The following is a 335371-nucleotide window of genomic DNA, read 5'->3' on the forward strand; positions in this document are numbered from 1 at the left end:
AAAACGCTCGACTGGAGAACCCCAGCCGAGCGCCTGCGTGATCTACTGACAGCCGCGTAAGCCATCAGGTGTTGCGAGGACCCCAAGAATCCGCCGGGTGAGAGCGGGGCCGTGTCGAGCGGGTCAGGCTACGCGTCGGGTTCGTCGGCGGTGTGGTTCCAGTCCACGGACATGTAGTCGTCCACGGTCATCTTCGCCGCCTTCTTGAAGCCGTTGGGGTGCATCGTGATCGTGGTGACGAACTTGACCCACGCGCGACGGACGGGGAGCGAAGTGTTCGGCCAGTCCTGAATCAGGCCAGCGATGCCAGACACGGGATCGATCGGGGGCAGGCCGGTGACACCCGACAGCTTCTCGTCGATCTCGTCCAGCCTGGCTCGGATCGCCTCGGTACCGGCCGTCATCTGCGACAGGGTGATGGAACCCGAGGCGTAGGCCACAGCCAACCCGTCCAGGCGTTCCCGCAGGGTCTGCGCTTCCTGGTGAAGGTGGGCCGAGTCGTCTCCCTGCTCCTGTCGAGCGGCGAGGACCCAGGGCAGGAAGTCGGGGAAGACGATCCGCGCCAGGACGGCGCTACCGGCGCGCTTGTCGGCCAGCTCTCGGGGCACGCGTACGTGCTTCTGTCCGCAGCGGTAGACCGGGGTCCCTCGGTACATGCCGCCTCGCACGGTCTCCCCGCAACGCCCACATGTAGCCAGTCCGGCGAGCAGGGTCTGAGGGGCTGAGCCGGTACGCGCACCACCCGTGAACCGCTTGGGGTTCGTCAGTGCCGACACGAGGGCGTAGTGCGTCGCTTCGTCCAGGATCGCGGGCCACTGACCCTCGCCCATCACTTCGCCCAGGTAGGTGGCCTGAGCGATGTACCGAGGGGAGATGAGCACCTTCTTCACTCCACCGACTCCCCACCCCTTCGTCTCGCCCTTCGCCTTGCCGGACGACGAGCGGGGAGCGAGCAGACCGAGGCCGGTCCAGAAGCGAGCGACAGATGCCAGGGTCTCGCCCTGAAGAACCATCTCGGCACCCTTGCGGATCGCCTCCGCCTCGTCTTCGACCACGGTCACGTAGTCGTCGGCGTAGCCGAAGGGACGAATACCCGCCTTGTGCGGGGTGCCGTTCTTCGCCGCCTGGAGGTTCGAAGCCTTCTGCCGGAGTGCCTTCTGCTCCCCCTCGTACTCCGCCCAAGCCGTAACCGTCTTGGCTGTGGCCCGACCAGCGGGAGTCGACAGGTCAAGGTGTCCAGCGTGGATGGCGTGGACGTTGACCCCGAGTGCGATCACTCGCAGCAGGTCTTCCGTCTTCCGTACAAGCCGGTCAGTGTGCCAGCAAAGGACGGCGGCCGGCTTGGACGCCAGCAGGCGCTCGAACCCCGGGCGTACCTTGCCCGAGGTGGCGCTGATGTCGTTGTCCGTGATCGCCTCGCGTACGGTCCAGCCACGGGCTGCGGCGTATGCCCGGCACTCTTCCTCCTGGCGCTGAACGCCCAACTGGTCGCCATGCTGATCCAGGCTGAGTCGAACGTAGATGGTGACGTCCACCTGTCTTGCCCCCCTTTTCCTGTCCCTGCACTACGTGCCCCAAAGTTTTACCACGAGTTCGACTGGTCCCGGGGCACCATCGGCTTCGCCGTCTCGGTGAACCTCGCGCTGTACGGGCTCACCGCCCCCTTCGCCGCCGCGCTGATGGACCGCTTCGGCATCCGCAAGGTGGTGGCCCTGGCCCTGCTGGTCATATCCGGCGGCACCGTGGCCACCGTGTGGATGACGGCGTCCTGGCAGCTGGTGCTGTTCTGGGGCGTGCTGGTGGGCCTGGGCAGCGGCTCCATGGCGCTGGCCTTCGCGGCGACCGTGACCAACCGCTGGTTCACCGCCCGGCGCGGGCTCGTCACCGGCATCCTGACCGCGGCCGGGGCCTCCGGTCAGCTGATCTTCCTGCCGCTGCTGTCCTGGCTGGTGGCACACCACGGCTGGCGTCCGGCGGCGGTGACGGTGTCGCTCGCGGCCCTGCTGGTCGTCCCGTTCGTCTGGCTGCTGCTGCGCGACCACCCGGCGGACGTGGGGCTCGCCCCGTACGGGGGCAGCTACGCCGAAAAGCCCGCACCGGCCCCGGGCGCGGCGCGCAGGGCGGTGAAGGTGCTGTTCGAGGCGGCCCGGACCGGCCCCTTCTGGCTGCTGGCGGGCACCTTCGCGATCTGCGGGGCCTCGACCAACGGCCTGGTCAAGACGCACTTCGTACCGGCGGCGCACGACCACGGCATGCCGGTGACGGCGGCCGCGGGACTGCTGGCGGTGGTCGGCGCTTTCGACGTGGTCGGCACCATCGCCTCCGGCTGGTTCACGGACCGCTTCGAGGCGCGCCGCCTGCTGGCGGTGTACTACGCCCTGCGCGGGATCTCGCTGCTGTTCCTGCCCATGCTGCTGGCGCCGTCCGTGCACCCGCCGATGGTCTTCTTCATCATCTTCTACGGGCTGGACTGGGTCGCGACCGTCCCGCCGACCATCGCGCTCTGCCGCGAGCACTACGGCGAGGACAGTGCGATCGTCTTCGGCTGGGTCCTGGCCTCGCACCAGGTGGGCGCGGCGGTGGTGGCCTTCCTGGGCGGCCTGGCCCGGGACGCCTTCGGCTCGTACGACCTCGTCTGGTACGCATCGGGCGCGCTGTGCGCGATGGCCGCGCTGATGGCGATGGTGATCCGCCGCCGCGGAGATGATCAACTGCCGGAGTGACCACACGGACCCAGCGCGCCTTCGAGGCGATCGGCCGGTTCAACGCCGTCCACCCCTGGGACCACAACGCCCACTACCACCGCTGGATCCTGCGCCGGCTGCCGGCACGGTTCGGCCGGGCGCTGGAGGTCGGCTCGGGCAGCGGTGACCTGGCCCGGCTCCTGGCCGGCCGGGCCGGGCCGGGGCGGTGCACGGCGTCGACGCCGATGCGGCGATCGTCGCCCGGGCGCGGGAGCTGACCCCTTCGGGCGTCCCCGTGACGTTCACCGTGGGGGACGCGCTGACGGGGCTGCCGCCGGGTCCGTACGAGGTCATCACCTGAGTCGCCACGCTGCACCACCTGCCGTTCGCCGATGCCCTGCGCCACTTCCGCCGGCACTTGGCGCCGGGCGAACCCCTGGTCGTCGTCGGTCCCGCGCAGGCGCAGACCCCGGGCGACCGCCTGCTCGGCGCCGCCGCGATTTCGCCGAACGCCGCCCTGGGCCGGGTCAAGAACCAGGACCGCACGGCTCCCCGGCCGCCCTCGATCACCGCCCCGACCCGCCCGGCGGCCATGGGCTTCCGGGCCGTCGTCCGCGAGGCCGAGGCCGTACTGCCGGGCGCGCGGCTGCGCCGGAGGCCGTTCTGGCGGCACACCCTGGTCTGGCGCGAGGCCTGATCCGAGGACCGGTACGAGGCCGGCAGGGCCTCCGCCGGGTCAGGCGCCTGCCGGGGTGGCGGACTTGAGGGTGCCGTCCGGGGCCGCCAGGAGCACCGGGGTGGCCGGGCCGCCGAGGTCGCGGACCGCCGCGCGGTCGGCGTCGGCCACCGCCTCCGCCGAGCTGACCACGGCCGCGGCCTCCAGGGACTCGGCCCCGCTCGCCACCGCCATCGCGACCGCCGTCTGCAGGGCACTCAGCTTCAGGGACTCGAGCTCCACCGTCCCGGCGACGTACGTGCGGCCCGTCTCGTCCCGCACCGCAGCACCCTCGGGCACCCCGTTGCGGGCCCGGGCGCTGCGCGCCAGCGTGATGATCTTGCTGTCCTCGGGGTTGATCCCGGTGCTGTCGGTCATGGTCGAAAGCATAGGGAGCGCCTCGGCGGGACCGCACGACGGCCCCGCCGAGGCGCTCTCCCGAGCTGCCCTCACGGCCGGTCGAGCCGGAGCCGCTCCGCCCTCGGCAGGCCCGCGACCACGAGGTCGTACGAGTCCTCGATCAGCTCCCGCACCAGCGCGTCCGGCAGCCCGCCGACCGTCACCGTGTTCCAGTGCCGCTTGTTCATGTGCCAGCCCGGCGCGATCGCCTCGTGCTCCTCCCGCAGCCGCACCGCCAGCTCCGGTTCGCACTTGAGGTTCACGGTCAGCGGGTCCCCGTCCAGCGCGCAGAGCGCGAACATCTTGCCGAGCACCTTGAACACCGAGGTCTCGGCATTGAAGGGGAACTCCTCCACCGCCGCGTTGAAACCCAGGCAGAAAGCGCGCAGCTCCGCCGGCGTCATTCGCCCTCCCCGCCCTCGCCCGCCGCTGCGGCCATCGGCTCCACCAGCACCGTCACGATCTTGTTCCGCCGGCCCGCCGGGGACTCGGCCGTCAGCCGCAGCGGCCGCCCGTCCGGCAGCTCCACGACCGCCGAGGCGCCCGCGATCGGCACCCGGCCCAGCGCCTTCGCCAGCAGCCCGCCGACCGTCTCCACGTCCTCGTCGTCGTAGTCCTCGACCTTGAACAGCTCGCCGAGGTCGGTGATGTCGAGGCGCGCCGTCACCCGGTAGCGGTCCTCGCCCAGGTCCTCGACGGGTGCGAGCTCTCGGTCGTACTCGTCGGTGATCTCGCCGACGATCTCCTCGAGGATGTCCTCGATGGTGACGATGCCCGCCGTGCCGCCGTACTCGTCGACGACCACGGCCACGTGGTTGCGCACCTGCTGCATCTCCCGCAGCAGATCGCCCGCGTTCTTGGTGTCCGGGACGAACACGGCCGACCGCATCGCCGTCGTGACCAGGTCGGCCTCCGCCTCCCGGCTGATGTGCGTCTTGCGGACCAGGTCCTTCAGGTACACGATGCCGACGATGTCGTCCTCGTTCTCCCCGGTCACCGGGATGCGCGAGAAGCCCGACCGCAGCGCCAGCGTCGTCGCCTGACGGACCGTCTTGTACCGCTCGATGCAGACCAGGTCGGTGCGCGGCACCATCACCTCGCGCACGAGGGTGTCGCCGAGCTCGAAGACCTGGTGCACCATCCGGCGCTCCTCGTCCTCGATCAGCGACTCCTTCTCCGCCAGGTCGACCATCGCGCGCAGCTCGGCCTCGGAGGCGAACGGCCCCTTGCGGAAGCCCTTTCCGGGCGTGAGCGCGTTGCCGATGAGGATCAGCAGCTGCGGGATGGGCCCCATGACGCGGGCGAGCGGGACCAGGACGTACGAGGCCGCCGTCGCCGTGTTGAGGGGGTGCTGGCGGCCGATGGTGCGGGGGGAGACCCCGACGGCCACGAAGGACACGAGCACCATCACGGCGATCGCGATGAGCAGTGCCTTCCAGCTGTCGCCGAACTCGTCGAGGCAGACGTACGTGACGAGCACGCCCGCCGCCATCTCGCAGGTGACCCGCACGAGCAGCGCCACGTTGAGGTAGCGGGTGGGGTCGGCGGCGACCTGCGCGAGCTTCTCGCTGCCGCGCCGGCCCTCCCGTACGGCCTGCTCGGCACGGAAGCTCGAGATCCGGGCGATCCCGGACTCGGCGCACGCCGCGAACCAGGCCACCACCACCAGCAGCACCGCGCCGGTGATCAGCTGCGGGGCGGTCACGAGACGGTCGGGGCCGGGGACGGACCGGTCATGCCGCGCTCACCGCGCCAGCCGTCGACGATGGCCGCCTGGAGGCCGAACATCTCGGCCTTCTCGTCCGGCTCCTCGTGGTCGTACCCGAGCAGGTGCAGCACCCCGTGGACGGTCAGGAGCTGGAGCTCCTCGTCCATGGAGTGCTGCGTCGGGGCGTCCTCGCCCTGCTTCTTCGCCACCTCGGGGCAGAGCACGATGTCGCCGAGGAGCCCCTGCGGGGGCTCCTCGTCGTCCTTCGCCGGCGGACGGAGCTCGTCCATCGGGAAGGACATGACGTCGGTGGGTCCGGGCAGGTCCATCCACTGCATGTGGAGCTGCTCCATGGCGTCCTCGTCGACGACGATGACGGAGAGCTCGGACAGCGGGTGGATCCGCATCCGGGTGAGTGCGTAGCGGGCGATGTCGAGGATCGCCCGCTCGTCGACCTCGGTTCCGGACTCGTTGTTGACGTCGATCGACATGGTGCGCTGGGTTCTACTTCCGCTGGTAGCCGTTCCGGGACTGCTGGGCGTCCTGGCTGTCGTCGTACTTCTCGTACGCGTCGACGATACGGCCGACCAGCTTGTGCCGGACGACATCCTCGGACGTGAGCCGCGAGAAGTGGATGTCGGGAAGCCCTTCGAGGATCGCCTGGACCTGGCGCAGACCCGACTTCGTACCGCCGGGAAGGTCGACCTGGGTGACGTCACCCGTGATGACGATCTTCGAATCGAAGCCGAGCCGGGTCAGGAACATCTTCATCTGTTCCGGGCTCGTGTTCTGCGCCTCGTCGAGGACCACGAAGGCATCATTGAGGGTGCGGCCGCGCATGTACGCCAGAGGGGCCACCTCGATGGTCCCGGCGGCCATGAGCCGCGGGATCGAATCCGGGTCGATCATGTCGTGCAGCGCGTCGTACAGCGGGCGCAGGTACGGGTCGATCTTGTCGAAGAGCGTGCCGGGCAGGAAGCCGAGCCGCTCTCCGGCCTCGACGGCGGGGCGGGTCAGGATGATCCGGCTGACCTGCTTGGACTGCAGGGCCTGGACCGCCTTGGCCATGGCGAGGTAGGTCTTGCCGGTGCCGGCGGGGCCGATGCCGAACACGATCGTGTTCTTGTCGATCGCGTCGACGTACCGCTTCTGGTTGAGGGTCTTGGGGCGGATGGTGCGGCCGCGGCTGGAGAGGATGTTCTGGGTGAGCACCTCTGCGGGCGTCTCGTCCGGACCGTCGCCATTGCCGCTCGCCTTGAGCATGGCGATCGAGCGTTCCACTGCGTCCTCCGTCATCGGCTGCCCGGTGCGGAGCACCAGCATCATCTCGTCGAACAGGCGCTGGATCATGGCGACTTCCGCTGCATCGCCGACCGCGCTGACCTGATTGCCCCGAACATGGATGTCGGCCTTCGGGAAGGCCTTCTCGATCACGCGCAACAGGGCGTCACCCGAGCCGAGCACCGAGACCATCGGATGCCTGGCCGGAACGGTGAAGTGGGCTCGCGCCTGCCCCGGCGCCGGTGTCTGGGCTGTGGGTGTCTGAGTCATGGGCCGGCACTGTGGCCTGCACATACCTCCCGCTGAGGGGCCTCGCCGATCGACGACCTCCGGAGTACCAAGCGTACGTCTCCGCCGCGCCATCCCCGAGGGGTTTTCCGGCGCCCTTCACGCCCTCCCGAGGCCGGCCCGCCTACACCGAGTGGCGGAAGCCGATGGTCGGGACCGCCCTGCGGCGGGAGGCCGGCTCCGTGCCCGGCGGGACCAGCTCGTCCAGGAAGCCGTAGCGCGGCCGCAGGGCCTCGGGGGCCGTGCGCCACCAGTGGGCCACCTCCGGCCAGCCCGGGGCCGACAGCGAGCCGCCGAACTCCTGGACCGACAGGGCCGCCGTCAGGCCCGCGAAGGCCAGCCGGTCCGCCAGCGGCCACCCCGCCAGGGTGCCGGTGACGAAGCCCGCCACGAAGACGTCCCCCGCCCCCGTCGGGTCCAGCTCGTCCACGGTGATCCCGGGAACCTCCGCCGTCTCGCCGGTCCGCCCGTCCACCGCGTACGAGCCCTCCCCGCCCATCGTCACCACCGCGACGGGCACCTTGTGCGCCAGCGCCCGCGCCGCCGCCCGCGGACAGTCGGTCCGCGTGTACCGCATCGCCTCCCCCGCGTTCGGCAGGAAGGCCTCGCAGTGCTCCAGGTCCGCCAGGGCCCCCAGGTCCCAGCGCCCGCTCTCGTCCCACCCCACGTCCGCGAAGATCCGCGATCCGCGCCGCGCCGCCTCCGCGATCCACGGGTCCGTCCGCCCCGGGCCCAGCGAGGCCACGGCCGCCCGGGTGCGCGGCGGGCACTGCGGGAACGGTGCGGGGCCCGCCGGGGGCGGGGCCTCGTGGCCGTGCGAGACCATCGTGCGCTCGCCCTCGTACGCCATCGAGACCGTGACCGGGCTGTGCCAGCCGGCGATGGTCCGCGACATGGACAGGTCGATGCCCTCGCCCTGCTCGAGCGCGTCCCAGCAGTACTCGCCGTAGTGGTCGTCGCCGAACGCCGCGGCCAGCGAGGTGCGCAGGCCGAGCCGGGCCAGCGCGGTGGCCATGTTGGCCACTCCCCCGGGGCTGGAGCCCATGCCGCGCGCCCAGGACTCCGTACCGCGGACCGGGGCCGAGTCGAGGCCGGTGAAGATGATGTCGAGGAAGACCGTGCCGGTCAGGAAGACGTCGCACCCCGGTTCCTGGGGGTCCCGCAGCGGACCGAGCGGGTCCACGGCTGCGTTGCGGCTGGTGCGGCTGTCCCGACTGGTCACGGTGTACTCCCCGTTTGATAGGAAGGGTCGTTTCTGCAAGCGGGCATGCGGCGGAAAGCTGCCAGGTTTGCCCGCCCCCGGCAGGCCCAAACCAAGTGTGTCGCAGATCACTCTCGCGCTGCTCTTCTCGGCCTCATGAACCAATTGATAGACAAAGGCACCGCGGCTCCGCGGAATCTCTCGCCCCACCTGCGCACCACCTGGGAACAGCCCTGTCCGACAACTCCTCCGCGCCGCCCGCCACCTGGCCCCTGGTGGCCCTCTTCACGGCCGGTTACGTCGCCCCGTACCTGCTCCCCACCGTCGTCGGACGGCTCGACGCCCATCTCCCGCTGAGCCCCGCGCAGGCCGGGCTGGTCGGCACGGCCCTGCTGCTCGGCTCTGCCACGGCCGGATTGACCCTGGCCTCCCGCATCCCCCGCCACGGACAGCGCCCGCTGGCCCGGCTCGGACTGCTGCTCGCCGTCCTGGGCTACGGCACGGCGGCCTCGACCACGCTGCTCCCGCTGGTGGTTGCGGGCGTGGTGGTCGGCGGCTTCGGCTCCGGTACCGCCACCGCCGTGGCCGCCTCCGGGATCGCCGGGCAGCGCGATCCGCACCGCACCTCCGCCCTCGGGCTGCTGTCGGTCTCGGCGACCGCGGGGGCCCTGTACCTGACCCTGCCGCGCCTCGGCGGCGGACACGGGCTGCCGTTCGCGGCCATCGCCCTGGTCGCGGTGCTGGCCTGGCCCGCGACCGGCCGGCTGGGCGGGCCCACCCGTCGAGGTCCCGCCGTACGGGGCTCCGGGCGGCTGCCGCACCCGCGCGCCGGGGCGGTGCTGGCGGGCTGCCTGCTGCTCTGGTCGCTGACCCAGGAGGCCCTGTGGGGCGTCAGCGGCCGGATCGGCGCCGAGCAGGCGGGCCTGCCCGAGGCCACGCTGGGCGTCGTCTTCGCGGTGGCGCTGGGCGCGGGCCTGCTCGGGGTCACGGCCGCCTCCGCGTTCGGGGCCCGGCTGGGGCGGGCGCTCCCGATCGGCGCGGGCACGGCGGCCATCGCCGGCTGCGTGGTGCTGACCTCCTCCGCGGACGGGCTCGCCGGGTTCGCCGCCGGGGAGATCCTGTGGAACGCCGTCTACCCGGTCGTCCTCTCGTACGTGATCGGCCTCGCGGCGGCCCTGGACCCGCGCGGCCGCTGGGCGGTGCTCGCCGGCTCCGCCTCCTCGCTGGGCACGGCCTGCGGGCCCGTGGCCGGCAGCCTGCTCGCCGAGGGGTTCGGCTTCCCGGGCATGGGGCTGGCGCTCGGCGTGCTGCTGCTGGCGGTGGCCGGGCCGCTGACCGCGGTCGCGCTGCGATCCGGCGGCCGCACGCCGGTTCCGGCCGAGGGGCCGGTCCGCCGCGGCGGGGCCCCGGCCACGGCGGTGCGGACCGGTCCCGGGGCCGGGCCGGAGCCGGCGGGCGCGCCCGTGCGCGTACGCCGCACCCCGCGCCGGGTGCTGCTGCTCTCCCCGGCGGCCCGCCGGTCCCGGAGCCAGGAGCAGGAGCAGAACCAGGACCACGACCAGGACCGGAAGCGGACCGGGGTCTAGGGGGTGTCCGGCGGATCAGGGCCGGGCCCGGGCCGCCTGGCACCCCCTAGCCGCGCTTCGGCAGGGGCACCCGTACGAGGTCCGCGGCGATCGTCAGTTCGCCCTCGAAGCCGGCCGCGCGGGCCTGGCGTTCGAACTCCTGCGGGTCCGCGTAGCGCTGCGAGAAGTGCGTCAGCACCAGGTGCCGTACGCCCGCGTCGCGCGCGACCCGGGCCGCCTGACCGGCGGTGAGGTGCCCGTGGTCGGTGGCCAGCGCCTCGTCCTCGTCGAGGAACGTGGACTCGATCACCAGCATGTCGCAGCCCTCGGCGAGCGCGTCCACGCCCGGGCACAGCCGGGTGTCCATGACGAAGGCGAAGCTCTGCCCGGGCCTCGGCTCGCTGACCTCGTCCAGGGTGACGCCGTAGAGCGTCCCCTCACGCTGGATCCGGCCCACGTCGGGCCCCTTGATCCCGTGGTGTGCGAGCCACTCCGGCACCATGCGGCGCCCGTCGGGCTCGGTGAGCCGGTAGCCGAAGGATTCGACCGGGTGCGAGAGCCGGCGGGCCTCCAGGGTGTACGAGGGCCCCTGGGCCAGCGTCCCGTCCGCGGCCACGGGTTCCTCGCGGAGCGGGACGGTCTCCCGGTAGGCGGTGGCGTACCGGAGCCGCTCGAAGAACTTCTGCCCGGAGGCCGGGTAGTGCGCGGTGACGGGGTGCGGGACCTGGTCCAGGTTGATGCGCTGGATCACCCCGGCGAGGCCGAGGCTGTGGTCACCGTGGAAGTGGGTGACGCAGATCCGGTTGATGTCGTGCGCGGCCACCCCGGCGCGGAGCATTTGGCGCTGGGTGCCCTCGCCCGGGTCGAAGAGGATGCCCTCGCCGTCCCAGCGCAGCAGGTAGCCGTTGTGGTTGCGATGCCGGGTGGGCACCTGGCTGGCGGTGCCCAGCACGACGAACTCTCGTACGGACACGGTCTATCCGGGGGGCCACTGGAGGCCGCGCCCGCCGAGGACGTGCGCGTGCGCGTGGAAGACGGTCTGGCCGGCGCCCGCGCCCGTGTTGAACACGATCCGGTAGCCGTGGTCGTCGATCTTCTCCTCGGCGGCGATCTCGCCGGCCACGCGCAGCAGGTCGGCGGTGATGGCCGGCTCGGCGGCGGCGAGCGAGGCGGCGTCCGGGTAGTGCACCCGCGGGATCACGAGGACGTGGGTGGGCGCCTGCGGGTTGATGTCCCGGAAGGCGAACGTCGTCTCGGTCTCCCTGACCACGGTCGCCGGGATGTTCCCCGCGACGATCTTGCAGAACAGGCAGTCCGCCTGCGGTTCCCCGGCCATTGCTGCGCCTTCCGTGACAGTGGCGTCGACGGACCGTCGACGCCGGTGTTGATCAGCTCCGGCATCGTAACCGGCGCCGTCGGCGCCCTCGAGTGGGTATCAGGACCAGCGGCCGGTGCGCGCCAGGAGGACCGCCGTCGCCGCGGTGCCGGCGGTGGAGGTGCGCAGGACCGAGGAGCCCAGGCGGTAGGGGTGGGCACCGGCCTGCGCGAAGACGGCCAGCTCCTCCGGGGAGACCCCGCCCTCCGGGCCCACCACCAGGACGATGGAGCCCTTGGCCGGGAGCTCGGCCGTGGCCAGGGCCCCCGAGGGGGCGTCCCGGTCCTCGTGGAGGACCATCGCCAGGTCGGCCCCGGCCAGCAGCGCCGCGACCTGCTTCGTGGACATGGCCTCCGCCACCTCCGGGAAGCGGACCCGGCGGGACTGCTTGCCCGCCTCCCGGGCCGTGGCACGCCACTTGGCCAGGGACTTGGCGCCGCGGTCGCCGCGCCACTGGGTGATGCAGCGCGAGGCCTGCCAGGGGACGATCGCGTCCACACCGGTCTCGGTCATGGTCTCGACGGCGAGCTCGCCTCGGTCCCCCTTGGGCAGGGCCTGGACGACGGTGATCCGCACGCCCGGTTCGGGCTCCCGGCCGGTGGCGGACACCGAGACGACCAGCCGGTCCTTGCCGTCGGCCGCCTTGACCAGCGCCTGCGCCCAGCCGCCGCGGCCGTCCGTGAGGACCACCGCCTCGCCCTGGTTCAGCCGCTTCACGGAGACCGCGTGCCGGCCTTCCGGGCCGTCGAGCACGAACTCCGGCCCCGCGGGGACCTCTTCGACCACGAACACGGGGGCGGTCATGACGTACTCCTCTTCTGCATTGCGTTCAACGCACTCTGGGCCTCGGCCAGTTCGGCCGCCAGCACCTCCACCAGCTCCCCCGCGGGCAGCGCCCGCGCCAGCCGGTGCCCCTGGCCGGCCCACAGGGCCATGCCCTGCGGGTCCCCGGCCGCGGCGGCCGCCTTGCGCAGCCCGGCGGTCATGTGGTGGATCTGCGGGTACGCGGCCGGGGCGTACGGCCCGTGCTCCCGCATGAACCGGTTCACCAGGCCCCGGGCCGGCCGCCCCGAGAACGCCCTGGTGAGCTCCGTGTGGGCGAAGAGGGGATCCGTCAGCGCCTTCTTGTGCAGCGGGTGCGCGCCCGACTCGGGGCAGGCCAGGAACGCGGTGCCGAGCTGCGCCGCCTCCGCTCCCGCCGCCAGCAGCGCGGCGATCTGCGAGCCCCGCATCAGACCGCCCGCCGCGATGATCGGGAGGGCCACGGCCTCGCGTACCTGCGCCACCAGCGCGAGCAGGCCCACGCCCGCCGTGCCGTCTGCCTGCGGGTCGTCGCGGTGGGTGCCCTGATGGCCGCCGGCCTCCACGCCCTGGACGCAGACGGCGTCGGCGCCCGCGGCCTGCGCGGAGCGGGCCTCGTCGACCGAGGTGACGGTGACGACCGAGTACGTGCCCGCCTTGCGCAGCGAGGCGAGGACCACGGGCGTGGGACAGCCGAAGGTGAACGAGACCACGGGAACGGGGTCTTCGAGGAGGATCGCGAGCTTGGCGTCGTAGCCGTCGTCGCTGGTGCCGATGATGTCCTCGTCGGCCAGGGAGAGCTCGTACCAGCTGGCCTCACCGGCCAGCTGCCCGCGGTACGCCTCCACGGCGGCCGGGTCCACGTACCCGGTCTGCGGCATGAAGAGGTTCACGCCGAACGGGCGCCGGGTGAGCGCGCGGAGCCTCTTGATCTCCTGGTACATGCCGTCGGCGGTCTTGTAGCCGCCGGCCAGGAAGCCCAGCCCGCCCGCCTCGCACACGGCGGCGGCGAGCGGCGGACAGGAGGCGCCGCCCGCCATGGGAGCCTGCACGATCGGGTACGGGGAGAGACCGTTCGGTGCGGTGGACATGGACTGCATCGTGCCATGTCCCGCTCACCGGGCCGAATCACGGCATTCGCCTGGCATAGTCCGCTTCACCGGGCGCGTCCGGAACAATGCGACGAGCCCGGCCCGGGGCATCCCCGGACCGGGCTTCGTCACGTGCTCCTGCAAGGGGAAAGGCCGGTCAGCGGCCGTTGAAGGCGTCCTTCAGGCGGCTGAACAGCCCCTGCTGACCCGGCGCGAACTGGCCCATGGGCCGCTCCTCACCGCGCAGCTTGGCGAGCTGGCGCAGCAGTTCCTCCTGCTGGGCGTCCAGCTTGCCCGGGGTGGTGACCTCGACGTGGACGATCAGATCGCCCCGGCCGCCGCCGCGCAGGTGCGTGACGCCGCGCCCGTGCAGCGGGATCGACTGGCCCGACCCGGTACCGGGCCGGATGTCGATCTCCTCCATGCCGTCCAGCGTCTCCAGCGGGCACTTGGTGCCCAGGGCCGCGGCCGTCATGGGGAGGGTCACCGTGCAGTGCAGGTCGTCCCCGCGCCGCTGGAAGGTCGGGTGCGACAGCTCGTGGATCTCCACGTACAGGTCGCCGGCGGGGCCGCCGCCGGGGCCGACCTCGCCCTCGCCCGCGAGCTGGATCCGGGTGCCGTTCTCGACACCGGCCGGGATCTTGACCGTGAGGCTGCGGCGGGACCGGACCCGGCCGTCGCCCGCGCACTCGGGGCACGGGGTCGGGACCACGGTGCCGAAGCCCTGGCACTGGGGGCAGGGGCGCGAGGTCATGACCTGGCCCAGGAAGGACCGGGTGACCTGCGACACCTCACCGCGGCCACGGCACATGTCACACGTCTGCGCCGAGGTGCCGGGGGCGGCACCCTCGCCGGAGCAGGTGGTGCAGACGACGGCCGTGTCGACCTGGATGTCCTTGGTCGTGCCGAAGGCGGCCTCGTCCAGCTCCAGGTCGAGGCGGATCATGGCGTCCTGGCCGCGGCGGGTCCGCGAGCGCGGTCCGCGCTGCGAGGCCTGGCCGAAGAAGGCGTCCATGATGTCGGAGAAGTTGCCGAAGCCACCTGCTCCGAAGCCGCCGGCGCCACCGCCGCCCGAGGAGGACAGCGGGTCGCCACCGAGGTCGTAGACCTGCTTCTTCTGCGGGTCCGAGAGCACCTCGTAGGCCGCGTTGATCTCCTTGAAGCGCTCCTGCGTCTTCGGGTCCGGATTCACGTCCGGGTGGAGTTCACGCGCGAGGCGGCGGAAAGCCTTCTTGATCTCGTCCTGCGATGCATCGCGGCGTACGCCGAGAACGGCGTAGTAGTCCGTGGCCACTTACGACTCCGCCAGGATCTGTCCGACGTAACGTGCCACTGCGCGTACCGCTCCCATCGTTCCGGGGTAGTCCATGCGGGTCGGTCCGACCACGCCGAGTTTGGCGACAGTTTCGCCGCCCGAACCGTAGCCGACCGAGACGACGGACGTGGAGTTCAGTCCCTCGTAGGCATTCTCATGCCCGATCCGTACGGCCATTCCCGACTCATTGGCCTCGCCGAGCAGCTTGAGGAGCACGACCTGCTCCTCCAGCGCCTCGAGCACCGGCCTGATCGTCAGGGGAAAATCATGTCCGAAGCGCGTGAGATTGGCGGTTCCGCCGATCATCAGCCGCTCCTCGGCCTCCTCGACCAGCGTCTCCAGCAGGGTCGCGAGCACGGTCGACACCGTGCTGCGGTCCTCCGACTCGAACGACTCCGGCAGGTCCTGCACGAGCTGCGGCACGTCGGTGAACCGGCGACCGACGACCCGGCTGTTGAGCCGCGCCCGCAGATCGGCGAGCGAGGTCTCGCCGAACGGTGTCTGGCAGTCGACGAGCCGCTGCTCGACCCGTCCTGTATCGGTGATCAGCACGAGCATGAGCCGGGCTGGAGCCAGCGACAGCAACTCGACGTGCCGGACCGTGGACCGGGTCAGGCTCGGGTACTGGACGACGGCGACCTGCCGGGTGAGCTGCGCGAGCAGCCGCACGGTCCGGCCGACGACGTCGTCGAGGTCGACGGCCCCGTCGAGGAAGTTCTGGATGGCCCGGCGCTCGGGCGTCGAGAGGGGTTTGACCCCCGCCAGCCTGTCGACGAAGAGCCGGTAGCCCCTGTCCGTGGGGATCCGGCCGGCGCTGGTGTGGGGCTGGGCGATGTAGCCCTCCTCCTCCAGCACGGCCATGTCGTTGCGCACGGTGGCGGGCGAGACGCCGAGCCGGTGCCGCTCGGTGAGCGCCTTGGAGCCGACCGGCTCCTCCGTCCCGACGTAGTCCTGGACGATGGCGCGCAGCACCTCGAGTCTGCGTTCGCTGAGCATCGCGCACACCTCCAGCTGGTCGTCGGCGCTCGTCGTGGTCGGTTTCATCTGCTTCGTTGGCACTCCGGGCGTTCGAGTGCCAGAGATCCCCCGGCCAGTGTACGGCCGGGTAGTCAGCCCCTGGCAAGGGAGGCCCGCCAGGGTAGCGTCGCGCCATGGACGTACGTTGGGAAGAGGCGGGCTGGGAGCGGCTGACCGGGCGGACCGGCCGGAGGCGGCTTCCGGTGTGGGACTGCACCGTGGGACTGGTGGTGGGGGACGAATCGGTCCTCCTGATCGATCCGGGCTCGTGCGTTCGGGAGGGTGCGCAGCTGCGGGCCGAGGCGGAGCGGCTGACGGGCCGGCGCGTGACGCATATCGCATTCACCCACGGACATTTCGATCACGTGCTGGGCGTGGCCGCGTTCGCCGGCGCCGAGGTGTACGGGGCGGTCGGACTGGACGCGGAGCTGTCGACCGGCCGCGACGGGCTGCGCGAAAGCGCGGTACGGCACGGACTGGACGCGGCGGAGGCGGCCGAGGCCGCGGACCTGCTGGTACTGCCGCGGCATCCGGTGTCCGGCGAGTGGACGCTGGAGCTGGGCGGGGTACAGGTGCTGCTGGCGAACGTCGGGCCCGGGCACACCCGGTACGACCTGGCGGTGTGCGTGCCGGGCGAGCGCGAGGTGGTGTTCTGCGGGGACCTGGTGGAGGAGTCGGGCGAACCGCAGGCGGGCCGCGACGCGGTGCCGGCGCAGTGGCCGGCGGCCATCGACCGCCTGCTGTCGCTGGGCGGGGAGGACGCCCTGTACGTGCCGGGTCACGGAGCGGTGGTCTCCGCGGCTTTTGTCCGTGCGCAACGGGACACACTGCGGGCGCAGTTCGGCGTGTCGGGCGCCTGAGACCGCCCCGTCTCCTAGTGTCGGCCGGATGCGTGAGTACTCCCCCGACCTGACCCCCCAGTGGAAGCGCGCCAAGGCCGTGCCGGAGGTGCCGGCCGAGCCCGACCTGGTGGTCGAGGTGGCGGGTACGGACTTCTGCGGCGCGGTGGTGGCCTGCGAGGCGGGCACGGTGACCCTGGAGGACCGCTTCGGCAAGCGCCGGGTGTTCCCGCTGGAGCCGCGGGGGTTCCTGCTCGAGGGGGCCGTGGTGACACTGACCCGCCCGTCGCGGGCCCCGCAGGCGCCGCTGCGCACCGCGTCGGGCTCCGTGGCGGTCCCCGGGGCGCGCGCCCGCGTGGCCCGCGCCGGGCGGATCTACGTGGAGGGCCGGCACGACGCCGAGCTGGTGGAGCGGGTCTGGGGCGACGACCTGCGGATCGAGGGCGTGGTGGTGGAGTACCTGGAGGGCATCGACGACCTCCCCGCCATCGTCGCGGACTTCGCCCCGGCCCCGGACGCCCGCCTGGGCATCCTGGTGGACCACCTGGTCCCGGGCTCGAAGGAGTCCCGTATCGCGGCGTCGGTGACCTCCCCGCACGTCCTGATCGTCGGCCACCCGTACGTGGACGTCTGGCAGGCGGTGAAGCCGTCCGCGCTGGGCATCGGGGCGTGGCCGGTGATCCCGCGGGGCCAGGACTGGAAGACGGGCGTCTGCCGGGCGCTGGGCTGGCCGGAGAACACCGGAGCCGCCTGGCGGCACATCCTGTCCCGCGTGACGTCGTACAAGGACCTGGAGCCCACCCTGCTGGGCTCGGTGGAACACCTGATCGACCACGTCACGGCCTGACCGCCGCATCGGGCCCCTCCGGCGTTTTGAGGTGCGGGGCTCAGGCAGGTGGCGCAGGCGCCGCCGCGCGGGGCTGCCTCCCCGCCCCGCCCTTCCACCGTTCCCCGGGCTCTGCCCGGCCCCGCCGGCGATCGAGGCGCCGGGTCAGTCGACCAGGTCGCGGACCACCGCGTCGGCCAGGAGCCGCCCCCGCAGGGTCAGAACGGCGCGCCCGGCCTCGTACGGGCCGGCCTCCAGGAGCCCGTCCGCCAGCGCCCGGCGGGACGCCGCAAGCCCGGCCGGGGCCAGCAGGGACAGCGGCACGCCGTCCACCAGCCGCAGTTCCAGCAGGATCCGCTCCACCCGCCGGTCCTCCGGGGACAAGAGCTCGCGCCCCGCGCCCGGCGAGCGCCCTTCGGCCAGGGCGGCGGCGTAGGCCCCGGGGTGCTTCACGTTCCACCACCGCACGCCGCCCACGTGCGAGTGCGCGCCGGGCCCGGCGCCCCACCAGTCGGCTCCGCGCCAGTACAGCTCGTTGTGCAGGCAGCGGCCGGCCTCCGAGGTGGCCCAGTTCGAGACCTCGTACCAGGAGTACCCGGCCTCGGCCATCACGGAGTCCGCGATCAGGTACCGGTCCGCGTGCACGTCGTCGTCCGTCATCGGGACCTCGCCCCGCCGGATCCGGCGCGCCAGCTGGGTGCCCTCCTCCACGATCAGCGCGTACGCGCTGATGTGATCGGGCCCGGCCCCCAGCGCGGCCGAGAGCGACGCCCGCCAGTCCTCGTCCGACTCCCCCGGGGTGCCGTAGATCAGGTCCAGGTTGACGTGCTCGAAGCCCGCCCCGCGCGCTTCCGCGACGCACGCCTCGGGCCGGCCCGGCGTGTGCGTGCGGTCCAGCACCTTCAGGACGTGCTGCTTCGCGCTCTGCATGCCGAAGGAGATCCGGTTGAAGCCGCCGGCCCGCAGTTCGGCGAGGTACGCCGGGTTCACGGACTCCGGATTGGCCTCGGTGGTGATCTCGGCGTCCTCGGCCAGGCCGAATTCGTCGCGGATCGCCGCGAGCATCCGCACGAGGTCCGCGGCCGGCAGCAGCGTCGGCGTACCGCCGCCCACGAACACCGTCCGGACGGCCCGCGGATCGTCCCCGAGCACCTTGCGGGCGAGGCGGACCTCGTCGATCAGGGTGTCGGCGTAGTTCTCCCGGGAGGCGAGCACGCCGCCGGTGCCGCGCAGCTCGGTCGCGGTGTACGTGTTGAAGTCGCAGTACCCGCAGCGCGTGGCGCAGTACGGGACGTGCAGGTAGAACCCGAGCGGCCGGTCCCCGGCACCCGCCAGGGCATGCGACGGCAGCGAGCCGTCTTCGGGCATGGGTTCACCGTCGGGCAGTGCGGAAGGCATGCACCCATTGTCCCGCACCCCGGCCGGCGGCCGGGCCGCTCGTCGGCTCCGGCCGGGCGTCCGGCGGCCGCCCGGCGGGCCGGCCGCCCCCGGGCCGCCGGCCCCGTACCGCCCGCCGCAGGCGCTACGCCTCCCGCGCGCCCTCGTACATCGCGTCGATCAGGTGCTTGAACTCACGCTCGACGGCCGGCCGCTTGAGCTTGAGGCTGGGCGTGAGGTCGCCGTGCTCCACGTCTAGGTCGCGGGGCAGGATCCGGAACTTCTTGACCGTCTGCCAGCGCTGGAGGCCCTCGTTCAAGGTCTGGACGTACGTCTCGATCAGCCGGTTCGTCTCCGCCGCGGCCAGGACCTCGGCGTACGTCTTGCCCTCGAGCCCGTTCTCCGCGGCCCAGCCCAGGATCGACGGCTCGTCGAGCGCGATCAGGGCGGCGCAGAAGTTCCGGTCGGCGCCGTGCACCACGATGCTCGACACGTACGGGCAGATCGCCTTGAACTGTCCCTCGATCTCGGCCGGGGCGACGTACTTGCCGTTCGAGGTCTTGATCAGGTCCTTCTTGCGGTCGGTGATGCGCAGGTAGCCGTCGGGCGAGAGCTCGCCGATGTCGCCCGTGTGCAGCCAGCCGTCCTCCTCCAGCACCTCGGCGGTCTTCTCGGGCTGCAGGTGGTAGCCCTGCATGACGCCGGGGCCGCGCAGCAGGATCTCGCCGTCGTCGGCGATGCGGACCTCGGTGCCGGGGAGCGGCTTGCCGACCGTGCCGGTGCGGTAGGCCTCGCCGGGGTTGACGAAGGAGGCGGCGCTGGACTCGGTGAGGCCGTAGCCCTCGAGGATGTTGATGCCGGCGCCGGCGAAGAAGTAGCCGATCTCGGGGGCCAGGGCGGAGGCGCCGGAGACGGCGGCGCGCAGCCGGCCGCCGAAGGCGTCGCGGAGCTTGGCGTAGACGAGCGCGTCGGCGATCTTGTGCTTGGTGGCGAGGCCGAAGGGAGCCGTGGCGCTGCCGGTGCGCCGGTAGTTGTCCTGGGTGACCTTGGCGTACTCGCGGGCCACGCCGACCGACCACTGGAAGATCTTGTACTTGGCGCCGCCGCCGGCCCGGGCCTTGGCCGCGACCCCGTTGTAGACCTTCTCGAAGATGCGCGGGACGGCCGCCATGTAGGTGGGCTGGACGACCGGCAGATTCTCGATGATCTTGTCGATCCGGCCGTCGACGGCGGTGACGTGCCCGACCTCGATCTGGCCGGAGGTCAGGACCTTGCCGAAGACGTGCGCGAGCGGCAGCCACAGGTACTGGACGTCGTCGCTGGAGATCATGCCGGTGGCGACGGTGGCCTTGGCCATGTACGACCAGTTGTCGTGCGGGAGCCGTACGCCCTTGGGGCGACCGGTGGTGCCCGAGGTGTAGATCAGCGTGGCGAGCTGGTCGGCGGTGATGGCCGCGATCCGCTCCTTGACCGCCTCGGGGTGCTTGGCGAGGTACTCCTTGCCGCGCGCCTCCAGGTCGGCGAGGGAGAGCACCCAGCCCTCCGGATCGCCGTCGGCCGGCACCGCGTCGGCGGACTCCAGGACCACCACGTGGGCGAGCTCGGGCAGGTCGGCGCGGCGCTCGCGGGCCTTGGCCAGCTGGGCCGCGTCCTCGGCGATCAGCACGCGGCTGGCCGAGTCGGAGAGGATGAACGCCGACTCCTCGGCGTTGGTGCTCGGGTAGATCGTGGTCACGGCGCCGCCGGCGCACATGACGCCCAGGTCGGACAGGATCCATTCGACGCGGGTGTTGGAGGCGAGTGCGACCCGCTCCTCGGGCTGCAGGCCGAGGTCCAGCAGGCCCGCGGCGATGCCGAAGACCCGCTCGGACGCCTGGCCCCAGCTCAGCGACTTCCAGTCGTCCGGGCCGCTGCCGCCGGCCGCGGGCACCGGGAACCGGTAGGCCTCGGCGTTCGGCGTGGCGGCGACACGCTCAAGGAAGAGGGCCGCCACGGTGGGCGGGCGGTTCTCGATCAAGGTCTGTGTGTCGCTCACGGACGTCCTCCGGACCACGCGGCAGGGCCTGTCATCCAAGGCGGTGGATGACGGCTTCCAACAGGGCTTGCAACCAGGGCATGTAACTGGCGAGTAACCAACGGCAGTGATCAGACTAGGGGGCCTCCGCCTGGCGCGTAAGGGCCCTTGAGACGCCGATTCATAACGAAACAGGCCCCCGTGCGGCTGCGCGGGGGCCTGTTCCGTATGCGGTTCAAAACCTTTCATGGCCGTTCGGGGCCGGGGGCTACTTCTTCTTGCCGCCGGACTCGTCGCTGGAGAGGACGGCGATGAAGGCCTCCTGGGGCACCTCCACCGAGCCGACCATCTTCATGCGCTTCTTGCCTTCCTTCTGCTTCTCCAGCAGCTTCCGCTTACGGGAGATGTCACCGCCGTAGCACTTGGCGAGGACGTCCTTGCGGATGGCGCGGATGGTCTCGCGGGCGATGACGCGCGAGCCGACGGCCGCCTGGATCGGCACCTCGAAGGCCTGCCGCGGGATGAGCTCGCGCAGCTTGGCGACGAGCCGCACACCGTAGGCGTACGCGGCGTCCTTGTGGGTGACGGCGGAGAAGGCGTCGACCTTGTCGCCGTGCAGCAGGATGTCGACCTTGACCAGGCTGCCGGACTGCTCGCCGGTGGGCTCGTAGTCGAGGGACGCATAGCCGCGCGTCTTGGACTTCAGCTGGTCGAAGAAGTCGAAGACGATCTCCGCGAGGGGGAGGGTGTAGCGGATCTCGACCCGGTCCTCGGAGAGGTAGTCCATGCCGAGCAGCGTGCCGCGGCGGGTCTGGCAGAGCTCCATGATCGCGCCGATGAACTCGGTGGGCGCGAGCACGGTGGCCCGGACGACCGGCTCGAACACGTCCGAGATCTTGCCCTCGGGGAACTCGCTCGGGTTGGTGACGGTGACTTCCTTGCCGTCCTCCAGGACGACGCGGTAGACCACGTTCGGCGCGGTGGCGATCAGGTCGAGGCCGAACTCGCGCTCGAGGCGCTCGCGGACCACGTCCAGGTGCAGCAGGCCGAGGAAGCCGACGCGGAAGCCGAAGCCCAGCGCCGCCGAGGTCTCCGGCTCGTAGACGAGCGCGGCGTCGTTGAGCTGGAGCTTGTCCAGGGCCTCGCGCAGGTCCGGGTACTCGGAGCCGTCGAGCGGGTAGAGGCCCGAGAAGACCATCGGCTTCGGGTCCTTGTAGCCGCCGAGGGCCTCGGTCGCGCCGTTGTGCAGGCTGGTGATCGTGTCACCGACCTTGGACTGGCGGACGTCCTTCACGCCGGTGATGATGTAGCCCACCTCGCCGACGCCGATGCCGTCGGCCGGGGTCATCTCCGGGGAGGAGACACCGATCTCCAGCAGCTCGTGGGTGGCGCCGGTGGACATCATCCGGATGCGCTCGCGCTTGTTGAGCTGGCCGTCGACCACACGGACGTACGTCACGACGCCGCGGTACGAGTCGTAGACCGAGTCGAAGATCATCGCGCGGGCGGGGGCGTCCTTGACGCCGACGGGGGCCGGGACGGTGGCGACGACCTTGTCGAGCAGGGCGTCGACGCCGAGGCCGGTCTTCGCGGAGACCCGCAGGACGTCCTCGGGCTGGCAGCCGACCAGGTTCGCGAGCTCCTCGGCGAACTTCTCCGGCTGGGCGGCCGGCAGGTCGATCTTGTTCAGGACCGGGACGATCGCGAGGTCGTTCTCCATCGCCAGGTACAGGTTGGCGAGGGTCTGGGCCTCGATGCCCTGGGCGGCGTCCACCAGGAGGACCGTGCCCTCGCAGGCGGCGAGGGAGCGCGAGACCTCGTACGTGAAGTCGACGTGCCCGGGGGTGTCGATCATGTTGAGGATGTGCGTCTTGCCCTCACCCTCGCCCGTGGTGGGCGCCCAGGGCAGTCGGACCGCCTGGGACTTGATCGTGATGCCGCGCTCACGCTCGATGTCCATGCGGTCGAGGTACTGGGCACGCATCTGCCGCTGGTCGACGACACCGGTGAGCTGGAGCATCCGGTCGGCGAGCGTCGACTTGCCGTGGTCGATGTGCGCGATGATGCAGAAATTGCGGATCAGCGCCGGGTCGGTACGGCTCGGCTCGGGCACGTGGCTGGGGATCGCGGGCACGCAGTGTCCTGATTCTCGGGTCGCAGTCGGAAGCGTTTCCGGCTCTCGTCGGATCTGTACGCAGGCTCCCATGGTCCCATGGACTGCGGGATGCGCTCGGTTTGGGCCGGTCGGAGCGTGCCTGGTAGCCTGGGCAGCTGTGTCTCGTATGCCCTCTCAGTTGGGGGTCCCTCCGGACGGAGTCTGGGGGAGGGACACAATCCGAAGATCAAACTCTGAACCTGAAAAGGCTCTTTCGTGGCGAACATCAAGTCCCAGATCAAGCGGAACAAGACGAACGAGAAGGCGCGCCTGCGCAACAAGGCCGTCAAGTCTTCGCTCAAGACCGCGATCCGCAAGGCCCGCGAGGCCGTGGCCGCCGGTGACGTCGAGAAGGCCACCGTGGCTTCTCGCGCTGCCGCGCGTGCGCTCGACAAGGCTGTCTCGAAGGGTGTCATCCACAAGAACGCCGCCGCCAACAAGAAGTCGGCGCTGGCCACCAAGGTTGCCACCCTTCAGGGCTGAGCTCCCTGATGTGATCGCCGGAACGGATCCAGCGGGCCCTCTCTCCCGCTCCTGACCGGCACCCCGCGCCGCACACGAAGCGTTCGCCACGCGGGTGCGGTGCAACCGAGAAGTAACCGAAGGCCCCGGTACCACCCTTCCCCAGGGCGGCACCGGGGCCTTCGCCTTCCCGGGCCCCCGCCGCGTGCGGCGAAGCCCCGTCCCAGCCCCGCCGGCGTTTGAGGCGCGGGGGGCCAGAAGCTCCGCTCGGCCGGCACGGCCGGGGGCTTCCGGCCGCCGGACACCCCCTAGCGGCGGGTCGGGCGCGCCGCGCGGGCCACGGCCACTACCGCCTTTTCCAGCGCGTACTCCGGGTCGTCGCCCCCGCCCTTGACCCCCGCATCGGCCGCGGCCACGGCGCGCAGGGCCTCCGAGACCCCGTCCGCCGACCAGCCCCGCATCTGCTGACGCACCCGGTCGATCTTCCACGGCGGCATGCCCAGATCCCGGGCCAGGTCTCCCGGCCGGGCCCCCCGCGGCGCGGAGGCGAGCTTGCCGATCGCCCTGACCGCCTGCGCCAGCGCGCTGGTGATCAGGACGGGCGCCACCCCGGTGGACAGCGACCACCGCAGGGCTTCGAGGGCCTCCGCCGCCCGCCCCTCGACCGCCCGGTCGGCGACCGTGAAGCTGGAGGCCTCGGCCCGCCCGGTGTAGTAGCGGCCGACCACGGCCTCGTCGATCGTGCCCTCGACGTCCGCGCACAGCTGCGCGACCGCACTGGCCAGCTCCCGCAGATCGCTCCCGATCGCGTCGACCAGCGTCTGGCACGCCTCTGGGGTCGCCGACCGGCCCAGCGTGCGGAACTCGCCCCGGACGAACGCCAGCCGGTCCGCCGCCTTCGTCATCTTCGGGCAGGCGATCTCCCGGGCCCCGGCCTTGCGGGCCGCGTCCAGCAGCCCCTTGCCCTTGGCCCCGCCCGCATGGAGGAGCACGAGGACGATCTCCTCGAACGGCGCCGCGAGGTAGGCCTTGACCTCCTTGACCGTGTCCGCGGACAGGTCCTGCGCATTGCGTACGACCAGCACCTTGCGCTCGGAGAAGAGCGAGGGGCTGGTCAGCTCGGCGAGCGTGCCGGGCTGGAGCTGCTCGGGGGCGAGGTCGCGCACGTCCGTGTCGGCGTCGGCAGCTCGCGCGGCCGCCACCACCTCCCGTACGGCGCGGTCGAGCAGCAGGTCCTCCTGCCCCACCGCGAGGGTGAGCGGGGCGAGCGGATCGTCGGTGGGGTTCTTCCTGGTGGCCATCGCGTCCAGCATCCCACGCCGCACTGACAGCCCCCCGCACCCCGGCCTCCCTCACCCGGTAGCCGAGAATGGCCGAGTGAACGTGCGACATGTACTGGTGCTGCCCGACCGCGACGCCGCCGAGGAGGCGGCCCAGGAGGCGGTCGACCGCTTCGGCCTTCCCGAGGAGCCGCAGCTGGTCCGCGACGCCCTGGCCGGTGAGGACGACGCCGAGGACGCCCAGTGGCTGGTGGTCGTCGAGGACCCGCAGGAACGGCTCGACGCCACGGTGCTGGACGGCCTCGCCGCCGAGTACGAGGGCTGGTTGGAGACCCCGTAACGCCCCGTGGGCCCGCTCTAGGGGGTGTCCGGCGGATCATGGCCGGGCCCGGGCTATCCGGCCCTGATCCGCCGGACACCCCCTAGGCCTTGTGCACGATCTGGATGTCCAGCGCCACTTCCACGCTCGAGCCGATCGCCGCGATCCCCTGCGCCAGCACGGACTGCCAGTTCAGGGAGAAATCCTCGCGGTGCAGCTCGGTGGTGGCCCGGCAGGCCGCGCGCGGTTCGCTCTCCAGCCCGGTGCCGAGGCCCAGGTACTCGGTGTCCAGGGTGACCGAGCGGCTGACCCCGTGCAGGGTCAGGGCGCCCGCCACGGCCCAGCGGCTGCCGCTGCGGTGGATGAACCGCTCGCTGTAGAACTCGACCGTCGGATGCCGTGCCGCGTCCAGGAAGTCGCCGGACCTCAGGTGGTCGTCCCGCATCCGCACACCGGTGTCGATGCTCGCCGCGTCGATGATCACGTGCATGGAGGAGTCCTCCATGCGCTCGGCTATCCGTACCGCGCCGGCGAACGTGTTGAACCGGCCGCGGATCCGGGCGAAGCCGATGTGCTGGGCCGTGAAGCCGATGGACGAATGCGTGGGGTCGAGTTCCCAGTGGCCGGGCGCCGGCAGCAGCGGCGGCTCGACGGCGTCGAGGATAATCTCCCCGGTGCCGGGCTGCGCCGGGTCCCCGACCAGCGTCGCCCCGTGGAACGGCGCGTAGCCCTCGGCGGTGACGGAGAGCCGGTACTCCCCCTCCGGCACGGCCGCGGTGAACCCTCCGTACGGGTCGGTCTCGCCGCTGACGATGCGCCGGCCGATCGGGTCGGTCACTTCGAACTTGGCCTGCCGGACCGGCTGGTGGACCGTGTCGAGGACACGGCAGCTGAGCAGCCGCGCCGTATGCGGCAGCGTCAGTGTCGCGGATGTGTGCGGACCGGCACTTCCGGCCGTCTCCATCCCCCTTCGGCGACCGAACATGGTTGATGCACCCCCGTGCTGTGTGGACTTGTACCGCTCTGGCGAAGACGCATTCGATCATGCTGTCGGGTTGTGGGCAAACAGAAAGACCGTGTCCGGTATGCCCGTGTCGGCGCCGCCGCCGGCGCGAGGGGAACGCCCGCATCTGCGGGCCGCTCCCGGCGACGGCGATCGAGCCGTCGGTGTCGGTGCGCAGTACGGTCGCGCCCAGGCTCCGCAGTTGCGCGAGCGTACCCGGTGAAGGGTGCCCGTAGCGGTTGCCCTCGCCGACCGGGACGATCGCGAGCCGGGGCCGGATCTTCGACTGCAGACCGGGGTCCTGGTGTGCGGAGCCGTGGTGGGCGACCTTGAGGACGTCGACCGGCCCCAGTTCCGGATGGGCCGTCAGGAGGGCTTGCTGTGAAGGGGGTTCGAGATCCCCGAGCAGGAGGAGGGTCAGGCCCGCGCCGCGCACCAGCAGGGCGACGCTGGCGTCGTTGGGCCCCTCCGGACGCGGGCCGTCGGGCGAGGGCCACAGCACCTGCCACTCCAGCGGTCCGGCCCGGCGCCGCTCCCCCGCCGAGGCCGGCACGACGGGCACGTGGGCGGCCGCCGCGGTCCGCCGGACGAACTCGGCCTGCCCGGCGGGCTCTTCCAGGGTGGTGGTCTGAATCACACCCACGGCCCGCCCCCGCAGCACCCCCGGCAGGCCGCCGACGTGGTCGGCGTGAAAGTGCGTCAGCAGGAGCAGCGGCACCCGGCGCACCCCCAGGGCGCGCAGGCATTCGTCCACCGGGCCCGGTTCCGGACCGGCGTCCACCACCACGGCCGTGCCCGGGCCGGCGGCGAGCACGGCGGCGTCGCCCTGGCCCACCGCGCACTGGACGTAGCTCCAGTCGGGCGGCGGCCAGCGGGTGAGCGTACGGGTGAGCTGCGGGGGCCGCAGGACGGCCAGGAGCAGCAGCACGGCCAGTGCGGAGCACACCCACGGCCGGTACCGGATCCGTGCGCCGATCACCACGACGGCCATGGTGGCGGCGGCCAGCAGCAGTCCTCCGGTGAGCCCGCCCGGCCAGGCCAGCTCCGCGCCCGGCAGCCGCGCCCCGGCCCGGGCGACGGCGGCGATCCACCCGGCCGGCACCCCCGCGCACCGCGCGAGCAGCTCCGCGACGGGCAGGGACAGCGGCGCCACCGCGAGCGCCGCGAAGCCGAGGACGGTCGCAGGACCCGCCGCGAGCTCGGCGAGCAGATTGCAGGGCACCGCGACCAGGCTCACCCGGGCCGAGAGCACGGCGACCACCGGCGCACAGACCGCCTGGGCGGCCGCGGCGGCACCCAGCGCCTCGGCGAGCCGGGGCCGCATCCCGCGGCGCCGCAGGGCTTCGCTCCAGCGCGGGCCGAGCGTGAGCAGGGACCCGGTGGCCAGGACCGAGAGCAGGAAGCCGGGGCTGCGGGCCAGCCACGGGTCGTGGAGCACCAGCAGCAGGGCGGCGGCCGCCAGGGCGGGGATCAGGGATCTGCGCCGCCCGGTGGCGATGGCCAGCAGGGTGATCGCGCCACAGGCCGCGGCCCTCAGCACGCTCGGCTCCGGCCGGCACACCACCACGAACGCCAGGGTCAGCGCCGTCCCGCACAGGGCCGTCGCCCGCAGGGACAGCCCGAGGCGGGGTGCGATCCCGCCCCGCTCGGCGCGCTGCGCGGCGGCGGGCGGGCCGATGAGCAGGAACAGCACCACGGTCAGGTTGGACCCGGACACGGCCAGCAGGTGCAGCAGGTCGGTGGCCCGGAAGGCCGCGTCCAGGTCGGGCGGCACCCGGGAGGTGTCCCCGACCACCAGCCCCGGCAGCAGGGCCCGGGCGTCCGGTGCGAGCCCCTCGGTGGCCTTGCGCAGCCCGGCCCGCAGTCTCCCGGCGAGCCGCTGGACGGTGCCGGGGCCGGCGGTCACCCGGGGAGGGGTGTCCCCGGCCGGGCGCAGCAGCGCCACGGCCCGCTCCCCGGCCCGGCCCGGGGCCAGCCGGGCGACGACCGCGACCCGGGTGGACGGCTGCAGCCGGGCCCACTGCGGATGCCCGGCCAGCACCCGTACGGGGGTCTCGATGCGGGTCTGCCTCCCGTCGGGCCCGGTCACCCGGGTCGCCACCGCATCCAGGACCACCACGGGCGGGCCGCTCCCGCTGCGCGCGGGCCGCGGGTCGGAGTCGACGGTGAGCTCGGCGAGGACCCGGGCGTGCTCCGCGGCCAGCCCCACGACCGGCCCGGCGCGCGCCTCGGCCCGCTGGAGGCCTGCCACACCGGCACCGGCGGCCGCGCAGAGCAGGGCGGCGGCCGCAGCCGTGCCGATCCGCCACAGCGACTCCGGACGCCGGCACGCGGCCAGGAGCAGCAGCCCTGCGCCGAGGACGCCGAGCACGGCCCCGGCGGCGGTCCAGCCGGCCGGTGCGTCGAGGGCGAGGGCGGCCGCCGCCCAAGCGGCCGGCGCCGGTACCGCGAGGCGCAGATCCAGCGGGCCCGTCCCCTCGGGGCGGTTCACGGCCGGACCAGCTTGCGCAGGTCGGCGAACCGCCGCTCGCCGATGCCGTTGACCTGCCGGAGCTCGTCCACCGAACGGAAGCCGCCGCGGGCGGTGCGGAACTCCACGATGTGCTGCGCCAGCACCGGGCCGACCCCGGGCAGGCCGTCCAGCTGCTCCACCGTGGCCGTGCCGAGGCTCAGCGGACCGGCGGCGGAACCGGCGGCGGCACCCGGGCCCGGCCCGCCCGGGGCGGGCTGCGCCGGGGCGCCCACCACCACCTGTTCGCCGTCGACCAGCACCCGGGCCCGGTTGAGCCCGGTGGTGTCCGTACCGGGCCGCACTCCCCCGGCGGCGGCCAGCGCGTCCTCGACCCGCGAGCCGGCGGGCAGCCGCCGCACGCCCGGGTCGCGGACCTTGCCGCTGACGTCCACCACGATCCGCGTGCCGGCGCCTCCGGCGGCGACCGGGGGTCCGGGGCTCGGCGCGGGTGCCGGTGCCGGTGCTGGTGCCGGTGCCGTCGCCGGGGTGACCACCGAGGGCGCGGTCACCGGCTCCGGCCGGGCCGCCCAGTACTGCCGGGCGCCGAAGGCGACCGCGGCGACCAGCACCACCGCCACGGCGGCCACCGTACGCTGCTCCACCCCGCACCGGGCCTGCAGCCACACGGGCAGCCGCTCCCGTACGGCGAGCCGGATCGCGGCTCCGCCGGACAGCCGGATCTCCTCCGGCGGCCGGCTCCCCTCCGGCGGCCGGCTCCCCTCAGGCGGCCGGATCTCCTCCGGCGGCCGGATCTCCTCCGGCGGCGGATCGGCCACGGACCGGATCCCGGGCTCCGGGCCCGACACCGTCTCCGGTGGCGGGGCCTGCGGCGGGCCGCTGCCGCCGAGCAGGGCTTCGGCCCGGCGGCGCACCACCGCGGGCTCGGGGTGGTGCGGGCGGGCGCGGCCCCGGCGGTGGCGCAGCCGGCCGTCGGAGAGACGGGGACGGCCGGGTCCGCTGGTGGCTCCGGAGGGGTGCGGGGTACGTGTGCGAAGAGTCATGGCACGACGGTAGGGACGAATCCCGACCCCGGTCCGGATTTATCAATTCCGGTGGATATCCCGGCCGTTGTGGATAACCCGGCCACTCGTTCCGGTGACCAGCGGAGCGGGATCCGGTGACCAGCGGGGCGAGATCGGTGATCAGCGGGGTGAGACGACCGCCGCCAGCAGCCCCGGCCCCGTGTGCGCGCCGATCACCGCGCCGACCTCGCTGACGTGCAGTTCGACCAGGCCGGGGATGCGCTCACGGAGCCGGTGCGCGAGCTTCTCGGCCCGCTCGGGCGCCGCGAGGTGGTGCACGGCCACGTCGACGCTGCCCGCCCCGGCCCGCTCGACGGCCAGCTCCTCCAGGCGGGCGATGGCCTTGGAGGCCGTACGCACCTTCTCCAGCATCTCGATCCGCCCGCCCTCCAGCGTGAGCAGCGGCTTGACGGCGAGGGCCGAGCCCAGGAGGGCCTGGGCGGCCCCGATCCGGCCGCCGCGGCGCAGGTAGTCGAGGGTATCGACGTAGAAGTACGCCGACATGTCCGCGGCGCGCTTCTCGGCGGCGGCCACGGCCTCGTCGACGGAGCCGCCCGCTTCGGCCGCCTCGGCGGCGGCGAGGGCGCAGAACCCGAGGGCCATCGCGACCATGCCGGTGTCGACGACGCGGACGGGGACCGGGGCGGTCTGGGCGGCGAGCACGGCGGCGTCGTAGGTGCCGGAGAACTCGGCGGACAGGTGCAGGCTGACGATGCCGGTCGCGCCGGCCTCCGCGGCCGCCTGGTAGGCCCGTACGAACTCCTCCGGGCTGGGGCGGGAGGTGGTGACCGGCCGGCGCTTCTGCAGGGCCAGGGCGAGGCTGCGGGCCGAGATCTCGGTGCCCTCTTCGAGAGCCTCGTCGCCGAGGACCACGGTCAGCGGTACGGAGGTGATTCCGTGCCGCGTCATGGCCGGTTGGGGCAGGTAGGCCGTGGAATCGGTGACGATCGCGACATGGCGGGACATGAGCCGGAGGTTACCGCCAGTGGAGGTGGGACGGCAGCCCGACCCGTGGCCGGGGGCGGACCCGCTCGTGGCTCAGGTCGTCGTCTCCGGGCGCGGGGCCTTCTGCCACGGGTGGCGGGTCGCCGGGGCCGACGGGTTCAGGGCCGCCGGCTGCGGGTCCGGGGTGCGCCCGCCGCGGCCCGCCGCGGGCGCCGGGGCGCGGCCGGCGGACCCGGCGGGCCCGGCCGGGGGCGGCTGCTGGGCGTCCCACGCCGCTGCCGCTGCCGCGAGGTCGTCCACCGAATCGCGGGACCAGTCCCGCAGCGCATCCGATTCGACCTCGATCTGCGCCGACAGCGCCGAGAGGTCGTCCTCCGCGAAGCGCCGGGCGCGGTCGCGGGCGGCCCACCGCAGCGAGTCCGCGGCCTGCGTGATCTTGGCCGTCCGCTCCTTCAGATCCGGCAGCAGCGCGGCGATCCGCCCCCGGTCGGGCTCCTGCTCCAGCCGCTTCAGCTCGTCGTCCAGCTCGTGCCCGTGCGCGTTCAGCCGCTCGAACAGCCCGATCGACTCCTTCAGCGAGGCATCCGTCTGAACCCCCTGGTACAGCGCCTGCTGCGTGGCCCGCATCGACGTCCGCAGGTCCAGCCGCAGCTGTGCCAGCGCCCCCGCCACGCCCACCTGCCCGAAGCTCTTCGCCTTCAGCGCGGTGTCCTCCACGGTCCGGCGGGCCTGCGTGAGGGTGCGGTCCACGCCGCGCTGCGCCGCGCCGACCACCTTCACGGTGGCCCAGGCCCCCAGCCCCAGGAAGGCGAACAGCACCAACAGGGCAAAGATGATGATCAACGCGCCCGCCTCCATGAGAGGCTCCCTTCCCCTGCCGTTTCCGTCCCCTCCACCGTAAACGCCACGGGCAGGTCAGGGGTTCCAAACGAACCCCCAACCTGCCCGTACGGGAACACCCCTAGATCAGGGGCAAGGCGCCTCAGACGACGATGTTCACCAGCTTCGGCGCGCGCACGATCACCTTGCGGATCTCGGCCCCGCCCAGCGCCGCCACGACCGCCTCGTCGGCCAGCGCCAGCTGCTCCAGGTCACCCTCGGAGATCGTCGGCGGCACCTCCAGACGGGCCTTGACCTTGCCCTTGATCTGGACGACACAGGTCACGCTCTCGTCCACGACGTACGCCGGGTCCGCGACCGGGAAGTCCTGGTGGACCACCGACTCGCCGTGGCCCAGGCGCTGCCACAGCTCCTCCGCGATGTGCGGGGCCAGCGGGGCGATCAGCAGGACCAGCCGCTCCGCGACCGAGCGCTCCAGCGGGCGGCCCGCCTTGGTCAGCGCGTTGTTCAGCTCGGTGATCTTGGCGATGGCGGTGTTGAAGCGCAGCGCCGCCATGTCCGCGCCGGCCCCGTCGATCGCCTTGTGCAGCGCGCGCAGGGTGTCCTCGGCCGGCTCGCCGTCCACGACGGTGACCGCGCCGGACTCCTCGTCCACGATGTTGCGCCACAGGCGCTGCAGCAGCCGGTACTGGCCCACCACGGCCCGGGTGTCCCACGGACGCGAGACGTCCAGCGGGCCCATCGCCATCTCGTACAGCCGCAGGGTGTCCGCGCCGTACTCCTCGCAGATCTCGTCGGGCGTGACGGCGTTCTTCAGGGACTTGCCCATCTTGCCGTGCTCGCGCTTGACCGGCTCACCCTGGTGGAAGTAGCCGCCGCCCTGCTCCTCGACCTCGGCCGCCGGCACGTACACACCGCGCGAGTCGGTGTACGCGTACGCCTGGATCATGCCCTGGTTGAACAGCTTGTGGAACGGCTCGGCCGAGGAGACGTGGCCCAGGTCGAACAGCACCTTCGACCAGAAGCGCGCGTACAGCAGGTGCAGCACGGCGTGCTCGGCGCCGCCGACGTACAGGTCGACACCGCCGTGCGGCGCGCCCTCGCGCGGCCCCATCCAGTACTGCTCGATCTCCGGGTCGACCAGCGCGGACGCGTTGTTCGGGTCCAGGTAGCGCAGCTCGTACCAGCAGGAACCGGCCCAGTTGGGCATGGTGTTGGTCTCGCGGCGGTACGAGCGCACCCCGCGGCCGTCACCCAGGTCCAGCTCCACGTTGACCCAGTCCGCCTTGCGCGACAGCGGGGTCTCCGGCTTCGAGGTGGCGTCGTCCGGCTCGAACGTGCGCGGCGAGTAGTCCTCGACCTCGGGCAGTTCCAGCGGCAGCATCGACTCGGGCAGCGGGTGCGCGACGCCGTCCTCGTCGTAGACGATCGGGAAGGGCTCGCCCCAGTAGCGCTGGCGGCTGAACAGCCAGTCGCGCAGCCGGAAGTTGACCGTCCCCTCGCCGATGCCCTGCTCGGCCAGCCACGCCGTGATGGCGGCCTTGGCCTCGACGACGCCCAGGCCGTCCAGCGAGACGCCCTCGCCCGTCGAGTTCACGATGGTGCCGTCGTACGAGGAGAACGCGTCGTCCCACTCGGCCGGGTCGGCGTCGCGGTCGTCCGAGGGCTCGACGACGCAGCGCATCGGCAGCTCGAAGGCGCGCGCGAACGCGAAGTCGCGGCTGTCGTGCGCCGGGACGGCCATGATCGCGCCGGTGCCGTAGCCCATCAGCACGTAGTCCGCGATGAAGACGGGGACCTGGTCGCCGCTGACCGGGTTGGTCGCGTACGCGCCGGTGAAGACACCGGTCTTGTCCTTGGCCTCGGCCTGGCGCTCGACGTCCGACTTCCCGGCGGCCTGCTTGCGGTACGCGTCCACGGCCTCGCCGGGGCTCGCCGCGCCGCCGGTCCACACCTGGTGCGTGCCCTCGGGCCACTCGGCCGGGACGATCTTCTCGACCAGCTCGTGCTCGGGCGCCAGCACCATGTAGGTGGCGCCGAACAGGGTGTCGGGACGCGTGGTGAACACCGTGACGGCGTCGTCGCCGACCGCGAAGTCGACGCGCGCGCCCTCGCTGCGGCCGATCCAGTTCCGCTGCTGCAGCTTGATGGCCTCGGGCCAGTCCAGCGCGTCCAGGTCGTCCAGCAGCCGGTCGGCGTACGCGGTGATCCGCATGTTCCACTGGCTCAGCTTGGCCTTGAAGACCGGGAAGTTGCCGCGCTCGGAGCGGCCGTCCGCGGTGACCTCCTCGTTGGCCAGTACGGTGCCCAGCCCGGGGCACCAGTTCACGGGCGCGTCCGAGGCGTACGCCAGCCGGTGCTCGTTCAGTACGTCGGCGCGCTCGCCCGCGGTCAGGCCGGCCCAGGAGCGGCCCCCGGGGACCTCACGGGAGCCGTCCTCGAAGGCGGCGACCAGCTCGGCGATCGGGCGGGCCTTGGCCGCGTCCGCGTCGTACCAGGAGTTGTAGATCTGCAGGAAGATCCACTGGGTCCACTTGTAGTAGTCCGGGGCGATCGTCGCGAACGAGCGGCGCTTGTCGTGGCCCAGGCCCAGCCGGCGCAGCTGGACCTTCATGTTCTCGATGTTCGCCTCGGTGGACACCCGCGGGTGCGTGCCGGTCTGCACGGCGTACTGCTCGGCCGGCAGGCCGAAGGCGTCGAAGCCCAGGGTGTGCAGGACGTTGTGGCCGGTCATCCGCTGGTGCCGGGCGAAGACGTCGGTGGCGATGTACCCCAGCGGGTGACCCACGTGCAGGCCCGCACCGGACGGGTACGGGAACATGTCCATGATGAACTTCTTGGGCCGTGCGACGACCGCGGGGTCCCCGGCCAGGTCACCGGTCGGGTTCGGAGCCTCGTAGGTGCCCTGCGCGTCCCAGACGTCCTGCCAGCGTGCCTCGATGTCGGCGGCCATGGAAGCCGTGTAACGGTGCCCCTCGGCCGCCTCGGGGGCCGGGGTGTTCGTCTCGCTCATGATTTCTGAAGCTCCATCGATCGTCTCTGCCGTCTCTGCCTGCCCAAACGAAAAAACCCCTCGCACAGGAGGGGGCGCCGCGCCGATGCCGACCGTCTCGAAGGGTCGGCACTGATCAGCGCGGCTCGGTAAGCAGAAGGCGTACGGCACGCATGGCGCCAGGGTACCGCAGCGGTCCCGGCAGCCGCTCGACCGTTCCGCACAACGAGAAGCGGGCCACCCGATCCGGGTGGCCCGCTTCTCTTCTGTGGAGCTAAGGAGAATTGAACTCCTGACCTCCTGCATGCCATGCAGGCGCTCTACCAACTGAGCTATAGCCCCTTGCTTCTCTGCCGCCGGGCCCCTGCTCGGTTTCCCTTGCCGGTTCCCCCTGGCGACATCGAGAACATTACACGGTCATGGCCCAGGTCCAAAAATCGGTTTCCGGGCGCTCAGGCTCGCCCGGTTCGCCCCTGTTCCGCTCTGCGGCTCTACGCTCTGGCGAACTGGTAGAACCGCTTGAGCGTGCAGTGCTCGTCGAGCAGCCGGCCGTAGATCGGCTCCCCTTCCAGCTCGCGGTACGTCTCGATCGGGTCGCCTTTTATGATCAGCGCCCGCGCGCATTCCTCGCACCAGTACTGGTAGTCGGGGTTGACCGGGTCCATGTCCCGCACGATCGGCGTGCCGTTGTTGCACCAGTCGCACCGCCGCCGGTGTGCACCCATCCGTCAGCGACTCCCTCCCGCATCGGGCCGTCGACTCCCCCTCCGGCGGTCCGATTCTGCCACGCGGGTACGGGGCAGGTCAGCAGGCACCGAAGGAACAAACGGAAGGATCCCGCCCCCTGTTGGGGACGGGATCCTGATTGTGGAGCTAAGGAGAATTGAACTCCTGACCTCCTGCATGCCATGCAGGCGCTCTACCAACTGAGCTATAGCCCCGCTCTCCGCTGCGCTCCCCCCGTTTCCGGTGTTCTGCGCTGCGAACAAGAAGAACTCTAGCCTGTGACCAGCCGGAAAGTGAAATCCGGGTGGGAGCCGCCCTGAGGCGGACTCAGTCGTCGTCGCCGAGCACCGGTTCCGGCAGCGTGCCGGCGTTGTGCTCCAGCAGACGCCAGCCGCGCGCGCCCTCGCCGAGGACGGACCAGCAGCAGTTGGAGAGCCCGCCCAGGCCCTCCCAGTCGTACGCCGCCAGGCCCAGCAGCCGGCCGATGGTCGTACGGATGGTCCCGCCGTGGCTGACCACGACGAGCGTGCCGCCCTCCGGCAGCCGGCCGGCGTGCTCCAGCACCACCGGCGCCGCCCGGTCGGCGACCTCGGTCTCCAGCTCGCCGCCGCCACGGCGGACGGGCTCGCCGCGCTTCCACGCCGCGTACTGCTCGCCGTACTTCGCGATGATCTCGTCGTGCGTGAGGCCCTGCCACTCACCGGCGTACGTCTCGCGCAGCGCGGCGTCGTGCGCCACGGGCAGGCCCGTGACGGCGGCCAGCTCGGCCGCCGTGGCGGAAGCCCGCTGCAGATCGGAGGCCACGATGGCGTTCGGCTTCAGCGAGGCGAGCAGCCGGGCGGAGCGGCGCGCCTGCGCCACACCCGTCTCGGTCAGCTTGATGTCCGTGGAGCCCTGGAAGCGGCGCTCCAGATTCCACGAGGTCTGGCCGTGTCGCCAGAGGACGATCTTCCGGCCGGTCTTCCCGGTGGCGGTCGCACTCAGAACAGATCACCGTCCAGCTCGTCGTCGCCCGCCGCCTCGCGCAGCTTGGCGTGCTCCTCGGCCTTGCCCTTGGTGAGCTTGGCGTCCTCGGGCAGCTCGATCTCGGGGCAGTCCTTCCACAGGCGCTCCAGCGCGTAGAAGACCCGCTCCTCGCTGTGCTGCACGTGGACGACGATGTCGATGTAGTCGAGCAGGATCCAGCGGGCGTCGCGGTCGCCCTCGCGGCGCACCGGCTTGGCGCCGAGCTCCTTCAGCAGGCGCTCCTCGATCTCGTCGACGATCGACTTGACCTGGCGGTCGTTGGGCGCCGAGGCGAGCAGGAAGGCGTCGGTGATCGACAGCACGTCGCTGACGTCGTACGCGATGATGTCGTGCGCGAGCCGGTCGGCCGCGGCCTGGGCGGCGGCGGTGATGAGCTCGATGGAGCGGTCCGTGGCGGTCACTGGCCATGCTTTCGGGTTGGCGGGCAGATCCTTACAAGGGTCTCATGTACCGCCGACCCCGCCCGCGCTGAACGTCCCGCGCGGGCGGAGGCACCGCCTGAGGGCCTGGCCAGGCCCGGGTCAGGACGGTTTGTAGTCCTTGCCCAACGTCACCACGACGTCGGCGTTCACGGCGTTCTCGCCCTTCTTCACGACGGTCTCCGGCAGGCCCAGCGTCTTGGCGACCTCGATCGCCTTGGCCCGCTGTGCGTCGTCCTGGTACGTGATCTGCGTGGCGGGCTGGGTCTTGTCGGCCTTGCCGCCGTCCACGAAGGTGTAGCCGCCGTTCAGCAGGGCCGCCTTCGCCGCGACCTGCGTCTTGTCGTCGCCGGTGGCGTCCTTGAGGCCGACGCGCGGCGCGGTGCCGGCCTGGGCCGCCGTGAAGCTTCCGCCGAGCACCTCCTTGACGACGTTCTTGTTGGCGTCGTCGGTGAGCGCGCCGTCCGGCTTCACCCCCAGGACGTCCGTGCGGTACGCGTCGGCGCCCTCCTTGGCGTGCTCGCCGAGCCTGGCCAGCAGGGCTCCGAGGGTCTGGGCGTTCAGGGAGGGGTCGAGGATCTGGCCCATGCTCTCGACGGTGACGGTCGCCGACTTCGGGTCGCCGGGGATCTTGCGCAGCACCCCGTAGAGCACCTTGCCGAGGCGGTCCAGTTGCTTGGCCTCGGGCTCGCCCTGGGCGCGGTAGGTGGCGTACGCGACGGCCATCGCGCCGCTGAGGTGCTGCTTCGGGCCCTGCCCCACGGCCGGGATCTTGGCGGCGTCGTCGGCCGGGACCGCGGTGTCGGTGTCGATGTCGATGCCGCCGACCAGCTCGACCAGGTTCTCCAGGAAGGGGGTGTCCAGGCGCCACGTACCGCCGATGTGGGTGCCGAGCACCGAGTCGAGGGAGTCCCGTACGCCCGAGCCGCCCTCCTCGACCGCCTTGCCGAGGGCCGTGCCGGTGCCGTCGTCCTTGGAGACGCCGAGCGTGTTCGGCAGCAGGACGGTGGCGCCCTTCTTGGTGGTGACGTTGTCGACGAGCAGCGCCGTGGAGGTGCCGCCCTTCTTGGTGTTGTACAGGTGGACGACGATCATGTCGCGCTTCTGCGGTCCGGCGGCGGCCGCGGCGTCCTTCTTCTGCCCGGGGCCGTCGAGGAACGGCAGCTTGCCCGCGTACCAGAGGTAGCCGGCGCCGCCGACGACGAAGAGGGCGAGGACGACGATCAGGGCGACCACCCGGTTGCGGCCGCGGCGGCGGGCCTCCTCGCGGCGCTCGGTCCGGCTCTCGGTGAACTTGAGCCAGTCGATGACGTCCTCGGAGTCCTCGTCCGGCTGGTCGATGAAGGCGAACTGATCGGTGCGGTAGTCCGGGGCGGACGGCTCGTCCTCGGCCCGGCGCGGTTCGGGGACCTGGGCGGGGCGCGGGGGCTGCGGCTCGGCCACGGGGGCGGGGGGCTCGGCGGCGGCCTGCTGCGGGATCCACTGCTGGGTCTGCTGCGGGTGCTGCGTGTCGTACCCGTAGGCGGGGGCCTGGGTGTACTGCTGCTGCCCGTAGTCCGGGGCGGCCGGCTGCTGCGGCTGCTGCTGGTAGTACGCCTGCTCGGGCTGCCGGCCGTAGCCCTGGTGGTCGTAGCCGTACTGCTGCTCGTACTGCTGCCCGGGGGCGGGCTGGGCGGCGGGCTGCGCGGGCACCTGGCCGTACACCGGCCGCCCGTAGGCGTCGTACCCGATGAGCTGCTGCTCCTGGGCTGTGTACGGGTCGTACGGCTCCTGTCGGTCGTTCACCGCGGGGCCCCTCTCTCCGGAAGCTCAGGCTCCCCGGTACAGCTCACGCTTGTCGATGTAGCGCACCACACCGTCGGGCACCAAATACCAGACAGGGTCCCCCTGGGCGACCCGTGTGCGGCAGTCCGTGGAAGAAATCGCCAGCGCGGGCACCTGCACCAGGGAGACGCCGTCCTCGGGGAGCCCGTCGTCGGTGAGCACGTGGCCCGGCCGGGTCACTCCGATGAAGTGGGCGAGCGAGAAGAGCTCGTCGGCGTTTCGCCAGGTCAGGATCTGGGCGAGGGCGTCGGCACCGGTGATGAAGAAAAGGTCGGCGTCTTCGTTGAGCGCGCTCAGATCACGCAGGGTGTCGATCGTGTACGTCGGCCCGCCGCGGTCGATGTCGATGCGGCTCACCGAGAACTGGGGGTTCGAGGCCGTCGCGATGACCGTCATCAGATAGCGGTCCTCGGCGGGGGACACGGCGCGCTGGGACTTCTGCCACGGCTCGCCGGTCGGCACGAACACCACCTCGTCGAGGTGGAACAGGGCGGCCACTTCACTGGCGGCCACCAGGTGTCCGTGGTGGATCGGGTCGAAAGTCCCGCCCATCACGCCGAGCCGGCGCTTGACCGGGCCGGTAGGCATCTCCTGCTCTCCCATGAGCGCAGAGCCTACTGGCCCGGCGGAGCGGTGCCGACCCGCGATCGAGCGTGCGCGCGACGGGGGCTTCAGCGGTCGCGGTTCAGGCGCGAGGTCACCCAGAGCATCAGCAGCAGGACGCACAGCGCGCCGCCACCGGTCAGGAACGGGTTCAGGCTGTCGTGGTTGCCGCCGTGCTGCTCGGCGCCCTCCGACGCGAGAACGACCAGGTTGTGGGCGGTGGAGGAGAGGCTCATCAGGCAGATACCTATCGAGTCGGGGAGCGGGCGGAGACTTCGCTCACATCGTATGCGGGGGCCTGGGGCACGCTCACGCCGACTCAGGCGTTGGAGAGGATAGACACAGCAGCGCACAGGCCGATCAAGGGGGAGGGCGTTATGACGGAGTCCGGGTTCGAGAAGGTGCCGGCGAGGGACCGCAGGAGGTTTCCCGGCATTTCCTCGCGCGCGTACGAGCACCCGGCGGACCGCTCGGCGCTGGTGGCGCTGCGCAAGCTGACCGGGTTCGACACCGTGTTCAAGGCCCTGAGCGGACTGCTTCCGGAGCGGAGCCTGCGCCTGCTCTTCCTGTCGGACTCCGTCCGGGTCGGCGAGACGCAGTTCCCGCACCTCCACGAGATGCTGCGCGACGCCTGTTACATCCTGGACCTGGAGAAGGTCCCGCAGATGTACGTGCAGCAGGACCCGAGGCCCAACGCCATGTGCATCGGGCTGGACGAGCCGATCATCGTGGTGACGACCGCCCTGGTCGAGCTGCTCGACGAGGAGGAGATGCGGGCGGTCGTGGGCCACGAGGTGGGCCACGCGCTGTCGGGGCACGCGGTGTACCGCACGATCCTGCTGTTCCTGACGGCTCTGTCGCTGAAGGTGGCGTGGATCCCGCTGGGCAATGTGGCGATCATGGCGATCGTGACCGCCCTGCGGGAGTGGTTCCGCAAGTCGGAGCTGTCGGCGGACCGGGCCGGGCTGCTGGTCGGGCAGGACGTGAACGCCTCGATGCGCGGCCTGATGAAGATCGCGGGCGGCAACCACCTCCACGAGATGAACGTGGACTCCTTCCTGGCCCAGGCCGAGGAGTACGAGTCGAGCGGCGACCTGCGCGACTCCGTGCTGAAGATCCTCAACATGCTGCCGCGGACGCATCCCTTCACCACCGTGCGGGCGGCCGAGCTGAAGAAGTGGTCGCAGAACCGGGACTACCAGCGGATCATGGACGGCCACTACCCGCGGCGGGACGAGGACAAGGACACCTCGGTGACGGACTCCTTCCGGGAGTCGGCCGCGCACTACGCGGACGCGGTGCGCAGCAGCAAGGACCCGCTGATCAAGCTGGTCGGCGACTTCGCGGGCGGCGCGGCCGGCGTCGGCGGCAAGCTGCGCGACAAGTTCACGGCCGCGGCCGGCGGCGCCGGTACGGGCACGGGCACGCGCACCGAGAACAAGGGCGACGGCGCTACGGAGAAGGGCTGACGGAGGCGGTCCCGCCGGGCGTGGGCGGCGCCAGTACGCCGCACAGCCCGGCGGTGCGCCTCGGGGTGCCGCTGGCGTACGGGTCGCTCACGGCCGGGCCGACCGTGGTCGGTCCGGCCCCTGCCAGGACCGGCCGGAAGCCTTCGGCGGGCTCGGCGGAACAGTCCTGCGGACCGGCCATCACATAGGCCGAGACCAGCTCCGCCCGCCGGGCCGCGAGGTCTTCCCGGTCGAAGCGCAGCCGCAGCTCGCGCCGGACGGTGAAGAGCGAGGCGCCGTCGGCCGCGGCCGGGGATCCGGTGGCGGGGCGCACGGCGTACACGAAAGCGTGGTCGGTGGTCACCTCGAGCACGTCCGCGGAGACCTCCTCGAAGGCGAGGGTTCCGCTCACCCGGACCCGGGTGTCGGCCACGACGGCCGTGCCCGGGTCGAAGCGGACCAGCCAGCCGGTGGCCGCGTGCTGCCCGTCGCCGGAGGGCGAGGTCATGCTGCGGTCGAACTGCGCCAGCTGGTCGGGGTCGAGCAGGACCCGCACGGGCCGGGTGGCGGTGCCGGCCAGCACGTCGGGGTCCAGCGAGGACTGCACCAGGTAGTCCTTGGCGATGGACAGCGCGGTGACGACCTGGCCCTCGGTGAAGTGGTGGGTGCGGCGCGCGGCGGGCAGGGTGATCCCGGCCGCCCCGACGCGGAAGTCGGCCGCAGGGCTCTTCGCGTACAGGTCGACGGGCCGCCCGCCGACCACCGCGCCCGCCGGCGCGAGGGGCACGACCGTGCTGCTCAGCGGATCGGTCCGGCCGGCGGCCGGAAGTGCGGCCGGGCTGCTCAGGCCCATGTAGACGGCCGCGGCGAAGGCCACGGCGATGAGCAGCACCAGCAGCATGCCCTGGCGGGCGCCGCGGCCGGGGGTGCTGGTCCGGGGCCGGGAGGGCCCGCTCCCGGACCAGATGGACCGGCTGCGTACGGCCCGCGCGTGCTCGCCCATCCGTTCCTGGGCGGAGAACTCCTGGAGGCGGGCAGCCCGGACGAAGTCCTCGTCGAACACCACCGACCGGTACTCGTCCGACCGGTACTCGTCCGATCGGAATTCCTCGTCGCCCCCGCCGATGCCCTCGGGGGTGCCGTCGGGTGGATCTCCTGGCACGGCCATTGCTTCTCCCCGCTGTCCCCGCTTCAGAGAAGCCCCCGGCTCCGGCGAACGCGAGTGGGGTCGTACCTTCAGGGTTGGCGGCCGACGGGGTACATAAACGCTCCGGCGCCGCTGACTTCCGTCAGCGGGGTGCTGGCGGGCGCGGGAGCGTGGTCCGCGTCGCGCGAGGCGCTGCGGTAGACGGCGCTGAAGGCGAGGGCGACCATGCCGAGGCCCATCACGAAGGCGAGCACCCAGGCGACCGGGCGCAGCCAGCGCGAGCGGCCCCGGTAGGGGCGCAGGGCGCCGCCGTAGGCCCCGTACGGGCCTTCCGTGAAGCCGGGGCCGTGTTCCCAGCCGGGTTCGTCGAGGCCGTACCCGTCGGTGCGGCCGTAGCCGTACCCGTCGTGGTCGTCGTCGGACGTCCAGCCGCCGGCGACGGCGCGGGCGGCTTCCGCCTCCGCGCGCGCCCGGTCGGCGGCCCGCTGTCGCTCTGCGGCGCTCGGTTCATGGATTTCGGCGCTCCGGACGAAGTCCTCGTCGAACACCACGGAGGCGAAGTCCTGATCCGCGCCTCCGCGGTCGTCGTTGTCGGGCTCCCCGTCGTCCGGGATCTTGCCCCCCACGTCGTCCGGCACAGCAACAGCCTAGACCTGGGGCACTGCTTTGGGCAGGGTGTACGCCGAAATCCGGCCACCCGGTGTTCGGTGTCCGACTACCGAACGTGACCGTCGCCCGTGACGATGTACTTGGTGGAGGTGAGCTCCGGAAGGCCCATCGGGCCCCGGGCGTGCAGCTTCTGGGTGGAGATCCCGATCTCGGCGCCGAAGCCGAACTGGCCACCGTCCGTGAACCGGGTGGAGGCATTCACGGCGACCGTGGTCGAGTCGACCAGCTGGGTGAAGCGGCGGGCGGCGGCCTGCGAGGTGGTGACGATCGCCTCGGTGTGGCCGGAGGTCCAGCGGCGGATGTGGGCGACGGCGTCGTCGAGGGAGTCCACGACGCCGGCGGCGATGTCGTAGGAGAGGTACTCGGCGGCCCAGTCCTCGTCGGTGGCGGGGAGCGCGGTGGCCTTGGTGTTCTCGGCGGCCGCGAGGACCCGGGCGTCGCCGTGGACGGTGACGCCGGCGTCGGCGAGGGCGTCGAGGGCGCGCGGCAGGAAGGCGTCGGCGATGTCGCGGTGCACGAGGAGGGTCTCGGCGGAGTTGCAGACGGAGGGCCGCTGGGCCTTGGAGTTGATGAGGATGTCCACGGCCATGTCGAGGTCGGTCTGGGCGTCCACGTAGACGTGGCAGTTGCCGGTACCGGTCTCGATGACCGGGACGATGGACTCCTCGACGACGGTCTTGATGAGGGAGGCGCCGCCGCGCGGGATGAGGACGTCGACGAGGCCGCGGGCGCGCATCAGCTCGCGGACGGAGTCACGGGACTCGCCGGGGACCAGCTGGACCGCGTCGGCGGGCAGGCCGGCGCTCTCCACGGCGTCGCGGAGGATGGCGACGAGGGCGGTGTTGGAGGCGTAGGCGGAGGAGCTGCCGCGCAGCAGGACCGCGTTGCCGGACTTGAGGCAGAGGGCGGCGGCGTCGACGGTGACGTTGGGGCGGGCCTCGTAGATGATGCCGACGACGCCGAGCGGGACGCGGATCTGGCGGAGGTCGATCCCGTTGGGGAGGGTCGAGCCGCGGACGACCTCGCCGACGGGGTCGGGAAGGGCGGCGACGTCGCGCACGTCGGAGGCGATGGCGCGGACGCGCTCGGGCGTGAGGGTGAGGCGGTCGACGACGGTCTCGCTGGTGCCGGCGGCGCGGGCCTTGTCGGTGTCGACGGCGTTGGCGGCGACGATCTCGGCCGTACGGGCCTCCAGGGCGTCCGCGATGGCCAGGAGCGCGGTGTCCTTGGCGGACCGCGGGAGGGGGGCGATGGCCGCGGCGGCCGTGCGGGCCGCTTGCGCGGTGGCGATCACGGGCGAGACGGTGGCGTCGAGCGAGGTCATGCCGCCCAGGGTAGTCCCCGGACCCGCCCGGGCCGACGGGGTTCCAGCCCCCGAGACGCCCGTCCCGGTCTGGCCCGCGCGCCACTCCCGGACGCTTCCCGGGCTTCGGCCACCGCGCCGTCCGGCGGGGACCAGGGACCGGGCTCGGGGCTCCGCCGCCGTCCGGTGCCGGCCGGGGGCGGGTGCGGGTGGTGGTGGTCCCTGCGGGGCTCGTCCCCTGCCCGCCCTTCCACCGTCCCTCCCCCGGCTACCGCTGGGAGGTGCCCCCAGGGGCTCCGCCCCGGACGCTGGAAAGACCCGGGGGCTCCGCCCCCGCACCCCCGCGCCTCAAACGCCGGCGGGGCTGGATCTGCCCGGCGGGCCGAAGCCCGCGAAGCGGTGCGAGGCGGGCATCAGTACGGGTGCACGCCCACGGGGTGGGCCGGGGGCGGGCCGTAGCCTTCTGCCACCCGGAGGTGGTAAGTGGCCCGGTCGATGACTTCCAGCCCGACGATCTCCCACGGCGGGAGCTGCGCCGAGGAGCGGTGTTCGCCCCACAGCCGCAGGGCGACGGCCGCGGCGTCGTGGAGGTCGCGGGCCTCCTCCCAGTACCGGATCTCCGCGTGGTCGTCGGCGTATCTGCTGGTCAGCAGGAAGGGGTGGTCATGGGCCAGCTGTTCCAGCCCGCGTCGGACCTCGGTCAGCGGAGCCGGCTTGCCCGAGACGCTCAGGGTGACGTGCCAGAGTCGGGAGGCATCGCCGCTCTCGTCCCCGCCGCCGCTGATGCTGGTCAGCGCTCGTCTCACCAGCCGCCTCCTGTCTGCGCCATGCCTGTACGCCCCTCACAGTTGACCAGTCCCCGGCCCGCCGCGCGGCGGTTTTACCGAACCTCAGCCCTGCAGCAGGACCAGATCGTCGCGGTGTACGACCTCGCGCTCGTACTCCGGGCCGAGTTCCTTCGCCAGCTCCCGGGTGGAGCGGCCGAGGAGCTGCGGGAGCTCCTTGGCGTCGAAGTTGACCAGCCCGCGGGCCACGGCGCGGCCGTCGGGCGCGCGCAGTTCCACCGGATCGCCGGCGACGAATTCGCCCTCGACGGCGGCGATCCCGGCGGGCAGCAGGGAGCTGCCGCGTTCGGTCACCGCGCGTACGGCGCCCTCGTCCAGGACCAGGTGCCCCTGCGGGGTCGAGGCGTGCTGGAGCCACAGCAGCCGGTCCGCCGAGCGGCGGCCCGTGGCGTGGAAGTGCGTGCCGGTCGGCCGCCCGGCCAGGGCGTCCGCCGCCTGGCTCGCCGAGGTGAGGACGACCGGGATGCCGGCCGCCGCCGCGATCCGTGCCGCCTCGACCTTGGTGACCATGCCGCCGGTGCCCACGCCCGCCTTGCCGGCGCTGCCGATGGAGACGTGGGCGATGTCCTCGGGGCCGCGCACCTCGTCGATGCGGGTGGTGCCGGGCAGCGACGGGTCGCCGTCGTACAGGCCGTCCACATCGGACAGGAGCACGAGGAGGTCGGCGCGGACGAGGTGGGCGACGAGGGCCGCGAGCCGGTCGTTGTCGCCGAAGCGGATCTCGTCCGTGGCGACGGTGTCGTTCTCGTTGACGACCGGCAGGGCTCCCATGGCCAGGAGCTGGTCCAGGGTCCGGTACGCGTTGCGGTAGTGGGCGCGCCTGCTGGTGTCGTCGCTGGTCAGCAGCACCTGGCCGACGCGGACTCCGTACCGGGCGAAGGAGGCGGTGTACCGGGCGACCAGCAGCCCCTGCCCGACGCTGGCGGCGGCCTGCTGCCGGGCCAGGTCCGTGGGGCGGCGGCGCAGGCCGAGCGGGGAGAGTCCGGCGGCGATGGCTCCACTGGAGACGAGGACGATCTCCTTCTCGCCGCCGCTGCGGGCCTTGGCCAGTACGTCGACCAGGGCGTCCACCCGGTCGGCGTCGAGTCCGCCGGCCGCGGTGGTCAGGGAGGAGGATCCGACCTTGACCACGATCCTGCGGGCGTCCACGACACCTTGCCTAGCCGCTGACACGTCTGTCCCCTTGCCCCTTGCCGGTACGTCTGCCACCTCAATCTACGGGGTGGTGCGCGGCGCCCGCGCAGGGGTTTCAGACCGTGGACTCAGCCGGCGGGCCCGCTGCGCGCAGGCTCCGGGTCCCCGGCCTGCGCGGCGGCGCCGGGGACGAGGATCTTGCGGGACAGCAGGAAGGTGAACGGGATGGCCACGACGGCGGCGACGAGCGGGGCGATCCGGGTGTCGAGCCCGGCCCAGGTCACCAGGGCGTAGAGCCCGACGGACTGGATCACGTAGTTCGTGACGTTCGTCAGGGGGAAGAGGAGGAACTTCTTCCAGGTGGGCCTGGTCCGGTAGGTGAAGTAGGTGTTCATGAAGAACGAGCCGACCATCGCCAGCAGGAACGCGAGGGTGTAGGCGAGGAAGTACGGCATCCACGGGTGCAGGAGCAGGTAGATGGCGAAGAAGGTGCCGGTGTTGACGGCGCCGACGAGGCCGAAGCGGAAGATCTGGCCCAGCTGGCTTCGCATGGGTCAGTGCACCTCGCGCTCGGCGGAGACCGTCAGGCGCGAGGCGGACAGGCCGCCCCGTTCGCGCTCCGCCCGGACCCCGGCGGCGTCGGGCCGGGCCTGCGGGTCCGCGCCGTGCGCCTCCTTCACCAGGAAGTGCGGGCGGCGCTTGGTCTCGTAGTAGATCCGGCCGATGTATTCGCCGATCAGACCCAGCATGATCATCTGAACGCCGCCGATGCCGACGATGATCGCCACGAGGGTGACGTACCCCGGCGCGTCGATCCCGTTGGTCATGGCCATGATGGCGATGTACAGGGCGTACAGGGCGGTCAGGGCCACCAGTGACACGCCGGCCCAGATGCCCATGCGCAGCGGCCGGTTGTTGAAGGAGATCAGCCCGTCCATGGCGTAGTTCAGCAGGGAGCCGAACTTCCACTTCGTCTCGCCGGCCTCGCGCTGGGCGTTGCGGTAGTCGAAGTGGACGGTGTCGAAGCCGATCCAGGAGAAGAGTCCCTTGGAGAAGCGGTTGTACTCCGGCAGCGACAGCAGCGCGTCCACGGCCGGCCGGGACAGCATGCGGAAGTCCCCCACGCCGTCGGTGAGCTCCACGTCGACCCAGCGGTTGACGCCCCGGTAGTAGAGGCGGCTGAGCGCGGAGCGGACCTTCTTGTCGCCCTCGCGGGTGCGCCGGGCGATGATCTGGTCGTGGCCCTGCCGGTGGTAGTCGAGCATGGTGGCGATGAGCTCCGGCGGGTGCTGGAGATCGGCGTCCATGATCACGACGGCGTCGCCGGTGGCCTCGCGCAGGCCGGCGAGCATGCCGGCCTCCTTGCCGAAGTTGCGGCTGAAGGAGACGTACCGGGTGCGGTCCCCGTGCTCGGCGGCGATCTCACGGAGCTTGGCGAGCGTACCGTCGCGGCTACCGTCGTCGACGTAGCAGACCTCGTACTCTACGGGCAGGGCGTCCAGGACCCTGCGGATCTCCACGTCGAAGCTGTCGATCACGGCTTCTTCGTTGTAGCAAGGGACGACTACGGACAGCTTCGTCATGAACACTTCCTGCTGGGTCCGAACGGGTGATTGTCGGCGACCGGACCCGCCACACACCTCTTGCTGAGAAGTATGCACGCCGAGGGTCGGCCTGCCGGAGCCGAGCGCGGCACACGGTAGCTTTGACGGGTTAAGCGGAATGGAACGAAGGGATCGAGGTGCACGTGCCTGACGTCTCCGTGGTCGTCATCGTCTACAACGACGCAGAGCGTCTGCCGACAGCCGTCCAGTCGGTTTTGGACCAGACCCTGCACGGGGTCGAAGTCGTGATCGTCGACGACTGCAGCAAGGATCGGTCGTATGCGGTCGCCCAGGAACTCGAAGCCGCTCACCCGGGGAGAGTGCGCGCCTTCCGGCTGCCCGAGAACAGCGGCGGCTGCGGAGCCCCGCGCAACCACGGCATCCGGCAGGCGACCGGCACGTACGTCATGTTCCTGGACAGTGACGACGTGCTGGAACGAAACGCCTGCCGGAACATGCTGGCAGCGGCTGAGCGGACCGGCTCCGACCTGGTCTCCGGCATGTGCGTCCGCGTGCACCTCGACAACCGGTGGGGCAAGACCACCGAGTGGTACCCCTGGATCTACTCCCGCACCCGCACGCTGGAGTCGATCACCGAGGACCCCGACCTGCTGGTCTACGACACCCTCTCCACGAACAAGTGCTACCGGCGCGCGTTCCTGCTGGAGCAGGGCCTGGAGTTCCCGGTCGGCATCCACTACGAGGACCTGCTGTTCTCCGCGCAGGCCTACGTCGCCGCCCGCCGCATCACGCTGATCCCGAACCACGTCTACTACTGGAACGTGGTCGAGAAGGCCGCGGCGAAGTCGATCAGCAACCGGCGCCACGAGATCGCGAACTTCGTCCACCGGATGGAGATCCACCGCCGCGTCGACGAGCTGCTGGCCGCCAAGGGCCACACGGACATCAAGTCCGCGAAGGACGCCAAGTTCCTCAAGCACGACCTGGTGCTGCACCTGCGCGACCTGCCCCTGCTGGGCGACGCGTACCGCCAGGAGTTCGCCCGCCTCGCCAACGGCTACCTGGCCGGCATCGACCCGGCCGCGTACGAGAACGTCACGTACCTCCAGGCGATCTGTGCCTACCTGCTGGGCAAGGAGGACTGGGACAACCTGCTCCCGGCCGCCGACGCCATGACCAACAAGGGCCGGCTGTCCTCGCCGCTCGCCGAGCGCGACGGGCGCGTCTACTGGTGCTCCGAGCACCTCGACGGCCCCGACGCCGCCGAGGCCCGCCGGATACTGGACGTCACCGAGCAGGGCTTCCACACCGCCCCGCTCGGCTCCCTCGCGCTGGGCAACCGCCTCACCTCCTACGAGGACGACGGACGCGGCACCGTCACGCTCTCGGGCACCGTGGTGAACCCGCTGGGCCGGATCAGCCCGGAAGCGGAACTGGGGGCCACGCTCGAGTTCCGGGCCCGCCGGCAGATCGGCGTGCGCTCTTTCAGCTTCCCGGTGGCAACCGTGCGCCACGCCGGTGACACGATCGAGTGGACCGCCACGGCCGACATCGGCAGCACCGTCCGCCCCCTCGGCATCATCGACGCCGTCTGGGACGTCCGCCTGAAGCTGACCTCCGGCGGCGACCGCCTCACCACCCGCGTCTCCGTCGGCGCGGTCGACCTGGAGTCGGCGGCCCGCCTGCGCGTGCGCCCGCGGCTGACCCGGCTGGTCTCCGACCGCTTCGAGCCGGAGGTGACCAAGAAGGGGAACCTCTCCTACGTCCTGACCGCCGAGGGCGCCGCCGCCGTCCGCACCCAGACGCTGATCAGCAGCGCGATGCACGGCAAGGCCGCCGGCTTCGTCAAGCGGGGCCTGCGCAAGGCCCTGCGGGCCCGCCGCAACCTCGGCTCGGGCGAGCAGAAGGTGAAGGTCTACCACGAGGTCTTCTCGAAGCTGCCGATCAAGAAGGGCACGGTCGTCTTCGAGAGCCACATGGGCAAGCAGTACAGCGACAGCCCGAAGGCGATCTACGAGGAGATGGTCCGCCAGGGCGTCCCGTTCGAGGCGATCTGGTCGTACGCGGGCGGCAAGCCCACCGGCTTCCCCAAGGACGCCACCCTGGTGCGCCGCTGGAGCTGGCCGTACCTGCGCGCGCTGGCGCAGGCCGAGTTCTGGGTCGACAACCAGGGCTTCCCCCTCGCCCTGACCAAGCGCGCCGGAACCACGTACATCCAGACCTGGCACGGCTCCGCGCTCAAGCGCATGGGCTTCCACGAGCCCCGCACCAAGGCGCAGGGCAAGGCCGGCCAGGACCGCTTCCAGGCGGCCGTCAACCGCTTCGACCACTTCCTGATCCGCTCCGAGCACGACACCCGCACCCTCGCCAAGGGCTTCCGGCTGCGCGACGAGGTGCTGCTGCGCACGGGCTACCCCCGCAACGACGCCCTGGTCGAGGCGCAGCGGGCCGAGGCGCAGAGCGGGGAGCGGGTGCGCGGGCCGCTCGCCGCCGAGCTGGGCATCGACCCGGAGAAGAAGGTGCTGCTGTACGCGCCGACCTTCCGGGCGAACGCGGACGGCGCGGTGGAGGGCTTCGAGTTCCCCTTCGACGTGGAGGAGTTCGCCGAGCGGCTCGGCGACCGCTTCACGCTGCTGGTGCGCACCCACTACCTCAACAGCGTCTCGCTGCCGCCGTCGGTCGCGGGCCGGGTCGTCGACGTGTCCCGGCACCACGACATCACCCCGCTGCTGGCGCTCGCCGACGGGCTGATCACCGACTACTCGTCCGTGATGTTCGACTACTCGGTCCTGGACCGGCCGATGGTGTTCTTCGCGTACGACTACGAGAAGTACGCGACCGACATCCGCGGCACGTACTTCGATCTGAAGGAGAAGGCCCCCGGCCCGGTGGTGGCCACGGCCGACGAGCTCCTCCAGGCCCTCGCCGCCTTCGACGAGGCGGACGCCAAGTACGCGGAGGCGCGGCAGCGTTTCCTCACCGAGTTCGGCGAGTACGACCGCGGGGACGCGGCCCGCCAGATCGTCGAGAAGTTCTTCACCAGGAGCGGCAAGTGAGCCAGCAGACCGCCGAGTCCGGCGCGCGCAACGAACAGCCTGGCGGCCGTGACGTCTTCATCGTCTCCAACAGCGTCGACGAGCTCGGCGGCGTGACGACCTGGTCGCACCAGATGGCCCGGCTGTTCACCGACCGCGGGCACCGGGTGCACATCGTCGGCATCGCCCCGGTCGCCGAGGAGATCCGGCAGAAGCTGCCACAGGACCTGCCGTACGAGACGACCACCCTGTACGACGCCCACCCGCCGAAGGCCCGCCGCCTGCGCGGGATCAAGGGCCGGCTGAACGCCCCCGAGCGGCGCCGCCAGGCGGCCCGGCGGGCGAAGATGCGGGCCACGGCGGAAAAGCTGAACGAGCTGTTCCGTGCGGCCCGCCCCGGGGCCGTCGTGATCGTCACGCAGGTCTGGGCGATGGAGTGGGTGGCGCTCGCCGACACCAAGGGGCTCACCGTCATCGGCATGAGCCACGAGTCGTTCGAAGCCAGCCAGAAGTCCACCCGCGGCCAGCGGGTCCGCCGGTACTACCCCGAGGTCGACCGGCTGCTCGTGCTGACCTCCGAGGACGCGGACCTGTGGATCCGGGCCGGCATGGAGAACGTGGGCAGCATGCCGAACCCGCTGCCGTTCATGCCGGACTCCCCCGCTCCGCGCACGGAGAAGGTCGTCGCCAGCGTCGGCCGCCTCGCCTTCGAGAAGGGCGTGGACCTGCTGCTCGACGCGTGGGCGGAGGCCGCGCCGCAACACCCCGACTGGGTCCTGCGGGTCTACGGGGCGGGCGTGGAGGAGCCGGCGCTGCGGGCGCACGCGGCCGCGCTCGGCCTGGAGGACTCCGTGGAGTGGATGGGCAGCACCGACGACGTGCTGGGCGCGCTGCGCGGGGCCTCGGTCTTCGCGCAGGCCTCGCGGGCCGAGGGCTTCCCGATCACCCTGCTCGAGGCGATGGCCGCGGGCGTGCCGGCAGCGGCGTTCGACTGCGCGCCCGGCGTACGGGAGATCGTCGAGCACGGCGAGGACGGTCTGCTGGCCCGGCTGGGCAACACGATGGAGCTGGCCGGGCACCTCGATGTGCTGATGTCGGACCGCGAGCTGCGCGACCGGCTCGGCGACAACGCCTTCCGCAATGTGCAGCGCTACTCCAGCGCCGAGATCACCGACCGCTGGGAAGAGCTGTTCACGTTTCTGGAGCGCTGAGCCCCGGAGCGCTGAGCGCTTCCCCCGCGTACGAAGCCGCCCGCCCCGGAACGCATCCGGGGCGGGCGGCTTCGTACGTACGGGCTCAGCGCTCGATGTGGCGCACTTCGCCCTTGCGGTTGGCCTCCCAGCCCGCCCAGGCCGAGGTGATCATCTCGCGGACGTCGTGCTTGGCCTTCCAGCCCAGTTCCGCGGCGATCTTGTCGGCCGAGGCCACGACCTTCGCCGGGTCACCGGGGCGCCGCGGGACGACGACGGGCTCGTGGGTGTGTCCGGTGCCCTCGTTCAGCAGCTCCGCCATCTCCCGTACGGAGACGCCCTCGCCTCGGCCGATGTTGACGGTGAGGTCCTTGTAGTCCCCGGTCGCGCCCCACTCGACGAGCTTGCGGGCCGCCACCACGTGGGCCTCGGCCAGGTCCTCGACGTGGATGTAGTCGCGGATGCAGGTGCCGTCCGGGGTCGGGTAGTCGTCGCCGAAGATACGGGCGCCCTCACCCTTGTCGAAACGCTCGAAGACCATCGGGACCAGGTTGAAGACCCCGGTGTCCGCGAGCTCGGGTGCGGCCGCGCCCGCCACGTTGAAGTAGCGCAGGCAGGCGGTGGAGATGCCGTGCGCCTTGCCCGCGGCGCGGACCAGCCACTCGCCGGCCAGCTTGGTCTCGCCGTACGGGCTCAGCGGCGCGCACGGGGTCTCCTCGGTGACGAGCTCCACGTCGGGCATGCCGTACACGGAGGCGGAGGAGGAGAAGAGGAAGTTGCGGACGCCGGCGGCGGCCACCGCCCCCAGCAGGACCTGAAGGCCCTCCACGTTCTCGTGGTAGTAGTACAGCGGCTTCTCGACGGACTCGCCGACCTGCTTCTTGCCGGCCAGGTGCACCACGCCGGTGATCTTGTACCGCAGGAGGGTCTCGTCGAGGTTCAGCCGGTCCAGGACCGAGCCGATCACCAGCGGGACGCCCTCCGGGACGCGGTCCTCGTTGCCCGTGGAGAGGTCGTCGAAGACGACGACCTCCTCACCGGCGGCGAGCATCGCGCGGACGACGTGGGAGCCGATGTAGCCGGCGCCACCAGTGATCAGAAAAGTCATGCGTATCTCCTTGGGGTCCTCGGACCGAGTCCGGGGTCCTGTCCGAAATCCCGGACGACCTGACGATCGCCGGCTGTCTTCACTCCGATCCGCGGCCTGCCCTGGCCCGGTGGAGACGATTGCGTACGAGGCTCAGCGCGCCCGCGGCACCCGGCGCGAGCCGCAGGGCCAGTGATCCTCCGCCCGTCCGGAACGGCTGCGCCAGCAGAACACCGTACCTGCTGCTCGGCAGCGCCCGGCGGTGGAGGAGGGCGTCGAGGGGGCGCGGGGAGGTGACCAGGGAGCTCGCGTCGGCGAACTCCACGCCCACCTGGACGCCCCATGCCTGCATGCCGCGGCGGCCCCGGCGGCGCCCGGCGGCGGCCACGGCGGTGAGGCGGAAGGGCAGCTCGGCGGTCCAGCCGTCGCCGTCGGCGGCGGGGCGCAGCTCGACCGGCCGGTCGAGGACGGGCTCCCCGCCCGAGCGGGGTACGAAGCGCAGCCGGGCGGTGCGCGGTCCGGCCTCGGCGAGGCGCCCGTACAGGTCGCGCACCCGGATCCGGAGCCGGCCGGCGCCGACCGGTTCGGCGTCGATGCTGACGGGCAGTTCGGCCACCGGCAGCCCGTCCAGCCGGTCCAGGACGACCGGGAGCTCCTCGCTCCACACGGGCAGCCCGTCGGGGCCGGTCGCGTACGGGGGCAGCAGCCGCGGCGGCTCGGCGGCGAAGCGGGTGAGCCGCTCCACGTCGGCGGGCGGGACCGGCGTGGCCAGCAGCAGCCGGACGATCCAGCGGGCGTGCGCCCCGGCGGCCTCGATCGCGGCCGCGTCGAACCCGGCGACGTAATCGCGGGTCAGCGTCCACCAGGCGGCCTGGTACTCGGGGTCCTTGCCGAGCTCGCGCAGATACATGCGCAGGTCGTACTCCAGGAACTTCACCTGGCAGGCGAGGCCCAGCTCCGGGGAGGAGCCGGTGATGATCCGGCAGGCCGTGCGGTGGGCCTCGATCCGGGAACGCCAGTTGCCGACGTCCTTGCGGTCCAGGGAGATCGACACCTGGGCGGCGTCGCGGCGCACGTGCCAGACGTAGACGAGGTCGCCGATGACGGCGATGCGGGGCGCGGCGGCCAGTACGCGCGCGGTGAAGACGAAGTCCTCGTAGACGAACCGGCCGTCGGGAAAGCGGATCGCATGCTTTTCCAGGAAGGACCGGTCGTACAGCTTGTTGACGCAGAGGGTGTCCCGCACGAGCTCGGGCCGGTCCGCGGGCCGCTCGATCACATCGCCCGCGGTGTACAGCCCGGGCATCCAGGGCACGTCGTGGTACTGCGGCAGCTCACGGCGTACGCACGCGCCGACGGTCACCGGCGCGCGGTGCTCCTCGGCGGCGCGCACGAGGGCGTCGGCCGCCCCCGGGGGCAGGACGTCGTCGCTGTCGAGGAAGAGGACGTACGGCGAGGTCGCAGCTGCGATCCCGTCGTTGCGCGGGGTACCGCATCCGCCGCTGTTCTCCGTGCGGTGCACGACCTTGAGGCGGGGATGGACGGCGGCCAGCTCGTCCAGCACCCGTGCGGTGCCGTCGGCCGAGGCGTCGTTCACGGCGATCACCTCGGCGACCACCGGGCCCTGGGCGAGAGCCGAGGCAACGGCCTCGCCCACGAGCACGGCGTCGTTGTACGCGATCACCACGACGGAAACGCTGGGAGTGTTGGTGCTGCTCACCCGTGGATCCTAGGCGACCGGGGTAAACATCACCTCAACTCCGCCGTTCGGGGGAGAAGAACGGCAAAGCAGCAGATCAGAAGGGCCGGAATTCGTCGTACTCCTGCTGCGCCCCGTCCCCGCGCTTCGCTTCCTTCTCCTTGCGGCGCTGGGTGGCCGGGCGCGGCGCCTCCATACGGTGGTCCTCACCGCGGCGGCCCAGCATCTCGGCGCCGGCCATCATGGTCGGCTCCCAGTCGAAGACGACGGCGTTCTCGTCGGAGCCGATGGCGACACCGTCGCCCGCACGGGCACCGGCCTTCTTCAGCGCGTCCTCGACACCGAGGCGGTTGAGGCGGTCGGCCAGGTAGCCCACGGCCTCGTCGTTGTTGAAGTCGGTCTGGCGGACCCAGCGCTCCGGCTTCTCGCCGCGCACGTTGTAGACGTCCTCGACCTCGTCGTACGTGACGGTGAAGCCGGCGTCGTCCACGGCCTTCGGGCGGATGACGATACGGGTCGCCTCCTCCTTCGGCTTGCGGGCGCGCGCCTTGGCGACGACCTCGGCGAGGAAGTACGAGAGCTCCTTGAGGCCGGTACGGGCGACCGCGGAGACCTCGAAGACCTTGTAGCCGCGGGCCTCCAGGTCCGGGCGGACCATGTCCGCGAGCTCCTGGCCGTCCGGGATGTCGACCTTGTTGAGGACGACGAGGCGCGGGCGCTTCTCCAGGCCGCCGCCGTAGATCTTGAGCTCCTCCTCGATCACGTCGAGGTCGGCCACCGGGTCGCGGTCGGACTCCAGGGTGGCGGTGTCCAGGACGTGCACGAGCACCGAGCACCGCTCGACGTGGCGCAGGAACTCCAGGCCGAGGCCCTTGCCCTGGCTGGCGCCCGGGATCAGGCCGGGAACGTCGGCGATCGTGTAGACGGTCGAGCCGGCCGTGACGACGCCCAGGTTCGGGACCAGGGTGGTGAAGGGGTAGTCCGCGATCTTCGGCTTGGCTGCGGAGAGCACCGAGATCAGCGAGGACTTGCCGGCGCTCGGGAAGCCCACGAGGGCCACGTCGGCGACGGTCTTGAGCTCCAGGACGATGTCGCCCATGGTGCCGGGGACGCCGAGGAGCGCGAAGCCGGGGGCCTTGCGGCGGGCGGAGGACAGCGCGGCGTTGCCGAGGCCGCCACGGCCGCCCTCGGCGGCCACGTAGGTGGTGCCCTGGCCGACGAGGTCGGCGAGGACGTTGCCCTCCTTGTCGAGGACGACGGTGCCGTCCGGCACGGGCAGGACCAGGTCCTGGCCGTCCTTGCCGGAGCGGTTGCCGCCCTCGCCGGGCTTGCCGTTGGTGGCCTTGCGGTGGGGGCTGTGGTGGTAGTCCAGCAGGGTGGTGATCGCCTGCTCCACGACCAGGATCACGTCGCCGCCCCGGCCGCCGTTTCCGCCGTCGGGGCCGCCCAGCGGCTTGAACTTCTCCCGGTGAACGGAGGCGCAGCCGTGGCCCCCGTTACCCGCGGCGACATGCAGCTCGACGCGGTCCACGAAGGTGGTCATGGTTGTTCCTCCAGATACATACGGGAATGTCCCAGGCAGGCCTTGCTGCCTATTAAACGTGTCAATGTCCCAACGCGCCGAGGGCGGACCTCTCTTCCCGGCTTGCGCCGGGAAGAGCTGAGATCCGCCCTCGGGAAGTTACGTACCGCTGATCAGCAGAAGCTGGATCAGGCGGCCGGAACGATGTTGACGACCTTGCGGCCACGGTGCGTGCCGAACTCCACGGCACCCGCCTGCAGCGCGAACAGCGTGTCGTCGCCGCCACGGCCGACGCCCGCGCCCGGGTGGAAGTGCGTGCCGCGCTGGCGGACGAGGATCTCACCAGCGGAGACGACCTGACCGCCGAAGCGCTTCACGCCGAGCCGCTGGGCATTGGAGTCGCGCCCGTTCCGGGTGGACGATGCGCCCTTCTTGTGTGCCATGTCTCAGTCCCTCTTACTTCGCAGCCGTGGGGATACCGGTGACCTTGATCGCCGTGTACTGCTGACGGTGACCCTGGCGACGGCGGTAGCCGGTCTTGTTCTTGTAGCGCAGGATGTCGATCTTGGCGCCCTTGTGGTGGTCCACGATCTCGGCCTGGACCTTGATCCCGGCCAGCACCCACGGGTCGCTGGTCACGGCGTCGCCGTCGACAACGAGCAGGGTCGAGAGCTCGACCGTGTCGCCAACCTTGGCAGTGGAAATCTTGTCAACCTCAACGATGTCACCAACAGCAACCTTGTGCTGGCGACCACCGCTGCGCACGATGGCGTACACGCGGATCTCTCTCTCACTCGGGACGGATGCTCCTGAAGCCAGCCGCTCAGGCAGGCCCCTCTTCTCGACGGGGACCGCACAGATCCGGATTGGACGAGCGGCCTCTCCCGCAACGACGCGTACAGATACGCGTACGGATCGGGAGGAAGGTGCTCAGGAGCGCGACGCGCACTAGACGTAAACCATCTAGGACATGCCGACGGTCTAGGTTACGGGGCCGGTTCCGGAGGGTCAAACCGGGCCCCGAGCAGCCGTGGGCCCCGCCTCTCGGCGGTGCCCACGGCCGTGCAGCGGATCAGGCTTCGGTCGGAGCCGAGACGGACGGCAGCGACTGCTGCTCGGCCGCCGCGGTCTTCTTCGTCGCCCGCTTCGCCACGGTCTTCTTGGCCGTCGCCTTCTTCGCGACGGTCTTCTTGGCGGCCGTCGTCTTCTTGGCGGCGGTGGCCTTCTTCGCCGGGGCCTTCTTGGCGGCCGTCTTGCGGACCGCCTTCTTGGCCGCCGGGGCGGCCTCCTCGGCCTCTGCGGCCTCCGCTGCCTCGGCCGGGGCCGGGGCGGCCTCGGGCTCGGCGGCGGGGGTCTCGACGACCAGTACGGCAGCCTCCGCCGCGCCTGCCGGGGAACCGGCGGGTGCGGTGGCCTTACGGGTGGCACGCCGACGCGGACGGGCCGGTGCGGCCTCCACGGCCGGAGCCTCCTCGACCGGCGCCTCGACCGGAGCCTCGGCGACCGGCTCGGGCTCCGCCGGGGCGACGGGCTCCGCGACGGCCGGGGCGACCGGCTCGGCCTCGGCCGCAGCAGCCGGGGCACCCGCCGGGGCAGTGGCCTTCCGGGTGGCACGGCGACGCGTGCGGCCCTTGGGCGCGGCCTCGACCGTCTCGGAGGCCTCCACGGCCTCGGCGACGGGCTCGTAGGCCGGCTCCAGCACCGTGTCGGCCGGCTCGGTCACCGGCTCTGCCTCGACCACGGGCTCCGCCACCGGCGCGGCGACGGGCACGGGCTCGGCCTCGACCACCGGGGCCGGGGCCGCGGCGGCCGGAGCCGCCTGGGCGGCCGCACCGCGCGGGGCACCCGCCGGAGCGGTCGCCTTGCGGGTGGCACGGCGACGGCTGCGACGGCCGCTCAGGCCGGCCGCGGCCTCCGCCTCCGCCGGGCTGCCGTAGAGCTCTTCGTCCGCGACGAACGCCGGCTCGGGCAGTGCCACCGGCGCCGCGAGCTCGGCGGCCACCTCGGCCTCGGTCTCGGCTTCGAGCGCCTCGTGCTCGACGACCTCGACGCCCTCGATCTCGTGGCCACGGCCGCCGCGACGCTTCGCGCGCTTGCCGTTGCCACCGCCGCCGATGGCGGTCGGCGTCTCCATGTGCACGATCACACCACGCCCGTTGCAGTGGACGCAGGTCTCGGAGAAGGACTCCAGCAGGCCCTGGCCCACCCGCTTGCGGGTCATCTGGACCAGGCCCAGCGAGGTCACCTCGGCGACCTGGTGCTTCGTACGGTCGCGGCCCAGGCACTCCAGCATGCGCCGCAGGACCAGGTCGCGGTTCGACTCCAGGACCATGTCGATGAAGTCGATGACGACGATGCCGCCGAGGTCGCGCAGCCGCAGCTGGCGCACGATCTCCTCGGCCGCCTCCAGGTTGTTCCGGGTGACGGTCTCTTCGAGGTTGCCGCCCTGACCGGTGAACTTGCCGGTGTTGACGTCGATGACGATCATCGCCTCGGTCTTGTCGATCACGAGGGAACCGCCCGAGGGCAGCCACACCTTGCGGTCGAGCGCCTTGGCGAGCTGCTCGTCGATCCGGTACGTCGCGAAGACGTCCACCTCGGAGGTCCAGCGCGACAGCCGGTCGGCCAGGTCCGGGGCCACGTGCGAGACGTAGCCGTGGATGGTCTCCCAGGCGCCGTCACCGCTGACGATGACCTTCGAGAAGTCCTCGTTGAAGATGTCGCGCACGACGCGGACGGTCATGTCCGGCTCGCCGTACAGCAGGCTCGGCGAAGAGGTCGAGATCTGCTTCGACTTCTTCTGGATGTCCTCCCACTGGGCCTGCAGACGCTCGACGTCGCGGCGCAGCTCGTCCTCGCTCGCACCCTCGGCGGCGGTGCGCACGATGACGCCCGCGTCCTCGGGGACGATCTTCTTGAGGATGGTCTTCAGGCGCGCGCGCTCGGTGTCGGGCAGCTTGCGGCTGATACCGGTCATCGAGCCCTCGGGCACGTAGACGAGGTAGCGGCCGGGCAGCGAGACCTGGCTGGTCAGGCGGGCGCCCTTGTGGCCGATCGGGTCCTTGGTGACCTGCACCAGGACCGACTGGCCGGACTTGAGGGCGGACTCGATGCGGCGCGGCCCGTTGGCCATGCCGAGCGCCTCGAAGTTGACCTCGCCGGCGTACAGGACGGCGTTGCGGCCCTTGCCGATGTCGATGAAGGCGGCCTCCATCGACGGCAGCACGTTCTGGACCTTGCCCAGGTAGACGTTGCCGACGTACGAGGTGGCTTCTTCCTTGTTGACGTAGTGCTCGACGAGCACGTTGTCCTCGAGGACGCCGATCTGGGTGCGCTCGCCGGCCTGGCGGACGACCATCACGCGCTCGACGGCCTCACGGCGGGCCAGGAACTCGGCCTCGGTGATGATCGGGACGCGGCGGCGGCCCTGCTCGCGGCCCTCGCGGCGGCGCTGCTTCTTCGCCTCCAGACGGGTCGAGCCCTTGATGGACTGCACCTCGTCGGACGGCTCGGCCTTCTCGCGCGCCGGGCGCGGCTCGCGGACCTTGACGACGGTGCGTACGCCGTCCTCCTCGCCCGCTTCGCCCTCGACACCGGTGTCCCCGCTGCGGCGGCGACGGCGACGGCGGCGACGGCTGGAGCTGGAGCCGAGGGCCCCGGTCTCCTCGTCCTCGTCGGCCTCTTCCTCTTCCGCGTCCTGCTCGGCGGACTCGGCCTCGGCCTCCTCCTCGGCGGACTCGTCGAGGTCGGCGGCCTCGCCGCGGCGACGGCGACGGCCGCCACGACGGCGGCGGCGGGACGGGCGCTCGCCGGTCTCGTCGCCCTCTTCGAACTCGGCAGCCTCTTCGTCGAGCTCGGCGGCCTCGGCGGCCTCTTCTTCCATGAGCTCGACGTCGGCCAGGGACACCGGCGCGGACTCGGCGGCCGGGGCGGCCTCGACCGCACCGCGGCCACGGCGACGGCGGCGGCCGGCCGGCTGCGGGGCCGGGGTCTGGACGGCCTCGGTCTCGGCCTCGAGCTCGTCCTCCTCCTCGACCTCTTCCGCCTCGACGGCTGCGGCGGCGGCCGCGGCGGCCATGGCCGCGGTCTCCGGGGTCTGGAACATCGGCTCGGTGAACACCGGGGCCTGGAACACGGCCACGGCGGGGCGCGCGGCGCGGCGGCCGCGGGCCGGGGCGGCGGGCTCCTCGGCCACGGGCTGCACGGGCGCGGCCGGGGCGGCCGGAGCGGCGGACCGGGTGGCGCGGCGGCGGCCGCCGCGCTTCGGGGAGTCCACGGCGTCGGCGACGGTGACGGTCGCCTTCGGGGCAGCCTCCTCCACGACGGCCTCGGCGGCGGGCGCCTCGGGAGCGGCCACGGCGCGGGTGGCACGGCGGCGGGCACGCGGCGCCGGAGCAGCAGCCTCCTCGGCGACCGGGGCGGCCGGGGCAGCCTCCACGACGGCCTCGGCAGCAGCCGGAGCCTCAGGGGCGGCCACGGCACGGGTCGCACGACGGCGGGTACGGGCCGGGGCGGCGGCCGGAGCAGCAGCCTCCTCGGCGACCGGGGCGGCCGGGGCAGCCTCCACGACGGCCTCGGCGGCGGCCGGAGCCTCAGGAGCGGCCACGGCACGGGTCGCACGACGGCGGACACGCGGCGCCGGAGCAGCCTCCTCGGCGACCGGGGCGACCGGAGCAGCCTCCACGACGGCCTCGGCAGCAGCCGGAGCCTCGGGGGCGGCCACGGCACGGGTCGCACGACGGCGGGTACGGGCCGGGGCGGCGGCCGGAGCGGCCTCCTCGGCGGGGGCCGCGGTGGCGGCCGGAGCGGCCTCGGTCACCGCGGCGGCCGGGGCGACACCCGTCGCGCCGGGCGGTCCCGCGGGCCGCGACGCGGCACGGCGACGCCTGCGCGGAGGCAGGTTGTCGCTCGGGCTGCCGCTGTCGGCGCCACCGGTGGTGTTGTTGGTTTCGTTGCTGAGCATGCGGGCGGTTCTCCCGTCACGCTCCCGGGCGCCGCGGCTGACTTCCGGTCCGGCACGGCCCCGCGCGATCAGCGCGGAACCGGCCTCCGGGGCGCGTTCGCCACACGGGAGCTGTAGTCCATGGCCGCCGGTTCCGTACGTCTTGTCCGTACGGCCTGGCGGAAGTCTTCAGGTCAGTGCGCGGCCCGACCCAGGTGGCTCCCGAGTGCCAGGGCTGCGCGACGACGACGATCCCTACGCGGCGGGACCTTCCGGCGCCTTCGCGTCGGCGGCTACGGCGGCCGTGGGTGGGGCGGCCGTGACAGCCTCGCGGTCGGGCGCGAGCGGGTCGGTCACCGTGCCGGACTCCTCGTCGAAGAGCCCCTGCGCCAGCCTGGTCACCGCTGCGGGGACCGGCGGCGCCAGGTCGGCCACAGCTCGGAGACCGGACAGGACGTCGTCGGGTCGCACGGCAGGTGTCAGATGCCGAACAACCAGCCGCAGTATCGCACAGGCATTGTCCAGCGGCCTATCAGCAGGGGTAGGAAGCGCCTCGAGACTGACCACAGCTCCTCGGGTGTCGAAGCTGCGCATGCCGTTCTTGGTGCGGCGCTGCACCTCCACCGTCTCCTCGGCGAGGAAGGCCTCGATCGCCCGCTCGGCGTCGGCGCCCTCCACACCCTCCAGCCGCAGCTCCCACACGGAAGCCGTCAGCCGGTCGGCGAGCCCGGAGGTACGGGCCTCGACGGCCTCGATGATGTCGAGCCCGAGCGGCATCGACTCGTCGAGCAGCTCGCGGAGCTTCTCGGGGTCGCGGGGCTCGGCAAGGGCGATCTCGAGGTACTCGGCCTCGCTGCCGGTGCCGGTCGGCGCGGCATTCGCGTACGAGACGCGGGGGTGCGGGGTGAAGCCGGCCGAGTACGCCATGGGCACCTCGGCGCGGCGCAGCGCCCGCTCGAACGCGCGCTGGAAGTCTCGGTGGCTGGTGAACCGGAGGCGTCCGCGCTTGGTGTAGCGCAGTCGGACGCGCTGCACCACCGGTGCGGGGGGTGGGCCCTCGGGCTGTCGCTTGCCCAGTGGTTCTTCTCCTTGTGCGGGGCTCCGCGGCTCGCGCGTCGCCCTGAGGTCTGGTGAGCCTGCCGGCCACTCCGCGCCCTCCGGCTCACCCTTGCCGCTGGGGCACGTGGCTCTCGGGGGCGGGCGTGTTGCCTGCGGCTGTCGTACTACCCAGAGTACGCGCCTGCGACCTCGCCGGTTCCCGGGCGGGCCCCCCGAACAGCACCCGCCGCACCTCGGCCCGGGCCTCCCGGACGCCGGCACGGACGGTGCGCCACACATCCCGAACGACATGTCCGACCGGTGTCAGCACGTGCCGGTACACCTGCGTCACGGGCCACCCCAAGAGCACCCACCCGGCCAGCCGGACTCCGCGCCACACGGCCCGTACGATCCGCCCGGCGACATGCCAGGCCCAGACGAGCACCTGCCCGAGGGGCACGAGCACATACCGGTACACCCCCAGCCCGAGGGGCCGCAGCAGATACCGGTAGACCAGCGAACCGGTCCAGGCCAACGCGTGCCCGACCGGAGTGAGCACGTACCGGTGGACGGCCTCGCCCAGCCGGACCAGCCCCCGGCCGACCGGCGCCAGCACGTAGCGCCACAGCCCCACCCAGGGCCAGACGAACAGGGTCATCCCGAGCGCCCACACGAGCCACATCCCGCCCTTGGCGAGCGGGGCGAGCAGATATCGCATCCCGCCGCGCCCGACCCAGGACAGTGCCTCGCCGAGCGGATGGAGGAGGTACGCGTACAGGAACCGCCCGGCGGGGGCGAGCAGATGGACGTACACCGGCTCGAGCACATACCGCCACAATCCGACCCACGGCCAGACGAACACCAGCTTGAGCAGCACCGTCAGCACCCAGCCGATCCCGCGCAGCACCGGCTGGAGGACGTACACGGAGAAGGGCCCCAGCACATACCGCTGAACGGCCCGCCCGCACGCGACGAGCAGATCCCAAACCACCCGTACGGGCAGTACGACGATCAGCGCCACGATCTTGACGGGTATCCGGATGACCCCCACGAGGCAGCCCTCACCCCTGTCACCGGGGTGCCGCTTGTCGAGTTCCATACCCGTAAGGACATCCAAAACCCCCCGACCGTTGCGGCGTGCCCCTCCCGGTCAGCCGATGGACCCCGGCTCGGCCGGCCACCGGGTGCGGAGGTCGATGTGTGTGGCGAGCGTCTCGAAATCCCGGTCGTAGTGGAGCACCGTCAGGCCGTGCCCCGCCGCGGTGACCGCAGGCGCTCAGCGTCTACATCTTCAACCGGCGATCGAATTGAACATGCCCCCCACCGTTCCCGGTGAGGGGCATGTCCGAGGCGCAGCGTCAGCCGAGGGTCACTTCACGACCGACAACGGGAGCAGCTTCTGGCCCGTCGGGCCGATCTGGATCTCCAGGCCGAGCTCCGGGCACACGCCGCAGTCGAAGCACGGGGTCCAGCGGCAGTCCTCGACCTCCGTCTCGTCGAGGGCGTCCTGCCAGTCCTCCCAGAGCCAGTCCTTGTCGAGACCGGAGTCCAGGTGGTCCCAGGGCAGGACCTCCTCGTACGTGCGCTCGCGCGTCGTGTACCAGGCCACGTCCACGCCGTACGCCGACAGCGTCTTCTCCGCGGCCTCCATCCAGCGGTCGTACGAGAAGTGCTCGCGCCAGCCGTCGAAGCGGCCGCCCGACTCGTACACGGCGCGGATGACGTCGCCGATGCGGCGGTCGCCGCGCGAGAGGAGGCCCTCGACGATGCCCGGCTTGCCGTCGTGGTAGCGGAAGCCGATCGAGCGGCCGTACTTCTTGTCACCGCGGATCTTGTCGCGCAGCTTCGTCAGGCGCGCGTCCGTCTCCTCGGCCGACAGCTGCGGCGCCCACTGGAACGGGGTGTGCGGCTTCGGCACGAATCCGCCGATCGACACCGTGCAGCGGATGTCGTTCTGGCCGGAGACCTCGCGGCCCTTGGCGATGACGTTGACCGCCATGTCGCCGATCTGGAGCACGTCCTCGTCGGTCTCGGTCGGCAGGCCGCACATGAAGTACAGCTTCACCTGGCGCCAGCCGTTGCCGTACGCGGTGGCGACGGTGCGGATCAGGTCCTCCTCCGAGACCATCTTGTTGATGACCTTGCGCATGCGCTCGGAGCCGCCCTCGGGGGCGAAGGTCAGACCCGAGCGGCGGCCGTTGCGCGTCAGCTCGTTCGCCAGGTCCACGTTGAACGCGTCCACGCGGGTCGACGGGAGGGACAGGCCCACCTTGTCGTCCGTGTAGCGGTCCGCGAGGCCCTTGGCGATGTCCGCGATCTCGGAATGGTCCGCGGAGGACAGCGAAAGGAGGCCGACCTCCTCGAAGCCCGTCGCCTTGAGACCCTTCTCGACCATCTCGCCGATGCCGGTGATGCTTCGCTCCCGCACGGGGCGCGTGATCATGCCGGCCTGGCAGAAACGGCAGCCGCGGGTGCAGCCGCGGAAGATCTCGACGGACATCCGCTCGTGGACGGTCTCGGCGAGCGGGACCAGCGGCTGCTTGGGGTACGGCCACTCGTCGAGGTCCATGACCGTGTGCTTGGACACGCGGTACGGGACGCCCGACTTGTTCGGGGCGACGCGCGCGATGCGGCCGTCGGGCAGGTAGTCGACGTCGTAGAAGGCCGGCACGTAGACCTGGCCGGTCTTGGCCAGGCGGAAGAGGACCTCCTCGCGCCCGCCCGGGCGGCCCTCGGCCTTCCACGTACGGATGATCTCGGTCATGTCGAGGACGGCCTGCTCGCCGTCGCCGATGACCGCGCAGTCGATGAATTCCGCGATCGGCTCGGGGTTGAAGGCCGCGTGGCCGCCAGCGAGGACGATGGGGTGGTCGACCGTACGGTTCCTGGCCTCCAGCGGGATGCCCGCCAGGTCCAGGGCCGTGAGCATGTTCGTGTAGCCCAGCTCCGTGGAGAAGGACAGGCCGAACACGTCGAAGGCGCCCACGGGGCGATGGCTGTCCACGGTGAACTGCGGCACCTTGTGCTCGCGCATCAGCGCTTCGAGGTCCGGCCACACGCTGTACGTGCGCTCCGCGAGCACGCCCTCGCGCTCGTTCAGCACCTCGTACAGGATCATGACGCCCTGGTTGGGCAGCCCGACCTCGTACGCGTCCGGGTACATGAGCGCCCAGCGGACGTCACACGAATCCCACGGCTTGACGGTGGAGTTGAGTTCACCACCGACGTACTGGATGGGCTTCTGCACATGCGGGAGCAGAGCTTCGAGCTGTGGGAAGACCGACTCGGACATCACGCGACTTTCGTGAAGCGGGCAGGGGGCGACTCTCAAGCGTAACCCGAGGCTCAGGCGCCCCCTGCCGCCAAGATCACCGCCTAGGTGCCGAGGGCCGCCCGGAGCGCGGGATCGGAGGCCTCCGCCCATACGTCCGGAAGCTCCCGTTCCCGCCGGTCGGCCAGGGCCTCCTCGCGGGCGTAGAGCACGCCCCAGGTGAAGCCTGGCTCTCCCGCTCCGGCCGCTTGGACGGCGAGGCCGTGCAGGGCCTCGCGGGCGACGACGCTGTCCTGGTGGTCGCCGAGCAGGGTCTGGACGGATTTCATGGCCTTGGCCAGCTGTTTTGCCGATTTGCCGAGCGCGGGCGCGGACGCCTCCGCCGCGTAGCGGGCGCGTTTGGCGGCCTTGCGGGCTTCGTGGAGGGCCACGTCGCGCGGTTGGCCCGGTTCCAGGTCGAGGGCGCCCGCGACGCGGGTGGCGAGCCGCCCGTAGTCGCGGAGGACCGCCTTGGGCAGGGTTTCGGCGGCGGGCCTGGCCGCGGCGGGGAGCAGGGGCGGGTCGGCCAGCAGGGCGTCGAGGGCGTCGAGGAGGGCCGCGTACCGCTTGCCGTCGAGCGCGGCGAGCGCGCGGCGCCGGGTTCCCGAGCGGCGGGTGTTGTTCCATACCCGCAGGCGGCCGCGGACGGATCCGAGCAGGAGGGTGCGCGGGAGCTCGGTGACGCCGGTCTGGATGCGCTCGAACAGGACTTCCTGGTCGCGGTCGAGGCCGAGCTCGGCGGCCAGCCACCGGAGCTCTTCGCCGAGGGGGTCGGTGCTGGTGCGGTCGAGGACCTTGCGGTGGGTCTTGAAGGCGCTGCGCATCCGGCGGCAGGCGACCCGCATCTGGTGGACGGAGTCGGGCAGGTTGCGGCGGACGGCGGGGTCCTGGGCGACGAGGGCGTCGCGTTGTTCGCGCAGGTACGAGAGGACGTGCGCGCCCGCCGTGTCCTCGGCGGGGCCGGGCTCGGGCCGGGGTGGCGGCTCCGTGCCGGTCTCGGTGAGGGCGCGGGCGAGTTTGGAGGGGGCGTCGCAAACGCGGAGTCCGGCTTTGCGGAACTTCTTCTCGACGGCGTCGAGGAGGGCGGGGTCGACGCCGTCGGCGAGTTCGACCTCGACCTCGGTCCAGGCTGCGGCGGCCTCGCCGCGCTCGGCCCGGACGGCGTCGGTGGAGAGTTCCGCGAGGAGGGCGCCGTCGGCGTCGAGGAGGTGGGTGACACGGCGGGAGGACAGCAGCCGGACCTGGGGTTCCAGGGGGGTGTCGCGGACGCGGGAGCGGACGAGTGCGGCGAGGGAGCGGGGGACGGTGTCGCCGAGGGGGGCGGTGACCTCGTCGCGGACGCCCGGGGAGACGGGCAGTTTGAGGTGCCAGCCGGCGTCGGCGCCGCCGGTGCGGCGTCTGAGGGTGAGGCCGTCGGCGGCGAGCCGCTGGTCGGGGGTGTCGTAGTAGACCGCGTCGAGGTCGACGGTGCCCTGGTCGGCGACGGCCGCGATCTCGGCCGTGCCGGTCAGGTCCGGGACTCCGCGCCGTGCGGCCTTGCTCGTCGTGAACTCGAATTTGCGCTCGATCTCGCGTTTCGTGTCCGCCATGCATCGAATTTAGTCCTGAACGGATCACGAAGGCAGGGTGAACGGCGAATCGGTGGCGGAAGCGGCCGAAGATCAGCCCCCTAGGCCGACATCGGCCGTTGCACCCTGATCGACTGCAGCAGTCCGACCGCCACCCACACGGCGAACATCGACGATCCTCCGTAGGAGACGAACGGCAGCGGGAGCCCCGCCACCGGCATGATCCCGAGGGTCATTCCGATGTTCTCGAACGCCTGGAAGGCGAACCAGGCGATGATCCCGGCGCACACGATCGTCCCGTAGAGCTCGGTGGTCTCGCGGGCGATCATGCAGGCCCGCCACAGCACGATGCCGAGCAGGACCAGGATCAGCCCGGCGCCGACGAAGCCCAGCTCCTCCCCCGCCACCGTGAAGACGAAGTCGGTCTGCTGCTCGGGTACGAACTGGCCGGTGGTCTGCGAGCCCTGGAAGAGCCCGGAGCCGGTCAGTCCGCCGGAGCCGATCGCGATCCGGGCCTGGTTGGTGTTGTAGCCGACGCCGGCGGGGTCGAGGTCCGGGTTGGCGAAGGCCGCGAAGCGGTTGATCTGGTACTCGTCGAGCACGCCGAGCTGCCAGATCAGGACGGCGCCGGCCGCCCCGGAGCCGAGCAGCCCCAGCACCCAGCGGTTGGAGGCGCCGGAGGCGAGCAGGACGCCGAGCACGATGATGACCATGACCATGACGGAGCCGAGGTCGGGCATCAGCATGACGATGCCCATCGGGGCGGCGGCCAGGCACAGCGCCTTGACCACGGTGCGGTGGTCGGGGTGGGCCAGGTCGCCCGCGTCCACCCGGGTGGCCAGCAGCATGGCCATGACCAGGATGATCGTGATCTTCACGAACTCGGAGGGCTGGAGCGAGAAGCCGCCGCCGATCACGATCCACGCGTGGGCGCCGTTGATCGTCGCGCCGAGCGGGGTGAGCACGGCGAGGATGAGCACCAGGGAGAGCCCGTACAGGATCGGGACGGCGCCGCGCAGGGTGCGGTGGCCGAGCCAGATGGTGCCGATCATCAGCACGAGGCCGATGCCGGTGTTCATGGCGTGCCGGACCAGGAAGTAGTACGGGTCGCCCTGGTTGAGCTGGGTGCGGTTGCGGGTCGCCGACCACACCAGCAGGGCGCCGATGAAGGAGAGGGCGAGCGCCGAGAGGAGTATCGGCCAGTCGAGCCGGCGCAGCACCGAGTCGCGCGAGGTCAGCTTGGCCATCGCGCCGCGCTCGGGCGCGTACCGGGATACGGAGAACTTGTTCGCGGTCTGCATCGGGGTCTCAGTCCTGCCGCGCGGTGGGCGGGGCGGGGGGACCGGCGAGCGCGGGCGGCGCCGATTCCTCCGGGGACGGGGGTACGTACGGCTTGACGTCGGGGGCGTCGATGGAGCCGTCGGGCTCGATGGTGGGCAGCTTCGCCTCCGGCTTGAGCAGGAAGGCCTTGTTGACGTCCTGTGTGCCGGCCATGTCGAGACCGTAGATGGCGTTGTAGACGTTGCGGACGGCGGGGCCGGAGGCTCCGGAACCGGTGCCGCCCTGGGAGATCGTCATCACGATCGTGAAGTCCTCGGTGTACGTGGCGAACCAGGAGGTGGTCTGCTTGCCGTAGACCTCGGCGGTACCGGTCTTGGCGTGCATGGGGATCTGCTTCTGCGGCCAGCCGCCGAAGCGCCAGGCGGCGGTGCCGCGGGTGGCGACGCCCTCCAGCGCTCCGTTGATCTGGCGCCGGGTGATCTCGGTCATCGGGAGCCGGCCGTGGGCCTGCGGCTTGATCTCCTCGGTCTTCTTGCCGTCGGCGCTGATGATGGCCTTGCCGATGGTGGGGTTCCACATGGTGCCGCCGTTGGAGATGGCCGCGTAGATGGTGGCCATCTGGATGGGGGTGACGAGGGTGTCGCCCTGGCCGATGGAGTAGTTGATGGCGTCGCCGGCGCGCATGAGATTGCCCTCGAGGCAGTTCTCGTAGGACAGCAGCTCGACGTAGGTGCCGCCCTTCTTGCCGGTCTTGCACCACATGTCCTTGTTGGCTTCCCAGAACCGCTGCTTCCAACGGCGGTCGGGGACGCGGCCCTTCTCCTCGCCCGGCAGGTCCACGTGGGTCTCGGCGCCGAGGCCGAACTGGTGGGCGGTCTTGTAGAAGATTTCGGCCGGGGGCTTCTTCGGGTGGAGCCCGCCGTCCTTCAGCCACTCCTTGTGGCCGAGGGCGTAGAAGACGGTGTCGCAGGAGACTTCGAGGGCCCGGCCGAGGGTGATCGAGCCGTGGCCCTGGGACTCGAAGTTCCGGAAGACCTGACCGCCGATGGCGTACGAGCTCGGGCAGGGGTACTCGCCGTCGAACTTGTACCCGGCGTTGACCGCCGCCGCGGTCGGGATGACCTTGAAGATGGAGCCCGGGGCCGCCTGGCCCTGGATCGCCCGGTTCATCAGCGGGACGTTGGACTCCTTGGCGGTGAGCCTGGCGTAGTCCGTGCCGGAGATGCCGCCGACCCAGATGTTCGGGTCGTACGTCGGGTTGGAGGCCATGGCCACGACGCGGCCCGTCTTGGACTCCAGGACGACGATGGCACCGGCGTCGGCCTTGTACGGGACGCCGGTGTTGCGGTCGATCTGCTTGCGGGCCTCGATCATGGCCGCGTTCAGCTCGAACTCGGCGACGCCCTGGACGCGGGCGTCGATGCTGGTGACGAGGTGGGCGCCGGGGACGGCCGGGTCGTTCCTGGCCTCGCCCATGACGCGGCCGAGGTTGTCGACCTCGTAGCGGGTGACGCCGGACTTTCCGCGCAGGGTCCTGTCGTAGGTGCGCTCCAGGCCGAAGCGGCCGACCTGGTCGGAGCGCAGCAGCGGCGAGTTGGTGTTCTTGGCCTTCTGGATCTCGTCGTCGGTGACCGGGGAGAGGTAGCCGAGCACCTGGCCGGTGTTGGCGCCGCCGGGCGCGGGATAGCGGCGTACGGCGGTCGGCTCGGCGGTGATGCCGGGGAACTCCTCGGGGCGCTCGCGGATCTGGAGGGCCTGCTGGGTGGTGGCCTCGGTGGTGACCGGGATCGGCTGGTACGGGGAGCCGTTCCAGCAGGGCTTGGGGGTCTGGGAGTCGCAGACGCGGACCTTGTTCATGACGTCCTGCGGCTTCATGTCCAGTACGGCGGAGAGCCGGGTCAGGACGTCCTTGCCCTTGTCCTTCATCTTCATCAGCGCCGTGCGGCTGGCGGAGACGACCAGGCGGGTCTCGTTGTCGGCGAGCGCGACGCCGCGGGCGTCCAGGATCGAGCCGCGGACCGCGGGCTGGACGACCTGCTGGACGTGGTTGCTCTTGGCCTCGTGGTAGTACTCCGCGCCGTTGCGGATCTGGAGGTACCACAGGCGCCCGCCGAGGGTGAACAGGAAGGAGAGGACGAGCACCTGGAGGATGACGAGCCGGATCTGCACCCGGGAGGTGCGGCCGGTCTCGGGGACGTTGGTCACGGGAGCTCCCCCCTCACAGCTTCTTGACGCTCTTCACACTCTTGATTCCCTTGACGCCCTTTATCCGGCCGGCCCTGTTGGCGCGGCTGCGGGCCGTCTTGAGCCGCAGGCCGCCGCGCTGGCTGCCGATGCGCAGGCCGGTGCCGCCGGAGAGCCAGCCGGAGGACACGTCGGCGGCCTTGGCCGGTCCGCCGTTCGCCTCGACGGCCATCGGGTCGTTCTCGGCGCGCCGGGCCAGCGCCATGATGAACGGCACGGTGAACGGGGCGAGCAGCAGGTCGTAGAGGGTCGCGGTGAACAGCAGCCCGGTGAGGCCGACGTGGCGGGCGGCGGTGTCGCCGACGAGGGCGCCCACGCCGGCGTAGAGCAGGGTGGAGCCGATCGCGGCGGCGACGACGGTCAGCATCGGGCCCCAGGCGGAGCGGAACCGCCCGGAGTCGGGGCGGGCCAGGCCGGCGGCGTACCCGATGACGCAGAGCACGAGCGCGTACCGCCCGGCGGCGTGGTCGGCGGGCGGGGCCAGGTCGGCGAGGAGTCCGGCGGCGAAGCCGATGAGCGCGCCGCTGAGGTGCCCGTACACGAGGGCGAGGGCGACGACGGTGAGCAGGACCAGGTCGGGTACGGCGCCGGGCAGTTGCAGCCGGCCCAGGACGGCGACCTGGACGACGAGGGCGACCACGACGAGCGTGGCCGAGAGCAGGATCCGGTTGAAGCGCATGACGGTCAGCTCCTACTCGTCGGCCGGCTTGCCGGACACGCTGGCGGACGGGGACGGGGTGACCGTGACGGTGACCGTCGGGGTCGGCTTCACCTCGGGCTTGGGCGGCAGCACGGCGTCGCGCGGGTCCTCGCGCGGCGGCATGACGACGACGCCGACGATGTCCAGGCGCGAGAAGCCGACGAACGGGCGGACCCAGATGGTGCGGGTCAGGTCGCCGCGCGAGGGGTCGACCTTGACCACCTCGCCGATCGGGACGCCGGGCACGAAGGGCTTGTTGCCGCGGGAGCCGAAGGTGACGAGCCGGTCGCCGGGGCTGACCTTGGCCTTGCCGTTGAGCATCTGGACGGACAGGGCACGGTCGCCCTGGCCGGTGGCGAAGCCGAGCTCGCCGGTCTTCTCCAGGCGGGTGCCCACGGTGAAGTCGGGGTCGTTGGCGAGCACGACGGTGGCGGTGTCGGGGCCGACGGTGGCGACCCGGCCGACGAGTCCGTCCCCGTTGAGGACGGTCATGTCGCGCTCGATGCCGTCCTTGCTGCCGGCGTCGATGGTGACGGTCCAGGAGAAGCCCTGGGCCGCTCCTATGGCGATGACCTCGGCGCCCTTGATGCCGTACTGTCCGGAGCCGGCCCGCTTGAGCATCTCGTCGAGCTCGCGGATCCGGCTGCGGGTCTGGTCGTCGCTGCCCAGCCTGGCCTTCAGGGCGGCGTTCTCGCGCTCCAGCACGGCGATGCGGTTGTGGCGCTCGCCGGAGTCCCGTACGGCTCCTATCGCATTGGCGACCGGGTCGACCGCGGTCGCCACGCCCTTCTCGACCGGGCCGAAGACCGCTGCGGCGGCCTGCCGGGCGCCGTCGACCGGAGACTCCTCGCCTGCCCTGATGTCCACCGTGATCAGTGCGAACGCGATGGCGATCAGGAGCACCAGGAGCAGCCGGCTTTCTCGTGTGTCCCTCACGTGCGGCGGCCGTGCCTTCCCATGTGTCGTGTCGGCGAAGCCGGCTCCCGTGGAGCCGGTGCTTGCACCGGAGTTCTTCGTCTGTATATCAACGATCCGCCGCACGGGCGCGGCAGCACCCGTACGGCGGATCCTTGGGGTCCGTATGGCCCCCTGACGGGGGTCTGGGTCAGCGCCGGGGCTGGGCGTCCAGGACCTGCTGGAGCGCTTCGAACTCCTCCACGCACTTGCCGGAGCCGAGCGCGACGGAGTCGAGCGGGTCCTCGGCGATGTGGATCGGCATGCCCGTCTCGCGGCGCAGCCGCTCGTCGAGGCCGCGCAGGAGGGCGCCGCCGCCGGTCAGGACGATGCCGCGGTCCATGATGTCGCCGGAGAGCTCCGGCGGGCACTTGTCGAGGGTCGTCTTGACCGCGTCGACAATGGCGTTGACCGGCTCCTCGATGGCCTTGCGGACCTCGGCGGCGGAGATCACGACCGTCTTGGGGAGGCCGGAGACCAGGTCCCGGCCGCGGATCTCGGTGTGCTCGTCCTTGTCGAGGTCGTACGCCGACCCGATGGTGATCTTGATCTGCTCGGCGGTCCGCTCACCGAGGAGGAGCGAGTACTCCTTCTTGATGTGCTGGATGATCGCGTTGTCGAGCTCGTCGCCGGCCACCCGGATGGACTGCGCCGTGACGATTCCGCCGAGGGAGATGACGGCGACCTCGGTGGTGCCGCCGCCGATGTCCACGACCATGTTGCCGGTGGCCTCGTGGACGGGCAGGCCTGAGCCGATGGCGGCGGCCATGGGCTCCTCGATGATGTGCACCTGGCGGGCGCCGGCCTGGGTGGACGCCTCGATGACGGCGCGGCGCTCCACTCCCGTGATGCCGGAGGGGACGCAGACCACGACGCGCGGACGGGCCAGGTAGCGGCGCTTGTGGATCTTGAGGATGAAGTACCGGAGCATGCGCTCGGTGATCTCGAAGTCGGCGATGACGCCGTCCTTGAGGGGCCTGACGGCGACGATGTTGCCGGGCGTCCGGCCGATCATCTTCTTCGCCTCGGAGCCGACCGCCAGGATGCCACCGGTGTTCGTGTTGATGGCGACCACGGACGGCTCGTTCAGGACGATCCCCCGGCCCCTCACGTACACCAGCGTGTTGGCGGTCCCGAGGTCGATCGCCATGTCACGGCCGATGAACGACATGTTGTTCCCCTTGTTCCCCATGAGGAGCGTCTGGCCTTCCGGTTGATAGCGGCTGCTGTCAGGTCGGCGAGGTGGGTGTGTGGGTGGAGGCCCCATCGTAGTGCCGCAAGTGCGAACACCGCGCGACGGGACTCCGGCAATCCCGCCGGAACGAAAACCCGCCCCCTCAGTGGTGACGACGTGTCCTGCCCATGCGTTCCCGCAAGTGCCCGGCAATACCGAAGGGCGACCGAAATTACTTCGGTCGCCCCAGGTCATGAGCGCTATTCGGCTGATGTTGCGTCAGAAAGGACTCATCCGAGAGTGGGGAAGAACAGCTTCAGCTCGCGCTCGGCGGACTCCTCGGAGTCCGAGGCGTGGATCAGGTTCTCCCGGGTGACGGTGCCGAAGTCCCCCCGGATGGAGCCGGGCGCCGCGGCGATCGGGTCGGTCGGTCCGGCCAACTGGCGGACACCCTCGATCACGCGTTCCCCTTCCACCACCAGGGCCACGATCGGGCCGCTGGCCATGAAGCCCATGAGGGGCTCGTAGAACGGGCGGCCCACGTGCTCGGCGTAGTGCTGCTCCAGGATGCTCCGGTCGAGCGTACGCAGCTCCAGCGCGGGGATGCTCCACCCGGCCTTGCGCTCGATACGGCCGATGATCTCGCCCACCAGGCCACGCCTGACCGCGTCCGGCTTGAGCAGGACGAGCGTGCGCTGGGTCATGTTGTAACTCCTTGCGGCAAACGGGTGCGGTCCAACGAGGCTACAGGGGGTCAGCGGCCCCCCTGCGCGGAGCCCCGGGCCCGGGCCGGGGGCCCGCAGCCCCCGGCGGGTGCCTCAGGCCTGGGCTTCGCTCTGGGCCGCCCAGCGGGCCTTGATCGCGTCGATCTTGGCGCCGTAGTGCACCGAGCACCACCACAGGCCCGCGAACACCGCACCGAGGAAGAACATCATCGGGACGACGAACCCGCTCAGGATCAGGCCGATCTGCAGGGCCCAGCCGATCTGGACCGCGCCCGGACGCGACAGCATCCCGCACAGCAGCACCGACAGCAGCATGGCGACCCCGCACACCGTCCAGACCGCGGCCTGCGTCAGATCCGGGTTCTTCATGGCGACCAGCCCCGCGAAACCGATCACGAAGAACTCGCCGATCAGCGTCGAAGCACACAGCGTACGCATCCCTCAGCCCCTCTTCAGCAGCAGGCGGGCCTCGCCCACCGTGATCACGGAACCGGTCACCAGGACCCCGGCCCCGCCGTACTCGGCCTCTTCCTCCGCGAGGGTGATCGCCGCCTCCAGGGCGTCGTCCAGCCGCGGCTCCACCTGCACCCGGTCCGGCCCGAAGACCTCGACCGCGACCGCCGCCAGCTCGTCCGCGGACATCGCCCGGTGGCTCGAGTTCTCCGTGACGACGATCTCCGCGAAGATCGGCTCGAAGGCCTCCAGGACCCCCTTCACGTCCTTGCCCTCGCTCGCGGCCATGACCCCGATCAGCCGGCTGAAACCGAAGGCCTCGGTCACCGCTTCCGCCGTGACCTGCGCGCCCGCCGGGTTGTGCGCCGCGTCCAGGACCACCGTCGGGCTACGGCGCACGACCTCCATCCGGCCCGGCGAGGTCACCGAGGCGAAGGCCCTGCGTACGGTCTCCAGGTCCAGCTCCCGCGACTGCTGCGCGCCGACCCCGAAGAAGGCCTCGACCGCCGCCAGGGCCACCGCCGCGTTGTGCGCCATGTGGGCCCCGTACAGCGGCAGGAAGATGCCGTCGTACTCGCCGCCCACGCCGCGCAGCGTCAGCATCTGGCCGCCGACCGCCACCTCGCGCGAGACGACGCCGAACTCCATGCCCTCGCGGGCGACCGTCGCGTCGACCTCCACGGCCTTCTTCAGCAGCACCTGCGCCGCGTCCACCGGCTGCTGCGCCAGGATCACGGTGGCGTCCTGCTTGATGATGCCGCCCTTCTCCTGGGCGATCTCGCCGGGCGTGGAACCGAGGCGGTCCGTGTGGTCCAGGCTGATCGGGGTGATCACCGCGACCGAGCCGTCGATCACGTTGGTCGCGTCCCAGGTGCCGCCCATGCCGACCTCGACGACGGCCACGTCGACCGGGGCGTCCGCGAAGGCCGCGTACGCCATGCCGGTGAGCACCTCGAAGAAGGACAGCCGGAACTCCTCGGAGGCGTCGACCATCTCCACGTACGGCTTGATGTCGTAGTACGTCTCGACGAAGCGCTCGGCGCTGATCGGCGCCCCGTCCAGGCTGATCCGCTCGGTGACCGACTGCACGTGCGGGCTGGTGTAGCGGCCGGTGCGCAGCTCGAAGGCGTTCAGCAGGGCCTCGATCATGCGGGCGGTGCTGGTCTTGCCGTTCGTGCCGGTGACGTGGATCGAGGGGTACGCGCGCTGCGGTTCGCCCAGGACGTCCATCAGCGCGGCGATCCGCCTTACGGACGGCTCCAGCTTCGTCTCGCCCCAGCGGGTGGAGAGCTCCTGCTCCACCTCCTGCAGTGCCCGCGCCACCTCCGGGTCGAGGGGCCGCGCGGGTACCAGGTCACCCTGGGGCGGTCCGGCCTGGGCGCGCAAGGTGCGGCTGCCGGCCTCGATCACCGCCAGGTCGGGGTCGCGGTCGGACTCTTCGGCCACGATCCGGTCGAAGACCTCGGTGGTCTCGTCGCGGTCGTCGGGTCCGTTGCTCTCGGGCTGCTGCTCACTCACGGGGCCAGTCTACGGACGGGGGGCCCGAGGACTTCCGACCCGGCCGTTTCGGGACCTTCGGCGAAGGTTGCGACCGGATCGTTATGCAAGCCTTGCGGCAGGAGATTGGGGAACAAATGCCGCGGGGCGGCAACAAAAAGACCGCTTCCAGCCGCGGCACAGGCATCGATCTGGGGACCGCGAACACCCTGGTCTACGCCCGGGGGCACGGAATCGTCCTCAATGAGCCGTCCGTGGTCGTCGTGAAGGCGGGCACCACCACCGCGCTGGCCGTCGGGATCGAGGCCAAGGAGACCATCGGCCGCACTCCCGGCTCCATCACCGCGATCCGCCCCTTGAAGGACGGGGTGATCTGCGACTACGAGGCCGCCGAGGAGATGATCAGGCACTTCGTCCGCGAGGCCGTGCCCGGGCGGCGGCCGCGCACCCGGATGGTGATCTGCGTGCCCGCCGGGGTCACCCCCTAGCGGCGGGCCATCGTCCACGCCTCGACCCGGGCCGGGGCCAGGGCCGTCCACCTGATCGAGGAGCCGATGGCGGCGGCGATCGGCGCGGGCCTGCGTGGCCCTGGGCTCCGGCACGTGCGTGGAGGACCTGGACACCCTGAACAGCCTGCTGGTCCCGGCGAAGACCTGACCGGGGCTGACCGCGGCCGACCGTGGCTGCCGACCGCGGCTACCCCCGCGGGAGGGTGGCCACCACCGTGTACGAGTCCTCCGTGCGCGTCGCCGTCAGGGTTCCGCCCAGGCTCCGTACCCGCTCGGACATGCTCGCCGTGCCCGAGCCCGCCGAGACGGGGGCGCGCGCCGGCGTACGGGCGGGCAGGCCGTTGCTGACGGCGATCCGCAGCTGCGGGCCGTCCGCCGCGATCGACACGTCGATGGTCTCCCCGCAGGCGTGCTTGGCCGCGTTGGTCAGGCACTCCTGCACCACCCGGTAGACCGCGGCCTGGCGCAGCGGCGACAGCCCGTGCACCTGCGGGTCCAGAGCGAGCCGTACGGGCGAACCGGCCCGTCCGCTCTCCTCCGCGAGAGCCCGCAGCCCGTCCACCCCCGGCGTCGCGGCCCGCTCCCCGCGTTGCACGATGATCTCGTTGAGCACCAGATGGGCCCGGCGCGCGGTGTCGGCCAGCTCCTCGAAGTCCTTCGCGTGCGGCGTCTCGCGCGACCGCATCGACAGCACCTCCGAGCGCACCGTCAGCAGCGTCAGCTCCCGGCCGACGAAGTCGTGGACGTCGCGGGCGACCGAGGTGCGCTCCTGCTGGACCGCCTGGAGCACCGCCGACTCGGCGCGCCGGGCGGCCAGCTCGCGCACCAGGTCGTGCCGGTAGGCGGCGATGCCGACGGCCGAGGCGAGCACCCCGATGGGCACGACCAGGCTCAGGAACGCGCTGAGGGTCGCGGCCCGCGGTTCGGGCCAGCCCGGGACGCTGAAGACGATCAGCGCGTACGCCACGTACCCGAGGGTGGCCAGGACCGCGGGCCGGCGCCCCCGGTAGCGGCCGACCGAGTAGAGCGCGAACTGGATCAGCGTCAACTCGTGCAGCCAGCCGATGAAGAGCAGCGCGGTGACGTACGAGATCCAGGGCGACCGGCGGCGCACCAGGAGGCTCGAGCACCCGGCGGTGAGCACGACGGCGGCCATCGGGCCGCTGAGCGAGTTGTCCGCGGCGGCCAGGCCGGGCAGGTCCAGCGCCATCAGGGCGAGGCAGCTCACTGCGGTGAGCACGTCAAGGGCCCGGGGTGACCCGGCCCAGCTCTCGGCGAGCCTGCGGCCGGTGGCCGCGGCCCGTCGGAGCGCCGAGGCGACGGGCCGGACGTGCATGCCTTCCATCATCCGTGCTCGCCGAGGAGGATCGGATCCGCCGGCGCGGCCGAAATCGTGACGTGTGACACTCCGGACAACTCAAGACAACACCGGACCACTGCCGCCAGACCCTGCCCGCCCGGTCAGGGCGCGGGTTCGGGGCCCGGGCCGGCGTAGTCGGAGCCGAAGCAGGACCGGATCTCCCGCTCGGTGCCCGGGCGCCCGGCGAAGTTGAACCGGGACTCCTCCTCCTTGGGAGCGGCCTTGGGGTCGGAGTCGAAGTAGACCGACCACCAGTAGACGCCCGCCATCTTCCGCTCACGGACGACCTGGCAGACCGCCTTGTACCAGTTGGCCTGCACCGCGGGGTTCAACTTGCGCTTCGTGTAGAAGTCGCCGGGTGCGTGGTACGCCCCCTCCATGGCGCTGATGCCCGCCTCGGCGAGCACGATCCGCGGCAGCGCGCCCTTGCTCTTCTTGTCGAGCCAGGTGTTCCAGCCGTCGACGAGCTGGTCGACGGGGGCGTCGTCGGCGACCTTGACGGGGAAGTACGCGTCGACGCCGAGCCGGTCGACGGGTACGGCGATGTGACCGCCCACGTAGTTGTCCCAGTTGGCGTCGTACGACACCTCGCCCTTGAACCGCTTCTCGGCCGCCGCGATCAGGGTCTTCCAGCCCGGGTGGCCCTCCATCGAGTTCAGCTCCGTGCCGATCACGAACGTCGCCGCCTGCTGCCGCTGCGCCGCGTCGAGGTACGGGCCGAGCAGGGCCTCGTACGAGTCGAACCAGGCTTCCTTGTCGGTCGGCTTGATGTTGCCGCGCCAGCCCTCCGGCGGGACGAGAGCCGCCTCGTCCAGGGTCGGGCGGACGGTGGTGCGCAGTCCCGCCTCGTGGAAGATGCGCAGCACCGTGTCGAGGTGCTCGGGTGTCGGGGTGCTCCGGCCGGCCGCGAGCTTCGTCGAGGTGCGGCCCTCCGTGTAGAAGGGGAAGGAGACGGCGACCGAGTTGGCCTTCAGCCCGACCAGGTAGGCGGCCTGCTCGCGCGCCTTCTTCTCGACGTACGCGTCGCTGTGCTCCTTCTTGTCCTCCCAGAAGAGCTGGACGCCCCACTCGGGCATGCCGGCCTTCCAGGGCCTGTCCACCTTCGGTGCGGGCAGGGCGGGCTGTTCCGCCCCGGCCGCACCGCCTCCCCCGCCGGCGAGGACGGCGTCGCCGCCGCCTCCCTTGGCGGGGGTCGTGTCGTGCAGGACCAGGATCGGCTTGAGGGAGCCGGACCTCCAGCGCAGGGGGTGGTCGCCGATCACGAACGGCAGGCCGAGGACCAGGGAGGTCACGGTCACCGGGAGGATCGCGAGCAGGGGGACCTTGGAACGCTTCGTCTTCTCGTTCTTCTCGTTCTTGTTCTTCTCGTTCTTCACGAGGGGCTCTCGGTTTCTCATGCGGGCTTGGCGATGACGACGAACTTGTTCTCTTCGCGCTTGATGAACTTGATCAGCCCGCGCAGGCCGCCGAGCCCTTCCAGCACGGAGAACAGCGGGATGAGGGCGAGCACGGCGAGCGGCTCCCACCAGCCCCGCTTGCCGTTCACCGAGACCAGGGCGTTGAGCCGCAGCCCCTCCCAGTACGTCCAGATGACGTACGCGAAGCTGAGCGACCACATGATCACGACGGACTGGGTCACGGGCGAGGTGTTGAAGTCCCCGATGAACCAGGCCACGAGGAGCACCGTCGCGACGTGCTGGAGCGGGCCGAGGACCCAGCTGACCATGCAGAGCATCAGGAACCAGCGGTACCGGAACGGCACCGTTCGGTTGAAGCAGAGGGCGACCAGCCCCCAGGCCCAGCGCTCGCGCTGCTTGATGAAGTCCCTGGTGGTGGCCGGCGAGGCGCCGTAGCAGCGGCCGTTGAACCAGTCGCTGCGACCGGGGTACTTGCGGCAGAACGTCAGCGCCAGCTGGGCGTCCTCGACGATGGCCTTGGGGCCGAAGTCCCAGCCGATGGTCGCCTCGATGGAGGCGCGGAGCAGCAGCAGCTCGCCGTGCACGCCGGCGACCGGGGTGCCGAGACCGGTGAAGGCCCGGAACCGGGCTATGTCGTCGGCGGGGCGGACCGCGTCGGCCAGCCAGGTGAACCGGTTCACGGCGTTCTCGCGCGGGTAGGCCAGGATGCCCTGCGCCATGTGCTTGCCCTCGTCGCCGGCCCGCCGCTGGCGGTTGACGAACTGGGCCATGGACGCTGCGGTGTCGGGGCCGACCCCGGTGTCGTCGTCCATGTGCAGCACCCAGACGTCGTCGAGCGCCTCGCCCTCGTCGATCCGCAGCTCGTGCGCGTAGTGGTTCGCGCGGGCCTTGAAGCGCGTCCCGTTCGCCGTCTCGTACACCTTGGGCACGGTGACCACGCGGATCAGGGGGTTCATCGCGGCCAGGTCGTCGATCCGCTCGGCCGCCTCGCAGCCCTCCTCCGTGAGGACGTCGACCCGCATGCGCGGGAAGTACGGGGGAAGGTGGTCCACATAGCTGAGGACCGAGCGCTCCAGCGCCGGGTACGTGTCGTGGCGGCCGATGGTCGGCACGAGCACGATGAGGAAGTCCTCCTCCACGGGTGCCGGCGCGACCATCTCGTGTGCCTTGCGCAGCCGGCGGCGGATCAGCAGGACGCCCTGGAAGCCGACCATGACGCCGATGGCGGGCAGCGACCAGATGACCGACAGCGTCCAGCCCAGCGGGGTCGGGTTCGGCTCGAACACCCACAGGCCGAAGCCGGCGAGGACCAGGAAGGGCAGCAGGAAGGCCAGCACGCTGGGCTTCCAATCGGCATGGCGCTGCACCAGTTTCGCATCGCGACGGGACGTGGTCGCGACCTCTTGTACGGGGGCGAGGGTCATGGGAAGGGTCCTTCGGGGTTCCTACTGCTGCGGCGGCGACTGCTGGGGCTGCTGAGGCCAGGCGGGCTGACCGCCGTACGGGCCGGGCCCGTAGCCGGGCTGCGGCTGCTGGGGCTGGTGCGGCTGCGGCTGCTGGGGCTGCGGCTGGGCGTAGCCCGTCTGCGGCTGCTGGGGCTGCGGCTGGGCGTAGCCCGTCTGCGGCAACTGGGCCCCGGGCTGCGCCGGGTAGGACGGCGGAGGACCGAACCCGTGCGACGGCTGCGGCGATTGAGGCGCCTGCGGCAGCTGAGGCTGCGGCTGCTGTACCTGCTGCGCTGCCGCGCGCTGGGCCTGCTCATGGGCCTGCCGAGCCTCGTGCGCCTGCTGGGTCCAGGGGTTCACCGGCGGCTGCCACGGCTCGTACGCGGCGAAATCCCGCAGCAGCAGCACGATGAGGGCCCCGGTCACGAGGACCCCGACGGCGAAGGTCGCCAGCTTCAGCCCGCCCTGGAGCGTCGAGGTGAAGTAGTCCGTCTGCTTCTCGTCGAACAGCGCGCCCGTAAGGCTCCGCATCCGGTTGTAGCCCTCGATGGCCGCGCCGCCGATGACGATGCCCCGGCCGAGGGTGTTCCCGCGCAGGACCAGCAGCCCGCCCGCCACATAGACGACACCCCAGTTGAGGTTGAACGTCTCGGCGGCTCCGGAGCCGTCGCCTATGCCGTAGTAGACGATGCCCTGCAGGAAGTCGACGACGCCGACCTGCCAGAAGCAGTTGTACAGGGCCCAAAGGAGCAGGATGCCTGCCCAGCCCATGGCCACGAAGGCGGCCACGCGGTGGGCCCGTGGCGTTAACGCGCTCAACTTCACTCCTCTTCGAATGTTCCGTCGTGCAAGGCGAGCCATTGCACTCCCGCGGGGCCCGGTTCACGGCCGCCGGTGATCGTCTTGGGGTCGTTGTACGTCTGCTGCACGTCCGCCGGGGAGTTCTTCGCGGTGAGTCCGTCACCCCACACGGTCCACAGCACCCAGGGGGCCTGGTCGAGCGTCGTGCGCTGCGCGGCGCCCAGCGGCACGTGGAAGGACTCCGCGAGGATCCGCGGCTTCCCGTAGTCCTTGAGGCCGCGGTGCCACGTCGACGTCCAGGCGCCGGTGTCGAAGGGCTGGTCCGGCGTTCCGCTGTAGTCGTCGACCCCGACCACGTCCACGTACTCGCCGCCGGGGTAGAAGTCCCACGGATCGCTGCCGTGGACACCGTCCCAGGCGGTGGGGGCCCACACGAAGATCAGGTTGTGCAGCCCGCGGGAGCCCACCAGGTAGTGGTAGAGCAGCTCCCAGAGCGCCGTGTACTGCCGGGGCTTCAGCCCCGCCCACCAGAAGCTCTGCTCCCCGCCGAGCGAGTTCATCTCGTGGTACGGGCGCAGCAGCACGGGGACGTCGTACGCGGCCAGATAGCCGAGGTGGTCCGCGAGGAACGACAGGTCGAGCAGGAGCGCCGCGTGCTCCGGGGAACCGGGGGTGAGCACCCGGTCGATCCAGCCCGGGTCCTTCGCCGAGGGGGCGTTGCGGCGCAGCGTCTGGTCGTAGCCCTTGACCGGGCTGCCCGGCCACGGCTGGTGGAACGACATCCCGACCAGGCCCGCGGGCGCTCCCCCGTTGGTCGCCAGCACGGTCTTGGTGCCGTTCCAGAGGCGTTCGGTGCCGGTCGGGTTGTACGAGCCGTCGTCCTTGCGGGGCAGTCCGTGCCAGACGCCCATGGCGAGGTCCACGACGTCGTTCGTGTAGGTCCAGAACTCGCGGCGGGCGGGCCAGGCGGCGCGGGAGTAGTCCCGTGCCTCGCCCACGCCCCAGCTGTCCTGCTGATAGCCGGGGCCCAGGTCCAGTTCGAGGAAGGCCGGCAGCTTCCCGGTGATGTCCTGGGGCTTGCGGTAGTAGTAACCGGGCGGCTTGGGACCGTTGTGGTCGCCGTACTCCGGGTTGTACCGCTCGTTGTGCACCTCGGCGTGCTGGCCCATGAGAGTGCCGCGGCGCCGGCCGGCCCGGGCGTCCGCTTCCAGACCGGCCAGTAACCGGTACACGGTCTGGGCTGCCTTGGAGGCCTTGGGGTCCCGCGACAGCAGGTCCTTCTGGAGGCCGGTGGCGGGGGCGCGCGAGGTGCTGAAGGCCGCCACTCCGGCAAGGGCGCCGCCCGTGGCCACGGTGGCCGCCGCCCCTAAGAGGAGATTGCGGCGTTTCAGCGCGCGGCCCAACCCCTCGCGGCTTAAGCCCTCGCGACCTGGCACGTCACGCCCCAACACTCCGAGACCCCCCTCGGTCGACAGCCGGCCGGCAACGGCCCCTGCCGGTTGCGCGGAACCCCCGGGACCGCTGTCACCCTACGCGTCGGCCCCCGAGCGATGTGCTCGGGGGCCGACGGTTCACCGTTTGTTACGTGTTACGCGGCGGGCAGTGAGTCCAGCTGGGCCTGGATCCGGGCGATGTCCGCCTCGGCCTTGGCGAGCCGGCCCTTGATCTTGTCCACGACGTTGTCGGGGGCCTTGGCCAGGAAGGCCTCGTTCCCGAGCTTCGCCCCGGCCTGCTGCTTCTCCTTCTCCGCGGCCGCGAGGTCCTTGGAGAGGCGCCCCCGCTCGGCGGCCACGTCGATCGTCCCCGACAGGTCGAGCGCGACGCTTGCGCCGGCGACCGGCAGGGTGGCGGTGGCGGTGAAGCCCTCGCCCATCGGCTGGAGACGCAGCAGCTGGCGCACTGCCGCCTCGTGCGCGGCCAGCGGCGTACCGGTCAGGTCCAGGCGGGCCGGGACCTTCTGGCCGTCCTGGAGGCCCTGCTCCTTGCGGAAGCGGCGGACCTCGGTGACGACGGCCTGGACGCGCTCGATCTCCGCCTCGGCGGCCTCGTCGCGGAACCCGCTGTCCTTGGGCCACTCGGCGATGACGAGGGACTCGCGGCCGGTCAGCGTGGTCCACAGCGTCTCGGTGACGAAGGGGACCACCGGGTGCAGCAGCCGCAGCATGACGTCGATGACCTCGCCGAGGACGCGGCTGGAGACCTTGGCCTGCTCGCCGCCCGCGAAGAACGTCGTCTTCGACAGCTCGACGTACCAGTCGAAGACCTCGTCCCACGCGAAGTGGTACAGCGCCTCGCTGAGCTTGGAGAACTGGAAGTCCTCGTAGTACGCGTCGACCTGCGCGACCGTCTTGTTCAGACGGGACAGGATCCAGCGGTCGGTCGCCGACATCTGCTCGGGGGCCGGCAGCTCGCCCTCGATGGTGGCGCCGTTCATCAGCGCGAAGCGCGTGGCGTTCCAGATCTTGTTGGCGAACTTGCTGGAAGCCTGGACCCAGTCCTCGCCGATCGGCACGTCGGTGCCCGGGTTGGCGCCCTTGGCCAGGGTGAAGCGGACGGCGTCGGAGCCGTACTTGTCCATCCAGTCCAGCGGGTCGACGACGTTGCCGAAGGACTTCGACATCTTCTTGCCGCGCTCGTCGCGGACCAGGCCGGTCAGCGCGATCGTCTTGAACGGCGGCTCGCCGTCCATGGCGTACAGGCCGAACATCATCATCCGGGCGACCCAGAAGAAGATGATGTCGTGGCCGGTGACCAGGACGTCGGTGGAGTAGAACTTCGCCAGGTCCGGGGTCTTCTCCGGCCAGCCGAGCGTGGAGAACGGCCACAGGCCCGAGGAGAACCAGGTGTCGAGGACGTCCGTGTCCTGGTGCCAGCCCTCGCCGGTGGGCGCCTCGTCGTCCGGGCCGACGCAGACGATCTCGCCGTCCGGGCCGTACCAGACCGGAATCCGGTGGCCCCACCACAGCTGGCGCGAGATGCACCAGTCGTTGAGGTTGTCGACCCAGTCGAAGTAGCGCTTCGACATCTCCTCGGGGTGGATCGCGACGCGGCCGTCGCGGACGGCGTCTCCGGCGGCCTTGGCCAGCGTCTCGACCTTGACCCACCACTGCAGCGACAGGCGCGGCTCGACGGTGGTGCTGCACCGCGAGCAGTGCCCGACGGAGTGCATGTACGGGCGCTTCTCCGCGACGATGCGGCCCTGCTGCCGCAGCGCGCCGACGACCGCGGACCGGGCCTCGAAGCGGTCCAGGCCGAGGAAGGGGCCGTGGACGGTGATGTTGCCGTGCTCGTCCATGATCGTCATGGACGGCAGGTCGTGGCGCTGCCCGATGGCGAAGTCGTTCGGGTCGTGCGCCGGGGTCACCTTGACGCAGCCGGTGCCGAACTCGGGGTCGACGTGCGTGTCCGCGACGACCGGGATGGAGCGGTCGGTGAGCGGCAGCTTGATGAGCTTGCCGATCAGGTGCTTGTAGCGCTCGTCGTCCGGGTGGACGGCAATGGCCGTGTCACCGAGCATCGTCTCGGCGCGGGTCGTGGCGACGACCAGGGTGTCCTCGCCCTCGCCGTACTTGATCGAGACGAGCTCGCCCGCGTCCTCCTGGTACTCCACCTCGATGTCGGAGATGGCCGTGAGGCAGCGGGGGCACCAGTTGATGATGCGCTCGGCGCGGTAGATCAGCTCGTCGTCGTAGAGCTTCTTGAAGATCGTCTGGACGGCCTTGGACAGGCCCTCGTCCATCGTGAACCGCTCACGGGACCAGTCGACGCCGTCACCGAGGCGCCGCATCTGGCCGAGGATCTTGCCGCCGTACTCTTCCTTCCACTGCCAGACCCGCTCGACGAACTCCTCGCGGCCCAGGTCGTGGCGGGACTTGCCCTCCTCGGCGAGCTGCTGCTCGACCTTGTTCTGGGTGGCGATACCGGCGTGGTCCATGCCGGGCAGCCACAGCGACTCGAAGCCCTGCATCCGCTTGCGGCGGGTCAGGGCGTCCATGAGCGTGTGCTGGAAGGCGTGCCCCAGGTGCAGGGAGCCGGTGACGTTCGGCGGCGGAATGACGATGGTGTACGCGGGCTTCTCACTCGCGGGATCGGCCGTGAAGTACCCACGCTCCACCCAGCGCTCGTAGAGCTTCCCCTCTACCTCGGCCGGAGCGTACGCGGTCGGCAGTTCGGAGTCGGGGCTGCTGGGTGTCTGCGTGTTCTCGGTCACGAGGCACAGGATACGGGCGGCCCCGCCTTCGTTACGAATCCATACCACACCCGGGGACTCATTGACCTGAGCATGCAGATCGGGCTCGATGTGCGCATGAACGAGATCACTCAGCAGCCCGTACCGGCCCCGGCACCCGCCGCCCCGTCGAAGAACAGGCGCGCACTCAAGACGGCCGGGACGGTGCTCGCTCTGGCGGCGGGGCTGGTGCTCGGGCGCATGGGCATGAACGCGGTGCTCGGTGACAACGCCCCGGACGACGCGGGCCGCTACCGGCTGGCCCCTCCGGCCTCCTTCCAGGGCCTGGCCCTCCAGGATTCCGGTCCCCGGGTCGAGGCCATCAAGCAGGGCCAGGGGCCGGCGAAGGCGGGCGCGACGAACGTCGCCGTCGTGTACGCGGACCAGTCGGGCACCGCGCAGCTGGTGGTCAGCGGCGCCTTCGGCCGGTTCGGCGACCAGGACCCGGGCGCGGTGCTGACCCGGAGCCTCCAGGGCGCGGGGGCGGCCTCGGAGATCACGACGCACGAGGCCGGGACGCCGGCGGGCGGCGCCATGCGCTGCGGCACGATCCAGGCCGGTGGCGGGACGCTCCCGCTCTGCATGTGGGCCGACCACAGCACGCTGGTGACGGTCACCGTCCCGGTCGAGAACAAGCCCGTGGCGATCGACGCGCTCGCGTCGCAGGCCCGGGCGCTGCGCGAGGCCATGGAAGTCCCGGCGGCGTCCTAGTTCGGTAACGCCTGGGCCCCCGGCGGCCGGACCTGCGCGGACCTCCGCCAAGATATGAGGAACATAAGAAAGTCCTAAAGGGGGACACGGGTATGAGTTACAACCAGCCGGGACCGTACGGACAGCAGCCGGGACCGTACGGCGGGCCGCCGCCGCAGCAGCCGGGACCGTACGGGCAGCCCGCTCAGCAGCCCGGCTACGGCTACCCGCAGCAGCCGCCCCCGCAGGGCTACCCCCAGCAGCCCCCGGCCTACGGCTACCAGCAGCCGGGCATGCCGCCGCAGCCCGCGTACGGCACGCAGCAGCCCCCGAAGAAGTCGAAGGCCGGCGTCGTCATAGCCGTGATCGTCGCGGTGGCGGCGATCGCAGGCGGCGGCTGGTACTTCACGAAGGGCGGCGGCGCCTCGGGCTCGGTGGCCGCGGACACCAAGGGCTACAAGCTGACTTTCCCGGCCTCGGTCGACAGCTACGCGAAGAACGAACAGGGGGCCGCGAACGGCGACACCCCCCTGACGAGCGAGCAGAAGACCAAGGCCGAGGCCATCGGCGTCAAGGACCCGCACCAGGCAACCCAGCAGTACCTGAACGGCACCAGTGGCAAGGCCAAGCAGATGACCGCGAGCGGCTTCTGGGGCCAGATCGACGACCCGGAGAAGGCGCTCGACGCCTACTTCGGCACGATCGGCGCACCCAATCCGGAGACCGACAAGTTCGGTCTGAAGTACGAAAAGGTCGGCAGCCCGAAGGCGTTCACGCCGGACGGGTTCAAGGGCGCCGTCATGAAGTGCGTCGAGCTCAAGATGACCACGACGAAGACCACCAAGCCCGGAGAGCCGAGCTCGATCGTGATACCCACCTGCGCCTGGAGCGACCACTCGACCCTGGCCGCGGTCAACCACCTGGACCAAACCGCACTCCTGACCGGCGGCAGCCACGGCACGCTCGAAGACGTCTCCAAGCTGGCGGCGAAGCTCTACAACACCTCACGGACCAAGGTCTGATCGCACCGGTGTCCGGCGCGGTCGCTGGTCCCGCGCCGGACTCATCTCCATCACCCCGCCCGGCCACACGCCAGCTGCGCGTGGTCGGCCCGCACCCCGATGTCGAGCAGGCCCATCAAACAGGTGCCGTAGGCGGTAGGCGAAAACCTGGCCCCCGCTTGGCAGGCAGCCTCCACCTTCGGGCCGACCTTGTAGCCCGCGTCTATCAGGGAAAGCTGGCAGTCACCCTGATCTGCCGACGCCGGCGAAGCCGCCATGATCGGGAGGGCCGCTGCGGCGAACGTCGCGGCCAGGATGCCGACTGCGCGCTTCTTCATGGTCATGTCTCGTTCCCCTTGAGTAAGACTGCTCGAGACAAAGTTGATCAAGAAATCGCCCGCCACGCCAGGCAGCACGGACCGCTTGTCCGATAATCGGTCAACGTAGCCTTGAAAACGAGGAGGGGCGCCCCGGGTGACCGGGGCGCCCCTCCTCGTTGTGTTCTCGTCAGGTGACGGCTACGCCGACTTCTCCTGCGGGCCCTGGTCCTTCGGGACGATGCGGGGGACCAGCGTCGGGTTGACGTTCGAGCGGACGACGTCCGAGGTGATGACCACGCGCGCCACGTCCTTGCGGGACGGGACCTCGTACATCACCGACATCAGGACCTCCTCCATGATGGCGCGCAGGCCGCGCGCGCCCGTCTGGCGGAGGATCGCCTGGTCCGCGATGGCCTCCAGCGCCTCGCGCTCGAAGTCCAGCTCGACGCCGTCGAGTTCGAACAGCCGCTGGTACTGCTTCACCAGCGCGTTGCGCGGCTCCACCAGGATCTGCAGCAGCGCCTCGCGGTCCAGGTTGTGGACCGAGGTGATCACGGGCAGACGGCCGATGAACTCGGGGATCATCCCGAACTTCACCAGGTCCTCCGGCATGACCTCCTGGAACTGGTCGCTCGCCTCGATCTCGCGCTTCGAGCGGATCGTCGCCCCGAAGCCGATTCCCTTGGCGCCCGCACGCGACTCAATGATCTTCTCGAGGCCGGCGAAGGCGCCGCCCACGATGAAGAGCACGTTCGTGGTGTCGATCTGGATGAACTCCTGGTGCGGGTGCTTGCGTCCGCCCTGCGGCGGGACCGAGGCCGTCGTCCCCTCGAGGATCTTCAGCAGGGCCTGCTGCACGCCCTCGCCGCTCACATCGCGCGTGATCGACGGGTTCTCGCTCTTGCGGGCGACCTTGTCGATCTCGTCGATGTAGATGATCCCGGTTTCGGCCTTCTTGACGTCGTAGTCGGCCGCCTGGATCAGCTTGAGCAGGATGTTCTCGACGTCCTCGCCGACATACCCGGCCTCCGTCAGCGCCGTCGCGTCGGCGATGGCGAACGGGACGTTGAGCATGCGCGCGAGCGTCTGGGCGAGGAGCGTCTTGCCGGAGCCCGTGGGGCCCAGCAGCAGGATGTTGGACTTCGCGAGCTCGATCGCGTCGTCCCGGCCCTGCGCACCGCCGTTCTCGCCGGCCTGGACGCGCTTGTAGTGGTTGTACACCGCCACGGAGAGGGCCTTCTTCGCCGGCTCCTGGCCGACGACGTAGCTCTCCAGGAACTCGTAGATCTCACGAGGCTTGGGGAGTTCCTCCCACCGGACCTCGGAGGTCTCCGCGAGTTCCTCCTCGATGATCTCGTTGCAGAGGTCGATGCACTCGTCGCAGATGTACACACCGGGTCCTGCGATGAGCTTCTTCACCTGCTTCTGGCTCTTTCCGCAGAACGAGCACTTGAGCAGGTCGCCGCCGTCACCGATGCGTGCCACGAGGTGCTTCCCCTTCGCCTGGGAGACGCTTGGTTCAGCGCTCCTGGTGCCTCATATCCGACGGTACCTTGCCGGGGGCCCCGTACGGGGCCCCCTTGACGTGGTTCACATCGCCGAATGTGACGACGTGCCCACGCCAACTGGCGGCAAGGATCAGTGGGAGTTCTTGCGGGTCGAGACGATCTGGTCGATCAGGCCGTACGCGAGCGCGTCCTCGGCCGTCAGGATCTTGTCGCGCTCGATGTCCTCGCGGATCTTCTCGATCGGCGTGGTCGAGTGCTTGGCCAGCATGGTCTCCAGCTGGTCACGCATGCGCAGGATCTCGTTGGCCGCGATCTCCAGGTCGGAGAGCTGCTCGCGGCCGGTGCCGCCGGACGGCTGGTGGATCAGCACGCGGGCGTTCGGCAGCGCCATGCGCTTGCCGGGGGTGCCGGCGGCGAGCAGGACCGCGGCGGCGGACGCCGCCTGGCCCATGCAGACCGTCTGGATGTCCGGCTTCACGAACTGCATCGTGTCGTAGATGGCCGTCAGCGCGGTGAAGGAGCCGCCGGGGCTGTTGATGTAGATCGAGATGTCGCGGTCCGGGTCCATCGACTCCAGGCACAGCAGCTGCGCCATGACGTCGTTGGCGGAGGCGTCGTCGATCTGCACGCCGAGGAAGATCACGCGCTCCTCGAAGAGCTTCGCGTACGGGTCGTACTCGCGCACGCCCTGCGAGGTGCGCTCGACGAAGCGCGGGACGACGTAGCGGTTGTCCACCTGCGCGCCGGTGTAGAGGCCGCTCGCGGGAGAGAGGTTGTTCATGTACATCTGGGTGTTCACCATCCTGGTGGCGTTCTGCGGGCTGAGGCTTGCCGGGTACGGGCGGGCGTGCGGGTCCTCGTACGAGGTCCCGCACGCCGGGGCCGGGATCAGGCCCCGGTGCCGCCGCCGCCCGGGACCAGCGACGCGGCGGAGATGATCTCGTCGATGAGGCCGTAGTCCTTGGCCTCCTCCGCCGTGAACCAGCGGTCGCGGTCGCCGTCGCGGATGATCGCCTCCACGGTCTGGCCGGAGTGGTGGGCGGTGATCTCAGCCATGCGCTGCTTCGTGCGCAGCAGGTACTGGGCCTGGATCTTGATGTCCGAGGCGGTGCCACCGATGCCGGCGGAACCCTGGTGCATCAGGATGTCGGTGTTCGGGAGCGCGAAGCGCTTGCCCGGGGCGCCGCCGGTGAGCAGGAACTGGCCCATGGAGGCCGCCATGCCCATGCCGATGGTGACGACGTCGTTCGGGATGTACTGCATGGTGTCGTAGACCGCCATGCCCGCCGTCACCGAGCCGCCCGGGCTGTTGATGTACAGGTAGATGTCCTTCTCCGGCTCCGCGGCCAGGAGGAGGAGCTGCGCCGTGATCTTGTTGGCGATGTCGTCGTCGACCTGCTGGCCGAGGAAGATGATGCGCTCGCCGAGCAGCCGGTTGTAGACATGGTCGCCGAGGCCGCCACCGATGGACGGCTCACCCGCGGCGTAAGGCTTCAGATTCGTCACGTATCCACCTGCTCGTCTCCGACGGCCACATGCCGTCTCAGCGTCTCGTTCTGGGGCGCGGTCCGATCGGGGCGGCGGTGGCCGCCGGCGTCCGGGTACTCCCGTGCCCTCGTATTCATGGACCCTAACGCGCAGGTCGGACAACGCCATCCCGCTTCCCGAACTGTTCGCTCGGAGCGCAAGGTCCGTGGGCCCTTCGGGGGCCGGGCCGAGGCCCTGCGGGAGGCGCCGGACGGCGGCGGGGCGGAGGGTGCGCCGAAGGGCCCGTACACGGCTGTGTACGGGCCCTCCGGAGTGCTGCTCAGCGGGTGCCGCGCGGGGCGGCACCCAGGGTGTTACTTGGCCTCGTCGGCCTGCGCCTCGTCGGTGTCGGCGTCACCGGCGACAGCGGCCTCGACGGTCTCGGCGGCCGTCTCGACCTCGTCGTCCTCGTCGGAGAGGTCGACGACCTCACCGTTGGTGTCGACGACCTTGGAAGCCTCGACGACGACCGCGAGGGCCTTGCCGCGGGCGACCTCGCCGACGAGCATCGGCACCTGGCCACCCTCGACGACGGCCTGGGCGAACTGGTCGGGGGACATGCCGGAGGAGGCGGCACGGCGCATGAGGTGCTCGGTGAGCTCCTCCTGGTCGACGCCCAGCTTCTCCTTGTTGACCAGCGCGTCCAGGACGAACTGGGTCTTGATGCCCTTGATCGCCTGGTCCTTGGTCTCGGCGTCGAACTCCTCGACCGTCTTGCCCTGGAACTCCAGGTACTTCTCGATGGTCAGGCCCATCTGGCCGAGCTGGTGGTGCTCCAGGTTGTGCTTGCGGGTGTTGACCTCGTCCTCGAGCAGCTTCTCGGGGATCGGCACCTCGACGAGCTCCAGCAGCTTCTCCAGGACGCGCTCCTGGGCCTGCGTGGCCTGGTCGTACTGCTTCATGTTCTCGAGGCGCTTGCGACTGTCCGCCTTGAGGTCCTCGAGGGTGTCGAACTCGCTCGCCATCTGCGCGAACTCGTCGTCCAGCTCCGGCAGCTCACGGGCGGAGACCTTGGTGACCTTGACGGTGACCTCGGCGTCCTTGCCCTCGGCGGAGCCGCCCTTCAGCTGGGAGGTGAAGGTGGCCTCGCCACCGGCCTCCAGGCCCTTGACGGCCTCGTCGATGCCCTCGAGGAGCTCGCCCGAGCCGATGGTGTAGGAGACGTCGGAGGCGACGCCGTCCGGCAGCACCTCGCCGTCGACCTTGGCCTCGAGGTCGAGGGTGACGACATCGCCGTCCTCGGCCGCGCGCTCGACGTCCTTGGTGGACGCGAAGCGGCCGCGCAGCTGCTCGACCGACTTCTCGATGTCCTCGTCGGAGACCTCGACCGCGTCGACCTCGACCTCGATGCCGGAGTAGTCCGGGATCTCGATCTCGGGGCGGACGTCGACCTCGGCGGTGAAGGCCAGCAGCTCGCCGTCCTTCAGCTCCGTGATGTCGACCTCAGGCTGGCCCAGCGGGTTCAGGTCGGCCTCGTTGACCGCCTCGGTGTAGAACTTCGGGAGGGCGTCGTTGACGGCCTCCTCCAGCACCGCACCGCGACCGAAGCGCTGGTCGATGACCCGGGCGGGGATCTTGCCCTTACGGAAGCCCTTCACCGTGACCTGCTGGTTGATCTTCTTGTACGCCGCGTCGAGGCTGTCCTTGAGCTCCTCGAAGGGCACCTCAACAGTGAGCCGAACCCGAGTCGGGTTCAGGGTCTCCACGGCGCTCTTCACGGTTCGGTCTCCTTGTGGCTGACTGCTGGGGGTTCTGCCTCCGCGCTGCGATTCAGCGGTTCGGCGGATTCGGCCCGGTACATCAGACACACGGGCACGCAGCTTGCATAGTAACCGCAAGCGGCAATCAGCCCACAACGCGATCTTGCGATGGCGGTGCCAGTGGTCGGGGTGGCCGGATTCGAACCGACGACCTTCCGCTCCCAAAGCGGACGCGCTACCAAGCTGCGCCACACCCCGTCGGTGCGACACGTAGGGTACATGCCCGGAGACCCTCCGATGCGCGGGGTTTTGAGCGAACGTTTCAGGACGCCGCCCCGCGGGCGCGTAATGCGGTGTGCACTCCCCCGGCCCGACCCGCTAGGATGCTGTCCGTGCCGCGGTCCCCGGACCTGCGGCGCACGCGTTGCGGGCGTAGCTCAATGGTAGAGCCCTAGTCTTCCAAACTAGCTACGCGGGTTCGATTCCCGTCGCCCGCTCTGAGCACTGAAGGGCCAGGTCAGAGGACGTTTCCTCGACCTGGCCCTCAGTCGTTCCCGGACCGCCTGATCAGGTCCCCGTGCCCCCGGCGCGCCCCTTGCCCTCCGGCGTGCCCCGCGTGCCCTTCTTCACCAACTCGCTCAGCGCGTCGGCGATCAACCGGTCCCGGTCGGGCCTGTGGCCCCTCCGCGCCATCAACTCCCGCGTACCCGCGCCGGTTGACGCGGCCAGGGTGTTCCCCGTGCGCCGAAGATCATGGACCAGATCAGCCCACCCCACCGCAGCGCGCGGAAACCCAGACCTCCTGCACGTTGGAGCCGGCCTTCGGGGCTGTCGACGTGGCGGAGATTCCCGCACCCCTCGTTCGGCGCCGGCGGGACCGGGCCGGCCACCGCGGCCAAGGCATACGCCCTGCTCCGGGCCATTCTCGGTACGGCGCGGTCCGACCGGATGATCAGGCGGAACCCGTGCCAGATCAAAGGAGCCGGTACGGTCCACACGCCCGAGCGGCCGACCGCGCGCGGCGCGTGCGGCCAGCTCGATTGCGGCCGGACGGGCCGTCGCGGACCCGTTGCAGCTTCAGGCGGTGAGTTCGGGGCGCGGAGCGGATGCGGGGAGTGCAGTGCGGCGGTGGCGTCCGGACGGTCCGTCCTCGGGATGGATGTCGCCTATCGCGAAGTCCATCAACAGCTGCTCCAACGTCTGGGCGACGTGCGGTTTGCCAACGCGGTGGAGGGCGTCCTGGGTGTCGCGAACCATCCGCTGGATCTCGATCCGTGCGCGCGCCTTGAGCCGGTCGGCTTCGCGCCGCGCGTCGGCGGCCACTGCATCAGCCTCCTGCAACAGGGCGTCGACCTGCTCGCCGGCCCGCCCGTGCAGGCTGGAGGCGTAGGTCTGGGCATCGGCACTGATGCGTTCCGCCTGTGCCCGAGCCCTTTCGACAATGTGGGCGGCCGTGTTCTCGGCATTTCGGATCGTCTCGGTTGCCGCCACTTGTGCACGCTCTTCGCTGAGGGTGGCGTGTCTCATCGCGTTGCGGATCATCTCGTCGGAGTCCCGTTCAATGCCGGTGCGCAGGTCCCTCAGGTGGCGCATTTCGGTTTGCACCTGCGTGAGGAGTTCCGAGGCCTGCCGCTCCATCTCCGACGCTCTACGGGCCTGGTCGGTGGCGGCGTTCAGTCTGCGTTCCGCCCAGTATCCGGCATCGTCCGGATTGGCGATCAAGAGTTTCAAGGCGCCGATCTCCTCGCGAGCATGCCGGAGTTCCTCCGCGAGTCCGGAGACGGACTCCTGCAGCGGCTCCTCCTCACGCTGGGCCTGATCGAGCAGCCCCAGCCACTCACGGGGGTTTCCCCCAAGCCATTGCACGACGTCCTGAAGGAGCTCACGGCTGGGTACCTGACCGTTGAACAGTCCGGACAAGGCAGTACGTGAATAGCCGGTGCGCTTGCTGATCTCGACATAGGTGGGATCCCCGGCCTGTTCCTTCAGCACGCGCATGCGCTGCGCAAGCTGGGTGCGGGCCGATCCGTCGTCCGGTAAGTCCTTGAGTCTGCGGCCTGCCACGAATGCGCCCCCCATTGTTCGTGCGCCGCTCATTGTTCCGGAACTACTGCCGCAACGCGGCCCGTTCTGTGAAGTTGATGTTGCGGGTGCAGGTCAGAGCCTTGTTCGGCATTCTTCCCGCAGTCTGTTCAGGCGTTGGAGGGATCAATGCGCAGCCCGTGTACTGGCTTCCTCACCCGAGCCTGAAGTCCGATGCCCCCTTGCAGATGCGCTTCGGGACAGCGCGGCTTCAGGCCGATGTCCACTCTGGAGGAAGGAGAACCGTGCACGACGCGCACGACCCACGCGAGGAGGACCCTGGGCAGCCCCGCTTGCGGCGGCGCCTGGCCGACGCTCTTAAGGCCGCCGGCCGCATCGAGCCTCTGGTCGCCCTTGCGGTGCAGATCGGCTCACTCATCGTCACCGTGACCAGCAACTGGCCCGGCCACCCTCGCGGATGACCGGGCCGGGCAGAAGGAGCTGATGACAGGCCGCCCCGGGGTGGAGCGGGCAGCAAACACCCCCGGGGTCGGCCGCACGCCTTCGTGACGCCACTGTGCCACGCCTTCGCGATCCGTGGTCTCAGATGGCCGCGATCGGGGTCACCGACAGCCACGCCGTGGAGCAGCCGGAGCCGCGGCACGCGAACGCCGAGGAAGCATCGCTCCCCGGGATCCAGAAGGCCGTTCCTGTGGGGAGCCGCGGGGGAATGCCGGGGAGGCGGGCGGGGAGGTGCAGGTCAGGGGCATGGCCGGTCGGGCGGCGGGTGCGTACGCGATCTTCCGGACCAGCTAGGCGGTTCGATTCCCGTCGCCCGCTCTGAGCACTGGAGGGCCAGGTCGGAGGATGTTTCCTCGACCTGGCCCTCGGTCGTTCCCGGGTCTGCGATCGGCGCGCAGACGGCATGGCCTCAGTAGTGGACCACGGTGCAGTTGACCGTGGTCCCATCGGCCGTCTTGACGGAGTACTTGCTCCCGCTGAGACCGCCGATGTCGAACCTTCCCGACGTGCCCGTGGGGACGGTGCCCGAGGTGGACCCGGAGTAGGTCACCTTCGTGCCACTGGGGAATCCCACACCCCACAGGTGGTACTTGCCGTTCGAATCTGCTTCGACTTTGCACGAGGCGCTGGACGCGGCGCCGGGGGCCGCGGTGATCGAGGCGTGTGCGGCGACCGTGGGGCCCACCGCGAGAGCGGGGGCCGCGAGGAGCGTGAGTGCTGCAAGACGACGTGTCCGGTTCATCATTCAACCTGCCTTGGACGCTGACGGTGCGGCCGGTGAGGCGCGACGGCTCCGATGCCCGCGGCAGCGGTCGCACGGGACGCCGAGGGGGAAGTCTCGCTCCGTTACGCCGTGCGCATATCGCCCCACTTCGACCACGCATCCCGGCCATTTTCCGGAGCATTTCATGGGGCATGATGCCGATTTCATCCTATCGTCCGGTCTGTCGCGCGGCATCTCGCGGATCGGGAGCGGGTGGGGCGCGATGTTCCGGGCCGGATCCGCGGGGTTGACGGGGGTGGTGGGAAGTTGTGTACTCCCCGCATGCCAGGGGTGGGGGCGGCGCGGGAGTACGTCGAGACACGGCTGCGTCAGTACCAGGAGTGGTACGACCGCAAGGCCGTTCGGAGCAAGACCGCGTATTTACGGATGCGGACCCTGTCCGTCGTCGGCGGGGCGCTCGTGCCGGTGCTGGTCAATCTCGACGTGCCGTTCTCCCGGATCGTCGCCACCGCGCTCAGCCTGCTCGTGGTCGTGTCCGTGTCCCTCGAGAGCGTGTACCGGTACCGGGAGCAGTGGAAGAACTACCGGTCGACCGAGCAGTTGCTGGGGCATGAGCGGATCTACTTCGAGACCGGGGTCGGCCCGTACAGCGGACTGTCCGAGGCCGATGCGTTCACGTTGCTCGTGTCCCGGGTGGAGAGGGCGATCGCCAACGAGAATTCGGCCACCCTCAACGTCATGACGCTGGGCGGTCAGGTCAACGCGGACCTGGAGTGTCGGCGGGCGGCGGATTAGGCCGGTCCCCTTGCGGGTGGGGCCGGCTCCCGGTGCCGGTCTAGAGCTTGATCCCCGCGATGGTGTCGGCGAGGGAGTTGAGGAAGCGGTTGACGTCCGGCGCGATGGAGCTGGACGCCAGGAAGAAGCCGAAGAGGACCGCGACGATCGCGGGGCCGGTCTTGATGTGGTTGCCGCGGACGAGCACCACCAGGATGACCGCCAACAGAACCACCACTGACAGCGAAATGGCCACTACTGATCACACCTTCGGTCGTCCCCTGGTCGGCCTGGGACGCACGGCCACGTGCGCCCCCACATGGACCATCCTCCCACCAACAGGCCCCGGCTATCCGTCACGTGGCGAATCGCCGTCGGCGCTTTCCCGCCAACCGCCCGTGCGCCGGGCATATTTCGGGCGTGGGGCCGGGGTCATGGCGCGGTGAGGCCGAGGAGGGAGCGGACATACGCATACTTCGCGGACAGCCGTTCCCGGGTGGGGCCGTCCAGTACGGAGAGCCGTACGGGATCCGCGTTGTGCGCCAGGTCGGCCTCCTTGACCAGGAGGGCGCCCGGGGTGGCGAGGATCCGGGCCGCATACTCCTCCACCGGTTCGCCGCGGCGCTTGGTGACCGCCAGGACCATGTCCTTCACCGGCTGGGGCAGAGCCGCGGAATCCAGCCACTCCCGGCTGAGTGCGTCGTCCTCGACGGCGTCGTGCAGCCAGGCCGCCGCCTGCTGCTCGGGGCTGCCGCCGCGGACACGGACTCCCTCCGCGACGGCCGCGAGGTGCTCGGCGTACGGCCGGCCGGCCTTGTCGGTCTGGCCCTCGTGCGCGGAGCGCGCCAAGGCCTCGACCTCGAGCAGGGTCAGCGGTTGCTGCGTCATGCGGTCCCCTTCGCTGCCGTGTCTGCCGCTGTACGGAGAGCCTGCGCGGCCCGGCGCACATCGGCCTGCGTGGTGCGCCAGTTGGAGAACGCCGCGCGCAGGGCGGGGGTTCCCGCGTAGACGGTGGGGGTGACGAACACCTCCTCCTGCGCCGCCTCCCGGAGGGCCCTCAGACGGGCCGGGGTGGGTTCCTCGGCGAGGGTGAAGCAGACGACGTTCAGGCGGACGGGGGCGAGGAGGCGGAAGGCCGGATCCTTGAGTTGGGCGGCGGGGCTGGGCTTGGGCGGTGTGGGGGGTCGTAGGGTCGGGGGATGGTCGTGACTCGGTGGGTGGCGGGGGTTGTCGGGGGTGCCCTGGTGGCGGGGGTGGTCGTGGGGTGCGATACGCCACCGGCGCCCGAGCCCGCGCCGGGGCCGACCCGGGTGGGTGCGGCGCCGAGGGCCGTTTCCCCGCCGGCGGCAACCGCGCCGGCCCAGGAGGCCTGTCCCGAGGGCGGTGTGCACCTGCGCGAGGGGGCCGGGGATGCCGCGATGGGGCTCCGGGTGGCCGACATCCAGCTGGTCAACTGCGGTACGCAGCCGTACGTACTCGAGGGTTATCCGGAGATCCGGCTGCTGGACAAGAAGCGGACCCCGGTGGAAGTGACCGTCGTGCACGGAGCGGACGCGATCACCAGTGGGCCGACCGGCGCGGACGGTGCCCCGCAGAGGGTGGAGCTCCAGCCTGGCCAGGCGGCCACCGTCGCGCTGGTGTGGCGGAACCTGGTGACCGATGCGACGGTGCCCGCCGCCGAGGGGTGGGTGGTGGACGTGACCCCGCGGGCCGGTGCGCCCCGGGTGATGCTGGAGCTCGGCCATTCCGTCGACCTCGGGAACACCGGGAAGCTCGGCATCGGCCCCTGGAAGGCGGTGACCCGGTGATCATCTGGCTCAACGGGCCCTTCGGGGGCGGGAAGACGCAGACCGCGTACGAGCTGCACCGGCGACTGCCCGGCAGTGTCGTGTGCGATCCGGAGCACGTCGGGTTCGGGCTGCACCGGATGATGCCGCCGGCGCTGCGCGGGGACTTCCAGGACCTGCCGGCGTGGCGGCAAGGGGTGTTCGAAGTGCTGGACCTGGCCGCGCAGCGGCATCCGGGACAGGGGCAGGGACAGGGGCCCGTGCTCGTGCCGATGACCGTGACGGAGCCGCGGTACTTCGCCGAGACGGTGGGGCGGCTGCGCGCAGCGGGGCACGACGTACGGCACTTCGCGCTGCTGGCCGAGCGGGAGACCGTACTGCGCCGGCTCGGTGAGCGCGGGCTCGGGCGCGGGCTGAAGAGGGAGAGCTTCGCGGTCGCCCGGCTCGACGGATGTCTGGAGGCGCTGCGCGGACCGGAGTTCGCCGACCACCTGGTCACCGACCAACTGACGGTGTCCCAGGCGGCGGGCCGGATCGCGGCCACGGCGGGGCTGCGGGCGGCCCCGGACACCGACGGCGCGCTCCGCGGAAGGCTGCGGCGCGCGCTGGTCGGTGTCCGGCACATCCGGTTCGACTAGCGCGTTGCTTCCGGATCCCGAAGTGACGGCCTGGGGCCTGGCGTTCGGATCAGGGCGGTTCAGCCCGCGGCATCTGCCGCCGTCCGGAGGACGGGCCCGGAGCGTGTCCGCCGGGTAGCGCCGGCGCCTGAAGGGCGCGGCCCCGCGGCCAGGCCTCGTGGGCCCGGCGTGGTCCCGGGGCGACGGCCTGCGTGCCCGGGCGCAGGGCCCGGCGGGCCGGGAGGGTGGTGGCGGCCGCGCCCAGGGCCGGTACGGCCGCCGCGAAGGAGGCGTGGAGCACCGGCGGGACGCCCGCCCGGGCTCCGCCCTCCAGCAGGATGCCGCAGGCGGAGACGATGGCGACGGTCACGAGCAGGGTGATGAAGGTTCCGGCGAAGGTGGCGGGGCGCAGCCGCACCGCCGCCCGGACCAGGCCGTGGGGCGGAGCGGCATCAGGCGGCCGCTCCCGCGCACGCCGGGGCGGTGAGAGCGGTCATCCGGGCGGCGATGGTCGAGGCGGAGCTGCGCGGCAGCCGGTCCGCGATCAGCCCGTCGGCGAGGAAGAGCACCTGGTCGGCGTGGGCGGCGGCCGCCGGGTCATGGGTGACCATGACGATCGTGGCGCCGAGGGAGTCCACGGCCGCCCGGAGCAGCCCGAGGACCTCGGCGGCGGTGGTGGTGTCGAGGGCGCCCGTGGGTTCGTCGGCGAAGACGACGTCGGGCCGGGTGACCAGGGCCCGTGCGATGGCGACGCGCTGCTGCTGGCCGCCGGAGAGCTCGGCGGGGCGGCGCCGGCCCTTGCTCTCGAGACCGACGCGGGCGAGCAGGTCGGCGGCCCGGGCCCGGTCCTGGCGGCCGCCGGCGAGCCGCATCGGGAGCAGGACGTTCTGCTCCACGGTGAGGGAGGGCAGCAGGTTGAAGGCCTGGAAGACGAAGCCGAGGCGGCTGCGGCGCAGCTCGGTGAGCTCGTTCTCGTTCATTCCGGTGATCTCGGTGCCGCCGAGGCGGACGGAGCCCGCGGTGGGCAGGTCGAGCCCGGCCGCGCACTGCAGGAAGGTGGACTTGCCGGAGCCGGAGGGCCCCATGACGGCGGTGAAGCTGCCGCGGGGCAGGCTGAGGTCGATCCCGCGCAGCGCGTGCGCGGCAGCGGCTCCCCGCCCGTACGCGCGCCGTACGCCGCGCAGCTCGACGGCGGCCGTGGTGTCGTACGCCGCCTGCTCGGTCTCGTGCTGCCGCCTGCTCCGCCGGAGCCCCATGGTGTGCCGCCTTCCGTGTTCACCGCCCCGACCGGACCGGTGCGTCGATCGTCGTCTCGACGCTACGGACGGGCGTACGGGGGCGGCCATGGCGGAGCCCGGCGGACGGAGGGTGGGGAAAGCCCCACCACGGGAGTCAGGGCGAGCGGCGGATCAGGAGCAGCGCGCGGTCGTCGTTGACGTCCTTGGCGACCTTTTCGATCAGGTGCCAGGCCGCACCCTCCCAGCCGGCGGCGACGTAGCGGTCGGCTTCGCCGGTGAGGCGGTCGATGCCCTCGCTGATGTCGCGGTCGGCGGTCTCGACCAGGCCGTCCGTGAAGAGCATCAGGACGTCGCCGCGCCGCAGGTTGCCGCGGGCGGGTTCGAACTCGGCGCCGTCGTAGACGCCGAGCAGCAGGCCCTCGCCGGACTTCTCCTGCCAGCGGCCGGTTCCCGCCGAGAGCTGGAGGGCGGGCAGGTGGCCGGCGGAGAGGAGTTCGTAATCGCCGGTCTCCAGGTCCAGCACGAGGTGGATGGAGGTGGCGAAGCCCTCGTCCCAGTCCTGGCGGAGCAGGTAGCCGTTGGCCGCGGGCAGGAAGCCGTGCGGGGGCAGGGCGCCGAGCAGGCCGCCGAACGCGCCGGACAGGAGCAGGGCGCGGGAGCCGGCCTCCATGCCCTTGCCGGAGACGTCGGTCAGGACGACCTCCAGGGTCCGGCCGCCGTTCGTGCGGGCGGCTACGACGAAGTCGCCGGAGAAGGACTGGCCGCCGGCCGGGCGCAGGGCCATCTCGCGGTGCCAGCCGCGCGGCAGGGCGGGCAGCTTGCTCTGGACCCGGATGCGTTCGCGCAGGTCGAAGAGCATGGTGCCGCCGCGCCGCCAGGGCACGCCGACGCGGCTGCGGAACTGTGCGATGACCAGTCCGAAGAATCCGCAGGCGGCCACGACCAGGACCGTGCCCGGGGTGACCCGGGCGGGGCCCAGCGTGTACGGACCGAGGACCAGCGCCTCGACGATGAGGGCCGCCGCGGAGGCCGCGTACAGCGCGAGCAGGCTCGCGGGCCGCAGCAGCAGGCCGCCCGCGACGATCGGCAGGACGAGGGCGGAGGGCGAGAACCAGACCGGCAGCATGAGCGTGCCGCAGGCGATGGCGGGGATGGTCAGGAGCAGCCCGGCGAAGGCGAGCCAGTCGGAGGCGTCGCCGCGGAAGTAGTCGACGGCGGATTTGCGCAGGGCGGTGCGAGCCCGGTGCGACAGCATGCGCATCCGGGCCATGAGCGTCTCCATGCGTGCTCCGGCCATTGCTTCGGGACCCTATCCATCCTGGCTGCGCATGCGCAGGGGGACCCCCGGACCGGGGGGATCCAGCTGGTCGAAAACGCTTCGACTGTGACGGAATGCCCTGGTAAGGATGGCCGTATGGCTCTTGAGATGCGCGTATTGCAGGCTGATGAGTGGGATGTCTGGTACGACCACCTGTCGGCGGGGTGCCGGAGTCTCCCCAGGAGCGGGAACTCTACAAGTCTCTGACGGAGCTCGGGCGCTCACTGGGCGTCTGGGACGGCGGCACCTGCGTGGGGTCGGCCGGAGCCTTCTCCTTCCGCCTGTCGGTGCCGGGCGGCGCGCTGGTGCCGGCGGCCGGGGTCACGATGGTGGGGGTCGCGCCGACGCACCGCCGCCGGGGCGTGCTGACGTCGATGATGCGTCGCCAATTGGACGACATCCGGGCGGGTGGCGAGCCGCTCGCGGTGCTGACGGCCTCGGAGGCGGCGATCTACGGGCGTTTCGGCTACGGCACCGCGACGTACGACCTGTCTGCGGCCGGTGGACGACCCGCTGCCGGGCCCGGCCATGATCCGCCGGACCCCCCTAACGCTGTTGGCACTCCGGGCACCAGAACAGGTTGCGCGCCGCGAGGTCGGCGGTGCGGATCCCGGCCCCGCAGATGTGGCAGGGCATGTTCGCCCTGCGGTAGACGTACACCTCGCCGCCGTGATCGTCCACGCGCGGCGGGCGGCCCATGGCCTCAGGCAGGTGTTCGTCGCGGACGGTGTCGATCCGGTTGTTCCGTACGCCCTCGCGCATCAGGGCGGCCAGGTCGTCCCACATGGCGTCCCACTCGCCGCGCGCGAGGTCCTTGCCCAGCCGGTACGGGTCGATGCCGTGCCGGAAGAGGACCTCGGCGCGGTAGACGTTGCCGACGCCCGCGATCACCTTCTGGTCCATCAGCAGGGCGGCGACGGTGGTGCGGGAGCGGGAGATTCGCTTCCATGCGCGGTCCGGGTCGTCGGCCGGGCGCAGCGGGTCGGGGCCGAGCCGCTCGTGTATCGCCTTCTTCTCGCCGTCCGTGATCAGCGCGCACGTGGTCGGGCCGCGCAGATCGGAGTAGTGGTCGTCATGGGCGATGCGCAGCCGGACCGTGTCGGTGGGCGGCGCCAGCGGGGCCGTCCCGAGCGCGTACTTGCCGAACAGGCCGAGGTGGATGTGGACCCAGCCATTGCCCTGGAAGCCCAGGAAGAGGTGCTTGCCGTGCGCGTCCACGCCGTCGAGCACCCGGCCGTCGAGCAGCGCGGCGCTCTCGGCGAACCGGCCCTGCGGGCTGCTGACCCGGACCTCCCGGCCGGCGAACCGGACGAGGTGGTCCTCCGCGAGGCGGTGGATCGTATGCCCCTCAGGCACGGCACTGCTCCTTAGGCGGGAAACAGCCGCGCCGCCGGGCCGGAAGCCACGGCGGCACGGAGAAGCGGAAGATCAGCCCTGCGGGTGGTGGGCCGGGATCGGGGGGAGCTCGCCGGTCTGCTCGTAGGCGGAGAGCATCTCGATGCGGCGGGTGTGGCGCTCCTCGTCGGAGTACGGGGTCGCCAGGAAGGCCTCGATGAAGCTGACGGCCTCGTCCTGGGTGTGCATCCGGCCGCCGACGGAGATCACGTTGGCGTTGTTGTGCTCGCGGCCGAGCTTCGCGGTCTCGACGCTCCAGGCCAGGATGGCGCGGACGCCCTTGACCTTGTTCGCGGCGATCTGCTCGCCGTTGCCGGAGCCGCCGATCACGATGCCGAGGCCGTCGGCGTCCGCGGCGGTCTTCTCCGCGGCGCGCAGGCAGAACGGCGGGTAGTCGTCCACCGCGTCGTAGATGTGGGGCCCGCAGTCGACGGGCTCGTGGCCGTTGTTCTTGAGCCAGTCCACCAGGTGGTTCTTGAGCTCAAAGCCGGCATGGTCGGATCCGAGGTACACGCGCATGGGACGAGTGTGGCACGAGCGGGCCGGAAGGCCCGCAGAGGGTGTCGCGTAAGTCACTTCTAAAGCTCAAGTAAACCCAAAGAACGCAGATGGGGCACGGCGGGACCAAGGTCCTGGACGTTCCTCCCAACGCAACGATCCGGATCGAGGTCTTCCGTCCTGCGTTCATCTCAGGTTTGAATGCCGGGGCTCGCAACCCGAGAACCTAAGGATCCGTCCATGAGCTCCACGACGACCCTTCAGAAGGAAGGCGACCCCACCGGGAACAACGGTGCCGGTCAGCCCTCCGACGGTCTGAAGGCCGGTCTCAAGAACCGCCACCTGTCCATGATCGCCATCGGCGGCGTCATCGGCGCCGGCCTGTTCGTCGGCTCCGGTGGCGGTATCGCCAAGGCCGGCCCCGCCATCCTGATCTCCTACGCGCTCGTCGGCGCGATGGTCGTCTTCGTGATGCGGATGCTGGGCGAGATGGCCGCCGCCAGCCCGAACTCGGGCTCCTTCTCCGCGTACGCCGACCGCGCGCTCGGCCGCTGGGCCGGCTTCTCCATCGGCTGGCTGTACTGGTTCTTCTGGGTCGTCGTGCTGGCCGTGGAGGCCACCGCGGGTGCGCAGATCCTTGAAGGCTGGGTCCCGGCCGTCCCGCAGTGGGCCTGGGCACTGATCGTGATGGCGGTCCTGACCGTCACCAACCTCGGCTCGGTCTCCTCCTACGGCGAGTTCGAGTTCTGGTTCGCCGGCATCAAGGTCGTCGCCATCGGCGCGTTCGTGGTCATCGGCATGCTGGCCGTGTTCGGCGTGCTGCCGGGTTCGGACAACCCGGGCGCGGGCTTCGCCCACCTGACCGACGCCGGCGGGTTCATGCCGAACGGCTGGGGCTCGATCCTCACCGGTGTGCTGATGGTCGTCTTCTCCTTCATGGGCAGCGAGATCGTCACGCTGGCCGCCGGCGAGTCCGAGGACCCGCGCCGCGCGGTCACCAAGGCCACCAACTCGGTGATCTGGCGCATCGGCGTCTTCTACCTGGGCTCGATCTTCATCGTCCTCACCCTGCTGCCGTGGAACGACGAGTCGATCGTCAAGAAGGGCTCGTACGTCGCGGCCCTGGACTCCATCGGCATCGCGCACGCCGGCCAGATCATGAACGTGATCGTCCTGACGGCCGTGCTGTCCTGCCTGAACTCGGGCCTGTACACCGCCTCCCGCATGGCGTTCTCGCTGGGCGAGCGCGGTGACGCCCCGAAGGCCTTCGCCAAGGTCAGCAAGAACGGTGTGCCGACGGTCGCGATCCTGGGCTCCGTGGTCTTCGGCTTCATCGCCGTCTACTTCAACTACGCCTACAAGGACACCGTCTTCAGCTTCCTGCTGAACTCCTCGGGTGCGATCGCGCTCTTCGTGTGGCTGGTGATCTGCCTGACCCAGCTGCGGATGCGCAAGATCCTGACGCGCGAGGCGCCGGACAAGCTGACGGTCAAGATGTGGCTCTTCCCGTACCTGACGTGGGCCACCGCCGCGATGATCACCTTCGTCCTGGCGTACATGGTCTACGACAAGGACAACCGCGAGACGGTCATGCTGTCGCTGCTGGTCGCCGCCGTCGTGCTGGTCATCGGCGTGGTGCGCGACATGCGCCGCAAGGCCGCCGCGCGCGTCTAGGCGAACAAGCACGGCAGCCCCGGACCACCACACGTGGTCCGGGGCTGCCGTGCTTGCCGTGCGTGCCCTTGCGGGCGGGGGGCTACTTGCGGCCGACCAGCTTCCAGGTGGCGGGCAGCAGACCCATGGCGAGCGCCGCCTTGAGCGCATCGCCGATCAGGAACGGGGTCAGACCCGCCGCGACGGCCGCGCCGAAGGACATCCCGGTGGACAGCGCCAGGTACGGCACGCCCACCGCGTAGATCAGGGCGGAGCCCAGCGCCATCGTGGCGGCCGTGCGGAGCGCCGAGCGGTCGGCGCCGCGGCGGGCCAGGGCGCCCGCGACGGTGGCGGCGAGCAGCATGCCGAGCACGTAGCCGAAAGAGGCACCGCCCGCGCCGGAGGTGCCGCCCGCGAACCACGGCATGCCCGCCATGCCCACGAGGGCGTAGAGGGCGAGCGAGAGGAAGCCGCGGCGGGCGCCGAAGGCGGTACCGACCAGCAGGGCCGCGAAGGTCTGGCCGGTGACCGGGACCGGCGAGCCGGGGACGGGCACGGAGATCTGCGCGGCCAGGCCGGTGAGCGCGGCTCCGCCGACGACGAGCGCGATGTCGCGGACGCGGCTCGCGGGCAGCAGGTCGGCGAGGACGGCGCCGGGACGGAAGGAGACGGAAGCAGTGCTCATCGGGGGCTCCGCGTGATGGGGGTGACGGGACGATCACCGACGCTAGTGCGCGACCGGTCCCCGCCTCACCGTCGGCCGGGACAAAGCCCTACTCGCCGGTTTGGTGGGGAGTGCACAAAGAGGCCGGTTCACACCCGAGGGGGAGTGATCCGCGTCACGAGCCAGATTCAGACAACACGTCCGTTTTGCGCGGACGGGCGCCGTCCGGCGAGACTGTAGGGTCCCGCCAATCCAACGCGGAGCCCCCACCGCCGCTGCCGAGCACGAGAGTACGAGCATCCACTCATGCGCGACCGCCTGCCCACCCCACCTCCGACCGGGCCCGACCTGCCGGCGGAACCCCTCAGCCACAGCCTCAAGCAGCGCCACCTGACCATGCTGGGCCTCGGCGGCGTGATCGGCGCCGGGCTGTTCGTCGGCTCCGGCGCCGGCATCGGCATAGCCGGCCCCGCGATCATCTGCTCGTACCTGCTCGCGGGCGCCCTCGCCATGCTGGTGATGCGCGCGCTCGGCGAGATGTCGGCGGCGATGCCCGCCTCCGGCTCGTTCTCCGTGTACGCGGAGCGGGCGCTGGGGCGCTGGGCCGGTTTCTCGGCGGGCTGGCTGTACTGGTTCCTGCTGGTCGTGGTGCTGGCGGTGGAGGCCACCGGCGCCGCGAAGATCGCGAACGGCTGGCTGCCCTCGGTCGACCAGTGGATCTGGGTGCTGGTCTTCATGGTGGTCTTCACCGTGAGCAACCTGGCCGCCGTGAAGAACTTCGGCGAGTTCGAGTTCTGGTTCGCGGCCCTCAAGGTCGGCGCGATCGTCCTGTTCCTGATCCTCGCCACCCTCGCGATCTTCGGCTTGCTCCCCGACACCGATCCCGTCGGCACGGCCAACCTCACCGGCCACGGGGGCTTCTCCCCCGAGGGCTTCGGCGGAGTGGTCGCCGGCATGCTCGCGGTCGTCTTCGCCTTCGGCGGCCTGGAGGTCGTCACCATCGCGGCCGCCGAGTCCGACGACCCGGCGCGCTCCGTGGCCCGCGCGGTGCGCAGCGCCGTGTGGCGCATCCTCTTCTTCTACGTCGGCTCGATGGTGGTCATCGTGACCCTGCTGCCGTGGGACTCGCTGAAGCCGGGCGAGAGCCCGTACGTCGCGGTCCTGGACTCCATCGGCATCCCGGCGGCCGGCCAGATCATGAACATCGTGGTGTTCGTGGCGCTGCTCTCCGCGCTCAACGCCAACCTGTACGGCTCCTCCCGCATGGTGTTCTCGCTGGCCGAGCGCGGCGAGGCGCCCACGGCGCTGCTGAAGGTGTCCGGTGGCGGAGTGCCGCGCCGGGCCGTGTTCGCCTCGGTGGCCTTCGGCTTCGTCTCGGTGGTGCTGAACCTGCTGTGGCCGGACACGGTCTTCCTCTACATGCTCAACGCGGTCGGCGCGGTGCTGCTGTTCGTGTGGGCGCTGATCGCGGTCTCGCAGCTGAGGCTGCGCCGCACGCTGGAGCGGGACATGCCGGAGCGCCTCACGCTGCGCATGTGGTGCTTCCCGTACCTGACGTGGGCGGCGCTGCTCGGCATGGCGGCGGTACTGGTGCTGATGCTGTTCGACGACTCGGCGCGGCCGCAGCTGCTGTGGTCCACGGGTGCGGCCGCGGTCGTGCTGGTGGTGGCGTGGGTGCGGGAGATCCGGGCGCGCCGGGCCTGACGCCTTCAAGCCCTCCGTCCGGATATTGGACACCGAATGTTCGATAGTCGGACGGTGGGCAGTATGGCCCCATGAGTCAGAGCACCATCACACCTCCCGAGCAGCAGCACGGCGCGACGCCGCCGACCGGTCCGGGCGGCGGCGGATCCCCCCTCGGCAACGGCCTCAAGCAGCGCCACCTCTCGATGATCGCCCTCGGCGGGGTCATCGGCGCCGGCCTCTTCGTCGGCTCCGGCGCCGGCATCGCCGCCGCGGGTCCCTCGATCGTGATCGCGTACGCCGTGTCCGGGCTGCTCGTGATGTTCGTGATGCGGATGCTCGGCGAGATGTCCGCCGCGAACCCGGCCTCCGGCTCCTTCTCCGTGCACGCGGACCGGGCGATCGGCCCCTGGGCCGGGTTCACGGCCGGCTGGATGTTCTGGACGCTGCTGTGCGTGGGCGTGGCCATCGAGGCGATCGGCGCGGCGCACATCATGACCGGCTGGTTCCCCGGCACCCCGGCCTGGATGTGGGTGCTGGCCTTCATGGCGCTGTTCTGCGGCACCAACCTGGCCGCCGTCTCGAACTTCGGCGAGTTCGAGTTCTGGTTCGCCGCCCTCAAGATCGGTGCGATCGCGCTGTTCCTGGGCCTGGGCGTGCTGGCCGTCCTGGGCCTGCTGCCCGGCACCTCCTCCCCCGGCGCCGCCCATCTGCTGCACGACGGCGGGTTCCTGCCGGGCGGCATGGACGGCCTGCTGGTCGGACTGCTGGCGTCGGTCGTCGCGTACGGCGGCCTGGAGACGGTGACCATCGCGGCCGCCGAGTCGGAGAGCCCCGTCAAGGGCGTGGCCAGGGCCGTGAAGACCACCATGTGGCGGATCGCGATCGTCTACGTCGGCTCCATGCTGGTCATCGTCACGCTGCTGCCGTGGAACGACCCGGCGGTGACCGAGGAGGGCCCGTACGCGGCCACCCTGGACCACCTGGGCATCCCGGCCGCCGGCGAGATCATGAACGTGGTCATCCTCATCGCCCTGCTGTCGGCGATGAACGCCAACGTCTACGGCTCTTCGCGCATGGCCCACTCGCTCGTCTCCCGCGGTCAGGGCCCGAAGGCGCTGGGCAAGGTCAGCGGCCGGGTGCCGCGCCGCGCGGTGCTCGTCTCGTGCGGGTTCGGCTTCGTCACCGTGCTGCTGTCGTACTGGTACCCGGACACCCTGTTCGCCTGGCTGCTGAACATGGTCGGCGGGGTCATCCTCGTCGTCTGGGGCTTCATCGCCGTCTCGCAGCTCGCGCTGCGGCGCCGGCTGGAGCGGGAGGCTCCCGAGAAGCTGGTCGTCAAGATGTGGGGCTTCCCGTATCTGACCTGGGTGGCGCTGGCCGGGGTGGCCGGGGTCCTGGTCCTGATGGTCCTGGGCGAGGACACCCGGGCCCAGGTGATCTTCACCGGCGGCCTCACCCTCGCCCTCGCGGCGACCGGCTACCTGATGCAGCGACGGGCCGCGGCCCGGGCCTGACCGGCGCGCACACGACGAAGGCGCTCCCCGCGCACGGCGCGGGGAGCGCCTTCGTCGTACCCGGCGGAAGTCAGGTGACCCCTACGTGATCACAGGAGTAGATGCTGCTAGCGTGCAGTTGCGCATTAATTGCAATAGCAGTTGGCACGCCGAGGGGACCGGATAACACGCATGGCCATCTACACGCTTCCTGAGCTTCCGTACGACTACGCGGCGCTCGAGCCGGTGATCAACCCGCAGATCATCGAGCTGCACCACGACAAGCACCACGCGGCCTACGTCGCGGGCGCCAACACCGCGCTGGAGCAGCTGGAGGAGGCGCGCGAAAAGGAGAACTGGGGCGCGCTGAACGGCCTGGAGAAGAACCTGGCCTTCCACCTCTCCGGCCACATCCTGCACAGCATCTACTGGCACAACATGGCCAGCCCGAAGACCGGAGAGGGCGGCGGCGAGCCCACCGCGGCCGACGGCCTCGGCGACCTGGCCGACGCGATCACCGAGTCCTTCGGCTCGTTCGCGAAGTTCAAGAAGCAGCTGACCTTCGCGTCCTGCGCGACGCAGGGCTCCGGCTGGGGCGTGCTCGCGTACGAGCCCCTCAGCGGCCGCCTGATCGTCGAGCAGGTCTACGACCACCAGGGCAACGTGGGCCAGGCCTCCGTACCGGTCCTCGTGTTCGACGCCTGGGAGCACGCCTTCTACCTGCAGTACAAGAACCAGAAGGTGGACTTCATCGAGGCCATGTGGAACGTCGTCAACTGGCAGGACGTGGCCAAGCGCTACGCCGACGCCAAGGCGAACACCCCGCTGCTGATCCCCGCCAAGGGCTGATCGCCGCACCGAGCCCTCCCCCAGCTAACGCCGGGAGGTGCCCCCAGCCTCGTGATCGTCTTCTCAGCCTTCGCGTGCGGGCGTGTCCAACGGAAGACCCCCGCACGGACGTGACGTGCGGGGGTCTTCCGTGTCCACCGGGAGCCGGCACCGGGCCGGCCGGAAGGCCTACTCGAAGCTCGGGGCCGCGGTGCGGGTGCGCTTGATCTCGTAGAAGCCCGGGGTGGAGGCGACCAGCAGGGTGCCGTCCCACAGCCGGGCGGCGGCCTCGCCGCGCGGGGCGGGGGTGACGACCGGCCCGAAGAAGGCCACCTCGTCGCCCTCGGCGCCGGGCACGGAGATCACCGGGGTGCCGACCTCCTGGCCGACGCGGTCGATGCCGTTGTTGTGGGAGTCGCGCAGCACCTGGTCGTACTCGTCGGAGTCGGCGTACGCGAGCAGCTCGGCCGGCAGGCCGACCTCCTCCAGCGCCTCGGCGATGACCTCGCGGGTCGCGCCCTTGTCCTCGTTGTGGATCCGGGTGCCGAGCGCGGTGTAGAGCTTGCCGGTGATCTCGTCACCGTGCTTCTGCTGGGCCGCGACGACCACGCGGACCGGGGCCCAGCCCTTGGGGCCGAGGATTTCGCGGTAGCGCTCGGGCAGTTCGTCGAGCTTGTTCTCATTGAGGACGGCGAGGCTCATCACGTGCCAGCGCACCTCGACGTCGCGGACCTTCTCGACCTCCAGCATCCAGCGGGACGTCATCCAGGCCCAGGGGCAGATCGGGTCGAACCAGAAGTCGACCGGGGTCTTCTCGCGCACCTGGGTGTCGGCCATGTCTCTCCTCGAGTCGCTTGGGCATCACTGGTCCTGCTCCTCCTCGCCAACCAGCCCAGGACCTCGCGCATTCCCCCGTGGGAGGATTCGATCAGGTATCGCGATCACGCACGAAGGAGTGCACGTGCCCGGAGAGAATCTGTCCCGTGACGAGGCCCGTGAGCGGGCCGAGCTGCTGTCCGTCGACGGGTACGAGGTGGTCCTCGACCTGAGGTCCGCCGTGGACGAGGCCGAACCGGCCGAAGGCCCCCGGACCTTCCGCTCGGTGACCACCATCCGCTTCCGGACCGCGGCCCCCGGCTCGGCGACCTTCGCGGACCTCGTCGCCCCGTCGGTGAACTCCGTCACGCTCAACGGGCGGGAACTGGACCCGGCCGCCGTCTTCGACGGGGCTCGGATCGCCCTGGCCGGGCTGGCCTGCGAGAACGTCCTCGTGGTGGACGCGAACTGCGCGTACAGCCGGACGGGCGAGGGCATGCACCGCTTCGTCGACCCCGAGGACGGCGAGGTCTACCTCTACACGCAGTACGAGCCGGCCGACGCCCGGCGGGTGTACGCGAACTTCGAGCAGCCCGACCTGAAGGCGCCCTACCGCTTCGAGGTGACCGCGCCGGAGGGCTGGCAGGTCTGGAGCAACGGCGCGGAGGAGTCCCGCGAGGGCCAGACCCGGCGCTTCGCCGAGACCGCGCCGATCTCCACGTACATCACGTGCGTGGTGGCGGGCCCGTACCACTACGTGACGGACACCTACACGCGCGGGGACCTGACGATCCCGCTGGGCGCGATGTGCCGCAAGGGGCTGGCGAAGCACTTCGACGCGGACGACGTCTTCCTGGTCACCAAGCAGGGCTTCGACTTCTTCCACGATCACTTCGACTACCCGTACCCCTTCGGGAAGTACGACCAGGCCTTCGTGCCCGAGTACAACCTGGGCGCGATGGAGAACCCGGGGATGGTGACCTTCCGCGAGGAGTACATCTTCCGCGGCAAGGTGACGCGGGCCGCGTACGAGCGCCGCTGCAACACGATCCTGCACGAGATGGCCCACATGTGGTTCGGCGACCTCGTGACGATGAAGTGGTGGGACGACCTGTGGCTGAAGGAGTCCTTCGCGGACTTCATGGGCTCCTTCTCGCAAGTGGAGGCGACCCGCTTCGACCAGGCGTGGGTGACCTTCGCCAACAGCCGCAAGGCGTGGGCGTACCGGGCCGACCAGCTGCCCTCCACGCACCCGATCACGGCCGACATCCGTGACCTGGAGGACGCGAAGCTCAACTTCGACGGCATCACGTACGCCAAGGGCGCGGCGGTGCTCAAGCAGTTGGTGGCGTACGTGGGGCGGGACGCGTTCCTCGAGGGCGCGCGGCGCTACTTCAAGGCCAACGCGTACGGGAACACCACGCTGGACGATCTGCTGGCGGTGCTCGGGGAGGTCTCCGGGCGGGACATGGCCGAGTGGTCGCGGGCGTGGCTGCAGACGGCCGGCGTGAACGTGCTGACGCCGGTGGTGACGTACGGCGCGGGCGGCCGGGTGACCGGGCTGTCGGTGGTCCAGGAGGGCGCCGAGCTTCGCCCGCACCGGGTCGCGGTCGGCCTGTACCGCCTGGAGGACGGCTCGCTGGTCCGCTACGCGCAGGCCGAGGCGGACGTGTCGGGGGCCTCGACGGTCGTGGCGGAGCTGGCCGGGCAGGAGCGGCCCGACCTGGTGCTGGTCAACGACGAGGACCTCACCTACTGCAAGATGCGCTTCGACGAGGGCTCGCTGGAGACGCTGCGGGTGCGGCTGGGGGACGTGGCGGATCCGCTGGCGCGGGCCCTGTGCTGGTCGGCGCTGTGGAACCTGACGCGGGACGGGCTGATGCCGGCGCGCGACTTCGTCTCGCTGGTGCTGGCGCACGCCGGCCGCGAGACGGACGTCGGCGTGCTGCAGATGGTGCACTCGCAGACGCTGACCGCGGTCACGCACTACGCGGCGATCGACTGGCGCGAGCAGGGCGGCCGGGTGCTGTCGGCGGTCGCGCTGCAGGAGCTGCGGCTGGCGGAGCCGGGGTCGGAGCACCAGCTGACCTGGGCCCGCTTCTTCGCGGCGAGCGCGGCGACGGAGGGTGACTTCCAGCTGCTGCTGGGGCTGCTGGACGGTTCGGCGCGGATCGACGGGCTGGACGTGGACCAGGAACTGCGGTGGGACTTCCTGCTTCCGCTGGCCGCGCATGGCGGTGTGGACGAGGCCGTACTGGCGGCGGAGCTGGCGCGGGACGACACCGCCTCGGGCAAGCGGCACCAGGTGCGGTGCCTGGCGGCGCGGCCGTCGGAGGCCGTCAAGGACCAGGCGTGGGCAACGGTGGTCGAATCGGACGCGCTGTCGAACGCGCTGGTGGAGGCCACGATCGCCGGCATGCAGCAGGCTTCGCAGCGGGCGCTGCTGGCGCCTTACGCGGAACGCTACTTCGAGGTGATCGAGCGGATCTGGGCGGAGCGGTCGATCCAGATCGGCATGCACGTGGTGAAGGGGCTGTACCCGAAGCTGGAGGACTCGCCGGCCACTCTGGCCGCGACGGACGCCTGGCTGTCGGCCCACGAGTCGGCTCCGCCGGCGCTGCGCCGCCTGGTGCTGGAAGCCCGCGACGACCTGGCCCGCGCACTGCGCGCGCAGGCCTGCGACGCGGCCTCCGCCGCGGTGTAGCCCGCACGCCGGCGGGGCTGGTCCGCCAGCCCCGCCGGCCGAAGCGAACGGCGGTATCGGCTTTCGAACGGCCGTACTTTAGTGCAGTCTTGTCCCGATTTGTCGACGAGAATGTAACAGTGGTTAGCAAGGCCCGTGCGAGCGGGAATCTCCGCCGCATGAACCACAACGCACCCCTCCCCCTCGCCCACCTCACCGGCAGCCGCCCCCGCGTCCTGAGCCTCGCCCAGCTCCGCGAGCACGGCGTGAGCGCCTCCGACGCCGCGGCGCGGCCCTGGCAGGAGATCCTGCCGGGAGTGTTCCTCCTCCACCCCGGCGCCGCGACCAGCGAGGAACGCCTGCACGCCGCCCTGCTGTACGCGGGCCGCCGAGGCGGCGAGGCCATGATCACCGGGCTCGCGGCCCTCGCGCTGTACCGGTTCGGCTCCGCCCCCGCGCTGCTCTCCCTCGCACAGATCGACGTACTCGTGCCCCACACCCGCCGGCTCCGCTCCGTCGACAGCGTGCGGATCGTGCGCACGCACACCCCGCCCCGTCCGCAGGAGGTGACCGGGCTGCCCGTCGCCCCCGTGGCCCGGGCCCTGGCCGACGCCGTCGCCCGGCTCTCCGACGCCGCCGCCGTACGCCGCCTGCTCAGCGAGGCCGTCCGCGGCGGGCACTGCGAACCCGCCGCCGTCGTACGGGAGCTGACGGTGGCCCGGCTGCTGAACCGGCCCCACGTCGTGGACGCCGTCGAGTCCCTGCTCGCCGAGGGCCGGGCCATCGCCGAGGACCGGCTGTACCAGCTCGTACGGGGCTACGCCCTGCCCGAGCCGGTCTGGAACGTGGATCTGCGCCTGCCCGGCGGCCCGCACCTCGGCGGGGTCGACGCGTTCTGGCCCGAGCAGGCCGTCGCCGTGGAGATCGACACCCGCGCACCCCGGCAGGGCGAGGACGAGAAGTTCTCGGAGGCCGTCCGCAAGCGGGAGACCCTGGAGCGGCTCGGGGTGACCGTCCTCCACATCACCCCGCGCAAGCTCCGCGACTGGCCCGAGCAGCAGGCCGCGGTCGTCCGGACCGCCCTGACGGCGTCCGCCGACCGCGAGGCCGGCGCCTACCTGGTCGTACTCCCCCGGTGAAGCGGCAGCGCCGGGTTGGCCGGCAATGCCCGTGCCGATCGAGCGGCCGCGGTGCTCGGCGAGCTCGCGTACGCCAACCCGTTCCTGCACGGTCAGCGAGCCCTGGCGGTAACGGTCCATGACACTGCCTCCTGCCTGAGCGCCTGGAAGAACCCGCAGGTCGGAGCCCCCGAGATGGGGGCGGGTGCATCCTCGGCGCCGACCGGTACGGAGATCTCCAGGCGGGTGCCGTCGGGGTCGTGGAAGAAGATGCCGCCGCAGGCCGCGCCTTCGCCGTGGGCGACGACTCCCTCGTAGGCGCACTCCACACCCAGCTCGCGCAGCCGCTCCTCGTACGCCCGGACCTCCTCGATGGCGCCGGCGGAGAGCGCCAGGTGGTGCAGTCCGGCCGCAGCCGGGGCGTACGCCGTCGGCCTGCTGCCAGAGCGTGAGGACGAGTTCGCCGTCCTGGCCGAGGAAGGCGAAGCGGCGGCCCCCTCCTTGCCCTCGCCCAGCAGCTCGAAGCCGAGGGCGCCCCGACAGATCGGCGTCAACCGGTCACGTACCCTTGAGGGGTTAGCAGGCACGCACGGAGGAGCGGCGAGATGGCGACAGAGGCGGCGGACCCCCGCCCCCTGACGGGCGAGCCGGTCGCCCTGGACCTGCTGAACACGCGCTGGATACAGGACGGCGAGCCCGCCGACCTCTTCGCCGGGGCCTTCGGGCTGACCCGGATCGAAGGGCTCGCGATCTGGCTGCACAGCACCGGGCTGGCCGACCGCTTCCGCGCCGACGCCGCGACCCTCGTCCACCTGCTGACCGCCCGCGAGGCACTGGCCCGCGCAGTCGCGGACCCGGCCGACGAGAGTGCGCGCACCCTGGTCGACGCCGTTTTGGAGCACGGACGGATCCGGGCCACCCTGACCGCCGAAGGTCCGGGCGAGCGGGCCGAGTTCGACGACCCGGCCTGGGGTCCGGCCTGGACGGCCGCCCGCGATTACCTGGAGCTGCTGGTCTCGGCGCCCGAGCGGATCCGCAAGTGCGCCTCGGAGACGTGCGTGCTGCACTTCCACGACACCTCGCGCAACGGCACCCGGCGCTGGTGCTCGATGTCCGTGTGCGGAAACCGGGCAAAGGCCTCACGCCATTACGCGCGTACGCGCGTGCGCTGAGAAGCCGAAAGTTGTCACACCCGATCTGAGACCGAGCACCGCCTCAGCCCCGTCACGAGGTCGGGAAGTCGACAAAGCAACTCTTCAGCCCCTGTGATTCGTACAAGTACGCCCCGGTACGGCCTCGATGGCGCATGCTCCGACCTGGCGAGAGTCCGCCATGTCAGGTATCGGTCAATGACAAGGCTCCCCAAACAGCTGTCACTTGCGCAAAGCTGACCGGTCATCCGGCACCGAAATCCGGACCGTATCTTTCACTTATCCAGGGATGCTGATGACCCTCGAATCCCCCAGTTCCATATCCGGGGCCAGACGCGTCGCGCGCGTCGCGGCCGCGGCCGGCCTGGTCGCCGCGCTGGCGACCGCGGGCGCCATGCCCGTGTTCGCCGCGACCGGCACCGGAACCGGCACCCCGGGCAGCGGCCCGGCCGTCAAGTCCGCGGACCAGAAGATGGGTTCGGCGGACGCCGAGCTGCTTCAGGAGGCCAAGGCCAAGGGTGACGCGACCGTCACCGTCATGATGGCCACCGCCCCCGGCCAGACCAAGCAGGTCGCGGACCAGCTCACCTCGGTCCAGGGCGCCTCGGTCGGCCAGACGAACGACAAGCTCGGCTACGTGCGGGCCACGCTGCCCACCGGCAAGGCCGAGGCCGCGCTGAAGGCGGCCGCGAAGCTGTCCTCGGTGCACGCCATGGACCTCAAGCACGAGATCCAGCTGTCGGACCCGCGCCCCGACGGTGGCCAGGACTCGGGCTCGGCGAAGAAGACGGCTTCCGAGACCTACCCGGGGCCGGACAAGAACACCCCCGCGAAGAACCCGTACAACCCGTCCTTCGAGACCGGTGCGGTGGACTTCGTCGCCAAGAACCCGCAGGCCGACGGCCGCGGCGTGACCATCGGCATCCTGGACTCGGGCGTCGACCTCGGCCACCCGGCGCTCCAGAAGACCACCACCGGCGAGCGCAAGATCGTCGACTGGGTCACCGCGACCGACCCGATCACGGACAACGACGGGACCTGGCGCGCCCAGATCACCCCGGTCCAGGCCTCCGGCGGCAGCTTCAGCGCGGCCGGCCAGAGCTGGAAGGCTCCGGAGGGCTCGTTCCAGTTCAGCCGCTTCAGCGAGTCGATCACCGCCACCGGTGACGCGAAGGGCGACGTCAACCGGGACGGGGACACGACCGACAAGTTCGGCATGCTCTACGACCCGGTCGCCGGCACCGTCCGTGTCGACACCGACCAGGACGGCGACTTCACGAACAACGAGCCGATGAAGCCGTACAAGGACGGCTACCAGATCGGCTACTTCGGCACGGACAACCCGGCGACCGACGTCGCCGAGCGGATCCCGTTCGTGATCCAGATCCGCAAGGACGTCCCGATGGACCCGCTGGGTGGTGACTGGGCCGGCAAGAAGGCCGACTTCGTCAACATCGGCATCATCGAGTCCGAGCACGGCACGCACGTCGCCGGCATCACCGCCGCCAACAGCCTCTTCGGCGGCAAGATGAACGGCGAGGCGCCCGGCGCGAAGATCGTCTCCTCGCGCGCCTGCTCCTGGTCCGGCGGCTGCACCAACGTCGCGCTGACCGAGGGCATGATCGACCTCGTCGTGAACCGCGGCGTGGACATCGTCAACATGTCCATCGGCGGCCTGCCGGCGCTGAACGACGGCAACAACGCCCGCGCCGAGCTCTACAAGAACCTCATCGACACCTACGGTGTCCAGCTCGTCATCTCGGCGGGCAACGAGGGCCCCGGTGTCAACACCATCGGCGACCCCGGTCTCGCGGACAAGGTCATCTCCGTGGGTGCCGCGGTCTCCAAGGAGACCTGGGCCGCCAACTACGGCTCCGGCGTGACCAAGAAGTACGACATGTTCCCGTTCTCCTCGCGCGGTCCGCGTGAGGACGGCGGCTTCACGCCGACCATCACCGCCCCCGGCGCGGCCATCAACACCACGCAGACCTGGCTGCCCGGTTCCCCGGTGAAGGAGGCCGGCTACAGCCTGCCGGCCGGCTACTCGATGCTCCAGGGCACCTCGATGTCCTCGCCGCAGGCGACGGGCGCCAGCGCCCTGCTGCTCTCGGCCGCCAAGCAGCAGCACGTCGCGGTCACCCCGGCGAGCCTGCGCGTGGCGCTCACCAGCACCGCGAAGAAGATCAACGACGTCCCGGCGCACGCCCAGGGCGCGGGCCTGATCAACATCGTCGACGCGTGGGAGTCCCTCCAGCGCGGCGCCAAGGCCAACGAGTTCACCGTCAAGGCGCCGGTCGACACCGCGCTCGACCAGTTCCTGAAGACCCCGGGCTTCGGCACCGGCCTCTACGACCGCGAGGGCGGCCTCAAGGTCGGCCAGAAGAAGGTCTACGACGTCGTCGTCACCCGCACCACGGGCGTCAAGTACGGCACCCGGCACAACCTGAGCTGGCGCAACAACGACGGCACGTTCAAGGTCGTCGGCGGCTACGACTACGTCACGCTGCCGCTGAACAAGCCGGTCACCATCAAGGTCGAGGCCCAGCCCAAGACGGCCGGCGTCCACAGCGGCATCCTGCAGCTGGACGACGAGACCACCGAGGGCATCGACAAGCAGATCCTGGCCACGGTCGTCGCCTCCACTCCGCTGGCGAAGCCGTCGTTCACGCTGTCGGACACCTCCTCCGTCCAGCGCAACAGCCACAAGTCGTACTTCGTCACCGTGCCGCAGGGCGCGAAGTCCCTCGAGGTCGCCCTCGGCGGTCTCGCGGCGGGCAGCCAGACGCGCTTCATCTCGATCCACCCGTACGGCACGGGCGTCGAGGACAGCGCGACCACCATGTGCTACCCGAACTACGACAACCCGGCCAACAAGTGCCGCCCCGATCTGCGCTCGTACGAGAACCCGCAGCCGGGCGTCTGGGAGATCGAGGTCGAGTCGCGCCGTACGTCGCCGCTGCTCGACAACCCGTTCAAGCTGGACGTCAGTGTCCTCGGCGCGGGCTTCGACCCGGCGGTCAAGGTCCTTCCCGAGATCAAGCAGGGCACCCCGGCCCCGGTCCAGTGGACCGTCAAGAACGACGGTGCGGCCATCACCGGCGGCAAGCTCCAGGGCGGTCCGCTCGGCTCCGCGAAGGTCGCCAAGCCGACCATCGCCAACGGTGAGACCCAGACGAGCACCGTCACCATCGGTGAGGGCGTCTCCCGCCTGGACGTGGCCATCGGCGGTGTCTCCGACACCGGCGCCGACCTCGACCTCACCATCCTCAAGGACGGCGTGAAGGTCGGCTCCTCCGCCGACGGCGACTCCGAGGAGGCCGTGACCCTGCTCAACCCGGCCGCCGGTACCTACACCATCGAGGTGGCCGGCTACGCGGTTCCGTCCGGCTCCACCACGTACAACTACCGCGACGTGTACTTCTCGTCCGCCCTGGGCTCCGTCCAGGTCGACGAGGCCGCCGCGGTGAACCTCGCCAACGGCGCCTCGGCGTCCGTCTCGGCGAACGTCCTCGCCTCCGCTCCGGCCCCCGAGGGCCGTCAGTTCTTCGGCGAGGTCAAGCTGCTCAACGGCCGCGGCACCGCCGCCGGCACCGGCAGCGTGCAGATCGAGAAGGTCACCCCGTAGTTCCACGGTTACACACCGGAGGGGCGGCGCTCTGACGAGCACCGCCCCTCCGGGCTTTTCCCCCGGCGGTTCTCCCCACGTTCGATGGACGGAACGCCCGTCCGCATACCGGATGCGACGCGCCGGACCGCAACCGGCAGTGACCTGGCAAAAGGGGCGCTCAGCGGGGGTGCGACACGGCCTCCGCGAAGCTGCCACAGGGGTTCGCATTCAGGACACCGTCCGTTCCTCGGACAATGGATTGGACAAGCCTCGTGGGGTCGAACGCATGATGGCTTCACGCGCCCGCGTCGTACGTACCAAAAGGAGTCACCGTGAGGGTCGGAATCGTCGGAGCCACCGGACAGGTCGGCGGAGTCATGCGCGGCATCCTCGCCGAGCGCAAGTTCCCGGTGGACGAGCTGCGGCTGTTCGCCTCGGCCCGTTCCGCGGGCTCGACCCTCGTGTGGGAGGGCAAGGAGATCACCATCGAGGACGCCTCCACGGCCGACTACTCCGGCCTGGACATCGTGCTCTTCTCCGCCGGCGGCGCCACCTCCCGGGCCCTCGCCGAGAAGGTCGCCGCGCAGGGCGCCGTCGTGATCGACAACTCCTCCGCCTGGCGCGGCGACCCGGAGGTCCCCCTCGTCGTCTCCGAGGTCAACCCGCACGCGATCAAGAACCGCCCCAAGGGCATCATCGCGAACCCGAACTGCACCACCATGGCCGCGATGCCGGTGCTGCGCCCGCTGCACGCCGAGGCCGGCCTGACCGCGCTGATCGCCACCACCTACCAGGCCGTCTCCGGCTCGGGCCTGGCCGGCGTGGCCGAGCTCAAGGGCCAGGCCTGCGCGGTCTCCGAGGCCGCCGACCAGCTGACCTTCGACGGCGGCGCCGTGGCCTTCCCGGAGCCGGCCGTCTACAAGCGCCCGATCGCGTACAACGTGGTCCCGCTCGCGGGCAACCTGGTCGACGACGGCTCCTTCGAGACCGACGAGGAGCAGAAGCTCCGCAACGAATCCCGCAAGATCCTGGAGATCCCGGAGCTCAAGGTGTCCGGCACCTGCGTGCGCGTGCCGGTCTTCGCCGGCCACTCCCTCCAGGTCAATGCCCGCTTCGCGAGCCCGATCAGCGTGGAGCGCGCGTACGAGCTGCTGAAGGACGCCCCGGGCGTCGAGCTCTCGGAGATCCCGACCCCGCTGCAGGCGGCGGGCAAGGACGCCTCGTACGTGGGTCGCATCCGCGTCGACGAGACGGTCGAGAACGGCCTCGCGCTGTTCCTCTCGAACGACAACCTCCGCAAGGGCGCGGCCCTGAACGCGGTCCAGATCGCCGAGCTCGTCGCCGAGGAGCTCAAGCAGGGCTGACCCGGGTCAGCACCCGGGGCGGACCGCCGGGTCCGCCCCCGGGCCGGACCCGGTCGTGGCCGCCTGCCGGTCACCCCTCGAGTCACACCTACGCCGTCGGATGTCCTCCGCTGCCAGCGTAGCCACGACCGGTGACAGCGGCGGCATGGAAGGATGACCGGGAACGTCACCATCAAAGGAGATGACCGCGTGCCTGGCACGAATCTCACCCGTGAAGAGGCTCAGCAGCGGGCGAAGCTGCTCACCGTCGACTCGTACGAGGTCGAACTCGATCTCAGCGGTGCGCAGGAGGGCGGCACGTACCCGTCCGTGACCACTGTGCGGTTCCAGTCGGCGGAGGCCGGCGCCGAGACCTTCATCGACCTGGTCGCGCCCGCCGTGCACGAGGTCGTCCTGAACGGCGCGTCCCTGGACGTGGCCGAGGCCTTCCGGGACTCGCGCATCGCGCTGAAGGACCTGGCGGCCGGCGCCAACGAGCTCCGCGTCGTCGCGGACTGCGCGTACACCAACACGGGCGAGGGCCTGCACCGCTTCGTCGACCCGGTCGACCAGCAGGCTTACCTGTACACCCAGTTCGAGGTGCCGGACGCGCGGCGCGTGTTCGCCAGCTTCGAGCAGCCCGACCTGAAGGCGACGTTCCAGTTCACCGTGACGGCCCCCGAGGGCTGGACGGTCATCTCGAACTCTCCGACGCCCGAGGCCGCGGACGTCAAGGACAACGTCTGGCGCTTCGAGCCGACGCCGCGCATCTCCACGTACATCACGGCGCTGATCGTCGGCCCGTACCACGCGGTGCACAGCTCGTACGAGGGCCCGAACGGCCAGTCGGTGCCGCTCGGCATCTACTGCCGGCCGTCGCTCGCCGAGTTCCTGGACGCCGACGCGATCTTCGACGTGACCCGTCAGGGCTTCGGCTGGTTCCAGGAGAAGTTCGCGTACGACTACCCGTTCGCCAAGTACGACCAGCTCTTCGTCCCCGAGTTCAACGCGGGCGCGATGGAGAACGCGGGCGCGGTCACCATCCGCGACCAGTACGTCTTCCGCTCGAAGGTGACGGACGCGGCGTACGAGGCCCGCGCCGAGACGATCCTCCACGAGCTCGCGCACATGTGGTTCGGCGACCTGGTCACCATGGAGTGGTGGAACGACCTGTGGCTGAACGAGTCGTTCGCGACGTACACCTCGATCGCCTGCCAGGCGTACGCCGAGGGCACGAAGTGGCCGCAGGCGTGGACGACCTTCGCGAACTCGATGAAGACCTGGGCGTACCGGCAGGACCAGCTGCCGTCCACGCACCCGATCATGGCCGACATCCGTGACCTGGACGACGTCCTGGTCAACTTCGACGGCATCACGTACGCCAAGGGCGCCTCGGTACTCAAGCAGCTCGTCGCCTACGTGGGCACGGAGGCATTCTTCAAGGGCGTGCAGGCGTACTTCAAGGCGCACGCGTTCGGCAACACGCGCCTGTCGGACCTGCTGGGCGCCCTCGAGGAGACCTCGGGCCGCGACCTGACCGTCTGGTCGAAGGCGTGGCTGGAGACGGCCGGCATCAATATCCTGCGCCCCCGCATCGAGACGGCCGCGGACGGCTCCGTCACCGCGTTCGCGGTGCGTCAGGAGGCCCCGGCGCTGCCCGCGGGCGCGAAGGGCGAGCCGACGCTGCGGCCGCACCGGATCGCGATCGGCCTGTACGACCTGGACGGCGGCAAGCTCGTCCGTACGGACCGGATCGAGCTGGACATCGACGGCGAGCTGACCGAGGTACCGGAGCTGGTCGGCCGTACCCGTCCGGCCGTCGTGCTGCTGAACGACGACGACCTGTCCTACGCCAAGGTCCGCCTGGACGAGGTCTCCCTCGCCAACGTCACCGCGCACCTCGGCGACTTCACCGAGTCGCTGCCGCGGGCGCTGTGCTGGGCCTCGGCGTGGGACATGACCCGCGACGGCGAACTGGCCACGCGCGACTACCTCGCCCTCGTCCTGTCGGGCATCGGCAAGGAGTCGGACATCGGCGTCGTCCAGTCACTGCACCGGCAGGTGAAGCTGGCCGTCGACCTGTACGCCGACCCGGCGTGGCGGGAGCAGGGCCTGGCGACCTGGACCGAGGCCACGCTGGAGCACCTGCGCGGCGCCGAGCCGGGCAGCGACCACCAGCTGGCATGGGCCCGCGCGTTCGCGGCCACGGCCCGCACCGAGGGGCAGCTGACCTACCTGTCCGCGCTGCTGGACGGTGCGGCGGAGATCGAGGGCCTCGTCGTGGACACCGAGCTGCGGTGGGCGTTCCTGGAGCGCCTCGTCGCCACGGGTGTCCTGGACGAGCCGGCCATCGCGGCGGAGCTGGAGCGCGACCGTACGGCGGCGGGCGAGCGCCACGCGGCCACGGCGCGGGCCGCGCGTCCGACGGCGGAGGCCAAGGCCGAGGCGTGGGCCTCGGTGGTGGACTCGGCGGATCTGCCCAACGCGGTGCAGGAAGCGGTGATCGGCGGCTTCGTCCAGACCGACCAGCGCGAGCTGCTGGCCCCGTACACCGAGAAGTACTTCGCGGTGATCAAGGAGATCTGGGCGAACCGCAGCCACGAGATCGCCCAGCAGATCGTGGTGGGCCTCTACCCGTCGCTCCAGGTCTCCCCGGAGACCCTGGCGGCGACGGACGCCTGGCTGGCCTCGGCGGAGCCGAACGCGGCCCTGCGGCGCCTGGTCTCGGAATCCCGGTCGGGCGTGGAACGCGCCCTGAAGGCCCAGTCCGCAGACGCGGCGTCCGCCTCCGCCTGACGCCCCCGGCGGTTCCGTTCCGGCGGTGCCGGGGGCCTTCCCCGCCACCGCCGGATCCGTCCCCAGGGGCAACTGCGGGAACGTGGGGTGCGCAGTGCGGGGCTGAGCTCCGCGGAACCCGGCTCCGCCGGGCACCGGGCTCTGCCCGGACCCGTGCCTCCAACGCCGGCGGGGCTGGGTGTACCCGGCTCCGCCGCCGCACCGTACGCGGTGGGGCCGGTTGCCGCGCAGCGGCGGATCCCGCCCGCGCGGAGCGCCGTTTCAGCCCCGCCGGCCGGTGCGGGCGGAGCCCTGGGGGTACCTCCCGGGTGCGGTGCATCGCAAGGCGGAGGGCTGCGGCTCGTACTGGACGTACGTGCGCGGCCCGACAACGCCGGGGACACCTCCCAGCGGTAGCCGGGGGACGAGGTACCGTGCCGGACGCCGCGGGCAGGTGGACCTTTCCGGTCACCAGCACTAGCGAGCGGCAGCGACTGCCCGGAGGGCCGCCAGCGCGTGCGCCACCGCCGGCGCGGATTCCGAGCCGCGGCGGGTGGCCGCGACGACGTGCCGGGTGGGGCGGTCGCGGGTCAGGACCCGGACCGTCACCCCCGAGGCCCGGCTCGACACCATGCGCGGAACCAGGGCCACGCCCATCCCGGCTTCGACCATCGCCAGGATCGCGGTCCACCCGGCCGCCGCATGCGCCTGCTCCGGCACGAACCCCGCCGCCTCGCACGCCGTGCGCGCGATCTCCTGCCACGGCCCGCTGCCCCCGTAGATCCACGGGTCCCCCGACAGGTCCGCCAGCCGCAGCACCTCCGCCCCCGCCAGCGGATGCCCCGGCGGCAGCGCCACGTCGAGCGGGTCCTCCAGCAGCGTCAGCCGGGTGAACCGCGGATCCCGGGCGGTCGGGGCGTGCGCCGCCAGCGAGAGGGCCAGGTCGACCGCCCCGGCCGACAGCAGCTCGTACGACTGCGCCGCCTCGGTCTCCCGTACCCGCACCTCCACCCCCGGGTGGGTGCGCCGCAGCGCCGCCACCGCCGGGACCACCAGCACCGGCACGGCCGTGGAGAAGGCCCCGATCCGGACCTCCCCCGCATCCCCGGCCAGGTACCCGGCCAGCTCGGCATCCGCCCGCTCCAGCTGCGCGAACACCGCCTCCGCGTGCCGCAGTACGAGGTGCGCGGCGTCCGTGAGCCGGACCCGGCGCCCCTGCGCCTCCAGCAGCGGCACACCCAACTGCCGCGCGAGATTGGTCAGCTGCTGCGAAACGGCCGAGGGCGTCATGTGCAGCGCCTCGGCCGTCGCGGTCACGGTCCCCCGGTCGGCCAGGGTCCGCAGGATCCGCAGCTTCTTGATGTCCCACTCGGTCATGGGACCGAACCTACCGCCGGGCACCCAGGCTGACGCCGCCCAGGATCAGCGCCATGCAGAGCAGCTGCGCCGGGCCCGTCCGCTCGCCCAGCAGCAGGAGGCCGAGGCCGGCGACGCACACCGGCTGGAGGTAGTAGACGACTCCCGCCCGGGCCGCACCGATGATCGAGACGGCCTTGTTCCAGGCGAAGAAGGCGACCGCGGAGGACATGACGCCGACGTACAGCAGCATGCCGCCCGTGCCCGCGGTGACCTCGAAGCCGCCCTGGACGGTGACGGACACGGCGTACACGGGGGCCAGCATCAGCGCGCCCAGCACGAAGGTGGTGATCAGGAAGGCCAGTCCGCCGAGCTCGGCGGGCTTGCGCTTGAGCAGCGCGCTGTACGTGGCGAACGACAGGGCGGCCGCGAACATCCACAGGTCGCCGGCCCCGAAGTCGAAGCCGAGCGAGCCGTCCCCGACGAGCAGCAGCACCCCGAACGCGGCGAGCAGCAGTCCGAAGGTGCGGCGGGCGCCGAGCCGTTCGCCGCCGAGTCGGGCGTACAGCGCCATGACGACCGGCGAGGCAGCCATGATCATGCCCATGTTGGAGGCGGAGGTGGTCAGTCCGGCCTGGTGCACGAGCGTGTTGTACAAGGCCACGCCGAACAGAGAGGCGAGGGCGATGAAGCCGAGGTGCCTGCGGATCAGGGCCCACTGCTGCCAGGCCTGCCGGGCCGCGAAGGGGGCGACGGCGAGGGTGGCGATGATCCAGCGCCAGAACACGGCCTGGACGGGCGGGACGCTGTCGGCCATTCCCCGGGTGGCGACGAAGCTGCCGGACCAGACGACCGTCGCGACCAGGGCGAGGAGTACGCCGAGTCCGGCGGACCCCTTCTTCACCCGGATGCCGGGCTTGTGCTGCGAAACGGTACGGACCCGGTCCATGACGGCCACGGTGTATCTCCCCCTCGGGTGCTGGTCTGACGGTCTGCCCGTCTGGCGTGGGTCTACCGTCGCACCGGGTCATCCGTCAGGTCCATCGAAATGTTTCGATCATTCTGTTCAGTGGAACTGAACGGTTCTGCCGGCGTCCGCGCGGCGAACAGCTGGCCGACGACGGTGGCGCCGAAGGCGATGCCCATGCCCACCAGCTGGACGGGCGACAGCGCCTGCCCGAGGGCCGCCCAGCCGATGACGGCCGCGGTGAGCGGGGAGAGCGGGCCGAGCAGGGTGACCGAGGTGGCGGTGAGCCGGCCGATGCCGCGGAACCACAGCCAGTACGCGATACCGGTGTTGATCAGCATCATGTAGCCGTAGCCGAGGAAGGCCTTGCCGTCGAGCGCGGGCGGCGCCCCCTCGACCAGGGCCGCGACGGGGATGACGACCAGCCCGCCCGCGGTGAGCTGCCAGCCGGTCACGGCCAGCGGGCCGACCCCCTCCGGGCGTCCCCAGCGCTTGGTCATGACCGTGCCCGCGGCCATGGAGGCGGAGGAGACGACACCGGCGACGATGCCGACGAGGTCCAGTCGGGCCGCGGCGGTCAGGACGACCATGCTCACGCCGAACGCCCCCACGACGGCGGCGAGGACGGTCCGCAGCCGTGCCCGCTCCCCCAGGACGAGGGCGGCGAGTCCGACGACGAACAGCGGGCCGGCGGAGCCGAGGACGGCCGCCACACCCCCGGGCAGCCGGTACGCGGAGAGGAACAGCAGCGGGAAGAAGGCGCCGATGTTGAGCGTGCCCAGGACGGCGGACTTCCACCACCACTCCCCGCTCGGGAGTCTGCGGGACAGGGCCGTGAGCAGCAGTCCGGCGGGCAGGGCCCGCATCACCCCGGTGAACAGGGGCCGGTCGGGCGGGAGCAGCTCGGTCGCCACGGCGTAGGTCGAGCCCCAGGAGACCGGGGCGAGGGCGGTCAGGGCGACGGTGGCGAGACGCTTCATGGCAGGTGCCTCCTCGGGCGGATGAGGAACTCGGGGCGGAGCGGAGTGGGGCGGAGTGGGGCGGACGAGCGGGCCCGGGCAGCCGGGGGCGGCTCAGGCAGCCAGGGCCTGCGCCCGGGCCGGGGCCTGCGCCGGGGTCCGCGGCTGGGTCCGCGCCCCCTCGGTGGCGGCCACGACCGGCGGCTCCGCGTGCACGGCCTCGGCGGGCAGCCGCCGCTCCAGCCGGACCAGCGCCAGGGCGGTGACGGTCATCACCACGCCGGCGAGGGCGAAGGAGAGGCCGGTGACGTGGTGGAAGAAGACGAGCGAGAACGGGATGTACATGCCGATCCCGACCACGCCGACCCCGGCGCCGACGAGCAGGGACCGCTCCCCCGCCGCCCTTGTTTCCCTGGCCGCGGCCATCGTTGCTCCCCCGAGTAGGTTGCTGGAAAGTAGCTTACTCCTAAGCTACTTTCCGTCAAGCAACTTTCTTGCGAACGATCGGAGGAAGGCCGGATACTGCGCTCATGACCGAGGCCAAGAAGGACGCCGTCGACGCGATCATCGACCAGTGGCACGCAGTGCGACCGGATCTGGAAACCGCCCCCATGGCCGTCTTCGGCCGCATCTACCGGATCGCCCGGGCCGTGGGAGACGCGACGGAACGGGCCTACGCCCGCTACGGGATCTCGCGCGGCGAGTTCGACGTCGTCGCCACGCTGCGCCGCTCCGGCGCCCCGTACACCCTCTCGCCGCGCCAGCTGTCGGCCACGCTCATGCTCACGACGGGCGGCATGACCGGCCGACTGGACAAGCTGGAGAAGGCCGGCCTGCTCTCCCGCAAGCCCGATCCGCACGACCGGCGGGGGCTACAGGTGACGATCACCGACCGCGGACTCGCCCTCATCGACGAGGCCGTCGCCGCCGGCCTGGAGGTGCAGCGGGCCGCGCTCACCGGTCTGGGCACCGAGGAGGTCGCCGCCCTGACCGGCCTGCTCCGCAAGCTGCTGGCCGGCGTCTAGGGGGTGTCCTGCGGACCCGGGCCCGGCCATGATCCGCCGGACACCCCCAGGTCCGGCAGGCGCCCGGACGCACGACGGAGCGCCGGGGGTCCGCACCGGAGCCGACACGGCGTCGGCCTGCGGACCCCCGGCGCTCCGGAGGTCTGATGAGTGCTGTCCCCGCGGGGTCAGCCTGTTCAGTTGGTGGGCTGCGGCTTGTCCGACTTGTCGAGGACCATCACGAGACCCGCGATGATCAGGAACAACACGATCGGCGTGGCCACGTACAGGCCGAGGGTCTGGGCAATGCTCAGGCCCTGGCCCGGGTCGTCGCCGTCGTCGCGGGTCACCGCGAGCGCGGGAGACGTCATCAGCAGCATCATCAGCGTCGTTCCGGCCGTGACGGCGCCGGCGCGCAGAGCGTTCTTCTTGTCCACGGTGCAAACGTAGCGAACACCTAAACGAGGCGCGCGCCCGGGGGTGCCGTACGGGCAGGCACCCCCTCCCGCACCGCGCCCAGCAGGGCGTTCGCCCGGGGTGAGGCGGCCAGCGCCTCCAGGGTCAGCGGCCGTCCCGCCGAGTCGGCGAGCGGCAGCCGCCAATTGGGGTACTGGTCCCAGGTGCCCGGCAGGTTCTGCGGCCGCCGGTCCCCCACCGCGTCCGGCAGCCATACGCCGACCAGCCGGGCGGGGGTGCGCAGCAGGAAGCCGTACAGGGCCCGTACGGCGGCCTCCTCGCCCTTGGTGTCCAGGCCGAGCCCCTCCAGTACGTCCAGCCACTGGGCGGTGTCCGCGGCGTCCTCGGCCCGCTCCTGCTCCACCGGGCGGGTCAGCAGGCCGAGCCGGTCGCGCAGTTCCACATGGCCGCCGGCCAGCTTGGCGGCCGTGGGCGGCAGGTCGTGGGTGGTGGCGGTGGCCAGGCAGTCGGCCCGCCAGGCCGTGGGGGCGAGCGGCTGCCCGTCGCCCGCCCAGTCCCGTTCGAACCACAGCACGGAGGTGCCGAGCACCCCGCGCCGGGCCAGCGCCCGGCGGACCCCCGGCTCCACCGTCCCGAGGTCCTCGCCGATGACCAGGGCCCCGGCCCGATGGGCCTCCAGCACCAGGATCGCGAGCATCGCCTCGCCGTCGTACGAGACGTACGCGCCGTCGGCGGGCGGGGCGCCCTCCGGGATCCACCAGAGCCGGAACAGGCCCATGACGTGGTCGATGCGCAGGGCGCCGGCGTAGCGGAACACCCCGCGCAGCAGGGCCCGCAGCGGCGCGTACCCGGTGGCCTCCAGGCTGCCGGGCCGCCACGGCGGCAGCCCCCAGTCCTGGCCGCGCGGGTTGAAGGCGTCGGGCGGGGCGCCGACGCAGACGCCCGTCGCGTAGAGGGGCAGGCCGAAGGTGTCCGAGCCCTTGGGGTGCACCCCGACGGCCAGGTCGTGCACGATGCCGACCGCCATCCCGGCCTCGCGGGCGGCGCGCTGGGCTGCGGCGAGCTGGGCGTCCGTCAGCCAGACCAGCCAGCGGTGGAAGTCGGCCCCGCCTCTCGGATCGTCGCCGGCCTGTCCGGCGCACCACGTGGCGTGCAGGTCCAGCGCCTCGCCCTGTTCGGCGCAGAACTCCCGGTAGCCGGCCTCCCGTTCGGGGGTGCGCGGGACCGCGTACAGCAGTTCCAGGGCGGCGCGCTTGAGGGCCCAGACGGCGTCCCGGTCGATCAGCGCCCCCTTCTCCAGGACCTCGCGGCGCAGCTCCCCGCCCCGGGCGGCGAGTTCGGCGAGGGCGCCCGGATCGGGGCAGTCGGCGTACTCGGGGACGTCCTCGATCCGCAGGTGCACCGGGTCGGGGAAGCGGCGCGAGGAGGGCCGGTACGGGGAGGGGTCGGTCGGGGTCCCGGGCACGGCCGCGTGCAGCGGATTGACCTGGATGAACCCGACTCCGTGGGTGCGGCCGGCCCAGCGGGCCAGCGCGGCCAGGTCGCCGAGGTCGCCCATGCCCCAGGAGTGCTCGGAGAGCAGGGAGTACAGCTGGACGAGCAGCCCGTGGGCCCGCTCGGGCGCGGCCGGGGCCCGCTCCGGGGCCACGATCAGGGTGGCGCCACCGGTGCGGCCGTCATGGGTCTCGGCGGTGAGCCGGTGGACGCCGAGCGGCAGTCCGGGGCCCCACGCGAGCTCCTCCCCCGTCTCCTCCGCGGCCACCCGCACCCGGGTGCCCGGCGGCAGCCCGGCGGGCTCCGGCGGCACGGGTTCCCCCTGCCAGAGCACCACCGTCCGCGGCAGCAGCCGCCCGGCCGCCTCCCGTACGGCCTCCTCGGCGAGCGCCCGGATGCTCTCGTCATCGTCGGTGACGACCCCCAGCAGCCCGAGGAGCGCCTTGACGGTGGCATCCGGGACCGGGACGGTGACGTCCTCGGCGGGCTGGTAGGTGGTGGCGATGCCGTGCAGGGCCGCGAGCCGGGCGAGGTCGTCCATGTGAATACCTGTGTCCCTGTGTCTAGTCGCCTGCGGCAGCCGCCGCGGCGGATGTGGTCGGCTCGCTCGTCAGCGGGGCCTCGTCGGTGAGCGGGGGCTCGCTGGTCAGCGGCGCGTGTGCGGAACCGGCGAGCGGGGGCTCGCTGGTGAGGGGTCCTTCGGCGGGCCCGGCCTGCGCGGGCAGGTGGGCGAGCAGCGGGGTGTGCCGCGGGGCGACGGGGGTGTGTCGGGGGTGAGATGCGGTGCTCACGGGCGGTTTCTCCTTGGTCAGTAGGAGGTGTGAGGGTGGGTCAGGGGCCATGGAACACCGCCGGGGAACATCGCAGCCATACCCCGTGGGCAGCACCGCATTCCTGGCGTATCCAGGTCAGAACGCCCGCTCGCATTGACACTCCGCCCACACGGGTGGTGGGCTCGGGGTCATTCGTACGGGCGGGGAACGACTCGGGACGGGGAGGCTCCGTGCAGCTCAGGGGCAGGAAGCGGGCGACGGCCGCGGCTGTGGCGGTCATCGGGACGCTGCTGGGCGGCGGGGTGTTCGCCGGGCCGCCCGCTGCGTTCGCGGCGCCGAACGCGCCGGCCGTCCCGGCACCGGATCCCGCGACAGGGCCCGCTGCGGGGCCTGCCACCGGGCCCGTGCTCGACCCGGGCTCCGACGCACCCCGAGCGGCCGCCGAGGGGCCGGCCGTGTGGCCGCGGCCGCAGTCGATGACCGCCGACAAGGCGCGCGAGGTCCCGCTGGGCGCCGAGGCCGTACTGGTGGCGGCGCCGGACGCCGATCCGTACGCGGTCGGGCTGGTCCGCACCGCCCTGCGCGCGGCGGGCGTACAGACCCTGCACGAACCGGCCCCCGGGGCGCCGCTGCCCGAACGGGGCACCGTCGTACGGCTGCAGGGCCCCGACGCCCAGGAGGCCCTGCGGGCGCTCGGCGCGGCCCCGGCCGGGGCCGCGGACCTGCCGAACGGGGGCTACCGGCTGGCCGTCGGCAAGGCCGCGGGCCGGGACACGGTCGCGCTGGCCGGCGTCGGGGAGGACGGCCTGTTCCACGGGGCGCAGACGCTGCGCCAGCTGCTGGCGGCGGGCGGCCCGGGCAGCGGGAAGGTGCCCGGGGTGGTGGTGCGGGACTGGCCGACCGCGCCCGTGCGCGGGATCACCGAGGGGTTCTACGGGCAGCCGTGGACGCAGGAGCAGCGGCTCGCGCAGCTGGACTTCATGGGCCGGACCAAGCAGAACCGGCTGCTGCTCGCGCCCGGCGACGACCCGTACCGTACGACCGGCTGGCGCGAGGACTACCCGACGGCGCAGCAGGCGGAGTTCCGGGCCCTGGCCGAGCGGGCCCGCGCCAACCGGGTGGCGCTGGCCTGGGCGGTGGCCCCCGGGCAGTCGATGTGCCTGGCCTCCGCGGCCGACCGGGCGGCGCTGGCGCGCAAGCTGGACGCGATGTGGGATCTGGGCTTTCGCGCGTTCCAGGTGCAGTTCCAGGACGTCAGCTACACCGAGTGGGGCTGCCGGGCGGACCGGGTGCGGTACGGGAAGGGCCCGGCGGCGGCCGCGAAGGCGCACGCGGAGGTCGCGGGCGAGCTGGCGGCGCACCTCGCCGCGCGGCATCCGGGCGCGGCGCCGCTTTCGCTGATGCCGACGGAGTACCACCAAAAGGGCGCGACCGCGTACCGGACCGCCCTGGCGAGCCGGCTCGACGGGCGGGTGGAGGTCGCCTGGACGGGCGTGGGCGTGGTGCCGCGCACGATCACCGGGATGGAACTCGCCGGGGCGCGCAGCGCCTTCGGGCAGCACCCGCTCGTCACCATGGACAACTACCCGGTCAACGACTGGGACCCGGGCCGCGTCTTCCTCGGCCCGTACACCGGCCGGGAGCCGGCGGTGGCGGGCGGCTCGGCGGCCCTGCTGGCCAATGCGATGCCGCAGGGCACCCTGTCGCGGATCCCGCTGTTCACGGCCGCCGACTTCGCGTGGAACCCGAACGGCTACCGGCCGGGCGAGTCCTGGGCGGCGGCGGTCTCCGACCTGGCCGGGCCGGACCCGGCGGCCCGCCGGTCCCTGACCGCGCTGGCCGGGAACACGGCGTCCTCGGGCCTCGGCCAGCAGGAGTCGGCGTACCTGCGCCCGCTGGTGGACGAGTTCTGGCGCAGCCGCGGCTCGGGCGACCAGGCGGCCGGCGACCGGCTGCGGGCGGCGTTCACGGCCCTGCGGGAGGCGCCTGCGCGGCTGCCCGCGCTGTCGGCCGAAGCCGGGCCGTGGCTGGCGCGGCTGTCGGCGTACGGAACGGCGGGCGAGCTGGCGGTGGATCTCCTGCGGGCCCAGTCCCGCGGGGACGGGGCGGCGGCGTGGAAGGCCTCGCAGGAGCTGTCGGCGGCCCGCAAGGCGCTGGCCGAGCCGAGTACCGCCCGGGTGGACAAGGCCGTACTGGACCCCTTCCTCGCGCAGGCGGCGGCGGAAGCGGACGCGTGGACGGGAGCGGCCCGCCAGACGGGCACGGTGTCCCGGGAGCCGGACTCCTTCACGGTCAAGCTCGACACGGTGCGGCCGGTGTCGATGGTGACCGTGATGACGGACCCGCTGGCGCCGGGGGTCCGGGGCGCGGCGGTGGAGGCGCACGTGCCGGGCGAGGGCTGGCGCAAGGTCGCCGAGGCCGCGGCGTCGGGCTGGACGCAGGCGGACGTCGGCGGCCTGGGCGCGGACGCGGTGCGGCTGTCGTGGGCGGGGCCGGCTCCGGCGGTGCACCAGGTGGTGCCGTGGCTGGCGGACGGGCCGTCGGCCGGGTTCGAGCTGGCACAGGCCGTGGACGTGGAGATCGGCGGGGCCGCGCAGGTGGTGCCGGCGGAGCTGTCGGCGCTGCGACCCGGCGAGGTGCGGGGCCCGCTGTCGGCGACGGCGCCGCCGGGGGTCGACGTGAAACTCCCGGCCGAGGCCGCGGCCCCGCGGGGTACGCGGGTCACGGTCCCGGTGACGGTGACGGTGCCGGCGGGCACCCCCGCGGGCAGCTACCCGGTGTCGGTCACGTTCGCGGGGCAGACCCGGACGCTGACCGTCCGGGCGGTCCCGCGTACCGGCGGGCCGGACCTGTTCCGCTCGGCGCGGGCCTCGTCGTCGGGGGACGAGACCCCGGCGTTCCCGGCCTCGGCGGCCGTGGACGGCTCCCCCACCACGCGCTGGTCGTCCCCGCCGGTGGACGGCGCGTGGTGGCAGGCGGAGCTCCCGGCGGCGGCCCGGATCGGCAGGCTGGTGCTCCACTGGCAGGACGCGTACCCGTCGGCGTACCGGGTGGAGACCTCCCCGGACGGCGTCACATGGCACCCGGCGGCGACGGTCCCGGCATCCCGGGGCGGCCTGGAACCGGTCCGGCTGGACGCATCGGTCCCGGCCCGCTTCGTCCGCGTCACCTGCGACAAGCGCGCAACCCGCTTCGGCTGCAGCCTGTTTTCGGCAGAGGCCTACGCGGTCTCCCCGTAGCCCCGGATCCTGCGCGGGCCGCACCGGCATCGCCGATGGCGGCGATGATGGTGCGGGCCCATTCGGCGGGAGTCGGGGTGCTCAGGAGCCCGGCGAGGCGGGCGGTGTGCGCCTGCCGTTGCGCGGGGGTCATCGCGAGGGCGGTGCGCAGCTTCTCCACGAGATCGTGCGCGGAGTGCGGGTCGGTGAGGAGGGCGTGGCCCTTCACGTACGCCGCGGCACCGGCATGGCGCGAGAGGACCAGCACGCCCGACCGGCCGGTCGCCGCCTGTGCCGTGAGGTACTCCTGGGCCGTGAGGTTCATGCCGTCGGCCAGGGAGGCCACCCAGAAGACGTCGGCTGCCAGGTAGTGGTCGACGACCTCTTCGAAGGGCAGCGTCCGGGGTATGTACTCGACCGGCTCCCACCCGCCTTTGCGCCACAGCCCGTTGATTTGCGTGATGGCCCGTTCGAGCTCGGTGCGGGTGGTGTCGTACGCGCGGATTCCCTGCTCGGGCGGCGGGCACACGAGCCGGTAGTGCACCCGCCCGCGCAGCGCCGGCTGCCGGTCCAGGAGCTCCGCAAGGGCGTGGATCTTCTGCACGGGGGCCTTCGCGTAGTCGAGCCGCTCCACGGACAGGATCACCGTGCCGTCCCGCCCGGTCGCGGCGGCGGGACGGGACCGGGCGAGGGAAGCGACGGCCTGGCGGTCGATGCCCAGGGGGTGCACGCCGATGCGGGGCATCCGGGCGGCGCCGGCCAGCAGGCTACGGAAGTTCCCGGCGAACGCGGCGGTGTGGAATCCGGCCCAGTCGAGCTGTGCGAGGGATGCGCACAGCTGCTCTGCCGCGGCAAGACGCCGGAACGTCCGCGGGTCGGGGAAGGGCGTGTGGTGGAACAGGCCGACCGTCAGATCGGGTCGGCACTGCTTGAGCAGACCGGGGACCAGCCACAGGTTGTAGTCGTGCAGCCACACCGTTGCGCCGTACTCGGCATGGGCGCTGACGTGCTGCGTGAAAGCGGCGTTGACGGCTTCGTAGTCCGCCCAGTCGGCCGGGTCGTGCCGGATGAGGTGCGCCTGGGAGACCAGCGCGGGCCACAGCGTCTCCTTGCAGGCCCGGTGGAAGTACCCGGCCCACTGGCCGGCCGGCAGCGGAAGGAGGGCCAGGGGCAGCCCCGGTGGGACCGTCGCCGCCGTGGAGGCGTCCTCGGTCGTGGCAGCGGCCCACACGGCGTCCAGCCGCCCATCGGCGCCGGCCCCCAGGGCGGACACCAGGGTCGGCAGGATTCCGTTGGGGCTGGCCGGCTGCCGCCAGCGTCCCTCGTACCGCTGCCACGGCGGCCGGTGGTATCCGATCACCACACGCTTGGGGCGCTCCACCCAGCCGAGCCGTTCCAGTGCGTGCAGCACGGCTGCGGCGCCGTCGAGTTCCGGGTGGTGGACCAGCGGCTCGGCGGCCACCTGCGCGACCAGTGCGGGCTCGGCGTTGCCGACGACGACCCCGTGCGTGCCGAGGCGGAAGAGCGACAGGTCGTTGAGTGAATCCCCGGCAACGAGCAGGTGCGCCCTCGGCCAGTGGAGGCGGCGCATGAGTTCCCGCAGGGCCGGGCCCTTGCCCGCGCACGCCGGAAGTACGTCGAAGTACAGGTCCGCGGAGTACGTCCAGGAGCATCCCAGCTCCTCCACGGCCGTCGTGATCTCGTCCGACAGGTGCTCCGCGGCCAGGTAGTAGGAGCACCGGCCCTCCTGTACCACGGCGTCCTGGGGCACGAGCTGCGGAAACCGGCGCAGCGCCCGCCGGACGCGCCGGCGTCCCGGCCAACCGGTGCGCAGCGGTCGCTCGAGGGACTCGGAATGGGACATGTCCGTGGTGTCGATGATGCTCGCCCCGACGTCCGCGATGATCCAGCGCGGCCAGGGGGCCAGGGGCTCCTCGGCGAGCATGGTCCGCACCGAGGAGAGGCTGCGGCCCGTCGCGTAGACCACGGTGATGTCGGGATGCCGGTCCAGCGCGTGACGCAGACGGCTCCGGCTGTCCTCGTCGCCTGCCAGGAGCGTGCCGTCGAGGTCGGTGACCAAGACCCTTTCGCGCGGGGTGGTGTCGGCCCGGTCCGGGCCGCCGTGCGGATCTGCCGGACTGCCCATGGCATTTCCTTCCTCCGGCCCCCCGGGGTGGAAGCTTCGAGGGATGTCACCAGGCAGGGTCGTGGGTCACCGGGTCGATCGCTGCGGCGTCGGAGTGAGGGGAGTGAGGGGAGCCGGCGGTGTTCCGTTCGGTTCCGAGTGCTTGCTGGACGGCTCGCACGGCCCGGCCCAGCCTCGCCGCGTGCACGTCGTGGCTCGCCAGGAGGCGATCGACGGTCTCGCGCGGCGCGTCGGCGGCGCAGCCGAGCAGTTCGTCGACCAGTCGGGCATTGCCGAGGGCCGGGTCCGCATCCCGTCCGTCCGGCGGCGTCACCGGAACCGTTTCCGGGCCGTGCGCAACGGTGAAGGCGAAGGAGACGTCTCCGTCGGCGGCGCCGCGGCCCGCGGGCCAGGTGGCCGAGGGGTATTGCGTGAGGGTGACGTGAACGTGGGTGTACCCGTGGCGGGGCTTCGTGTGCTCGGTCTCCGGTGACACCGCAGTACCCCTTCCTGTGAACGGGCAGCTTCTCCACCATCGCCTCCGGCCGGGTCGCAGGCACCTCGGGCTCTTCCGTTGGAGTGATGCGCGGCCTCGCGGCGCAGCCGCCGGGACCGTGCACGGGCCCGCAGCGCCGCAGGGGCTCGCCCGCCGTACGGCGGGCGCGGGGCCGCGCCACGAGAGCACCGCCCGCAGGCCGCCCCCACGACGGCCGGGTCCCGGCGGTTCCGGGCCCGGCGGCCGGGCGGGGGCTCCGGCGGCGGTCAGGAGGCTGCCGCGCCGATGCGGTCCAGGGCGTCCTCCGCCCCGTACGGCTGGAGGTACGGCATCCAGCGCGGATCGCGGTGCCCCGTCCCGATGATCCGCCACGCCAGCCCCGACGGCGGAGCCGGCTGGTGCCGCAGGCGCCAGCCGAGCTCGAGCAGGTGCCGGTCGGCCTTGACGTGGTTGCACCGCCGGCATGCGGCGACCACGTTGTCCCACGCGTGCTGCCCACCCCGGCTGCGCGGGATCACGTGGTCGACGCTCGTGGCGACCCCGCCGCAGTACATGCAGCGGCCGCCGTCGCGGGCGAACAGCGCGCGGCGGGTGAGTGGAACGGGCCCCCGGTAGGGGACCCGCACGAAGCGCTTGAGCCGGACCACGCTGGGCGCGGGGACGGCTCTCGTCGCGCTGTGCAGAAAGGCGCCGGATTCTTCCAGGGAGACAGCTTTGTTCTCCAGGACGAGGACGAGCGCGCGGCGGAGCGGTACGACGCCGAGCGGCTCGTACGACGCATTGAGGACCAGGACGTGCGGCACGGACTGCCTCCTTGTACGCCGGCGGCGCGTGGCTCGCGCCGGGACGATCTGCTCTCCAGTCTCTCCTTACGGCTGGTCGAAGCGCCACCACGCGCCCGTAACGGGTCCGAGGTGTTTTCAACCACACCTGGTTCATCCCCAGGTGAGTCTGGTCTCTCCCTCGAACACGGCAACGGGGTCACGGGAATGCCCCGTTAGTGTGGATGGCCTGCCCTGCACACCCGTTCCGCGGGCAGACCGCTACACCTGGAGGTTCCCGTCGTGCCCTGGCCTGCCGCCCTGCTGCCCCTGGCAGCCGACACCCCGGACCCGGCCGCTTCGGTCAAGGAGGCCCACGAGAGCGTCACGAACGCCGCCAGCTTCATCGAGGAGAACTGGGCCGGATGGCTGTACCTGAGCCTGAAGATCCTGCTGATCCTGGTGATCGCGGCCGCGTTCCGCTCCCTGGTCCGCAAGTCGCTCACCAAGCTGATAACGCGGATGAACCGGGGTGCCGAGGCCGTTGAGGGCCTGGCGATCGGCGGACTGCTCGTCAACGCGGAGCGGCGGCGGCAGCGCTCCGAGGCGATCGGTTCGGTCCTGCGTTCGGTGGCCTCGTTCCTGATCCTCGGCACGGCCGGGCTGATGGTGCTCGGCGCCCTGGGCATCAACCTCGGCCCGCTGCTCGCGAGTGCCGGCGTGGCCGGTGTGGCGATCGGTTTCGGTGCGCGGAACCTGGTGACGGACTTCCTGTCCGGCGTGTTCATGATCCTGGAGGACCAGTACGGCGTCGGTGACAAGATCGACGCGGGGGTGGCCTCCGGCGAGGTCGTCGAGGTCGGCCTGCGCGTCACCAAGCTGCGCGGGGACAACGGCGAGATCTGGTACGTCCGCAACGGCGAGATCAAGCGGATCGGCAACCTCAGCCAGGGCTGGGCGACCGCGGGCGTGGCCGTCCAGGTCAAGCCGTCGGAGAGCCTCACCCACGTCCGCGAGGTGGTCGGGCACGTCGCCGGGGGCATGGCCAAGGAGTCCCCGTGGGACGAGCGCCTGTGGGGCCCGGTGGAGGTGCTGGGCCTGGACGAGGTGCTACTGGCCTCGATGACGGTGAAGATCTCGGCGAAGACGATGCCCGGCCAGCAGTTCTCCGTGGAGCGCGAGCTGCGCTGGCGGATCAAGGAGGCCTTCGACGAGGCCGGGATCCGGATCATCGGCGGTCTGCCGGCCGCCGGAGGCGACGAGGACGAGGCCCCGGCCGACCCGTCGGCCGCCGTGGAGCCGCCGTCGGCGCTCGCGAACCCGGCTTCCCCGCAGTCCCTGGCCACCGCCCCGATCCCGCCGCAGGCCGCCGGCACCCCCCGGATCAGCAAGTAGCACCTCTCACCACGCCGCTGCCCCCGCAGGTTCATTTCTGCGGGGGCAGCGGCATTGACACAGCTCAAACACCGATAGGAAACTTACCTAACAGTTTCTGGCCGCGGCGTGAGCCGATGACGGAGAGAGCGCTCATGACCGGCACCACCCCCGGAACGCCCAGCCTGCTGCGCGTCATGAACGACCGCGCGGCGCTGGACCTGCTGCTGGAGCACGGGCCCCTGTCCCGCACCCGGATCGGCCGGCTCACCGGGCTCTCCAAGCCCACCGCCTCCCAGCTGCTGGCCCGCCTCGAAGCCGCCGGGCTGGTCGTGGCCACCGGCACCGCCGGCGGCCGCCCCGGACCCAGCGCCCAGCTGTACGGGGTCAACCCGCGCGCCGCCCACGTCGCAGGTCTGGACGTCACCCCGAGCGGCATCGTCGCGGCCGTCGCCGATCTCACCGGCGAGGTGACCGGCAGCCACGAGCTCCCGTACGCCGAGGGCACCGGGGCCGTGGACCGGGTCGCCCGGGCCCTCGGCGAGGCCGTCAAGGACGCCGGGCTCGAGCGCTCCGACATCCACCGTGTCGTCATCGCCACCCCGGGGTCCTTCGACCCGCGCACCGGGGCACTGCGCTACGCCGAGCACCTCCCCGGCTGGCACTCCCCCACCCTCCTCGAGGAGCTGGCGGCGGCCCTGCCGATGCCGGTCGAGTACGAGAACGACGTGAACCTCGCCGCGATCGCCGAGCAGCGGCTCGGCGCGGCGCGCGGCCACGGGGACTTCGTCCTGCTGTGGAACGAGGAGGGCCTCGGCGCCGCCCTGGTGCTCGGCGGCCGGCTGCACCGCGGCTGGACCGGCGGCGCCGGCGAGGTCGGGTTCCTCCCCGTGCCGGGGCACCCCCTGGTCCGGCAGGTCACCCGGGTCAACTCCGGTGGCTACCAGGGGCTGGCCGGCGTACAGGTGGTGCCCGAGATGGCGGCCGGGCTGGGCATCGGGATGCCGCCCGAGGCCGCCGCCGGGCCGGGGCACGACGCCGGGCGGGGGCACGGCGCCGGGCGGGGTGCCGGGCCCGAGGCCGAGTCGGGGACCCTGGTCTCCACGGCCGTCGCGCTGCTGGGCCGGGCCGCCGAGCAGCCCGACGGGGCGAACCTGCGGCTCCTGCAGCAGTACGCCACCGCGCTGGCCACCGGTCTCGCCTCGCTGGTCGCCGTACTGGACCCCGAGATCGTGGTCCTCTCCGGCGCGGTGACCGCGGCCGGCGGGGACGTGCTGCGCGAGCTCGTCGAGGCCGAGCTCGCCGATCTCGCCCCCTCCCGGCCCCGCCTGGTCTCCGGCACCGTGCGCGAGCGGCCCGTACTGCGCGGCGCGCTGGAGAGCGCCCTCGCCGCCACCCGCGACGAGGTCTTCGACACCTCGCGCCGCTGACCGCCCCGCCTCCCGTACGGCCGGCGTCGCGGCCCTGCCGTACCCCATGCACCCCCTCGGCACCACCGGCACCACCGACACCACCGGCAACCACCGGCAACCATCCGCATCACCGCACTCGCCGCCGCACCCCCCCCCTGGCATTCCTCCCGGAAGTTCCTCCCGCAGAGAGCGAGCACCGTCATGCCCAGAAACCGCCGTCTGACCGCCGCGGCCACCGCCGTCGCCGCGCTATCCGTCCTGGCCACCGCGTGCACGGGCCAGAGCGGCAATGCGGCCTCCGACGACCCGGGCAAGGAGGTCACGCTCAACTTCTGGCACGGCTGGTCCGCGCCGAGCGAGGCCAAGGCGATCGAGGAGAACATCGCCCGGTTCGAGAAGGCCCACCCGAACATCAAGGTCAAGGTCACGGGCAACATGACCGACGACAAGATCAACCAGGCGCTCCGGGCAGGCGGCGGAAAGGCCCCCGACGTGGTCTCCTCCTTCACCACCGACAGCGTCGGCAAGTTCTGCAACTCCGGCGCCTTCGCCGACCTGAACCCCTTCCTGCAGAAGTCCGGGGTCGACAAGGCGAAGGTCTTCCCCAAGACCCTGCTCGAATACACCCAGTTCAACGGCAACCAGTGCACGCTGCCACTGCTGAACGACGCGTACGGACTCGTCTACAACAAGGACGCCTTCAAGGCCGCGGGCATCACCGAACCGCCGAAGACGTGGAGCCAGTTCACCGAGGTCGCGCAGAAACTGACCAAGCCGAACGGGGACTCGTACGACCAGCTCGGCGTCATGCCGACCTATCACGGCTACGAGACCACCCCCATGCGCCTGGCCGCGCAGTGGAGCCCGAAGTACTTCGGCTCCGACGGCAAGTCCAACCTGGCCAAGGACCCGGCCTTCGCGAGCATGCTGACCGCGCAGAAGGACCTGGTGGCCAAGCTCGGCGGCTACGCGAAGCTGGAGAAGTTCCGCAGCACGTTCGGCGACGAGTGGAGCGCCGAGCACCCCTTCCACAAGGGCCAGGTCGCCATGCAGATCGACGGCGAGTGGCGGGCCGCGATGGCCAAGGAGGCCGGGGTCGCGTTCGAGATCGGCACCGCGCCGATGCCGGTGCCGGACGACCAGATCGCCGACTACGGCAAGGGCTACCTCTCCGGCACGATCATGGGCATCGCCTCGGGCAGCAAGAAGCAGAACGCCGCCTGGGAGCTGGTGAAGTACATGACCACCGACACCGAGGCGGTCGTGTCGTTCGCCAACGCCATCCACAACGTGCCCTCCACCCTGGCGGCCCTGGAGTCCCCGGACCTCCAGGTCACCCCGGAGTTCAAGACCTTCCTCGACATCGCCCGGCACCCGAAGTCGAACACGACCCCGGCCCAGGCCGACGGCGGCACCTACCAGCTGACCTTCCAGGACCTGGCGTACGCGGTCGAGAAGGGCGATGTCGCCGACATCCCGGCCGGCCTCGCCAAGACCGACCAGCAGATCGACACGGACATCGCGAAGGCGAAGTAGCCCCCGATGACCGCCGCGATGCCCAGCACCACCGCACCCGCCCTGCGTGCGAAGCGCCGGCGGTCCGCCCTGCGGACCGCGGCCTTCATGTCGCCCTGGCTGATCGGGTTCGCCGTCTTCTTCGCGTACCCGCTCGTCTCCACCGTGTACTTCTCCTTCACGAAGTACGACGGCTTCCGTCCGCCCGTGTTCAACGGCCTGGACAACTGGAGGTACGTCTTCACGGACTATCCGCTGTTCTGGCCGGCCATGCGCAACACCCTGTGGCTGGTCGTGGTGATGGTCGGCTGCCGGGTCGTCTTCGGCCTCGGCATCGGCCTCCTCATCACCAAGATCAAGACGGGAGCGGGGATCTTCCGGACCCTGTTCTACCTGCCCTACCTGGCCCCGCCGGTGGCCGCGACCCTGGCCTTCGTCTTCCTGCTCAACCCCGGCACCGGCCCGGTCAACACCCTGCTGGAAGCGGTCGGCCTGCCCGCGCCCGGCTGGTTCACCGACGCCGACTGGTCCAAGCCCGCGCTCACCGTCCTCGCGCTGTGGGGGGTCGGCGACCTGATGGTCATCTTCATGGCCGCGCTGCTCGACGTACCGAAGGAGCAGTACGAGGCCGCCGAGCTGGACGGGGCCGGCGCCTGGCAGCGGTTCCGGCACATCACCCTGCCCAACATCTCGCCGATCATCCTGTTCGCGGTGGTCACCGGGGTCATCCAGGCCATGCAGTACTACACGCAGCCCCTGGTGGCGGGGAAGGTCGCCGCGGGCGTCATCGGCGGCTCGGGCCAGCAGTTCGAGCCGGGCTACCCCGGCAAGTCCACGCTGACCCTCCCCCAGGTGGTCTACAACGTCGGCTTCCAGCGCTTCGACTACGGCGCCGCGTGCGTCGTCGCACTGGTCCTCTTCACCCTCTCCATGGCCTTCACCGCACTCCTGATGCGCCGCCGTGGCGGACTGATCGGAGCAGGTGACTGAGATGGCCCAGCTGACCGATACGACGACCGGGACGGCCGGGACGAAGGGGACGACCGCGCCGCGCCGCGGCGGCGGCGTCGACCGCAGCGCCAGTCGCAGCGCCCGCCGACGGGCCGTACTGCACTGGGTCGGGGTGCACGCCCTCGGCGTCGCGGCCGCCCTGTTCTTCGTCCTCCCGTTCGTCTTCCTCCTCCTGACCTCCCTGATGAGCGACCAGCAGACGCTGACCCGCGACCTGGTGCCCGGCACCTGGGAATGGGGCAACTACGCCAAGGTGTGGCACACCCCGGGCTTCCTGACCTGGTGGCGCAACACCCTGCTGTACGCGGGGCTGGGCACACTGCTGACCGTGGTCTCCTCGGTGCCCGTCGCGTACGCCCTCGCCAAGTTCCGCTTCCGCGGGCGGCGGCTCTCGCTGCTGCTGGTGATCGCCATGATGATGCTGCCGCCGCAGGTGGTGGTCATCCCGATGTACCTCTTCTGGGCCAAGCAGCTGGACCTGTCCGGCACGCTGTGGCCGCTGATCATCCCGATGGCGTTCGGCGACGCGTTCTCCATCTTCCTGCTCCGCCAGTTCCTGCTGACCATCCCCGACGAGTACCTGGACGCGGCCAAGGTCGACGGCTGCGGCGAGGTCCGCACCCTGCTGCGCGTCGTCCTGCCGATGGCCAGGCCGGGCATCGCCGCCGTCGCGCTGTTCCAGTTCTTCTCCGCCTGGAACGACTACTTCGGCCCCCAGATCTACGCCTCGGACAACCCGGCCGCCTGGACGCTCAGTTACGGACTGGAGTCCTTCAAGGGCGCGCACCACACCAACTGGAACCTCACCATGGCGGCAACCGTGCTGGTCATGGCGCCGGTGATCGTCCTCTTCTTCTTCGCCCAGAAGGCGTTCGTCGAGGGCGTCACCCTGACGGGAGTGAAAGGCTGATGACCATGAGACTCGCAGTGGTGGGCGGCGGTTCCACCTACACCCCCGAGCTGATCGACGGCTTCGCGCGGCTGCGCGACACCCTGCCGATCGGCGAGCTGGTGCTGATCGACCCCGCCACCGAGCGGCTCGAGCTGATCGGCGCGCTGGCCCGGCGGATCTTCGCCAGGCAGGGGCATCCGGGGCGGGTCACGACCACCGCCGATCTCGACGCGGGCGTCGAGGGCGCCGACGCGGTGCTGCTCCAGCTGCGCATCGGCGGGCAGGCGGCCCGGCTCCGGGACGAGACCTGGCCGCTGGAGTGCGGCTGCGTCGGGCAGGAGACCACGGGCGCCGGCGGGCTCGCCAAGGCGCTGCGGACGGTCCCGGTGGTGCTGGACATCGCTGAGCGGGTCCGGCGGGCCAACCCGGACGCCTGGATCATCGACTTCACCAACCCGGTCGGGATCGTCACCCGCGCCCTGCTGCAGGCCGGGCACAGGGCGGTCGGGCTGTGCAACGTCGCCATCGGCTTCCAGCGGCGGTTCGCGGCGCTGCTGGACCTGGCCCCGGCCGAGATCCACCTGGACCACGTGGGGCTCAACCACCTCACCTGGGAGCTGGGGGTGCGCAAGGGCGGCCCGGGCGGCGAGGACCTGCTGCCGCGGCTGCTCGCCGAGCACGGGGAGGCCGTCGCCGAGGACCTGCGGCTGCCGCGCGCGGTGCTGGACCGGCTCGGCGTCGTGCCCTCGTACTACCTGCGGTACTTCTACGCGCACGACGCGGTGGTGCGCGAGCTGGGCGGAAAGCCCTCACGGGCCGCCGAGGTGGCCGCCATGGAGAAGGAGCTGCTCGCCCTGTACGCCGATCCGGCGCTGGACGAGAAGCCGGAGCTGCTGGCCAAGCGGGGCGGGGCCTTCTACTCGGAGGCGGCCGTGGACCTGGCGGCGGCGCTGCTGGGCGACGGCGGCCCGGGCCCGGCGGTGCAGGTGGTCAACACGCGGAACAACGGGACGCTGCCGTTCCTCCCGGACGACGCGGTGATCGAGGTGCAGGCCCGGGTGGACCGGTCCGGCCCCGTGCCGCTGGCCGTGCCGCGGCTCGACCCGCTGTACGCCGGTCTGGTAGCGCACGTCACGGCGTACGAGGACCTGGCGCTGGACGCGGCCGTACGGGGCGGCCGCGAACGGGTCTTCAAGGCGCTGCTGGCACACCCGCTGGTCGGCCAGTTCGAGCTCGCCGAGGGGCTGACCGACCGGCTCCTCGCGCACAACAAGGAGCACCTGGCATGGGCGTGAACCGTCCCGCCCCGCCCGCCGTCCTCGCCGTGGACGCGGGCAACAGCAAGACGGACGCGGCCCTGATCGCCGCGGACGGCACGGTCCTCGGCACCGGGCGCTCCGGCGGCTTCCAGCCGCAGCGGACCGGTGTCGAGGCGGCGGTGGACGTACTGGGCCAGGCGGTCGCCGAGGCCGCCGAGGCGGCCGGACTGCCCCTGCCGGGGCCCGGTGCGCCGTACGCCGACCAGGTCTCGGCATGTCTGGCCAACGCCGACCTCCCGGTGGAGGAGCGGCAGCTCGCGGACGCGATCGGTGCGCGCGGCTGGGGTGCGGCCACCCGGGTGTTCAACGACACCTTCGCGATCCTGCGGGCCGGGCTCTGCGGGGCCGAGCCGCCGCGCGGGGTCGCGGTGGTGTGCGGGGCCGGCATCAACTGCGTGGGGATGCTGCCCGACGGGCGCACGGCCCGCTTCCCGGCGCTCGGGCAGATCTCCGGGGACTGGGGCGGCGGGGGCGGCCTGGCCGCGGAGGCCCTGTGGTGGGCGGCGCGCGCGGCGGACGGCCGCGGCGGGCCGACGGAGCTGGCGGTGGCGCTGCCGGGGCACTTCGGGTTCGGTTCGATGCCCGAGCTGATCGAGGCGCTGCACCTGGGGACCCTGGCGCAGCGGCGGACCCACGAGCTGGTGCCGGTGCTGTTCGCGGTGGCCGCGGCGGGCGATCCGGTGGCCTCGGCGATCGTGGAGCGGCAGGCGGACGAGGTGGTGGCCCTGGCGTCGGTGGCGCTCGCCCGGCTGGACCTGCTGGACGAGGAGGCTCCGGTGCTGCTCGGCGGCGGGGTGCTCACGGCCGGTCACGGACAGTTGAACGAGCGGATCGCGACAGGACTGGCGCGGCGGGCACCGCGTGCCAGGGTGTCGGTGGTCGCGGCACCGCCGGTGCTGGGCGCGGGGCTGCTGGGGCTGGACGCGCTCGGGGCCCTGCCCGAGGCCCATGGCAAACTCCGTGCCCATTTCGGGTGAACCCGCCCCGGGAGGCCCCGGGTCTGGAACCGTGGCGGCCGTCGGGACGTATTGACGGTGAAGGGGTGGGGTCGGCGCACGCAGGGGGTGGATCGCCCAAGATCCGGCACCGGGTGCTGTGGTTGACCGTCACTACGGCCATACTGCTGCGGAGCAGAGGACCGAGGGGGAGGTCACGGTGGCCATCACATCACGCGCGCCCGCGCCCGGGGGCAGCCTCGCCGTGCCGCCCGCGGGTCCGCCGGAGCCGCCTCCCCGGCCGGGTACCGCCTGGGCCGAGGGCGTGGAGCGGCTGCGCGCGGCGGCGACGACCGAGCCCGGCCGGCTGCGGATCATCGGCGCGGTCCTGGCCGCCCTGGTACTGCTGTTCGGCACGGTGACCGTCTTGGAGATCTCCGGCCGGGTCGGCGCCGCGGACGACGTGGTGGGCCGCAGCCAGCCGCTGAGCGCGGACGCGGCGAGCATCTACCGCTCGCTCGCGGACGCCGACACGGCCTCCTCCAGCGGGTTCCTGGCCGGCGGCGACGAGCCGCGAGACGTCCGCCAACGGTACGAGAAGGACATCTCCAACGCCTCGAAGCTGCTGGTGAGCGCGGCCGCCAACACCGGGGCGGACGAGGACTCCCGCAAACAGATCGCGCTGCTGAGCGAGCAGCTGCCCCACTACACGGGCCTGATCGAGCAGGCCCGGGCCACGAACAAGCAGGGCCTGCCGCTCGGCGGCGCCTATCTGCGGTACGCCAACGAACAGATGAGCGCCCAGCTGCTGCCCGCCGCGCAGCGGCTGTACGAGGCGGAGACGGACCGGCTCTACACGGACTACGACGACGCCCGTTCGCTTCCGCTGGCCTCGCTCGGCACGGGCCTGCTCGCGCTCGCCGCTCTGGCGTGGGCGCAACGCCGCAACTACCGCCGGACGAACCGGGTCTTCAACCACGGTCTCGTGGCGGCGACGGCCGCCTCGCTGGTGGTACTCATGTGGCTGGCCGTGGGGCACACGGTCGCCCGGTCGGGGCTGGCCGAGGCCAGGTCGGACGGGCAGGAGTCGCTCAAGGTGCTCAACGACGCGCGGATCGCCTCGCTCCAGGCGCGCGCCAGTGAGAACCTGACGCTGATCGCCCGGGGCGCTGTACTGGCCTCGGACAACAAGTCCGACAAGTACGACGTGGACTTCACGACCGAGATGAACGAGCTGGACACGGGGCTGGCGACGGCGCTGAAGCTCGCCGACGACAGCAGCGGGCGGGAGCCGGTCAGCCGGGCCGCGGACGGTGTCAAGCAGTGGAAGCAGCGGCACGCGGCGGCCCGGGAGACCGACTTGCGCGGCGATTACCAGGACGCTTTGCCCCAGGTCATCGGGGACAAGGACCACAAGGACAGCAGCGGGGCCTCGTTCGACACGGTGGACGCGTCCCTGGAGCAGGCAGTGGCCCATGAGCAGCAGCAGTTCACCCGGGCGGCCCGGGACGGGCTCGGCGCGCTGGGCGGTTTGGTGACGGGTTCGGCGGCCCTCGCGGTCGTCGGCGCCGCGGCGGCGCTGCTCGGCATCGGGCGCCGGCTTTCGGAGTACAGGTGACAGCGATGCGGATACGCGTGAAGGGCCACGTCGAGGGCTACGACGGCGGAACCGGCCGGGACGGCGAGCAGGCCGGTGCGTCCGGCGTGCCCGGTGCGTCCGGCCTGCCCGGGACACCCGGTGCGTCCGGGGCACCCGGTGCGTCCGGGGTGCGCCGGCCGGCGGGGCGGCTGCGCGGCTGGGGCGGGGTGAGCGCGATGGCCGCCGCCTGCGCGGTGACGGCCGCGGCCGTCCTGCTGCCGCTGGCCCAGGCGGCCCCGGACACCGGCCACCCGGCCGTGGTCCGCGAGCCCGCCTCGATGGCGGCCGCCCCGGTGCCCTGGTCGCTCACCGACACCTGCCAGGACCCGGAGGCCAGCCTGCGCCCGTCCGGCGTGGACGGGCCGACCATCGACCGGATCCGCAAGGCGGGCAAACTCGTCGCGGGCGTGGACCAGAACAGCTTCAAGTGGGGCTACCGCAACCCGGTCGACGGCCGCCTCGACGGGTTCGACATCGCCCTGGTCAAGGCCATCGCGAAGGACATCCTGGGCGACGAGAACGCCGTCATCTACCGGGCCATCCCCACCAGCCAGCGCGTCCCCGCGCTCCATGACGGCCGCGTCGACGTCGTCGTGCGGACCATGACGATCAACTGCAAGCGGCTGGAGGACGTCGCGTTCTCGACGGCGTACTTCGAGGCCGGGCAGCAGGTCCTCGCCCCCAAGGGCTCGCCGATCACCGGGTACGACGCCTCTCTGAAGGGCCGCCGCATCTGCACCGCGGCCGGCTCCACGGCCGAGGCGGCGCTCAAGGCCCAGCCGTACGGCTCGGTGCCGGTCAGCGTGCCCAACCAGCTCGACTGCCTGGTCCGGCTCCAGCTGGGCGAGGTGGACGGCATCATCACGGACAACGCGCTCGCGGCCGGCCAGGCCGCGCAGGACCCGTCGGTGCGCCTCGTCGGCTCCCCGTTCACCAAGGAGTTCTACGGGGTGGCCATGAACAAGGACGCCTCCGACCTGGTGCGCCGGGTCAACAAGGTGCTGGAGAACTACCGCGCCGGCGGCGACAACAGCCCCTGGATGCAGGCCTACGTGACGCACCTCAAGCCCGTCCTGCCCGGTGTGGCCGGACCGCCCACGCCGAAGTACCGGGACGGCTGAGGCCGGTGGCAGAGTCGGAGCCCGATGTCAGGAAAGCGGAGGCGGGGTTTTTGGAAGCGCAGTCGGCAGTGATGGACCGGGACGACGTCGACCGCGCCCTGGCCCGGCTCGGAGCGGAGCACGAGGCCGTCGAGACCTCGCTGCTCGCCCTCCAGGACCACGCGGGGCGCCGGCTGCTGGAAGGGGCCGGGCTGACCGGCGTCACCAAGGAGCGGTGGGCGCAGGCCGACGCCGCCATCACCCGGCTGTGGACGTACTTCGACGCCTACAGCGGGGCGCTGGGCGCTGCCCGGGAGATCCGCGAGCGGCGCCGCTGGCCGGGCCGCGAGGAGCTGATCGAGCTGACCGAGCGGCTGCGCGGGCCCGGGGTGCTGATCGCCGGGGCCGCGGCGGAGGGCGTGGCCCTGGCGGAACGGCTGTCGCTCGCCGAACTGGTGGCCCGGATGAACGAGCTCTACGCGAGCTCGCTGGACGTGGTGGTGGCCGCCGACTCGGTGTGGTCGGCGCTGCCCGCCCGCATCGACCTGCTCGCGGCCGAACTGCACCGCACCCGCTCGCTGGCCCACTCGGTGGGGGTCCGCCCGGGTGAACACCCCTCGGGCGACGACCTGGAGGCCATCACCGCCGAGCTGGCCGCGCTGCGGGCGCAGGTGATCGCGGATCCGCTGGCGTTCTGGCAGCCGGTGGCGGGGAGTTCCGCGCCCGGCGGCGGCCGCCCGGACACCGCCCGCTACGACCGGGCCGCGGTCGCGCTGGAGGACGTACGACGGGAGATCGAGGCGGTCCTGGCCGTACGGCAGGATGCCGAGCAGCGGCTGATCAGCCTGCGGGACGTGCTCTCGCGGGCCGACCGGACCCTGGCGGAGGCGCGGACCGCGCGCGGCGAGGTGCTGGCGAAGATCGCGGCGTCGGAGGTGCCGGCGGTCAGCGGACCGCCGACCGCACTGCAGGAGCAGCTGGCGGCGGCCGCCGAGTACCGGCGCCAGGCCCAGTGGCACCGGCTTTCGCCGCTGCTGGAATCGCTGGAGGAGCGGGCCGATGAGGAACTGCGCCGGGCCCGCGAATCGTTGACGGCGGTGACGGCTCCCTTGGCGGTACGGGCGGAACTGCGCGGGCGGTTGGACGCGTACAAGGCGAAGGTGGCCCGGCACGGGATGGCTGAGGATCCGCTGCTGATCGAGCGGTACGACGCGGCCAGGCGGATGCTGTGGAGCGCGCCCTGCGATCTGCGGGCCGCCGAACAGGCCGTCCTGCGCTATCAACGGGCAGCGGCGGAGTCACTGGCACCGCCGCAGCCGCAGCACCGGCCCGAGGGGCCCGGGGAGGAGAACGCATGAGTCTGGTCGGAACCGCGTGCGTTCGCCCCGGCTGCCCGGGGACGTACGAGGACATGGGCGGCGGCGAGCTGTACTGCGACACCTGCGGTCTGGCGCCGATCGGCGCCGTCGCCGCGGGTGCGGAAGAGCTGGTCTCGCCGCCGACGGGGATGACGAGCGCGGCCCGGCACGGCGACTCCCAGAGCTCGCAGGGCTCGCACGGCTCGGGCCGGTCGGGGTCGTCCTCGACCTCGGCGCGCTCTTCGCGGTCCTCGCGTTCGTCGTCCTCGCGGCGCTCGGTGTCGGGCCGGCTCTCGCGCTCCCTGCCCGAGGCCGTGTCCACCCGCTCGGTGTCGGTGCGCAGTTCGGGTTCGGCGGCCGGGCCCTCCGGGCGCAGCCGGCTGGGCGCCGGGCTGGTCAACGTCCCGGAAGTGCCGCGTCCGGATCCTTCGGCGGCGGTGCTGGAGAACCCGGAGGTGCCGGAGCGCAAGCGGTTCTGCTCGCGCTCGGACTGCGGGGCACCGGTGGGCCGGTCCCGTGGGGACCGGCCGGGCCGGACCGAGGGCTTCTGCACCAAGTGCGGGCACCCGTACTCCTTCGTGCCCAAGCTGCGCGCGGGCGAGGTCGTGCACGGCCAGTACGAGGTGGCGGGCTGCCTGGCGCACGGCGGCCTCGGCTGGGTGTACCTGGCGGTGGACCGGGCCGTGTCGGACCGGTGGGTGGTACTCAAGGGCCTGCTGGACACCGGGGACCAGGACGCGATGGCTGCGGCGATCTCGGAGCGGCGCTTCCTGGCGGAGATCGAGCACTCCAACATCGTGCGGATCTACAACTTCGTGGAACACCTGGACCAGCGGACGGGTTCGCTGGACGGGTACATCGTCATGGAGTACGTCGGCGGCAAGTCGCTGAAGGAGATAGCGAACGAGCGGCGGCGGCCGGACGGCCGCCGCGATCCGCTGCCGGTGGAGCAGGCCTGCGCGTACGGGATCGAGGCGCTGGAGGCACTCGGGCACCTGCACAGCAGGAACCTGCTGTACTGCGACTTCAAGGTCGACAACGCGATCCAGCAGCAGGACCAGCTGAAGCTGATCGACATGGGCGCGGTGCGCCGGATGGACGACGAGGAGTCGGCCATCTACGGCACGGTGGGCTACCAGGCGCCGGAGGTGGCCGAGCTCGGCCCTTCGGTCGCCTCCGACCTGTACACGGTGGCGCGGACGCTGGCCGTCCTGACCTTCGACTTCCAGGGCTACACGAACGTGTTCGCGGATTCGCTGCCGGATCCGGAGCACATCGAGGTGTTCGGGCGGTACGAGTCCTTCTACCGGCTGCTGGTCCGGGCGACCGACCCGGATCCGGATCGGCGGTTCTCGTCCGCGCAGGAGATGGCGGACCAGCTGACGGGCGTGCTGCGGGAGGTCGTCGCCCTGCAGACGGGCAGCCCGCGGCCGCAGCTCTCCACCCTCTTCGGGCCGGAGCTGCGGGTTCCGGACACCCGGCTGTTCGCCGACGTGGCCGGGACCGAGGTGTCCCGGCTGGGGGCGCGGACGCTGCCGGGTCCCACGGCGGGCCGCAGGCTCGGGCGCAGGCCGGGGCCGGTTGCGGTGCTGCCCGCTCCGGCGGCTGCGGCGGTGGCCACGGCGCCCGCGGGGACGCCGGGGGCGGCAGCCCTCTCCGCGCCGCTCGGAACCACGGTGACCCACAGGGCCGGCGGCCCGGCCGGAGCGGTGCCCGTCGGAGCCGTCCCGGCCGCGCGCCGGGCCCCGGGGCCGGCCGGGCAAGCGCCGGTGGCCGGGCCGTTGGCCGGGCAAGCGCCGACGGCCGGGCCGGTGGCGGTGCCCGTGCCCGCCGTGCGCCCCACCGAACTGGCCGCACTCGACGCCCGGGGCTTGGCGCTGGCCCTGCCCGTGCCGCTGGTGGACGCGGGCGACCCCAATGCCGGCTTCCTGGCCGGACTGCTGGCCTCCGCACCGGGAGACCTGCTGGGCGCCCTGCGCGCGGCGCCCGCCGACTCGGCGGAGCTGCGGCTGCGCGAGCTGCGGGCCCGCCTGGAACTCGGCGAACTCGCCGCGGCCGGGGCCGCCCTGACCGGTCTGGAAGCCCGGCATCCGGACGACTGGCGGGTGGTGTGGGCCCGCGGGATCGCCTCACTGGCCACCGGCGACGACGAGATAGCGGCACTGTCCTTCGACGCCATCTACGACGCCTTCCCCGGCGAGCCCGCGCCGAAGCTGGCGCTGGGCCTGTGCGCGGAGATCCTGGGCCAGTTGGACAACGCCGCCGAGTACTACCGGCTGGTCTGGATCACCGACCCGGGGTTCGTGAGCGCGGCCTTCGGGCTGGCCCGCGTCCAACTCGCCTCGGGCGACCGGGGCGGGGCGGTGCGCACGCTGGAGTCCGTGCCCGAGACGTCGATCCACTACACCGCCGCACGGGTGGCGGCGGTACGGGCACGCCTGCGCGACCGGTCTCCCGAGGAGGCCCTGCTGCCGGATCTGGCGGCGGCTGCCGCGCAGGTGGAAGCCCTGGAGCGGTTCGGCCTGGACGCGGTGCGCCACGAGCGGCTGTCGACGGAGGTTCTGGGCTCGGCCCTGGACTGGGTACTGTCGGGTAGCCGGGGTTCCGACCCCGGTCGGACCTCGCTGCTCGGCAGTCAACTGGACGAGCGGGGCCTGCGCTTCGGCCTGGAGCGCTCGTACCGCGTTCTCGCGCGGCTGGCGCAGCGGGGCGAGGACAGGATCGAACTGGTGGAGCGGGCAAACCGTTTCCGTCCCCGGACGTGGGTGTGAGTGATGTCGATGCATCGGCCGTCTGGCTGCCCCAGCTGCGCGGAGCCCCTCGAGGAGGGTGACCGTTTCTGCGGCGTCTGCGGCTCTCCCGTGTCCGCCGCGCCCCGTCCCGTGTCCCGGGACAACCCGACCCTCCCGATCCCCACGCTCCCGGCCGCCCCGACGGGCCCGACCGGCGGGTACGCCCTCGCGGAGCCCGCGCCCGGGTGGGGCAGTGCCGCGGCCGGTGCTGCGCCCACGCTGGTCGGGGACACGGCCGGCTGGTCCGCCCCTGCGGAGCCGGCCGCCGGGCCCGGCGCGGAGCCGGCCGCGAGGGCGGTCCCGGCTCCCGCCACCGCAGGCGCGGCCTCGGAACCGGCCGCCGCGAGGGTGGTCGCGGAGCCCGTCGCCCAGCCGGCCGCCGCGCCCGTCTCCGAGGCCGCCCTCGTACCGCCGCAGGGCCCCTCGTTCGGCGCGCCCGAGCCCGCGTACGGCGCCGTGCCCGATCCGGCGGCCGGCCGCGAGATCCGCCACGACCGGCCCGGCGGCACCCCCACCCCTCCCGAAGGGACCCCCTGGGGCGCGGCCGAAGCCCCGTACGGCGCCACCGGCCCCGGGCACGAGGACCCGTACACCGTCGGCACCGCGCAGGGGAGCACTCCCGCGCCGGCGGCCGGCGACGGCGGGAAGACCTGCGTGGCCTGCCGGGCCGGGCGGGTCGACACCGACGGGTACTGCGAGCACTGCGGGCACGCCCAGCCCCGGGAGCGGGACCACCTCGAGGAGGAGCTCGGCAGCGTCGCCGCCGTCAGCGACCGGGGGCTGCGCCACCACCGCAACGAGGACTCGTTCGCGGTCGCGGCCACCGCCCTGCCCGACGGCTCGGCCGCCACCGTGGCCATCGTCTGCGACGGCGTCTCCTCCGCCAGCCGCCCCGACGAGGCCTCGGCCGCCGCGGCCGGCGCCGCCAACGAGTCCCTGCTCGAAGCCCTTCCCCGCGGCGCCCACCCCCAAGAGGCCATGCACGACGCCATCCTGGCCGCGGCCACCGCCGTGAACGCCCTGGCCCCGGAGGTCCCCGGCGCGCAGAACGCCCCGGCCTGCACCCTGGTCGGCGCCGTCGTCAGCGGCGGCCTGCTGACCATCGGCTGGGTCGGCGACAGCCGCGCGTACTGGGTCCCCGACGACCGCGACGCGCTGCCGCGCCGCCTCACCGAGGACGACTCCTGGGCGGCCCAGATGGTCGCGGCCGGGCTGATGGGCGAGGCCGAGGCCTACGCCGATGTCCGTGCCCACGCCATCACCGGCTGGCTCGGGGCCGACGCGTACGACCTGGAGCCGCACACCGCGACCTTCAAGCCGGACCACGCGGGCGTCGTGGTCGTCTGCACCGACGGCCTGTGGAACTACGCCGAGTCCGCCCAGGACATGGCCCAGGTGCTGCCCTCGGACGCTGCCGCCCGCCCCCTGCACAGTGCGCAGGTCCTGGTGGGGCACGCCCTCGACGGGGGCGGCCACGACAACGTCACGGTCGCCGTCGTGCCGTTCGCCGCGCCGCCCGGCCCGGAGGCGGCGCAGGCAGCGGCAGAGACAGCGGCAGCGGCACCGGTGGCCGCTGCGGCGAGACCGCAACAGCCGCAAGCGGAATCGGAAACGGAAGCGGAAGTACGCCCTCAGGGCTGATCCGCCCGCCCCGTCCCCAGTCCCTCTCCTAGGAGTCCAGCCGATGGCGAACTTCGCCAAGCCGAGCGCCCCGCGCTTCAGCGTGGAGGTGTACCAGAACGAGTTCCTCCCCGAGGGCGGGCGGGACGTCCACGCCATCGTCACGGTCACGTCCACGGGCGGCGCCGCCGCCACCCGCGCCGCGGCCGCCCACGGCTCGGCCGCGGTCGTGATCATGGTGGACTGCTCGGGGTCGATGGAGTACCCGCCGGACAAGATGCGCGGCGCCCGCGAGGCCACCGCCGCCGCGATCGACACCCTGCGCGACGGCACCGCGTTCGCCGTCATCGCCGGCACGCACGTGGCCAAGGAGGTCTACCCCGGCCAGGGCCGCCTCGCCGTCGCCGATCCGGCCACCCGCGCCCAGGCCAAGGAGGCCCTGCGGGCCTTGAGTTCCGGCGGCGGCACCGCCATCGGGACCTGGCTGCGCCTCGCCGACGGCCTGCTGCGCCAGTCCTCCGCCACCATCCGGCACGGCATCCTGCTCACCGACGGCCGCAACGAGCACGAGGAACCGGCCGTGCTCCGCGCCACCCTCGAGGCCTGCGCGGGCCGCTTCACCTGCGACGCCCGCGGGGTGGGGACGGACTGGGAGGTCAAGGAGGTCACCGGCATCGCGAGCGCCCTGCTCGGCTCGGCCGACATCGTGGCCGACCCGGCGCACCTCACCGAGGACTTCACGCGCATGATGGAGAACGTCATGGGCAAGGAGGTCGCGGACGTCGCGCTGCGCCTGTGGACCCCGGTCGGCGTGGAGATCCAGTACGTCAAGCAGGTCGCGCCCACCGTCCAGGACCTCAGCGACCGCCGCAGCGAGGCGGGCCCGCGCGCCGGTGACTATCCGACCGGGTCCTGGGGCGACGAGTCCCGCGAGTACCACGTGTGCGTCCGGGTCCCCGCCGCGTCCGTCGGTCAGGAGATGCTGGCCGCCCGGGCCACGCTCATCCTCCCCGGCGCGCCGGGCGAACCGCCGGCCGCGCTCGCACAGGGACTGGTCCGGGCGGTGTGGACGGACGATCTGGCCGCCTCCACCGCCATCAATCCGCAGGTCGCCCACTACACGGGGCAGGCGGAGCTCGCGCAGGCTATCCAACAGGGGCTGCAAGCGCGCAAACTGGGCGATGTCGGCGGCGCCACGGCCAAGCTCGGCCGTGCCGTGCAGCTGGCCAGTGCCTCCGGAAACGCGGACACGGCCAAACTGCTCGCGAAGGTGGTGGATGTCGTCGATGCCGCTGCGGGTACTGTGCGGCTGAAAGCGAAGGTCGCGGATGCCGACGAGATGACCCTCGAAACGCGTTCGACCCAGACCGTCCGAGTGAAGAAGACCTGAGAAGACCTGACGCGATGACGCAGGCTGAAGGGGGAAGAGCCGCCATGCCGACCTGCCCGAACGGGCACCAGTCCGCCTCCGACGACTGGTGCGAGGTCTGCGGCCACCGCATGGCTGCCGCCGCGGGTGCGCCCGCGGCGCCCTCCTACGGCTACGGCTACCCTCCCACCACCGGTGAGCCGACCGCCCAGGCGGAGCTCTGCCCGCAGTGCCGGACCCCGCGCGAGGCCATGGCCCCGTTCTGCGAGGAGTGCCGGTACAACTTCCTGACGCGCTCGGCGACCTCGTACGCGCCGCTCGGCACGGATGGCGGAGCCGTCGGCGGGAACGGCGCAGGGGCCACCCCGCCGCCTCCGCCGCCCGCGCCCCCGGCGCCGCCGGTGCCTGCCCCGGCGCCCTTCTCCCAGGACCACTTCGAGTACCAGGGCTCTCGGCCGTCCCGGGTCAACCGGCCGGCGGAGCCGCTGCAGCGCGAGGACGACTGGCTGCTGCCACCGCCGGCGCACGAGCAGCCCCAGCCGCAGCCCCCGCAGCAGGCGGCGCAGCAGCAGTACCAGCAGCAGGCCCCGCCGCCGCAGGAGTACCGGCAGCAGGAGTACCCGCAGCAGCAGGAGTACCAGCAGGCGCACCAGCCTCAGCAGCAACAACATCAGCAACAGCAGCCGTTCCCGCCCCAGAGCACCGGCGCCTGGAGCGCGACGATCGGCCCCGACCGCTCGTACTTCATGGCGATGATGCAGCGCAGCGGCCCCGAGGCGGCCGGGCTCAACCTGCCCGCGTACTCCCCGGAGCAGCATCTGCCGCTCTCCGGCGGCCAGATCACCATCGGCCGCCGCCGCGCCTCGACGGGCGAGTCCCCGGACATCGACCTGTCGGTGCCCCCGGAGGACCCGGGCGTCTCCCACCAGCACGCGGTGCTCGTCCAGCAGCCCGACCTCAGCTGGGCGGTGGTGGACCAGAACTCCACCAACGGCACCACCGTCAACGGCGGCGAGGAGCCCATCCAGCCCTACGTCCCGGTCCCCCTCACCGACGGCGACCGGGTCCACGTGGGCGCCTGGACCACGATCACCATCCGCCGGAGCTAGGCCCTCGGCTCTGCTACTCCCCCAGGGGCCATACGTACGGGCCCTGGGGGTCGTCGAGCCACGACCACTGCCCCTCGGTGCTGACCGTCACCCCGAACCGCTCGCGGCCCGGCCGGCCCTCGCCGCGCCACAGGTCCAGGGCCTCGCGCGGGTGCAGCGCGCCCGCGGTCAGCACGAGCATGAACTGGAAGCGCTCGTTCTCCACCAGCTCGTACGGCAGCCCGTACGGCACCCCGGGCGCGGTCGGCGAGGCCGTGGCCCCGCGCAGCGGGACGAAGTACGCCGAGGTGTGCAGGAAGCGGCCCTCGGCGAAGTCGGCGTCCCGGACCCTGAGCGCGATCAGCCCGGTCGACAGCGGGGCCAGGATCCGCGCCCCGGGCCGGCACTGGCCGAGCCAGGCGTGCGGGATCAGCGGCAGCGTGCACGTCACCAGGATCCGGTCGAACGGGGCCCGGGAGGGGCAGCCGCGCGCGCCGTCTCCGGTGACCACGGTCGGCCGGTAGCCGAGCTGGGCCAGGTGTGCCCGCGCGGACTCGGTGATCTCCTCGTCCAGGTCCACCGTCGTGACCCGCTCGTCGCCGAGCCGGTGGCAGAGCAGCGCGGCGTTGTAGCCGGTGCCGGCGCCGATCTCCAGCACGTTGTCCCCGTCGCGGACGTCCAGCGCCTGCAGCATCTTCGCCATCAGGGACGGCTGGCTGCTGGAGGAGACCAGTTCGCCGTCGCGGAGCCGGGTGGCGAGCGGGGCGTCCGTGTAGACCCCGCGCAGCCAGCGGGCGCGGTGGGCCGGGTCCGGGTCCTCGCCCCACAGGCGCTCGTGGCCGGCGCCGCGGCCGGTGAAGAAGTACGGGACGAAGACGTGCCGGGGCACCGCCGCGAAGGCCGCCCGCCAGGCGGGATCCTGCAGCACGCCGGCGGCGGTCAGCTCCCACACCTGCGCGGCGTGGGCGGCGTCCCGCAGATCCCGTGTCTCGGCGTGCGCGGCGGGCTCGGGGCGGACGGTGCCTGCGGCGTGCGCGGGGTGGGCGGAGCGTGCGGAGTGTGCACCCATGGCTCCACTGTCCTGCTGCCGGGCCCGGGAGGCGAACGGTGGTCCCAAGTCCTCGGTCCCCCGTCCGGGCGTCTGAGACGATGGTCGGGTGAATGAGATTCCGCGGGGCACGCTTCAGGAGCAGACGTTTTACGAGCAGGTGGGCGGCGAGGAGACGTTCCGCCGCCTGGTGCGGCGCTTCTACCAGGGGGTCGCGGAGGACCCGCTGCTGCGCCCGATGTACCCGGAGGAGGACCTCGGCCCCGCCGAGGAGCGGTTCGCCCTGTTCCTGATGCAGTACTGGGGCGGCCCGAACACGTACAGCGATAACCGCGGCCACCCGCGCCTGCGAATGCGGCACGCCCCGTTCCAGGTGGACGCGGCTGCGCACGACGCGTGGCTGGGGCACATGCGCGTGGCGGTGGACGAGCTGGGCATGGCGCCGGAGCACGAGGCGCAGCTGTGGCGGTACCTGACGTACGCCGCCGCATCGATGATCAACACCACGGGCTAGCTCGTACGAGAGCCCGCACGGGGAACGCGGAACGCCGAGCGGAAGCCGCAGCCCAGCCCAGCCCAGCCGCAGGCTAGACCGGCCGGATCTGGAGGGCGCCCAGGCCGCCGATGCCGCCGGGGCGGCGCATCGCGATCGAGCCGTACGGGGTGCGCAGCCGGAGCCAGCCGCCGGAGGCGAGCAGGGCCACCGGGTCGGGGGCGCCGGGCGCGCAGGCACCGCTCGCCACGACCGACCGGATCGGCCGCAGGAAGCCCAGGGACTGCGCGGCGTGCACGGCGCGCAGCGGCAGCTCGGTGTCGCCCAGTGTCCGGGACCAGATCTCGCGGCCGATGCGGTCCCGCTCGGACCGGGTCCGGTGCTGCGGGGGCAGGGCCTCGTCACGGGCCCGGAATTCGGCGACGGAAGCGGCCACGGCGGCCCGTATCCCCTCGGGACCGGGCAGCCCGGGCAGCTGCTGCCAGCCGCCGCGGGGCGGGAGCACCCCGGTCCAGGGCGGGCCGGTGACCGGCCCGGGCACGGCGGCGCTCGCGGCGGCCTCGTCCACGGCTTCCAGCAGCTCGCCGGCGGACACGGTCACGTCCAGCGGCCGGGAGACGGGCACGGCGAGCCGCACCGTGCGGATGGCCAGCACCTCGAAGGATGCCGGCCGTCCGAAGACGGCGAGCGCGCCGCCGTTCGCCTGGAGGCGGACCGCGGCGGCCCGGTCGTAGTGCACCAGCCGGCCCAGGAAGGCGGCGAGGTCCGCCGCCTCCCCGGAGTCGGCGAAGCACAGCTGCTCGGTCATGCCGCCAGGCGCCTTTCGGCTCCCTTGGCCTTGCCGGCCGGCTCGTCGAGGTACTCCTCGAGGAAGCGCTTCTCCTCGGCCGTGATGCGGCGGGGCCGCCCCTCGGCGAGGTTGTAGGGCACGACCACGGTCTCGGCGCGCACGTACACCGTCTCGGGTGCGTCCTCGGTCGCCTCGTCCTTGACCTCATAGCGGATGGTCAGTGACGCGGCGCCTATCCGGGTCACCCAGGATTCGATGAGGACCGGCTCGTGACGGTGCACGAGGGGCAGCTTGTAGTCGATCTCGTGGCGGGCCACGACGGAGCCGCCCGTGAAGGACTCGCTGCCCTCCCCCGGCGCGAGGCGGAACATGAAGTCGATCCGCGCCTCCTCCAGATAGCGGAGGAAGACGACGTTGTTGACGTGCCCGAAGGCATCCATGTCCGCCCAGCGCAGGGGGCACCGGTAGTGGTGTCTGGCCATGGTTTCGGCCTCAGCCTCGCGTGAGCTTCTTGTAGGTGGCACGGTGCGGACGGGCCGCGTCCGGGCCGAGACGCTCGATCTTGTTCTTCTCGTACGACTCGAAGTTGCCCTCGAACCAGTACCACTTGGACTCGCCCTCGTACGCCAGGATGTGCGTGGCGACCCGGTCGAGGAACCAGCGGTCGTGGGAGATGACCACGGCCGCGCCGGGGAACTCCAGCAGCGCGTTCTCGAGCGAGGACAGGGTCTCGACGTCGAGGTCGTTGGTGGGCTCGTCGAGGAGCAGCAGGTTGCCGCCCTCCTTGAGCGTCAGCGCCAGGTTCAGGCGGTTGCGCTCACCACCGGACAGGACACCGGCCGGCTTCTGCTGGTCCGGGCCCTTGAAGCCGAACGCGCTGACGTACGCGCGGGACGGCATCTCGACCTGGCCGACGTTGATGTAGTCCAGCTCGTCCGACACGACCGCCCAGAGGGTCTTCTTGGGGTCGATGCTGGCGCGGGACTGGTCGACGTAGCTGATCTTGACCGTGTCGCCGACCTTGACGGAGCCGGAGTCCGGCGCCTCCAGGCCCTGGATCATCTTGAAGAGCGTGGTCTTGCCGGCGCCGTTGGGGCCGATGATGCCGACGATGCCGTTGCGCGGCAGCGTGAAGGACAGGTCCTCGATGAGGACCTTGTCGCCGAACGCCTTGGAGAGGTTGTTGACCTCGACCACGATCGAGCCCAGACGCGGGCCCGGCGGGATCTGGATCTCCTCGAAGTCCAGCTTCCGCATCTTGTCCGCCTCGGCAGCCATCTCCTCGTAGCGGGCGAGACGGGCCTTGGACTTGGTCTGGCGGCCCTTGGCGTTGGAGCGGACCCACTCCAGCTCTTCCTTGAGGCGCTTCTGGCGCTTCTCGTCCTTGCGGCCCTCGACCTTGAGACGGGCGGCCTTCTTCTCCAGGTAGGTGGAGTAGTTGCCCTCGTAGGGGTGCGCGCGGCCGCGGTCGAGCTCGAGGATCCACTCGGCGACGTTGTTCAGGAAGTAGCGGTCGTGGGTGACGGCAACGACGGCGCCCGCGTACTTCGAGAGGTGCTGCTCCAGCCAGTTCACCGACTCGGCGTCGAGGTGGTTGGTGGGCTCGTCGAGGAGGAGCAGGTCCGGGGCCTCGATCAGCAGCTTGCAGAGCGCCACGCGGCGCTTCTCGCCACCGGAGAGGGTGGTGACCGGCCAGTCGCCGGGCGGGCAGCCCAGGGCGTCCATGGCCTGCTCCAGCTGGGCGTCCAGGTCCCACGCGTTGGCGTGGTCCAGGTCCTCCTGGAGCTTGCCCATCTCGTCCATGAGGGCGTCGGTGTAGTCGGTCGCCATGAGCTCGGCGACCTCGTTGAAGCGCTTGAGCTTCTTCATGATGTCGGCGGCGCCGTCCTGGACGTTCTCCAGGACCGTCTTCGACTCGTCGAGCTTGGGCTCCTGCATGAGGATGCCGACGGTGAAGCCGGGCGACAGGAAGGCATCGCCGTTGGACGGCTGCTCCAGGCCCGCCATGATCTTCAGAACGGTGGACTTACCGGCACCGTTCGGGCCGACCACACCGATCTTCGCGCCGGGCAGGAAGTTCAAGGAGACGTCATCAAGAATCACCTTGTCGCCGTGCGCCTTGCGCGTCTTGCGCATGGTGTAGATGAACTCAGCCAAGAGAAACCGTCCGGCAGATCGATGGGTGGGCAGATACACCCCATCTTGCCGTACGTCCATCCCCCGGGGGAAACCCGTATGGTCCCCGGAGCCCCGCCCGGGGCGGCCCTCCGGAGGGACTTCGGGCAGGTCAGCGGAGGCGGAGGGCGCCCGGGACCTGCCCCTCGAAGATCTCCGTCAGGAAGTCGAACAGCGTCGGCCTCCGGCCGGCGCGCGCCCGCGCCGGCTCCTCGGCGACGCGCTCGCGGTCCGTCGGGTGACAGCGCGTGAGCACGCCTTCCGGTCAGCGGGCGGTCCCGGGGTGGCCGAGCGCCCGCCGGGGCGCCTCGTGGTCGCGCCGCCCGATCGCGAAGTCGCCGTTCTCGGGGGCGCCGAAGCCGCCCCGGAGGCGGTCGTCGAGGCTGTCCGGGTTCCGCCCGGGGCAGCCCCCGGGGCCGTAGACGGATTCAGCCGTCAGCGGCCGGAAGTCCTCCGGCGTGCCGATCCGGCTGCCGTCCGGTACGTAGACCGTCGTCAGGTCCCCGACCCCGAAGGCTCTCCCGCAATCCCCGGCGGGCGTACGACGCCGGCTACGGCGCCCCGCCGCGCTGTCGGGGCGCCCGAATGCGCCCGGTTTGGGGCGCCGCTGCGCCTTGCGGTGCACCGCACCTGACGCCGCGCGCTGATCCACCGGGGATGACGGGACAGCCCTCGGGGCGGGGACGCGGAGCCGCGGGCACCTTTTCAGCGGGGGCGGTAGACCGTCAGGGCGTCCGGGAGGACGTCGAGGACGAGGGCGGCGGGAGCGTGGGCGTACTCCCCGTCGTAGGCCAGCGGGGTGCCGGCCGGGATCTCCGCGATGCGCAGGCTGCGCAGGCGGGTGGCCGTGTGGACGGGGGACCGGCTCAGCGGGCCCGTGAGCGCGACGGCGAACAGGCGCGGACCGGGGCGGCCGCCGCCGTGGACGAGGCGGACGTCGAGCAGGCCCTCGCCGAGGCTGTCGCGGCGGCGGGGGGCGGGGCCGGTGCCGTGGTAGGTGCCGTTGCCCGCGAAGAGCAGCCAGACGCTCCTGGGCCTCCCGGCCAGCCGGAGCCGTACGGGGCGCTCCGCGCGCAGCACCTGCCAGGCGGCCAGGAGCGCGGCGGGCCCGCCGCCGATCCAAGGCTCCCAGCGCAGGCGGTGCCGCAGCAGCTCCGGGTACGCGCCGATGCTGAAGGTGTTCAGGAAGTGACCGGAGCGGCCGTCCTCGGGGTCGGGGCCCGGGGTGAAGCGGCCCACCGCGGCGCGGACCGCTTCGCCGGCGGCGAGGGCGCGGCAGGTGTCCTCGGCTCCGGCGAGGCCGAGGTCCAGGGCGAAGTGGTTGAGCGTGCCGCCGGGGAACACCGCGAGCGGCACCCCGGCCCGCAGGGCGGCGGTGGCGGCCGCGTTGACCGTGCCGTCGCCGCCGCACACCCCGAGCACGGTGGCCCGGGCGGCCGCCGCCGCCAGCTCCGCGGGCAGCTCCGGGCCCTTGCACTCGACCACCTCGGCCTTGGGCAGCCGGGCGCGCAGTACGCCGAGCCCCGCGTCGGCGGCCGTGCCCGACCCGTTGTTGACCACCACGGTGAGCCCGGCCCCGTCCGGCAGCGCCGGCGCCTCGGTGGCCGCCCGCTCGTCGCCCGGCACGACCCGCGCCTCCCCGACGCCGCGTGCGAGGCGGCGTACGACCAGGCCCGCGGCCACGCCCAGCGCCGCCCCCGCCACCACGTCGGACGGGTAGTGGACCCCCGTGTACACGCGGGAGAACGCCACCGAAACGGCCACCGGGGCCAGCGCGGCGCCCCAGCCGGGCGCCTCCAGAGCCAGCCCGGTGGTGAACGCGAACGCCGACGCCGAGTGCCCGGACGGGAACGAGGTGGTCTGCGGCTGCGTCACGAGCCGCCGTACCTCGGGCACCCCCTCCAGCAGCGGCCGGGGGCGGCGTACGGACCACTTGCCGACGGTGTTGACGGCCGCCGAGGCCAGCGCCAGCGAGGCGGCTCCACGCAGCGCCGCCCTGCGGGCCCCGGCCGAGCCGAGGACGGCGATCGCCGCGGCTGCCCCGCCCCACAGCACCCCGTGGTTCGCGGCCCGCCCGAGTCGCGGCAGCATCCGGTCGGCCGCGGGCCAGTGCCGGCGGGCCACCTCGTCGAACAGCTTCCGGTCCCACCGCGCGGCAGCGCCCCGCCAGGTCAGCTCCTGATCGGCCATTTCCTGCACTTACCCGGACCCCCGCCCCCGGAATCAGCACCCCCGCCAACCGGCCGTACCCCCGATCGACCGGATGCCGGGACTCCCGGGCAACCGGGCAACCGGGCAACCGGGCAACCGGGCAACCGAACGATCGGAGCACCGGAGCGACCTCATGGGCAAGGTGCCGCTGCCCCAGGGCCCCCTCCCCGAGGGCGTCCGGTCGCTCCTAGGGCTGGTCCTCCTCGTCCAGCGGGCGCTTGCGGAGCAGGAGCACCACCAGGCCGCCCAGCACCACCAGGCCCACCGCCAGCGAGGCGATGACCGGGGTGGCGGCGGAGCTGCCGCTGGTGGCGAGCCGCTCCTCGTCCGTGGTGGACTCCGACGAAGCCGCTGCCGCGGCCGCGCCCTGGGTCACGGCGGGCGCTTCGCCGGTGGTGCCCTTCTCGGCCACGACGGGCTGCGGCCAGACGGCGCTCGCCTTGGCCGCCGTCGCGGACTCGCTGGAGCCGGCCACGATCTGCGCCTGGGCCGGCACCCCGCTGGTGAAGACCCGCCCGACCGGCACCTTCGTGGAGCCCTGGACGGTGACCGAGGCCGCGCCGTCCGGGGTGCCCGCCGGCACCTCGAAGTACAGCCGGCTCCCGTTGGCCGCGGTGGTGAGCGGTCGCCCCTCGGCGTCCACCACCCGCACGCCCATGGCCACGGCCGCCGCGTCCGGGGTGACCGTCACGCTCTGCGCCCCGGTCCGCACGGTGACCGGCCCGAGGCGGGTGCCCACGGGCCCGGACACGCTCTCCGGGTCCAGCCCCAGCGAGGCCGGCGGCTCCGGGAGCTTGCCCGCCGACCGCTGGAGGTAGTCGGCCAGCTTCTCCGCCGCCGGGTCCGCGGCCTCCACCTGCGCCCCGTCCGCGAGCCGCCAGATCGCGACCTGGGTCCCGGCGGCCGCGCTCTCGGTGGTCAGGGCCCCGGCCCCGGCCGCCTTGGCCAGTCCGGCGAGATCGTTCAGCTGCGGATAGGAGTGCTCGAGGACCCAGCGGATCCGGCCCGCTTCCCCGTTCCCGGCGAGCAGGCTGCCGCTCCAGCCGCTCTCCCTGTACCGGGCCTGCGGTTGGGCGTTGCCCGCCACGCCGACCCCGTAGGTCTGGAGCATCCCGCCGCCGTCGACCCGCATCTCGTACAGCCCGGCCGGAATCTGCCGGACCGACCCGTCCTTGCCGTGCAGGACCGCCTGCCCGTACGTCTTCAGCCCGTCCAGCACGGCGCTCGCGCCCTCCGGTGTCCGGGGCGCGGGTGTCCCGGAGTCGGCGGCCGCCCGCGCGGCCGGGGCGGCGGCCAGGGCCGCGGCGAGCAGAGCCGCCGCCAACGGCCGCCGCGCCGAGGCCCGTACAGGCGCCACGCCCGCAACAGGAGCGGCGGGCACGGCAGGCCCAGACGCAACAGGAGCGGCGGGTATGGCGGAAGCGACCGCAGCAGTGAGCGAAGAAGGAACGGAATCAGGAGCGGAGGATGCGGGAACGGCAATCGACACAGTCTTCCCCTTCGGGCCAATGACCCAGGTGCCCGTGAGTATCGGGGAATCCTAACCGCCTCGAACACTCAGACCACCGCCGCCTTCTGAGAGGCCATCAGCGGGGGGTCGGCCTTGACGACTCTCCGGAATGCCGCCGTCCCCCGGTTCAGGTCATGGCCGACGGCCATCGCGTCGATCTCCGCCGAGAACCACCGGTTGCCCTCCCCGTCGGGCGGATCCTCCCGGACCCGCAGCCGCCCGTGCACCACCAGCGGCTCGCCCACCGCGACGGAACCGGCCAGGTTCACGGCGAGCGTGCGCCGCGCCCACACGGTGTAGAAGCTGGTGGACCCGTCCGTCCAGGCGTCCTTGCGCCGGTCGAAGTACCGCGGCGTCACAGCGAACCGGAACCGCGCCGACGGCCCGTTCACCGTCTCCTTGTAGTCGATCTGCGTGGCCACACAGCCGACCAGCGTCACCAGGGTGTCGTTCATCCCGGCGGCCCTCCCCCGCATCCGTACCCGCGCGGACCGTCCGCACGAGGTACGAACCATGCTGGCCCGGCCTCCCGATTCCCGCTCCGGCCTGTGGACTACTCGCGGGTTGTGGACAACTTCGTCCCCCCTGCGGACACCGTCGCGTACTGCTCGCGCACCTCCCGGTAGCGCAGCAGCTCCGCCGCCACCGGCTCCAGCACCCGGGCCCGCCCGCAGCCGGCCGCCGCCTGCCGCAGCCGCCGCTCCGCGTCCTGCCCGTACCGCCGCGCCGGGCCCCGGGCCGCGATCGAGCAGGTCCACTCCACCAGCGGCCCGCCGACGATGCCCGCCACCATCAGCAGCACCGGCGGCATCAGTCTCGGCTCCAGGACCCCTGCGATCTGCCCGACCAGCCACAGCCCGCCGTAGACCTGCAGCAGTGTCATCGCCGCCTGCGCCAGCACCGCCGCCGGCCACCACGCCGGCCGCGGCGGCTTGGCGCCCGGTACCGCGACGGCCGGCCCCAGCGTCACCGCGATCTCGTCCAGCGCCTCCGGGAGCTGCTCGGCGCCGCGCACCGCGGTCTCCCGCACCGCCTGCGCCCAGGGGTCGGGCAGTCCGTCGGCCGCCGCGTCGGCGACCGCCCGTACGGCCTGTTCCACCCGCTGACGCGCGGTCACCTCCTCCTCGTCCGGCGCTTGCGCGGCCGCGGACCCCCGGCCGCCGATCACCGCCAGGGCGGCCAGCGTGCGCGGGGCGCGCCGGTTCTCGTACCAGCGCCACAGCCGCAGCCACGGGGTGCCGCACGCCTTGCCGGCATTGCGCCGCCAAGCCCGCTCGGCGGCCAGCCCGGCCGCGTACGCCCCGACCGCCTCCGCGAGCTGGTCCTCGAACTCGGCGCGCGCCGCCTCCCCGATCTCCGGCCCCGGATGGCCGTCGGCCACGTACAGCGGGCGCAGGCGCACGGCGGCCCGGTCGACGTCGGCGCAGATCCGCCGGGTCGCGGCGCCCTTCTCCTGGGTGAACTGTGCGAGGAGGTCGCGGAGTTCCCCGACGCCCTCGCCGGTCAGCGCCGACAGCCCGAGGACGGTGGCGCCGGGCTCGTCGTGCTCGCCGAGGGCGATGCCGTCGTCGTCCAACAGCCGCCGCAGGTCGTCCAGTACGAGGTCCGCCGACTCGCCGGGCAGCCGGTCCACCTGGTTCAGCACGACGAACGTCACCTCGGCGTGTCCGGCCAGCGGCCGCAGGTACCGCTCGTGCAGCACCGCGTCGGCGTACTTCTCCGGGTCGACCACCCACACCACCGCGTCGACCAGGGCGAGCACCCGGTCCACGTGGTCGCGGTGGGCGCGCACCGCGGAGTCCAGGTCCGGCAGGTCCACCAGGACCATCCCGCGCAGCGCCCCGGCCTCCGAGGTCTCGCGCGGCCGGCGGCGCAGCCTGCCCGGGATCTCGAGGCGGTCGAGCAGCCCGGCAGCGCCGTCCGACCAGCTGCACGCGATGGGCGCGGCGGTCGTCGGCCTGCGCAGCCCCGTCTCGGAGATCTGCACTCCGGCGAGGGAATTGAAGAGCGTGGACTTGCCGCTTCCGGTGGCTCCGGCGATCGCGACGACCGTGTGCTGCGGCGACAGCCCGCGCCGCGCGGCCGCCTCGTCGAGCACCCGGCCGGCCTCGGCGAGGGTCTTTCCGTCGAGCCGGGTCCGCGAGAGCCCGACCAGCTGGCGCAGCGCTTCGAGGCGCGTGCGCAACGCCTGTCCCTCGGGGCTGAGCGGCGGCGAGGGCGCCTTGCCCCCGTCACTCCCGGCGCCGGAGACGGCACGGAGGAGCGCGTCGTCGCCCTCGTCCCCGCCGTCTCCGTCCTCGACGTCGATCCCGCCGACGCCGACGCGGCGCGAGCGCGCGATGAATCCGTCGTCCCAGCGGTCGTCGGTGCGGTCGGTCACGGCGGTCACCGCGTCACCTCTCCTTCTGCAGTAGGGACAGCGCGGCGATCAGTTCGGCCTGGGGTTCCGGGGTCACCTCGAGCGCCTCCAGCGGGGCCAGCCGGCGGTCCCGTTCGGCGCGCAGCACCTGCTCCAGGTGCTGCGCGACCAGTTCGCCGCCCCGGTCGCGCAGCCGTACGGCGGCCTGTACGCCGATCCGCTCGGCGAGCTTCTCCCCGGCGGGCCGGGCCCGCTTGCCGCCGAGGAGGGCGGCGACCAGCAGGGCGGCGACCCCGTCGGGGTGGGGCGCGGGCTGCTTGTCGATCCGGGACACCTCGTCCTCGGCGAGTTCCTCCAGTACGCGCCGCCAGCGCCGTACGGCCATGCCGATGCGTTCCCCCGCCTCCCGGTCGGGCCCGGGCAGCTGCACCGCCCCGGCGGCCGGCTCGCGACGCCAGGCCTCGGCGATCCGCTCGTCGGCGGCGGCCACCGCGCACTGGAGCAGCGCGGCGAGCGACTCGGCGAGCGAGTCGAGCAGTTCGTCGGCGCTCGTGTCGAGGGGGTAGCCGCGCCACCGGGTCAGTGCGTCCCCGGCCAGTACGGCGCCCTGGTCGAGGCGGCCCCGGACCCGCTTGCCCTCCCTCTTGTACGCGTCCTCCACGGCCGAGGTCAGCCGTACGGCGGCGGCGTACTGGGCCGCGACGGCGGATGCCAGTTCCGGCATCCGGCGCCCGAGGGAGTCCAGCGCGCCGAGGGCGGTCCGCCCGACGGCGTACTGCCGGGCGGCCGGGTCCTGCGCGTGGTGGGCGAGCCACGCGAACAGCGGGGCGACGGCGCTGGCGGGCAGCAGCCCGCCCCCGCCGGCCGATTCGGGCAGCTCGGGCACCGTGAACCGCGGTACGTCGCCCAGCCCGGCCCGGGTGAGCAGCGCCCCGTACTGCCGCGAGACCTCGGCGAGCACCTGGTGGGGAACCCGGTCGAGGACGATGATCAGGGTGGCCTTGTACTGCTTGGCGGTGCGCAGCAGATGCCAGGGCACGGCGTCGGCGTACCGCGAGGCGGTGGTGACCATGACCCAGACGTCGGCGGCGCAGATGAGCTCGGCGGCGAGTGTCCGGTTCTCGACCACGAGGGAGTCGATGTCGGGGGCGTCGAGGATGGCGAGCCCGCGCGGCAGGCCGGCGACGGTCTCGATCCGCAGCTCGCGGGTGGCGGCGGTGTTCCCGAATGCGCGCGGGGAGCCGCGGTGGGGGGCGGGGAGCGGGTCGTCGTCGCCCGGCGGGGCCCAGACCCGCATCAGATCGGGGAGCACCCGCATTCCGGCGAACCAGTGATGATCATCCGGATGGCAGACGAGCACGGGGATGCGGGTGGTGGGCCGCAGTACGCCGGCCTCGCTCACCTGTCGTCCCACGAGGGAGTTGACGAGAGTGGACTTACCGGCCCCGGTGGACCCGCCGACGACGGCGAGCAGCGGCGCCTCGGGCGCCTTCAGCCGGGGTACGAGGTAGTCGTCGAGCTGCGCGAGCAGCTCGGCTCTGGTCTGACGGGCGCGCGGGGCGCCGGGCAGGGGCAGCGGCAGACGCACGGACGCGACCCGGTCGCGCAGGGCGGACAGGGCATCGAGCAGCTGAGGCCGAACATCCAAGGTCACCACATGCGAAGAATGCCCAATTTGGGCCCATTTTTGAAGCTTATACGCCCTCTGCGCGCCGATCGCGACTCCAGTGGGACCTTTTGGACACAGCGGACGAGTGGGGCGCAGGCATAACGAGTGCACAACACCAGGGGTGCCGCGGCGCAAAAGCGGTGCGAGAATCGCACCTGCCTGCGATTATCGGGACCGCTTCACCGAACCTCCACATCGTGTCACGCGGGTGAAGCAACCGGGACAAGGCAACCGGAGCCCTATCCTTGACCCGGCACGGACGACAGTCCCACCCCCACCCCGGGGCTCCAGGCCACCACGGCCACCTTCCGGCCCCCGTAGCTCAGTGGATAGAGCAGGTGCCTTCTAAGCACTTGGCCGCAGGTTCGAGTCCTGCCGGGGGCACTCTTCACGCTCCACCTCAAGCCCTCCCCCCGGGGAGGGCTTTCGTGCAGGTCAGGGGCACCATTCCAGGTCCGCTGCGTCAGCCGTACAGCCCCCGGGCCGCCCTCGGCGTGGGCTCGGGACGGTCCGGGTGTGTCCGGCTGTCACCGGGTTTCTACGGGTGGCTGCGGAGAATACGCGGTGAAGTTTTCTGGGCCCTCTCAGGTCTAGGCGCCCACCTCCGGCAGGTCCCCACCCTCCTCGATCCGCCGCTTCATATCGGCGAGCTGCCCGTTGATGCACCGGGCGTAGGTCGCCAGGAGAACCGGGACGCTGTTGCCGGCCCAGTCAGCTACTTGGGCCGGCGGGATCCCGCCGTTGAGCCAGTTCGTCAAGCAGGTGTTCCGCAGGTCGTACACCCTCCTCCCGAGCGGAGACCCGAACTCATGCGGGGTCAGAACCTGCTCGCGTGCCGTACGCCAGGCTCGGCGGATGACAGAGCCCGCGAGCATGTCCCCCTTCTCCCCCTGGAACAGCAGGTCACCCGGCTTGAGGCCCTCTCGCTCAACGTGCTCACGCAGGATCCTGGTCAAGGCCGGACGGCAAGGCACGGACCTCATGTCGTCTGCAGCCCGGCCTTTGAGTCCCCGCTCTTCGTGGATCTCGCCCGAATCCGTCCAGTTGCCGCCCACCTCGGGCTGAGCTGTATGGATCAACACTTCGCCCCATTGGTCCACGTCTCCCTCCGCTGGCAGACGCGCATCGGCGACGGCCAATGCCACCGCCTCCTCAGGGCGAAGGCCCAGGTAGTACAACGTGGCGAAAATGGCGTGAAGTCGCTCTCCCCCGCGGGGGCGCCGGCGAATCGCGTCCAACAGGCGGGCGGCCTGTTGCGGGTTCACGAGAGATCGCTTGTCCACAGCCGAGGAGGTCTTTGGGGAGGTACCTCTCCCCTTCGGCAGCGGGTTCTCGCGAAGGATCCGCTGCCTTATCGCATGCTCCATCGCAACGTTGAGAACCCGTGTGGTGCGCTTGACAGAGCTCACTGCGACCGGCTTCCCGTCCAGCTTGGCCGAAAGGGCACTCAACACGGCCTCCACTTTGGCCGGATCTTCCCAGACCGCCATCGACTGCGTGTTCCGCTCTACCCATCTGAGGATCGCGAGCATCTCCGGCGAGGCGTGGTCGCGACGCTTCACGTTGAAGGCGAACTCGCGCAGCGCCGTACGTACATCGACCGCGGCCAGGTGACTCGGCACCGGAGCGCGCAGCAGGGCGATGGTGGCCGCCATCAGAACCTTCGCGACAACCTTGCGATTGTTGGCGGACGTGCGCGCCCACTGGGCATCGGCGAACTGCACTGCGAATCCGTACCAGTCGACGGCACTCGCCGTGGACTGCTGCGAGAGCGGCCGTCCCGTCGTGGTGCTGAAAGCCTCACCACGACGGGCAGCGACAACAAGCTCCGAGCGGAAAGACTCTGCGAGAGCAGCGGTACCGAACGGCTGCCGCCACTCCCGTCCGTCCAGCTCCCAACGAACGGTGTGCGTGGTCTTGCGGGTGCCCTTGTAAACCGAGGTCTTCCAGAGCTTGATGTTGAACGTGCTGTCCATCAGGCAGCGTCCTCACAGTCGTTGAGCCACGCTTCCAGGTCGCCCCGTCGAACGCGAAGGTCACCATTCGGGAGCTTGATGCAGCGCGGGGCCCGCCGCTTCTGCCGCCAGTCGTAGAAGGTCGACCGCGAGACGCCGAGTTCGTCGCAGACCTCGGGGACAGTGAGCATCCCGCGCTTTCGGGTGTGGTTGGTCAAGGCCGCCTCCAAGGCTTCGCTCTGGCCTTCCTGTCAGGTCCGCTACCTCCGCTACCTCCGCTACCGCCCTGGTCAGGGGCGTGATCGAGGTAGCGGACAGGGGTAGCGGTAGCGGATAGATGCGCTACCGGCCCCGGGCAGGTGCCGCGGGGCTGGTAGCGGGGGTAGCGCTCAGGTAGCGGACGTGTGGAGGCTGTCCGCTACCTTTTCGGTGCCGTTGACCTGCGGAGTAGCGGAGGTAGCGGAGGTAGCGGACTCTCCGGGGGGCGGAGGGCAGTACCGCTGCCACGCGTCATGGAGATCTGCGGCGTAGTACCCCTTCAGGACCCCGCCTCCGGTCTTGATGTTGCGGGCCTTGATCGGGGTGTTGGCCCCGGTCATGTACTCCCCGAGCAGCTTCGACAGCGCCCGGGAGTCGAGCGGCCGGCCGCTCATGTCAGCCCAGGGTGCTTCATCGAGGGAGCAGAGCCGGTCCAGCACGGCCACGGTTGGCAGCCGGTCGATGCCGTTCAGGACGTGGTCGCGGAGATCGCTCAGCAGTCGGATACCGATGCTGCCTTTGTCGTCGACCTTCGCCGCGTTCACGAGCTCCAGGCACGCGGCGCGGGCCCGCGCAGGCCAGTGCCCTCCGGCCGCGTCTGCAACCGCGAGGAGCGGCTCCCACACGTCCGCCGGCCGGTCGGTGACCTCCGGCGGCATCTCGGGCCACGCGTCCTGGACGCGCTCGCGGACTGAATCGGCCCATTCCCCCAGCCGCTTGCGCAGCGCGTTCCCTTCGGCTTCGTTGGTGCGCTGTCGGTAGGGCTCGACCTTCTCGTTCCGGGCCCGGCGGCGCATGCGGATGATGACGGAGCGGGTCAGGATCGTGTCCGGCAGCGAGCCGAGGCCAGCCACCGCGACCGCACAGAACGAGGGAAACTCCTGTACCTGCTGATTGGAGCCGTCCCCAACGCACCGGTACATGACACCGATCCGGCGGTATCCCGCGTTCAGGAACCCGCGGAGCTGTTCGTTCTCCCCTGCCTTGGGGCCGAACACGGTGTCGATCTCGTCGAAGAGGATCGTGGGCCTGGCCTCCAGCCCGGACACCGCCCGGAACAGTGCGGAAGCGGACGCATTCACGGCGACCATCGGCTGAGGCACGAGGGTCTCTACGATCTCCAGGGCCCTGGTCTTGCCACTCGCCGGTTCCGGGGAGAGAAACGCAAGCCTCGGCGTGGAGTCGAAGCAGTCGAGCAGGTGCGTGTGCGCATCCCACAGCGTGACCGCCACGAACGCGGCTTCGGTGGGGAAGACGTTGAACCGGCAGTGGAACGCCTCGATCTCGTCGAGCAGGGCGGCCCCATCGATGGTCTGCTGCGCGGTCATGCGGCATTCCTCCTGTCATCCAGGGCGTGCCACCGGGGCACGGTCGAGTGCGGGTCAGGGCGAAGAGCTGAACGGACGCCCTGACGGGCGACGACCCTCGGCGCCCCACTGCCGGCTGCAGCGGGGGCCGGTCCGGCGAAGCTGATGCCGTCCGGGGTGCTGGTGGGGCCTTCCAGGCGGGGATGGGGGTGGGTGCTCATGCCGTTTCCCGGGGCCGGGCCTGGCGGATGGAGCTATCGAGTGCGCTGCGGATGGTGGCGCGGCACTCGGCGACGGTGAGTTCCCGCGCCTCTCCCGCCGCTTGGAAGGCCTCCTCCACTTCGTGCCGGGGGAGGTCGCCCCACGCGACGAAGCGCCCCACCTTGAAGGCGCTGCGGTTGAGGGTGTTGTTCGCCTGCTTCGGCGGCGCAGTTCGCACCGCCTCGCATTCGCGTTCCAGGGCCGCGCTCGCGGCCAGGGTGCCGCTGACGGCCGGCAGCCTCAGCGGTGTAACCCTGGCAGCGGGCTTGGGCGGTTCGAGCAGGTTGGGGAGCCACGCGGGCAGTTCCGCCACGGGGGCGGGGTTGATGACCTCGTACGCCCCCATGGGGGTGGTGCTGCCGGGGGCGACGACGTAACCGCCGCAGGCACGGGTGTCGATCAGCGGGCCAAGCCTGCCCGCGGTGTTCCCGAGCCGGAGTCCGGCCGGGGCGGTGAAGTACAGGTGCTGCCCGCCGCTGGGGGTCCGCACCCGGTAGGTGGTGGGGACGGCCTGCCCGGCGCGCTCGCAGAGCGCCTCGAAGGTCGCCGCGCCGTCAGGCGCGTCCTTCTTGCTGTTCGGCTTGGGCTTGTCTAGATCCACCACGAGCAGCCCGGCCGGGCCGGTGGCGATGCCGACGTTGTACGGCTTGTGGGACCAGCAACGGACGATCGCGCCCCGGTCGGTGGTGGCGCGCTGCTCCCACTTCACGTGCCCGCCCAAGCACGGGCCTGTCAGGGTGCACTGTTCCTCGCCGTGGAGGGCGGGCCGCTTGTCCCCCAGCCGGAGGGGAAAGACGGGCCAGCCGCGGGCGGCGGCAGTGAGGGCTGCGGCTAACAGCGAGGGCTGCAGGTCTCGCGGGACGGAGGTCAGTTGGGTCATGCTGGATGTCTCCAGTTCTTGTGCAGGCTGGGAGACGAGGGCGGCCCGGCTTTGGCGAGACGGGGCCGCCCTCGGCGTTAGTGGCGGGTGTGGTCGGTGGCCAAGGCGGTGAGGCGCGTGGCCTCCTCCGGGGTGGTGTGGCTGTAGCGGATCCGCACGCCGCATCCGGGGTGAGGGCAGCGAACGGTGCGTTTGCCGGCGAGCAGGGCGGCGGCACCGGCGATGCGCTCGCTCAGAGACAGCGTGGTGCGGTGCATCAGGCACTCCTCAGTGAGGGCGGGTCATGCGGCGAACAGTTCGAGGGACCCGTCGTCCGGGCCGAGCGGGCGCAGTTCGGTGACTTTGGTGGGGTGCAGCGTCGGGGTGTTGGGGCCGTCGTTGTGGAAGCGCCAGGTCCCGACGTCGTGCTGCGGCTGGTCCTTGACGGGGAGCGTGTAGCGGCGCGGCTCGTCCGGGCTGGTGGCGTTCCAGTCCTCGGCGCACACCTTGTGGACGGCTTCGCTCGCGTGGGAGCGGAGCGGGGTGGGCCTGCTACAGAGCACGCAGGGCAGGTCCCGGGTTCGGTCGTAGTGGCTGGCGTCGCCCCAGTTGAGGTACTGGTACGCGGCCATGCCCGGCTACCGGTGGCCGATGCTGCCGTGAGCCCGACCGAAGAGGCCGGTTGCGGTGACGTGCTGCGTGATGTGCGCGGAGGCCGGTGCCTGGCGGGTACGGCCGAGGAGGAGAGCGGCGCCGCCAGCGGCGATGAGGGCTACGGCAGCCCAGAGGGCTTGGGTCAGGGCGATCAGGCCCGGGGCTGCGTAGGCGAGGCCGATCGAGGCGGCGGCGATGCCGCCGCCGACGGTCGGGGCGAGCAGGGCGGTGGTCTTCGCCCACATCGGGATCCGCTGGACCGGAGCCGGGACCGGCACCGTGGGGGCGATGGAGGTGTAGGCGAGGGTCCGGGCGCCGCTGGGGAGGGTGACGTACTGGACGCCGGGCGGTATCTCGGCGGGCAGCATCCGCGGCTCGGGCAAGGCGGGCGGGTAGAGGACACCCTCCCCGTACCGGAGGGGCACGGGCTGCGTCTCGTGGGACATGGCAGGGCTCCCTGGGGAAGAAGGGCGGGGCCCGTGCCGGATGGCTCGGGCCCCGCTCGAATGTGGGTGTCAGGGGTGTCAGGTCGGGGTGTCAGACGCGTCAGACACCCGTCTGACACCCCTCGCGTACGCGTATGACCTGTGTTTTGGCGCTGTTCGCTGTCAGGGGTGTCAGACGCGTCTGACGCGTCAGGCCGCGATCCGGTACGGGACGATCCGGTAGCGGCCGACCTCTTTCGTCTCAGCCAGACGGCCCGCCATGACGAACGCGGCAACCTGTCCGGAGACCCATGAGCGGGAGCGGCCGTGGCGGTCGCAGTGCTCCATGAAGTCCGCGGGGCGGACCATCTCGCGGCCCTCCTCCTCGAACTCGTCGAGGAGGTCCTCCATCGCGGCCCGGGCCTCGGCCAGCGTGAGCTTCACCCGCGGCGCCTCCTCGACGGACTGAGTGAACTCGACGACACTCTCGACCTCGGGCAGCTCCGCCTCGGGGTCGGTGAACTCCTCCTCGTCATCCTCGGCGTCGTACACGTCGCCCTCCGGGCCGTCGTAGTCGTCCTCGTCACCGTCGTAGCCGTCTTCGTCGTAGCTGCCGTCCACGTGGGGCTCCAACTCGGTGCCTGGCAGGGGATGACGGGTGCGGGCGGTGAACGCCCGGTCCACGGCACGGGCAGCCGCCCCGGCGGTGACCGGATCGATCTGCGCCCGCACATCGGCGAAGGTGAGAACGACCCACTTGAGGTAGTCCACGCTGCACAGGTGATCGCGCAGCGGCGTGGCCCAGGTGTCCTCGGGGATGCCGTTGGCGACCAGGTAGGAGTAGCCGGGCTTCTTGTCCTTCCAGACGTGCGGGGCCGCACCCGCGTCCAGGACCTCACCGTCGAGGGCGAACTGTGCGTCGCGTTCGGTGCGCACCCCGTGGCACCAGGAGGAGCCGAGGGAGGCGCGGGTGTCGGTGGAGACCTGGTTGCCGGATGCGCGCTGCATGGAAATCACCACGGAGACCCCGGAGGAACGGGCCTCCTGCGCGATGCCGGTCAGCGCGTCCTCGTCGATCTCGCGGAGTAGCTTGGCGGCCTCCTCGAACCAGGCCACCAGGTAGGGCATGCCGGGCGCCCCGTCGGCCTGGACCTCGGCGCACGCGGGTTCCCACTGCTTGTAGCCGTACTTCGCCAGCCACGCGGTACGGGCCGGGATGACAGCCTTGAGGGCTTCGACCATGGCCACGGTGGAGGGCATGTCGAGTGCGGCCCAGTCGATCGCCGGAAGGAGCGGGCCCAGGGTCTGGTCGGCCTTGGCCGGGTCGGACGCCCACACCACCACGTCGCGGCGGGTGAGGATCTCCGCGAGAGCGGTCAGGCCGCCCTCGGACTTTCCAGAACCGGTCATGCCCATGAGCAACAGCATCATGGCGTTCCGGGCAGCCTTCGGATCGCCGGGGAACCACATCGGCACGGGCGTGCCGTCCTCGTAGATCCCGACGATGACCGCGTCCGCGATCGAACCGCCCGGGCTGGACGGCCCCGGGCAGGGCACGGTGTTCTTGAGCAGGTCCAGCGGCACCACCGTGAGGGTGACCCGCGATGCAGAATCCGGGTTCTCCTGGACGCGGATGGCGTTCTTCGGCACGTCCAGAGCCCCCGCGATGCGGGTGATGTTCTTCGAGACGTCCTCGGGAGTCAACTCTCCGCGCGGGAGCTGCAGGTCGAAGGACGCTTTGTTCGGGCCGACCTCGGAGCGGACCACCTGCGTCTTGGCCAGCCCGACCTTTTCCAGGAACCCGCCATCCGCACCGGCGCTGGGTCCGTCGACGTTGCGGCGCAGGATCTGGCGGATGTTCCACGACAGGGCCAGCGCCGGGGCGCCGATGAAGTACAGCTCCCCCAGCGGCCCCGCCGCCGGCCCCGCGATCGCCGCCGCCGTGAACCACGAGGACGCAGCGGCAACCGTCACCGCGGAGTGCAGGCGCCGCTGCTGCGTGGTGGAGCGGCCGGCCCACCAGGTCAGCCCGGTCAGGCCGACCGAAGCGAGGGTGAGACCAGCGGTGACACCGGCCTCACCGGACCAGAAGTAATGGGCGGGCAGGGAGGCCAGGCCGACGCCGAGGCCGGACAGCCACGGGGGAAGGTGCGGCTTCGCGCGGTGGAGCAGGTACTCACCGACCCCGCCCCCGTCGCCGTGGGCGGCGCGCAGCCTCTCGTCGTGCTGCTGATCCTCGGTCTTCGTGCTGGACATGGCCTGACCTCCTTGCCGGGCGGTGGTTAGGAGCCGAAGTCGAAGCGCCGGCCGCCCTGGCGGGGCCGCTTCGACTGGTAGGGGGCGAGTTCGGGATCGAACTCCCGCTGGAACGCTGCATACGTCGCGGCCAGGTTCTTCGCGGTGTCCCGGGCGTCCTCGGCGGCCTTCTGCAGCCGCTTCGACACCCGGCGGGCCCGCATCCGTGACCCGAACGGCCGCCCCTCGGGATCCGGGACCTCCTTCAGCACCGCGTTCAGCAGCTCGGCGGCGTTGGCCAGCTCGAACGACATCTGCAGGAACAGCCCCCGGCCGCTCTCGCAGTAGTTGCGGATGTCGACGTTGTTGAAGAACTCCGGGTCACCCAGCGGGCTGTGAACCCGCCCCCCGGCGCGCTGGCCCCGGCCCTGACCCGCAGGCCCGCCCTGCTGGGCTCCGCCGCCGCGGGCGCCGCCGTTGTTGTCGTTGATGTGGAAGTGGTACTCGCGCGACTTGCTCCGGTTGGTCGTCCTCGACCGGCCCGCACCGCCCTGGCCGCCGGGGTTCTGCTGCCCGCCGCCCTGCGGGGTGGTCCGGCGCTGACCGCCCGTCGGAGGGTTACCGGGACGCTGCGCGCCGATGCCGCTGGTCGGCATCCACGAGGAGAAGTCGGCCATCAGCTGTGCCCCTTAGAGGTGGTGCGGCCGGAGGTCAGCCACAGGATCTGAACGGTGAGGGTGGTCAGCGACCAGAGGCCCATCAGCGCAGCGCTCGCGGGCCCGAACCACAGAGCCAGCGACAGCCACCCGAGCCCGGCCAGAGCCAGGACGGCGAGGGCGATCCGCCAGGCCCACACGGTCCGGCCGGCCGGGCGGGTCTTGGCCATCCAGGCCAACCGGCCGAGCGGCACGAGACCGGCCGCAGCGGCGATCAGGCCCGTCCACGGGGCGAACAGGTGCAGGATCGCGGCCAGCACGAGGAGCGCGGCGGCAATGCCTGTCGGGGCCCAGGCGCGGCGGTGGCGCCACATGAAGCGGCCCGTCGCCATCGTGGCGCGGGCGGTGAGGGTGGGGGGTTCGGAGACGACGACGATGACCGGCGGCACCTGGCGGCCCCGGCCCCGCTGCCGGGGGATGTGCACGGTCGTGGGAGCGGCGGCCTGAGCGGCCTGCGAGCGGCTACGGCGAGACACAGCGGAACTCCTTCGAGGCAGAGGGCAGGGTTCAGGCGGCGCACTGTTCGGTCAGGTCATGGCAGGGAACGCACATGCCGAGCGCTACGGGTATGACGTATCCGGCATCACGCCGGCAGGCGGGACAGCAGCGGCGGGCCGCATTCGCCCGCTCCAGCGCCGCCCACCGGGCAGCGGTCATCGGACGGACGGGCTTGGCTCGGTCGACCCGGTAGAGATAGGCGACCATCGGACCCCGCAAGCGGCGCGGACGCTCCACCTGGGCGGCCACGTCCTGACCACCCGGCCGGAGCCCAGCGGCACGGAGCTGACGGCGGGTGGCCAGGCCCTCGGGGGCTAGGCGCCACCGGTAGACGGGGAGGACGGCCGATGTCACGACGTGACCCCTTCAAGGACGGGGGCAGCGGCGTGTCCGGCCTCACGCAGTTCCTGGTAGCGGGTGGAGGTCCAGCCGATCGACCAGCCGGTCAGCTCTGCGGCGGCCCTCACGGGCAGCCCGGCCGTGAACGCGGCCTGGACCGTGCCGCGGGCCCGGTCCTCGGGAAACTTCTCCTCGGCGGGTCCGGCGGCGAGGAGGGCCGCGCGTTCACGCTCAGCCTGCTCGGCAAGGGCCTGCCGTTCATGGCGTTCACGCTCACGCCGTTGCCGGGCCTCCTGCTCGCGCTGCTGAGCGGCCTGGAGTTCACTCAGTTCACGCTCGTGCTCACGCTGTTCAAGCGCGCGTGCACGGCGTTCACGGTCCTCCCGCTCGGCACGCTCGGCGGCCTCGGCGCGCTCCCGGTCTTCCCGACGGATCCGGTCCTGCCGCTCGTTCTCCTCGCGGAGCAGCCGGGCCTCGTGTTCACGCTGTTCACGAGCGATCAGCGCCTCATGGTCACGGCGTTCACGCACCCGCTGCTGCCGAGCCTCCTCACGGTCCAGAGCAGCCTTCTCACGGGCCTGCTGCTCGGCCTGCTCCGTGGCTTCCACCGCCAGCACCGCGGCCGTCAGAGCCCGCCGGTAGGCGAGGCCGGCCTCAGCCGTCACGATCAGAAGCAGCGGCGCAACTGAATGAACCGCAACCCCGACCAGGTCCCCGACCAGCGCAGATGCGGCGATGTTCAGCGCCAGCGTCATCGCCCCGGTCATCCAGCGCAGTGCCACCGGCCAGCCTCCGGCATGCCCGCCGAGACGAGCCAAGACCGAGTCCAGCCGGACCACGATCACCACGGCGGCATCCACGACCAGCGGCAGGATCGGAGCCGTCCAGTCCCACTCATCCGGGGTGTGGGCCGCCATCAGCGGCGTGACCGTCAGGACCGAGTACAGCATCGCCCCGGACACGATCAGCCACATCCCGGCGGACAGTGCGCGCTCTGCTGAACGGACGTGAACGGCGTTCATGCCGCACCTCCATCACCCGGCAGGAGATACGCCCCGTTGCTCGTGCGGCGGACATCAACAGACGCGATGAGCAAGACCGGCGAGCCCGGGTTGAACGGATCCACCCGGTCCTCCAGCCACTCCCACTCACGGTCGGGAAGGATCTCGTAGCCCAGATCGGCCAGAGCCTGAGCCCGGTCGGCCAGGGTCGGAATCGAAGCGGCCCGCGACCAACGGCGCTCCGGCCAGCTCGACACGCCCATGAGCGCGACGTACAGGCGCCAGGCACCACCGCTGTTCGACATCTGCGCCCGGAACATCAGGCCACCTCCGGCGAACGGGCGCCCGCCTGGTTGGTCAGGTCCCGGCGGGCAGCCAGCACCCGGTTCCGCGCCCGGCGCAGCCGCCGCTCGTCCAGGTCCGAAACGGGCCGGTCCAGCAGCATGATCTGTACGTCCAACAGCTCGACCTCGGCCGAGATGACGGTCATCTCAACCTCGATCGCGTCCAGCTCCGCGGCTGTCGGCTCACGGTCGAACTCCTCGGCGGCCGTAACAACCGCCTGAACAGCACCGATGAACTTCATTGGGTCTTGCTCCTCTCACACAGGAACGGGCCCGAACAGCGGCCCTGGTGTTCCAGCACCGGGGCCGCACGTAGTTGGGGCAGCTGCTCGAATCCACGAACAGCCACGGCCGCCGACGCCCGGCGTGCAGGGTCGGGCGTCGGCGGCCGTGGTCGTTGGTGAGGGTCGGACTGGGCTTCGCACGGCGCCGCTCGATCCGGGGGCGGTCCGAGTCCCCGGAGGTCATGGCAGCCAAATGTCTGGCCGTGCGGATCTTTAGAGCCGATGGCGTGTCACCCCTTCGGGGCGTGGGGACCGGTTGTGACGCGGGCCCGTTCTCAGTCGGCTGGTCTCCACTCGCATCGGCCGGTGCGGTCACGGCCGTCCTGCTGCGGTGGATCACGCTGTGGAGTTGTTCGACGCTTCCCTCGGCCGACCTTTCGGGGGCCTCAGGGCACGGCGTTGCATGCCAAGCAGTCAGTTCTCCAAGAGGACCGATGCAGTACCTCTATTACAGGTATCACATCGGCATCCGTCAAGCGCACTGGCGGACCCTCTTGGCTTCGCGCCGGAACTTCTTGGCGCACCATCAGAATCAGTGCAGGTAGGGGGCGTTGTTTACCCCTGCCCTGGACACCTGCCGGGGCATCTGGCTACCTTCGAGAGATCCCAAGACGTCCCAGCGGGGGTGGAGATGTCCAACGAACGCTTACGGTCAGCCCTCTTGGCACAGGGCAAGACCTTGCAGGACCTCGCCGAAGCGATCGACGTCAATCCGAAGACGGTCGAGCGCTGGATCACCCAGGACAAAGTCCCGTACCGCCGGCATCAGTACGCCACGGCCGCGTTCCTCAAGGTTGACGTCACGACCCTGTGGAACGACTCCCGCTCGGTTGAGAGCGCAACGGACCTGAGCAAGGCCGAGATCCTTACGGTCTATCCGCACCGCCACATGGTGCCCACCGGCCTGTGGCGCGAGATCTACGAGCGCGCTGCGAAGCACGTCGACGTCCTCGTGTACTCGGGGCTGTGGCTGTCCGAGGACCCGCAGTTCCACGACCTGCTGAAGCGGAAGGTCCAGGGGAACGCCCAGGTACGCATTCTGCTGGGAGACCCTGACTGTCGCGCAGTTGAGCAGCGCGGCATTGATGAGGGCCACCGCATCATGAACGGCAAGATTCGCAACGCCCTGATGAACTATCGGCCGCTCTTCGCCAGCCATCCGGACATCGGCTTCCGGCTGCACGACGCGACCCTGTACAACTCCCTTTTCCGCGCCGACGACGAGATGCTCGTGAACACCCACGTCTACGGCATCGGGGCGTACATGGCGCCGGTTCTCCACCTGCGGCGGCTTCCTGGCGGCGGTCTCTTCGACACGTATGCGAATAGCATCGAACAGACCTGGGGAGGCGCGCGCCAGGTAGCCGACCACGACATCACGGGAGCATGAGCATGGGACGTATCGACTACCTCCACGACCCTCAGGCGCCGGCGGCCAACTCCGTCGTGCCCTCCGTCGTGGCTTTCGTGCAGAACGACGAAGGTCAGGTGCTCGTGATCCAGCGCTCCGACAACGGACGATGGGCCCTTCCGGGCGGCGGCCACGACGTCGGTGAATCGATCAGCGACACCGTGGTGCGCGAGGTCTGGGAAGAGACCGGGATTAAGGCCGAGGTGGTCGACATGTCAGGGATCTACACCGACCCCGGACACGTCATGCTCTACGACGATGGCGAGGCCCGGCAGCAGTTCAGCATCTGCTTCCGGGCCCGGCCGATCGGCGGAGGCATCCGTACGAGTAACGAGACGACCCAGGTGCGTTGGGTGGATCCGGCCGAACTCGCGGCGTTGGATATCCACTCGACCATGCGCCTGCGCATCGAGCACGCGATGGATGCGTCTCGTAGCGCGCCTTACATCGGCTGACACTTGGCCGCGGCCAAGCGCTCGTGCACACGTGCACAGCTCAGCAGGATCTCGGGCTCCGCACGGCGGATGAACATCCCGATCAGGCTGTCCGGGCCGTACCGTCCAGCGATCTCGTCCACCCGGTCCACGGGGTTGGTGGGGGCGCCGTCCGGGGTGGTGTTCATGTCACAGAAGCAGAGCGCATCGGCCAGCTCAGGGGCCTCACGCGGGAACTCGTCCTCAAGTTCTTCCCGGAGCCCCCGGGCTTCCGCCTCCATCCACGCGCAGGAGTGGTGAGCAACCAGTCGCACCACCCGCTCGTCCGCACCGGCCGTGTCCCGGAGGTACCGGGCACCATCGAGGGGGTGGAACCCCGTCTTGGCGAGGGTGGAGGCGTAACCGATGTCGTGCAACACCGCCGCAGCCTCCAGCAGCTCAGCGTCCGCACCCAGAATCGGCACCAACTTGCGAGCCCTCCCCGCGACCCCGAGGGAGTGCTGCCACCGGCGCGGGAGTTCTTCAGCCAGCAGCGACTCCGCGAGCGGGTAAGCCCATTCCGTCAGCGTTGTGGTGCTCAAGTCTTCGAGTCCTCCTCCTGGTTCGGAACAGCCCGAACCGTTCGCCGCTTGCCCTGTCCACCCTCGCTCAGCACTCCCGCGGCCTCAAGCTGCGTCAACGCTTTGCTGATGGTTGGCCGGGACGCCCCAAGTCGCGAAGACAGCTCGCCTGCGCTCAGAAACGCTGCCCCGACTTCCAGCCGCTCAGACACGATGAGTGCCGCCACCCGCTCAGCCAGCGGCCGCCGGTCCGTACTCTGCCCTTCGCGGACCACGCGCCACCGAGCACCGGGCACCGGCTCGGCTACCCCCTCCTTCTGGAGCACCTGAAACGCCCTGAGCGCCACGCCCCGTGAGACGCCATAGGCGTCCATCACTTGCGACAGCGACGGCAACTCCGTCGTCTCCGGCTCAGACTCGATCTGGGTCTTCAGCGCGTCAGCGATCCTCAAGAAGGTCCCGCGAGGGCTGGCCTGATCCGACACTTGATCTCCCTATCTGCTCCAGACGTCGGCGTTAACACTCGCATAAACGACTGGGGCCATCATCGCCAGCCAGCAACTGGTACCGGTGCCCACTCCGCGCTTCTAGGGGACCGAAGGGCAGCGAACCCTTCCCTACCTCATCAAAACCGCTCGCCCCGCACGGCCCGGCTCCAGCGCCGCGACCCAATGCTCCTGTCTGCGCCGCGCTTCGGGGCACCAGATGCAAGACGCTGGCCCGCAGGGGCTGGGGCGGCCAGCTCCGCGGCTTAGCCGCCTCCCCGTACCGGGAACGCGCGTTGCCAAACCGGCTTCGAGGAAGCCCGTTCTCGACGAACGGGCTTCCTGAGCAAAGACTCTGACAGAGCCAAATTAGGCGGACCCGACTTGCGACCTACCGTCATGCACCTTCTACTGGAAGTTAGCGCCGGGACAAGACTGAATCACCTTCACCCCATGGCAACACCCCACGGGGAGGGTTCAAATGTCCTCAAATGTACTGCCGGTTATAGCATCCGGAACAATCGGCGCAGCGGCTGCTCTGCTAAGCCAATATTTGTCCAGCCGAGCAGCTCAGGCCCGCCACAAGATGGATTTCGCTCTCAAGAAACGAGAACTGTGGAACTCTTTCATCTTGCCGGCGGCCACTCTCCGTTCCGGCGCCTACGAAAAGATATATGACCACCTACAGGCCGCCGCGGAGGCAAGAAAGCTGAGCATTGAAGATTACAAGCTCATTCGGCGCCAGCTAATTTATCTCCCTAAAGACACGAAAAATTCCCTGGTGAGTACCCTGACCCGGCTGCTACGAGCAGTACGAGAGGCGGACGAAGAGGCCGTCATCCACTGCATTGCAGAAGTTGAACTCATACAGGGAGAGCTTCGACGCTTGCTGGGCCTGGAAGCGATAGAAAAATACGTCGACCATCTGTCAGATGAACCCACAACATAGAGAAACGGCAGGATTTCTCAGGAGGGCCGACCATGTCTCTCAACAGCCAGAACTGGGGAGAGTCTCCGGATAATATCACCCAGACGCCACCTCCATCCTCCCTTCTTGAAGAAGTCGAGAAGAGTGTGTCGGCCGAGCTAGAGAGGGCTCAGGGGCTGATCATTCCAGATTGGGCATCGGTGGCGATCAATATCGAGCCTTCTGCGATACCCAGAGAGACAGCAGATCCGCGTCGAATAATTGAAGTAATCGAGCGAGAATTTAATTGCACCTACGACATCTCCAAGGTGGCCGCAATAAATCCCCAGGTTCCCGACATTACGGCACTGGCTCACGAAATCAAGACAGACCAAATCGTCCACTTCAATGGCGGGTGGATCCAATACCGAGGCCTTGATCGCGTCACGATGATAGATAATTTCAGTTTCGGCCAACAAACACTCGCGGCCACGGTAAAGGGAACCACGGAAGAGGCTTCCTACGTCTGCGGACGACTAGCCAGTCTTCTATGGGAGGCGGCCGGCGTGCCCCGAAAATGGGACGAGATCGCCCCTTTGGCGGAGGCTCACGCATACCGAACCTCTACGATGGTGGATCTAGGTATCCCCCTGCTAAGTCTCCTCTCGCCCACATTTCACGAATTCATGATGAAGTTTTGCTCACCTAACGGGGACGCTAAGAGTATGGGTTCGTTTGGCTCTCGCACCGCTAAATACAACTTCACCCCACTGGCGGTAGCCTATTGCCGGGAGATCGACCTGCAAATCGCCCTATTTGATGAGACTTCAGGCGTCCAAGAAGAATGCACATTCAATCTGCTGCTGCACAGCCGTCCGGATGCAAATCGCTCTCGCGTCAAGGTTATGAGCGAATTGGAGTCTTCTAAGCACAGCGACGTGGTCCTGGCGCTCATAAAGAAGCTCAGGGCTGCTGACGCAGCCGCTAAGACGTAATCGGTCCCTCAGGTAGGACGGAGATCCGCGATCTGGATGACGCCGCAGTTTTGTTAACAACGCCTAACGGGGCAGCAGAGAGGTCCGCGGGCGCTGCACCGATTTGGTCGCATCCTATCCAGGCTGGATCGAGCGGGATCGGGGCGCCGTACGGCTGTCCCGCAAGGCCTTTAGGGCGAGCCAGTCACGCCTGGACATTTTCGGTCGGCTGATCCAGTTGCTGCTGCCGCTTACGCTGGTCATTCTTCAAGGTCTCAACTCGCTCCGTAAATTCAACGAGCGATTCCTCATCGTTGCCGCCTGCCGAATACCTACCTACGCCGAGAGTGACGCTATCGTATTCCTCTTCGATGGCGTCAGCAGTCTGCTGCAGATAAAAACTACGTTCTCGAAATTTGAAATAACCCGTAAAACCCGCCGAGATTCCGACAATGAAGCTTGTGGCCACGGTGATCCACTTGTAAGGTGGCGGCGCATCTGCCAGGCCTGCTACCGTCGAGGTCGCCAAGGAACCGATGATAATCGCAGCTTGGAAAGCGTTGTGCACTCGCCGATAACGCATCCCTTCTGACCTATACTGCTCAATCACGCTCGGCACGGTTTCGCGATAGACGTGCCGACGAACATTTGCGGCGAGCGTGTGCTCGGCCGCCGAGAGTCGCTTCCTCTCAATCTCTAGCTCTAGATCCAGCTTGAGGCCCGCAACATGATCAGCCTCCCATTCGCCCTTCCGTATCCAGACCAGATCGGTACTGCGCGCATGGATTAAAATCGCAATGATCAAGAGTGCAACAAGAATAGGAACGCAAGCAATATTTATGCGCGCAAGATCGATCTTGCGCCAGGCGGCAATATTGCCGATCAGCAGCAGCACAAAAAGCGCCGGCGCAGAAGAGAACACCGCCACGAGCGTGAACCGCCTCCAGCGACCTAGTCGAATTTTCTGGCGCAGGTCAAGAATCTTTCGATCCTGCGCTAGCAAACGCTCGATCGCATGTGCAGCAGCACCGGTATCAGCCACCACTGTCCTCCCCCATGGCGCAGCCAATCGCTCCGCCGATCATAGAGAGCTCTGCAAGGCGAATCATGCGTCCTGCTGCATCCGGCAGGCTCAGCTGCCCGGCTGACGGAGGTTCTCCCTCCGGTGAATGCACGGTGGCGTGGGTGCAAGTCAGAAGGTAACCGGACAGAAGTTGCAGGTCAGGCTGGTTGCATTGAACGACAGAGTCGGTCTCTTCTAAGCACTTGGCCGCAGGTTCGAGTCCTGCCGGGGGCACTCTTCACGCCTCACCCCAAGCCCTCCCCCCGGGGAGGGCTTTCGTACAGGTCGGCGGCGGCTCGGAGGCTCAGCTTGCGCTCATGCCGCGGGCCGGCCAGTGGCCGGATTCCGTGTGCAGGGCATTGATCTTCCGTGACGCCTTCAGGGCGAGGTAGTCGGTCCGGCCGTCCTCCACCGTGGAGGTGCACGAGCCCTTGTCCAGGGTCAGGCTGCGCGGCAGGTCTTCCGGGTCGGCCCCGAATGCGTACCGGACCGCCTCCGCGCCCTCGAAGACCTTTCGGAAGTAGACGAGTCCGGCCACTGCTCCCTCAACCCCACCCTCTCGACGCCGTTTCGGTGCCACCCAGTGTGCACCTGCGGGAGGATGGGGGGATGACGGACGGATCCCGTGACCGTGCCCGCTCGTTCAGCTCGGCGGCCGGGCGGTATGGCGACCACCGGCCCTCGTATCCGGCCGCGCTCCTCGACGCCGTGGAGGAGCTCGCCGGGTTCGCGCTCGCCGGGGCGCGGGTCGCCGATGTCGGGGCGGGGACCGGTATCGCGACGGCCCTGTTGCACGCCCGAGGGGCCCGGGTGGTCGCCGTCGAGCCGGGCGAGGGGATGGCCGCGGAGTTCCGCCGCCGCAACCCGCGGGTCCCGCTCGTACGCGGGGACGGCGACCGGCTGCCGTTCGCGTCGGGTTCCCTCGACCTCCTGACGTACGCGCAGTCGTGGCACTGGACCGACCCGGCCCGCTCCGTCCCCGAGGCCCTGCGCGTGCTGCGGCCCGGCGGAGCGCTGGCCGTCTGGTCCAACGACCCGGACGTCGGCGTCGGGTGGATCGCCGACCAGCAGGCGCGGATCGAGAAGGGCTTCGGCCCCGGCTGGTACATCAACGAACGCCCCCGCTCACAGGACGGCGTGGAGTTCACCACCCGGCTGCTGCGCTGGTCGCGCCGGATCACGGTCGACGCCCACCTGGCCAAGCTGTCGACGCACTCCCTCTTCCTGATCGGCGCACCCGGTACGGATGACTTCCTCGCCGCCGAGCGTGACCGGCTCCACGTGCTGTTCCCCGATGGCCGGCTCACCGAGCACTACGTGGTCGAGCTGAGCCTCGCGCGGGCGCCCTGGCCGAAGCGGCACTGTACGGAGCACGTGTGAACGCGAGAAGGGGGCGCACAAGGGAGCGCAGAACGTGACCGGTCCCGCCCGACGGGGGTGCGGGCGGGACCGGAGATCAAGGGGGGACAGGGTTGATCACGGGACGGCTCAGGCGGCGGGCGCGTCCTCCGGGGAAACACCGAAGGCCTTGACGGCCTGGTAGTAGGTCCACGCGGTGCTGTCGCAGGAGGTCTTCTTCACACCCGAGTACGCCGAGCAGACCCGCTTCAGATCCGCGTAGAGGGCGTCGTCCACCCGAGCCTTGTTGGCCGGAAACACACCTGCGGCCTTGTAGTTGCGGTAGCCGAAGTCGTGGCGGGCGCAGGCCGTCTGGAAGGGGAACCCGAAGGGGTTGTCGGGCGAGGAGGAGCAGTAGTCCGTCGACCAGTCGAAGCCGTACGCCGCCCAATTGCCCTGGTTGCCGCGCGCCGCGACCCAGGCGTTGTAACTGGCGGCGCTGGTCTGCGTCCAGCTGCTGAGCACCTGCGGCCTGTCGGCCGGGGCCGCCGACGCGGGGGACGCGAAGACGAGTACGCCGGCCGCGGCCACGGATGCGAGGACAGGAGCGAGACGTCGGCGCATGACATTCCTCCAGGACGAGGGGGGGCCGCCCGGGGTAACCCCCGGTACGGCGTCTGGGTCCACCCTCGGGGCACGTCCTATTGCCGCCCCATAACACCGCTATAACGCCCACTCGCCGCTCCGGTGTCGGGTTGGCCGGCGGGTCAGGACCGCGTCCTTTCCGTCAGTTGGCCCGCAGGGGGCGCCGGCAGGCTTGGTGTCACTGCGCGTTGACGGCCTCCGGCGGGCTCGGGCGGGCTGTGCGGCGGGCCTGGTCCGGCCGGCCGGACCGGGCCAGGCAGCTCTCAGGTAGGACGCGGTGTCAGACTTCCGGCAGATGCAGGGTTCGTCCTGCGGAGGGACGCGCGGCGGGATGCGACGGCCGAGACTGGATTACATGAACCGCCGTCCCCTCGCCATCGCCGCCGCCATCGTGGGAGTCCTCGCCACCGCCGCCTTCGCGCTGCCCAATCTCCCGCCCAACCCGCTGACCGACTCCATCAACGACCGGGTCTTCAAAGAGAAGAGCAAGCACTTCGCGACCGCCGCCGACGCGCCGACCCGCGGAGCGCCGGCCTACACGCTGCCGTCCTGGGTGCCCAAGGACGCCACCGACATACGCATACGCGTGCGCACCACCGGCGAGGCCAGACTGATCCGCTTCACGCTCGGAGCGACCCCGCTGGACGGCCCGCAGTGCACCGCCGGCACGCCGAAGGACCTGGGCGGGCGGCAGCTGAGCGCCAAGTGGTGGCCGCACGGCACCCGGGCCGAGGAACGGCCCGAGTGCCGGGACTTCTACCAGTACCAGGTCGCCGTGCGCGGCAAGCAGGTCTACGCCTGGACCGACGGGACCCCCTCGCCGGGGGCGAAGACGCAGGACGGCAGCCCGGCGGCCGCCCACGCACGCAGCCGCGGCTAGCAGCCGCGGCCGGTTCCGGCTCCGCTTCCGCTTCCGCTTCCGGTTCCGGTTCCGGTTCCGTTCTAGTCGCGGGTGAGTGCGGCCGCGGTGGCCCGGGCGAAGGCCTCCGGGTTGTCGAGCATGATGTTGTGCCCGCAGTCCGGGACGGGCACCACGGACACCCCGGCGGCCTCCAGGGCCTCGGCTCCGGCGAGGGGCCCGTCGGCCGCGGGCAGCAGGTAGCTGCGCGGGATCTCCAGCTCCAGCAGCAGCTCGCGCATGGGCGGCGTCGTGCCGGCCGCGAGGTGTACGGCGGTGCGGTGCAGGGCCGTACGGTCGGCCAGCCGCATGGTGGACCACCAGTGCGCACCGACCCGGTCGCGTACCTCGGCCCAGCCGCCTGCCAGGAACTCCTCCTCGGTGTAGGAGGCGATCCCGCTGCTGCCGGCGGTGCGGGGGACGATCGGCACCGGGTCCAGGTTGGCGTCGACGAGCACCAGCCGGGAGACGAGCCGGGGGTGCCGGTGGGCGAGCGCGATGGCGACGGCGCCGCCCATGCTGTGGGCGATCAGCTCTACCCCGCGGACACCGGCCGCGTCGAGGGCGGCGGCGAGGGTGTCGGCATGTGCTTCGAGGGTGTACGCGAAACCCTCGGGCCGGTCGCTGTGCCCGTGCCCCAGCAGGTCGACCAGCAGCGACCGGCGGCCCGCGAGCAGCGGGTGCACGGCGCTCGCGGCGAAGTAGGCGGGCGAGGTCGATCCCAGCCCGTGCACGTACACCCGCGCGGGCTCCTCACCGGGCAGCTCGACCCAGCGGATCCGGTCATCTTCCGGCGTGACGGCGGCACTTCGCATCCTGCGCTCCCTTGATCGACGAGAGGACGAGACTAACCAGGGCCGCCTCGAGCACCTGGTCTACCCTCGTCGGGTGAGTACGTACGTGAACCGACTCGGCGAGGACCTGCCGCAGACCGGCGCGGTCCCGACGGGGACGGCCGTGACGGTGTGGTCCCTGGACACCACCCTCGACGTGGTCGGCGGCCACCGGATCGACGAGGCGCTGCCGCTCCTCGACGCGAACGAACGGGAGCGGGCCAGGCGGCTGTTGCGGGCCGGGGACCGGCACCGGTACCTCGCCTCCCACGTGGGGCTGCGGGTGCTGCTCGGCGGCTACCTCGGGCTGGCCCCGCAGGACGTCACCCTGGTCCGGGAGGACTGCCCGTGCTGCGACGGCCCGCACGGGCGGCCGGCGGTGACGGGAGGCGCGGTGCAGTTCTCGCTCTCGCACAGTGACGACCTCGCGTACCTCGCGTTCGCGGGGGCACCGGTCGGGATCGACGTGGAGGGGATCCCGAGCGCGGCGGCGGTGGAGGACGTGCTGAACACCCTGCATCCGGCGGAGATCGCGGAGCTCTCCGCGCTGCCCGCGGCGGAGCGGCAGGGGGCGCTGGCCCGCCTGTGGTCGCGCAAGGAGGCCTACTTCAAGGGCACGGGCACCGGCCTGGCCGCGGGCCTGGCCGACCCGTACGTCGGCTCGGGCCCCCACCCGGCGCCCGTCCCGGGCTGGCACCTGACGGACCTTCCGGCGCCGCCGGCCTACGCGGCGGCCCTCGCCCTCCGCACCTGACCCGCACGCACGAGTTCGCCGACATCGAGGCGCGGCGCCCGCGGCGACGTTCGCCACGCCGTGTCAAAATCACGGTCGCCGCTGGTCATGCGCCCATTATCGTGGCGGCCATGGACATCCGCCCCGCCCGTACCGTCGCCGAACTCCAGGCCGCGGAGGGGCTCTTCGACGGCCCCGCCCGACTCGACTGGTCCGAGCGCTTCCTCTGCGCGCCGGGACACCTGATGCTCATCGCCTACGTCGACGACATCCCCGCCGGCATGGTCTCCGGGGTCGAGATGAACCACCCCGACAAGGGCACCGAGATGTGCCTGTACGAGCTCTCCGTCGACGAGGGCTACCGGCGCCGCGGCATCGGCCGCGCCCTGACCGAGGCCCTCGCCGCCGAGGCCAAGGCGCGCGGCTGCTACGGCATGTGGGTGGGAGTCGACACCGGCAACGAGGCCGCCCTCGCCACCTACGCCTCCGCCGGCTCCCGCGACGAGGCCGTCTTCGCCATGCGCGGCTGGCCCCTCTCCGGCTAATCCGTCCGGTGGCGTGTCGTGCGCCCACTCGGCGCACCCTCCGCGCGCCCGGCCCGCACCTCGCCGAGCATCGCCGCATGACCGCACTCACCGCGCTGCTCCCGGCCGCCGCCCTGCTGGCGGCGGCCACCGCCCTGCCGCCGCACCCCGCACTCGCCGCCGCCGACCGCGCCGAAACCGCCACCGCCCCGTACGTCGTGGTCCTCAAGGACACCGCCTCCCGCGCCCCGACCGGCGCCCTGGCCGCCGAGGCCGCGGGCTCCGGGGACCAGGTGGGGGCCGTCTACGACACCGTCCTCAGCGGCTTCGCCGTCCGCACCACCGCCGCCCGCGCCGCGGCCCTCGCCGCAGACCCCCGGGTGGCCTCGGTGGAGCCGGACGCCGAGTTCCGGATCAGCGACGCGCAAAGCCCGGCGCCCTGGCCGCTGGACCGGATCGACCAGCGCGATCTCCCGCTCGACGGCTCGTACACGTACGCCGCCACCGCGCGGGGCGTCACCGCGTACGTCGTCGACACCGGGATCAACACCGGGCACCAGGAGTTCGGGGGGCGGGCCCGGGTCGGCTACAACGGGGTGTTCCTGGAGAGCTCCACCGACTGCAACGGCCACGGCACGCACGTCGCGGGAACCCTGGGCGGGGCGACGTACGGGGTCGCGAAGGGGGTCTCCCTCGTCGGCGTCAAGGTCGCCAACTGCAAGGGGTCCGCGACCCTGACGTCCATCCTGGGCGGCCTGGAGTGGATGGTGAAGGACGCCGCCGCGGCCCCCGGCACCCCCGCCGTGGCCAACATGAGCATGGGCGGCACGCGCAGCTACGCCCTGGACGCGGCGGTGACGCGGGCGGTCGCCGCCGGGATCACCTTCACCGTCGCCGCCGGCAACGGCGCCGACGACGCCTGCACCGGCTCCCCCGCCGCCGTCCCCGTGGCGGTCACGGTCGGCGCGGCCGACGCCGCGGACCAGTGGGCTCCGTTCTCCAGCCGCGGCAGCTGCGTGGACCTCGCCGCGCCGGGCGTGTCCGTCACCTCGGCCTGGAAGGGCGGGGCGACCGCCCTCGCCCGCGCCTCCGGCACCTCCATGGCGGCCCCGCACGCGGCGGGCGTCGCCGCGCTGATCCTCGCGGAAGGCCTCGCCGCGGGCGGTACCGCCAAGACCCCCGCCGAGGTCTCCGACGCGCTGGTGCGGGGCGCCGTACCGGACCACCTCACCGGAGTCCCGGCCGGCACCGCCAACCTGCTGCTGCACGTCCCGGCGGCCGCCCCCTAGCGGGCCCGCCCCACCGCCCGGCCGTCGGCGTCCCCGCTCCCCCGCCGCCGGCCGGATCGCCATGTGACCTCGTCAGTCGCCTGTCGGCACCCCACCCATCCCACCCGTTCCGCACCCCGTCAACCCTGACCTGATGGGACATCAATTTCTGTGTGCTTCGGGCGAAAGCAAGTCATTGACTTCTCATCACCGCGACGCGTCAATGTCGGCCACCGCACCGGCTCGGCCTCCCCCACACAGCGGGTGGGGGGAGGGGTTCGTCTGACGAAGGAGTCGCGACCCAGTGAGTACAACGTTCCGACGAAGAGTCCTGGCCGGGGTGGGCACCCTGTCCCTCGCGCTGACGGGCGGCGTGGTGGGACTGACCGGCACCGCACAGGCGGCGACCGTGACCACCCCCGTCTTCGAGAACTGCGACGCCCCGGCACCGCAGGCGGACGGTTCGGGCAACCAGAACTACACGATCACCGTGCCCGGCCAGGCCAAGGCCGGCGACGTCGTCCCGATCACGATCGACCCGGGTGCGAGCCCGCTCGTCCCCGGCTTCTCCGTCACGACGGTGAACACCACCAAGATCACCCTCAAGGTGGGGGCGACCACCCAGGTGGTCACCAGCCCGCCCGAGACCGTCAGCGTCGTCGCCGGCACCCCGCTCGACCCGAAGGCCTTCTCCGGAACCGTCAAGATCCCGGACGGCACCGAGGGGACCACGGTCGACATCAAGCTCGACCTGGCGGTCACCGACGCGGACCTCAGCGGTTCGGTGTTCACCACGACCTGCACCCCGGCGCCCCGGCCGAGCGCCACCATCGGCTCGGTCGCCGTCGAGGCCCTGCCCAAGGACCCGGTCACCACCAAGCTGACGCCCAACAGCGGCAAGGCCGGCACGGCCGTCGTCGTGGGCGGCGCCAACTTCCCGGCCGGCCCGGTCACCTGCTCCGCCCTCCTCGCGGGCGCGGCGACCGGTGACACCGGCACCGGTACGGCGGATGCGACCGGCGCCGCCACCTGCAACATCACCGTCACCAAGAAGGCCGACGCCCTCAAGATCGACGGCTCGGTCACCCCGTACAAGTCCTTCGTGTACCTGGAGGACCAGGCGGGCGTGAAGAACCCGGTCGACATCGAGGTCCTCCCCGGCCCGCTGGCACTCGGCCCGAAGGACGGCCAGCCGGCCGTCGCCTTCCCCTCGGTCACCATCAACGGCAAGGCCCAGTCGGTGGTCGGCGTGTTCAACGCCGCGACCGTCCAGGACTTCCGCGGCGGCACGCTCGGCTGGGACGTGACGGCGACCCGTACGCCGTTCCTGAACCAGACGACCGGCCACTCGATGGCGAAGGCGCAGATCGGCATCCAGCCGTCCTGCACCGTGACCAACCCGGACAGCCCGAGCACCTGCACCGCGGGCACGCCCGGCGCGATCTCCGAGACCCCGATGAAGGTGGCCTCGCAGGCCGCCGGCGGGGACGAGCTGACCGGCGGTGAGTTCGCCGTCGGCGGCGCCGGGATGATCCAGCTCCCGCCGTTCATGTTCGCCGACACCTACCAGACGGTCGTCACCTTCTCGATCGCCTGATCCGGCAGGAGCAGCGCAACCCGGGGTGGGGGGGGGGGGGGGCGCGGGCCCGCCCCCCCCCCCCCCCCCCCCCCCGCGCCCCCCCCCCCCCCCCCCCCCCCCCCCCCCCCCGCGGGGGCGCGGCGCGCCCCCCCCCCCCCCCCCCGCCCCTTCGCCATCGACCCCGCGTTCCGCGCCCCGCGCCCCCGCGCCCCCGCGCCGACTGGAGAGCCGCCCATGCGCCCCCGCCCCCGCCCCCGTACCCGCGCTTCTGCGTACGGTCCGCTCCTCGCCCTGTTGCTGCTGGTCGCGAGCCTGCTCCTGCCGGCCGCGACGGCGACGGCCGCGGACAACGGCACCTGGGGGGTGTTCCCGACGCCCCCGGCCGGCGCCGCGATGACCGACCGCGCGTACTTCTTCCACCAGGGGGCGGCCGGGACCACGGTCAGCGACAGCGCGACGATCCTGAACTCCTCCGACAGGGAGCTGACCTTCCAGATCTTCGCCACCGACGCGGTGAACACCCCGGCCGGCGGGGCCTTCGCGCTGCTGCCGGCGGACCGCAAGCCCAAGGACGTGGGGGCGTGGATCGCGCTGCCGCCCGAGACGGCGACCACGGTGACCGTGCCGCCCAGGGGCCGCAAGGACATCCCGTTCACGGTGAAGGTCCCGCAGGACGCGACGCCCGGCGACCACGTCGGCGGGATCGTCGCCCTCAACACCGCCGTGGAGGGCATCCGGCAGGAGGGCAAGGTCCAGGTCGGCGTGAAGCGGCAGGTCGGCTCCCGGCTGTACTTCCGGGTGCCGGGGCCGGTGACGGCGGGGCTGAGCGTGGAGGACGTGAAGGTCAGCCGGTCCGCGCCGCTGCTGCCGTGGGTCAAGGAGGCCCGCGCCACGATCTCGTACACGCTGGTCAACCGGGGCAATGTGGTCGTCGAGCCCAGGGTGGCGGTGTCCGCCGAGGGGCTGTTCGGCCGCACGGTGCTCGACCGGAAGGCCCGCGAGCTGAAGCTGGTGCTGCTGCCGGGCCAGCGGATCGAGCTGACCGAACCCTGGGCGGACGCACCGCAGTCGGACTGGGTCACCGTGCGGATCTCGGCCGGGGCGACGGCCTACCCGGACCTGGCCTCGGACTCCGAGGCGGAGTTCATCGCCGTGCCGTGGCCCGCCGCCGGCGCGCTGCTCGTCCTGGCGGGCGCCGTGCTCACCCTCCTGGTCCTGCGCCGCCGCCGCGGCCCACGGTCCGCGGACGACAGCGAACAGGACGAGCCCGCGGCGGACCTGGCCGGGACCCGCTGACCGGCCCGGGTGTGCCACGGCTCGCGCTGCCGCTCCCCGACGGCCCCCGGGCGTGCGGGCGGCGGGGGACGTCCGGTCCCTGTTCCGGACCGGGGGAGCCGGAACGGAACTCGCCCCCCCGCGCGAGGGTTGCGGGGGGCGAGCCGGTCCTGGGGTCCTGCGGTCAGTGGTTGCGCGGGAACCCGAGGTCCACGCCCACCGGGGCCTCGGACGGGTCGGGCCAGCGGGTCGTGACGACCTTGCCGCGGGTGTAGAAGTGGATGCCGTCGTTCCCGTAGATGTGGTGGTCGCCGAAGAGCGAGTCCTTCCAGCCGCCGAAGGAGTGGTAGCCCACCGGCACCGGGATCGGCACGTTGACCCCGACCATGCCGGCCTCGATCTCCAGCTGGAAGCGGCGGGCGGCGCCGCCGTCGCGGGTGAAGATCGCGGTGCCGTTGCCGAACGGCGAGGCGTTGATGAGCGCCACGCCCTCCTCGTAGGTCTCGGCGCGCAGCACGCACAGCACCGGCCCGAAGATCTCGTCGCGGTAGGCGTCGGAATCGGTCTTGACGTTGTCCAGCAGCGACAGGCCGATCCAGTGCCCCTCCTCGAAGCCGTCGACCGTGTACCCCGTACCGTCCAGGACCACGTCGGCGCCCTGGTCGGCCGCGCCCTTCACGTACGAGGCGACCTTGTCGCGGTGGGCGGCGGTGATCAGCGGGCCCATCTCGGAGGTCGGGTCGTTGCCCGGGCCGATCTTGATCTTCTCGGCGCGCTCGCGGATCTTCTCCACCAGCGTGTCGCCGATGGAGCCGACGGCGACGACGGCGGAGATCGCCATGCAGCGCTCGCCGGCCGAGCCGTAGGCGGCCGAGACCGCCGCGTCGGCGGCCGCGTCCAGGTCGGCGTCCGGCAGCACCAGCATGTGGTTCTTGGCGCCGCCCAGGGCCTGGACCCGCTTGCCGTGGGCGGAGGCGGTGGTGTGGATGTGGCGGGCGATCGGGGTCGAGCCGACGAAGGAGACGGCCGCGATGCCGGGGTGGGCGAGCAGTGCGTCGACGGCGACCTTGTCCCCGTGGACGACGTTGAGCACACCGGCCGGCAGACCGGCCTCGGACGCCAGCTCGGCCAGCTTGTTGGCGGCCGACGGGTCCTTCTCGCTCGGCTTGAGGATGAAGGTGTTTCCGCAGGCCACGGCCAGCGGGAACATCCACATCGGGACCATCGCGGGGAAGTTGAACGGGGTGATGCCCGCGACCACGCCCAGCGGCTGGCGGATCGAGGAGACGTCGACCCGGTTCGAGACGGAGGTCGACAGCTCGCCCTTGAGCTGCGTGGTGATCCCGCAGGCCAGTTCGACGATCTCCAGGCCGCGCGCGACCTCGCCCAGCGCGTCCGAGTGCACCTTGCCGTGCTCGGCGGTGATCAGCTCGGCGATGGCGTCGCGGTTGGCGTCCAGCAGGGCGCGGTAGGCGAACAGCACCTTGGTGCGGGCGGCCAGCGAGGACTGGCCCCAGGTCTGAAAGGCCTCCTGGGCGACCCGTACGGCCGCGTCGACCTCATCGGCCGACGCGAGGGCGACCTGCGTGGTGACCTCGCCGGTGGCCGGGTCGGTGACCGGGCCGTAGTTGCCCGACGCGCCCTCGACGGTCTTGCCACCGATCCAGTGGTTGACGGTCTTCATTGCCTTGCTCCTTCACAGATGGCGACGTCGCTGCACGGCTTGCCGGTCGTACTCTTCGCGGGCCGCGTTCGCCGACGCACGGGTCGCGGTCTCGGCCACAGGAACATCCCACCACGCCTGTGCCGGGGGCGGGCCCGACACAGTGTCGGGTGTTCGGGTCTGTGCGTAGACACATGTGGGACGGTCCGCCTCACGCGCTTCGGCGAGGGCTTTCCGCAGGTCACTGATGGTGCGGGTGCGGATCACGGCCATCCCCAGGGAGGCTGCGTTGGCCGCGAGGTCCACCGGCAGGGGCGCGCCGGTGTACGAACCGTCGTCCGCCCGGAAGCGGTATGCGGTCCCGAAGCCCTCCCCGCCCACGGCCCCGGAAAGGCCGCCGATGGAGGCGTAGCCGTGGTTGTCGAGGATCACCACCTTGATCGGGATCCCCTCCTGCACGGCCGTGACGATCTCGGTCGGGTTCATCAGGTACGTCCCGTCGCCGACCAGCGCCCACACCGGGCGGCCGGGCGCGGCGAGTGCGGTGCCGATCGCCGCCGGGATCTCGTAGCCCATGCAGGAGTACCCGTACTCCACGTGGTACTGGTCGACCGAGCGGGCCCGCCACAGCTTGTGCAGGTCCCCGGGGAGCGAGCCGGCGGCGTTGACCAGGATGTCGTCGGCGCCGACGACGGCGTCGAGCAGCCCGAGCACCTGGACCTGCGTCGGGGCGGCGTCCTCGTCGGCGGCCGCGTAGGCCCGGTCGACCAGCCGCTCCCAGCTCCGTTTCCTCTCTTTGTACGTCGTCTCGTACGCGGGGTCCACGCGGTACCCGGCAGCCGCGTCCCGGAGGTCTTCCAGGCCCACCCGCGCGTCGCAGACCAGCGGCCGGGCGGCGAGCTTGTGGGCGTCGTACGGGTCGAGGTTGAGCCCGAGGAACCGGACGGCGGGGTTCTGGAACAGGGTCGAGGAGGCGGTGGTGAAGTCCGTCAGCCGGGTCCCGGCGGCGATGACCAGGTCGGCGCCGCGGGCCAGCTCGTCGGCGGTGGCCGTCCCGGTGTGCCCGATGCCGCCGACATCGGCGGGGTGGTCGTACGGGAGCACCCCCTTGCCCGCCTGTGTGCAGGCGACCGGGATCCCGGTGGCCTCGGCGAACTCCGCCAGCGCGGCCTGGGCCGCGCTGTGCCGGATCCCGCCGCCGGCGACGATCAGCGGGCGCGCGGAGCCCCGTACGGCCGCGGCGGCCTGCGCGAGCTCCGCCCGGTCGGGCCGGGGCCGGCGTACGCCCCACACGCGCTCGGCGAAGAACTCGGCCGGCCAGTCGTACGCCTCCGCCTGGACGTCCTGCGGCAGCGCCAGGGTCACCGCGCCGGTCTGCACGGGGTCGGTGAGCACCCGCATCGCCTGGAGGGCGGCCGGGATCAGCGCCTCGGGGCGGGTGATCCGGTCGAAGTGGCGGGAGACGGGCCGCAGGGTGTCGTTGACGGAGAGGTCGCCCGCGTACGGCACCTCGAGCTGTTGCAGCACGGGATCGGCGGGCCGGGTGGCGAAGGTGTCGCCGGGCAGGAGCAGGACGGGGATCCGGTTGATCGTGGCGAGGGCGGCCCCGGTGACGAGGTTGGTGGCGCCGGGCCCGATCGAGGTGGTGACGGCGTGTGCCGAGAGCCGCCCGCACTGGCGGGCGTACCCGACGGCGGCGTGCACCATGGCCTGCTCGTTCCTCCCCTGGAGGAACGGCATCTCCCGCGGGCCGCTCTCGAGGAGGGCCTGCCCGATGCCGGCGACGTTCCCGTGCCCGAAGATCCCCCAGGTGGCGGCGATCAGCCGGTGGCGGCGGCCGTCGCGCTCGGTGTACTGGCGCGCGAGGAAGCGGACGAGGGCCTGCGCGACGGTGAGCCTCATCGGGTCTCGTCCTCCGCTCGGTGGAAGGGCAGCCGGGGGTCGGCGTCCTGGCCGGTCCAGGTGTCCCGGATCCAGCCGTGGTCGGGGTGGTCCCGGATCAGCCACTCCCGGGGCTGGCCCGGGGGCCCGGCCATGACGTTGAGGTAGTACATGTCGTGCCCGGGCGCGGCGATGGACGGCCCGTGCCAGCCGTCCGGGATGAGCACCGCGTCGCCCGTCCTCACCTCCGTGAGGATGTCGGTCTTCCCCGCGGGGGAGGGGCTGACACGCTGGTAGCCGAGGCCGGGGGTGTCCCCGTGCGGGGCGATCTCGAAGTAGTAGATCTCCTCGAGGCGGGACTCCCGGCCGGGGTGGAACTCGTCGTGCTTGTGGGGCGGGTACGAGGACCAGTTCCCGCCGGGGGTGAGGACCTCGACGGCGATGAGGCGGTCGCAGTCGAAGACGCCGGCGGCGGCGAAGTTGTTGACCTGGCGCGTGCACGGGCCGGCCCCGCGGATCTCCACCGGGACGTCCCGGGCGGCCCCGTACCGGGCCGGCAGCACGGTGTCGCACCGCGCCCCGACGAGCGCGAACCGCCCCCCGGCGGCGGACCCGATCTGGGCTTCCCCACCTCGGGGGAGGTATGCGAAGTCGGTCACGGCCGTGAACACGCTCTCGCGCCCCCGCAGTTCGAACACCGAGACCGGTGGCCCTCCGGGGCCGGGAGAAGGCTCCGCGCAGCGGACCACGCAGCCCCCGGCCAGCGGAAGGACGATCCACTCGTGGTCCGCGCACCCGTGCGCATACGTCTCGCCCGGGGCGAGGTCCAGCACCCGCAGCGCGGTGAACGCCATCTCGTGCGACGCGGTCACCGTCACGACTCCAGCACCTCCTCGACCTCCTTGGCGTACGGCATCGCCGCCGAGCACGCCAGCCGTGACGCCACGATCGCCCCCGCCGCATTGGCGTAGCGGATCACCCGCTCCAGGTCCCAGCCCGCCAGCAGCCCGTGGCACAGCGCCCCGCCGAACGCGTCCCCCGCGCCCAGCCCGTTCACCACCTCCACCGGCACCGGCGGAGCTTCCGCCGCCGTTCCGTCCCGCCGCATCGCCAGTACCCCGTCCGGCCCCCGTTTCACCACGGCCAGTTCCGCCCCGGCCGCCAGCAGTGCCCGCGCCGCGGCCCGCGGTTCGGACTCGCCCGTCGCGATCGCGCACTCCTGCGCGTTGCCGACCGCCACCGTCGCGAGGCCCAGCGCCTGCGCGTACGGGTCCCCCGGGTCGCCCTCCCACAGCATCGGCCTCCAGTCGAGGTCGAAGACGGTGATCCCGGACCTCGCGCGCGCCTCCAGCGCGGCCAGGGTGGCGGACCGGCTCGGCTGCGCGCTCAGGCCCGTCCCCGTCATCCAGAACACCCGCGCGGCCCGTACCGCCGCCAGGTCCAGTTCCCCCGGCTCGATCTCCAGGTCGGGGGCCTTCGGCAGCCGGTAGAAGTAGAGGGGGAAGTCGTCCGGCGGGAAGATCTCGCAGAAGGTGAGCGGGGTCGGGTAGCGCGCCGTCTCCCCCACCCACCGGTCGTCCACCCCGAACCCGCGCAGCTCGGCCCGCAGATAGGTCCCGAAGGGGTCCGCTCCGGTCTTGGTGATCACCGCCACCCGCCGGCCCAGCCGGGCCGCCGCGACGGCGACGTTGGCGGGCGAGCCGCCCAGGAACTTCCCGAAGGTGTCCGCCTCCGCCAGCGGTACGCCCGTTCTCAGGGGGTAGAGATCCACCCCGATCCGCCCCATCGTGATCAGGTCGAACGCGACATCGTCCGCGGTGGTCACAGGCAGTCCTCCCACTCGTCTCGCACCCTAAGGTGGCCGTCATGACGTCCTCCCCGCCCGCGTTGACCCGTATCCGCATCGGTTCGGCTCCGGACTCCTGGGGTGTCTGGTTCCCGGACGATCCGCTGCAGACGCCGTGGGACCGATTCCTCGACGAGGTCGCCGATTCCGGGTACGAGTGGATCGAGCTCGGCCCGTACGGCTACCTCCCCACCGCCCCCGCCCGCCTCGCCGAGGAGACCGCCAAACGGGGTCTGCGCGTCAGCGCGGGCACCGTCTTCACCGGACTCCATCACGGGCCCGGCGTCTGGGCGGACACGTGGGAGCACGTGTCGCGGATCGCGGCGCTCACGCAGGCCACGGGCGCGGGCCACCTCGTCGTCATTCCCTCGTTCTGGCGGGACGACAAGACCGGCGAGGTGCTGGAGGACAGGACCCTCACCCCCGCCCAATGGCGTGAACTGACCACGCAGACCGAGCGCCTGGGCCGCGAGGTCCAGGACCGGTACGGGCTGCGGATCGTCGTCCATCCGCATGCGGACACGCACATCGACACCCCGGAGAACGTGGCCCGCTTCCTGGACGCCACCGACCCGGACCTGGTCTCGCTGTGCCTGGACACCGGGCACTACGCGTACTGCGGCGGCGACAGCGTCCAGGCCATCGAGACCTTCGCCGAGCGGATCGGCTACCTCCACCTCAAGCAGGTCGATCCGCGGATCCTCGCCGAAGTCGTCGCGGAGCAGCTGCCCTTCGGACCGGCCGTGGCTCGCGGGGTGATGTGCGAACCGCCGTCCGGGGTGCCCGCGCTGGAGCCCGTGCTCGCGGCCGCCCAGCGGCTCGGCGTGGACCTCTTCGCGATCGTGGAGCAGGACATGTACCCGTGCCCGCCCGACCGGCCGCTGCCGATCGCCCGCCGCACCCGCGCCTACCTGCGCTCCTGCGGCGCCCGCTGACTCCCCGGAGGGAACACGACATGAGCACGCTGGGCATCGCCGTCATCGGGACGGGGAAGATGGGCGCCGACCACGTCCGCCGGATCGGGCGGACGGTGGGCGGGGCCCGGGTGACGGCCGTGGCCGATCCGGACGGGGACCGGGTCAAGGCGGTCGCGGCGGCTCTGGACGGTGCGAGCGCGCACACGGATCCGGCGGCCGCGATAGCCGCACCCGGGGTGCAGGCCGTACTGATCGCCTCCCCGGGGCCCGCCCACGAGGAGGCGATCCTGCGGGCCCTGGAGCGGGAGTTGCCGGTGCTGTGCGAGAAGCCGCTGACCCCGGACCCGGCGGGGGCGCTGCGGGTGATGGAGGCGGAGCAGCGGCTGGGCCGGCGTCTGGTGCAGGTGGGGTTCATGCGGCGGTTCGACGCCGAGTACGAGCGGCTCAAAGAGCTGCTGGACGCGGGCGGGATCGGCCGGCCCCTGTTCCTGCACTGCCGGCACCGCAATGCCTCCTCGCCCTCCTTCTTCACCAGCGACATGCTGATCAGCGACTCCGTCGTGCACGAGGTCGACGCGGCGCGCTGGCTGCTCGGGCAGGAGATCACGGCGGTGTCCGTGCTCTCCCCGACGCCCACCTCGGCGGCCCCCGAGGGGCTGCGCGATCCCCGGCTGGTCCTGCTGGAGACCTCGGGCGGGGCGATCGTCGACGTGGAGATCTTCGTCAACTGCGGTTTCGGCTACGAGGTCCGGTGCGAGGCGGTCGGCGAGTCCGGGAGCGCCCAGATCGGCGAAGGGCAGGCGATGGTCGTCCGGTCCGCGGGCCGCAGCTACGGGGAGATCGCCCAGGACTTCACCGTGCGCTTCGCCGACGCGTACGACCGCCAGCTGCGGCGCTGGGTGGCCGCGGCCGCGCAGGGCCGGGTGGCCGGGCCCGACGCGTGGGACGGCTACGCGGCGGCCGCCGTCTCCGCGGCGGGGCTCACTGCCGCGCACAGCGGGGCACGGACCCCCGTGGAGCTGGTGGAACGGCCGGCCCTGTACCGCTGAGCCGCCCTCCCGCCCGCTCCTGCCCCCGCTCCGCTGGGAGGTGCCCCCGTCCAGGGGCACCCGTTGTGCCGTATCTGTCACAGACGTCACCCTTGCGTCACAGATGTCCGCGCTACACAGGTTTTGCGTCACAGCCGGACAACAGCCCCTCCCCCGCCTTCGCCCTCCGTCGTTCTCCGGGCACAACCCGATTGATCGTCTGTGTCCACGTTTCGGCTCCCCCGACGGCCTCCCGGCCGGCCCCGCGCCGTGGACAAGGAGGTGTCGTGGATGAGCGACAGACAGCTGTGGTCGTACAAGGAGATCGCCGCCCACATCCGGGTCCAGCCGGACACGGTGCGCTCGTACCGCAAGCACGGGCTGCTCCCCGCTCCCGACCACGTGGAAGGCGTCAAGCCGTACTGGTACGCCGACACGATCCGCGCCTGGGTGGCCCGCCGCCCCGGCAACCGGGGCCGCCGCGAGGACTGACCCCGACGGCCGCGGCCCCGGCTGCGGACGAGACCGCCTGGCCCCGTCCGCGAAGGCGGCCGCGGCGCCGTCCGCCGCCGCGCCTAGCGGCTGCCCGCGAGAAGTGCGCGTACTGCGACCCGGGCCCGGAGCTCACCGGCCCGTTCACCCGCCCCACCCTCGCTGACCCGGCCCCCCGGACCGGCCCCCGCCGGCCGGCCGGCATCAGGAACCGGCCGGAAAGGGCGGCGAACACTCGCGTTGATACCCCCTAGGGGTATAGTCTCCAAGAGTCGGGAGGACGGTGGTGCGATACCGCCGCCCCCCGGCGACCGGATACGCCCCTGAAGAGGAGAACGACATGACCGCCGAGACGGCAACCCAGACCACCACCGTCTACCGGGTGACCGGCATGACCTGCGGCCACTGCGAAGGCGCGGTGACCACGGAGATCTCCGCCCTGCCGGGCGTCAGCTCGGTCAAGGCCGTCGCCGCGACCGGCGAGGTCACCGTGGTCTCCGCCGCCCCGCTCGCCGACGAGGACGTCCGCGCCGCCGTGGACGAGGCCGGGTACGAGTTCGCCGGCCAGACCGTCTGAAGCCCCCTCTCCTTCGCAGTACCCCGCCGGGTCGTACCGGCCAGCTCATACTGGTCCCGCACGACCCGGCCCTCCCCCTGGAGCCGGACATGAGCAGCAGCACAGTGCACGACGGGCCCATAGCGGCGGCCGAAGCCGCCGAGGTCGAGCTGAGCATCGGCGGGATGACCTGCGCCTCCTGCGCCGCACGCATCGAGAAGAAGCTGAACCGGATGGACGGGGTCACCGCCACGGTGAACTACGCCACCGAGAAGGCCCGCGTCTCGTACGGCAGCGGAGTCCACGTCGCCGACCTGATCGCGACCGTCGTCAGGACCGGGTACACCGCCGAGGAGCCCCCGCCGCCGGAACCGGAACCGGAGGCCGGGCAGACCGGGGCCGCGCAGACCGAGGCGCCGAGGGACCCCGAACTGGCCTCGCTGCGCCAGCGGCTGCTGGTCTCCGCCGCGCTGGCCCTCCCCGTCGTGCTGCTCGCGATGGTCCCGGCCCTCCAGTTCGACAACTGGCAGTGGCTCTCGCTGACCCTGGCCGCCCCCGTGGTCGTCTGGGGCGCCCTCCCCTTCCACAAGGCCGCCTGGACCAACGCCCGGCACGGCGCCGCCACCATGGACACCCTGGTCTCGGTCGGCACGCTCGCCGCCTTCACCTGGTCGCTGTGGGCCCTGTTCTTCGGGCACGCCGGGATGCCGGGCATGCGGCACAGCTTCGACTTCGCCGTCTCCCGTACGGACGGCTCCTCCGCGATCTACCTGGAGGTCGCCGCCGGCGTCGTCAGCTTCATCCTGCTCGGCCGCTACCTGGAGGCCCGCTCCAAGCGGAAGGCCGGCGCGGCCCTCAAGGCCCTGCTGGAGCTGGGCGCCAAGGACGTCGCCGTCCTGCGCGGCGGCAGCGAGGTACGGATCCCCGTGGCGCAGCTCGCCGTCGGCGACCGGTTCGTCGTACGCCCCGGCGAGAAGATCGCCACCGACGGCACGGTCGTCGAGGGCGGCTCCGCCGTGGACGCCTCCATGCTGACCGGCGAGTCGGTCCCGGTCGAGGTCGGCGTGGGCGACTCCGTCACCGGCGCCACCGTCAACACCTCGGGCCGTCTCGTCGTCGAGGCCACCCGGATCGGCGCCGACACCCAGCTCGCCCGGATGGCCAGGCTCGTCGAGGACGCACAGAACGGCAAGGCCGAGGTGCAGCGCCTCGCCGACCGGATCTCCGGGGTCTTCGTGCCGGTCGTGCTGGTACTCGCGCTCGGCACCTGGGTCACCTGGCTGCTGATCACCGACAACCCCACCGCCGCCTTCACCGCCGCCGTGGCCGTCCTGATCATCGCCTGCCCCTGCGCCCTGGGCCTGGCGACCCCGACCGCGCTGATGGTCGGCACCGGGCGGGGCGCGCAGCTCGGCATCCTGATCAAGGGCCCCGAGGTGCTGGAGTCCACCCGCCGCGTCGACACGGTCGTCCTCGACAAGACCGGCACGGTCACCACCGGCCGGATGACCCTGTCCGGCGTGCACACCGCCGCCGGTACGGACGAGCGCGAGCTGCTCCGCCTCGCGGGCTCGCTGGAGCACGCCTCCGAGCACCCGATCGCCCGGGCCATCGCCACCGGAGCGGCCGAGAGGACCGGCTCCCTGCCGGTCCCGGAGTCCTTCGCGGCCCCCGGTTCCTTTGAAAACGTCGCCGGGCTCGGCGTCCAGGGCGTCGTGGACGGCCACGCCGTCCTGGTGGGCCGCGAGCAGCTGCTGGCCGACTGGTCGATCGCCCTGCCCGCCGGCCTCGCCGAGGCCAAGGCGGCCGCCGAGGCCGCGGGCAGCACCGCCGTCCTGGTGGCCTGGGACGGGGCGGCACGGGGGGTCCTGACCGTGGCCGACGCGGTGAAGGAGACCAGCGCCGAGGCGGTGTCCCGGCTGCGCGCGCTCGGCCTGACCCCGGTTCTGCTGACCGGCGACAACAAGGCCGTGGCCGAGACGGTGGCCCGCGAGGTGGGCATCGACGAGGTGATCGCCGAGGTGCTCCCGCAGGACAAGGTGGACGTCGTACGCCGGCTCCAGGCGGAGGGCCGTACGGTCGCCATGGTGGGCGACGGGGTCAACGACGCGGCCGCGCTGGCCCAGGCCGACCTGGGCCTGGCCATGGGCACCGGTACCGACGCCGCCATCGAGGCGGGCGACCTGACCCTCGTACGCGGAGACCTGCGGGTGGCGGCGGACGCGATCCGGCTCTCCCGCCGGACCCTGGCCACCATCAAGGGCAACCTGTTCTGGGCGTTCGGCTACAACGTGGCGGCCCTGCCGCTCGCGGCCGCGGGCCTGCTCAACCCGATGATTGCGGGGGCTGCGATGGCGTTCTCCTCCGTTTTCGTGGTGAGCAACAGCCTCCGGTTGCGATCCTTCCGCTGATGGATCTTCTCCGCAGTCTGCGCACACTTCCTTCACGGGAGACGCAGATCACAGTGATTGCAACGTAACCATCTGGCACTGCAGTGGGTCTAATGGGGCGATGCCGGGAACGTCTTGGGGGACGTTCACGGGGGTCTTGGGGGACGTCCGGGGCATCAGCCGGCCGGGACGCGTGCCCAACGGGGTGCTTTGAGCGGCCCTCCCGACCCGTACGGGTCCCGGCAGACACCCATTGGAGCGCACCGCGTGTGCGCTCCTCGCCGACGCCCCGGCTCGGGTCCCGTGGGGGGAATCCGTTCCGGGGAAAGGAAAGCGCCCCGACCGTCGACCCGTGGGGGGATCGACGGCGGGGCGCTTTTCGCTTGCCTGGGGGCCTTTCGCCCGACGGGAGGCGTCGGCCGAAGGCCTCGGTTGAGCCTCGGGTCAGCGGGCCTCGACCGGGACGAAGTCGCGCAGGACCTCGCCGGTGTAGATCTGGCGCGGACGGCCGATGCGGGAACCCGGCTCCTTGATCATCTCGTGCCACTGGGCGATCCAGCCGGGAAGGCGGCCGAGCGCGAAGAGCACGGTGAACATCTCGGTCGGGAAGCCCATGGCCCGGTAGATCAGACCGGTGTAGAAGTCCACGTTCGGGTAGAGGTTGCGGGAGACGAAGTACTCGTCGGCCAGCGCGTGCTCTTCCAGCTTGAGCGCGATGTCGAGCAGTTCGTCGCTCTTGCCGAGCGCCGAGAGGACGTCGTGCGCCGCCGCCTTGATGATCTTCGCCCGGGGGTCGAAGCTCTTGTAGACGCGGTGCCCGAAGCCCATGAGGCGGACGCCGTCTTCCTTGTTCTTCACCTTGCGGATGAAGGCGTCGACGTCGCCGCCGTCGTTCTTGATGCCCTCGAGCATCTCCAGAACGGACTGGTTGGCGCCACCGTGCAGCGGACCCCACAGGGCCGAGATGCCGGCGGAGATCGAGGCGAACATGTTCGCCTGCGAGGAGCCGACCAGGCGCACGGTGGAGGTCGAGCAGTTCTGCTCGTGGTCCGCGTGCAGGATCAGCAGCTTGTCGAGCGCCGAGACCACGACCGGGTCCAGGTCGTACTCCTGGGCCGGCACGGAGAAGGTCATGCGCAGGAAGTTCTCGACGTAGCCGAGGTCGTTGCGCGGGTAGACGACCGGGTGGCCGACCGACTTCTTGTACGCGTACGCCGCGATCGTCGGCAGCTTGGCCAGCAGCCGGATCGTCGAGAGGTGGCGCTGCTGGTCGTCGAACGGGTTGTGGCTGTCCTGGTAGAACGTCGACAGCGCGCTGACCACGGAGGACAGCATCGCCATCGGGTGCGCGTCGCGCGGGAAGCCGTCGTAGAACCGCTTGACGTCCTCGTGCAGCAGCGTGTGCTGGGTGATCTCGTTGCGGAACGACGCGAGCTGGTCGACGGTCGGCAGCTCACCGTTGATCAGCAGGTACGCGACCTCGATGAAGGTCGAACGCTCGGCCAACTGCTCGATCGGGTAACCGCGGTAGCGCAGGATGCCCTGCTCACCGTCGAGGTAGGTGATCGCGGACTTGTAGGCGGCGGTGTTGCCGTATCCGCTGTCCAAGGTGACGAGCCCGGTCTGGGCCCTCAGCTTCGAGATGTCGAAGCCCTGGTCACCGACGGTGCTTTCGACCACCGGGTAGGTGTATTCACCGTCCGCGTACCGGAGTACTACAGAGTTGTCGCTCACGTCATCCCTCACCGACGTAGTGCCTCTTCTTCGAGGTGCCCTGACTGCCTCTACCTTCCCCCATTTGGCGCAAGAGAGTGCACTCGGGGTCGGCCTTTGGTCCTTTTGACGGCACTGAGTGCCTTCAACCTGCTCATCCTGCCCCCTCCGCGACGGTGCCGGAACCCCAAATGATCGATCATTTAGGTGATGTTTCCCACCGGTATCCGTCCGGACAGCCTGGGCGCGACCGCCGTGTACCTCCTGCCTGCGGAAACCGTACGCACAGCCTGGCCGAGGGCCTTGCGGGACCCGACCAGCACGACCAGTTTCTTCGCCCTGGTCACCGCCGTGTAGAGCAAGTTGCGCTGGAGCATCATCCAAGCCCCGGTGGTGACCGGGATCACCACGGCCGGATATTCACTCCCCTGGGAACGGTGGATGGTGACGGCGTACGCGTGCGCCAGCTCGTCCAACTCGGTGAACTCGTAGCCGACCTCCTCGTCCTCCTCCGTCCGCACCGTCAGCCGCTGTTCGTCCACATCCAGGGCGGTGACCACGCCGACCGTGCCGTTGAAGACGCCGTTGGCGCCCTTCTCGTAGTTGTTCCGGATCTGGGTGACCTTGTCGCCGACCCGGAAGACCCGGCCGCCGAACCTCTTCTCGGGCAGGTCCGGCCGGGCCGGCGTGATGGCCTGCTGGAGCAGGCTGTTGAGGTTCCCGGCGCCGGCCGGGCCGCGGTGCATGGGCGCGAGCACCTGGATGTCGCGGCGCGGGTCCAGCCCGAATCTGGCCGGAATCCTCCGGGCGGCCACGTCCACGGCGAGCCGCCCGGCCTCCTCGGTGTCCTCCTCGGGGAACAGGAAGAAGTCCGGCAGCCCGTCGGTGAGCGGCGGCAGGCCGGTGTTGATCCGGTGGGCGTTGGTGACCACGCCCGACTGCTGGGCCTGCCGGAAGATCCGGGTCAGCCGGACCGCGGGCACCGGCCCGCCTTCGGCCAGCAGGTCCCGCAGCACCTCCCCGGCGCCGACCGAGGGCAGCTGGTCCACGTCTCCGACCAGCAGCAGGTGTGCACCCGGTGCCACGGCCTTGACCAGCTTGTTCGCCAGCAGCAGGTCCAGCATCGAGGCCTCGTCGACGACCACCAGGTCCGCGTCCAGCGGGCGCTCCCGGTCGTACGCCGCATCCCCGCCGGGCTTGAGCTCCAGCAGCCGGTGCACGGTGGAGGCCTCGGCCCCGGTGAGCTCCGAGAGCCGTTTCGCGGCCCGGCCGGTGGGCGCGGCGAGCACGACCTTGGCCTTCTTCGCCCGGGCCAGCTCCACGATCGAGCGCACGGTGAAGGACTTCCCGCAGCCGGGCCCGCCGGTGAGGACGGCCACTCTGCGGGTCAGCGCGAGTCTGACGGCGTCCCGCTGCTCGGGGGCCAGCTTGGCCCCGGTGCGCGCGGCCAGCCAGCCCAGGGCCTTGTCCCAGTCCACGTCCTGGAAGCCCGGCATCCGGTCGTCCTCGGCGTTCAGGAGCCGCCGGACCTGCCCCACCAGCGACAGCTCGGCCCGGTGGAAGGGCACCAGGTACACGGCGGTGAGCGGGTCCGGGCCGCCCTGGGGGTCCGGCACGGGCTCCCGTACGACGCCCTCCGGGTCGGCGGCGAGTTCGGCCAGGCATTCGATGACCAGCCCGGTGTCCACCTGGAGCAGCTTGACCCCGTCGGCGATCAGCCGCTCCTCGGGCAGGAAGCAGTGCCCCTGGTCGGTGGACTGGGACAGGGCGTACTGCAGCCCGGCCTTGACCCGCTCGGGGCTGTCGTGCGGGATGCCGACGGCCTGCGCGATCCGGTCGGCGGTGAGGAAGCCGATGCCCCACACGTCGGCGGCGAGCCGGTACGGCTGGTTCTTGACCACCGAGATGGAGGCGTCGGCGTACTTCTTGTAGATCCGGACCGCGATGGAGGTGGAGACTCCGACGCCCTGGAGGAAGACCATGACCTCCTTGATGGCCTTCTGCTCCTCCCAGGCGGCGCCGATCAGCCTGGTCCGCTTGGGGCCGAGTCCGGGCACCTCGATCAGCCGCTTCGGCTCGGCCTCGATGACGTCGAGGGTGTCGGTGCCGAAGTGCTCCACGATCCGGTCGGCGATCTTGGGGCCGATGCCCTTGATCAGGCCGGAGCCGAGGTAGCGCCGTATGCCCTGGATGGTCGCGGGGAGCACGGTGCGGTAGTTCTCCACCGTGAACTGCTTGCCGTACTGGGGGTGGGATCCCCAGCGGCCCTCCATGCGCAGCGATTCGCCGGGCTGGGCCCCGAGCAGCGAACCGACGACCGTGAGCAGGTCCCCGCTGCCGCGGCCGGTGTCGACCCGGGCGACCGTGTACCCGCTCTCCTCGTTGGCGTAGGTGATGCGCTCGAGCACCCCCTCGACCACTGCCAGTTGCACCGCCCCGTTGATTGCCATGGCACGAAACTACCGCCCGGCGCCGACAGCCCGTCAGGCCTGTGGACAACCCGGGACGACCGGGACGACCGGGAGGAACGGCGGCGGGACCGAGAAGGGGGTCCGGCCTCGCGGCCGGACCCCCTCACGGTTACCCCTCCCGTGTCGGACTTCCCGATCCCCCCAGATCCCTCCCCGGAAGTACCGACGCACCATACGACCCGCTGGCCCGCCCCGGGGTTGCACACGGAATCGGAACTTTACATTTCCATTACCCATACACGCTCCGACGGCGATGCGAGGTGCCGGTAAATCACCGCAGAAGCAGCGTTTCGACCGGTGGTCTCCAGGAGGAGGCCACCCGTTGGGCGAAGGGGGGAGCCGGGGGCGGGAGCCGGCCCGGCCCTACCGCCGCCCCGGCGTCCACCGCGCTATCCTCGGGCGCCATGGAGCCCCCTGCTGACAACTCCGCCGCACCGGTACGGCTGCGGGACCCCGAGCCCGGGGAGCTGGGCTGGATCGTGCAGCGGCACGGCGCGCTCTACGCCGCCGAGTACGGCTGGAACACGGACTTCGAGGGCCTGGTGGCCCGGATCGTCGCGGACTTCGCCGAGGACCACGACCCGTATCTGGAGCGGGTCTGGATCGCCGAGCTGGACGACCGCCCGGTCGGCTCGGTGATGTGCGTCCGCGAGGACGGCGCACCCGGCACCGCGCGGCTGCGGCTGCTGCTCGTCGAGCCGGAGGGCCGCGGGCACGGCATCGGGGCCCTCCTGGTCGACACGGTCGTCGCGTTCGCGCGCTCGGTCGGCTACCGCGAGCTGGTGCTGTGGACCAACGACGTGCTGACCTCGGCCCGTTCCCTCTACCAGCGGGCCGGGTTCACCCTGGTCGCCGAGCGCCCGCACCGCTCGTACGGCGTCACGCTCACGGGGCAGGACTGGCGGCTGCCGTTGCAGGAGGACTCCCCGCGCTGACGGCCGCCGTACGGGCCTGCTCCGCCGTACCGGCCGCCGCCGTACGGGTTCCCGCGCGGGCGGGGGCCAGCGAGGTCATGCCCACTCCGCCGACCAGCAGCAGCGCCGCCACCCAGCGCAGTCCCGAGATGCCCTCGCCCAGGACCAGCGCGGCCGAGGACATCCCGAACACCGGCACCAGCAGCGAGAACGGCGCGACCGACGAGGCCGGATACCGCTTCAGCAGGTGGTTCCAGGCGCCGAAGCCGAACACGGTGGACACCCAGGCCACGTAGGCGATGACAGCGGCCCCGGACCAGTCCAGCCCGCGCAGTGCGGCCAGGTCCCGCTCGGGCCCCTCCAGCAGCAGCGAGAGCGCGAACAGCGGCAGCACCGGGACGGTGCACACCCAGACCATGAAGTTCAGTGCGTCGGGCGGGGACGCCTTGCGGGTCAGCACGTTGGACACGCCCCAGCAGGCGGCGGCCGCGACGACCAGGGTGAAGCCGAGCACCGGCCCCGAGGTGCCCCCGTCCACGGCGGCGACGGCGATCCCGGCGAGCGCCACCGCCATGCCGGCCACCCGGACCCGCCCGGGCCGCTCGCGCAGCACGACGGAGGCGAGGACGGCGGTGAAGACGGCCTGCACCTGGAGCACGAGCGAGGACAGTCCGGCCGGCATCCCTGCTGCCATGCCCGTGAAGAGGAGGCCGAACTTGGCGACGCCGAGGGCCACTCCGACCGCGATGATCCACTTCCAGGCGGTCTTGGGCCGGCCGACGAAGAACACGGCGGGCAGCGCGGCGACGAGGAAACGCAGGGCGGACAGGAGCAGCGGCGGGAAATGGCCGAGACCGATCTCGATGACGACGAAGTTGAAGCCCCAGACGGCGGCGACGAGTACGGCGAGTGCAGTGTGAACGGGACGCATGCTTCGAGCATCGACGGCGCAACCATGTAGCACCAGCTCGGATCTCTTCCGGGATGGATGAAGCATTGCTTACGGCTGCCCCGCGGGCCGGCGGTGCCTACGATGGGCCGCATGCTCGACCTCTCCCGGCTGCGCGCCCTGCACGCCGTCTCCGTCCACGGCTCGGTCGCGGGCGCGGCGGCCGCCCTCGGCTACACCCCCTCCGCCGTGTCCCAGCAGATCGCCAAGCTGGAGCGGGAGACCCGGACCACGCTGCTGGAGCGGCGCGGGCGCGGGGTCGCGCTCACCGAGGAGGCCCGGCACCTCGCCGAGACCGCCCGGGAGTTGCTGGCGATCGTGGAGCGCGCCGAGACCACTCTGGAGGAGCGGCGCGGACAGCCGAGCGGGCTGCTGACGGTGGCCGCGTTCGCCTCGGCGGCGCGCGGCCTGCTGCCGGGGGTGCTCGCCGATCTCGCGCGCCGGCATCACGCGCTGGACGTGCGCCTCACGGAGGTCGACCCCCACCTGTCGGTGGACCTGGTGGCCCGGGGGGTCACCGATCTGGCGGTGGCCCACGACTGGGACATCGCCCCCCTGCCCGCCCCGGAGGGCGTCGAGCAGGCGGTCATCGGCGACGACCCGTGTGACCTGGTGGTGCCGCAGGGCCACCCGTTCACGGCGCGGGCGGTCATCCGCAGGGCGGACCTCGGCGGTCAGCGCTGGGTCTGCCAGCCGCCCGGCCGGGTCTGCCACGACTGGCTGATGCGGACCTTGCGCACGGCCGGGTTCGAGCCCGACATCGCGCACGTGGCCGAGGAGAACCACACCATCGTCGCGCTGGTCGCGGCCGGGCTCGGGGTGGCCGTCGTACCCCGGCTGGGCACCGGCGCGCTGCCGCCGGGCGCGGTGGCCGTGCCGCTGGAACCCGGCCCCGTCCGCAGGCTGTACGCCTTGTGGCGGACGGGGGCGGCCCGCCGGCCGGCGATCACCGAGGCCGTGCGGACCCTGCAGGAGCACTGGGCGTACGCGGCACCCCTTCCGGGGGACCTCCCGAGTGTCAGCGGCTCCGGGGGCGCACCCCGGCAGTAGGGTCCGGCGCGTGCCGTACCACGCTTCCCGCAGGTCCCTGCTCACCGCGGCGGCCATGGCCGCCGTCACGGCCGCCGGGGTGACCTCGTACGCCGTGGGCGGTGCCCAGGGCGGCGGGGACGGCGAACCGCGCGCCGACGACCCGCGCCCCGGCGACCGCCCGCCCGGCCGGGCACCCGACCGGGCGGCGCTGCGCCGCCTGGTGGCCGGGATGAGCCTGGCCGAGAAGGTCGGGCAGCTCTTCGTGTCCCGCGCGTACGGCCACTCGGCGACCGACCCCGATCCGGCCGACGCCGAGCAGAATCTGAAGCTGTTCGGGGTGCGCACGGCCGCGGAGCTGGTCTCCCGCTACCACCTCGGCGGGATCATCTACTTCTCCTCGGCCCACAACACCCGCGGCCCGCAGCAGATCGCCGAGCTGTCGGCCGCCCTCCAGCGGGCCGCCGCCGCCGTCGGCTCCGGGGTCCCCCTGCTGCTCTCCACCGACCAGGAACACGGCGCCGTGGCACGCATCGGCAAGCCCGCGACGCTGCTGCCCGGGGCGATGGCCCTGGGTGCGCGGCACAGCGCGGGCGGCACCACGAGCGGCTCCGAAAACGGCGTCGGCAGCGCGGGCACCGGCAGAGCGGGCACCGGCAGCGGCGCCGACTCCGCAGCCGCCGCCGAGGCCCGCCGCGCCGCGCGCATCGCGGGTGCCGAGCTGGCCGCGATGGGCATCCGGCAGGACTACGCGCCGGTGGCCGACGTGAACGTGAACCCCGCCAATCCGGTGATCGGCGTGCGGTCCTTCGGCGCCGACCCGCAGGCGGTGGCGGCCCTGGTCGCCGCCCAGGTCCGCGGCTACCAGGGCGCCGGGGTGGCCGCCACCGCCAAGCACTTCCCCGGCCACGGGGACACCGAGACCGACAGTCACGTCGGGCTGCCGGTGATGCGGCACAGCCGGGCCCAGTGGGAGGAGCTGGACGAGCCGCCGTTCCGGGCGGCGGTGGAGGCGGGCGTGGACGCCGTCATGACGGCGCACATCGTCTTCCCCGCGCTCGATCCCTCGGGGGACCCGGCGACCCTCTCCAGGCCGATCGTGACCGGCATCCTGCGCGAACGCCTGGGCTTCAGGGGGGTGGTGGTCACCGACGCCCTCGACATGGCCGGGGTCCGCCAGAAGTACGGGGACGACCGGGTCCCGGTGCTGGCCCTGAAGGCGGGCTGCGACCAGCTGCTGAACCCGCCGGACCTGAGGCTCGCGCACCGCAGCGTGCTCGCGGCCGTCGAGGCGGGCGAGCTGACGCAGGACCGGATCGAGGAGTCGGTGCTGCGGATCCTGGAACTGAAGGCCCGCCGGGGCCTGTTCGACGCGGCGCACACCGCCGCCGGGCAGACGGGCGCGATGGTGGGGATCCCGGCGCATCTGACCGCCGCCGACGAGATCGCGGCGGGTACGACGACCCTGCTGGCCAATCCCGTGAAACTGCTGCCGCTGGATCCGGCAGCCGCGCCCCTGGTGCTGGTCACCGGGGCCGACCCGGCCTCCCCCAGCGGTACGACAGGGCCCCCTACGGCGGTACTGGCCCGGGAGCTGACCGCCCTGGGCTGCCGCGCGACGGCCGTACCGCCCGCCCGGGCGGTGGCCGCGGCTCCCGGCAACGCGGCCGTGCTGGTGTGCACGTACAACGTCCCGGAGGGGGACGGTCCGCAGCGCACGCTGGTCACGGAGCTCCTGGCCACCGGGGTGCCGGTGGCCGTGGTGGCGATCCGCAATCCGTACGACCCGGCCCGGCTGCCCGCCTGTGCGGCGGAGCTGGCGACGTACACGTGGACGGATGTGGAGATGCGGGCGGCGGCCCGGGTGGTCACCGGGACGGTACGGCCCTCGGGCCGCCTCCCGGTCCCGGTGCCGGGCCGCTACCCGCTGGGCCACGGGCTGGCGTACGACTAGCGCGTGTACGCCGGCCCGCGGCCCCGGGTCCCTCCCGGGTACCGGGATACCCGGGAAACCCGGGAGGGACGGCCGACAACGACGGCCGGGAACTACGGCCGCAGCTGCGGCTCGCGCTCCTGGTCCTTCTGGTCGAGCGTCGCGTCGGGCTTCGCCAGCGGCGTCGCCCGGCCCGCGTCGGCGAGCGCGGCGGCGGGGGCGACCCCGGCCCACTGCAGGATCTTCTGGGTGGCCAGCGCCTTCTCGCCCTCCTGGAGCTTGGCGACGTTGGCCCCGTGGTTGGCGCCGGGCGCGATCATCACGTAGCTGTCGCGGACCCCGTAGCCGAGGTGGAACGGTTCGGCACCCCACGGGTCGTTCTGCCCGTACACGAACAGCATCTGGTTGGCGTTGTGCTTCACCCAGTTGTCCACGTTCGCCATGACTCCCGGCTGGAAGGTCATCGGGATGTCACGGGGCACGAAGCTGCGCGGCGGCTGGTAGCCGTAGCGGCTCAGGCCCGCCAGGTGCGGCTGCTTGATGTCGGGGGAACCGAGCTGCGTACCCGCCTGGTAGTAGTACGGCGTGTACATCTCGAGGCCCTGGTCGGCGTAGGCCGAGAAGCCGGAGATCGTGTCGATCGAGTTCCAGATCTCCTGGTCGCTCGCGGTCGCGGCGGCCGGGATGGAGGCGCAGTCGGCGAGCAGGCTGTACTGCCAGAAGGCCCACACGTAGTCGAGCACGACGGCCTCGTAGGCCTTGTCGAGGTTGCCGACGGTGGTGAAGGTCCAGCCGTTCTGGGCGGCGGCGGCCGTGTACTTGGCCTCCAGCGGCTCACGGCGTACGAGCGCCTCGCGCTGCACCGCGTTCAGCTTGTCGCGGCACTCCTTGGTGCCGACCTTGGTGAAGAACCGGTCGTACGCCGAGTCCTCCTTGTTGACGACGTCGTTGGGCGCGACGTACGCGACGACACCGTCCATGTCGCGCGGGTAGTAGCGCTCGTAGTACGTCGCCGTCATACCGCCCTTGCTGCCGCCCGTGGCGAGCCAGTTCTTGTTGTAGATCTTCTTCAGGGCGGTGAAGATGCGGTGCTGGTCGCTGGCGGCCTGCCAGATGTCCAGGTTCGCCCAGTTGGCCGGGTCGGGCCGGGAGGGCGTGAAGAATCGGTACTCCAACGACACCTGGTTGCCGTCGACGATGGTCGTCGGCTCGCTGCGGCGCGGGTTGGTGTTGACGTTGTAGCCGGAGGTGTAGAACACCGTGGGCCGGGAGACGTCCTTGTGCAGCAGGGTGAGGCGCTGCTTGAAGGTGCCCTTCGACGGGTTCCGGTGGTCGACCGGCTGTTCGTAGTTCAGTACGAAGAAGCGGTACCCGGGGTACGGCTTCTCCTCGATCAGACTCATCCCCGGAATCGCGAGGATCTCGTCCTTGATGTCCGTCGCGGCGGACGGCCCTGCGGCGGTGGCCGCCTGAGCCGTGAAGCCGGCTGCGCCCATGGTGCCGATCAGCACCACGAGCGACAGCAGCCAGCCGAGCGTCTTGCGCATTCACCCTCCCCTGAGTTCACTTCGGTCGCCCGTGAACCTAGCGGGGTCAACACGCTGCTGACCAGACCTAGTTGGGACGCTCGTTCAGCACAGAATCCAGCCGGAATCGACAGATCCGGCTTCAATGCTGCCCTTTACATACACGCAGCGGTTGATCGCACCGACGGCGACAGGACCGGCATACCGGGTGAATTGCCCCGCGTCGCGCACCGGGACCCCGCCGCGCGGCTGGACGCTCACCGCCATCGTCCGGCGCCGGCCCGGGTCGTGGGCCACCGTCACCGCGCAGGCCTGCGTACGGCTCTTGTAGACGCGCACCTCGCCCGTCGGCAGAGGCAGCGTCCTGACCAGGGCGCCCCCGCAGCCACCGGTCGCCGCGTGGGCCGACGGCGCCGCGAACAGGCCGCCGGCGCAGAGCATCAGTCCCGCCGTGAACACCCGTGCCGACGCGGCCCCCCGGCCGCGCCCCTTCCGCCCGTGTTCCACCCTGCCCCCCGATCGGTCGTACGCAACACGTACGCACGTACGACGCGCGGACCCCCCGGAAGGTTGCATACAGCAAGATCCGGGGGGGGCCGGGGCAGGTCGGCGGCGCGTACCGCGGCTCGGGCGGCGCGCGGCCTATGCGGCGGCGCGCTCGTCCTCGCCGACGAAGGTCCGCCACAGCTCGGCGTACCGGCCGCCGCGGGCCACGAGTTCGGCGTGGGTGCCGTCCTCCACGACCCGGCCGCGGTCCATGACCACGACCCGGTCGGCGCGCGCGGCCGTCGTCAGCCGGTGTGCCACGACGAGGGTGGTGCGCTTGCCGGCGAGCCGGTCGGTGGCCTGGTTGACCTGGGCCTCGGTGGCCAGGTCGAGCGCGGCGGTGGCCTCGTCGAGCAGCAGCACGTCCGGGTCGACGAGTTCGGCGCGGGCCAGGGCGATCAGCTGGCGCTGGCCGGCCGAGAGGTTGCGGCCGCGCTCGGCGACGGTGTGCAGGTAGCCGCCGTCGAGGGTGGCGATCATGTCGTGGGCGCCGACCGCGCGGGCGGCCGCCTCCACCTCGGCGTCGCCCGCCTCGGGCCGCCCGTAGGCGATGGCGTCGCGGACCGTCCCCTGGAAGAGGTAGGGCTCCTGGGGGACGACCCCGAGCCGTTGGCGGTACGCCGTCAGGTCGAGCTCCCGCAGATCGGCCCCGTCGGCGGTGACCCGGCCGGAGGTCGGGTCGTAGAACCGGGCCACGAGCTTGACCAGCGTGGACTTGCCCGCACCGGTCTCGCCGACGAAGGCGACGGTCTGGCCGGCGGGTATCCGCAGGCTGATTCCGGCCAGCGCGTCACCCTTCTCACCGCGCTCCTCCGCGGTGCCGTAGGCGAACCGCACGTCCTCGAAGGCGATCTCGCCGCGCAGCTCCGCGACCTCGCGGGGCTCGGCCGGGCGGGGGGTGCTGGTGGGTTCGCGCAGCAGCCCCTGGATCCGGCCGAGGGAGACGGTGGCCTGCTGGTAGCCGTCGAAGACCTGGGAGAGCTGCTGGACGGGGGCGAAGAACAGGTCGATGTACAGGAGGTACGCCACCAGCGCGCCGGTGGTGAGGGTCCCGGCCTCGACCCGGCCCGCGCCGACGATGAGCACGGCGGCCGCGGCCCCGGAGGACAGCAGCTGCACGAACGGGAAGTAGACGGATATCAGCCACTGGCCCCGGACCCGGGCCTCGCGGTACGAGTCGCTCCGCCCGGCGAACCGGGCGGCACCGGCACGCTGGCGGCGGAAGGCCTGGACGATGCGCAGCCCGGAGACGGACTCCTGGAGATCGGCGTTGACCAGGCTGACCCGGTCGCGGGCGAGCTCGTACGCGGCGACCGACTTGCGGCGGAACACGATCGTGCCGAGGACCAGCACGGGGAGGGTGGCGAAGACGATCAGCGCGAGCTCGACGTCGAGGACGAGCAGGGCGATCAGGATGCCGAAGAAGGTGAAGACGGAGACGACGGCGGTGACGAGCCCGGTCTGCAGGAAGCTGGAGAGGGCGTCCACGTCGGTGGTCATCCGGGTCATGATCTTGCCGGTCAGCTCGCGCTCGTAGTAGTCGAGGCCGAGGCGCTGGAGCTGGGCGAAGATCTTGACGCGGAGGGCGTACAGCACGCGCTCGCCGGTGCGCCCGGTCATCCGGGTCTCGGCGAACTGGGCGGCCCACTGCGCGACGACGACGGCGAGCGCGAGACCGGCGGCCACCCAGACGGCGCCGAGGGCGGCCTGCTCGACGCCCTTGTCGATGCCGTGCCGGATCAGGATGGGCAGCAGCAGCCCGGAGCCCGCGTCGACGGCGACGAGGCCGAGGCTGACGGCGAGGGGAGCCCAGAAGCCGTGGAGCAGCCGGCGCAGGTTGTAGCTCTTCTCTGCGGCCGCGGCGCGGGTCTCGTCCACGGCGGGCTCGTCGTCGGCGGGCGGCAGCGCGGCCACCTGCGCGAGCAGCTCGGGGGTGGCTGGCATGCCGGCGACGGCGCCGGCCATGGAGTGGCCGGCGCCGGGTGCGCCGGCTCCGGCGGCGGGGGACGCGGTGGTCTCCGCTTCGTCCTGGCGGCGCCACAGCTCGGGGGTCACCCCGTCGACGACCCGCCGCTTGGCGTTGACCGGCTCGGAGTCGATCTCGGCCTCGAGCTCGATGTCCCGTTCGATGTCCCCTTCGAGGTCTCGCTCGAACTCGGCCATCGCGGGCGCGTCGGGGGTGCGCGGCGAGGCGGCGCCGAGCGCGTCGGGGTCGGTGAGCAGGCGCCGGTAGAGGGGCGACCTGCGCTCCAGTTCCTCGTGCGTGCCGATGTCGGAGAGCCGCCCGTGGTCGAGTACGGCGATCCGGCCGGCCAGCGCGAGCGTGGAGCGGCGGTGGGCGATGAGGAGGGTGGTCCGGCCGGCCATGACGGCGCGCAGCGCCTCGTGGATCTCGTGCTCGACGCGGGCGTCCACGGCGGAGGTGGCGTCGTCCAGGAGCAGCAGCCGGGGGTCGGTGAGGATGGCGCGGGCGAGCGCGATGCGCTGGCGCTGGCCGCCGGAGAGGGTGAGTCCCTGCTCGCCGACCTTGGTGTCGTACCCGGCGGGCAGGGCCCGGACGAACCCTTCGGCCTGGGCGGCGCGGGCGGCGGCCTCGACTTGCTCGTCGGTGGCGTCGGGGTGGCCGTAGGCGATGTTGGCGCGGATGGTGTCGGAGAAGAGGAAGGAGTCCTCCGGCACGAGTCCGATGGCGGCGCGCAGGGAGTCGTACGTGAGCCCGCGTACGTCGTGCCCGCCGACGCGGACGGTGCCGCGGTCGGCGTCGTAGAAGCGGGGCAGGAGGAGGGAGACGGTGGACTTGCCGGAGCCCGACGCTCCGACGACGGCGATCGTCTCGCCTTCGGCGATGGAGAGCGAGAACCCGTCGAGGACGGGCCGCTCGGGGTCGTACCCGAAGACGACGTCGTCGAACTCGACGGTGGCGGGGGCGTCGGCGGGCAGCTCGTGCGTGCCCTCTTCGATGACGGGCTCGGTGTCGATGAGCTCGAAGACCCGCTCCACGCCGGCGCGGGCCTGCTGGCCGACGGTGAGGACCATGGCGAGCATGCGGACGGGGCCGACGAGCTGGGCGAGGTAGGTGGAGAAGGCCACGAACGTGCCCAGGGTGACCTGCCCCTTGGTGGCCATCCAGCCGCCGAGGGCCAGCATGGCGACCTGCCCGAGGGCCGGTACGGCCTGCAGGGCGGGGGTGTAACGGGAGTTGAGCCGGATGGTCCGCATCCGCCCGGCGAACAGCCGCCGGCCGGCGGCGCGCAGCTTGCCGGTCTCCTGCTCCTCCTGGCCGAAGCCCTTGACGACGCGGACGCCGGTGACGGCCCCGTCGACGACGGTGGCGACGGCGGCGGCCTGGCCCTGGGCCCACCAGGTGGCGGGGAAGAGCTTCTTGCGGCTGCGCTTGGCGATGAACCACAGGGCCGGGGCCATGAGCAGCGCGACGAGGGTCAGCAGCGGGGACAGCCACAGCATGATGCCGAGGGATATCCCGAAGAGGAGGAAGTTCCCGATGGTCATCGGGAGCATGAAGAGCAGGCCCTGGATGAGCTGGAGGTCGCTGGTGGCCCGCCCGACGACCTGTCCGGTGGACAGTTCGTCCTGCCGGCGCCCGTCGAGGCGGGCGATGGTGTCGTACATGTCGGTGCGCAGGTCGTGCTGGACGTCGAGCGCGAGCCGCCCGCCGTAGTACCTGCGTATGTAGGTCAGCACGTACACGAGGACCGCGGCGGCTATGAGCAGCCCGGCCCAGATGCCCATGGGCTTGCTGTGGTCGCCGATGACGTCGTCGATGATGACCCGGGTGACCAGCGGCACGAGCGCCATGACGGCCATGCCGCCCAGCGAGGACCCGAGCGCGAGCAGCACATTGAGCCTGTACCGCCAGGTGTAGGCGGCGAGCCGCCGGGCCCAGCCCTGTTTCTCCCCCGCCGCCGTCTGTGCCGCCGCCACGTGGTGCCTCCCCGTTTCGTCCTGTCCTGCCGCCTCCCCCAACGCCCCGACCGGTGGATTTCATCCCCTGGCAACAATCGCACCGGGGTCCGCCCCCGGCGACCGCCCTTCACCCGACCGGGTCCTGCGCCGCGTGGAACTCGTACCTCGAGGAAGCGGGCCGGCGCGAGGCCGAGCCCGTCGAGGCGGGCGCAGGTCCCGCCGGGGCCGGATTCCGGCTCGGCGACGGGCTTGCCGGCGACGAGGGCAGCGCCGAATCCCGCGCCGCCGGATGGCCCGGGACTCCCGCCACGGCAACGCGTCTAGAGGTGGGTCGGGGCGAACATCTTCAGGGTGGCCGGGAGGACCAGGACCGTCGGCCCCGGGGTGGAGAGGGACCTGGCCAGGTCCTCGTGGAGGGTTTCCGGGGTGGTCGTGGCCGCCGGGATGCCGAAGGATCCCGCCAGGGCGACGAAGTCCGGGCGGGTGAGTTCCGTGCCCGTCGTGCGGCCCTCGAAGGAGTCCGTCATGTACTCGCGCAGGATGCCGTAGCCGCCGTCGTCCACGATCAGCCAGGTCACGTCCAGGTCGTGCTGCTTCGCCGTCGCCAGGTCCGCGATCGAGTACATCGCGCCGCCGTCGCCCGAGACGGCCAGGACCGGGGTGCCCGGTTCCGCGATGCAGGCGCCCAGGGCCGCCGGGAAGGCGTAGCCGAGGCCGCCCGCGCCCTGCGCCGAGTGCATCGTGTTGGGGTGCTTCGCGTCGAACGCCGACCAGGCCCAGTAGGACAGGATCGTCATGTCCCAGAAGGACGGGGAGCGCGCGGGGAGGGCCGCGCGGATCGAGGTGAGGAGCTGCCGCTCCAGGGCCGTGTCCTGGGTGGACAGGCGGGTTTCGATCTCCGAGAGGACCCTCGCCACCCGTTCGGGAGCCGAGGCGTCCGCGCGTTCCGGGACCGTTTCCAGCAGGGCCTGGAGGGCGAGGCGGGCGTCCGCGTGGATGCCGAGGGCCGTGTGGTTGGACTCCAGCTTGCCGAGGTCCGCCTCGATCTGGACGATCCGGCCCTCGGGGAAGAAGGTGTGGTAGTTCGAGGACAGCTCGCCGAGGCCGGAGCCCACCACGAGGAGCACGTCCGCGTCCTCCAGGAAGTCCGTCATGTGGCGGTCCTCCAGCCAGGACTGGAGGGACAGCGGGTGGGTCCACGGGAAGGCGCCCTTGCCGCCGAAGGTGGTGACCACCGGGGCGTTCAGCCGCTCCGCCAGTCGGCGCAGCTTCCCCGCCGCGTCCGAGCGGATCACCCCGCCGCCAGCGATGATCACCGGGCGGGAGGCCCTCCCCAGCCAGTGCGCCGCGAGAGCGGTGAGCTCGGGGCGCGGGGCGAGCTCGTGCGGCGTCGCGTCCACGCCCGTGACCTGGGGGATCATCGTTTCCGCACGGAGGACGTCCTCCGGGATCTCCACCCACACCGGGCCGTGCGGAGCCGTCAGCGCCGATTCCCAGGCCTCCGCGATCACGGACGGGATCTGGGACGGGGTGCGGGCCGTGTGGACCGACTTGACCACGTCCCGGAACGACGCCGACTGGTCCCGCAGCTCGTGCAGGTGCCCGCGCCGGCCGCCGCCCAGCCCCGCCACCGGGACCTGCGAGGCGATGGCGAGTACCGGAGCCGATGCGGCGGCCGCCTCGGCCAGGGCCGGCAGGGCCATCAGCGCGCCCGGGCCCGTGGAGAGCAGGAGGGGGACCGCCTCGCCCGTGATGCGGCCGTACGCATCCGCCGCGAACCCGGCGTTGTTCTCCGTCCGCAGCCCGATCAGCCGCAGGTCCGAGCGCCCCACCGCGTCGAACATGCCGAGCGCGTGCTGCCCCGGCAGCCCGAACACGGTGGTGGCGCCGAGCGAACGCAGCGTCTCCACGACCAGGTCCCCGCCCGTCCGCCCCGGCGGCGGCGCGAGAGCGGCCGCCGTCTGGGCTTCGGTGGGACGGAGTACCAGGTCGTGGTCGTGCGTCACGTGCGCTTACTCACCCTTCGGGTTCGCCGGAGCCGTCACTCGGCAGGCTTCGCCGCAGCGCTGTGCTCAGCGACCCTGCCGGGCGGCGGCGATCTGGCGGCTCATGATCGTCGTCAGCTCGTACGCGGTGTGCGAGGCCGCGACCGAGGTGATCTCGGCGTGATCGTACGCCGGGGCGACCTCGACGACGTCCGCCGAGACCAGGTTGCAGGAGGACAGACCCCGAATGATCTCCAGCAGCTCGCGGGAGGTCATGCCGCCCGCCTCCGGGGTGCCGGTGCCCGGGGCGTGCGCCGGGTCCAGCACGTCGATGTCGATCGAGATGTACAGCGGGCGGTCGCCGATGCGCTGGCGCAGCTGGTCCGCGACCTCGTCGGCGCCGCGCCGGTAGACGTCGGCCGAGGTCACGATGCCGAAGCCCATCTTGGCGTCGTCGTCGAGGTCCTGCTTGCCGTACAGCGGGCCGCGCGTGCCGACGTGGGAGAGCGCCTCGGTGTCGAGGATGCCCTCCTCCACGGCGCGGCGGAACGGCGTGCCGTGCGTGTACTCGGCGCCGAAGTACGTGTCCCAGGTGTCCAGGTGCGCGTCGAAGTGCAGCAGCGCGACCGGGCCGTGCTTCTTGGCGACGGAGCGGAGCAGCGGGAGGGCGATGGTGTGGTCGCCGCCCAGGGTCATCAGGCGGGAGCCGGCGCCGAGGAGCTCGTCGGCGGCCGCCTCGACCGTCTCGACGGCCTCGTTGATGTTGAAGGGGTTCACCGCGATGTCGCCGGCGTCCGCCACCTGGGCGAGCGCGAACGGGGAGGCGTCCTGCGCCGGGTTGTACGGACGCAGCAGGCGGGAGGCCTCGCGGATGGCGTTGCCGCCGAAGCGGGCGCCGGGGCGGTAGGAGACACCCGAGTCGAACGGCACGCCGACGACGGCGACGTCCGCCGAGCCGACCTCGTCCAGGCGCGGCAGCCGGGCGAAGGTCGCGGGGCCCGCGTAGCGCGGGATGCGGGAGGAGTCGACGGGGCCGCGCGGCTGCGTGCTCATGGGGGTGCCCTTCTGAAGGTCCTACAAGTGCGGTCCTTCGAGCGTAAGCGGCGGGCGCCGGGCCGCGAAGTGTACGTTTCATCCACTGAGTGACATCGAACTGTACGGAGCATCCATGCCGAAGCCTGCCAAGGCCGACAGCCCCGAGCCTGCCACCGCCGGTGGCGGTGCCGCGGCCGGCTCCGGCGGCCCTCCCACGCCTGCCGTCGGGCTCGGTGCGCTGCTCGCCGACCGGACACTGGACCTGCGGCTGATCGCCGGTCCGGAGCAGGCGGAGGTGCACGGGGTGCACGCCTCGGAGATGGCGGACCCGTCCCCCTACCTCCTGGGCGGTGAGCTGCTCCTCACTGCGGGAGCGGGGCTGACGGAGCCGGAGGCGTACCCGCCGCACCGCCCGCGCCGCGACGGGACCGCGGCCGGCGGCCCGGAACCGGAGGGCGGCCCGGCCGACGCGGACGACGCGGCCGACGCGTATGTACGGCGACTGGTCGGCTCGGGTGTGGCCGCGCTCGGGTTCGGGGTGGCGCCCCTGCACGCGGAGGTGCCCCCGCAGCTCGTCCGGGCGAGTGCCCGGCACGGGCTGCCGCTGCTGGAGGTCCCGCCGCACACCCGGTTCACGGCCGTCGCCCGCGCCGTCTGGCGCCTCATGGCCGAGGCGCGGACCCGCGAACTGCGCCGGGTCACCGAAGCCCAGCAGGCCCTCGCGGCCGCGGCCGCCCGCCCCGACCCGGTCCCGGCGGTGCTGTCCCGCCTCGCGGCGACCCTCGGCGGGCACGTACGGCTGTGGCCGGACGGCCGGACCGCGGGCAGCCCACCGCCGCCGGAGGCCGGAGCCGTACCGGCGGCCCTCGACGCACTGCTGGCCCGCGTCGGCCGCGCCGAGGGTCCCGCGACCGCCACCGACCAGGCCGGCGGCTGGCTCCTGGCCGCCTACGCCCTCGGCCGCCACGCCGCGCTCGGCACGGCCACCCCGGCGCGGACCCCCGGCGACCACACCGTCGCCTCGGTCGCCGCCGTCCTGCTGGCCCTGCTCACCGCCGACCGGCCGGCCGGGGCCGAGGCCGCCGCGCTGGCCCGGCTGCTGCTGGGCGGCTCCCCCGCCGCGGCGCTGGGCGGGCCCGGGCCCTGGTACGCCGTCCACGCCCGCGGCGGCGCCGACCCGCAGGCCCTCGCCGCCGCGCTGGGCACCGTACTGCTGGACCCGGCCGGGCCGGCCGTACGGCTCCTCACCGACCGGGAGCCCTCCCCGCAGCCCGGATGGCGGCTGGGGGTCAGCGCCCCGGCCGCGCCCGACACCCTGGCCACCGCCGATGCGCAGGCCCGCCGCGCCCTGGACCGCGCCGAGGCGGCCCGCACCCCGCTGGCCCGGCACACCGACCCCGGCTTCGCGGGCCTCGTCGGCGAAGCCGAGGCCCGGGCCCACGCCGAGGCCCTGCTGGGCCCGCTCTCCCCCGCCCTGCGGGACACCCTGCGCGCCTGGCTGGCCCACCACGGCAGCTGGGACCGCAGCGCAGCCGCCCTGGGGGTGCACCGCAACACCGTCCGCCAGCGCATCGCCCGCGCCGCGGCCCTCCTCGGCCGCGACCTCGACGACCCCGACACCCGGATGGAGCTGTGGTTCGCCCTGCGGTGGTCTACCGGGGCCGGCGACCGCGGCCGTTGATGTCGTTGTGGTGCCGCCGGGTGCCGGGGCCGGACTCCGGCCGCTCGGCCGAGACGCAGGCGGCGGCCGGGGCGGCACGCGACACGGCGGTTCACGGCACCCCCGGGCGCGGGTGGCGGCGTACGGTCTCCGGCTGGAGGGGCGGGCTCGGGGCGACCCCGGCCGTCCGGCTCTGGACAGGATCGACAACTCGCCGGTAACTTAGTATGAGCAAGCGCTTAGCCAACGGCGGCGGACCGCCGCGACCGAAGGGAGACCGGCCGTGCGCCGTACCGTTTTCAACGAGGACCACGAGGCGTTCCGCGAGACCATCCGCGCCTTCATAGAGGCCGAGGTCGTCCCGGTCTACGACGAGTGGTTCGCGGCCGGCCAGGCGCCGCGCGACTTCTACTACAAGCTCGGCGAGCTGGGCGTCTTCGGCATCAACGTCCCCGAGGAGTTCGGCGGCGCGGGCCTGGACACCCACAAGTTCGAGGCCGTCCTCTACGAGGAGACCTCGCGCGCGGGCGTGAACTTCGGCGGCTCCGGCGTGCACGTGCTGCTCGCCCTCCCCTACATCAAGATGCTGGCCGACGACGAGCAGAAGAAGCGCTACCTGCCGAAGTTCGTCACCGGCGAGGAGATGTGGGCCCTCGCGATGACCGAGCCGGGCACCGGCTCCGACGTCGCGGGCATGAAGACCACCGCCAAGCTCTCCGAGGACGGCACGCACTACGTCCTCAACGGCTCCAAGACCTTCATCACCGGTGGCGTCCACGCCGACCGCGTGATCGTCTGCGCCCGCACCTCCGCCCCGCGCGAGGACGACCGCCGCTTCGGCATCTCCCTCTTCGCCGTGGACACCAAGTCCGAGGGCTACTCCATCGGCCGCAAGCTCGACAAGCTCGGCCTGCGCACCTCCGACACCGCCGAGCTGGCGTTCGTCGACGTGAAGGTGCCCGTCGAGGACCTGATGGGCGAGGAGAACAAGGGCTTCTACTACCTCGGCCAGAACCTGCCCTCCGAGCGCTGGGGCATCGCCTTCGGCGCCTACGCGCAGGCCAAGGCCGCCGTCCGGTTCGCCCAGCAGTACGTGCAGGAGCGCACCGTCTTCGGCAAGCCGGTGGCGCACTTCCAGAACACCAAGTTCGAGCTGGCCTCCTGCCAGGCCGAGGTGGACGCCGCCGAGGCCGTCGCCGACCGCGCCCTGGAGGCCCTCGACGCCGGTGAGCTGACCGCCGCCGAGGCCGCGTCCGCGAAGCTGTTCTGCACCGAGGTCGCGCACCGCGTCATCGACAAGTGCCTCCAGCTGCACGGCGGCTACGGCTACATGAACGAGTACCCGATCGCCCGCCTGTACGCCGACAACCGCGTCAACCGCATCTACGGCGGCACCAGCGAGGTCATGAAGTCCATCATCGCCAAGTCGATGGGCCTGTAAGGGCCCGCCGGGACAAGGGACTTACCCTTCCCCTCATGAACGAGGCACTGACCACGCTCCTCGATCTGCTCGACCTCGAGCAGATCGAGGAGAACATCTTCCGCGGTACCAGCCGTTCGGCGCTGGTACCGCGCGTCTTCGGCGGCCAGGTCGCGGCCCAGGCCCTGGTCGCGGCCGGCCGCACCGTGCCCGAGGACCGCACCGCGCACTCGCTGCACTCGTACTTCCTGCGCGCCGGGGACCCGGGCGCGCCCATCGTGTACGCGGTCGACCGGATCCGCGACGGGCGCTCCTTCACCACCCGCCGGGTCGTCGCCGTCCAGCACGGCCAGCCGATCTTCCACCTCTCCGCGTCCTTCCAGACGTACGAGGAGGGCCTCGACCACCAGACCGCGATGCCGGACGCACCCGATCCGGAGACCCTGCCGACGGCCGCCGAGTCGCTCCCGCTCTACCGGGAGATCTTCCGCGACCCGGGCACGGTGGAGCGGCTGATCGAGGCGCGCGGCGCGGTGGACCTGCGGTACGCGACGGTCCCGCCCTGGGGCAGCATCGGCGAGCCGGTCGAGCCGCGCTCGCAGGTGTGGTTCCGTACGGCCGGCAAGCTGGAGAGCGACGACGCGCTCCTGCACACCTGCCTGGCCACGTACGTCTCGGACATGACCCTGCTCGACTCGGTACTGCTCGCGCACGGCCGGGGCGGCTGGGCGGTCGGCGACGTGGTGGGCGCCTCGCTGGACCACGCGATGTGGTTCCACCGGCCGTTCCGCGCCGACGAGTGGCTGCTGTACGACCAGGAGTCCCCGTCGGCGGCCGCCGGGCGCGGCCTCGGGCAGGCCCGGATCTGGACGCAGGACGGACGCCTCGCCGTGACCGTGATCCAGGAGGGCGTGGTGCGCGTCCCGCGCGCCTGACCCCCGGCGGCCGCGTGCGCTGGGCCACAGTCCGGAACCGGCCGGGCGGGCGGCAGCCGATCCCCGGCCGGGTGAACCCGGCCGTCGTGGCGGCCGCCGCGACCGCCGCTACCGCCGCGGTCTGTACGTTCGCGGCGCCGTTCGCGTCGATCGCGACGTTCTCCGGCGGCGCCGTGTTCGCCGTGTACGACGGGATCCGCACGCTGGCCCCGACGCCGGGGTGTAGGCCCGGCCCCGGCGCCTACACCCAGACCTACACCCGGGCCTACGCCCGCCCTTCGCCCTTCGGGCGGGACTTGAGCTTGGCCCAGATCGCTTCCAGGGCGGCGATGTCGGCGTCGTCGAGCCGGTCGTCGAAGACCTCGGCGAGGGCCTCGCGGCGGGTGGCGTCGGCCTCCGCGAAGGCGCGGCGGCCCGCGTCGGTGAGGGCGATGCGGACCGAGCGCGCGTCCGTGGGCGACGGTATGCGCTCGACCAGACCGCGGGCCTGCAGCGAGTCGGCGACGCGGGAGACCTGGCTGCGGCTGAGCAGGGTCCTGGCGCCCAGCTCGGAGGGGGCGACCGGCTCCTTCTGTCCGTGCAGCCAGAGCATGACCTCGAACCAGGACAGCGGCAGGTCGTGGTGGCGCGTGAGGGCCTGGTCCACCCGCGCGGTGAGGGTGGTACCGGCCCAGACCAGACCGTAGAAGGCGTGATCGCGGGGGGTGAGACCGCCCATGGTGAGCTCGTTGTGCGCCATACGGACAGGATACCGGTTGCGTGCACACGCACACAAAGCTAATGTGTGTGTGCACGCACAAATATAGGGAGACTTCATGAGCGCCAAGACCGTCCTCATCACCGGCACCTCCTCCGGCATCGGCCTGGCCGCCGCGGTAGCCGCCGCCCGGGCGGGCTGGCACACCGTCGCCACCATGCGGGACACCGGCCGGGCCGACGCCCTGCTCAAGGCCGCGAGCGAGGCGGGCGTGGCCGAGCTGGTGCAGGTCAAGCGGCTGGACGTGACCGACGCGGCCTCGGCCGCCGCCTGCGTGGCGGAGGTCGTCGCCGAGCACGGCCGGCTCGACGCGGTCGTGAACAACGCGGGCGCCGGGTTCGTGGGCACCATCGAGCAGCACGGGATGGAGCAGGTCCGGTCCGTCATGGAGGTCAACTTCTTCGGCGTCGTCGAGCTCACCCGACTCGCACTCCCCCACCTGCGCGCCTCGGGCGGCCGGGTCATCACGGTCACGAGCGTCGGCGGCGTGATCGGCCAGCCGTTCAACGAGGCCTACTGCGCGGCCAAGTTCGCCGTCGAGGGGTTCATGGAGGCCCTCGCACCGGTGGCCGCGTCCACCGGTGTCCAGGTGGCCGTCGTCGAACCGGGCGCCGTCGCCAGCGAGTTCGTGAACAACGTACGGCTCGACGTGCCGGCCCTGCTCGCCGAGGCCGGCCCGTACGCCCCGGCGCTCCAGGGCTACATCAACCACGCCATGGAGGCCTTCGGCAGCGGCAACGCCCAGACCTCGGAGCAGGCGGCGGCGCCGGTCATCGAGGCGCTGACCGCCGAGACCATGCCGTTCCGGATCCAGACCTCCGACTGGGCCCGTGACTTCGTGGCCGGCAAGCTCACGGACCTCGACGGCTCGGCCGTCCAGGCCGCGATGACCGACTGGCTGCGTTAGGGGGTGTCGGCGGGGCCGAAACGGCGCTCCGCGCGCCGCCCGGCCCGCCGGGTCAGAGGAGGTCTGCGGCCGCCAGCAGGTACGCGACCATCGGGTCGTAGAAGCGCGGGTCGCGGACGTGGTCGTCCAGGGGGACCGCCACCTGGAGGGTGCCCTCCGCCTCCCCGATGAACAGCGCGGGGTCGTTGCAGTCCGCGTACCCCACCGCGTCCAGCCCGCGCTGCGCCGCGCACCCCGCCCAGCCGTGGTCGGCGACGACCAGGTCCGGCTGGGGGCGGTTCTCCGCCGTCAGGCCGTCCAGGATCGCGGCCATCGGCTCCGGCGAGTGCGTGTGCCACAGCGTGGCCCCCCGCTCCAGCACGGCGACGTCCGCGAACTGCCACACCGAGCCCTCGTCCGCGACCAGGCCCGAAGGGATCACCACGATCTCGCAGCCCGCCGCGCGCAGCGCGGCCGCCGTCGCCCGGTGGACGTCCAGCAGGCCGCCCGGGTGCCCGGTGGCCAGCAGCACGCTCTGCCGGTCCAGGGCCGCCTTCCGCAGCCGCGCCGCCATCCGGTCCAGGCCGGACACCGTCAGCTCCGGGTCGATCGTGTCCTGGCCGAACCGGTACGCGGCGTCGTCGACGACCCCGCACCGCTCCGCCATCACGGCGAGCACGTCCTGCTCGTCCGCCCAGCGGTCGCCCAGCTCGAGGCCCAGCCAGTAGTGCCGGTCGCCGTTGGCGAGCTTGCGGTAGTGCGACAGGTTGTTCTCGCGGGGCGTCGCGACCTGACCCGAGATCCGGGTGCGGACCAGGTGATCGACGAGTTCGGCGCGGCTCGGCGGTACAACAGACTGGGCGAACGTCTCTATCGGCTTCGGCATGCGGCCCATTCTGCCGCCGCCAGGGCGGAGTCGCCGGTTCCATCCCGACCAGCGGACGCGTCGCTTCACCCCGACAGCGCCCCGAACGCCCCGTGCACCAACCGCCGCAGCAGCGACTCCGTCGCCTCCCGGCCGAGCGCCGCCAGGTGCGGGGTGGAGTTGAGCAGGCCGAAGACGGCATGGACGGACACCCGCACCTCCGCCTCGCCGACCTCCGGGTGCAGTTCCCGTACGACCTCCACCCACAGCTCCACGTACTGCCGCTGGAGCTGCCGTACGAGCTTGCGGTCGGCCTCCCGCAGCCGGTCCAGCTCCCGGTCGTGCAGGGTGATCAGCGCCCGGTCGTCGAGGGCGAAGTCGATGTGGCCGTCGATGAGGGAGGCCAGGACGCCGTGCGGGTCGCCCGCGGCCTCGGCCACCCGGTGGCGGCCGCCCGTCAGCAGCCGCTGACTGATCCCGACCAGCAGCTCGGCGAGCATGGCGTCCTTGCCCGCGAAGTGGCGGTACAGGCCGGGGCCGCTGATACCCACGGCGGCCCCTATCTCGTCCACGCCGACGCCGTGGAATCCACGCTCGGCGAAGAGGCGGGCGGCCTCACTGAGGATCTGCTCGCGACGGGTCGGGGCGGCCGCTCTGGTGCTCATGGGAATCCATTCTAGACAGGGCCGTTAGCGGTCGTTAACCTAGGCGGTACATGCGTTAACGCTCATTAACAGCGTGCACCGAGCAAGGGAGCTCGACCGATGCAGCAGGCACCAGTGCTGACGAGCGCCGCGGACCCGGCGTCCGAGGCCTGGCGGACCAACGAGGCCGCCCACCGCGAGCTCGCCGAGGGGCTCCGGGCCCGGCTCGACGCGGCCCGGCTCGGCGGCGGCGAGAAGGCCCGCGCCCGCCACACCGCCCGCGGGAAGCTGCTCCCCCGCGACCGCGTGGACACCCTCCTGGACCCCGGATCCCCCTTCCTGGAGCTGGCCCCGCTGGCCGCCGAGGGCATGTACGGGGGCGCGGCTCCGGCCGCCGGGGTCATCGCGGGCATCGGCCGGGTCAGCGGCCGCGAGTGCGTGATCGTCGCGAACGACGCCACCGTCAAGGGCGGCACGTACTACCCGATGACGGTGAAGAAGCACCTCCGCGCCCAGGAGGTGGCGCTGGAGAATCGTCTCCCCTGCCTCTACCTGGTCGACTCGGGCGGCGCCTTCCTCCCCATGCAGGACGAGGTCTTCCCCGACCGGGAGCACTTCGGCCGCATCTTCTACAACCAGGCACGCATGTCCGGCGCCGGCATCCCGCAGATCGCGGCCGTCCTCGGCTCCTGCACGGCGGGCGGCGCGTACGTCCCGGCAATGAGCGACGAGGCCGTCATCGTCCGCGGCCAGGGCACGATCTTCCTCGGCGGCCCGCCGCTGGTGAAGGCCGCCACCGGCGAGGTGGTCACGGCCGAGGAGCTCGGCGGCGGCGAGGTCCACTCCCGGATCTCGGGCGTCACCGACCACCTCGCGCAGGACGACGCGCACGCGCTGCGGATCGTACGGAACATCGTGGCGACCCTGCCCGAGCGCGGGGCCCTGCCCTGGTCGGTCGAGGCGCCGGAAGAGCCGAAGGTGGACCCGTACGGGCTGTACGGCGCGGTCCCGGTCGACTCGCGCACCCCGTACGACGCCCGCGAGGTCATCGCCCGGATCGTGGACGGGTCCCGCTTTCAGGAGTTCAAGTCGGAGTTCGGGCAGACCCTGGTCACCGGCTTCGCCCGGATCCACGGACACCCGGTCGGGATCGTCGCCAACAACGGCATCCTGTTCTCCGAATCCGCCCAGAAGGGCGCGCACTTCATCGAGCTGTGCGACCAGCGCGGGATCCCGCTGCTCTTCCTCCAGAACATCTCGGGCTTCATGGTCGGCCGCGACTACGAGGCCGGCGGCATCGCCAAGCACGGCGCCAAGATGGTCACGGCCGTGGCCTGCACCCGGGTCCCGAAGCTGACCGTGGTCGTCGGCGGCTCGTACGGCGCGGGCAACTACTCGATGTGCGGGCGGGCGTACTCGCCGCGGTTCCTGTGGATGTGGCCCAACGCCAAGATCTCGGTGATGGGCGGCGAACAGGCCGCGTCCGTGCTCGCCACGGTCAAGCGCGACCAGATCGAGGGCGCCGGCCAGGAGTGGCCGCTCGACGACGAGGAGGCCTTCAAGGCCCCGGTCCGCGCGCAGTACGAGGAACAGGGCAACGCCTACTACGCCACGGCGCGGCTGTGGGACGACGGGGTCATCGACCCGATGGAGACCCGGCAGGTGCTGGGACTGGCCCTGACCGCGTGCGCGAACGCCCCGCTGGGCGATCGCGGCTTCGGCATCTTCCGTATGTGACGTGTGACGTGAGGACCTCACTGATGTTCAGCACTGTTCTGGTCGCCAACCGCGGCGAGATCGCGGTCCGGGTCATCCGCACGCTGCGGGAGCTCGGAGTGCGGTCCGTGGCCGTCTTCAGCGACGCGGACGCGGACGCACGGCACGTACGGGAGGCCGACACGGCCGTCCGGATCGGCCCGGCGGCCGCCGCCGAGAGCTACCTGTCGGTGGAGCGGCTGCTCGACGCGGCCCGCCGCACCGGCGCCGAGGCCGTCCACCCGGGCTATGGCTTCCTCGCGGAGAACGCGGCCTTCGCGGCCGCCTGCGCGGAGGCGGGCCTGGCCTTCATCGGGCCGCCCGCCTCGGCGATCTCCCTGATGGGCGACAAGATCCGCGCCAAGGAGACCGTGAAGGCGGCCGGGGTCCCGGTCGTGCCCGGGTCCTCGGGGAGCGGCCTGTCCGACGCCGAACTGGTCGCGGCCGCCGAGGAGATCGGCATGCCGGTGCTGCTGAAGCCCTCGGCGGGCGGCGGCGGCAAGGGCATGCGGCTGGTACGGGACGCCGGGCTGCTGGCGGAGGAGATCGCGGCGGCGCGCCGCGAGGCGCGGTCGTCCTTCGGCGACGACACCCTGCTCGTGGAGCGGTGGGTGGACCGCCCCCGGCACATCGAGATCCAGGTGCTGGCGGACGCGCACGGGAACGTGGTGCACCTGGGCGAGCGCGAGTGCTCGCTGCAGCGGCGCCACCAGAAGGTGATCGAGGAGGCCCCCTCGGTCCTGCTCACGCCGGAGCTGCGGGCCTCGATGGGCGCGGCGGCGGTGGAGGCCGCGCGCTCGTGCGGGTACGTCGGCGCGGGCACGGTGGAGTTCATCGTCCCGGGCGGGGACCCGTCCTCGTACTACTTCATGGAGATGAACACCCGGCTCCAGGTGGAGCACCCGGTGACGGAGCTGATCACGGGGCTGGACCTGGTGGAGCAGCAGCTGCGGGTCGCCTCCGGCGCCGAGCTGGCCTTCGACCAGTCCGGGATCCGGCTGACCGGGCATGCGATCGAGGCCCGCGTCTGCGCGGAAGACCCGGCGCGCGGGTTCCTGCCCTCCGGGGGGACGGTCCTGGCGCTGTCCGAGCCCTCGGGCGGGTCGGTACGCACGGACTCCGGGCTCGTGGCGGGGGTCGACACGGGGTCGACCTACGACCCGATGCTGTCGAAGGTGATCGCGTACGGCCCGGACCGGGCCGCGGCCCTGCGGGTGCTGCGGGGCGCCCTCGCCGACACGGTGATCCTGGGCGTCCAGACCAACGCCGGCTTCCTGCGGAGGCTGTTGGCGCACCCGGATGTGGTGTCGGGCGACCTGGACACCGGTCTGGTCGAGCGGGACCTGGGGTCCCTCTTGCCGGAGGGCGTGCCCCCCGAGGTGTACGCGGCTGCGGCCCTGCTGTCCGTCCCCCACCCCGCCCCTTCCCGAAACCGGGCTCTGCCCGGACCCGCGCCTCAAACGCCGGCGGGGCTGGATGCCTGGGTCGACCCGTTCGGGGCAGCCGACGGCTGGCGCCTGGGCGGCACCCCCGCCTGGACGGTCCACCACTTCCGCCTCCCCGGCCAGGAGCCCGTCGCCGTCCGCACCCGCCCGCACGGTTCCGACACGGAGCTGCTGCTCGCACCCGCAGCCGACGGCGACGTCGGCCAAAATCCAGCCCCGCCGGCGATTGAGGGGCGGGGTCTGGCGCAGAGCCCCGGCACACCGGCCCGCGGCCGGATCGTGGCCCGGACCCCGGAGTACCTGACGGTCGAACTCGACGGGGTCACACACCGGTTCAGCCACGCCACCTCCCCGGAGGGGACCTGGCTCGGCCGTGACGGCGACTCCTGGCACGTGCAGGACCACGACCCCGTCACCGCCGCGCTCACCGGCGCCGGCCACGCAGGCGCGGACACCCTCGCCGCCCCCATGCCCGGCACCGTCACCGTCGTCAAGGTCGCCGTCGGCGACCGCGTCACGGCCGGGCAGAGCCTGCTCGTCGTCGAGGCGATGAAGATGGAGCACGTCATCTCCGCCCCGCACTCCGGCACGGTCACCGAGCTCGACGTCTCCCCCGGTACCACCGTCGCCATGGACCAGGTCCTGGCCGTCGTCACCCCGGACGAGGAAGAGGAAGGGGAGGCGAAGTGAACGGGCTGCCCATGACCGTCCCGGCCCCCGAGCTGCCGGCCCGCGTCCGCATCCACGAGGTCGGCGCCCGCGACGGGCTGCAGAACGAGAAGACGGCCGTACCCACCCACGTCAAGGCGGAGTTCATCCACCGGCTGGCCGCGGCCGGGCTGACCACCGTCGAGGCGACCAGCTTCGTGCACCCCAAGTGGGTGCCCCAACTGGCGGATGCGGAGGAGCTGTTCCCGCAGCTCCAGGACCTGGCCGGGGTGCACCTCCCCGTCCTCGTCCCCAACGAGCGCGGACTCGACCGCGCCCTGGCCCTCGGCGCCGACCGCATCGCCGTCTTCGGATCGGCGACCGAGACCTTCGCCTCCCGCAACCTCAACCGGACCGTCGCCGAGTCCCTCGCCATGTTCGAGCCCGTCGTGGCCCGTGCCAAGGAGGGCAAGGCGCACGTCCGCGGCTATCTCTCCATGTGCTTCGGCGACCCCTGGGAGGGCCCGGTCCCGGTCCACCAGGTGGTCCGCGTGGCCAAGGCCCTGCTCGACCTCGGCTGCGACGAGCTCAGCCTCGGCGACACCATCGGCGTCGCCACCCCGGGTCATGTCCGGACCCTCCTCGACGAGCTGGGCGAGGAGGGCGTCACGACCGACCGGATCGGCGTGCACTTCCACGACACCTACGGCCAGGCCCTGTCCAACACCCTCGCCGCGCTCCAGCACGGAGTGACCACCGTGGACGCCTCCGCAGGCGGCCTCGGCGGCTGCCCGTACGCGAAGAGCGCCACCGGCAACCTCGCCACCGAGGACCTGGTGTGGATGCTCGACGGCCTCGGCATCGAGACCGGCGTCGACCTGACCTCCCTCACCGCCACGAGCGTGTGGATGGCCGAACAGCTGGGACGCCCCAGCCCCTCCCGTACCGTCCGCGCCCTCTCCCACAAGGAGTAAAGAAGACCATGGCCCTCGACCACCGGCTCACCCCCGAGCACGAGGAACTCCGCCGTACCGTCGAGGCGTTCGCGCACGACGTGATCGCCCCCAAGATCGGCGACCTGTACGAGCGGCACGAGTTCCCGTACGAGATCGTCCGCGAGATGGGCCGCATGGGCCTGTTCGGCCTGCCCTTCCCGGAGGAGTACGGCGGCATGGGCGGCGACTACCTCGCCCTCGGCATCGCCCTGGAGGAGCTGGCCCGCGTCGACTCCTCGGTCGCGATCACCCTGGAGGCGGGCGTCTCGCTCGGCGCCATGCCCCTCTACCTCTTCGGCACCGAGGAGCAGAAGCAGCAGTGGCTGCCGAAGATGTGCTCCGGCGAGGTGCTCGGCGCCTTCGGCCTGACCGAACCGGACGGCGGCTCCGACGCCGGCGGCACCCGCACCACGGCCGTCAAGGACGGCGACGAGTGGGTGATCAACGGCTCGAAGTGCTTCATCACCAACTCCGGTACGGACATCACCGGTCTGGTCACCGTCACGGCCGTCACCGGCCGCAAGGCCGACGGCCGCCCCGAGATCTCCTCGATCATCGTCCCGTCCGGCACCCCCGGCTTCACGGTGGCCGCGCCGTACTCCAAGGTCGGCTGGAACTCCTCGGACACCCGTGAGCTGGCCTTCGACAACGTACGGGTGCCCCTGGCCAACCTGGTCGGCCAGGAGGGCCGCGGCTACGCCCAGTTCCTGCGCATCCTCGACGAAGGCCGCATCGCGATCTCGGCGCTCGCCACCGGTCTCGCGCAGGGCTGCGTGGACGAGTCGGTGAAGTACGCGAAGGAGCGCAAGGCCTTCGGCCGGCCCATCGGCGACAACCAGGCCATCCAGTTCAAGCTGGCGGACATGGAGATGCGCGCCCACATGGCGCGGATCGGCTGGCGTGACGCGGCCTCCCGCCTCGTGGCCGGGGAGCCGTTCAAGAAGGAGGCGGCGATCGCGAAGCTGTACTCCTCCACGGTCGCCGTCGACAACGCGCGCGAGGCCACCCAGATCCACGGCGGCTACGGGTTCATGAACGAGTACCCCGTGGCGCGCATGTGGCGGGACTCCAAGATCCTGGAGATCGGCGAGGGCACCAGCGAGGTGCAGCGCATGCTCATCGCCCGCGAGCTGGGCTTCGCCGGGTAGTCACCTGGTTCGGAGGCGGACCGCCAGGCCGGGACCGGCCTGGCGGTCGACGGCCGGACCGGTCCTCGCCGGGCGGCCACATCGCCGGCGATTGCACGGGGTCCCCGTCCCGCCTACGCCTGCTCGCGCTCCGCCTCGGAGACGAAGGGCTGCAGGAAGGTCGCGATGTGCTGTTCCACATCGGTGATCCGCTGCTCGTACGCGTAGAGCTGGTCCCGCAGGCCCGCCTTGGCCTGCTCGTCCAGCCGGGACTCCTCGATGTTGCGCTGGACGATGCCGATGAGGTCCTGGAGCTGGATGTGGAGCGTCTCGCTGATTCCGCCCCATACGGCGCGCAGGTCGGCGGCGCGGCTGTCCGCGTACTGGCGGGCGGTCAGGCCTGCCGAGTCCTTCACGTGGTCCGAGAATTCCTGCGCCGCGCGCGACTGGAGTTTGCCGTCGGCGAAGATGACCGCCCCTGAGGCCAGCAGCGGTCCGACGGCCGCGCCGATGGCCACCGCTACGCCGACCGGTGGAACGGCCAGGCCCAGGCTGATCAGGCCCGCCGCTGCGGCGGCGGCCGTCCCGCCGGCGACCGCCGCGCCGGTGCCCGCGCCGATCGCCATGAGCGAGCTGGGGCGGAACAGCAGCGGCACGTCGTCGCGGTGGCGGCGCCCGTCGCGCCCGTTGCCCTTCCCCGCCGCGACGGCCAGCGTGTAGAGCAGGTGGTTCTGGTCCCGGACCGACTGCGTGCCGGTGAGTTCCGTGCGGAGCTTGTCGAGGAGGTTCGCGTGGGCCCTGATCAGCGGTTCGAGCTGGCGCACCAGATCGGCCTGCCGCTGCTCGATGAGCCGGTCGAGACTCTGGGTGCAGAAGACCTGCATACGTTCCTGGAGCTGGACCGTGTAGGCGTCCATCAGTTCGTGCTGGGCGGCGATGCGGCCGCCCTTGGTGAAGGACCGGACGGCCCGGCTCAGGCGCCCCGGGCCGCTCGTGACGTGCCAGTCGGCGATCTCGCGGCTGATGTCGATCAGGAACGCGCTGAACCTCAGCTGCAGTTCGTTCTCGATGTCGAGGATCTTGCCGCTGACGATGTCGCGGATCGCGTCGGCGCTGGCGCGCAGTTGGTCCTGGGTGGACTGGCTGCGGTCGAGGAGCTCGCGCAGCTCCGCCGTCGACTTCATCAGGATCGCGCCCTCGTCGTGCAGCCGCACGCGCAGGTTGACGGCGTTGTGGCGCAGGAACTCGGCGAGCCGGACGAACTTCACCCGGGCCGCGTCGCGCATGCAGAAGAGCTCCAGGGCGGACTCCAGCGCCCCGATCCCCGAGGCCTTCAGGCCCTCCTCGTTGCCGTCGGTCCGCGACCGCAGGGCCTGGAGGGCGCTGATGAAGAAGACGTTGGCGGCGGCGGTGGAACCGGATTCCCCGCTGAGCTCGGCGACCGCGTTGCGGCAGCGGCTCATCACCTCCGCCCGTTCCTCCTCCTCGATCCGGTCGAACTGGTTCACCACGAAGAAGATGTCGCGGTGCCCGAGCCTCTTGACACGGGTGAGGTAGTTCTCGGTCTCGTGCAGGGTGAACGGTCGGCCCGCGTCGGTGACGAAGACGACGGCGTCCACCTCCTCCAGGTACCGCAGGGTGACCAGCTCGCGGTCGGAACTCTCGTTGATCCCGGCCGAGTCCACGATCTCGACGGATCGGCGCAGCAGCTCCAGCGGCTGCTCGACGACGGCCAGCGCGAACGAGGGGGTGCGGGGCGCGCCGTGCGCGTCGATCTGGAGGGAGACCTCTCGCTTGAACTCCTCCGTCGTGACGGCCGTCTCGCCGCCCCGCCGGTCCGCGTCCCGGTACAGCCAGGCCCGCTCGGTCTCACCCCAGCGCAGGACCGTGGTGAAGGCGGTGGCCGGATTGGCCTTGGTGGGCAGCAGCCGCTTCCCCAGCAAGGCGTTGATCAAGGTGCTCTTCCCGCTGCTGAACTCGCCGAGCACCATGATGCGGAAGGTCTCGCGCTCGAAGACCGCCCCGTTGATCCCGAGGTCCAGTGCCCCGCCCGGGCCTCCGGGCGGGGCGATGACCGCCGCGGCCTCGCCGGCCACCTGCTGCAGGCGCTGGTAGTACGAGCGCAGCGTTCCGATGTTGTCGCTCCAGCCGCGGAACTGCACGGCCGGTGATTCCTGGCCGGCCGGTAACTGCCGGTTCTCGTGCGCCATCAGGCCCCTTCCAGGGGAGAGAGGTGGGCGTGCACGAAACGGCTCAGCGACCGCGCCGTGCTCTGCAGTGAACGCCAGTGGTCGAGGGACTCCGGCTGCGCGGCGACGGCCGTCGTGTGCAGCCGCCACCACTGCTCGTCGCGGTCCCGCGCCTGGCTCAGCAGGCGGTCGTACACCTGGCCGATACGCGCCTCGGTGCGCGCCACCTGCTCCGTGAAGGCCGCCTCGACGATCCGTTCCAGGTCGTCGATGGCGCGTTCACGGCGCTCCGCCTGGCCGTGTTCGAGCGCCTCCGTCACCAGCGCCGTACCGGCCGCTCCCGCGATCTGCGCCACGACCTCGGTGGAGACGGGCGTCAGTACGCTCTCGATGGCGGTGCCGACGAATTCGGGCAGCCAGGAGGTGTCCCAGCCGGTGGCGTTCTGCGACTCGGCGGCGGCGGCCGCGCCGGCGGCGGCCGGCAGTGCCGCGGCCGGCACGACCCGCCCGGCACGGGGGGCGGCCAGCCCGTGGAACAGTTCCCCGCCGGGTCTGTTGCGGAGCAGGATGCCGCGCAGCCGGCGGGTGTCCTCCTCCAGCGCCCGGTCGACGGTCCCGGTGATCCACGATTCGAATTGCTGGAGGGCCTCGGCGGTGTACGGGATCGCGTGGAGGCGGATGAAGTGCTGTTCCTCCGGCGTATCCAGCATCCGGGAGAAGCGCGATGCGAGTTCGCGCGCCGCGGCGGCCCGTCGCCTGCGCGCCTCGGCGGCGATCGTCTGGACGAGCGAGGCGCGCCACTCCCCCGCGTCGGCGCTGAGCACGATCCAGTGGAAGCGGGCGCTCTCGTGGGCCGTGTGCCAGATCTGTGCGGCCCGCGCTCTGACGGGGTCGGTCCGGTGCACGTCCGTGAGCGCCCGCCCGGCAGCCTCCTCCACCAGGCCGCAGGTGGCCGCGAGGAGGTGCAGCCTGCGGACGGTCCGCAGCGCGCGGCGCAGCCGGATACCGGCCAGCTGGCCCAGGACCGCCCGGAGCGGGTCGATGCCGTCGGGTTCCCCGGCCCCCGGCGCCGTTGCGGGCGCGGGGACCGGTCCGGGCAGCACCAGCGCCTCGGGGGCCAGTGCTGCGACGAGGTGGTTGACGCGTCGCAGGATGTCGGGCGCCTCGTCTTCGACCTCGGCGAGCTTGGTGACGACGACGGCGAGCGGAGGGCTGTGCGGAGCGGCGGCGAGTGCCTTGATCCGGGCCTGTTCGGTGGCGAGCATCGCGCGGCGCGCCTCGGTGACGACGACCACCACGTCGCAGTCGCCGACGATCCTGGCGAGGGCGGCGGTGTCGGGCTGCCGCACTCCGGACCAGCCCTCCCAGCCGGGGGTGTCGACGAGTTCCACTCCGGCACGGGCCGGCCAGGACCCGGACGGCACCTCGACGCGTACGGTACGCAGGCCGACCGGTCCTGAATCCCCGGGACCGGCCTCCTCGGGAGCCGTGGGAGCCCCGTATCCGGCGGACTCGGCGGATCCTGCGGCCCCGGCGGCCCCGGCGGGCTCGGCGATGAACGGGCGTACGACGACGGGCGGTCCGTCCGTGGGGTGCACGGACACCGGCAGACAGGCCGTGCCGATCAGCTCGTTGACGAGGCGGGACTTGCCGACGTTGCTACCGCCGATGACACAGATCCGGGCCCGCGGGGATTCGGCGCGGCGGGCCGTGCGGCGGATCAGAGAGGCGGCGGAGTCCGCTCCGGCCCGGTCCGCGAGCAGCGCCACCTGTTCGGCGAGTTCACCCTGCCGCAGTTCCTGCTCGTGCTCCCCCGTACCGACCACAGCGCCGCCACCCCACCCCGTCAGGACCTCCCCGGCGCGACCATGATGCCAACGCATGCCGCCGGGCGCCGCCCGTTCGGCGGGATGGCCACCGCTCTGGCCGGTCCGGCCGGCCGGCCCCGCTGCCGCGCAACGCCGAGGGGCCCAGAAACTTAGGGCCCCCTTACCGCTCCCAGCCAAGGTTAGGCTAACCTTCCCTTCGAACGGCCCAGTGGCCGCCCGGCACGCACGAAAGCGGACACAGACATGCCCAAGTCCCGTACCTCCCGCCTCTCCCGCCGCGGCCTCATCGCCGCCGGCGGCGCCCTCGGCCTCGTCGCGGCCCTCACCGCATGCGGCGGCTCCGACTCGGCGAAGGGCGGGACGGGCGACAAGGACAAGGGCGCTGCGGCCTCGGGCGCCTGGGCCTTCAAGGACGACCTCGGCAAGGACATCAGCCTCAAGGCCAGGCCGAAGAACATCGTGGCCTACACCGGCACCGCCGCCGCGCTCTACGACTACGGCATCCAGGTCAAGGGCGTTTTCGGCCCGACCAAGACCGCCAACGGCAAGGCCGACAAGATGGCCGGCTCGATGGACGTCTCCAAGGTCGAGGTCCTCGGCAACGTCTACGACGAGTTCAACATCGAGAAGTACGCGGCCCTCCAGCCCGACCTGCTGGTCACCAACACCTGGGACGGCAGCTACTGGTTCGTCCCGGAGGCCTCCAAGGACAAGATCCTGAAGCTGGCCCCGGCCGCCGCGATCGGCGTGGGCGGCGACGTCTCCCTCGACAAGGCCCTGGAGCGCACGGCCGACCTCGCCAAGTCCCTGGGCGCCGACCTGAACACCAAGCGGTCCGCCGACGCCAAGGCCCGCTTCGAGTCGGCCGCCGCCAAGGTCCGCGAGGCCACCAAGGCCAACCCGGGCGTCAAGGTGCTCGTCGGCTCCGGCTCCGCCGACCTGTTCTACGTCTCCACCCCGAAGACCTCGGCCGACCTGAAGTACTTCGAGACCCTCGGCGTCGAGTTCGTCACCCCGGAGAAGGACAAGCTCGACCAGGGCGGCTTCTTCGAGAGCCTCAGCTGGGAGAACGCCGGCAAGTACAAGGCCGACCTGGTCCTGCTCGACAACCGCACCGGCACGCTGCAGCCGGAGGAGCTGAAGGCCAAGCCGACCTGGGCGGAGCTGCCCGCCGTCAAGGCCGGCCAGGTCGCCCCGCGCGTGACCGAGCCGATCTACTCGTACGACAAGTGCGCCCAGATCCTCGAGGACCTCGCGAAGTCCATCCAGAACGCCAAGAAGGTCAGCTGACCCTCGGCGCCCGGACCAGGCGCCGCTTCCACTCCCAGGGGGGACCCTCCGCATGACCGCCACCGCATCCGACGCCGCCCCGGCCGTCGCCCACTTCCGGTTCTTCGCACTCGAAGTGCTCCGCACCCGCCGGCTCGGGCATTCGTTCCTGCGGGTCACGTTCGGCGGAGAGTCCCTCGCGGACTTCCGTTCGGGCGGCTACGACCAGAGCCTCTCGCTCTTCCTGCCGCCCGCGCACGAGGAGCGCACCGTGCTCCCGTCCACCGACGAGGACACCTGGTTCGGCGCCTGGCGCGCGATGCCCGACGCCGACCGACCGGTGATGCGCTCGTACACCGTGCGCGAGCAGCGCCGTACGCCCGACGGCGTCGACGAGGTCGACATCGACTTCGTCCTCCACGGGGACCCCGCCGCGGCAGCGGCCGATGCCGCAGCCCCCGCGTCCCGCTGGGCCGGGCGGGCCGTCACCGGCCGCCGGATCATGGCGATCGGCCCGGCGGTCGCGGAGAACAAGTCCGTACGGTTCCAGCCGCCGGCCGGCACCGACGCGCTGCTGATGTACGCGGACGAGACCGCGCTCCCGGCGGCCGCCGCGATCCTGGACCGGCTCCCCGCCGGCATGCGGGTCGCCGCGTGGTTCGAGGTCCCGCACGCCGACGACCGGCTCGTCCTGCCGACGCTCGCCGACGCGGACATCACCTGGATCGTGCGGGAGAGGGGCGCGGGCAAGGAGCGCGCCGAGCGCGTGCTGGAGTCGCTCCGGGCGGCCGGACCGCCGGACGCCGAAGCTCCGTACGTCTGGCTCGCGGGCGAGGCCGGCACCGTTCGGGCGGTCCGCCGGCACGTCGTGCAGGAATGTTCCATCGACCGGCGCGCGGTGCGCTTCACCGGCTACTGGCGTCTCGGCGCGAGCGAGGAGGAACTCCTCGCCGAGGCGTACGCGGGCAAGGCGGCCGACGAGGACTCCGCGTCAGAGCTGTAGCAACTCCCGCTCCCCTCACCCCCTTTCAGCGATGGGCCCCGGCTTTCGGCCGGGGCCCATCGCCATTTGGCGTGGAAGTTAGGTTAGGCTAACCTCAGAATCACCTTCCCCGCCACCCCCTCTCTCCCCCAGCTACCGCTGGGTGGTAACCCCACCTGCCCGGAGGAACGTTGATGCGCTCGCATCTGCTGAATGAGACGACCGCGGACCTCTACCGGCGTTCCGTCACCGAAGGCGTCGAGCGCGTCGCCGCCAAAATCGCGACCACCGAGCGGCCCCACAGCGGCATATCCGTCGACGAACTCGCCCCGGTCATCAACGGGATCGACCTGGACCGGCCGCTCGAAGACCCGGCCGCCGTCCTCGACGAGCTGGAAGAGGTCTACCTGCGCGACGCGGTGTACTTCCACCACCCGCGCTACCTGGGCCACCTCAACTGCCCGGTCGTCATCCCCGCCGTCCTCGGCGAAGCCGTCCTCTCGGCCGTCAACTCCTCCCTGGACACCTGGGACCAGTCCATCGGCGGCACGCTCATCGAGCGCCGCCTGATCGACTGGACCGCGCAACGCATCGGCCTCGGCCCGGACGCGGACGGCATCTTCACCTCCGGCGGCAGCCAGTCCAACTTCCACGCGCTGCTGCTGGCCCGCGACGAGGCCTGCCGCACGGTCATGCAGAGCAGCGAGCGGCCGCTGACCAAGTCCGAAGTCCTGCCCAAGCTGCGCATCTTCACCTCCGAGGCAGGCCACTTCAGCGTCAAGAAGTCGGCCGCCATGCTCGGGCTCGGCTACGAGGCCGTCATCGCCGTCCCGGTCGACCGCAACCGCCGTATGGACACCTCCGTGCTCGCCCTGGAGCTGGAGAGCTGCGCCCGCGAGGGCCTGTTCCCGATGGCCGTCGTCGCCACCGCCGGCACCACCGACTTCGGGTCCGTCGACCCCCTCCCCGAGATCGCCCGCCTGGCCGCCGAGCACTCCGTGTGGATGCACGTGGACGCCGCGTACGGCTGCGGACTGCTGGTCTCCCCCACCCGCCGGCACCTGCTCGACGGCATCGAACTGGCCGACTCGGTCACGGTCGACTACCACAAGTCGTTCTTCCAGCCGGTCAGTTCCAGCGCGATGCTGGTCCGCGACCGCGACACCCTGGGCCACGCCACGTACCACGCGGACTACCTCAACCCCCGCCGCATGGCCGAGGAGCGGATCCCGAACCAGGTCGACAAGTCGATCCAGACCACGCGCCGCTTCGACGCGCTCAAGCTCTGGATGACCTTGCGCACCATGGGCGCCGACGGCCTCGGCTCGCTCTTCGACGAGGTCATCGACCTGGCCGCCGCGGGCTGGGACATCATCGACGCCGACCCGCGCTTCGAGGTGGTCGTCAAGCCCCAGATCTCCACCCTGGTCTTCCGTTACTCCCCCGGCTACCGCCGGGAGGTGACCCCGTCCGGAAGCGGCGTCCGCAAGGACCTCGTCGACGAGGCCAACCTGCACGCCCGCAAGGCACTGTTCGCCTCCGGTGAGGCCGTCGTCGCCGGCACCAAGGTGGACGGGAACCAGTACCTGAAGTTCACCCTCCTCAACCCGCAGACCACGACGGCCGACATCGCGGCCGTCCTCGACCTCCTCGCGTCCCACGCCGAGCAGTACCTGGGAGAATCCCTTGCAGTCGTCTCGTGAGCCCCGTGACCCCCTCCGGCCCCACGACTTCATCGGTATCGGCCTCGGTCCCTTCAACCTGGGACTCGCCTGCCTGACCGCACCGATCGACGAGCTCGACGGCCTCTTCATCGAGACGAAGCCGCACTTCGAGTGGCACGCCGGGATGTTCCTGGACGGCGCGCACCTGCAGACGCCGTTCCTGTCGGACCTGGTCACCCTCGCCGACCCGACCTCGCCCTTCTCCTTCCTGAACTACCTGAAGGACAAGGACCGGCTGTACTCCTTCTACATCCGGGAGAACTTCTACCCGCTGCGGACCGAGTACAACGACTACTGCCGCTGGGCCGCCGACCGCCTCGACAACGTGCAGTACTCCACCTCCGTCACACAGGTCACGTACGACGAGCAGGCCGGCCTGTACGAGGTCCACACCGACCGCGGCGAGACCCACCTGGCCCGCCGCCTGGTCCTGGGCACCGGCACCCCGCCGTTCGTCCCGCAGGCCTGCGCCGGACTGGGCGGCGACTTCACGCACAACTGCGCGTACGTGCAGAACAAGGCGGAGCTCCAGCAGAAGAAGTCGATCACGCTCGTCGGCTCCGGCCAGAGCGCGGCGGAGATCTACCACGACCTGCTGTCCGAGATCGACGTGTACGGCTACCGGCTCAACTGGGTGACCCGCTCCCCGCGGTTCTTCCCGCTGGAGTACACGAAGCTGACGCTGGAGATGACCTCCCCGGAGTACGTGGACTACTTCCACGCGCTCCCCGAGGAGACCCGCTACCGGCTCGAGAACCAGCAGAAGAACCTCTTCAAGGGCATCGACGGCGAGCTCATCAACGCCATCTTCGACCTGCTCTACCAGAAGAAGGTCACCTCGCCGGGCCCGGTCCCGACCACCCTGCTGACCAACACCTCGCTCAACTCGGCTGCGTACGACACCACCACGGGCACCTACACCCTGGGGCTGCGCCAGGAGGAGCAGGAGCGCGACTTCTCCCTCGCCACCGAGGGCCTGATCCTCGCGACGGGCTACAAGTACACGCTCCCGGAGTTCCTGAACCCCGTCCGCGACCGCCTCTCCTTCGACGGCCACGGCCGCCCCGACGCGGCCCGCAACTACAGCATCGACGTGACCGGCCGCGGGATCTTCCTCCAGAACGGCACGGTCCACAACCACTCCATCACCTCGCCCGACCTGGGCATGGCCGCGTACCGCAACGCGTACATCGTCGGAGAGCTCCTCGGCCGCGAGTTCTACAAGGTCGAGAAGTCCATCGCGTTCCAGCAGTTCGCGGCCCCGGAAGGCATGCAGGCATGAGCACCACCACCGAAACCCTGTTCGCGCGGAACGACGCCGTCCTCGGCAGCTTCGCGATCCGCCCGCTGGACCCCTTCGCCGACGCGGAGCTGCTCCACGGCTGGGTCACGCACCCCAAGGCCTCGTTCTGGATGATGCAGGACGCCTCGCTGCCGGACGTCGAGCGCGAGTACATGAAGATCGCGGCGGCCGAGCACCACGACGCCTTCATCGGCCTCCACGAGGGCCGCCCGGCCTTCCTGATGGAGACGTACGACCCGACGAAGCTGGAGCTGGTCGGCCTGTACGAGGCCCGGCCGGGCGACGTCGGCATGCACTTCCTCGTCGCGCCGGGCGAGCGGCCGCTGCACGGGTTCACCCGCGCCGTGATCACCACGGTGATGGCCGCGCTGTTCGCCGACCCGAGGACGCAGCGGGTCGTGGTGGAGCCGGACGTGGAGAACACGGCGGTGCACGCCCTGAACGGGGCGGTCGGCTTCGTCGCCGACGGCCCGGTCCGCAAACCCGAGAAGACGGCCCTGCTGAGCTTCTGCACCCGCGCGCAGTTCGAGGCGGCCACCGGCCTGACGGGAGCCTCGATATGAGCCTCGCCGACGCGATCTCGCACCTCTCCCCCGAACCGTGGGCCCGCGCGAACCGCGCGCTGGTCCGCAAGGCCCTGGCGGAGTTCTCGCACGAGCGCCTGCTGACCCCGAAGCCGCTCGGCGACTCGGTGTACTCGGTCCTGAGTGACGACGCCTCGGTCGAGTACCGCTTCACCGCGACCCTCCACGCCCTGGACCACTGGGCGGTCGACGAGGCCTCGATCACCCGCCGGCGGGACGGCGCCGAACTCCCGCCGGACGCCCTCGACTTCCACATCGAGATGCGCGAGTCCCTGGGCCTGAGCGCGGAGGTGCTGCCGGTCTACCTGGAGGAGATCTCCTCCACCCTGGCGGGCTCGGGATTCAAGTACACGAAGCCGCAGGTCCCGGCCGCCGTCCTGGCGACGTCCTCCTTCCAGGACATCGAGACGGGCATGACCGAGGGCCACCCCTGCTTCGTGGCCAACAACGGCCGGCTCGGTTTCGGCGTGCACGAGTACCTCTCGTACGCCCCGGAGACGGCGAGCCCCGTCCACCTGGTGTGGGTGGCGGCCCGCAAGGACGTCTCCACCTTCACGGCGGGCGCGGGCCTGGACCACGACGCGTTCATGCGCGCCGAGCTGGGCGAGGAGACGCTCGCGGCGTTCGCGGCGCAGCTGAAGGCCCTGGACCTGGACCTGGCGGACTACCACCTGCTGCCGGTCCACCCCTGGCAGTGGTGGAACAAGACCACGGTCACCTTCGCGGCCGAGATCGCGAACCGCCGCCTGGTCCTGCTGGGCGAAGGCCCGGACGCCTATCTCGCCCAGCAGTCGATCCGCACGTTCTTCAACACGACCGCCCCTGAGAAGCACTACGTCAAGACGGCGATCTCGGTGCTCAACATGGGCTTCATGCGCGGGCTGTCGGCCGCCTACATGGAGGCCACCCCGGCGATCAACGACTGGCTGCACCGGCTGATCGAGGGCGACGAGGTCCTGCAGTCGGTGGACTTCTCGATCATCCGCGAGCGCGCGGCCATCGGCTACCACCACCGCCAGTACGAGCGCGCCACCGACCGCCACTCCCCGTACCGCAAGATGCTGGCCGCCCTGTGGCGCGAGTCCCCGGTGGGATCGCTCCAGGAGGGCGAGCGGCTCGCGACGATGGCCTCGCTGCTCCACGTCGACGCGGACGGGAAGTCCTTCGTCGGCGCCCTGATCGAGGAATCGGGCCTGACCCCGGCCGAGTGGCTGCGCCACTACCTCCGGGCCTACCTCGTCCCGCTGCTGCACTGCTTCTACCAGTACGACCTGGCGTACATGCCGCACGGCGAGAACACCATCCTCGTCATCGAGAACGGCGTGGTGAAGCGGGCGATCTTCAAGGACATCGCCGAGGAGATCGTGGTCATGGACCCGGACGCGGTCCTGCCGCCCGCGGTCGAGCGGGTCCGCGCGGACATCCCGCAGGACATGAAGCTGCTGTCCGTCTTCACGGACGTGTTCGACTGCTTCTTCCGCTTCCTGGGCTCGATCCTCGCCACGGAGGGCATCTGCGAGGAGGACACCTTCTGGCGGGCGGTCGCGGACTGCGCCCACGCCTACCAGGACTCGATGCCGCAGCTGGCTGAGCGCTTCGAGCGGTACGACCTGTTCGCCGAGGAGTTCCAGCTGTCCTGCCTGAACCGGCTCCAGCTGCGCAACAACAAGCAGATGGTCGACCTCGCCGACCCGGCGGCCGCCCTCCAGCTGATCGGCACCCTCAAGAACCCCGTCGCGCCCTTCGCCGCGCGGCGGTGATCAGGGGGCGGGCGCGGCGCCGATACGGTCCCTCGCCGCCGCGCCCGCCCCGCCCCGTCATCCCCAGGGGACGTCCGGGGCCCGGTAGTAGGCGGTGCTCCGGGCGTCCAGCCTGGGGGCCTGGGCGGCCAGGCGCCGGCGGTACGAAGACCAGTTCTGCGGGCCCGGGCTCCAGCCCAGTTCCGCGAGGCCCAGGACCCGCGGGAAGGCCATGAACTCCAGGTCCGAGCGCGTCGCGATCGTCTCCGTCCACAGCGGCGCCTCGACGCCCAGGACCGCGGACTCCGGGACTGCGGACCCGGCCAGGTAGGACCCCGGGTTCCAGTCGTAGGCCCTGCGCACCGGGACGAAGCCCGCCCACGCCAGTCCCGGCTTCGTCGCCGGGTCGTACTTCATGTCCAGGTACAGCCGGTCCGCCGGCGACAGGATCAGCGGGTGACCCGCCTTCGCCGCCGCGGCCACCGCCGCCTTCTCGGCGGCCGGGGTCTTGTCGTGGCCCCAGTACTGGAGCACCGCGCCCGGCGCCGGGCGGGCCGTCGCCAGCTGGTGCCAGGCCACCACCGTCTTGCCGTGGCGCCCCACCACCTGCTGGGCCCGGTCCATGAACGCCGCGTAGTCCGCCGCCGGCGTCGAGTGCGCCTCGTCGCCGCCGATGTGGAGGTAGCGGCCCGGCGTCAGCTCGGCCAGCTCGCCGAGCACCTCGTCGATGAACTCGTACGTCCGCTCCTTGCCGACGCACAGCGAGCTGAAGCCGACCTTGATCCCGGTGTAGCGCTCGCGGGCCTTCCCGTCGCAGTTCAGCTCCGCGTAGGAGGCCAGGGCCGCGTTCACGTGCCCCGGCATGTCGATCTCCGGGACCACGTCCACGTACCGCTCCCCCGCGTACGCGACCAGGTCCCGGTACTGGTCCTTCGTCCAGTACCCGCCCGGCCCGCCGCCGACCTCGCTGCCGCCCCCGTACTCCGCCAGCCGCGGCCAGGAGTCGATCGCGATCCGCCAGCCCTGGTCGTCGGTCAGGTGCAGGTGCAGCGTGTTGACCTTGTACTGGGAAAGCTGGTCGACGTACCGCTTGACCTGCTCCGCCGTGAAGGAGTGGCGGGCGATGTCGAGCATGGCGCCCCGGTACGCGAAGCGCGGCGCGTCGGTGATCTCGCCGCCGGGCACCGTGCCCGGGCCGGCCACCGGCAGCAGCTGGCGCAGCGTCTGGCCCGCATGGAAGAGCCCCGCCGGGGTCCGGGCGGTCAGCGTGACCCCCCTCGGGCCGGACTCCAGCCGGTACCCCTCGGCGCCGACCCCCTCGGCCGCCTCGTCGAGCCGCAGCCGGATCCCGTCGCCGTCGGCCCCGTCGACCACCGGCAGCGGGAGCCCGGCGGGGCCCCCGAGCTGCTGCGCGAGGAGCTCGCCGACCCGGCGGACCTCCTTCTCGCCGGTCGGGCCGGTACGGATGACCGTGCCCTCCCCGACGGCGTACCCGGGGCCTTCGGCGCGTGCCGAGGCCGGCGCCGGCAGGAGCTGTTCGTAGGGGGCGAGGACGGCGGGGCGCTCGTCCCCGGGTCCGGCGCCGGCGCCGGGGGACGCGGCGCAGGAGACGGCCGCGCCGAGGACGAGGAGGGCGGCGAGCACACGTCGCAGGACTTTCATAGGGCAGGTATAGGCCAACTGGCCTGCTGGGGCCGGTGCGAGAATCGAAGGATGGCGGAAATCATCCAGAAGGACGGCACATGGACCTTCGACGGGGACGCGGTGCGTATCGTGCCCGGCCGCGACAAGGGGGTGGGGCTGTTGCGCCAGACGCTGGGCGAGGTGGTCGTACCGCTGCGCGCGCTCGCCGGGGTCAGTCACGAACCGGGCCGCAAGGCGGGCCGGTTGAGGCTGAAGCTGCGTGACGGCACCGATCCGCTGCTCCAGGTGACGGGCGGGCGGCTGCCGGAGGCCTCCGATCCGTACCGGCTGACCGTGGATGCGGACCGGACCGGGGTGGCGGAGTACTTCGTGGACGAGGTCCGCAATGCGCTGCTGCTGGACCAGGTGGACCCCGGCCCGGCGGACGCCTATCTGCTGCCGGGGCCGACCGTCCCGCTCACGGTGGCCGCGGGGGACGGGACGGTGGCCTTCGACGGGGACCGGTTGGCGCTGGACTGGAACTGGACGACGGAGGAGGCCAAGCGCTCCGGCGGGCCGCGCGAATTCCGGGTCGCGGACCTGCGAGCGGTGGAGTGGTCCCCCTCTAAGGGCCTGGACAACGGGTGGATCCGGTTCACGCTGGCGGGCGCCCCGGCGGCTCCCGCGCCCAAGTACGACCCGTACACGGTGGAGCTGTTCGGCTTCAAGAAGGACCCGCTGATGGCGCTGGTCGCGGCGGCCGTGGCGGTGCGGATGCCCCATCCCCGTGGTGACTCGGCGCCGGCCGAGGCCGCCCCGGCCCTGTCCGCGGCGCCGGTGCCGGAGCTCGCGGCCTCGGCAGCCGAGCCGACGGCTCCCGAGGACCACGACGCCCTGCTGCGCCGGCTGCGCGAACTCGGCCAGCTGCATCAGGGGGGCATCCTCACGGCCGAGGAGTTCGCCGCAGCCAAGCAGGCCATTTTGCGCCGCTTTTAGCCCTTTAGTGAGCGGATTTACGCATTCCGCTGGTCTGGACCAGATGGATCCTGCCCGATTTCGGGCAGGATCTTTGCGTTCCTGGCCGCGGCCCGTCAGTATCTACGGGTGCTCGACCGCCGCCCGTCTCATGACGATCTTGTCGACCACCTGGTGCGCAGCACCGCGCTGCAGCGCGGCGAGGCCGCCCGGGTGGTGCTCGACGTACTCGCGTACTTCGACGAGACGACCGAGGAATTCGTGCGCCGCCGCCACCGCGAGCTCCAGTCCGGAGGCGCGGTCAACGCGGACATCTTCGAGCGGATCGCGGCCGAGCTGCCGCACCGCGCCGTGGCGCCGCCGGAGCTGTCACTCCGGCAGCTGCGCCGCATCGTCTACGGCTGAGCGACAGGGCCGCCGGCAAGGCGCGGCGACAACAGCGGCAAGGGCAACCGAACTTCAGGAGGGGCAAGACTTTATGTGCGGAATCGTGGGTTACATCGGCAAGCGTGACGTGGCACCGCTGTTGCTGGAAGGCCTGCAGCGACTGGAATACCGCGGATACGACTCCGCGGGCATCGTCGTCAACAGCCCGAAGTCCCCTGCGCTGAAGGTGGTCAAGGCCAAGGGTCGCGTCCGCGAGCTGGAGTCCCGGGTGCCCAAGCGCTTCACCGGCACCACCGGCATCGCCCACACCCGCTGGGCCACCCACGGCGCGCCGAGCGACATCAACTCCCACCCGCACCTCGACGCCGACAGCAAGGTCGCGGTCGTCCACAACGGCATCGTCGACAACGCCGACGAGCTCCGCGCCAAGCTGCAGTCCGAGGGGGTCGTCTTCATCTCGGAGACCGACACCGAGGTCATCGTCCACCTGGTCGCCCGCTCCCAGGCCGACACTCTCGAGGAGAAGGTCCGCGAGGCCGTCAAGGCCATCGAGGGCACCTACGGCATCGCCGTCATGCACGCCGACTTCGCCGACCGCATCGTCGTGGCCCGCAACGGCTCGCCGGTCGTCCTCGGCATCGGCGAGAAGGAGATGTTCGTCGCCTCGGACGTCGCCGCGCTCATCGCCCACACCCGCCAGGTCGTCACCCTCGACGACGGCGAGATGGCCACCCTGAAGGCCGACGACTTCCGCACCTACACCACCAGCGGTGCCACCACCACCGCCACGCCGGAGACCGTGGAGTGGGAGGCCGCCTCGTACGACATGGGCGGCCACGAGACCTACATGCACAAGGAGATCTCCGAGCAGCCCGACGCGGTCGACCGCGTGCTGCGCGGCCGGATCGACGACCGCTTCAGCACCGTGCACCTGGGCGGCCTGAACCTGGACCCGCGCGAGGCGCGCGGCATCCGCCGGGTCAAGATCCTGGGCTGCGGCACCTCGTACCACGCAGGCATGATCGGCGCCGGCCTCATCGAGAGCATGGCCCGCATCCCCGCGGACGCCGAGCCGGCCTCCGAGTTCCGCTACCGCAACCCGGTCGTGGACCCCGACACCCTCTACATCGCCGTCTCCCAGTCCGGTGAGACGTACGACGTGCTGGCCGCCGTGCAGGAGCTCAAGCGCAAGGGCGCCCGCGTCCTCGGCGTGGTCAACGTGGTGGGCTCCGCGATCGCCCGCGCGGCCGACGGCGGCGTGTACGTGCACGCCGGCCCCGAGGTGTGCGTCGTCTCCACCAAGTGCTTCACCAACACGGTCGTGGCCTTCGCGCTGCTCGCCGTGCACCTGGGCCGGATCCGGGACCTGTCGGTCACCGACGGCAAGCGGATCATCGAGGGCCTGCGCAAGCTGCCCGCGCAGATCCAGGAGATCCTCGAGAGCGAAGAGGACATCAAGAAGCTGGCGGCCGAGTACGCCGAGGCCAAGTCGATGATGTTCATCGGCCGGGTCCGCGGCTACCCGGTGGCCCTGGAGGCCTCCCTCAAGCTGAAGGAGATCTCCTACATCCACGCCGAGGCCTACCCGGCCTCCGAGCTCAAGCACGGCCCGCTCGCGCTCATCGAGCCGGCGATGCCGACGGTCGCGATCGTCCCGGACGACGACCTGCTGGAGAAGAACCGCGCGGCGCTGGAGGAGATCAAGGCCCGCAGCGGCCGGATCCTGGCGGTCGCCCACCGCGAGCAGGAGAAGGCCGACCACACCATCCTCGTGCCCAAGAACGAGGACGAGCTGGACCCGATCCTGATGGGCATCCCGCTCCAGCTGCTGGCGTACCACACCGCCCTGGCCCTGGGCCGGGACATCGACAAGCCGCGCAACCTGGCGAAGTCGGTCACCGTCGAGTAGTCGCACCGATCGCGCAGAACGGCCCCCGGGGATTCCCGGGGGCCGTTCCCGCGTTCCGCCCGCGTACGTCGACCGCGGCGCCCTCGGCGCCCTCGGCGCTCAGCCCGCGGCGACCGCGCCGCTGCCGGAGGCCTTGTCCAGTGCGGTGGGCCAGTGGGCCAGCGCCGCCGTGGCGCCGTACCAGAACAGCAGCCCGGAGACGGCGGCCACCCAGCCGGCGGCCTTGGCGAGCCCGCCGCTGTCGGCGAAGGAGCCGACCGCGAGGAGCAGCAGGGAGAGGGTGAGCAGGGCGTACGTGCCCTGACCGAACACTCCGCTCGAGGCGCTCACCGCGAGGGTCAGCGCGAGCAGGGCGAAGAGGACCAGGAACAGTCCGGCCGCGTGTGCCGAAACCTTTCCGTCCGCCCCCGAGGCCCAGGTGAACCAGAAGGCGCCGAGGCCCGCGAACGCCGTGCCGTTGAAGCCGTTGCCGCCGCGGAATTCGAGGACTCCGAGGACGAACAGGGCGAGACCGCCGACGTAGGTCGCGAGTGACACGGAGTTGGCCGCGGACACGCCGCTGACGATGCCCGTGTGGCCGATACCGAATGCGAGAAGGGTGAGACCCAGGGCTATGTTCCCGAGGGTCGAAGTCGAGGCCGTGCTTCCCGCAGAGACACCATTGTCCACGGCGGGCTCCCTTCGATCTGCAGTTGTTTGCTGCGTCCCAGCAGCATTTATCTACCCTTTACACGGGGGTTCACAACCGCACAACCGACGTACAGCGGGTTACGGAATGACAACAACGGGTCGCTGTGCGCGCTTGGCCAGCCGGCCCGCAACGGACCCGAAGATCCGGCCCACGATCCCGTGCGTGGAGCCGACCACGATGGCGTCCGCCGAGTACTCGCGGCCGACCTCCTCCAGCTCGTGGCAGATGTCCCCGCCCCGTTCGACCAGGATCCACGGCACCTCGGCCAGATAGTCCGCGCAGGCGAGCTCCAGCCCCAGCACCTCGGTGCGGTGGTCCGGTACGTCCACGAAGACGGGCGGCTCGCAGCCGGCCCACACGGTGGTGGGCAGCCGGTTGGCCACGTGCACGATGATCAGGCCGGATCCGGACCGGCGGGCCATCCCGATCGCGTACGCCAGGGCGCGCTCACTGGACGTGGAGCCGTCGAACCCCACCACGACCCCGTGCCGGAAGGCCGGGTCGCAGGGATGACGTGCCTGTTCCGCCGCGCGCAGGTCGCTCGACGCGGGGTCGGCGAGGGGTTTGCGCTTGCGGTCCGCGGGTTCGGGGGATTCGTGACCGGCCATGGATGTCTCGGCGAAGGGGTCCTCGGGGGAAGGGACAAGGCGACGGGGCGACATTGGGCGAAAACGACGACTCAGGGTGACGGAGCTCTGTCCGGGAAGCATCTTCCCAAGCCCATACCCACCAGGGTACGGCGACACCCCTGTCCTGCACAGGGCATGCCGCCCTTGGAGAGCGTCCCAGGGAGCATGCCGGAGCGAGGGCTCCTTGGCAATGGCCGCTGCCCCCTACAGCCAGTGACGAGCGGCGGTGCGTGCCACCCGTGCGCGCAGTGACCGAGCCCCGCCGCGCACCGTTGGACAGGCGTCCGACCGCCCAGGAAGAGCCCGCAGGGAGCACGCCGTGCCCGGCCAACCGGTTCACCCCGTCCAGCCCGCTCAGCCGACCCAGTCCGTCCGTTCCGTCCGCTCCGTCCGGACCGCGCGGCACACCGACACGACCCCGCATTTCACCCCGGCCGCCGTTCACCCGTCCGTTCACCCGTCCGTGCACCCCGGCAGACGCTCCCATGGCGACCCCGCGGGTGACGTGGTGCGCTGGGCGGCCTTCAGCTGCCTGCTCGTCCCCGTGGTGCTCGTCGTGTACGGGACCTCCTTCGGCGGGGCCGCCGTCGCGACCCTCGGGCTGGCCGCCGTCACGGCCGCGTGCCGGGCGATGCTGCGCTACTCGGAGAAGGCCGAGCGGGCCGCCCTGGTCCTCGCGGAGAACCGGCAGCCGCCGGGCAGGCGCCGCCGGCGTTCGCACGCCGGGGCCGCGTCCGGAGCCGGCTCCGGGAGCCACGCGCGCCGCGGCTGCTACACGTCCGGTGGAATCTCCCCTGAGGACTGACTGATTCGCACACCCACACCCGCATGTTTTCAGCCAACTTCCCGGCACAGTGCCCGTCTTGCCGGAATGCCCCCTCAATCCCCCTACCACCAGCGACGACGGCGCCAGGGGGGCTCCGAGACCCTACGGGTACTGGCCATGGCCGGACGGCGAGCTTCCCACTCCGGTAGCGGAGTGGAACGCTTCCTGATCGAATGCTTTTCGCCAAGTTGCCAAGTCGACATAGCGCTGCGTGCTGAACTTGTCACGCCGACACCACGGGACGCAGTAGATTCGATCATGTTTTTACGGCGGGGGATCCACGTGCAAGGCCGAGGGGAAACGTGCAGGTGCGACCAGACCAAGGAGTCGCGACACCCAAGGGGGGCTTAGCCATGAGCCAGGATTCCACCGCCGTCGTCGCGGACGCCGGCAGGAAGCTCGCGGGGCGTCGCCGCAGGGAGATCGTCGCGGTGCTGCTGTTCAGCGGCGGGCCGATCTTCGAGAGCTCCATTCCACTTTCCGTGTTCGGCATCGACCGGCAGGACGCGGGAGTTCCACGCTATCGACTGCTCGTATGCGCCGGTGAGGACGGTCCGCTGCGGACCACCGGCGGACTCGAGCTCACCGCGCCGTACGGGTTGGAGGCGATCGCCCGGGCAGGCACGGTCGTCGTGCCCGCCTGGCGCTCGATCACTTCACCGCCGCCTCCGGAGGCGCTCGACGCACTGCGTCTGGCGCACGAGGAGGGCGCCCGGATCGTCGGACTGTGCACGGGAGCCTTCGTGCTCGCCGCCGCCGGTCTGCTGGACGGCCGGCCCGCGACGACGCACTGGATGTACGCGCCGACGCTGGCCAAGCGGTACCCGTCCGTCCATGTCGATCCGCGCGAGCTGTTCGTCGACGACGGCGACGTGCTGACGTCCGCGGGCACCGCGGCCGGAATCGACCTGTGCCTGCACATCGTGCGCACGGACCACGGCAGCGAGGCGGCCGGGGCACTGGCCCGCCGGCTCGTCGTCCCACCGCGCCGCACGGGCGGCCAGGAGCGCTATCTCGACCGGTCGCTGCCGGAGGAGATCGGCGCCGACCCGCTGGCCGAGGTCGTCGCCTGGGCCCTGGAGCACCTCCACGAGCAGTTCGACGTGGAGACCCTCGCCGCCCGCGCGTACATGAGCAGGCGCACGTTCGACCGGCGCTTCCGCTCGCTCACCGGCAGCGCGCCGCTGCAGTGGCTGATCACCCAGCGGGTGCTCCAGGCACAGCGGCTACTGGAGACCTCCGACTACTCGGTCGACGAGGTCGCCGGGCGCTGCGGGTTCCGCTCGCCGGTCGCCCTGCGCGGGCACTTCCGGCGGCAGCTGGGGTCCTCCCCGGCCGCCTACCGCTCGGCCTACCGGGCCCGCCGGCCGCAGGCCGACGTGTCCCAGGTCGCCGAGATCCAGGGCACCCCGGTACCGCACCAGCGCACTCCGCAGCCCCAGCGGGCGGCGGCGGCCCTGGCCGCGGCCGGCTCGACGGTGACGGAGCTGTACGCCCCGAACCGGGTCCTGCGCGAGCACGCGTAACCCTTCGCGGGGCCTGCTTGCCCGAAGGTCCCCCGCATCGGTCTTCACCGATGCGGGGGACCTTCCGCATAATCCGCATAAGCTGGGCCGCATGAACGATCGCATGGTGTGGATCGACTGCGAGATGACCGGGCTCTCGTTGACGGACGACGCACTTATCGAGGTGGCCGCACTGGTCACCGACTCGGAGCTCAACGTGCTCGGCGAAGGCGTGGACCTCGTGATCCGCCCGCCGGACGCGGCCCTGGAGACCATGCCCGACGTGGTGCGCGAGATGCACACCGCCTCCGGGCTGCTCGACGAGCTGGCCGACGGGATCACCCTCGCGGATGCCGAGGCGCAGGTCCTGGCGTACGTACGGGAACACGTGAAGGAGCCCCGCAAGGCTCCGCTCTGCGGGAACTCGGTCGGCACCGACCGCGGCTTCCTGCTGCGCGACATGCCCGCGCTGGAAAGCCACCTGCACTACCGGATCGTGGACGTGTCCTCGGTCAAGGAGCTGGCGCGCCGCTGGTACCCGCGGGCCTACTTCAACAGTCCCCCGAAGAACGGCAACCACCGGGCGCTCGCGGACATCAAGGATTCCATCGCCGAGCTGCGCTACTACCGGGAGGCGGTCTTCGTGCCGCAGCCCGGGCCCGACTCGGACACCGCCCGGTCCATCGCCGCCAAGTACACCCTGTCCGCCGAATAGGACCCGGCAGGACCCTCCGGAGACGGGTCGGGGAAAAAGGGGGGCGCGAGCACCCTCCCGGACCCTGTAACCTTTTCTTCGGCCGGTCGGTTTTCCGACCGGACATGGTGGGTGTAGCTCAGTTGGTAGAGCACCTGGTTGTGGTCCAGGTGGCCGCGGGTTCAAGTCCCGTCACTCACCCTGCGAGAGGGCCCCGGTACGCGAAAGCGGACCGGGGCCCTCTGCGTTTCCCGGGTCTATGGGACCCGCGGGACCCGCGGGACCCGCGGGACATACGAGACGCTTACGAGGACTCCCGCACCACCAGCTCGGTCGGCAGCACCACGGCCGCTTCCCCGGCCGCCCCGGCTCCTCGCGCCGCCCCCGCTCTCCGCGCCAGCAGCAAGCGCGCCCTGGTCCGGCCCATCTCCTCGATCGGCTGGCGGACCCTGGTCAGCGGCGGATCGCCAGGGCCCGGGCGGCGCGGTCGGGGACGTACCCGAGCTCGGCGACGGCGGCCTCGACGGCGGCCCTGGTGCGCTTGCTGACCTTGGGGGACCCGTTGATCACCCGGGAGACCGTGCCGCGCCCGACGCCGGCGCGCACCGCGACCTCCTCGAGCGTCGGCCGTCCTCTGCCCCGCCCGTGCCCGTTCATGGCTTCCTCCCGGTCTCCCCCACCTCGACTCGACGACCACTGCACCGGCCCGTTTCCGAATGCCTGCGCCGATCCCCTCGAGCCCCGTGCCACACCTTCCGACACCCTGCGCAGGGGATCTCGGCGGTCAGGCGCGGAAGGCGTCCGCGTGGTCCTCGGCCCAGGTTTCGAAGGAGCGGGCCGGGTGGCCGGTGAGGTGTTCGACGGCGTCGGTGATCTCGGCGGGCAGGCCGTCACCGGCGGCCCAGTAGTCGAGGAGTGCGTCGGCATAGGGGCCGGGTATGTAGCCGTCGACCTCGGACTTCCACTGCTCGGCGGTGACGGACTCGAAGGGCACCGGGGTCCCGAGAACCCCGCCGAGTATCGCCAGTTGGGTCGCGAAAGTCAGGGAATGCGGGCCGGTCAGGTGGTACGCGCGGCCTGCGAGGGCGGGGTCGGTGAGGACGGCGTAGGCGGCCTCGGCGATGTCGGCCTCGTGGACCGGGTCGCAGTAGGCGCCCGGGTAGGGCAGGTGCACCGCGCGGCCGGACTTCAGCGACCAGGCCCAGCCGAGGGAGTTGCTCGCGAAGGAGCCGGGGCGCAGCAGGGTGGTGTGCAGCGGGGAGGCCAGCAGGGCCTCCTCGACGGCGAGATGGGAGGCGGACAGCGGGCTGTCGGCGGCGCCGGGGCCGAGCACCGAGGAGGAGGACAGGAGCACGACGTGCTCGACTCCGGCGGTGACGGCCTCCTCGACGAAGGCGCCGATGGCGGCGGCCTCGGCGTAGAGGAAGACGGACCGGACACCGGCCAGGGCGCCGGGGAAGGTCGAGGGATCGGTGAGGTCGCAGTGGACGGCGCCCGGGGTGTCCGGCTCGCGGGAGGCGAGGCGGTGGGGGATGCCGTGGGCGGCGAGGAGGGAGACGAGGCCGCGGGCGACGGCGCCGCGGGCACCGGTGACGAGGATCGACATGGCGGGTTCCACTTCCTGTTCTTCTTGTTCTCGTTCGTGTTCCGGCGTGTGGCTCACGCTAGAATGAGTACGTGGCACAGATTCTGCACAACAAATATTCTGCGTCACACAGATAAATTTCAGGCATGGAGAAGCCGATGTCAACCGATTCCCCTCGTTCGAGTGACGCCCGTGATGAGTGGAGCCGCGCCGAGCTGCTCGCGCGCATCGTCACCGAGAGCCAGCGGCACTACGCCGACTACTCGCTCTTCAACCAGGCCATGGCCGACCACGTCGGCCTGCACCCCACCGACATGCAGTGCGTCGCCCTCCTCGACATGGAGCCCGGCCCCGTCAGCACCGGCGACATCGCCCGCCTCACCGGCCTGACCTCCGGCTCGGCCACCCGCCTCGTCGACCGGCTGGTCAAGGCCGGGATCGTCGAGCGGCACGCCGACCCCCACGACCGCCGCCGCTCCCTCGTCTCCCTCGCCCCCGAGGCCCGCCGGCGGATCGGCGAGGCCTGGGACACCCCCGGCCGGGCCTTCGGCGCGGTCTTGGAGGGCTACTCCGACTCCGAACTCGCGGTCATCGCCGACTACCTGCACCGCGCCGCCGAGGTCGGCCGGTCCCAGGCCCAGCGCCTGAACTCCGGCGGCTGACCTCCGGCGGCCGGCTTCCGGGCGCCGGTCTCCGGGCGCCGGCCTCCCCCGGGCGAACAGGGCCTACCGAAGCGGGCGTTCCACGGCTACGGTCCCGCCCAACGGGCAACAGTGCGCGCCGGAGACACGGGAGGGTCGGCGTGCGGATGGAGGTTGTCCGTGTCCGGATCCGCCGCCGCCCCCGGCGGCTTCCGCGGAGTGTTCGCACTCGGCGGCAGCGCCCTGCCCGTCTACGCGTTCCTCGCGCGGCTGCCCGCCGCGCTGTGCCCCATCGGGACGCTCCTGCTCATCAACGAACGCGACGGCATCGGCGACGCCGGCACCGTCGCCGCCGCCCTCTGGCTCGGCCAGGCCCTCGGCGGCCCGGTCATCGGCCGGCTCGCCGACCGGCGCGGCCACCGCCCCGTGCTCCTCGCCGCCTGCGCCGCGAACGCCGCCGTCCTGGCCGCCCTCGTCACGGCCGTCCTCGGCGGGCTGCCGCTGCCCGCCGAGATGGCCCTCGCCGTCGCCGCCGGGCTCACCGTCCCGCAGGTCGGCCCGCTGGCCAGGGCCCGCTGGGCGCACCTGGCGGGCGAGGACGAGGCCCTGGTCGGCGCGGCCCTGTCCTTCGACACCACCCTCGACGAGGTCGGGTTCGCGGTCGGGCCCGCCCTCGCCGGAATCCTGGCCGTGACCGTGCACCCGGCCTCCGCGCTCGTGCTCGCCGCCGGGCTGATCCTGCTCTTCGGGACCCTGTTCGCCGTCCACCCGACCGCGCCCGGCCCCGCCGGCGCACCGGCCAGGCGCTGGCCGCGGCGGCGGCGGGGCCGCTGGCGCAGGCGTACGGCCACCGGGCGGCCTTCGCCGTGTCCTGCGCGGCAGCGGCCGCCTCCGCGATGCTCGCGTGGGCGGCCGCCGGGCGGGGACTGCGCCTCAGCCCGCCGCCATCTCCTTCAGCCCCTGCTCCAGCCCTTGGGCGTCCATCACCGGAGAGACCTCGATCTCGGCGTGGAGCTCCGTGAACAGGCCCTCGAGCAGCGGCGGCATCTTCGCGCTGTCCTGCATGTCGAAGACGATCCAGCAGGTCCGGACGCCCTCGGAGAGCCCGAAGTAGGCGGCCTCCGGCTTGAGGGAATCCATGAGCTTCTTCATGACCTGGGGCAGGGCGCCGCTCTTGATGGACTCGTTGCCGGCCGGTGTGTCGATGTGGGCCCGGAGCATGACTCTCATGCCTGACTCCTTCCGTCAGGCCCACACTCGGCCGGGCCACGGGGACCGGCAACATCTCGGCGCCCATCCGGGACGGCCGCCCGTCTAGCGCGCCTGCCGCGCGCTCTGGATGTGGAAGTTGAAGTCCGTGTGGCCGAGGGTGCCCATCAGGCGGAGCCAAATGGGGAGGAGCATCTCGGTGCCGCGGGCCGTCTCGATGCCGCCGAGGTCCAGGACGCTCGCCTCCGGCCAGCCGAAGGAGTACAGCAGCTCGCGTACGGACTTCTTGGCGTCGGCGTCCTCGCCCGAGAGGAACACGGTGTGCTCGCCCGGCACACGGGCCGGGTCGACCATGATCTGGCAGTTCATCGTGTTCAGCGTCTTGACCACCCGCAGCCGCGGGAACGTCCGCTGGAGCAGCTCGCCCAGGCTGTCGTCGTCCACCGGGTCGAGGGTGGGCGGGAACCCGTGGGAGAAGTCCAGCGGGTTGGCGATGTCGATCAGCACCTTGCCGTCGAGGTGCGCGGCGTCCGCCTCCGTCAGCGCGGCGACGCTGACCTGCCCGCCGGTGGCGTTGACCAGTGCCTCGCCCTGCCGGGCGGCATCGGGGAAGGAGGCGAGGCCGACCTGCGGGTGGGCCGCCTGCCATTCGGCGTACTCGGTACGGGCGAGGGTGGCCCCGGGGTCCCGGGTGCCGATGACCACCTCGTGTCCGAGCGAGACGAGGCGGCCGGCCACCGTACGGCCGACGATTCCGGTGCCGAGGACTGCGTAGCGCATGACCAGTTCCATTCCGTTCGGGGGAAGGACAACCAACCACCCCGTACGGTATGCCGCCCGGCCCCGCCACCGGTCCGGTATCCCGGTGTCCGGGAAGATTTCGCCGTGTCAGCCGCCGTGTCAGCCGCCGCGGCGCTTGCGGCGGCCGCGGCGCGTCCGTACGCCGCCCGCGCCGCCCCGCGCCCGGTCGTCCAGGGCGATCCACAGCCTGACCTCGGTCCCGCCGAGCACCGAGCGGCCGATCCGCACGTCGCCGCCCGTCGATTCCGCGACCCGGCGCACGATGTCCAGGCCGAGGCCCGTCGAGCCGTCCCGGCCGCCGTCGTTGCCGCGGCGCAGGGCCGCGTCCGGATCCGCGATGCCCGCGCCGGCGTCCGAGACGAGCACGATGACCGCGTCCCCCGCGTCGTGGACGTCCACCGCGAACGGGGTGCCCTCGGGGGTGTGCCGGAACACGTTGCCGAGCAGGGCGTCGAGGGCGGCCGCGAGCTCCGGCCGGGCGACCGGGAGCCGCACCGTACGGTCCACGCCCGCGAGCCGCACCTCGCGGCCCTCGTCCTCCGCCAGCGCCGACCAGAAGGCCATCCGGTCGCGGATCACCTCCGAGGCGTCGCAGCCCGCCCCGCCCCCGCCCGCGGCGGTCGCGGGTGCCCGCTGTTCACGGGCCGTACGGATGATCGTGTCGACCTCCCGTTCCAGCTGCTCCACCGCCGCCCGGGTCTGCTCCGCGGCCGGCCCGTCGCCGAGCGAGGCCGTGTTGAGCCGCAGCACCGTCAGCGGCGTCCGCAGCCGGTGCGAGAGGTCGGCGGCCAGCTCCCGTTCGTTGGCGAGGAGTTCCACCACCTGGTCCGCCATCGAGTTGAACGCGACGGCCGCCGAGCGGAGTTCCTTCGGCCCGTCCTCCGGCACCCGCGCCCCCAGCCGGCCCTCGCCCAGCTGGTGCGCGGCGTCCGCGAGCCGCTCGGCCGGCCGCACCAGCCGGGCGCCGAGCCGGTCGGCGACCGCCACCGAGCCCACGATCAGCGCCAGGCCGACGCCCGCGAGGACCACCCAGGCCGTCGCGACGCCGTTGCTGACCTCGCTCTCCGGTACGAAGATCTCCACGACGGCGATGTCCCCCGACCCGAGGGCGGTCGGCTGGAGCAGCACCGAACCGCCGCCGGCCAGCGGGGCCGTCATCGCCCGGCCCATCCGCCGGGTCTCCTCCAGGGCGTGCGCTCCGGCCCGGCCGGCGCCGATCTCCACCGGCGCGCTGCCGCCGATCGCGGGCACGTGGACCGCCATCCGCTGGGCCGCGCCCATCTGTGTGGACTCCACGGCCTTGCGCAGCTGCACCGGGTCGGTGGTGATGGACAGGGTCGGCCCGATGGTCGCCGCCTGCCGCTCGGCGTTGGAGAAGGCCCGGTCGCTGGCCATCTCCTGGACGACCAGCCCGAGCGGCACGGCGAAGGCCACGACCACCATGGCCGTGACCGCGAGGCACACCTTGACCAGCGCCCATCTCATCGCGCGCTCACCGCGGCGGCTCCAGCTTGACGCCGACCCCCCGCAACGTGTGCAGATAGCGGGGGCTGGCTGCCGTTTCACCCAATTTGCGGCGCAGCCAGGACAGGTGCACGTCGATGGTCTGGTCGTCCCCGTACGACTGCTGCCAGACCTCGGCGAGCAGCTCGCGCCGGGCCACGACCACGCCGGGCCGCCCGGCGAGGAAGGCCAGCAGGTCGAACTCCCGCCGGGTCAGGTCCAGTACCGCCCCGTCCAGCTCGGCCTGCCGCCGCAGCGGGTCGATGGCCAGCCCGCCCACCCGCAGGACCCGCGAGGGCGGCTCGGCCCCGGCGGCTACGCGGGCGCGGCGCAGGACGGCGGCCATCCGGGCGGAGAGGTGCTCCACGGAGAAGGGCTTGGTCAGGTAGTCGTCGGCGCCGTCGTTGAGGAGCCGGACGATCTCGGCCTCGTCGTCGCGCGCGGTGGCGATGATCACCGGTACGTCGGTGATGCCGCGCAGCATCTTGAGCGCCTCCGCCCCGTCGAGGTCGGGCAGCCCGAGGTCGAGGATGACCACGTCGAACCGGTGGTGGGCGACTTCGCGCAGCGCCTCGAGGGCCGTGCCGACGCTCCGCACGGTGTGCGAGGCCTCGGTCAGGTGCCGGATCAGGGCGGAACGTACGAACTGGTCGTCCTCGACCACGAGCACACTTGCCATGGGCGGCACCGTAGTCCATTCGGGGGACCACGCGGGGTGTCGGGCCGTCTCCGGGACGGGTGGTGCAGTATGTGCCCTGATGCACCGAGGACTTGTTCATGCTTTCGCCTGGACGCTGGCGACCGGGGCGGCGGTGACGCTGTCCTGGTGGGGCGTGCACACGGTCATGTCCGGAACGGCCTACGATCCGCCGCTGGCGGTGCCGCTGGCCACGCGGCCGCTGTCCTCCTCCACGCACCGCGCGGCGACGCCCTCGCCCGAGCCGGCCCCGGACTCGCCGTCCCCTTCCCCCTCCTCCTCGGCGTCGCCCTCCGCCACCGCCTCCCCCGCCAAGCCCGTGCAGAAGGCGGCCCCGCCGAGCCCGCGCCCGGACGAGCAGCAGGGTGACGGCGGGGGTCCGGGCAAGGTGAAGGCCTACCCGGTCACGGGTGGCCGGGTGGTCTTCGACCTCGGGGCGTCCTCGGCCGAGCTGGTCTCGGCGACGCCGGACGCCGGATGGCAGATGCAGGTGTGGAAGCAGCCGTACTGGATCCGGGTCACCTTCACGAAGGCGGGCCGGGAGATGTCGGTCTTCTGCACCTGGAACGGCCACCCGCCGCTGGTGGAGACGTACGAGGGCTGAGGGCCTGTCCTTCGGATCAGGCCGGCGCCCGTCAGGACAGGGAGCGGATGTTCGTCGCCTGCGGGCCCTTCGCGCCCTGGCCGAGGTCGTACTGGACCTTCTGGTTCTCCTGGAGCTCCTTGAAGCCGTTGCCCTGGATCTCGCTGTAGTGGGCGAATACGTCCGCGCTGCCGTCCTCCGGGGCGATGAAGCCGAATCCCTTCTCCGCGTTGAACCACTTGACGGTGCCCTGAGCCATGCCGCTGTCTCCCTGCTGTCGCTACCGCTCGCCCCGACGGGGCGCTCGAGTCGAAGACCTACCCGCTCCTGCGGCGATCGGAGCGCAAGGTCATCCGAACGAGGGCGCGTCGCGGCAGGTCGCGGCCCCTCAGCGGAAGACCGACGGCGGCGGCTCCGGCGAGGCCACCGCGGAGGCGTCGGCGACCGGGGCCGCGCCCCCCGCGAAGTCGGCGAGGGCCCGGCCGTGCTCGACCCGGCCGGGATGCGGGTCGCTCGCCACCCGGCGGGTGAACTCGGCGACCGGCAGCTCCCGGTCGGCGGCCACCAGCACCGCGTTGCCGAATCGTTTCCCCCGCCACACCACCGGGTCGGCGGCCAGCGCCAGGTGCTCGAAGCGGGACGCGGCGGTCGCGATCTGGCCCTTCAGATGCACGAGCGGCGGACCGTCCGCGAGGTTGGCCACGTACCACCCGCCGGGCGCGAGGGCACGGCGTACGTCGTCCAGGAACTCGGCGCTGGTCAGGTGCGCCGGGGTGCGCGCGCCGCTGAACACGTCCGCGATCACCAGGTCCGCCCAGCCGTCCGGGACCTTGGCCAGGCCCGCCCGCGCGTCCACCGCCCGGACCCGGACCCGCGCCTGCGGGTCCAGCGGCAGGTGTTCCCGTACGAAGGCCACCAGCCCGGCGTCGATCTCCACGACCTGCTGGGTCGAGCGGGGACGGGCGGCGGCCGTGTAGCGCGCGAGGGTGAAGGCGCCGCCGCCCAGGTGCACCACGTTCAGGGGCTGCCGGGCGGGCGCGACGAGGTCGATCAGGTGGCCGATCCGCCGCTGGTACGCGAAGTCCAGGTACCCCGGATCGCCCAGGTCCACATGCGACTGCGGGGCTCCGTCGATGAGCAGGGTCCAGGCGTCCGCGCGCTCGCGGTCGGGAGCGAGCTCCGCCGTGCCGCCGTCCACCTGCCCGACGACCGCCTCGGAGGTCCCGCGCCCGCGCTGCCTGCTGCCTTTGCCCTTGCCTGCCACCACCCCATTGTGACCGGTCAGCGGCAGTTGTCCGCCGCCTCGATCAGGCGGGCCGCCTCGCCGAGTGCGGCGCGCAGCACCGCCGGGTCGGTGACCGGCCCGACGGCTTCCGGGGGGAGCAGCCAGCCGGTGTCGCCCGCGGTCGGGGACACGTCGCCGAAGCGCATGCCGCGCCCGTTGGTCTGCGTGCACGCGCTGCCCGGCAGGTCCCAGGCGTCGGCGGTGCCGGGCGGGACGAGGAAGCCGAGGGTGTCGCCGGACCCGTCGTGCAGCACCGGGCCGACCCCGCCGGCCACGCTGGCGGCGCGGCGGATGATGTCCACGGCCTCCAGACCCTGCCGGGCGGGCACGGTCACCAGGTCCGGCGCCTCGGCCGGGGCGACCGCGACGGCCACGACGCCCGGGACGGGGGTCGCCCCCGAAGACGCGGGCGCGGTGTTCATTCCAGTGCTCTCCATGCCGCCCTCCATCAAGGGAACCCCTCCTCGATCCGCGTACGAGCGGGGCGGGAGTCACCTCACACCCCTGCGTGGGCTCAACGCGCGGAAACGTCAACGGGTGCGGCGGCAAGACGCTGCAAAGGATGGCAGTTCATGGCGGATCGCGGGTGAGATATCCCTTTTGTAGGCAAACACCGCATGAGCCCCCCTCTGCTGGCGGTACGTTCATGCGCGCCGGGCCCGGCTCCATCCCGCGGAACCGGCGGTGCGTCCCTTGCCAGAGAGGCCACGTCCATGGCGGCGTTCCCCCACTCACCCAATCAGACGTTCCGGCGGCTGCGCGGGCAGCACTCCCCGGCCGAGTTCGCGGCCATGGTGCGCCGGGCCGCGAAGGAGATCGGACAAACGGTTTCCTGCGACGCCCGCTACATCGGCCGTGTCGAGTCCGGCGAGATCCGCTGCCCCAACTACGCGTACGAGCGGGTCTTCCTGCACATGTTCCCCGGCCGGACTCTGGCCGATCTGGGCTTCTCCCCGCGCGAGGCGGTCCGCGGCCGGTCGGCGCAGCGCTCCGCCCCCTTCACCCACAAGGAGAGCGACGTGCTGCGTCGCGCGTTCATGGCGGGCGGCTCCGCGACCGTGGCGGCCGCGACGATCGGCGTCACCCTGCTCGGCGACACCCGCCGGCCGCCCTCCCGGGCCGGCGAGTCCGAGGCGACGGCCGTCGAGGAGGCCGTACGCCAGATCCGGCTGCTGGACGACCGGCACGGGGCCGACGCCCTGTACCGCAGGGCCGCCGAACCCCTGCGCGCCGCCTACGCGTTGCTGGATGCGGGAGCCACCCGGCAGTCCACCGAGGACCGGCTGCACGCGGGCGCCGGTGAACTGGCCATCTCCGTCGGCTGGCTGGCCCACGACTCCGGCCGCTTCGAGGACGCCCGCTCGCACTACGCGGAGGCCCTGGCGACGGCCCGGGTCGCCGGGGACGCGGGCCTGGAGGCGCACGCCTTCAGCAACATGGCCTTCCTGGCCCGGGACTGCGGGCGGCCGCGGGAGTCGGTACGGGCGGCCCAGGCGGGCCGCCGCGCCGCCCGCTCCCTCGGTTCCCCCCGGCTGCTCTCGCTGCTCGCCCTGCGGGAGGCGGGCGGCTGGGCGGGCCTGGCGGACCGCAAGGCCTGCGAGGAGGCGCTGACCCGGGCGCACACGGAGTTCTCCCGCGGCGAGACGGGCGCGGACCCGGAGTGGATGTCCTTCTTCGGTGAGGCCGAGCTGGAGTCCCTGGAGTCGCGGTGCTGGGCGGCCCTCGGGGAGTACGCCCGCGCGGCCCGGCACGCCCGCCGCGCGGCGGACCTCCAGGATCCGCACTTCGCCCGGAACGTGGCCCTCTACACGGCCGAGCTGGCCGACGACCTGGCCCGGGCGGACGCCCCGGACGAGGCGGCCTGGGCGGGCGGACGGGTCCTGGACCTGCTCACCGAGGTCCAGTCCACACGGATCCGGTCCATGCTCTCGGGGACGGCCCGCACCCTGGTCCCGCACCAGCGCAGCCCCCGCGTGGCGGACTTCCTGACCCGCCACGCCACGGTCTGACCGGCGACGCCGAGCGGTCAGCCGGTCCGGGCGGCCGGTCGGGGCGGTCGGTCGGGGCGGTCCGGGCGGTCAGCCGGTCCGGCCGGCCGCCCCGATCACTCGACCCCCCGGCCCCGTACGGGACTTCGGGCTCGCTTCAGAGGTCCAGGTGGCCCGTGTCGTTCCAGCGCTCCAGTGCGGGGGCCCCGTACGCCCAGCCCAGGACCGAGAGGGAGGTGGGCTCCAGGCGGATGCGGGCGCCGAAGGAGGCCTCCAGGCCGAGCCAGCGGGCGGCCAGGGTGCGCAGGATGTGGCCGTGGGCGAAGACCAGTACGTCGCGCTCCGCCGAGCGGGCCCAGGCGACCACCTCGTCGGCACGGGCCGCGACGTCGGCGACGGACTCGCCGCCCGGGACGCCGTCGCGCCAGATCAGCCAGCCCGGGCGGATCGCCTGGATCTCGGCCGGGGTCATGCCCTCGTAGTCGCCGTAGTCCCACTCCATCAGCGTGTCCCACGGCTCCGCCTGGGCGCCGAAGCCCGCCAGGTCACAGCTCTCGCTCGCGCGGACCAGGGGGCTGGTGCGGACCTCCACGCCGGGCAGGCCGTTCCAGGGGGCGCGGGCCAGCCGCTCGCCGAGCAGCTTCGCGCCCCGCTTGCCCTCCTCCAGCATGGGCACGTCCGTGCGTCCGGTGTGCTTGCCGAGCTGGGACCACGCCGTCTGGCCGTGGCGGGCCAGGAGGATGCGGGGGGCCATAGGAAATTCTCCCGGTACGTAAGGGTTCGTGGCGTTTCGGGCGATTGCGTCGCCCATCCATCATCCATCACATGAACACCAGGCAACCCACTCTGTCGCACAAGCGTCCTACACCGTATGACTGATCGGCAGAAGCCCACCCGGTGGTGGGCCGAACTGCTGCTCCTGGGGCTCGTCTACGGCGCGTACACCGGTGGCAGACTCCTCGCCCGGGGCGACGTGCACCTCGCCGTCGGCCACGGGCTCGCGATCCTCCGGGCGGAGGAGCTGCTGGGGATCGACTTCGAACGGCCGCTCAACCGGCTGTTCTCCCACCGGGGGCTGCTCGGCATACCCGCCGACTTCGTCTACGCCTCCCTGCACTACCTCGTCACCCCGGCCGTGCTGGTCTGGCTGTACCTGCGCCACCCCCGGCACTACCGCGGCGCCCGCACCTGGCTGGTGCTCTCCACCCTCCTCGGGCTCGTCGGCTTCACCCTGATGCCCACCTGCCCGCCCCGGCTGCTGGACGCCGCGTACGGGTTCACCGACACGATGGCCCAGTACAGCGCGTACGGCTGGTGGGGCGCCCAGGCCAGTGCGCCGCGCGGGCTCGGGGGCCTGACCAACCAGTACGCGGCCATGCCGAGCCTGCACGTCGGCTGGGCCCTGTGGTGCGGGGTCCTGCTGTGGCGGCACGGGCGCCACCCGCTGCTGCGGGGGCTCGGCATCGCCTATCCCGCCGTCACCGTGCTCGTGGTCATGGGCACGGCCAACCACTACTTCCTGGACGCCGCCGCCGGGGCCGCCGTGATGGCCGCCGGGTACGCGATCTCGCGCCGGCTGACCGCCCGAACGGCCGGATTCCGCCGTACGACCACGATTGTCAGTGGCGGATGGGACACTTCCGCCCGTGAGCTCCTACCCGCCCAGCGGCCCGCCCCCGAAGACGACTCTGCGGCAGCGGCTCGCTGACCTGCGCGGCCCCGCCGTGCCGCCCCGCCCGCTCGACGCCCGCGCGCTGGCGGCACTCGCCGCCAACCCCGGATGCGGCAGACGCGCCCTGCTCGACGGCGCCGGCGTGGACAAGACCGCCCTGGCCGCGGCCCTCGGCTCGCCCGCCGCCTTCGGCCAGTCGCAGTTCGCCATCGTCCGCGGGAACTCCTTCGAGGCCAGGGTCAAGGGCGACGGCGGAGCCGCCCTGCTGGAGCTGGTCCACCGCCACCTCGGCGCCGGCGCCGAGCCGCCCGGCCCCGGCGCCCGCGTCCCCGACCTGACCGCCGCCGGACCCGAGGGCCGCGCCGCGCGCACCGCACTCGCCCTGCGCGAGGCCACCGCCGCGGAGGCCTGGACGCTGCTGGACCACCCGATGCTGGCCCTGGAGGTGGCGGGCACCCCCGCCTATCTGGAGCCGGACGCCGTCGTGGTGCATCCCGACGGCCGCTGGACCGTCGTGGAGATCAAGTCGTTCCCGCTGATCGACGGGTCGGCCGATCCCGCGAAGGTGGGCGCCGCCGCCCGGCAGGCCGCCGTGTACGTCCTGGCCCTGGAGCGGACCGCCGAGAAGCTGGCCTCCGCCGTGGTCGGGCACACCGTGCTGCTCGTCTGCCCGAAGGACTTCTCCAACCTGCCCGCCGCCGCGCCCGTCGACGTCCGCCGCGAGCGTGCCGTGACCCGGCGCCAGCTGGACCGGCTGACCCGGGTCGAGGAGCTGGCCGCGACCCTGCCCGAGGGGCTCAGCTTCGACCCGGCGCGGCCCGCCGAGGAACTGACCGAGGCGGTCTCGGCCGTATCCGCCGCCTACGCCCCCGAGTGCCTCGCCGCCTGCGAGCTGGCCTTCCACTGCCGGGAGCGGGCCCGAGCCGACGACGAGGTGACCGCCCTCGGCCGCTCCGTACGGGGGGAGCTCGGCGCGCTCACCACCGTCGAGGAGGCCCTCGCGGCCGCCGCCGGCGGCGGGTGTCCCGACGACCCGACCGCGGCCGCGCTGCACCACGCCGCCAGGCTGCGCACCGAGGCCCTGGAGGCAGCCGCATGTCCCTCCTGAACACCCTCGCACGCCTCGAGGCCGTCCGGGCGGGCCGGGCCCAGGCGCTGGCGACCGTACGGCACCGGCATCTGAGCGAGCGCCCGCTGGTCCTCGTACCCCTGACGACGGCTGGCGAGGCCGGGGCCCCGCTCGGCGCACTGATCGGCACGGACCCCGAAGCGCCACGGCTGCTGGTGGTTTCGCAGCCGCGCGACCGGGACCTGCGCTGGATGTTCCTGGCGGAGCTGGCGGACGTGGTCCTGCCGTACGTGGACGGGTACGCGGACGACGTCGAGTACGTGGAGCGGACCGAGACCGACCCGGAGACCGGGGCGAAGAGCAAGGTCGCCGCCGAGCTGTGCCTCGACGCGCCGCAGGTGATCGTGCCGAGCCGGGCGGGCATCGAGTACGTCCGGCTGCTGGGGCGGTCGATGCGGTTCCGGCGGACGGCCGAGGAGGATCCGGAGAACCCCTACCCGGCACCCACGCGGGTGCCGCTGCTGGGGCGCTGGTTCACGCACCTCGGCGAGCGCTCCCGGGTCCCGGGGGCCTCGATGCTGCTCTCGGCGACGGAGCTGCTGGGGCGGCACTGGGCCACCGGCCAGAGCAACCTGGAGGACCAGCACCTGGGCGCGCTGCTGTCGTGGATAGCCCCGCCGGAGGGGGAATCGGGCGCGGAGGCGGCCCTGCGGGCCGAACTCGGCCGCGACCGGGACGGGCAGCTGCTGGTCCCGCCCGCCGGACCGGCCACCGACCCGGCCTTCGACAACAAGCTGCTCGCCCCGGCGATGGCCCGCTACGACGCGGCGCGCACCGCGGGCGACCGGCCGGCCCTGGACCGCGCCGAGGCGGCCGTCCGGGAGCTCGTCGCGGAGCAGATGCGGCCCACCTGGCGGGCGGTGTGGCAGTCGCTGGAGCTGCTGCGCGCGCTGCCCCCCGGGGAGCGGGCCGAGGAGCGCTGGACCCGCGACCGCTGGTCGTACACCGGCCACCGGGACCGGGTCCGGGCGGGCGAGCCCCCGCAGCCGCGCCGCGACGACGCGGTGACGGCGGCGCAGAAGCTGGCGACGCGGGAGACCGAGCAGGTGCGGCTCGACGCCCAGGAGGCACTGGACGATCCGCTGGTGATGGCGGGCCGGCGGCTGTCGGGCGAGGCCTTCGCGGGCGAGGTCACCGAGGTGGTGATGGAGTGGACGGAGTCGAAGCGGCCGAGTCCGCGCCCGCTGGTGACGGTGGCCACCGAGGACCGTCCGCAGCTCGCGGAGGGCGGCGGGGGCAAGGTGTTCCGCTCACTGGACGGACGCCCGCAGTCCGCGCAGTTCGTACGGTACGAGGAGGACGGCCGGCTCGTGCTGCGGCTGCTGGACAAGATGGGCCGCGGCCGGGAGCCGGAGCCGGGCTCGGTGCCGGAGAAGGGCGACCGGGTCTGCTGGACCCTGTTCGAGCACGACGCGCGCGGCGGCCCGAAGCTGCCGGACCCGGACCGGACGCCGTGGACGCACGGCGGACCGCCGGGATCCGCGACCGCCGCCGTGCTGCCCGACGCCGTGACCGACGAGGACATCCTGTGAGCACCGCATTCGATCCGGGCACGGCCGCCGCCGAGGCGACCGCCGCCATCCTGCGCGACACGCTGCACGGGAGCGAGCGCGGCGTGGTCGTCGACTCCCCGCCCGGCGCCGGCAAGTCCACGCTCGTGGTGCGGGCCGCCCGGGAGCTGGCCGCGGCCGGGCGCCGGCTGATGGTGGTCGCGCAGACCAACGCGCAGGTCGACGACCTGGTGCTGCGGCTCGCCGACAAGGACCCGGAGCTGAAGGTCGGCCGGCTGCACAGCAGCGACGGCGACGCGTACGACCCGGCGCTGCGCGAGCTGCCCTCGGTCACCCTCTCCGCGAAGCCGGCGGACCTGGCCGAGCTGCCGATCACGATCTCGACGGCGGCGAAGTGGGCGTACGTGAAGGACACCGAGCCCTGGGAGCACGCCATCGTCGACGAGGCGTACCAGATGCGCTCGGACGCGCTGCTGGCCGTGGCCGGGCTGTTCGAACGGGCGCTGTTCGTCGGCGACCCGGGGCAGCTGGACCCGTTCAGCGTAGTCGGCGCCGAGCAGTGGGCGGGGCTGTCGTACGACCCGTCGGCATCGGCGGTCAGCACCCTCCTCGCCCACAACCCGCACCTGCCGCAGCACCGGCTGCCCGTGTCGTGGCGGCTCCCGGCGACGGCCGCGCCGCTGGTCTCGCGGGCGTTCTACCCGTACTCGCAGTTCCGCAGCGGTACGGGTCCGGGTGAGCGGCGGCTGTCGTACGGGGTCGCGGGCGACGGCTCGGGCCCGGACCGGGTGCTGGACGAGGCCGCCGAGTCGGGCTGGGGCCTGCTGGAGCTGCCCGCGCGGCACACCCCGCGCACCGATCCGGAGGCCGTCCGAGCGGTGGCCCTGGTGGTCCGCCGGGCGCTGGACCGGGGGGCGGTGACGGCGGACGAGCAGTCCGAGGTCCCGGCCCCGCTGACCGCCGACCGGATCGCGGTCGGCACGGCGCACCGCGACCAGGCGGCGGCGGTCCGCGCCGCCCTGGCGGACCTGGGCGTCACCGGGGTCACGGTGGACACCGCGAACCGGCTCCAGGGGCGGGAGTACGACCTCACGGTGGTGCTCCACCCGCTGTCGGGCCGCCCGGACGCGACGGCCTTCCACCTGGAGACGGGCCGCCTGTGCGTGCTGGCCTCGCGGCACCGGCACGCCTGCGTGGTCGTGGCCCGGGCGGGGATAGCGGAGCTGCTGGACGACCATCCGTCCACGGAACCGGTCCAGTTGGGAGTGACGGTCAAATTCCCCGACGGCTGGGAGGCGAACCACTCGGTCCTGGCGCACCTGGCGGAGCACCGGGTGGCCTGGCGGCCCTGATGCGCGGTCGCGGCCCGAGGGCGGCGCTCTTGCGCGGCGTTGGACAATGGAGGGTGGCCCGGAAGGATCCCGAACGCGCAGCAGGAGGACACGCATGGCAGAGCCCGAGCGGACGACCGAGCGGAAGCTGCGGCCTGCGCCGCTGCTCTTCGAGCCCTCGGAGGCCGCCACGGACCCGGAGCACTTCTTCGACCTGGAGTCGATCGAGGACCCGCTTGAGCTGCTGGCCCGCGCCACCGAGCTGACCCTCGCCTTCCGGGCGGCCCAGGAGCGGGCGGTGGAGTTCCAGGCACTGGCAGCCGCGCAGCTCGCCGATCCGCGGCGGTTCGACCGGTTGCCGCCCGCGGCGATCGCCGCGCAGGCGGAGTGGACCGAGGACTACGCCCGCAAGATGATCGAGTTCGGCGAATCCCTGCTGCGCGAGGCGGGCCCGGAAGCCCCGTAGGCCGCCGCGGCCTACGGGGCGCTCGGCCACTGCTCGGGTACTCGCTCGGCTACTGGGGGGCCTGGCGGCACGCCTCGGCCGCGATGGCGCCCTCGACGCCGGGCCGGGGCAGCCCGTTGGCGCAGCCGTCCTGGTCTCCCGTGAGACCGACGTAGCACGCGATCCGGACGGCGTCCGTGACCTCGGTGCCCTGGAGCTGGACGAGGTCCTGGCAGGCCACGAGGTCGGCGTGGGCGGCCGGAGCGGCGATGACGACGCCTCCGAGGGCGAGGGCCAGGCCGGCGAGGACACCGGGGATACGAGCCGGACGACGCATGGGAATGCACCTGCTCTCGGTCGGGGCTGCGGTCCCGGGTGTCCCGCGACCGCGCGCGGGGGCGGCGGCCGGGCCGACGCCGAGGGCGGATACCCCGGAACGGGAGAGCGGGCGCACCGGACGGGTCGAGCGGGTGAACCCCCGCGCATACGACGCGAGAACAGTTCCGGAACGCACGCACGTACGCACTCGCGACCGCCCGGGGCCGGTGCGTCGGCCCGGCTCCGCGGTGCGCGCCGGGTGCGGCAGACGGCGCAGCTGGCATATGCGGGGCGCAACATAGCCCACCATCCCCCACCCTGTCACGGTTTTCCGTAACTCCTGGAAAGCACATCACTACGCCCGGTAGACCGGTCCGCATGACGACGCTGACGACGGCACCCGCCTGCCCCACCCACGACGCACGCACCGCCACCCACGTCACCCCCCAGGGCGCCGCCTGGCTCGCCTCCGCTTCCGCGCACCCGCACAGCACCCTCGCACTCTGGGAGGCCCGGGCCACCGCGCCCGCCACGCTGCCCTGCGGAACCGCCTTCGACGTCGTCAACGTCCCGCTCGTCCTCGGGCGCCGCATGCTCGACCTGCTCTGGGCCGAAGGCCCCGGCTCCGGGCCCGTCGCCGTGCACCGCGGGCGGATGCTGCTCTTCGCCGCCACCGGGACCGCCCACCGGCTCCCCGCGCTGCTCGCCTGGGAGGAGTGGGACAGTTCCGTGCCCGCGCCCCTGTGCCACGGCCGCGGCGACGCCGTCACCGTGCCGCCGCTCGCCGCCACCCCCGGCCCGTCCCGCTGGCTCGTCGCCCCCGATACCCGCACCCCCTGGCTCCCCGGACCCGAGGCCCTTCTGTGGGCGTACGTCCGCGCCGCCCGAGCTGCGGATATCGATTTTTCCTTCCGGCCATCTCCCTGCTAATGTCTTCCTCGTCAGCAAGCGCCGCTAGCTCAGTTGGTTAGAGCAGCTGACTCTTAATCAGCGGGTCCGGGGTTCGAGTCCCTGGCGGCGCACAGCGAGGCAATCGCCTGACTAGGCCGTTCTCCCTTCGGGGAGAACGGCCTCTGGCGTTTCTAGGGCTCGGTGCTAGCGAGGGGCTAACCGCGCCGCCGCCCGACCGCGCGGGCTTCGGCTGCGGCACCAGCGCGATGGCCGCTTCGGCGTTGGCGTGGGCGATCTCCGGCAAAACCGAGGTGTAGGTGTCGGCCGTGATCTGGATGGATGAGTGCCTGAGCATCGCCGAGATCACCTTCATGTCTCCTCCAGCGGCCAGCGCCAGCGTGGCCGCGCTGTGTCGCAGGTCGTGCAGCCGGATCGGGGGCAGGTAGCCCGTGAAGCTTCCCCTTGATTGTGGACACCTGGAGACTGGGACGTGAGAGCCCAGAGGAAGCAGTGCCAGGTGGGAAGCAAGTACATGAGGCGGTACTCGGACGAGTACAAGCGGGACGCGATCGAGCTCGTGCGGTCGTCGGGCCGGACGGTGACCGAGGTCGCCCGGGAGCTCGGGATCAGCTCGGAGTCCCTGCGGGGCTGGGTGAAGAAGGCCCAGGCCGCCGGATCGGGCACCGGTGCCACGGCGGCCGGGTCGGCGGCCGACGACCAAGACGAGGAGTTGAGGCGGCTGCGGAAGCTGACCGCCGAGCAGGCGAAAACGATCGAGATCCTGAAAAAAGCGACGGCCTTCTTCGTGAAGGAGAGCGACCGGTGAGTGAGATATGCCGGTTCATCCACGCGGAGAAGGCGAACTACACGGTCGTTTTGTTGTGCAAGGTGATGAAGACCGCCCGGTCCACGCACTACGCGTGGGCTGCCGGGGCCGAGAACCGCGAGGCGAGACGGCGGGCCGATGAGGCCCTGGTGCACGAGATCACGGTGATCCACCTCGCCTCCCGCGGGAACTACGGCGTCCCGCGCGTCACCGCTGCACTTCGCCGGCTGGGCCGGACGGTCAACCGCAAGCGGGTCGAGCGGGTGATGCGGGAGCACGGCATTACCGGAAACAGCCGGCGCACCGGGCGTCGCGGCCTGACCGAAGCTGATACCAGGGCGGCCCCGTCGCCGGACCTGATCGGCCGGGACTTCACCGCCACCCGCCCCGGCACGAAGATCGTGGGAGACATCACCTACATCCCCACAGCCGAGGGCTGGCTCTACCTCGCGTCCTGGCTGGACCTGGCCACGCGAGAGGTGATCGGGTACTCGATGGCCGACCACCACCGCGCCGAGCTTGTCGTCGACGCGCTCGACATGGCCACCGCGCTGGGCCGCCTTGAGCCCGGCTGTGTGATCCACAGTGACCGCGGATCGGAATACACCTCCCGCCAACTTCGCGACAGACTCAGCATGTTGGGGCACCGGCAGAGCATGGGACGGACCGGGAGCTGCTTCGACAACGCCGCCGCGGAAAGCTTCTGGGCTGTCCTGAAAGAAGAGATCGGCATCCGGTTCTGGCCCGACCGCGTCACCGCCCGCGCCGACATCTTCGACTTCATCGAGACCTTCTACAACCGACGCCGCCTACGCAAACACGTCCACTGGGGCTACGTCACCCCCCACGAGACACGCCTGCGCTACCAGCAGGACCAAGCCCTCGCGGCGTAACGGAAACGTGTCCAGGATCACGGGGAAACTTCAGTGACCCGCTCCTCCCTAGCCTTGTCCACGGTGGTCAGGTGGGTGAAGTCGAGCGCGACCACCGTCAGCCGGACAGCCTCAAGCTTCAGCGACGCGGAAGATTTCAAGTCCAGTGAGACGGTCGTGACGCTATGAGGTTTGTGGTGTGGGTTCCCTCCGTTTGGCGGGATCGTTGATCCATGCCTTCTGGGGTATCTCGGGTGGTCGGGGGCGGGCGGCCAAAGCGTTCGGGGTGGCGTGCGTATGCCTGGGCGAGGGTGACCGCGCGCTGGTCGCGGACTTCCTCGGCGGTCCCGAAGTGGACGCTGGCGGGCGTGTGCCAGCCGATGCCCGAATGCCGGTGTTCGTGGTTGTAGTACGCGATGAACGCGTCGAACCACTCGCGGGCGTGGGCCAGGGAGTCGAACCGTTCGGGATAGTCCGACATGTACTTCGTGGTCTTGAACTGGGCCTCGCTGTAGGGGTTGTCGTTGGAGACCTTCGGACGCGAGTGCGATCTGGTCACCCCCAGATCGATCAGCAGCTGGGAGACCTTCCTGCTCGTCATCGAGGTGCCGCGGTCGGCGTGCACGGTCTCGGGCACGATGTGGTTGCGTGTGATGGCCTCCCGGATCAACTCCTCAGCGCGCTCCGCGGATTCGGCGGCCTCGACGGTGTGGCCGACGATGTACCGGCTGAAGATGTCGATGATCACGTAGGCGTGATACCAGATGCCCTTGACTGGTCCGGCCGCCTTGGTGATGTCCCAGGTGAACACCTGCGACGGGGCGGTGGCGACCAGCTCGGGCACCGTTTTGGCGGGGTGGGTGGCCTGGCGGCGGCGTTCGCCGCTCTGGCCCCGCTCGCGCAGGATCCGGTACATCGTGGAGATCGAGCAGTGGTAACGCCCGGCGTCCAGCTCGCGGGCCCAGATCTGTGCGGGCGCAAGCTCGGCGTACTCGTCGCTGTTCATCAGTTCCAGTACCGAGGCCCGCTCTGCGGCCGGGAGGGCCGAGGGCTGGGCCTGCGGCTTACGGGCCTGCGCGGTGGCGGGGGCCGCAGCCGGCGATAGTGGGTGGCGCGGGAGCGGCCGGTCAGCCGACACGCGGACGTGATGCCCAGCTCGCCCTCGATGCCGGTGAACGCGGTGTCCACAACCGGCTCGGCGGTGTGCTTCAGTCCGCGCTCTCGGAGATCATTTCCAAGAGCGCCGAAGCTTTTCCCAGGATTTCCAGTGCGGCCTTGTTCCTGGCCAGTTCCTTCTCCAGCCGTTCCACCTGGCGGCGCAGCTTCTCGTTCTCCAGCTCGGTGGCGGACCGCTTCGGCCTCGCCGGGCTGGTGCGCTTGTCGACAAGGTTCTCCAGGGCGCCGGCATCCCGCGCGGCCCGCCACTCGGTGACGTGGGAGTGGTACAGGCGCTCGCGGCGCAAGACCGCACCCTTCTCGTTCTTGGGTGCGGCGTCGTACTCGGCCACGATCCGCAGCTTGTACTCGGGGCTGAAACTGCGGCGCTTCGGCCTGGGTGCCGGGTCGGATCCGGCGGGCTTGGTGCTGGTCATGAGGGGTGGGGTCTCCTGTCGCGCCCTCTCAGGCTAACCCGACAAAGCGGGACGTCTCACCTAAGGCTGACAGAGAGGGACGGGTGAAGTACAGAGAAACGTGCTCAGGCGGCCGGCTCCAGTACCGGTCTGGGCCGTGGCGACGGCCCGCAGCCGCCCCGCCAGGGCGGTTGGGCCGAGCGTCGCCAGGGCCCACAGGGCACTGACCTGTCGGCCGGAGCCCCAGATCCCGTCGGGCGGGGTCAGGAACGGGATGACGGCGAGACCCTGGGCCGCGAACGGGGCCGAGTCGAGGTATTTCATGCCGCCGGTTCCGCACAGATACGAGCGGGCGTCGACAGTGGCGGCGAGGTCGGCGAGCCGTTGGGATCGGCCGGGCCTGACGGTCAGGTCGCTGCTGCGGAAGATCTGGCCCTTCCAGCCAAGGAGGCTCAGGAGGGTCCGGGCGGAGGTCTCGGCGACGATAGCGGTCCGGCCGCTGCCGAACGAGGCCGCCACCGGCTCCAGGGACTGGGCGAGGGCGGGCCAGTGCGGGCTGGCTCCGTAATACTGCCTCAGCATGGCCATGGTCCGGCGCCGGGCAAGGTCGGGGTCGGCGATCAGAGCGTCTCGAATGATTGTCTGGCGGCCTTGGGGGAGGTGGGTGGGGATAGCCATCCACCGCGAGGTTGGCGCCTGTTGGGCTCCCAGAGTGGCGAGACGGGTGCGGTGCTGGTAGTCGCGGCGGGTGAACTGGACGTCGTCGAGGACGATCCAGGTGTCCGCCGCGAACAGCTTGGCCAGCGTGGTCAGCCGGGGGAACAGGTTGGGCTGGTGGATGGCACACAGCCCGCCCGGCGCAGGGGGGTCAGGAGCCGATGAGGCGGCTGGTGAAGCCGTCGCGGATGAGGGATTCGTACGCGTCATGCACCTCCTCCGGGACATCCTGGGCGATGGCGAACCCGTTCTTCGGATACTCGATCACCCGCTGGAGATCGCCGACGAGCATGTCGAGGACGAGCTTCTCGTCGCCGATGCTCTTGAGGTAGTCGTCCAGCTCGAGCGGCTCCGAGGTACAGAGGATCTCGACCTCGGGCCACAGCTTGCGGGCGGTGGCGAACGATCGCCTCTCCATATACGGCTTGGAGACCAGCAGGACCCTCTTCGGTGTGATGCCGTTCGCGGCCAGGAGCTCGCGGCTGAGAGTGATGTTCTGACCGGTGTTGGCGGCGTTCGGCTCGACGAGGATCGCTTCATCGGGGACGCCGAGTTCGAGGGCATGCTCCCGGAAGTGGACCGCCTCTCCGCGGGGGAAGCGAGCCCGGGTGGTGGGGCTGTTGCCGCCGGTGAACACGAGGACCGGGAAGAGGCCGGCGTGATAGAGGTCGGCGGAGGCGGCGGCGACTCCGAGGTCGTGGCTGCCCAGTCCGATGGCGACATCCATTGGGGCCAGGTCGTGGCCCATCTGGTGGTAGTCCCAGATCAGTTTGGCCTTGCGCCACTGGTCCTCGGTGATCGTCTGCTGGTTGTCCGTCACGCGATCTTCTCCCTGGTCACCGTCGCCGGGGGCCGGCGGCCCCCTCGCTCATGGCCCTGATTCCCTCGATGCTGGCCAGCTGGTGGCTGAGGCCGAACTCTCCGGCCAGTCTGGCGGCCTTATCGAGGATGTGAAGACCATCATCGCGGGTGGCGGGATCGGACAGCAGGATGTGCCCGTGGGCGGTTTCCAGGCGGACCCGCTGCATCGGAGCGTCGGTGGCGGCCGTGCTGCGGGCGACGCCGATGAAGTGCAGGGCCGACGTCAGGTCGCCGGCGCCGCGATGGGCCAGGGCGAGCTTCTGGTGGGCCACCGACCAGTCCTCGGGTTCGGTGAGATCCTCGAACTCCCGGGTCGCGGCGAGCATGACGCGCGAGGCATAGCTGTGGTTGCCATCCTTGCTTAGGGCCGTTCCCACCCACAGCCGGGCACGGGCTCGATCACGGCGGGAAAGCCGGTCGTCGACGGCCAGGGACTCGTACTGCTGGGCCGCGATCTCCAGCCTCCCCGACATCTCCGCGACCACCGCGAGGGACAGGTCGAGCTGGGCGACACGGCGGGGAATGTCCAACTGCCCGAACAGAGACTTCGCCGAGGCATAGGAGTGATGGGCCGACAGCGGACCGAGCACGGCCCCCCCGGTCGCGCTGGAGATCACCCAGCAGGGCGGTTGAGCGGGCGAACAGATACAGGCCCTTGTCGTCGAGGGCGGTCGGCTTGAACCGTTCGAGCCAGCGGCGGATGAGACTGTCGGCGAAGGTGAAGTCCTGCCGGGACAGGGCCACCACAGCCCGGTCGAGATCGTCGGTCCACGACTCGTACTCCCAGGCCAGCGGCCCGCTGGCGGTCACCCTGCGGGCACTGGCAGCGGAGGTGGTCCGGCCGGCTTCGGAAAGGAACGTCTCGAAGCGGAGGTGGGCGGCGGCATCCGCGCGAGCCAGAGCGGTGTCCAAGATCGCCTGGGTGTCCTGGCGAGGCTCGGTCGCGGCCAGGAGCTTCTCCCACTTGGAGATCGTCCGGATGCCGATGCCGAGATGGCCGGCGAACGATCGGACGCTCAGCCGCAGCGCGAGACGCAGGGCTCGGGCCTCCAGGCCGGTCCAGTGGTGCACGGTCGCCACACGTCGCTCCCTTCCTGCCTCCATCGAAGCACGGCCCGCACGGGCAGGGGGACACAAGTGCAACGGAAGTACAACAGGCGGTCATTTGCGCAGCGTTGGAGCAGGTCCAGGCTGTGCGGTGACACCAGCCGCCGGACCTTTGGATGGACACGGACATGGAACCCCTCACCGAGCACCGCAGCGTCAGCGGTCCGGTCGTTTACGGCTACCTGCGGCTGGTCCGGGTCTCCCCGGCCCGCCAGATGGCACTGAACGAGGCTCTGGCCGAGTACTGCCGCCAGCATGAGCTGACGCTCTCGGGGGTGTTCACCGAACGAGACACCGGAAGCGGACCGTCAGCGGCGTTCACCGGCCTGATCGACGTCCTGGAAATGCCAGACACCTACGGCGTCGTCCTGCCCGCCGCCTCCCACCTGGGCCCCAAGGACATAGCCGTCCCGAGGCAGGCTCGGATCACCGCGGCCGGCGCCCGGCTGCTGCTGGTCCGAGGACCCGGCAGGCGCCGCACGGCAGACCACGGCCCGATCCGACCTGGCCCGGCGCCGGTCCGCCGCCGATTCGGCGCGGCTCCTACCCCAGCACTAGACACCGAGACGTGAGGCCCCAATGCCTGATGCGAAGCAGAAGTTCTTCGACCCGCGGCCCGAGTCGGTCGGCCTCGCCCGGGACTTCGCCGTCACGACCCTGAGTTCCTGGGGCCTTCACAGTCCTGCCGAGGACATCCGGCTCTGCGTCTCCGAGCTGGCCTCGAACGCCCTGGTCCACGGGAGCGACCCCGAGCACGGCTTCCTGGTGAGGCTGGACGTCGACGAGGATTTCGTACGCGTGGAAGTGTACGACAGCCGTCCCCGCCACCGCCGCGAACCCGAGATCTCGAATAAGGGCGAGACCGACATCGCTGGCCGGGGCCTGAGGATCGTCGCAGTGCTCGCCGACGGCTGGGGCGTCGAGGATCGCAGGCCCTGCGGCAAGATCGTCTGGACGCGGTTCAAGGCGGGACAGCCAGGCGGACAGGCCCGAGCGTGCTGACCCGCACCGCCCCGGACACCGGGCTGCTGTCCTCACTCGGCGCCTGGACCTGGCCAGGCACCGCCCCGGACGGACGGCAGGTCGCCCACATACTCCTCGCCCACCGGCTCGGCCGAACCAGCCACGACACCCCCGAGGCGATCGAGGCCCGAATGCGGCACCTCACTCAGATCCTGGGCGGCCTCGCCCGAGCCCAGGACTCCGTCCCCGACACCCAGGGCACCCTCGTGACCATCGGACCCCGGTCCCTGCTGAAGTTCCCCGGCGCCCGCTGGGGCCTGAGGCTGCCGACCCACCCCCAGTGGACCCGCTTGGTCCAGGACAGCGGCCGGGCCGCCCTGATCGTCGGTCTGGACCCGCTCACCCAGTCCGCCGACGCCGTCCGAGTTGACGCCTACCTCGACGCCGGGATCACCGCCGACCGGCTGCTGTTCGGCTTCGCCCGAACGACCTAACAGCAGTTATGCCCCTGGAAGACATGCATGCGGGCGTTTCATTACGCCCACGCATGTTCCTGAACCCATGCACGGCCCCCATCTCGCCACGAGAGGTCACTGCCATGGAAACGTTCGAACGCGCACGGCTGGACGCCTACTTCTCCAAGGTCGCGGCCCGGTTCACCCCGGACGAGCGGCCCGCATCGTTGCTGGTCACGCACCTGCTGCCGGAGCGGCCCGCCTTCGTCCGGGCAGTCGCCCAGATGACCACGCTGAAGGCAGTGCTGCCCAAGCCCAAGTCCATCAGCCCGGCCGCCCAGCGCGAGGTCGAGCACACCGTCCCGGTCGACGCCCTGACCCGCGAGCTGTTCACCGAACCCGACACCGCTCTGGACTACCTCGAATCCCGGGCCGCTGGCGAGACCCTCGCCCTGCTGGACGTCGGCGGCTACTTCGCTCCCACCCTCGAGGCAGTGGACAGCCGCTTCACCGGCCGGCTCGCCGGGGTGATCGAAGACACCGAGAACGGCCACCGCCGCTACGAAGACCTCGACAAGCTGCCCTGCCCCGTCGTCTCCGTCGCCCGGTCCCCCCTGAAGGACCCCGAGGACTTCCTCGTCGGCCAGTCCGTCGTCTTCTCCACCGAGGCCGTCATCCGCGGATGCGGCGACATCCTCCATGGCCGCCCTGCCCTCGTGCTCGGCTTCGGCAAGCTCGGCTCGTCCATAGCCCGGCTCCTGCACGCCAAGGGAGTCCAGGTCACCGTCTTCGACATCGACCCCGTCCGCCGTACCCAAGCCCTCTCCCAGGGCTTCGCTGTCGCCCGGGACCGCGAAGCCGCCCTGACTGGCGCTGGCCTGGTCCTCTGCGCGACCGGCGCCATCTCCCTGCGGGGCGAGGACTTCACCCACCTCCGCAACGGCGCCTACCTCGCCACCGTCACCAGCAGCGAGGACGAGCTGGATCTGAACGGACTCCCAGACGTCTATACCCGAACCACCGTCGGCGACCACGTCACCCGCTACCAGACCACCGGCCATTACTTCTATCTGGCGAACGGCGGCAACGCCGTCAACTTCATCCATGGCGCCAGCGTTGGGCCGTTCATCTTCCTGATCCAGGCCGAGATCCTCGCCGCGATCAGGATGCTCACCCGCGGAGACCTCGCCCCCGGCATTCACGAGGTCCCCGCGGCCGACCGCGCCGCTATCGCGGCGACCTGGCTCAGCTACTTCAACAGGTGATCATCATGGCCATCACGGCAGACCACATCCGCACCACCTTGACCGCCTACCTCGACCAGCACCCGGAAGCCAAGCCCGAGCTCGACGTCGTCCTCGGCCTCCTCGACGACGGCGACGACCTCACCAGCCGCAAGGCCCTGTCCGGCCACGTCACCGCCGGAGCGGTCCTCATCGGCGCCGACCAGCGCGTTCTTCATATCCACCACCTCGCCACCGGCAAATGGCTCCTGCCCGGCGGCCACATCGAGCCCGGTGACAACACCCTCCTCCAGGCAGCTGGCCGCGAGCTCGCCGAGGAGACCGGCATCCCGCCCCATCTGGTCACCCCGCACGGCGCGACCCCCCTCCACATCGACGTCCACCCCATCGAGGCCAACCCCACCAAGGAGGAGCCCGCCCACCAGCACTTCGACTTCCGATTCCTCTTCCGTACTACCGCCGACATCGGCGACCTCCAGACCGAAGAGGTTTCCGACGCCGCCTGGCGCGAGCTCGACACCATCAGCGATGACGGCCTCCGCGACCGGATCGCCAAGGCGCTTCGCTGACGCCTGACAGCTGGCCGTCCCTGCGATCTCCGTGCATACGCGGCACTTGCGGGTATGGGGCAGCGCAACGAGGAGCTCGATGCGCTGTACCGGGCTGCACTCAGTGATGCATTCGGTGCATCCACCGCGGCATGATGCCGGGCGTGTGATTAGAATCCGTCGGAGCCGTAACATCACCGCTGAGACGTCGCGATACGGCCGAGGCTCGACCACTGCCAGAAGTCTCCGCGATCTTTCAGCACCCACGCGTGACGAATGGTCGAGTTGTCGCTGAGGCTCACCGTGACGACCTGGTCGGGTGGCATCTCGCCAACTACGACAGACCCGAAGTCCGCCACCTGCGGCTTGAGCACGACGACCCGCGGTGGAGGTTGGCGGAGGTTCACGTCGCGGCTGGCTCTTCGGCTTGGCCGCTCGGCTGGCGTTGTACTCGGCACGGGTAGCAGGGTCGCTCAGTATCGTCCAAGCCATGTTGATCCGCGCCATGCCTTCGTGGGCACGGGCAGCGTCGGCCTGGGGGCGACGGTTCGGGTAAGCGTGGCGCACACAGGCACGATGTGCTCGGCGGATGGTGGCGAGGTTGGCGTCCAGCTTCACGCCCGGCACCGCGTAGACGTCGTAGTCCGGGAGCTTCATGGCCGCCGCCCCACGTCCAGACCCAGGGCTGCACGGCGCAGCCGTGCTAGCGCCGGGCTAACGGCCGCGCCGAACCACCCCACGGAAGACTTGTTGGGGCTAGTACGGCCTGACACCCGCTGACCTGCGAGAACGGTACGGCGCGACATTACTCGTCACCATTCGACTCGTCGTCCATCGGACTCTTAATCAGCGGGTCCGGGGTTCGAGTCCCTGGCGGCGCACAGACGGAAGAAGGCCTCCACGCAAGTGGGGGCCTTCTTCGTGTTCCGGGCGGTCTGTCGCGTTCCGCCGCGTTCCGGCATGCTCCCGCAGCACCGCGCTACGTCGTGATTTTGACCGTGTACGCGCCCGACGGGGTCCGGTCCGCCACCTCGATCCTGATCCGCTCCCCCGGCACCGTGAACGCCTCCCCGACCGCCAGCGGCGCGTCCGCCAGCGGCGGGTACACCGAGCGGTCCCAGCACGCCTCCGTGCCCGGATGCCCGTCGAGCACCTCGATCGGCCCGCCCCCCGACGCCGCCTCGTTGCGCACCCGGTAGACCAGGACCCCCTCCATGCAGGTGTCCCCGTCATTGCCGGCGGAACCCCGCGCCTCGACGGCGATCGCGCTGCCGGGCCCCGTACGGATCACCGCGAGCCGGGTTCCGCCCGTGGACCCGGCCACCGGGGCCTGGGCCAGCGGCAGCAGGGTGTGCAGCGAGGAGCCCGACTGCACGCAGTCCACCTGGGACGCGTCCAGCCAGCCGAGCTTCCACTTGTGCCAGGCGAACAGGTCCGGCGCCATGCCGAACTGGCTGCCCATGACGTCCCAGTCCCCGACGTACGTGTCCCAGTCGCCCTTGCCGTCCGCCGGCCGGTGATAGAGGTCGGGCAGGTCGAAGACGTGCCCGGTCTCGTGCGCCAGCACGTTCCGGTCCGGCGGGTGCCGCTCGAAGACGGTGACGATCCGCCGCAGCTCCTTCCCGTCCGCCCTGATCGGCCGGTCGAAGTTGACGACCTTGGTGGCGTCCGAGTCCACCCCGGGCGCGTCCGGGTCGGCGACGAAGTACACGACGTCGTACTGGGAGAAGTCCACCTCCCGGTCGGCGGCGGCGACCGCGTCCCGCAGGTACGCGGCCCGGTCCCGGGCCGCCCAGTCGCGCTGTATCCCATACGCCGTGGACGGCTTGGGCATCCGGATCCACTGCTTCTGCGGGTGCGGGACCAGGCGGAACCTCCCGTACGAGGCCCGCTCGAAGAAGTCGCTGGTCGCGGGGAAGTAGTCGCCGGCCAGCTGCTCGGTCGTCAGGGTGGTCCGGTGGTCGGGGAAGGAGAGGAAGACCATGACCGCGTCGAGGGTGCGCTCCGGCTTGGCGTAGGCGCGGTTCCAGGTGTCCAGGCCGAGGGAGTGGTGCGCGGACGTCCGGGTCAGCGCGCACGGTCCGGCCCCCGGGACGGCGACCGCGGGACCCGCGACGAGCGACATGGCGGCGAGCGCCGTCAGGGAGGTGAGCGCAGCCGCCATGCTTCTCATACGGGAGCGTTCCACTCCCCCGGGTGTCTGCTGTCGCGGCACATCGACCTCCGGTGGTGGATTCGTACCATCTCGTTCCACCCTGAGGGGATTTTCTTACTAATGCCCTGTTCCGCTGCCCCACACGAGTGAGCACTACGGCAAGCCGGTGACCCCGGGGTTCACCCACATGCCTACAGAACGTCACGACCGATCACGGGAGATCAGCAGCGGCCTTCCGCCGCTCAGAGCTGTGCAGAAACGATCGCCCGGGACCCGGCCGGCGAGGCGTCAGCACGCCGAAGTCCCGTGCCCCGCACGGCGACGCCGCTGGATAGGGCCGTACGGTGCCTCTATGATCGGCACACTTTCCTGCACGGACACTCACGAGCACTGCGGGAGCCAACGGTGAGCGGAACCTCAGAGGGAACCGGTTCGGCGGCCGACAGCACCCGATCGTCCATTACGGAGCGTCACCAAGCAGTGCCGAACACGCCGACAACACCGCCCCGCACCGAGTCCGAACTGCGCGACTACCGGGCCGCCTTCAACGCGGCCCACCTCGCCATGGCCGTCGTCGACCGCTCCGGCCACGTCGTCGCCGCCAACGCGGCCCTGGCCGGGCTCCTGGGCACCGAGCCGCACGCGCTCGTCGAGCAGTGCGCGGCCGACCTGGTCGACCTGGGTGCCGAGGCCCGCACCTGGCAGGCCTACCAGGAGGTGCTGCGCGGCCGGCAGGCCAGGCTGCGCTGCACCCGCCGGCTCAAACACCCCGACGGGCACTCGCTGTGGACCGAGGTCACGCTCGGGCCCGTGCCCGGGACCCGGGACGTGCTGCTGTCCGTCGCCGACATCAGCGACCGCCGCGACCTCCAGGCCCGGCTGCGGCACCTCCAGATGCACGACCCGGTGACCCGGCTGCCCAACCGGGCGCTGTTCTTCGAGCGGCTCTCCGCCGCCCTGGAGGCTTCCTCGTACGAGCAGGGCGGCACCGGGCGGATCGGTCTGTGCTACCTCGACCTCGACGGTTTCAAGGCCGTCAACGACACCCTGGGCCACCGGGTCGGCGACCGGCTGCTGACCGCCGTCGCGGCCCGGCTGACCCTATGCGCCGACCAGTCCGGGTACGGGCGCACGGGCGGGCACCTGGTGGCGCGGCTCGGCGGCGACGAGTTCGCCCTGCTGGTCGAGGACTCCACCGGCACCGAGCAGCTCGCCGACCTGGCGCAGAGCGTACTGGCCGCCGTGCAGGAGCCGTTCGATCTGGCCGGGCAGCGGCTGTCGGTCTCGGCGTCGATCGGCGTGGTGGAGCGGGCCACGGACGGGACCTCGGCGACCGGGCTGATGCAGGCCGCGGACACGACCCTGTACTGGGCGAAGGCGGACGGCAAGGCCCGCTGGACGCTGTTCGACCCGGAGCGCAACGCGCACCGCATGACCCGCCAGGCGCTCAGCTCGACGCTGCGGCCGGCCGTGGAGCGGGGCGAGTTCGCCCTCGAGTACCAGCCGCTCGTGGACCTGGAGAGCGGTGCGGTGCGCGGGGTGGAGGCCCTGGTCCGCTGGAACCACCCGCAGTTCGGCACGCTGACGCCGAATCGGTTCATCGGAATTGCCGAAGAGGACGGCTCCATCGTCCAGTTGGGGCGGTGGGTACTGCGGACCGCCTGCCGGCAGGCCCGGCGCTGGCAGATCGAGCAGCCGAGCGACTCCCCGGTCTTCGTCTCCGTCAACGTGGCGGTACGGCAGGTGTGGGACTCCGACCTGGTCGGCGACGTGGCGGGGATCCTGGCCGAGACCGGGCTGGCCCCGCAGCTGCTCCAGCTGGAGCTGACCGAGTCGGCGGTGATGGGCTCGGCGGGGCGGCCGCTGCAGGCCCTCCAGGCGCTGAGCGACATGGGGGTGCGGATCGCCATCGACGACTTCGGCACCGGGTACTCGAACCTGGCGTACCTGAGCCGGCTGCCGGTGTCCGTGCTGAAGCTGGACGGCTCCTTCGTACGGGGCTTCCGCTACGAGGAGGGCACCCACCCGAACCCGGCCGACGAGACCATCGTCGAGGCCCTGGTGCAGCTCGCGCACCGGCTCGGCCTGACGGTGACGGCGGAGTGCGTGGAGACGGCCGGCCAGGCGGCCCGGCTGCGCCGCGTCGGCTGCGACACCGGCCAGGGCTGGCTCTACTCGCGCGCGGTGGCCCCGGAGCTGATCGCCGAGATGATCGGCACCTGCCCCGGGGCCTGACCCCCCGTCCGTGATGAGACACGCCCGCCCCGCACCCGGGATGCGGGGTGCGGGGCGGGGTGTCGCTCGGCGCGGGGTGGGGGGAGATCAGCAGGCGCCGAGGTCCTTCCAGACACCCCATTCACCGGTCGTGCCGGGCTCCTCGTTCTGCGTCCACCACTGGGCCTTCCACGTGTGGCCCTTGTGCGAGACCTCGTTGCCGCCGGTGTAGACGGTCCCCGCGACGTACGCCGGCGCCGTGCAGCCCGAGGTGGGCGGCGTGGTCGGCGGAGTGGTCGGCGGGGTCGTCGCAGGGGTGGTCGGCGGAGTGGTCGGGGGCGTGGTGGGCGGAGTCGTGGGAGGCTGCGTGGCGGCGCCGAGGGCGTCCGAGATCTGGTTGAGCAGCGTGGTGTTGGCGTCCAGGCCGAGCAGGGAGTACATCATGGCGCCGGCCAGGCCGCGCTGCTTGCCGTAGTCGACCCGGGCCTGGATGGACCTCTGGTTCAGGCCCGTGAAGAACTCGCCGTCCTTGTAGAAGTACGAGGCCTTCGCCTGGTCGTCCCAGAAGGTGGTCGCCGGGTTGTCGACGATCCCGCCGAGCTCCTTGTAGTTGGCGATGCCGGCCTGCTGGCTGGTGGGCCGGGCCGCGGAGGGGCCGGTCGCGCTCTGGGCGAGGCCGCCCGCCGTGCCCGCCGGGACGCCCTTCCAGCCGCGGTAGTAGAACTCGTAGCCCAGCGTCAGCTTGCCCGCGGGGAAGCCGCCCGCGATGCCGTACGCCGCGTTGCCGTCGATCCAGGAGTCGATGGCGTTCTTGATGCTGTACTTCTCGGTGCCCGGCGCGATCGGGTCGGTCGGGTCGGCCGCCGAGGGCTGGAGCGGGGACTGGTGGTACGTGGGCCCGTCGCCGTCCCAGGCGCCGTGCATGTCGTACGTCATGATGTTCGCGTAGTCGAGATAGGAACCGATCTTGTCCGTCTCGATGTACTTGATCTTGTCCTGGCCGGCCGGGAGCGCCGCGGTCAGCAGGTACTTCTTGCCGCCGTTGGCCGCGCCGTACGCGTCGAGCTGCTCGCGGAACTCCTTGAGCAGGAGCGTGAAGTTCTGCTTGTCCTCGGGGGCGTAGTGGTTGCCCAGGTGGCCGCCGGAGGAGCCGGGGTACTCCCAGTCGATGTCGATGCCGTCGAAGATGCCGGCCGCGGCGCCGGGGCCGCCGTAGCCGCCGTCGACCGGCAGGTTGCCCTTGATGTACTGGTCGATGCAGGAGGACACGAGCTTCTTGCGGGAGGCGTCGGTCTTCGCCGCGTCGCTGAAGTACTTCGAGTACGTCCAGCCGCCGATCGAAATGTCGATCTTGAGGTTGGGGTACTTCGCCTTCAGCTGCTTGAACTGGTTGAAGACGCCGACGATCGGCTGGTCCCACTTGTCGGCGACGCCGCTGACGCTGTCCGCCGCGCTGAAGGACTTCTGGTAGTCGGCGTACGAGTCGCCCGCGCCGTCACCGGCGCTCGCGTTGCCGTCGTCGCCCGCCGCCTTGTTCGCCTCGAAACAGGTGAGGTTCGTGGGGTGGATGTTGCCGAACGAGTAGTTGATGACGTCCAGTTTGCCCGCTATGCCGCGGGTGTCGAGGTGTTTGGGGTAGAAGGCGTTCCCGTACACGCTCCACTGGTCGTAGTACGCGATCTTGACGTTGCCGCCGCCCGCGGTGGTGGCCGCGCCGGCGGCCTGAGCGGCGCCGAGCCCCGCGAAACCGGCCAGCGCTCCGGCTGCCAGCGCGGCCGTGGCGGCGGCCGCGATGAGGGGTTTACGGATGTGCATGAACTGTCTCCGGGGGGGTGGGAGGGGGAAGCAAGAGGTTCGGGTGGGAGAAGTGATAGCGATCGCCCGAGGTCCGCGTCAATGGTTTGGACCAAAGAAGGACTAGACCACTCGCCGAGCAAATCCCCTCGTCAGAGGCCTGGAAGCGCAGCAGAAACCGCCCGCCACCCCGGGTGACGAGCGGTTTAAGGGTGCCTTAGGACACCCTCCTGCAAGGGTTCGGCAACAAACCAGCCGAACTCCGTTTGCATGCGATCAATCAGCCGGCGGCCCCTCCACCGGCATCCCGTACACATCTGCGATCAACTCGTAGGAGCGCAACCGGGCGGCGCCGCCGTGTGCGTTGGCGGTCAGCATCAGCTCGTCGGCGCCCGTGCGCCGGGCGAGGCCGTCGAGCCCGGCGCGGACCTCGTCGGGGGTGCCGTGGACGACGTTCGCGAGCCAGCCGTCCACGAACTCCCGCTCCGGCGGGGAGAAGTCGTACGCCGCCGCCTCCTCGGGCGTCGGGATCAATCCGGGCCGGCCGCTGCGCAGCCGCAGCATCGACAGCGCCCCCGTGAGCACCTGGGCGCGGGCCTGCCCGGCGGTGTCGGCGGCGAGCGCCGAGACCCCGATCACGGCGTACGGGGCGTCCAGTACGGCCGAGGGGCGGAAGGCCTGCCGGTAGAGCTCCAGCGCGGGCAGGGTGCCGGCGGCCGAGAAGTGGTGGGCGTACGCGAAGGGCAGGCCGAGCTCGGCGGCGAGGCGGGCGCTGAACCCGGAGGACCCGAGCAGCCACAGCGGAGGCCGCCCGGCGGGACCCTGCACGGGGCCCGGCACCGCGTGGACGCGGGCGTACGGATGCCCGTCGGGGAAGTCGTCGTCGAGGAAGCGGGTCAGCTCCACGAGCTGCCGGGGGAACTCCTCCGCGGCCTCGTCGAGGCGCCCGGGTCCGCGCAGGGCCGCGGCCGTGCGGCCGTCGGTGCCGGGCGCGCGGCCGAGCCCGAGGTCGATCCGGCCCGGGGCGAGCGCCTCCAGGGTGCCGAACTGCTCGGCGACGGCGAGCGGCGCGTGGTTGGGCAGCATGACCCCGCCCGAGCCGAGCCGGATGCGGGACGTGTGGGCGGCGAGGTGGGCCAGGATCACCGCCGGGGAGGAACTGGCCACCCCGGGCATGGAGTGGTGCTCGGCGACCCAGTGCCGGTGGTAGCCGCGGGACTCGGCGAGCCGGGCGACGGCGACGCTCGTGCGCAGGGAGTCGTGGGCGGTGCTGCCGCTGCCGACCGTGACGAGGTCCAGCACCGAGAGCGGGACCGGCGCGAGGCCGCGTACCGTGCCCCGGACCGGATCTTCGCGGCCGTCCCGGCCCGCACCCCGACCCGCGTCCCCGGTGTCACTCATAGTCGCTCCCGTCTCGCTTCGCCGTCCGTACGAAGAACTCGAACCATCGGCGGCCTGCGGCCATTCCCGGCATCCCGGGGCAGCGGGCGTGACCTTGGCATATACCAGTGGAGTAGATACAGGCAGAAGGACATGATTGAGCCATCAATCTCATCAACAGGCGCTCCACGTGGGCCTCTTGATGGCTATCGTGGTAGGGCAAGCGGTAGCAACCTGCTAGGGGGAAAACCGTGGCGCTGAAGCCCGAGCCGACCGCGCCGTTCCACTCGGTGCAGTACGCCCTGCGCGTACTCGAAACGATCGCCCGCCATACCGGCGGTGTGACCGATGTACAGATCGCGCGTGAGACCGGCCTGCCAGCGGTCCATCTCGCACCCATGCTCCTCATGCTGCGCCGCGAGGGGTACGTCCTCGAGGTGTCGGACGGCGCCTACGCCATAGGGGACTCCCTGGTCCTGCTCGGCTCCGGCATAGACAGGCAGCAGGCCCTCCAGAACAAGCTGCAGGACACCCTGGACCGGCTCCGGGACTCGGTGGGTGCGGCGGTCTACATCAGCCGGTACGTGGACGGCGAAGTGAAGATCACGCAGTTCGCGGACAGCCCGCGCACCCCGAAGGTGCACGAGTGGGTCGACTTCCGCTCCGCGGCGCACGCCAGCGCGGTCGGCAAGTGCCTGCTGACCCAGCTCGACCAGAACGGGCGGCGCGACCACCTCTCGCGGCACAAGATCGCCCGGCTCACGTCGAAGACGATCGTGAACGAGCGGATCCTCTTCTCCAAGCTGGACAGCCAGCCGGCCACGGTGCCGGTGCTGGACCTCCAGGAGTACGCGGTCGGCACCGTATGCGCCGCGGTACCGATCACGGCCGGGGCCTCGGTGGGCTGCCTGGCCCTGTCGATGCCGGTCGAGCACGCGCACCGACTGCGGGCCGCCGCGGACGCGCTGAACCGGAAGGCCGCGCCCCTGCTGCTCTCGCTCACCCTGTGACGCCGGTCACGGGCGGGCGATGCGGCGGAGAGGGGCGGGCGAGCGGGGCGGCGCGGCAGAAACCCCGAAAACACTTCGGGCGGTTCCCGGTGAACCGGAAACCGCCCGAAGTACAGGTGCGCCGCCAGGGACTCGAACCCCGGACCCGCTGATTAAGAGTCAGCTGCTCTAACCAACTGAGCTAGCGGCGCCTGACAGAGAAAATACTACCTGGTCCTCAGGGGTGCTCAAAACCGATACCCGCGGCGCGGGGGTCAGCGGTCCAGGAGCTCGCTGCGGCCGTGGGCCGCGTACGCCGCGAGCAGGCCGGAGAGGTCCGCCGGGCCCAGGAGGCGGTAGCCGGAGGTGCCCGGCGGGGACCACCAGACCGGGTCGGGGCAGCGGAAACCGGAACGGCGCAGGGCGACCCGGTGGACCTTGTTCGTCGCCGTGGTCGGCATGGACTCCAGGATCCGGACGTAGCGCGGGGACATCTTCGTGCCCAGGTCCGGCTGGGCGGCCAGGAACGCGGAGAAGGCCTCCGGCGAGAACCGCTCCCCCTCCTCGAGGGCGACCGCCGCCATCACCTGGTCGCCGGCCGCCTCGTCCGGCACCGCGTACACGGCGACCGCGGCCGCCGGCGACCAGCGCGCCAGGATGTCCTCGATCACCGCCGCGGCGAGGTTCTCGCTGTCGACCCGCAGCCGGTCGTCCGTACGGCCCGCGAAGTAGAGGAAGCCGTCCGCGTCGCGGAAGAAGAGGTCGCCGGTCCAGTACCAGCCCTCCCGGGTCCGCGCGGCCTCCGCCTCGGGGTTGCGCCAGTAGCCCTCGAACAGGCTCCGGCCGCGGTTGACCAGCTCGCCGATCGCCGCAGAGCCGCCCAGGAGGCGGCCCTGCGCGTCCAGGACGGCCGGCGGGCACTCCGCGCCCGTATCCGGATCGATCACCGCCAGGTCGTCCCCGGCCGCCGCCCGCCCCAGGGCGCCCGGCGGGGTGTCCGGGGTCCTCTGGACGGAGGCGCCGCCCTCGGTGGCCCCGTACCCCTCCACCAGCCGGACCCCGAACCGCTCGGCGAAGCGGGCCGCGGCCACCGCGCCGGCCTCGGTGCCGAAGCCGAGGCGCAGGGTGTGGTCGCGGTCGTCGGGGCGGGGCTCGGTGGCCAGCAGGTACTGGACGGCCCGGCCGACGTAGGTGAAGTACGTCGCCCCGTACGCGCGGACGTCGTCCAGGAACGCGGAGGCCGAGAACCGGGGGCGCAGCGCCACGGACGCACCCCCGGCGAGGGCGGGCAGCCAGTCGGCGATGACCGCGTTGCCGTGGAAGAGCGGCATGCAGACGTAGTGGACGTCGTCCGGGGCGACCGAGAAGCGCCGGGCCAGGGAGTCGCCGGCGGCGGCGAGCCGGCCCTGGCTGCAGAGGGCGGCCTTGGGGGCGCCGGTGGAGCCCGAGGTGAAGTAGAGGAGGAAGCGGGAGCCGGGACCGGGGGCGGCGAGCACCGCCTCGCCCGGCTTCGCGGCCGCGTACGGGGCGAGCAGGTCCGCGTACTCCTCGGTGTCGGTCACGAGGACCCGTACGCCCGGCAGGTCGAGCCCGCGCAGCAGCGGCAGGTGGGCGCGCTCGGTGACCAGGATCCGGCAGTCGGTGTGCAGGATGTCGCGCGCCAGCTCCGGGCCGCGCCGGGTGGGGTTGATCCCGGCGACGGCGGCCCCGGCGAGGGCCGCCGCGCCGAGCCAGAACGGGAACTCGGGGGTGTTGTCGAGCAGCACCCCGATGTGCGGTTCGGCGTCCGCCGGCAGGAGGTCGACGAGCAGTGCGGCGCGCGCGGCGGCCTCCTGGGCGGTCCGGTGGCGGCTGAGGACGGCGGTGTGCGTGCTGCCGCCGTACTTCAGCCCCGGCCGGGGGTCGCCCCATTGGCGTGCGATGAGCTCCGCGACGGTTTCGGGTGTCGTCCGCATGCCGCCGGAGGGTAGCTGACGTGACGTCAGAACTGAATGTCAGAACTGGACGTCGGAGCAGGCGTAGAAGGCCATGGGGGTGTCGTTGACCGTCCAGACGGCCAGGATCATGTGCCGGCCGGTCTTGCCGCTCGGCATGGTGCCCTGGTGGACGGTGGTCATGGCGGGCCGGGCGCCGTTGTAGGCGACGGTGAGGAAGGGCTGGGACTCGAGGGCGGCGCGGGTGAGGGGCTTGGTGGGGTCCCAGCCGTTCTTGGTGACGTAGTACTTGAAGTCGGTGGTGGAGTGGTTGGCGGTGAACTGCCACCGGAAGCCGTAGCTCTGCCCGCTGGTCACCTTGGTGGTGGGCCAGGCCCCGCCGCGCGGGTCGTCGAGCTGAGCGAACTCGCTGTGCCCGCCGGAACATATCTGACCGTCGGCCGGACCAGCGGCCGGGAAGCCCTTGTAGCCTTCGACGCTCTGCGGCTCCCACTGGATCGGGCCGCAGTCGGAGACGGTCTTGTCGGCGCAGAGCTTCTGGCGGCTGATGGGGGTGTCCGTGTAGCCGTGACTGCTCGCGGTGGGGGCGGTGAGGAGCGCCAGGCCGGCGACGACACCGAGGCCGAGCGCGGCGGCGCCGGCTCGTCTGGGCAGGCGAACGGGTATGGGGATGGGCATGCGGATGGGGCGCATGATGCTCCTTGAACGTGGGGGGAGTTCGGTGAGAGCGTGCGCACGCGTGGGGATTCAGGTCTAGACCAAGTATCAGGTTATTGACGGGAGTTGGCCATGTCCAGACCAATGAGAGAACGGGTGGTCCGGTCGATTCCGGCCACCCGTTCCCTCTTCGGTCCCGCTCTTCGCGCAGTCCCCTACTCCGAACGTCCCGTGTAGAAGGCGACGGTGAGGTCCTTCACGAGGGCCTTGCGCTCGTAGTCGTCGAGCTCGACCAGCCCGCGCGAGGTCAGCCGGTGGACGGTGTCGTCGACCGCGTCCACGATCGAGGTCAGCACCGTGTCCCGGTGCTTGGCGTCGATGGCCGCGACCCGGCGCCGCCGCATGGCCTCGGCGACTTCGGGGGCGTACTCGATCCGGGTCGGCTGGGCCGAGTACACCTCGATCCCGACCGCCTCGGTCTCGGTCGCCAGCATCCGGGTCAGCGCGTCGCCGACGGCCTCGGCGTCGCGCAGCGTCGGCGCGTCCTCGTGGAAGGCGTCCGCCGGCAACTGGGACAGGACCCGGGCCATCGCCGATTCGACCTGCTCGGCGAGGTAATCGGTGTGGTCCTCGACGGCGAGCATGGCGCGGGCGGTGTCCTTGACCTGCCAGACGACCTGGACGACGACCCGCAGGGCCAGGCCGCCGGAATCCACGGCCGGCATGGGCTCGCTGCGCCAGTGCCGCAGCCGGACGTCGATGCGGCGGCGCAGCAGGAGCGGGCTGACCCAGGTGAGGCCGGTACGGCGGACCGTGCCGCGGTAGCGGCCGAAGAGGGTGAGCACCCAGGCGTGGCCGGCCTTGGCGCGGCCCAGTCCGCCGAGCGCGAGCAGCGCGACGATGCCGAGGAACGCGAGCGGCGGCCAGTGGGTGGCGCGGAGCCCTTGGTAGGCGCGGGGAGTCGCACCGAACGCCGCCACGAGGGTGGCGGGGACCGCCCCGGCCCGCCAGAGCACCGCCAGACAGCCGGCGAGGGCGAGCCCGCCGACGCCGACGCCGACCCAGCCGGGCAGCACGGGGCCGCGGTGCTCCCGGAGCCGGTCGTCGCCGCGCGGGACCCGGCGCCCGGGGGCGGGGCGGGGAGCGCGCGGCCGCGGCGCGGCGACCGGGGTGTGGGCGTGGACCTCAGCCCGGGCCTGGGCCTGGGCCTGGGCCTCAGCCCGGGCCTGGGCCTGGGCCTCAGCCCGGGCCCGGGCCTGGGCCTGGGCCTCAGCCCGGGCCTGGGCCTGGGTTCGCCGGGACTCCCCGAGGAACGGCAGATGCACCGGCACCTCGGTGACCGCGGCCCCGCGGACCGGCGCGACGCGGGACAGGCCCTGCGTGTCGCCCTCCTCGCGCTCCGCCCCCTTCTCCGTGCCGCAGGCCATCCCGCGGGCCACGGCCTGCGCGACGATGTCGGCGGCCGCGGGGCCGGGTACCGCGGTCGGCCGGGGCGGAAGGTCGGCGCGGACGGGCTCGGCATCGGCCCCGATGTGCGGCTGCGGAACGTGCGGGCTTCCGGGCCCGGATTCGCCGTGCGGGCGCGGGTGTGCGGGCTCGGGGGCCGCCTGGGGGCCGGCGGGCGGCCACGCCTCGCCGGGCCGGTGCTCGGGGCGGTCCGTCACCGGCTCGGCCTCCGCCTGCGGACCGGCGGGGGGCCAGACCTGGCCGTGCGGCGGCGGGGGCTCGCCCCCGCTGTCGAAGCCCCGCAGGCGCAGGGTGGCCACGCCCGAGTGCGCGGCCTCGTCGTGCGCCGGGTGCGGGATGTCCAGGCCCTGCCCCGCCGGCGCCGGTACCCAGACCACGGGATCGGGTTCTTGGCCGTACGAGGCCCCGCCGGACTCGGCGCGGTCGAAGGCTCCCGCCAGCGCGTGCACCGGCTCGGGCTCGACCCGGTTCCGGGCCGCCGGGACCTCGCTCCGGGCGGAGTCCGCCGCCGGGCGGCCGTGCGGCAGGGCGATCTCGCAGGGCGCGGCCAGCAGCCTGGCCGGAATGCCGGCGACCCAGACCCGGCCGGCGGAATCCGCCGCCTCGGCGGGCACGGCCGCAGGCTCGGGCTCCGGCCCGGCCTGAGCCGCGCACGGCAGAACCGGGACCCCGGCAGCCACACCCGGAAGCTCAGGCTCCGGCCCAGCCTGAGCCGCGCACGGCAGAACCGGGACCCCGGCAGCCACACCCGGAAGCTCGGGCTGCGGATCGGCTTGAGCCGCGCACGGCAGAACCGGGACCCCGGCAGCCACACCCGGAAGCTCGGGCTCCGGATCGGCCTGAGCCGCGTACGGCAGAACCGGGACCCCGGCAGCCACACCCGGAAGCTCGGGCTGCGGATCGGCCTGAGCCGCGTACGGCAGAACCGGGGCCCCGGCAGCCACACCCGGAGGCTCGGGCTCCGGATCGGTCCGAGCCGGGTGCGGGAGTGGGTTCGCGGGGCGGAGAGCCTCGGCCGACGCCCGCGGCGGGGCTGCGTACAGCTCGCCCGTGCACCGCAGGACCGGGGCCTGCGGGGGCGGCGGGGCGGTCGGGGTCACGGCTGCCGCGGGGGGCACGAGGAAGGTGCCCGTCGTCGAGGTGGTGCGCGTGGGGTACATCGTTGCCTCCGTCATGCGAACAGCCGGCGCCAGGTTTCCGGGCCCGGGTAGCCGTTGGCCATGGCGCCGCGCCAGCCCTGGGCGCGCTGGAAGGCCTCGACGCTGCGGCGGTTGGCCTCGCTCCAGCGGGGCCCCGGGGCGGACGGGTAGTTCTTGCCGAAGCCCTTCTTCACCAGCTGGCGGCCGAGGGCGGTGATGAACGGGTGGGAGGACCCGGGCCGGAACACCGACGGGCCCGGATAGGCCGGCACTCCGGCGGGGCCCGGCGCGGCGTCCGCCGTCGGCCAGATGTCGTTGCCCTTGTGCTCGACCAGCAGTTGCCAGGTCTGCGCGCCCGGGATCCCGTCCGCGTCCTCGTCCGTCCAGCCCTGGGCGATCTGGAAGGCCTGGGTGGCCAGCCGGTCGGCATCGCTCCACGCGGTGCTCGCGCCCTTGGGGTAGAAGCGGCGGCCGCCCCGGTCGATCAGCATCCGGGCCAGCTGGGCGACGTACTCGTTGTTCGCGCCCGGGCCGAACTGCCTGGCGCCGGGGAAGGCGGTCGGGACCGCCGGCTTCGGGTCGGTCGCCGAGTCCTCCGCGGCGATGCCGCCTGTCACCCCGTTGAAGCGGTACGGGAGGTACTTCGTCGCGTTGGTCCAGTAGCCGTAGGGCGTGGCCAGCTTCCGCGCGTTCGGGCGCGTCTGCTCGTAGGCGATGTAGTGCGTGCGCGTCTCGTCGACCCACCCGCCGAAGAGGGTGACGTGCGAGCCGTTGTTGGGGTCGGCCGGGTTGTGGAAGAGGAGCATGTCCCCCGGCAGCAGCTCCTCCTTGGTGATCTTGGTGGCGAATTTGTCGAGGCTTCCGGTCCACTCGTTCGTACCAAGGTTCCAGGCCATCGAGACGAAGCCGGAGCAGTCCTGCCGGTAGCCGTCGGACCAGTACGTGGACATGCTGTACGGGACCTTCGCGTCCAGCCACAGCTTCGCCCGGGTGATGATCGACGTCCGGTCGATCCGCTTGATCGCCGACGGCGCCCCCGGCGCGCCCCCCGGTTTCGCCGGTGCCGGGCGCCCGTGGAGCGGGGACCGGCCGCCCTGCGGGGAGCCGGGGACGTCGAGGGCGACCGGCCCCGGCTCGGGGACCGGGGTGGCCGCCGCCAGTGCGGCCGAGCCGCCGCCGCTCAGGACCACGCCGGCCGCGGTGGCCAGCACCAGCGCCCGGCGGGCCCCGCGGGTGGCCGGGTGGCCGCCGTCACGAAGCGGTATGGCCCGCGCGCGGACGAGGGCGCGACGGCGCTGCGCGCAGCCCAGGCAGACGCAGTCGCCTGCGGGCTCGTACTCCTCGAAAGCGGGCATCGGCATCGGTGCAGGCATCTGCACATGCATCGGAGGCTGGATCGTCATGCGGTTCCGTCCACTCCCCTACTCGTCGCTGGTCCGGCGGGCCGCATATCTGTCGGGGCATCAGATTCGGCTCGGCCCAGACATATCGTGCACGATAAACCCCTTAAACATGGGTTAATCGGACAAGGTGGGCGCGGCTTGTCACGAGCACCACTGGAGGTGGGGTAGAGTTTTCCCTGTCAGCAAGCGCCGCTAGCTCAGTTGGTTAGAGCAGCTGACTCTTAATCAGCGGGTCCGGGGTTCGAGTCCCTGGCGGCGCACAGACAAGGGGAAGCCCCTCGCAGCGAAAGCTGCGAGGGGCTTCTTCGTCGTGTCCCCCGGCCCTAGAGTGGCGGGCGGGCCTCCCGCACCGGGTTCCCGGACTCCTCCCGCGGTCCGGGCGCGCCCGCGCGGTCGAGGACCGGACCGGCCGGCGGTGCCGGGCCGGTGCGCGCGACCGTGCGCGTGTCGCCTCACGCCGTCGCGCCGGGCCGGACTCCCGCTCCGGCGTGCGCGCCCGTGCCCGGACCTGAGCCGGCGCCTGTACCCGCGCCCGTACCTGCGCCCGTGCCGGTCTTCCCGGCCGGGGCCGTGCCCGTCAGATAGGCCGAGACGACCACGTTCGCCGTGTACTCCTTGGCCGCCTTGTCGTACGTTCCCCCGCAGGTCACCAGGCGCAGCTCGGCCCGGCCGGCGACCCGCGGGCCGTATGCCCGGTGCGCGTCGAAGCGGGCCCGCTCGTAGACCTGTACGTCCTCGATCGTGAACTCGGCGACCGACCCGTCCATCCGCACCACCCGCACCGTGCCGCCCGGCCGCGCCGAGCTCAGGCCGTAGAACACCGCCGGCTTCGACGCCGTGTCCACGTGCCCGACCAGCAGCGCGGTCCCGGCCTCGCCCGGCTTGGTGCCGCCGCCCCACCAACCGGCCGCGCCGGGGCGGTCGAACGGCGGCGGTTCGATCGCGCCCTGGGCGTCCAGGCCGCGGGAGATCACCGGAGCCTGGATGCCCATCGACGGCACGTCGACGCGCACGGGCACGGAGGCCGCCAGCGGGGCGTGCGCGGCAGGCAGCCCCGGGACGGGGATCGCCGAGCCGCCGGCCAGTCCGGCCGACGGGCTCGGCGGGACGCCGGTGATCTCGCGGCCCCACAGCCACAGGCCGAGCACCAGCACGGACCATGCGGCGAAAGTCAGCAGCCGCCCGCCGCCGGAGGACTTGGGCTCCCCCGAGCCCGTCACCGGCGGGACCTCACTCGCCGCTGCGGCGCCGGCGCACGGTCAGCGCCCGGAACGCGACGGCCAGGGTGGCCGCGGCGGCGAGCACGGCGCCGATCACGGTGTGCGGGAGGCCGGGGCCGTCGCCCCCGTGGTTCTTCTTGGCCGCGGCGGCCTGGTCCTGCCCCTGCGCCTGACCCTGGGCCGCGCGCGCCCTCTCGGCGAGCTCGGCGGACATGCCTCCGCCGCCCGCGTGGACCGGCCAGACGGGCGACTGGTGGGGGTTCGGCCGGTCGCGATCGCGGTCGCGGTCCTTTTCGCGGTCGTCGCGGCGCCGGACGACCTCGATGGAGCCGCGTACGCGGTCCTCTTCTCCGTCGCACTTCACCCGGATGTCGTGCCGTCCGGGTTGTGCCCGGGAGCTGACCATCGCGTCGCCCCACAGCGACTTGTCCCCGTCGCGGCCGGAGGACAGGTGGACCTCCGACACGAAGACGGCCGACTTGGCCGACGCCCATTTGCCTTCGCAGCCGTGGACGCGCAGCTTGACCTGCGCCCCCGGTTCGGCCTCGTGCGGATCGACCGAGACGCTGCCGCGGTTCTCCTCGCCCGCCGCGAGGGCCGTGGGCGCGGACACGGCGGTGAGCGCCGTCAGGGCGACGGCCACCCCGGTGACACGGAGAGCGATCAGAGCACTACGCATGGTGAACCTCCTCACAAGGAGGTTCACGCGCGGCGCGGCGCTCCGCATCCGGAGCGCCGCGTGCTTGACCCGTTCGGATCAGACGAGATCGACCAGGTCGGCGATGGAGGCGACGGTCTTGGTCGGGCGGTAGGGGAACTTCTCGGTGTCCTCGGCGGAGGTCAGTCCGGTCAGCACGAGGAAGGTCTGCATCCCGGCCTCGAGCCCGGCCAGGACGTCGGTGTCCATCCGGTCGCCGATCATCGCGCTGCTCTCGGAGTGCGCGCCGATGGCGTTCAGGCCGGTCCGCATCATGAGCGGGTTGGGCTTGCCCGCGAAGTACGGCTGCTTGCCGGTCGCCTTGGTGATCAGCGCGGCGACGGCGCCCGTGGCGGGCAGCGGACCCTCGGTGGAGGGGCCGGTCTCGTCGGGGTTGGTGCAGATGAAGCGGGCGCCCGCGTTGATCAGGCGGACCGCCTTCGTCATCGCCTCGAAGCTGTACGTCCGGGTCTCGCCCAGGACCACGTAGTCGGGCTCGTGGTCGGTCAGGATGTAGCCGATGTCGTGCAGGGCGGTGGTGAGACCGGCCTCGCCGATGACGTACGCGGTGCCGCCCGGGCGCTGGTCGTCGAGGAACTTGGCGGTGGCCAGCGCCGAGGTCCAGATGTTCTCGACGGGCACGTCGAGGCCCATCCGGTACAGCCGGGCCTGGAGGTCGCGCGGGGTGTAGATGGAGTTGTTGGTCAGGACGAGGAAGGGCTTGCCGGAGTCGCGCAGCCGCTTGATGAAGGCATCGGCGCCGGGGATCGGGGTGCCCTCGTGGATGAGGACCCCGTCCATGTCGGTGAGCCAGGATTCGATCGGCTTGCGCTCTGCCACTGGACTGTTCTCCGCTCTCGGTGGCCGTGACCTCTGACCTGTGACGGCTGGTCTCTACCACCCTATCGGGGCCGGGCTGTGGACGCTTTCGGCGTCCACAGCCCGGACCGCTGGGGCCTGGATCAGCCGAGTTTGACGTTGTCGGGGGTCGTCCCACTCGTCGGAGCCGGCGACGGCGAAGACGTCACGGGAGCGGACGTTCAGCTCGCGAACCCGCCGCGGCCTCCCGGCGGTGGCGGTGTGCGCGCCGAGGGCGGTGGCGAGCAGGGCCGTGGCGGTGGCGGCCACGGCGAGGGCGCGTCCTGACAGGACAGTGGGCACGTACTCCTCCGGGAGTAAACGTGGGGAAGCCGCAGGTGGGCATGCGCCGGGTCCGGACCGAAGGTGCGGTCTTCGGGTCCAGACCCTCCCCCCGGGGGGGCGTCACTTGCCTGGTCGTGGTGTCCGGGAAGGCGACCGGTCAGCTTCCGGTTGCCGACTTCCACGCGTCGACGTAGCCCGCGAGGTTCTTGTCGATGTCGGCCCAGTCCGGCTCGAAGAGCTCGACGCCGGTCATCAGCTTGGTGAGCTCGACGGCGTTGGCGTCGGTCGGCTTGACGTCGGTGCGCGCGGGGAAGCCGCCGCCGACCTCGCTGACCAGCTTCTGGGCGTCCTCGCCGAGCAGGAAGTCGAGGAGCTTCTTGCCGTTCTCGGTGTGCGGGGCCTTGTCCACCAGGCCGGCCGCGTACGGGAGGGCGAAGGTGGTCGGCTTGGCGCCGTCCTTGGCGGGGAACCAGATGCCCAGGTTCGGCATGGACTTGGACTGCGCGAAGTTCATCTGGACGTCGCCGTTGGCGACGAGCAGCTCGCCCTTGTCGGTCTTCGGCGCGAGCTTGCTGGTGGAGGAGGACGGTCCGACGTTGTTGGCCTGGAGCTTCTTCAGGTACTCCAGCGCCGGCTCCTTGCCGCCGAAGTCGTGCATCGCCTTGATGAGGACGGCGGTGCCGTCGCCCGCGACGCCCGGGGTGGAGTACTGGAGCTTGCCCTTGTACGTGGCGTCCAGCAGCTCCTCCCAGGTCTGGGGTGCCTCGGTGAGCTCCTTCTTGTTGTAGACGAAGCCGAAGTAGTTGTTGACGACCGAGGTCCACTTGCCGTCGGCGGCCTTGTTCGCACCGTTGACCTTGTCGGAGCCCTGCGGCTTGTAGGCCTGGAGCAGGCCCTTGCCGTCCGCCTGCTGGATGAACGGCGGCAGGGTGACCAGTACGTCGGCCTGGGTGTTGGTCTTCTCGCGGACGGCGCGCTGCACCATCTCGCCCGAGCCGCCCTCGACGTACTTGACCTCGATGCCGGTCTTCTTCGTGAACTCGGCGAAGACCTTGTCGTACCAGCCGTCGCCCTTGTCGCTCTTGAGGCCGTCGGCGCTGTAGACGGTGACGACCTTCTCGCCGCCGCCCTTGGAGTCGGCGGACGAGCCGCCGCCGCAGGCGGTGAGACCGGAGGCGAGGGCGAGGCTGCCGGTGACGGAGGCGGTGATGCGCAGGAGGCGGTGACGGCTGCTGAGGCTTCTGGACATGGAACTTCCTTACGGGGGAAAGGGAGTCAGCGGTACGTGGCTCTGGTGCGGATGCGGGAGACGGCCAGGAGGACCAGCAGGGTGGCGGCCATCAGGACCACGGCGACGGCGGAGCCGCCGAAGAGCGAACCGCGGTCGGTGGCGGCGAAGATCCGGACCGGGAGGGGCATCCAGTCCGGCGGGTAGAGCATCATCGTGGCGCTCAGCTCGCCCATGGACAGGGCGAAGCAGAGTCCGGCGGCCGCCGTGAGGGACGGCAGCAGGAGGGGGAGCCTGACCCGCCACAGCACGTACGCGGGACGGGCTCCCAGGGAGGCCGCCGCCTGTTCGTACGCGGGGTCGAGACGAACGATGGCGGCCGAAACCGACTGGTGGGCAAACGCCGTGACAAGAATCGTGTGCGCCAGGATCACGATTGAGCTGGTGCCGTTGAGCAGCAGCGGGGGCTTGCTGAAGGCGACCAGGACGGCGAGGCCGACGACCACGGACGGCACGGCGACCGGCAGCATGAACAGGGCGTCCAGGCACCGCTTTCCGCGCCGTTTCAGCCCGTCGGCGGCCAGCGCGGCCCAGGTGCCGACGGTGAGCGCGAGCAGGCTGGCGACGAGAGCGGTCACCAGCGAGGTGATCAGCGCCTGGAGGGATTCGCCCCGCGCGGCGGAGGCGTAGTTCTCCGTGGTCGGACCGGAGGGGAAGGCTCCCGACCAGTGGGTGGAGAAGGACGCGGCCACCACGACGAGCAGGGGCAGGGCGAAGAGGGGAACGAAGAGGAGGCCGAACAGCGCCCAGGCGGCCCAGCGGCCGGTCCTGCTATGCACCAGCACGCTTGCTCACCACCCGGTAGAGGCCGAACAGGCCGACGGAGATCGCGATGTTGACGACGGCGACCACGCAGGCGGACGCATAGTCGGATTCGAGGATCGCCTTGCCGTAGATGAGCATCGGGAGCGTGGTGACGTCCTTGGCCCCGGTGAACAGGACGATCCCGAACTCGTTGAGGCACATGACCAGGACGAGGCTGCCGCCGGCGGCGAGCGCCGGAAGGGCCTCGGGAAGGATCACCCGCCGGACGATCCGGGCGGGCTTCGCCCCGAGCGAGGAGGCCACTTCGAGCTGGGCGGTGTCGAGTTGGGAGAAGGCGGCGAGCAGCGGGCGCATCACGAAGGGCGTGAAGTACGTGATCTCCGCGAGCAGCACGCCCCACGGGGTGGCGAGGAAGTGGAAGGGCCCGGCGGTGCCGCTCACGTCGGTCCAGAGCCCGTTGGCCATGCCGACGGTGCCGTAGATGAAGAGGAGGGCGAGGGTGATGAGGAAGGAGGGGAAGGAGAGGAAGACGTCGATGAACTTCGCGACGCCGCGGGCCCCGGGGAAGGGGACGAAGGCGATGATCAGCGCGAGCGCGAAGCCGAGCACGAGGCAGCCGGCGGTGGCGCCGGCGGCCAGCCAGACCGTGGTCCCCAGCGCCTCGCGGAAGGCGCGGGAGCGGAAGACGGAGGCGTACGCGTCGAAGGCGCCGCCACCGTTCTCGGGGGTGAGGGACTGCTGGACGACCAGCGCGAGGGGATAGAGGAAGACCAGCGCGAGCACGGCCACGGGCGGTGCGGACCAGAGCCAGCCGGGCACGCCACGGGCCCCCCGCGGGGTGCGGGAGCCGGACGGGGCGGTGCCGTGCCCGAATGTGGCGCGCTGCCCGGGAGCGGTTCGGCGGCCGGCCGCGGTGGCGTTCGACGGGCGGCGTCCGGCCGGCGCGGGCGCTTCCGGCGCCGTGGCGGGAGCGCCCGCCGGGGTGCCCGGCGTGGCGCCCGCCCGGGTGCCCGGCGTGGCGCCCGCCCGGGTGCCCGGCGTGGCGCCGGTGTGCTCCGGGGTCCGGCTGCCCGGCAGCCGCGCCGTTCGCCGCCCGTCCAGGCGGGGGGCGTCAGTCATCCGACACCCTCCCCCTCGCTGTCGCTGGGGGGACCCCCAGCGGCCAGCAGCACCGCGTCCCGCGGTTCGAAGTGCAGTGTCACCTCGTCGCCCAGCGCGGGCGTCTCGCGCAGCTCCGGCAGGTCCGCCTTGACGCGGTGGCCGTCGACGTCGACGTACAGCCGGTGCGTCGAGCCCCGCCACTGCACCTCGGCGATCGTGCCGGTCAGCGCGTTGGGACCGTCCCCGAGGCCGAGCAGGTGCGGCCGGACGCACAGGGTCGCGCCCGCGCCCGGCGCGGCCTGTCCGCGGTCCAGCTCCAGCGCCCGCCCCGCGAAGAGCGCGCCGGAGTCGGCGACGGTCACCGGCAGCAGGTTGGCGTTGCCGACGAACGACGCGGTGAACTCGGTGCGCGGCGCCCGGTACAGCTCCTGCGGAGTGCCGCAGTCCTGCAGCCGGGCCTTGTCCATGACCGCGATCCGGTCGGCGAGCGTCAGCGCCTCCACCTGGTCGTGCGTGACGTACAGAATCGATACGTCGGGCAGTTCGCGGTGGAGCCGGGCCAGTTCGGCGAGCATCCCGGACCGCAGCTGCGCGTCGAGCGCGGACAGCGGCTCGTCGAGCAGGAGCACCCCGGGCCGGATCGCCAGCGCGCGGGCGATCGCCACGCGCTGCTGCTGCCCGCCGGAGAGCTCGCGCGGGTAGCGCTTGGCGTACGCCGCCATCCCGGTCATCTCCAGCGCCTCGGCGACGCGCCCGGGGATCTCGGCCCTGGGCGCCTTCTGCGCCTTGAGGCCGAACGCCACGTTCTCCTCCACCCGCATGTGCGGGAAGAGTGCGTACTGCTGGACGACCATGCCGATGCCGCGCTTGTGCGGCGGGAGCGCGGTGACGTCCCGGCCGCCGATCAGCACCCGGCCCGCGGCGGGCCGTACGAAACCGGCGACCGCGCGCAGCGCCGTGGTCTTGCCCGAGCCGGAGGGGCCGAGCAGCGCCATGACCTCGCCCGGCTCGACGGTCAGGTCGAGCCGGTCCAGCACGGTGGCCGCGCCGTACGCGACGCAGACCCCCTCGAAGCGGATGCCGCTCACGCCGACTCCAGCAGGACCGAGGGCAGTTCTGCGATCGAGCCGAGGACGTGGGTCGCGCCGTGCCCGGTGAGCGCCGCGCGGTCGTGGGCGCCGGTGAGGACGCCGGCCACGATCCCGGCGCCGGAGCGGCGGCCGCTGAGCATGTCGTACGCGGTGTCGCCGGCGACCACGACCTGCCGTACGTCGTCGACGGCGCCGGTGCGCAGGAACGCGGCCAGCACCATGTCGGGGCAGGGCCGGCCGCGGCCGCCCGCGTCGGCGGGGCAGAGGGTGAGGTCGGCCAGGCCCTGCCAGCCGAGGGCGTCGAGGATGGCGTCCTGGGTGACGCGGGCGAAGCCGGTGGTCAGCACGACGGTGCGGCCGTCGGCGCGGAGCCTCTCGATGGTCTGGCGGGCGCCGTCGATCGGGGCGATGAGCCCGCTGTCGACGAGCTCGCCGTACGCCTCCTCGAAGGCGGAGTTGGCGCGCTGGGCGAGCTCCTCCGTGCCGAAGAGGTGGCGGAAGACGGAGATCTTCGACTCGCCCATGGTGTCGCGGACGTACTGGAGCTTGGCCTCGTGGTCGGCGGTGCCGGGCTCGACGCCGAGGCGTTCGGCGGCGCGCTCGAAGGCGCGCTCGACGAGGCCGCCGTCGGCGACGGTGGTGCCGGCCATGTCGAGGACGACCAGGTTGCGGCGGCCGTTCATGGCGGCCGTGCTGTCCGTGCTGTCCGTGCTGCTCATCTTCGCTACCAGCCCAGTTCGTTCGCGGTGGTCTCGGCTATGGCGGGCGAGCAGGTCATCCCGCGGCCGCCGGGTCCGGTCACCAGCCACACGCCGTCGGCCACCTGCTGGCGGTGGACGACGCGGGTGGTGTCGGTGCATTGCGCGTACACGCCCGCCCAGCGGCGATGGATCTTCGGCAGCGGGCGGCCCAGGAAGGACTCGACGACCTCGGCGAGGTACGCGTACGGGTCCTCGTGGGTGTCGAACGCGAAGGGGTGCTCGTACTCGTGGGTGTCGCCGATCGTCAGTCCGCCGTCCTGGCGCTGGACCATCAGCAGCTGCATCTTGTGCGCGGCGGCGACCGGCGCCTGCGCCTGCCCGGCGTTGAGGGCATCGAGCGCCTCGCTCTTGTAGGCGGGGTAGTAGCGGAAGCTGTCGGCGTCCGCGATGGAGGTGGTGAGCGGCTCGCCGAGCGGGGCGGTCTGCATCATCTGGAGCCGGACGCGGCGCACGGGCAGGTCGGGAACCAGCTCGCGGACGAGTCCGGACAGCCAGGCGCCCGTGGCGAGGACGACGGCATCACCCCGGTGGACGTCGCCGTGGTCGTCGCGGACGGCGCCGTTCCCGACGACCTCGCGCACCTCCCGTCCGGGCAGGAAGGTGTACCGGCCGGTCGCCCTGAGGGCCTCGCGCAGGTGGAGCTGGGCGGTCCGCGGTTCGACGGCCGCGTCCCGCTCGCACCACAGGGCGGCCTCGAAGGCGCCGCGCAGGGCGGGGTTGATCTCCCGCGCCTCCTCGGCGGTGACCAGTTCGTAGCCCCGGGCGGCGGCGTCGGGGCGGGCGGCGGCCGCCTCGGCGACGGCGTACTCGCGGGCATTGCGGACCGGGGTGAGGGAGCCGATCGCGCGGAAGCCCAGGCCGGGCACCTCCGCGCCGATCCGCTCCCAGAGCTCGCGGGCCCGCAGGGCGGTCTCGAGCTCCTCGCCCCCGGCCCGTCCACTGACCCAGATCTGGCCGAAGTTGCGCAGCGACGCGCCGCGGGCCTCGGCCTCTCGCTCGATCTGGACGACCTGGTGGCCGCGTTCGACTGCTTGCCAGGCGTGCATGGTGCCGACCACGCCGCCTCCGACGACTATGACTCTCACGCGGTCCACGGTGGTCGCAGCCCGTGGACCGGGGGGATCGCGTCGGCAACGGGACGGTGAACAGACCTCGACGCTTGGACTAGACCCGTTACCTTTCCGTGATCTAGATGCGTCCCTTTTCAGCGCCTTGGCGGCGATCCGCTCGGGACTATTCGGGCCGCAGGTGGGTCGTGAAGCTGAACCGGTCGCCACGGTAGAGCGAACGCACCCGCTCCAGGGGACGCCCGTCCTGATCCCGCGAGAACCGGTGGATGAGCAGCATGGGCAGGGCCGGCGGGGTGCCGATCAGCAGGGCCTCGCGGGGGGTCGCGAGGACGGTCTCCAGTTTCTCGTCGGCGTCCCCGAACGAGATCCCGAGCCGGTCGAGAAGGTATCCGTAGAAGGAGGAGTCCGGCTGGAAATCGGCGTCCAGGCGAGGCGCCCGCGCCACCCTGATGTAGGTGCTCTCCAGGCCCACCCGCTCGTCGTCGGCGCGCAGGACGCGCTCCAGGTGCCAGACGGGCTCGCCGGGCTCGGCGCCGATGCCGGGGGCCAGCTCGGGCGGGCAGGGGAACTGCTCCAGCCCGATGAGGTTACGGCCCGGCCGGCGGCCCTGGCGCCGTACGCCCTCGGTGTAGCTCGCGAGGGACAGGGGCTGTTCGAGCTTCGGACCGGCGACGACGGTGCCGCGGCCGGAGCGGCGGAGCCGGCCCTCCAGCAGGAGCTCGCGCAGGGCTTGGCGTACGGTCTCGCGGGACACCTCGCACCGCTCGGCGAGATCGCGCTCGGTGGGCAGCAGGCCGCCCTCGCCGAGGTCGTCGAGGAGGTCCGCGATCCGGGCCTTGACGGCGTAGTACTTGGGGATGCGGCCGTGCTCCGGGATGCCGGAGCGGACGGGCGAGCCGGGGCGGTGGTGCTGGGTCTGTTCTTCCACCCTCGGACTGTACGCGGGCCGGGTGTACGCAGATCAGCGCGCCGGAGTACCGGGGATACGCGCAGTATCCGACGTACCCGGAGTGCCCGACGTACCCGGAGTATCCGACGTACGCGGAGTGCCCGACGTACGCGGACTACCGGGAGTACGCAGCCGCCGGGCCGCCAGCAGGAGCGCGCCGCCGCCGGCGAGGGCACCCACCGCGCCGGCGCCGAACACCCAGTCGCGGGGTCCGGTGTGCGCGAGGGAGCCGGCCTCGCCCCTCTCCTCGGGGCCCTCCACGGAGAACCGGTAGCCGCCGGCCTCCCCGACCCAGTCGCCGTCGTCGGCCCGGCGCTGTACGAGGGCCGCGTCGGCGACGACCTCGCCGGCGGGGGTGCCGGGCGCGAAGGCCAGGCGGACCGTGACGGTCAGGGAGCCGCCGCCGCGTACGGCGAAGCCGGAGAAGGCCTCGCCCCCGTCGAAGACGGCGATGATCTCGTCGCGGTCGCTCCGCTCGAGGCTGACGGGGAGGGTCCCGCCGGGGCCCTCGAACTCCATCCGGAAGTGGGCGGGGAGCAGGGCGCGGTCCTTGTCCGTGAACACCACGACGGGGTGGATGGCGGTGCACTCGGAGTCCGTGGTGTTCGTGAGGTCCAGGAACCAGGTCTGCGGCCCGCCGCCGGTCCGGTACACGGCCGGCCCGCCGCGGATCCGCGCCCCGATGGGGAACGCGGTGCTCTTCCCGTCGCCGCAGGTGGCCTCGATCCGGGACGGCAGCGCGGGCGCGGGCCGGGCGCCGCCGCCGTTGCCGATGTCCGCGGCGGCGTGCGGCGCGGAGAGGGCGACGAGGACCGCGGAGAGGGCAAGGGCTTTGCGCAGTCGCATGGCAGACCTTCGCTTCGCTGCTCGCCGGACGGGAGGATGGTCGGACGAGGCGACAATCACCACGGCCTGCCCGCACCCTGCCACGCGCGCGAGACGGCCCGGCCGGCGCCGCGCCCGCATCCTGCGTTTTACGCCCGATCGGCGCACCGGACCGGGCCCGCTGCCGCACCGGTGCGCGCCTCCCGGCCCGCCCCGCCCGGCCTGCCCCGGCCCGCCCCGTCGTCCGGCCCGGCCCGTCCCCGCCCGTCCCGCCCCGGCGTCCGGCCCGTCCCGCCCCGTCCGCCCGACCTGGGGGTCGTGCCCCCGGCCTGCGGGCCGTCCGCCCGGCCGGCGAATCGTGCCCCCCGCCTGCGGGTCATGCCCCCGACCTGCGGGTCATGCCCCCGGGCGGCGCCTCAGCCCACGCGGCCGAAGAGCGGGGCCAGGGCCAGTTCCGCCGCGCCCTCGGCGACGCCGTCCTCGGACGCGGCGACCTCCGGAATCGGGCCGCCCAGGGTGCGGGCCTCCAGGACGCGGCGGACGCCCGTCGTGAAGACCTCCGGCGCGGAGTCCACCACCCGTCCCCCCAGCCACACCCGGTCCGCGTCCAGGAGCGCGACCACGTTCGCGGCGCCCTCGCCCAGGATCCGCGCAGCCTCCGGGAGGTCCCCGCGGGCCACCGCGTCCAGGCAGAGCACCTCCGCGCAGCCGCGGCTTCCGCACCGGCAGAGCGGGCCGTCCAGAATCAGAACCTGGTGCCCGAACTCCCCCGCCGCGGACCGTTCCCCGCGGAAGACCTCGCCGCGCAGCCGGAGCCCGGCTCCCAGGCCGGTGCTCAGGTGCAGGTACATGGAGGTTCCGACGGCCCGGCGGCCCGGCACCGCGACCCCCGCGTTGGTGTCCTTGTCCAGCACCACCGGCGGGGCGTCGGGCCCGAGCCGGTCCGCCACCGCCTGCCGCAGCGGGAACCCCTCCCACTCGGGGTATCCCGTCACCCGGCCCAGGACGCCGGCCTGCCAGTCAAGCGGTCCCGGCGTGGCGACGCCCACGCCCAGCAGGGACACCGCGCCCGCCTCCCCGCACAGCCGCTCCACGGCCCGTACGATCTCGTCCGCGACGACGTCCGGTCCGGCCGCGAAGTCCAGCGGGCCTCGCCACCGGTCGACGACGGTGCCCAGCATGTCCACCCGTACCGCCCGCAGCTCGTCGCGGTCGGCGTACACCCCGACGGCGTGCCGGGCGCCGGCGGTCAGCTGGAGCAGCGTCCGCGGCTTGCCCCCCGTGGACGCGCCGCGGCCGGCTTCGGCGACGAGCCCTTCCGCGCGCAGCCGCGCCGTGATCTTGCTGACGGCCTGCGGGGTGAGGCGCGTGAGGGCGGCGAGGTCAGTGCGGCCGAGGCCCTCGATGCCCGCTTCGCGCAGCAGGGCGAGGACGAGCGCGTCGTTGTGGCCGCGCAGCGCCGGTAGGTTCGCGCCGCTTGCGTTGTTGCCTCTGCTACCCCAGTCCACCTCTCCATTGTCCACCCTCCTTGCTCTTAAGCAACACTGTTGCCAAAGTGGAGCCATGAACGCCTCCCCTTCCGCTTCCCCCACGCGGTCGAACGGCCCGCTCCGCGTCGGCGTCGTCGGCTACGGCCTCGCCGGCTCCGTCTTCCACGCACCCCTGGTCGCCGCGACCGACGGGCTCGTCCTCGACACGGTCGTCACCTCCGACCCCGGCCGGCAGGCCCAGGCGCGCGAGGCGTACCCGGACGTCCGGATCGTGAGCTCCGCGCAGGAGCTCTGGGACCTCACCCCCGCCGTCGACCTGGTCGTCGTCGCCTCCCCCAACAAGACCCACGTCCCGCTCGCCACGGCCGCGCTCCACGCCGGCATCCCGGTCGTCGTGGACAAGCCGCTCGCCGCCACCGCCGCCGAGGCCCGCGAACTCGCCGCCCTCGCCGACAAGACCGGCACCTTCCTGTCCGTGTTCCAGAACCGCCGCTGGGACAACGACTTCCTCACCCTGCGCCGCCTCCTCGCCGACGGCGAACTCGGCGAGATCCAGCGCTTCGAGTCCCGCTTCGAGCGGTGGCGCCCGCAACTCAAGGGCGGCTGGCGCGAGTCCGGGGCCCCGGAGGAGATCGGCGGCCTGCTGTACGACCTCGGCAGCCATGTCGTCGACCAGGCGCTGGTGCTGTTCGGCCCGGCCGTGCGCGTGTACGCGGAGACCGACGTACGCCGCCCGGGCGCCGAGGCGGACGACGACACCTTCATCGCCGTCACGCACGCGAACGGGGTCCGCTCCCACTTCTACGTCAGCGCGACCACCGCGCAGCTGGGTCCGCGCTTCCGCGTGCTGGGCTCCCGGGCGGGCTACGTGAAGTACGGGCTCGACCCGCAGGAGGCGGCCCTGCGCGACGGGCAGCGGCCGGGCGTCGGGGAGACCCCGTGGGGCGAGGAGCCCGAGCACCTGTGGGGCCGGGTGGGCTCCGGAGAGTCCCCGCTGACCGGCGGCGGGACCCCGGTGCCGACCGTGCCGGGCGACTACCCCGCGTACTACGCGGCGGTGGCGGCGGCTCTGCGCGAGGGCGGCCCGGCGCCGGTCACCGCGCACGAGGCGGCGCAGTGCCTGGCCGTGCTGGAGGCCGCGCGGACGTCGTCCCGGGACGGAGTGACCGTCGAACTGAGCGCCGGCGCCGGCTGACGCAAACGGCTGGCGTAACCGGCTGGCGCGCAGAGCCGGCGCAAAAAGCCGCCCGGCGCCGCGTACGCACGCATACGGCAGGGGGCGGTGCCGCCGACGGCGGCCCGCCCCCTCCTCGTCACTACGCGCCCTTGAACTCCTGGCGCTGGCGGCCGAGACCCTCGATCTCCAGCTCCACGACGTCACCGGCGCGCAGGTACGGCTTCGGCTCCGGCTGGCCCATGGCCACGCCCGCCGGGGTGCCGGTGACGATGACGTCGCCCGGGTACAGGGTCATGAACTGGCTCAGGTACCGGACGACCTCGCCGACCGGGAAGATCTGGTCGGCGGTGTTGCCGTCCTGCTTGAGCTCGCCGTTGACCCACAGCTTCACGTCCAGGACCTGCGGGTCCTCGACCTCGTCGGCGGTGACCAGCCACGGGCCCAGCGGGGTGAACGTCTCGCAGTTCTTGCCCTTGTCCCAGGTGCCGCCGCGCTCGATCTGGAACTCGCGCTCCGAGACGTCGTTGACCAGCGTGTATCCACCCACGTGGGCGAGGCCCTCCGCGGCGGAGGACAGGTAGCGGGCGGTGCTGCCGACGACGACGCCGAGCTCGGCCTCCCAGTCGGTCTTCACGCTGCCCCGCGGGATCAGCACGGTGTCGTCCGGGCCGGCCACGGTGTCCGCGGCCTTGAGGAACAGGATGGGCTCGGCCGGCGGCTCCGCGCCGATCTCGGCCGCGTGCCCGAAGTAGTTCAGCCCGATGCCCACGATCTTGCCGATCCGGCCGACCGGCGCACCGATCCGCAGACCCTCCGCGTCCAGGACCGGGAGCTCCCCGGCCGCCGCCGCGTCCCGTACCCGGGACAGCACGGAGTCGTCGGCGAGCAGGGCGCCGTCCACATCCGTGATCAGGCCGGACAGGTCGCGCAGGGCCCCGTCCTGGTCGAGCAGCGCGGGGCGCTCCGCCCCGGCCGGTCCGACACGCAGCAGCTTCATGGGCATTCTCCCGTGGTCGAGGGTGGTCGGCCCAGGGGCGTGCCCAGGGCCTGCCGATGGGTTGCGGCCATCGGAGAATTGGTTGATCCTCCAAGATGCCTGCCCCATCCGCAAGACCCTGTTCACAGACTGGAACGCTCGAGCCCGTCGGCCGCCGCCTCCTGCCCCTCCTTGCGGTACTGGAGCCAGGCCCGCTCCGCCACGGACCACGCGGTGGTGGTCACCAGGTAGAGCCCGGCGGCCAGCGGTACCACGGCAGCCGTGATCAGCGTCCCGAACGACAGCAGCGGCAGTACTCCGCCCAGCTTGCGCAGCATCTCCTGCTGCCCGGCGCTCATCTCGGCGGCGACTCCGGGCTTGCCCTTGGCGCGGGGGCCTGCCGCGACGGGAGCCGCAGCGGCCGCGGCAGCGGCCATGGCGGCAGCCCGACGCCCCCGTACGGCGCTCCACGCGGCGACCGCCGCGATGGCCGCGAACAGCCCGAGGAAGACCAGCCCCTGCGCCCCGATGAGGCCGCCCTGCCCGAGGGCATCGCTCCACCGGGCCCCGAGCGGGGCGGCGAACAGCCGGTGGTCCAGCAGCTCTCCGGACGAGGAGAAGGCCCGGTACATGAGGAAGAACACCGGCAGCTGGAGCAGCACCGGCAGGCAGCCGGCCACCGGGGTCGCACCGCGGAACGCGGCCCGGTTCAGCGGATGCAGGGCGAGCCGTACGAGCACGGTGAACAGCACGATCGCGGCAGCGGTCGCGGACTCGGCCAGTACCGGCTCCAAGAGCCGGCCCAGCTCGGCAACAAGACGGGTGAAAACGGACACGCGGGCCCTCCGAAGGGTCTCGTCGAACGTCGAAAGAACTGCATTTCGGCGCGACGACCCACGAGGGGCACGACAGCAAGGAAAGAAGAACCCAGAGTCCAGAAGTCCAGAAGTCCGGAAATTCAGAGTTCTGCGACTCTGCGAGTACTGCGCGCCCCTACGCGGCCGTCAGGACGGGACGGCCGGGCGCCCTGGGCCGCGACCGGCCCGAAGCGTCGGGATCGCGCTGCGGCAGGAACGCCGTGCGCTGCTCGCGATCACGGATCGCGGTGCGTATGCGGTGGGACGGCACGGGCCGTACGAGGCGGGCGGCCAGGGCGGCGGCGCCCACGGCGACGGTGACCGCGAGGGCGACCACGGCGGCGCCCAGCCCACCCTCCCCGGCGAACAGCCCGAGGAACCCGGCGAGCAGGAGCAGAGGCATCAGCCGGGAGGCGAAGACAGCCCGGACGGGCTCGAGGAAGGACGGCAGGCGCCCACGCTCATGCCGAGCCACGCACACCACCTCCCTCTCCCAAGATCCGGTACTCACCAAGAACTCTAACGCCGGCTATCTCGTCAACGTTCCCCACACCACGAGCCGGTATTTCGAGGTGTACTCGGGCGTGCAGGTGGTGAGCGTGATGTACGCGCCGGGCTCGCCGTACCCGTACTCCGGCCGGACCGTGCTGCGCGGCACGGGCGCGATCACCCCGGTGTCCCGCTCGCCGGTCTCCCCCAGGACCTTCCCCACCACATAGGTGTACCGCTGCCCCCGTACATCGACGATCAGCTCGTCCCCGGCCCGCAACCGGTTGATGTACCGGAACGGCTCGCCGTGGGTGTTGCGGTGCCCCGCGAGCGCGAAGTTCCCCTCCGCCCCGGGCTGCGCGGTCCCCGGGTAGTGCCCGGCGTACCCCTTGTCCAGCACGGCCCGCTTGTCGACCCCCTGCGCGATGGGCACGACGACACCGAGCCGGGGGATGCGCAGGACCCCGTACGCCGATTCCGGCGCCGGCGCCGGCTTGGCGGCGGGGGCTGCGGGGGTGGCGCGGACGACCGGGGCCTCAGGCGACAGGGAAGGCGACGCGGCGGGCGCGGAAGACACGGAGGGCGACGCCGCGGGGACGGAAGGCACGGAGGGCGGCCCGGCGGGGACGGTCCACTCCCGCTCCAGCTCCCGGACCCGCTCGTGCGCGGCGGCCAGGGCCTGCCGGTTGGTCCACCACACCTGGTGCACCACCAGCAACAACACCACCACGCCCACGGTGACGGCCAGTTCGGCGGCACCCCACAGCACCCCGGCGAGACCGGCCCGGCGCGCCCGCCGCCCGCCCCGCTGCACCACCACACGCATGTGATCCCGCACGGGCCGCACCTTAAGACTTCCCCCGTCAACAGACCAGCCGCAGTACGGTGTGGACCATGCGCCCTGACACGCCTGCCGAGCACATCGCCGAAGCCGAGCGCCTCATCCGCACGGCGACCCGTTACCCCGAGGACCAGGAGCCCTTGCTCCTCCAGGCCGCGGCCCACCTCGAACTGGGTGACGCCCGGGACCGCGCCAGCGCGCTGTACGACCAACTCCTCGCCGCCTCGCCCGCCGACCCGCACCTGATCAAGGCGCTCCAGGCCGCGAACCTGTGGGAGTACGGCCACGAGCCCGAGGCCCGCGCCCTCATCCAGGGGATCCGCGCGGCAGCTCCCGCGGACCCGGCCCCCTGGGAGGTCATCGCGGAAGCCCTCGAGGCGCACGACGAGTTGACCACCTCGGAGGAGTGCTTCACCCAGGCGGCCACCCTCCTCATCACGGAGAGCGCGCCCCTCACCCCCGCCACCACGGCCCTCCTGACGGGCCGTCACCGGGTCCGCCGCCTCCTCGGACTCCCGCACGACGACTGGGACATGGTCGCCGACACCCGCCACATCGGCCCGATCCCGCTGGACGAGCTCCACGACCCCAAGCGCATCTGGGCCCTCGGCTCCGACGACCCGGCCGAGCTCCGCGCGGAGATCGCCCGACTCCGCGCCGAACTGGGCGACCGCCGCGCCGCGCTCTCCCGCCCGTTCCCGGTGGCCATCCTCCACTGGCCCCAGCGCGAGCTCGCGGAACTCCTCACCTCGTACCCCACCCTCACGGGGGAATACCCCTCGCACGAGGCGCACCTCGCGCAGATCGAGGCGGCCCTGCGCGCCCTGGCGGCCTCGGGCACGACGAACCTCGGCATCGTGACGGCGAGCGTCCCGTCGTACGAGGCCTTCGCGGCATCCGAGAAGACCTCCCCGGCTTCCCCGTCACTCCTCCCGGAATACGCGACGACCCTGGCGGCCCGCGGCAAAGCCACCCCCTGGCCCCCCACCCCCACGTCCCCCTGCTGGTGCACCTCGGGCAAGCCGTACGCGGAGTGCCACGGCTCCAACGACTGACCAAAATCGGCCATCATATGACCGAGAAGGAATCTCCTGTGGCCTCACCCTGCCTTATTCCAGCGGGTGTTGTCAGTCGCCCTTGATACAACCGAGGCGGCGATGATCAACCCATGAGGAGCTTCCGTGACGTCTGGTGCCCAACCGAATCCTCGGAAGCCTGTTGCCGGACTTCACGAGACGCTGATCACCAGCGCCCTCGAGGAACAGCTCAAGGAGCTCATCGCAACGGGATCCGTCGTCATAGACGGCCAGGTCAGTAACGAGTCCTCGCAGCAGGTACTGACCCGACACATTGCTCACGCCGTCGGGCACATGTTGAAGAAGCTGGCGCCCGGAGATCAGGTCCACGCCGCTAACAAGATTCTCGACTCCCTGAGTGCCTTCGACGGTGCTCCCGAGTGGGTGGGTCCCATTGCCGAGGGGCCGCGCCAGCTGCTTGCCGTCGCTGGCCCGGCGGCATCGGAAGCGGCCTACTCCATTCGGCCTTCGACTCCGCTCTCGGAGACCGCACTCATCACCAACTCCCCGGAAGATCCGAGCCTCGGCTCCGAGCTGCGGGCCGAGTTGGCTACGGCCGACCGTATCGACCTGCTGTGCGCCTTCGTGAAATGGACTGGCCTCCGTGTACTGGAGCAGCCGCTACGGGCAGCCGCTGCCCGTGGTGTACCCATACGCGTCATCACCACGACCTACATCGGCGCCACCGAGCGTCCCGCCCTGGATCGCCTCGTGCGCGAGTTCAACGCAGAAGTGAAGGTGAACTACGAACTGCGTTCGACTCGCCTCCATGCCAAGGCGTGGCTCTTCCGCCGAGACTCGCACTTCGACACCGCCTACGTTGGTAGTTCGAACCTTTCCAAGGCAGCGCTCCTCGATGGGCTTGAGTGGAATGTCCGGCTGTCCGGCGTCGCCACCCCGGACGTGCTGAGGAAGTTCGAAGCAACCTTTGACTCGTACTGGAGCGAGCGAGCTTTCGAGTCGTACGACCCCGACCGGGACGCCCAGCGGTTGGATGACGCGCTCAAGATCGCAGGGAGCTCCAGCATCGCCAATGCCGCCCGGGTCATCAGCCTGTCCGGCCTGGAGGTACGCCCCTACCCACACCAGCGCGACATGCTAGAGCGCATCGAGGTCGAGCGTACGGTGCACGGCCGGCACCGAAACCTCCTGGTGGCCGCCACCGGAACCGGCAAGACCGTCATGGCCGCACTCGACTTCAAACAGCTACAGCAGAGACTGGGCCGCAAGCTGCGCCTGCTGTTCGTCGCCCATCGCAAGGAAATCCTCGAGCAGTCCTTGCGCACGTACCAGGACGTACTCGTCGATGCGAACTTCGGCGAGCTGCTCGTCGGCGGCAAGATCCCCACCCGGTGGGAGAACGTCTTCGCAAGCGTCCAGTCCCTGGGCTCCCCGGCCCTGGACCGACTCCCAGCAGATCATTTCGATGTCATCGTCATCGATGAATGCCATCACGGCACCTCCCCCACCTACCGCCAGATCACGGCCCGCTTCACACCGAAGGAACTCCTGGGGCTGACGGCCACACCTGAGCGCATGGACGGTGTGACCATCCAGGACGAGTTCTTCGACGGAAGAATCGCCGCCGAGATGCGCCTGTGGGAGGCCCTGGAGAATGATCTCCTCTGCCCCTTCCACTACTTCGGCATCACTGACAACACCGATATGAGCGCCGTGGCCTGGAAGCGTGGAGCCTACGACTCCGGGGCCCTCAGCAACGTCTTCACTGGCAACGAGGCCCGGGCACGCCTGGTCATCCGCGCCCTCCAGGAGAAGCACAGCAACCCCCAAAGCATGCGCGCCCTCGGCTTCTGTGTCTCCGTAGCCCATGCGCATTTCATGGCTGACTTCTTCAACCGTGCAGGCTTCAGCGCCGCCGCCCTGTCCGGCGAAACCCCACCGGAAGAGCGCAGGGCGGCACTCGATGCTCTCAAGGCAGGGGAGCTCAATGTCATCTTCTCCGTCGACCTCTTCAACGAGGGCCTCGATGTCCCCGACGTCGACACGCTGCTTCTCCTACGGCCCACCTCTAGCGCCACTGTATTTCTCCAGCAACTGGGTCGCGGATTGCGCCGGAGTGATAACAAGCCAGTCCTGACCGTCCTCGACTTCATCGGGCAGCATCGCAAGGAGTTCCGTTTCGAGGAACCGTTCCGCGCGCTGACCAACCTGACGCGCAATCGACTGCTCCACAGCATCGAGCACGACTTCCCACAGCTGCCCTCTGGCTGCCAGATCATCCTTGAGGCGAAGGCCAAGGAACTGATCATCGAGAACATTCGCAGCCAGATCAATGTCAACGTCACGCAGCTCGCCCGCGAAGTCGCGGCTTATGCCGAACCGAAGCTCTCTGCATACCTCAAGGAGAGCGGTCGCGATATCAAGGAGCTGTACCGGGGCAACGGGAACTCATGGACCGGTCTGCTGCGACGAGCCAAGTTGCTCACCACCCCGGTCCCCGAGGGCGAGGAGGCACTGCTGAAGCGCGTCTCGGCGTTCCTGCACGTGGACGACCCGGCACGAGTCAGCGCCTACACCGCTCTACTCCAGGAGGACGCGCCCGCCTACGCGGCACTGGACGCGCGCTGGCAGGCCTACGCACGCATGCTCTTCTTCTCTCTCTGGCCGCTGGGGGGCGGATTCTCCGGGTACCAAGAGGGCTTTGATGCGCTTCGGCAGCAGCACGCCTTCCGCGACGAGCTCCGCCAGGTCCTCGCCCATGACTTGGAGCTGGCCGATCACGTCCCCGTTCCCCTCTCGGGCGATCACGCGGCCCTTCCCCTGACCGTTCATGCGTCGTATAGCCGGGAGGAGATCCTCCCAGCCCTCGGCCAAGCTGCGCTCGGCGGCTTCCTGCCCGGACATTTCCGGGAAGGCGTGAGGTGGTGCGATTCCATCCAGACTGACGCGCTGTTCATCACCCTGGAGAAGGACGAGAAGGACTTCTCGCCCCAGACCCGCTACAAGGACTATGCGATGAACGAGTCCCAATTCCACTGGGAATCGCAGAACCAGACATCGGAAACCTCGCCGACCGGAGTCCGGTACCAGAACCACGCCGGGAACGGTTCTCACGTACTGCTCTTCGTCCGCCGCTTCAAGAAAACAGACATAGGCGGGCCGCAGGCCTGGATGCTGCTCGGGCCCGCCAAGTATGTCCGCCATAAGGGCAGCAATCCGATGGGGATTGAATGGAAGCTGCATCACGAAATCCCCGCCGACGTCTGGTCGTACTCCACGATCGCCAGCTAAGGGCTGTCCCGCAATCCCCGGCGGGCGCACGACGCCGGCTACGGCACCTCGCTGCGTTGTCGGGACGCCCGAATACGCCCAGTATGCGGGCGACCCTCCGCCTTGCGATGCACCGCATCCGACGCCGCGCGCTGATCCACCGCGGATTACGGGACAGCCCTTAGCCGGCCCCCTTCACGGCACGCGCATCACCCCACCCCGGGGAACAGCGGGAGCTGTTGGTGGCCGCGGGCCACGGCCCTGGGTGGGGTGCGGCGGGATGTCGTGAGCGTGAGGAGGGTGCGCAGGGCTGTGATGACCTGGGGGTGGGGGTGTCGCGGATCATCGACGGGGTCGCGCTGACCACCAGGATGCCGTGGGACTCCAGGCGCAGGCGGCGCAGGAGGGTGGCGTGCCAGGCGTCGCGCGTGTAGTGGTACTCCACCGAGTCGATCTCCAGGGCCACCCCCTCGTCCGGCCAGTACGCGTCTGGGCTGGCCAGGAACGTGCCGTCCGGGGTGTGCAGGCGGGCGTTCCACAGCGGGGTCGGGAGGTCCGTCGCCGTGAGGGTGTCCCGGGCCAGGGCCTCGGCGATCGAGCGGACCCCGGCGACGAGCTCCGACGCGGCGGCGCGGATCGCCGGGCGGGTGAGGAGGCGGGCCGCACGGAGCTCGGCGTGCAGGTCCTGCGGGTGGCACCAGCCAGCCTGGACGACATGGGCCAGGGTCGAGCGGATCCGCGCCGGATCCCCTGCCCGGGAGGCGAAGTCGGCCGCCGCGCGCACCGGGCGGGTGCTCGGGATGCCGGAGACCGCGATGGTGCGCGGCCAGCGGGCGGTGGCCAGCGGGCGGACCTCCGGGGTGCCGGTGAGCCGGCGCGGGGCCCGGACCAGGACGTCGGCCGGGGTGTACGGGACGTCGCGGATGCCGAGGAGGGCCAGGGCGGCGCCGCCCGTGAGGACGGCCGTGTCTCCCGACAGCGGGTCCGCGGCGGGCTCGGCGGCGTACAGGACGGCGGCGAGGGCGCGTTGGCGGTGGTCCGGGGGCCCGGTCTGCAGGAGGTAGACCCGGGGCAGTAAGCGCTGCCAGGGCCCGCCCGGGCGGGTGCGGGAGGTGATGGTGCCGTCCGGGATCCCGGACGAGGCGAGTTGGTGGCGGGTGGCCAGGTTGAGTTGTCTGCGCAGCAGCGGCTTCGGTGTGATCATGCCGCGGGTATGCCCGGCGTGATCGGCGGGACACCTCCGCGGGACACCCCCTAGCGGCCCGGGTGGTCCGGGGAGAGGAAGACGATCACGCCCGTCTGCGTGCCCGGCCGGGCGATGACCTCGTGCCAGCCCAGGCGCCGGTACGTGGCCACCGTGTCTGTCGCCAGGCGGGAGGTCAGCAGCCAGGCCCGCCGGTCCGGGGCGTCGGCGGTGATCTCGGTGAGCAGGGCCCGGCCGGTGCCGTGGCCGCGCGCGTAGGGGCGTACGGCGAGCTCGTCTATCTCCAGCGCGCCCGTCAGGAGTTCCCGCACCCGCTTCGGGCCGAGCTGCGCCGCGACTTGGGCGTACCCGCGGTCCTTGGGGAAGGCCGCCGGGGTGAGCCAGCCCGTGGCGAAGCCGTCGATGCCGGCCGCGGACTGGGCGAGAGCCGTACGGAAGCCGCGGCGCCGGGCGTCGGCCTGGAGGCGGACCGCGAACTGACGAATGGTTTCTTCGCCCTCGTTCCACGGCGGGGCGGAGAAGACGTCGGCATAGGCGTCGACCAGTTCGTCCGCGAGGTCGAGGACGGCCTGTCCGTAGCAGATCACGATGTCCGAGCTCCTCTTTTTCCCGTTTGGGATGGGAGAGTCAATTTATGCCGGTCCGGTTCCTGCAGCGCGTATCGCACGGATCCGGCGAGTGTGCGACAAATCCCTCCCCATGCTCCGTGTCGGGGGGACCCGCGGCGCGTTGAGCAGCCCGTGGACAGACTGCTTCGGGCGGCCGGCCGGTGCGTGCTCGCCTTCCTTCTCGTCCTGGGCGTGGTGGCGCTGCTGCCGCGCGCCGTGCAGGACGCCGTACCGGACGGCGTGATCGGCGGGGCCGTGCTCGTCCTGGGGGCGCTGGGCGCCCGCCGGGTGGTCAAGCCCCCGCGTTAGCCTCGTAGTACTCGCAGTAGTAGTACGAGCGAGATCAGCCAGATCAGACGACTTGAGGAGTTGGGCATGGCGCGCGTACCGAGTTCCGCAGTGGCGGCCGCCGGACTGGTCGGCGGGTACGCCGTCGCCCGGTGGACGAAGAAGCGCCCGCTGGGCGGTGTCGTGCTCGGGGCCGCCGGTCTGGCCGCCGGGCGGGAATGGCACCGGCGCGGCGGCGCCCCCGCGGCGGCAGGGCTCGGGGCGCTGTACCTCGCCGGCTTCGCGGGCGCGCACCCGCTGGCCAAGAAGGTCGGGGCGTGGCCCGCCGTCCTCGGGGCCGCCACCGTCGTGGCGGCCGCGTCCTGGGCCGTCGCCGACCGCGGCTGAACCGTGCCGGGGCGGCCCGGCCACGGCGCGGCCACGGCGCGGCCACGGCGCGGCCACGGCGCGGCCACGGCGCACCGGCCTGCGCGCAGGCCTGCGCGCCGAGCCCGCGTGCGGCCGGACCGGCCCGCGCGGCGATTCGGCTTACGCGCCGGACCGGCCTACGCGCCGATCCGCTTACGCGCCGGACCGGCCTACGCGCCGGACCGGCCTACGCGCCGAACGCCTGCGACACCACGTAGATCAGCAGCCCGGCCAGGGCGCCGACCACCGTGCCGTTGATGCGGATGAACTGCAGGTCCCGGCCGATGTGGGCCTCGATCTTCCGCGACGTGTGCTCGGCGTCCCACCCGGCCACGGTGTCCGTGATCAGCGAGGTGATCTCGGCCCGGTAGTTGGTCACCACATACACCACCGCGCCCTCGATCCAGCCCTCCACCTTGTCCTGGAGCCGGCCGTCCGTGGCCAGCCGCGCCCCCAGCGACAGCAGCGAGGACCGGAGCCGCAGCCGCAGCTCGCTCCGCTCGTCCTCCGCCGCCGAGATGATCATCGACCGGATCGCGGTCCAGGCGGAGGCGATCACCTCCTGGACCTCCCCGCGCTGCAGGATCTCGGACTTCAGGCGCTCCACCCGGGCCCGGGTTTCCGTGTCCGACTGCAGGTCGGCCGCGAAGTCCGTCAGGAACCGGTCCACCGCCCCGCGCGCCGGGTGCTCCGGCATGTCCCGCATCTCCGTCAGGAAGCGGAGCAGCTCCTTGTACACGCGCTCGCCGACCTTGCGGTCCACGAACCGCGGGGTCCAGCCGGGCGCGCCGCCCTGGACCGCGCCCATCACCGACTCCCCGTGCGTCACCAGCCAGTCGTGGGCCTTGCCGCAGACGAGGTCGACGACGCGGCGGTGCCCGCCGTCCGCGACGACCTTCTCCAGGGTCTTGCCGATCCCGGGCGCGATCTCGGCGCTCTCGGCCCGCCGGGTGATGGCCTCCCCCACGACGGCCTGCACATCGGAATCGCGCAGTACGGTCAGGGCTCCGCGCAGCGCGGTGGCCAGCTCGGCCGTGACCCGGTCGGCGTGCGCGGGCTCGGCCAGCCAGGATCCGAGCCGGGCGCCGATGCCGAGGGCGTGGAGGCGGGTGCGGACCACGTCCGGGGAGAGGAAATTCTCGCCGACGAACTCCCCGAGGGAGACACCGAGCTGGTCCTTCTTGGTCGGGATGATCGCGGTGTGCGGGATGGGCAGGCCGAGCGGGTGCCGGAACAGCGCGGTGACGGCGAACCAGTCGGCGAGCGCGCCGACCATGCCGGCCTCGGCGGCGGCCCGGACGTAGCCGGCCCAGCCGGCGCCGGAGTGCTCCGCCCAGGTGGTCAGTACGTAGACCAGCGCGACCAGGACCAGCAGGCCGGTCGCGGTGGTCTTCATGCGGCGGACGCCGCGGCGGCGCTCCTCGTCGGCCTCGCTGAACGCGAAGCCGCCGGTGCCTGCGCCTGCGCCTGCGCCTGTGCCTGTGCCTGTGCCTGTGCCAGTGCCAGTGGCGGTGGTGCGGTTGTCCACGTGCTCCTACCTTCCCCCGGGCGCCGGTTTTGTCTGCATAGCATCCGACTCCCCGGAAGCCCGAGGAGTTCCCGGCACGCCGATTCGCCGGCCGCCGAGGAGTACGAAGACCCGGGCCCGGCGGCCCGGACCGCCCGACCACGCTCGGCCGGGCCCCGCGCACCGGCCGAGGGCTTCGGCCGAGCCCCGGCCGGGGGTCGCGCAGTGCCCGGCCGTGGCTCCGTGCCGGCTCCGGCCCGGCCGCGAGACCGACGGTGATCGCCGCCCGGGACCTGCCGCGCCCGGAGGCCGCAGCGGGCCGGCCGGCCCCGGCCCCACGGCCTGGTCAAGCTCCGGCCGAACCGCGGACACCGGCCGGGGCTCCGGACGGGGCTCCCGCCGGGGCTCCGGCCAGGGCACCCGCCGGGGCTCCGGACGGGGCTCCGGCCAGAGCTCCCGCCGGGGCTCCGGCCAGGGATCCCGCCGGGGCTCCCGCCGGGGCTCCGGCCGGGCCCGGCGGGCCGGGCGGTCCCGGCGGCCAGGCCGTCGAGCTCGGCCGGGGGGCGTGCAGGGCCCGGACGGGGCTTCGTGCCGGCTCCAGCCCGCCATGGCACCCGCCCCGCTACAGCTCCTTGCGGAGGTTCGGGCCGCCGTTGAGGGGTTTGCGGGTCTTCGGGGGTTTGATCTTGACCTCGATGCCGCCCCAGAAGGCGAAGCCCGTCACGACCACCCGCGGGGCGCCCGGTGCGACCGGGCCCGGGGTGTCGCGCTGGTCGAAGGCGCCCATGAAGCCGAAGCCCCGGACGTCGACGTCCACGCCCGGCGGGACGGTGATCTGGATCCCGCCCATGATCGCGACGCAGTTGATGACCACCTCCCGCTCCGCGAAGTTCGCCTCGCGCAGGTCGAGCTCGCCGCCGCCCCAGAACGCCACCGCGTCCAGGCGGGCGGGCACCGTCCAGTTGCCCTTGCGCTGGAACGACGACATGACCGCGACGGCCGGCGATGCTGCCGCGGGCAGGCCGTCACCCCCGACCCTGGACGGCCACGAACGGTCCGCCGGGGTCACGGCGGGCCCCGGGGCCGACGCCGCAACCGCCATCGGGGCCCCGCCCGGCGCCGGCAAGTCGCGGGTCAGCGGTTCCAGTTCCGCGTACGTCTTCGACGTGTACGCGGCCTCCAGCCGCTCCTCGAACTCCTCCATGTCGATCCGGCCCTCGGCGACGGCGTCCCGCAGACGCTCCGCCACCCGCTCGCGGTCGGCATCCGACGCCCTCAGCTCCGGCAACGGCTTCTCCGGCCGCTCGTCAGTCATGGGGAACAGACTATGCAGCCACGCAAGGGAGTTGTATGGCCCCAGCCCCGGCCCGGACCCCAGCTCATCCCTGATCTATCCCTGGTCCCGGGCCCTGGTCCCGAGCCCTGATCCCAGACCCTGGTCCCGGGCCGTGGTTCCGAGCCGTGGTCCCGAGCTCTGCTCCCAGGCTCTGGTTCCGAGCCGTGGTCCCGAGCCCTGATCCCAGACCCTGATCCCGAGCCCCGGTCCCAGGCCGTGGTTCCGGGCCCTGATCCCGAGCCCTGATCCCGAGCCGTGGTCCCGAGCCCTGGCCCGGCCTCGGTCCCCGACCCTAGCCAGGCCCTGGCCCTGGCCCTGGCCCTGGCCCGCTCATGACACCCCGGGCCCCGGACCAGGCCCAGCCCCGCACCGCCCCGGCCCCGGGCCCGCCTCAGCCCCGCCCCGCGTACATCCGCGCGATCACGTCCTCGATGTCCGGCTCCCGCACCGACAGGTCCAGCAGCGGATACCGTGCCGCCACCTCCGCCACCAGCGGCGCCGCCGAGGCCCCCGCCGGGAACGCCAGCCACTGCCGCGGCCCGTCCACCTTCACCACCCGCGCCCCCGCCACGCTGATCTCCGGAAGCTCCCGCTCCAGGTCCACCACCAGCGTCCGCTCGCTCTCCCCCATCGAGTGCAGACCGCCCAGCGCCCCGTCGTACATCAGCCGCCCGTGGTCGATCACCATCACCCGCTCGCACAGCTGCTCGATGTCCTGCAGGTCATGGGTCGTGAGCAGCACGGTCGTGCCGAGCTCCGCGTTCAGCTGCCGCAGGAAGCCCCGTACCCTCGCCTTGCTCACCACGTCGAGCCCGATCGTCGGCTCGTCCAGGTACAGCACGTCCGGATCGTGCAGCAGCGCCGCCGCGATGTCCCCGCGCATCCGCTGGCCCAGCGACAGCTGCCGTACCGGTACGTCGAGCAGCTCGGCCAGGTCGAGGCGGTCCACGCAGCGCTCCAGGTTCTCCTTGAACCTCGCCTCCGGGATCCGGTACATCCGCCGCATCAGCCCGTACGAGTCCTTCAGCGGCAGGTCCCACCACAGCGTGGTCCGCTGCCCGAACACCACCCCGATCCGGTGCGCCAGCCGCATCCGCTCCCGCGCCGGGTCGATGCCCGCGACCCGCAGCCGGCCGCCGCTCGGGGTGAGGATGCCGGTCAGCATCTTGATCGTGGTCGACTTCCCGGCGCCGTTGGGCCCGATGTAGCCGACCACCTCCCCCCGCGCCACCTCGAAGCTGATCCCGTCCACGGCTCTGACCTGCCGTTTCTCCCGGCGCATCGGGCTCACCCGGCGCCGTACGTCGAAGACCTTCTCGACCTCGTCCAGCTCGATCAGCACATCCGTGCCCGCCACCACTCAGCTCCCTGTGCTCCGGTACGAACGAAGACCCGCGCGCCACGCCAGCGACGCGGGCAGAAACACCACGAAGGCCACCAGCGGGCTCAGGAACGCCACCCACCCCGGCAGCCCCAGCGGGTCGGGCCGCCCCAGTACGTAGAGGGCGGGCAGCCAGTTGACGAAGGCCAGCGGCACGATGAACGTGACCCCGCGCAGCAGGTCCTTCGCGAACACCGTCGGCGGGTACTGGAGCATCGTGTTGCCGCCGTACGTGAAGGAGTTCTGCACCTCCGCCGCGTCCCCGGCGACGAACTGGAACGCCGCCCCGGCCACCATCACCGCCCCGAAGATCGCTGCCCCGGCCACGATCATCACGGGTACCAGGAGCACCTTCCCGGCGGTCCAGTCCACGTCCAGCGCCGAGACCGCCCAGACCAGCACCGCCAGGCCCTGCCCGGTCCGCCCCACCCGGCGCAGCGCGAAGCGGTCCGCCGCGACCTGCGCGAGCACCGGGACCGGGCGCACCAGCATGGTGTCGAGCGAGCCGTCGCGGATCCGGACGCCGATCCGGTCCGTATTGCCGAGGAGCAGGTCCGCGAGCCCCAGGGAGGCCGAGGAGGAGCCGTACAGCAGGGCGATCTCGGGCAGCGTGAAGCCGCCGAGCACGTCCACGTGCGAGAACATGATCCAGATCGCGACGAAGTCGAGGAGCTGGATCGCCGCGTTCCCGAAGGCGGACAGGAAGAACGACGTCCGGTACGTCATCGTCGACCGGACCCACATCGCCACGATCAGCCCGTAGCCGCGCAGCCCCTCCGCCGCGCGGTTCCGCTTCGGCACGTCGAGCGGCAGGGCGCGCCACCGCGGCGCTGAACCCGCCGCACCCACCGCCCCCACCACGTCCGCCGCCTCAGCCGCTCCCACCGCCGCCACCGCATCCGGCGCCTCAGCCACCCTGGACCACCACCTTCCGCGTAGCCGCCGACTGCAACAGCCGCCCCAGGCCCAGCAGTACGAGCGCCCAGCCCGCCTGGAAGCCCAGCGCCCGCACCGCACCCCCGGCGCCGGCGTGCTCGCCCAGCAGCACGTCCAGCGGCACCTGGAGCATCGCCGCCCACGGCAGGACGCGGACGAACTCGCCGAAGCCGCCCGGGAACACCGTCAGCGGCAGCAGCATCCCGGAGAAGAAGATCGTGACGACGACGGCCATCATGTTGATCCCGGCCCCGTCCATCAGCCAGAACGCGGCCAGCCCCAGCAGGTACCGGATCCCGAAGCTGACGAGCAGCGCGAGGAGTACGGACGCCAGGAACAGCAGCCAGCGCACCGGGTCGGCGGGCAACGCCAGTTGGAACGCCAGCGCCCCCGCGAGCAACGGCACCACCCCGCGCCCGAGCAACTGGAAGCCCGCGCGCCCCAGATCGGCCGCGAGCCACCACATCTGGAGATCGGCCGGCCGGTACAGGTCGACGGCGATGTCACCCGTACGGATGCGCTCCTGCATCTCGTCCTGGAAGCCGCCGCCGATGAACGCGCCCGCGGCGAGCAGCGACTGGCTCACCCAGACGAAGGTCAGTGCCTGCGCCTGGTCGTAGCCGCCCAGTCCGGGCCGCTCGTCCCACAACGCGACGTACGTGTACGCGAGGATGAAGCCGAAGACGGTGTTGGTGAACACCCCTGCCGCCGTCGCCGTCCCGTACGTGGCGTAGCGCCGGAACCCGCCGGCCGCGACGGCCGGATAGAGCCACACTCTGCGAGCCGTTCCCTGGCGCACCGTATCCCTCCGTTTTCCCCGGTCGTTCCTAGGTCGGCCAAAGCGCGCGAGCTTAGTGCGGAGGGGCGATCCACGCGACCGGTTTACGCCCGTCCAGCGCGGAACGGGCGGTCATCGGGTAGACAGCACGGAGCACAGATGTGGATATTTCGTACGGCGTCGAGGAGTCCTGGCGATGAGCGACCAGTCACCACCACCGGGCTGGAGCCCTCGTGACCCGGACACCCCCGCAGAACCTCCCGCGCAGCCGCCGGCCGCACCCCGCAGCAACAAGGGCGACACGGGCAACAAGAACGGGAGGAACGGGAGGGGCGGGAAGAACGGGAAGAGCGAGAGGCAGGCACACGCAGCCGCCAAGAAGGCCGAGCGGAAACGGAAGCGGACCGGCTGGCGCCGCTTCGTCCCCACCTGGCGCATGGTCCTCGGCGTGGTCCTGCTGATCGCCCTGCTGATCGTCGGCGCCCTCGTCGCCGGCTACCTCCTGGTCGACATCCCGCCCGCCAACTCCGCCGCGACCGCCCAGTCCAACGTCTACCTCTACGCCGACGGCTCCCAGCTCGCCCGCGACGGCGAGGTCAACCGCGTCAACGTCCCGCTCTCGCAGATCCCCCGCACGGTCCAGGAATCCGTACTGGCCGCCGAGGACCGGGACTTCTACTCCGAACGGGCGGTCGACCCCAAGGCGATGCTCCGCGCCGCCTGGAACACGGCGACCGGCAAGGGCACCCAGTCCGGCTCGACCATCACCCAGCAGTACGTCAAGAACTACTACCTGGGCCAGGAACAGACGATCAAGCGCAAGGTCAAGGAGTTCTTCATCGCGATCAAACTCGGCCGCGAGAAATCGAAGGACTACATCCTCGAGGGCTACCTCAACACCAGCTACTTCGGCCGCAACGCCTACGGCATCCAGGCCGCCGCCCAGGCCTACTACGGCAAGGACATCGGCAAACTCACCACCGCCGAGGGCGCGTACCTCGCCACCCTCCTCAACTCCCCCAGCGCCTTCGACGTCGTCGCCCACCCCCAGAGCCGCGACCGCGCAGTCGCCCGCTGGAACTACGTACTCGACGGCATGGTCAAGAAGCAGTGGCTGCCGGCGGCCGAGCGGACCACGACACGGTTCCCCGAACCCGGCAAGGTCCGCCCGGCCGCCGGCCTCTCCGGCCAGCGCGGCTACCTCGTCGAAGCCGTCAAGGACTACATCGTCGAGCACAAGATCCTCGACGAGAAGACCCTCGCCGAGGGCGGCTACCGCATCACCACCACCATCGACAGACGCCGCGAGAACGCCTTCGTCGACGCCGTCGACGAGAAGATGGCGAGCAAGCTCGACCCCGAGACGAACAAGGCGGACCGCTTCGTACGGGCCGGCGGGGTCTCCATCGACCCCGCCACCGGCAAGGTCGTCGCCATGTACGGCGGCTTCGACTACACCAAGCAGTACGTCAACAACGCGACCCGGCACGACTACCAGGTAGCCTCCACCTTCAAGCCGTTCGTGTTCGCCTCCGCCGTCGAGAACGACTCCCGCACCCAGGACGGCCGCCTGATCACCCCCAACACCCTCTACAACGGCGACAACAAGCGCCGCGTGGTCGGCAGCCGGACCCCCTACGCCCCCGAGAACGAGGGCCAGCTGTCGTACGGGAACATCACCGTCACCACCGCCACCGACCTCTCCGTCAACACGGTCTTCGCCCAGATGGTCGTCGACGTCGGCACCGTCAAGGTCAAGAAGACCGCCATCGACCTCGGCATCCCCGAGGGCACCCCGAACTTCGTCGCGAGCCCCGCGATGGCCCTCGGCACCATGCAGGCCAGCGTCCTGGACATGACCCAGGCCTACGCGACCCTCGCCGACCACGGCCGCTACACCCCGTACACCCTCCTCGAGAAGATCACCAAGGGCAGCGACAGCATCCGCCTGCCCGACCGCACCCCGAAACAGGCCGTCAGCCGCGAAGCCGCCGACACCACCACGTCCATGCTGGTCAGCGTCGTCGACAACGGCACCGGCACGGCCGCCCTCGCCGCCGGGCACCCGGCCGCCGGAAAGACGGGCACAGCCGAACTGGACCGCTCCGCCTGGTTCGCGGCGTACACCCCGGACCTGGTCACGGTCGTCTCGATGATGGGCCAGGACCCCGACACGGGCTCCCTGGAATCCCTGTACGGGGCGCTCGGCGAAGCCCGGATCGGGGGCGGCGGCTACCCGGCCCGGATCTGGGCGCAGTACACGAAGACGGCCCTGGAGGGCAGCGACCCCCTGGACTTCGACCTCGAACTCCAGCCGGGCGCGGCCCCGTCCCCGCCGCCGTTCATCCCGAGCACCCCGGAGCCGACGCCGGACGCGAGCGCCCCGGAACCCCCGGCACCGCCGAGGCGGCCGAACCGCCCGAACCGGCCGACGCCGCCGAACGGCGGCCAGGACCAGGGCGGCCGGAACCAGGGGCAGAACACCGGGGGCCAGACCACGGAGGGCGACACCACGGGAGGCCAGAGCGACGAGGGCACCACCACCGGGACGACCACCACCGGGACGACCACGGGCACCACGGCCGGCACCACGGCCGGCACCCTGGGCGGCGTCATCGGCGGCCGCCCGCGCAGCCGCCCCCCGTCGCAATACCTGGAATAGCGGGAGCCCGTAAGGGGAGATCAGTGACCCGAGGTCGCCTTCAGCCCCACCACGGCGACCAGCAGCAGGCAGATGAAGAAGATCCGGGCGGCGGTGACGGGCTCACCCAGCACCGCCATACCCAGCACCGCGGCCCCGGCCGCACCGATGCCCACCCATACGCCGTACGCGGTACCGATGGGCAGGGTCTTGGCGGCGTACGAGAGCAGCACCATGCTGGCGACGATCCCGGCACCGGTGAACACACTGGGCCACAGCCGGGTGAAGCCCTCCGTGAACTTCATACCGATCGACCAGCCGACCTCGAGCAGACCGGCGACGAGAAGCAGGACCCAGGCCATGACAGGCACCTCCGGCAACGAGAGCGAACGGGGTGCGTCGTCTTGTCGTCCAGCCACGGCCACCCGGTACGGCGCGTCTCGTCGGGGTTCCCCGCCACCGTAGCAAAGCCCACGACAAAGGCCGGTGACGCCCGTCACCGGCCCCTTCCCCTACGGGGGACGATCAGAGGGATCTACAGGTACAGCCCGGTGGAGTCCTTGGACCCCTCCAGCCGCTCCGCGGCCACGGCGTGCAGATCCCGCTCGCGCATCAGCACGTACGTCGCACCCCGCACCTCGACCTCGGCCCGGTCCTCAGGGTCGTACAGCACCCGGTCGCCCGGCTCCACACTGCGTACGTTCTGCCCGACCGCGACCACCTCGGCCCAGGCCAGCCGCTTGCCCACGGCAGCGGTCGCCGGAATCAGGATGCCGCCGCCCGAACGCCGCTCGCCCTCCGGCAAGTCGGACTTCACGAGCACCCGGTCGTGCAGCATGCGGATGGGCAGCTTGTCGTGGGTGGTGGTGTTGGTGTTGTCGCTCACGTCACGAACCTACCCGTCCGCGCCCGGTCCGCGCGCCGCAGGGTCATCAGCGCTTGCGCCGCGCCGACGCGACGAGCAGACCGATCACACCCGCCGCGACCAGCGCGACGGGCGCGATCCGGTCGAAGCGCGGAGTACCGTCCTCGTAGCGCAGGCCGTCCCGCACATCCGTCAGGAGGCGGTTCACGGCGGCGACGGCACGCCCGGCGGTGTGGTCCACCGTCGAGGCGACCCGGGCCTTCGCGTCCCCGATGATCGTCGTCGGGTGCAGGCGCACGCCGATCTCGTCGAGCGTCTCGGCGAGCTCCTCGCGGCGGCGGACGATGTCCGCCTCGATCTGTGCGGGGGTCCTGGCTTCCGGCACCGCGCTGCCTCCGTCGTCGTCATGGTCGGTCGTGCTCGGTCGTGGGGGGCGTAGCCCACCATGAACAGTCTGTCAGCTTAGTCTCGGACCGTACCGATCCCCTCCCGAGGAGACTGTTGACATGAGTGAGCGACTCCAGCCGGGCGACACCGCCCCCGCCTTCACCCTGCCCGACGCGGACGGCAACGAGGTCTCGCTCGCCGACCACAAGGGCCGCAAGGTGATCGTGTACTTCTACCCCGCGGCGCTGACGCCGGGCTGCACGAAGCAGGCCTGCGACTTCACGGACAACCTGGCGGTGCTGGCCGAGGCCGGCTACGACGTGATCGGCGTCTCCCCGGACAAGCCGGAGAAGCTGGCGAAGTTCCGCGAGAAGGAGCACCTGAAGGTCACCCTGGTCGGCGACCCCGAGAAGAAGGTCCTCGAGTCCTACGGCGCGTTCGGCGAGAAGAAGCTGTACGGCAAGACCGTGACCGGGGTCATCCGCTCCACAGTGATCGTGGACGAGGAGGGCAAGGTCGAGCGCGCCCTCTACAACGTGAAGGCCACGGGCCACGTAGCCAAGATCATCAAGGACCTGGGCATCTAGCCCCGCTCTCCGCCCACGGAGCGGCCCGCACCAACCGGTGCGGGCCGCTCCGTTTATCGGACGTAACCGTCCGCATACCGGTTCGTTAGCCCGTACGAGGCCACGAACGCGCGGCCGGAGCGGAGGGGCAACGATGACGGTGCGGTACACACGAGACCTGCTGGAAGAGGCGGCTCGGGTGACGACGAACTTCAACGATGCGGTGATCTGGTGCGGGGGCACTCCCACACCGGGTTCCAGGCGCTACCTTCGCGCGAAGATGCAGGAGGCGGGCGTCGACTTCTCGCATTTCCCGACGCAATGGGTACGGCACACGGAAGAACGACTGCGCGAGTTGGTCGCGGCCTCGACGTCCGTCAGAGAAGTGGTCTCCCGGCTCGGCATCAGTCAAGTCGGCGGCAACCACACGCACATCAGCCGACGGATAGCGGCGCTGGGCATCGACACCTCGCACTTCACCGCGACGCGGAAGCAGCGCCCAAAGGGATCTCTGGGCCCCGTGCTCACCCTGAGGACGCCCGAAGAGGGCAGGATCCCGGGCGAGCGGCTACGCAGGGCTCTGCTCGGGTCCGGCGTACCGGAGGAATGCGCGGAGTGTGGCGTCGGAGTGGAGTGGAACGGCAAGCCGCTCCGCCACGAAGTCGACCACGTGAACGGCAACTGGTGGGACAACCGGGCGGAGAACCTGCGGCTGATGTGCCCCAACTGTCACGCGGCGACCGATACCTACCGCGGCCGGAACCGGCGGCGCGCGGCATGAAGAGCCCGCGGTACACACGCGACCTGCTCACCCGGAGCGCGCCGGGCGCCACCAGCCTCGTGGCTCTGATGCGCCAACTCGGCGTCCCGCTCGGCAGCGGCCCTCGCGCCTACCTGCGCAATCGGCTGGCCCACTACGGGATCGACACATCACACTTCGTCGACGAGGCGCTTCCCGCCCGAATCCCACAGTCGTACACGAAGGAGCGGCTGGCGGAGGCGGCAGCTCACTCGCACAACATCGCCGGCATGCTGGCCTACATGGGCGTCGCGCCCTACGACAGCGCGTACGGCCACCTTCGGAAGAAACTCGATCGCTTCGGGATCGATACATCGCACTTTACGACGCAGCTGCGCCGCGGAGAGCGGCTCTTCCCACGCGAGGAGATCACCCGCGCCGTCACCGAGTCCCACAGCATGGCCGGAGTGATGCGGTCTCTGGGGCACCACGAGTTCGGCGGAGCGGCCCGCGCGAAGGCGAGACGGAGCATCGAGGAGTACGGGATATCGACGGAACACTTCACAGGGCAGGGCCACACCGCAGGACGCCCGTCACCGACCCGCAGGTCGGCGGAGGACATCCTTCAACGGCTGGAAATCGGCTCAGGCCGCGAGAAGACCGCCGTACTCCGCCGCGCCCTTGATGACCTCGGCGTACCGCACGTCTGCGACGAATGCGGAATCGGCGATACCTGGCGAGGCAAGCGGCTCGTTCTGGAGATCGACCACATCAACGGAGACCGGCTGGACAACCGCCACGACAACCTCCGGTACCTGTGCCCGTCCTGCCACAGCCAGACGGGAACGTTCGCGAAACGATCTCGCCGCACAACACAGGGGCCGGCACAGTAAAGTAGCCGCGATGGGTCCGTACCCCAGCTGGCCAAGAGGGCGCCGGTTTAGGTCCGGTGTGTCGTGGGTTCGAGTCCCACCGGGCCCACTCCACGGAGGCTCCGTGCGCGAGTACCGCGTACGGGGCCTCCGTCGTACTCGGGGTCAGCCGAGGAGGGCGCGGATGAAGGGGACCAGGGCGCGGAAGGCCTGGCCGCGGTGGGAGATGGCGTTCTTCTCCGCCGGGGTGAGTTCCGCGCAGGTACGGGTGTCGCCCTTCGGCTGGAGGATCGGGTCGTAGCCGAAGCCGCCCGTGCCCGCCGGGGTGTGGCGGAGGGTGCCGAGGAGGCGGCCCTCCACGACGCGTTCGGTGCCGTCCGGGAGGGCCAGGGCCGCCGCGCACGCGAAGTGGGCTCCGCGGTGTTCGTCGGCGATGTCCCCGAGCTGGGCCAGCAGCAGGTCCAGGTTCGCCTTGTCGTCGCCGTGCGTGCCCGCCCACCGCGCCGAGAAGATGCCGGGGGCGCCGTTCAGGACGTCCACGCAGAGGCCGGAGTCGTCGGCGATCGCCGGCAGGCCGGTGGCGCGGGCCAGGGCGTGGGCCTTGAGGAGGGCGTTCTCGGCGAAGGTGACGCCGGTTTCCTTGACGTCCGGGATCTGCGGGTACGCGTCCGCGCCGACCAGCTCGTGCGGCAGGCCGGCGTCGGACAGGATGGCGTGGAGCTCGGCGACTTTGCCCGCGTTGCGGGTGGCGAGGATCAGGCGGCTGGTCATGGCGCCCATTATTCCGCGTCCATGATTCCGGTGGCCGGGAGCCGGTCAGCCCGGCGTGCACACCTTCGACAGTTCCTTCGCCGCGTCGGCGACGGGCTGGATGTCCGGGTTGGGGTTGCCGTTCTCGATGGCCGTGCGGACGTTCTTGACCGCCGTGGCCATGGAGGAGACGGCCTTGCCGAGGTCGGCGTTGTCCGTCTGGTCGCCGACCTTCTTGAGGTTCGCCTCGATCTGGTTCAGCGCGTTCTGGGCGTCCTGCGGGCTGTTGCCCGCCTGGGAGACCGCCTGCTGGAGGTCGCCCACGCCGTCCGTGATGGCCACCGCCGTGTTCGCGCAGTCCATCGCCGTCGAGATCGCGTCACAGGACGTCAGCGCCGGGACGGCCAGAGCCGCTGCCAGGACGACCGCCGCTATGCGGTGCTTCGGGTTCATGGTTCGGGTCTCCCAAGGACGAGAAGGACGGAAAGGACGGGAAGGACGAGTAGGACGGTGGATGCGAGGACGGGCGCACGGCTTTGACACCGTGCGCCCGTAACCAGTGGGACGCAGGAGCGCCCTCTGCGGTTCTGGTTGCGCCTAGGGGTGTCCGGCGGATCAGGGCCGGATAGCCCGGGTCGTCTGGTGCCGTGGATTGCAAGGCGGAGGAGGGAGCCAATGCGGAGTATTGGCGACCG

At 71.8% G+C, this 335371-nt stretch carries 292 protein-coding genes, 10 tRNA genes, 13 pseudogenes and 1 riboswitch; of the genes and pseudogenes, 118 read left to right on the forward strand and 197 right to left on the reverse strand.

Features of this window, described 5'->3' with window-relative positions:
• Positions 1–128 precede the first annotated feature (128 nt).
• The gene (locus AB0I68_RS08395) at positions 129–1535 is read right to left on the reverse strand and encodes a recombinase family protein (protein WP_363176450.1); all 1407 of its coding nucleotides are present in this window, start codon (positions 1533–1535) and stop codon (positions 129–131) included.
• 54 nt (positions 1536–1589) lie between these two features.
• Between AB0I68_RS08395 and AB0I68_RS08400 the strand changes: the two are divergent.
• Both AB0I68_RS08400 and AB0I68_RS08405 read left to right on the forward strand, forming a co-directional pair.
• Positions 1590–2723: pseudogene (locus AB0I68_RS08400) on the forward strand (MFS transporter); the annotation flags it as partial.
• A pseudogene (locus AB0I68_RS08405) lies at positions 2720–3381 on the forward strand (class I SAM-dependent methyltransferase). The pseudogenes AB0I68_RS08400 and AB0I68_RS08405, both read left to right, overlap by 4 nt.
• Positions 3382–3420: 39 nt before the next feature.
• Here the strand turns inward: AB0I68_RS08405 and AB0I68_RS08410 are convergent.
• From AB0I68_RS08410 to AB0I68_RS08435, 6 genes are all read right to left on the reverse strand, one after another.
• The gene (locus AB0I68_RS08410; protein ID WP_363176451.1) at positions 3421–3777 is read right to left on the reverse strand and encodes a cytidine deaminase; all 357 of its coding nucleotides are present in this window, start codon (positions 3775–3777) and stop codon (positions 3421–3423) included.
• A 71-nt stretch (positions 3778–3848) separates the two neighbouring features.
• Positions 3849–4202, reverse strand: a complete 354-nt coding sequence (locus tag AB0I68_RS08415; protein ID WP_363176452.1) for an MmcQ/YjbR family DNA-binding protein — start codon at positions 4200–4202, stop codon at positions 3849–3851.
• Entirely contained in the window at positions 4199–5503 is a 1305-nt protein-coding gene (locus AB0I68_RS08420) for a hemolysin family protein (protein ID WP_363176453.1), read from the reverse strand. The genes AB0I68_RS08415 and AB0I68_RS08420 overlap by 4 nt, the downstream gene beginning before the upstream one ends.
• Positions 5500–5997 (reverse strand): rRNA maturation RNase YbeY, encoded by a 498-nt coding sequence (ybeY, locus tag AB0I68_RS08425; RefSeq protein ID WP_363176454.1) that lies wholly within the window; start codon positions 5995–5997, stop codon positions 5500–5502. Before ybeY ends, AB0I68_RS08420 begins: the two co-directional genes overlap by 4 nt.
• A gap of 13 nt (positions 5998–6010) precedes the next feature.
• Positions 6011–7057, reverse strand: a complete 1047-nt coding sequence (locus AB0I68_RS08430) for a PhoH family protein (RefSeq protein WP_363176456.1) — start codon at positions 7055–7057, stop codon at positions 6011–6013.
• Positions 7058–7199: 142 nt separating this feature from the next.
• The gene (locus AB0I68_RS08435; protein WP_363176457.1) at positions 7200–8297 is read right to left on the reverse strand and encodes a PfkB family carbohydrate kinase; all 1098 of its coding nucleotides are present in this window, start codon (positions 8295–8297) and stop codon (positions 7200–7202) included.
• A 254-nt stretch (positions 8298–8551) separates the two neighbouring features.
• Between AB0I68_RS08435 and AB0I68_RS08440 the strand changes: the two genes are divergently transcribed.
• Positions 8552–9862 (forward strand): MFS transporter, encoded by a 1311-nt coding sequence (locus tag AB0I68_RS08440; protein ID WP_363176458.1) that lies wholly within the window; start codon positions 8552–8554, stop codon positions 9860–9862.
• Between the two features lie 46 nt (positions 9863–9908).
• Here AB0I68_RS08440 and AB0I68_RS08445 read toward each other — a convergent pair whose 3' ends face one another.
• From AB0I68_RS08445 to hrcA, 6 genes are all read right to left on the reverse strand, one after another.
• Positions 9909–10814, reverse strand: coding sequence for a ribonuclease Z (locus AB0I68_RS08445; RefSeq protein WP_363176459.1), 906 nt, complete (start codon positions 10812–10814; stop codon positions 9909–9911).
• Between the two features lie 3 nt (positions 10815–10817).
• The gene (locus AB0I68_RS08450) at positions 10818–11177 is read right to left on the reverse strand and encodes a histidine triad nucleotide-binding protein (protein ID WP_030297163.1); all 360 of its coding nucleotides are present in this window, start codon (positions 11175–11177) and stop codon (positions 10818–10820) included.
• A 99-nt stretch (positions 11178–11276) separates the two neighbouring features.
• Positions 11277–12020, reverse strand: coding sequence for a 16S rRNA (uracil(1498)-N(3))-methyltransferase (locus AB0I68_RS08455; protein ID WP_363176460.1), 744 nt, complete (start codon positions 12018–12020; stop codon positions 11277–11279).
• Positions 12017–13108: a nitronate monooxygenase gene (locus AB0I68_RS08460; RefSeq protein ID WP_363176461.1), complete on the reverse strand. Its 1092-nt coding sequence runs from the start codon at positions 13106–13108 to the stop codon at positions 12017–12019. The genes AB0I68_RS08455 and AB0I68_RS08460 overlap by 4 nt, the downstream gene beginning before the upstream one ends.
• Positions 13109–13265: 157 nt before the next feature.
• Complete coding sequence (gene dnaJ / locus AB0I68_RS08465; protein WP_363176462.1) at positions 13266–14402, reverse strand: molecular chaperone DnaJ; 1137 nt, start codon at positions 14400–14402, stop codon at positions 13266–13268.
• Complete coding sequence (gene hrcA, locus AB0I68_RS08470; protein WP_363176713.1) at positions 14403–15419, reverse strand: heat-inducible transcriptional repressor HrcA; 1017 nt, start codon at positions 15417–15419, stop codon at positions 14403–14405. It abuts the gene before it with no gap.
• 155 nt (positions 15420–15574) lie between these two features.
• Between hrcA and AB0I68_RS08475 the strand changes: the two genes are divergently transcribed.
• A complete protein-coding gene (locus tag AB0I68_RS08475; protein WP_363176463.1) occupies positions 15575–16300 on the forward strand; it encodes an MBL fold metallo-hydrolase in 726 nt (241 codons plus the stop codon).
• A 28-nt stretch (positions 16301–16328) separates the two neighbouring features.
• On the forward strand, positions 16329–17126 hold the full coding sequence (locus AB0I68_RS08480) for a DUF3097 domain-containing protein (RefSeq protein WP_363176464.1): 798 nt from the start codon (positions 16329–16331) through the stop codon (positions 17124–17126).
• Positions 17127–17270: 144 nt separating this feature from the next.
• Here AB0I68_RS08480 and hemW read toward each other — a convergent pair whose 3' ends face one another.
• From hemW to lepA, 3 genes are all read right to left on the reverse strand, one after another.
• The gene (hemW, locus tag AB0I68_RS08485) at positions 17271–18503 is read right to left on the reverse strand and encodes a radical SAM family heme chaperone HemW (protein ID WP_363176465.1); all 1233 of its coding nucleotides are present in this window, start codon (positions 18501–18503) and stop codon (positions 17271–17273) included.
• Positions 18504–18627: 124 nt separating this feature from the next.
• A complete protein-coding gene (locus tag AB0I68_RS08490; protein WP_363176466.1) occupies positions 18628–20517 on the reverse strand; it encodes an AMP-dependent synthetase/ligase in 1890 nt (629 codons plus the stop codon).
• 247 nt (positions 20518–20764) lie between these two features.
• Positions 20765–22630 carry a translation elongation factor 4 gene (lepA, locus tag AB0I68_RS08495; RefSeq protein ID WP_363176467.1) on the reverse strand — a complete coding sequence of 622 codons (1866 nt, stop codon included), beginning with the start codon at positions 22628–22630 and terminating at the stop codon, positions 20765–20767.
• Positions 22631–22867: 237 nt separating this feature from the next.
• Here lepA and rpsT point away from each other — a divergent pair, with 237 nt between their 5' ends.
• Positions 22868–23134 carry a 30S ribosomal protein S20 gene (rpsT, locus tag AB0I68_RS08500; protein ID WP_030159297.1) on the forward strand — a complete coding sequence of 89 codons (267 nt, stop codon included), beginning with the start codon at positions 22868–22870 and terminating at the stop codon, positions 23132–23134.
• 287 nt (positions 23135–23421) lie between these two features.
• Here the strand turns inward: rpsT and holA are convergent, their stop codons facing one another.
• On the reverse strand, positions 23422–24414 hold the full coding sequence (holA, locus tag AB0I68_RS08505) for a DNA polymerase III subunit delta (protein ID WP_363176468.1): 993 nt from the start codon (positions 24412–24414) through the stop codon (positions 23422–23424).
• Between the two features lie 76 nt (positions 24415–24490).
• Here holA and AB0I68_RS08510 point away from each other — a divergent pair, with 76 nt between their 5' ends.
• Positions 24491–24733, forward strand: coding sequence for a hypothetical protein (locus tag AB0I68_RS08510; protein WP_363176469.1), 243 nt, complete (start codon positions 24491–24493; stop codon positions 24731–24733).
• An 82-nt stretch (positions 24734–24815) separates the two neighbouring features.
• Here the strand turns inward: AB0I68_RS08510 and AB0I68_RS08515 are convergent, their stop codons facing one another.
• From AB0I68_RS08515 to AB0I68_RS08580, 14 genes and pseudogenes are all read right to left on the reverse strand, one after another.
• A complete protein-coding gene (locus tag AB0I68_RS08515; RefSeq protein WP_363176470.1) occupies positions 24816–25676 on the reverse strand; it encodes a YceI family protein in 861 nt (286 codons plus the stop codon).
• Positions 25677–25833: 157 nt separating this feature from the next.
• Positions 25834–28206, reverse strand: a pseudogene (locus AB0I68_RS08520) (ComEC/Rec2 family competence protein); the annotation flags it as partial.
• Positions 28203–29228: a ComEA family DNA-binding protein gene (locus tag AB0I68_RS08525; protein WP_363176471.1), complete on the reverse strand. Its 1026-nt coding sequence runs from the start codon at positions 29226–29228 to the stop codon at positions 28203–28205. The gene AB0I68_RS08525 and the pseudogene AB0I68_RS08520, both read right to left, overlap by 4 nt.
• Positions 29229–29369: 141 nt before the next feature.
• Positions 29370–30215: a DegV family protein gene (locus AB0I68_RS08530; RefSeq protein WP_363176472.1), complete on the reverse strand. Its 846-nt coding sequence runs from the start codon at positions 30213–30215 to the stop codon at positions 29370–29372.
• Positions 30216–30287: 72 nt separating this feature from the next.
• Complete coding sequence (locus AB0I68_RS08535) at positions 30288–31052, reverse strand: hypothetical protein (protein ID WP_363176473.1); 765 nt, start codon at positions 31050–31052, stop codon at positions 30288–30290.
• Positions 31053–31176: 124 nt separating this feature from the next.
• The gene (leuS, locus tag AB0I68_RS08540; RefSeq protein WP_363176474.1) at positions 31177–34047 is read right to left on the reverse strand and encodes a leucine--tRNA ligase; all 2871 of its coding nucleotides are present in this window, start codon (positions 34045–34047) and stop codon (positions 31177–31179) included.
• A 248-nt stretch (positions 34048–34295) separates the two neighbouring features.
• Positions 34296–34368: transfer RNA gene (locus AB0I68_RS08545), tRNA-Ala, on the reverse strand.
• Between the two features lie 149 nt (positions 34369–34517).
• A complete protein-coding gene (locus AB0I68_RS08550) occupies positions 34518–34751 on the reverse strand; it encodes a hypothetical protein (protein WP_008738908.1) in 234 nt (77 codons plus the stop codon).
• A 143-nt stretch (positions 34752–34894) separates the two neighbouring features.
• Positions 34895–34967 (reverse strand) — tRNA-Ala (locus tag AB0I68_RS08555).
• A gap of 112 nt (positions 34968–35079) precedes the next feature.
• The gene (locus tag AB0I68_RS08560; protein WP_363176714.1) at positions 35080–35736 is read right to left on the reverse strand and encodes a histidine phosphatase family protein; all 657 of its coding nucleotides are present in this window, start codon (positions 35734–35736) and stop codon (positions 35080–35082) included.
• Positions 35733–36179 (reverse strand): ribosome silencing factor, encoded by a 447-nt coding sequence (rsfS, locus tag AB0I68_RS08565; protein ID WP_030297201.1) that lies wholly within the window; start codon positions 36177–36179, stop codon positions 35733–35735. Before rsfS ends, AB0I68_RS08560 begins: the two co-directional genes overlap by 4 nt.
• Before the next feature lie 120 nt (positions 36180–36299).
• Positions 36300–37982, reverse strand: a complete 1683-nt coding sequence (locus tag AB0I68_RS08570; RefSeq protein WP_363176475.1) for an LCP family protein — start codon at positions 37980–37982, stop codon at positions 36300–36302.
• 24 nt (positions 37983–38006) lie between these two features.
• A complete protein-coding gene (gene nadD / locus AB0I68_RS08575; RefSeq protein WP_363176476.1) occupies positions 38007–38624 on the reverse strand; it encodes a nicotinate-nucleotide adenylyltransferase in 618 nt (205 codons plus the stop codon).
• Positions 38625–38692: 68 nt separating this feature from the next.
• Positions 38693–38860: a hypothetical protein gene (locus tag AB0I68_RS08580; protein WP_363176477.1), complete on the reverse strand. Its 168-nt coding sequence runs from the start codon at positions 38858–38860 to the stop codon at positions 38693–38695.
• Between the two features lie 141 nt (positions 38861–39001).
• Here AB0I68_RS08580 and AB0I68_RS08585 point away from each other — a divergent pair, with 141 nt between their 5' ends.
• A complete protein-coding gene (locus AB0I68_RS08585) occupies positions 39002–40093 on the forward strand; it encodes a M48 family metallopeptidase (protein ID WP_363176478.1) in 1092 nt (363 codons plus the stop codon).
• Here the strand turns inward: AB0I68_RS08585 and AB0I68_RS08590 are convergent.
• The 7 genes from AB0I68_RS08590 to AB0I68_RS08620 all read right to left on the reverse strand — a co-directional run bounded on the left by AB0I68_RS08590 (position 40077) and on the right by AB0I68_RS08620 (position 46753).
• Entirely contained in the window at positions 40077–41240 is a 1164-nt protein-coding gene (locus tag AB0I68_RS08590; protein WP_363176479.1) for a hypothetical protein, read from the reverse strand. The genes AB0I68_RS08585 and AB0I68_RS08590 overlap by 17 nt on opposite strands.
• Before the next feature lie 68 nt (positions 41241–41308).
• On the reverse strand, positions 41309–41857 hold the full coding sequence (locus AB0I68_RS08595) for a hypothetical protein (RefSeq protein ID WP_363176481.1): 549 nt from the start codon (positions 41855–41857) through the stop codon (positions 41309–41311).
• Between the two features lie 77 nt (positions 41858–41934).
• On the reverse strand, positions 41935–43212 hold the full coding sequence (locus AB0I68_RS08600; protein ID WP_363176482.1) for a glutamate-5-semialdehyde dehydrogenase: 1278 nt from the start codon (positions 43210–43212) through the stop codon (positions 41935–41937).
• 392 nt (positions 43213–43604) lie between these two features.
• Entirely contained in the window at positions 43605–43997 is a 393-nt protein-coding gene (locus tag AB0I68_RS08605; protein ID WP_363176483.1) for a hypothetical protein, read from the reverse strand.
• Between the two features lie 84 nt (positions 43998–44081).
• Positions 44082–45209, reverse strand: coding sequence for a glutamate 5-kinase (gene proB / locus AB0I68_RS08610; protein ID WP_053786815.1), 1128 nt, complete (start codon positions 45207–45209; stop codon positions 44082–44084).
• Between the two features lie 89 nt (positions 45210–45298).
• A complete protein-coding gene (locus AB0I68_RS08615) occupies positions 45299–45721 on the reverse strand; it encodes a GtrA family protein (RefSeq protein ID WP_363176484.1) in 423 nt (140 codons plus the stop codon).
• 3 nt (positions 45722–45724) lie between these two features.
• Positions 45725–46753 carry a glycosyltransferase family 2 protein gene (locus AB0I68_RS08620; RefSeq protein ID WP_363176485.1) on the reverse strand — a complete coding sequence of 343 codons (1029 nt, stop codon included), beginning with the start codon at positions 46751–46753 and terminating at the stop codon, positions 45725–45727.
• Between the two features lie 158 nt (positions 46754–46911).
• Between AB0I68_RS08620 and AB0I68_RS08625 the strand changes: the two genes are divergently transcribed.
• Positions 46912–49791 (forward strand): bifunctional glycosyltransferase family 2 protein/CDP-glycerol:glycerophosphate glycerophosphotransferase, encoded by a 2880-nt coding sequence (locus AB0I68_RS08625; RefSeq protein ID WP_363176486.1) that lies wholly within the window; start codon positions 46912–46914, stop codon positions 49789–49791.
• Positions 49788–50981 (forward strand): glycosyltransferase, encoded by a 1194-nt coding sequence (locus tag AB0I68_RS08630; RefSeq protein WP_363176487.1) that lies wholly within the window; start codon positions 49788–49790, stop codon positions 50979–50981. Before AB0I68_RS08625 ends, AB0I68_RS08630 begins: the two co-directional genes overlap by 4 nt.
• An 85-nt stretch (positions 50982–51066) precedes the next feature.
• Here the strand turns inward: AB0I68_RS08630 and galE are convergent, their stop codons facing one another.
• From galE to AB0I68_RS08720, 18 genes are all read right to left on the reverse strand, one after another.
• A complete protein-coding gene (gene galE / locus AB0I68_RS08635; RefSeq protein ID WP_363176488.1) occupies positions 51067–52068 on the reverse strand; it encodes a UDP-glucose 4-epimerase GalE in 1002 nt (333 codons plus the stop codon).
• Between the two features lie 79 nt (positions 52069–52147).
• Complete coding sequence (locus tag AB0I68_RS08640) at positions 52148–53767, reverse strand: glycosyltransferase family 2 protein (protein WP_363176489.1); 1620 nt, start codon at positions 53765–53767, stop codon at positions 52148–52150.
• A gap of 76 nt (positions 53768–53843) precedes the next feature.
• Positions 53844–55289, reverse strand: a complete 1446-nt coding sequence (obgE, locus tag AB0I68_RS08645) for a GTPase ObgE (protein WP_363176490.1) — start codon at positions 55287–55289, stop codon at positions 53844–53846.
• A 167-nt stretch (positions 55290–55456) separates the two neighbouring features.
• Positions 55457–55711, reverse strand: a complete 255-nt coding sequence (gene rpmA, locus AB0I68_RS08650; RefSeq protein ID WP_069920265.1) for a 50S ribosomal protein L27 — start codon at positions 55709–55711, stop codon at positions 55457–55459.
• A 13-nt stretch (positions 55712–55724) separates the two neighbouring features.
• Positions 55725–56045, reverse strand: coding sequence for a 50S ribosomal protein L21 (gene rplU / locus AB0I68_RS08655; protein WP_030159347.1), 321 nt, complete (start codon positions 56043–56045; stop codon positions 55725–55727).
• A 295-nt stretch (positions 56046–56340) separates the two neighbouring features.
• A complete protein-coding gene (locus tag AB0I68_RS08660) occupies positions 56341–60231 on the reverse strand; it encodes an Rne/Rng family ribonuclease (protein WP_363176491.1) in 3891 nt (1296 codons plus the stop codon).
• A gap of 234 nt (positions 60232–60465) precedes the next feature.
• Complete coding sequence (locus AB0I68_RS08665; protein ID WP_363176715.1) at positions 60466–61245, reverse strand: TIGR03936 family radical SAM-associated protein; 780 nt, start codon at positions 61243–61245, stop codon at positions 60466–60468.
• Between the two features lie 127 nt (positions 61246–61372).
• On the reverse strand, positions 61373–62347 hold the full coding sequence (locus tag AB0I68_RS08670; RefSeq protein WP_363176492.1) for a hypothetical protein: 975 nt from the start codon (positions 62345–62347) through the stop codon (positions 61373–61375).
• Between the two features lie 270 nt (positions 62348–62617).
• Positions 62618–64543, reverse strand: a complete 1926-nt coding sequence (locus tag AB0I68_RS08675) for a TIGR03960 family B12-binding radical SAM protein (RefSeq protein ID WP_363176493.1) — start codon at positions 64541–64543, stop codon at positions 62618–62620.
• An 80-nt stretch (positions 64544–64623) separates the two neighbouring features.
• Positions 64624–66147, reverse strand: coding sequence for a CYTH and CHAD domain-containing protein (locus AB0I68_RS08680; RefSeq protein WP_363176494.1), 1524 nt, complete (start codon positions 66145–66147; stop codon positions 64624–64626).
• A gap of 80 nt (positions 66148–66227) precedes the next feature.
• Positions 66228–67427: a rod shape-determining protein RodA gene (gene rodA / locus AB0I68_RS08685; RefSeq protein WP_363176495.1), complete on the reverse strand. Its 1200-nt coding sequence runs from the start codon at positions 67425–67427 to the stop codon at positions 66228–66230.
• A gap of 7 nt (positions 67428–67434) precedes the next feature.
• Entirely contained in the window at positions 67435–69612 is a 2178-nt protein-coding gene (gene mrdA / locus AB0I68_RS08690) for a penicillin-binding protein 2 (protein ID WP_363176496.1), read from the reverse strand.
• 13 nt (positions 69613–69625) lie between these two features.
• Positions 69626–70330 carry a rod shape-determining protein MreD gene (mreD, locus tag AB0I68_RS08695; RefSeq protein ID WP_363176497.1) on the reverse strand — a complete coding sequence of 235 codons (705 nt, stop codon included), beginning with the start codon at positions 70328–70330 and terminating at the stop codon, positions 69626–69628.
• A gap of 12 nt (positions 70331–70342) precedes the next feature.
• A complete protein-coding gene (mreC, locus tag AB0I68_RS08700) occupies positions 70343–71287 on the reverse strand; it encodes a rod shape-determining protein MreC (RefSeq protein ID WP_363176498.1) in 945 nt (314 codons plus the stop codon).
• 169 nt (positions 71288–71456) lie between these two features.
• On the reverse strand, positions 71457–72476 hold the full coding sequence (locus tag AB0I68_RS08705) for a rod shape-determining protein (RefSeq protein WP_008738981.1): 1020 nt from the start codon (positions 72474–72476) through the stop codon (positions 71457–71459).
• A 293-nt stretch (positions 72477–72769) separates the two neighbouring features.
• Complete coding sequence (gene ndk / locus AB0I68_RS08710; RefSeq protein ID WP_363176499.1) at positions 72770–73183, reverse strand: nucleoside-diphosphate kinase; 414 nt, start codon at positions 73181–73183, stop codon at positions 72770–72772.
• Between the two features lie 114 nt (positions 73184–73297).
• Complete coding sequence (locus AB0I68_RS08715) at positions 73298–73642, reverse strand: DUF4233 domain-containing protein (RefSeq protein ID WP_363176500.1); 345 nt, start codon at positions 73640–73642, stop codon at positions 73298–73300.
• A gap of 3 nt (positions 73643–73645) precedes the next feature.
• Complete coding sequence (locus AB0I68_RS08720) at positions 73646–75175, reverse strand: folylpolyglutamate synthase/dihydrofolate synthase family protein (RefSeq protein WP_363176501.1); 1530 nt, start codon at positions 75173–75175, stop codon at positions 73646–73648.
• 116 nt (positions 75176–75291) lie between these two features.
• On the opposite strand from AB0I68_RS08720, the pseudogene AB0I68_RS08725 reads away from it, so the two are divergent.
• Positions 75292–75735 (forward strand): annotated as a pseudogene (locus AB0I68_RS08725) (rod shape-determining protein); the annotation flags it as partial.
• A 115-nt stretch (positions 75736–75850) separates the two neighbouring features.
• Here the strand turns inward: AB0I68_RS08725 and AB0I68_RS08730 are convergent.
• The 6 genes from AB0I68_RS08730 to AB0I68_RS08755 form a co-directional block, all read right to left on the reverse strand.
• The gene (locus AB0I68_RS08730; RefSeq protein WP_363176502.1) at positions 75851–76999 is read right to left on the reverse strand and encodes a histidine kinase; all 1149 of its coding nucleotides are present in this window, start codon (positions 76997–76999) and stop codon (positions 75851–75853) included.
• A gap of 125 nt (positions 77000–77124) precedes the next feature.
• Positions 77125–78420 carry a hypothetical protein gene (locus AB0I68_RS08735; RefSeq protein WP_363176503.1) on the reverse strand — a complete coding sequence of 432 codons (1296 nt, stop codon included), beginning with the start codon at positions 78418–78420 and terminating at the stop codon, positions 77125–77127.
• On the reverse strand, positions 78417–79865 hold the full coding sequence (locus tag AB0I68_RS08740) for a glycosyltransferase family 2 protein (RefSeq protein ID WP_363176504.1): 1449 nt from the start codon (positions 79863–79865) through the stop codon (positions 78417–78419). The genes AB0I68_RS08735 and AB0I68_RS08740 overlap by 4 nt, the downstream gene beginning before the upstream one ends.
• A gap of 21 nt (positions 79866–79886) precedes the next feature.
• Positions 79887–80705 (reverse strand): hypothetical protein, encoded by an 819-nt coding sequence (locus AB0I68_RS08745; protein ID WP_363176505.1) that lies wholly within the window; start codon positions 80703–80705, stop codon positions 79887–79889.
• Between the two features lie 2 nt (positions 80706–80707).
• Complete coding sequence (locus AB0I68_RS08750; RefSeq protein WP_363176506.1) at positions 80708–82039, reverse strand: glycosyl hydrolase; 1332 nt, start codon at positions 82037–82039, stop codon at positions 80708–80710.
• 236 nt (positions 82040–82275) lie between these two features.
• Positions 82276–84897 carry a valine--tRNA ligase gene (locus tag AB0I68_RS08755; protein ID WP_363176507.1) on the reverse strand — a complete coding sequence of 874 codons (2622 nt, stop codon included), beginning with the start codon at positions 84895–84897 and terminating at the stop codon, positions 82276–82278.
• A gap of 96 nt (positions 84898–84993) precedes the next feature.
• Here AB0I68_RS08755 and AB0I68_RS08760 point away from each other — a divergent pair, with 96 nt between their 5' ends.
• Together AB0I68_RS08760 and AB0I68_RS08765 are read left to right on the forward strand one after the other, a co-directional pair.
• Positions 84994–85626, forward strand: coding sequence for a hypothetical protein (locus AB0I68_RS08760; protein ID WP_363176508.1), 633 nt, complete (start codon positions 84994–84996; stop codon positions 85624–85626).
• 92 nt (positions 85627–85718) lie between these two features.
• Entirely contained in the window at positions 85719–86627 is a 909-nt protein-coding gene (locus AB0I68_RS08765) for a hypothetical protein (protein WP_363176509.1), read from the forward strand.
• 50 nt (positions 86628–86677) lie between these two features.
• Here the strand turns inward: AB0I68_RS08765 and AB0I68_RS08770 are convergent, their stop codons facing one another.
• The 6 genes from AB0I68_RS08770 to AB0I68_RS08795 form a co-directional block, all read right to left on the reverse strand.
• Positions 86678–86950, reverse strand: a complete 273-nt coding sequence (locus AB0I68_RS08770) for a hypothetical protein (RefSeq protein ID WP_363176510.1) — start codon at positions 86948–86950, stop codon at positions 86678–86680.
• Positions 86951–87124: 174 nt separating this feature from the next.
• A complete protein-coding gene (gene clpX, locus AB0I68_RS08775; RefSeq protein WP_030159377.1) occupies positions 87125–88411 on the reverse strand; it encodes an ATP-dependent Clp protease ATP-binding subunit ClpX in 1287 nt (428 codons plus the stop codon).
• A gap of 153 nt (positions 88412–88564) precedes the next feature.
• Positions 88565–89236, reverse strand: a complete 672-nt coding sequence (locus tag AB0I68_RS08780) for an ATP-dependent Clp protease proteolytic subunit (protein ID WP_363176511.1) — start codon at positions 89234–89236, stop codon at positions 88565–88567.
• An 86-nt stretch (positions 89237–89322) separates the two neighbouring features.
• Positions 89323–89940 (reverse strand): ATP-dependent Clp protease proteolytic subunit, encoded by a 618-nt coding sequence (locus AB0I68_RS08785; protein WP_053786842.1) that lies wholly within the window; start codon positions 89938–89940, stop codon positions 89323–89325.
• Between the two features lie 335 nt (positions 89941–90275).
• Positions 90276–91679, reverse strand: a complete 1404-nt coding sequence (gene tig / locus AB0I68_RS08790) for a trigger factor (RefSeq protein WP_363176512.1) — start codon at positions 91677–91679, stop codon at positions 90276–90278.
• 163 nt (positions 91680–91842) lie between these two features.
• Positions 91843–91919 (reverse strand) — tRNA-Pro (locus AB0I68_RS08795).
• Positions 91920–92087: 168 nt separating this feature from the next.
• Here AB0I68_RS08795 and AB0I68_RS08800 point away from each other — a divergent pair.
• A tRNA-Gly gene (locus tag AB0I68_RS08800) sits at positions 92088–92158 on the forward strand.
• A gap of 580 nt (positions 92159–92738) precedes the next feature.
• Here AB0I68_RS08800 and AB0I68_RS08805 read toward each other — a convergent pair.
• On the reverse strand, positions 92739–93725 hold the full coding sequence (locus AB0I68_RS08805) for a hypothetical protein (RefSeq protein ID WP_363176513.1): 987 nt from the start codon (positions 93723–93725) through the stop codon (positions 92739–92741).
• Between the two features lie 559 nt (positions 93726–94284).
• Here AB0I68_RS08805 and AB0I68_RS08810 point away from each other — a divergent pair.
• A pseudogene (locus tag AB0I68_RS08810) lies at positions 94285–94389 on the forward strand (GntR family transcriptional regulator); the annotation flags it as partial.
• 225 nt (positions 94390–94614) lie between these two features.
• Here AB0I68_RS08810 and AB0I68_RS08815 read toward each other — a convergent pair.
• On the reverse strand, positions 94615–94950 hold the full coding sequence (locus AB0I68_RS08815; RefSeq protein WP_363176514.1) for a hypothetical protein: 336 nt from the start codon (positions 94948–94950) through the stop codon (positions 94615–94617).
• Between the two features lie 300 nt (positions 94951–95250).
• Here AB0I68_RS08815 and AB0I68_RS08820 point away from each other — a divergent pair, with 300 nt between their 5' ends.
• Positions 95251–95724: a DUF4231 domain-containing protein gene (locus AB0I68_RS08820; RefSeq protein ID WP_363176515.1), complete on the forward strand. Its 474-nt coding sequence runs from the start codon at positions 95251–95253 to the stop codon at positions 95722–95724.
• A 40-nt stretch (positions 95725–95764) separates the two neighbouring features.
• On the opposite strand, the gene AB0I68_RS08825 is transcribed toward AB0I68_RS08820, so the two are convergent.
• The 3 genes and pseudogenes from AB0I68_RS08825 to AB0I68_RS08835 all read right to left on the reverse strand — a co-directional run.
• Positions 95765–95959: a hypothetical protein gene (locus AB0I68_RS08825; RefSeq protein WP_352213190.1), complete on the reverse strand. Its 195-nt coding sequence runs from the start codon at positions 95957–95959 to the stop codon at positions 95765–95767.
• Positions 95960–96135: 176 nt separating this feature from the next.
• Positions 96136–96591 carry an HD domain-containing protein gene (locus AB0I68_RS08830; protein ID WP_363176516.1) on the reverse strand — a complete coding sequence of 152 codons (456 nt, stop codon included), beginning with the start codon at positions 96589–96591 and terminating at the stop codon, positions 96136–96138.
• Positions 96588–96833 (reverse strand): annotated as a pseudogene (locus AB0I68_RS08835) (aspartate aminotransferase family protein); the annotation flags it as partial. The gene AB0I68_RS08830 and the pseudogene AB0I68_RS08835, both read right to left, overlap by 4 nt.
• 69 nt (positions 96834–96902) lie before the next feature.
• Here AB0I68_RS08835 and AB0I68_RS08840 point away from each other — a divergent pair.
• The gene (locus tag AB0I68_RS08840) at positions 96903–97511 is read left to right on the forward strand and encodes a DUF4232 domain-containing protein (RefSeq protein ID WP_363176517.1); all 609 of its coding nucleotides are present in this window, start codon (positions 96903–96905) and stop codon (positions 97509–97511) included.
• Positions 97508–98128 (forward strand): AAA family ATPase, encoded by a 621-nt coding sequence (locus AB0I68_RS08845; RefSeq protein WP_363176518.1) that lies wholly within the window; start codon positions 97508–97510, stop codon positions 98126–98128. The genes AB0I68_RS08840 and AB0I68_RS08845 overlap by 4 nt, the downstream gene beginning before the upstream one ends.
• 49 nt (positions 98129–98177) lie before the next feature.
• Here the strand turns inward: AB0I68_RS08845 and AB0I68_RS08850 are convergent, their stop codons facing one another.
• The 3 genes from AB0I68_RS08850 to AB0I68_RS08860 form a co-directional block, all read right to left on the reverse strand.
• Positions 98178–98525, reverse strand: a complete 348-nt coding sequence (locus AB0I68_RS08850; protein ID WP_363176519.1) for a hypothetical protein — start codon at positions 98523–98525, stop codon at positions 98178–98180.
• 34 nt (positions 98526–98559) lie between these two features.
• Entirely contained in the window at positions 98560–99363 is an 804-nt protein-coding gene (locus AB0I68_RS08855; RefSeq protein WP_363176520.1) for an ABC transporter ATP-binding protein, read from the reverse strand.
• A gap of 136 nt (positions 99364–99499) precedes the next feature.
• Positions 99500–100642 carry a PP2C family protein-serine/threonine phosphatase gene (locus AB0I68_RS08860; RefSeq protein WP_363176521.1) on the reverse strand — a complete coding sequence of 381 codons (1143 nt, stop codon included), beginning with the start codon at positions 100640–100642 and terminating at the stop codon, positions 99500–99502.
• A gap of 117 nt (positions 100643–100759) precedes the next feature.
• Here AB0I68_RS08860 and AB0I68_RS08865 point away from each other — a divergent pair.
• A pseudogene (locus AB0I68_RS08865) lies at positions 100760–101157 on the forward strand (GNAT family N-acetyltransferase); the annotation flags it as partial.
• A gap of 52 nt (positions 101158–101209) precedes the next feature.
• On the opposite strand, the gene AB0I68_RS08870 reads toward AB0I68_RS08865, so the two are convergent.
• The gene (locus tag AB0I68_RS08870; protein WP_363176522.1) at positions 101210–102019 is read right to left on the reverse strand and encodes a DNA-formamidopyrimidine glycosylase family protein; all 810 of its coding nucleotides are present in this window, start codon (positions 102017–102019) and stop codon (positions 101210–101212) included.
• 72 nt (positions 102020–102091) lie between these two features.
• Positions 102092–102577 carry a ribose-5-phosphate isomerase gene (locus tag AB0I68_RS08875; protein ID WP_327283440.1) on the reverse strand — a complete coding sequence of 162 codons (486 nt, stop codon included), beginning with the start codon at positions 102575–102577 and terminating at the stop codon, positions 102092–102094.
• Between the two features lie 219 nt (positions 102578–102796).
• On the opposite strand from AB0I68_RS08875, the gene AB0I68_RS08880 reads away from it, so the two are divergent.
• Positions 102797–104230, forward strand: coding sequence for an amino acid permease (locus AB0I68_RS08880; protein ID WP_363176523.1), 1434 nt, complete (start codon positions 102797–102799; stop codon positions 104228–104230).
• An 82-nt stretch (positions 104231–104312) separates the two neighbouring features.
• Here the strand turns inward: AB0I68_RS08880 and AB0I68_RS08885 are convergent, their stop codons facing one another.
• Entirely contained in the window at positions 104313–104894 is a 582-nt protein-coding gene (locus AB0I68_RS08885; protein WP_363176524.1) for a biotin transporter BioY, read from the reverse strand.
• A gap of 285 nt (positions 104895–105179) precedes the next feature.
• Between AB0I68_RS08885 and AB0I68_RS08890 the strand changes: the two genes are divergently transcribed.
• From AB0I68_RS08890 to AB0I68_RS08900, 3 genes are all read left to right on the forward strand, one after another.
• The gene (locus AB0I68_RS08890; RefSeq protein ID WP_363176525.1) at positions 105180–106577 is read left to right on the forward strand and encodes an amino acid permease; all 1398 of its coding nucleotides are present in this window, start codon (positions 105180–105182) and stop codon (positions 106575–106577) included.
• 71 nt (positions 106578–106648) lie between these two features.
• Positions 106649–108073, forward strand: a complete 1425-nt coding sequence (locus AB0I68_RS08895) for an amino acid permease (protein WP_363176526.1) — start codon at positions 106649–106651, stop codon at positions 108071–108073.
• Positions 108074–108244: 171 nt separating this feature from the next.
• Positions 108245–108901, forward strand: a complete 657-nt coding sequence (locus AB0I68_RS08900; RefSeq protein WP_363176527.1) for a superoxide dismutase — start codon at positions 108245–108247, stop codon at positions 108899–108901.
• 168 nt (positions 108902–109069) lie between these two features.
• On the opposite strand, the gene AB0I68_RS08905 is transcribed toward AB0I68_RS08900, so the two are convergent.
• Positions 109070–109717 (reverse strand): DsbA family protein, encoded by a 648-nt coding sequence (locus AB0I68_RS08905; protein WP_363176528.1) that lies wholly within the window; start codon positions 109715–109717, stop codon positions 109070–109072.
• Positions 109718–109841: 124 nt separating this feature from the next.
• On the opposite strand from AB0I68_RS08905, the gene pepN (AB0I68_RS08910) reads away from it, so the two are divergent.
• Both pepN (AB0I68_RS08910) and AB0I68_RS08915 read left to right on the forward strand, forming a co-directional pair.
• Positions 109842–112400, forward strand: a complete 2559-nt coding sequence (gene pepN / locus AB0I68_RS08910; RefSeq protein ID WP_363176529.1) for an aminopeptidase N — start codon at positions 109842–109844, stop codon at positions 112398–112400.
• A gap of 158 nt (positions 112401–112558) precedes the next feature.
• The gene (locus AB0I68_RS08915) at positions 112559–113518 is read left to right on the forward strand and encodes a hypothetical protein (protein ID WP_363176530.1); all 960 of its coding nucleotides are present in this window, start codon (positions 112559–112561) and stop codon (positions 113516–113518) included.
• 92 nt (positions 113519–113610) lie between these two features.
• Here AB0I68_RS08915 and AB0I68_RS08920 read toward each other — a convergent pair whose 3' ends face one another.
• Positions 113611–114051 carry a VOC family protein gene (locus AB0I68_RS08920; RefSeq protein ID WP_363176531.1) on the reverse strand — a complete coding sequence of 147 codons (441 nt, stop codon included), beginning with the start codon at positions 114049–114051 and terminating at the stop codon, positions 113611–113613.
• A 51-nt stretch (positions 114052–114102) separates the two neighbouring features.
• Between AB0I68_RS08920 and AB0I68_RS08925 the strand changes: the two genes are divergently transcribed.
• The 4 genes from AB0I68_RS08925 to pepN (AB0I68_RS08940) all read left to right on the forward strand — a co-directional run bounded on the left by AB0I68_RS08925 (position 114103) and on the right by pepN (AB0I68_RS08940) (position 122394).
• Complete coding sequence (locus tag AB0I68_RS08925; RefSeq protein ID WP_363176532.1) at positions 114103–114669, forward strand: CGNR zinc finger domain-containing protein; 567 nt, start codon at positions 114103–114105, stop codon at positions 114667–114669.
• A gap of 274 nt (positions 114670–114943) precedes the next feature.
• Positions 114944–118273, forward strand: coding sequence for a S8 family serine peptidase (locus tag AB0I68_RS08930; protein ID WP_363176533.1), 3330 nt, complete (start codon positions 114944–114946; stop codon positions 118271–118273).
• A gap of 314 nt (positions 118274–118587) precedes the next feature.
• Entirely contained in the window at positions 118588–119619 is a 1032-nt protein-coding gene (locus tag AB0I68_RS08935; protein WP_363176534.1) for an aspartate-semialdehyde dehydrogenase, read from the forward strand.
• 189 nt (positions 119620–119808) lie between these two features.
• The gene (pepN, locus tag AB0I68_RS08940) at positions 119809–122394 is read left to right on the forward strand and encodes an aminopeptidase N (RefSeq protein WP_363176535.1); all 2586 of its coding nucleotides are present in this window, start codon (positions 119809–119811) and stop codon (positions 122392–122394) included.
• Positions 122395–122850: 456 nt separating this feature from the next.
• Here the strand turns inward: pepN (AB0I68_RS08940) and AB0I68_RS08945 are convergent, their stop codons facing one another.
• The 4 genes from AB0I68_RS08945 to AB0I68_RS08960 all read right to left on the reverse strand — a co-directional run bounded on the left by AB0I68_RS08945 (position 122851) and on the right by AB0I68_RS08960 (position 126081).
• Positions 122851–123750 (reverse strand): LysR family transcriptional regulator, encoded by a 900-nt coding sequence (locus AB0I68_RS08945; RefSeq protein ID WP_363176536.1) that lies wholly within the window; start codon positions 123748–123750, stop codon positions 122851–122853.
• Positions 123751–123760: 10 nt separating this feature from the next.
• Positions 123761–124678 carry a DMT family transporter gene (locus AB0I68_RS08950; RefSeq protein ID WP_363176716.1) on the reverse strand — a complete coding sequence of 306 codons (918 nt, stop codon included), beginning with the start codon at positions 124676–124678 and terminating at the stop codon, positions 123761–123763.
• A gap of 62 nt (positions 124679–124740) precedes the next feature.
• The gene (locus AB0I68_RS08955) at positions 124741–125676 is read right to left on the reverse strand and encodes an EamA family transporter (protein ID WP_363176537.1); all 936 of its coding nucleotides are present in this window, start codon (positions 125674–125676) and stop codon (positions 124741–124743) included.
• A 93-nt stretch (positions 125677–125769) separates the two neighbouring features.
• Positions 125770–126081, reverse strand: coding sequence for a hypothetical protein (locus AB0I68_RS08960; RefSeq protein ID WP_363176538.1), 312 nt, complete (start codon positions 126079–126081; stop codon positions 125770–125772).
• A gap of 104 nt (positions 126082–126185) precedes the next feature.
• Between AB0I68_RS08960 and AB0I68_RS08965 the strand changes: the two genes are divergently transcribed.
• A complete protein-coding gene (locus AB0I68_RS08965) occupies positions 126186–126680 on the forward strand; it encodes a MarR family transcriptional regulator (protein ID WP_363176539.1) in 495 nt (164 codons plus the stop codon).
• 176 nt (positions 126681–126856) lie between these two features.
• Here the strand turns inward: AB0I68_RS08965 and AB0I68_RS08970 are convergent, their stop codons facing one another.
• From AB0I68_RS08970 to AB0I68_RS08980, 3 genes are read right to left on the reverse strand one after another with little or no spacing between them, the layout of a single operon-like run.
• Entirely contained in the window at positions 126857–127096 is a 240-nt protein-coding gene (locus AB0I68_RS08970) for a hypothetical protein (RefSeq protein WP_363176540.1), read from the reverse strand.
• A 20-nt stretch (positions 127097–127116) separates the two neighbouring features.
• The gene (locus AB0I68_RS08975) at positions 127117–129111 is read right to left on the reverse strand and encodes a 4-alpha-glucanotransferase (protein WP_363176541.1); all 1995 of its coding nucleotides are present in this window, start codon (positions 129109–129111) and stop codon (positions 127117–127119) included.
• A gap of 22 nt (positions 129112–129133) precedes the next feature.
• Complete coding sequence (locus tag AB0I68_RS08980; RefSeq protein WP_363176542.1) at positions 129134–129412, reverse strand: hypothetical protein; 279 nt, start codon at positions 129410–129412, stop codon at positions 129134–129136.
• 161 nt (positions 129413–129573) lie between these two features.
• On the opposite strand from AB0I68_RS08980, the gene AB0I68_RS08985 reads away from it, so the two are divergent.
• On the forward strand, positions 129574–132582 hold the full coding sequence (locus AB0I68_RS08985; RefSeq protein WP_363176543.1) for a beta-N-acetylglucosaminidase domain-containing protein: 3009 nt from the start codon (positions 129574–129576) through the stop codon (positions 132580–132582).
• Here the strand turns inward: AB0I68_RS08985 and AB0I68_RS08990 are convergent.
• The 3 genes from AB0I68_RS08990 to AB0I68_RS09000 form a co-directional block, all read right to left on the reverse strand.
• Positions 132509–134707, reverse strand: a complete 2199-nt coding sequence (locus AB0I68_RS08990; RefSeq protein WP_363176544.1) for a trehalose-6-phosphate synthase — start codon at positions 134705–134707, stop codon at positions 132509–132511. The genes AB0I68_RS08985 and AB0I68_RS08990 overlap by 74 nt on opposite strands.
• 46 nt (positions 134708–134753) lie before the next feature.
• Positions 134754–135182: a hypothetical protein gene (locus AB0I68_RS08995; protein ID WP_363176545.1), complete on the reverse strand. Its 429-nt coding sequence runs from the start codon at positions 135180–135182 to the stop codon at positions 134754–134756.
• Between the two features lie 266 nt (positions 135183–135448).
• The gene (locus AB0I68_RS09000; RefSeq protein ID WP_356869055.1) at positions 135449–135985 is read right to left on the reverse strand and encodes an HNH endonuclease; all 537 of its coding nucleotides are present in this window, start codon (positions 135983–135985) and stop codon (positions 135449–135451) included.
• Positions 135986–136246: 261 nt separating this feature from the next.
• Between AB0I68_RS09000 and AB0I68_RS09005 the strand changes: the two genes are divergently transcribed.
• The 14 genes from AB0I68_RS09005 (at position 136247) to AB0I68_RS09070 (ending at position 155388) form a co-directional block, all read left to right on the forward strand.
• Positions 136247–137338: a mechanosensitive ion channel family protein gene (locus AB0I68_RS09005; RefSeq protein WP_363176546.1), complete on the forward strand. Its 1092-nt coding sequence runs from the start codon at positions 136247–136249 to the stop codon at positions 137336–137338.
• A gap of 134 nt (positions 137339–137472) precedes the next feature.
• Positions 137473–138747 (forward strand): ROK family transcriptional regulator, encoded by a 1275-nt coding sequence (locus AB0I68_RS09010; protein WP_363176547.1) that lies wholly within the window; start codon positions 137473–137475, stop codon positions 138745–138747.
• 183 nt (positions 138748–138930) lie between these two features.
• Positions 138931–140265, forward strand: a complete 1335-nt coding sequence (locus AB0I68_RS09015; protein ID WP_363176548.1) for an ABC transporter substrate-binding protein — start codon at positions 138931–138933, stop codon at positions 140263–140265.
• Between the two features lie 6 nt (positions 140266–140271).
• Positions 140272–141234: a sugar ABC transporter permease gene (locus AB0I68_RS09020; RefSeq protein WP_363176549.1), complete on the forward strand. Its 963-nt coding sequence runs from the start codon at positions 140272–140274 to the stop codon at positions 141232–141234.
• Position 141235: 1 nt separating this feature from the next.
• The gene (locus AB0I68_RS09025) at positions 141236–142165 is read left to right on the forward strand and encodes a carbohydrate ABC transporter permease (RefSeq protein WP_363176550.1); all 930 of its coding nucleotides are present in this window, start codon (positions 141236–141238) and stop codon (positions 142163–142165) included.
• 5 nt (positions 142166–142170) lie between these two features.
• Positions 142171–143442 (forward strand): 6-phospho-beta-glucosidase, encoded by a 1272-nt coding sequence (locus AB0I68_RS09030; RefSeq protein WP_363176717.1) that lies wholly within the window; start codon positions 142171–142173, stop codon positions 143440–143442.
• Positions 143433–144443: a BadF/BadG/BcrA/BcrD ATPase family protein gene (locus AB0I68_RS09035; protein WP_363176551.1), complete on the forward strand. Its 1011-nt coding sequence runs from the start codon at positions 143433–143435 to the stop codon at positions 144441–144443. The genes AB0I68_RS09030 and AB0I68_RS09035 overlap by 10 nt, the downstream gene beginning before the upstream one ends.
• 223 nt (positions 144444–144666) lie before the next feature.
• Positions 144667–146019: a hypothetical protein gene (locus AB0I68_RS09040; RefSeq protein ID WP_363176718.1), complete on the forward strand. Its 1353-nt coding sequence runs from the start codon at positions 144667–144669 to the stop codon at positions 146017–146019.
• A 197-nt stretch (positions 146020–146216) separates the two neighbouring features.
• Positions 146217–147161 (forward strand): glutamate ABC transporter substrate-binding protein, encoded by a 945-nt coding sequence (locus AB0I68_RS09045; protein ID WP_363176719.1) that lies wholly within the window; start codon positions 146217–146219, stop codon positions 147159–147161.
• A gap of 71 nt (positions 147162–147232) precedes the next feature.
• A complete protein-coding gene (locus AB0I68_RS09050) occupies positions 147233–148498 on the forward strand; it encodes a hypothetical protein (RefSeq protein WP_363176720.1) in 1266 nt (421 codons plus the stop codon).
• Complete coding sequence (locus tag AB0I68_RS09055) at positions 148495–151269, forward strand: tetratricopeptide repeat protein (protein WP_363176552.1); 2775 nt, start codon at positions 148495–148497, stop codon at positions 151267–151269. The genes AB0I68_RS09050 and AB0I68_RS09055 overlap by 4 nt, the downstream gene beginning before the upstream one ends.
• Positions 151270–151272: 3 nt before the next feature.
• The gene (locus tag AB0I68_RS09060) at positions 151273–152931 is read left to right on the forward strand and encodes a protein phosphatase 2C domain-containing protein (protein ID WP_363176554.1); all 1659 of its coding nucleotides are present in this window, start codon (positions 151273–151275) and stop codon (positions 152929–152931) included.
• A 43-nt stretch (positions 152932–152974) separates the two neighbouring features.
• Entirely contained in the window at positions 152975–154300 is a 1326-nt protein-coding gene (locus AB0I68_RS09065) for a VWA domain-containing protein (RefSeq protein ID WP_363176555.1), read from the forward strand.
• A 44-nt stretch (positions 154301–154344) separates the two neighbouring features.
• Positions 154345–155388 (forward strand): FHA domain-containing protein, encoded by a 1044-nt coding sequence (locus tag AB0I68_RS09070; RefSeq protein ID WP_363176556.1) that lies wholly within the window; start codon positions 154345–154347, stop codon positions 155386–155388.
• Positions 155389–155401: 13 nt separating this feature from the next.
• Here the strand turns inward: AB0I68_RS09070 and AB0I68_RS09075 are convergent, their stop codons facing one another.
• Positions 155402–156346, reverse strand: coding sequence for a methyltransferase domain-containing protein (locus AB0I68_RS09075; RefSeq protein ID WP_363176721.1), 945 nt, complete (start codon positions 156344–156346; stop codon positions 155402–155404).
• 178 nt (positions 156347–156524) lie between these two features.
• On the opposite strand from AB0I68_RS09075, the gene AB0I68_RS09080 reads away from it, so the two are divergent.
• Entirely contained in the window at positions 156525–156929 is a 405-nt protein-coding gene (locus AB0I68_RS09080; RefSeq protein WP_363176557.1) for a globin, read from the forward strand.
• Positions 156930–157002: 73 nt separating this feature from the next.
• Here AB0I68_RS09080 and AB0I68_RS09085 read toward each other — a convergent pair whose 3' ends face one another.
• The 10 genes from AB0I68_RS09085 to AB0I68_RS09130 all read right to left on the reverse strand — a co-directional run bounded on the left by AB0I68_RS09085 (position 157003) and on the right by AB0I68_RS09130 (position 167601).
• A complete protein-coding gene (locus tag AB0I68_RS09085; RefSeq protein WP_363176558.1) occupies positions 157003–157716 on the reverse strand; it encodes a hypothetical protein in 714 nt (237 codons plus the stop codon).
• Entirely contained in the window at positions 157713–158180 is a 468-nt protein-coding gene (locus AB0I68_RS09090) for a thioesterase family protein (RefSeq protein WP_363176559.1), read from the reverse strand. Before AB0I68_RS09090 ends, AB0I68_RS09085 begins: the two co-directional genes overlap by 4 nt.
• Positions 158181–158190: 10 nt before the next feature.
• On the reverse strand, positions 158191–159855 hold the full coding sequence (gene ettA / locus AB0I68_RS09095; protein WP_363176560.1) for an energy-dependent translational throttle protein EttA: 1665 nt from the start codon (positions 159853–159855) through the stop codon (positions 158191–158193).
• 130 nt (positions 159856–159985) lie between these two features.
• Positions 159986–160129: a hypothetical protein gene (locus AB0I68_RS09100; protein ID WP_363176561.1), complete on the reverse strand. Its 144-nt coding sequence runs from the start codon at positions 160127–160129 to the stop codon at positions 159986–159988.
• A 9-nt stretch (positions 160130–160138) separates the two neighbouring features.
• Positions 160139–160525 (reverse strand): hypothetical protein, encoded by a 387-nt coding sequence (locus AB0I68_RS09105; RefSeq protein ID WP_363176562.1) that lies wholly within the window; start codon positions 160523–160525, stop codon positions 160139–160141.
• A gap of 53 nt (positions 160526–160578) precedes the next feature.
• Entirely contained in the window at positions 160579–162063 is a 1485-nt protein-coding gene (locus AB0I68_RS09110) for a phosphatase PAP2 family protein (protein WP_363176563.1), read from the reverse strand.
• Between the two features lie 208 nt (positions 162064–162271).
• The gene (locus AB0I68_RS09115) at positions 162272–163441 is read right to left on the reverse strand and encodes a thioester domain-containing protein (protein ID WP_363176564.1); all 1170 of its coding nucleotides are present in this window, start codon (positions 163439–163441) and stop codon (positions 162272–162274) included.
• 200 nt (positions 163442–163641) lie between these two features.
• Complete coding sequence (locus AB0I68_RS09120) at positions 163642–164049, reverse strand: single-stranded DNA-binding protein (protein ID WP_363176565.1); 408 nt, start codon at positions 164047–164049, stop codon at positions 163642–163644.
• A 98-nt stretch (positions 164050–164147) separates the two neighbouring features.
• The gene (locus AB0I68_RS09125) at positions 164148–165983 is read right to left on the reverse strand and encodes a YfjP family GTPase (protein WP_363176566.1); all 1836 of its coding nucleotides are present in this window, start codon (positions 165981–165983) and stop codon (positions 164148–164150) included.
• 4 nt (positions 165984–165987) lie between these two features.
• Complete coding sequence (locus tag AB0I68_RS09130) at positions 165988–167601, reverse strand: GTPase domain-containing protein (protein WP_363176567.1); 1614 nt, start codon at positions 167599–167601, stop codon at positions 165988–165990.
• Positions 167602–167933: 332 nt separating this feature from the next.
• On the opposite strand from AB0I68_RS09130, the gene AB0I68_RS09135 reads away from it, so the two are divergent.
• Positions 167934–168006, forward strand: a tRNA-Arg gene (locus AB0I68_RS09135).
• 206 nt (positions 168007–168212) lie between these two features.
• Here the strand turns inward: AB0I68_RS09135 and AB0I68_RS09140 are convergent.
• The 14 genes from AB0I68_RS09140 to AB0I68_RS09205 form a co-directional block, all read right to left on the reverse strand.
• Entirely contained in the window at positions 168213–169598 is a 1386-nt protein-coding gene (locus tag AB0I68_RS09140) for a site-specific integrase (RefSeq protein ID WP_363176568.1), read from the reverse strand.
• Complete coding sequence (locus AB0I68_RS09145) at positions 169598–169768, reverse strand: helix-turn-helix domain-containing protein (RefSeq protein ID WP_266673038.1); 171 nt, start codon at positions 169766–169768, stop codon at positions 169598–169600. The genes AB0I68_RS09140 and AB0I68_RS09145 overlap by 1 nt, the downstream gene beginning before the upstream one ends.
• A gap of 198 nt (positions 169769–169966) precedes the next feature.
• Positions 169967–171163 (reverse strand): DUF3631 domain-containing protein, encoded by a 1197-nt coding sequence (locus tag AB0I68_RS09150; protein WP_363176569.1) that lies wholly within the window; start codon positions 171161–171163, stop codon positions 169967–169969.
• Positions 171164–171359: 196 nt separating this feature from the next.
• Complete coding sequence (locus AB0I68_RS09155) at positions 171360–172283, reverse strand: bifunctional DNA primase/polymerase (protein WP_363176570.1); 924 nt, start codon at positions 172281–172283, stop codon at positions 171360–171362.
• A 77-nt stretch (positions 172284–172360) separates the two neighbouring features.
• Positions 172361–172540 carry a hypothetical protein gene (locus AB0I68_RS09160; RefSeq protein WP_363176571.1) on the reverse strand — a complete coding sequence of 60 codons (180 nt, stop codon included), beginning with the start codon at positions 172538–172540 and terminating at the stop codon, positions 172361–172363.
• Positions 172541–172564: 24 nt separating this feature from the next.
• On the reverse strand, positions 172565–172894 hold the full coding sequence (locus tag AB0I68_RS09165; protein ID WP_363176572.1) for a hypothetical protein: 330 nt from the start codon (positions 172892–172894) through the stop codon (positions 172565–172567).
• 6 nt (positions 172895–172900) lie between these two features.
• Positions 172901–173284, reverse strand: coding sequence for a hypothetical protein (locus AB0I68_RS09170; protein ID WP_363176722.1), 384 nt, complete (start codon positions 173282–173284; stop codon positions 172901–172903).
• A gap of 267 nt (positions 173285–173551) precedes the next feature.
• A complete protein-coding gene (gene traB, locus AB0I68_RS09175; RefSeq protein ID WP_363176573.1) occupies positions 173552–175597 on the reverse strand; it encodes a plasmid transfer protein TraB in 2046 nt (681 codons plus the stop codon).
• Positions 175598–175623: 26 nt separating this feature from the next.
• Complete coding sequence (gene traA / locus AB0I68_RS09180) at positions 175624–176253, reverse strand: plasmid transfer protein TraA (protein ID WP_363176574.1); 630 nt, start codon at positions 176251–176253, stop codon at positions 175624–175626.
• Positions 176253–176768 (reverse strand): hypothetical protein, encoded by a 516-nt coding sequence (locus AB0I68_RS09185; protein ID WP_363176575.1) that lies wholly within the window; start codon positions 176766–176768, stop codon positions 176253–176255. The genes traA and AB0I68_RS09185 overlap by 1 nt, the downstream gene beginning before the upstream one ends.
• Before the next feature lie 31 nt (positions 176769–176799).
• Entirely contained in the window at positions 176800–177144 is a 345-nt protein-coding gene (locus AB0I68_RS09190) for an RRQRL motif-containing zinc-binding protein (RefSeq protein WP_363176576.1), read from the reverse strand.
• Positions 177141–178151 (reverse strand): DUF2637 domain-containing protein, encoded by a 1011-nt coding sequence (locus AB0I68_RS09195; RefSeq protein WP_363176577.1) that lies wholly within the window; start codon positions 178149–178151, stop codon positions 177141–177143. The genes AB0I68_RS09190 and AB0I68_RS09195 overlap by 4 nt, the downstream gene beginning before the upstream one ends.
• Positions 178148–178450, reverse strand: a complete 303-nt coding sequence (locus tag AB0I68_RS09200) for a DUF6303 family protein (RefSeq protein WP_363176578.1) — start codon at positions 178448–178450, stop codon at positions 178148–178150. Before AB0I68_RS09200 ends, AB0I68_RS09195 begins: the two co-directional genes overlap by 4 nt.
• On the reverse strand, positions 178450–178716 hold the full coding sequence (locus AB0I68_RS09205) for a DUF6284 family protein (RefSeq protein WP_363176579.1): 267 nt from the start codon (positions 178714–178716) through the stop codon (positions 178450–178452). Before AB0I68_RS09205 ends, AB0I68_RS09200 begins: the two co-directional genes overlap by 1 nt.
• A gap of 673 nt (positions 178717–179389) precedes the next feature.
• Between AB0I68_RS09205 and AB0I68_RS09210 the strand changes: the two genes are divergently transcribed.
• Both AB0I68_RS09210 and AB0I68_RS09215 read left to right on the forward strand, forming a co-directional pair.
• Positions 179390–180148, forward strand: coding sequence for a helix-turn-helix transcriptional regulator (locus tag AB0I68_RS09210; RefSeq protein ID WP_363176580.1), 759 nt, complete (start codon positions 179390–179392; stop codon positions 180146–180148).
• A gap of 2 nt (positions 180149–180150) precedes the next feature.
• Positions 180151–180624: an NUDIX domain-containing protein gene (locus AB0I68_RS09215; protein ID WP_363176581.1), complete on the forward strand. Its 474-nt coding sequence runs from the start codon at positions 180151–180153 to the stop codon at positions 180622–180624.
• On the opposite strand, the gene AB0I68_RS09220 is transcribed toward AB0I68_RS09215, so the two are convergent.
• Together AB0I68_RS09220 and AB0I68_RS09225 are read right to left on the reverse strand one after the other, a co-directional pair.
• Positions 180612–181184: an HD domain-containing protein gene (locus AB0I68_RS09220; RefSeq protein WP_363176583.1), complete on the reverse strand. Its 573-nt coding sequence runs from the start codon at positions 181182–181184 to the stop codon at positions 180612–180614. The genes AB0I68_RS09215 and AB0I68_RS09220 overlap by 13 nt on opposite strands.
• Positions 181181–181648 (reverse strand): GntR family transcriptional regulator, encoded by a 468-nt coding sequence (locus tag AB0I68_RS09225; protein ID WP_363176584.1) that lies wholly within the window; start codon positions 181646–181648, stop codon positions 181181–181183. The genes AB0I68_RS09220 and AB0I68_RS09225 overlap by 4 nt, the downstream gene beginning before the upstream one ends.
• Positions 181649–182129: 481 nt before the next feature.
• On the opposite strand from AB0I68_RS09225, the gene AB0I68_RS09230 reads away from it, so the two are divergent.
• The gene (locus AB0I68_RS09230) at positions 182130–182597 is read left to right on the forward strand and encodes a hypothetical protein (RefSeq protein ID WP_363176585.1); all 468 of its coding nucleotides are present in this window, start codon (positions 182130–182132) and stop codon (positions 182595–182597) included.
• Between the two features lie 32 nt (positions 182598–182629).
• Positions 182630–183550, forward strand: coding sequence for a hypothetical protein (locus tag AB0I68_RS09235; protein WP_363176586.1), 921 nt, complete (start codon positions 182630–182632; stop codon positions 183548–183550).
• Positions 183551–183734: 184 nt separating this feature from the next.
• Here AB0I68_RS09235 and AB0I68_RS09240 read toward each other — a convergent pair whose 3' ends face one another.
• Positions 183735–184571, reverse strand: coding sequence for a DUF4231 domain-containing protein (locus AB0I68_RS09240; protein WP_363176587.1), 837 nt, complete (start codon positions 184569–184571; stop codon positions 183735–183737).
• A 325-nt stretch (positions 184572–184896) separates the two neighbouring features.
• The gene (locus AB0I68_RS09245; RefSeq protein ID WP_363176588.1) at positions 184897–185130 is read right to left on the reverse strand and encodes a hypothetical protein; all 234 of its coding nucleotides are present in this window, start codon (positions 185128–185130) and stop codon (positions 184897–184899) included.
• 71 nt (positions 185131–185201) lie between these two features.
• Here AB0I68_RS09245 and AB0I68_RS09250 point away from each other — a divergent pair, with 71 nt between their 5' ends.
• Complete coding sequence (locus AB0I68_RS09250; protein ID WP_363176589.1) at positions 185202–185972, forward strand: methyltransferase domain-containing protein; 771 nt, start codon at positions 185202–185204, stop codon at positions 185970–185972.
• Positions 185973–186080: 108 nt separating this feature from the next.
• Here AB0I68_RS09250 and AB0I68_RS09255 read toward each other — a convergent pair whose 3' ends face one another.
• Complete coding sequence (locus tag AB0I68_RS09255; RefSeq protein WP_363176590.1) at positions 186081–186554, reverse strand: phospholipase; 474 nt, start codon at positions 186552–186554, stop codon at positions 186081–186083.
• A 376-nt stretch (positions 186555–186930) separates the two neighbouring features.
• Between AB0I68_RS09255 and AB0I68_RS09260 the strand changes: the two genes are divergently transcribed.
• Complete coding sequence (locus AB0I68_RS09260) at positions 186931–187455, forward strand: hypothetical protein (protein WP_363176591.1); 525 nt, start codon at positions 186931–186933, stop codon at positions 187453–187455.
• A 62-nt stretch (positions 187456–187517) separates the two neighbouring features.
• On the opposite strand, the gene AB0I68_RS09265 is transcribed toward AB0I68_RS09260, so the two are convergent.
• Entirely contained in the window at positions 187518–188288 is a 771-nt protein-coding gene (locus tag AB0I68_RS09265; protein WP_363176592.1) for an alpha/beta hydrolase, read from the reverse strand.
• A 73-nt stretch (positions 188289–188361) separates the two neighbouring features.
• Between AB0I68_RS09265 and AB0I68_RS09270 the strand changes: the two genes are divergently transcribed.
• From AB0I68_RS09270 to AB0I68_RS09290, 5 genes are all read left to right on the forward strand, one after another.
• Positions 188362–189060 carry a 4'-phosphopantetheinyl transferase superfamily protein gene (locus tag AB0I68_RS09270; protein ID WP_363176593.1) on the forward strand — a complete coding sequence of 233 codons (699 nt, stop codon included), beginning with the start codon at positions 188362–188364 and terminating at the stop codon, positions 189058–189060.
• Positions 189061–189170: 110 nt separating this feature from the next.
• The gene (locus tag AB0I68_RS09275) at positions 189171–189584 is read left to right on the forward strand and encodes a GNAT family N-acetyltransferase (protein ID WP_363176594.1); all 414 of its coding nucleotides are present in this window, start codon (positions 189171–189173) and stop codon (positions 189582–189584) included.
• Positions 189585–189661: 77 nt separating this feature from the next.
• Positions 189662–190852, forward strand: coding sequence for a S8 family peptidase (locus AB0I68_RS09280; protein ID WP_363176595.1), 1191 nt, complete (start codon positions 189662–189664; stop codon positions 190850–190852).
• Positions 190853–191135: 283 nt separating this feature from the next.
• Positions 191136–192428 carry a hypothetical protein gene (locus AB0I68_RS09285; RefSeq protein ID WP_363176596.1) on the forward strand — a complete coding sequence of 431 codons (1293 nt, stop codon included), beginning with the start codon at positions 191136–191138 and terminating at the stop codon, positions 192426–192428.
• Positions 192429–192644: 216 nt separating this feature from the next.
• Entirely contained in the window at positions 192645–193706 is a 1062-nt protein-coding gene (locus AB0I68_RS09290) for a DUF916 domain-containing protein (RefSeq protein WP_363176597.1), read from the forward strand.
• 163 nt (positions 193707–193869) lie between these two features.
• On the opposite strand, the gene AB0I68_RS09295 is transcribed toward AB0I68_RS09290, so the two are convergent.
• From AB0I68_RS09295 to iolC, 4 genes are read right to left on the reverse strand one after another with little or no spacing between them, the layout of a single operon-like run.
• Positions 193870–195369, reverse strand: coding sequence for a CoA-acylating methylmalonate-semialdehyde dehydrogenase (locus AB0I68_RS09295; RefSeq protein ID WP_363176598.1), 1500 nt, complete (start codon positions 195367–195369; stop codon positions 193870–193872).
• A gap of 12 nt (positions 195370–195381) precedes the next feature.
• Positions 195382–197250 (reverse strand): 3D-(3,5/4)-trihydroxycyclohexane-1,2-dione acylhydrolase (decyclizing), encoded by a 1869-nt coding sequence (iolD, locus tag AB0I68_RS09300; RefSeq protein WP_363176599.1) that lies wholly within the window; start codon positions 197248–197250, stop codon positions 195382–195384.
• Positions 197247–198083, reverse strand: coding sequence for a 5-deoxy-glucuronate isomerase (gene iolB / locus AB0I68_RS09305; protein WP_363176723.1), 837 nt, complete (start codon positions 198081–198083; stop codon positions 197247–197249). Before iolB ends, iolD begins: the two co-directional genes overlap by 4 nt.
• Positions 198084–198103: 20 nt before the next feature.
• Positions 198104–199054: a 5-dehydro-2-deoxygluconokinase gene (iolC, locus tag AB0I68_RS09310; RefSeq protein WP_363176600.1), complete on the reverse strand. Its 951-nt coding sequence runs from the start codon at positions 199052–199054 to the stop codon at positions 198104–198106.
• Between the two features lie 41 nt (positions 199055–199095).
• Between iolC and AB0I68_RS09315 the strand changes: the two genes are divergently transcribed.
• The 5 genes from AB0I68_RS09315 to AB0I68_RS09335 all read left to right on the forward strand — a co-directional run bounded on the left by AB0I68_RS09315 (position 199096) and on the right by AB0I68_RS09335 (position 204479).
• On the forward strand, positions 199096–200010 hold the full coding sequence (locus AB0I68_RS09315) for a sugar phosphate isomerase/epimerase (RefSeq protein WP_363176602.1): 915 nt from the start codon (positions 199096–199098) through the stop codon (positions 200008–200010).
• A 20-nt stretch (positions 200011–200030) separates the two neighbouring features.
• Positions 200031–201041, forward strand: coding sequence for a Gfo/Idh/MocA family oxidoreductase (locus AB0I68_RS09320; protein WP_363176603.1), 1011 nt, complete (start codon positions 200031–200033; stop codon positions 201039–201041).
• 270 nt (positions 201042–201311) lie between these two features.
• A complete protein-coding gene (locus tag AB0I68_RS09325) occupies positions 201312–201512 on the forward strand; it encodes a MarR family transcriptional regulator (RefSeq protein WP_363176604.1) in 201 nt (66 codons plus the stop codon).
• 340 nt (positions 201513–201852) lie between these two features.
• A complete protein-coding gene (locus tag AB0I68_RS09330) occupies positions 201853–202089 on the forward strand; it encodes a heavy-metal-associated domain-containing protein (protein WP_363176605.1) in 237 nt (78 codons plus the stop codon).
• 89 nt (positions 202090–202178) lie between these two features.
• A complete protein-coding gene (locus tag AB0I68_RS09335) occupies positions 202179–204479 on the forward strand; it encodes a heavy metal translocating P-type ATPase (RefSeq protein ID WP_363176606.1) in 2301 nt (766 codons plus the stop codon).
• Between the two features lie 423 nt (positions 204480–204902).
• On the opposite strand, the gene AB0I68_RS09340 is transcribed toward AB0I68_RS09335, so the two are convergent.
• Entirely contained in the window at positions 204903–206192 is a 1290-nt protein-coding gene (locus AB0I68_RS09340; RefSeq protein WP_363176607.1) for a citrate synthase, read from the reverse strand.
• 182 nt (positions 206193–206374) lie between these two features.
• On the reverse strand, positions 206375–208621 hold the full coding sequence (locus AB0I68_RS09345) for an ATP-dependent RecD-like DNA helicase (RefSeq protein ID WP_363176608.1): 2247 nt from the start codon (positions 208619–208621) through the stop codon (positions 206375–206377).
• Positions 208622–209085: 464 nt separating this feature from the next.
• Here AB0I68_RS09345 and AB0I68_RS09350 point away from each other — a divergent pair.
• Positions 209086–209577: pseudogene (locus AB0I68_RS09350) on the forward strand (GNAT family N-acetyltransferase); the annotation flags it as partial.
• Here the strand turns inward: AB0I68_RS09350 and AB0I68_RS09355 are convergent.
• Positions 209528–210487: an EamA family transporter gene (locus AB0I68_RS09355; RefSeq protein ID WP_363176609.1), complete on the reverse strand. Its 960-nt coding sequence runs from the start codon at positions 210485–210487 to the stop codon at positions 209528–209530. The pseudogene AB0I68_RS09350 and the gene AB0I68_RS09355 sit on opposite strands and share 50 nt — an antisense overlap.
• Before the next feature lie 111 nt (positions 210488–210598).
• Here AB0I68_RS09355 and AB0I68_RS09360 point away from each other — a divergent pair, with 111 nt between their 5' ends.
• Both AB0I68_RS09360 and AB0I68_RS09365 read left to right on the forward strand, forming a co-directional pair.
• Entirely contained in the window at positions 210599–211555 is a 957-nt protein-coding gene (locus AB0I68_RS09360) for a LysR family transcriptional regulator (RefSeq protein WP_363176610.1), read from the forward strand.
• Positions 211556–211565: 10 nt separating this feature from the next.
• A complete protein-coding gene (locus AB0I68_RS09365) occupies positions 211566–213488 on the forward strand; it encodes a glycoside hydrolase family 3 N-terminal domain-containing protein (RefSeq protein WP_363176611.1) in 1923 nt (640 codons plus the stop codon).
• 92 nt (positions 213489–213580) lie between these two features.
• On the opposite strand, the gene AB0I68_RS09370 is transcribed toward AB0I68_RS09365, so the two are convergent.
• The 5 genes from AB0I68_RS09370 to speB all read right to left on the reverse strand — a co-directional run bounded on the left by AB0I68_RS09370 (position 213581) and on the right by speB (position 222501).
• Complete coding sequence (locus AB0I68_RS09370) at positions 213581–215014, reverse strand: S28 family serine protease (protein ID WP_363176612.1); 1434 nt, start codon at positions 215012–215014, stop codon at positions 213581–213583.
• An 84-nt stretch (positions 215015–215098) separates the two neighbouring features.
• Positions 215099–215452, reverse strand: coding sequence for a hypothetical protein (locus AB0I68_RS09375; RefSeq protein ID WP_363176613.1), 354 nt, complete (start codon positions 215450–215452; stop codon positions 215099–215101).
• A gap of 183 nt (positions 215453–215635) precedes the next feature.
• Complete coding sequence (locus AB0I68_RS09380; protein WP_363176614.1) at positions 215636–219481, reverse strand: ABC transporter ATP-binding protein; 3846 nt, start codon at positions 219479–219481, stop codon at positions 215636–215638.
• 302 nt (positions 219482–219783) lie between these two features.
• Positions 219784–221469, reverse strand: a complete 1686-nt coding sequence (locus tag AB0I68_RS09385; protein WP_363176615.1) for a thiamine pyrophosphate-binding protein — start codon at positions 221467–221469, stop codon at positions 219784–219786.
• A gap of 66 nt (positions 221470–221535) precedes the next feature.
• Positions 221536–222501, reverse strand: a complete 966-nt coding sequence (gene speB / locus AB0I68_RS09390; protein WP_362852707.1) for an agmatinase — start codon at positions 222499–222501, stop codon at positions 221536–221538.
• A 115-nt stretch (positions 222502–222616) separates the two neighbouring features.
• On the opposite strand from speB, the gene AB0I68_RS09395 reads away from it, so the two are divergent.
• The 3 genes from AB0I68_RS09395 to AB0I68_RS09405 all read left to right on the forward strand — a co-directional run bounded on the left by AB0I68_RS09395 (position 222617) and on the right by AB0I68_RS09405 (position 226498).
• Positions 222617–224164, forward strand: coding sequence for a PucR family transcriptional regulator (locus tag AB0I68_RS09395; RefSeq protein WP_363176617.1), 1548 nt, complete (start codon positions 222617–222619; stop codon positions 224162–224164).
• Between the two features lie 262 nt (positions 224165–224426).
• Positions 224427–225584 carry an acyl-CoA dehydrogenase family protein gene (locus AB0I68_RS09400; protein ID WP_363176618.1) on the forward strand — a complete coding sequence of 386 codons (1158 nt, stop codon included), beginning with the start codon at positions 224427–224429 and terminating at the stop codon, positions 225582–225584.
• A gap of 35 nt (positions 225585–225619) precedes the next feature.
• Entirely contained in the window at positions 225620–226498 is an 879-nt protein-coding gene (locus AB0I68_RS09405) for an acyl-CoA thioesterase II (RefSeq protein WP_363176619.1), read from the forward strand.
• A gap of 265 nt (positions 226499–226763) precedes the next feature.
• Here the strand turns inward: AB0I68_RS09405 and AB0I68_RS09410 are convergent, their stop codons facing one another.
• On the reverse strand, positions 226764–227237 hold the full coding sequence (locus AB0I68_RS09410; protein ID WP_363176620.1) for a MarR family transcriptional regulator: 474 nt from the start codon (positions 227235–227237) through the stop codon (positions 226764–226766).
• A 76-nt stretch (positions 227238–227313) separates the two neighbouring features.
• Here AB0I68_RS09410 and AB0I68_RS09415 point away from each other — a divergent pair, with 76 nt between their 5' ends.
• Positions 227314–228162 carry an SDR family NAD(P)-dependent oxidoreductase gene (locus AB0I68_RS09415; RefSeq protein WP_363176621.1) on the forward strand — a complete coding sequence of 283 codons (849 nt, stop codon included), beginning with the start codon at positions 227314–227316 and terminating at the stop codon, positions 228160–228162.
• A gap of 52 nt (positions 228163–228214) precedes the next feature.
• On the opposite strand, the gene AB0I68_RS09420 is transcribed toward AB0I68_RS09415, so the two are convergent.
• Positions 228215–229036: a phosphatase gene (locus AB0I68_RS09420; protein ID WP_363176622.1), complete on the reverse strand. Its 822-nt coding sequence runs from the start codon at positions 229034–229036 to the stop codon at positions 228215–228217.
• 56 nt (positions 229037–229092) lie between these two features.
• The gene (locus tag AB0I68_RS09425; protein ID WP_363176623.1) at positions 229093–229671 is read right to left on the reverse strand and encodes a TetR/AcrR family transcriptional regulator; all 579 of its coding nucleotides are present in this window, start codon (positions 229669–229671) and stop codon (positions 229093–229095) included.
• Positions 229672–229770: 99 nt separating this feature from the next.
• Here AB0I68_RS09425 and AB0I68_RS09430 point away from each other — a divergent pair, with 99 nt between their 5' ends.
• The 4 genes from AB0I68_RS09430 to AB0I68_RS09445 are packed head-to-tail and all read left to right on the forward strand — an operon-like array spanning position 229771 to position 235641.
• The gene (locus AB0I68_RS09430) at positions 229771–231387 is read left to right on the forward strand and encodes a carboxyl transferase domain-containing protein (RefSeq protein ID WP_363176624.1); all 1617 of its coding nucleotides are present in this window, start codon (positions 229771–229773) and stop codon (positions 231385–231387) included.
• Between the two features lie 23 nt (positions 231388–231410).
• Positions 231411–233540, forward strand: coding sequence for a biotin carboxylase N-terminal domain-containing protein (locus AB0I68_RS09435; RefSeq protein ID WP_363176625.1), 2130 nt, complete (start codon positions 231411–231413; stop codon positions 233538–233540).
• Positions 233541–233551: 11 nt separating this feature from the next.
• Positions 233552–234472 (forward strand): hydroxymethylglutaryl-CoA lyase, encoded by a 921-nt coding sequence (locus tag AB0I68_RS09440; RefSeq protein WP_363176724.1) that lies wholly within the window; start codon positions 233552–233554, stop codon positions 234470–234472.
• An 8-nt stretch (positions 234473–234480) separates the two neighbouring features.
• Entirely contained in the window at positions 234481–235641 is a 1161-nt protein-coding gene (locus AB0I68_RS09445) for an acyl-CoA dehydrogenase family protein (protein ID WP_363176626.1), read from the forward strand.
• Between the two features lie 113 nt (positions 235642–235754).
• On the opposite strand, the gene AB0I68_RS09450 is transcribed toward AB0I68_RS09445, so the two are convergent.
• Both AB0I68_RS09450 and AB0I68_RS09455 read right to left on the reverse strand, forming a co-directional pair.
• A complete protein-coding gene (locus AB0I68_RS09450) occupies positions 235755–237830 on the reverse strand; it encodes a dynamin family protein (protein WP_363176627.1) in 2076 nt (691 codons plus the stop codon).
• Positions 237830–239635 (reverse strand): dynamin family protein, encoded by a 1806-nt coding sequence (locus AB0I68_RS09455; protein WP_363176628.1) that lies wholly within the window; start codon positions 239633–239635, stop codon positions 237830–237832. The genes AB0I68_RS09450 and AB0I68_RS09455 overlap by 1 nt, the downstream gene beginning before the upstream one ends.
• Before the next feature lie 246 nt (positions 239636–239881).
• Between AB0I68_RS09455 and AB0I68_RS09460 the strand changes: the two genes are divergently transcribed.
• From AB0I68_RS09460 to AB0I68_RS09485, 6 genes are all read left to right on the forward strand, one after another.
• Positions 239882–240928: an ABC transporter substrate-binding protein gene (locus AB0I68_RS09460; protein ID WP_363176629.1), complete on the forward strand. Its 1047-nt coding sequence runs from the start codon at positions 239882–239884 to the stop codon at positions 240926–240928.
• A gap of 52 nt (positions 240929–240980) precedes the next feature.
• Complete coding sequence (locus AB0I68_RS09465; RefSeq protein WP_363176630.1) at positions 240981–241910, forward strand: siderophore-interacting protein; 930 nt, start codon at positions 240981–240983, stop codon at positions 241908–241910.
• 173 nt (positions 241911–242083) lie between these two features.
• Positions 242084–243592, forward strand: coding sequence for an aspartate aminotransferase family protein (locus AB0I68_RS09470; RefSeq protein ID WP_363176631.1), 1509 nt, complete (start codon positions 242084–242086; stop codon positions 243590–243592).
• Complete coding sequence (locus AB0I68_RS09475; RefSeq protein ID WP_363176632.1) at positions 243576–244895, forward strand: SidA/IucD/PvdA family monooxygenase; 1320 nt, start codon at positions 243576–243578, stop codon at positions 244893–244895. The genes AB0I68_RS09470 and AB0I68_RS09475 overlap by 17 nt, the downstream gene beginning before the upstream one ends.
• The gene (locus AB0I68_RS09480; RefSeq protein ID WP_363176633.1) at positions 244892–245479 is read left to right on the forward strand and encodes a GNAT family N-acetyltransferase; all 588 of its coding nucleotides are present in this window, start codon (positions 244892–244894) and stop codon (positions 245477–245479) included. Before AB0I68_RS09475 ends, AB0I68_RS09480 begins: the two co-directional genes overlap by 4 nt.
• Positions 245476–247260, forward strand: coding sequence for an IucA/IucC family siderophore biosynthesis protein (locus tag AB0I68_RS09485; protein ID WP_363176634.1), 1785 nt, complete (start codon positions 245476–245478; stop codon positions 247258–247260). Before AB0I68_RS09480 ends, AB0I68_RS09485 begins: the two co-directional genes overlap by 4 nt.
• Before the next feature lie 57 nt (positions 247261–247317).
• On the opposite strand, the gene AB0I68_RS09490 is transcribed toward AB0I68_RS09485, so the two are convergent.
• Positions 247318–248901: a beta-N-acetylhexosaminidase gene (locus AB0I68_RS09490; RefSeq protein ID WP_363176635.1), complete on the reverse strand. Its 1584-nt coding sequence runs from the start codon at positions 248899–248901 to the stop codon at positions 247318–247320.
• A 51-nt stretch (positions 248902–248952) separates the two neighbouring features.
• Between AB0I68_RS09490 and AB0I68_RS09495 the strand changes: the two genes are divergently transcribed.
• The 3 genes from AB0I68_RS09495 (at position 248953) to glmS (ending at position 252133) form a co-directional block, all read left to right on the forward strand.
• On the forward strand, positions 248953–249858 hold the full coding sequence (locus AB0I68_RS09495; protein WP_363176636.1) for a DUF4429 domain-containing protein: 906 nt from the start codon (positions 248953–248955) through the stop codon (positions 249856–249858).
• 108 nt (positions 249859–249966) lie between these two features.
• Complete coding sequence (locus AB0I68_RS09500; protein ID WP_031150000.1) at positions 249967–250242, forward strand: hypothetical protein; 276 nt, start codon at positions 249967–249969, stop codon at positions 250240–250242.
• A gap of 73 nt (positions 250243–250315) precedes the next feature.
• On the forward strand, positions 250316–252133 hold the full coding sequence (glmS, locus tag AB0I68_RS09505) for a glutamine--fructose-6-phosphate transaminase (isomerizing) (RefSeq protein WP_363176637.1): 1818 nt from the start codon (positions 250316–250318) through the stop codon (positions 252131–252133).
• A 99-nt stretch (positions 252134–252232) separates the two neighbouring features.
• On the opposite strand, the gene AB0I68_RS09510 is transcribed toward glmS, so the two are convergent.
• Together AB0I68_RS09510 and AB0I68_RS09515 are read right to left on the reverse strand one after the other, a co-directional pair.
• On the reverse strand, positions 252233–252802 hold the full coding sequence (locus AB0I68_RS09510; protein ID WP_363176638.1) for a GPR1/FUN34/YaaH family transporter: 570 nt from the start codon (positions 252800–252802) through the stop codon (positions 252233–252235).
• Positions 252803–252901: 99 nt separating this feature from the next.
• Positions 252902–253432 carry a universal stress protein gene (locus AB0I68_RS09515; protein ID WP_363176639.1) on the reverse strand — a complete coding sequence of 177 codons (531 nt, stop codon included), beginning with the start codon at positions 253430–253432 and terminating at the stop codon, positions 252902–252904.
• A 340-nt stretch (positions 253433–253772) separates the two neighbouring features.
• Here AB0I68_RS09515 and AB0I68_RS09520 point away from each other — a divergent pair, with 340 nt between their 5' ends.
• The 4 genes from AB0I68_RS09520 to AB0I68_RS09535 all read left to right on the forward strand — a co-directional run bounded on the left by AB0I68_RS09520 (position 253773) and on the right by AB0I68_RS09535 (position 256679).
• Complete coding sequence (locus tag AB0I68_RS09520; RefSeq protein WP_363176640.1) at positions 253773–254258, forward strand: hypothetical protein; 486 nt, start codon at positions 253773–253775, stop codon at positions 254256–254258.
• A 374-nt stretch (positions 254259–254632) separates the two neighbouring features.
• Positions 254633–255805 (forward strand): helix-turn-helix domain-containing protein, encoded by a 1173-nt coding sequence (locus AB0I68_RS09525; RefSeq protein ID WP_363176641.1) that lies wholly within the window; start codon positions 254633–254635, stop codon positions 255803–255805.
• Between the two features lie 91 nt (positions 255806–255896).
• Positions 255897–256499 carry an oligoribonuclease gene (gene orn / locus AB0I68_RS09530; RefSeq protein ID WP_363176642.1) on the forward strand — a complete coding sequence of 201 codons (603 nt, stop codon included), beginning with the start codon at positions 255897–255899 and terminating at the stop codon, positions 256497–256499.
• A gap of 107 nt (positions 256500–256606) precedes the next feature.
• Positions 256607–256679, forward strand: a tRNA-His gene (locus AB0I68_RS09535).
• A gap of 103 nt (positions 256680–256782) precedes the next feature.
• On the opposite strand, the gene AB0I68_RS09540 is transcribed toward AB0I68_RS09535, so the two are convergent.
• The 3 genes and pseudogenes from AB0I68_RS09540 to AB0I68_RS09550 form a co-directional block, all read right to left on the reverse strand.
• Positions 256783–256905: a hypothetical protein gene (locus tag AB0I68_RS09540; protein ID WP_363176643.1), complete on the reverse strand. Its 123-nt coding sequence runs from the start codon at positions 256903–256905 to the stop codon at positions 256783–256785.
• Between the two features lie 38 nt (positions 256906–256943).
• Positions 256944–257135 (reverse strand): annotated as a pseudogene (locus AB0I68_RS09545) (LacI family DNA-binding transcriptional regulator); the annotation flags it as partial.
• 127 nt (positions 257136–257262) lie between these two features.
• Positions 257263–258096: an NAD(P)H-binding protein gene (locus tag AB0I68_RS09550; RefSeq protein ID WP_363176644.1), complete on the reverse strand. Its 834-nt coding sequence runs from the start codon at positions 258094–258096 to the stop codon at positions 257263–257265.
• Positions 258097–258221: 125 nt separating this feature from the next.
• Between AB0I68_RS09550 and AB0I68_RS09555 the strand changes: the two genes are divergently transcribed.
• The gene (locus AB0I68_RS09555) at positions 258222–258725 is read left to right on the forward strand and encodes a MarR family transcriptional regulator (protein ID WP_363176645.1); all 504 of its coding nucleotides are present in this window, start codon (positions 258222–258224) and stop codon (positions 258723–258725) included.
• A gap of 159 nt (positions 258726–258884) precedes the next feature.
• A complete protein-coding gene (locus AB0I68_RS09560; RefSeq protein ID WP_363176646.1) occupies positions 258885–259940 on the forward strand; it encodes an MFS transporter in 1056 nt (351 codons plus the stop codon).
• A 78-nt stretch (positions 259941–260018) separates the two neighbouring features.
• On the opposite strand, the gene AB0I68_RS09565 is transcribed toward AB0I68_RS09560, so the two are convergent.
• From AB0I68_RS09565 to AB0I68_RS09575, 3 genes are all read right to left on the reverse strand, one after another.
• Entirely contained in the window at positions 260019–260693 is a 675-nt protein-coding gene (locus AB0I68_RS09565; RefSeq protein WP_363176647.1) for an NAD(P)-binding domain-containing protein, read from the reverse strand.
• A 120-nt stretch (positions 260694–260813) separates the two neighbouring features.
• Positions 260814–262199: a HAMP domain-containing sensor histidine kinase gene (locus tag AB0I68_RS09570; protein ID WP_363176648.1), complete on the reverse strand. Its 1386-nt coding sequence runs from the start codon at positions 262197–262199 to the stop codon at positions 260814–260816.
• 7 nt (positions 262200–262206) lie between these two features.
• Complete coding sequence (locus AB0I68_RS09575; protein ID WP_363176649.1) at positions 262207–262896, reverse strand: response regulator transcription factor; 690 nt, start codon at positions 262894–262896, stop codon at positions 262207–262209.
• A 79-nt stretch (positions 262897–262975) separates the two neighbouring features.
• Between AB0I68_RS09575 and AB0I68_RS09580 the strand changes: the two genes are divergently transcribed.
• Positions 262976–263518: a hypothetical protein gene (locus tag AB0I68_RS09580; RefSeq protein ID WP_363176650.1), complete on the forward strand. Its 543-nt coding sequence runs from the start codon at positions 262976–262978 to the stop codon at positions 263516–263518.
• 31 nt (positions 263519–263549) lie between these two features.
• Here AB0I68_RS09580 and AB0I68_RS09585 read toward each other — a convergent pair whose 3' ends face one another.
• The 3 genes from AB0I68_RS09585 to AB0I68_RS09595 all read right to left on the reverse strand — a co-directional run bounded on the left by AB0I68_RS09585 (position 263550) and on the right by AB0I68_RS09595 (position 265219).
• Positions 263550–263756 (reverse strand): cold-shock protein, encoded by a 207-nt coding sequence (locus tag AB0I68_RS09585; protein WP_363176651.1) that lies wholly within the window; start codon positions 263754–263756, stop codon positions 263550–263552.
• Positions 263757–263885: 129 nt separating this feature from the next.
• The gene (locus AB0I68_RS09590) at positions 263886–264695 is read right to left on the reverse strand and encodes a fused MFS/spermidine synthase (protein WP_363176725.1); all 810 of its coding nucleotides are present in this window, start codon (positions 264693–264695) and stop codon (positions 263886–263888) included.
• Between the two features lie 83 nt (positions 264696–264778).
• Complete coding sequence (locus tag AB0I68_RS09595; RefSeq protein WP_363176652.1) at positions 264779–265219, reverse strand: hypothetical protein; 441 nt, start codon at positions 265217–265219, stop codon at positions 264779–264781.
• A gap of 276 nt (positions 265220–265495) precedes the next feature.
• Here AB0I68_RS09595 and AB0I68_RS09600 point away from each other — a divergent pair, with 276 nt between their 5' ends.
• The gene (locus AB0I68_RS09600) at positions 265496–266791 is read left to right on the forward strand and encodes a tetratricopeptide repeat protein (protein WP_363176653.1); all 1296 of its coding nucleotides are present in this window, start codon (positions 265496–265498) and stop codon (positions 266789–266791) included.
• Positions 266792–266927: 136 nt separating this feature from the next.
• Here AB0I68_RS09600 and AB0I68_RS09605 read toward each other — a convergent pair whose 3' ends face one another.
• Positions 266928–267524: a histidine phosphatase family protein gene (locus AB0I68_RS09605; RefSeq protein WP_363176655.1), complete on the reverse strand. Its 597-nt coding sequence runs from the start codon at positions 267522–267524 to the stop codon at positions 266928–266930.
• 117 nt (positions 267525–267641) lie between these two features.
• Between AB0I68_RS09605 and AB0I68_RS09610 the strand changes: the two genes are divergently transcribed.
• The 5 genes from AB0I68_RS09610 to AB0I68_RS09630 all read left to right on the forward strand — a co-directional run bounded on the left by AB0I68_RS09610 (position 267642) and on the right by AB0I68_RS09630 (position 272879).
• Positions 267642–268478 carry a phosphatase PAP2 family protein gene (locus AB0I68_RS09610; protein WP_363176656.1) on the forward strand — a complete coding sequence of 279 codons (837 nt, stop codon included), beginning with the start codon at positions 267642–267644 and terminating at the stop codon, positions 268476–268478.
• Complete coding sequence (locus AB0I68_RS09615; RefSeq protein ID WP_363176657.1) at positions 268417–269550, forward strand: hypothetical protein; 1134 nt, start codon at positions 268417–268419, stop codon at positions 269548–269550. The genes AB0I68_RS09610 and AB0I68_RS09615 overlap by 62 nt, the downstream gene beginning before the upstream one ends.
• Entirely contained in the window at positions 269538–271103 is a 1566-nt protein-coding gene (locus AB0I68_RS09620; RefSeq protein ID WP_363176658.1) for a hypothetical protein, read from the forward strand. The genes AB0I68_RS09615 and AB0I68_RS09620 overlap by 13 nt, the downstream gene beginning before the upstream one ends.
• Entirely contained in the window at positions 271100–272434 is a 1335-nt protein-coding gene (locus AB0I68_RS09625) for an AAA domain-containing protein (protein ID WP_363176659.1), read from the forward strand. The genes AB0I68_RS09620 and AB0I68_RS09625 overlap by 4 nt, the downstream gene beginning before the upstream one ends.
• 94 nt (positions 272435–272528) lie before the next feature.
• Positions 272529–272879: a hypothetical protein gene (locus AB0I68_RS09630; RefSeq protein WP_363176660.1), complete on the forward strand. Its 351-nt coding sequence runs from the start codon at positions 272529–272531 to the stop codon at positions 272877–272879.
• Positions 272880–272928: 49 nt separating this feature from the next.
• Here the strand turns inward: AB0I68_RS09630 and AB0I68_RS09635 are convergent, their stop codons facing one another.
• Positions 272929–273195: a hypothetical protein gene (locus AB0I68_RS09635; RefSeq protein ID WP_363176661.1), complete on the reverse strand. Its 267-nt coding sequence runs from the start codon at positions 273193–273195 to the stop codon at positions 272929–272931.
• A gap of 359 nt (positions 273196–273554) precedes the next feature.
• Here AB0I68_RS09635 and AB0I68_RS09640 point away from each other — a divergent pair.
• Both AB0I68_RS09640 and AB0I68_RS09645 read left to right on the forward strand, forming a co-directional pair.
• Positions 273555–274134, forward strand: a pseudogene (locus tag AB0I68_RS09640) (hypothetical protein).
• Positions 274125–274198 (forward strand) — tRNA-Lys (locus AB0I68_RS09645). Before AB0I68_RS09640 ends, AB0I68_RS09645 begins: the two are co-directional and overlap by 10 nt.
• Before the next feature lie 122 nt (positions 274199–274320).
• Here AB0I68_RS09645 and AB0I68_RS09650 read toward each other — a convergent pair.
• Positions 274321–274509, reverse strand: a pseudogene (locus AB0I68_RS09650) (tyrosine-type recombinase/integrase); the annotation flags it as partial.
• A 75-nt stretch (positions 274510–274584) separates the two neighbouring features.
• Between AB0I68_RS09650 and AB0I68_RS09655 the strand changes: the two are divergent.
• Both AB0I68_RS09655 and AB0I68_RS09660 read left to right on the forward strand, forming a co-directional pair.
• Positions 274585–274893: a transposase gene (locus AB0I68_RS09655; protein WP_363176662.1), complete on the forward strand. Its 309-nt coding sequence runs from the start codon at positions 274585–274587 to the stop codon at positions 274891–274893.
• Positions 274890–275786, forward strand: a complete 897-nt coding sequence (locus tag AB0I68_RS09660; protein ID WP_363176663.1) for an IS3 family transposase — start codon at positions 274890–274892, stop codon at positions 275784–275786. The genes AB0I68_RS09655 and AB0I68_RS09660 overlap by 4 nt, the downstream gene beginning before the upstream one ends.
• 136 nt (positions 275787–275922) lie before the next feature.
• Here AB0I68_RS09660 and AB0I68_RS09665 read toward each other — a convergent pair whose 3' ends face one another.
• The 5 genes and pseudogenes from AB0I68_RS09665 to AB0I68_RS09685 form a co-directional block, all read right to left on the reverse strand.
• On the reverse strand, positions 275923–276771 hold the full coding sequence (locus tag AB0I68_RS09665) for a DDE-type integrase/transposase/recombinase (protein ID WP_363176664.1): 849 nt from the start codon (positions 276769–276771) through the stop codon (positions 275923–275925).
• A 202-nt stretch (positions 276772–276973) separates the two neighbouring features.
• Positions 276974–277357 (reverse strand): hypothetical protein, encoded by a 384-nt coding sequence (locus AB0I68_RS09670; protein WP_363176665.1) that lies wholly within the window; start codon positions 277355–277357, stop codon positions 276974–276976.
• A 60-nt stretch (positions 277358–277417) separates the two neighbouring features.
• On the reverse strand, positions 277418–278263 hold the full coding sequence (locus AB0I68_RS09675; RefSeq protein ID WP_363176666.1) for a WbqC family protein: 846 nt from the start codon (positions 278261–278263) through the stop codon (positions 277418–277420).
• On the reverse strand, positions 278205–278873 hold the full coding sequence (locus tag AB0I68_RS09680) for a YdcF family protein (protein ID WP_363176667.1): 669 nt from the start codon (positions 278871–278873) through the stop codon (positions 278205–278207). Before AB0I68_RS09680 ends, AB0I68_RS09675 begins: the two co-directional genes overlap by 59 nt.
• 16 nt (positions 278874–278889) lie before the next feature.
• Positions 278890–279994 (reverse strand): annotated as a pseudogene (locus tag AB0I68_RS09685) (hypothetical protein).
• Positions 279995–280149: 155 nt separating this feature from the next.
• Between AB0I68_RS09685 and AB0I68_RS09690 the strand changes: the two are divergent.
• The 5 genes from AB0I68_RS09690 (at position 280150) to AB0I68_RS09710 (ending at position 283252) form a co-directional block, all read left to right on the forward strand.
• Positions 280150–280593 carry a hypothetical protein gene (locus tag AB0I68_RS09690; protein WP_363176668.1) on the forward strand — a complete coding sequence of 148 codons (444 nt, stop codon included), beginning with the start codon at positions 280150–280152 and terminating at the stop codon, positions 280591–280593.
• Between the two features lie 7 nt (positions 280594–280600).
• On the forward strand, positions 280601–281023 hold the full coding sequence (locus AB0I68_RS09695; protein ID WP_363176669.1) for an ATP-binding protein: 423 nt from the start codon (positions 280601–280603) through the stop codon (positions 281021–281023).
• Positions 281017–281478 carry a DUF5949 family protein gene (locus tag AB0I68_RS09700; RefSeq protein WP_363176670.1) on the forward strand — a complete coding sequence of 154 codons (462 nt, stop codon included), beginning with the start codon at positions 281017–281019 and terminating at the stop codon, positions 281476–281478. Before AB0I68_RS09695 ends, AB0I68_RS09700 begins: the two co-directional genes overlap by 7 nt.
• A 104-nt stretch (positions 281479–281582) precedes the next feature.
• Positions 281583–282704: an adenosylhomocysteinase gene (locus tag AB0I68_RS09705; RefSeq protein ID WP_363176671.1), complete on the forward strand. Its 1122-nt coding sequence runs from the start codon at positions 281583–281585 to the stop codon at positions 282702–282704.
• Between the two features lie 5 nt (positions 282705–282709).
• Positions 282710–283252 (forward strand): NUDIX domain-containing protein, encoded by a 543-nt coding sequence (locus AB0I68_RS09710; protein ID WP_363176672.1) that lies wholly within the window; start codon positions 282710–282712, stop codon positions 283250–283252.
• Between the two features lie 435 nt (positions 283253–283687).
• On the opposite strand, the pseudogene AB0I68_RS09715 reads toward AB0I68_RS09710, so the two are convergent.
• Both AB0I68_RS09715 and AB0I68_RS09720 read right to left on the reverse strand, forming a co-directional pair.
• Positions 283688–283888 (reverse strand): annotated as a pseudogene (locus AB0I68_RS09715) (J domain-containing protein); the annotation flags it as partial.
• Between the two features lie 322 nt (positions 283889–284210).
• Positions 284211–285446, reverse strand: a complete 1236-nt coding sequence (locus tag AB0I68_RS09720; protein ID WP_363176673.1) for a M6 family metalloprotease domain-containing protein — start codon at positions 285444–285446, stop codon at positions 284211–284213.
• A gap of 309 nt (positions 285447–285755) precedes the next feature.
• On the opposite strand from AB0I68_RS09720, the gene AB0I68_RS09725 reads away from it, so the two are divergent.
• Entirely contained in the window at positions 285756–287621 is a 1866-nt protein-coding gene (locus AB0I68_RS09725) for an EAL domain-containing protein (protein ID WP_363176726.1), read from the forward strand.
• Between the two features lie 87 nt (positions 287622–287708).
• Here the strand turns inward: AB0I68_RS09725 and AB0I68_RS09730 are convergent, their stop codons facing one another.
• Together AB0I68_RS09730 and AB0I68_RS09735 are read right to left on the reverse strand one after the other, a co-directional pair.
• Positions 287709–289415 (reverse strand): glycosyl hydrolase family 18 protein, encoded by a 1707-nt coding sequence (locus AB0I68_RS09730; protein ID WP_363176674.1) that lies wholly within the window; start codon positions 289413–289415, stop codon positions 287709–287711.
• Between the two features lie 255 nt (positions 289416–289670).
• Positions 289671–290795, reverse strand: a complete 1125-nt coding sequence (locus tag AB0I68_RS09735) for an LLM class flavin-dependent oxidoreductase (RefSeq protein ID WP_363176676.1) — start codon at positions 290793–290795, stop codon at positions 289671–289673.
• Positions 290796–291025: 230 nt separating this feature from the next.
• On the opposite strand from AB0I68_RS09735, the gene AB0I68_RS09740 reads away from it, so the two are divergent.
• Positions 291026–291784, forward strand: coding sequence for an IclR family transcriptional regulator C-terminal domain-containing protein (locus tag AB0I68_RS09740; RefSeq protein WP_363176677.1), 759 nt, complete (start codon positions 291026–291028; stop codon positions 291782–291784).
• A 117-nt stretch (positions 291785–291901) separates the two neighbouring features.
• Here AB0I68_RS09740 and AB0I68_RS09745 read toward each other — a convergent pair.
• The 5 genes from AB0I68_RS09745 to AB0I68_RS09765 all read right to left on the reverse strand — a co-directional run bounded on the left by AB0I68_RS09745 (position 291902) and on the right by AB0I68_RS09765 (position 298321).
• Positions 291902–291975: transfer RNA gene (locus AB0I68_RS09745), tRNA-Lys, on the reverse strand.
• Positions 291976–292038: 63 nt separating this feature from the next.
• Positions 292039–293718: an AMP-binding protein gene (locus AB0I68_RS09750; RefSeq protein ID WP_363176678.1), complete on the reverse strand. Its 1680-nt coding sequence runs from the start codon at positions 293716–293718 to the stop codon at positions 292039–292041.
• 39 nt (positions 293719–293757) lie between these two features.
• Positions 293758–294351, reverse strand: a complete 594-nt coding sequence (locus AB0I68_RS09755) for a lytic polysaccharide monooxygenase (RefSeq protein WP_363176727.1) — start codon at positions 294349–294351, stop codon at positions 293758–293760.
• Between the two features lie 218 nt (positions 294352–294569).
• A complete protein-coding gene (locus tag AB0I68_RS09760) occupies positions 294570–296435 on the reverse strand; it encodes an SPFH domain-containing protein (protein ID WP_363176679.1) in 1866 nt (621 codons plus the stop codon).
• 557 nt (positions 296436–296992) lie between these two features.
• Positions 296993–298321 (reverse strand): peptidoglycan-binding protein, encoded by a 1329-nt coding sequence (locus tag AB0I68_RS09765; RefSeq protein ID WP_363176728.1) that lies wholly within the window; start codon positions 298319–298321, stop codon positions 296993–296995.
• Between the two features lie 228 nt (positions 298322–298549).
• On the opposite strand from AB0I68_RS09765, the gene AB0I68_RS09770 reads away from it, so the two are divergent.
• A tRNA-Lys gene (locus AB0I68_RS09770) sits at positions 298550–298623 on the forward strand.
• A gap of 192 nt (positions 298624–298815) precedes the next feature.
• Here AB0I68_RS09770 and AB0I68_RS09775 read toward each other — a convergent pair.
• From AB0I68_RS09775 to AB0I68_RS09835, 13 genes are all read right to left on the reverse strand, one after another.
• Positions 298816–299583: a class F sortase gene (locus AB0I68_RS09775; protein ID WP_363176680.1), complete on the reverse strand. Its 768-nt coding sequence runs from the start codon at positions 299581–299583 to the stop codon at positions 298816–298818.
• 10 nt (positions 299584–299593) lie between these two features.
• Positions 299594–300262 (reverse strand): hypothetical protein, encoded by a 669-nt coding sequence (locus tag AB0I68_RS09780; protein ID WP_363176681.1) that lies wholly within the window; start codon positions 300260–300262, stop codon positions 299594–299596.
• Positions 300263–300340: 78 nt separating this feature from the next.
• Positions 300341–301120, reverse strand: coding sequence for an HAD-IIA family hydrolase (locus tag AB0I68_RS09785; RefSeq protein ID WP_363176682.1), 780 nt, complete (start codon positions 301118–301120; stop codon positions 300341–300343).
• A 54-nt stretch (positions 301121–301174) separates the two neighbouring features.
• Entirely contained in the window at positions 301175–301441 is a 267-nt protein-coding gene (locus AB0I68_RS09790) for a hypothetical protein (RefSeq protein ID WP_363176683.1), read from the reverse strand.
• 139 nt (positions 301442–301580) lie between these two features.
• Positions 301581–302672, reverse strand: a complete 1092-nt coding sequence (locus AB0I68_RS09795; RefSeq protein ID WP_363176684.1) for a 2-aminoethylphosphonate ABC transporter substrate-binding protein — start codon at positions 302670–302672, stop codon at positions 301581–301583.
• 26 nt (positions 302673–302698) lie between these two features.
• Positions 302699–303496: an ABC transporter permease subunit gene (locus AB0I68_RS09800; protein ID WP_363176685.1), complete on the reverse strand. Its 798-nt coding sequence runs from the start codon at positions 303494–303496 to the stop codon at positions 302699–302701.
• The gene (locus AB0I68_RS09805) at positions 303483–304595 is read right to left on the reverse strand and encodes a 2-aminoethylphosphonate ABC transporter permease subunit (protein ID WP_363176686.1); all 1113 of its coding nucleotides are present in this window, start codon (positions 304593–304595) and stop codon (positions 303483–303485) included. The genes AB0I68_RS09800 and AB0I68_RS09805 overlap by 14 nt, the downstream gene beginning before the upstream one ends.
• The gene (locus AB0I68_RS09810; protein ID WP_363176687.1) at positions 304592–305665 is read right to left on the reverse strand and encodes an ABC transporter ATP-binding protein; all 1074 of its coding nucleotides are present in this window, start codon (positions 305663–305665) and stop codon (positions 304592–304594) included. The genes AB0I68_RS09805 and AB0I68_RS09810 overlap by 4 nt, the downstream gene beginning before the upstream one ends.
• Complete coding sequence (locus AB0I68_RS09815) at positions 305662–306387, reverse strand: phosphonatase-like hydrolase (RefSeq protein ID WP_363176688.1); 726 nt, start codon at positions 306385–306387, stop codon at positions 305662–305664. The genes AB0I68_RS09810 and AB0I68_RS09815 overlap by 4 nt, the downstream gene beginning before the upstream one ends.
• 5 nt (positions 306388–306392) lie before the next feature.
• Positions 306393–307514, reverse strand: a complete 1122-nt coding sequence (locus AB0I68_RS09820) for a TIGR03364 family FAD-dependent oxidoreductase (RefSeq protein WP_363176689.1) — start codon at positions 307512–307514, stop codon at positions 306393–306395.
• Between the two features lie 148 nt (positions 307515–307662).
• Positions 307663–308427, reverse strand: a complete 765-nt coding sequence (locus tag AB0I68_RS09825) for a GntR family transcriptional regulator (protein WP_363176690.1) — start codon at positions 308425–308427, stop codon at positions 307663–307665.
• 33 nt (positions 308428–308460) lie between these two features.
• Positions 308461–309294, reverse strand: a complete 834-nt coding sequence (locus tag AB0I68_RS09830; protein WP_363176691.1) for a hypothetical protein — start codon at positions 309292–309294, stop codon at positions 308461–308463.
• Between the two features lie 395 nt (positions 309295–309689).
• Positions 309690–310781 (reverse strand): ROK family transcriptional regulator, encoded by a 1092-nt coding sequence (locus AB0I68_RS09835; protein WP_363176692.1) that lies wholly within the window; start codon positions 310779–310781, stop codon positions 309690–309692.
• Between the two features lie 55 nt (positions 310782–310836).
• Here AB0I68_RS09835 and AB0I68_RS09840 point away from each other — a divergent pair, with 55 nt between their 5' ends.
• On the forward strand, positions 310837–311958 hold the full coding sequence (locus AB0I68_RS09840; protein WP_363176693.1) for a Gfo/Idh/MocA family oxidoreductase: 1122 nt from the start codon (positions 310837–310839) through the stop codon (positions 311956–311958).
• Positions 311959–312079: 121 nt separating this feature from the next.
• Here AB0I68_RS09840 and AB0I68_RS09845 read toward each other — a convergent pair whose 3' ends face one another.
• The 4 genes from AB0I68_RS09845 to AB0I68_RS09860 form a co-directional block, all read right to left on the reverse strand.
• Complete coding sequence (locus tag AB0I68_RS09845) at positions 312080–312937, reverse strand: fumarylacetoacetate hydrolase family protein (protein WP_363176694.1); 858 nt, start codon at positions 312935–312937, stop codon at positions 312080–312082.
• 122 nt (positions 312938–313059) lie between these two features.
• Positions 313060–313752, reverse strand: coding sequence for a YidC/Oxa1 family membrane protein insertase (locus tag AB0I68_RS09850; protein ID WP_363176696.1), 693 nt, complete (start codon positions 313750–313752; stop codon positions 313060–313062).
• A 157-nt stretch (positions 313753–313909) separates the two neighbouring features.
• The gene (locus tag AB0I68_RS09855; protein WP_363176730.1) at positions 313910–314176 is read right to left on the reverse strand and encodes a DUF6412 domain-containing protein; all 267 of its coding nucleotides are present in this window, start codon (positions 314174–314176) and stop codon (positions 313910–313912) included.
• A gap of 126 nt (positions 314177–314302) precedes the next feature.
• Positions 314303–315100 carry a class E sortase gene (locus AB0I68_RS09860; protein ID WP_363176697.1) on the reverse strand — a complete coding sequence of 266 codons (798 nt, stop codon included), beginning with the start codon at positions 315098–315100 and terminating at the stop codon, positions 314303–314305.
• A gap of 56 nt (positions 315101–315156) precedes the next feature.
• Here AB0I68_RS09860 and AB0I68_RS09865 point away from each other — a divergent pair, with 56 nt between their 5' ends.
• Both AB0I68_RS09865 and AB0I68_RS09870 read left to right on the forward strand, forming a co-directional pair.
• Complete coding sequence (locus tag AB0I68_RS09865; protein WP_363176698.1) at positions 315157–316158, forward strand: SEC-C domain-containing protein; 1002 nt, start codon at positions 315157–315159, stop codon at positions 316156–316158.
• Positions 316159–316473: 315 nt separating this feature from the next.
• Positions 316474–319431: a DUF3427 domain-containing protein gene (locus AB0I68_RS09870; RefSeq protein ID WP_363176731.1), complete on the forward strand. Its 2958-nt coding sequence runs from the start codon at positions 316474–316476 to the stop codon at positions 319429–319431.
• A 160-nt stretch (positions 319432–319591) separates the two neighbouring features.
• Here AB0I68_RS09870 and AB0I68_RS09875 read toward each other — a convergent pair whose 3' ends face one another.
• Together AB0I68_RS09875 and AB0I68_RS09880 are read right to left on the reverse strand one after the other, a co-directional pair.
• Complete coding sequence (locus tag AB0I68_RS09875; protein WP_363176699.1) at positions 319592–320614, reverse strand: hypothetical protein; 1023 nt, start codon at positions 320612–320614, stop codon at positions 319592–319594.
• Positions 320615–320664: 50 nt separating this feature from the next.
• On the reverse strand, positions 320665–321201 hold the full coding sequence (locus tag AB0I68_RS09880) for a GNAT family N-acetyltransferase (protein ID WP_363176700.1): 537 nt from the start codon (positions 321199–321201) through the stop codon (positions 320665–320667).
• A 153-nt stretch (positions 321202–321354) separates the two neighbouring features.
• Between AB0I68_RS09880 and AB0I68_RS09885 the strand changes: the two genes are divergently transcribed.
• Both AB0I68_RS09885 and AB0I68_RS09890 read left to right on the forward strand, forming a co-directional pair.
• On the forward strand, positions 321355–321531 hold the full coding sequence (locus tag AB0I68_RS09885; RefSeq protein WP_363176701.1) for a hypothetical protein: 177 nt from the start codon (positions 321355–321357) through the stop codon (positions 321529–321531).
• 66 nt (positions 321532–321597) lie between these two features.
• A complete protein-coding gene (locus AB0I68_RS09890; RefSeq protein WP_363176702.1) occupies positions 321598–321897 on the forward strand; it encodes a hypothetical protein in 300 nt (99 codons plus the stop codon).
• 208 nt (positions 321898–322105) lie between these two features.
• On the opposite strand, the gene AB0I68_RS09895 is transcribed toward AB0I68_RS09890, so the two are convergent.
• The 5 genes from AB0I68_RS09895 to AB0I68_RS09915 form a co-directional block, all read right to left on the reverse strand.
• Positions 322106–323446 (reverse strand): DUF445 domain-containing protein, encoded by a 1341-nt coding sequence (locus tag AB0I68_RS09895; RefSeq protein WP_363176703.1) that lies wholly within the window; start codon positions 323444–323446, stop codon positions 322106–322108.
• Between the two features lie 601 nt (positions 323447–324047).
• Complete coding sequence (locus AB0I68_RS09900) at positions 324048–324740, reverse strand: DUF1707 domain-containing protein (protein ID WP_363176704.1); 693 nt, start codon at positions 324738–324740, stop codon at positions 324048–324050.
• Positions 324741–325152: 412 nt separating this feature from the next.
• Positions 325153–326118 carry an ATP-binding cassette domain-containing protein gene (locus AB0I68_RS09905; RefSeq protein WP_363176705.1) on the reverse strand — a complete coding sequence of 322 codons (966 nt, stop codon included), beginning with the start codon at positions 326116–326118 and terminating at the stop codon, positions 325153–325155.
• Between the two features lie 3 nt (positions 326119–326121).
• The gene (locus tag AB0I68_RS09910) at positions 326122–326886 is read right to left on the reverse strand and encodes an ABC transporter permease (RefSeq protein WP_363176732.1); all 765 of its coding nucleotides are present in this window, start codon (positions 326884–326886) and stop codon (positions 326122–326124) included.
• 163 nt (positions 326887–327049) lie between these two features.
• Entirely contained in the window at positions 327050–327853 is an 804-nt protein-coding gene (locus tag AB0I68_RS09915) for an ABC-2 family transporter protein (protein ID WP_363176706.1), read from the reverse strand.
• Between the two features lie 439 nt (positions 327854–328292).
• On the opposite strand from AB0I68_RS09915, the gene AB0I68_RS09920 reads away from it, so the two are divergent.
• A complete protein-coding gene (locus tag AB0I68_RS09920; protein ID WP_363176733.1) occupies positions 328293–330518 on the forward strand; it encodes a transglycosylase domain-containing protein in 2226 nt (741 codons plus the stop codon).
• 20 nt (positions 330519–330538) lie between these two features.
• On the opposite strand, the gene AB0I68_RS09925 is transcribed toward AB0I68_RS09920, so the two are convergent.
• The 3 genes from AB0I68_RS09925 to AB0I68_RS09935 form a co-directional block, all read right to left on the reverse strand.
• Positions 330539–330859 (reverse strand): multidrug efflux SMR transporter, encoded by a 321-nt coding sequence (locus tag AB0I68_RS09925; RefSeq protein WP_030158619.1) that lies wholly within the window; start codon positions 330857–330859, stop codon positions 330539–330541.
• A gap of 31 nt (positions 330860–330890) precedes the next feature.
• A riboswitch (guanidine-III (ykkC-III) riboswitch) is annotated at positions 330891–330972 on the reverse strand.
• Positions 330973–331032: 60 nt separating this feature from the next.
• Positions 331033–331335 (reverse strand): co-chaperone GroES, encoded by a 303-nt coding sequence (locus AB0I68_RS09930; RefSeq protein ID WP_124289437.1) that lies wholly within the window; start codon positions 331333–331335, stop codon positions 331033–331035.
• A 94-nt stretch (positions 331336–331429) separates the two neighbouring features.
• The gene (locus AB0I68_RS09935) at positions 331430–331747 is read right to left on the reverse strand and encodes a DUF3618 domain-containing protein (RefSeq protein WP_363176707.1); all 318 of its coding nucleotides are present in this window, start codon (positions 331745–331747) and stop codon (positions 331430–331432) included.
• A 121-nt stretch (positions 331748–331868) separates the two neighbouring features.
• On the opposite strand from AB0I68_RS09935, the gene bcp reads away from it, so the two are divergent.
• The 4 genes from bcp (at position 331869) to AB0I68_RS09955 (ending at position 334035) form a co-directional block, all read left to right on the forward strand.
• Complete coding sequence (gene bcp / locus AB0I68_RS09940) at positions 331869–332336, forward strand: thioredoxin-dependent thiol peroxidase (protein WP_053784832.1); 468 nt, start codon at positions 331869–331871, stop codon at positions 332334–332336.
• A gap of 133 nt (positions 332337–332469) precedes the next feature.
• The gene (locus AB0I68_RS09945; protein WP_363176708.1) at positions 332470–333096 is read left to right on the forward strand and encodes an HNH endonuclease; all 627 of its coding nucleotides are present in this window, start codon (positions 332470–332472) and stop codon (positions 333094–333096) included.
• Positions 333093–333947 carry an HNH endonuclease signature motif containing protein gene (locus AB0I68_RS09950; RefSeq protein WP_363176709.1) on the forward strand — a complete coding sequence of 285 codons (855 nt, stop codon included), beginning with the start codon at positions 333093–333095 and terminating at the stop codon, positions 333945–333947. The genes AB0I68_RS09945 and AB0I68_RS09950 overlap by 4 nt, the downstream gene beginning before the upstream one ends.
• A 12-nt stretch (positions 333948–333959) precedes the next feature.
• Positions 333960–334035 (forward strand) — tRNA-Leu (locus AB0I68_RS09955).
• Between the two features lie 56 nt (positions 334036–334091).
• Here AB0I68_RS09955 and rdgB read toward each other — a convergent pair.
• Together rdgB and AB0I68_RS09965 are read right to left on the reverse strand one after the other, a co-directional pair.
• Positions 334092–334697: an RdgB/HAM1 family non-canonical purine NTP pyrophosphatase gene (gene rdgB / locus AB0I68_RS09960; RefSeq protein WP_363176711.1), complete on the reverse strand. Its 606-nt coding sequence runs from the start codon at positions 334695–334697 to the stop codon at positions 334092–334094.
• Between the two features lie 45 nt (positions 334698–334742).
• The gene (locus AB0I68_RS09965) at positions 334743–335129 is read right to left on the reverse strand and encodes a hypothetical protein (RefSeq protein ID WP_363176712.1); all 387 of its coding nucleotides are present in this window, start codon (positions 335127–335129) and stop codon (positions 334743–334745) included.
• Positions 335130–335371: the final 242 nt, after the last annotated feature.

This window comes from Streptomyces sp. NPDC050448, assembly GCF_040655295.1.
Lineage (GTDB): Bacteria > Actinomycetota > Actinomycetes > Streptomycetales > Streptomycetaceae > Streptomyces.

What these genes read in the sequence shown, in the direction of transcription:
- AB0I68_RS09890 (WP_363176702.1), top strand. Translation starts at nt 321,598, where the DNA reads ATGGCGCGCGTACCGAGTTCCGCAGTGGCGGCCGCCGGACTGGTCGGC.
- orn (WP_363176642.1), top strand. Translation starts at nt 255,897, where the DNA reads ATGAACGATCGCATGGTGTGGATCGACTGCGAGATGACCGGGCTCTCG.
- rdgB (WP_363176711.1), bottom strand. Translation starts at nt 334,697, where the DNA reads ATGACCAGCCGCCTGATCCTCGCCACCCGCAACGCGGGCAAAGTCGCC.
- AB0I68_RS08550 (WP_008738908.1), bottom strand. Translation starts at nt 34,751, where the DNA reads ATGGGTGCACACCGGCGGCGGTGCGACTGGTGCAACAACGGCACGCCG.
- AB0I68_RS08615 (WP_363176484.1), bottom strand. Translation starts at nt 45,721, where the DNA reads ATGCGAAGCCAGCTGGGCCAGATCTTCCGCTTCGGCCTCGTCGGCGCC.
- AB0I68_RS08915 (WP_363176530.1), top strand. Translation starts at nt 112,559, where the DNA reads ATGAACCACAACGCACCCCTCCCCCTCGCCCACCTCACCGGCAGCCGC.
- AB0I68_RS08525 (WP_363176471.1), bottom strand. Translation starts at nt 29,228, where the DNA reads ATGACTCTTCGCACACGTACCCCGCACCCCTCCGGAGCCACCAGCGGA.
- AB0I68_RS09445 (WP_363176626.1), top strand. Translation starts at nt 234,481, where the DNA reads ATGGCCCTCGACCACCGGCTCACCCCCGAGCACGAGGAACTCCGCCGT.
- AB0I68_RS08430 (WP_363176456.1), bottom strand. Translation starts at nt 7,057, where the DNA reads ATGACTCAGACACCCACAGCCCAGACACCGGCGCCGGGGCAGGCGCGA.
- AB0I68_RS08620 (WP_363176485.1), bottom strand. Translation starts at nt 46,753, where the DNA reads ATGACGAAGCTGTCCGTAGTCGTCCCTTGCTACAACGAAGAAGCCGTG.
- AB0I68_RS09255 (WP_363176590.1), bottom strand. Translation starts at nt 186,554, where the DNA reads ATGCGCCGACGTCTCGCTCCTGTCCTCGCATCCGTGGCCGCGGCCGGC.
- AB0I68_RS08660 (WP_363176491.1), bottom strand. Translation starts at nt 60,231, where the DNA reads ATGCTCAGCAACGAAACCAACAACACCACCGGTGGCGCCGACAGCGGC.
- AB0I68_RS08860 (WP_363176521.1), bottom strand. Translation starts at nt 100,642, where the DNA reads ATGGCCGGAGCACGCATGGAGACGCTCATGGCCCGGATGCGCATGCTG.
- AB0I68_RS09795 (WP_363176684.1), bottom strand. Translation starts at nt 302,672, where the DNA reads ATGTCCAGAAGCCTCAGCAGCCGTCACCGCCTCCTGCGCATCACCGCC.
- iolD (WP_363176599.1), bottom strand. Translation starts at nt 197,250, where the DNA reads ATGAGGCTCACCGTCGCGCAGGCCCTCGTCCGCTTCCTCGCGCGCCAG.
- AB0I68_RS09430 (WP_363176624.1), top strand. Translation starts at nt 229,771, where the DNA reads ATGCAGCAGGCACCAGTGCTGACGAGCGCCGCGGACCCGGCGTCCGAG.
- AB0I68_RS09540 (WP_363176643.1), bottom strand. Translation starts at nt 256,905, where the DNA reads ATGGGCCGGACCAGGGCGCGCTTGCTGCTGGCGCGGAGAGCGGGGGCG.
- AB0I68_RS09870 (WP_363176731.1), top strand. Translation starts at nt 316,474, where the DNA reads ATGTTGAAGAAGCTGGCGCCCGGAGATCAGGTCCACGCCGCTAACAAG.
- AB0I68_RS09155 (WP_363176570.1), bottom strand. Translation starts at nt 172,283, where the DNA reads ATGACCCAACTGACCTCCGTCCCGCGAGACCTGCAGCCCTCGCTGTTA.
- AB0I68_RS09200 (WP_363176578.1), bottom strand. Translation starts at nt 178,450, where the DNA reads ATGTTCCGGGCGCAGATGTCGAACAGCGGTGGTGCCTGGCGCCTGTAC.
- AB0I68_RS08905 (WP_363176528.1), bottom strand. Translation starts at nt 109,717, where the DNA reads ATGGCCGACACCCAGGTGCGCGAGAAGACCCCGGTCGACTTCTGGTTC.
- AB0I68_RS09325 (WP_363176604.1), top strand. Translation starts at nt 201,312, where the DNA reads ATGAGCGACAGACAGCTGTGGTCGTACAAGGAGATCGCCGCCCACATC.
- AB0I68_RS08830 (WP_363176516.1), bottom strand. Translation starts at nt 96,591, where the DNA reads ATGACGCAGCAACCGCTGACCCTGCTCGAGGTCGAGGCCTTGGCGCGC.
- AB0I68_RS08515 (WP_363176470.1), bottom strand. Translation starts at nt 25,676, where the DNA reads ATGGAGACGGCCGGAAGTGCCGGTCCGCACACATCCGCGACACTGACG.
- nadD (WP_363176476.1), bottom strand. Translation starts at nt 38,624, where the DNA reads ATGGGAGAGCAGGAGATGCCTACCGGCCCGGTCAAGCGCCGGCTCGGC.
- AB0I68_RS09910 (WP_363176732.1), bottom strand. Translation starts at nt 326,886, where the DNA reads ATGTGGGTCCGGTCGACGATGACGTACCGGACGTCGTTCTTCCTGTCC.
- obgE (WP_363176490.1), bottom strand. Translation starts at nt 55,289, where the DNA reads ATGACCACCTTCGTGGACCGCGTCGAGCTGCATGTCGCCGCGGGTAAC.
- AB0I68_RS09280 (WP_363176595.1), top strand. Translation starts at nt 189,662, where the DNA reads ATGACCGCACTCACCGCGCTGCTCCCGGCCGCCGCCCTGCTGGCGGCG.
- AB0I68_RS09395 (WP_363176617.1), top strand. Translation starts at nt 222,617, where the DNA reads ATGCCGAAGCCTGCCAAGGCCGACAGCCCCGAGCCTGCCACCGCCGGT.
- AB0I68_RS09065 (WP_363176555.1), top strand. Translation starts at nt 152,975, where the DNA reads ATGGCGAACTTCGCCAAGCCGAGCGCCCCGCGCTTCAGCGTGGAGGTG.
- AB0I68_RS09355 (WP_363176609.1), bottom strand. Translation starts at nt 210,487, where the DNA reads ATGCGTCCCGTTCACACTGCACTCGCCGTACTCGTCGCCGCCGTCTGG.
- AB0I68_RS08950 (WP_363176716.1), bottom strand. Translation starts at nt 124,678, where the DNA reads ATGGACCGGGTCCGTACCGTTTCGCAGCACAAGCCCGGCATCCGGGTG.
- AB0I68_RS09925 (WP_030158619.1), bottom strand. Translation starts at nt 330,859, where the DNA reads ATGGCCTGGGTCCTGCTTCTCGTCGCCGGTCTGCTCGAGGTCGGCTGG.
- AB0I68_RS08715 (WP_363176500.1), bottom strand. Translation starts at nt 73,642, where the DNA reads ATGCGTACGCTGTGTGCTTCGACGCTGATCGGCGAGTTCTTCGTGATC.
- AB0I68_RS09485 (WP_363176634.1), top strand. Translation starts at nt 245,476, where the DNA reads ATGAGCCTCGCCGACGCGATCTCGCACCTCTCCCCCGAACCGTGGGCC.
- AB0I68_RS08475 (WP_363176463.1), top strand. Translation starts at nt 15,575, where the DNA reads ATGGACGTACGTTGGGAAGAGGCGGGCTGGGAGCGGCTGACCGGGCGG.
- AB0I68_RS09450 (WP_363176627.1), bottom strand. Translation starts at nt 237,830, where the DNA reads ATGGCGCACGAGAACCGGCAGTTACCGGCCGGCCAGGAATCACCGGCC.
- AB0I68_RS09345 (WP_363176608.1), bottom strand. Translation starts at nt 208,621, where the DNA reads ATGGCAATCAACGGGGCGGTGCAACTGGCAGTGGTCGAGGGGGTGCTC.
- AB0I68_RS09865 (WP_363176698.1), top strand. Translation starts at nt 315,157, where the DNA reads ATGCGCCCTGACACGCCTGCCGAGCACATCGCCGAAGCCGAGCGCCTC.
- AB0I68_RS09945 (WP_363176708.1), top strand. Translation starts at nt 332,470, where the DNA reads ATGACGGTGCGGTACACACGAGACCTGCTGGAAGAGGCGGCTCGGGTG.
- AB0I68_RS08980 (WP_363176542.1), bottom strand. Translation starts at nt 129,412, where the DNA reads ATGGCCCCTGACCCACCCTCACACCTCCTACTGACCAAGGAGAAACCG.
- AB0I68_RS09330 (WP_363176605.1), top strand. Translation starts at nt 201,853, where the DNA reads ATGACCGCCGAGACGGCAACCCAGACCACCACCGTCTACCGGGTGACC.
- AB0I68_RS08925 (WP_363176532.1), top strand. Translation starts at nt 114,103, where the DNA reads ATGGCGACAGAGGCGGCGGACCCCCGCCCCCTGACGGGCGAGCCGGTC.
- AB0I68_RS08880 (WP_363176523.1), top strand. Translation starts at nt 102,797, where the DNA reads ATGAGCTCCACGACGACCCTTCAGAAGGAAGGCGACCCCACCGGGAAC.
- AB0I68_RS08840 (WP_363176517.1), top strand. Translation starts at nt 96,903, where the DNA reads ATGGTCGTGACTCGGTGGGTGGCGGGGGTTGTCGGGGGTGCCCTGGTG.
- AB0I68_RS09360 (WP_363176610.1), top strand. Translation starts at nt 210,599, where the DNA reads ATGCTCGACCTCTCCCGGCTGCGCGCCCTGCACGCCGTCTCCGTCCAC.
- AB0I68_RS09670 (WP_363176665.1), bottom strand. Translation starts at nt 277,357, where the DNA reads ATGACCAGCACCAAGCCCGCCGGATCCGACCCGGCACCCAGGCCGAAG.
- AB0I68_RS09830 (WP_363176691.1), bottom strand. Translation starts at nt 309,294, where the DNA reads ATGCGACTGCGCAAAGCCCTTGCCCTCTCCGCGGTCCTCGTCGCCCTC.
- AB0I68_RS08670 (WP_363176492.1), bottom strand. Translation starts at nt 62,347, where the DNA reads ATGGAACTCGACAAGCGGCACCCCGGTGACAGGGGTGAGGGCTGCCTC.
- AB0I68_RS08705 (WP_008738981.1), bottom strand. Translation starts at nt 72,476, where the DNA reads ATGTCGTTCATCGGCCGTGACATGGCGATCGACCTCGGGACCGCCAAC.
- AB0I68_RS09585 (WP_363176651.1), bottom strand. Translation starts at nt 263,756, where the DNA reads ATGGCTCAGGGCACCGTCAAGTGGTTCAACGCGGAGAAGGGATTCGGC.
- AB0I68_RS09635 (WP_363176661.1), bottom strand. Translation starts at nt 273,195, where the DNA reads ATGCGTCGTCCGGCTCGTATCCCCGGTGTCCTCGCCGGCCTGGCCCTC.
- AB0I68_RS09730 (WP_363176674.1), bottom strand. Translation starts at nt 289,415, where the DNA reads ATGCACATCCGTAAACCCCTCATCGCGGCCGCCGCCACGGCCGCGCTG.
- AB0I68_RS09840 (WP_363176693.1), top strand. Translation starts at nt 310,837, where the DNA reads ATGAACGCCTCCCCTTCCGCTTCCCCCACGCGGTCGAACGGCCCGCTC.
- AB0I68_RS09045 (WP_363176719.1), top strand. Translation starts at nt 146,217, where the DNA reads ATGGCCGCCGCCTGCGCGGTGACGGCCGCGGCCGTCCTGCTGCCGCTG.
- AB0I68_RS08990 (WP_363176544.1), bottom strand. Translation starts at nt 134,707, where the DNA reads ATGGGCAGTCCGGCAGATCCGCACGGCGGCCCGGACCGGGCCGACACC.
- AB0I68_RS09195 (WP_363176577.1), bottom strand. Translation starts at nt 178,151, where the DNA reads ATGAACGCCGTTCACGTCCGTTCAGCAGAGCGCGCACTGTCCGCCGGG.
- traA (WP_363176574.1), bottom strand. Translation starts at nt 176,253, where the DNA reads ATGGCCGACTTCTCCTCGTGGATGCCGACCAGCGGCATCGGCGCGCAG.
- AB0I68_RS09425 (WP_363176623.1), bottom strand. Translation starts at nt 229,671, where the DNA reads ATGAGCACCAGAGCGGCCGCCCCGACCCGTCGCGAGCAGATCCTCAGT.
- AB0I68_RS09950 (WP_363176709.1), top strand. Translation starts at nt 333,093, where the DNA reads ATGAAGAGCCCGCGGTACACACGCGACCTGCTCACCCGGAGCGCGCCG.
- AB0I68_RS09855 (WP_363176730.1), bottom strand. Translation starts at nt 314,176, where the DNA reads ATGCCTCTGCTCCTGCTCGCCGGGTTCCTCGGGCTGTTCGCCGGGGAG.
- AB0I68_RS09315 (WP_363176602.1), top strand. Translation starts at nt 199,096, where the DNA reads ATGACGTCCTCCCCGCCCGCGTTGACCCGTATCCGCATCGGTTCGGCT.
- AB0I68_RS09035 (WP_363176551.1), top strand. Translation starts at nt 143,433, where the DNA reads ATGGGCGTGAACCGTCCCGCCCCGCCCGCCGTCCTCGCCGTGGACGCG.
- AB0I68_RS09335 (WP_363176606.1), top strand. Translation starts at nt 202,179, where the DNA reads ATGAGCAGCAGCACAGTGCACGACGGGCCCATAGCGGCGGCCGAAGCC.
- hemW (WP_363176465.1), bottom strand. Translation starts at nt 18,503, where the DNA reads ATGCCTTCCGCACTGCCCGACGGTGAACCCATGCCCGAAGACGGCTCG.
- AB0I68_RS09250 (WP_363176589.1), top strand. Translation starts at nt 185,202, where the DNA reads ATGACGGACGGATCCCGTGACCGTGCCCGCTCGTTCAGCTCGGCGGCC.
- AB0I68_RS09020 (WP_363176549.1), top strand. Translation starts at nt 140,272, where the DNA reads ATGACCGCCGCGATGCCCAGCACCACCGCACCCGCCCTGCGTGCGAAG.
- AB0I68_RS09705 (WP_363176671.1), top strand. Translation starts at nt 281,583, where the DNA reads ATGGAAACGTTCGAACGCGCACGGCTGGACGCCTACTTCTCCAAGGTC.
- AB0I68_RS09470 (WP_363176631.1), top strand. Translation starts at nt 242,084, where the DNA reads ATGCGCTCGCATCTGCTGAATGAGACGACCGCGGACCTCTACCGGCGT.
- AB0I68_RS09150 (WP_363176569.1), bottom strand. Translation starts at nt 171,163, where the DNA reads ATGACCGCGCAGCAGACCATCGATGGGGCCGCCCTGCTCGACGAGATC.
- AB0I68_RS09260 (WP_363176591.1), top strand. Translation starts at nt 186,931, where the DNA reads ATGAACCGCCGTCCCCTCGCCATCGCCGCCGCCATCGTGGGAGTCCTC.
- galE (WP_363176488.1), bottom strand. Translation starts at nt 52,068, where the DNA reads ATGACTTTTCTGATCACTGGTGGCGCCGGCTACATCGGCTCCCACGTC.
- AB0I68_RS09420 (WP_363176622.1), bottom strand. Translation starts at nt 229,036, where the DNA reads ATGGGCCGCATGCCGAAGCCGATAGAGACGTTCGCCCAGTCTGTTGTA.
- AB0I68_RS09415 (WP_363176621.1), top strand. Translation starts at nt 227,314, where the DNA reads ATGAGCGCCAAGACCGTCCTCATCACCGGCACCTCCTCCGGCATCGGC.
- AB0I68_RS09170 (WP_363176722.1), bottom strand. Translation starts at nt 173,284, where the DNA reads ATGCTGCCCGCCGAGATACCGCCCGGCGTCCAGTACGTCACCCTCCCC.
- AB0I68_RS08930 (WP_363176533.1), top strand. Translation starts at nt 114,944, where the DNA reads ATGACCCTCGAATCCCCCAGTTCCATATCCGGGGCCAGACGCGTCGCG.
- AB0I68_RS08900 (WP_363176527.1), top strand. Translation starts at nt 108,245, where the DNA reads ATGGCCATCTACACGCTTCCTGAGCTTCCGTACGACTACGCGGCGCTC.
- AB0I68_RS09025 (WP_363176550.1), top strand. Translation starts at nt 141,236, where the DNA reads ATGGCCCAGCTGACCGATACGACGACCGGGACGGCCGGGACGAAGGGG.
- AB0I68_RS08585 (WP_363176478.1), top strand. Translation starts at nt 39,002, where the DNA reads ATGACGGAGTCCGGGTTCGAGAAGGTGCCGGCGAGGGACCGCAGGAGG.
- AB0I68_RS09290 (WP_363176597.1), top strand. Translation starts at nt 192,645, where the DNA reads ATGCGCCCCCGCCCCCGCCCCCGTACCCGCGCTTCTGCGTACGGTCCG.
- AB0I68_RS09160 (WP_363176571.1), bottom strand. Translation starts at nt 172,540, where the DNA reads ATGCACCGCACCACGCTGTCTCTGAGCGAGCGCATCGCCGGTGCCGCC.
- AB0I68_RS09030 (WP_363176717.1), top strand. Translation starts at nt 142,171, where the DNA reads ATGAGACTCGCAGTGGTGGGCGGCGGTTCCACCTACACCCCCGAGCTG.
- AB0I68_RS09570 (WP_363176648.1), bottom strand. Translation starts at nt 262,199, where the DNA reads ATGAGATGGGCGCTGGTCAAGGTGTGCCTCGCGGTCACGGCCATGGTG.
- AB0I68_RS08975 (WP_363176541.1), bottom strand. Translation starts at nt 129,111, where the DNA reads ATGGACGACCTCGCCCGGCTCGCGGCCCTGCACGGCATCGCCACCACC.
- AB0I68_RS08815 (WP_363176514.1), bottom strand. Translation starts at nt 94,950, where the DNA reads ATGATGAACCGGACACGTCGTCTTGCAGCACTCACGCTCCTCGCGGCC.
- speB (WP_362852707.1), bottom strand. Translation starts at nt 222,501, where the DNA reads ATGAGCACGCAGCCGCGCGGCCCCGTCGACTCCTCCCGCATCCCGCGC.
- AB0I68_RS08855 (WP_363176520.1), bottom strand. Translation starts at nt 99,363, where the DNA reads ATGGGGCTCCGGCGGAGCAGGCGGCAGCACGAGACCGAGCAGGCGGCG.
- AB0I68_RS09580 (WP_363176650.1), top strand. Translation starts at nt 262,976, where the DNA reads ATGCACCGAGGACTTGTTCATGCTTTCGCCTGGACGCTGGCGACCGGG.
- AB0I68_RS09555 (WP_363176645.1), top strand. Translation starts at nt 258,222, where the DNA reads ATGTCAACCGATTCCCCTCGTTCGAGTGACGCCCGTGATGAGTGGAGC.
- holA (WP_363176468.1), bottom strand. Translation starts at nt 24,414, where the DNA reads ATGGCCACCAGGAAGAACCCCACCGACGATCCGCTCGCCCCGCTCACC.
- AB0I68_RS08770 (WP_363176510.1), bottom strand. Translation starts at nt 86,950, where the DNA reads ATGACCATGAAGAAGCGCGCAGTCGGCATCCTGGCCGCGACGTTCGCC.
- AB0I68_RS09930 (WP_124289437.1), bottom strand. Translation starts at nt 331,335, where the DNA reads ATGCTGCACGACCGGGTGCTCGTGAAGTCCGACTTGCCGGAGGGCGAG.
- AB0I68_RS09695 (WP_363176669.1), top strand. Translation starts at nt 280,601, where the DNA reads ATGCCTGATGCGAAGCAGAAGTTCTTCGACCCGCGGCCCGAGTCGGTC.
- AB0I68_RS09140 (WP_363176568.1), bottom strand. Translation starts at nt 169,598, where the DNA reads ATGGACAGCACGTTCAACATCAAGCTCTGGAAGACCTCGGTTTACAAG.
- AB0I68_RS08960 (WP_363176538.1), bottom strand. Translation starts at nt 126,081, where the DNA reads ATGGCCGCGGCCAGGGAAACAAGGGCGGCGGGGGAGCGGTCCCTGCTC.
- AB0I68_RS09090 (WP_363176559.1), bottom strand. Translation starts at nt 158,180, where the DNA reads ATGGCCAGACACCACTACCGGTGCCCCCTGCGCTGGGCGGACATGGAT.
- glmS (WP_363176637.1), top strand. Translation starts at nt 250,316, where the DNA reads ATGTGCGGAATCGTGGGTTACATCGGCAAGCGTGACGTGGCACCGCTG.
- AB0I68_RS09610 (WP_363176656.1), top strand. Translation starts at nt 267,642, where the DNA reads ATGACTGATCGGCAGAAGCCCACCCGGTGGTGGGCCGAACTGCTGCTC.
- AB0I68_RS08890 (WP_363176525.1), top strand. Translation starts at nt 105,180, where the DNA reads ATGCGCGACCGCCTGCCCACCCCACCTCCGACCGGGCCCGACCTGCCG.
- AB0I68_RS09920 (WP_363176733.1), top strand. Translation starts at nt 328,293, where the DNA reads ATGGTCCTCGGCGTGGTCCTGCTGATCGCCCTGCTGATCGTCGGCGCC.
- AB0I68_RS09145 (WP_266673038.1), bottom strand. Translation starts at nt 169,768, where the DNA reads ATGCTCACTGTCCCCGAGGTCTGCGACGAACTCGGCGTCTCGCGGTCG.
- AB0I68_RS08955 (WP_363176537.1), bottom strand. Translation starts at nt 125,676, where the DNA reads ATGAAGCGTCTCGCCACCGTCGCCCTGACCGCCCTCGCCCCGGTCTCC.
- AB0I68_RS09050 (WP_363176720.1), top strand. Translation starts at nt 147,233, where the DNA reads ATGGACCGGGACGACGTCGACCGCGCCCTGGCCCGGCTCGGAGCGGAG.
- AB0I68_RS09410 (WP_363176620.1), bottom strand. Translation starts at nt 227,237, where the DNA reads ATGGCGCACAACGAGCTCACCATGGGCGGTCTCACCCCCCGCGATCAC.
- AB0I68_RS09165 (WP_363176572.1), bottom strand. Translation starts at nt 172,894, where the DNA reads ATGGCCGCGTACCAGTACCTCAACTGGGGCGACGCCAGCCACTACGAC.
- AB0I68_RS09490 (WP_363176635.1), bottom strand. Translation starts at nt 248,901, where the DNA reads ATGAAAGTCCTGCGACGTGTGCTCGCCGCCCTCCTCGTCCTCGGCGCG.
- AB0I68_RS09015 (WP_363176548.1), top strand. Translation starts at nt 138,931, where the DNA reads ATGCCCAGAAACCGCCGTCTGACCGCCGCGGCCACCGCCGTCGCCGCG.
- AB0I68_RS09690 (WP_363176668.1), top strand. Translation starts at nt 280,150, where the DNA reads ATGGAACCCCTCACCGAGCACCGCAGCGTCAGCGGTCCGGTCGTTTAC.
- AB0I68_RS09575 (WP_363176649.1), bottom strand. Translation starts at nt 262,896, where the DNA reads ATGGCAAGTGTGCTCGTGGTCGAGGACGACCAGTTCGTACGTTCCGCC.
- AB0I68_RS09525 (WP_363176641.1), top strand. Translation starts at nt 254,633, where the DNA reads ATGAGCCAGGATTCCACCGCCGTCGTCGCGGACGCCGGCAGGAAGCTC.
- AB0I68_RS09205 (WP_363176579.1), bottom strand. Translation starts at nt 178,716, where the DNA reads ATGAAGTTCATCGGTGCTGTTCAGGCGGTTGTTACGGCCGCCGAGGAG.
- AB0I68_RS09120 (WP_363176565.1), bottom strand. Translation starts at nt 164,049, where the DNA reads ATGAACGACACCCTGGTGACGCTGGTCGGCTGTGTGGCCACGCAGATC.
- AB0I68_RS09805 (WP_363176686.1), bottom strand. Translation starts at nt 304,595, where the DNA reads ATGACTGACGCCCCCCGCCTGGACGGGCGGCGAACGGCGCGGCTGCCG.
- AB0I68_RS09405 (WP_363176619.1), top strand. Translation starts at nt 225,620, where the DNA reads ATGAACGAGGCACTGACCACGCTCCTCGATCTGCTCGACCTCGAGCAG.
- AB0I68_RS08590 (WP_363176479.1), bottom strand. Translation starts at nt 41,240, where the DNA reads ATGGCCGTGCCAGGAGATCCACCCGACGGCACCCCCGAGGGCATCGGC.
- AB0I68_RS09675 (WP_363176666.1), bottom strand. Translation starts at nt 278,263, where the DNA reads ATGACGCGTACGAATCCCTCATCCGCGACGGCTTCACCAGCCGCCTCA.
- AB0I68_RS08480 (WP_363176464.1), top strand. Translation starts at nt 16,329, where the DNA reads ATGCGTGAGTACTCCCCCGACCTGACCCCCCAGTGGAAGCGCGCCAAG.
- AB0I68_RS08410 (WP_363176451.1), bottom strand. Translation starts at nt 3,777, where the DNA reads ATGACCGACAGCACCGGGATCAACCCCGAGGACAGCAAGATCATCACG.
- AB0I68_RS08535 (WP_363176473.1), bottom strand. Translation starts at nt 31,052, where the DNA reads ATGGAGGCGGGCGCGTTGATCATCATCTTTGCCCTGTTGGTGCTGTTC.
- AB0I68_RS08600 (WP_363176482.1), bottom strand. Translation starts at nt 43,212, where the DNA reads ATGACCTCGCTCGACGCCACCGTCTCGCCCGTGATCGCCACCGCGCAA.
- AB0I68_RS08730 (WP_363176502.1), bottom strand. Translation starts at nt 76,999, where the DNA reads ATGCACGTCCGGCCCGTCGCCTCGGCGCTCCGACGGGCCGCGGCCACC.
- AB0I68_RS09710 (WP_363176672.1), top strand. Translation starts at nt 282,710, where the DNA reads ATGGCCATCACGGCAGACCACATCCGCACCACCTTGACCGCCTACCTC.
- AB0I68_RS08460 (WP_363176461.1), bottom strand. Translation starts at nt 13,108, where the DNA reads ATGTCCACCGCACCGAACGGTCTCTCCCCGTACCCGATCGTGCAGGCT.
- AB0I68_RS09235 (WP_363176586.1), top strand. Translation starts at nt 182,630, where the DNA reads ATGTCTCTCAACAGCCAGAACTGGGGAGAGTCTCCGGATAATATCACC.
- AB0I68_RS09900 (WP_363176704.1), bottom strand. Translation starts at nt 324,740, where the DNA reads ATGACTGACGAGCGGCCGGAGAAGCCGTTGCCGGAGCTGAGGGCGTCG.
- AB0I68_RS08885 (WP_363176524.1), bottom strand. Translation starts at nt 104,894, where the DNA reads ATGAGCACTGCTTCCGTCTCCTTCCGTCCCGGCGCCGTCCTCGCCGAC.
- AB0I68_RS08680 (WP_363176494.1), bottom strand. Translation starts at nt 66,147, where the DNA reads ATGGCGGACACGAAACGCGAGATCGAGCGCAAATTCGAGTTCACGACG.
- AB0I68_RS08760 (WP_363176508.1), top strand. Translation starts at nt 84,994, where the DNA reads ATGAACGAGATCACTCAGCAGCCCGTACCGGCCCCGGCACCCGCCGCC.
- AB0I68_RS09630 (WP_363176660.1), top strand. Translation starts at nt 272,529, where the DNA reads ATGGCAGAGCCCGAGCGGACGACCGAGCGGAAGCTGCGGCCTGCGCCG.
- traB (WP_363176573.1), bottom strand. Translation starts at nt 175,597, where the DNA reads ATGTCCAGCACGAAGACCGAGGATCAGCAGCACGACGAGAGGCTGCGC.
- AB0I68_RS09595 (WP_363176652.1), bottom strand. Translation starts at nt 265,219, where the DNA reads ATGGAGAGCACTGGAATGAACACCGCGCCCGCGTCTTCGGGGGCGACC.
- AB0I68_RS09465 (WP_363176630.1), top strand. Translation starts at nt 240,981, where the DNA reads ATGACCGCCACCGCATCCGACGCCGCCCCGGCCGTCGCCCACTTCCGG.
- AB0I68_RS09515 (WP_363176639.1), bottom strand. Translation starts at nt 253,432, where the DNA reads ATGGCCGGTCACGAATCCCCCGAACCCGCGGACCGCAAGCGCAAACCC.
- AB0I68_RS09600 (WP_363176653.1), top strand. Translation starts at nt 265,496, where the DNA reads ATGGCGGCGTTCCCCCACTCACCCAATCAGACGTTCCGGCGGCTGCGC.
- AB0I68_RS09735 (WP_363176676.1), bottom strand. Translation starts at nt 290,795, where the DNA reads ATGAGTGACACCGGGGACGCGGGTCGGGGTGCGGGCCGGGACGGCCGC.
- AB0I68_RS09210 (WP_363176580.1), top strand. Translation starts at nt 179,390, where the DNA reads ATGTCCAACGAACGCTTACGGTCAGCCCTCTTGGCACAGGGCAAGACC.
- AB0I68_RS08965 (WP_363176539.1), top strand. Translation starts at nt 126,186, where the DNA reads ATGACCGAGGCCAAGAAGGACGCCGTCGACGCGATCATCGACCAGTGG.
- ybeY (WP_363176454.1), bottom strand. Translation starts at nt 5,997, where the DNA reads ATGTCGATCGACGTCAACAACGAGTCCGGAACCGAGGTCGACGAGCGG.
- AB0I68_RS09265 (WP_363176592.1), bottom strand. Translation starts at nt 188,288, where the DNA reads ATGCGAAGTGCCGCCGTCACGCCGGAAGATGACCGGATCCGCTGGGTC.
- hrcA (WP_363176713.1), bottom strand. Translation starts at nt 15,419, where the DNA reads ATGCTCAGCGAACGCAGACTCGAGGTGCTGCGCGCCATCGTCCAGGAC.
- AB0I68_RS09370 (WP_363176612.1), bottom strand. Translation starts at nt 215,014, where the DNA reads ATGCGCAAGACGCTCGGCTGGCTGCTGTCGCTCGTGGTGCTGATCGGC.
- AB0I68_RS08415 (WP_363176452.1), bottom strand. Translation starts at nt 4,202, where the DNA reads ATGACGCCGGCGGAGCTGCGCGCTTTCTGCCTGGGTTTCAACGCGGCG.
- bcp (WP_053784832.1), top strand. Translation starts at nt 331,869, where the DNA reads ATGAGTGAGCGACTCCAGCCGGGCGACACCGCCCCCGCCTTCACCCTG.
- AB0I68_RS09110 (WP_363176563.1), bottom strand. Translation starts at nt 162,063, where the DNA reads ATGGCCGATCAGGAGCTGACCTGGCGGGGCGCTGCCGCGCGGTGGGAC.
- AB0I68_RS08895 (WP_363176526.1), top strand. Translation starts at nt 106,649, where the DNA reads ATGAGTCAGAGCACCATCACACCTCCCGAGCAGCAGCACGGCGCGACG.
- ndk (WP_363176499.1), bottom strand. Translation starts at nt 73,183, where the DNA reads ATGACCCAGCGCACGCTCGTCCTGCTCAAGCCGGACGCGGTCAGGCGT.
- AB0I68_RS09665 (WP_363176664.1), bottom strand. Translation starts at nt 276,771, where the DNA reads ATGAACAGCGACGAGTACGCCGAGCTTGCGCCCGCACAGATCTGGGCC.
- AB0I68_RS09780 (WP_363176681.1), bottom strand. Translation starts at nt 300,262, where the DNA reads ATGCGTAGTGCTCTGATCGCTCTCCGTGTCACCGGGGTGGCCGTCGCC.
- iolB (WP_363176723.1), bottom strand. Translation starts at nt 198,083, where the DNA reads ATGGCGTTCACCGCGCTGCGGGTGCTGGACCTCGCCCCGGGCGAGACG.
- AB0I68_RS09620 (WP_363176658.1), top strand. Translation starts at nt 269,538, where the DNA reads ATGTCCCTCCTGAACACCCTCGCACGCCTCGAGGCCGTCCGGGCGGGC.
- AB0I68_RS09215 (WP_363176581.1), top strand. Translation starts at nt 180,151, where the DNA reads ATGGGACGTATCGACTACCTCCACGACCCTCAGGCGCCGGCGGCCAAC.
- AB0I68_RS09295 (WP_363176598.1), bottom strand. Translation starts at nt 195,369, where the DNA reads ATGAAGACCGTCAACCACTGGATCGGTGGCAAGACCGTCGAGGGCGCG.
- AB0I68_RS08945 (WP_363176536.1), bottom strand. Translation starts at nt 123,750, where the DNA reads ATGACCGAGTGGGACATCAAGAAGCTGCGGATCCTGCGGACCCTGGCC.
- AB0I68_RS09460 (WP_363176629.1), top strand. Translation starts at nt 239,882, where the DNA reads ATGCCCAAGTCCCGTACCTCCCGCCTCTCCCGCCGCGGCCTCATCGCC.
- AB0I68_RS08530 (WP_363176472.1), bottom strand. Translation starts at nt 30,215, where the DNA reads ATGTCCCGCCATGTCGCGATCGTCACCGATTCCACGGCCTACCTGCCC.
- AB0I68_RS09440 (WP_363176724.1), top strand. Translation starts at nt 233,552, where the DNA reads ATGACCGTCCCGGCCCCCGAGCTGCCGGCCCGCGTCCGCATCCACGAG.
- AB0I68_RS08780 (WP_363176511.1), bottom strand. Translation starts at nt 89,236, where the DNA reads ATGGTGAACACCCAGATGTACATGAACAACCTCTCTCCCGCGAGCGGC.
- AB0I68_RS08820 (WP_363176515.1), top strand. Translation starts at nt 95,251, where the DNA reads ATGCCAGGGGTGGGGGCGGCGCGGGAGTACGTCGAGACACGGCTGCGT.
- AB0I68_RS09055 (WP_363176552.1), top strand. Translation starts at nt 148,495, where the DNA reads ATGAGTCTGGTCGGAACCGCGTGCGTTCGCCCCGGCTGCCCGGGGACG.
- mreD (WP_363176497.1), bottom strand. Translation starts at nt 70,330, where the DNA reads ATGCGCTTCAACCGGATCCTGCTCTCGGCCACGCTCGTCGTGGTCGCC.
- AB0I68_RS09085 (WP_363176558.1), bottom strand. Translation starts at nt 157,716, where the DNA reads ATGACCGAGCAGCTGTGCTTCGCCGACTCCGGGGAGGCGGCGGACCTC.
- AB0I68_RS09010 (WP_363176547.1), top strand. Translation starts at nt 137,473, where the DNA reads ATGACCGGCACCACCCCCGGAACGCCCAGCCTGCTGCGCGTCATGAAC.
- AB0I68_RS09765 (WP_363176728.1), bottom strand. Translation starts at nt 298,321, where the DNA reads ATGCCGATGCCCGCTTTCGAGGAGTACGAGCCCGCAGGCGACTGCGTC.
- AB0I68_RS08455 (WP_363176460.1), bottom strand. Translation starts at nt 12,020, where the DNA reads ATGACCGCCCCCGTGTTCGTGGTCGAAGAGGTCCCCGCGGGGCCGGAG.
- AB0I68_RS09275 (WP_363176594.1), top strand. Translation starts at nt 189,171, where the DNA reads ATGGACATCCGCCCCGCCCGTACCGTCGCCGAACTCCAGGCCGCGGAG.
- AB0I68_RS09815 (WP_363176688.1), bottom strand. Translation starts at nt 306,387, where the DNA reads ATGAGCAGCACGGACAGCACGGACAGCACGGCCGCCATGAACGGCCGC.
- leuS (WP_363176474.1), bottom strand. Translation starts at nt 34,047, where the DNA reads ATGAGCGAGACGAACACCCCGGCCCCCGAGGCGGCCGAGGGGCACCGT.
- AB0I68_RS08875 (WP_327283440.1), bottom strand. Translation starts at nt 102,577, where the DNA reads ATGCGCGTGTACCTCGGATCCGACCATGCCGGCTTTGAGCTCAAGAAC.
- AB0I68_RS08740 (WP_363176504.1), bottom strand. Translation starts at nt 79,865, where the DNA reads ATGACCCTCGCCCCCGTACAAGAGGTCGCGACCACGTCCCGTCGCGAT.
- AB0I68_RS09875 (WP_363176699.1), bottom strand. Translation starts at nt 320,614, where the DNA reads ATGATCACACCGAAGCCGCTGCTGCGCAGACAACTCAACCTGGCCACC.
- rodA (WP_363176495.1), bottom strand. Translation starts at nt 67,427, where the DNA reads ATGCAGACCGCGAACAAGTTCTCCGTATCCCGGTACGCGCCCGAGCGC.
- rpmA (WP_069920265.1), bottom strand. Translation starts at nt 55,711, where the DNA reads ATGGCACACAAGAAGGGCGCATCGTCCACCCGGAACGGGCGCGACTCC.
- AB0I68_RS09060 (WP_363176554.1), top strand. Translation starts at nt 151,273, where the DNA reads ATGTCGATGCATCGGCCGTCTGGCTGCCCCAGCTGCGCGGAGCCCCTC.
- AB0I68_RS09750 (WP_363176678.1), bottom strand. Translation starts at nt 293,718, where the DNA reads ATGCGGACGACACCCGAAACCGTCGCGGAGCTCATCGCACGCCAATGG.
- AB0I68_RS09435 (WP_363176625.1), top strand. Translation starts at nt 231,411, where the DNA reads ATGTTCAGCACTGTTCTGGTCGCCAACCGCGGCGAGATCGCGGTCCGG.
- AB0I68_RS09605 (WP_363176655.1), bottom strand. Translation starts at nt 267,524, where the DNA reads ATGGCCCCCCGCATCCTCCTGGCCCGCCACGGCCAGACGGCGTGGTCC.
- AB0I68_RS08450 (WP_030297163.1), bottom strand. Translation starts at nt 11,177, where the DNA reads ATGGCCGGGGAACCGCAGGCGGACTGCCTGTTCTGCAAGATCGTCGCG.
- AB0I68_RS09565 (WP_363176647.1), bottom strand. Translation starts at nt 260,693, where the DNA reads ATGCGCTACGCAGTCCTCGGCACCGGAATCGTCGGCCGTACGGTGGCC.
- AB0I68_RS08735 (WP_363176503.1), bottom strand. Translation starts at nt 78,420, where the DNA reads ATGAGAAACCGAGAGCCCCTCGTGAAGAACGAGAAGAACAAGAACGAG.
- AB0I68_RS09480 (WP_363176633.1), top strand. Translation starts at nt 244,892, where the DNA reads ATGAGCACCACCACCGAAACCCTGTTCGCGCGGAACGACGCCGTCCTC.
- AB0I68_RS09495 (WP_363176636.1), top strand. Translation starts at nt 248,953, where the DNA reads ATGGCGGAAATCATCCAGAAGGACGGCACATGGACCTTCGACGGGGAC.
- AB0I68_RS09070 (WP_363176556.1), top strand. Translation starts at nt 154,345, where the DNA reads ATGCCGACCTGCCCGAACGGGCACCAGTCCGCCTCCGACGACTGGTGC.
- AB0I68_RS08580 (WP_363176477.1), bottom strand. Translation starts at nt 38,860, where the DNA reads ATGAGCCTCTCCTCCACCGCCCACAACCTGGTCGTTCTCGCGTCGGAG.
- AB0I68_RS09845 (WP_363176694.1), bottom strand. Translation starts at nt 312,937, where the DNA reads ATGAAGCTGCTGCGTGTCGGACCGGCCGGGGCGGAGCGCCCCGCGCTG.
- AB0I68_RS09230 (WP_363176585.1), top strand. Translation starts at nt 182,130, where the DNA reads ATGTCCTCAAATGTACTGCCGGTTATAGCATCCGGAACAATCGGCGCA.
- AB0I68_RS09965 (WP_363176712.1), bottom strand. Translation starts at nt 335,129, where the DNA reads ATGAACCCGAAGCACCGCATAGCGGCGGTCGTCCTGGCAGCGGCTCTG.
- AB0I68_RS08765 (WP_363176509.1), top strand. Translation starts at nt 85,719, where the DNA reads ATGAGTTACAACCAGCCGGGACCGTACGGACAGCAGCCGGGACCGTAC.
- AB0I68_RS09320 (WP_363176603.1), top strand. Translation starts at nt 200,031, where the DNA reads ATGAGCACGCTGGGCATCGCCGTCATCGGGACGGGGAAGATGGGCGCC.